Origin of the sequence: Ruminococcus flavefaciens AE3010 (assembly GCF_000526795.1) — a bacterium.
In the GTDB taxonomy this organism is placed as follows: domain Bacteria; phylum Bacillota; class Clostridia; order Oscillospirales; family Ruminococcaceae; genus Ruminococcus; species Ruminococcus flavefaciens_D.
In genome coordinates this window covers 2,193,015-2,557,500 of sequence record NZ_JAGT01000001.1, presented here as the reverse complement: position 1 = coordinate 2,557,500, position 364,486 = coordinate 2,193,015, and the positions used below count along the sequence as shown (strand labels likewise).

The window sequence follows — 364,486 nt, the reverse complement described above, 5'->3', positions numbered from 1 at the left end:
CCTTGTGAGGTGAGATTCTATCGAATACGAGAACGTGTCGATCTTTTCAAGATCTATTTTCCATTTATAAAAGAAATACTTACAGTCGATAACATTTCCCTTGCCAAACTGCACAGTTGTGCCGATACTGCGGACAACATTGTAAATACCCAGTCCTACGAGCACGCCCACGCAGAAGCCCGCAACGCCAAAGAACTGCGCACCGATATAACCTGTACAGATCCATAAAATAACAGCAATAACAGCCGCTAAAGGCGGCATATATGTCACTTTCAGCTTTTTCATAATTATCCCCCGCTTTGACTTATAAAAAGCGAACAGCGGTTACTGTCCTTTATAATGAAATAATACCATTTTTTGGGCAGTTTGTCAATAAAAAAGCGGACAGTTTATACTGTCCGCCCTTATATATATTTTCGGCTTTTTTTGTGATATTTGTCAATAAGAAGCAGCCCTCTTATTATTGTGCGCCCTTAATGCTTGACTCTATAGGCTCAAAAAGCCACATCCAGCCCGAATATGCGCCGTCGTTGCCAACCTCGATGCTGTATGCATTTCCGTCGATGTTGACCTCTGTGCGGAAATGCTGATTTGTGTTGTTTGCACCCAGCCACATCTCAAGCATATACACATCATAGCCCATATACGCCAGAAGCTCCGCTACGGCTCCGTTATATTGCAGGCACTGTCCCTTTTTCTTCACCAGACAGGCTGATACCCACGAATCGGAGGCTATCTCCTTATAAAGGTCGCCGCTTGCGTAGGTAATGTTCTTGTTTACCCAGCGCCACAGGCACTCTATCTTATCATAATTGCTCATATCGGGAGTAAAATTCTCCTCCGCAAACTTGTCCAGTATCTTCTTGTCCTCGGCGGTAACGATGTAGGTAGCTGTCTGTTTCGGAGTGCTTCCCTTTATATTGTACAGCGGATAGTTATCGTGAGGTGTGAGCTTCGCTGTATTCACGATAAGCTCTGTCTTGTTGATGAGGGCTGTCTGATGAGTCGCCACATTGACCTCGATACCGTTTATATCTGCAATGGCAGATATCTCAAAGCCGTAATCCAGCTGTGGGTCAAAGCTGATATCCTCAGGTATTTTTACCTTAGCCTGCTTATATACAGTGGTTCCCTCGCCGTATAGATTCTTCTGCTCAACGTCCTTGGCGCTGCGGACTTCATAGGACGCAAGATCTTTTCTGACGGTCTTATCTGAGCCGCTGTTATAGCTCTGGCTGTACATTTTTATTCTGTAGCCCGCTATACTGCACTTGTCGCCTATCTTTTTAAGCACCGATCCATTGTTTTCGTAGCTCCGCCAGCTGACATTCACATAGTTGTCTGCCTTCATCTTAGCCGAACAGTCCGCACTTAACGTAATATCCTTAGTCGTGGACGATATCTTGACATAATTCTCGGGAGTGACCGTTCCGCCTGTAGCTGTGTAGGAATAGTAAGAAAGAACATATGAAGCGTCTGCGGCATTTATTACTCCGTCCTTGTTCATGTCGCTGTTGTGCGGCGCTTCAGGAGCCGAATCCTCAGCGGAGCTCACGGACATCTCGGCATAATAGCAGAGTATCTCCGAAGCATCAAGTGCGTTTACCTTGCCGTCAGCATTGGCGTCTCCCAGTCCAGTACCCGCAGAAGCCGCAGGCATACAGTTGATAAGGGCAGCTGTCATTGCAGCAGAAGCTGCCAGAGCAATGAGTTTTTTCATAGTTCTCCTCCATTCCTGCGCCGTGTCGGTATGACGCCCCGAATACTGCAGCGCTGTATTATTATAAAAAAAGCCGCGGTATCTCTATCACGGCTTTTTATGTATATTATGCCATAAGCTTTACCATTACAGCCTTCTGAGCGTGGAGACGGTTCTCGGCTTCCTCGAATATCTCGTTTGCGTGAGCCTCGAATACCTTCTCTGTGATCTCCTCCTCACGGTGTGCAGGGAGACAGTGGAGCACCATAGCACCGCCGTTTGCCTGAGCCATGAGCTCGTCGTTTATCTGGTAGCCTGCGAATGCCTTACGGCGCTTCTCGGCTTCGCCCTCCTGACCCATGGAAGCCCATACGTCAGTGATGAGCACGTCTGCGCCCTTTGCAGCCTGCATAGGTACGTTTGTCATCTCGAACTTGTCGCCGTAGCCCTTTGCGAAGTCAAGTATCTCCTTTGGAGGCTGATAGTCGTCGGGGCAAGCGATAGACACGCTCATGCCTACCTTTAAGCAGCCTACGATAAGTGAGTTAGCCATGTTGTTTCCGTCGCCGATGAAGCACATCTTCAGTCCGTCGAAGCTGCCCTTGAACTCACGGATAGTCATGAGGTCGGCAAGCACCTGACAGGGGTGGCAGAAGTCTGTAAGTCCGTTGATTATGGGGATAGAGCCGTACTCTGCAAGGTCTTCGACTTCCTTCTGCTCGAAGGTACGTATCATAATGCCGTCAAGGTAGCGTGAGAGAACTCTTGCTGTATCCTGTACAGGCTCTCCGCGTCCGATCTGGAGATCGTTTGAGGAGAGGAACAGCGGATAGCCGCCAAGCTGATACATGCCTGTCTCAAAGGATACACGGGTACGTGTGGAAGCCTTCTGGAATATCATTCCGAGAGTCTTGCCCTTGAGGTGCGGGTGTGGGATACCGTGCTTGAGCTCATACTTGAGCTGGTCTGCAAGGTTGAGTATCTCGATTATCTCTTCTGTGCTCAGGTCGAGCATTTTAAGTAAATGTTTCATATTTTCTATCCTTTCATGTCAAAAAATCATCTGTTCATTTCTGTGAACGCTTTATCTATAGCCACTGCAAACAGTGGGATATAATCGTCAAATGCCGTATTATCAACGTTGATATAGAACTGCATCTCTCCGTTGACTCCCACAAGGCTCTGGATATGTCCTACGGTGTTTCCGTCGAGGATAATATTGAATTCCTTTCTGTCCTTGCTGGATATCTCAAACTTCATAGTCTTATGTCTGACCTTGATCGTCGGGTCGAGGAACATGGAAGTGCACTCCATTGTCATAAATACGTTGTCATTGAGGATTATAGTAAATGTAGGTCTCTTTGCATCACCTGTCTGAACGAGAGTATAGAGGTTATAATTGCTTGCGTCCATAAGATTGTAACGTGCGCTGAAGCCTTTTTTCTTTATGGAATAAAGCAGCTTGTCGTTCTTATCAAGTACAGTATACTTAGGACCTTTTCCTATTACTTTAAGCTCCATGATCATTCCTCCAGTATCTCTATCAGAATTTTCAATCCGTCCTTTAGCTCGTCATATGATATGGTCAGCGGTGGAAGAAGTCTTACCTTTTCTTTTGCTGTGAGGATAAGAAGTCCGCTGTCAAGAGCCTTCTGCGCTACATCGTGAGCGTCCTTGCTCTTCAGCTTTATGCCTACCATGAGACCGAGCCCGCTTACAGCTTCTACCTCGCTGCACTTTTCAAGCTCTGTCCTGATAAGCTCGCTCTTTTTGCACACATCATCGAGGAAGCCCTCGCTCTCTATCCTGTCGAGCACTGCAAGACCGCCTGCACAGGCGATAGGATTGCCGCCGAAGGTAGAGCCGTGAGTACCTGCTGTGAGGACTCCGCTGCATTTTTCGTTGACGAGACAAGCTCCCATAGGGATACCGCCTGCGATGCCCTTTGCTAAAGTAGTGATATCAGCCTTTTTGCCGAAGTGGTCTCCTGCAAGGAATTTACCTGTACGTCCTACGCCTGTCTGTATCTCGTCGGCGATAACAAGTATATCCTTTGGAGCGCAAAGCTCATACACCGCGTCTACGAATTCCTTATCGAGCTTAATGACGCCGCCCTCGCCCTGAACGTATTCGAGCATTACCGCACATACTGTCTTGTCCTCAAGCTTTGCCTTGAGGTCGTCGATATCGTTTGCGGTAACATTCACGAAACCTTCTACGAACGGAAAGAAGTAGTTGTGGAACACATCCTGACCTGTAGCGGAAAGAGTTGCGATGGTCCTGCCGTGGAAGGAATTCACAAGGGTAATGATCGTATGCCTGCCCTTGCCGTATTTATCGAAGCTGTACTTCCTTGCCACCTTGATAGCGCACTCATTAGCCTCTGCGCCGCTGTTGCAGAAGAACACCGACTTGTAGCCTGCTATATTGCAGAGCCTGTCGGCGAAATCCGCCTGTACCTTTGTGTAGTAGTAATTGGAGCTGTGCTGGAGAGTCCTTACCTGAGCGCACACAGCGTCAGCCCACTTGTCATCGCAGTATCCGAGAGAATTGGTGCCGATACCGCTTCCGAAGTCGATGTATTCCATGCCGTTTTCGTCCTTACAGCGTCTGCCGCTGCCCTGCTCCATAACGAGTGGGTAGCGTCCGTAGGACTGCATAACGTGGGAATTAAATTTATCTATAGTATTCATAAAAGTCCTCCTTGGGGCAGACTACCTTGGACTTTATCAGACACACTATTATTATAGCGCCGAAAGGTAGTCACAATCAATCAAACTATACTTATTATAAGTAAATTTTTTGTATACAAGTAAATTATTTTACGGGTATTTGTAATTATTAAACGTATAGCAAACGACAAAATGTTTTGGCGTTTGCTATTTGCCGATCCGCACGGAGCAAACGTTAGTTTGCGTATGTGCGAGGCACTATAATTATACGAATTGTGTACCGATTCCTTCATTGGAAAGAATCTCAATGAGAATGGAGTGAGGCACTCTTCCGTCGATGATAACGGTCTTGTGGACGCCGCGTCTGACTGCCTCTACACAGCAGTCTATCTTAGGTATCATGCCGCCCGAGATGATGCCCTGCATTTTCAGGAAAGGCACCTCGCTGACGTTTACCTCGGGGATAAGTGTGGACGGGTCGTCCTTATCGCGGAGAAGTCCTGCGATATCAGTCATAAGGATAAGGTTCTCTGCGCCAAGCTCAGCAGCTATTCTTGCAGCAGCCGTATCGGCGTTGATATTGTAAGTATTGCCCTCCTCGTCGGTGGCAACTGTAGCTATAACGGGGATATTGCCGTTTGCTAAAGCGTCTGTGATAGGCTTTGTGTTCACCTTTGTTATCTCGCCTACCCAGCCCAGTTCCTGACCGTCGTCTGTCTTTTTCTTCTCAGCCATGAGCATTTCGCCGTCGATACCGCAGAGGCCTACTGCGCTGCCCTTGTGCTGTGCCAGAAGCTGTACCAGCTCCTTGTTGACCTTGCCCGAAAGCACCATTTTTACCACGTCAACAGTTGCGTCATCGGTGTAGCGCAGACCGTTCACGAAGCGGCTCTCGATATTAAGCTTTTTCAGCATATCGCTTATCTCGGGACCGCCGCCGTGTACCAGAACCACCTTTACGCCTACCAGCGAAAGGAGAACGATATCCGTCATTACAGCGTCCTTGAGCTCCTTGTTTGTCATGGCGTTTCCGCCGTACTTGATAACAAGTATCTTGTTATTGTACTTCTGGATATAGGGCAGGGCGTCTATGAGCACCTGCGACTTGTCGTTGTTTGAGATCTTTTCCATCTTTCTTTACTTCCTTTTAATCATTCATATTATCTGAACTGCGTGAATTATACGGAGTTCTTATTTTCTTATCATACATTGTCAGCGGGACGTCCGGTTTATGCGGAGCGCTCGGTCTTTGCGGAACATATTCCGGCTGACAGCTAAAGGGATCATCGCTTGGATTTCTGAGTATTTCTTCCTTAGCTTTTTCTATTATCATCTTTACCCTGAACGGGTCGTTTACAGAGGGAATATATACAATACTGTAAAGGGAGGAATCTATACCTGTTCCCTTTGCTCTTACGGTGATCTTTCCCGTATTGTTATCTTTCATCCGGACGCTCACATCAGTTATCTCTCTCAGACGTATCGACTGAAAATATTGATATCCGTAGGAAATTATCCTTTTGTTTGTTACGGCATAGTTCATGCTCTTCGGAGCGCCTTTTATCCCCCATATAATAAGCAATGCTACTCCTACTGCAAGGACAACAGGAAGAAGATAGGATATAATTATCAAAGGCAGGATCATAAAGGTACCAATGAGTCCCTGTTTTCCGAAAACAGCCAACAATACTCCGATAATAAACATAGAAACAAGAACATTGCGGACGATCGCGATCTTTTTGCCGACTTTCTGAGATTTCTCATTCTCAAAAGGACTTTCGTTATCTCCTTTGCCGCTTCCGATAACACACAGCAGCTGTTCATCACGCATAAGGTGAGGTCTGAACAGTTCTTCAAGGAATTCTGTATTGGAGTTGTTTTTTATTACTTTCTCCTTTTTATCCTTTTCCGTCATTATCCTGCCGTATTCATTTTCGTCAAAATAATCCTCGGCACTGATATATTCCCAGTCTTCTTCTTTCTCGTTTTTCTTTCCGAACATCTGCCTCACCTGCCCCGAGCTTCATCAGCTTTAAACTTTTCTATGGCATTATCAATTATTTCCTTAACACCAAACGGATCCTGAACATCATATATCGTACAAGTTCTGGAGCTTTGAGGTCTATCCATATATTTCACGCTGATATTTCCCATAGTTTCGCCAGTCACTTTAGCCTCTACACTCATAATGTTACGAAAATATATGCTATTGAACATATTGTATCTGTCTGACAAGATCCTTTCGCTGGTTATAACGTAGTTTGTATTGGGGGAGTAGTTCGTTACATGCCTGATGTACAATACTAATCCCGACATTATAAGTATCGGGAGCGACACCGCAGAAAAAAACATGGACAAAGCCTCAAGTATCCACGGAGGCGATTCAGCAACGAAGTCTAATAAAAAAGACAGAATGAAACCTATAAGAAATACCGCTACCGTTATTCTGAGAGCAGTCGTTTTTTTCTTGTTGTTAACGCCGCCTATAGTAAAGAGTATCTCTTCGCCGTCCTCAAGGTACGACTTGAACTTTTGTGAAAGATATTCGGGACTTGTTCTTTGTTTGTTACGATATTCTTCATCGGCTATCTGACCGTATTTTTCCTTCTGAAAGTAGTCATCCGATCCGATAAATTCCCATTCTTCTTCTTTTTTCTTCCCGAACATTTTGATCACCTGCCCTGAGCTTCAGCAGCCTTGCACTTTTCTATGATATCATCGATCAGATTTTTTGCCACAACAGGGTCGCTGACATGGAATATACCCATACGATCCATGCGTCCGTCGGCTTTTGAAGTCACGATAATTGATCCCTGTTTTTTACGGACTCTTGTTTCCACAACATTCGTCAAGCTGATCTCCTGCCATTCATTCTGCACCATAGCAAGTATCCTTTTGTTTGTTACAGCATAATTGGCTTTGATGGAAGAACTGCTCATAGCCACATAAAGAAATATAGTAAGGAAAGCAATTGTAGGTATACCGGTAATAAGAAACATTATAAAAAACGCTAACAGATTTCTCGGCCAGCCGTCTATGAGATACACAAAAGCAAAAACAGCTATACAGGAGGGCGCTGTTATCATAAGCGCTTTAAGCGCATTTCTTTTCAATTTATCCTCGTCTAAGTATCCGTCAGCTTCTCCGTTTCCAAACACACAGAGTATCTGCTCGTCTTTATAAAGATAAGGCTTGAAAATACCTGTCAGATATTCGGTAGTCGGACGTATTTTTCCGTTGTATTCCTCATAACAGTCTTCATTCTGAAAGTAGTTTTCGGTTCCGATATATTCCCATTCTTCTTTTTTCTTCCCGAACATCTGCCTCACCTGCCTTGATCTGTAGCTTTAACTGAATCTCTGTTTGTTGACCATTGCTCCGTGAACGGCGTCCTGCAATATGCGCTTCACTCTCTGAGGATCATTGATGTTTGATATGACCGACCTGTACCCGCCGTTCTGCGCCTGCTGTCCCACACGGACGGGACGCCTGGTGTTATATGTCACATAGCCCGTATTATTAGAGCCTGTAACAGCATTTATATTGGATATCTCAACAAGAGGAGCGAACACAGGTCTGTTGTTCCTGACGTTGATGACTCTCATATCGGTTATGGCGTATATGCCCTGATTGAAGCCGCCTGCTGCGGAAACAAGAGTTATTATCAGCATGATAAAGCCAATGAAGGACAGTGCGCAAAGGGCATTTGTGATACAGCCCAGAACTATCAGCGCGATCGATATGAGTATGAGTATAGTGCGTGCCTTTCTGTCCTTTTTTCTCTGCTGTACGGGCTTGGGCGACTTCTTATCGTAGCCCCCCACCCAGAGCAGGTGCTCATTGGAAACAAGAAAGGGCTGAAAGCGGCTTTCAAGGCTGGCATAGCTGTCGTAGGAATGCTGTTCGATGTCCGCATCATTGTAGGTCTGTTCGTGGCTGTGATGACATTCCTCGACCGTATTTATGTTGCTGTAGGACTGCTCATGACTGTGGCCGCACTCCTGACGGTATTCCTTTGAGGGAGCTATATAGTCGTCGTCATACTTGGCGGCGTACTTTTCATTATATTCATCGTAGTCCTCTTCTTTTCTTCTTCCGAACATTTCCTCACCTGCCTTGAAAAACTAAGTAGCCTGTTTCAGATATTATGAACGATAGTCTCCGTTTATCTTTACGTAATCGTAGGTAAGGTCGCAGCCCCATGCAATGGCTCTGCCCTTGCCGTCGCCGAGAGATACCAGTATCTTTATCTCCTCTTCTTTAAGGATACGTGCTGCAAGCTCCTCTGAGAACTCTATAACGCAGCCCTTCTTGCCCAGCGGGATAACTCCGCTGTCGGAAGCCATTTCTATATCCACCTTTGAAACATCGAAGTCAGCGTCTGAGTAACCGAGAGCACAGAATATTCTGCCTGCGTTGGCGTCCTCGCCGAATATCATAGCCTTGATAAGGCTTGAACCGATAATGGACTTTGCCACCTTTTCTGCTATGGCGTCTGACTCAGCGCCTCTTACTGCGCACTCGATGAGCTTTGTAGCGCCCTCGCCGTCACGAGCCATCATACGTGCAAGGTTCATCATGATAGCATAGAGAGCATGTCTGAACTTCTCAAAATCGCCGTCATCGTTGGTGACAGGCTTATTGCCTGCGTCGCCCGAAGCCATTATGCAAACCATATCGTTTGTGGAGGTGTCTCCGTCAACGCTTGCTCTGTTGAGAGTTACCTTTACGATGTCGCTGAGGGCACGCTGTATCATCTCTGAGGAGATAGCGGCGTCTGTAGTAAGGAATGTAAGTGTTGTAGCCATATTGGGGTGTATCATGCCGCTGCCCTTGAGCATGCCGCCCATGGTGCAGGTCTTTCCGCCCAGCTCAAACTGTACGGCTATTTCCTTTTCGGCTGTATCAGTAGTCATTATAGCTTCAAGAGCTCTCTTGTTGCCGTCGTAGGTAAGGCCCTTTGTAAGGTCGTCCATAGCGTTTGCGATAGGCTCTATAGGGAGCACCTGTCCGATAACGCCTGTGGAGGCTACGATAACGTCGTTCTCGTCGATACCCAGTGACTTTGCAGCCAGCTGACACATCTTCACAGCCTTCTCAACGCCGTCGGGGTTGCAGGTATTGGCGTTTACCGAGTTAACGATAACAGCTCTTGCCTTGCCGTTGCGGATATGCTCCTTGGTAACGAGTATGGGAGCACCCTTTACCTTATTTGTGGTATATACTGCGGCAGCCTCGCACATCTTATCGGCAACGATAAGTGCAAGGTCGTTTTTCTTCTTAGCTGCGGGAATAGCATTGTTTGCGGCAGCATTAGCCTCTGCCATATCTCCCAGCGGCTTGTGGGCAAGTCCGCACTGAACGCCGTTTGCCTTAAAGCCCTTGGCAGCACATACGCCGCCCTCTACAAAAGATATTCCTTTGACTTCAACAAGTTTCATTTGTTTCCTCCTTGATCTTACGGGCGAATTTTGAAATTATGTCCATATATTCATTCTTTTCCTCCTCCGAGCCCCAGTGGTGGGACTTTGCCATAAGACCTGCGTTCTCCAGCATGGGTCCCATCTGGTGATAGAAGAGTTTAAGATATTTTTCCTTTCCTGCATAGAGGTTGAACATCAGCTGCCCCTCGAACATCTCTCCGATGAACGGATCGTCGTTGAGCATTTCAATGGCTCTCTTGATAGCCACACGTGAGCATATCTTCTGACGAAGCATACGGCTCACATCAGAAACTGTAAGCTGATCCTTGGTCTTTGCCATGATAGTGTTGAACCACTCATCAACGGTGTAATCTATGCCGTCGTCCTCGATAAGGTCGTACTCATAGATCTCTTTTAAAGTTTTGCTCATTTTACTTCCCCCCGATATAATTGAAATAAAGTCATAAGGCTCAGACAAGTCCTGTTGTCTCGTCTATGCCCATCATTATATTAAGGCACTGTACTGCTGCTCCGCTTGCGCCCTTGCCAAGGTTGTCAAGGCGTGAGCAGAGGAGTATCTGTTCATCGTTTCCGAATACGAAAACCTGCATTTTGTTCTGACCGCTGAGAGTGTTTGAAGCAAGGAAGAACGCTTTCTGCTCGTCTGCGGACATGAGAGGCATTACCTCTATCATATTTGCGCCTGCATAGTGCTTTGAGTACATCTCATGCACCTGCTGTGCGGTAACTTTCTTGTCAAGAGTTCTTGTCTGTATGGGCACACTTACCACCATGCCGCTGAAGTAATCGCAGACCATTGGGTTGAACATGGGAGTGTAGGTAAGTCCCGATACCGCTTTCATCTCAGGCAGGTGCTTGTGCTGCTGAGAGAGTGCGTACTGACGGGGACTGTTGAACTCAAAGGGCTTGTCCTCGCCCTCGTATACTGCAATAGCCTTTTTGCCTGCTCCGCTGTAGCCCGATGTAGCATAGGCAAATACGGGATAGTCCGCAGGGATAATGCCGTTGTTCACAAGGGGATAAACTATTGAAGCAAAGCCGCTTGCATAGCAGCCGGGAACGGCTACTCTGTTTGAGGTCTCTATCTTTTTCCTGTGCTCGGACGAGAGCTCGGGAAAACCGTAAGCCCAGTCGGGATTTGTGCGGTGAGCTGTGGAAGCGTCGATGATACGGACGTGGTCGTTGTCCTTGTCGATAAAGGAGACAGCTTCGATGGAAGCGGCGTCGGGCAGACAGAGGAACACATAGTCTGCACTGTTTATAAGACGAGCACGTTCAGCAGGGTCTTTTCTCAGCTCCTCGCTGATCTTCATTATCTCAAGGTCTTTTCTGTCCTTGAAGCGCTCCTGTATTTTAAGGCCTGTTGTGCCTTCCTGACCGTCTATGTATATTTTTACTGACATTGTAAATTCCTCCGTTTTTCGTGTCTTTCATAGGGGACGCCTTCACTTGCAAGGCGTCCCCTCTCCCGAAAACAATTCACTGGATTGTTTTCGGGATTCACCCCTTGCGAAGCGCCTGTCGTATTCGGGGCTCTGCCCCGAACCCCGCAAGGGCTGTCCCCCTAATCGGGTCCGTCCCCTCTGTCGCATTGCGACATCTCCCCACCCTGTGGGGAGTAACCCTTGACCTGACCAAAGGGGTAGTGACCCCTTTGGAATCCCATTCATATGTTCAGCCAACTCAACAAGCTAATGGCTAATAGCTAACGGCTAATGGCTATTTTCTGCGCTTGTTGACCTTGCGCTCGTATTTGGCTCGCTTGGGGTCTTCAAGATCGGAACCGTCCTCTATCAATGAGTGCCATACGCTTATGCCGAGCGTGATGACAACTATGATCGCAAACCAGAATATATGCGCACTTGGGATAACAGCAAGCCATAATCCCATTATGAGCTCGCCTATCGCCCATATAACTCCCATAAGAATGGTAAGTCCTATGGTGAATACTACGTCTTTTTTCTTCATATCAGAGTCCCAGTGCCTTTTCAGCAAGAGCTATCTGCTCCCTGACAGCGTCAGGGGACGGACCGCCCTCGGACTTTCTCTCGCGGACGCAGGTGTCAAGGCTTATAGCCTCGTAAACGTCCTCGGTAAAGAGGTCTGTCATTGCCTTATAATCGGCAATCGGCAGAGTCTCCAGTGTAAGTCCTTTCTCTATGCACTGAGCAACCAGAGTACCTGTTATCTTGTATGCGTCACGGAAAGGCATGCCCTTTTTAACGAGGTAGTCTGCGCAGTCCGTAGCGTTTATGAATCCTCTTGCTGCGGCGTTTCTCATGTTGTCCTTGAGAACGCGCATAGTTGCAAGCATGGGAGTGAATGTCTTTACGCAAAGCTTTACGTTGTCAACTGCGTCGAAGATAGCCTCCTTGTCCTCCTGCATATCCTTGTTATATGCAAGGGGCAGTCCCTTCATCATTGTGAGGAGAGTCATGAGGTCGCCGTTTACTCTGCCTGTCTTGCCGCGGATAAGCTCCGTAACGTCGGGGTTCTTCTTCTGAGGCATGATAGACGAGCCTGTAGCAAATGCGTCGTCAAGCTCCACGAACTTGAACTCCCACGAGCACCAGAGGATTATTTCCTCGGAAAATCTTGAAAGGTGAGTCATAAGCAGTGACAGTGCGCAGTTGAGCTCCACGCAGTAGTCTCTGTCGGAAACGCCGTCAAGGCTGTTTGGCATGGGAGCCGTAAAGCCCAGAAGCTCCGAGGTCTGCTTTCTGTTTGTTTTATATGTAGTACCTGCAAGAGCGCCGCTGCCGAGAGGGCAGTAGTTCATTCTCTTTGCGGTATCCTGTAATCTTTCCATATCGCGGAGAAGCATCCACACATACGCCATAAGGTGATGTGCAAGGGTTATGGGCTGTGCTCTCTGGAGATGAGTATATCCCGGCATTATAGTCTCGGTATGCTCCTTAGCCATTTTCACCAGAGTAACAGCAAGCTCCTTTACCATGGCATATATCTCGGCTATCTCGTCGCGGAGATAAAGTCTCAGGTCAACTGCCACCTGATCGTTTCTTGAACGTGAGGTGTGGAGTCTCTTTCCCACGTCGCCGAGACGCTTTGTAAGCTCAGCCTCAACGAACATGTGAATATCCTCGGCGTTGGGGTCCAGCTCCAGCTTGCCGCTGTCGATATCAGCGAGTATGCCTTTCAGTCCCTCTATTATCTCGAGGCTGTCCTCCTTGGTGATAATGCCGCAGTCTCCCAGCATAGTAGCGTGGGCGATACTGCCCTGTATATCGTGGCGGTACATACGTCCGTCAAAGGCAATTGAAGAATTGAAAGCGTTGACGCCTGCGTCAACCTGCTTTGAAAATCTTCCTGCCCACATCATATCTGCCATATTCATTCTCCTTAACGTTTGTTGAAACGATTGTGGTGGCGAACAGCGTTCGCCCGCAATTTATACGTTCACTGACGGGCGCCCAAAGGGCGCCCCTACAGATCAATAATGCTTCTTATGCCTCAAAGCCTGATACTCGGCAAACACTTCAAGACATTCCTCGCGGTGGAGCTCCTCGGAGATATCCTCGGGAGCTTCGTAAAACGCCTTGTCGCGGAAGCCTATACTGTCGGTATCGTTTATATTGCAGCCGTAATAGACCTTTTTGATATTAGCCCACATTATAGCTCCTGCACACATGGGGCAGGGCTCTGCAGTGGTATACAGCTCGCAGCCTTTGAGGTCATAGGTGCCCAGCTTTTCGCAGGCGTCCCGTATTGCCATTATCTCGCCGTGGCAGGTGGGGTCGTGGCGTTTTACGACCTCGTTGTGCCCCTGTCCGACTATCTCGCCGTCCCTGACGATAACGCAGCCGAACGGACCGCCGTGACCTGCGTTGATGCCTGTCCGAGCCTCGTCAATGGCTATCTTCATGAATTTATCCATATTATTTTACGTACTTGTTGCGGTAAACAAGGTCGGGTCTTGTAGTGAAGCCTATGTGCTCCCAGAAGCCGTTCCCCAGATCGTTGTCCTCAAAGACGACCAGAGCCGTTTTCTGTATGCCCTCTTTTTCGAGAGCCTCCATGGCGTGTTTCACCATATCCTCGCCTATGCCCTTTTTTCTGTACTCGGGAGCAACTACAACATGATGAAAGAAACCGCGCCTGCCGTCATGACCTGCCAGTATCGTACCGATTATCCTGTCGCCGTCCACAGCCACAAAGCTTGTGGCGGGATTGCGCTTCAGGTATCTTGTGAAGCCTTCCTCGCAGTCGTCAACTGGGTTTGTGCCTTCGTGGTCTTTCCAGACCTGCTCAACGCCTTTCCAATCGTTGATGGTCATGAGCCTTATCTTTACCATAGTAATTCTCCTTTCCAAAATTTTTTCAGTTGAGAGTTGAGAATTGAGAGTTGAGAGTTAATGTGTTCGCTGCGCTCACATATTCAGATATTCTGCCGAAGACAGCTCCTTAACTTTCAACTCTAAACTCTCAACTGCCAACTTTTAAGAAAATCGTAACAGGCAGGAGAAGGCTCCCCTGCCTGAAACGTTTACTTATTCCGATGTCAGCAATATTACTTGTTGCCGCGCTTCTTGTCAAGCTGTGCTCTGACCTTTATCGGGAGACCGAAGAGGTTGATGAAGCCTGCTGCGTCAGCCTGATTGTAAACCTCGTCCTCATCGAATGTAGCAACTTCCTCATCATAGAGTGTGTATGGTGAAGTTACGCCTGCGTTGATGATGTTGCCCTTGTAGAGCTTGAGCTTTACATCGCCTGTAACTCTCTCCTGAGTCTTGCTTACGAATGCGCTGAGAGCCTCGCGGAGAGGTGTGTACCACTGACCGTTGTATACGATATCAGCGAACTTGATGCCGAGGTACTGCTTGATACGTGCAGTCTCCTTGTCAAGAGTGATAGTCTCGAGAACTTCGTGAGCGTGGTAAAGGATAGCACCGCCGGGAGTCTCATAAACGCCTCTTGACTTCATACCAACGAGACGGTTCTCAACGAGGTCTGCAAGACCGATACCGTTCTCGCCGCCAAGCTTGTTGAGAGCAGATACCATCTCAACGCCGTTGAGGGTCTTGCCGTCCAGCTGTGTAGGAACGCCCTTCTCGAAGTGAAGTGTGATATATGTAGGCTTGTCAGGAGCGTCGATAGGTGATACGCCCATTTCAAGGAAGCCCTTCTTCTCGTACTGCGGCTCGTTTGCAGGATCCTCAAGATCGAGACCCTCGTGTGAAAGGTGCCAGATGTTCTTATCCTTTGAGTAGTTTGTCTCTCTGTTGATCTTCAGAGGAATGTTGTGAGCCTCTGCGTAGTCGATCTCCTCGTCACGGCTCTTGATGTCCCATTCTCTCCATGGAGCAATGATAGCCATTTCAGGAGCGAAAGCCTTTATAGCAAGCTCGAATCTTACCTGATCGTTGCCCTTTCCTGTGCAGCCATGGCAGATAGCGTCAGCGCCCTCGGCAACAGCGATCTCAGCGATACGCTTTGCGATGATAGGACGAGCAAAGGAAGTACCGAGCATGTATCTGTTCTCATAGATAGCTCCTGCCTGAACTGTAGGATAAACGTAGTCCTGAATGAACTCCTCCTTGAGATCGGCGATGATGAGCTTTGAAGCGCCTGTCTTGATAGCCTTTTCCTCAAGTCCGTCAAGCTCTGTGCCCTGTCCTACGTCGCCTGATACAGCGATAACCTCGCAGTTATTGTAGTTTTCCTTGAGCCACGGAATGATGATAGAAGTATCAAGTCCGCCAGAGTATGCAAGAACGACCTTTTTGATATCCTTTTTGTTAGCCATTGTAATTACCTCCTGAATATAAACGCTGCTTAAAAGCCGCGCGGATTGCGATATAAGTATATTATACTACTTAACAAAATATTGTCAAGGGTATTTGCATAAATATTCATTATTTTTGAAAATATTCACATTTATACGAATATTATGCATTTCACAGTGCAAATGCCTTTATTCCGCAATCAGCCCTGCCAATTAGTCCCAAAGTTAAAAAGCCTTGTTAAATGCAGCGGCGTTTTGTATGAATTTCCGATTTTTATGCAAAACCTGTAAATTTGCTTGATATTTTTTTATCCGACGTTTATAATGTAATATATATAGCTCTGCAAAGTGCTAAAGAGAGATGATACGAACATTGGCTTAATAAACTGGGAGGTTTACATTATGGCTGAAAAAAACGGAACAAAGATAACTATACTCGGCGCAGGCAATGTCGGCGCTTCTGTTGCATTCAACCTTGCTGTTGCAGGTACATGCTCAGATATAGTTCTTGTTGATATAAACAAGGCTAAGGCAAAGGGCGAGGCTATGGATATCCGTCAGGGCGTTTCCTTCGGCGAGAACGTTGAGATATTCGACGGCGGCTATGAGGACGCAAAGGACTCCGATATAGTAGTAGTTACCCTCGGTATTGCAAGAAAGCCCGGTCAGACACGTCTTGACCTTGCACAGACAAACGTAAATATCATCAAGGAAGTTATGCCTCAGGTGGCTAAGTACGCTCCCGACGCTATATATGTAGTTGTCAGCAACCCTGTTGATATCCTTACATACACTATCCTCAAGTGTACAGACCTCAAGCCCAATCAGGTCATCGGTTCGGGCACAGCTCTTGATACTTCAAGACTCCGTTCGATCATTGCCGACCACGTAGGTCTCAGCCCTAACAGCATTCACGCTTATGTATTCGGCGAGCACGGCGATTCCTCATTTATCCCGTGGTCTATTATGAACATCGCAGGCGTTCCTGTTGACGAGTACTGCGCAGATCAGGATCACGCAGACCTTGACGAGGACGAGATAATCGACGAAGTCCGCAGAGCAGGCGCTGAGGTCATCAAGAGAAAGGGCGCTACATTCTACGCTATCGCAATGAGCGTAAACAAGATCTGTGACACTGTTCTCCGTGACGCCAAGAACATTCTCACAGTATCAACAATGATAAACGACAGATACGGCATCAACGACGTTTGCCTCAGTCTCCCATGCGTTATCGGAAGCAACGGTATCGAAAGAGAAGTTTCGCCGAAGCTCACCGACAAGGAGATAGAAAAGCTTCAGGCAAGTGCAAAGGCACTGAGAAACGTTATAGATCAGATCCAGTTCTGAGAAGCCGCACCCATGCATTTTCGCGGAGAACTCACTGTTCTCCGCTTTTTTGAAATAATAACTGAAAGGAAATATATACCATGAATTATGCAGAAGAATCACTGAAAAAGCACTACGAGTGGCAGGGCAAGATCGAAGTTATCTGCCGTGCTCCCCTTGAGACAAGAGACGACCTCTCACTGGCTTATACTCCGGGCGTTGCACAGCCTTGTCTTGAAATACAGAAGGACGTTGACAAGAGCTATGAGCTCACACGCCGTTCAAACCTGGTCGCAGTAGTTACAGACGGTACAGCTGTTCTCGGTCTGGGCGACATCGGTCCCGAGGCAGGCATGCCTGTTATGGAGGGCAAGTGCGCACTCTTCAAGGCATTCGGCGACGTTGACGCAGTCCCCCTGTGTGTACGCTCAAAGGATGTTGACGATATCGTTAATACAGTTCGTCTCCTTGCAGGCTCATTCGGCGGCGTAAACTTGGAGGACATTTCCGCTCCCCGCTGCTTCGAGATTGAAAAGAAGCTGAAGGAGTGCTGCGATATCCCGATCTTCCACGACGACCAGCACGGTACAGCTGTTGTTACTCTCGCAGCTATGCTCAACGCTCTCAAGGTAGTCGGCAAGAAGCTTGACGAGATAAGAGTAGTTACCAGCGGTGCAGGCGCAGCAGGTATCGCTATCATAAAGCTCCTCATCTCCATGGGACTTAAAGACGTTGTGCTCTGCGACAGAAACGGCGCTATCTACAAGGGCCGTCCCGAGGGCATGAACCCTGTGAAGGACGAAATGGCTGAGATAACAAACCAGCAGATGAGAAAGGGCAGCCTCGAAGAAGTCATCAAGGGCGCAGACGTATTCATCGGCGTATCAGCTCCGAACTGCGTAACTCCCGAAATGATAAAGTCAATGGCAGACAAGCCTATACTCTTCCCAATGGCTAATCCTACTCCCGAGATCATGCCTGACCTCGCAAAGGAAGCAGGCGCAGCTGTTGTTGGTACAGGCAGAAGCGATTTCCCCAACCAGATCAACAACGTTCTTGCATTCCCCGGTATCTTCCGCGGAGCTCTCGATGTTCGCGCAAGTGATATAAACGACGCTATGAAGATTGCTGCTGCAAAGGCTATAGCTTCATTCGTTACAGACGACAAGCTCAGCGCTGATTACATTATCCCAAGCGCACTGGACAAGTCAGTAGCTCAGGCAGTTGCAAAGGCTGTTGCTCAGGCTGCAAAGGACACAGGCGTAGCACGCATCTGATGAGTTGAGAATTGAGAGTTGAGAGTTAAAAATGCAGGGGCTGATTTAATTCGGAATTATTATACGCTTGCAGAAGCACGAAAAATATGATATACTAAAGCCGTGGAGCGTTTTGCTCTGCGGCTTTTTTAGTTGAGAATGTAGGGACGCGCATTGCGCGTCCGGCAGTTTAACCATCAGTTGCAACACGGGCGCCCAAAGGGCGCCCCTACAAGCTAACAGCTAATGGTTAACGGCTAAAGGCTCGGGCGGATAATATCCGCCCCTACAGGCTAATGGCTCGGGACGTCGAGGACTTCCAACAGAAACCGCGACCCTCTGTCACTACGTGACATCTCCCTGTACTACAGGGAGTCACCGTCCCCTACTAAGCACTAATCACTAACCACTCGGAACGCCACCCTCGGCGTCCCATACAAAGGAATGATAAATATGAGTTTAAACGATACACCCTCCTCGGAGAGAGTCCACATAGGCTTCTTCGGACGGAGAAACGCAGGCAAATCCAGCGTGGTAAACGCTGTTACGGGTCAGGAGCTGTCCGTGGTATCCGATGTAAAGGGCACTACTACAGACCCCGTCACAAAGGCTATGGAGCTTCTCCCTTTGGGTCCTGTGGTGATAATAGACACACCGGGCTTTGACGACGAGGGTACTCTCGGAGAGCTGAGAGTCCGCAAGACAAAGCAGATACTCAACCGCACGGACCTTGCTGTGCTCATAGTTGACGGCACTGTGGGACTTACCGACACCGAGCGTCAGCTCATTGACATTTTCGGTGAAAAGGATATACCATATCTCACTGTTTACAACAAGTCCGACATCGCCGAAAAGCGTGTCTGTCAGGACAATGAGATAGAAGTGAGCGCACTCAGCGGTACCAATATATATGAGCTGAAAGAGCGCATTGCGGCTCTTGCCAAGCTCCCCTCAGAGGAAAAGCGCATAATCGGCGACATGCTCAGCCCGGGAGATATGGTGGTGCTTGTAACTCCCATAGACGCGGCAGCACCCAAGGGACGAATGATACTGCCCCAGGTGCAGACCCTCCGCGATATCCTCGACGCTGACGCAATGGCAGTATTCACCAAGGAGTTCCAGCTTGCGGAAACTCTTGAAAAGCTTGCTGCTCCCCCGAAAATGGTCATCACCGACAGTCAGGCATTCGCAATGGTCAGCAAAATAGTCCCCGAGGACGTGCCCCTTACCTCGTTCTCCATACTCATGGCGCGGTACAAGGGCTTCCTTGAGACCTCCGTAAAGGGCGCAGCTGCCATAAAAAACCTTAAAGACGGGAACACCGTCCTCATATCCGAGGGCTGCACTCACCACCGCCAGTGCGGCGACATCGGCAGCGTGAAGCTGCCTGCCCTGCTGAAAAAGACTACGGGCAAGGAGCTGGATATCGAGCTCAGCTCGGGACGTGAGTTCCCCGAGGACTTGTCCAAATACAGCCTTGTGGTACACTGCGGCGGCTGTATGCTCAACGAGCGCGAAATGGTCTACCGCCGCAAGTCCGCCGAGGATCAGAACGTACCATTTACCAACTACGGCATAGCTCTCGCTCATATGAACGGCATACTCAGACGCAGTCTCGGCATCTTCCCCCACCTTGCAGGTAAAATAGAATGAAAGCGCGGCTGCCCTATATCGCAGGCTTTCTCCTGCTTCTGGGAGTTGAGATATGCATAGGCATGTTCTATTTCAGCAAATTCATACGCGCCTACATGGGCGACGTGATAGTGGTATGGGTGATATACTGCCTGTTCCGCTCATTCGTACCGAGGAAATTCAATTCCTGTGCCGTTGCTGTCGGCATACTTGTATTCTCCTTTGCTGTGGAGTTCCTGCAAAAAATTCATATCGCAGATGTACTCGGCGTGAAGAACGAGCTGCTCCGAATAATCATCGGCACAAGCTATGCTCCCGAGGACTTATGGTGCTACGCAGCGGGAACTGCCGTGACGCTTCTGCAAATATTCCTGTACCAACAAATAAAAAAGAGGAAAACAAATGACTGAAAAAAACAACGCTCCAAAAAAGCTCCATCTTGGCGCCATTGACGGAATGAAAGGCATAGGCGCCTGTATAATCGCATTTTTCTGGCACTATCAGCACTTCAAGCCACAGGACGGCTCTCCTTTCTTTTCAGCCTTCCCCATGTCATACAAATACGGCTCCTTCATGGTGGAGCTGTTCTTCATGCTGTCGGGCTTCGGAATGATGCTTGGGTATTCCGAAAGAGTGCTTGAACACCGCATTAGCTTCCGCGATTTCATAGTAAAGCGGCTCAGGAAGATATATTCCGCCCTTTATTTTCTTTACTCTTGTCACCATAATAACGGAGCTGGCTTACTATCACAAGTGCGGCACCACCTTTGTATACGGCAATTTCGACATTCAGCACCTGATATACAATCTCCTGCTCATGCAGGACGGCTTCTTCGGCAAGGACTGGTCCTTTGACGCCCCCTCATGGTGCATAAGCATATGCATGCTGTGCTACCTGCTGTTCTACTTCATACTCTACCGCGTGAAAAATCAGCGCCACGCATGCTATGCATTTTTCGCCGCAGTTCTTGCAGGGACTACCATAACTCTCTCGGGTGTGAACTACCCTGTATGGAACGAGCTTGTGGGACGAGGCATAGCCTGCTTCTTCACAGGAGCCATACTCTTCACGGTCTACAGCAACAGGGAGCGTTTCAGGTCACAGAGGCTTGGCTATGTATGTCTCGCAGCAGTTATCCTCAGCTACTGTGTGCTCCGTTTCAGACCCGAATTCATGGGAGACTTCCGCATGGCATTCATGCTCGGCATAGCTCCCGCCCTCATACTGGCTGTGCTGTTCATACCATGGCTGCGGACTGTACTTGGTATACGTCCCCTTGCATATCTGGGAAGCCTTTCCATAGTGATATACCTTGTACATTTCCCCGTGCAGTGCGCAATAAAGACTATTGACGAATATGCAGGGCTTGGACTGAACTACTCCACCAAGGCGGTATGGCTCTGCTATGCTGCGGCAGTTCTTATTGCAGCGGCAGTCTACAGGCATCTGCTGGCAGACCCTACCGAAAAGGCATTATTCGGATTTTTCAGAAAAAAGGACAGCTCTCCCGAAAAAGCTTCATAAGCATAAGTTTCTCCAACGGCATATAATGAATAAAAGCTGTATAAACTCAGCCCTCGGGGCAATAATAAAGACAGTTCCAATATTCATATATACAGGGAGAAATATCATGTCAGTCAAACGAGGAGAAATATACTACGCAGACCTCAGCCCCGTTGTGGGCTCTGAGCAGGGCGGAGTCCGACCTGTACTTATAGTCCAGAACGACGTGGGGAACAAGCACAGTCCCACGGTCATCGCCGCGGCTATCACCAGTCAGCGCGACAAGAACCACCTGCCCACACATATCGAGGTGGAGGCGGACAAATGCGGACTTGCCAAGGACAGTATCGTGCTTCTTGAGCAGATACGCACTATCGACAAGCGCCGCCTTAAAGACAAAATGGGGGAGCTCGACCTTAACTCAATGGATAAGGTGGACACGGCTCTGTCCATTAGCTTCGGCTTGGAAATTTAGCAGGCACGCCTTCGGCGTTCCTGCCAGTTGAGAGTTGAGAGTGTAGGGGCGCCGTTTCGGCGCCCGCAAGTTTCTATGCAATTAAGACGGGCGGCGGAACGCCGCCCCTACATTACGTTCATTATGTTTGTTTCGGTATTTGCGGAACGGCGGGGGCGCCGTTCCCTACAAATCTACTCACTACTTTCTACTCACTACTCACTTGTTAACGGCTTGTCATAACCGTCCCATAACGGACATATCCTTTAAGGACAACATCTGTGAAAGGGTGAAAATATGGGACTTACAGAAAACGAAGCCGCTGAAAAGCTCAAAACCGAGGGTGAAAACGTCCTCGCCGAAAGCAGGAAAACAGGTCCGATGAGGATATTCCTCGGACAATTCAGGGACGTCATGGTGATGATACTCCTGGGTGCTACGGTCATATCCATACTTCTCGGGGAGATATCCGACGCGGTGACCATCATACTCATCGTGCTCCTCAACGCCATACTGGGCTTTATACAGGAGTACCGCACCGAGCATACTCTGGAGGCGCTCCGCTCCATGACCTCGCCAACGGCTAAGTGCTGGCGAAATGACAAGCTCCGCGAAATAGAGGCTTCCAAGCTTGTCACAGGCGACATCATCGAGCTCGAAGCAGGCGACCGCATACCTGCGGACTGCGCCGTGATAAAGGCTGCGGGGTTCTTCTCCGACGAGTCCGTACTCACGGGCGAATCCGCAGCCGTTGGCAAGACCGCAGGCTCTCCCGACGATACCGACAACTCCCTGAACAAGGCAAATATAGTCTACTGCGGAGCTTCCGCAACTAAGGGCATGTGCCGCGCAAGGGTCATAGCCACAGGCAAAAACACCCAAATGGGCAAGATATCGGAAATGCTCACGGACATCGACAGGGAGCAGACTCCCCTGCAAAAGCGCCTCGGGGAGCTTGGCAAGGTGGTCGCTATAATATGCCTTATTGTCTGCGCAGCCGTTTTCAGTGCGGGCGTTCTCCGCGGCGAGAATGTGTTCGATATGCTCATGACGGGCATAACCATAGCTATTGCCGCTATCCCAGAGGGACTGCCTGCAACTGTTACCATAGCCCTTGCACTGGCGGTCAGCCGTATGCTGAAACAGAAAGCCCTTGTGAACAAGCTCCACAGCGTTGAAACACTGGGCTGTACCTCCGTGATATGCTCCGACAAAACGGGCACTATCACCGAGAACAAAATGACCGTCACGGAGCTTTCCACAGCAGGGGCGGACTACCATTTCAGCGGCATGGGCTACCGTGTCAGCGGAGCCGTTACCAAAGGTGATGATATCGCCGTAAATCCCGCGGCAGAAAAGGCTCTCACTGAGGCTCTGCGGTGCGGAGTTCTCTGCTCTACGGCGGAGATAAGCACTCAGGAAACTCCAAAAAGCCGCAACAGGGGCGCCCTTGCAGGCAGAGGCGAATGGCAGGTCACAGGAGACCCCACCGAAGCGGCTCTGCTCATTGCTGCGGCTAAGGCAGGCATCACAAAGGAGTCACTTTCGGGGAGCTGCCGCACTTTGGGCGAGTACCCATTTGACAGCGAGACCCGTTTCATGGCGGTGCACTGCTCCTGCGGCAGTGAAAAGCGTATGTACTTCAAGGGCGCCGAGGAAGTGCTGCTCCCCCGCTGCTCTCAGTATATCAGCGGAAACGGCACTCCCGTACCCATGAGTGCTGCTGTCAGACGGGAGCTTGCGAAAAAGGCTGCGGAAATGTCCGACAGAGCGCTGAGAGTTCTTGCCCTTGCCATGTGCAGCTCCGAAACTCTCGAACCTGACCGTGGGAACCTTGTATTTCTGGGCTTTGCAGGCATGACCGACCCGCCCCGTGAGGAAGCAAAGACCGCTATCCGCAAGTGCGGGGCGGCTTCCGTGAAAACTGTCATGATAACGGGCGACCATAAAAATACCGCCGTGGCAGTTGCAAAAAAGGCAGGTCTGCTCAAAGGCGGTCTGGCTATGACGGGTGAGGAGCTGAACGCTCTCTCCGACGAGGAACTGGACAAAATAATCGGCAAATACACGGTCTTTTCCCGCGTTGAGCCCGTACATAAGCTGCGTATCGTGCGGAGCTTCAAGCGCCGCGGCGAGATAGTCACCATGACAGGGGACGGCGTGAATGATGCTCCTGCGGTCAAGGAAGCCGATGTGGGCGTAGCTATGGGCATTACAGGCACCGATGTAACAAAACAGGCTGCGGACGTGATACTTATGGACGACAATCTTGCCACACTGGTCAGCGCCGTCGAGCAGGGGCGCTGCGTTTATGCCAATATACGGAAGTTCGTGCGGTATCTGCTGTCCTGCAACATCGGCGAGGTGCTGACCATGTTCCTCGGCATACTCATGGGCATGCCCGTGGTTCTGCTGCCCGTGCAGATACTCCTCGTGAATCTGGTCACAGACGGACTCCCTGCGGTGGCTCTGGGTATGGAGCTCCCCGAAAAGGACATAATGAACCGTCCGCCGCGGCGCTCAAATGAAGGCTTCTTCTCAGGCGGTCTTATGTGGAAGATAGTCATTCGCGGCATATTCATCGGGCTGTCAACTCTGGCAAGCTTCACCGCTGTCATGCGGCTTGGGGGCACTCTTGAAGCCTGCCGCACAGCTGCGCTCATAACACTTGTGGTGTCTCAGCTCATACATGTTTTTGAATGCCGCTCGGAGCGCCGCAGCCTGTTCCGCATGAATCCGTTCGGCAATATGAAGCTGGTATTCGCGGTGGTCATATCCGCCGCAGTCCTTGCCGCAGCGGTAATGCTGCCCCAGCTGCAAATGGTGTTCAGCACCGTAACACTCACCACACCGCAGCTGCTGACGGCACTTGGATTCAGTGCGGCTGTGCCCTTGATAAGCAGCATTTTCAGCAAAAAGTGATTCGTAACTGCGGGGCTTTGCCCCACACCCCACAAGGGCTGTCCCCCTAATCGGGTCCGTCCCCTCTGTCGCATTGCGACATCTCCCCACCCTGTGGGGAGTAACCCTTGACCTGACCAAAGGGAGTATACTCCCTTTGGAATCCCGTTCGTGGGCTCGGCAAAGCTAATGGCTAACGGCTCGGGCGGATAATCTCCCAACAGGAGCCGTGACCCTCTGTCCTTCGGACATCTCCCTGTACTACAGGGAGTCACCGCCCCTACAATCACAGTTTATCCTTCTGCTTGAAGATGAGCGACGCTATGAGCCCGAACAGCAATGCAGCTGTCACGCCCCCTGCGGCGGCGGTAAGTCCTCCCGTGAATATGCCGAGGAAGCCGTCTCTGCCTATGGTCTTTCTTATACCCTCCGCAAGAAGATGTCCGAAGCCCGTCAGGGGCACTGTTGCTCCTGCGCCTGCGAACTCCGCTATGGGCTTGTAAAGCCCCACCGCCGACAGTATAACTCCCGTGACCACGTAGCCTGTGAGTATCCTCGCAGGCGTTAATTTTGTAAAGTCGATAAGGAGCTGTCCCACGGCACAGAGAGCTCCGCCCACAAGAAATGCCTTTAAAATATCTATTATCATGCTCTTTCCTTTCTCAGATGGACCAGATGTGATATTGAGGGTATGCTCTCCCCCTGCTGCAATGACATGGGCGACATAAGAGCTCCCGTGGCGGCAAAGAGTATATTCTCAGCCTCTCCGCGCTCCAGCATGGGGAGGAAATTACCGCAGAGCACGCTTGCTCCGCAGCCGCAGCCCGAACCGCCGCAGTGCATATCCTGCTTTTCGATGTCGAATATCATAGCTCCGCAGTCGCGGTGCTGCGCGGTGATATCCACTCCCTGCTTCAGGAGAAAGTCCACAAGCAGCTGACTTCCGACCACGCCAAGGTCTCCCGTAACGATATAGTCGTAGTCCTCGGGAGCAGTTCCCGTTGCCGATAAATAGCGCATTATGGTGTCCGCAGCCGCAGGCGCCATAGCGCTGCCCATATTGTTGATGTCGGTTATCTCAAGGTCGGCTATCTTGCCTATACATCCCCCTGCCACAGTGATGCTGCCGCTGTTACGGGAAACTATGACAGCTCCCGAAGCAGTACACGTCCACTGAGATGTGGGAGTGCGCTGACCGCCATAGGACAGAGGAAAGCGGAACTGCCGCTCTGCCGTGGAGAAATGTGAGGAGGTCACCGCCGCAGCATGCTCCGCGATACCGCTGTCTGTCATTACGGAAGCAATGAGCAATCCCTCAGCCATGGTGGAGCAAGCTCCGTAAAGCCCGAGAAACGGCACTGAGAGCTCCCTGACGCTGTACGCCGAGCCTATGCACTGATTGATAAGGTCGCCTGCACATATGAGGTCGATGTTCTCCTTTTGCAGACCTGCCTTGCGCAGGGCAAGTCCCACAGCTTCAAGCTGGAAACGGGTCTCAGCCTGCTCCCATGTGTCTTTTCCGAAGTGGCTGTCATTTATGATCTCGTCAAAGCAGTCCCCGAGAGGACCCTCGCCCTCTTTTTCGCCCACAACTGCGGCGTAGCTCTCTATCCTGACAGGAGCTTCAATGCGGAAAACTCCCCTTGCGATTCGTTCTGCCATATACATACCTCTCTTTCGGAAGTATTATGCGGCATTTTTGCGGGAATATACAAAAAAGGCGTGACAATTGCCACGCCCGTGCTTATTATATCAATATCCTTCGGAGAATTTATTTACCGCATAAAGAAAGAGATCGCTGAGGCTCGTCTTCTTATCGGCAGTCTCTCCGCGTCCGTCTCTGGAGTACTTTTTCATGCCTATGCTCACGCCTCCCGGGTATGTGCCGATATGATCCGTAGCGGTGTTCCAGTTCTCGGATATAGCCGCATATTCAACTATTCCGTCGCGGCAGACGATGAAATATTCGTATTCACAGACGTCGTCCATGTAGTTCTTCAGTTTATCGTAGTACTCCCCCACATCAAAGGGTATATAGCTGTTTCTTGACTTATCGGAGCTTATGATGTAGTAGCCCTTAACATCTTTTCCCTCCTCGTCCAGCTCTACCATGACGGTATTGGACGCCTTGTACAGCGTAGTCGCCTTTGAGAACATGGACGCCTGCTTTGACCTCTTTGTGTAGCCCAGCATTGCAGGGACCAATATGGCTGTCAGCAAGAGCAGCACTGCGCCGATTATGGGAATGACTATGGCAAACACCCACGCATTGCTCTTCTTTGGCGGATTCGCCAGCTGCTGCTCGAATGACGGTGCAGGCCAGCCCTGCGGATAGGGCTGATTGGGGTAGGGCTGTCCGTTATAAGAATAGGGCGGCGGCTGCATTCCGCCGTTATATGGCTGAACGTTCTGCGGTGCAGCGCTGTTATCGGGCTGTGCAGCAGGCTCGGGAGAAGCTGTACAGCCGCAAGTCTCACCGTCCTGCAATGATCTTCCGCAGTTTGTACAATATGGCATAGCTATCTCTCCTCTTTATACATTTTCATGTCTAATTTCTTCTCGAATTCTTCGCGGGCATATTCATACAGATCATTCAGCGTCTCTTTATCTTTCACAAACACCTTTTCGCCTTTTGCGGAATACTTCACAGGCGCATAATAATACGTATTTTTGTCATACTCTAAGGGATATGTGCCGATATAAGCCTTTTTGTCATGCCAGCTCTCCGAAACCGCCGCATATACGGGCTTGCCGTTCTCGACAACGATAAAATACTCGTATTTATCCAGATCAGCGAAATGGAACTCCTCTTTTTTATAGAATTTTTCCTCATCAAATCCAACATACACGTTTAATGCGTTGTTGGAGCTTATTATATAATCGCCCATTACCCATTCCTCTTCAATATCGAGCTCGTTGAGCGTATCATTCGCTGCTGATCTGATGCCGCTTGCAACAGAGTTTATGTTACGCTGCTTCGCCTTATTGGAATAGCTCCGCGCAGAGGGCATATACACGGCAAAAAAGAGCACCAGCAATGCAATAAAAAACAAGCCGAATGGTATGATTATGGCAAGCAGCCACATCTTGCTTGGCTTTGGCGGCGGCGGCAGAGGCGTCCCGTCATAGGCAACCGGCTTTATCTGCGGATACGGATACGGGTACGGATATGGGTACGGCGGATTCGGGTACGGCTGTCCGTTCTGAGGATAGCCCCATGGCTGCTGTTCGTATGGCTGCTGAGGCTGTACCTGCTGCTGAGCAGCGTCCCTGCAGCCGCATACCTCGCCGTCATTCAGCTTTCGTCCGCAGTTTGTGCAGTACGGCATTTATATCACTCCTTTTTGGCAGTAATTTGCTTGAATCAATTATAGTACATTTCTTCATGAAATGCAAGTGATTAGTGATTAGTGAGTAGTGAGTAGATAGTAGTAGGGGCGGATATTATCCGCCCACAAATTACGCAATAAATGTAATGAATCCATGTGTAGGGGCGCCCTTTGGGCGTCCGCAAATAACCGTAAAACCCTAAATGACACAATGTAGGGAACGGCGCCCCTACTAAGTTCTTAGCTCTTAGTTCTTAGCGGCTAATGGCTAACGGCTTCATATGTATTCCAGTGTTCTCAGCAGGAACAGCCAGCCAGTCAGGGTGAATGCGCTGAGCAGCGTGGTCAGCATTACCGCAAATGCTGTGATAACACCCTTGTGTCCCAAGTTCTTCGCCATAACAAAGCAGCTTCCCGTGGTGGCACTTCCAAGCATTACCAGTATGGCTATGAGCTTCTCGCCGCGGAAGCCCAGCTTTACTGCCACAGGCAGGAATATTCCGCAGAACAGCAGCAGCTTTATAAAGGCTATACCCACCGTCACGGGCAGCTTGTCCTTGGCTTCGCCGAATTTGAATGAAGCTCCAAGAGCTATCAGCGATAAAGGAGTAGCCATATTTCCAAGATATGTCACTGACTTCGACAGTATCACGGGCTGAGGTATCTTCAGCAGCGACCAGCCTATACCAACGATTATTCCAAGTATTATGGGGTTTGTGGCTATGCTTTTGAATGTGCTGAGGAAAAGAGCCTTTCTGCCCCTGCTCCTGTCCTTGTCGGGAGACGTCAGCGCAAGCACCGTCACTGCCGCTATGTTGTACAGCGGAACTGTTCCCACTATCATCAGCGCCGCCATAGTGGAGTGTCCATATATGTTATTCACAAAGGCTATGCCGAGAACAGCTGCGCTGCTTCGGTAGCTCGCCTGTATTATCTCGCCCCGCTCTGCCCTGTCCTTGAATAACAGAGAGTACAGCACCGCTACGCCTACGCTCAGAAGCGTTACACACATACAGAACAGCACGAACCTGCCGTCCCATACTGCACGGAAGTCCGCTGTGGAAAGGTCCATGAACAGCAGTGCTGGCAGAAGCGCACGGAACACGAATTTGTTTATCTGCGCCGTGGCGTTGTCATCAAGAAGCTTTATCCTGTGTACGAACCAGCCGAATACCATCATAAGAAATACGGGAACTGTGGCGTTCAGGCTGAATATAAGGTTTTTCAGAAACAATCTATCACTACCTATTATTTTATTGCCGAGCCGTGGAAATAGCAATCGTATATTACCGCGCCCTTGTACTCTATGGTCTCATATCCCTGAAACCACTCAAAATCACCGCTGACCTCGCACTTGTATGTGTAGTCGCCGTCAGTATACTCCTGCGGTCCGCGAAAGGGCTTCTCGAAAGGCACACGAAGCAGAGCTTCTTTGAGAAAATCGCCGCTGAAAGGCGTACCCGTGACCCTGCCTGCGTAATTCATGCTCCAGTAAGGAGCGCCGCTTATCCAGAGGGCTTCCTCCCCCGCAAAGCGCTCGCCGCCGAGAAAGGTGTCGAGGTACATCAGGTCTCCCTCGCAGTATTCAAGGTCGTGGGACTGTGGACGTGAGGACGCTGTTTCAGCTCCCTTGCCTGCGTATGTGGCACGTTTGGCTCTTATGAGAAAATCAATTATTTCGGTTCTGTTCATATTGTAGGCTCCTGTTTTGATTTCGATACTTAATTTTACTCCTTTTTGCCGCTCTTGTCAATATGACAAAGCTATAATTTCACCAACAAGAGTCCTGTTTGTATGTGACAAATTGTGCGTGTCAACGAATTTCTGCATTATTTTCTTTCTGTGCTTGACTTTTTGCCCGTTTTGTACTATAATAATTTAGTCGCAGGTGACGCCTGCAATATCTATGGCGGCATAGCTCAGTTGGCTAGAGTACTCGGTTCATACCCGATTGGTCGTTGGTTCGAATCCTACTGCCGCTACCATATGGCCCGTTGGTCAAGAGGTTAAGACATCGCCCTTTCACGGCGGAATCATGGGTTCAATTCCCGTACGGGTCACTTTGTCTATTTTACAAAATAGATATTTCACAAAAAATCCCCGATTTTTCGGGGATTTTTTGCATTCTCAGGGTCGAAAAATTTTTTCAATTTTCATAGATATATTTTCTGAAAAACTCCGATGTTACGGGAAGTGAACCCTTGAAATCATCATTTCAGACGAGTTTGAAGTCGTTTTGGCATAAAAACAGCTTCAAAATCCATTGTTTATTTTTAACGAAGTTTTGTTACATTTCTTATTCAATATGCCAAGTTAATATTTAATATAGAAGGCTGGACTTTTATGAGTCCAGCCTTTTTGTATTATAGATTATTACTTTTTCCTGCGCTCATTGTCAGCTTCTACAGAGCATTTCCATGCCTTATTCAGCCCCTTTTTGGCTCTTACGCTGCTTACAGCGCAGCCCACTGCTTCGTAAAGAACTCCCGTACCGCAGCAATCAGCATGATAGTCAACTGCATGTTCTGCGCTGATACCGATAGAGCCTGCTGTCTCGGCTGCATCGATATTTGCTCCGAGGAATATGAACTCCCAGCCCTTTTCCTCCTGCACTTTTTCGATGAGCTTCTTCACGTCCTTGTGGCTGTACTTTCTGCTGGCGTTCTCCATACCGTCCGTTGTAATTACGAACAGCGTTTTTTCTGGAACATCTTCTTCACGGGCATACTTATGGATATTTGCGATATGGTGAACTGCGTCACCCACTGCGTCCAGAAGTGCAGTACATCCTGAAGGAACATATTCCCTGTCGGTAAGCTTGGGAACGTCTTCCAGCTTCACTCTGTCATGTATTACTTTGGAGCTGTTGCTGAAAAATACGGTTGAAACAAGAGCCTCCCCCTCTTCTTTCTTCTGCTTTGCTATAAGAGAATTGAAGCCGCCGATAGTATCAGCTGTAAGTCCGCTCATTGAGCCGCTCTCGTCAAGGATAAATACCAGTTCAGTCAAGTTCTTTTTCATGATAATACCTCCGTTTTGATGTTTTTTTCAGAACCGCTTTCACGTTTCCTTTACTGTAATTACAGTATACATCATCACGGAGGTATTTTGGTCGCTTCTAAGGCGACAAATCATGAACCTATGAGACTCTGGTCAAAAGCAAACAGTGCTTCGTTTATTTCATAGATATTATAATTGCTGCGTTCGATAAAATAGCGGATTATCAGGTCAAACTTCAGGCTGTCTGACAGAGCAAAGCCCGCTTTTTTCAGCAGTTCCTCAGTTTCACCGAGGTCAAGTTCAAGGGCTACTGCAAAAGCAACTGCGGTCTGCTTTTTAGGCTTGTAGTTCTTGTCACTGCGTATTTTTGAAAAGAGCTTGCGGTCAATATTGGCTTTTTTATAAGTCTCCACATCGGTCATGCCTTTTTCATCTATGAGCCTGAGCAGAGCTTCCGAAAAGGATTCGTCATGGGTTTTAAGCATATCTTCGAGCGCAATACTTGGCGCACAGCAAATATCTGCCTCTTCTTCGAGCATGATATTGGCAGAACTTTCTTTTTTGCTTTCCTTCTTCCTGCCGAATAATCCACTTTGTTTGGCTGCTTCGGCAGTATGGTACATACCGAGAACTATATCGCTATCTCTGTTCCTTTTATCACGGTCAGCGCATTTTTTTGCATAAGCGTCGCTTATATACTGCCTTATTTCACCGACAATGCCAGAGCTAACCTCAAAGGAGTCCTTATCGAATATGACAAGTGTGATGTCCATATCATTTTCTTCAAGGAAGCTTCTGAATTCGGAAACTGCAACATCAAGAGCCTTATCCTTCGGATAGCCGTATATTCCCGATGATATCAAAGGAAAAGCCACGCTCTCACAGCCGTTTTCCTTTGCAAGCTCAAGGGAATTCCTGTAGCATGAACGCAGGAGCTCTTCCTCACAGCGATCACCGCCATGCCATGCAGGACCTACTGCATGTATGATATATTTACAGTCAAGTGCATATCCCTTTGTAATCTTTGCTTCTCCTGTTTTACAGCCGCCGAGGGTTCTACATTCCGCTAGCAGCTCCGGACCTGCTGCATGATGTATAGCGCCGTCAACTCCGCCTCCGCCCAGCAAAGATGAATTTGCAGCGTTAACAATAGCATCGGCTTTGACCTTGGTTATATCGTTCCTGATTATCCTGAATGGCATACGAGCAACCTCCCCTTCACTCTTATTTATAAAATTATACCATACCTTATGCAGATTATCAATACTTACATAAAACAGGCTTTTTTGATCTGAAAGGGTGATATAAGTGAAAGAGCTTTCAAGTCAGGCAATACAACGCTATAAGGATATGTATCCTCCCGGAACAGGTATCTGTGTTGATAATATGCCAGAGGATCCAAGACCTATAGCTTCCGGAACCAAGGGTAAAGTTATAGCCGTAGATGATATAGGTACAATACACTGTGTTTTTGAAAACGGAAGACAGCTTGGACTTATACCTGGTGTTGATACTTTCCATACTGTAAAAGAGGAACTATCCGAAACCCAGAATATTACAGAAGAGCCGGAATTACAAATGAATATGACATAATCCATATACGCCGTATTGTTTGATCAATACGGCTTTATATATATATAAGGAAGGAGTTGTTGCCTACTGATAAAGTATTTCAATATATAAAGGAAATAGACAAGGAGATGAAAAATGCCTAATCATGTAACAAATGTAATTTCCTTCTCTGGCGATAAAAGCCGAATTTCAGCAATGCTGAAGGAAATACAAAATGATGAACACGGCATAGGTTCAGTTGATTTTGAAAAAATACTACCTATGCCGGATACCGTTTACAACGGCTCGCTGGGAATACATGAAAGAGAGCTTTATGGCGAGAATAACTGGTATGACTGGCGAATTGGGAATTGGGGAACCAAGTGGAATTCCTATGGATATACTGAAAATACAACCTTTCAAGATGGTAAGATCAAATTCCTTACGGCATGGTCTGCTCCGCATCCAATACTGCAAAAGCTGTCAGAAATGTTTCCTGATGTTAAAATGGAGCATGAATGGGCTGATGAAGATATCGGTAGGAATTGTGGGCGTTACGTTTATTACGATGGTGAGCGCGTAGAAGAATACTTCCCCGAAAGTCAAAAAGAATGCCTTGAATTCGCCGCAAAAGTAATGGATGTAAGTCTTGAAGAGGATTACGCCTTATATCTGAACGCCAGTGAAACAGGATATGTCAATATCGAGTATGACGATGAATATGAGCGTGTTGAGATTGAGGATCTGCCTGCTTTATTCACAAATGAGCGCATCACAGATGCTGATATCCCTAAAGGAATGTACTGTTATCATCTGAGGCACGACGACAATGGCAACTTCTGCGCTATTGAAAAGAATGTTACTGTAAACCACGCAGGCTCTATCATAACTAAGGAACCTATAGAGCTAGGAGAACATGGCTATATCTCTCTGAATCAAGACAACAGCCCCAACTTTCTCGGAGAAAATATGTCGATATATATGTTTAGGGAATATGATTCCGAGCAGTCAGAAGAAATGAGTATGGGAATGACGGAGGTATAATATGGGAGAAAAAAGGATAATAACGCAGGAGGAGCTTGATAACGCCTGTTTGTTCCATAATAAATGGAATGAAGAAAATGAAGGTGAACGTGCAGTATTCGAAAACTGTATCTTTGACAGGCTAAATTTCGCAGGGAAACAGTTTAATGGCGCTATATTCAGAAACTGTGATTTCAAGTTATGTGATATCACAGACGCAGGTATGTGTTTTGCAGAACTTAAGAACATAAGTTTCACCTGCTGTGATTGTCATTTGCTTATTGCCGAAGAGGCAGCTCTCAGAAATATAGCCTTTGAAAACTGTAATCTCAAAAGCACTATATTCACCCATAGTTCACTGCGAAACGTCCAGTATCATAACTGTGATAAAAATGATATGAGTCTTGAAAGGTGCTATGAGCTCCCTGAAGCCGAAATAGTAAATATAATCCCGGAAGATCTAAGAAATATGAGTGACAAAGAAGGACTGATATTACAAGGCTGCGGCGGAGATATTCAGGACTGGGCAGATGGCATAAATACTACACTGACAGACTCGGAAATACTGCTAAACAGCAGTATGTTCAGTAAACTGTATGTTTTTGAGACAGATGGACATACATGTATAATGTTCCCGTTTGAAGATATAGATCTGAATATCGGAAAGCTCGCAATATGGCGATTACAGACGTATGACCAGTTCAACGGTACATGGCTTTCCGACTACGTTCCTAATAAATTCGGTGGTTTTATAGAAAAAGAGCAGTCGCAGGATCATAAAAAACCTGATTGTCCATTAATCGGTCAAGACGGGAATATCTTTAATCTCATGGGAATAGCATCAAAAACGCTTCGCCATAACCATATGGCTACCCAACGATGACTGTGTAGCCAAGTGGAAAGGCAATGGACTGCAACTCCATGAGCGCAGGTTCAAATCCTGTCACAGTCTCCAGCACAGTGCCTGTGCTCCCTTCCACGATGGCGCTCGTTTTACTCGCTCACTTTTTATGAGCCTGTCAGTCTGCTTTCGCTTATGGCACTGTCATGTTTTACAGATAGTTTTCACACATTCCGTTTCGTCTAATGGGCAGGACATCGGTCTTTGACTCCGATAATGGAAGTTCGAGCCTTCCAACGGGAACCACCAAAAACTATGAAAGGAAACGATAACAATGAGAAGAAAATTAGCAAGCATACAAAGAATATGGAAGATAGAACCTATCGAAGGAGCTGACAGGATAGAACTGGCTTATGTTCTTGGCTGGCAGTGCGTAGTAAATAAGGGACAGTTCAAGCCTATGGACTTAGCCGTATATTTTGAGATATAAAAACATAAAAAGCGAAATAATGATAGATACGGATAAAATAAGCATCATTATAAAATAATGACAGCGATAATGGATGGAACATATGAATTCGATGAAGAATTAAAACTTGAAATTCTAAATGCTATAGAGGAAGAATAGTTCTGGTCAGGCTTTGATCACTTATTCAGAACCGCTTTTTCAAAAAGCCTTGATTTTTGCTTTGAAATTGTGAAGAATACAATTTCGAGGCGATAATCGTGATTTTTACATCAACTCAATTTGATAAAAAACACAGCAGCTCCGTTCGGGATCTGACCGCTTATTCAGAGCTGCTTTGGTCATTTTTTTCGGTAGAGACGCGCCTTATCAACCACTTATTTACCACTTATTGGCACTGAAAATCGCTTAAAATCACTTGAAGATGCTAAAAGTGAAGCTTCAAAAATCGCCGAAATACAGCCATTTTCGCATTTTACTAAAAGCTGCTGAAAGGCTCGGGATTTTTTCAATTCCCGTACGGGTCACCATTATTGGTTTACTGCAAATGGCTGATTTAAGCCATTTGCAGTTTTTTAGTGTAACCGCCAACCAAATCCAGCCACAATCAATTCGAAAATGAGCCGAGGCAACTCCTCGGCTCATATATCACTATGGTCGGTTCAGCAGCAGACTTATCCGACTCCGCCTCAGCTTCATTGAATATCCCTTCAAACGCAAGCTGTCCGTCGTTTATGAATTTAGCCTTTTCACTTTTCTGACCAAAGAGCATCTTATTGCGTTTCAGCACAAGCTCTGTAAGGTGTTCGATACGGAGGTCTTTTTCTTCTATTTTCTTTTCAAGTTCAGTTTTTTCAGATTCTAATTCTGCATTCTGAGATTCAAGTTCTGAGCATTTCTGCATTGCTGATATCCACTGTTTCGGCAAAATCTACTGCATTTTTGAAAAGTGTACATCTGCACAGCTTGTACAGATCGTTCTGCCTGATGCTGTCAATATGCTTGGAGCGTATCTTATTAAGAACTCTCTCCGCCTTGACAGTCGCAATATCCACATCGCCCAGGCTGTATGCGTATATCGCCTGTTCACGGTAATACTCCGCAATAGAAATAGAATCGGTAAGTGTATCTATCCCCACATCTACAATATCAGGGAAATCGCCGTTTTAAAGGCGTTTAACACAGTGAATGATACCGCACAGCCTTAGTATCAAGCCGTGATACTTGCCGCCCCAGTTCTTACAGAAAGCCATATCCGTTAGCAATCTCGGTTCAATATGCCCGTTATAGTAGTCAACGAATTCTTTGTACGCTCTGTCATCAAAGCGCAGATACATCTCTTCTCCGTCATAACTGCAAAACTTGTTGGTAAGCAGATCAAATATCAGCTGTTGATATTTCTCAGCTACCAATTCAGGAACAGGCTGCGTATCATACCGCCGTGAACCAATATTGCTGACGGGGAAACAATAAACGAAACGAGCTATCAGTCCGCTTCCGCGAAAGGCAGTATTGGGTGGCAACATCTTTATGTACTAAAAGGTGTTTTCGTGCAGGAATTCTTCAAAAAATTTCTGTCTTCATTGAAAAAAGAAACAGGGGGGATTATGATTGAAAGGGTTTAGTATTAGTTTTACTCTCGGGAAAGCAAGCTCTGTGCACGGAGGAAATGTCGAGCATACCCTCGTCGGGTCGCCACGTCATGGATTGTTCTTTGTGTTTGCCGTTTACATCGTATCAGGGCATCGCATTTTTTGCGCGGAGCCCGCGCCGCCATGTTCGCGGCAAAGTAATGAAATGCGGTATTTTACTCCCGCGAGTGTTGCTTATTTAACAATTATATGCTATAATTATTATGATGTAATTGATGTGTAGATCAGTTAAAGAGCTGCTTGATGATGCAGATTACACTGAGTGTATCCGTGAACGCTGTGTTGAAGAAGAATCCAACGAATATGGATACTATTGATGAACAATAGTATCACCTTTTTACCAAACAAGGAACTTTCAATGAAATTCATAATAAGAAATCTGATAAAATTTTACATGAGGGACTTCACTGCACTGTGCAGTCTCGATGATCCCGAATTCGCAGAAGGACTTGCAAAGCTGAAGAAAAAGCTGCCTCAGACCTCCGCTCCTCCAAAAAGCGTAAGGAGGACTATGAACATTAAAAAGTGCAGAGTACAGGACGGCATATACTTCACCGCAAGGGATAAGCATAACAGAAGCAATAAAAAGGTGCTCTTTCTTCACGGAGGCGGCTTTTTTCTGGAAGCCCTCCCCATTCAGTGGAGATTCTGCCGCCGTCTTGCAAGAGATACGGGCTGCGAGATAATACTCCCCCAGTATCCCATGGTACCCGAAAGCAATGCAATAGACTCACACATTATGCTCATGGAGGTCTACAGGGAGGTCATAAAGAGCTGCCGCCCCGAAGATCTCACCGTAATAGGCGACTCCGCAGGGGGAACTCTTGCGCTGTCCCTGTCTATGCTTGCAAGGGATAACGGACTGCCACTTGCCAATGAGATAGTGCTTATCTCCCCGGGGTTCAAGATCGGCAAAATGACCGACAAGGAGTGCAGGCGTGCGGAATACATAAAAAAACAGGACTATATCTTGGGTCAGTTTCCTATCGGCAAGATAAGCGAATTATGGCTAAAGGGTCTGGATACTGACGATAAAAGAGCCAATGCCATCAATGTCAGTCTCAGCGGATTCCCGCATATAACCCTGTTTTCGGGAACTCATGATATACTGAATATACCTGCAAGACGATTTGTCACACGAATGAAAAAGGAACGCCACCCTTTCTCCTACTATGAGAAAAAAGGCGGCGCTCACGACTATGCTCTATTGAAAAAATACCGAAAAGAATATGAAGTCATTGTATCAAGGATAAATAAAGCTCCTATGGGATAATCCCATAGGGGCTTTGCATTATTTAAGCTGACCCAAAGCGTGTTTAGCGGCTATCATGCCGAAGGTATAGCAGCGTCCGAGAGAGAGTCCCGTCTGGTGGAAGGGATAGTCCGCACCGCCGTAGAAGGGTCCCCCGAGATTACCTGCGCAGTAAAGTCCCTCTATGGGCTTTCCGTCGGCATCAAGAGCCTGAGCGTTCTCGTTGGTGATGACGCCCGATACCTCCGCAGAAACGCGGATATGCTTTCGTGCTCCCCAGAACGGAGCCTTTTCTATCTTGTGCATATACTTTGCAGGCTTTCCGAAGTCCGTATCGCAGCCCTTTTCGCAGAGCTCGTTGTAGCGATCTACGGAAGCCTTCATCTTGTCATAGGGTATACCCAGCTCCGCTGCAAGCTCTTCAAGAGTATCGCACCTGTGCAGGTCTATGAGGTTCTTGAACACGCCCTGTGGCTCTTCAACAGCTCCGGGGATAAACTTCTCCATTACGAAAGGCGGAACGCAGCCGTCCACGAATTCGTCCTTGTCCCATTCGGTATAGCTGCTGTCGTATATAGCGCAGTACCAGCCCCTTGAGCCGTCCTTGTGGTCGGCGTCAAGCATTGAGCCCTTGAACTTGGGCTGATATTTCAGCAGGTTGCCCATATACACAAATCCCGTGTACTCATTGGTGAAGCGCTCGCCGTCCATGTTGAGATAGAGGAAAGGCTCCTCGAACATGAGGGCGGAGTCAAAGTCGTGCATCATCTTGGTGTGACCGAGATTCTCCATTTTAGCTCCTGCGCTTATGGCAAGGATATGTCCGTCGCCTGTCTTGCCGAACTGCTTCTTGTCGAACTCTGCAATATCGGGACACCAGCGCTTTACCATAGCGGCGTTGTTGGTGTAGTCACCCGTTGCGAGAATGACTGCCTTTGAAGCGTTGAACTGTATGTACTTTCCGTCCTTGTCCTTGGCGATAACGCCTGCAGCTCTCTTCCCGTCCATGACCAGCTTTACCGCAGGAGTAGAGAAATACGCGCGGAGATTCTTATGCTCCGCCATGATATTATTGAGGGCATTGTGGAGGGCATTACCCACGTTCAGGGGCTTGGGACCTATCCACGGAGCCCAGAAGTAGCAGTGGTCGTCGCCGTAGTCGTAGCTGTTCATGCGGTCCTTCCACACTCCCGTAAAGTCGCCGCTGGTGCTTCTGAATGCGCAGAGCTTATCCCCGTCGTTGAGGAGCTTTGCGCTCTCGGCGTTATTGTCAACCTTGCTGCCGTCGCCGTACTCGGTCTCCTTGGTGAGACCTGCGCGGTTGAGGAACCACATCATAGCCTCCTCGGAATGCTCGGCGTATGCGCGGAGCTGCTTTGTATCGGCTCTCCAGTCGCAGAGGCTGTTGGTGTGGTGTATCCACTTGGCTATGCCTGCTTCTGTGGAGCGCGACTTTATGATAGCAGAGCCGCAGTTGCCCTGTGATACCACAGCTGCTTCCTTCTGGAGCAGCACCGTATCTGCTCCCAGCTCGGCTGCCCAGCCTGCTGCGGGAACTCCCGAAGCGCCTGCTCCAACCACTACTATCTCATGATCCTCTGTGCGGTCGGGGACTATATCTCCCGTCTCACAGCAGGAATCGCTTATCTCTGCGGCTGTTATTTCCTCGGAAAGTGTGTTGCTTGTTTCGTACATGACAGGTCTGTCCTTTCGTATAATAATGTGTACTCAAAAACGCCGATATTCCCGTGGAAATATCGGCGTTTGTATTACTTTTTCTCTTCAGGCTTATTAGCTTCCTCTTCGGCAAGCTTGTCAAGATCTTCAAGCTTTTTGGTCTTGTCATTGCCTGCCTTTACAAGGACCTCGTTGATGTCTCCAACAAGTGAGATGATATCATTGATAGATGAGTTGATAGTCTCTGAGCTCTCATTTGTTGTGGTAACATTATCATCGAGAGCGCTGAATGCGTCGATAGTGGTCTCAAGGATAGATGTGAGCTGTGATACGCTGTCTGCGTCCATAGTTGAGTTATCGTTACAGAAGGTAACAACGTTCTCCAGAAGATCCTTAACTACAGCAGCTCTCTCGCTTGTAGCTGAAGTGGATTCGCCGATATTCTGCATATTATCAGTTATCTTTGAAACATTCTCTTTCAGCTTATCAGAAAGTGCGAGGACTTCCTCTGTTATCTCGGCAAGCTTCTCGTTCTGTCTGTTCAGTACAGAATGTCTTGCAAGGAGAACAGATTTAGCATGAACGATACAGTTATCGGGAGTATTGAGACCTCTGTATATAGCGATAGCCATATCGCGGCAGGTGTCGTAGCCGCAGGCATGACAATCGTATGCACGCTCTTCTTCGGTATGCATGCCCATTTTCTCGAATATAGGCTGGAGCTGATTGATATTCGGGATAGGTGTAGGCATAGAGGGCTTGTAGTTTCTCAGGAAGTCAGCCACACGGAGCTCGTCATCGAACTTCTTGAAGAGCCTGTCGTCGCCTCGTCCCATGATACCGCCTGACTTACGGCGTGTCTTAGCCTCGTTCTCTACAGCTCTCATAGTGGTCATAGCATCGAAAACTGTCTGTCTCGTACCCGAAGCAGGTCCGATATTACATCCGAACTCACATGAGAGAACATCGAATATTCTCGGGTGCTTGGACTCGGGCATTCTGCTGTACATTTCGATCTCGGAATATACCTTGTGTACGCCCTCAGAGTTTGTGATGTTGATATCGGGGTCATGGAGCCAGATATTGTCTCTGAGTCCGCCGGGACGGGAGTAGATAGCGCCCATCTGTCCCTGTGACTCGTCGAACTTGTACTCATAGTCCTCTGATGTATCTATAGGGATATTGATGTCGTTTCTGTCGAAGTACTCAAGGAGCTTCTTGATCGTAACGTTATAGTCAAAGAGCTCTGTGTCCTGTGCCTCATACTTCTCTGCGATACATGGGGAGATAAGGGCGATAGGGTTGTTTCTTCTCAGGTACTTCTTTATGTAGATAGCACTGCACGCAACAGGGCTGTGTATAGGCGAAAGGTTCTGGAGAAGCTTGGGCTGGTATTTCTCAACGTACTTTACGATAGCAGGACACTGCTGAGTAACGATATTGCCGATCTTGTCCTGATCCATAGTTCTGATATGAGCCCATGTGCATATATCCGCACCGAATGAAGCATCAAAAATGGTACAGCCCTGCTTCTTGAACCAATCAAGAACGCCCTTCCACCTTGTGGGAAGAACTGTCTTTATGGCAGGAGACGCCATTATTATCAGCTTTTCCTTTAAGATATCAGCGATACAATCGTCAGTATCGTCGATATAGTCTCTTGCTCCGTGAGTACATTTCTTTACGCACTCTCCGCAGCCGATACATTTATCATGGTTTACCATGGTTATGAAACGTCCGTCCTCCAGCTGCTTTACTATATTAGCCTCGGGAGCGGGACATTCTCTTACGCAGGCATTGCAGCCGACGCACTTTTCGGGTTTTACAATAATCAATTCACTCATATTATATAAACTCCTTATGAAAATCAAAAATCAAACATGTTTTACTTATTCTTGATAGAATTAGCCTTAGCCGCCAACGCAGCAAGATCGAGCTTTCCGCCCTTTTTCTCGCCGCTCTGCTGATTATCCCCTGCGGCTTCCTTCGGAGAATCATTGTCTTCTTTATCCTTGTGGTCGTCTTTTTTGTTTCCTATTGAATCAGCCATCTGTTTGAGCTTGTCAAGTTCTTCCTGCTTCCTGCGCTTTTCCTCGTCGTCGCGCATTTTCTCTGAAAGGGTCATGGGCTTTTCGGGTATCTCGGGCTGTATATTCCCGGGTATCTTGAATACGGGGATACCGCCCTCCTTGAGAGCCTCCTCGGTCTTGTTGAGACACTCGTCAGCCTCCACCAGCTTGGTCGCGCCCACATTGCGGAAGCCCTCCAGTGCATCTCTTACCTTGCCCATATGTAGCTTCAGCATATTTACATCTTCAAGCACCGACGCCCTCAGATTATTTGAAGCTGCGCTCATCTGCTCAGCCTTGTTCTTTGCTTCTGCAATTATCTCGGCAGCTTCTCTCTCTGCCTCGAAGATTATATTCTCAGCCTCGGTATTGGCGTCTGAGACGATATTCTCAGCCAGCTTCTTTGACTGGAACTCTATCTCGGCAGCCTTTGACTTTGCAGTACCCTCCAGCATGGAAGATGACTTCTGAGCCTCGATGAATACATTGCTCAGAGCCATTGCCTCGTCCTGAGCCATGAGAGCCGCGCACTTTGACTCGGTAGCTTTGAGCTTATCCTTCAGCTCTGCTATCTCGGCATTGAGATCCTTTATCTGCTGGTTAAGGTTATTGTTCTCGTCGTCTGTAGCCTTTAGCTTCAAGTTAAGGGTATTATTCTGTACCTGTACCTGTGTGAGTTTTGCGCGTTCCTCTGAAAGTACGGTTTCAAGAGCCTTTTCCTCATCTGTGCCTTTTTTATAAGCCTCCAGCACGAGCTTTGTCTCTCTGAGCTCATTTCTCAGGTCGTGCACCTGCTCATTCAGGTACTCCATTCGTCTTACAACAGCCTCTTTTTCATATCCGCCGAAAGTAACGGTTTTAATAAATCTCTGTTCTGCCATATCAATATCCTCCTTGAAACACCCGACCGAAACCTTAGTCCGCGCACTTATCGAGTATGATATAGTAATATTATACACCAAAAAGACGATATAGTCAATAAAAAAACTGCACAAAAAACAGAGCGGTTTTATGTAAACCGCCCAATATATGTCAACTATTTGTTCACATTTGGTTCTTAATCATCATTTCCCAGTATTTTCTGCACCTCTTCATTATAATAAAGGCCCAGATCGAACAGCTTATCCGCCTGTTTTCTCGTGATTATGCCGCGGTCGGTGAACACGAACTGTCCGTGGTGTCTCTCGGTGCCGTTCCATGAGTCTATGACCTGCAGCCAGCCCTTTTTGTCAAGAGCTGTCTCGGGGTATTTCATATCGGGATAGAACTTCTGAGCTATCATTTTCGCACATTTTGCGTGATTTGTAAATGCACAGGAGTAGGTATCGCCCTCGGGAGATATCCAGCCCAGCTTGAAATCGGGAGAATTCTTGGCGTACATATCCTCCAGCTCCAGCGGAGACTCCTTATCGGTCTCGATGACCTGCAAAAAATGGGGGTCGTTCTCACGGAAACGGAAATAGCCGCCTCTGCCGTCGAAAACCACGGGAAGCTGCTCCTCGGTGATGATATCCTCAAAGCCGGTGCCCACAAGAGATTCCAAAGTATCAGCATACTGATAGCAGTATTTTCCCGTAGCCGATCTGTATACTGCGAACTTTTTCACTCTCAACACCTGCCTTTCCTTATTTCTCCATGTGTGTATATTTTACCACCTTTCAGGATATATGTCAATCTTTTTTACCCAAAAGGTGCAAAAAAAGCGGCTGTCATTGCTGACAGCCGACCTTTTCACTATAATTGATCAGATATTCATTACAGTAGTTATCATGTTACCGCCGTTCATCTTAGCGTTTCTCATAGCTGTATCAAGCTTAACGAGAACGGAGTTGACGTTGAGGCAGTCGCCGGGGAGGTAGTGGTAAACTGCGCCTGAGCATGGGAGCTGAACTGTAAGGTTGAGCACCTCGTAAGGGCTGCTCATTACACGCTGGATATTCTGTGCAATACCTGTAGCCTGGCTCTCTGAGATATTCTTGTTGAATACGAAGCAGAACTCGTTACCTGTGATGTTGTAGATCTCGGCAACGTCCGAGAACTCCTGCTTGAGTCTCTCAGCAACTGCTGCAAGGTACTCATCACCGAAGTCATAACCGTAAGTATCGTTGATACTTCTGAAGTTATCCATATCGAATACGGCGATCTGGAATCTTCCTGATTCAAGTCTGTCGCTGATATCGTTATCAAGAGCATAACGGTTCTTCATACCTGTAAGAACGTTCATAACAGCAAGGTCGCTTGCCTTCTGACGTGTATTCTTGAGCTTTGCATCGACCTCTGCAAGTCGCATCTCTCGCTCTTCCAGTTCCAGTCTTGCCTTCTTTGCTCTTCTTGCGAACAGCCATACAGCAAGCTCACCGAGGATAGCGATGATCATCATGATGGTCATGAGGATATAGGACTTGGTGGTATTCTTAGCTGACATTCTCGCGGTATCGATATTAACGATATCAATAGTAGATGTAAGCATCTGTGACGCGGTTGTCTGAAGTGAATAGAGGTCATACTTCATTACGTCGGTCTTGGCCTCCTGATCGTCACTGACAGCTGTATCCGAACCGAGGGATTCAAGCTTTTTCTTGTAAGTATCGATCATAGCCTTAGCGTAATTGTATCTCTTTAAAGCCTCGGGAGAAATACCCTCAATGGATTCAAACTGCTTTTCAGCATCGAGGATATTCTGATAGATCGGCTCTGTAGCCATAATAAGAGCTGTAGGGTTGCCGACACCTGCGGCGATACTGAGTGAGTTATTGTTAAGGTCCGAAAGGAGACCGTTCATCTTGTTGATAGATGCCATAGCCATAGAAGTCTTTCTGGATGTTTCGGCAGAGCTTGTAAAGATATTCTCAACAAGGAACGTGTTGAAAAGGTAAATAACGGCTACCAGGATAGCGGCGAAGACGTATCCGCCCTGTCCCTTTTTAGATGCTGATTTTGCCATACTTCTCCACCTCCATTAGTATTTATCCGGATACAGCATGAGCATAATGTAATCATCGTTCATGTTGTTTGCATTAACGAATGTAACACCTGTATCAAGCTGTTTGCCTACGCTTGCGCCTGTTACTGCCTGCTTAGCGTATCTTACTCCAACATATCCCATAACATAAGGATTCTGAATGATAACACCGTCGAGGACACCTCTTCTGATGTAACCGAGCTCTTCCTCGTCAGAGTTGAAGCCTACGATAACGATCTTACCGCCGAGACCAAGCTCTTCTACAGCTTCGCAAACACCCAGTGTTGTATTTGTGTTTGTAGCGTAGAGTACCGAGAAACCGTTTCCGTCAGTACCAAGAAGCTTCTTTGTAGCTTCTCTTGCTTCATCAACCTTTGCACAGCGCTCTGTCTGTACGAAGTTCTTCTTGATATTTGCAAGCTCACGCTCCTGATCTGCCTTGACCTGTTCCTCATGCTCTGCAACCATAAGCTGAGCCTTTTCAAGGTCTGAAAGCATCTCGTAAGGAACAGTAGTTGTTGTCTCAACAGGCTCTGTTACAACGGGAGCTGTTGTCACAGGAGCACCGCCCTGAGCTGCTGCTGCGGCTGCACCGCCCTGAGCTGCTGCTGCGGCTGGACCGCCCTGAGCTGCTCCGCCCATTGCTGCGGCTGCCATAGCTGCATAAGCATTATCCTCAGGTACCTCAATGCCCTTAGCATTTGCGATTCCCTTTGTCATTCTCGAGATAAAGCCTGAGATACGCTCCTCAGCAGTACCTGCGGTATGTCCGACGATACCGATCTTGCCGATACCTGCAAGATCGCCCTTCTTTGATTTGTATGCATTGAGAGCGTTCTTTGCAGCTACCGTACCGCCGTCGGTATCTGATGAAGCGATCTTGGAAACGATCTTACTGTTTATCTGACCCTCGACGCTCGAGTTGATAATAACTACCTGTATGCCGCTGTCTATAGCCTTTTCAAGAGCTTCATTAAGATCTGTGGCACTGTTAGGTGCTATTACGATCGCCTTTGCTTTTTTATTTATTGCGTCATTGATAGCGGCGATCTGTGTAACATAATCGTTATCACCGTCGGCAACGGTGTAAGTCATGTCATAGCCGAATTCGTCGCAGGCATCCTGTGCACCCAGCTTTACGTCGTCCCAGAAGCTGAGCTCCTGCTTAGTAATTACAGCGATCGTTCCGCCGCCCTGTGTACCGGGCGGGCCCACATGCTGACTGCCACATCCGCCTGTTACAAGCATCGCAGCAGAAAGAAAACCGGCTGCGACAGCCCTGAACGTTCTTCTTCTTTTTTCCTTGTTCATACGCTGAACCTCCTTATTGATCAATTATACCTGAAACCTCCGCAGGATATCTGCTTGATATTCCATTTACATCCTCATATCATGGAACTATGAGCGTGCGGCATTACCCCTGTCAGGCTATAGATTGATATCCATAATACATTCTAACACATTTTGATTTGAATTTCAACAACATTTTGTAAAAACATCATTCGCGCGATAAACAAAATTATCAAAAAAAATATATGCATTTTAATCAATTTTATACGTAAGGTTTATTCAACAAACAAGTATACATTTATTGGCTCAACCAATATTGCGACTAATATTTTTCCCCGATATTACGCTCTGTTATGAACTTAAAAAATTTGCACAAATACGATACCCGATTTTTGTAAAAGATAATTCAATTTTGTTTTTAGCTCCCCATTTCCCTTGACATTAAAATAGAAAAGTGTTATACTAAACGTGATAACAATATAAATACGCATATTTAACTTTGCGCTGCTATATTTTTATGTCAGGAGGAAAGATCATGCAATGCGAGAAATGCAACGCACCACTTGACCCTAAGCTTTCTGCCTGCCCACAGTGCGGTGCCCCTGTACCGCAGAACATCGAGGGCTTTGAAAACACTATGGAGTTTCAGCATGAGCTTAGGTCGATCGTTGTTAACGACGGCACAAAAGCTGTTGCCAATAAAGACAGGTTCATAGGTCTTCTCAGCGATCATATCCCCGATTACGACAAGGAACGCCGCTTACTTATTAATATGTATAATATGGGTGTGCTCAAGATCCTTCTCGAGGACAAGAACCACGAGATCGCTGTCATGAAAGCCAAAAGCTTTATGCTGGGCGACCTTTTCCTTTCGGAGAATGCTTCCGAATTCGTTGTCGCCTGTTATACATACCTTCTCGGCTGGCCTTACGAATCGCATCTCAAGGTCCTTCCTGAAAGTGAGGAGGACAGCGATAAAAAGACCGAAGAAGTCAGGAAGCGTCCCGTCGATATCAATGAGATGGTATTCACTCCCCGTAACGCCTTCAGATACAGGCTCAGCGGAAATATCACCATTCCCGACGGCTATACAAAGCTTGAAGCCTTCTGCTTCGATAAGTTCGGTTCGCTCAGAACTATCAAGCTCCCCTCTACTCTCCTCGCTATCGGAGAATATGCTTTCTCCTCATGTAAGCGCCTGAGAGGTCTCGACCTCCCCGAGGGTCTGAGAATAATAAAGCAGGGCGCTTTCAGCCAGTGTGCGAACCTGGTCGTTGTTAAGATACCCGACGGCGTTCTCGAGATCGAGGACAGTACCTTCTCTTTCTGTACGAGCCTTGAGGTCATTGAGATACCGCCAAGCGTCAGCAGTATCGGCGCGGAAGCATTCTCGGGCTGCGATAAGCTCAGAAAGCTCTTCTTACCCGAGAGTATCAAATTCATCGACGCAAATGCGTTCTCATACTGCCCCAATCTTGTTATTTTCTGCATAGAAAATTCTTATGTTCATAAATACTGTTTAGCCACCGGAATAAGGTTCACTCTCGTGACCTCGGCTGAAGAATATGAGCTTGACTAATAAAAGAAAGGATGAGATCATATTATGATAGAGCTTGAAATAGGTCAAGAGGTCGAAATGGAATTCGGCGGCAAAGCTAAGGTGCTCAGCGTGATCGGCAGCGGTGGTCAGGGTATCGTTTACCTCGTCCGCTTCAACGGTCAGAAATGGGCTCTCAAATGGTATGACATCAATAAGATGAGCAAACCTGCCGCTTTCCGAAAGAACCTCCAGAACAATATAAACGACGGCCCCCCCAGCAATAAGTTCCTCTGGCCGAAATACCTCACAAAGGAAATGGAGGACGGTACATTCGGATATATCATGGAGCTCAAGCCCGAGGGCTTTGACTCATTCGTTGATATACTCAATACCTATAAGCTGGAGATCGACCCGCTTACAGGACGCGGTGTAAAGCGCCCTGTTAAATTCAATACTCTCAGCGCTATGGTGACCTGCGTCATCAATATCGTAAACGCTTTCAGACAGCTCCACCGTGCAGGTAAGAGCTATCAGGACCTTAACGACGGAGGCTTCTTTATCAATGTGAATACGGGAGCCGTTCTCGTCTGCGACTGTGATAACATCGCTCCTGACGGAAGCAACTTCGGTATCGGCGGTAAGCCCGGCTACATGGCGCCCGAGGTCGTAAGAGGCATAGCTCAGCCTAATGTCCAGACCGATAAGTACTCTCTCGCAGTAGTGCTCTTCAAGCTTCTCTTCAGAGGCGACCCCATGGAGGGCGAAAAGGTAGTACGCGATGTATGCCTTACAGAGTCCTCAGAGCTCAAGCACTACGGTCAGAACGCAGTTTTCGTGTACGACCCCGACGACGACTCTAACCGTCCCGTAAGAGGTATCCACGATAACATAATCAAATTCTGGAGAATATATCCGGATTATATAAAAGACGCCTTTATCCGTTCATTCACCACAGGCGTCAGCGATCCTACCAAGCGTATCATCGAGAACGAATGGCAGAAGCTGTTCATACGCCTCAGATCAGAGATCATTCAGTGCGGATGCGGAAGGACCAACTTCAGCTCTATGTTCATTCATCAGAATGAAAAGACCTTCAAGTGTCCGAAATGCGGAATGGAATTCGTTACCATCGGATTCAGCAACCGCGATTACCGCACCCCCCTTTATCTTGGCTGTAAATTCTATACCTGCGAGATACTCCCCGAATCCGACGACTTCACAGCCGTTGCGGGTGAGCTTGTTGAGAACAAGCTCAAGCAGGGCGTCCTCGGAATAAAGAATTGCTCCGACAGACAGTGGAAAGCCAAGATGCCCGACGGAAAGTTCTATGACATAGCTCCCGGAAAGGGATTCCCTGTTTGGCAGGGGCTTGAGATCGATTTTGGCGAAGTAAAAGCACAGATCTAACCTGCTTGGCCAAAGCAGTAATACTGAAAGGATGTATTAAATTATGAGCAATGAACGTGTTACAGAACCCGAAGTAAACAAGAACCTTGGATCTTCGGATAATTTCGATACAAAAGAAACTGTATCTACAGCTCCCGAGTCCGACAACAGCATTCTCGATTTTGACGACGATCCCCTCAGTGCTACAAGCGTTTCCAAAAAGAGCCTTGTAATATTCTTCCTCATCGATACGTCAGGAAGTATGAAGGGAAAGAAGATGGGCGAGCTCAATACCGTTATGGAAGAGCTTATCCCCGAGATACGCAGAGTCGGCGAAGCTGATACAGAAGTTAAGATCGCTGTTCTTACATTCTCTACAGAGGTAAGATGGATGTACTCCAATCCTATCCCGATAGAGGACTTTGAGTGGGCAAGACTCCGTGCAAGCGGCGTTACAAGTATGGGCGCAGCCTTCAAGGAGCTCAACCACAGAATGTCAAGAAACAGCTTCCTAAATTCACCCTCGCTTTCTTTCGCTCCCGTTATCTTCCTTATGACTGACGGTTATCCCTCAGACGACTACAAGGAAGGTCTCAGAGAGCTCCAGACCAACAGCTGGTATAAATTCGGACTTAAAGCCGCTCTCGGTATAGGTCAGGAAGCTAACGACAATATCCTCGCCGAGTTCACAGGCTCAAAGGATACGGTTGTTCACGCATATTCAGGCGGACAGCTGGCTCAGATGATCAAGATCATCGCCGTTACTTCTTCTCAGATCGGCAGTAAGAGTATGACTCTCTCTGACGATACAGGCCATGAGATCGGCGAAGAGGACGTTTTCGCTGCAAAGCAGAAGCTCCTCGGTCAGCAGATACAGGAACTCGTTACTACCCAGACAGACGGAGACGACGTGCCCTTCGATACAGGCTGGTAATATTTCAAAACTTCTGAGGAGGACTGAAAAATTATGTTCAACGGCTTCAGCCATTCGGTTATGGGCGCAAGTCACGAAAAGACCAATTTAGTTTGTCAGGACAGCTCTGCTTTTAAGGTGGGCGATCACTACGCTATAGCTGTAGTCGCAGACGGACACGGCAGCAAAAAGCATTTCAGAAGCCATATGGGCTCTAAATTCGCTGTTGAGGCTGCAATAGAGGCTATCGACAGATTCTATGAGGATCGCGAGGCTCTGGAAAAGAATCTTCCCGTCAACCATAAGCTCATCATAAAGAATATCGAAAAGCAGATCATCTCAAACTGGAATATGAAAGTCGAAAAGCATCTTGCCGACAACCCCGTTACCGATGAGGAGAAAAGTAAATTTACTCCCGAGGAATTTGAGGAAATTCTGCCCGAGTCTTACTACGGCTCTACACTCGTTGCCGCCGTTGCAGGAGATGATTATACATTCGGCGTACAGATCGGCGACGGAAGCCTCGTAGCTATCTTTGAGGACGGCAAGGCTGTTATGCCAATGGAATATAACGAATCCGCTCCTGCCAATGTTACCGCTTCTGTGTGCAACTCAAATGCTGCGGGCATGTTCAGCAGCTTCTATGCACCAAAGAAGAAGCTTATAGCTCTCTACGGTTCTACCGACGGACTCTATACGTCCTTCGGCAGCGAGTACGATTTTCTCGACTACCACACTATAATCACAAGTCAGCTTGCTAATCTTGACACTTTCAAGGAAGTTATCAAGAATAATCTGACTAAGCGTTCACGTTTCGGTACAGAGGACGATATATCCCTCTCGTGTATCTACAACGAGGAACTTCTGAATGAAAAGCTCGACCTTATCAAGAAAAAGGTCGAAGAAAACAAACAGGCAGCTGCCGACCGTAAGGCGGCTCTGCTCAATAAAAAAGTCTGACATAAGCCTTAATCTTCCTAAACGCATAGGCAGCGTTTAATAAATTAAGAAAAGTGGTGTTTTTTATGGAAATAGGTTCTTTCTACAACACAGCTAAGAATTTTGCGGAAACTCTAAAAGAAAAAAGACCTGAGCTTGTCAATTATGACGCTAACCTTTGTCTTATAATCGCCGATTCGGACGAGATCTATTCAGGAGTCTCCTCTGTATCCATAAACGAGGGCACAGTTGAAGATGTCCCCGCAGAAAAGATCGCAGTTATGTCCATTATTACTGCAAAGCATGTTATAGCTAAGCAGATGATCGTTATCTCTCTTGACGATTACAGCTATTTCAAGCCCGATGAAGAGGCTCTCGCTCTTCTGGTCAATTCAAGCGTTGACAACAGCAGCTGTAAGGTAGTGCTCTCTCCCGATGAGGAAGTAGTTGCTACTACTATAGTTCCTGCCGACTCTGCCCCTGATTTCCTCAGCGGCTACGACGAGGCAGAGCTTGGCGCTCCTGCTGACTTCGCAAGCGGTATCGATGTTGACGATACTAACCCATTCAACAGAGAATCAAGCAATCAGGACGCTGCAAACTCTCTCTATGAGAACACCGAGGCTGCTCAGCAGCAGGGTGCAAGCGGCTTCCCGAATGTTTACGCACAGCAGGGCTATCCTCAGCAGCAGGGCGGCTTCCCGCAGCAGCCGGGTTATCCCCAGCAGGGCGGTTTCCCGCAGCAGCAGCCGGGCTACCCCCAGCAGGGCGGCTATCCTCAGCAGCCGGGTTATCCCCAGCAGGGCGGCTTCCCGCAGCAGCCGGGCTATCCCCAGCAGGGCGGTTACCCACAGCAGGGCGGCTATCCCACACACGGCGGTTATCCCCAGCAGGGCGGCTATCCTCAGCCAAATGCCTATAACGGCGGTATGCCTAACTCAATGTATCAGCAGCAGGGCATGAATGCTGCTCCTTACAGACAGGGTTACTCAGGTCCTTCCGTTCACGGCGGCGGTATGAGAAGCGTTTATCAGCAGCCTCAGAGCGTTAGCGTTACTCTCACACAGAAGCCAAGCGGCGAGAGCGCTTTCAAGAAGAGACTCAGCAATTTCCTTGACGATGATGATGCAGATACAACAGGTGCAGCAGGCGGCGACGGAATGTCCAAGGAGGACATGCTCAAACAGGCTAAGGACAGAAAAAAAGTCGCAAAGGCTAACTTAAACTTTAAGAAAAAAATGTGAGATTGACCAATATCGCCATATTATTTTTATAAAGGTTTAGGTATTGCATTTTTTGTTTACATATGTTATAATATTTTTATCCGCTAAAGATAAACTTTTATCGGAAAATCAACTTTCACGGCATCTTCTGCGCAGCTGCGCAGTGTCGATATACTAATCCGCGTTAAGGAAAGGAATTGCTATGAATTATTTGCTTAATATTGATGAAGCGATAGACCGAAAGTTCCTTGTGACCAAGGCAATGAAAGGTCAAGCTGACATCGGCACCATTATCCATGTAATGGACGCTGAACAGCAGGGACAGGCTGTAATAGTCTACTACCGCGTCACAAGGTATAATGAAAAATTCCACGATTATCAGGATTATACGGCTAAGTTTGAAAATCTTGCCGCATTCTGCAAATGGGCTCAGCCCGATAACTTTATCGCTCGTAATTACGAGTGCTTCAGTATCAGAGATATTCAGCACTATATAAAGATCAAGAACAGAAACTTTGCTTCTTTCTGTCTCCCGATCATACTTGTTGCTGCAATAATCATATGGATAGTTGCTCTGTTCGTAGTTAAGGGCGTTGTCGGAATCGTTATGGGCGCAGTCCTTACACTGGTGGTTATTGTCGGAGCATTCTCACTTCTGAAAATGCAGAAGAAAAAAGAAAAAATGCGATTGTACCGTAAGGTCAGCGCAGGCTGGGGCGTAGTTTTTGAATAACTTCCCCGCCAGACGCAAAATGCTTCATCACTAAAAAAACGTTACAATGCGCGTTCCTTCTTTATCAATAATGTAATAAGAAATCCCCTTGGATATCAAGGGGATTTTTTATGTCTTTAATTAAGCTCGGTTATTATCTACCACAGCCTGAACCTGAAATGCCCCATGAACCCACAGGGAATAAATACAGATAAGAGATTTATTTTTATCCATACCCAATTCCTCTTCTGATTTTTCATTTCATTTGTTCAGACTATGGCCGATACTATATTGTACTACTGTTGAAGCCATAAGTCAAGTATTTTTTTGCGAATATATTTCATATCGAGCTTTTTTTGAAACAAAAAGCTCCGCCTAAGCGGAGTTTTTGGGGAGAAATAAGTCCGAAAAGAGGAGAATCGGACTTTTTATTTTTTGAGCCGTACTCCGTTTGTACAGGGAAGGGACGGAATACTGCCCATGAAGATTGCATTTTTATCTTGCGTTCAGTTCAAGATCCTTGTAGGCATCGAGCCAGATGTTCCTGCCCGGCTCGGACTTGCCGCATCTTTCTCTGCTCTCGGGATCAAAAACACTTGTGAACGCGGACAGCTTATTCAGGAAGCTGTCATTGTACTTTTTAAGCATTGAGTCAAGGTTGTTCTTCCACTCGCTGAAGCGCTTGCTGTCGTACCTCTCCTTTTCATAGAGGCGGAACACCTCTACCCGGGGATTGTATACGATATCCACATTGTTCTTCATCATGCGGTAGCCGAACTCCCAGTCATCTATCTCCTCGCCTTTGTAGTTCTCTTCAAAGCCGCCGAAGCGCTTTATGCACTCCATAGGTACAGAGAGGTTCGATGTTTTGGTGAATATCATCTTGTACTTTACCTTGTCGAAGTCATAGCTGTAGGGCTCAAGCATTTCAAGGCGGATATCCTTTATGTAGTAATAGTTCTTCTGCTTGTCAAGACCGTATCTCTCGGGCTCTGTGAGCCAATAGCGTATGCCGTTTCTGAAAAGCTCCCTGTTGTCGTAATAGCTTCTGTCACTGCCCTCAAAGACCTGCTTTGTGAGACCGAACTGCATAACGGGCTTGTCTGATTTCTTATAGCCGTTATAATGTCCCGAAACGAAGTACTGAGGAACCATCTCATCGCCGTTCAGGAAGATGATAAGCTCACCCGATGCTCTTTGAAGTCCCAGATTCTTAGCCTGACCTACACCGCCGTCAGGTGAACTCAGACAAACTGTGCTGACCTTTGCGCCGTGCTCGTTTATATATCTCTCGAGCCCATTATTGCCGCCGCGATTCACGAAAATGAGTTCATACTCGCTCTCGTCAAAATCCTGGTTTTCCAATGATTCAAATAATCTTACAGTTCTGTCTGACCGACTTGAATACGGGATAATAATACTGCATTTCATGTTTTCTCTGAATTCTCCTTTTGAGATTCCCATTTCCATCTATCGCGGTATCTGTGCCTAAAAAAACAGTTCCGCACTTCTGATAGTATTATACATCAACTATAGGTTATATTTCAAGAAAAAATCGCAATTCGTATTATTTTTCTTTGTATTGCATATATCCTGACTCTATATTTTGCTCTGTTTATATAAATTACACATATATCACAACAAAAAAGGACGGGCTGATGTAGGCATCAGCCCCTACTAATAACGGGATTCCAAAGGGAGTATACTCCCTTTGGTCAGGTCAAGGGTTACTCCCCACAGGGTGGGGAGATGTCGCAATGCGACAGAGGGGACGGACCCGATTAGGGGGACAGCCCTTGCAGGGTGTGGGGCAGAGCCCCACAGTTACAAAGCGCTCCTAACTGGAGCGACGACCCTCTGTCAGCTCCGCTGACATCTCCCTGTACTACAGGGAGTAACCGCAAGGGTGAATTAAAAAAACAGTCCAGTGGACTGTTTTTTTAAGAGGGACGCCCTGCAAGTAAGGGCGTCCCTAATAAGGCTCGGCATAATTAAAGTTCGTCACGCTGCGTCTTACTGTCTACAAGTATTGCAGGGATATTTAATTTGCCAAAGCTGTCACGCTGATAGAGATGCTCCTTGTGCTCGTTTACCTCCTCGACAGTTACCTCCCCCTCGTTGAGAGCCACAAGCAGTCCGTCATCGGACATGTTAAGTATGGTATTTGTGTCAAGCTCGTCAAGATATCCCGACTCATACATCTCGATATTATACCTTGCGATAAGAGCCTCGGGACGTGAAAAGCAGAGTATGGCAAACATCACTGTGAACATTATTGAGAAATGCTTGGCAAACTGCATATCATAGCGGAACTGCTTAACTATTATCATCACAAAGGTAAATGCAAGAAGCACCATGAACCAGCTTGTGTAGACTCTCAGCTCCGTAAGACCGTAGTTGTCTATGTACATTACCATTTTGCTGATAGCTGTAGCTATAAGGATAATGGTGAAAATGCTTATTGTTACGCTGTAGAATTTCAGCGCCTTTGTCTTTTCCCTGCCTGTCTTTTTGGAGAAAAGGCTCATAAAGCAGAGAACTCCGAGATTGATAAGAGCTACTGCAAAGAGCTCGAAGAAGCCCTGCCTTGCGTAGTCGGCATAGGTATAGCCTTCGGGAAGACTATTTGTGAATGCGGAGAGGAAGTAGCTCGCCTGTGAGATGAAAAACATCACGTAGAGTATGCATATGGGAGTTACTGCCGTGTAGACGATAAGATTGCTGACAAAGCGGATATTGAACAGCCTCTGCTTGCAGCGGTTCTCGTCAAGGACGGCAAGACCGTTGAGGTGAGTATTTGTGTAGAACATTCCGAAGAGATACAGCGAACAGGGTATAGCCAGACACAGCTGCAATATGATATTCCATATCTCTTCGCTGAATATGCGCTCTGCTATGCCTGAGAGCATGCGCTGCAGACCGTCGTCTGCGGACATGAGGAGAGCTGCTACAACAGCCGTCAGGGGCACTGTGAGAACAAGTCCTGTTATGATGTACTTTGCATTTGAGCCTGCCTTGGAGTTTGACAGAGAGTCAGAGGTTATGGCTGCCTGCTTACCGAAATTGGAGAAGGGGTACTCGAACAGAGCCTTGCATAAGGCATAGGGCATGAAGCGTTCAACGTTCTTGTTGTCTGCGCCTATGGAGTAGACCAGATACGCACCTGCTCCGAAAAGGAACAGTGCGTCCAGAGTCTTGATGAAGTTATTTGCGGTTATGGAGAAAACGATACTGAATATATAAAGCACTCCCGTCAGCACCTTGTTGAACTTTGAGAAGCTGCACTCCTTTTTTCTCAGGTAGACTATTGCCGCGGTAATAATAGCGATGTAAAGCCCTGTTGTGATGAAGCCCATTGCGTGGAACACAACGTATCTCATAAAGCAGAACGCTGCTATGAATACGAATACGGAAAGAACTACCTCAGCCTTAGAGTATACGGGCTTTTCCTTGACCTTGGCTGTGACAGGCCGCGGTATATATGGTGTCTGCGGTCCGTAAATATTGTTATTCATGGTGTATCCTCCTTAATAGCTCTTGCTTTTATACAAGATCACATTATATTTTCCGTTTCCTTGTTTTTTCATTGCCTTGTATATCAGCCTCAGGCACATTTGGCTTTTTATTATCAAGGTCATTCATAGTGCTGCTCCTCTTTTTCCTTTTTTCTGCCCTTGAAGTAGACTGCTGCCGCCATTATAAGCAGAAACGGTACGAAAAACATGAACGTCATAAATGCGCTGGCGGCATAGATCGTATTGCTGTCAGAAGCCTCAATATCAGCACTGCATATTGCCGTAACTATCACTGCCTGTATCACAGCCGCTATGGAATAGGGTATGTGAGGCTTTACGGTGGTGATTATTGATGCAGCCAGATAGCATATTGCTATCATTGCCACATAAATACCCAAAATAGAAGTCATGGGAATAAACAGCGTAACAAGAGCTGCTGCCAGCCATATAAGTGTTCTTTTCCAGCTTACTTTCATATCATACACCCGCTATCAGAAAATAGTCTATACCGTACATCATAAGCATGACCTGAGAAATTCTGTACACGATCATTATAACTTCCACGGACTTGGGATTTACCTCGTCCCTGTAGTACATACGCTTAACGGTCAGCGGCAGAAGAGCTGTTACAAAGGCAACTACTCCTGCAATATTCAGCCATGGAGCTCCACCCCAGCAAAGTGTGGTGCAGATGAGAAAATTCAGCACGCAAAGTGCAATATCAATACCGTATGTGCATCTGAGCTCACGCTTTACAGCAATATTCTTTTTCATAACAGCGCCTCCTTTTACATATTATAAATATCTGCATAGTATGCTTAGCATTTGCCGCAGTACCGAACTTATGCGGTATATCCGTTTGTCTCAGCTGTATCTTATCATCTGTATCACAAAGAAAACTGCACATACAACTCCGAAAATGAATAATACCGCGACTGCTCTTTTCAATATTTTCATTATCATAGTTCAGCCCTTACTCTCTTTTGTATTCAAGTATATCTCCCGGCTGGCAGTCAAGCTCGTCGCATATCCTTTCCAGAGTTGAGAAGCGGACTGCCTTTGCCTTGCCTGTTTTCAGTATAGAGAGATTGGCGGTAGTGATACCCACCTTTTCCGCAAGATCCTGAGAGGATATTTTTCTCTTTGCCATCATTACATCAAGATTTACAATAATCGGCATGAAAAACACCTCCCGTTATATAGTAAAGTCGTTTTCCGACTTTATCTCTACTGCCTTTTCAAATACGTTTTTGAGGACTCTCATAATGAGTCCGAACATTACTGCGCACATTCCGAAGAATGCGAATATGGAGCTCCACAGACCGAACAGCATGAGAACTGCTCCCACGCCCATGCAAATCCATGATATCCACCTGAGACAAGCGGTGTTCTTTGGAATGAACACCTGGTCCTTACTGATATTTTTCAGCAGGATATGCAGGTTCCACAATGCAAGAAGTGCAAGTACATCACAGATATAAAGCGTCACGCACATGGGAAGAAACATTGTATCTCTTGAGAAAACGCTCTCGGCTTCAAAAGCCATTTCGTACCTGTACCAGTCTGCAATGGTGGGGATAAAGAATGCTACGAACACAGCTGCAAAGGCTGCCACAACAGTCAGTATCCGCGATAAAAAAAGTGATTTGTCCTTGTTCCACATAATAAATGCTCCTTTATATTTATTCATCGCCATATGTCGTAATTAAGGCTATCAATATATGACGGAGTATCAATATTCTTTCCTATGGTATCCTCTGCCCTTAAAAATATGGGCTGATCCATAAAGCCCTCGGTGTTTATCTCTGCAAGATAATTAACGTCCTTATCAGCAGTAAGGACATATACCCTCGTATTTTTGTCAGCGACGCCGTCCTGAACTATATAACCGAGACACTCACCCACATCGTCGCCTTTAAGTGTCTTGTCCAATGTTCCGTAAGGGATATAAAGCCTGTCGTTATACTTTATGGCGCTGTATGTATCGTTCTTATCTACAGGAGAAACAAAGGTCTGAGTGCTGAATTTTATAGGTTCATCGGGCAGTTCGTAGTTTATACCGTTTCCGCAGCCCCATGCCATAAATACAGTCAAACCAATGACAGCTACAAGCAATAAACGCTTCATGTTACCACCTCCGCGGTATCATATTTCTTACTGTGACTATAGTATAACACATAAAATATCATTTGTCAATAGAAAATTATCGTTTTTCAATAATTTTTTCTGTTTCTCAAAGCAGGTGTTTTTTGCGCAAAAAGTAAGTTCATACCATGAAAGGGATTCCAAAGGGACTGTGTTCCTTTGGCAGAGTCCAGAGGCAGCGCCTCTGGTGGGGTTCGGGGCAAAGCTTAACCAACCCGTCCCCTCTGTCAACGAAGTTGACATCTCCCCATTTTATGGGGAGTCACCCCGATTACGTCAGGCGCTCCGCAAAGGGTGAATTGAAAAACAGTCCGGTGGACTGTTTTTCAAGAGGGAACGCCCTGCAAGAGAGGGCGTTCCTTAATGAAATTGAGTATTGGACAAAAAAAACAGCCATAAAGGATAGCTCCTTATGGCTGTTCACTCATACTGTATATCTGTGTATCAATGCGCTTCGTCCCGACATGGGGTCCTTGTTCTTCACGCCGCAGACTATTGCCTCGATAAGCTCGGGCTGAGTCTGTGTAAGAGTTCGGCGGTCGAAAAGTCCGAAACCGTGCTTGCCGTTGTAGCCGTTATCCCAGTAAACGGGAGTTATGCCGTTCTGCGCCGCTGTACCTGCCACAAAGCCGTCGTAGTAGGCGCGGTTCTCGGCTATCCTGTCGGGGAGCTCCTCGTGTGTTCTGTCTATGCAGCCGAACTCGCCCATTACAACAGGTATGCCCTTGTCTATGTACTTCCTCTTCAGCTTTGAGAACTGAGCCTTTATGTGCTCCTCGTCGCCCCATTCTGCCATATTGCAGGGATCGGCGTGGCTGAGCTCGATTATCTCCTGTCCCTTTTCGCCCCAGAGAAATATCTTCTTGTGGTCGTCGCCGCAGTAGTCCCACGGGTCGTAGCAGTGAACAGACAGTATCAGCCTGTTCTCGTCGGCAGTACTCATGCTGTCATCGGGCAGATGAAAGCCGTAGCCGCCGCAGGTATAGTTTATGTCCGTGTTCCAGCCTGCTATAAGCAGCCAGCGGTGAGTGTTGTTCCCCCCTGTACTGCGGACAGTATTCACGAATATCTGGGCGTAGTCGTTGATATTCTCATAGTATTCGGGTACGGGCTCGTGGTATACACCGTCAAAGACCTCGTTCATGTTCTCGAATATGAGGTGCTCATCGTAATCGGCGAAGCGCTCTGCTATCTGGCGCCATACCGCCGCGTATTTTTCCTTGATAAAGATCTGATCGTCTCCGTCACAGAGAAGCCAGCTGCCGTTGATAGTATGGTAGCCGTCGCCGTGGATATTGATAATAACAAAAAGTCCCCTGTTGTAGCAGTAATCCACTACCTCAGCAATGCGCTCCAGCCATTGTGTATCTATCTTGAAGCCGTTGCTGTCGTCTATTTTGTTAAGATACGAAATGGGTATGCGGACTGTTCCGAAGCCTGCATCTGCAACGGCATCAACCATTTCCTGAGAAGCCCTTGGGTTGCCCCATACAGTTTCGTTCGGCTCTCCGTCGAAATTGGCTTCGAGGGTATTTCCGTAATTCCACCCTGCTCCCATTTTCTCTGCAATATCCGCAGCTGAGACCTTATAATCCCCATGGCCGTTCTTTCTCATCTCTCGGTCTCCTTCCTTAGCTGCATAATTGTTACATATATTATATCACGGTATATCGCATCATTTCAACTGTCTTGTGCACAAAAGAGATTATATGCAATAAAGATGTTGCATTATTGACCATAGCTTGACAACAGCTCTGAGGTACTGTATAATCAATAAAAAAGGGAGTATCCGTATGAATAATATTTCTGTCGCAAACGAGACTATAAAAATAACCGCCGAGGGCTTTTACGAGGTGGGCGGAAAACGTATAGATCTGCCGAAAAATGACTTCACAGCCGTTGAGATATGGTCCCCCGAAAGAGGGTCGGAGCTTGTGAAAACAACCGCTGTACCCGAGGGAGATATGTGCAGCATCACAGTTACCACCGAGGACTCCTTTGCTGCCGCAAGCCGCTTTGACAATGTGTGCTTTGCCATATACGGCAAGGAGGACGGACGGAATTACCTGAGCTTTAAAAAGACTTTTGGAACATAAAATGTAGGGGCGCTGTTCAAGCGCCCCTAAGTGATCAGTAATTTGTAGGAGCTGGCGTCCTCGACAGCCCTTTGTAGGGGCGCCCTTTGGGCGCCCGCAGTTTTCTATGAAATTTAGACGGGCTGCCTTTGGCAGCCCCTACATTCGGTTCATTATGTTTTTATCGTGACCTGCGGGACGTCGAGTGACTCCCTGCTGTGCAGGGAGTCACCGCCCCTACTTATTCAACGGTCAGCATAACAGGGCAATGGTCGCTGCCCATGATATCCGTGAGTATCTCCGAGTTCTTCACGCGCTCCATAAGGCGCTCCGACACCACGAAATAGTCTATACGCCAGCCTGCGTTCTTTTCGCGTGCCTTGAAGCGGTACGACCACCACGAATACGTAACCGTATCGGGATAGAGCCTGCGGAAGGTATCCGCAAAGCCTGCTCCTAAAAGCTCCGTGAACTTGCCGCGCTCCTCGTCTGAGAAGCCTGCGTTGCCGCGGTTGGTCTTGGGATTTTTCAGGTCTATCTCCTCATGAGCTACATTGAGGTCGCCGCAGTAGATAACGGGCTTCTTTTTGTCGAGCTCCGAGAGATAAGCCCTCATGTCGTCCTCGAACTCCATGCGGTAGTCGATACGCTTCAGACCGTCCTGTGCGTTGGGAACATAGCAGCACACGAAGTAGAAGTCCTCGTACTCGCAGGTGATGACGCGCCCCTCGTCAAGGTGAGTGCCGTTTATGCCGTATGTAACGGACAGGGGCTCGGTCTTGCTGAATACAGCCGTTCCCGAGTAGCCTTTCTTTACGGCGCTGTGAAAGTATATGTGGTAGCCCTCGGGCGTGAAGTCCGCCTGATCGGGCTGCATTTTTGTTTCCTGCAAGCAGAATATATCAGCGTCCGCAGCCTTGAAGAAGTCCTCAAAGCCCTTTTGCAGGCAGGCGCGGAAGCCGTTGACGTTCCATGATATGAGCTTCATTGTTATACCTCCGAAAAAATTTCTCCGCAGCCATACCGACTGCGGAGACTTTCTTATATTATAACATATAATCTATAAAATAGCAACTTTCAGATGTTCTTTTATTCATTCTGTATTTTGTATATATTTGTCCAGTATCTCGCAGAGCCTCTCTTTGTCGTTTTCGTTTATGAGCTTGTATGCGCACATAGGTGTATCTCCGCTCTGCGGGTAGATGTAGCCGTTTCGGCTAATAACAGCTCCTGCAACATAGAAATCTCTGTATATATCCTTTTCATCGGTATTGCAGCTATACCATTTAAGATTTGAAAGCTCATTTCTCAGTAGATCATAATCGGTAACAACACACACTTTACTCTTATCATCTTGTCCGTCAGTGGTATGGAATGTTGCCATATCGCCCTTGTATTCTTCATTAAACGCATCAAGTATCTCTCTCCTTGAAGCGACTTTGCCATAATCATCGAGTACTATATGCGTGTCAAGGATGCTTCTGAAAAATTCAAGATCACTTTCGTTTTTAAGCTTGATAACAGCATTATATTTACTGCCGCTATCAGGATATATATAACCGTTTCGGCTTATTTTAACTCCTGCAACATAGTTGTAGTAGTCATTGAACTCCTCATTTTCATCTCTTGAGCCTATGGATACCACCCATTCAAGATCAGAGAGCTCATTTTTAAGACCGTCAACGTCATTTACGATACATTTCCTGTTTTCTGTGATCTGTCCGTTGAAGAAGCTATACAGAACAGAACCATCGGTATAATTATCATCAAACATATCAAGCACATATTGCTTTGAAAGGGTAACATTATCAAATTCAGTAATTGCGGAGAGATGCTTTTTTAGAACAGCTCTGAATGCTTCAAGATCGCTGTCGTTTTTCAGTTTGTAATTATTCTCCATATCGTCAACGTAGATCTGCATATAGCCGTCAACATTAATTGTAAAGCCCAGATAATAGAAATCAACATCACCTGACGGTATACCTGCTCTTTCCCATTCAAACTCCCAGAGCTCGTCCCTGAAGCCGCTGCGGTCGCCGACAATACAATCTATGGGCTCGTTTGAGTTTGCAGGATAGTAATAAGCTTTGCCGTCGTTATAGTTGTCAAAGCCTTTTTGGAGAGCTGTCATCATTTCTGTCTTTGAAACTGTGTTGATACGCTCAAGCATTTCATCGTCAACATACATCTCAAGAATATCATTGAGCACCTTTTCGCCGTTGCTGAAGCAGTGATAGGTAGTCCTTTTTTCTGCGGTATCTGTCATTGTATAACAGCCGTTATTATAAAGCGTGAAAGAATAGCTTTCTTCATCGTAAAGTCTTACCTTTCCGCTGTCACCTGCCTGCTCGATCTTAGCTTTAAGTTCTTCATCGCACTTTTTTTCGTAGAAATATATGGTTATACTTCTTCCTGTTTCATCAAAATCCTCTTGGTCTATCTCGTTATCCATATTGAACTGATCCATGTAGCTTATGAACGGTTCAATATCCAAGCCTGTACTGCGAAACTTTACGTCTGAATCCTGCTTAAAAACCATGTCACCATGGTACAGTTCTTTTTCTGCTTTAAGCTTGCTGAATATGGAAGTTGTTTCTTCTGTTGTTTCTTCTGTTTTTATTTCTGATATATCAGAACTTTCTTTTGTTATTCTATTGGTATTTGCAAGGTGATATGCTCCGCCGCCCACAGCTCCGCATACAAGTACGAATGCTGCTGCCATAGCCGCAAATCTGCCCCAGCTGTGTTTTGCTGTGATGACCTCTGTACCGCTTACGCTGTCCTCATACTCTGTCACCTCTATGCTTGGAGAGCTGAGCTTTTCCTGCATACGCTTGCGGAAATCATCGCTGCACTTTATCTTTTTCAGAAGCTCGTCATACTCATTAGGTCTCATAAACATAGCCCTCCTTTTCAAGCTCTGTTTTCAGTTTCTTTCTTCCGCGCTGCAAAAGCGAGCTGACCGTATTCTCGTTCTTTCCGAGAAGTGAAGCTATCTCCTTTACGGTGTACTCCTCATAGTAGTAGAGGAATATCACCGATGAATATTTTTCGGGGAGCTTCGCTATCATCTCTCTTATCTCGTTGTCTCTCGGTGTGAACTCGCAGCTGAGAGTGTTTGCAAGCTCGTCGTCAAGGGGAGAATTTCTTATAATACGGGCACTTTTTCTCAGGTTTTTGCAGCGGTTAATGGCTGACCGAAGCAGCCATGCTTTCATGTGTTCATCGGACTCAAATTCCTGCGGCTTAGCATGGAGAGTCAGAAAGACCTCCTGAGTGATGTCCTCTGCTTCGGGGTAGCTTCCCGTCATAGCAAAGGCAGTCCGCAGGACCGTATCGCCGAATTTATTGAATGCGTACAGCGCTGAATTGTCATTCATGGTAATTCCTCCTTTCCGTGGAAGCGTCGCTTCACTAATATATACAATCAAGGAAATGATTTCCGTGCAGTTTCCAAAAAAAATTGTAGGGAACGCCGCCCTCGGCGTTCCGCAAATAACCCATAAATTATAAAGTGACGTCGAGTGACTCCCTGCTGTGCAGGGAGATGTCCATAGGACAGAGGGTACGTGCAGCTGTTAGCTGCGCCGTCCCCTACATTTCGGGCGGATAATATCCGCCCCTACAATAATAAAGCCCACTGATTTTCACATCAGTGAGCTTTTTTCATCAAAGTGTAAACAGTTCTACCAAAGCTGCTTCATCACGAAGTCCCACAGCCTGCTTTACTATCTTTCCGTCCTTTAATACCACAAGCATGGGTATGCTCTCAACTCTGAATGCCGATGCAAGCTCGGGCTGCTCGTCAACGTTGACCTTGCCTACCTTTACCTTGCCTGCGTACTTATCTGCAACAAGCTCGACAATGGGTCCCATTGCCATGCAGGGTCCGCACCACATTGCCCAGAAATCAAGAAGAACAGGTGTATCCTTGTACAGCAGAACTTCTTTCTGGAAGTTTTCCTTTGTGATAACTACTTCTTTCATATTTAACCTCCTATTATAGCTCTTTTTCGTAAAGGCGGTCTGTATCTCCGCCTGCGGCGGGGATAAACCGCATATTAGTCTTCAAGCGACTTATAATAAAGCATACAGTGGCAGAAGCCCTCGAAATTCGGGTCTGCTATCTGGTCACGGAACTCCTTGCACATACACTTGTTTTCGGGAGTCTTTGCCAGTCTGCACGGACAGTAGCCGTCCTTTAATTTAAGTCCCTCTTTGATTCTGTCAACAACTTCTTTGTCGGGATTGAGCGTTACTTTCATATTCAGTCCCTCCCTGACTTTTTTATTTCATCAGCTCGTCTGCAAGAGCCTCTATCTCAGCTATATTTGCAGCCTTTACAGCTGACTTGATAGATACCGTAGTATCTGTGAATGTGATGTTCTTGGACTTCTCAAACATTGCCTTAACGGTCTTTGCAGCAAGAGGAGCCCAGCTTCCGTTCTCAATGATGCCGATAGTGCGATTCTGGTAGTTTCTCTCGGTAAGGTCGAGAATGAAGTGCTTCATGAACGGGAAAATATCAGCGTTATAGGTAGTTGTAGCGATAACAAGCTTTCCGTAGCGGAATGCATCCTCAACGGACTCAGCCATATCCTCTCTTGCAAGGTCTGCAATAGCTACCTTTGGGCAGCCCTTTGCTTCAAGCTTTTCTTTCAGAAGCTCCGCAGCCTTCTTGGTATTGCCGTAAACAGATGTGTAAGCAATGAATATGCCCTCGGACTCTACGCCGTAGCTTGACCATGTGTTGTAAAGTCCAAGATAGTAGCCCAGGTTCTCTTTGAGTATGGGTCCGTGGAGCGGACAAATAGTCTGTATATCAAGTGCTCCTGCTTTTTTGAGAACGCCCTGAACCTGTGCGCCGTACTTGCCTACGATACCGAAGTAATAACGGCGAGCCTCGCAAGCCCAGTCCTCCTCAGCGTCAAGAGCTCCGAACTTGCCGAATGCGTCTGCTGAGAAGAGCACCTTGTCTGTGCTGTCGTATGTGAACATTACCTCAGGCCAGTGTACCATAGGAGCGAACACGAATGAGAGCTCGTGCCTGCCGAGTGAGAGCTTCTCCCCTTCCTTGACTTCCAGCTTGTTAGCAATTGTGAGTCCCTCGAAGAAGTTATCAATCATAGTGAATGTCTTAGAGTTGCCTACGATAGTTGTCTCGGGGTACTTTTCAAGGAACTTCTTGATATTTGCGGAGTGGTCGGGCTCCATGTGCTGAACTATAAGATAGTCAGGCTTGCGGTCTGCAAGAACTTCTGTTATATTGTCAAGCCACTGGTCAGTGAAGTTTCCGTCAACTGTATCGAATATTGCGGTCTTTTCATCAACGATGATATATGAATTATAAGCCATGCCGTTGGGCACGTCGTACTGTCCCTCAAAGAGGTCGATATCATGGTCGTTTACGCCGATATAGTAAATGTCGTTAGTTATGTTATTCATTGGAAATTACCTCTTTTCAATTATTATGCGAATATTCCGCATCATGTGATAATTATACCATAAATTCAGGCTATTGAAAAGTGGCATTTGCAACAAATTTAAAGATTTTTCTTATATTATATCATATAAGCGAAGCGTTATGATATAATTGCCCGATATGCAGGGAGCAAATCTCTGATTTGCGTATCTGCAAGGGCTTAAAAATCAATTATAATGAATGCTTTGCATTCATTATGCCGCACAATGCCGATAATATTCCTGCCCGGAACTGATTATAATGAATCAAACTGCGCATAATAATATCGAGACCAAAATGAAAAGAGTGATAAAATGATAAGCTTTATTTTAGGTTCATTATTTGGCGGGCGGAGTGCCTCCGCTCCCGTCATACGCTATTCAAGTAAAGGAGAATATTATGCTTAATTTTCTATTAGGTAGTATGTTTGGTGGGGCAGCTGGCGTTGTAACGATGTGCCTCTGTACAGCGGCAAAGTGGGGCGACGAGCATTTGGATAGCCATTAGTTTGTAGGGAACGCCGCCCTCGGCGTTCCGCGAGCCGTTAGCTTGTAGGGGCTGCCTTTGGCAGCCCGTGTCTTACGAAATAACTTTAATTGCATAAGAAAATTGCGGGCGCCCAAAGAGCGCCCCTACACAAGCAAAAAGGGCGGCAAATGCCGCCCTTGATCTCTATTCGATAATTACTTTTTCTCAGGGACTTTGATAAGCTCCTTGCGCATATAAGGCTGGAGTGCCTTTGGTATGCGGATAGAACCGTCCTCGTTGAGGTTGTTTTCAAGGAATGCGATGAGCATTCTCGGAGGTGCAACAACTGTATTGTTCAGTGTGTGTGCGAAATACTTGCTTCCGTCAGCAGCCTTTACTCTGATGCCGAGACGTCTTGCCTGTGCATCGCCAAGGTTAGAGCAGCTTCCTACCTCGAAGTACTTCTTCTGACGTGGTGACCAAGCCTCAACGTCGATAGACTTGACTTTAAGGTCTGCAAGGTCTCCCGAGCAGCATTCAAGAGTACGAACAGGTATATCAAGTGTGCGGAAGAACTCAACTGTATAGCTGTAGAGCTTGTGGAACCAGTCCATAGACTCCTCGGGCTTACATACGACTACCATTTCCTGCTTCTCGAACTGGTGGATACGGTATACACCGCGCTCCTCGATACCGTGAGCGCCTACCTCCTTACGGAAGCATGGTGAATAGCTTGTGAGAGTCTTTGGAAGCTCCTCCTCTGGAACTATAGTGTCAATGAACTTGCCTATCATAGAGTGCTCGGAGGTACCGATAAGGTAGAGGTCCTCCCCTTCTATCTTGTACATCATGCCTTCCATTTCAGCGAAGCTCATAACGCCTGTAACAACGTTGCTTCTTATCATGAACGGCGGTATATAATATGTGAAGCCCTTGTCTATCATGAAGTCTCTTGCGTAAGAGAGTATGCAGCTCTGGAGCTGTGCAATGTCTCCGCAGAGATAGTAAAAGCCGTTACCGCTGGTCTTACGTGCGCTGTCGATGTCGATACCGTTGACCTTTTCCATAATGTCAACGTGGTAAGGAACCTCAAATGCAGGAACAGCAGGCTCGCCGAAGCGCTCAACCTCAACGTTCTCAGTATCGTCCTTTCCTATCGGTACAGTCTCGTCGATTATATTAGGGATAACCAGCATAATCTCGCGGATATCAGCTTCAAGCTTTACTTCAAGCTGCTCCTTTTCCTCAAGCTCCTTGCCGAGAGCGGAGACCTCAGCCTTTACCTTTTCAGCCTCGTCCTTCTGACCGTTCTTCATCAGACCGCCGATCTCTTTGCTCTTTACGTTACGTGTATTTCTCAGGTTATCGCAGGCAAGCTTGGTCTCTCTGTACTGCTTGTCCAGTTCAATTACCTTGTCAACCAATTCAAGCTTGTCGTCCTGAAACTTCTTCTTGATGTTCTCTTTAACCAGCTCGGGGTTGGTTCTTATAAGCTTAATGTCTATCATATTTATTCTCCTTAGTCCTCTTTTGCAAGCTTTTCAGCCAAAGCTGCGAGGTCATTTTTATCATAAAATTCAAGTATAAGTGCTCCCTTGTTCTTGCCGTAGTCCACCTTGACCTTTCTGCCCAGGCGCTCGTTAAGGGAGAGCTCCATTTCCTTGAAATAGTTGTCTATCTTCTTGTTTGAAGCAGCCGCAGCAGCTTCTTCCTTATGCTCTGCGGACTTCTGTGCAGCCTTTTCCACCTGACGGACTGTGAGACCGCCGTCAGCCGCTTTCAGAGCCGTTGCAATAAGCATTTCCTCATCCTCAAAGCCCAGCAGAGCCCTTGCATGACCTGCTGAGATATCGCCGTTTTCAAGCATTTTAAGCACTCTCTCGGGAAGTGAGAGAAGTCTCACAGCATTTGCAACAGCGGAACGGGAGCGTCCCACCATTTTTGCCACCTTTTCCTGAGTCATGCCGTACTTGTCGATGAGCTCCGCATAGCCTGCCGCTTCTTCAACGGGGTTGAGGTTCTCACGCTGAAGATTTTCGATAACAGCTATCTGCATCGTCTCCAGATCAGAGAGCTCGCGGATATTTACGGGAACCTCATCGAGTCCTGCCATTCTTGCCGCACGCCATCTTCTCTCACCTGCTACTATCTGATAGCCGCCCGTGCTTATAGGACGTACAAGGATAGGCTGGAGCATGCCGTGCTCGCGTATGGAATCCGCAAGAGCTGTTATGGTCTCATCGGTGAACGCCTTACGGGGCTGATCACGATTCGGCTCTATTTCAGATATGCGCAGGGTCTTCTTCACCTGTACCTCGTTGCTGTTATCACTGAACAGCGAATCGAAGCCTGCGCCTAAACCGCCTTTTGCCATATTTTATCCTCGTTCATTACTTAGAACGTTTTCCTTTCCTGTTTTTCTTGAAAGAGAAGATCTTCTTCTTTTTCGGAAGTTCCAGCGGTTCGCCTAATATTTCGTGGCAGACAAGCTCGTAGGACTCGGAGCCCTTTGACGCTTTATCATAGTACATTACAGGCTTGCCGTGACTGGGAGCCTCGGAAATACGGACATTACGCGGAACCTTTGTCTTGAATACCTTGTTCGGAAAGTATTTCTCAACCTCAGCCACAACGTCGTTAGCAACATTAAGTCTTCCGTCGAACATTGTAAAGAGGATTCCCTCGATTTCCAGAGCAGGATTATAATTATTTTTAACTATTTTTATAGTATTCACAAGCTGAGAAAGTCCTTCAAGGGCATAAAATTCTGCAAGCATAGGTACTATAATACTGTCGCAGGCAACAAGTCCGTTGATAGTCAGTGTACCAAGTGCAGGAGGACAATCTATAAGGATATAGTCATAATCGTCCTTGCAGGTAAGGATCTGCATTTTAAGCCTGTTTATTCTGTTCTCATACTCGACCAGCTCTATCTCACAGCCTGCGAGAGCTTCTGTAGCAGGCAGTATGGATACATTCTGGAACTCCGTCGGGATAATAGCTTCCTGTATGCGCGTTTTTCCTGTGATAACGTCATAAGTGGAGGCGCTGACAGACTTTTTCTTTATACCGAAGCCTGTAGTAGTATTACCCTGCGGATCAGAGTCCACGCAGAGAACTTTGAAGTCTCTTGAACCAAGATAAGCAGCTATGTTTATAACTGTGGTAGTTTTTCCGACGCCGCCCTTCTGGTTAGCAACAGCAATTATTTTGCCCATACTATCTTCCTTTCAGATTTACTTCTAATATTATATCACTTTTTTCTTATAATGTAAATATGAAACAGAGATTTTTATAAAAAAATGTTTCACATGAAACAATTTAAAGCTTATATGCTTCAAAATATGTTTCACGTGAAACAATAAATTACTTATTTCTTCTGGATCGGTATGCGGACTCTGTACTCGATGTAGTCCTCATTCTGAATTTTACGGGAGTCAGCAGATATACCGGCAGCCTGCATGGTCTCCACAGCCTTGTTTATGGTGTTCACGAACATCTTGACATTCTGAAATACCAGTGAACGCTTTTTATAGCTTGTCTTGTCCCGCTGGCTTCCGATGAATTCATCTATAAGCTTCTCGGAACGCTCCACATTAAGATTACTCTTTATGACCTTGCTAAGTATAAACAGCCTGTCCTCAGCGCTTCCAAGCCGAAGCAGAGCGCGTGCATGACGCTCCGTAAGGCCATACTTTATAATTAGCTCCCGCTCTTTTTCAGTAAGCCTGAGCAGCCGAAGCTTGTTTGCAATTGTGCTCTGAGCTCGTCCAAGCTTAGCTGCGGCGTCCTCCTGAGTCATTCCATAGTGAGAAATAAGCTTTTCGATTGCAGCTGCCTCATCAAAGAATGACAAGTCCTGCCGCTGGATATTCTCTACAAGGGCAAGAACAGCCGAATGACGGTCACTTACCTCATGAACAATACACGGAACCACCGTAAACTGACACATTTTTGCAGCTCTAAGCCGTCTTTCACCTGCAATGAGCTCATATTGGCTGCCCTTTTTTCGTACAGATAAAGGCTGTAAAATTCCGTTCTGCGCTATGGACTCCGCAAGGGAAGTGATGTCCTCTGTAAAATCTGTCCGCGGCTGGTAAGGATTGGGTAAGATATCGTCAATATTGATCTCGACTACCTTGTTTATGAGCTTTTCCTTTGTAAAATTTAAAAATCCTGCCATGATAAAACCTCCGAAAATATTTCTGAACTTATCATAGCACTATCGGGAAATAGTTTCTATACAAAAAAACCGCAGTTTTTCGAGTTGACTGCGGTTTAAATGACATTATTATCTTTAATTACAATTCTTTCTTCTTTATCTGAGCGCTATTTCTCGGATATTTTATCGGAGTTTGCGATATTTTTCTTATTGTCACGATTTTTCTTTGCTCGTCAAAAAGACTGTAATCAGTAATTTCTTCGATCTTTCCGCCAAGAATTTCTATAGCATTTGTTCCACGTGAAACATCTTCCGTGGGGCCTTTCATTGAAATAAACTGTCCACCGACCTTGACAAAAGGAATACAAAGCTCACTGAGAGTACTGAGGCTTGCAACTGCACGCGCACAAGAAATGTCGTACATCTCCCTATATTCAGGCATTTTTGAGAAGTCCTCAGCCCTGCCGTGTATGAATTCAGCGTCAATTTCAAGCTTATCACACAGCTGTTTCAAAAAGTCGATACGTTTATTCAGGCTGTCCAGAAGAGTTATTTTCAGGTCAGGACGAAGAATTTTCAGCGGAACAGAAGGAAAACCGGCACCTGTCCCGACATCAATAAGCGAAGAATCAGGCTTTATATCGGCATATTTTAACAAACAAGCCGAGTCAATAAAATGCTTGCAGAGAATCTGTGTCGGCTCGGTTATTGCAGTCAGATTCACCTTTTCATTGTACTCAACAAGAAACTGAGCATAAATATCGAATTTCTCATACGCTTCATATGAAAGTTCAATACCACACTGTGAAAAATAACTGCAAGATTGTTCAAAATCAGGGAGCATCTTTTTCTCCTTTCTCATGCATCAGCCATACGGCAAGCATAGAAATATCAGCAGGGGAGACTCCGGAAATTCTTGATGCCTGTCCTATTGAAAGTGGCTTTATTTTATTGAGCTTTTCTACAGCTTCAAGGCGAAGTCCGTAAATAAGGCTGTAATCCAGGTCCTGAGGAAGCTTCTTTGACTCCATTTTTCGCATCTGTTCGATCTGTGCAAGCTGCTTTTGGATATAGCCTTCATATTTTATTTGAAGCTCCACCTGCTCACAAACTTCCCAGTCAAGGTTGGGACGTTCACTGTCAAATTCCGCAAGATCGTTATAATTAATCTGTGGACGGCGAATAAGGTCAGTCATTTTACAGCCGGTACTCAGGGGAGAAGTACCTTTTTCAATAAGAAAATCATTCAGTGCATCGGTTGGAGATACATTTAGTTTTGATAAACGCTCGATCTCTGAAGCAGTAAGACGCTCCTTTTCAAGCAGCCTTTCATAGCGCTCATGTGAAATAAGTCCCAATTTATAGCCAATGGGAGTCAATCGCTGGTCGGCATTATCCTGACGAAGTATAAGTCTGTACTCACTTCTTGAGGTCATCATTCTGTACGGATCTGCACAGCCCTTTGTCACAAGGTCATCGACCAAGGTTCCAATATATGAACTTGCCCTGTCAAGGATCATGGGATCCTTTTCCTTTATTTTAAGCGCTGCATTGATGCCCGCAACAATGCCCTGTGCAGCTGCTTCTTCGTATCCCGAGCTGCCGTTGAACTGACCCGCACCGTACAAACCCTGTAAATTCTTGAATTCAAGGGTAGGGAGGAGCTGATTCGGGTTACAGCAGTCGTATTCTATTGCATATGCAGGACGCATGATCTCTACGTCCTCCAGTCCATCTATTGTTCTCAGGAACGCAAGCTGTACATCCTCCGGCAATGACGAAGACATTCCCTGCAAATAGTACTCTTCTGTGCTCATTCCCATGGGCTCTACAAAAAGCTGATGTCGTGGTTTATCTGAAAATCTGACAATCTTGTCCTCAATAGACGGACAGTATCTTGGACCCACTCCCTCTATTCTGCCCGAGTATAAAGGTGATCTGTCAAGGTTTGAAAGTATCACTTCATGAGTTTTACTGTTGGTATATGTAATGTAACAGCTTACTTTGTTTTCGAGTCCGTCAATTTCCGTTTCAAATGAGAACGGAACGATTTTTTCGTCACCGTCCTGTCTTTCCATTATATCAAAATTAATACTTCTTTTGTTTACACGGCAGGGGGTGCCTGTCTTGAATCTACGGAGTTCAACTCCATTTTCAGCAAGGCTTTTTGATAGGAATTTACTCGGCAGAGCCGAATCCGGACCACTTTCATAGGAAACTTCACCAATATGTATCTTGCCTTTTAAATAAGTTCCCGTTGCAATTATGACAGCTTTCACGGCATACTCAGCTCCAAGAGAAGTTCTTACGCCTATTATCTTATTATTCTCGGTTATAATTTCTGCAATTTCTGCCTGCTTTACATAAAGATTTTTCTGGTTTTCGCAGACATTTTTCATGTATTCGTGATACTTAATGCGGTCTTCCTGAGCTCTCAGGCTGTGAACTGCGGGACCCTTTCCACGGTTGAGCATACGGCTCTGAATGAAACACTTATCCGCAGCTTTGCCCATTTCTCCGCCTAAAGCGTCTATTTCACGCACCAAATGCCCCTTTGCAGTTCCGCCTATCGACGGGTTGCAGGGCATGTTTGCGATCTGGTCAAGCGAAATTGTAAACATGACAGTCTTGCAGCCAAGCCTTGCAGAGGCAAGGGCGGCTTCAACTCCGGCGTGACCTGCACCAACAACCGCCACGTCAAATTCACCCATTTTATATGTCAATTTTCTCCCTCCTTATTGTTTCACATGAAACATTTCACTTTCCAACACAGAAGCGTGAAAACACTTCATCAACGACAGCATCTGTAACTTTTTCACCTGTGAGCTGCAAGAGCGACTGCTCAGCTTCATCAAGAAGAATATTCACAGCGTCCAGCATTTCACCGATTTCAAGTGATAAAATAGCACTTTCAATACCTTCAAGAGCACTGTCGATACATTTTTTCTGGCGTTCGTTTGCGGCAGTTGCCGTACCAAAATCAGCTTCATTCAGCTTAAATATCTTTTCAATACAGTCATGAAGTTCATCCACACCTGTACTTTCCTTGGCTGATAAATATACAATATGTCGAATTTTACCTTTTAGCAGGGAAGTGTCAAGGACTTGTTCAACGTCATTTTTATTGATCACAGCAATGGTGTTATTAATATTAATTTTATTAATTAAATATAAATCGTCCTCGGTGAGCGGACAACTTCCGTCAAAAACCGCAATGACCAGTTCAGAGGAAGCAATCATTTTTTCAGCCATATCAACTCCGATACCTTCGATGACATCGTCCGTTTCATGGATACCTGCCGTGTCGGAAAGCCTCAGGGTAATGTCACCGATGCGGACAGACTCCTCGATTATGTCGCGGGTCGTGCCTGCAATTTCCGTAACTATGCTTCTCTCGCAGCCGCTTAGGCAGTTGAACAGTGTGGACTTACCTACATTTGGACGTCCGATTATTGCAGTTGCAACTCCCTCGCGGAGTATCCTGCCGCTGTCGTAATTCTTTACCAGTGAGCAGAGCTCATCACGTACAGCTTTCAACTCCTCAGACAGAACCTCGGGGCGGACTTCGGGAATATCCTCCTCGGGATAATCAGCCCATGCCGCAAGGTCCCCCAGTATCTTCATAAGCTTGTCAGAGCATTTCTTTGCCTTTTTATAGGCAGCTCCCTCGCGGAGATTCTCCGCCATTTTCATCTCGCGCTCGCCCTTGGCGGAAATAATATCCATGACCGCTTCGGCTTTCATCAGGTCAAGCTTTCCGTTGAGGTAAGCCCTCTTGGTGAACTCTCCCGCCTCCGCATTGACAGCTCCGTTAGCCAGTGCCGCGCGAAGAACTCTTTTCGTTACGTAGAGACCGCCGTGGCAGGAGAGCTCCGCAATATCCTCACCTGTGTAGCTGTGAGGAGCGCGGAACACGGTGAGGATACAGTCGTCAAGTCTCTCATCACCGTCGTGAGCTATACCATAAGCGCAGGTGTAGCCTGCCATGTCCGATACCTTTTTATCGCCGTAAGGGGAGAATATCTTCTCCGCCACCTTTATGGCGTCCTCGCCCGAAATGCGTATAACAGCTATTCCGCCCACAGCGTTGGGAGTTGAAACAGCAGCTATAGTTGACATTTTATCACTTCCTAAAAAAACAACGGCATAACGCCGTTGTCTCAATTTGTCAAAAATCTGGTTTAACTAATAATGGGATTTCAAAGGGACTGTGTTCCTTTGGTCAGGTCAAGGGTGACTCCCCACAGGGTGGGGAGATGTCGCAACGCGACAGAGGGGACGGACCCGATTAGGGGGACAGCCCTTGTGGGTGTGGGGCAAAGCCCCGCAGTTACAAAGCGCCTCGCAAGGGGTGAATTAAAAAACAGTCCAGTGGACTGTTTTTTAAGAGGGGACGCCTTGTAAGATAAGGCGTCCCTTAATAAAACTTAGGTTTTTTGACAGTCTCTAACAACGACATAATACCATTGTTTTGATATTCTATTAAAGCTCTATCTTACCGTAGAGACCGCCCTGTATCTCGTCCTCGGGCTTTGGTCTCTTATAGTCCTTTTCAAAGCTTGTTGAGAGGTCAACGCTTCTGCGCTCCATGTTTACCTCTCTGTCGCGGTTTCTTCTTTCTCCGCCGCGTCTGTCGTTTCTTCTGCCGCCGTCACGGCGATTGTCACGTCTTCCGCCGCTTCTTCTTGGGTTAGTGGAAGAAATGATTATCTTTCTGTAAGGCTCCTCGCCGACTGAACGTGAGGAAACTCCCTCTATATTTGAGATAGCAGAGTGGATAACTCTTCTCTCATAGGGATTCATTGGCTCAAGGGGCTGTGAACGGCCTGTTCTGATAACAGATTTTGCAACCTTTGCTGCCAGCTGCTCAAGAGTTTCCTTTCTCTTGCTTCTGTAGCCGAGGCAGTCGATAGTGATCCTGTAGTAGTCCTTATCGCCCTTGTTAGCGATGATAGAGCAGAGGTACTGGATAGCGTCGAGAGTCTCGCCGCGTCTGCCGATGATAGTACCGTTGTTGTTGCTCTCGATATTGATCACAGCGCCTGTTTCGTTCTGGTAAACCTGAAACTCAACGTCAACGTCCATAGCTCTGAGAATGCTTGTGATGTAGTCCTTAGCAAGCTTTACCTTTGGATTGATGAGAGCCTCGTCCTCGATAAGTGTGAAGTTATCAAGTGAGTAAGCCTCTTCGTCGTCCATATTCTCAGCAGGGTTCTCAGCTGCTTCTGCAGCAGCAGTCTCAGTCTTTGTTTCAGCTGCCTTTGTCTCAGTAGTTACAACAGGCTTTGGCTCGGCAACAGTCTTTGTTGCAGGCTCTTCAGCCTTTGGTGCGGGAGCAGTTGTTACAGGAGCTTTCGGAGCTTCCACAGGAGCTGCCTGAGGAGCGCTCTCAATAACTGTAGCCTTTACCTTGGCTTCCTTAGAGCCCAGTCCGAAAAGACCCTTTTTGCCCTCGTCGAGGATCTCGAATTTGATCTCACTGATACTTTTTCCGAATTTTTTTGCTGCGAGTTCCTTAGCCTCGTCAATAGATCTTGCTGTGAAAATTTCAGTCATGCTTATAACCTCCCTGAGGAATTAGTCCTCATCATCGTTTTCCTCATAAGAATCTCCGTATTTTTCAGCCATACGCTTTCTTGCTTCCTTGAGCTTGTCGCGGTTCTGCTTGTTCTGCTCTGAGCGTGAAACGCCGTTAGCCTTACCTGATGATGAACCGCCGTTCTGCTGATCGAGAGCAGCCTGCTGCTCCATCATTTTCTGCATGAAGGATTTCTTATTCGGATGTTTTTCTGCGTATATTCTTGCTTTTTCTTTTTCCTTCTCATTTATCTCCTTGATGCGCTCGGGAGTAAAGTAGCAGTTAAGCGCATAGGTTATTATGAATGAGAAAATTGATGACCATATCCAGTAGAAGCCGACACCTGCGGGCACCTGAAATGCGAACCAGATCGAAAGGAGGGGGAGACCGTACATCATAACATTCATACAGCCGCCGCCTGCCTGCTGCATAGTGGGATTAGTCTTTTTCTGGTGTATCTGGCTGTATACCGATACCAGCATCTGTGAAAGACCTGCAAGGAAAGGGATAGCTGCAAGGATCACAGCCTCCTTAGTCCATGATTCAGGATGGATAGTAGGTGTTTTTCCAAGATTGGCGCCGAAGAGTGTGAATCTCTCATTGAACTGGCTCACCTTTGAGAAGAAGCTCTCGCCGAGAGAAGCATACTTGTCGCCGTTGTCTCTCAGGTGCTCCATAGTCATGAGCTCGCATCTGAGGTTCTTGATATCAACACCTGCTATTCCGCAGGCTTCTTCGATGACACTTTTTGATATGTCAAGGATATGGGTTATAGGCTTATAAATAACGTCGATAACGCCGAAGAGAAGGAACATCTGGATAAATGCGGGCAGACATGAGCCCATGGGGTTCACGCCCTCCTGCTGGTACAGCTTCTGCTGTTCTTCCTGTAATCTCTGTGGGTTATTGGCGAAACTTTTCTTGAGTTTTTCCAGCTTCGGGTTGAGAAGCTGCATTCTTGCCGCGCCCTTCTGGGTCTTATAGTTGACAGGCAGCAGCAATATCTTTGTAACTACCGTAAAAACAATTATAGCTACGGCATAGTTATTGCAAAATGAGTAAATAAGTCTCATCAGATAGCCGAAAGGCACACCGATAATGTCATAAAGTGCGTTCAATATTCATCCCTCTTAAATCTCTAATTGTTATCATCTTCAGAATAATCAGGGTCAACGTAATCGTACTTCTTTACTCTGAAGGTGAATTTTTCGGGGACGTGATCTATGCCGCCCATTGACCATGGGTTACAGCGGAGTATCCTCCACACGGCGAGAGCCGAGCCCCTTACTGCACCAAAGCGCTCAACAGCTTTCAATGCATAAGTGCTGCAAGTAGGATAGTACTTACACTTAGGGGGAAAAAGGGGAGATATGAATTTCCGATAAAATTTTATCAGCCCCAGAACAATATATTTCATACACGCTTATTCTTGTTATCGAAGCTCCTGAACATCTTATTGATCTCATTTACTCCGTACTTGTCCATATAGCCGCAGTATTCATCTGATTTGATGCTGCATATAGCAGTTCTTGCCACTATGACTATATCCATTCCCACGGGAAGATCTACCTCTGCGTTCCTGTAGGCAAGGCGGATAAGTCTTTTTGCTCTGTTGCGGCAGACGGCATTGCCCACTTTTTTTCCTGCGGTTATACCGAGGCGGTTAAAGGGCTTTCCGTTTGGTCTTACATATATGACCGAGTATTTTGAAGCGGCATACCTGCCCTTTTTATAGAGGGCGAGGAAGTCCTTATTATCGTTCAATATTTCCGTATAAAGCATAATTGCACCTGCATATAGCCGTCCTAACAAAAAAGACCACAAAATAAAGATTTTGTGGTCAGCCTCGTCAGTGAGTTAATCTTGCTCTGCCCTTAGATCTTCTACGAGCTAAAACCTTTCTGCCGTTCTTAGTAGCCATTCTCTTCATGAAGCCGTGCTCCTTCTTTCTGTGGAGCTTCTTAGGCTGATATGTTCTTTTCATATTCAGTGTCCTCCTCTCTCGAATTGTTATACAAGAGCCGTATAAACCGCTCTGACAAACGTGATTTGCGTGCAGAGACACTTCGCCCTGCATTACACTAAATCATTATATATTAAAAAGTCTCCCGTGTCAAGCAAATCCCGAAATTTTTTTATATACTCATACATTTTCAGTTTTTTTTACCAATATATCTTAAACGACCATGGGAGAAATTTCAACACATTGTCCGATTTCAGCTTTACAGGCTAAATCTCACAAAATAAATCAGCATTTTTAAAAATTAAGGGTCAAAAAATTATTCACTTTCCACTTTCAACAATTTCACACCCGCAAAACAGAGGGTTTGAGGGCTGATTTGAATATCATTCAACACAGTTTTCAACAATCTGTCAATTTGTGTGTGGAAAGACCGGTCATTTTCTACCTGTTTAACATGAATTTTACTTGCATTTCAACAATGTTTATGATATAATGATCTTATATATTAATATAGGAGAGTATTGTTATTTTTTCTCCAACAAAAATACGGAGGTTTCTATGAATTCATTTGACGAGGTTTTTGAGAAAGTCAAGAGCTACTGTCTCGAAAACGGAAAAATACCTGAAATAGCAATAAAAACATGGATCAACCCACTTGTTCCCCTCAATTTCAACGGCACTGAGGCTGTTTTCAGCGTCCAGACCGAATTCCAGAAGAATATAGTTATGACTACATACGAGGCTACACTGAAGGAAGCATTTCTCAACGTTATCGGACTCCCTGTAAATATCGTTATCAATGTTGAATCAGACGAGCCCGAAAAGATAAAGGTGCCCACAGACGCAGAGCTTGAGCAGAAGCACGCAGAGCTTGAACAGTCATACAAATTTGCAAATTATGACTATACCTTTGATACATTCATCGAGGGACGCTCCAACGAGTTCGCACTTGCATGCAGTAAATCCGTGGCAAAGAACTGCGGCTCAAAGGCAGTTCCCGACTACAATCCGCTGTTTATCTACGGTCCTTCGGGAATGGGCAAGACCCACCTTATCACAGCTATCGCCAACGAGGTAAGAAAGAACCACCCCGACTTCAACATCGTTTACGTTACCAGCGAGACCTTCGGCAGCGACCTTGTAAGCGCTCTCAACAAGAGCTCTATATCCGATTTTCACGATAAGTACAGAAATGCGGATATCCTTCTCATAGACGATATCCAGTTCTTCTCGGGAAGAGAGCGTATGCAGGAGGAGTTCTTCCACACCTTCTACAAGCTCCACCAGGAGGGCAAGCAGATAGTTATCACCTCTGATAAGCCCCCGAAGGAGCTCCTCACTCTTGAAGAGCGTCTGCGCACACGTTTCGAGGGCGGTCTTATCGCTGATATATCCGCGCCTGACTACGAGACCAGACTTGCTATCATCAACAGAAAGTCCGAGCTCTTAGAGCTCAAAATGCCAAGCGAGGTAGCTGAATTCATGGCTAACCGCCTTAAATCAAACATCAGACAGCTTGAGGGCGCTGTTGTACGCCTGAAAGCTCTCAATCACTTCGCAGGCAGCCCAATCACTATATCAATGGCTCAGAGCGTTATGCGTGACGTTCTCGCTGACGAGCAGCCTATCCCGATAACCGTTGAGAAGATCATCTCAGAGGTATCCACAGTATACGGCGTATCTCCCGACGATCTCCGTTCAAGCAAGCGTTCGTCGCAGATATCAACAGCCCGCAAGGTAGCTATATATGTAGTCCGCGAGATCACTCAGATGCCCCTTGCTTCCATTGGTACTGAGTTCGGCGGCAGAGACCATTCAACTATCGTATATTCGGTAACAAGCGTTACAGAGTCCATGGAAAAGGATTCAAATTTAAAGAACCTTGTAAACGACATCATCAAGAACATCAAGGACAAGAGCAAGGTCTGAGTCAACGTTTAAAAATGTTGAAAATGTTATTTCAACAGACTTTTCAACATCGTGTTGAAAATGGTTTTAAAAGTATAACCTCATATATTTCCCTTGCCGAAAAGTGTTTCGGATCATGTATATAAATCCGGTCGGATATTATTTCAACACAGAGAACATTCAACACTCAACATCAGTGTGCAAAAAGACCTAAGAAAAAATTATATATTTCGTCTTTCCACCTTTTTCTCAACTATTTTTCCATTTCAACTCCACAAAGCTCAACTGTTTTAACACATGATCCGCCCTGTCAGAAATACTTTCCCCAATTTCAAAAATTTCACAACACCGCTGTGTGGACGAGCTTTTCGGCGTATATCTTCAAAAAATAAGGATCCCAACTTTTCAACCGACACAATAACAACAACAATATATATTTATTCTTATCTTATCTTAGCTTATCATTTCTTAGCTGAGAATTTTCACGGAGGCATATCATAATGAAATTCATCTGCGATAAAAACGAGATCAGCGAGGCTATAGGCAATGTCTCACGAGCTGTATCACAGAAGTCCACTATCCCTGCTCTTGAGGGAATTAAGGTGCGTATCTCAGCAGGAAGCGTTGAGCTCACTGCTTATAATCTTGAAATGGGCATACGCACTTCTATCAATGCAAATACTGAGGGAGAGGGCGAATTCGTTGTAAGTGCAAGACTTTTCAGCGAGTTCACAAGACGTATGTCAGGAGACGAGATAACCTTTGACATCGACGACAACCTGGTTATAAGCATTTCATGCAGCGCTACCGAGTGCAGCTTCCCTGCAATGTCGGCAAGCGAGTATCCGGAGCTCCCGAAGGTAGACTCTGCAAGGAGCTTTTCCGTAAAGCAGAGCACCCTTAAATCCATGATAAATATGACAAGCTACGCTGCTTCCCTCAACGAGAGCAAGCCCGTACTCACAGGTGAGCTTTTCGATATCGAGGACGGCAGCTTCAATATGGTTGCTATAGACGGCTTCAGACTTGCTATCAGACAGGAAATGACTGACTGCACCGAGAAGTACCACTTTGTAGTGCCGAAGAAAGCTCTTCTCGAAGTTTCCACCCTTATCAAGGACGATGACGACGAGAAGCTTTGTACTGTATGCACCAATGACCGCCACATCATTTTCGAGATAGGCAATGTTTTCGTAATATCAAGACTTCTCGAGGGCGTTTTCCATAACTACAAGATGAGCATACCCAGCGGCTGCAAGACAGAGGTCATTATCAGCAAGAGAGACTTCTCCACCTGTCTGGAGCGCTGCTCCCTCCTTATCGACGACAAGAACAAGTCTCCTATCCGCTGCGAGATAGGCAACGGTGTAGTAAAGGTGAGCTGCAAAACGGGCATCGGTAAGATAAACGACGCAATTTCCGCCGATATTTCGGGAGAGACCGTTACTATCGGCTTCAATAACAAGCTCATTCTCGAGGCGATCCGTGCTGCCGAGGGAGACAAGGTGAGAATACGCTTCAACGGCGCTATGAAGGTCATCGAGATACTTCCTCTTGACGGCGAGAGCTTTATATTCCTTGTAATGCCCATTCAGCTCAAAAACTAATTGATATCGAAAGGCTGGTAGTCATGGCTGAAAAGATAAAGATATCTACAGAATTCATCAAGCTTGACGCACTGCTGAAATTCGCTTCTCTCGTCGGTACAGGCGGAGAGGCAAAGCAGCTCATACAGGACGGAGCTGTCCTTGTGAACGGCGAGGTCTGCACCATGAGGGGCAAAAAGATACGTCCCGGCGACAAGGTGGAGCTTGACGGTCAAGAGGTAATCGTAGAGTGATAATCACCTACGCAGACATTGACGGCTTCAAGAATCTCAGCGGCATTTCTTTTGCTCCCGATCCAAAATACAATATCATCGTTGGTCCAAATGCTCAGGGAAAGACCAATCTCCTTGAAGCAATGTGGATACTTTCGGGCTGCAAGAGCTTCCGCGGCTCAAAGGAAAAGGACTATATATGTCTCAGCGGCAATCGTATGAGTTCAAAGATAAAGATCCTTGACAGCGTCCGCGAGCAGAAGATAACCTTTGAAATGACCAGAAGTGCGGCAAATCCCAAGGAGATAACCCTAAACGGCGTAAAACAGAAGGGCACGAGAGCGCTTTTTGATGTTTTCAAGTGCATTGCTTTTATACCCGACGACGTTGACATAATAAAGGGTTCTCCCGAAAAAAGGCGTAATTTCGTGGATATGGCTGCTTCACAGCTGAATCCCGTCTTTGTGATGCATATCAATAAAAACAACGCCGTGATGAATCAGCGAAATGCCCTGCTCAAAGGCATAATGCAGGGAAGCACCGACCGCGGCATACTTGAGATATGGGACAGGCAGGCTTCCCGTGAGGGAGCTGTTATCTCCTATATGCGCCATGAGTATATACAGAAGTTCAACGCTATCTGCGGCAGACTTTACCGCACCATTTCGGGCGGAGCCGAGGAGCTTGAACTGGAATACAAGTCCAATGTTTACCGTCCCGAGGACTTTGAAAAGCCCTGCGGCGACGAGGCTTACGAGCAGTATTACAGAAAGCTCTCTGAAACAGCAGATTACGACATCAGAACGGGAAGCACCCATGCAGGCGTCAACCGTGACGAGATACTCATAAAGATAAACGGCGTCAGTGCCAAGGATTACGGCTCTCAGGGACAGATAAAGAGCGCAGCTCTTGTCATGAAGCTGGCACAGGCTGAGATATTCATGCAGAAGTCCAAGGACGCTCCCGTTATATTCCTTGACGATGTTATGGGAGAGCTTGACGAGAGCCGTCAGCGGTTCGTCTTTGATATAATCAAGGACATGCAGGTATTTATAACGACTCCCAATGAAAGTGCGCTCCTGCCCGAAATAAAGGGCAAGGTGCTGCGGATAAGCGGCGGCAGCGCAGCGGAGGAGGAAGAAAATGTATCTTCACATAGGGAATAACTACTCCGTAGATGTAAGAGATATTGTGGGAATTTTCGACATTGAGAACACAACTGTTGAAAAGTGTACCAAGAAGCTTCTTGAACGTGCCGAAAAGGAGCATCACTGCGTGTATACCACCTATGATATGCCAAAGAGCTTCATAGTCACCGTGAAAAACGGCAAAGAGCGAGTGTATATCTCACAGCTGTCGGCAGCCACATTGAGGAAACGTCTCCAAAGCGGCGGCGGATTCTGATATGGAAAGACAGACGAGAAAATATATAAGATTGGCGAATTATGATTATTCATCAAACGGATTATATTTTATAACCGTATGTGCCAAGGACAGAATACATTATTTTTCTGAGATAACAGAGGATCCTGCGTTTGTAGGGGCGGATATTATCCGCCCGATAATAAACCTTACGAAAATAGGGAAAATATTGGATTATTCAATCAATGATATTAAAAATCATTATGAAAACATTTCTGTTGTTAAATATTGCATTATGCCAGATCATGTTCATTTGATAATTTCTGTAATGAATGATATTTTGTCCGCAGACGGCGGGCGGATGATATCCGCCCCTACAGTTTCAACGATTATCGGTTCGTTAAAAAGATTTGTTTCAAAAGAAACTGGAATATCTTTATGGCAAAAATCCTTTCACGACCACATTATCCGCAATGAAACGGAATTCCTTGAAATTTGTTCCTATATCGACAATAACCCTACAAATTGGGTAAATGACATATACAACCAAAATTATTGGAGGTAAATCATGAGTCAGCAGAACAATAACTACGATGAAAACGACATACAAGTCTTAGAGGGACTTGAAGCGGTCCGCAAAAGACCCGGTATGTACATCGGCTCTACAGGTCCCGGAGGACTTCACCATCTCGTTTACGAGATCGTGGACAACTCTATTGACGAAGCTCTTGCAGGATATTGTACCGAGATAACTGTTGAGATACTCGAAGGCGATATTATCCGCGTTTCCGATAACGGCCGAGGTATCCCCGTAGGTATCCACCCCAAGGAGGGTATCTCCGCAGCTACAGTCGTTTATACCATACTCCACGCAGGCGGTAAGTTCGGCGGCGGCGGATACAAGGTATCAGGCGGTCTCCACGGCGTTGGTGCTTCCGTTGTTAACGCTCTTTCGGAATGGCTGGAGCTCACTGTAAAGGACGGCGAGCACGTTTACTTCCAGAAGTTCAAGCGCGGTCATTACGACGAGGAGCTGAAAATAATCGGAGATACCAAGGAAACAGGTACCTCCGTAATGTTCAAGGCTGACGGCGAGATATTCGAGAGCACAGTCTACGATTATGAGGTGCTTCTGAAGCGTCTCCGCGAGCAGGCTTTCCTCAACGCAGGCATAAAGATAATCTTCTCGGATAAGCGCGACAGCGAGAATATCCAGTCGGAAACTCTCCACTATGAGGGCGGTATCCGCCAGTTCGTAGAGCATATCCACGCTACAAGAGGACTTGAATCCCTCAGCAATAATGTTATTTATTTTTCGGGAACTCAGGGCGACTCATTCGCTGAGATAGCTCTCCAGTACAACGACAGCTACAACGAGGTAATCCTCTCGTTTGCAAATAATATCCACACAAAAGACGGCGGTTCTCACGAGACAGGCTTCAAGAATGCCCTCACCAAGGTCATAAACGACTACGGCATGAAAATGGGCAAGATAAAGGACCCCAAGGATAAGCTGAAAGGCGAGGACGTCCGCGAGGGACTTACCGCTATCATCTCCGTAAAGCTCACAGAGTGCGAGTTTGAGGGACAGACAAAGGGACGTCTGGGAAATCCCGAGGTTCGTCCGTTCATCGAGAAAATGGTCCAGGAAAAGCTGATGAACTTCCTGGAAGAAAATCCCGAGACCGCAAACCTTATCTTTGAAAAGAGCTTATCGGCTCTCAAAGCCCGTGAAGCTGCAAAGCGTGCCCGTGAAAATGAGCGTAAAAAGAACGCTTTCGGCAACAGCTCAATGCCCGAAAAGCTTGCTGACTGCTCAGAGCGCGATGCAAGATATACAGAAGTGTACATCGTCGAGGGAGATTCTGCGGGCGGCAGTGCAAAGCAGGGACGTGACAGACGTTATCAGGCTATACTTCCTCTCTGGGGCAAGATGCTCAACGTTGAAAAGGCTCGTATCGACCGTATTTACGGCAATGATAAGCTGGAGCCCGTTGTTACCGCTCTGGGTACGGGCATAGGCGAGGACTTCGACATCGAGAAGCTCCGCTACGGCAAGGTCATCATCATGGCAGATGCCGATGTTGACGGTATGCACATCAGAACACTTCTGCTCACTTTCTTCTTCCGTTACATGAGACCACTCATCACCAACGGAAACGTTTATATCGCACAGCCTCCGCTTTTCAAGGTGGAGCGCAAGAAAAATGTACGCTACGCATTTTCCGATGAGGAGAAAGAAAAATTCATCGATGAGCTCTCTGAGGACGGAAAGTATAATGACGTTGCTGTACAGCGTTACAAAGGTCTTGGTGAAATGGACCCCGAACAGCTCTGGGAGACAACTATGGATCCCGAGCACCGTACTATCGTAAGGATAGGCATGGAGGACGCTCTCAAGGCTGACGAGACATTCAGCATACTCATGGGCGACAAGGTAGAGCCCCGACGCAATTTCATCGAGAAAAACGCTAAATTCGCACAGGATCTTGATATCTGACGGGAGTGCCAATGGAAGAAAATTACAAGCTTGAAAAGGAATACAAGGTGCCTGCGGATACATTCCGCGACGCATACCTTGAATTCCAGAAAAAATACGTTTATCCCAAAAGCTATATTTACATGGCGGTATTTTCAGTCATTGCCGTTGCGCTCATAGTATTCGGCATACTTGCAATGCATGACGCTTCAAAAAAGCAGAAGTACATCATGTACCTTGCATTTGTAGCAGCATGCGTGTTCGCATTCCGCGAGTGGTACAATCCCCGTAAAATGCGCCGCAATCTTACGGACTCCGTAAGAGCTCTTGGCGAGCCTGTCTACAAGATAGGCGTGGGAGAAAAGTTCGTGGATATATCCACAGTTTCCGACGACCTAAGCGATATCGCCGAAGCTGCCGAAACAAAAGAGGACGGCGAAAGTGAAGAAGAAAAAGCCGATGATATCACGGAGACAGATCCTCTTCCCGAAAAGACAAGGATAAATATAGACGACGGATTTCAGCTCATGGAGTATGACAGATTCTTTCTCATGCTTGCAGGAAAGGAAATGTTCTATATACTCCCAAAGGACGGTTTTTCGGAATCAGAGCTGAAAATAGTCAGAGATATAAAATAGCAGATAACCCCATTTCAAAATAAATTCAATTCTCTCAGGAGGAAAAAATGCTTTACACAGACAACTCAAAGGTAATAAATACCGAGATAGTTGACGAAATGGAAAATTCCATGCTCAATTATGCCATGTCGGTAATTGTTTCCAGAGCGCTCCCCGATGTAAGAGACGGTCTGAAGCCTGTACACAGAAGAATACTGTACACGCTCCATGAAAACGGACTTACTCCCGAGAAGCCCTACCGTAAATGTGCCGATACCGTCGGTGCGGTTCTGGGACGATATCACCCACACGGTGACGCGTCGGTATATGACGCACTGGTAAGACTTGCACAGGACTTCTCTATGAGATATAAGCTCGTTGACGGTCACGGAAACTTCGGTTCCATAGACGGCGATGGTCCTGCGGCTTACCGTTATACCGAGGCTAAAATGGCTAAGCTCACTTTAGAGATGCTCACCGACATCAACAAGGAAACTGTTGATTTCGTACCTAACTACGATGACCGTCTCAAAGAGCCTGCCGTACTTCCCTCACGTTTCCCAAATCTTCTGGTAAACGGCTCTGTAGGTATCGCTGTTGGTATGGCTACAAATATACCTCCCCACAATCTCGGCGAGGTAATCGACGCGCTGCAGCTCCTTATCGATGATCCCGACTGCACCCTTGAACAGCTCATGGAGCACATTCAGGGACCTGACTTCCCGACGGGCGGCATAATCATGGGCAGAGCGGGTATACGCGCAGCCTATGCAACAGGAAAGGGCAAGATAATACTCCGCAGCCGTACTCACTTTGAGGAGATAAAGGGCAGAAACTGCATCATCATTGACGAGATACCCTATATGCTCCGTAAGGAGAGACTCCTCAAGAGCATAAGTCAGCTTGCAAGAGACAAGCGTATCGAGGGACTTTATGACCTCCGCGACGAGTCCGACAAGGAGGGTATGAGAGTAGTTATCGAGCTGAAGAAGGACGCTGTACCAAATATCGTCCTCAACAAGCTCTTTGCGCTTACACAGCTTCAGGACACAGTAGGTATCATCATGCTGGCTCTGGTAAACAACGAGCCCAAGATACTCACCTTGAAGCAGATGCTCCAGCACTACCTCGACTTCCAAGTTGACGTAATACAGAGAAGAACACGCTTCGATCTCCGCAAGGCTCTTGAAAGAGCTCATATCTTGCAGGGCTTCGTGCTTGCAGCAGACTATATTGACGAGGTAATCGACATAATCCGTTCCAGCGCTACCGTTCAGGAGGCTAAGGAACGCATGATAGAGCGCTTCAAGGACGTTGATATGTCAGCTCTCCTTGACCGCGCACAGTACGACCTCACAGGACTTCACATCGAGGCTCAGACAGGTCTTTCACAGGAACAGGCTGAGGCTATCGTCCAGATGCGTCTCGGACAGCTGACAGGTCTGGAAAGACAGAAGATAACCGACGAGCTCTATGCTCTCCTCACCAAGATATCAGACTTTGAGGATATCCTTGCAGACGTGAAACGCGTATATCAGATCATTATGGAAGATCTTAACGCTATCCGCAAGAAGTTCAGCGATAAGCGCCGCACCGACATCGAGAATGTAAGCGGTGAAGTTGATATCGAGGATCTTATCCCCGAGGAGGACTGCGTTGTTACTCTCACAAACAACGGCTACATCAAGCGTATGCCGCTGACAGAGTACAAGACACAGCACCGCGGCGGACGCGGTATCACAGGTATGAAGCAGCGTGAGGAGGACTTCGTGGAGGAGATGTTCATCTGCGGCTCTCACGACAATATCCTGTTCATATCCAACAAGGGTATCATGTACAAGCTGAAATGCTATGAAGTTCCCGATGGCTCAAAGGCTTCGAGAGGCTTCAATCTCATAAATCTGCTGCCGCTCACCGAAAATGAGAAGATAGCAGCTATGATAAAGACCACAGACTTCAACGATGACAAGTTCATCACTATGGTCACAAAGAACGGCAAGATCAAGAGAACTAACCTCTCACTCTACAAGAACGTCCGCAAGAACGGTCTTATCGCTATAGGACTTGACGAGGGCGACGAGATAGAGGGAGTTCGTATGACTGACGGCAATGCTCAGCTCTTCGTTGCTACACGCAACGGTATGGCTATCCGCCTTGAAGAGAGCAAGATAAGAGCCCTTTCACGTTCAGCTCACGGCGTAAGAGCAATCAAGCTCCGCGACGGCGACTATGTTGTAAGTATGGCAAGAGTACGTGAGGGAGCTTCTCTCCTTACCGTTACCGAGAACGGCTACGGCAAGAAGACAGACCTTGACAGCTACCGTATCCAGAACCGCGGCGGCTTCGGACTTACCAACTACAAGACAGACGATATCCGCGGAAAGGTATGCGGCATCAAGATAGTTGACGAGGAGGACGATATCATTCTCGTATCAAGCGACGGTATCATCATCAGAATACTCGCCAGCGATATCCGTATCATGGGACGTATCGCAAAGGGCGTACGCGTAATGAGAGTCAATGAGGGTGCTAATGTAGTTGCATTCACCCGTGCCGAGCACGACGACAATGCCGAGACCGAAAAGGTGGAGCAGCTCACAGAGGAGCAGCTGAAGGAAGCAGAAGCCGAGGCTGCACTTGAGGAGCAGAACGAAGTGATCGACGAATCAGCTCCCGAGGACGACGATAACGAGGAATAATACTCCCGCATAAGGAAAACACATTGATATACTTTTTACTTGCAGTAACGATATTTCTGCTCTATGCCCTGTTCGAGAACTTTTTCATGCTGAATATAAGGCGTGAAAAGCTGGGAATCGGCATAAGGATAGTACATCTTTCCGACCTCCACAAGAGAACGTTCGGTAAGGAAAACTCCCGCTTATGCCGTAAGGTAAGAGCAGAAAAGCCCGATATAATCATATTCAGCGGCGACCTTGTATCAAGGTCCGTCAAGGGTCTCAGCAATGCCGAGGCGACGCTGAGGGAGCTGTGCAATATAGCTCCAGTGTATATGATATACGGAAACCATGAGCAGAGCATATATATTGAAATGCGCGACAAGCTTGAAGAAATGTTTGCGCGGAATGACCAGATAATGCTGAAAAACAGCAGTACCACCGTGAATATCCGCGGCAGGGAGCTGAAAATATTCGGGCTCCTTGAAAACTACGGCGTTTACAAGAAAGACGGCGGCTACCGTGACCTTGACATCATTGATGTGGGGGAGCTGAACAAGCTTCTGGGAAAGTGTCCCGAGGGCGAGGTGCTGCTCATTGCCCACAATCCCTTTTTCGGCGAAGCCTATGCGGAATGGGGCGCAAAGTACACATTCAGCGGTCATGTTCACGGCGGCATAGTGCGTCTTTTCGGCGTGGCAATGCTGTCTCCCGAGCGCAGCTTCTTCCCGAAAAATGCCAAGGGAGTCTATGACTTCGGCGGAAAAAAGCTGCTTGTGTCGGCAGGTCTGGGAAAGCTGAGGCTTTTCTGTCCTCCCGAGATAGTGGTGTACGAAATATAGCTTTATGCCGAAACTACGGCAAAAATAATGAGAAACAGTCCTCCCGTCCACGAGAAGTCGTGGTTCAGGGAGGATATTTTTCTGCCCGTGAGAGAGCCGAGTATCAGCGCGGCAGCTCCGCAGATGAATACGGCTGCGGCTGCACCTGCGGCGGATATATTCGTACCGCCGCAGCTCAGACCCGTTGCGGCAGCGTCAAGAGAGCCTGCAATGGCAAGGACGGCAGCTTCACCCATGGACAGCACCTTGGAGCTGTCCATATCAACTGCGGAATCGTCCAGACAGAGCTTGACGAATACGGATAGCTCGCCCATTTTTACGGAAATACCGTCCTTTTCGGAGATACGCCGTATAATGCTGCGCAGTATGCTTTTTGCGATATTCAGCGAGCCTATGGTGATAAGGAAAGCCGTACCGATGACGTGGACAGTATGGGACGTAATAAAGCCCGAAATAATATCTGAAAGGGTAACGGAAATAAATAAAACGGCAGCCGAGAACATATCTATTATGAGTGCGGAGCTCAGGGGTATCTTCACGCCGCTGTTGCAGCAGGCAGCTGCCGCAAGATATATGTCGATACTGACGATGAATGCGAGAAAAAATTCTTTCAGCAAAATAAACACCTCCGCAGTATCATATGCGCCTGATCAGTAAGTAGTGAGTAGAAAGTAGTTAATAGAAAGTAGTGAGTAGAGAGTTGGATATGTATTTTTTACTACTCGCTACTCTCTGCTGACTATTCACTAAAAATAATAATTTTGCTTAGCAAAATTATTATTTTTTATTGACTTTTTACCTGAATATGGTATAATAAAAGTGTATCGTTATATTGTTGGGAGGGATAATTTTGATAGCAGGTGTTTCTACAGCTTGCCTGTATCCCAAGCCCATTGAAGAAGCCCTTTATGAACTTGCTGTCAACGGCGTTTCCACCGTTGAGCTGTTCATAAATACTCATTCCGAGCTGAAAAAGAGCTTCGCTCACGGCGTTGCGAACCTTATGAAAAGATTCGACGTTAAATGCCCCTCAGTACATCCGTTTACCTGCGAAATAGAGCCGCAGATGTTCTTTTCGGAGTACGAGAGAAGAATTGACGATATGCTTGAATATTACAAGCTTTACTTCCGTTTTATGAATATCGTTGGAGCTGATATTTTTGTTTTTCACGGCGGCAAGCCCTCCTCAATATGTACTCCCGAGCTCTACTGCGAAAGGTATTCAAGGCTTTTCAGACTGGGTAAGGAGTTTGGTGTCACGGTGGCAGTGGAGAACGTTTCCCGCTGCAAAAGCGCCTCTGCGTCATTCATAAAGGATATAAAGAATATGCTTGGCAGCGAATTTGCCTTTGTGCTTGATACAAAACAGGCTGTCCGCTCAAACGAGAGCCCCATGAAGTTCCTTGACGTGGTGGGAGACAAGATATGTCATGTCCACATAAGCGATTCGGGAGAAATGGGCGACTGCCTCCTCATAGGCAGGGGACGATTCAACTTTAAGCAGTTCTTTGAAAAGCTTGCGGTATACAATCCTGATTGCAGCGTTGTCTTAGAGCTTTACAGAAGCGGTTTTTCGGGTATAAGCGACCTGATATCCAGCTATAACAAGCTCAGCAGGATGACTGAACCTTACGGCAGGGAGCAGAGCTTATGAAGTGTCCATACTGCGGATATGAAGATTTAAAGGTAATAGATTCACGCCCTGTCGATGACAAGACAAGGCGCAGACGAGAATGTGTCAGATGCGGAGAGAGATTCACCACCTATGAAGCTGTGGAGGTCCCCCTGCTTATGGTGGAAAAGAGGGACGGAAGCGTCCAGCTCTTTGACAAGGCAAAGCTCATAAACGGCATAGTCTCGGCAATAAAAAAGCGACCTGTCTCGGCTGAGAAGGTCACGGAAATAGCAAATTATGTGGAGAACTACTACGCGAATGCTCTCAGGACAGTTGCCAGATCCACCGAGATCGGCGAGCTGGTGCTTGACAGACTGCGGGAGATAGATCCCATATCCTATATAAGATTCGCTTCGGTATACAAGGACTTTACCGATATCGACAGCTTTGTAGCTGCTATAAGCGAATTTGACGGAAAAGAGCAAAAAACGGAAGATAATTCCGAAATATAAAATTTATGGAGGGTTTTACCATGAGTAACAACGGCACACCAAACGGACTGGACAATTTCCTTGAGAATTTCAACGACATCAACACCGAGAGAACATTTGCAGAGGCTGAGGTCAAGAAGAATTCAGCAATTGCAGCTATCGCATATCTTCTTCCAATTCTTTTCTTTCTGCCGATCTGTATCGACGGAAACTCAACATACTGCAAGTTCCATGCAAATCAGTCTCTTACATGGCTTATCGTAGCTATTGTACTTGGCATTATATTTACAATACTTGGTCTTATCCCTATCTTTGGCGTAGTATTCAGAATACTCTGGCCATTTGTTATTCTCGGAATAGATTTCGCATTCATTTACGGTGCTATCAAGGGAAAGGCTTACAGAATACCTTTCGTAGGAAGCCTTCTCAACGTATTCTGATATCAGCTTACAGGTAATCTTATACTGCCGCTGTCCTCACTGTATACCATTGAGGCAACGGCAGTATTGTCACATACGAGAAGCTCTGCAAGCATTTTTTTGTTTTCGGGGCTGTAATTTTTTATCTCATAGACGAAAAGCCTTGCGTTTCTGCCTGCGTATCTGCGCAGAGGAAGTCCCTGTTTATCCTGCATGACTGCGTATTTCTCATAGACATCGGAAAAGCTCTCGGGTATAGTCACGGTCTTCTCGGATATTTCCTCTACCTCCCAGCCGTGAGAGGCAAAGTAGCCCATACGCTGAGATGCATTTTCGGCAGGTACTGCGGATACCGTGGTTTCGCCTTTTTCGCTGCACGCCGCAAGTGCAAATGCAGCCGCTATAAATATAGTTTTTCTCATGTGATCACTCCTGTACAGGTCCATTCTACAGTAAATCTTATTCACCCATGTTTGTACATTATACCGAAAGGAGCCGCAATGGCGCAGATAAGACTTGATAAATTCATATCCGAGCGCACGGAGTACTCCAGAAGTCAGATAAAGGAGCTTGCCGCAAAAGGAAAGATAACCGTTGACGGCACAGCTGTGAAACGCTCTGACACAAAAATAGACAGCGATACAGCTGCGGTAAATGTGTGCGGACAGGAGCTGAAAAGCTCGCGGTACAGGTACATACTGCTGAACAAGCCACAGGGCTATGTGTGCTCTACCGATGACAAGGACGGGGAGACAGTATTGAAGCTCATACCGCAGGAAATGCGGACAAAGGGCATGTTCCCCGCAGGCAGACTTGACAAGGACAGTACGGGCGCTCTGCTTATCACAGACGACGGCGAGCTGGCTCACCAAATATTGTCACCACGCCGAAAAATAACCAAAATATATATTGTGAAACTTGCCAGACCATTTGAGAATAATTATATTAACAAATTTGCCGAGGGCATTAAACTCGCCGATGGGGAGACTTGTCTGCCCGCACGCGTAAAATCGGCGGAAAACAGCGATAAACTGGCAATGATAGAAATTTGTGAAGGAAAATATCACCAAGTTAAAAGAATGTTCGCTGCCGTGGGCAATCACGTAGAAAGACTGGCACGCGTTTCGCTGGGAGCTTTGATTTTGCCCGAAAAACTGGCAATCGGAGAGTGTATGGAATTATTGCACAAAGATGTTGAAAACTTGTTCAAACCACAGGATTTTGACCTTTTTTACAGTCAATTTTTCCCTGTTTTTTCGGCAAATCTAATAAACAACTATTTGTAACTTTGGCAATTTAGCAACTTGAAATTATTTGGAAAGTATGGTATCATATTATCATAGCTGATAGTGGAAAAAAATATATCGGCACAAAATTTTAACTGGAGGACAGGATTAAAAATGGCAGGCTTAACACTTAAAAACATTTATAAGAAATATCCGGGCGGCGTGGTTGCTGTTTCAGATGTTAATTTAGAGATAAGAGATAAGGAGTTTATCGTTCTCGTTGGACCTTCCGGATGCGGAAAGTCAACTACCCTCAGAATGATCGCTGGTCTCGAGGAGATCTCAGAAGGCGAGCTTTATATAGGCGACAGACTCGTTAATGATATCGCTCCAAAGGACAGAGATATCGCAATGGTTTTCCAGAACTATGCTCTTTACCCTCATATGACAGTATTTGAGAACATGGCTTTCGGTCTTAAGCTCCGTAAGGTTCCTAAGGACGAGATCGAGAGAAAGGTTAACGAGGCTGCAAAGATCCTCGACCTTACACACCTTCTCGACAGAAAGCCTAAGGCTATGTCAGGTGGTCAGAGACAGAGAGTTGCCCTCGGCCGTGCTATAGTACGTTCACCTAAGGTATTCCTTCTCGACGAGCCTCTCTCAAACCTCGACGCTAAGCTCCGTGCTCAGATGAGAACCGAGATCGCTAAGATCCACAAGAAGCTGGGTACTACATTTATCTACGTAACTCATGACCAGACAGAGGCTATGACAATGGGTGACAGAATCGTTTGTATGAAGGACGGTTTCGTTCAGCAGATCGATACACCTCAGAACCTCTACGAGAACCCTGTAAACAAGTTCGTTGCAGGCTTCCTCGGCTCACCTCAGATGAACTTCATCGACGCAGAGCTCAAGGAAGAGTACGGTCAGTATATAGTTGAATTCGGCGCAACAAACGGCAGAGGCAACAGATACCAGATCATCGTTCCCGAGTCAAAGGTCAACGAGGATCTCGCTGCTTACGTTGGCAAGGAGATCATTCTCGGTGTACGTCCTGAGTCTATCCACGACGAGGAAATGTACCTTTCAAATGCTTCCACAGGTGTTATCGACACTAACGTTGAAATTACAGAAATGATGGGTGCTGAGACTTACCTCTATCTCCTCTGTGAGGGTATCCCGCTTACAGCAAGAGTTAGCCCAAGATCTACAGCAAGACCCGGAGATGACATCAAGGTAGCTATCGATCCTAACAGAATCCATATCTTCGATAAGGAAACTGAGAAGGCAATTGTTAACTGATTAATTCTTTTCATATTTATCCTTTCTTTCTTGGTACACAGCGCCGCAAGACGTTGTGTACACGCAAATCACCGCAGTAGATATACTGCGGTTTTTTGTGTTATATCACTGTTTAGGGGCGGCGTTCCGCCGCCCGATAACTATTTGCAAATTTATAGGAGATTATCATGAGTAAGATCAGAGATTATCTTGAAGCCCACAAGCAGGAAATGATAGATTTCCTTGCTGAATTAGTGGCAATACCCAGCGTTCAGGGCGAGGCAGAGGAGGGCTGTCCATTCGGCAGAGAGCCTGCAAGAGCTCTGGAAACTATGCTGAAAAAGTGTGAGGAGTATGGTTTTACCGTGGAGAATGTGGATAACTACGCAGGCTCGGCGGATATAAACGATATGCCTGCTGAGCTGGCAGTGCTCACTCACTTGGACGTTGTCCCCGTTGGTACGGGCTGGACAACAGACCCCTATGTACTGCGATATGAGCCCGACACCGACAAGCTTGTAGGCAGAGGCGCTATCGACGATAAGGGACCTGCCGTTGCGGCTCTCTTTGCCGCAAGAGCCGTAAAGGAGCTGGGACTGCCCCTGAAAAAGGGCATACGCCTTATCTTCGGCACCAATGAGGAGAACGGCTCCGCTGACCTTGCCTACTACCGCAAAAAGCGTGATTTGCCGCCAATGGTGTTCACTCCCGACGGCGAGTACCCCCTTATAAACGCCGAAAAGGGTATGCTGAGGGTGTACTTTTCAACTTACTGGTCTATGCCTGTTGAAATCAAGGCAGGTACAGTTATAAATGCTGTCCCGTCAGAGTGCAGGATAACTTCAACATTTGATCCGAAAAGGGGCTGCGGAGTCATTTTCGATTCAAAAACGGGAAAAACCACCAAAATAACCGAGAAGCAGACTCATATTGATACCATAAACGGTATTTCCGCTCATGCTTCAACTCCCGAAAAGGGCGAAAATGCTATAACGAAGTTCCTTGAGTCGAGGATAGTTGCCTGTGAGCCTATAGACGAGCTGAGAAAGCTCTTCCCTCACGGCGAGTTTAACGGCAAGAGCTGCGGACTGGGCTTCCGCGACGATATATCAGGAGATATGACCTGTGTGCTGTCCATGCTGAATACCAAAAACGGCAGACTTTGCGGCGGTATCGACATACGCTTCCCACTTGACCGCACAAAGGCTGAGATAAGCGCGATGATATGCGGAAAACTCCGTGATGCGGGCTTTGAGATAGACTCCTGCGAGGGTGTGGAGCCTCACTGCACTGACGAGAATTCAACATTTGTGCAAACATTGTTGAAAACCTATGAGAGGGTCACGGGTAATAAGGGACGCTGTATCGCTATCGGCGGCGGCACTTATGTACACGAAATAGATGGCGGAGTAGCTTTCGGTGCGGAGTTCCCCAATGAGGACGGTCATATGCACTGTCCCGACGAGTTCATAACCGTGGAGAATCTGCTGAAAAACGCGGAAATAATGGCGGAAGCCATGCAAGCTTTATTAATTGAGAATTGAGAATTTAGAATTTAGAATTGAGAATGTAGGGACGACCACTGGTCGTCCGCACTCAACGTTCATGTAACATCATGTAGGGGCGGCGTTCATTTTACATAATAGCGCCGTAAGCGAAAGCAGATTAACGGTTTTGATGAGAGTGAACGAGCTTGCGAGTGATAACGTGGTTAGGCGGCGCGGGCTCCGCGCTGTAGGGGCGTCCGCAGGTTTCTATGAAATTAAGACGGGCCGCCAAAGGCAGCCCCTACAAGGCTAACGGCTCAGAAAAGGCGGACATTAAGTCCGCCTTTGTTTATCTGTCCGCTTTATCGGTTGTTGTGACTTTGGTGTTATCCTCTTTATCGCCGTCAAGACCGTCTATAACGTCGTCCACGGCGTCCTGAGCGCCGTCGATGATGTCCTTCCCTGCATCACCTGCACCGCCCACAATATCCTTGCCTGCGTCGCCTATACCGTCAGCAGCGTCGTCAACGCGGTCCTTAACGGTATTGGTTCTGGTTGGCTCGGTAGTGCTCTCGTATCTTTTTTCAGTTGTGCTGTCTTCGATAACTGCGCCGTTTCCGTCGTCGGTGTAATGGCCGTCGTTATTGTCTCCGCAGCCTGTAAGAGTTGCACAAACCGTAAAAAATATGGAGCATATTGCTAAAACCTTTTTCATACAAATCATATCCTTTACATGGTATCGCTGTTGATTCGTTTTCCACAGCGTGTTTTTATTGTTTACTCATTTTCCCTGATTATCCACAGGCTTTTCAACTTTTTACTGCTTCCAGAAAGTGTATTTTACGTTGTTTTCCACCCTTTCAACAGAGTTTTCAACAATAGAACATATGAATCCACACTCTATTCAACACCGTGTTGAAAACTTTTCCACCCGTCTGTGAAATATAATTAGGACTATATTGCTCTGTATCTGCGCTATATCAGTATTATGCTCACAGAGTGATATTTCTTCGCAAACATTGATTTAACGGGAAAAATATGATATAATAATTGTAAGTGAAATTACACAAAACATTTCGGCGGAAAGGTGGTGTGAGATTGAACAGACTTATAGACAAGATAGCTATCCTTGTCATGTGCATGATGAGCCTGACTCTGAGCGACAGCTTCATTGAGCCTGTTATACTGACTCTTGCGGCAGTTACGGCTTCTGCGGCTGCACAGCTCCTGACGGGCAGAACGGCAGCTTCTGTTATTATTGCCGCCTGTTCGATGCTCTGCGGAGCATTTCCGCTTTTCTTGTGCATGCTGCCCCTTATGCTTTACGATGCCCTATGGGAGAAAAAATGGTGGCTGGTAATGCCTGCCGTTTTGGTATTCGGAAAACTCGGCGAAATAAAGGTATTGCAGATAATTATGATAATTGCGGCTATTGCAGTTACTGTGATAATATATCTTCGTGTGTCGGGACTTGAACAGACCGTCACCAAGCTGACGCTGCTCCGTGACGAGATAGCGGGAAAGAACAGACAGCTTGCCGAACAGAATCTCCGCCTTGCGCAGGCGCAGGATAACGAGATACACCTTGCCACACTAAAGGAGCGAAACCGCATCGCCCGTGAGATACACGACAATGTGGGGCATATGCTGACGCGTTCGCTGCTCCAGTCGGGAGCGCTCCTCATCATCAACAAGGACGAGCAGCTCCGCGAGCCGCTGGAAAGCCTGAAAACTACCCTCGACAGCGCCATGACCAGTATCCGCGAGAGCGTTCACGATCTCCACGATGACTCCATAGACCTGAAAAAGGTCATCGAGGACAGCATAAGCACTGTTGACAGCAGGTTCAGCGTAACGCTGGACTGCGACGTAAGCGAGAGTATGGCAGGCAATGTGAAGCTCTGCATGATAGGCGTCATAAAGGAGGGGCTTTCCAACGCGGTGAAGCACTCCACGGGAGATAAGATAAGCATTATAGTCCGCGAGCACCCCGGGTTCTATCAGCTCATGCTGGAGGACAACGGCAGCTGCTCCGAGATAAAGGAAAGCGGCATAGGCTTGAAGAATATGCGTGACCGAGTTGAAGCGCTGAAAGGCAGGATAAGCTTTACCACCTCAGCGGAGGGGTTCAAGATATTTGTATCCATACCCAAGTAATATTAGTTTAGAGTTGAGAGTGGAGAGTTTAGAGTTAATGAGTTCGCTTTGCTCACATTATTTAAATAATGTCGCCGCAGGCGACTCCACAACTCTCAACTCTCAATTCTCAACTGTTAACTTTTGCGCGAATGCGCAATAAAGGAGTTATTATGAACATAGTAGTAATAGACGACGACAAGCTTGTAGCGCTGTCGCTGAAAACAATACTGGAAAGTACGGGAAAGGTCACAGTTGCCGCCATGGGTTCAAGCGGCGAGGAAGCTATAGAGCTCTACCGTCAGCACTGTCCCGATATTATGCTCATGGATATCCGTATGGACGGCATGACGGGCATTGAAGCAGGCGAGATCATACTGAAAGAAGCTCCCGAGGCGAAGATACTCTATCTCACTACCTTTTCCGATGATGAATACATAGTAAAGGCGCTGAATATGGGGGCAAAGGGCTACATATTAAAGCAGGACTTCGACGGCATAGCTCCTGCCCTTGACGCGGTAATGCGCGGACAGAGCATATTCGGCGACAAGATAATCACAAAGCTCCCCGAGCTGGTCGTACCCAAGAAGAAGTTCGACTTTGCAGCTCACGGCATAAGCGACAAGGAGCGGGAGATAATGGAGCTTGTGGCTCTTGGGCTCAGCAACAAGGAAATATCCGAGAAGATATTTCTCGGCGAGGGCACTATCCGAAATTATATAAGCAATCTCCTCGACAAGCTGGAGCTCCGCGACAGAACTCAGCTTGCAGTATATTATTACACGGAAGTAAAGTCTTGAACCTTATATAAAAAAACAGCGAAGATCAATTCTTCGCTGTTTTTTATGAGGTGGTAATTTGTAGATAGCTTATTTAGTGGGGAGCTCCTTTACGATACCGAGGAGGTAGCTCTGTATAGCCTGTGCATCGGCATTTGTAACACCGTCATTGTTGCCTGTTACGTCAGCGTTTGCATAGCCGACCTCAGTGATGTGGTGAGCATCTGAACCGCTGATACCGAACTTATTTGGGTTAGCAAGGCTCTGCATGATGATAACTGCATCTGAAAGGTCTACCTGACCGTCGTTGTTAGCGTCGCCGTACTTTGTTACCTTTGAGTTGACGGGCTTTGTTGTTGTGAATGTTACCTGAGCTGTTGTAGTAGTTGTGAGCTTTGTAGTAGTCACGGGCTTTGTAGTTGTTATTACAGGAGCACTGCCGCCCTCCTTGTATACAGCCTTGATAGATACGCCCTCGCTTACGGGAACTGTTATCTCGTCTGATGATGTATTGCTTACCTCAGCACCTGTTACCTCCCAGTGATCGAAGCTGTAGCCTTCCTTGGCTGTAGCCTTTACAGTTACGGGGTAGTCTGTGAAGTACTTACCTGTCCATGAGCTGATTGAGTCGTCAAGGTTGATAGTGTTGAACTTTACTGAGCCCTTGCTGCCGTCGTTGTTTACTGTAACGCTTGCAAGGCTTCCTGTAAGGCTCATATATGACTTCATCTGGCTTGTAACGTTGCTGTATCTTGTGTTGTAGAAGGTCTCAAGGAGCTGATAATCCTCGTCAAAGGTCTGCTCGTTGTGAGTGTGCTTAGATGAGGGGAAGCGCTTGTATGTATCAAGTATCTGCTGCTTGAAGCCCTTGTAGTAGTTGATAGCCTCTGTGGTCTTCTTTGTATCGAAGTTGTAGTTTGCCATATCCATGAAGCTGAGCTCGAACTGCTTCTTGAACTCTGCGTTCTTCATAAGGTTTGTGAATGCGCCGCTGAGTGAGCCGCCGCCCATACCGAAGCCGCCCATAAAGCCGCCCATTCCGCCGCCTGCGCCGCCGAACTGGCTGAAGCTGTTGTAGGTAGGACCTGTCTCGTTTATCTTGTCAGCAAGGCTTGAAGCATACTCCGTATCGAACAGAACCATACGCCACTTGCCGTCTGCGTAAGGATTCTCGGGATCAACTGTATTTGCGCGCCATACACCTGTATTGTTGCTTGGCCAGTCCTTGTTAGCCCAGTAGATCTGAGCTGCGAAGTAGTCGATAAAGCTCTGGATATCGAGCTTATCAGCTATCTGCTGATAAGCTGCGTCGCTTGTCATATCTGCACTTGCGATCTGGCTGAGGAGACTGTTCCACTCTGTAAGATCCTGATCGTTGCCGTCCTCGAGGGAGTTATTCTTGATGAAAGCAACGTCATTCTTCTTGATGCCGTAGTGTGACTTGAAGTAGTCTGTGTTGTACTTCTCCATGAGCTGATAGATGCCCCAGAACTCGCCGTCGATGAAGAGTATGCACTCGCTTGTAGCCTGAGTAGCCATATCTCTGTCGCTTACGAGGGACTGGTTAACAGAATCACGGAAGAAGCCTGCCATGTTGTCGTTTCCGCCGTTTCTTATTGTGAAGCCGTCGAATGAATCGATGACCTTGTTGTTCTTTTCCTTGGTTGACTTGCCCTCAAAGAGGTCATATTCAACGCTGCTCTTGCCGTAGTCCATACGAGCGAAGATGTTGAAACTCTTCTGAGCCCATGCACGTGAAGCAGCACCCTTTGTTCTGATGCCTACGTTCTGGGAAACTACGCTCTTGCCGTTCTCGAAGATCTCGATGTTTGCGGGACGCTCCCACTCTGAGCCCTTCTGGTTGTAGTTAGCCTGTGACATGAATGCGAAATCTCCCATTCCGCCGCCGCCCATGAAGCCGCCGCCTGCTGCGCCGCCGTCACCGCCAGCTGCTCCGCCGAACTGACTCCAGTCGAAGCCGCCTGCACCGCCTGCTGCGCCACCGTCGCCGCCTGCTGCACCGCCGAACTGGCTCCAGTCGAAGCCGCCTGCACCGCCTGCTGCTCCACCGTTGCCGCCTGCAGCTCCGCCGAACTGGCTCCAGTCAAAGCCGCCTGCGCCGCCCTGCTGAGCGTCACCGCCGTTTACCTGACCGAAGTTGCCGAGACCGCCTGCTACTGCACCTGCGGTATCCTCATCGGCAGTTACAACAGGACCGCCTGCGCCGCCGAGCTGTATATCGCCGTTACCGCTCCAGTTAAAGTTTCCGTTGACGTTATTGATGTCGAAGTTGGCCCACTGCTGAGCAGCATCGCCCTGCTGAGCGTTACCCTGCTGCTGTCCGCCAATGTTGACACCGCCCTGCTGCTGACCGCCGAAATTCATGCCGCCCTGCTGGCCGCCCCAGTTGCCCATGCCGGGGAAGGTCATGCCTCCGCCGCCCTGGTCGTATACCTTACCGAGAACGTAGATACCCTTGTCGTAGTCGAAGAGGTTATCGGGGTCTGTAACAAGTGAGATGACCTTCATCTTCTTGTATCTTTCAACGTTAGCGGAGCCAACGAAGTATGTCTTTGTGATGATGTCGCTTGCTCTGCCCTGAGAGTCAACAGCGATTGCACGAACTACAGCTGCCTTGAGTACGCCCTCGTCGGGAGCAAGGATATCGGTATAAGCTGTGATATCAGTTCTTGCGCTGTACTTGTTGGGCTCGCTGGTCATGTCCTTTATTGTGAGAGGAGAACCATATTTTTCTGAGGAAGTAGTAGGATCGCTTCCGTCTGTTGTATAATAAACTGTAGTGCCCTGTGGAACCTCGATAGAGAGTGAGAAGCCGTTGTCATAGAAGCCGCTCTCAGCTGAGAAAGAGGGAGTTCTTACAGCGTTTGAGCCCTCGGGAGCCTTGTTGGCTGCGTCGGGAGAAGCTGAGAGCACATAGAACTCGCCGCTGCCGTCGGGATACTGACCGTAGGAAGTGTCCTTAGCCATATCCTCAAATGTTATCTGTGAGGCGATATTGCCTGATTTATCTGTGAGAGTAAGAGTTTCGCCGCTTGTTGAAAGACCGAAAGGAGCGATCTCCTTATTGGTCTCGCCTGCTGTGCCGTCGCAGAAGATTATCTTTCTGCCGCCTGCCTGAAGAGTGGTACCATCGGGGATAGTGAAGCGATAGGGGTTATCTGCCTTATCTGTGATACCCCAGCCGCTGATATCCACAGCGCTGCCCGAGCCGTTGTAGAGCTCGATCCAGTCGTACATATTGCCGTCGGGAGCCGCATAGGTAGTATTCTTAGGGCAAACCTCGTTGATGGTAACAGTATCCGCAGCTGCTGCCTGACTTGCAGGAAGAAGACCTGCTGCGCCCATAAGCATAGCAAGGCTCATGATACCTGCACCTGTTCGTTTAGCTGATTTCTTGAACATAAAACGTCCCTCCATTGTAATTTTTCATGTTTTGAGCTTATTATCGCCCGTTTCTTCGATATATCTTAAGTAGATAATAAAAAAGTAGTCTTAAAATAATCTTAAACCAAACTGAAAATAAAAACAGTGTATATTGAACTTGAAGTTCAATATATAGGGATATTTGGCAATTTCAGTATATCATTATCACCAAAGGAAGTAAACTAACAACGCAAATTTTGCACAAATAAATAAAAGTCAGCAATAAATGATATATTACCAGCACAATAGTTATACTGCATCCAATAAAAACAGCTTGACGTGCCCGTTTATATGGAGTATCATAGTAGGGGTGGATATTATCCGCCGAAATGTAGGGAACGCCGCCTCGGACTCCGCGCTGTAGGGGGGCTGCCTTTGGCAGTCCGCACCTTACTCAAAAAATAACATGAACACACTGTATGGGCGGCGTTCCGCCGCCCGTATACGTATCGACGAATTTACAAAAGGAGAACACAATGTTTCAAGGTTTTTCGCAGGAAGCTCTTGAATTCCTGCTTGGTATAAGACACAACAACAATAAGGACTGGTTCGAGCCCCGCAAGTCCATATACACCGAGAAGATATTCGAGCCCATGAAGGCTCTGGGTGAGGAGCTCTTTGCGCCATTCGCTGATACCGACGGCATGATGTACAAGGTGGGCAGGATTTACCGCGACGAGAACTTCGCGCCCTATCTCCACTACCGCGATACCATGTGGATATACGTCCGCTATGAGGCGTGGTACTGGAACAAAACTCCCACTTTGTATTTTGAGCTCTCTCCCGAGGGTGCGGAGTTCGGCTTCCGTATCTCAAAGCCCGAAGCCGCCGTTATGGAGCGCTTCCGCAGCGGACTTCTTGAAGATGCAGAGTCCTTTATCAACATGGTGGATGAACTTGTTGAAAACTATGGGCTCACACTTGGCGGCGACGAGTACAAGCGTAAAAAGCCCTGTCCCGTACCTGAGCTGGAGCGCTTCTTTATTAAAAAGGGGCTTAGTCTTTACACCAAGGTCAGCGATCCTGCGGAGCTTTTCTCCCGTAAAATAGCGGAGCATACCGCCGAGGTGTTCAGGGCGGTGCAGCCTGTCAACGACTACTTCCACGAGATAGTCGAGGTTGAGGAGCTTGCAAAGGCTATACTCAAAGAGGAAAAGGAACAGCAGCTCGCCCAGCCCGAGCCAGAGATAAACATGGTAAAAGCCCCCGATGTTGAATTCATGTGGTAATTATTTAATGCGTAATGCGTAATTCGTAATGCGTAATTGTAGGGGCTGCCTGTGGCAGTCCGTGCTGATATCATTGAAACTTGCGGGACGCCGAGGGCGGCGTCCCCTACAGCGCAGTGCCTGCGCCCCCTAACCACGTTGCGAGCTGAGCCAGCTCGACCGCAGCCACGATGTCGCTTGTTTCACGCGCTCATTCTGTACGTTAACGATACTCTGCTTTCGCTTACGGCACAAATATTGAAATAAACATGAAACCGTATGTAGGGGCGACGTCTCGTCGCCCGTATTAATATCATCGAAGTCTGCGGGCGCCCAAAGGGCGCCCCTACAAGCTAATGGCTAAAGGCTAAGGGCTGATTTAAAACAGCCCTCTTACGTCCTCAAAGCTGAGTGTGGGCTGCAAGGCAAGGTTTATGCCGAATGCAAGGAGCTGTGAAGCTCTTTCCGTCAGGCGGTCTATATCACGGGGAGTTACCATCATGTTGGGCAGCTCCCCGTTTATGCTTTTCCCCGTGAGACTTCTCACTATGGTATGCATATCCACAACGGTGGGAACTCCTACGGCTATGACGGGAACGCCGAATATTTCCTGGGAAAGCTCCCTGCGCTCATTGGAAACGCCGCTTCCGGGAGAGATACCCGTGTCGGTTATCTGTATTGTAGTGCCCAGACGGCTTATATCCGTGCAGGCAAGGGCGTCAATGGCGATTATCGCCGCAGGGCGGAGCTCCGCCGATATTGCGCGGACTATCTCCGCAGTCTCGATGCCCGTCTGTCCCATGACTCCCCCTGCAAAGGCACTTACCCGCCGCAGAGACGTGAGGAAGTGCTCCTCGCCGCTGTCAAGCTCCTCCCTTAAATGCCGCGTAGCAAGCACCTTTGCGGCAGTCTGCGGACCTATGGCGTCGGGAGTTATATCATTGTTGCCAAGCCCCACCACCAGCACCTCTCCCTCGGGGATAAGGGCAGACAGCTCCTGTGAGAGCTCCTGTGCCATGAGCTGGTAATCGTCGGAAAATCGGCTCAGACTGCTGCCCTCAAGGGTAATGTAGCGCCCCTTGCACTTGCCTATGGAAGCAAGACAGCTGTCGTCGTCGATAATTATCTCGGTAATGCTGAAAGCTCTGCCCCGTGTGGTGATGTGAACATTCTCGGGCAGGTCGTCAGCGGAAAAGCTCTCAAGAGCCAGATCGGTGCGTATTTCCATTATTTCCTCCATATTGTGCATATTGCTTTAATTGTGGAAAATATTTCTAAGGATAATTTCACTTTTAACTATTGAAAACAATGTGGAAAAATGCTATAATTATATTTGTCTCAGTATGGCAGCTGTGCGTTGCAGCTGTCGGGAGTGAACGAACCCGTGTTTGCTCCTATTATCTGTAAGATGCGGACGAATATACAGTCTGCATGATTCAAGGAGGTGTAACAAAATGCCAAACATTAAGTCTGCTAAGAAGAGAGTAAAGGTTAATGCAACAAAGGCTGCTGCTAACAAGGCAAGAAAGTCTAATCTCAAGACTGTTCTCAAGAAGGCTGACGCTGCTGTAGCAACAGGCGCTGCTGATAAGGCAGAGGCAATCAAGGTTGCTATCAAGAGAGTTGACCAGGCTTGCGCTAAGGGTCTTATGCACAAGAATAAGGCTGCAAGAAAGAAGTCACAGCTCGCTAAGAAGCTCAACTCTGCTGAGTGATCGGTCTCTTTGATCATATAAGAAATCAAAATCCCCTTGCGGACAACTCACGGTCTGCAAGGGGACGTTTTTATTATACAGAAAATGCCCTGCCGTAAGGCAGGGTATTTATTCAGTTCATATTGGCTTTAGCCACTTCACGGAGGACGTGTTCCATTACTTCCTCGGGAGTAGGCACCTTGCCCTTGCCGATCTTGTTTATGGGCGCGTTGGGATCCTTGCAGGCTTCCGCAATGGACTTCTCTATCTCGCGCTTGACTTCTTCTTCACTTACGCCGTTTTGTCTTGCAATACTTTTGAATATATCGTTGTTTTTCATTCAGATCCTCCCTTTTTGATATACTATAATAATATATTGCTTATTATTAAAAAGCAATAGCTATTTGATAAAAAGTGTATTTCTTTCTTGTAATTTGTTAAGATTAAATAAGAAAGGAACGCTTTTTATGTCAAAGTCAATGAAAATATCCAAGGAAAATGAATTCAAGTATATCCAGCTCGGGCTGAATATAGCCTATTACAGAAAGCTTCAGGGACTTACACAGGAAGAGCTTGCAGAAATATCGGGTATAAGCCGCTCGCACATCAGTGCCATAGAGGCTCCCAATATTATCCACAATGTATCTCTCGAAGTGATATTTGAGCTTGCACGTGCGCTTAAAATAGAGCCCTATAAGCTTCTTGAATTCAGAGAATGACTCCCCTTGAAATACAGGGGAGTATTTTTATTCCTTAACGTATACTCCCACGATCTCCGAGATATATGCACGGTGGTATGCGTCGCCGTTGAAGAACTTCTCGGGGATACCGTCATCTGTGAGGAAGCCGCTCTCCTGCAGGTCATAGCTGTAGAGCTTGCGGCATACAAGAACCAGCTCTGCCTCTGCAAAGGTCACGCAGCCGTCTATCTCAGCGGGAGTGAGACCTGTCTCCTTTGCCTTGTCGCAGTCTCTGCCCGAATGTGAGCCGCAGAAGGAAAGGGCTTCTCTGAACTCCTCGCCAAGGAATGAAACGGTATAGCAATCGTTATCCTCGATATAGCCGTAGGTATGGCGGGTAGGTCTTACGTAGCAGGTGAGCACGTTCTTGTTCCAGAGCACGCCCAGCTGTCCCCATGAAGCGGTCATGGTATTGTAATTATCCTTGCTGCCGCCTGTGAGAAGCATCCACTGCTTGCCTATCTTCCGGAATGGATTGAATGAAAGTTCGTCGATATTGATTTTTTTGAAAGCCATGATCGATCTCCTCTTTATATAATATTTTATGTCTGTTCCGAACCCAAGTATACGGAACGGACTTTTTAACGTCTTTAATATGATATTCGGGATCATCACGGCTCATGCAGCGTCAGTGAGCTCTCAGCGACGATTTATAGCGCAGTCGGAGCTTATCTGTGATAAGTGCGATGAATTCCGAATTGGTGGGCTTGCCCTTTCCCGTATCAACGGTGTAGCCGAAAAAGGAATTGAGGGTATCCACGTTGCCTCTGTCCCAAGCTATCTCGATAGCGTGGCGAATGGCACGCTCTACTCTTGAGGACGTGGTGTCGTAGATGCCTGCCACTGTGGGATAGAGCAGCTTTGTAACGCTGTCCAGCAGGGTCTTGTCCTCTATTGAATAGAGTATAGCGGTCCTGAGATAGTGATAGCCCTTGATATGTGCGGGAACGCCCAGCTGATGTATCATGTCCGTGACAACTACCTCCATATCGTCGCTGAAGCTGCTTACCCTGTCTCCGAGGGCGGAGTTTATAGCGGTACACAGGTCCTCTGCGCTGCATGGGCGGAGCAGGAGCTTTGAAGCTCCGTTCTCGATGACCTGTTTTTCTATGAACTCGTTGTCATAGGCAGAGGTGACGATGAAAACAGGCGGCTTTACGCCCATTTCACGGACAGTTTTCATAAGGGATATGATGTCGCCGTTCTGTGATGAGATATCCAGCACAGCTACATCTGGCGGGTCTTTCTTTATGGATTCCAGTATCACGCCGCAGTCCTTGCGTCTTGTATAGGCGTACATACCCTTTTCGCGGAGCTTATTTGCAGCGCTCACGCCTGTTTCGGCTGAGTCGTCGCCGATAAGTACCTTGATCTTGTTATTCATGATTTTATACCTCCTTTTGCATGGCGGTTTTTTGCCGCAAGATAATGATATCACATCGCAAAAGGAGCAGCAACGGCTAATTATAGGACTTTAAGCCGTATATGTTCGGGAAATGCCGTAAAACATAAGTGTAATAAATCGCCGTCGAAAAGCGCTGTCGCATAAAACTGAAAATATATGAAGGAAGCGGTTATTTCCGCTTTTTTCTGTGAAGAACGCCCTCGGACATATCTCTGACCTTTGTACCTTCGGGGAAAAGCTTGTCAGCAAGCTTCTGCAAAGCGTTCTTTTTGACTGTTTCTGTATGGACGGGAGCCAGCTTCGGCTCGCTTACCTCTTTGCTCCACTTTTTCTTCACATTATCGGAAAGATAGGGGATTATCTTGTTTCTATCGCCGATGTAGCTGTGCTTTTCGAGGAATTCCAGCGGCAGCTGACAGCCTTCGCCGCCGTATTTCCCGAGGAAGTCACCGAAGTGGAAGTCCAGCATCTCCTCGAAATCCCGTTTTCCGTCCATTATCTTTTTATTATTCTTCATGCCCTCGATAAGAGCCTTCTGCTCGTCGCTTTGGGGCTCAAAGTCCTTGATGAAGCCAAGAGGTCCCAGTATCATGAAGCCTATCATGTAATCGTCATTGCAGAAATCGCTCTTGGGCATTTTTGTCTGTGGTATATCAAAGCCGTAGGCGGCATAAAGCGCGAATGCGCAGCGCAGCGCCATGAACTTGTCCTCGTCGATATCGTAGAGGTGTTCCTCCTCAACGTAGCCGCGGAGCCTGCCCGACTTTACCATGAGCTGGAGCACAGGCTGTAACATCAGTGAGCGCATGCCCTTTACAATGGGGGCTTCCACGTCCTTGGCGAAGTTACCGCCGATATGGAGTATATTCCCTGCGCTTGTGCCCGACTTCTTGATAACTGCGTCAAGGTATGCGGTCTCTGCGGAATCGGGGATATTCTGCTCCGCAGGGATAACGATGGAATCATAATTGCCGTAGCCGCAGTTGCAGAGCACCTTTACCACCACGTCGCGGGGATAGTAGGAATCCGAAACGACTATGACCTTGTGGCGGCAGTCCTTGGCTTTATCGAAGAGCAGCTTTCCCATTTTTCGCGGAAAGGCGAAATGCTCCACAAGGTCACATTCCCTTGTCATGAGCTTTTCCCTTGCAGTCGGGGGAAGTCCGCTTATCTTCATGAATATGTCGTATATCTTTTCAAGGGTGACATTGCCCTTGGGGGCGTATTTTTTCTCGGCAGCCTTCTGTGCCTCTATTCTCATTTCCGAGAATGTTCTGCTGCCTGTATTGAACATGGAGAAGTCCTCTTCCATGAACAGGAAGATGTCCTCATTCCTTGAAAAGGGCATAAGCACCAGCGTGTCCCACATACGGAAGCTTGTGGCGGAGTGGTCGTTGCGTGATACCTCATGGAGCATTTTCACGGTCGTCTCGTCCTGTAACGGAGAATTTCTGCGTATTGGTGAAAATTCGTCGTTCATTCCGCACCTCGTTTCGTCATTTGGCAGTAGTCGTTGTTTTTTCGGCAGAGGTCTCGGCTTCACCGTCAGCCTTTGCCTCGGCAGGCTCGATACCTCTCATTTTTCTGTATTCGTCAAGAGTCATAGCACCGTCGGAGTTATAGGCTCTGATAAGAGCGTCCTTGCTGGTGAATTCCTCGTTGTATTCGCCCTTGTCGTTCTGTACGTACTTGCCGTACCATACTCCGAAGAATGACCATACCGCGTTGTCGCGGAAAGCCGCGTCCATATCGGGAACGCTTCCGCACTCGCTGATAGCGATGAGCTTATTGCTGCCCACGAATTTCTGTACAGCGGCAAATTCCTCATAGAATCGGCTGCCGTAGTCCTTTTCGCCGCTGAGATACAGGTCAACTGAGGCTATATCGAAGGTACGCTTGTCCACCATAGCGCTGTTGCTCTGACCGTTCCATATCCAGATAAGGTTGTCCAGCTCAAAGTACTTGGTAAAGCGGTCGTATATGAGCTGCCAGAGCCACTTGTAGCTGTCCGAGCCCTTGGCGCCCCACCAGTACCAGTCGCCGCAGCCCTCGGGGAGAGGTCTCCACAGTACGGGTACACCTCTGTTTTTCAGTGAGGTGAGCTGACCTGCCATATTGTCTATATCAAGGAGAAGTCCGTAGCACTCCTTGGAAATATCACCCTTGCTGTAGAGCTCGCGGAGCTCTTCCTCAGTAAGCTCGGCTATCTCCTTGTCGGTGACAGCCTTGGAAATATCGAAGTCGGTATCCTCTGTGCGGATACCTTTCTTTTTGTCCGAGGGAGCCTTCCAGTACCAGCTCACGCAGGATATACCGCCGTTCAGGTACCATTCCGCAGCTGCGTCCACTTCCTTGAAGCTTGCGTCGTAGCTCTCGTCGGGAATTTCAAAGTTTGAGAACCTGATAACGGGGTATTTGCCTGTGGTGCGGTAAATGAGGTCAAGCTCGGAGTTGTCGCCGCCGTAGGCGTACTGACCTGTTATCATGTACTTGCCGTAATTCTCGGAGAGGAAGCTCATGAGCTCCTTTGCGGACTCGCCTGCCTTTTTGTTGACCAGCTCGCCCTTTGCGTCGTAGCTTATATCGCTGAGGGAGGTGTTGTTCTCGATCTTCAGGTAATCAAGGCACATCTCGCCGTTTTCGGGAGTAATTTCAAGCTTCTGCTTGCCCTTTGTGAGGAAAACTCCGTAGATAGTGATATAAGTGAACTTTCCGTTGTCGGTAGTCCTGAACTCGGTGAGCTGCTCGTCCCCAAGCTTTAAGCGGCAGGTAACAGCGCTGCCCGATGAGATATTTAAGGAAAGGTCGTAGTGCTGGTTGCTGGGAACGTCTATGTCGAACACAACGGAAGCCTTGCCTTCGCTGCCGAAGCCTGTGACGTAGCCGTCGCCGCTGAATTCTGGAAGATCCGTTGCAGTCTTTGCGCCGCCTTTCAGCTCTGCCTTTTCAGCCTCGTAGAGATTGCCCGATGTTTTCTTCTCTATCTCGGGATAGGTAACAGGGTAATCGGGGAAGGTCTCCACGGGGACAGTTGTAGTGGGCTCTGTGGTCTTTTTAGCGGTAGTTTCCTCCACTATAGGCACAGAAGCCGTCATTTTGTTCTTTTTGTCGCAGGCTGCAAAAGCCGAAGCGGCAGCTCCCGCAGCACAGGCGAGAGCTATGATCTTGCGAATATCCATTTATTCCTCCTGTAGGATCAGGCTTTGATATTATATGTCTTACCCTCTTCGGTATTTATAATGATTATGCCGTCCTCGGTGACTGAGTCAACAGCTTCTCCGCCGCAGGACACGCTTACAGCGGCATTTGCCCTCAGACGGAGCTCTCCGCCGAGATCAGAGGTGATATCGGCATAGCAGAGCCTGCTTTCAGCCCAGTATATGTCAACGGTGAAGCCGCCCTTTGCGCGGAGACCCTTTATATGACCGTTTGTCCATTCCTCGGGAAGTGCGGGCAGCAGGTTTATCTCGCCGCCGCAGCTCTGCATAAGAGCCTCTGCGATGGCGGCTGCTGCACCGAAGTTGCCCTCTATCTGGAAAGGCGGCTTTGAGTCGGTGAGATTGGGATTGCAGTAGTGTGATATCATGCGTTTGAGGTTTTCCGAGACCATTATGCCGTCGAAAAGCCTTGCCCACATATTTGTGACCCATGCGCAGCTGTAGCCCATATGGCTGCCGCCGTTGATAAGTCGGCGGACGAGAGCAGCTCTTGCCGCGTCGGCAAGCTTTGGCGTTTTGTACGGGTTTATAAGGTCTGCGGGATACAGAGCGAAGAGCTGGGATATATGTCTGTGACCGATATCCGTCTCGTCGTAGTCCTCCAGCCATTCCATTATCTGACCGTACTTGCCTATGCTTGGCATGGGCAGCTTTTTCAGCATGCCTGCCAGCTTTTCCGCAAAGGCATGGTCTCTGTCAAGAATGGCTGAAGCCTTTATGGTGTCGGCGAAGAGGACTGTGAGTATCTGGGAGTCCATGGCAGGACTCATGCAGATGCTTGCCTTTACGCCGTTTTCGTCGATGTATGTGTTCTCGGGAGATACCGACGGACCTGTCAGCAGTCTGCCCTTTTCGTCAGTGGTGAGGTATTCGGTGAAAAACTCCGATGCCTCTTTCAGTATATGGTATTTCTCCTCGAGGAAGTCTCTGTCGAGGGTGTACTCGTAATGCTCAAAAACGTGGATAGCCAGCCATGCACCGCCCATAGGCCATATGCTTGATGTGGCGAGCTCGTCCTGAGGAGCTGTATCTCCCCATATATCAGTGGAATTATGGCACACAAAGCCCTTGTTTATGCCGTACATTTCCTTTGCGGTGACTCTGCCGTTGCCGCAGACCCGCTCCAGCAGGTCAAACAGGGGCATATGACATTCCGAGAGGTTGCAGCTCTCGGCGAGCCAGTAGTTCATCTCGGTATTGAGATTGAGAGTATAGCGGCTGCCGTTTGGGGGAGACATCATATCGTTCCAGAGTCCCTGCAGATTGGCAGGCTGAGTGCCTGCACGGCTGCACGATATCAGAAGATATCTTCCGAAGTTGAAATACAGCTCAAAGAGCTTGTTGTCGTTGATAAGGCGGCGGCAGTCCAGATTGTCCAGCTCGTTGCCTTTAAGGCGGTCGATACGTTCATTTGTATTGAGAAAGGCTATCTCCTCGTTGTCGCTGTTGTCGTTGAGAGAGAGCTCGACACGGTCAAACAGCTCCCTGTAGTCGTTGACATGGCGGTAGTAGAGCTCGTCGAAATCGCACTGCATAGCCATTTCCGCGTCAAGCTGAGCGGATTCCTCGAACATCTGACTGTAGAAGCTTGTGCGGACAGAGAGGAATATCACCACCTCGTCGGCATTGCTTACGCAGAGCTTGCTGCCCGAAGCCTTGACCTCGCCGTTTAAAGCGTTTGCACCGAGACAGGCTGCATAGAGTATGCCGTGGCTGCTGTTGGTGCCGCCGTTAAAGAGTATCATATTGCTGCCGCAGGGGCGGTTGTCGTCGAAGTTGTCCTCGCGGCTGTCCATATAGCAGGAAAGGGACACGGACTGAGGCTGTGAAGCCGAGATGCGCACCACCATTACCTCGTCGGGAGCAGATATAAAGTACTCCTTGGTGTAGGTGATATCCGCTGCGGTAAAAGAAGCGTCCGCAACGGCGCTGCCGATATCGAGACTTCGTGAATAGCTCAGTGGCTTTCCGCCCAGCTCCAGGTCGATGTGGAGCTCTCCCAGAGGTATATACCGCCTCATATTTGGAGTTACGCCCTGCATTTTGCTGAGGGCTATCTCTTCTGCCTCGCGGGGCTTGCCCTGCATAAGGAGCTCTCTTGCTTCGCGGAAGCCCTCCTTAGCCTCAGGGTTTATCCTGTGGCGCAGACCGCCCGACCATATGGAATCCTCGTTGAGCACTATGGACTCGTTTGCGGGAGTTCCGTAGATCATAGCTCCTATACGTCCGTTACCTATAGGGAGAGCCTCGCTGAAGCTCTCAGCTGGAAAATCGTATTTCATTAAAGTTTCGGTATTCATATTTCATCTCCTATAGACATTGTTAAACGTTTGCCGAAAAACATTATAACACATAATAAAAAAAATATCAAGTTTGTGGTAAAATAGCCGTCTGTGAATTGAAAATGCAGAATTGAGAATTGAGAATGTCGGGGCGGCGTCACGCTGCCCGCGCTTGACATATTCCCGAAAACAAGGTAATATTAAAACATATCACAGTGCAATATTTTTTTGTTTTAACATGAAATTTCTTCGTCTTTTTTGACTTCTGAAATCACTTATATATAGAATAACTTCCGAGAGGGGCAGTATTATGAAAAAATTTGTAAGTATATTAGCAGCTTTAATGCTGGCATCAAGCTGTTTTTCGTGCAGCGAGGAGAAGAAGCCCAATTCCGACAGCAAGCCTGCCGATGATGATGTGATCGTATCCGAATCCGACGGCGCAGTCGATAAGCCCGTTGTTCAGCAGCAGGCGGAGTTCCGCGAGTTCAAGGCGGACGACTTCAAAACTATCAACGTGGTCATCAACAAGACCGATAAGGAGCCGCCGTTCAAGCTCCACAGCATCAATGTGACGGATATTGACTTCGGTGAGCGCCTTTCGCCCTGCAAGAGCGAGGAGTACCGCGACCGCTACAAGCCCGATTTCGGTCAGGAAATGGAGTATAAATATTTAGGCGATGAGGAAAAAAACGGGGAAATACAAGCGCTTGAAGAAGAGTGGGAGCAGCTCTGCAAGGAGCCCGTAAAGGGCGATATAGTAACAGGCTGCTACCGCGGAAACGATATATATGTTGCAGTCACCTATGATCCGCGGTGCAAGTCGGGCAGTGCTATCTGTTATCATGAGCTGTCTATATTCCATGTGGACGGTCTCACAGGAAAAACAGAGGAGCTCTACCGCCATTCCGACCCCGAATCCGCATTCGGCATAGATCAGCTCTACTGGTACCATGACAGGCTGTACATTGACGCAAGGGAATACGGGCTCATGTATCTTGACAACGGCGAGCTTGTGCCGATGAACTATCTCCCCGAATATTCAAACTGGTTTTATCCAAACAGCGCTGACAGGCTCATTGTAAAAAGCACAAAGAGCGACCTGAAAGAAGTCCCCGAGGATTATGAGCCAAAGTCGGGAGAAATAGTGCAGGGAGATACTGACGGCAAGAAGTTCCTTTATCTCGGTTCGGACGACGTTATGAGCGAATATTTCCCCGAGACAGGCGAATGGAAGGAGCTTTACCACGAATACTGTAATATAGACCAGAATACAGGAGAAAGTGTCGACGGTGTCCCTCTTATCTACGGCGACCTCTTTGCAGTGGCTGAAAAGCCCGAGGGCAAGCGCAAATATGACGTAGTTACCGACGAATACCGCATATCCACGGGACTTACCGCCTGCAATATCCTTTATGCAGGTCATGACAGGCTGGTGGTGGATTTCGGCGGAAGCACCGTCGTTCCAGGCGGAAACCACGACGGCGATGTCGTCCATATCTTTGACATAAGCAAAATGGAGCACTATGTTTTCGATTGCTCGTCATTAGGAATGAACTGCCAGTATTTCAACGGCGGACTGTTCGTATATCCTGCGGGCACAAGCGGAACGCTTTACTATGTTATGCCCGAGCTGGGACTGACATTCCCCTATTACAAGCTTGAGGGCAAAAGTGATGTAACTGACTTTACACAAAGGATATTCAGCGTATACAATGAAGAAAACAGCTTCTCCTTTGAAGAGGGCGTTGTTGTTGACAAAAAAGAGCATAATAACGGCGAAAATACCTACTATACGGATTATAAGTACAGCGTGACCCGATTCTGGATAAATGGAGATGAGATGAATGGATAAGAAGCTATTTCGCGCAATGGCGGCGGCTCTCATTCTGACTGTTACAGCATTCAGCGCAGGCTGTCAGGACAAGAAGAAGCCTCAGCCCGTTACCTCTGAGGATATGGGTGACTACAGCGAGACTATCGCGGAAGCTCCCGAGACCACGGAAGCACCTGTGTTCAGAGAGTATACCGAGTCCGATTTCAAGGACGTTGACATGTCCCTGACCATAGTTGACAAGGAGCCGCCTGTGGAGGTCAGCAGCATTGATATCAGCGGGCTTGACTACGGCGAGAAAGTCCCCGTGTGCAATAAAGAGGAATTTGCCGAGGAGTACTACACAAATATGCGTGAATTCTATAACGGATCGCCCATGTACAACTGGAAGGATTTTGCAGGCAAAGCCATAACGGGAAGTCCTCACAAATGCCACATATGGAACGGCAAGTGCTATATTTACGTTATATATGAATGTTTTGAATATGCCGACTGGTCGCTTTTCAGCTATGATATGGCAAGCGGCAAGGCAGAGGAGATATACAGCTGGTCAGCTGCGAATCTTGACGAGCGCAGCGACAGGAACGCCTGTTTCTGTGAGGGCAGCCTTTTCTTCGCATACAGCGGCAAGGACGGAAACACTCCCACAAGCACAGTTAAGCGCATTGACCTTGAAACGGGAGAGGAAAAGACTCTTTATGAAGCTGCCGACATAGATATAACTATATGGCTGCATACCAATGATTCGGGAAATGCAGAGCTTCAGGAATATCATAATGTCAGCGAAAAAGGCACTGTGATCTACAAATACGACACCGACAAGGATGAATTTGTGCAGGAGAGCGATATAGACGTCCCCGAGGGCAGGATAATGGCAAGCGACTGCTTCGGCGGCGTTTATTCCTACCTCGTGAAGCCCGACGGCAAGCGTAAATATGAGCTTATAAACGACTATTACCGTATCAGTACACCTCTTACTACAGGACGTATCGTCTATGCCGACCAGAAGCTTGCCATACTTTACAACAACGTGAAGCTCCACATCTATAACCTTGAAAAAATGGAGCACTGTATCCTTGACGTTGATGATTTTGGCAGCGAAATGGCGGTATACGACGGAAAGCTGTTCATCGGGCACAGGAGCAGCGATTTCAGAATGCCTGTATATTGCGTGATACCCGAGCTGGGCATAACCTACCCAATAGTTGAGGACGGTATCTATTCCGACATTTGCGCCACAGCCGACGGCGTAACATTTAATCAGACCAGCCGTCAGAAGAATGTGATAAAGTCAGGAACAGTGAGCGTAGATGAAAACGGCGAGGTACATGAAGAATACGAGGTCGTGGACGAAAACGGCGAAGTAAATCATTTCTATACAGGAAGCTTTTCACACCAATACGACAGGATAGACAAGGTCTACACAGTAAAGAAGAAATAAGGAAAGGGCTGCAATTGCAGCCCTTTTGCTTTATTCCTTCGGCATTTTCTTCCTGATATCGTTAAGACGCTCCAGCGCATTTTCGAGAGTTTCGTTCTTCTTTGCATAGTGGAAGCGGATATAGCGGTTCTCGGGCTCCTTGAAGAAGCTTGAACCGGGTACTGCTCCCACGCCCACATATTCAGCCAGCTTTTCGCAGAACACAAGGTCGCTCTTATAGCCGAACTCCGATATATCGAGGAGTATGTAGTAAGCTCCCTGAGGTACGGTATGCTGAATGCCTATGCGGTCAAGACCGTTGAGGAAGAGGTCACGCTTCTCGGTGTACTTGTCCTGTAACCACTTGTAGTAGTCGTCACCGAAGCGAAGTCCCGTAACGGCAGCCTCCTGTAACGGTGCGGCAGCGCCTACTGTGAGGAAGTCGTGGACTTTCTTCACTGTGTCGATGATATTCGGCGGAGCTATGACATATCCGAGACGCCAGCCTGTGATAGAGTAGGTCTTGGACAGTGAGGAGCAGGAGATAGTTCTCTCCCACATATCGGGCAGGCTTGCAAAGTAAACATGCTTGTGGGGAGCATAGACGATATGCTCATATACCTCATCGGTGATAACGAATGTGTCGTACTTCTTGGCAAGGTCTGCGATTATTTGCAGCTCTTCCAATGTGAAAACTTTACCGCATGGGTTGGAGGGATTGCAGAGTATAAGTGCCTTGGGGTGCTGCTTGAAAGCGGCTTCAAGCACGTCTGCGTCAAAGCTGAACTCAGGCGGTATAAGGGGGACATAAATAGGCTCAGCGCCCGAAAGTATGGTATCTGCGCCGTAGTTCTCATAGAATGGCGAGAACACTATGACCTTGTCTCCGGGATTGGTAACGGACATCATGGCAGCCATCATGGCTTCTGTGCTTCCGCAGGTGACAACTATCTCGCCGTTGGGGTCGATAGGACGTCCCATAAGGCGGGACTGCTTTTCCGCAAGGGCTTCACGGAAGTTCTGAGCTCCCCATGTTATGGAATACTGGTGGAAGTCCTCACGGGTGACTTCCGCAAGGCGGTCCAGTATCTCTCTCGGCGGCTCAAAGTCGGGGAAGCCCTGTGAGAGATTGACTGCGCCGTATTTATTGGAAATTCTCGTCATACGTCTGATGACGGAATCGGTAAAGGTGGCTGTGCGGTTTGAAAGCTCTGGCATATTTTTTCTCCTTAATCAGAAAAATGTAGGGGCTGGCGTCCCCGACAGCCCGCATAACGTATCATGGGACGTCGAGGACGCCGTCCCCTACGGTTTGTGTCATAATTTAATTATAGCACCATCAGATGCTGTAGTCAATGTTTCTCTCGTCGATAACACGTCTTGACTTGTGCTCGGAACGAGTATTCAGTCCGCCGTCGGGGTGAACCACAACTCTTGCAGGCTTAACGCCTGTACGAGCCTTCAGTGCTGCACTTACCTGCTCTGCAACTTCGTCGTCGCTCTTGGTATTGTCAGCCTTCTTTTCTATCTCAACTGCGTACTTGCTTGTGAAGTCCTTCTCAAAGATACGGATAAGGTACTCGCCTGTGATGCCGCTCTGCTCACGGATAACAGCCTCGATATCGCTTGGGAATACATTAACAGCGGAAACAATGAACATGTCGTCCTTTCTGCCGAGAATGCTGATCCTGCCATGTGTACGTCCGCATTTGCAGGGAGTGATGTCGATGCGTCCGATATCGCCTGTCTTGAATCTGATAAGGGGACGAGCGTGCTTGCGAAGTGTTGTGAATACAAGCTCACCTGTCTGACCGGGTTCAAGAACTTCGCCTGTGTGAATGTCAATAGTCTCAACGAGAATGTGGTTCTCAGCGATGTGAAGTCCGTCGTGGTATTCGCACTGTGCAGCGCATGCGCCGAATATATCTGACAGACCGTAGAAGTCGTAAACCTCAGCTCCCCAGAGATCCTCGATAGCCTTTCTTGTTGCGTCGATAGAGCCGCCAAGCTCACCTGCAACGATGATCTTCTTGATGTTGAAGTCCTTCTTGGGGTCGTAGCCTGCCTTTACAGCCTTTTCACCAAGCTGCCAAGCGTAAGAGGGAGAAGTCCAGATAATTGTGGGCTTATATGTCTTTAAGATGAAGAGAAGTCTCTCGCTTGGGAGAGTACCGCCCCAGATACATAATGCACCGAGATTCTGTGCACCGATTACGTCAGGTCCGCCAACGTAGAGTGAGAAGTTGAGAGCGTGTACGTAACGGTCGTTTGGTCTCATTCCTATCTGCCAGAACCAGCGGCTCTCAGTATCCTGAAACTCGTCGAAGTCCTTCTTTGTGAACGGGCTCATTGTAGGTACGCCTGTTGAACCTGATGATGTTGAGATGAACACTACGTCCTCCTCGGGAACTGCTGCCAGCTCGCCAAGGAACGAGCCTACGCCCTGAGTGTCTCGCTGTGTCTTCTTGTTGATGAAGGGGAACTTCTCGATGTCCTTGAGGGTCTTGATGTCCTCGGGCTTAACGCCTGCCTCATCGAATGAACGCTTGTAGTAGGGAGCGTGGTCGTAAGCGAACTTCACGATCTCCTTTAAGTCTTCAAGCTGTCTCTTCTCCAGTTCCTCACGGGGAAGAGTTTCAAGCTCCTCGTCCCAGAATTTGTTGTTGATATCTCTGCTCATTTTATTTATCCTCCATATTCATATATTTCATATCTGTTTGGTATGATTATATTATACAGCACATTTCTGTATTTGTCCAATACCAACTGATTATCATGAGTTATAGGCTTGGGTTATAACCTATAAATATATCATTGAGGGACGCCGCGGACGACGTCCCGTAAAATTTTTCTCAGTTTATGCCAAGATACGCCTTTATCTCGCGGATATATATTTCCGCCATTCCGCTGAGAATGACATTTTTCAGCGTGATATAGCCTATTTCCATTACCTCGTCGGACTCGTCCTCAAAGGGCACGGCAATATAATCATCGCCGTTGAGCTCCTCACAGATGATACCCGAGCACAGTGTATAGCCGTTTAGACCTATCATCAGATTCAGCATAGTTGCACGGTCGTTGGCCTTGATAGTGCGCTGATAGTCGGCTGTGCTGAGGAGCTCCTCAGCCAGATAGAACGTGCTGTTGTCGCCCTGCTCAAAGGAGAGGCAGGGATAGTCGGCAAGCTGCTCAAAGGTTATCTTCTTCTCTTTTGCAAGAGGGTGTCCTTTCCAGAGGTAAACGAAAGGACTGCACTTTGTCAGGGTGTGGAACTCCAGACCGTTGGCGTGGAGCAGCTTGGTTATGGACTTGCGGTTGAAGTCGTTTAGGTAGATGATGCCTATCTCGCTCCTCATAGTCGCAACGTCGCTGATGACCTCGGCGGTCTTGGTCTCGCGGACTGCAAACTCGTACTCCGCAGTATCGAACTCCTTGACCATTTCCACGAATGCCTTTACCGCAAAGGAATAGTGCTGAGTGGACACGCCGAACTTCTTCTTTACGCTGCCCTTGCTTATGTACTTTTCAGCGAGAACGTCGAACTGTCCGACTACCTGACGGGCGTACTGAACGAACTCAGCTCCGTCATTGGTGAGAGTGACGCCGCGTCCGCTGCGGTTGAATATCTTTATGCCTATCTCCTTTTCGAGCTCCTGCACCGATGAGGTGAGGGAGGGCTGAGAAACGTAAAGCTGCTCCGCAGCCTTGTTCATTGAGCCTGTTGAAGATATTGCAAGTATATATTTAAGCTGCTGTAAAGTCATTGTTTACCTCCGTTTTATTCTCGTTTGAGGACTTTCGGGCGGATAATATCCGGTCCTACTATGTTGATTCGTACCGTTCCGAAGATGTGGGCTCGCGGAGAAAGACTTGCCGTCCATACAGGTAAGCAAGCTTGCGAGCGTCCGCGTGAACCGCCCGCGGGGGCTCCCTGCTAATCAAAGAGTCCTGTGCTGAAATAGCGGTCGCCGCGGTCGGGGAATACCGTTACGATATTGCCCTTTGCACCGCTTTCTATGAGCTTGAGGACTGCCGCCATAGCTGCTCCCGAGGACGAGCCTGCGATGATGCCCTCGGTCTTGGCAAGCAGCCTTGCTGTGCCGAAAGCTTCTTCATCGTTCATTTTGATAACTCCGTCCACAAGGGACATATCCATGGTATCTGCGATGAAGTCATTGCCGATGCCCTCAATGTTGTAGTCGGCGTGTTCACCGCCGCCCATAGTAGAGCCCACAGGGTCTGCAAGTATGCCCTTTGCATTGGGTACGCGCTCCTTGATATAGCGGAGTATTCCCGTGTAAGTGCCGCCGCTGCCTGCCCCTGCCACAACGTAGTCGATGTGACCGTCGAGATCTTCATATATCTCACGACCTGTAGTCTCATAATGAGCAAGGGGATTGCTTTGGTTTTTAAACTGCTCCAGCGATATGGAATCAGGTATCTGCGCCTTTATCTCCTCAGCCTTTGCGACTGCACCAAGCATACCAAGCTCACGGGGAGTGTTTACTACCTCGGCGCCCAGAGCGCGGAGCAGAGACTGCTTTTCGGCGGAGAACTTTGTGGGAACTACAAATATTATTTTGTAGCCGCGGTTCAGAGCCGCAAAGGCTATGCCGAGACCCGTATTGCCTGCGGTGGCTTCAACGATAGTGCCGCCCTTTTTGAGAAGCCCCTTTTTCTCGGCGTCGTTTATCATGTACAGACCTGTGCGGTCCTTTACACTGCCCGAGGGATTGTAGAGCTCCAGCTTGGCGAAAACGTTCACGCCCTCCGCCTTTACTATATTTCCCAGTCTCACAAGGGGAGTATTGCCGATGAGGGACTGCATAGAATCATAGTATCTCATATCTATTATCTCACTTTCTCTCGGATTTTGCAATAGCCTGTTCAATATCCGCAATAATATCCTCAATATTCTCGATACCAACGGAAAGTCGGATAAGTCCGTCTGTGATGCCCACTTTCTTGCGGATATCAGCAGGAATGGAAGCGTGAGTCATTGTGGAGGGGTGGCATACAAGGGACTCCACGCCGCCAAGACTCTCAGCGAGGGATATAAGCTCAAGGCTCTCGAAGAAAGTGTTTATGTCGTAGTTCTCATTGAGCTCAAAGGAGATCATCGCACCGCCGTTCTTGGCCTGCTTTTTGTTGATCTCATAGCCCTTGTCGCTTTCAAGTCCGGGGTAGTAGACGTTCTTCACGGCCTTGTGGTTCACGAGGAGCTTTGCCACTGTCTCTGCATTCTCAACGTGTCTGTCCATGCGGACTGCAAGAGTCTTTATGCCGCGGATAAGCAGGAATGAATCGAATGGTCCGAGAACTCCGCCTGTGGAGTTCTGAATGAAAGCGATCTTCTCGGCAAGCTCGGGAGTATTTACCACTGCAAGTCCCGATACAACGTCGCTGTGACCGCCGAGATACTTTGTAGCGCTGTGTACGACTATATCTGCGCCCAGTTCAAGGGGCTTCTGGAGATATGGCGTCATGAATGTGTTGTCCACGATAACGAGAAGTCCGTGTCTGTGGGATATCTCTGCGATCGCCCTGATATCGGTAATGGTCATAAGGGGATTAGCAGGGCTCTCGATGATGACTGCCTTTACATCGTCGGTTATCTGGCTCTCGTAAACGTCGGGGTGCTCGGTATCGGCAATGGTGTAGGTGAAGTCAAAGTGGTCGAAGACCTTGCTCAGCAGACGGAATGTTCCGCCGTAAACATTGCTGGAAATAAGCACTCTGTCGCCGCTGTGGAGCAGGCTGAGAACTGCTGTGAGTGCAGCCATTCCCGAGCCGAAAGCAAAGCCTGCATAGCCGCCCTCTAAATCTCTGATGAGAGCTTCGAGAGCCTCACGGGTGGGGTTGCCTGTGCGTGAGTACTCATAGCCGCGCATTTTTCCGAGACCGTCCTGCTTGTAAGTGGAGGTCTGATATATAGGCACATTTACTGCGCCTGTGCGCTCGTCAATGGAGATACCTCCGTGGATAAGTGTGGTTTCTGTATTTTTATAGTTACTCATAATAATTCTCCTTTTTAATTGAGTTGAGAGTTTAGAGTTGAGAATTGAGAGTTTATGTGTCCGCTTTGCGGACTTATTTAAATATCATTGCCGTCTGTCTATAACAAACTCTCAACTATTTATAGTCATAGCCTGCGGTGTAGGCAGCCGATATCAGGCTCACGTTTTCAAATGCTTTCAGGTCGTCCTGACGTCCGTCGAAGTACTCCTTCTGTACCTTTTCGGGGGGCATATATGTGTCTATCTGGAAGCCCAGTGAGTACAGTGCACGGGAGACCTCACTGTAATCGTAGCCGCCCCGCATGACCTCTCCGAGAGCTTCCGTCATAAGCTCAAGTCTTTCAACTCTGCGTGGAAATTCCCCCGTTTTAATGGGATAATCGAACACCACAGCGCTTCCCAGTGCAGAGAGCTCAGCCATTTGACTGAGGGTATCCGTGAACACGTCCAGCGTCAGGTAGTAGGTTACTCCCAGTATGCTGAAAAATGTCTTTTTCGACGGGTCAAAGCCTGCTTCAAGAAGCTTGCCGCACATTCGCTCTTTCTCGAAATCAACGGGTACATAGTGTACGTTTGAGCGGATATTCCATTCAAGCTCCCGTATTTTTTCAAGCTTGTAGCGCTGAGTGTCGGGGTGGTCTATTTCAAATACCTCGATATCCTCGTTGTCGTTGCGGAATGCAAATGTGTCCGAGCCTGCGCCGCATATGACGTACTGGACCTTTCCGTTTTCCTTTGCGAAGTCCGCAAGCCTGCTCTCGTTGAAGTGTATCCTCGACAGCGGTATGGGAGCGAAGTATTCGCTGATTATCTGCTCGGTGTCCTCGCGGGAGAACATCTGCGAACCGTCAAGTCCGCTGCTGATTAGCTCGTATATGCTGTCGTATTCCTCCTTGCCAAGCATATCGTAGGCAAGGTAATCGTCGTATATCTTCTGGCGCGACCTGTTTGAGTGCCATGCTCTCACAAATGCGCATATCTTAGCGGTTACGCTTTCTCTTTCATTTACCATAGTGACCTCTCCATAACAAAAAATGCGCAGAATGACATTCGCATTCTGCGCATAACAATTTACTCGCTTAAAGTCAGGAGATGACGCAACATCGCTGAGCATAAGTATGCAGAATACGGATATCGGTTGATAAGCTCATACAACAACACTGCATACAACACATCATATTAGTTCTCATGTCCAGCACTCCTTTTCATAAATACTCTATATTCCTATCGGAACTATATGAATTATAGCATATAACCCAATGATTGTCAATAGGTTCGGGCTATATTCGGCGATAGTTATAGAATTATCCTATTATTCTTATAGTCTTTGTAGATTATGTATTGTAGGGGACGGCGTCCTCGACGTCCCGCGCCGTTAGCCATTAGTATGAGAACTAAGAGCTAAGAACTATGTGTAGGGGCTGCCTTTGGCAGTCCGCGCCTTACGCAGCAAAAAAGCCAAAGAACTAAAAGTCCTTTGGCATATTTCAGTGTTTCCAGCGAAGCAGTCGATTCTGAAGCTTGTTGAACAGGAATGTAACTGCAATTACAACAAAACCGATAACGAGAAGTCCTGTGATAGTTCTGGTGTAGTCTCCGAAGTCGGAGTAGTACTTCACATAATAGCCCATTCCGTCGCGTGCGCCTATCATCTCAGCCGATGTGAGAAGTATGAAGGACACGCTCAGACCCTGATTGCAGCCAAGGAATATCTGCTGCAGGGAAGCGGGAAGAATAACTCTGAACAGCATTTCGGGCTTGCTTACGTTGAGCACCTTTGCCGAGTCGATTATTCTCTTGTCAACTCCGAGAACACCGCTCATTGTACCTGCGAATACAGGCCAGAATGTTGCAAGGAAGATAACGAATACGGATACGGACTTGAATGTGGGGAGAAGTGCGATACCGTAGGGTATGTAAACTATAGGCGGAATTGAGCTGAAAAACTTTGTGATGTATGTGGCAGCTCCGCCTACTCTTGCGCTCCAGCCGATGAAAAGTCCCAGAGGTATTGCAACGGCAGCCGCGATAAGGAAGCCCTTGATCGTTGTGCCGAGGGAACTTACTATATTGGTGAATATAGCCGATCTGTCCTCGGTGAACTGGTGTATCACCTTGCCGGGTGCAGGGAAAAGCAGGTCGTTGAGTATATTGTACTTTGCAGTAGCCAGTGACCATACTCCCAGAAGTACGAACACAAAGCCCGTGATATCAAGGAGAAGTGACAGGCTTTCCTCTTTTTTGATGAATGAGGAGGCTGCAAGCACGATGACTTCAAGTCCCACTGCAAAGGCTATAAGTGAGCCTGTGAAAACTTCCTTTGTGGACTTGTCGGGGAGAAGCTGTATAAGCAGAAGTGCTATGAACAGCAGGTGTGTGATACGGAGATAGCGTTTTTTAAGCGTCATAGTACCACCTCATCTCCGCCGATGCGTTCGGCAATGTCATTGTAAAGAAGTGAGAGCAGTCTGTTTCTGAACTTGCCGTACTCATCGGTCTTGACCAAATCCTCACGTCTGCGTGGACGGTCGAAGGGTACCTTTACCACTTCGTTTACTGTACCGGGGTGAGCTGTGAGAACTACTATCTTATCGGAAAGAAGTATAGCCTCGTCGATATCGTGAGTAACGAATACAACAGTCTTGCGGGGCTCTGAGCCGTCGCCCTCCCAGAGTTTAAGGAGAAGCTCCTGCAATATAACGCGGTTCTTGGCGTCGATAGCGCTGAACGGTTCGTCCATGAGAAGTATCTCGGTATCCATTGCAAGAGCTCTTGCAATAGCTGCTCTCTGCTGCATACCGCCCGAGAGCTGTGAGGGGAACTTATTGCCGAAGCCTGTAAGTCCTACCTTTGTGAGGAATTCGTCTGCTATCTTGGCGCGTTCACTGCGCTTTACATCGTGTCTGGACTGCTTTATGCCGAACTCGATGTTCTTTCTTGTGGTCATCCACGGGAACAGCGAATAGTGCTGGAAAACGACTCCGCGCTCTGTACCTGTGCCGTGAAGCTCCTTGCCGTCTATCTGTACTGTGCCGCCGGCAGGGGCATAGAGCCCCTCCAGCACACTGAGCAGAGTTGATTTGCCGCAGCCGCTTGCACCGATAACGCTTACGAACTCGCCGTCGGCAACTCCGAATGAAACGTCGTGGAGTGCGTTGAAGCTGCGCTTGTTTTCTATGTAATTTACGGTAAGGTCTTTTATTTCTATCTTATTCGTAGTCATTGAAATGCTCCTCTAATGATTTGTAGATATCATCGGAGTTCTCAGCCAAGATACTGTCAAGAGCCTTTTTGTAGATGTCTGTGTTGTAGTATGGCTCGATGTCGTAATCGTTTGTATATCCAAGTTCTATGATAGTATCTTTAAGAGTGAGAGTACCCTGCTTGTCAGGATCGGGGCTTGATACGCTGTATCCGCCGTAAACCTCTGTGTCTATGAACTCCTCGTCAATGTCGATGTACTTCTTAACGTCCTTGATGGTCTTGTCATGGTCGGACTGTGTGAAGTGATAAGCTTTTATGAATGCTCTCTCAACAGCTGTGAATGTATTGGGGCTGTCATTGAGAGCTGATGTCTTGGCTACCTGACGGCAGCAAGGCTGATTTTCAAGAGCCTTTTCGTGTGCGCAGTAGTAAACTACCTTGTAGCCCTGAGACTTTGCAAGCGAAGCGTAGGGCGAATATACGGAAGCTGCGTCGATAGAGCTGTTGAGAAGTGCTGCATAAGCGTCCTTCTGGCTGTCGAAGTAAACGATGTTCACCTTGTCAGCGCCCTCGCCTATTTCGATGTGGGCATTCTTCAGAAGTATCTGGAGCTCTGCGTCCTGAACGCTGTTCTTTACGGAAGCAACGTTCCTGCCCTTTAATACTTCAACACCAAGCTCGTCCTTGTCTGCGAATTCGGATTTGATAACGTAGCCGTGACCGTTTGTCATTGCTCCGCCGAATATTGAAACGTCATGTCCCTGACTCTGGAAAGTAAGTGTTGGTACCGAACCAATGAATGCAACGTCAAGCTTGTCGGATTCAAGTCCGTTTACCAGCTCAGCCGCGCTGGAGAACTGTGTGAGTGTGACTTTAAGTCCCTCTTCCTTGAAGTAGCCCTCCTCCTGAGCAACGAATGCGAGGAGATGTGCTGTAGAGTTCAGGTAGCCGATGTTGATGTCGGTCTTTTCTGGCTTGCCGAGAACTGCCTCTGCACTGTCGCCGCAGCAGTCAGCCACGCCGTCCTTGCAGCAGTCCTTTTCTCCGTCCTTACAACAGTCCTTTTCCTCTGTGGGAGCAGAAGCTCCTGCCTGAACTGCTGTCTTAGCCTCTGTGTTTGATTCCGGATCCTGTGAGCTGTTGTTTAAAGCTCCGCAGCCTGTGAGCAGCGAAACCGCTGCCAGTATAGAAATAAATTTAGCCTTGTTATTCATATTTATCACCTTTCAAACTTAAAACTTAATATTCATTCGGACGTATCAGATGCAGCATCGCATTCGCTCCGAATTGGTGATATGTCTGTAATTTCTCATGTTCTGTTCACTCCTTGTTTTTGTTTGCATACTAATCATATCATACTGATAGGCTTTTGTCCAATACGAAAGGATTATCATTATTTATAGACGCAGCCTATAACGAAAACGCTCCATAAATCATTATAGCCCTTGACTTTTTTCACCGTTTGAGTTACAATATAATGTAACTATATAAATAATAGAAGCGAGGTTGCTTATTATGCTTAAAAACAATGAAAAAGTAATGGACAAGATAGTTGACCTTTGTAAGTCAAAGGGCTTTGTATACCCCGGCTCTGAAATTTACGGCGGTCTTGCAAATACATGGGACTACGGTCCTCTCGGCGTTGAGCTGAAGAACAACATCAAGAGAGCTTGGATGAAGAAGTTCGTTCAGGAGAACAAGTACAACGTTGGTCTTGACTCCGCTATCCTCATGAATCCACAGACATGGGTGGCTTCGGGACATATCGGCGGCTTCTCAGACCCTCTCATGGACTGTAAGGAGTGTAAGACACGTCACCGTGCAGACAATCTCATCGAGGACTTCGACGGCACTAACGTTGCAGGCTGGTCCAACGAGCAGATGATGAACTACATCAAGGAAAAGGGCATTACCTGCCCTAACTGCGGCAAGCAGAACTTCACAGATATCCGCCAGTTCAACCTTATGTTCAAGACGTTCCAGGGCGTTACTGAGGACAGCAAGTCCGAGCTCTATCTCCGCCCCGAGACTGCACAGGGTATCTTTGTAAACTTCGCTAATATCCAGAGGACTACACGTAAAAAGGTTCCTTTCGGCGTTGCACAGGTAGGTAAGTCCTTCCGTAACGAGATAACACCCGGCAACTTCATCTTCCGTGTACGTGAGTTCGAGCAGATGGAGCTTGAGTTCTTCTGCAAGCCGGGTACAGACCTTGAGTGGTTCGACTACTGGAGAAGCTACTGCAAGAACTTCCTGCTCTCACTGGGTCTCAAGGAGGAGAATATCCGTCTCCGCGACCACGATCAGGAGGAGCTCTGCTTCTATTCAAAGGCTACAACAGACTTCGAGTACCTCTTCCCATTCGGCTGGGGCGAGCTCTGGGGCGTTGCAGACAGAACTGACTACGACCTGACACAGCACATCAACACCAGCGGCAAGTCCCTCGAATACTTCGACCCCGAGACAAACGAGAAGTATATCCCATACGTTATCGAGCCGTCTCTCGGCGTTGAGAGACTCTTCCTCTCAGTAGTAACAGAGGCTTACGACGAGGAAGAAATGGTTTCCACAGACAAGGACGGCAAGGAGAAGAGAGAGACAAGAACTGTTATGCACTTCCACCCTGCACTTGCTCCTTTCAAGGCTGCTGTGCTTCCTCTCGTTAAGAAGCTCACACCAAAGGCTGAGGAAGTATACGACATGCTCTCCAAGAAGTTCATGGTAGACTTCGACGAGGCAGGTACTATCGGTAAGAGATACCGCCGTCAGGACGAGATAGGTACACCTTTCTGTATCACATACGACTTCGATACACTTGAAAAGGATAACTGCGTAACAGTCCGTGACCGTGACACAATGCAGCAGGAGCGCGTAAACATCAACGACCTCGTTGCATACCTCGAAGCAAAAATGCAGTTCTGAGTGTAGGGGTGCCGTTTCGGCGCCCGTGTAATTATGAATTAAAAAGGACACCCGAAGGTGTCCTTTTATTATTTTGTGACCTGTCCCTTGCGGTATCTGCCGAAGAATATGCCGTCATCGACGTATTTATCAGCCTGTGATACCCACATGGGGAATTTCCCCGTAGCCAGTGCCGTCTGCCCGTTCAACATTCCCGTATGGAACGAGATATGCCTGAACTGTCTCAGTACCAGCTCCATTCGCGTATGCTCACAGTTTTCGGGACATTCATAGAGCATTTCGTCCGTGAGAGTATCGATATAATCGAGAGTTTTCTTCTCGACTGCGTCCAGATATTCAAGGAGCTGCTCATCTGAAAGGACGACTTTTGCAGGCTTGTCGGGATTGTCCAGTCCCTCCTCGTGGAAAGGCGGTTCATCGTAAACACAGGGATTTATGAACCACTTGTCCGCCGAGTGTATAGCGTGATAAGCCCAGCGCCAGCAGGGAGCTCCGCAGCACAGGGCGTCACGGTCGTAAGTTCGCAGTGAAGTCCTTATGTTCATAAAGTTGGGTACTACCATATCTTTGATTATCTTGCAAAGCTCGTTCATAAAATTCCCTCCGTTCTTTTTATGTAGGGGCGGATATTATCCGCCCGTGATAATATCATCGTAAGGCACGGGCGCCGAAACGGCGCCCCTACAATTACGCATTAATTACAGTGTGTCGATGATATCGAGAGAATGTTCCTCGTTCATTGTGCGGCACATTTCGATGAACTTGTCCAGAGGAACGTTTTTCAGCTGCTTGTTGCCACGGATATTGATAGAAACCTGCTCGTTCTCAGCCTCGCTGTCACCGATGATAACAACATATGGATCCTTGAAGTCCTTGAACTTTCTGATCTTGTTCTTCATGTTGTCGTCAGTGTAGTCAACCTCGGCTCTGATGCGGTTCTTCTTGAGGAGGTCTGCTACCTTTTTAGCGTACTCATTGTGGTCTGTTCTGATAGGAACGATACCTACCTGCATAGGTGAGAGCCAGAACGGGAATGCGCCTGCGAAGTTCTCGGTGATGATACCGATGAATCTCTCGAATGAACCGAATATAGCACGGTGTATCATTACAGGCTGCTTTTCGGAGCCGTCGGAAGCGATGTACTTCATCTTGAAGTTCAGCGGGAGCTGGAAGTCCAGCTGGATAGTACCCATCTGCCACTCACGTCCGATAGCGTCCTTCATTTTGAGGTCGATCTTAGGACCGTAGAATGCGCCGTCGCCCTCATTGAGCTCGTATCCGTCGGGACCGTACTTGTCCTCCAGGATAGCCTTGAGGTCAGCCTCAGCCTTGTTCCATACGTTGATATCTCCCATGTAGTCGTCGGGACGAGTTGAGAGCTCAGCCTTGTAGGTAAGACCGAATGTATTGTACATCTCTGTAGCGATGTCCATGATATCGTTTATCTCGGAAGCTATCTGCTCCTCAGTAACAAGGATATGAGCGTCGTCCTGTCTGAACTGCTGAACGCGGAAGAGACCGTTGAGCTCGCCTGACTTCTCCTTACGGTGGATAACGTCTACCTGATTGAATTTAAGGGGAAGCTCCTTGTAAGAGCGCTGCTTGTTCATGTAAACCTTGATAGCGTTGGGGCAGTTCATAGGCTTAGCGCAGTATACCTCGTTGTCCTCCTCAGCAGGTATAACGAACATACCGTCCTGATAGTGGTCCCAGTGACCTGATGTAACCCAGAGCTCTTTCTTGGAAAGAACAGGACCTGAAATTTCGGTATAGCCGTGATCCTCGTGAACGCCTCTCCAGTATTCAAGGAGTGCGTTGAAGAGCTTCCAGCCTCTTGGGAGCCAGTAAGGCATACCCGGAGCTGTGTGGTCGAACATGAAGAGAGCCTGCTCCTTGCCCAGCTTCTTGTGGTCGCGGAGCTTAGCTTCCTCGATCATCTTTACATACTCGTCAAGCTGTGAAGCCTTGGGGAATGCGATAGCATATACACGGCTGAGCATCTTGTTGTTCTCGTTGCCGCGCCAGTAAGCACCTGTACATGAAAGGAGCTTGAATGCCTTTACGGGAGCTGTGTCCATAAGATGAGGACCTGCGCAGAGGTCGATGAACTCGCCCTGCTTGTAGAATGAGATAGGCTCGCCCTTGTCAACGTGTTCCTCGCAGAGCTCTACCTTGTAGGGCTCGTCCATTTCTTTCAGCTTAGCGATAGCGTCAGCAGGTGAGAGCTCGAACTTTTCAAGCTCAAGACCCTCCTTGACTATCTTCTTCATCTCGCCCTCGATTTTTTCAAGCTCCTCGGGAGTGAAAGGCTTTTCCAGGTCGAAGTCATAGTAGAAGCCGTTGTCGATAGCAGGACCGATAGCCAGCTTTGCAGCAGGGTAAAGTCTCTTTACAGCCTGTGCAAGGATATGCGAAGCTGTGTGCCAGAAGGTCTTCTTGCCGTCAAGGCTGTCAAAGGTGCATACCTCAAACTTGCAGTCGCTGTCGATAACGGTGCGGAGGTCACAGACCTCGCCGTTTATCTTTACGCAGCATGCAGCCTTAAAAAGTCCCATGCCTATGCCCTTGATCACGTCTGCTGCTGACTGTGCAGCTTCGAGCTCGCGAACGCTGCCGTCAGGTAATGTTAATTTGATCATGATGATCTCTCCTTATATAATAATTTTATTCTTTACTGAATAATTCATCGCTTTCCCAGTTTGCGGGATTGTTTTCGATGTATTGCCATGCGCCGCGATATTCAAGATCATTGCGCAATACGCGGTCGTAAAACGATTTTTGCCAAACCTTAAAACCTGATTATTTGGATACCGCCCCTTTGAATTTATTGATGATTCTTCCGATTGTAGGGGCCGCATTTGGCGGTCCGCCCTCTGAAAACGAATTCAATACAATAATTAAATGTATGTGGTTTGGCATAATAACGAATTTTGGAATAAACACAATATCGGGATAGATCGAAGGAATTTTCTTTAATTCATCTTTTACGATTTTTCCGTATTACGTTAGTGTTATTTTCTCATGCGGACCGCCAAAGGCGGCACCTACACGGCGAATAACGTAATTATTCCAAAATAAAAATTTCTTGTCACATGTGCATATTGTCACGAAATACGCGCCGTTACGGGAATAATCGTAATCATCGAGGCATATATCCTTACGAACGGGCGTATCCATTAATCCGCCCAGCCTGTTACCTCGAACATATCCGCGAAGAGCTCCACATACACGAAGCCCTGCATATAGCCGTCATGGGTGCCCGTATCGAAGCACACGATAATGTCTCCGTCGTCAAGGTCTATATGGACGTTGCGGAGCTCCAGCAGCTTAGCCAGTGCATCGGGATCGGCGCCCTCATAGTAGCCCTCGTCTATTATTATCTCAGCCAGCTGTCGGCGGCTGCCGTCCAGCTTTGCCAGCTTTTTGGCTATAGAGGAGAGGTTATCCATGATCTGCTTCTCGTCGTCAACGTAGAAGCGGACTGTCATGGTCTCGCCCCAGAGCTTATAGGGCAGCTCGAAGGCTTCCTCCTGCTTATTGTAGCTGATATTGCTCAAACGCTCTCACCTCCCCGAAGAAAAAATAACAAAAAAGCCCCTTACGCCTGTAAATAGGCACAAGGGACGATGATGACCGTGGTTCCACCCTGATTCACACGGAGCTTTCTCCGTATCTCAAGTGCTCTGTAACGGGAGCTCCCGACGCTTATTGGGCGCACTCAGAGGCGGTGTGCTGAATATTCCCCACCGTGCAGCCTCGCACCCTGCGGCTGCTCTCTGAAACGGCATGGAAAAAGCCTTCCTCATCAACGTTTTTCGTAATATTGTACAATTATCTTAGCACAAATTTTACTATTTGTCAAGAGGGAAAATTTGAAATGTTGGATTATCCGCAGTTTTCCGCACGCGATTAAACAGTCTGTTGAAAACAACGTTAAAAACTACAAAATTACGGGTTGAAATATGCGAAAAAATGTGATATACTGTTATTACATATTATAGAATGGTTTACAATGAGGCATAAAAACATTTACAATGCTTCATATACCGTGCATAAGGGAGATATACATGAATATTGAGATAGCAAGAATAAATCAGGGAATAGAAAAAGACCCAAAGGAATTCGTAAGGGCAGTCAATGAGGACTATATGTACAAGCTGACGCAGATAGCCAACGATATAGCGGAAAACCACAACGAAAAGCCTGTAATACTCCTGTCAGGACCCTCGGGCTCTGGCAAGACCACAACGGCTATGATGATAGAAAAGCTCCTTGACGATATGGGACACGAGACCCATACCCTTTCCATGGACAACTGGTTCTGTCCGCTGACGGAAGCCGAAAAGGCTCTGGCGGCAGAGGGCAAAATGGACTTGGAGTCTCCTCTCCGCGTTGACAACCAGCTCCTGAACCAGCAGATAGAGGCTATCAGCGCCTGCCGCGAGATAGAGCTTCCCAAATACGATTTCAAGACCTCTACCCGTACAGGCTCGGGCAGGAAATTCAAGCGCAACGAGGGCGAGATAGTCATCTTTGAGGGTATCCACGCTCTCAATCCCGCTGTCATCACCGTTCCCGACAGCATGATAAGCAAGATATACGTCAGTGTCCGCACCAGAATATCGGGAGAGGGCATACTTCTCCACCCGTCAAGGGTAAGGCTCATGCGCCGAATGATACGGGACAGGAACTTCCGCAAGCGTTCTCTCCGCGAGACCATGAATATGTTCCACAGCGTTGAAGCGGGCGAGAACAAGTATATAATGCCCTACAAGTACCGCTCGGACTACGACGTGGACACCTTTATGTCCTATGAGCTGTCGGCGTACCGCAACGACCTGCTCACACAGCTGGAGGAGCTTTCCGACGTTCCCGAGATAAAGGAGTGCATAAACGTACTGGAGCAGCTCACGCCCATTGACAAGGCGGATATCACTCCCGATTCCCTCATATGTGAATTCATAGGACACGGACAATTCAAGTATTGAGCCATTAGCCATTAGCTATTAGCTTAGAGGACACATAATTCGTGCCATGCAAAAAACAAAAAAACAGGAGAACAATATGGAATACATGGAAAACAGAGAGCTTTCTTGGCTCAAATTCAATAAAAGAGTCCTTGAAGAGGCTGTCGATCCCGACACGCCTCTCCTTGAAAGGATATCTTTCTCAGCTATATATCAGAGCAACCTTGACGAATTTTTCATGGTCAGAGTGGGCTCTTTGACAGAAAAGGCAAAGGACAAAAAGGCAAAGCCCGACAAATTCTCGGGTATGACTCCCGCACAGCAGCTTGACGCCATATTCACAGCAGTCCGCAGATTACAGCCCTCTGTAGAGGGAGCTTTTCTCACCACCATGAGCGAGCTGGCGGAATTCGGCTATGAGCACGCTTCCTTTGATAAAATGTCAAAGGAGGAGCTGGCTCAGCTGGAGCTGTACTTCAAGCGTGAGCTTATGCCCTTTATCTCGGGCATAGTCATCAATGACGCCCTGCCTTTCCCCTTTTTACAGAACAAGGAGATATACGCCGTAGTGCAGCTGGGCTCGAAAAAGGGCATATCCATAGGTCTGATACCTGCCACTATCAACCGCTCCGAGCGTATGATAAGTCTGGGCAACGACGGCAAGCGCTTTATCCTTGCTGAGGAGGTCATTCTCCACTTCGCTCACCAGATGTTCAAGAACTATAAGGTCATTGACCGTGCTCTCATAAGAGTCACCAGAAGCGCCGCTATCACCGCTTCGGGAACAGGTCCCGAGTTCCGCAGACGCATGGAGGAGCTGGTCGACAAGCGCAAGAAGCTGGAGCCTATGCGCCTTGAGATGTCAGACGTTTTCAGCCGCGATGCACTGGACTACCTCTGCAAGAAGCTGAAGCTGAAAAACGTCCGCGTGTTCACATCGAGGATACCCCTCGACCTGTCTTTCCTGTTCACATTGCAGGAAAACGACGAGGATCCCAAGCTCCACTATATACTTCGCACACCGCGGAAGCCTGCGGCTCTGTCGGATACAAGGACTGTGTTCTCGCAGGTAAAATCAAAGGATATACTGCTGAGCTTCCCCTTTGAGTCCATGAACCAGTCGTTTATCAGACTCCTGCAGGAGTCTGCCAACGACCCCAAGGTTACTTCCATAAAGATAACACTCTACCGTCTTGCACGAAACAGCAAGGTCATAGACGCACTGTGCACCGCTGCCGAAAACGGCAAGGACGTCCTTGTCATGATAGAGCTCCGCGCCCGATTTGACGAGGAAAACAATATAGAATGGTCAAAGCATCTGCAGGAGGCAGGCGTAAATGTCATTTACGGTCCCAAGGAGTTCAAGGCTCACTCAAAGCTCCTGCTCATCACACGCAAGGCGCAGGGCGGCAGCTTCGACTACGTGACGCAGATAGGCACGGGCAACTATAACGAAAAGACTGCTGCTCTTTACACTGATATGATGCTGCTCACTGCCGACAGGGACATTGCTGCCGACGCAGAGGCTGTATTCGATGCTCTGCAGAACGGCACCTTCGTGGAAAACACCAAAAAGCTCCTTGTGTCTCCTCTTGCACTGAGGCCACAGGTGCTGGACATGATGGATCAGCAGATAGCTATCGCCAAGAACGGCGGAAATGGCTATATAGCTGCAAAGATAAACTCTCTCAACGACTTCGCCATTATCACAAAGCTTATTGAAGCTTCGCAGGCAGGCGTCAAGGTGGAACTCATAGTCCGCGGACTGTGCTGCCTTATTGCAGGAGTTCAGGGCTATACCGAGAATATAACCGTCCGCAGTATAGTGGGACGCTTCCTTGAACACAGCCGTATCTTCATTTTCGGTGCGGACGGTCCCGACCAGAAGATCTATATCGGCTCAGCCGACTATATGAGCAGAAATACTATCCGCCGCGTAGAGGTGGCTGCTCCCATTGAGGACGAGCGCCTGAGAAAGCGTATCCGCGAGATGTTCAGCATATTTATGCGGGACAACACAAAGGCAAGGATAATGCTCAGCGACGGAAAATATATCCGCGAGCGCAGAAATTCCGACGTTCCTTTCAATTCGCAGGAATACTTCTACGCAGAGGCTTACAAGCGCCTTGAGGACAAGAGCTCACGCAAGGAGCAGCTCCGCAGGAACCGCGAAAAGAGCGCCGAAAAGAAGGCTCCCGCGAAGAAAGCTCCCGCCAGAAAGACCGCAGGAAGAAAGCCTGCAAAGACAGCTCCCGAAAAGCCTGAAAAGGCTCCCGCAAAGCGCGGCAGACCGAAAAAGACCAAATGACCGCATATCTGCGAAAAAATTAACAAAAAATCCATATTTTACATACGCCGCCTGAGAGGCGATACTTGCAGAAACAGCCTATTCTCCGCCAAAAGTCGGGGAATACACAAAAAAATCTTTCCATAAGAAAACACTTGAAAAACAACGTTTTTTGTGATATAATAATCAGGTAATTAAGCTGTCTGAGGTTTTGATAAATGATTGGATATTATAACTATACGGTTATTCTTACATATATGAGCCTCGTTTCTTCCGTTATCGGCATGCTTTTCGCAGTCGGCTACGGCGGCACGAGACCTCACCCCGAATATGCCATAATATGCCTTATGGTGTCGGGTCTGTGTGATATGTTTGACGGTAAGGTTGCCCGTACAAAAAAAGACCGTACCGAGAGCGAGAAAAAATTCGGCATACAGATAGACTCTCTCTGCGACGCTGTCTGCTTCGGAGTTCTTCCCGCAGTAATAGGCTATTCAGTGGGCATGAAGGACTGGTGTGATCTGCCTATCCTTGTACTTTTCCCGCTGTGCGCTGTCATAAGACTTGCCTACTTCAATGTAGCCGAGGAGGAGCGTCAGAAAAAGACTGCCGAGAACCGAAAGGTCTATGAGGGTCTGCCCGTTACCAGCGTTGCGCTGATAATACCGCTGCTGTACAGCTTCCACAAGGACATCGGCGGAGACTGGTTCCCGGAGGTCTACGGCGGAGCACTGCTGCTCATCGCTATCGCTTTCATCACCCGATTCAAGGTGAAAAAGCCGAGCATGAAGACCATGCTGTGCTTCATCGGGATCGGCGTTGTGGAGCTCATATGGATGCTCTATAAGACCAAAACCAAATAATAAGCTTCAGTTTTATCAGGGGACGCCTTGCAGATGAGGGCGTCCCCTCTGTCGCTTTCATTATTTGCTGTAAGCGCGTGAAACAAACGGCAGAGGGAACGCGAGTGATTAGTTATTAGTGATCAGTGCATAGAGATTTGTCAATTTCATTCAAAATGTGCTGTAAGCGAAAGCAGAGTATCGTTAATGTATAGAGTGAGCGAGTTTACGAGCGACAGCGTGGCAAGGGTGCAGCGTCACGCTGCCTTTTAGCAAAAAAAGACTTTACAACGGATAAAAATTAATGTATAATACAAATTATCAAGATATTACGTGAAAGGATAGGATATATGAAAAAGCAGCTTTTCTGCATATGCGCTGCGGCAGTGCTTGCTGTCTGCGGAGCTTCGTGCGGGAGCCGTCCTGCTTCAAAAAGCGGGATAAAGGCGTCTGTTGAAACTGTAAACAATGTCCCTGTCAAGGAGCGCAAGACCCAGACCACAGGAAAGTGGGAGACTTCAAGGGAGTACCTTGACGGCAAGGAGAGGGACAAGACCGATATCACCTATAACCGCTATGAGCTGGCTGACGACGGGAGCGGCGTCTACTGGGACGCTGACGATAACAAGCAGCAGGTCAGCTGGGAGGTCACTCCCGACGGCGGCGTGAAGATACTTTATGAGGAAAAGGGAGAGTTCACCGAGTACTATGACTTCCTCGGCTGCGACCTTGTAACGAAAAAAGCCACAGAAGAGGGTACTCTCGACATATACCTTGCAAAGGTAAATAAATTCACTCCAAGGGAGGGCTCCGAAGCATGAAAAAGATAATAGCTCTCACTCTGTCGGCAATAGTTCTCATGTGCTGTCTTGCAGGCTGCGGCGCAAAGCGCGACCCCAAGTATTACGGAAAATGGGAAGCAACAAGGCTGGAAGCCTCGGGAGAGTCCATAGACAACTTCATGGGTATACCCGTAGGAGCTATCTTCCGCTTTGAAATAAACGAGGACGGCAAGGTGGTCTGGAACTCAGCTGTTGATAATTCTGTTATCCAGAATGCCAATAACGACCTTGATATAAGATGGAAAGAGACCGAGGAAAACAGGATACAGTTCAAGGTCACAGACCTCTCGGGAAAAACGGATACACAGACTATGGAGTTCGTTTACCGCGACGGCGAGCTGGTGGTGGAAGAAAATGATTCAGCCATATACCTCAGCAAGGTAGACGAATTTACGGAAATAGACACAGATCTGCTCAACAGTGCTGCAAGTGCTATACAGAACTTCGGCATCACACAATAAAGGAGTAATTATGAAAAAAATAATTTGTTTTTGCTTATCAGCCGTCCTGCTTGCAGGAATTTTCTGCGGCTGTTCCGACAAGAAGAATACCAAGAGCTCGTCCGACGGAAGCTCTTCCGAGACCGAGACCACTACAAGCAATGAACCCATAGACAACGAGGGAAAACAGTTCCTCGGCAAGTGGGAGTCCTACAAGGCTCTGGTAATGGGCGAGGAATATGAGACCGAGTACGCAGGCTATCCTCTCAGCGCAGTTGCAAAGCTGGAGGTAAAAGACGACAAGACAGCTACTATGATAGTTGCCCTCAATCCCCACGGCAAGGAGAATACCTTCGATTTCGCATGGAGCATAACCAATATCGACGGAGATGATGTGCTCCACCTTGCAAGTCCTACCGATTTCTATGACTGCACCATAAAGCAGGGACAGATGCTTATGAGGTACGGCGATTATGACGACGGTACTATCATTTATCTCATGAAGACCAACAAGTTCACCGTGATAGAGCGTCCTACCGAGGAAGGTCTGGACAAGGCTGATTACAGCGGCTTCATGGGCAGATGGGAAGCTGTAGAGGTCAATATGGACGGAGAGATACATGACGAGACACTGGGCGAATACCCCATAAATGCGGCATTCAAGCTTGAAGTGTTCGAGGACAACAACGCCGCAATGTCCATAATCGGCGAGACCTCCTCCTATGAGTGGGAGCCCGACAAAAAGGATCAGCTCTATATGTGGCGTGACTATGAGGGCTTTACCATGAAGCTCAATGGGGACAAGCTCTGCCTTGACGATGAAAAGGGTATGAAGATAACACTCGAAAAGGTGGATAAATTCACAGAGTATGACTTCTCGGCAGCACCCGAGGAGATACCCGACGAGGATATTATCCTCAATCCCGAGGAAGAACCCACAACAACAGAATAATATCGCAAATTTTTATTAGGGGACGCCTTCACTTGCAAGGCGTCCCCTTTTTCAAAACAGTCCACCGGACTGTTTTGAAATTCACCCCTTGCGAAGCGCCTGACGTATTGGGGCGCTGCTCCAAACCCTGCAAGGGCTGTCCCCCTAATCGGGTCCGTCCCCTCTGTCGCATTGCGACATCTCCCCACCCTGTGGGGAGTAACCCTTGACCTGACCAAAGGAACACAGTCCCTTTGGAATCCCTTGCTTGGTGTAATCTGAATTTTTCTTAGCTCTTAGTTCTAAGAATTGACTTTGCATTTTAAGAGTGCTATAATTAGTGTGTACGCAATGACCGCCGAAAGGCGGTTATTGTACTGACATTAATCATCATAATATGGATTGATCTATTTTTAGGAGAGATACTATGCACAAGGAATTTTTAATGGGCAATGCTGCTATTGCCCGCGGTGCTGTTGCGGCAGGTCTGAACCTTGTTTCGGGCTACCCCGGTACTCCCTCAACGGAAGTGCTTGAAACCACCGCAAAGGTCAACGACGGCTCGATATACGTTGAGTGGTCGGTAAACGAAAAGGCTGCTCTGGAGCTGGGAGCAGGCGCTGCCTACAGCGGAGCCCGTTCAATGGTCACCATGAAGCAGGTGGGACTCAATGTAGCCTCAGACCCCCTTATGAGCCTTGCTTATATCGGCGTCAAGGGCGGTATGGTCATACTTGTTGCCGACGACCCGGGACCCATATCCTCTCAGACCGAGCAGGATACACGCCATTTCGCTTCATTCTCAAAGCTTCCCTGCTTCGATCCGTCGTCCGTTCAGGAAGCCTATGACATGATACAGGAAGCCTTTGAGTATTCCGAAAAATACCATACTCCCGTGCTTTTCAGACCGACTACAAGAGTCTGTCACGGCTACGCTTCTATCGAAGTCAAGGACAAGGAGGAGTACAAGGTAAACAAGCCCGAGGGCTTCGTGAAGGACTCCTCAAAGTGGGTAATATTCCCCCGTCTTTCTTATAATGCACATATACATATCGAGGAGCGCAATGTGGAGCTCTCTCAGGTATTCTCCGACTACAAGCGCAATATCATCACTGAGACTGGTGATAAGGGCTGTCGCAGGGGTATCGCTACCCACGGTATCAGTTACACCTACGTAATGGAAGCTCTCCGCGGAAAGAACGCTCCGAGAGTATTCAAGGTGTCAACGCCTTTCCCCTTCCCCGAGCAGGCTGCTGTGAAGTTCCTCGAGGGACTTGACGAGGTGCTCTGTATCGAGGAGCTTGACCCCATCATCGAGCGCGAGCTCACATACATATGCGGAAAGTATCATCTGAATACCAAGATACTGGGCAAGCTCACCCACCATGTAAAGACCGCTGGCGAGAACACCTGCGCTTCTGTGGCTGTGAATATTGCCGATTTCATGGGCTGGGAGAAGCCTGCCGCTGCTGAAACGGAAGCTCCCCCTGCACTTCCCGTAAGACCGCCCGTGCTCTGTGCAGGCTGTCCACACAGAGCTTCATTCTTTGCCGTAAAGGAAGCAATGAAGGGCAAGAAGTCCGTATTCTGCGGCGATATCGGCTGCTATACCCTCGGTAACGCAATGCCTCTTGATATGGTTGATACTTGCCTCTGTATGGGCGCAGGCGTGAACATCACTCAGGGTATCGGCAAGATAGAGCCCGATACAAACTGCTTTGCATTCGTGGGCGACTCCACGTTCTTCGCTTCTGCTATCACGGGAGCTGTAAACGCTGTGTACAATCAGGCGGATATGACACTGGTAGTCCTCGACAACTCCACAACTGCCATGACAGGTCATCAGCCGCACCCGGGCACAGGCCGCACCATGATGGGTGAGGTAGTCGAAAAGGTAAGCATACAGGAAGTCCTCAAGGGCGTGGGCGTAAAGACCGTTGAGACTGTAAATCCTCTTGAACTCAATAAGGCTATCGATACAGTCAAGCGTGTTTCCGCCGAAAAGGGCGTAAAGGCTATCGTGTTCAAGTCTCCCTGCGCTGTGCTTATCAAGGGCAACAAGCCTGCCGTTATCGACAGCGCAAAGTGTACCTCCTGCAAGAAGTGCATAAAAACTCTCGGATGTCCCGGTATCGTATTCAGGGACGGCAGTGTAACTATAGAAAATTCTCTCTGTACAGGCTGCGGGCTTTGTTCGCAGGTATGTCCTTTCGGAGCAATAGGAGGTGGCGAAGATGCAGAGTAATATCCTTATATGCGGCGTAGGCGGTCAGGGTATCGTCCTCACCTCGAAGCTCATAGCAGCTACTGCCATGGAGCATGATATCCCTGTAATGAGCGCCGAGACTATCGGTATGGCTCAGAAGGGCGGAAGCGTTTTCAGCTTCCTGAGACTGGGCGATGATCTTTACTGCCCCATGTTCCCCGAAAAGACTGCGGATATAATTATCGGCTTCGAGCCTGCGGAGGCAGTTCGTATGCTTCCCTATCTCAAAGACGGCGGACAGGTGGTAGTCAATACCCACCCAATAATGCCCGTAACAGCTACACTCAGCGGCTCCGACTACACAGGACAGGAAATGATAGACTATCTCCGGCGCAATGTGAAGAACGTTCTTCTCGTTGACGGCACTAAGGCATGTGAGGAGATAGGCTCCCCGAAGGTGCTCAATATGATAATGCTGGGAGCTTCCGTCCGCAACGACGTTCTGCCCTTCTCGGTGGACGATATCGAAGAGACCATGAAAAAGACGGTAAAGCCTCAGTTCGTGGAAATGAACTCAAAGGCGCTCCGCTGGAGCTGACGCTTAGCCGTTAGCCATTAGCCTTTAGCTATTAGCTTAATTCGGAATGCGGAATTCGGAATTAGGAATTGAATGTGTCCGCTGACGCGGACGGATCAAAAAATGTAACATGAACCAATATGCAGGGGCTGCCTTTGGCAGTCCGCATATAAAGTCCGTGACAAATATCAAAAAGAGATATTCGTTTTGCTATTTGCGGGCGCCCAAAGGGCGCCCCTACACGGCATTAAATGAAAGGAAAGAATTAAAATGCAGATCTCACAGGCACAGCTCGACCTCGTTAACGACCGTATCCGCGCTCTCGTTGAAGCAGGCAGCTTCTACGGAAAAAAACTCAAGGAGGCAGGCATCACTCACGTTGATTCGCCCGAGGACTTCACAAAGCTCCCGTTCTCCGAGAAAAAGGACCTCCGCGACGCTTATCCTCTGGGACTTATGACAGCTCCCGAGAACGAGATCGTCCGTATCCACTCATCATCGGGAACTACAGGTACTCCCGTTATCATTCCCTACACAGCCAAGGACGTTGACGACTGGGCTATCATGTTCAAGCGCTGCTACGAGACAGCAGGCATCACAAATATGGACCGTATACAGATAACCCCGGGCTACGGTCTCTGGACAGCAGGTATAGGCTTCCAGAACGGCGCCGAGAAGCTTGGCGCTATGGTTATCCCTATGGGTCCCGGAAACACCGACAAGCAGCTCCAGATGATGCAGGATATGGAGAGCACAGTTCTCTGCTCCACATCTTCATATGCACTTCTCCTTGCCGAGGAGATACAGAAGCGCGGCATCAAGGACAAGATACACCTGAAAAAGGGAGTTATCGGCTCCGAGCGCTGGAGCGACAAGATGCGTGAGCGTATCCACAACGAGCTTGGCATAGAGCTCTTCGACATCTACGGACTTACTGAGATATACGGCCCCGGTATCGGTATCAACTGCCCGGGCGAGACCGCTATGCACTACTGGGACGACTATCTCTACATCGAGATAATCGACCCCAAGACAGGCGAGCCCGTTCCCGACGGCGAGCTTGGCGAGATAGTTATAACTACTCTCGTTAAGGAGGGTGCTCCCCTTATCAGATACAGAACTCACGACCTGTCAAGAATAGTGCCCGGCAAGTGCAAGTGCGGACGCTGCTACCCGAGAATAGACGTTATCATGGGACGTACCGACGACATGATGAAGATAAAGGGCGTAAACGTATTCCCAAGCCAGATAGAGGAAGTTCTTGCAACATTTGATGAAATATCCAGCGAGTACCAGATACGTATCTCACATCTTGACGGCAAGGATACTATGCGTATCTACGTTGAATCCACAGGCGATGTGGACTTTGAGACTCTCAGCAAAAAGATAGCTGAAAAGGTAAAGAGCCGCATCGGCTTCACACCTATCGTAAAGGTAGTCGAGGTAGGCGTGCTCCCGAGAAGCATGAAGAAAACTGCCCGTGTTATCGACGAGAGATTCGACTGATAACGCAGGCAGCAGGATACAAAACTCCATACAATGAACGGAAACGAACTTCTTGCACTTCTATTTATTGCAGCTGTCACAGCCTTTTGCATATGGCTTTACAGGCGGCTGCACAAGCCCGATATAACCAAGCTCTACAACGCAAAGACCGTTCTCACCGACCGTGAGTATGAGTTCTACAAGCGGCTGAAGCCTCTTGCGGACGAGTACGGGCTCAGCATTTTCACAAAGGTGAGGCTTGCAGACCTTATCGAACCCAAGCCAAAAGCCGAGAATCCATTCTGGATGGAGTGCTTCAACAAAATAAAGGCAAAGCATATAGACTTCGCTCTTGCGGACGATGAGACGTCCATAGTGGCGCTCATTGAGCTTGACGACACGTCACATGCCCGTCCCGACCGCGTTGAGCGCGATGACTTCGTGAATGCGGTGCTGGAGAATACGGGGTATACTCTGCTCCGAACCTACGGCGAGCTGGACGTTATCGAAGAATATTTACGGTGATACAGCTGTTAGCTTGTAGGGACGCGCAATGCGCGTCCGCAAGTGATCAGTGCATAGATATGTAGGGGCGCACAGTGTGCGCCCCTACATTCATTTACTTGATATTAAAGAAAGTAACGCCCGATGCAAACAGGGCAGCTCCGATAAGTATTGCAATAAATATCGTCTTTTTTATCATGTGCTTTATTTTCAGCAGTACTATCAGCACGATTATGAAAAGGATTATTGCCCAGTACTGGGCGAGAAAGCCTGTTATTGTATTGAGTATCGAGTCCATGTCTGTTCTCCTTTGGTATTTATTTTTCTTCCTTTGCGGCGTCGCTGAGGAACTCCGCTATGATATACCGCGGACGCTGCTTTACCTCGGCATATATCTTGCCTATGTACTCGCCTATGATACCGAGACAGAAGAGCTGCAAGCCTCCGATGAGCCATATTGAGCACATGGTACTTGACCAGCCGTGCTCGGTGAAGCCCACTATCTTAGTGATGAATGCCCATATAAAGGCGATTATGCTGACTGCGGACATTATAAGTCCGAGACCTGTTATCATTTTCAGCGGCTTTGTGCTGAATGAGGTAATGCCGTTTATTGCAAAGGAGAGCATTTTTTTCAGAGGGTACTTGCTCTCGCCTGCGGCTCTCTCATGGCGCTCATAATAGACCTTACAGTTCCGGAAGCCTATAAGCGGCACCATTCCGCGGAGGAAAAGGTTGACCTCCTTGAAGCCCGAAAGCTCCTGTAAAACTCTTCTGCTCATAAGGCGGAAGTCTGCGTGGTTGTAGATAACGTCCGTGCCCATGGCTTTCATGAACTTGTAGAAGCCCTCGGCAGTGGTCTTCTTGAAAAATGTATCGGTGTCGCGGGCACTCCTTACGCCGTATACCACCTGATTGCCTTCATAGTACTTCTTTACCATTTCGTCGATGGTGTTGATATCGTCCTGCAGGTCTGCGTCCATGGTTATGCACATATCGCATATATCCTTGACGGTCATGAGTCCTGCCAGGACAGCGTTCTGGTGACCGCTGTTGTGGGCGAGGTCGATACCCGAGAAGAATTGCGGCTCGGTGCGGTGGAGCTCTTTTATAATGCTCCATGTCCGGTCTGAGGAGCCGTCGTTTACGAATACTATGCGGCTTTCACGGGAGATCAGCCCCTGTTCCATGAGAGCGGTGTACTTCGCTTTGAGCTGCTTTGAGGTCTCGGGGAGCATTTCCTGTTCATTGTAGCAGGGTACTACCATGTATAGTTTTTCGGGAGACATTGAGAGGATTTTCCTTTCGTTTTTTATATAGTTGCATTTAGTATACCACAGCCGCCGAAATATGTCAATAAAACACCAAAAATGCATTATCAGACTGCAATCAAATTTCTGCTTGACAAAAGTTTGCTTTTATGTTATCATATTAAAAGAGCATCGTCTGCTCGTATAAACGGGTGATAAATTCCGAAATATAGATGTGTGGGCCCTGTGCAACAAGACCCCGTGAACCATGTCAGGCGGGAGACCGAGCAGCATTAAGCGGTGCGTGTTGTGTGCCGCAGCAAGCCTGCACATCTATGTTCCGGAATTTTTCTTTAACAGGGGGGGTAAGAATGTTCCGTTCTATACTTGCAGCACGGACAAAGCGAGTCCTGCTGTGTTTCTGGCGCAGTATCCCGAAGGCTCTTGCGGCTTCCTTTGTGTTTTCGATCTTCATCTTCGCAGCAATGACCATTGCAGGCGAGAGGGAGACCGGCTTCCCGTTTGTCATCATGGATATGGCGGTATTCTTTGTGTTTCACTGGGTATGCTTTTCATTCGCCGAGATAATAAGATACAAAAAGAGCATATTCCACCAGTTCGACGACGACCTCATCGGCAACGCCTTTACGGGGATAAACCGCAAGTCAAGGCGCTTCGAGAAAGGCCTGAACCTGTTCCACAAGAACAACTTCCGTATGGCGCTGGAGGCTTTCACAGACCTCGGCAGAGAGGAAAACGGGCTTTCAAAGCAGGAGACTGCCGTAAACGAGTTCTACCGCGGACGCTGCTACGATATCCTTGACGCCTATCCCAATGCTATAATATGCTATAAGAACGCTCAGGAGAACGGCTTCTATATTCCCGAGCTGCCTATCTTTATAGCGCGGTGCTACTCCGTAAACGGCGACCCTAAGCGCGCCATGGCTATCTATGAGAGCCTTATGGAGGAGAAGGACTACAAATACAGCAATAAGCTCCGCTGCGAAATGGGAAACGTATACCTTAAAGAGTACGACGGAGAAGAAGCTCTCAGGTGGTTCAATGATTCCATTGAGCGGCATGAGGACTACGCAAACGCTCTCGGCGGCGCGGCGATCGCAAACGTGCTCCTCGGGAAATACGAGGAAGCGGAAAAGCTCTATAAGCTGGCGATAACCCATAATATCGACAATCCCGTGGACTTTATCAAATACTACAAGGGAACAGTCGCCCTGCAAAAGGACGAATTCATAAAAAAACTGTAAAGGAGGAAAGGCTGTGTACAAGGCGCTTTACCGCAAATGGCGTCCCATGACCTTTGACGACGTCATATCCCAGCAATACACCACAGAAGCTCTGAAAAACCAGATAATCAGCGGAAAGACCGCCCATGCATACCTTTTCACAGGCTCACGCGGAACAGGTAAGACCACCTGTGCCCGTATCCTTGCAAAAGCCGTGAACTGCCGCAACATGAAAAACGGCAATCCCTGTCTCGAATGTGACATCTGCCGTGACGCAGACAGCGGCGCTCTCACCGATATCGTCGAGATTGACGCGGCTTCAAACAACGGCGTAGACAATATCCGCGACCTCCGCGATGCGGCAGTATATACTCCCGAGCGGGGCGCATATAAGATATACATCATCGACGAGGTGCACATGCTCTCCGCAGGCGCTTTCAATGCCCTGCTGAAAATCATGGAGGAGCCGCCCCCGTATGTGAAGTTTATTCTCGCCACCACCGAGATACACAAGGTACCTGCCACGATCGTTTCACGCTGTCAGCGCTACGATTTCCGCAGGATAAAGGCGGAGGACATCGCCGCAAGAATAAGCTATATCGCTCAGCAGGAGGAGCTGAACCTCACCGAGGACGGCGCGGCTATGATAGCGAAGCTTGCCGACGGCGGTATGCGTGACGCAGTATCTCTCCTCGACCAGTGCTCGGTGTGCGCTGAGACCATAAACGCCGAGGCTGTCTCAAATGCCGCAGGCATCGCAGGCAGAGACTACCTCTATGATATGCTGGACGCTGTATCGGACTCCGATACGCCAAAGGCTCTTTCCATAACCGCAGACCTCTACGATATGTCCAAAGACCTGACAAGGCTCTGCGAGGAGCTAATAACTCAGCTCCGCAACGTCATGCTCATAAAGGCTTCGCCCGATACCGCTGACAAGCTCATCGTTTGTATGCCCGACGAGCTGGAGCGCTTAAAGGCTATTGCAGAAAAGTCCGACCTGCCCACAGTTATGGACAGGCTGTCAGCTTTACAGGAGTGCCGCGAGCGCATGCAGAGGGCTATGAATAAGCGTGTAGAGTTTGAGATGTCTCTCATAAAGCTTTGCGGAAATGTAAAGAATACTGCTGAAAGTATTGACAATTCTGAAATATATGATAAAATAAAACAGTTGGAGGATAAGATCAACACAGTCCCGAGAGCTGTACCGACAGCAGATCGGCAGGCTCCCGAGCAGCCCGAGGTGCTTGAAGCAAGTGCCGTTCCTGCGGACGAGAAGATAATCCCCACTATCGACATCAAGAAGCTGAAAGCCGAGGATATCATTCCCTGTGAACGCTGGAACGATATACTTGACGAGTTCAGAAATATCAATCCTGCCGTTGCAGGAAGCCTTGACGGCTCCTTTGCAGGCACAGCAGGAAACTATATCTTTATCACAGCTCAGAACCGCTTCTTCATGGAGCTGTTCAAGGTCAAGGAGAACGCCAATTCCCTCGGCGCGGCTATTGCCAAGGTGCTGGGACAGCGCTTCATAATCAAGGCAAGGTGCGCGACTACCGTAACGGAGCAGAAGAACCTTGCGGAGAGCCTAATCAAAAAGGCTATGGACAGCCAGATAGAAACAGCTGTGGAGAATCAGTAAGCTTGTGCAGGGAACGCCTGTCAGGCGTTCCGCGTAATCAAGTTCAAAAGCAATTAACTTTGCTTTATATAAAACTAAGAATTTTTATTTTCAAAGGAGAATTTTAAAATGAAAGCAAGAATACCAAAGAATATCAACGCAGGCGGCGCTCAGAACATGAACCAGATGATAAAGCAGGCTCAGAAGATGCAGGATCAGATCACTGAGCTCCAGGAAGATATCGAAGCAAGAGAGTTCTCCGCTACAGCAGGCGGCGGTGCAGTTGAGGTCACTATCACAGGCAAGAAGACTATCAAGTCTCTCACACTCAAGCCCGAGGTAGTTGATCCCGAGGATATCGATATGCTCCAGGATCTCATCATCAGTGCTGTAAACGAAGCTGTAAACAACGTTGAGACTACTACAGAGACAGAAATGGGCAAGATCACAGGCGGAGTATCTCTCCCCGGTCTTTTCTGATAAATAATGGCAGATCATAACGCGCTTCCGCTGGTCATACTGGCGGAGAAGTTCGCGTCACTTCCCGGTATCGGCATGAAATCGGCGCAGAGACTTGCGTATCATGTCATGTCTATGGATACGGAAGCGGTTGAGGACTTCGCAAAGGCGCTTATCGACGCAAAGAAAAACGTTCACTGCTGCAAGTGCTGCCAGAACCTCACAGAGAGGGATATATGTCCTATCTGCGACGATCCCGAGCGTGACAGGAGCGTTATATGCGTGGTCGAGAACCCCAAGGACGTCACTGCCTTTGAGCGTACAAGAGAGTACGGCGGCGTGTACCATGTGCTTCACGGACTGCTCTCACCTATGGACGGCATAACTCCCGACAAGCTCCGCGTAAAGGAGCTCCTTGCGAGGATAGCCGAGGGCGGTGTAGAGGAGGTCATCATGGCGACAAATCCCACTGTTGAGGGCGATGCTACGGCTATGTATATAGCAGGACTGCTCAAACCAATGGGTATCAAGGTCACAAGGCTTGCCTTCGGACTTCCCGTGGGCGGTATCCTTGAATATGCCGACGAGGTAACGCTTTTCAAGGCTCTCGAAAATCGAAACGATATGTAAAAATGGCGTCCATTGGACGCCATTTTTAATTCGGAATTCGGAATTAATTTGGTCTGCGGGCGCCGAAACGGCGCCCCTACACGGAACGCCGAGGGCGGCGTTCCCTACAAATCACTATTAACAAATCACTTGTGGACGCGCACTGCGCGTCCCTGCAGCTAAAGGCTAACGGCTTAAATATTGACAAAAGCCGAAATAACGGGTATAATAAAAGCGATATGCTTTTGAAAGGACAATTTTATGCTGAAAAAGAACAATGTTGTCAGACTTGTACTGATATTTACCCTCATAATGGGCATTTCATCTCTGGTGATAATGCTCAGCAATACCCTTATGGCACGCAATAACAGCTACATCACCGTTGATGCCGAGACCATGAAGCTGGTACAGCTGGACCCTCCCAAGGACGGCGACCCTATCGCTATCGTGGACACTACCCTCGGCGAGTACCGCTTTGTGCTCTATCCCCAGTATTCTCCCAATGCTGTTGCCAACTTCACTGAGCTGGCAAATCAGGGCTATTACAACAACACCTATGTGTTCCACTCGGAGAGCGGCGTATATTCTGCGGCAGGAGCTCCCAATAAAAACGGCAACGCAAACGATAACTCCCACGAGCTTGTGGAGAGAGAGCTCCACCAAGACCTGTGGCCATTCAAGGGTGCTGTTCTGGCTATGAACACCACCGTTAAGAGGAACTTCAAGGAGAAATTCCTCGGCGGCGGCACATACTATAACGGAAGCCGCTTCATGACGGTGAATACTATCGATTTTACCGACGAGATAAAGCAGGAGCTCATAGATATATCCGAGAGCAAGGACCTTGCCAACGCCTTTATCGAAAAGGGCGGCGTTCCCAATTTCTCTCAGCAGCTAACCGTGATCGGTCAGACCTATAAGGGCTTTGACGTTGTGGAGAAGCTGGCGAATCTGGAAGCCAACGAGATAGGCGTATACAAGGTGCCCGTTGAGGACGTGATGATAAACTCGGTAACTATCAGCACATATTCCGCAGAAGATGAAAAGACTGAGGAAGCTGAAAAGTAAAGAATATACGGTTATTATTGGAAGATTTTACCGTATTTGAACCGTCGGCTTTGTCCGAAAAATACAAAAAATCATGAAAACTCTTTACAAATCGGTTTTTGTGGTGTATAATATATAAGTTGAAGTATAGTTTTTTGTTCTGTTTTGAACATACTATCATATAGTTTCACGTTTTCAAGGAGTGAAATCATGTTTAGAAAGATTCTGGCAGGTGTTTTCTGTACAACGCTGGTATTCTCTGCTTTTGCATCATGCAGCGGCAAAGCAGGTGTAAGCAGCTCTGAAAGCACCACAGATACCACAAGTGCTTCGGCTACCGAGACGACAACAGAGGCGCTTACAGCAGAAAATGTTGATATAGCCAATTTTACAGCTCCACAGAAGGGCGATACCATAATCACTATGAAGATCAAGGATTACGGTGAAGTCAAGTTCAGGCTCTTTCCCGAATATGCGGACAAGGGCGTTGAGAACTTCGTTGAGCTGGCTAAAAAGGGTTACTATGACGGACTCAAGTTCCACAGAGTCATCAGGGACTTCATGATACAGGGCGGCGATCCCGAAGGCACAGGAATGGGCGGCGAAAGCGTCTGGGGCGGCAAGTTTGACGGCGGCACAGACCCACACCTTATCCACGTTCCCGGTGCTCTTGTATATGCAAACAGCGGCTCCACTTCCACTGACGGAAGCCAGTTCTACGTTGTAACGGGCTCTGCTATAACTGATGATGATCTCGATTATTTCAGCCAGGGCGGTTATGTTTTCTCGGACAAGGCTAAGGCTGTCTATAAAAAAGTCGGCGGCACACCGTGGCTCGATGGCAGTTATACCGTTTTCGGACAGGTCATCGACGGACTTGATGTTATTTTCAAGGTACAGTACGTTGCGGTAAACGCTGCTTCAAGTATGCCTCTTGAGGATGTTATCATTGAATCTGTTACTGTCGGAGAGTACAACGGCGAGGAAATACGCTGGTATATAGACGATTACAAGGACTTTGACATAGAGGAAGCAAAGAAGGCTTCCGAAAAGGAAAATGTTACCATTGCAAACTATACAGCTCCCAAGGAGGGCGAAAAGATAGTTTCCATGAAGCTCAAGGGCTACGACGGAGAGATCAAGATAAAGCTCTTCCCAGAGTACGCCGAAAAGGGCGTTCCCAGCTTTTTGGAGCATGCGGAAAAGGGCTACTATGACGGCCTTACATTCCACAGAGTTATCAAGGACTTTATGATACAGGGCGGCGATCCCAAAGGCGACGGTACAGGCGGCGAGTCCATATACGAAAAGGGCTTTGACGACGGCACCAATTCCCATCTTATCCATGCCGCAGGCGCTGTTGCCTATGCAAACAGCGGCTCTACTGCTTCAAGCGGCAGCCAGTTCTATATAGTTACTGGCGACGTCTACAACACTGAAGAGATCAGTAATCTTGAAGAGCAAGGCTATGACTTTACCGACAACGAGGCGGAGGTATATTCCACCAACGGCGGTACACCATGGCTGGACGGCAGCTATACTATCTTCGGTCAGGTGTTCGACGGACTCGATATCGTATTCGATGTCCAGAATGTTGAGACAGACACCAATGATAAGCCTGTCAAGGACGTTACCATAGAGTACGTTAAGGTATCGGAATACAAGGGCGAAGCTGTTCGCTTCAATATTTCCGATTATGATAAAATAAAGGCAAATACTCAGACTGCTACAGAAGCTTCCACAGAAACCACTGCGGAAACCACCACAAATGAATAATTCTCAGCAAATACCCTTTGTGTAAATTGTCGGCGTCTTATGCCGAGGAACAAAAGAAAGAAATTCGGGAAAAGATAAAGAGACCCGAAAAATAAGGAGAGAAAATATTTGGATAAGTTTGTTGTAAAAGGCGGAAGACGCCTTGAGGGCGAAGTCACCATCAGCGGAGCCAAGAATGCAGCTGTTGCTATTCTTCCCGCAGTTATTCTTTCAGATGAACCATGTATCGTAGAAAATGTCCCCTACATCAGCGATGTCAGAATATGTATCCATATCCTCAAGGAGATGGGTGCTGAGGTCACTAATATAGGCAAGGACGCTTACAGGATCGATCCTACCACTATCGATAAGTTCTGCGTCCCCTATGAGTATGCAAGAAAAATGCGTGCTTCATACTATTTCCTCGGAGCACTTCTCGGAAAATTCAATAAGGCAAGAGTTTCCATGCCGGGCGGATGTCCATTGGGCGACCGTCCTATCGATCAGCATCTGAAGGCTTTCACAGCTCTCGGTGCGGAGTATACTCTCAGTCAGGGCATGATAGACCTTACAGCCGATAAGCTCACAGGCAATCAGATATTCTTCGACGTTGTTACCGTTGGAGCTACTATGAACGCCATGCTGGCTGCTGTAAAGGCAGAGGGACTCACTGTTATTGAGAATGCGGCTAAGGAGCCGCATATCGTTGATCTTGCAAACTTCCTCAACTCTATGGGCGCTAATATCATGGGCGCAGGTACCGATGTTATCAAGATCAGAGGCGTGGAGCACCTCCACGGTACTACCTACGCTGTTATTCCCGACCAGATAGAGGCAGGCACATTCATGGTAGCAGTTGCCGCTACAAAGGGTGATGTGCTCATAAAGAATGTAATTCCAAAGCATCTTGAGTCGATCACAAAGAAGCTTGAAAAGATCGGCGTGAACATAGAGCAGTTCGACGACAGCATCAGAGTATGGGTGGACGGTCCTCTTGTAAAGACCAACATCAAGACAGCTCCACACCCGGGATTCCCTACAGATATGCAGTCTCAGATAGCTACGCTTCTCTGTCTTGCAGAGGGGACAAGCATCATCACCGAGAATATCTGGGAGCAGCGCTTCCGCTATGTTGACGAGCTCAGAAGAATGGGCGCTGATATCACAGTAAACGGCAAGGTAGCTCTTATCGAGGGCACAGGCAAGCTTATGGGAGCTCCCGTAAAGGCATGCGACCTGAGAGCAGGCGCTGCGCTTATAATCGCAGGTCTGGCTGCCAGCGGCGTTACCGAGATAGAGGATATCTATCATATCGAAAGAGGCTATGACTGTATGGAGGGCAAGCTTCGTGCGCTGGGCGCTGATATCGAAAAGGTAAGCGTTCCCGATAAGGCAGAGGATACAAAGCCCGAAAGCGACAAGGCTGCTGTTTAATAAGCAATATGGCTGCTGCACAGATGTGCGGCAGCTTTTTCGTCTGCATAAGAACTTGGATTAGAATATGAACGGGATTCCAAAGGGACCGTGTTCCTTTGGCGGAGTGACTCCCCATAAGATGGGGAGATGTCGCAACGCGACAGAGGGGACGGACCCGATTAGGGGGACCTGCAAGAGAGGGCGTCCCTTAATGGGACGTCGAGGACGCCGTCCCCTACAGATGATGAATAACGGGCGGATAGTATCCGTCCCTACAGGCAATGACAAATAAAAGGAGATATATGAAAGATAAAGAATTATACAAAAAATTATTCACCATAGTAGCGCCCATAGCCTTCCAGTACTTCATGGCGTCACTGGTATCGGCTTCGGACGCCTTTATGCTGGGATTTCTCGATCAGGACTCCCTGTCGGCGTCATCTCTCGCAGGTCAGGTAGCCTTTGTGTTCAGCCTGTTCTTTATGGCGTTCATATCGGGCTGCAACGTCCTTGGTGCTCAGTACTGGGGCAAAAAGGACCACAAGACCGTGGATAAGGTACTCGCGCTGACCATGAGATACTCCCTCCTTGTGGGAGCTGTCTTTACTCTGGGAGCTCTTATCTTCCCCCAATACATAATGCGTATATTTACCAATGACCCCGAACTTGTACGCCTCGGCGGAGTGTACCTGCGCACCGTGGCGCTGTCATATGTGCTGGCAGGCTTCTCGCAGGCGTATTTCGGCATTATGAAGATATGCGACTGTGCAGGGCTCAGCTCCCTTATCGGAAGCCTTTCCGTGGTATTCAATATCCTTATGAACTGGCTGCTCATCTTCGGAGTGGGACCCTTCCCCGAAATGGGCATAGCAGGTGCGGCTCTGGCTACGGTCCTCGCACGCGCTTTTGAATGTGTGTTTATCCTTGCGGTAATGCTCCGCGGCAAGTGTCCGCCACTGCGTGTTGGTATGATGTTCGTGCTTAAAGACAGTATTCTGCACAAGGACTACATAAAATATACCGCGCCTATCCTGCTCAATCAGCTTGGCTGGGGCGGCGGAGTGACCATGTACTCCGTCATCATGGGCAGACTGGGAAGCGACGCTGTTGCGGCGAACTCCATAGCAAGCATCGTCCGCTGTATTATAGCCAGTCTCTGCTGGGGAATCGCGGCGGGTGTCGGCATCGTACTTGGCGGTATGCTTGGTAGGAACGAAACAGACGAAGCCAAAAAGGCAGGCGGAAAATTCGTGCGGCTGTCCCTTATTATAGGAGCAGGCTCGGGAGTAGTCATACTTGCGCTGACGCCGATTATACTCAAAGTGATAACTCTCAATCCGCAGGCGCAGTATTACTTGAAGTATATGATGTTCATGGCGGCTTACTACATCATCGGAAACGCGCTTAACTCCACTATCATAGGCGGAATGTTCCCCGCAGGCGGAGACACGAGATTCGGCATGATATGCGACATTGTGACACTCTGGTGCGTGGTGGTGCCCATGGGTATGATAGCCGCATTCTGGCTGAAGCTCCCCGTGCTGGCGGTAGCTTTTATACTCACACTGGACGAGTTTGTGAAAATACCTGCGGTATACAAGCATTACGTCAAGTATAAATGGGTTAAGAACATAACGCGTTAACCATGTAGGGGCGGATATTATCCGCCCGCGAGTGAGTAGAAAGTAGAGAGTAGAGGGTAGTGTTGGGGCGAGTTCCGCCCGCCCGCTAAAGCCCATAAAATTTCAAATGACCTATCGTAGGGGGCGATGCCTAACAGGCACCCGTACCCTCTGTCCTACGGACATCTCCTAACAGGAGCGACGACCCTCTGTCAGCTATGCTGACATCTCCCTACACTGTAGGGAGTCACCCACATCGCCCCGTAAATTAATGGTTATATGACGGGCTGATGTAGGCATCAGCCCCTACAGCGTTTTTTATAAGCATAACAAAAGGCAGTCCATAGGACTGCCTTTTTCTTATCACTAATCACTAACTTCATGCTGGGCGATTATAAGCCTTATGGATTTGTACAGGTAGGGCTTGAGCTTCTCCAGCGAGCAGGGCTCCTTGTAGAGTATAACCGAGTAGCAGGTGGAGCTTACAAGCTCGATTATCATAAACAGCATTATCTCGGGATCCTTTATACCTTGTGGAGCTTCCGAAAGGAGCTTCTCGTATATGGTCGAAAAGTCCACGTCGTCCTCGGAAACGGGAGTGGTTATAGCTGTCTTGAACACGCCCCAGCTCAGGTTTTTGGATATGAATGTGAGCAGGGACTGGTTCGCATTGAGCTGATTTATGATATTGTCAATGACCTTGATTATCTTGTCCTCAAAGGAGAGCTTGTCCAGCTCTGCGCCGAGGTCTGCCATGGCGTTTTTGAAAAGCTGGCTTGATTTATGGGATATGAGCTTGTTTCGTATGTCGTATTTGTCCTTGAAGTATAGGTAGAATGTGCCCTTTGCAACTCCTGCCTTACTGACGATGTCGGTTATGGAAGTCTTACTGAAGCCCTTTGTGGTAAAGAACTCGAAAGCTGTTTTCAGCAGGGAATTTTCTTTAAGCTTCTTGTTTGTATCGACCTTGCCCATTTATACACACCTTTCTTTAAATCATAATTTTGCGAAGCAAAATTATGATTTAGTTTAGAGTTTAGAGTTGACAGTTTTGGTGTCGCCTACGGCGACAATATTTAAATAATGTGAGCGAAGCGAACACATTAACTCTCAATTCTCAATTCTCAACTCTCAACTTTGCGCTGAATTATGATCTGACTTTCTTTTATTATATCCCCAAAAATCGAGCCTGTCAAGGGCATAAAAGTGACCAACGGTCACGGCAAATCTGCGGCAGAATTGTGCAGGTCTACAAAAATATGACCGAAAGTCAGTTTTTTGTTAAAACTCGGTTGACTATCGGTCAGTTTTGTAATATACTATGAAATAACAAGAACACGGGCGTATATTGAATGTCCGCGGAGTCACTCCTCTTTCTGTTTCCTTTCCCAAAGCAGCAGTTAGCTTATTCTCCTAAAGGTATAAAAGGCTCGCGGACTTTCAATATACGCTCGGAATAACATATAGAAAGGAACGATATTATGCTAAAATTCGGTGAATGGATCGCAAAGCACCGCGCACTGATACTTATATTCGGCGTGGTAATGCTTCTGCCCTCGGCAATGGGCTATCTCAACACCCGTGTTAACTACGATATACTGTCCTATCTGCCAAAGGATATAAACACTATGGTAGGTCAGGACATTCTTAAAGATGAATTCGGACAGGGCGGCTTCTCCCTTGTAATGGTGGAGGGCATGAGCGACAAGGACGTGGCGGCGACTGCCGAAAAGATAGAGGGTATCGACCACGTTTCAAAGGTGCTCTGCTACCAGTCCCTTACGAACTGCACTATCCCGAAAGAAGTGCTCCCCTCAGACGTGTACGACTTCTTCAACAAGGGCGACAACACCATGATGGCGGTATTCTTCGACGATACCACCTCTGCGGACGGAACTCTGAACGCAATTGAGGAAATGAGAAGCATCACCTCAAAGCAGTGCTTCATCAGCGGTATGTCGGCAATAACCCTTGACATGAAAAAGCTGACACAGAGCGAAACTCTTATCTACGCAGTCATCGCAGTTATCCTCACAAGCATAGTCCTTACGGTGACTATGGATTCGTTCCTGATTCCGCTGTTCTTCATGCTGAGCATTGGCTTCGCTGTAGTATGGAACTTAGGCTCCAACATCTTCCTCGGACAGATATCCTTTATAACACAGGCTCTGGCAATGGTATTGCAGCTTGGCGTTACAATGGACTACTCCATATTCCTCTGGCACAGCTACAAGGAGCAGCAGAAGTACTACCCCGACAGCAGACAGGAGGCAATGGCTCACGCTATCGCGGCAACAATCACATCAGTGGTCGGAAGCTCATTCACAACAGTTGCAGGCTTCCTTGCAATGTGCTTTATGACATTCACACTTGGTCTTGACCTTGGCATAGTTATGGCAAAGGGCGTTGTATGCGGCGTTATCGCCTGCGTAACAATTCTCCCTGCAATGATACTCCTCTTCGACAAGGCTATCGCAAAAACCTCACACAGGGACTTCCTCCCCGAATTCAAGCGCACATCGGGCTTCATTGTAAAAAACTCATGGATATTCCTTACAGCGGCTATCGTGGTGCTTATCCCCGCAGTTTACGGCAACAGCCACTACGGCGTTTACTATAAGCTGGACAGCACCCTCCCCGCACACCTTGACAGCGTTATCGCCAACACAAAGCTTGCCGAGGAGTACAATATGAACAGCACACATATCCTCATGGTAAAGTCGGATATGACCGCCAAGGACGCAAACAAGATGCTCAGCGAGATGAAAGACGTTGACGGCGTACAGTTCGCAATGGGCTTCAATTCACTGGTGGGCTCGGCTATCCCCGAAGAGGTAGTTCCCGGTGAGATAAAGAGCATACTCAAAAGCGATGAATGGCAGCTCATGCTCATAGGTTCTGAGTATGAGGTAGCCTCCGACGCAGTAAATGCTCAGGTATCGGAGCTGAACAAGATAATACAGAAGTACGATCCCAACGGCATGCTCATAGGCGAAGCTCCCGCAACAAAGGACCTTATCACTATCACCGACAAGGACTTCAAGGTGGTAAACTTCCTGTCTATCGGAGCTATATTCCTTATCATAGCATTCACATTCAAGTCCGTATCACTTCCTGTGATACTCGTATCGGTCATCGAGCTGGCAATAATGATAAATCTTGGCACAGCCTGCTATACAGGCTCGAAGCTGTCATTCATAGCTCCTATCGTTATAGGAACTATACAGCTTGGCGCTACAGTTGACTACGCTATACTTATGACAACAAGATACCGCACCGAGAGACACAGCGGCAGGGACAAAAAGGAATCCGTGGGTATCGCTCTCAGCACTTCCATAAAGTCCATAATCACATCGGCTCTGGGCTTCTTTGCCGCAACAGTAGGCGTTGCACTCTACTCCGATATCGGACTTATCTCGGAGCTGTGCATGCTCCTTGCAAGAGGCGCTCTTATCTCCATGGTGGTAGTAATAACAGTACTGCCCTCAATGTTCATGGTATTCGATAAGGTCATCTGCAAGACCAGCGTGGGATTTCTTCCCAAGGAAAGCAAAAACAAGTACGAATACAGATTCAAAAATGCGTAAAACAGTGAAAGGCTTCATATAAAGGAGAGACAGATATGAAAAAGCTCAATAAGATAATGGCAGCCCTTATGGCAGCGGCAGTTTCCGCAGGTGCAACAGGTTCTATAGCATACGCAAACAACAGCAAGACAGAGGATACTCCCGCTGAGACAAAGGATAAGGCTCAGACCGCAGACAGCTCCTCAAGAGAAAATAACGGCGAGAGCGCCTACAAGGACGAGACAGTCTACGTCCTCTGCAACAGTGATTCTTCCGTTAAGAACGTAGTGGTAAGCGACTGGCTGAAAAATGCTCCTGCACTGACAAGTATATCAGATATCTCAGACCTCAGCGACATCGTAAACGTCAAGGGCGACGAGACCTTTGAGGTATCGGGCAGCAAAATAAGCTGGAAAGCAGACGGCGACGATATCTACTACAAGGGCAATTCCGATAAGGAGCTCCCTGTGGATGTGACTATGGAGTACTTCCTTGACGGCAAAAAGGTCGAGCCCAAGAATATCGTTGGCAAGAGCGGACACCTTGTTATCCGCTGGACATACAAGAACAATCAGAAAGTCAAGAAGAACATAAACGGCAGCGAAAAAGAGGTATACGTTCCTTTCATGGCTGCAAGCGCAGCTCTTCTCAGCACTGACAAGTATCTCAACGTTGAGGTGACAAACGGCAAGGTCATCTCCGACGGCGAAAAGCTCATAGTTGTGGGCATGGCATTCCCGGGACTGGGCGAGAGCCTTGACCTTGGCAGGATAGAGGGTCTGGACGTTGATATCCCCGAGAGCTTCGAGCTCTCCGCAGACGTTAGGGGCTTCGAGATGAATACCTCGGTTACTGTAGTTTCAAACGAGATATTCTCACAGCTTGATATTGACAAGTCTGTTGATATAGACGACGTAATGGGCAAGCTTAAAGAGCTCAGCGACGGCGCAGAAAAGCTCACCGACGGTACGGCTTCTCTCTATGACGGAGTCAAGAAGCTCAACGGCGGCGCAGGCGACCTCACCGCAGGCATCGACAAGCTCCTGTCAGGCTCTTCGGAGCTGAAAAACGGCGCGGCAGAGCTTGACAGCGGCGCTAAGAAGCTGACTGACGGAGCTAAGACACTCTCTGATTCCACAGGAACATTCGAGGCAGGTCTTGGCAGCGCAAAGGACGGCTCCGCAAAGCTGAAAGACGGTATCGGACAGGTAAGCGGCGGCGCAGCACAGCTCTCAGAGGGTATAGGCTCTGCTAAGAACGGCTCAGCGGCACTTGTTGAGGGCTTCGGCAAGGTCAGCGCAGGCGCAGACGCTCTCAGCAGCGGTCTCAAAGACGCAAAGTCGGGCTCCGACACTCTCACAGAGGGCTTCAAGAAAGTGGACGAGGGCGCAGCAGCTCTCAAAACAGGCGCTGATAAACTCAGCGGCGGCGTTGGCGCACTGGCAGACGGCAGCAAGCAGGTCAGGGACGGCTCCGCACAGCTCTCAACAGGTGCGGCTGCACTCAACGAGGGAGCAGCAAAGCTCAGCGAGTCCGCAGGACAGATGTCCGCAGGCATAGGCTCCGCAAAGAGCGGCGCTGACAGCCTTGCAGAGGGCATTGCAAGCGCAAAGACAGGTGCAGATGCTCTGACAGTAGGCGCAGATACCCTCAGCGCAGGAGCTTCACAGCTCAGCGACGGCATCGCACAGGCAGGAGCTTCTCTCGATACTACCATAGCCGCAAATGAGCAGGCTCTGGCAGCATTGCAGGCATTATATCAGCAGTCTCCCTCACAGGAGCTTGCTGTGGCAATAGGCACATTACAGCAGACTATCGACGGTCAGAAGCAGATATCAGCTTCCATGGCTGAGGGCGGCGCTCTCAGTACAGGAGCAGCTTCCGTAAAGAGCGGAGCTGCACAGCTTGGGGGCGGTCTGGGACAGCTCAGCACAGGCCTTGAAGCTGCACAGGGCGGCTCAGCAGCATTACAGCAGGGTCTGGCACAGCTCAATGACGGCGGTGCGGCACTGGCAGCAGGAGCTTCACAGCTCTCGGGCTCTACAGCACAGCTTTCAAAGGGCGCGGCAGACCTTAGCACAGGCGCGGCTGCACTTGACAGCGGTATCGGTACTCTTGCAGGAGGCAGCGGTCAGCTCATAGGCGGTCTGGACTCTCTCATAAAAGGTATACAGCAGCTCAGCGGCGGAAACGCTTCACTTAACGCAGGTCTGGGACAGCTCTCGCAGGGCGCTTTTGACCTCAGCGGCGGTATCGGTCAGCTCTCAAACGGCGCAGCTGCTCTTGACAGTGGTCTTGCGCAGCTCTCACAGGGCTCCCTTACACTGAACGGCGGTCTGGGACAGCTCTCAGCAGGTGCGGCAGACCTTGACGGCGGACTTGCAAAGCTCTACGGCGGCAGCTCACAGCTCAGCGGCGGCGCTAAGACTCTGTACGATTCAATAAAGCTTCTCAGCGGCGGCACAGGCAAGCTTTCAAGCGGCTCGGCAGCTCTTTACAGCGGTATAGGTACTCTCAAAGAGGGCGGCAAGACTCTTGCTGACGGTACACAGAAGCTGGAGGACGGCGCTAAGGAGCTCAACGACGGCATGATAAAGTTCAACGACGAGGGCATATCAGTTCTCACAGGAGCAGTTGACAAGGCGCTCCCCGAGATGATAGACACGTTCAAGGCACTGAGAGAGGCTTCACAGGAGTACAACAGCTATTCGGGCATCTCAGACAGCATGGACGGCAGCGTGAAGTTCATCTATCTCGTTGACGGTACAAAGTGATAAGAACTAAGAAGGGCGCACACTGTGCGCCCCTACAAGCTAACGGCTAAGGTTAACGACTAATAGCTAAAAAACCCGTGAACGATTTATCGTTCACGGGTTTTGCTTACTGCTTCTCTGAATTGATAAACATATCGTAGATACGGCGGATAGCCTCAGGGAGGTCGTTCTCGCTTACGCCGATGATTACGTTCAGCTCGCTGGAGCCCTGATCTATCATCTTTACGTTGATGCGTGCATGAGCCATAGAAGCGAATATACGCGCAACAGTACCGCGTGTGTTCTTCATTCTGCGTCCTACGACTGCAAGAAGTGCGATACCGTCCTCGATTTCCAGGTGGTCGGGATTGACTGCCTTGCGGAGATCAGCAAGCACCTTATCGCGTACAGGATCGAGCTTCTCAGTGCTGAGTGTAATGCTCATGGTATCGATACCCGAGGGCATATGCTCGAATGAAAGACCGTTGTCATAGAGGACCTTGAGCACCTTCATGCCGAAGCCTGTCTCGTTATTCATCATAGCCTTTTCGATATTGATAGTGCTGAAGCCCTTCTTGCCTGCGATACCTGTGATAGTGTGGCTGAGGCTCTCCTTGCTGAAGTTGTAGTCGTCGCTGACGATCATAGTACCTGCGTCCTCGGGAGCGTTGGTATTTCTGATATTGATCGGGATACCTGCTGAGCGAACAGGGAAGATAGCGTCCTCGTGGAGCACGGAAGCTCCCATGTAAGCCAGCTCGCGGAGCTCACGGTAAGTGATGACCTCGATTACGTCGGGCTTGTCAACTATTCTTGGGTCTGCAACGAGGAAGCCCGAAACGTCTGTCCAGTTCTCGTAGATATCAGCCTTTACAGCGTTTGCGATGATAGAGCCTGTAACGTCGGAGCCGCCGCGTGAGAAGGTCTTGATGAAGCCCTCGGTGGTCTTGCCGTAGAAGCCGGGGATAACAGCGTTGTCCAGTCCTTTGAGCTTCTCGCGTACAGCCTTTACTGTATCATCGAGGAGAAGTGTGCCGTTTGTATCAAAGATGATAACGTCGGCAGCGTCAACAAAAGTGAAGCCAAGGTAGTTTGCCAGCACCTTGCCGTTGAGGAACTCGCCGCGGCTTGCTGCGAAGTCCTTTGTGGGACGGTTCTTGAGCTCCTTGGTGATAGCGTCGAACTCGCTGTCAAGGGACATATCTATGCCGAGCTCGGAAATAATGCCGTTATAGCGGTCCTTTATCATCTGGAAGTCCTTGGAGAAGTCCACGCCGCTGCTTGCAAGCTCGCAGCACTTGTAGAGCATATCAGTTACCTTGATATCGTCGGAGAATCTCTTTCCGGGAGCAGAGGGCACAACGTACTTGCGCTGTGCATCGCTCTTGATGATAGCGGCTACCTTTCTGAACTGATTAGCGTCTGCAAGGGAGCTTCCGCCGAATTTAACGACCTTATTACTCATATATATCATTCCTTTATAATTGATAATTTTATAGCAATATCTATTATATGCTATTTCAGTTCTGAAATCAATTGACAGAAAGTCGAATTTCAGTACCGCAAAAACTGTGTTTTTGGTGAATACGCTTGTACGCCACTGACGGACAGGTGCGGTGTAAGAAAGAACTAAGAGCTAAGATCTAAGAACTAAGTAGGGGCGTCCGCGATTGAGTAGTGAGTAGAAAGTAGAGAGTAGTGTAGGGACGTGCATTGCGCGTCCCTATACATAACATTTAAGAAAGTGCGGATAATATCCGCCTCTACTACTTTCTACTCACTACTCTCTACTCACTCGTTATGGCTTAAACACCATATTGCATCTGCCCCAAAGCTCGTCCCCGTATGAGAATGCATTGGGAGTCGTTATCCTTTCGGTAAAGCCTGCGCTCTCATAGCACTTCCGCGCTTTTTCGTTGACAGTGAAAACATTGAGCTGTACAGCGTCTGCTTTCAGTATATCAATGCAGTACTTAGCGGCAAGCTGTATCATTTCCCTGCCATAGCCCTTGCCGCGCTGTGCAGGGTCTATCAGTACAAAAGCCAGCATAGCTTCGTTGCTGTCAAGGTTCACGCCGCAGCATATAAAGCCGACCACATTTCCGTCGTCTGTAGTCGCCACAAAGGGACAGTCCCCGTGCTTCGTGTACATATCTGCGAGGAACTTGTCAAAAGCGGTCCTTTCAAGAGGATAGGGAGCATGTTTAGCGCTCCACATGGCGTGAGTGCGTTCGTCTGTTACCCAGTCCTTTATAGCGTCGAAGTCGTGGCTCGGTATGTATGGTCTCAGTCTCATAATAAAACCTCTTTGTTAATGAGTAATTCGTAATGCGTAATGCGTAATTATTGTGTCCGCTGACGCGGACGGATAAAAAGTATGGACGCCCTTTGGGCGCCCATACTACTTTCTACTCACTGCTCACTTCTTATCAGCTGCTCTCTGGAAGCACTTTACTATCTCAACGATAGGAACTATGCAAGCGCCTGCAAGGAATGCCCAGAGGTAATTCATACCCGAAAGAGCTGAAAGTGAGAACATATTTCTGAGTGCAGGGATAAAGAGCACGGGGATTGTCAGTAAAGCTGAAAGTGCTATCGCACCAATGAGTACGAGGTTGCGCTTCTTCATGGTGAAGATAGAGCCTTTAAGGCTTCTCATATTCCATGCGTGGAGCATTTCGCACACGCAGAGTGTGATGAATGCCATTGTCATGCCTGCGCCGTGACCCTGTGTATTATAGCCTATAACGTAGGAAACCAGTGTGAGTATTGTGATAACTGCACCCTGCCACAGCAGATTTATGCCTAATCCGTCGGAGAAGATGTGTGACTTGCTGCTTCTTGGCTTACGGGACATTATGCCCTCCTCGGCAGGCTCCATACCCAGCGCTATTGCAGGGAAGCAGTCTGAGATAAGGTTTATCCAAAGCAGATGTACAGGATTGAATATTACGAATGAGCCCCCTGTGAGCTTGCCCAGACCAAGTGTTGCAATGAGTATGCAGAGCACCTCGCTGAGGTTGCTTGAAAGCAGGAACTGTATAGCCTTGCGTATATTGTCATAGATACGTCTGCCTTCCTCGACAGCGCCTACGATAGTTGCGAAGTTGTCGTCGGTGAGCACCATATCAGCAACGTTCTTTGTAACGTCTGTACCTGTGATACCCATACCAACGCCGATGTCAGCGCTCTTGATAGACGGAGCGTCGTTTACGCCGTCGCCTGTCATAGCAGTGGTCATGCCCTTCTTGCGCCATGCGTTTACTATACGCACCTTGTGCTCGGGCTGAACTCTTGCGTATACGCTGTAGTCCTGAACGTGTGCGTTGAACTCGTCATCGGGGATCTTTGAGAGCTCTGCGCCTGTGAGAGCCTGCTGACCCTTTCCGAGGATACCCAGCTCCTTTGCGATAGCAACGGCTGTATCTCTGTGGTCGCCTGTTATCATAACAGGACGTATGCCTGCTGTGCGGCAGAGCCCGATAGCGTCCTTTACCTCGGGACGTACAGGGTCTATCATGCCTGTCATGCCTATGTAGATAAGGTCGTGTTCAAGTCCTGCGGGTGATGTGTCTGTAGGGAGCTCGTCGTACTCGCGGTAAGCCGCAAGGAGAACTCTCAGCGCCTGATCAGCCATTTCCTTGTTGCGGCGGAGTATCTCAAGTCTGTCGGACTCGGTCATGATGCGGACGCCGCCCTCCTTGAACATATGGGTGCAGTTCTTCAGCACCTCGTCGGGAGCGCCCTTAGTGTACTGTATATAGCCCTTGTCGGTCTTGTGTACCGTGGACATCATCTTTCTCAGTGAATCAAATGGAGCCTCAGCAACTCTTGGTGTTGCAGCCTCCAGCTCATACTTCTTGAAGCCGCACTTGTGAGCGTAAGCTACGAGGGCAGCCTCTGTAGGCTCGCCTGCAACGGTGTCGTCGGAATTGAGCTGAGCGTCGCAGCACAGTGCCATAGCCTTTGCAAGGAGGTTCTTGTCGTCGGTATTTTCGTGAACGACTGTCATCTTGTTCTGTGTGAGAGTACCTGTCTTGTCGGAGCAGATGACCTCAGCGCAGCCAAGAGCCTCAACTGCAGTAAGTCTGCGTATGATAGCTCCGCGCTTGGACATATTTGTAACGCCGATAGAGAGAACTACGGTTACAACGGCTGCAAGTCCCTCGGGGATAGCGGCAACGGCAAGGCTGACTGCTATCATAAAGGATTCAAGGAAGCCGGGAAGCGTGATAGTTCCGTTCTTTACAAGCATCTGGACTATATTGAGTCCGAGGATTATTATACATATAACAAGTACAGCGATAGAGAGTATCTTGCTGAGCTGGTCAAGGCTTTTCTGGAGAGGAGTCTCATCGTCGTCGGCATTGGCGATAGCGCCTGCTATCTTGCCCATTTCGGTCTGCATACCCGTAGCAACTACTACTGCTTCCGCACGTCCGTAGGCGATACTGCTGCCCATGTAGAGCATATTCTTTCTGTCGCCAAGAGGTACTTCCTCGCCTGTGAGGATATCACTGTCCTTTTCCGAGGGCACGCTCTCACCTGTGAGGGCTGATTCCTCTGCTTTGAGTGCAGCTGCTTCAAGTATACGGCAGTCCGCAGGTACATTGTCGCCTGCTTCGAGAGCTACCACGTCACCGGGGACGAGGTCTGAGCTTGGTATCACCACAAGCTCTCCCGAGCGGTATACCTTGCTCTGTGCGGCACTCATAGCCTGTAATGCTTCGATAGCGGATTCCGCCTTGTTTTCCTGATATACGCCGAGAACTGCGTTTGCTATGACTACGAAGAGTATTATGAATACGTCCGCGTCAAGCTTGCCCTCCGAGATGATACCCGTAATGGCGGAGATCATCGCTGCTGCAAGCAGCACAAGTATCATGGGGTTCTTGAACTGTTCGATGAACCTTGCAAGCAAAGTAGGCTTCGGAGCTTCATCAAGCTTGTTTTTGCCAACCTTTTCAAGGCGCTTTGCAGCTTCTTCGGCAGTTAGTCCCGAAGCCGAGCTTTCGACTTCTTTAAGGACGGATTCTGTGGTTTCGAGATAGTGTTTCATGTTATTCCTCCAATATCCGTTTGTACAGCTAATGGCGGCGATATCCGCTTTATTGCAGTACTAAACAGATAATATTTTATCATTTACTTTCAAAAATGTCAAGATATATATGTGACTAAACTGTAAATTGCCGTGTAAAAACAAAAAAGTCCGTTCAATAAGAACGAACTTTTTTGTCGGGAGCTGAAGCGGAACTCCCTTATATGAAAAATCACTGTATGATTTACTGCGAAACAAGCAATTGAAAAGGAAATTCTGAAAAATGATTTTAGTCTTTCAAGTGTTTTATAGAGATGGTTTTTTTAAGAGAGATCTGAAAGCGTTATGTGTTCATTGTTTGTCTCGGATTAGTAACGGCATACCAATGATCATCACCGTGAAAAAAGGGGGTGACGGAAAAATGTTTGCTGCCGGGGGGCGACAGGTTGCATTTTTCCGTACAGGGATACGACTATTGGAAGTCTTTTGATGTGTTATGACAAGCGATGATATTAGTCACTTTGTTTTTGTAATGACATCATGCCTGCTTTTTAGGTTTAGCCGCCCGAAAAGTGACTACGCTGTCATTGCCTGTCGTATAGGATATATGATGCGTAGTATGCGATGTTTGTTAGAGATATGTTGGAGAGATCGTGGGGGATGTTAGTGGATAGGATTAGTGTAATCTGAAATGGGAAGATGGTTAATGTTATCAGGAAAATTTTAATGAAGTGTTTAGGATTAGATGGAAAATTTTTTAAGGGATCGATGTTTTATGTAAAGTAATGGTTAAAATTTTCTGAGTTTTCTGAGTTCCTTGGGGGGCTCTGGTTGATTAAACACCCATATGCAGGCGGAATTTGCATTCTGCTCTGCAGCCTTTACAGATTTTGAAACGATTGTCTTCATTATTTTGGATTTGACAGTATTCCGGTTTAGTTTCATAAGAAATACCTCCTGAATAATGATAGTGCAGGCACCTTTGGGGCGACGGCCTATATTTATATTATATTTCTGAAGCGATAAAAGTCAATAGCTTTGCACTAAACGCCGCCTATTTGCATTTTTATCCTTATAGTTCAAATTTAATGGTTATTTTCTGACGGTAATATTATTTTTGTTCAGCTTTAACGGTATATCAGAATCCAAACCCCGAAAAGTTCAGACTGATGCCTTTATTTCAGCTTTTTCGGACTGCTTTTTCTCAATGTCGTCGGGTATGGGAATGAGCAGCTCTGTAATGAAAAGGTCGTGTTCAACGTGGGCGTTGAAGCTTCCGTTGTATTTCTCGCAGGCGCTGCGTATATTGGAAAGACCTATTCCGTGGTGGTTCTTCTTTGTGCTCCTGAATTCGTTTTTAGCTGTGGTGGACACCTTGTCGAAGCTGTTTTCCAGATAGATGAAAACGAAGTAGTTTCGGCGTGTTATGGACAGCCACACGCGGCGCTTCTCCTCGGGGAGCTCGCTGCACGCTTCAAAGGCGTTGTCCAGAAGATTTGAGAATATAGCCGTGACGTCAAGGCTTGAGATAAAGCCTATATCTGTGAACTCTGCGTCCACGCGGAAGTCAACGTTCATTAATTCGGCAGTATCCAGCTTATTGTTGATAACTACCGTAAGGATAGGGTCATCGCACTCAAAGCGGGGCATGAGCTTGTCCAGCTCGGCGTTGAGCAGGTTCTTGTAGTGCTCGGCTTCCTCTGCCTTGTTGGCGTTTATAAGTCCGTCAAGGGAGGCGATGTGCTTCTTGACATCGTGTATTACGCGCCTTGAAGCGTTGTATTTCTCATTGAGCTCGTTATAGGCTTTCAGCTGAAGTACGGACTGCTGAGATACAAGCTCCAGCTCTCTTTCGGTTTTATAGGCTTTTGAGAGAGTTCGCAGGAGATAGGTGAGATACAGGTCAAGTGCAAGGAATATTAAAAGTGTGATGACAATGCCGTAGCCTGCCTTGGTCTTCATTATTGACTTGCACATATAGTGGAATACAACTATCTCGCCTATGATGAGCACGAAGAACATCAGTATCTCCTGTGTTCTTATGGAGCTGAATCCGCCCTCGGAAATATACAGTATAAAGCATTTTGCAACGGCTATCATGATTATCCAGCTCAGCAGCGAGCCTGCGATATACAGATTGAGTGTTTCCTGTATAGCCGTCGTTGACACATTCAGTATAAATGACAGGGTTATCATCGAGAGCATCTCGATTATTATCATTATGACAAAGAATATTGCATTATATATAAGGAAATTAAGGTATTTCGGCTTGTAGAACAGTATGGTCAGTATTAGCAGTGAAACATACGAACATGAAACGTTCAGTACGGGGATCGTCAGAGAATTTATGAAAGCGTGTCCCAGTGAGCCCAGAACCACAAATATTATCCGTAAAAACATTGGGTGTTTTCTTGGCTCATATATCTTTTCAAAGGTAATGAATGCGAATACGAACAACGCAACCGCTGAAATAAAATTAGCTGCAAAAAACATAGCTTACTCCTGTCTTATATAGTGCTTGATGAAGCGGCTGAATTCGTTCTGGAAATCCTTTAGCTTTTTCTGGGCGATCGGCACTTCCAGACCGTTTGTGGTGTATAGCGTGAAGTTGTTGAGCTTATCTATGTGTTCCATGTTTATTATGAAGCTTTTATGGGGAGAAACGAAGCTCTCTGAATTGATCAGAGCGAATATATCCGAAAGGCTTCCTCTTATGCGGTGAGTCTCTGACTTTGTGTATACCGTTATCCTGCGGTTGCCCGTATATTCAAACACGTATATGTTTTTCAGCGCCAGCAGCAGAGGGCCGTCCTCGCCCTTTAGCTGTATCACCACGTCCTTTTCGGAATTTTCCGAGAGATAGCGAATGAGCTCGTCCAGCACATTCCCTATCCTTTCGTCCTTAAAGGGCTTCACCACAAAGTCGAATGGGTGTACCGAATAGCTGCGCAGAGCGAACTCCGAGTGGTTGGTGACGTATACTATCCTTGAACGGCGGTCTATCTGCCGTATCATCTGAGCGGTCTTTAGTCCGTCGATGCCGCTCATTTCAATATCGAGAAAGATAAGGTCGTAGTTCATATCGGTCTCGAGGAGCTTTTCGCCGCAGCTGAAGCTGTGAACGTCGAACTCTACAGAGTGGGAAACGCTGTATTCCGATATGCACTTCTTGATCTGGGCGATAACGTCCTTATCGTCGTCGCATATAGCAATTGAGATCATTTCAATGTTCCTTTCCTGTTGGAGACAACGCCTGCCACAAGCATTATCCCTGTGAAGAATACCGCTATGGAAGCAGCTGCCATAAGCTTATAAAGCCTGAAAAATGCAAGTACAGCCGAAAGCAGTACCGACAAGGCGGCTGCTATGAGTGAACGCCTGCGGAATACCCTGCGCTCTGTTTCGTCAAAGGGCTTGCTGGGGGTATCCACAGGAGCAAACAATACAATAAAAAGTACGCCTGCCAATGTAAGAGCTAACGCAGTAATAAGTGAAACTCTCACATTGACCATGAAACGGGAAGCAGCAATGACCGTGCTCAGCACAGCCATGGAAAGTATAAAACAGCCCGTGCGCGTTCCGGCGTGGTATCCGCCGCAGCATGAGCGCAGGGGCGGATATGCTGCCATGAAGATGAGTGCCGCAGGGGCACTTTTGAATACGACAGCAGCTGCCAGCATGGCAGCAGATATAAGGAGCTTCATTATGTTCAGCTCCAGCCCGAAGCGGACGAGCTCTGCCTCATCTTCACTGACAAAGCCGTCCCTGAGCAGCTTTTCCATGATAGTATCTAATAATTTATCCATCCCTTAATCCATTATCCTAAACATGAGGCGTTTTGCCCCGAATTACTAATCAATTTAATTATATCATAATTTGGCAAAATGTCAAGTGAGAGTAAGCCTCTTTCCGAAAAACCGTAGATATTATTGACATAAATAGCACTATATGTTATAATATATAGTATGATTTTGCCGCCATATGGCATAAAAGATATAGGAGGTTATAATTATGAAAAAGATCATCTCAGCACTTGCAGCTCTGTCCGTTATCTGCGGCTCGTTCTGTGCAGCTATGCCTGCTGTTGCTGCTGATAATAATATCGTCTTAGGCGCCGATATTGAAGAGACTGCCGAGCCCGAGCACAACATCGTCAACGGCTATGACCTTGACGGCTCGCATACATCAGCCGAGGCTGACGGTATGACCTATACCGTGTATAACGATTTCGCTCTGCTGACAAAGGTAAGCGATACAGACATGGAGGAATTCACAGTTCCCGAAACCTATAAGGATAAGCCTGTTGTGGGGGTGACAGACGCTCCTTTCCAGAACTGCAAGAACCTGAAAAAGATCAATCTTTCCAAGAATATCGCGGTTTTTGACTGGATATTCATTGCAGAAGAGGGCATTGAGGAGATAACTGTCCCCGAGGATAACGAGTTCTTCACATCAGTTGACGGAGTTATATACACAAAGGACATGAAAGAGCTCGTTGCCTGCCCTAACGCAGGCGGCAAGACCGAGCTGATAATCCCTGACGAGACTGTCAGCATAGACCGCGGCGCACTTGCCTGCTGCCGCGACCTTAAAAAGGTAACTATGGGCGCAAATGTTGAAAAGATTTACCCGTCTGCTTTCTGGGGCTGCAGTGGTCTTACTGAGGTCAATTTCTCACAGAAGCTCAAGGCTATCGCCTACTATGCCTTTGCAGGCTGTTCATCTCTTGAAAGCGTCGATTTGCCTGACAGCTTAGAGGAAATGTACGAGGAGGTATTCAAGGATACCGCCTGCGTCAAGATCGAGAACGGAATAAAGTATGTTGACAACTGGGCTGTAGGCACAGAAAAGGATGTAGTGGACGGAACGATCAAAGAGGGCACTATCGGCACAGTCTGCGGAATGTTCAGCAACAGAAACAAGCTGAAAACTATCAGTATACCTGCTTCCATGAAGCATTTAGCTGACGGAATATTTGTCGGATTAGGACGTTATACTCAGATAGAGCGTGTTGACTTCTATAACGATACTATCCCAGAAAGAAGCTTTATCGGCACAGCTATCAGGGAATATGATATACATGATCCCAATTGCAAGATAGCAGATTCAAAGAACGCTTTGATGCCTTATTATGTTGAGCTTGACAAGGATTATACTCCCGACGAAGAAGATGAAGAAAAGCCAACAGAATACATTCTTTCCCACAAAACAGTAACTGTATCTTCATCAGGAAGTGCTTCAAGTTCGATACAAAAGGCAATAAATACGGAGCTCGTTGAGCTTGATGAAAAAATAAGCTATGAAACAAGTGCTGAAGACATCGCAAAAGCTCAGCCTGTTGAGGGCAGGGTATACTCTGCTCCTATAAAGATAGGCGCCAAGGCTAAGTATGATGTGGTTATCCGCGGCTTTGAGGGTTCTACCGCAGAGGAGTACGCACTAAAATACAGAAGAGTATTCGATACCTTCGAGCCTGCTTCCACTGTTGTGGGTCCCGAGATCATAAGAGACAAAGAAAATGGAATAGTTTACTGGAAATACAGCGAAAATGACGCCTATGCCTGTGTTAATGGCAGCAGCGCGAAGGAAGTCACAATAGCTGAAACTATCGAAGGCGCTCCCGTAAAAACGGTATCGGTATTTATGGGCAAGTCGGATACAGTTCATATCCCGAAGACTGCCGAGAGCTACAGACAGCAGGTGGACGCTGCCGAGGACGATATCGCATATTACGATGTTGACAAGGATAACCCTTATCTCACCTCCGTTGACGGCATCATCTACAGCAAGGACATGACCAAGCTCATAAAGGTGCCGTCCAGATACGCAGGCAAGAAGATAGTCGTTCCCGACGGCGTAAAGACCATAGACAACTTTGCATTCTACAGCCTTGACAACGTTGAGAGCATAGAGCTCCCCGACAGCGTTGAAACTATCGGCAGATGTGCTTTTGTCGGCTGTTACAAGCTCAGCAGCATAAAGCTCTCGGAAAAGCTCGATGTTATCGGAGACCATGCTTTCATGAGCTGCGGTAAGCTTGCAGATATAAAGATACCCGAAAGTGTAGATCATATCGGTGAGAACGCTTTCGATAGTGTTCCCACTGTGAAGTATGACGGCGGTCTGGGATATTTAGACGGCTGGTGCGTCGGCACAGACCCGAATGAGGTCTCACTGACGAGGGTAGTTCCCAAGGAGGGTACTGTGGGTATTGCGAATATATCCGCAGGCGGTGCAATATCTATCCCCAAGAGCGTTACAAAGATGGGCTGGGGACTGGTAAGTCCACGCAACAATATCAAGAGCGCTTATGTTTACTCACATGTTCTTGACTATGACGCTTTCAAGAATGCAGATCACATGAAGGATATATACATCTATGACCCAGAGTGCGAGATATGCGCAGGCGATCAGACTATCCCCGCAAAGCATATCGAGGTCAATGAGTCAAAAATAAAGGGACTTAATACAGCAGGCCGTGCAAACAGCATCACAAGAACACCTGCACAGGAGCTTAAAGCAGACTCGGGGGAGGTCTTAGCCGATACTGTCATCCACGGCTATAAGGACTCTACCGCAGAGGCTTATGCCAAGATGTACGGTATCAAGTTCGAGGAGCTGGACAGCACCGCAGTTTTCAAGGGCGGCGACCTCAACGGCGACGGAGCCCTCAATGTGGCTGACCTTGTAATGGTATCCAGATATATCCACGGTTTGGTCACACTGGACGAGAAACAGACCAAGTCCGCCGACCTCAACGGTGACGGAAACGTTGATATATTCGATATGGTAGAGTTCCGCAAGAAGATACTTGAATCAATGAGAGATAACTGAGCTGTACGGGCGCCCAACGGGCGTCTCTGCGATTCCGAATTAAAAGGGGCTGCCACAGGCAGCCCCTTTTCTTTATGCCTTGCCGAGTATCTGCTTTTGCAGGAGCAGTATATCAGCTACATTGTTTTTCTTGTCTGCGTTCATATCTGCATTGGAAAGTGCAAGTCCGATGAGAGTTATCTCCTCGGTGAGCGCCTTTCTGTAGCGCACCATGTCGAATATGTCCACAACACGGTCGCCGTTTACGTCGCCCTTGATACCGTAGAAGCCGAAGTCCTCAACGTTGAACAGGTAGCCGTCATCGCCTCTGAATACAAGGTAAACGTCGTGAGCGCCTGTGCACAGCTTGGTCTTGCAGTCGGTCTCCACATATTCAGCCCAGTCGTCGGTGCCCGATACAGGACACTCGCCTATGAGCTCGCCGTCGTAGGAATCAAGGCGTATCTCGATAGTGCCGCCCTCGGTAGCACTTGCCGTATTTGCACGGAAGCCCTCTGCGCCGCTCTCGAAGTCCAGATTGCGGAAAACTACGTATGAGCCGTCGGTGATATAGCCGATAGCTGTATTGCCGCTGTCGTCCTTGCGGATATCGCCGTACTTGAAGTTATAAGCGCTTGCACCGTAGGTCTTGAATGCCGTCTTTGGCACAGGCGGCTTGTCGTCTCTGCCCCATACCTCAAGCTCGTAGAGCCTTGCGCCTCCCTCGTTGTTCTGGGTGGAGGTGAGCATTTCAAGTCTTACGTATCTTGCGGAGATACCCTCGGTATTCCGTCCGCAGGAGCTCTTTGTGTTGCCGTATACCTTTGCGATATCCGTCCAGCTCTTGCCGTCGGCGCTTGCCTGTATAACGAAATCACGGGGATTGTACTTTATATCCTCCTGTACGCCTGCAAATTTAGCGTTCCAGCGCTGTATATCGTAGCTTTCGCCAAGATCTACCTGTATCCACTCGCCGCTGAGACCGTCGATATGACACCACTTTGTGCTGTCATCGCCGTCAACTGCCAGAGCTGCGTTCTCGCCGCTTTCTGAGCCCGATGAGATCACGTCCTTGCCTATAGCCAGATTCTGGAGCATATCTGCCGAGCCTTCGAGCTGGAGCTCGCCGCTGAGCTTATACTCCTTGCCAGCTTCTGTGTCGAAGCTTACAACAGTACCGCCGTACTTGACTGTACAGGTGCCGCCCGACTTGGAGAGTATAGTGGCTTTTTCAAGTCTGCCGTTCTTCCAGTACATCTCGGTAACTTCAAAGTTTCCGCGTGCGCAGAGACCGTTTGCGTGACCTGTTGACCATGCCTTGGGAAGTGCAGGGAGCAGGCTTATAACGTCGTTCTGGCTTTGCAGGAGCATTTCCGCAACGCCCGATGTGAAGCCGAAGTTTCCGTCTATCTGGAATGGCGGGTGAGCGTCCCACAGGTTATCGTAAAGCCGTCCGCTTCTGCCAACAGGAGAAATGAGGAGCTTTACAAGGTTATATGCGTGCTCGCCGTCTTCAAGTCTTGCCCAGCAGTTCAGCTTCCAAGCCTCAGACCAGCCCGTACCGTCGTCGCCTCTCGCATTCAGCGATACGGAAGCTGCCTTTGCAGTGGTGGGATTGTCTGAGGGAGTTATCTCAAAGCCGGGATAAAGGGCATACATATGGGAAATATGGCGGTGCTTTTCGTTCTTGTTGTCCCAGTCCTGAGCCCATTCCTGCATCTGTCCCCATTTGCCTATGGTCTCGGGACGTATATTTGTGAGCTTGCCGTTGAGCTGACTGCGCAGCTCCTCGTCCTTACCCAGTATCTCGGAAGCCTCCGCCACGTCCTTGAAGAGCTCACGGGCAATGCCGTTATCCATGGTGATGCTCTGGTCTATGCAGTCGTCGGGATAAGCGGGGAGATTTATTTCTGGAGAGGTACTTGGGCTTATCACCGCGTACTCCTGACCGTTTATCTTAGCGGTCGTCATAAGGGAGTTGAGAAACTGTGCGCTGCCCTTGATAACGGGGTATATATCGGCGAGGTATTCCTCGTCCTGATTGAAGCGGTAGGCGTCATAGAGCATATTTGATACCCACGCGCCGCCGGTCGGCCACTGTCCCCACGCGCCGTCGATAGCGCCCGTCCTGTTCCAGAGGTCGGTGTTGTGGTGGAGCACCCAGCCGTCCTGTATGCCGTAGTTTGTCCTTGCAGTCAGGTTTCCAGCCTCTGCCAGTCCCTTGGACTTCTCCACGAATGGCTCGAAGCACTCCGCAAGGTTGGTGGTGAATGCAGGCCAGTAATTCATTTCATAATTGATATTGGAGGTCATCTTGCTGCCCCATGCAGGCGAGGAATACTTGTTCCAGATGCCCTGTAAGTTCATGGGCTGAGCGTCGCGGGAGGCGCTTATCATAAGGTATCTTCCGTACTGGAAGAGAGTTTCTGCCATTTTGGGGTCGTTTGACGTGCCGAACTCAGATATGCGCTGAGGAGTGGTCTTATTTATGATAGCCGATGTATCGCCGCCCAGCTCCACGTCCACGCGCTTGAAGAGCTCCTGATAATCGGCTATATGGTGAGCGTAGAGAGTGTCGAAGTCAAGGCTCTCAGCCTTTTTTATATCAGCGGCGGCATCGCCCTTTTCGTCGCCGTTGCAGGTCTTGTAGTCCACGAAATTGGTGCGGACAGATGTGAGTATGAGCACGGAGTTTGCGCCCGATACGTTTACTCTGCCGTTGCCTGCGCTGATAGTACCGCCGTCGGGAATGACCTTGCTCCGCGAGGAGTAGTAGACTGCGCCCTTGATCCACAGATCCTCGTCGGCGTGACCGTTGGCGATAAGGGTATCGTTTCCGTCGGTAGTTACGCCGCCGTTGAGAAGTCCGTCATAGCCTGCCGTAAGAGATACGGAGCCTGCACTGTCGCAGGTTATACGTGTTACCATGACCTGATCGGGATAGCTTACAAAGGTCTCGCGTGTATATTTCTTGCCGCCGCAGGTATATGTAGTACGTGCAACAGCGTCGTTCATATCGAGGGTACGCTGGTAGTCCAACACATTCTCGTGACCGAGATTGAGCCTGAGAGCGCCCACCTTCTGGTACTTTGCCTCGCCGCCGCCAATGAGATAGCGTCCAACGAGACCGTTGGCGTCGTTGTACTTGCCGTTCTTGATGAGGTCCTGTATCTCCTTGATGTGGTTGGCGCCGCCCTCCTTGTTGTTATTGCCGGGACCTGAGCTCCACACGGTACACTCGTTGATATCGATGAGCTCGTTGGGGCAGTTTCCGTATACCATGGCGCCTATGCGTCCGTTTCCGAGAGGCAGCGCCTTGTAGAACGACTCGTTGTTGTTGAATGCGTTGTCGGTGTTGACGTTGCCTGCCTGAGTGGTATAGCGCAGTACAAGGTCATCATCGTGTGGGTACTCGGCTGCCGCCGCAGTATTCTCTGCCGTCAGTCTGGGTATGGGAGCTCCGCCTGTAACAAGAGGCAGTGCCATACACGCTGAGAGGAAAACGGAGAGAAATTTTCTGGTGGATTTAAGTTTCATTCCTTTCCAACTCCTTTTTGGGACAGTCCGAGGGGGAGCTGTTCCATAAATTTTAATATCACCCTTCTGTCTGTTATTTTAACAAAATAACAGATTATCTATATCTATGCATAATAATTGTATCATTATTTGGACAAATTGTCAATGAGAACTATATATTTTCTACATAGTCCGTAATATTTTGGAGTTAATATTGCAAAAAATGCGGTTTTTACAGCAAAATATTATTGCCCTGCCGTCAAATTGCCTATTCAGGGGAAAGAAAAAAGCCCATGCTGCGCTGCATGGGCTTTTAAAGAGAGGGTATATAAGCTTTAAAGCTTTTTTGATATGTGTCTTGTCTGGACCAATACCGTTATACATTATATACTCTATAACCTATCGTGTCAAGTAGTATACATAAAGTAAGCAAAAAAAGACAAATGTGAGCAATTTTTGCAATATACAGCCGCCCGCTGCGCGTCCGCAAGTGGTTAGTTATTAGTGATCAGTGCATAGTATTTGTAGGGGCGCCCTTTGGGCGCCCGTCGATTCCTGTAAAATTTTAAATGACTGACTGTAGGGGCTGATGCCTAACAGGCACCCGTACCCTCTGTCCTACGGACATCTCCCTACACTGTAGGGAGTCACCCACATCAGCCCGCAAAAATAATTACGTGTCTCACGGGGCGATGTAGGCATCGCCCCCCTACATACGGTTTCATGTTTATTTCAATATTTGTGCCATAAGCGAAAGCAGAGTATCGTTTTTGATGAGAGTGAGCGCGTGAAACAAGCGACAACGTGGCTGGGGTCAAGCTGGCACAGCTTACAAAAAAGCTCCCAAATGGGAGCTTATGATACTTATTCGATCGTAACAGAGACCTTCTGGTCCTTCTTAGCTGCGCCTGCGCGCATGATAGTACGGAGGGCCTTTGCGATCCTGCCCTGCTTACCGATAACTCTGCCCATATCGTCGGGAGCAACGTTAAGGTGGAAAACGATAACGCCCTCTTCGTCGGGTGCGTCCTCGGTAATATTGATAGCGGACTTGTCTTCTACGAGGCCTGCTGCGATAGCATAAAGTAAATCTTTCATTGTAATAACCTCCGTAAAGCTTGGGGACAGAGGCAGAGACGCTTGAGCCTCTCCTCCTCCATTAAGCTTTTGAATCAAAGAACTCCTTCTTTCTTAAGGAGAGCCTTTACTGTATCAGTAGGCTGTGCACCCTTAGCGATCCAGTCCTTAGCCTTATCAGCGTCGATCTTAACAACTGATGGCTCCTTAGTAGGATCATAGAAACCGATCTCCTCAACGAAACGACCGTCTCTTGGGTATCTTGAATCAGCAACTACTACACGATAGAAAGGAGCCTTCTTAGCACCCATTCTTCTGAGTCTGATCTTTACTGCCATTGTATTCACCTCCATAAAAAGAATTGTATATTCAAGCGGCGGGAGACCGCATTGAAAGCGTTTGTCAGAACGGCAGATTGCCGCCGCCCTTGCCTGTGAGCTTGTCGAAGTTCATGCCTGCAAGGTTCTTTCTTGCCTTGCGCAGTGACATCTTGCCCGACTTGCCTGTGAACTGCTTCATCATCTTCTGCATCTGGTCGAACTGCTTCAGCAGTCTGTTGACTTCCTCTACCTTAGTACCCGAGCCCGCTGCGATACGCTTTTTGCGTGAGGGATTGATGATAGAGGGCTTAGCGCGTTCAGCCTTGGTCATAGAGGTTATCATAGCCTCTATCCTGTTAAGCTGGCTGTCGTCGATGTCGGCGTCCTTGAGCTTGTCTCCTACACCCGGGAGCATACCCAGTATTGATTTCATTGAGCCCATGCGCTTTATCTGCTTCATCTGGTCAAGGAGGTCGTCCATATCGAACTTGTTCTCCTTGAACTTCTTAGTGAGCTTTTCGGCGTCCTTCTGGGACATGACGTTCTCAGCTTTCTCGATGAGAGTGAGCACATCGCCCATGCCGAGTATTCTGGAAGCCATTCGCTCTGGGTGGAACTGCTCGAAATCGTCAAGCTTTTCGCCCATACCAACGAACTTGATAGGCTTACCTGTAACTGAGAGTACGGACAGAGCCGCACCGCCTCTTGTATCTGAATCCAGCTTTGACATAAGCACGCCTGTGATGCCCACAGCGTCGTCAAATGCCTTGGCTACATTTACAGCGTCCTGACCTGTCATAGCGTCTACGACAAGCATTATCTCGTCAGGCTGAGTTTCAGCCTTGATGTTTACAAGCTCTTCCATGAGAGCTTCATCTATGTGGAGACGTCCTGCGGTATCTATGATGAGGATATCGTGGCCGTAGTCCTTGGCGTAGGCAAGAGCCTTTTTCGCAATTTCCACGGGGTTGATCTGACCCATTTCAAATACCTTTACGTCAGCCTTAGCGCCCACTACCTGTAACTGATTTATAGCCGCAGGTCTGTAGATATCGCAGGCTGCCAGCAGAGGACGGTGACCCTCTTTTTTGAGGAGCTTCGCAAGCTTTGCGGCGTGGGTGGTCTTACCTGAACCCTGAAGTCCGCACATCATGATTACCGTGGGAGGCTTCGACGCCATATTTATTCTTGAATTGCTGTTGCCCATGAGGGATACCAGCTCTTCGTTAACTATCTTTATTACCTGCTGAGCAGGAGTAAGGCTTGCCAGAACTTCTTCGCCCACAGCTCTTTCGGTAACGCTCTTTACGAAGTCCTTTACGACCTTGTAGCTTACGTCGGCTTCGAGGAGTGCGAGACGGACCTCGCGCATAGCCTCTTTAACATCGGACTCTGTGAGCTTGCCTCTTGATTTGAGCTTTTTGAAGACGTTATTCAGTTTTTCGGAAAGTCCTTCAAATGCCATGACGAGCCTCCTTCGTATATTTTATAGGAGCTCTCCGCCCTTAGCGGTCTCGGAGAGTATGATATTTCTTGTTTCTTCGTCGGTGATATGCTCTGCGGCAGCTTCGATACTGTGAAAGCACTCCCGCATTTTTCCGAGCCTTTCGGCGAAGCCCAGCTTTTCCTCATAGTTGAGGAGTATATCCTCGGTACGCTTTATGATACTGCGCACAGCCTGTCTGGTGATGTCCAGCGGCTGACCTATTTCCGCAAGGGAAAGATCCTCGCAGTAATACAGCTCCATGATACTGCGCTGGTGCTCGGTGAGCAGGTCTCCGTAGCAGTCGAGGAGCATGACGAATTTTAATTCCTTAGCCATTTTTCGCGTACCTCTTTTAGGTGTAATGCAAAATCACTTTACACATTATACTACATCTTTTCTCTTTTGTCAAGGGCTTGCCTGAAATTTTTCTCAAATAATTGTAGGGGACGGTGACTCCCTGTAGTACAGGGAGTCACCGTCCCTACTGCTCTCTGCTTTCTACTCAATGAAAAAAGGGCGGTATCCGCCCTTTTTACTGTACTTTTGAGTAATAAACGCTCACGAAGTCCACAACACCGTCCTCGTCAAAGGAAACGTTGAGCATATTCGCGCGGAGCACACCGTTTTCGTCCTCGCCCTGAGAGATTCCGTAGGTGAAAGTATGCATGAACGGGCGCTCGGTGTTTTCCTCCTCATCGGGCTCGCCGATGTGGTTCTTTACGTCCTCAATGGTGGAAACGTGGGGAGTTATACCGTAGATATTGCTGTCTGCTTCACGAGTGGCTATGCTGTAGGCAACACTCTCGTCCTCTTTGCCGTCATAGCAGTTCTCCAGCATGACAGTGCCCATTTCCTCGCCGCAGTAGAACATCTTAGCCATGCCGCTGCCCTCTTCGAGGCTGTAGTCCTTGCGGTCGTAAAATTCATATGTCCAGCCTATGGGGAAGTCCGCCAGCTTTTTCGGCAGCTGTACCAGCTGACCCTTGATATAGATATTCTGGCGTACTACCTCCACGTCGAAGGTTCCCTCGGGAGCAGTGGGCGGCGGAGTTGTAGGCTCTGTAGGCACAGGCGTGCTGTTTTTAGGATCTATGGGGTTGCCGTTATCGTCGTAGTATATTACCTTTGACTTTGATTCCGGCTTTTTCTTCTCCATGCAGCTCACTGTGCCCAGCATTGCTGCACAAAGCAAAAATATTATGGCTTTTTTCATGTTTATCTCCTGTAAGGCTTTGTTCTTATGCTTTTTTTCCTATTTTTTCTCCGTATTTCACCACAGTCTCGATGCCCTCTGCGGAGTTGCGGAGAATATCCTCGTCAATGCTTATGGTGTCTTTGCCGAAGAGCATTACTATAGTAGAGCCGCCGAACTCGAATTTTCCCTTTTCGTCGCCTCTGCGGAAAGAGGTCTCCCCGTGGTGGTTGACTATCCGTCCCACCAGCATAGCTCCCACCTCTACCTGTACTACGTCACCGAAGTTCTCGGTGTGGAGCACGGTGTACTCGCGGCAGTTGCGCTTATAGATGTTGTATCTTTCGAGAGCTATGGGATTCACGGTGTGGAGCTCTCCCTCTATAAAAGTATTGTCGGATTTTGTGCCGTCGTCGATATAGCAGTAGCGGTGGTAGTCGTCCACTTCAAGGCGGAAGATAAGACAATAGCCGCCGCCGAAGCGGTTCGCAAGGAACTCGTTCTGCAAGAGGTCGCTGACTCTGTACCGTGAGCCCTTTATGCGGAATATGCTGTTTTTGCCTATCTTATGCACTGTCAGCTTTGAGTCGCAGGGGCTTATCAGATGTGTGGGAGTGCGGTCTATGGGGCGCTTGCCGGGCTTCACCACACGGGTGAAGAAGTCGTTATACGAACGGAAGCCGTTCATCATGTACTGTGAGGTGTCGATGCCGCTGCGCTTTATAAAAGGCTTGATAAGCAGCTTTGAGGGACGTGAGTCCATAAAGCTGCCCGCAGCTCTTGATATTGCGGGAGCTGTCAGTATTTTCAGCAGCACTCTGCCGAAAACGTTCCCGTAGAGCTTTTTCAGAAGCTTATTCTGTTTTGCGTTTGATTCTATGACTTGTCCTGTTCTTGTTTTTATCATGTTGAAGCTCCTTGTGGGAGGGCTCAGAGCCTTGCGTTGGCAAGCATGAGCTTTATGCGGTTTTCCTGATTTACTCTTGTAGCGCCTGGGTCATAGTCTATGGGGACGATATTTGCGTTGGGGTTGTCCTGCTTGATAGCTCGCGCCATGCCCTTTGCCACGATATGGTTGGGCAGGCAGCCGAATGGCTGGGTGCAGATGATATTCTCAACGCCCGACTTTGCCAGAGCAGCCATTTCCGCAGGTATGAGCCAGCCCTCGCCCATTACCACGCCCTGATTGATGTACTTGTCAGCAAGCTTTCTCAGGTGCTCGAAGTCGTGGAGAGGCTCAAAGCTTCCCTGCTCTTTCATGACTTTTATGAGCTCCTTCTGTTTGGCGTAAATGAGTTCGTAGCCTATCTTGTTGAATATGGACTGCTTTGTGGTGTGGTCGTATATCTTGGCGTCGTTGAATGTGCCTGCTGCGCAGTACATAACGAATTCAAGGAGGGACGGCACAACGGGCTCACAGCCCTCGGAAATGAGGAAGTCCTCCAGATGGTTGTTTGCAAGGGGGGAGTACTTGACGTATATCTCGCCTACTATGCCGACTCTTATTTTCTTCTCACTGCTGAGAGGTATGGAGGCGAAGTCGTCAAGTATATCCCTGTATATCTTCTTGGTCTTCAGGTACATTCTGCTGCCCTTGAGGAAGATATTGCACAGTCTCCTGTGCCACTTGTCCAGCATTTTCTTTGACTCGCCCTTGTTTATCTCATAGGCTCTGCACTTGTTGTAGCAGGTCATGAGCAGGTCGCCGTAGAGCACGGCGTAGAGCATTTTCAGGAACATGGGCGCAGTTATCTTGAATGCGCTGTCCTTTTCAAGTCCGCTGAAATTAAGGGATACCACAGGTATCTGAGGATAATTCTTGGCTACAGCCTTTCTCAGCAGGTGTATGTAGTTTGAAGCGCGGCAGCCGCCGCCTGTCTGTGTGATGAGGAGAGCGGTCCTGTCGGGATCGTATTTGCCGCTTTTCAGGGCGTCCATGAACTGTCCTATTACCAGCAGAGCAGGATAGCAGGCGTCATTGTGGACGTTTTTCAGTCCCTCATCGACTACAGCGCGTGAGTCGTTGCGCAGCAGCTCCAGCTTATAGCCCTTTGCTTCAAATATGGATATGAGCATCTTGAAGTGTATGGGCAGCATATCGGGAACGAGGATAGTGTGAGTTTTTATCATATCCTCGGTAAACTTTGCGTATTCGGGCATAAGAACCTCCGTAAAATCACTTTATAGTCCGCATGGTCACACGGGCTGAACCACAGGCTTTTTTGCAGGCTTCTGCTCAGCCTGTTCCATAGCGGCAACAAGGCTTCTCAGTCTTATCCTTGCGGCGCCAAGATTATTTATCTCATCTATTTTCAGCTGAGTGTAGAGCTTTCCGCGGCTTTCGAGGATATGTCTCACCTCGTCGCCTGTAACGGCGTCGATTCCGCAGCCGAAGGATACCAGCTGTATGAGCTGCATATCGGGCTGAGTTGTTACGTACTTAGCCGCACGGTAAAGCCTCGAATGGTAGGTCCACTGATTGAGGACGCCCAGCTTTGGAGTGCTTGCAAGACCTGCGATGCTGTCCTCAGTGATGACAGCCATACCCAGACTTGACACCAGCTTGTGTATGCCGTGGTTTATCTCCTTGTCGATGTGGTAGGGTCTGCCTGCGATAACGATTATCTTGCGCTTTTCGGCTCTTGCCTGCTCGATTATCTCGAAAGCCTTGCGTGTAACGGTGTTGCGGTAGGTCTCCAGAGCCTCGTAAGCCCTGTCCACGGCCTCGGGTATCCTGCCCTTTATGTTGTACTTCCTGAGAGCGTGTCCCAGCACCTTTATGACGTTCTTTTTGATATTGAGGTCCATGTAGGGGTGTATGAAGTTATTGCTGTTGAGGCGGGGATTGTTTGCAAGGAGCAGCTCGGGATAATAGGCTACAACAGGACAGTTGAAGTGGTTGTCGCTGTTGCCCTCGTCGATATTGTAGCTCATGCAGGGATAGAATATGAAGTCCGCGCCCTTGTCGAGAAGATTCTCGATGTGTCCGTGGGTGAGCTTTGCAGGGTAGCATACCGTATCCGAGGGGATAGTGTGCTGACCGAGATAGTACATATCACGGGAGCTCTCGTCGGAAATAATTGTCCTGAAACCGAGGGTTGTGAACAGCATATGCCAGAACGGGAGCTGCTCATAGAAGCCCAGTGCAAGGGGAAGTCCCACAGTAGCGCGGTAGCGCTTGGGCTGGTGGGTCTTGACAGTGTTGAGTATGCTGTCGTACTTGAATTCGTAGAGATTGGGAACGGTGTTCCTGTTGGCAATTCCGCCGCCCTTTTCGCAGCGATTGCCCGATATGAAGCGCCTGCCCTTGCCGAAGTTGATGATGTTCAGCTGACAGTGTGCGGTACAGCCGCCGCAGTTAGCAGAGCGTGATTCATAGGTGAAGTGCTCGAGCTCCTCAGCGGAAATGAGCTTTGATGGCTCGCTGCCTGCTCTCTCCTTTGCGTAGAGTGCGCAGCCGAAAGCTCCCATAAGTCCCGAAATAGCGGGACGGATAACGTTTCTGCCAAGCTCCTTCTCGAATGAGCGGAGAACAGCGTCATTGAGGAATGTGCCGCCCTGTACGACGATGTTCTTGCCAAGGTCGTCGGGAGAATTTGCACGTATAACTTTATATATAGCGTTCTTGATGATGGACGAGGACAGACCTGCGGAAATATCCTCCACGGTAGCGCCGTCCTTCTGAGCCTGCTTTACGGAGCTGTTCATGAATACGGTACATCTTGAACCGAGGTCAACGGGGTGCTCGGCGAAAAGTCCCAGCTGAGAGAACTCCGCGATATCATAGCCAAGAGCCATTGCGAATGTCTGTATGAATGAGCCGCAGCCCGATGAACATGCCTCGTTGAGCATGATGCTGTCTATGGTCTGATTCTTTATCTTGAAGCACTTAATGTCCTGACCGCCGATGTCGATGATGAAGTCAACGTCGGGGCAGAAGTAAGCCGCAGCCTTGAAGTGGGCAACGGTCTCAACTATGCCGTGGTCTATGGAAAGACCTGCCTTGATAAGGTCCTCACCGTAGCCTGTTACCGCCGAGCCCTTTATGGTTATCTCGGGGTTCATGGCGGAGTAGATGCGCTTTACCTGATCGGCTATCTTGTCAAGGGGCTGTCCCTGATTTGAGGAGTAGTGATTGTAGAGCATGCGTCCGTCCTCGGTTATGAGCACAAGCTTCGTGGTGGTAGAGCCTGCGTCGATGCCGAGGTATGCGTCGCCCTTGTATGTACGGATATCGGCGTATCCGAGGTCGAACTTCTTGTGACGCTCGATGAACTTGTCGTACTCCGAGTGTGAGCGGAACAGGGGCTCGCCTGTAACGATGTCGTCGGAAGCCTTGGCGTTCTGTATCTTTTCGATAATGTCGTCTATTCTGAATGAGCCCTTGGCGGTTGCCGCGTATATTGCGCAGCCGTAAGCCACGAAAACAGGAGCCTCGGGCGGGAATACCGCATGCTTTTCGTCAAGTCCGAGAGTCTTTGCGAAAGCCTTTTTCAGTCCTTTCAGGAAGAAGAGAGGTCCGCCGAGAAAAAGCACCTTTCCCTCGATAGTACGTCCCTGAGCAAGTCCCGAAACGGTCTGGTCAACAACTGCCTGGAAAATACTTGCGGCAACGTCCTCACGTCTTGCGCCCTGATTGAGCAGGGGCTGTATATCGGATTTAGCGAAAACTCCGCAGCGTGAAGCTATGGGGTAGACCTTCTGTGCGTGGAGAGACAGCTCGTCCAGCTCGTCGGCGGTGATGCCGAGGAGAGTTGCCATCTGGTCGATGAAAGCTCCCGTACCGCCTGCGCAGGTGCCGTTCATACGCTGCTCAACGCCGCCTGTGAGGAAGATTATCTTAGCGTCCTCGCCGCCCAGCTCGATAACTGCGTCAGCGTCGGGCTGCTTCTGCTTTACAGCGAGAAAAGCCGCGTGGACTTCCTGTACAAAGGGGATATTGGCGGAATTTGCAAGTCCGAGACCTGCAGAGCCCGTGATGCAAACGGTGAATTCCTCACCGGGATAGTCAGCCTGTATTATTTTAAGCTGGTCTGTAACGGTCTCCTTGACCTTTGAAAGGTGGCGCTGGTATTTGGAGTAGATTATCTCGCCGTCAGCGTCTGTAATTACTGTTTTTACCGTGGTAGAGCCCACATCTATGCCGAGAGAATATTTATTTGACATTTTACACCTCAGTAGAAGTAATCATGCCGCGGACGCCTGCGCTCCGCCGCTATCTTCACATTATAACATATAATATGAAAAAAAGCAAGATGTACATTTTTGGAAGAAGCCATTAGCCGTTAGCCTTTAGTCATTAGCTTGTAGGGGCGCCCTTTGGGCGCCCGTGTGTGCCTGACATAATTAATAAAATGAACACGTTGTAGGGGCGGTGTTCCGCCGCCCGCAGGGGACAATGCAATTATGCCGAAATCATATGTAGGGGCGCACATTGTGCGCCCGCAAACATACAACATCAGCCACAACACGGGCGAACGCTGTTCGCCCCTACATGGCTGCATTGATACATCGTAATTATGTAAAGCGGCAAACACGGGCGGCGGAACGCCGCCCCTACAAAATAATTGTTGACATAAAATAGCGCAAGTGATATAATAAATTATATATGTATATTTGCGGCTGTATGCCGTATATGATATAAAGTTGAGAGTTGAGAGTTGAGAGTTGAAAGTTGTTCTGCTATTATGTGAGTAAAGCGAATACATTCATTCTCAATTCTACATTCTCCATTCTCAATTAATAACAGGTTGGAGATAATAGAATTGATAAAAACAGTAAACGGTTTGAAGATAAACTACGAGGAAAAGGGCGAGGGCGACCTCATCGTACTGCTTCACGGCTGGGGCAGCAATATAACCCTTTTCGCCAATATGATGGAGCTCCTCTCCAAGAAGTACAAGGTCGTGGCTATGGATATGCCGGGCTTTGGCAAGAGCGACGAGCCAAAGGAAGTATGGGACGTGAGCTCCTATGTGCAGTTCGTCATCGACTTCCTCAAGGACTATGACGCAAAAGAGGTAATGCTTCTCGGTCACAGCTTCGGCGGACGTGTCATCATAAAAATGCACAGCCGCAATGACCTGCCATTCAAGGTGACAAAGGTCATTCTTGTGGACAGCGCAGGCATCATGCCGCCAAAGTCGAACAAAAAGACATGGCGCACACGCTACTACAAAATGGGCAAGACTGTCCTTTCGTGGGGCATAGTTAAGAAGCTCTTCCCCGACGCGCTGGAGAACTTCCGCAAGAAAATGGGCAGTGCAGACTACGCCGCAGCTTCGCCCATGATGAGACAGGTCATGGTCAAGGTGGTAAACGAGGACTTGGAGCCCTACCTGCCCAATATCAAGGCGCCAACGCTGCTTGTATGGGGCGTGAACGATACTGCTACTCCGCTGTCTGACGGCGAGAAAATGGAGAAGCTCATACCCGACGCAGGTCTTGTAAAGCTTGAAAACGCAGGACATTATTCCTTCCTCGAACAGCAGTTCACGTTTAACCGCGTGATGTGCTCGTTCCTCAAAATAGAAGAATAATCAAGCTGTTAGCCGTCAGCCATTAGCCGTTAGCTTATGGTGTCCGCTTGTGCGGACGGATTTTAGATCATATCGCCGTAAGGCGATACAACAAGCTAAAGGCTAAAGGCTTGATCATACATTTTTAAGGAGATGTTTATGAATATAGTTCTATTTGTGATATATGCGGTCATTGCGCTGACGGCAACGGTATTCCTCGGACTGAGGGAGTTCCATATGCTCCAGCTCAACGGCTACAAGACTCCCGAGCACTCACGCTGGATGAAAAAGAACAAAAAGCGGTATATCCCCAACTGCCTGATGCTTATCCTTTCGGCAATACTGCTGTTCCTTTCGCCCGTGATAAACACACTTGACCCCGTAAAGGCTCAGAAGCTCGGCGACCCCGTATATGTATCGGCTGCGGGAACGATAACGCTTATACTTCTGATAGTGCTGATGCTCTTTTATCTTGGCATCATACTTGCCAACAAGCCGGGCAAGAAGTTCAAGAAGCCCCTTGTGTACACAGCACGTATGAAGCGCATGATGATAACCTTCGGCATACTCATTGCAGCTGTTTTCGTGGGAGCTTTCTTCTCGGCAGCAAGACTCCACACTATTGATACAGACGGCGAGGCGGAAAAGCTTCTGCGCTTCCGTACAAATATGCCGTTTTTCCTTGTTAATCTCGGAGTATGCCTCACACCCATACTTGTTCCCCTTTCCAACCTGATAAACAAGCCCGTGGAAAAGGCGGTGCAGAACTGGTACATCAACGACGCAAAGCGCATACTTTCCGAGTGTCCCACTCTCCATAAGGTGGGTATCACGGGAAGCTACGGCAAGACCAGCATGAAGTTCTACCTTGACGAGCTTCTCAATTCCCAGTACAACACACTGAAAACCCCCGAGAGCTTCAATACTCCCATGGGAGTTACAATAACCATTCGCCGCGACTTAAAGCCCACTCACGAATACTTCATCTGCGAAATGGGCGCGAGACGAGTTCACGAAATCAAGGAGCTCTGCGGCATTGCAGACCCACACGACGGTATCATCACCTCCGTAGGTCCTCAGCACTTGGAGACCTTCGGTTCTATCGAGAACGTGGTGAATACCAAGTTCGAGCTTGCTGACCACGTAAAGGCAAAGGGCGGCAAGATATACCTCAACGGCGACAACGAGCTTATCCGCAAGAAAGCTCCCGAGTACCCCAATGCGGTGCTCTACGGACTTCAGGAGGGCAACCACTACCGCGGTACTGATATATCCGTTTCCGACAGAGGTACGGAGTTCACGGTAACTGCTCCCGACGGCGAGACACAGCGTTTCTCAATGAAGCTCCTCGGTGAGCACAATGTTCAGAACGTCCTCGGAGCTATCGCCTATGCTCACGGTACGGGCATATCTCTTGATAAGCTGACTCTCCCCGTGAAGCGTATCGCCGCAGTTCCCCACAGATTGCAGCTCCTCGACAAGGGCGGCAATATGACCTTTATCGACGACGCATACAACTCAAATCCCAGCGGCTGCCGAGCAGCTCTTGATGTACTGGGACTTTTCGACGCCTGCCGCATACTGGTAACTCCGGGTATGGTAGAGCTTGGCGCAAAGCAGGAGGAGCTGAACTTCGAGTTCGGTCAGGAGGCTGCTAAGGCTTGCGATCACATAGTTCTGGTGGGCAAGGCACAGACGGTTCCTATTTATAACGGTATCAAGGACGCAGGCTATGATATGGACAACGTTTTCGTTGCGGACAGTCTTAACGAGGCTCTCGCCCACGTAAACGCATATCAGACCGACAAGAAGAAGATAGTCCTTCTTGAAAACGACCTGCCCGATAATTATTAAGCCATTAGCTATTAGCTTTTAGCCTTTAGCCTGTGGTATCGCCTTACGGCGATAATATTTAAAATCTGTCCGCGTAAGCGGACACCATCAGCTAACGGCTAATGGCTAAAGGCTAACGGCTCAGATAAAGATAAAAGGAGAAATAGTAATGAAGATCAATCTTGCAGTTCTTTTCGGCGGAAGAAGCGTTGAGCACGAGGTATCCGTTATCTCGGCAGTTCAGGCTATGGCAAGCATCAATAAGGAAAAATACAACATTATCCCTGTCTATATGACTAAAAAGAGCGAATTCTGGACAGGCGAAAAGCTCATGGATATCAACAGCTTCAAGGATATCCCTGCACTTCTCAAAGAGTGTACCGAGTGCGTATTTGTACGCAGCGAGGGCAAAGTCCAGCTTATCCGTCAGAAGATGAAAAAGTTCGGCTCCAATGTCATTTCCGATATCGACGTGGCATTTCCTATCGTTCACGGCACCAATGTTGAGGACGGCGCATTGCAGGGCTATCTCCAGACCCTCGACCTGCCCTATGTAGGCTGTGACGTACTGGCTTCCGCGATCGGTATGGATAAATTCGTGATGAAGATACTCCTTAAAGACGCAGGCTTCCCCGTACTGGACTGCTGCCGTTTCTCCTCATATGAGATAAACGACATGGACAGAATGGTGGCAGAGGTGGAGAAGAAGTTCGGCTACCCTGTTATCGTTAAGCCTATCAACCTCGGTTCCAGCGTTGGTATCTCCAAGGGTAAGGACAGAGACAGCCTTATCAAGTCTATCGAGGAGGCTTTTGAGTTCGCTGACCGTATCCTCATCGAGCCCTGCGTTGTACAGCTCAAGGAGATAAACTGCGCCGTTGCAGGCGACAGTGAGTCCGCAGAGGCTTCCGTATGCGAGGAGCCTGTTCAGGCAAGCGGCGACGATATCCTCAGCTACGACCAGAAGTACGTCGGCGGCGGCAAGGGCGGCAGCAAGGGTATGGCTACATTAAAGAGAAAGATACCTGCTGATATCACTCCCGAGCAGGACGAATTCATCAGAAAGACTGCTGTTGACGCATTCCGCTATCTGGGACTCAACGGCGTTACACGTATAGACTTTATGATAGATATGGCGACCGACAAGGTCTACATCAACGAGATAAATACTATCCCGGGCTCACTGGCATTCTATCTCTGGGAGCCCAAGGGCGTTAAGTACACAGAGCTTCTGGAAAGACTTATCCAGCTTGCTCTCAAACGCTACAGACAGGGTGAGAAGATAAGCTACACCTTTGATACCAATATCCTTTCTATGGGAGGAAGCTTCGGCTCAAAGGGCAGCAAGCGCTGATGCACAGGCGGCTGTGCCGCAGGAGATAAAAAATGAGACTACCGTTCATATTACCCAAGGCAAAAAGAATATCCCTTGAAGAAAAAAACGACCCCAATACAAACGACCGTGTCCTGAGTCTTAAATTTCCGTTCATTGCGTTTCTGATATTATTCGGAGCTATGGTCGTTCTGGGTCTTGGAATGAGTATATTTGAAGAAGTTATAGAAGAACATACCGCTTTGCAGTACACTCTGGCGTTTATTCTTTTCTTTATGTTCGGCTCATGTTTTATAATCGCCTTTATCAGCAGTGTAAGGGTGGTAGTATCAGACGGAAAAATAGTCGAGATCGCTTCAAACAAAGGCGGCAAGGTACAGGATTGGCTGCTGCTGACAGGATTGGGTGTTATACTGGTTGCATACGCCTGTACAGAGGGCAGCAAGGGCAACCCCAAAGGCGCCTACCCCTTGTATGTGCTTGTTGGGTTTATTATGCTGAGAGCCGTTTTCAGGTTCACTCTGAAGCCACTGATAAGAGGCATAGCAATAATGATAAGGCGAAAACACTGCACGATACCCGTAAGAGCAGAAATATCCCGTAAGATCGAGACCCACAAGGAGCTAAGCGAAGAGACTAAGAAGCTGTATGAAGAGCGCCAAAGGGAATTACCGCAGTATTTCGACAAGATATTCGTCTATGATTACTGCTGTGAGGATCAGTATTACCGCATGATGATCAATGAGCTGTACTGCATCGACTCCGAAAACTATGAGTATTACGATATATACATCGATCCCGATGCTCCCGAAAGGTATATGATACACGGGCATTATTTATTCAAGGTGGATAAGGACGAAATTAAAAACTCGGCTATATTGCTGTTTTTCCTTTTGTTCTTTACATCACCTTTATGGATAATGAAGTTTTTTCAGTTCATTGCAGATCATGTATAAAAGCATATATAATTCAATTTAAGGAGGGTTTAAAATGACCGAAAAAGAAAAACAGCAGGCAGGAGAGCTTTATTTTGCCAATGACAGAGAGCTTTTCATGGAGAGGATCAAGGCTAAGAAGCTCTGTGCCGAGTACAACGCCGTTGAATGCAACGACTTCCAGAAAAGGGAAAGGATACTGGACAGACTTGTGGCTCTGAGAGGCGATAATACTGTTATCGAGCCTAATTTCTTCTGCGATTACGGCTATAACATCGTTATGGGAGACAATTTCTACGCAAATCACAATCTTGTTATACTTGACTGCGCCGACGTAGTCTTCGGCGATAATGTCTTTATCGGTCCAAACTGCGGCTTCTACACCGCAGAGCACCCTATAGACGCAAACCTGAGAAATCAGGGACTTGAATCCGCAAAGCCCATAAAGGTTGGCAGCAATGTCTGGATAGGCGGCGGAGTTACCGTTATCGGCGGAGTTACTATCGGTGACAATGCGGTCATCGGAGCAGGCAGCGTGGTCACAAAGGATATCCCCGCAAACTGCGTGGCAGCAGGCAATCCATGCGCTCTCGTAAGAACGCTGGAGGCTTCCGAGATGGCTGACGTGGCTGAAAAGCCTGCGGGAGAGATTTCCGCGACTGTCCCGAAGAAGCCGGCTCCCGAGGAAAAACCCAAGTCAAGGAGACTGGAGATACATCTTGTTGACGAGAAATAACTGCGAAAGGTGACTGGACCATGAATACACTGCACTTCAAATACGCTGTTGAGATCGAAAAAACACGTTCTATCACTCAGGCTGCGGAAAATCTCTACATGGCTCAGCCAAATCTGAGCAAGGCTATCAAGGAACTGGAAAGCACCCTCGGCATCACTATATTCAGACGTACCTCAAAGGGCGTTATCCCCACGGATCAGGGTATAAAATTCCTTGAATATGCCAAGCAGATACTTATACAGATAGACAATATGGAGGCTATACACTCCCCCGACAAGCCGAAAAACAGCCGTCTGCGCATATCCGTGCCCAGAACGGGCTATATCTCCAAGGCTTTTTCGGAGTACATAGCTTCGCTGAATGCTCCCGAGGATATGGAGATATTCTTCTGCGAGACCAACTCACTGAGAACTATCGAGAATGTCCGCGAAAACGGCTATGATTTCGGAGTTATCCGCTTCAATACCGCCCACGAGAAGTACTTCACGGACTTCCTTGCCGAGAAGAATCTGGACAGCAAGCTCCTCTGGGAGTTCGAGATGCTGGCGGTAATGTCTGCGGAGCACCCTGCGGCGGGAGCTGACAGCATAACCTATTCCGACCTTTCCTGCAATTACACCGAGCTTGGACAGGGAGACGACGCTGTGCCCTATGTTTCGGGAGCTGTGGAGAAGCTCTACGCTTCAAACCGTCCTGCGGACGTTCCTGTGAGAAAGGTGTGCATGTACGACCGCGGAAGCGCTCTGGACTTCCTGCTGACAGTGCCTCAGGCGTTCATGCTTGATTCGCCTATGCCTGCCAGTCTCTGCGGTAAGTACGGACTGGTGCAGAGAAAGTGTGCCTTCCCCGACAACAGCTTCAAGGACCTGCTCATATATACCTCGGGACACAAGCTCTCGGAAAATGAGCTGAAGCTGGTGAACCGTCTGTACGAGGTAAGAAATGAGAGTGCCTTTGCAGAGTACAAGTGATATATAAAATCAAGAATATGGTTATTCTGTGAGGGAATAGCTTTTGGAAGTTAATTTCACAAATAAAAGGACGGCATTAGCCGTCCTTTTCTGTTATTTTCCAATGTTTTACCACGGAGACAAGCCAAAGTCTGACAGCAGTCAGCATATAAATCGCTATAAAAATATCGATATCGGAATACCGATATTCCGCTGTTATATTTGTGCAACATTCTTTTGTGTGATACAATATTTAATATATCATGCAATGCCTGTATCGGCGGAAGTCAACGGCGACCACCGCGAAAGCTCCCGCATTGCAAATCTACCGGTAAGGAAGGTATGGACTAATGTTTGAAATTCTTGAAAAGAAAAGTCTCAACCCAACTGTTACCCTTATGCGCATAAACGCTCCCAAGGTAGCAAGAAAGGCTGAGCCGGGACAGTTCATTATTTTAAGAACAGACGCTGACGGCGAGCGTATCCCGCTCACTATAGCTGATTTCGACCGCAGCAGCGGTTCTGTAACTATCATTTTCCAGATAGTAGGCGCTACTACCGAAAAGCTCAATCACCTTAACGAGGGCGACTGCTTGCAGGACTTCGTTGGTCCTCTGGGCAGAGCTACAGAGACAGAGGGCCTCAAAAAGGTAGCCGTAGTCGGCGGCGGTGTTGGCTGTGCTATCGCTTACCCTGTTGCAAAGAAGCTCCACGAGCTGGGTGTTGAGGTACACTCAATAGTTGGTTTCAGAAATAAGGATCTCGTTATCCTCGAGGACGAATTCAAGGCTTCAAGCTCCAAGTTCGTGCTCATGAGCGACGACGGCAGCGCAGGTGAAAAGGGACTGGTAACAGACGCTCTCAAAAAGCTCATCGACAGCGGCGAGAAGTACGACAGAGTTATCACTATCGGTCCTCTTATCATGATGAAGTTCGTCTGTAAGCTCACTAAGGAGTACGGTGTGCCCACTGTTGCTTCCATGAACCCCATAATGATCGACGGCACAGGTATGTGCGGCGGCTGTCGTCTGACAGTAGGCGGCGAGACAAAGTTCGCCTGCGTTGACGGCCCCGAGTTCGACGGTCATCTCATAGACTTCGACGAGGCTATGGCAAGAGGTGCTATGTATAAGCCCTTTGAGCGCCATGCTTATGAGGAAGCCTGCAATCTGTTCAAGGAGGTAAAGTGATATGGCTAATATGTCCGCAACAAGAAACGAGATGCCTGTACAGGCTCCCGACGTAAGAAACAAGAATTTCAGCGAGGTAGCTCTCGGATATACCGAGGAGCAGGCTATCGACGAGGCTAAGAGATGCCTTAACTGCAAGAACAAGCCCTGCTCAACAGGCTGTCCCGTACAGATAGATATCCCTGCATTTATCGCTCAGGTGGCTGAGGGTAATTTCGCAGAGGCTTACAAGATAATCACAAAGTCAAGCTCTCTCCCTGCTGTATGCGGCAGAGTATGTCCGCAGGAGACACAGTGCGAGAGCAAGTGCGTAAGAGGAATCAAGGGCGAGCCCGTTGCTATCGGACGCCTTGAGCGCTTCGTTGCCGACTGGCACAATGCACAGCCCGAGACAGTTCCCGAGATACCTGCAAAGAACGGTCACAAGGCAGCTGTTATCGGTTCGGGTCCTTCAGGTCTTGCCTGCGCAGGCGACCTTGCAAAGAAAGGCTATGACGTTACTATATTTGAGGCTCTCCACGTTGCAGGCGGAGTTCTCTCTTACGGTATCCCTGAGTTCAGACTTCCAAAGTCTATCGTTCAGAAGGAGATCGGCGGCCTCAAGGCTCTGGGCGTAAAGGTGGAGACAAATACAGTAGTCGGCAAGACTATCTCAGTTGACGAGCTCATGAATGAAGAGGGCTTCGAGTCTGTATTCATCGGCTCGGGCGCAGGTCTCCCGAGATTTATGAATATCCCCGGCGAGAATCTCAACGGCGTATACTCAGCTAACGAGTTCCTCACACGTATCAACCTCATGAAAGCCTACAAGGAGGGCAGCGCTACTCCTATCAAGGCAGGCACAAAGGCTGTTATCGTAGGCGGCGGAAACGTTGCTATGGACGCAGCTCGCTGCGCTAAGAGACTGGGCGCTGAGGTATACATCGTATACAGACGTACAGAGGCTGAGCTTCCCGCAAGAGCAGAGGAAGTAGAGCACGCTAAGGAAGAGGGCATCATCTTCAAGTTTCTCACCAATCCTATTGAGATACAGGCTACAGAGGACGGCTGGGTAAAGAGCGTTCACTGCCAGCAGATGGAGCTCTCGGAGCCTGACGCTTCGGGCAGAGCTAAGCCTGTTCCGATCGAGGGCGCATTCGTTGACATCGAGGCTGACTGCGTTATCATGTCTATCGGTACTTCGCCAAATCCACTTATCAAGTCCACTACAGCAGGTCTTGACACTCAGAAGTGGGGCGGCATCATCGCTGATGAGGACGGTCTTACCTCCAAGGAGGGCGTTTACGCAGGCGGCGACGCTGTAACAGGCGCTGCTACAGTTATCCTCGCTATGGGCGCAGGCAAAAAGGCTGCCGCAGCTATGGACGAGTATATGCAGAAAAAATGAGTCCTCTTACGGAGGTATAACATGAACAAGAATATTACCTCACAGACACTTTCACGTCTGCCTGTTTACTTCAATTATCTCAGGTCGCTGCCTGAGGAGAGGAAAAAAGGCAATATCTCCGCCACGGCTATTGCCGAGGCACTGGGGCTCAACGACGTGCAGGTGCGAAAGGACCTTGCTTCCGTAAGCAGCGGAGGCCGTCCCAAGGTGGGATATATGACCTCTGAGCTTATGAGCGATATAGGTAAATTTCTCGGCTTTGAGAACCACGACAGAGTTGTGGTGGCAGGCATGGGAAACTTCGGCAGGGCTATGCTGGAGTACAACGGCTTTGAGGCTTACGGCTTCGATATAGTCTGCGGTTTCGACCACAACAAGGAGCGTGTGGGCAGTACCATAAACGGCAAGCCTGTCCGCCATATCGACGAGCTGGAGAGCTTCTGCAAGGAGAACGATATACGTATCGGTATCATAACCGTGCCCGAAAAAGCGGCGCAGGAGATATGCGACCGTATGGCGGCGGCAGGTATAAAGTTTATCCTGAACTTTGCCGCAGTGTATCTCAATGCTCCCAAGGGCGTTGCGGTGCATAACGAGAATATCTCCCTCACTCTTGCAATGCTTGCAAGATGTCATGGGTAAGAAAAAGGGACTGCAATGCAGTCCCTTCTAATTTTATATCAATTATAATCCGGTATAATTTATTACACCTTATACATTCTGTTTCTGTTGCTGCTCCAGATATAATCATAGTTGCCAGCAAACTGACCTGATAAAAATGTACGCTTTATTCTCAGTTCTCCGTTATTTAGTAATTCAAAAGAAAATTTCACTCTTGGATTGGAAGTATTGAACATCCATGTGTTAGAGTGGAAAACTGGTCTTGAATAATCCTTGCTATAGTAGTTTTTGTTGTAAGTAACAAGGTTTGCATCCCCTTGGAAATAAAGTGTCTTATTAGCGCTGTTTGCAGCTAATATTACATTGTAGATTTTCCCTTTTTCCTTAATTACAAGGCTACCGTTATTTAAGAAAAATAATTCGTATTTTCCGTTTTGGCTTCTCAAAATTGCTCTTGAATCACTTCTTCCATATTCTTTGTCTTCAACTTCGCTGGGAGTGCCAGATGCTGCCTCTGCAACGATAGCGTTATCGTTGAATGATAATACGTTTCCTGTGAATCCTGTTACGGGTGCTGCTGCGATAACAGCTGCAAGTAATGTGCCAATGAGTTTAACTTTCTTCATAAAAATTCTCCTTTTTCATTTTTACTTTACATCTAACTCTGATTAATACAGATTGTTAATTAGCGTGAATAGTAAACAATCTGTATCAAACAAGTATATTATATATTATTTGACCAAAGATGTCAAGTGATTTTATGCAAAACAGCAATACATGAATAAAATCCAATAGATTATTTATCTAAATCTGATGATTGGCAGAACCAATTTGCGCCGATATAAGGTCTTACAAGCAATGCGTTGTCTACAACTCACAAAAAGCGCAAAAAAATACTTGCAATTTAGTGCAAAGAGGAGCAAAAAGCACTCGTTAAATGCATAACAGAAAAAGCAGGCTGCCAAACCATAAACTTAAGGTACATATTTGGCAATCTGCATATTTCCCAAAGAGAGCCTGCTTTTTGCAGTTTCCCTAAAATTATTCCGCACATCAAGGGGATTTTCTGTATTGCATTTTTTCTTGTATTATGTTATTATATAAGGTAAGAAGTTGCGCCATGACGTTTCATGGCAAATATATCAACGTACATTTTTCCGTGTACGGGTCAGGAGAATAATATGCCAAAAAGACAGGATATTAACAAGATCATGATAATCGGTTCAGGTCCTATCATCATCGGACAGGCTTGCGAATTCGACTACTCAGGCACACAGGCCTGTAAGGCTCTGCGCAAGCTGGGTTATGAGATAGTTCTCGTAAACTCCAACCCCGCAACTATCATGACAGATCCCGATGTTGCTGATATTACTTACATCGAGCCCCTCAACCTCGAAAGACTTACACAGATAATCGAAAAAGAACGTCCTGACGCTCTCCTCCCAAACCTTGGCGGTCAGTCGGGTCTTAACCTCTGCTCCGAGCTGGACAAGGAAGGCGTGCTCAAAAAGTACGGCGTACAGGTCATCGGCGTTCAGGTAGACGCTATCGAGCGCGGCGAGGACCGTATCGAGTTCAAGAACGCTATGAGCGCTCTCGGTATCGGTATGCCAAAGAGCGAGGTAGCTTATTCTGTTGACGAGGCTGTTAAGATAGCTGAAAAGCTGAAATATCCTGTAGTTCTCCGTCCTGCCTACACCATGGGCGGCGCAGGCGGCGGCATGGTATACAACGTAGATGAATTAAAGGTAGTCTGTGCAAGAGGCTTACAGGCTTCTCTCGTAGGACAGGTACTGGTCGAGGAGTGTATCTTCGGCTGGGAAGAGCTTGAGCTTGAAGTTGTCCGCGACGCTGAGAACAACAAGATCACTGTATGCTTCATCGAGAACATCGATCCTATCGGCGTTCACACAGGCGATTCATTCTGCTCTGCACCTATGCTCACTATCCCAGAGGACGTTCAGAAGACTCTTCAGGAGATGTCATACAAGATAATCGAGTCCATCGAGGTAATCGGCGGCTGTAACTGTCAGTTCGCACGCGATCCCGAGACAGGCCGTATCGTTGTTATCGAGATCAACCCAAGAACCTCACGTTCTTCCGCTCTTGCTTCAAAGGCAACAGGCTTCCCTATCGCTCTGGTATCAGCTATGCTCGCATGCGGTCTTACACTGAAGGACATCGAGTGCGGCAAGTACGGCACTCTTGACAAGTACGTTCCCGACGGCGATTATATCGTTATCAAGTTCGCTCGCTGGGCTTTCGAGAAGTTCAAGGGCGCTGAGGACAAGCTGGGCACACAGATGAAGGCTGTCGGTGAGGTAATGAGCATCGGCAAGACCTACAAGGAGGCTTTCCAGAAGGCTATCCGTTCACTGGAGACAGGCCGCTACGGTCTGGGATTTGCAAAGAACTTCAACAGCATGACCAAGGAGGAGCTCCTTGCACAGCTCCGCTACCCAACAAGCGAGAGACAGTTCGTAATGTATGAGGCTCTCCGCAAGGGTGCTACAATAGATGAACTCCACGACCTTACAAAGATAAAGAAGTACTTCATCGAGCAGATGAAGGAGCTTGTTGACGAGGAAGAGGCTCTTCTCAAGAATAAGGGCGCTGTTCCCGCAAACGACGTACTCAGGCAGGCTAAGCTGGACGGCTTCTCAGACCGTTACCTTAGCTCTCTCCTTGAAGTTACAGAGGAAGAGATACGCAACGCTCGTATGGCTATCGGCGTAAAGGAAGCATGGGAGGGCGTTCACGTAAGCGGTACAAAGGACGCTGCTTACTACTACTCCACATATCACCTTGACGAGGACAAGAGCCCTGTAAGCACAGAAAAGCCAAAGATAATGATACTGGGCGGCGGTCCTAACAGAATCGGTCAGGGTATCGAGTTCGACTACTGCTGCGTTCACGCTGCACTTGCACTGAAAAAGCTGGGCTTTGAGTCCATTATCGTAAACTGCAACCCCGAGACAGTTTCCACTGACTATGATACATCTGACAAGCTCTATTTCGAGCCCCTTACACTTGAAGATGTTCTTGCTATACACGAAAAGGAGAAGCCTGTTGGCGTTATCGCTCAGTTCGGCGGACAGACTCCTCTTAACCTTGCAAACGACCTTAAAAAGTACGGCGTAAATATTCTCGGTACAACTCCGGAGACTATCGACCTTGCTGAGGACCGTGACCACTTCCGCGCTATGATGGACAAGCTCGGCATACCAATGCCAGAGGCAGGCATGGCTGTAAACGCTGACGAGGCTATCGCCATCGCCAACAAGATAGGCTATCCTGTAATGGTTCGTCCTTCCTACGTTCTCGGCGGACGCGGCATGGAGATAGTTCACGATGACGAGATGATGAGAGTATATATGAACGCTGCTGTTGGCGTAACTCCCGACAGACCTATCCTCATCGACCGCTTCCTCAACCACGCTACAGAGTGCGAGGCTGACGCTATTTCCGACGGTACACACTGCTTTGTTCCATGCGTTATGGAGCATATCGAGCTTGCAGGTGTTCACTCGGGCGACTCCGCTTGTATCCTGCCCTCAAAGAATCTCACAGAGAAGCAGGTAGCTACTATCAAGGAGTATACAAAGAAGATAGCCGTAGAGATGAACGTATGCGGTCTTATGAATATGCAGTACGCTATCGAGGGCGATACAGTATACGTTCTCGAGGCTAATCCCCGTGCATCAAGAACAGTTCCGCTGGTATCAAAGGTATGCGATATCAACATGGTTCGTATCGCTACAGATATCATCACATCTTCACTCACAGGCAGACCCTCACCCGTTCCCGAGTTAAAGGACAAGGTTATCGGTCACTACGGCGTAAAGGAAGCTGTATTCCCCTTCAATATGTTCCAGGAGGTAGACCCGCTCCTCGGACCTGAGATGCGTTCAACAGGCGAAGTTCTGGGTATCTCACCTTCATTCGGCGAGGCTTACTATAAGGCTCAGGAGGCTACAAAGAACAAGCTTCCTCTGGAGGGAACAGTTCTCCTCAGCGTATGCGACAGAGACAAGCCTGAGCTTATTGATATTGCCAAGTCATTCAACGAGCTTGGCTTCCACATCATCGCAACAGGCAGAAGCTATGAGATGATAAAGGAAGCAGGAATCCCATGCGACAAGATCTTCAAGATCTACGAGGGACGTCCGAATATCGCTGACGAGATCGCAAACGGCGAGATACAGATGATAATCAATACTCCCGCAGGCAAGACCAGTGCTCACGACGACAGCTACATCAGAAAGGCTGCTATCAAGCACAGAGTACCTTACATGACCACTATGGCTGCTGCAAAGGCAAGCGCAGAGGGCATCAAGGCTATCAAGAACAATACTCACCTCGGAGTAAAGTCCTTACAGGCTCACCACGCTGATATCAAGTAAAAATAAACATAAGCTCCTGCTGAAATAGCAGGAGCTTTTTTGCGCCCGACAATAAAAACAGTGACAAATATCACTCCGAAAGTGACAAATGACATCTTTCGTTTCTGTGAAAAACATGGTAGAATAAGACCATACCGCAGAGATAAAAATAAACAGGGAGTGATTTTATGGTATTATTAGTATTGGTTATAGTAGGTATTATGTTAGCCTCGATCGACGACATAATCACAAGTTTTGTTACTGTTTTAATGTTTATAGGTCTGGTGACGGCTATAGTATTCGTAAGAAAAAAGCTTTCAAATATGGAGAATGACAACATATACCGCATCGATAAGGATAAAAATATTCTCAGATAATAAAAAGTCCCCGTATAAACGGGGACTTTGGTGTTATAATTGAAGAATGTGTTCTTATTTCTTGTTCTGCTCTTTCAGAAGGTCTCTGATCTCTGTGAGAAGAACCTCTTCCTTCGGAGGCTCGGCAGGCTTTTCTTCCTCTTTCTTCTTGCCGAGAGCCATAGCCTTGTTTATAGCCTTGAGCATGCAGAAGAGAATAATTGCGATGATGAGGAAATTAAGTACTGCGGAAAGGAATGAACCGTAGTTGAAATCCACACCTCTGATAGTGAACTTACCGCCTACGAGCTGCATTACGCCGTTTTCATCTTTCTGCACGCCGCCTGTGATAACAGCGATAAGAGGTGTGATGAAATTATCGGTAAGCGCGCTTACGATACTTCCGAATGCGGCACCGATGATAACACCTATAGCCATGTCCATTACGTTGCCTTTGAGTGCGAATTCTTTGAATTCCTTCAAAAACTTCTTCATTTTTTACAACATCTCCTTAATAGAATATAAAGATTTATTTAATTTCCGGCAAGCCGGGAATTTCCGCTGTTTTTTTAGTCTTTTTTGCTTTCATTTCTTCGGGAAGCTCTATAGCGTCTATTACGTCGTTATAGGTCTTTGGCTTTTTGGGCATAGCCTCGACTGCGCGGTCTGCATGAGCCATGAGTGATTCCGACCGTGAGACTGTATTGGCTTCAAGGTCATCTGCGTTAGCCTGCTTTGTACCGCCCATGATATTCCATGCTTTCCGATCCTCTTTTGCGCGGAGGTCGTTTGCGTCAACGTTCTTGGTAGAGCCCATGTAATTGAGATGGAGCTGATCCTGCTTGGATTTCAGGTCGCCTGCGTTTACATTGCCTGCCGAGCGCATGTAGTACTTGTTGTACTTGTCGGACTCGTTTTTCTTCAGATCTCTTGCGTCAACAAGGGGAGTATCGTTCATGTACGCCTGATTCTTCTTCTCGAAGCGCTTCATGCCCTCTATCTCGTCGCCGCGTTTGCCGAAGAAATCGTCTGCCGAATCCATTTCGGCATGCTCCGTAGCCTTGCCGCCGTCGAAAAACTCCCAGAAATCATCGGGGACCTCTACCTTTTCCTTGTCCTCAACGGGAGGAGCAACGGGCTCAGGCTCGGGCTGTTCCATTGGCTGAGGCGGAGCGAACATCATAGGCTGACCGTAAACGGGCATACCGTTCTGGTCATAGCCGATTATCTGAGGCTGACCGTACATCATAGGCTGACCGTAAACGGGCATGCCGTTCTGGTCATAGCCGATTATCTGGGGCTGAGCATACATCATGGGCTGACCGTAGATAGGCATACCGCTCTGGTCGTAGCCGATTATCTGGGGCTGACCCAGCATCATGGGCTGACCGTAAACGGGCATACCGTTCATCTGAGCGCCGCCCTGCGGCGGGATACCCTGCATTGCCCCCTGCTGAGGCGGAACGCCTGCCATAGCTCCCTGTGGTGGGAGACCCTGCATAGCGCCCTGCTGAGGAGGAATGCCTGCCATAGCGCCCTGCGGCGGGATGCCCTGCATAGCGCCCTGCTGAGGCGGAACGCCAGCCATAGCTCCCTGCGGTGGGAGCCCCTGCATCATGCCCTGCTGAGGAGGGATACCTGCCATAGCTCCCTGTGGGGGGAGTCCCTGCATCATGCCCTGAGGAGGGATACCTGCCATGCCGCCCTGAGGACGGAAGCCTGCATTCTGCATCTGGGCTTGTCTTACAGCCTTTGTCTGTTCGGGGAGTGTGACTCTTCCTGTGTCAAGGTGGGGGATAAATGGCTCGTCAATGCTGCTGAAATCGAATTCCTCGTCGGTATCGTTCAGCTCGGCTGCAGTATATAAGTCAGAGGACGAATCCCTCGAAGGTTTATCACTGATAGTAAATGTTCCGCTGCCTAAGGTAAAACCACCGCCAGCAGAATCATCTTCAGAATGATAGCCGCCCATATCGACCTGTTCAATATTAATATCCTGCGGATTTTCAAGGTTGACGCCGCATTTCACGCAGAACCTGAAACCCGCTTCGTTTGCTGTTCCGCACTGTGGACATTTCATAAACATCACTCCTTATAGCGAAAATACAGAAAAAACACAGAGCCATCATAGTCGGGAGCGATGCTTGCTGAAGCCGCTCATTACGGCTCTGTCTATACTTTCACAAATATATTATAGCATTAATTTAATTCATTTTCAAGGGCTAAACAAAAGATTGTGCAATACGGTGATGAATGAGGTCATTTTTTGTATACAATAACGCTATATAACGTTTTTATGGGAGAGACGGATCTCGGCAGCTTTTGACGGGCTACTACAGATTGTTGAAAGGATACAGTTTTTTACAGCATATATTTGCGCATATACCGCAATTTTACAAATATAACACTGAAAGACTATATTTTTGTCGTCAGATATGGTATAATGTTCGTTGAGCGAAAAAACAGAGCTTCGCTCATATGATATGATAAAAATACAAACGTCCCGATATTCGTAAAAGAGAGATAGAAAGAACAAAAGTTATGGGAGCATCAGGCTCCCGAAAAAGAGCTGCAAACGGCAGCAGAATGGAGAAGACGTATGTCAAAAAATAAAAAGATAAGCAAGGAAAAAAGTATAAGACGCGCCAAGACAATGACAGAAATAGTTATAAGTCTTGCTCTTCTGGGCGCAGGCGGTTTCTTCGTGAGAAATGCAATGAAAGATGCGGCAACTGTACAGACTTCGCCGTATTTTGACGATAAGGACATAGCTGTTACCGATGCGGACAGCACTACTGTCCCCGATCCCAATCAGATGATATTTGAATCAAAGACCGTTGATACCAAGGACAAGTTCCGCGGAGACCTTATCCTTGTAAATGAGGATCACGAGTATTTCAGCGGCGACGAGGATCTGGTCAGCATTATCGAGATGAACGAGGAGAATGAACGTACCTGCTTCTCGGCAGTTGATTCCACATATACCATACTCCGTCAGGTATATGAGCCTATGGCGCGCATGATACAGGATTTCTCGGATCAGTATGACAATGACAGGCTCATTATATACGGTTCATACCGCACCAAGGACTTCCAGCAGCAGCTCTACGATGATGATGTTGCCAATTCAGAGGACGGAAAGTCCACAAAGGTGGCAAAGCCGGGATTCAGCGAGCACGAATCGGGACTTGCGTTTGACTTTACAGAGGCTGACAATTACGATTACGACGGCACAGGTGATTATGCATGGCTCAACGCAAACTGCTATAAATATGGCTTTATAGTCCGCTATACCAAGGCTAAGGAAAAGATAACCAAGATAGAGGACGAGCCGTGGCATTTCCGCTATGTAGGCGTTCCCCATGCGTACTATATGGACGCAAACGACCTCTGCCTTGAGGAGTACATCGACCTTGTCCGCCAGCACCCCTACGACGGTGAGCATCTTGAGTTCAAGGACGACAAGGACGTTGAGTACGAGGTATACTTTGTCAAGTCCGACGACGGCTCCGACAAGACTACGGTTCCCGTTCCCAACGGCGTGAGATATGAGATATCGGGAAATAACGTTGACGGCTTTATCGTTACGGTCTATAAGAACCAGAAGCCGCTGGTGGAGGTAGCTCCCACAAAGTCCTTTGAGGACGTTTCCGAGCTGACCACCGATGAAGACGAGGAAAGCGAAGAGAACGTCTCAGACGTGGATACTGACGAGACAGAAGAATAATGAAACAGGCGTGATATATTATCACGCCTTTTTTGTTTGCTCTCTTATACCTATAACGTTACTCATTCATCGCTCACAGCGTAATAATTATGCCGAGCCCATGAACGGGATTCCAAAGGGAATGTGTTCCTTTGGCGGAGTCCAGAGGTGTCCCCTGATAAAGCTATTTCATGGCTGTTTGCATTAGTTCTTTTTGCTGTTTTTGGTCTTTTCCTTGTCCTTGTCGTCCTTATCCCTGTCATCGTCGAAGCTGTTGACAGTGTTGAGGTAAAGCGCAGGGTCAAGGCATATGCCCTCGTGTCTGACCTCAAAGTGGCAGTGCGAACCGTCGGAGTTTCCTGTGTTTCCCACCTCGCCGATGAGCTGACCGCGGGCGACTAACTGTCCCTCTGTTACAAGTACGGTGCTCATATGACCGTAGACTGTCTGGTAGCCGTCGGTATGGCCTATCTGTACGAAATAGCCGTAGCCGCCTGAATTCCAGCCTGCGGATACTACCTCTCCGTCGGCAGCGGCGTATATCTGTGTACCTGTGCTTGCGGCTATATCCATACCCTTGTGGTTTCTCTCGCCGCCGAATATATCGCTTACCCAGCCGCCGTCAACAGGCCAGCCGAATTCACCCGAGCCTGTGAGAACAGTGCTTGCACTGTCAGGTCTTGCGGCGTATATGCCTATGCCTATCTTTTCGACTACGGGCTCACGGGTTATCTTGGTGCTTATGGTCTTGCGGGAGTACTCCTTGCCGTCGATGTAGGTAACTTCGATGTGGCTGGTCTTTTCGCCGCGTCTGCCCTTTACAAGTATATCCCTTACGCCCTTGTTGAGTGAGCTTGTTTCCACCTCGACAGTCTCATAATCGAGGAACGATATAGGGTCTATCTCGCGGACGTACTGTATGGGGAGATAGCTCTCGGTCTCAATGACATTTACGAATGTGCCCTGACGGCAGCTGTTCTTGAGTTCGGGATTGAGCTCGATGAGCTTGTCGTATTCCATGTTGTATTTCTGTGCTATGGTAGCTGCCGTATCGCCGCGCTTGGCGATATACACTGCTTTCTTCTCCTTGGAGGAGGTCAGCAGGTCGATAGCCTCCTTGTTGTTCATAACGCTGTCAACAAGGTATATTCCGTGTGAGTACTCGATATTGTTCTTGTAGGAGATGTCCTTGACTATACCGTCCACGCGGAAGTTGAGTATCCTCTCATTAAGGGCGTCCTGTATGGGCTCCTTTTCCCTGACAGCGCCTATGAACTTGCCGTCGATATAGATGCCGTAGGCTTCTGTAAGGGCGTGGTCTGAGGCTTCAAGCATTTCATTCGCCAGCTGAGCCGATGAAACAATGGTATCATTTTCGTTTATTATTTTCAGGGAGTACTTAGCGGAAAGGTCTATGGGCTCGTCGCTGTCGTGGTAGGCGATACGCTGCTGGACCTCGCGCTCGGCTTCCTCAAAGTCAGCCTCGGCGGTTATCATGCCTATCTCTCTGCCGTTGTACTCGACTGCAAGGCCGTATTCAAGTCCCGAGCCGTAGCGGATAATGCCTATTAGGAATATTATAGACAGTGTTGGCAGGATATAGTTGAACGCGGTGTAGAAAACGCCGTCCTCTCCGAAAAGATATGAGCACCAGAACTCAAAGAGAGCCTTTTTGTACTCGGCTTCGCCCTCTTTTTTTGCTTTGTTGACCTTTCGGGTCATATCCTTGTTTATATTGAAGCGTTCGCGGAAGGGCGCTGTGAGCTCCTTGATCATCCAGAGGAAGAATTTCAGTATGGAAGCTCCAAGGCTGAGAAGCTCGGAGAGAATGAACTTAACGCCTGCAAGCAGCCCCATTAACATTGATGTGACCGTCTTTGCGGCAAAGCGTCCGAATTTTTCAAAAAATCCCGAGCTGCTGCGGGAATGTGACTTCTGCGGCTCGCCGTAGCGTCTGTAGAATTCTTCGCGGCTTTTTCTGTCCATTGCACCGTCTCCTTTCTTCCTTTTTATTGGTCTTTAAAGACCGTAAATTATATTATATCACGTTTTGAGAAAAATATCAAGCGGTTGGAGTTTTTAGTGAATAGTGATTAGCGTAGGGGCGGATATTATCCGCCCGAGCTGTTATCAATTAGCTTGTAGGGGACGGTTACTCCCTACAGTGTAGGGGGATGTCCGAAGGACAGAGTGTCGCGGCTTCTGTTGGAAGTCCTCGACGTCCCGCGCCTTACAATGCAATTATGCTGAAACAATGTGTAGTGACGACCATTGGTCGTCCGTGTCGTGGTTGATGTTGTATGTTTACGGGCGCCCAAAGGGCGCCCCTACAATCTGTCATTTGTAATTTTACGAAAAATTTGCGGGCGCACACTGTGCGCCCTTACAAATGATTTAATGTTAGTGCTGTAAGCGATGTACAATCAACGATTTTGATGAGTGTAAGCGCGTGAAACAAGCGTCAACGTGGCAAGGCGGCGCGGGCTCCGCGCTCAGTTTTTGTCAAAATGCCATTTATAATCAAGCATTTCCACGGTGTAGCCCTGAAGCTTGTCGATAAGTGCCACAACGTCCTTCTTTGCAGCTGCAAGGTCGTGCTCGCGGTAGTTTCCGCACTCAACCTCTGTGCAGCCCGGTATCTCACCCTCGTAGTCCCTGATGAAAGTATATGCTTCACGAACCAGCTTTATGGCATTCTCATGGGAAAGTCCCCTTGTGAGCAGGTAAAATCCCGTGCGGCAGCCCATAGGTCCTACGTATACGATGTTTTTGCCGAACTCGGAATTACGTGCGAATGTGGCAAAAAGGTGCTCGATGGTGTGCATTGAGGGAGTTTCAAGGTAAACGCCGCCGTTTGGCTTTACCATGCGCACGTCATATGTAACTATATCGTCGTCGATACGTGATATGTACATGCCTACGCTGAATTTTGTGTGGTCTACCTGAAAGCTTGCTATCTTTTCCATTTTAGTCCTCCTTGAAAAGTGCCTTTATATCCTCGGGAAGCTCCGAGGAAACTGTTATAGGCTCTCCTGTCAGTGGCTCGCGGAAGCTGAGCTGACCGCAGTGGAGCGCCTGTCTTGATATATCATCACGGAGCCCGCCGTAGAGGTCGTCCCCTGCGAGAGGAGCTCCGATATGAGCGAAATGAACTCTTATCTGGTGAGTTCGTCCTGTTTCGAGGTGTATCTCCGCAAGGGAGTACCTCCCGTTCGTCATGAGCCGCTTGTAGTGGGTAACGGCACGCTGTCCGTCCTCGCGGACACAGCGGAGTATTATGGACTCACGCTCTCTTGCGATAGGAGCGTCTATAGTGCCGCTTTCGGGGATAGTCCCGTGTACAGCGGCGTAGTATACCTTTTGGCAGCAGCCCTGCAAAAGCTTTGCTGCGTGGGCGTCCTTTGCGATTATGCACAGTCCCGAGGTGTCGCGGTCAAGCCTGTTAACCGAGCGGAACGTGAGCTGGGGATAGAGATGAGCGAAATAATTCCCGAGGGTATCTCCCTGATGCCGTATGGACGGGTGTACGGGCATACCGTTTGGCTTATTGAACACCACAAGGCTGTCGTTCTCAAAGGCTATAGGCACATTCAGACTGCCGTTGGGATCTAAAAAGCTGTCGTCCTCAAGGCTGAGGACTATGACGTCGCCCCTTTGCACCGTGTCTATGCTGCGTATGAGCTTTCCGTCACGGGTCATGCCGCCCTCCTGCCGTTTAAGCTTCGTCAGCAGCCGTCTTGATACGCCTTTTTTTCCTAAAAGGAATTTTTCCAGAGTTATGGGAACTTCTGCGTCTACCGTAAGCTCTATCTGCTTCAAGGTATTCGTCCTCCTTGATAAAAATGTCGATACTCAGCGAAAAAGCGGTCATGAGCTTGGTCAGTCCGTAGGGAAGTCCGACTATGGTTAGCATCTGCGGCAGATATACCGCCAACAGCCGCAGGGGCACGCTTTTTCTGCCTTTCATGAAGCCTACCGAGAATATCATCGCCCGAAAGGCTGTCAGTTTGGGAAATCGCACCAGAAGATAAGGCACGGCAGTAAAGCTGAGCTTCAGCGACAGCCACAGCAGCACCGATACTCCCGTGAGGAATATGGCGTTTGCCGCGAGAAAAGCTTCCCGCGGAGCCAGTCTTTCGCCCATGAGACCGTATGCCGCAGTTCCGAAGAATACCGCAGGTGTCAGTGCAAGGAGACTTGCCGCCTTTGTCCACAGGGCTGCGGATATGCTGCGCTTGAAGGTACACTTCCTCAGCAGTATCCGCGAAAAGGACTCGCGGCGCTTCTGAGGCGCCTCCGAGGTCATTCCGCAGAGCTTGTACGCCGCTGCATACATCAGGGGCGCTGCCGTAACCAGCCTCAGCAGAGTGCTTGCAGCCGTTACGAACAGCTGTATGGGATTATTGCCGCCAAATAGCTTTATGGGCTGCATTTCACCGAAATACAGCAGCATACAGAACACTGCCGCCTCTGCGAAGCGGAAGAAGAGCTCCGCGCCGAGAGGGAGGATGCATATCATCATAGTCCGCGCCCGACTGCCTCTGAGCAGTCCCCGTGAAAAGCGGATAAGCTCCCGAATCTTCATATCTGCGCCTCCGAAAACCAGTTTTGCAGATATTATGGGCGGAATATGGCTGATTATTCATCTGAATGTTGGCGGACGACCAATGGTCGTCCCTACAAGCTAACGGTTGAAATCAATACTCGTCGTCGGCTTCGTCAAGCTTCTCGTAGGGGCAGTAGCCCAGTATCTCAAATGCCTGAGAATTCAGCCACATCTGTGCGGTAACGATTATCTCGAAGCCCATGCCGAAATCGCAGCTGAGAGTCTTCGGGTCGTATTTTGGCAGTCCGAAGCAGCTGAGCATATTTGAGATGATGCCGCCGTGAGTTATCATTGCACAGTGGGTGAGCCCCGACTCCATCATGTCCATGATTATGGCGTGGAGCGCCTTGTAGCAGCGGGCTGTCATCTCCTCAAGGCTCTCGCCGTTTGGGGGACGGTTGTCCTTGCCGCCGCGGAGCCATTTGGTGTAGTCCTCACGCTTTGCCAGCTCATCGATGCTCTTGTTCTCAAAATCGCCGAAATTCAGCTCTCTCAGGTCGTCCACGGGGACTACCTCTGTGTAGGGGAAGAGTATATCGGCGGTCTCGGTACATCGTTTAAGCGGGGAGGTGTACACCCTGTGGACGGTGGGGTAGTCGAATTCGTCCATTTTAGCGGCAAGGTCTGCCGCACCCTTGTTGGACAGGGGCAGATCTGTCCTGCCGATGTAAATGCCCTTTTCGTTTGCCTCCGTCATTCCGTGGCGGAGGATACTTATCCTGTAACCTTTCATGGCTTCTCCTTTATGTTGAATATATCAGTTACCATACTGATAGGATAAATTTGCACAAAAATACTGCTCGTTTTTTTAACTGTTAGTAAAATTCACGAAAAATACTACAAGATTCCACAAATTCTTTCACGTTTTTGTGTATTTACAAATTATACATTTTGTATTATAATAATAGTAACAGATTTTTAAATAATCTATTAGGAGGAATTTCAATGAACTCGGATTTCGCAAGAATTATAACACTACAGCGTAAGGAAAGACATATCAGTCAGAAGCAGGCAGCTACCGATTTAGGTATATCACAGGCGCTGCTCTCCCATTATGAAAAGGGGATTCGTGAATGCGGACTGAATTTCCTCGTAAAGATCGCTGATTACTACAATGTATCCTGTGACTATCTTCTCGGAAGAACTCCCGAGCCTGAGGGCAAGACCATCACTATCGAGGATATCCCCGATGACGACGGAAACAACAGCATGAAGATGCCCTCTCCCGAGATCATCAACTTCAACAGAAGGATCATCAACAACTCTATCAGTCTGCTCTTCAGCCTTGCGCAGAAGGCAAACAGCATAACCCTCATCAAGGAGGTATCCTCATACCTCATGCTGTCTGTGTACAAGCTCTTCCGTATCGTTTACAACGCTAACCCTCACAACGACCAGAAGCTTTTCCGCATACCCAAGGTAATTGCAAACGACAGCGCAAATGCTATCGTATCCATGAGCGAAGCCAACATAAAAGCCGCTTCCAGCGGTATCGCCCTTGACGGCAACGACTGCGTAGACAATTTCGATACCCTCTATGTTACAACTGCGACTCTGCAAAAGGATTATGCGCAGTATTCATCATCGCTCCTTAACCTTATCAAGCGCAGTGAGGAGAGTATCTCACGCACCCGTGCGAAGTACAGAAGCGACATCAAGTGATCATTTGCTGACTATCTATATAATTATACCACGTTTCTGCGCCCTTGAAAAGTACTTTTTTGATATTTGATATACTGTTTTTCTATTGAGCTTTATATGCAGGGACTATAGTTTCACCACAGTTTTTTTCTGCTCATTGCTCAATAATTAGGCGCTTTTGGAGAAAATACGTCTGACCTCTTGACATCATCGCCCCGCTATGTTACAATTTTAAAGTAGTAAACCGTTGAAGAAGTGTGAGTAGCTTTTGTCTGAGCATTTCAGAGAGCCTGGGTTGGTGCGAACAGGTATGCAGGGCAGATGTGAATGGGCTTCCGAGGGCGAGCCGAAGGGGTAAGGCGTCAGGAAACGGACATGCTCCCTGTGTAGGTGAGACGCAGAGGTCTGCGTTAACAAAACTTTTGTATCTCAGGTACAGAACGAGTGGACGAAAAATCGTCAAGCAGGGTGGCACCGCAGAAGTTATACGGCTTCTGTCCCCGCATTATTTGCAGGGACAGAAGTTTTTTTGTGTCCCTATGGTACAGTCAATAATTATGAAAAGGAGATATTACTATGTCAATGTCAGATGAGAGAATCCCTTACAAAATCTATCTTGAGGAGAATGAGCTCCCTAAGCAGTGGTACAATGTACGCGCTGATATGAAGAAGAAGCCCGCTCCCCTCCTTAACCCGGCTACAGGTCAGCCCTGTACATTAGAGGACCTCAGCCACGTTTTCTGCGAGGAGCTTGCTAAGCAGGAGCTGGACGAGACTACACCCTATGTTGATATCCCGCAGGAGATACAGGACTTCTACAAGATGTTCCGTCCCTCTCCTCTTGTAAGAGCTTACTTCCTTGAGAAGAAGCTTGGTACCCCCGCTAAGATCTACTACAAGTTCGAGGGCAACAACACCAGCGGAAGCCACAAGCTCAACTCCGCTATCGCTCAGGCTTACTACGCTAAGAAGCAGGGTCTCAAGGGCGTTACTACAGAGACAGGTGCAGGTCAGTGGGGGACAGCTCTTTCAATGGCTTGCTCATACTTCGACCTGGACTGCAACGTTTACATGGTTAAGGTAAGCTACGAGCAGAAGCCATTCCGCCGTGAGGTAATGCGTACATACGGCGCAAACGTAACTCCTTCTCCTTCAAACACAACTGAGGTAGGAAGAAAAATCCTTGAGGAATTCCCAGGCACAGGCGGAAGCCTTGGCTGCGCTATCTCTGAGGCTGTTGAGGCTGCTACAACAAAGGAAGGCTACCGCTACGTTCTCGGAAGCGTTCTTGCACAGGTACTCCTCCACCAGTCTATCATCGGTCTTGAAGCAAAGGCTGCTATGGACAAGTACAACATCAAGCCCGACATCATCATCGGCTGCGCAGGCGGCGGTTCAAACCTCGGCGGACTTATCTCACCATTCATGGGCGAAAAGCTCCGCGGCGAAGCTGATTATCGCTTCATCGCTGTTGAGCCTGCTTCATGCCCGAGCCTTACAAGAGGTACATACGCTTACGACTTCTGCGACACAGGTAAGGTTTGCCCTCTCCAGAAGATGTACACACTGGGCAGCGGCTTCATGCCTTCACCTAACCACGCAGGCGGTCTCCGTTACCACGGCATGAGCGCTACACTCTCAGAGCTCTACGATCAGGGTCTCATGGAGGCTACTTCCGTTGAGCAGACAGCTGTATTCGAGGCTGCTGAGATGTTCGCAAGAGTTGAGGGTATACTTCCTGCTCCCGAGAGCAGCCACGCTATCCGCATTGCTATCGACGAGGCACTCAAGTGCAAGGAGACAGGCGAGGAGAAGACTATCCTCTTCGGTCTTACAGGTACAGGTTACTTTGATATGTACGCTTACGGCGCATACAACGACGGTACAATGAGCGATTATGTCCCAACAGATGAGGAGATCGCAAAGTCTATCGCAAATCTTCCTAAAATAAACGGCTGATAATAAAAAGGGACTGCAATGCAGTCCCTTTAGCTTTTAACCGTAAGCTTGTAGGGGCGGATATTATCCGCCCGTGCCTTGCATAAAACGAAAAATCAAAGCTCCGCAACCGCGGAGCTTTTTTATACGCTGCCATTATCCGCTGCGGTGCAAAAAATCCTTTATTGACAAAAATCCAAAAAAAATTTATAATCAAGGTGAGAAAAATCAGGAAAAAATGGTACTAATATTATAGAAGGATAATTTTACACCTATACGAAAGGAGCTGTCTATGGATAACGGTGCAAGTAGCTACCGCCGTTTCCTTGATGGTGACAGAAATTCTTTTACCGAACTGGTCACGGAGTACTGGGACGGTCTTACACTATATCTTTCAGGCTTTGCTTGCAGCATCACCGAAGCCGAGGAATTCGCCGAGGAGGTCTTTCTCAAGCTCTATGCGGACAAACCGAAGTTCGCGGGAAAGAGCTCCTTCAAGACGTGGCTCTATGCTATCGGGCGCAATACCGTGCTGAATATGCTGAGGAAGCGCCGTAAGGTACGGGAACTGCCCCTTGATGATTTCTATGAGGCGTCCGACAAAGAGGATATAGAAAAGAATCATATACACGACGAGAACAAAAGACTGCTGTACGGCGCTATGGCGGAGCTCCACGGCGATTACAGGCAGGTATTGTATCTGGTATATTTTGAGAATTTCGGAGTTGCCGAAACGGCTGAGATAATGCATAAGAACGAAAAGCAGGTAAGCAATCTTCTGTACCGCGCAAAGGCGGCGCTGAAGAAAAATCTTGAAAAGGAGGGCTTTGAGTATGAGGAGCTATGAAGATATATCAAAAAGAATAATGGAGCGCGGCGATAAGCTCATAGAGTCCAGAAGAGTCAGAGCCGCTAAGATAAGGCATACCTCATATGCGGTTTCGGGAATGTGCGCTGCTGCAATAGCAGGTATAGGTGTATGGCGTCTGGCGTCAGATGTAAAGAAGCCCGACGGTGGCTTCAGCGGTTCGGTGATAGTGTCCGAAACGGAAACTCATTCCGAAGCAGTGACAACTGCTGCCATGACCGCAAATGCCGTCAAGACTACATCGGAAAAGACGACTGCTGTGAAAACTACAGCTGTTACTACAGATAAGAAAACCACCGAGACTGCCTCGGCTAAGGCTGTTTCAACGGAAGCCGCAAGTACTGCTGCGCCTGTTAGGACAACTGCTGTAACTGCCGAAAACAGACCTGCAAGCAGGACTACAACGGCTGAGGCTGTTGTCAGTCCGACTACTGCCGTAACGACTACGGCAATGAATGAGATCGGCGAAGTGATAACACCTGCCACCACCAAAGCAACAACAGGTGAGGAGATAGCGGTCAGAACTACTACTGTTTCTGTTGAGGAGGGCGTGGTCACTACAAAGCCTGACAGTGCAGTTACTACATTGCCTAACGGTCTGTCAGGCGGCGGAAACGGAAATTTAAACGGCGGTACCCAAACTGCTCCTGTAACTACTGTCACTTCTGTGACCACCACCACAAGCATACAGGACGCTTTTCGTACTTATCCTGCATATATAACCCTGAAAGGCGTCCGCTATGACAAGGAGGGAGTTATCTCCGCGGAGCAGGTGGGCTCCAGAATAAGCAGAGTTGATGTTAATATTCAGTATCTCAGAAAGAATATAACAGCTGTGATGTCTGCATACGTGATAACGGGTACAGACGAGGAAGAAGCCGTGGCTGTAAGGCTGAAAGATACGGACGAGTATTATATTTTCAGGAACGCTTCCTACAAAAAAGAAGACTGACGGCGGTGCGGAGCCCATAGGGCTCCGCACTAATTTATACTAAAAATCCCTTCCTCTTAAATAAAGTTTGTGGATTATTGGGCTTGAATATTTTCAAAAAAACGTGTATCATATATTTTGTATCCGTATAAACAAGCTTTTTACCTGAAGAAAGAGGGAACAATATGAAAAAAAGAATAATAATGTGTATCATCGCTTCTGTAATGGTATGCGGAAGCTTTGCTTCCTGCGGCAAGAGCGTAGGTACTGACAGCACACCAAAGACCGAGACAACAACAGCGTCGGCTACAGAAGAGGTCACAGAAGAAGCTCCCGAAAGCACAGAGGCTGAAACTACAGCAGCTGCTTCTGAGAGCAAAGCAGCAGACAGTGCAGTTTCCGAGGAGCTTATCGCAGAGGCAGCAAAGGTTCTGAATAATCTGAACTCCATAGACTATATCTGCGGCGGTTCAAGTGTTGAGGTAGACGAAAATACAGTGTACAACGTTGATAATAAGTATCCGTATACAAAGGTAACAGATACGCGCTTCAGCAGTGTTGAAGAGGTTAAGAAGTATGTTACCGACGCGGTATGCGGCAGTCTTCTTGAGGAAAGATACAAGGTCATCTATGAGGGAGAGCCTGCAATGTTCGCAGACAACGAGGGCTCACTGTGGTTCCTCCAGGGCGCAAGAGGCTGCGGCTTCACATTCAACAGCGACCCTGTTATCTCGGACGTTACAGATGATTCGTTCACTATAAAAGTTACCTTTGATGATCTCGGAGCTGATTCCACAATGATAGTAAAGGCTGTCAAGGAAGACGGACTCTGGAAAGCAAGCTCGTTCAAGGTAAACGACAATCCCGAAAACAGAAGATAAGCAGCGTGACGCGGAGCCCGCGCTGCCTTGCCACGTTGACGCTCGTAAACTCGCTCGCTTTAATTAAGGCTGTTACTTGTACTTCGCTTACGGCGCTGAAAGTATGCCAAAACTATGAACGGGATTTCAAAGGGACTGTGTTCCTTTGGCAGAGTCAAGAGGCAGAGCCTCTTGTGGGGTGACTCCCCACAGTGTGGGGAGATGTCGCAACGCGACAGAGGGGCTGGGACGGTTAGTCTGGGGCGAAGCCCCGCAGTTACAAAGCGCTTCGCAAGGGGTAAATTGAAAAAACAGTCCGGTGGACTGTTTTTCAAAAGGGGACGCCTTGCAAGTGAAGGCGTCCCCTGATATATTCAAATAAAAAAAGCAGCCATTTATGGCTGCTTTTTGCTTATATCATTATATCTTTCAATGCGTCTGTGAACTGCTGATACATATACAGTGAGCCCAGCGCTATAAGCGGCAAATCATGCTGCTTTACATAGTCATATGCAGCCCTTACTCCCGAAGTATAGTCGTCATAGGGAGCGGTCTTCATTCCCCTTGCGTTGAGCGCCTGCGCAAGTGCTTTGCTGTCCAGTGCACGGGGATTATCGGGCTTGACCGCAAAGGCAGTCTCTGTAAGCTCTCCCAGCATATCCGCGTAGAGCCCGTACTCCTTGTCAGCCATGACGCCGATGAGGAGCACAACTTTTTTGACGCCGAAGCACCTGCGGATACTGTCCGCGGCACAGCGTATGCCGTCGGGATTGTGAGCGCCGTCGTATATGATAAGTGGTTCCCTGCTTATGACCTCAAAGCGCCCGTGCCATTTTACATTTGCAAGTCCATCGCGGACTGCAGTTTCGGGGATATCAATGCCCTCTCTGCGGAGTATCTCCACACAGCTCAGCACGTTTACAGCGTTCTCAAACTGGTATGTGCCAAGGAGAGGTATATGGAGCTCCTGACCCTTGTAGGTCAGCTCTGCGCCCTCGATAGTGCAGTTGTCCTCAGACCATGAGAACTGAGAATAATCGGGGATAAACAGCTCACAGCCCAGCTTCTTTGCGGTATCGGCGGCTATCTCATAGGCTTCCTCGCTGTTGCCGCCGAAGTAAACGGGTCTGCCGGCCTTGATTATGCCGCACTTATGTGAAGCTATTTCGGCGATAGTGTCTCCGAGGAAAGCGCTGTGGTCCTTCTGGACATTGGTTATTACCGACAGTACGGGAGCTTTTATAACATTGGTGGAATCAAGGTCGCCGCCCATTCCGCACTCAACAAGTGCCATATCGCAGCCCCTGTCCGCGAAAAGCTGAAAAGCCGCCACGGTAAGGACTTCAAACTCGGTGGGCTTTTCGTCCATGCTCTCGCATATGGGAGCTATACCGCCTATAAGGTCGGCAAAGTCCTGCTCGGATATCTCCTCGCCGTTTATGCGGAAGCTGTCCGTGACCTTGGTTATGGCTGGCGAGGAGAAGCCTCCAACTGTATAGCCTGCGCTTTTCAGTACCGATGTGAGCATGGCTCCGAAAGAGCCCTTGCCGTTTGTGCCTGCGATATGGACAGTCTTTACTTTGTCCTGGGGGTCGCCCATGCGGCGGAGAAGCTCTGTTATACGGGATAATCCCAGTACGCTGCCGCGCTCGGCAGCCTTTTTCATATAGCCAAGTGCTTCGGTGTAGTTCATTTTCTTCTTACCTTGTCAAGCTCCGACGAGAACGCCTTGTTTTTGAGCATGAGGTAGATGACAGCTGTCTCGACAGCTGCTGTTATAAGGTAGATCGGCACGCGGAGTATCAGCGTCTCAAAGGGTGTGTGATAGTAAGCGTAAAGACCGATAGAGGTTATGAGCATTGAGCCCACAGCGTGAGCGGCAACTGTAGATATAGCTATCTTGGGCAGAAGCACCTTCTTCATTGGTTTGAGAGCGTAGTGGAACATAAGTCCCGACACAAGACCGATACATGTAGAGCCCAGTGTGATTATGGGATTTATGGAGTATCCCTTGAGGATACAGCCCGCTACATCGGCAACAAGTCCCACGACTGCGCCGATAACAGGTCCGAAGAATATACCTGCCATTTGTATTGGCATACCGCCGAAGCCTATACGGATACTGTTTCCGATATTGATAGCACCGAATTTACCAAGCACGATGCTCATTGCCACAAGAAGTGCGGCAACGATCAGGATCCTTGTGCTGCCGAAAAGTCTGATATCTGACTTTATTGCAGCGCCTTTGTTGTTTACAGCCATAAAAAAATCCTCCTTTTCCTCACTCATACGACAAGAAAAGAAGGCATAGTCTCTTTTATATTGTCCTATGAAGCGGGATGCAAAATACGAACCGTAAGCCTAAGCTTTTCGTTTGACTGACAACTCCCCGTTCAGTCAACACTGGAACACCGCAGGGTGTAACGCACGTATTCTTACTCTTCAAAATATTGCAGTTCCTTACTGCACTTACATTATACAGCAGTTATGAGCGTTTGTCAATAGAATAACACACGAAAAAAGGCGGGTTTATACTCTTTGTCAATTTGCTCTAAATGCACATAAGCAGGTGGTAAAAATAGGTCAAAAAGCTGAAAATGTATAAAGCCCTTGACAAATCGCCATAATAGTGATAAATTATAGTTAGCACTCAAAGAGTTAGAGTGCTAACGAGATTGAAGGGAGTGAGTATCGTGGACGACAGAAAGCTCAGAATACTTGCTGCTGTGGTTGACGAATATGTCAGAACGGGCGAACCCGTCGGCTCGAAATCGATCTCGAAGCTTGAAAATATCAATGTTTCCTCTGCTACTATCAGAAATGATATGGCAGCTCTCGAACAGATGGGCTATCTGGAGCAGCCCCATACCTCGGCAGGACGAGTTCCCACCTTCAAGGGCTACAGGCTGTACATCGACGAGCTCATGACACCGCACGATCTTCCCGATGAGGAAAAGCGCATGCTGGACGAAATGCTGGGCGATAAGGATACTCCCGAGGAGCTCCTTGTACAGAACGCAGCTACTGCTCTCACCGAGATAACTCACTGTGCCGCAGTAGTCACTAACGCTGTTCCGAGATTTTCGGTAATATCAAAGGTAGAGGTGATACCTACGGGCAAGCGCCTGTATGTCATACTCCTCATAACCTCAAACGGAAGCATTAAAAACAAGGCTTGCAGACTGGAATTCGACCTCAGCCACGAACAGCTTGATTTCTTTACACATTATATAGAAGAGAACCTCAGCGGCGTCTCCGTAGACGATCTCTCTGAGGAAATGTTCGACAAAATGGTGGCGGCAGTAAGCGCCTACATGGTGTCCCTTTCGCCCCTTGTCAAGGGAATATGCGAGCTCTCCGAGGACCTGCGCCAGCAGGAGCTCACCGTCAGCGGAAGCGAAAAGCTTCTGTCCTGCGAGGAGCTTGACAAAATGGAAGTCGTAAGATTCATCGAACACAAGGACGGTCTTTCGGAGCTCCTTGAAAATGCATTCAGCGGCATACAGGTAAAGTTCAGCTCTGAAAACGACAGCTTCGCAATAGGCAATTCAAGCCTGATAGTCTCCAAGTACCGCAAAGGCGGCAAGGAGGCAGGCTCTCTGGGCGTCATAGGTCCCATGAGAGTGGACTACAAAAAGATAATCCCTTACGTCGAGTACCTGACGCAGAAGATATCTGCTCTCATGGACGGCGACGATGACATTATAAATGCTCCGTCAGACACACAGGAGCCATAGAAAGGAGCAATGACCGATGGAAGAAAACGAGAAGGACACGGAGCTCCTTGAGGAGGATATCCCCGAGGAGACAGATGAAAACGCCGATGCCCTCGACGAGGCTGACGCAGCCAGCGAGTACAACGACTCCGCCGCACAGTTCGCGGATATGGAGGACGCTCTTGCAGAGGCAAACGACAAGTACCTGAGGTTATTCGCGGAGTACGACAACTACCGCAAGAGAACAGCCAAGGAAAAGACGGAGACGTATCAGAACGCTTCCGTACAGTGCGTTGAGAAGCTTCTCCCCGTGCTGGACAGCTTTGAGAGATCACTTGAAGCTGAATGTGCAGACGAGAACTTCAAGAATGGCATGAGCATGATATACAATCAGTTCAAGAATTTCCTTACACAGATGAACGTTACCGAGATAGAAGCTCTCGGGGCGGAATTCGACCCCAACGTTCACAACGCCATACAGCAGCTTGACGGGACCGATTACGCAAGCAATTATGTTTGTCAGGTGTTCCAGAAGGGCTATATGCTCGGCGACAAGCTTGTAAGACCTGCTATGGTGGCAGTGGCTGTTTAGCCATTAGCTTGTAGGGAACGCCGCAGCTAACAGCTGCACGTACCCTCTGTCCTGCGGACATCTCCCTGCACAGCAGGGCGTCACTCGGCGTTCCGAGAAAAACATCAATAAGAACATTCAAATATGTCCGCAATGCGGACACCATTGGCTAAAGGCTAAAGGCTGACGGCTGATGGCTTATATAATAGGAGGAATATATTATGGGAAAAATTATTGGTATCGATCTTGGTACAACTAACTCTTGCGTAGCTGTTATGGAGGGTGGTAACGCTGTAGTTATCCCCAACAGCGAGGGTGCAAGAACAACTCCTTCCGTTGTTGCTTTCACAAACAACGGCGAGCGTCTCGTAGGTCAGGTGGCTAAGAGACAGGCTATCACAAACCACGACAGAACAGTTTCTTCTATCAAGAGACACATGGGTTCTGATTATAAAGTTTCTATCGACGGCAAGAATTACACTCCTCAGGAGATCTCAGCTATGATACTCCAGAAGCTCAAGGCTGACGCAGAGGCTTACCTCGGCGAGCCTGTAACAGAGGCAGTTATCACAGTTCCTGCTTACTTCACAGATTCACAGAGACAGGCTACTAAGGACGCAGGTCAGATCGCAGGTCTTACCGTTAAGCGTATCATCAACGAGCCTACAGCAGCTGCTCTTTCCTACGGTATCGACAAGGAAGAGGAGCAGACCGTAATGGTTTACGACCTGGGCGGCGGTACCTTCGATGTATCTATCATCGAAATGGGCGAGGACGTTCAGCAGGTACTTGCTACAGCAGGCAACAACCGTCTCGGCGGTGACGACTTCGACCAGCGTATCATCAACTGGATCGTTGATGAGTTCAAGAAGACTGAGGGCATCGACCTTTCAGCTGACAAGATGGCTGCTCAGAGACTCAAGGACGCTGCTGAAAAGTCCAAGATAGAGCTTTCATCTACAACAACATCAAATATCAATATCCCGTTCATCACAGTTGACGCTTCGGGCACACCTAAGCACCTCGACCTTACACTTACACAGGCTAAGTTCAACGAGCTCACAGCCGATCTGGTTGAGGCAACAATGGGACCTGTAAGACAGGCTCTCAGCGACAGCGGTCTCAACATCTCAGAGATCAACAAGGTGCTCATGGTGGGTGGTTCTTCAAGAATCCCTGCTGTACAGGAAGCTGTTAAGAAGCTCATCGGCAAGGAGCCGTTCAAGGGCATCAACCCTGACGAGTGCGTAGCTCTCGGTGCTGCATATCAGGGCGGCGTTCTCGGCGGCGACGTTAAGAACGGTCTCCTCCTCCTCGATGTAACTCCGCTTTCACTTGGTATCGAGACAGCAGGCGGCGTTTGCACAAGAATGATCGAAAGAAATACAACTATCCCTACAAAGAAGTCGCAGGTGTTCTCAACATACGCTGACAATCAGCCTGCTGTTGATATCAATGTACTTCAGGGTGAGCGTGAGTTCGCACGCGACAACAAGCAGCTGGGTACTTTCCGTCTCGACGGTATCGCTCCTGCTCCAAGAGGAATCCCTCAGATCGAAGTAACATTCGATATCGACCAGAACGGTATCGTTCACGTATCCGCTAAGGATATGGGCACAGGCAAGGAGCAGAACATCACTATCACTTCTTCCACAAACATGTCCAAGGACGACATCGACAAGGCTGTCAAGGAAGCTGAGCAGTACGCTGCTGAGGATAAGAAGCGCCGTGAGGCTGTTGACAACAAGAACGAGGCTGAGAACCTTGTATTCCAGTGCGAAAAGGCTCTTGCAGACTTCGGCGACAAGGTATCCGCTGACGAGAAGTCCAATATCGAGGCTAAGTGCACAGCACTCAAGTCTGCTATCGAGGCTAACAACGATTCCGAGATCAAGTCCCTCAAGGAAGAACTCCAGAAGGCATTCTATGACCTCTCTGCTAAGATCTACCAGCAGGCAGCTCCTAACGGTGCAGCAGGCGCACAGGGTATTGATCCTTCACAGTTCGCTAACATGGGCGGTGCTGCTGACGCAGGCGCTCAGGGCGGTAACGACGACGGAGTAGTTGACGCAGACTTCACAGAGGTTTGATGAACTGAAATATAACACCATAAAAAGGGCGGAGAACTACTTCGCCCTAAAGGTGTATTTACTGCTAACTTTTGTAGGGGCGGCTATCAGCCGCCCGCAACCTGCCTCAAAGGGCATGGGCGGATAATATCCGCCCCTACAACATTGTCATTGCTCCTACAATGGCAGAATGGAGTTATCTATGGCTGAAAAAAGAGATTATTATGAAGTACTCGGGTTGCAGAAAGGTGCTTCCGAGGACGAGATAAAAAAAGCCTTCCGTAAAAAGGCAAGAGAAAACCACCCTGATCTTCACCCCGACGACCCGTCATACGTGGAGAAGTTTCAGGAGATAAACGAGGCTAACGAGGTCCTCTCAGACCCCGAAAAGCGTGCCCGCTACGACCAGTTCGGTCATGCAGGCGTTGACCCCAGCTACGGCGGCGGTGCAGGCGGCATGGACGGCTTCGGCGGCTTTGCGGATATGGACGATATCCTCGGCAGTATCTTCGGCGGCTTCGGCTTCGGCGGCGGCTCAAAGCGCTCCAACGCCAATGCTCCCAGAAGAGGTGCGGATATACAGGATACTGTGTCTATCACCTTTATGGAAGCATGCACAGGCAAAAAGCAGGACATCAAGGTAAACCGTATGTGTGTATGCGAGAACTGTAAGGGCTCGGGCGCAGAACCCGGTACACAGCCCGATATCTGTCCCGACTGTCAGGGCAGAGGTACCATAAAGGCTACACAGCGTACTCCGTTCGGCGCTATATCCTCGACTAAGCCATGTCCGCACTGCGGCGGAAAGGGCAAGATAATCAAGAGCCCCTGCAGCAAGTGCCGCGGCGTAGGCCGTATCAGAGTTCAGAAGAATGTTTCCATTGATATCCCCGCAGGTATCGACGACGGACAGACACTCCGCGTAGGCGGTCAGGGCGACTGCGGCGTAAACGGCGGTCCCAACGGTGATCTTCTCGTTGGCATCAATGTAAAGTCACACCCCATTTTCAGACGTGAGGGCTACGACATATACTGCGATATCCCTGTTACTTATATGGAAGCCGTTCTCGGCGCGGAGATAACCGTGCCCACTATCGACGGCGATGTTAAATATACCATTGGCGAGGGTACTCAGACAGGTACTATCTTCCGTCTCAAGGGCAAGGGCGTTACACGTCTCCACCGCACAGACCGCGGCAACCAGTACGTGAAGATATATGTTGAAGTTCCCAAGAACCTGTCCAAGAAGCAGAAAGACCTGCTGAAGCAGTTCGAGGAGTCCCTTACCGACAAGAACTACGCTAAGCGCCAGAGCTTCTTCGAGAAGCTCCGCTCAAAACTGGATTTTTGACAAAGGATACAGACCTGTCGTGCCATAAGCGGCAGGTCTGATTTTTTTTACCGAAAGGAGGCTCTTTATGTTTGAACAGGATTTCATCATGCGGCAGATAAAGGAGATAACTGCTGTTATCGCAAAGGTATTATTCGGCGCCGATAATGTGGAGCAGGCGTTCTATATGCTCCAAGAGGTGGAAAGGCAGAAGGCGTTCGCCCTTGTGGAAACCATGCGCAGCGGCGAGCCCGAGAAAGCCGTCGGAGAGCTGGACAGGCTTTCCGACAGCAATACCAAGGAAAACCTTATGATAGGTCTGGAGTTCTACGCGCAGCTCAGCGATATGGACGAGGAATATTTTATCAAAAACGGCTACAGCTTCGGAAAGGCAAGAGAGGACTTTCAGCACTTTGCCGAGAAGTTCGGCGTTGAGCAGATGACGGAGCTTTATTTCGGGAAAGATGATGATAAATAAGTATAAAACCTCCCCGAGCGGACATAATATCCGCAAAGGGAGGTGTTTTTATGGTCGAACAGGACACTATAAAGCTGCTGAGGGAGTGCGACGCAGGCGTTAAAATGGGCATATCCTCTATCGGGGACGTGCTTGATTACGTCAGCAGCCACGACCTGAAAAGGGTATTGCAGGACAGCTCTGAGGAGCACGACGGGCTGAAAGCAGACCTGCAGGGGCTTCTCGGGGAGTACCGCGACGAGGGCAAGGAGCCTGCGGCTATGGCTAAGGGCATGTCGTGGGTAAAGACCAATGTGAAGCTGAAAATGAACGAGTCCGACAGCACTGTTGCCGATCTTATCACTGACGGCTGCAATATGGGGGTGAAGTCCCTGAGCCGCTATCTCAATAAGTATCAGGCTGCCGATGAGCGCTCCAAGGACATCGCCAAGCGTATCATCAAGGCTGAGGACAGGCTCTGCACCGACGTCAGGGCGTATCTGTAAAGCGCGGAGCCCGCGCCCTCTTGCCGCTCGCAAACTCGCTTACTATAAATAAGGGCGATGATCGTATATCGCTTACGGCACAGAAAATGGGACGCCTTGCAAATCAAGGCGTCCCATAATAATTGAGGTTATTTTACATATACATCTTTGGCTTTGCAGGTAAGCCCCACTTGTTGGGACCGTCACTGGGCAGGCACATAAATACAATGATAAGAATACAGTATGCCAGCAGGAACAGCATTGCGAAGCACATAAATCCAAAAAATGCTTCCAGACTGCCCATTGCTCCCGAGAATATCATTAATACAAGTGCACCCAGTGCTATGAACACTGTACCCAATGCCCACCAGCCTGATCTGCCTATATCGTGAAGTCTTCTGACCTGTGCTGAGAAATTTGGTATCAGGAATACAAGGGACTCGATTCCGCTGAGGATCGTTCCGATGACCTCGCCGTCTTCTCCCAAGGCTGCTCTGAGCATAGAAGTTATAAAGGTTACACCGCAGCCTATAATGAATACGAAAAGATAAGAGAACCAGTATTCGCTTCTTGTGGAGCGTCCTCTGAAGTTCACATAGTTGATGAAGTAGAGCTTTATTGCCTCGCCGAAACCTACAAACTTAGGGCTTTCGTCGCTCTCGTTGTACTGACCGTAGGTGCTGTCGAAGCCGTAGATAGGTCCCTGATACACACCCTGCTGACCATAGCCATTTGGCTGACCGTAGCCATTTGGCTGACCATAGCCGCTTGGCTGACCATAGCCGCTTGGCTGACCATAGTTGTTTGACTGTCCGTAGTTGTTTGACTGACCGTAGTTATTGGACTGTCCGTAGTTGTTGGACTGCCCGTAGTTGTTGGACTGCCCGTAGTTGCTTGACTGTCCGTAGCCGCTTGGCTGTCCATAGTTATTGGGCTGTCCATAGTTATTGGGCTGTCCGTAGCTGTTTGACTGGTCATAGCTGCCTGACTGAATGTCAGAGCTCTGACTGTCGGCCGATGAAGAAGTTGGTGCGGGAATTGCGGAAATATCGTCCATTGCCCCCGACAATGCTTCCAGTGACGCACCACAGTTTTCACAGTATCTGTCACCCTCTTTGTTTTCATAGTTGCAGTATCTGCATCTCATGCTTTTTTCCTCCTTATATCATGATGTTATTATTTTAGCAAAAAAATATTTCCTTGTCAATATGTCAATTATTATGTAATTGTAAATTCGCAGCATTATCCCCTCTGCCGAAATCGTGGCATAAAAATACCGAGCCTGTTCTTTTCAGGCTCGGTGACTCACTATTTTAGCTGCGGAAAGCTGACTGACCGAAACTTTTGATCATTTTATTTTCTTGATATGTCTGAACTTGAAGCGTCTTACCATATAATATATCATGGAGAAGAAATCCTTGCCAAAGAAGATGAAGATGTTTATTATGGAAAGGATTATGAATATTCGGATCGTGTTGCTGCCCTTTATGAAGTCATACAGCAGTATGATGCCGTCGATGAGTGCAAGCCATTTTGCTTTTATGGGAATAACGAAGAATGCAAGAAGCTGTTCGTTGGGGAAGAGTATGGCAAATGCAAGGAACAGGCTGAGGTCGAGATAATAGTTGGTGGCAAAGCCGAAAATAAAGCCTGCGGCAATACAGCCGATGATTCCCGTGAAGTAGAATACGTTGAACTTGAAGGAGCCCCATTTGTATTCCAGCGACGAACCCATGAACCAGTAGAAATAAAGTATGATAGGTATCAGTAAAAATAGCGTGGAGGGCGGCATGAATACGAAGGAAATGACTCGCCATACCTCGCCGTGGAGTATTTTGTCGCGGTTAAAGCTGATCAGTTCATACAGGCTCACGTTGTTGTTGGGATTGGTGGAAAGTATCAGGTCCGCTATCCACACGACCGCCATTCCGAGAACTATGTACAGCATGAGATTGGGTATAGCGATCTTTCTGCATTTTCGCTCGATTTTATTCAGATATTGATTTAGCATGACAGTTCCTCAATTTCAATGATTTTTCTTAGTATATCACGGAATCGGTGGATTTGTCAAGACGAAAAATGCGTTTTTGCGCGGCTCTTCTCAAGGGCAGGTTTTGGGGACAAAGGAATATCAAGAGCAATGCATGATTGCTGAAATTTAATTTAACATCAGAAAATTAGTAGTGAGATTAGACGATTTCAGCGCTATACATGCACGTTTTTAACAAATGATAATATTTTGTCTTGACATATTGAAAGTTTAATAGTACAATATAATATAAGAAGATATGGTTAAAAATGTTTCTTTGGGGTATTAATTCAAGGAGGAAAATCTATGAAAAAAGTATTGGCAGCTGCGGCTGCAACAGCAATGTGCTGCTCAATGTTTTCGTGCGGTGCCAAAGACGAAAGCTCTCAGGGGAGCAGTAACCAAAAAACTATCGGTCTCGCTATGCCTGCTCAGGAGCTTGAACGCTGGAACAACGACGGTGAGTCGCTGAAGTCACAGTTTGAAAAGGCAGGCTACAAGGTAGATCTCAGATTCTCTGAAAATGATGCCGACAAGCAGAACGAGGATATAAGCAGTATGCTCAATGACGGAGTGGATCTGCTCCTTATCGCAGCAGTGGACGGAAGCACCCTCTCCGATACCCTTGCAGTTGCAAAGGAGAAAAATATCCCTGTGGTAGCGTATGACCGTCTTATCATGAATACAGACGCTCTTACATACTATGTATCATTTGACAACTATACCGTTGGAAAACTTCAGGGCGAATACGTGAGAGATCAGCTCCACCTTTTGAGTACGACCTCGGAGTACAATATCGAGTTCGTTGCAGGCGATGCAGGCGATAACAACGCCCGTTACTTCTTCAACGGCGCTTACGATGCATTGAAGAATTATATCGACAACGGAACTCTTCGTATCCTCTCAGGCAAGAACTCCTTCGAGCAGGCAGCAACTGCCAGCTGGTCTACAGAAAATGCAGAGAATAATATGAAAGAGACACTCGCTTCATTCTATAAGGGCGATAATCAGCTCGATGTAGCACTCTGCGCTAACGATTCGACTGCTCTTGGCGTTGCAAATGCTCTGGCTTCTGATTATAAGGGCGGAAATACTCCCATAATCACAGGTCAGGACGGTGATGTAGCCAACCTGAAAAATATCGTTGACGGAAAGCAGTCAATGACCGTATATAAAAATGTCAACGATGAAGCCGAAGTTGCCTTTGAGGTCTGCAAGATGCTCCTTGACGGCGGTATTCCCACATCTAAGCTTGCAGGAAGCTTTGATAATATCAAGGTCGTTTATGACAGTGAGTCCTACAACAACGGCGTAAGATATATCCAGTCCTATCTGCTCGTCCCCTATGTTATAACCAAGGATAATCTGCAGCTCCTTGTGGATACGGGTTCGTACAAGTGGGACAGCGATAATAAGTACCTTGAAGCTGCAAGCAAGTAATAATAATGCAAAAGGACTTCCGTGAGGAAGTCCTTTTTTACTTACCAGTTGGTACTTGACTTTTCCAGCGCTTTAGTGTATAATATTAATGTTGTGATCTAAAGATCATATGAGTTTGATATGCTTGTGTAGCACAGCTGGTAGTGCAGCGCATTCGTAATGGGCAAGTCTTATCCCTAAAATTTAATATTTGCTTGTGTAGCACAGCTGGTAGTGCAGCGCATTCGTAATGTTCAGGTCTCCTTCTAAAATTTAATAGTTGCTTGTGTAGCACAGTTGGTAGTGCAGCTCATTCGTAATGGACAAGTCTTATCCCTAAAATTTAATATTTGCTTGTGTAGCACAGCTGGTAGTGCAGCGCATTCGTAATGCGCAGGTCGCAGGTTCGAATCCCGTCACAAGCTCTTAAAAATCGCATAACTACGCAGTTTAATGGCTGCGTAGTTATTTTTTTCGTCCTTTTTCTGTTGACCGCAATAGATTTGGTCAACAGAAATCACAGTAATTTCTGAAGAAACATTAGTTCGCGTTTGCCTTTTTAGAATGAGCGTGGTCAACTTTTGGTCAACTAATTGTTAGCTGCGATATTTTTAAAAAGAAGTGCTGTACATTTAATCGCAACTACTTATTACATAAAAAACAGCCTGTAATCTATATGATTACAAGCTGTTCTATGATTTTGATTGTACATTATGCCCTTTTCAGTTTTGACAGGATAGCATTGTCAAGTGCTTCTGCCGCCTTTTGATCTGCCTCTTCAATAACATGACAATAGATATTGCTTGTTGTGCTTGCACAGTTATGTCCGAGTCGCTTTGATATTTCATTCAGCGGTATACCGTTCATGATCATCATTGTGGCTGATGTATGTCTGAGTGTGTGAAGGTGTATCGGTTTCAGTCCATATTTCAGATTGAAGGAACGAAACCATTTGCTTGGAGTAGACGGATGCAGAGGCTTTCCTGTTACACCGGTGAACACCTTTCCTGATTCTATCCATTTACTGCCTACGTTCTCGCGCTGATAGTCCTGCCATTCACGGTATTTCATTAACATCTGCATTACATAATCAGAGACCTTTATCTTTCTGTTGGAATACTTGTTCTTAGGGGTATCTTCATATATTCCTGTCTCTTTCATATAAATGACGTTTCTTCTGATATGGACTATGTTATTATCAAAATCGATATCTCTCCACTCAAGACCACTCATCTCTCCTCGTCTGAGTCCCGTAAACAGAAGGAAAGGTATTAGTGTCTTGTAATGCTCCGGAGCATATTTATCAAGAGCATCCATCAGGTTTACCATTTCCTCTTCCTCAAGATACTCAGCCTCCTTCTTCTCAACTTTTGGTGGACGTACACGGGAACAGGGATTGCTCTCTATAACGCCCTGATATACGGCAAAGGACATTATTGAAGATATGAAGTCGTTGAGCTGATTGACACTACAAACGGTATGTTCATGTCAAAGGGAGAAGCAAAAGTTCTTGGACTGAGCGGCTCGTCGTTGCTTGTGGGCAGAAAATGAAAACAGAAATATTATCTGGACTTCTGATTCCTTTTCTCGGCACCGCACTTGGCGCAGGCTGTGTGCTTTTCATGAAGCACAACCTAAGCAGATGTGTTCAGCGGGCGTTGACAGGATTTGCAGCAGGCGTGATGACAGCCGCTTCGATATGGAGTCTTATAATTCCGGCAATGAATATGTCAGAGAATATGGGAAAACTCGCTTTTCTTCCTGCGGTTGTCGGATTTTGGTGCGGTATTCTTTTCCTTTTGCTGCTTGATAGTCTGATACCACATCTGCACATGAATGAAGAAAAAGCGGAGGGATTGCCGTCAAAGCTGGCACGTACAACAATGATGGTGCTTGCAGTTACGCTACATAATATCCCCGAAGGTATGGCTGTTGGTATCGTATATGCAGGCTTTATATCAGGCTCTGCTGATATGACCGCAGGCGGAGCGCTCGCTCTGGCTCTCGGAATTGCAATACAGAATTTTCCTGAAGGAGCTATCATTTCAATGCCGCTTCATGTGGAGGGAAAAAGCAAATGGAAGGCGTTTGCGGGCGGTGTATTATCAGGAGCAGTTGAACCGGTCGGCGCACTCCTCACGATACTATTTGCAAGTCAATTACTGCCTATAATGCCGTATCTGCTGAGCTTTGCCGCAGGAGCAATGATATATGTGGTGGTAGAGGAACTGATTCCCGAAATGTCTGAAGGAGAGCATTCAAACATCGGTGTTATCATGTTTTCTGTCGGCTTTACTCTGATGATGATATTGGATGTTGCACTTGGATAGGAGAGAAAAATGAAGAATAAAGAGCATTTACCGATTTTTGGTATCGGACCGTTTCTTGTAGTCGGAATGGCAGTTGTTGCTGCCATTGCGATTGCTGTATTTAGTTATGTTTTACATCTTGGAACCGTCAGTGGATTTTCTGCGACGATGTTGATAGCCATTGGAATTGCACTTATTATCGCAGGTCTGATCGTCTGGTTTATTGGTGCTGTACGGTCTGGAATGGACGATAATATAAAAGAAAATCATCTGAAAACAGACGGAATATATGCGTGGGTAAGAAATCCCATGTACAGCGGCTGGTGGATGTTGATTACAGGTATCAGCCTGATGTGGCATAATATATTTCTGATTCCCGTGATCGTCATAAATTGGGGGATTATGACAGTTGTACTGAAAGCAACGGAAGAAAAATGGCTGCATGAGCTTTACGGGCAGGAGTACGAAGAATACTGCAAATGCGTAAACAGATGTATACCATTTAAAAGAATGTAAAAGGAGCGTACTATGTATTTAGTTTTTTCAATATTAGGTCTGATTGGCGGTCTGCTTTGTTGCACGGGAGATATTCTCTTTGATTTGAAAGGGAAAGGAAATGAAAAGCTTGGAACTTCAAAGAATATTGACAGCAACTGGATCAAAATGGCAGATTGGAGATTTGGACTTTCAATCGCTCTTGCTATGATATGAAAATACGATGTAGGGAAGAATAATTACACAGAAATAAACAAGGCAGGGAAGAAAAATCCCTGCCTTGTTTTGTATATACGGAAGTATCAAGATGATGTTATCTTTTTTACGATTGGCATCAACATGCCTCCTATTGCATTACCTGCCGCAACTGTCAGTATATACGGCATATCATTTGGAAAAGCTCCTGCCATAAACATATAGAATGCGTCTGCTATCGAATGATTGAAGCCGCAGATTATGAATATCATCACAGGCATGGAAATGCCGAAAACAAATGACATATCCGCATTCTTTTTTCTGCTTTCCTTAGCGTTATCAACTGCAAGGTACATGAGCATTCCGCAGAATGCTCCGAGGATAAGCTGACTTATGATAGTATCGCTTGTCTTTGCGGTCATGCATAGGTCTGCTTTTTCGTGAAGCGCCTGAGAGAACCTCGTCTGCCTTAGCATGACCGCTGCAAATGCAGTACCTGCGGCATTTCCGATAAGCGTGACGAGGACTTCGATTATATAAATGGGAGCGTTTTCGGGGATATATCCGACTTTTCCTGTATACAGAGCAAATCCTCTCTGAACTATGGTAAAAAGACCGAAGCTGAAAAGGAAACTGCCGATTATCTTATGCGCTGGCAGTTGGCGTGACTGCGCCATATTATCTGTCGAAGCTTTTTGCACCTAACTTCAACAAAGGCGGCAGTATCATCAATATTTCGTCCTCCCGAGACCGCATGAGTCAGCCTCAGACCGAGAGCTACACGGCGGCAAAGGGCGGTATAGCTGCGCTCACTCATGCTCTTGCGGTAAGCCTTGCAGGAAAGGTGCGTGTTAACTCTATCTCTCCAGGCTGGATTGATACATCCTATAAGGTCTATGACGGTCCTGACGCATATCAACAGCCATGCGGTCGTGTGGGAAATCCAATGGATATCGCCGATATGGTGATGTTCCTCTGCTCCGACAAGGCAGGCTTCATAACAGGCGAGAATATCTGTATCGACGGCGGTATGACCAAGCTGATGATATATCACGGAGATAATGGGTGGGAACTAAAATGATAAAAAGACCGCAGTTGATTCTGCGGCCTTTCATTTATCTTATATCAAAAGCACATTCGTCCTCTGTTCCAGTCAGTTCAGCCCAGCGGGCGGATAACAGCTTTGCATACAGCAACGGATCAAGTCCATAACTGCCAAGTGAGTATCCGTCGTTCACTTCAACGATTATAGTATCTCCTTCTGATGTAAGTCCCAAATCGAGTGAATATGCTGCGGGTGCATCAGAGTACGACGAAATCATTTCCTTGACTTTTTGAAACGAATAAATCCTGCCAAGTTCGCCTTTGTAACGCCGAATATCCAATATTTCACCGTATCTTACAAAGCAGCGCCACTCAGTAATGATATTCCTGATTTCGCTGCAATAAACAGGAATACTTTCTTCAGGTGAAAAGCGTCCTGCAATATCGGTTTCACTATTGCAAATAAAACCTGTAAACAGTTTCCCTTGTTTAGGCTTTACGAATAACGGAAAGTTATTATTCTCGGCAAGGAATTTATCGGATGTACTTTCCCATATCTTTCGACCGTAAAATTCAGAAAGACTTTCCGGATAGTCAATATCGTTCACTGTTATTCCTTTATTTTCAAGGAACTGTTTTACTCTGCCTACTCCGCCGACTACAATATCGGTAATTTCTGCATTTATTAAATCTTCTTTATCAGTGTAAAGAGTGGTCTCAATTCCCATTTGCTGAAAGCCGAGCATAGCTGAAAAAGTGTTCAGATTGTACGGCAGACCGTTATTTCCACATTGAATATATACTTTCACATTATCACTTCCCGTTATTATTTCTCATTATAGCACACGAAAGCGGATTTTGCAATATGAAAAGTCAAGCCGCAGCTTTTCCCTGCGGCTATTATACTTATTAAACGATTATTTCAGCAATTCCTTTGCTCGCTTGTGAATCTGCTCCTCTATTAGCTTTAGGCGCTTGCTGTCGAGATTATACCTTGAATGGCGCTTAAAGCGAAAATCAAGCAGTCTGCGAAGTCCTTCTCTGTGCCTGTTGCTGAGTACCTTTTTAGCAGTACCGATGAAGTCATCATACACGCACGGTACGAGTGTATCCGCATAATCGCTGAGTGCCTTATCGGAGACAAGATCGTCCCTGCCTGCAAGATTGAACAGGGAGTTGCCGTGGTCGAACAGCGGCGCAGGAGCAACTACCTTGTTTGTGCGGTTATCCACCAGAAATCCGAAGTTTCCGAAATGTCTGTCAACGTTGCATATTATCGCATCAAGTACCAGCATATCGTTAAGGGCGGCAATAAATTCATCGCCCAGTGCTGCATAGTATTCGCGAACCGCTTTCATTCCGCCTTTGCTGACAAGTCTGCCTATCGGCATAAAGGAGTAGTCTTTGCTTGTAAACAGTTCACAGGTGGAGCAGAGCTCTCCCTGCCATTTTGACAATCCGTAGGAGATAGCGTTGATACCAAGAGCATCTGCTATCTGAGCGGCATAGAATTCTGAATACGGCTCGTTTCCCGTATTGGAAGCTCCGCTCGTTCCGCCCTTGTAAAGTTGTATAATACCATTTTCTCTGCGCCAGCACTTAGGCAGCATACCATTTGTTGTGAACTCGGGGCATGATGCAAGAGATGTTCTCACAGAGCTGCCATAGCCAGTGAATGCAATAAGTCCCAGCACTCGGCTGAATCTGTTCTCGTACAGGTTGTACTGTGAGAAGCTGCCTTCAAAGCCTTCCTCAACTACCCAGTAGCAGTCGTTTAGTGACAGTCCCTTTGATACACTGAGTATGCTCATAGGGCGGTTGAGATTTAATCCGCATTTGCTTAGAAAACTGTGAACGTATGCACGATTCTTCGGTATAGTCCTGTGTCTCAGCCAACGTGAAACGCTGTCGCCGTCAATAGTCATATCAAGAGGCAGTAAAGTCTTTTGGTCTTCATTTACCCAGAGAATGTCTATCTCGGGTGAGCTTGTATCTTCTGTGGCTGTGAAGCGCATCAGCGAAGTATCAAAGTGTCTCAGTTCGTAAGTCATGGCTCTGCCTCCTTTCGTTTAGTGTAGTTATTATACCACAACAGAGCGATTTAATCAAGAGGTTTGTTAAAACAATTTTGCGTTATATCCTCAATAGCTTCGACTATTCTTGCTTTGGATAACTCTCTGCATTTTAAGAAGATTAGAACGAAGTTCCATCTATGTGCGCTTGCAAACGAAGTTGGAATCACATTTCCAACTATTGACTTTCTTGAGCGAACATGGTATAATAATTCCAGAAAAACATATACTATATGGCAGAAGGAGTTGAATACTATGATAGATCGCCCTGAATATCTCAGATTTTTGAACGAGTGGAAGGATAAACAAATAATAAAAGTTATTACCGGCATCAGAAGATGCGGAAAATCAACGCTATTTGAGCTTTTCTGGGAACAGCTCAGAAAACAAGGCGTCAGTGATGACCAGATAATATCTATCAATTTTGAAGAAGCTGAGAATGAAGAACTCCACGACTGGCATAAAATGTACAGCTATATAACGACTCGTATGCTCCCTGATAAAACAAATTATATCTTTCTGGACGAGATACAGTGCGTGACAGATTATCAGAAAGCTGTTGACAGCCTGTTCGTAAAAAAGAACACCGATGTTTATATAACAGGTTCAAACGCATATTTCATGTCAGGTGAGCTTGCAACGCTGTTATCAGGCAGATATGTTGAACTGAAAATGCTCCCTCTGTCGTTCAAGGAGTACGCAAGTGCTTTTGAAGGAATAAGCAAAGAAGAACTTTATAAGAATTACGTGTATAACAGTTCCTTCCCTTATACAACTGAACTCCATGACAGGCGAAACATAAGAACATATCTTGACGGTTTATATAATACTATCGTTTTAAACGATATTGTCACCAGAAAGAAAATACAGGATCCACTTATGCTGAAAAGCGTTATAAAATATCTGTTCGATAATATCGGAAGTCCCTGTTCTTCAAAGAAGATAGCTGATTCAATGACAAGTGCAGGAAGAAAAATATCCAATCATACTGTAGAAAACTATCTTGAAGGTCTTACCGATAGCCTTCTTATGTACCGTGTCGGAAGATATGACATAAAAGGGAAAGAATATCTGAAACTACTTGATAAATACTACGCTGCTGATGTCGGTCTCAGATATTATCTACTTGGTACTAATAATGCGGATAACGGTCATATCCTTGAAAATGTGGTATATCTGGAGCTTATCCGCAGAGGATATGAAGTATATGTAGGAAAAAACGGTAATACAGAAGTTGATTTCGTAGCTGTTGACTATGATGGAAATATCGAGTATTATCAGGTATCATGGACTGTTCGTGATGAAAAGACTCTTGAACGAGAACTCTCACCGCTGCAAAACATCAACGACCATAATACAAAGATACTTCTGACTATGGATAACGATCCGCCTGTATCATATAATGGAATCAAACAGAAGTACGTTCTGGATTGGTTACTTGATAAATAATCTGTAAAGGAGTTGGCACATCGAACTCCTTTTTAGCTTCTGGCAATTCTTTAATTATCATTTTTTAAATAGGCGCGTGGTTCTTATTTGGTTCTTATTTTCACTAAAATTCACTCAAAAATGCAAAAATCGGCAAAAAGCCAAAAGCTCCCAAACAACGTAATATAGCTAATTATTCGATTTTACAAAAAATCACAAAAAGGGCGACCTTTTATTCGTAATGAGCAGGTCGCAGGTTCGAATCCCGTCACAAGCTCTCATAAAATAATGAAGAATAGGCGCTTTCTCAATGAGAGAGAGTGCTTATTCTTTTAACCGAATACGTTTAGGGCACTATTGCATAAAAAGCAGGGACTATCCAAAAATGGATAGTCCATTTTCTGTTATCCTGTTTTCTGTATAGGAGCGATAAAATGGAACAGATAAGATATATTTGGACAGACGGCAGCAACAAAGACTTTCAGCGGTTTTACCTGTCTGCTGAGGAATACTACAGCAGTCTCGTCGACGGAGTTCAGAACCGCTTGGGATTTATCCCGTACAATATCTCGGACAGCATAGGCACAGTGCTTGTGGCGTATATTGGCGATATCGCGGTCGGGTGTGCGGGACTGAAAGCCTACTCCGAGACCGACGCGGAAATCAAGCGCGTATGGGTCGAGCCTGATCAACGCAGGAAGCATATTGCCGAGGATATGATGAAGATGATAGAAGAAAGGGCGAGGCAGTCGGGCTTCCGCAGGACTGTGCTCCAAACACGGGAAGCAATGCGGGAGGCGGTCTTGCTGTATGAAAAGCTCGGCTATCTGAGGATAGAGAACTATCCGCCCTATGACAAGCTCGACGGTGCAGTCTGCTTCGCAAAGGAGCTGTGAACGATCAAAAGCAATGGCGCTTATCCGTATGGATAGGCGTTTTTTGGGGTGCTGATATCGGTAGAAGTCGCGCCCCGTGTGGGAGTGTGAATTGAACTTACAGACTGATCATGCTTCACGCTTCAATAAGAAAAAAGCTTATGAAAAATAAAAATGAACTTGACAAATGAGAAAAAGTATGATATCATATGAATAGATGTTCACGTGTTCAGTTGTTGAGTTTGGATATATGAGCAATGAAGTCAATTTAGTGAAATAAGAAATGGACAGAGGGATAAACATGATGAAGAAAAGCTTTTGGGATATGGTAGCGGGCGTGTATGATTTCTTTGAAAGAGCATACAATCGTAAATGCTATGATAGTACGGGAGAAAGAGTTGCACAGGAGATAGACAGCGGAGATATCGTACTTGAATGTGCCTGCGGAACAGGTTCTATAAGCAAACCTGTTGCCAAAAAATGCAGGAAACTTTTTGCTGCGGGTATGTCCGTAAATATGATGAAACGGGCAAGAAAAAACTGCTCCGAATGCAGGAATATCGTTTTTAAGAAGTCGGATATAATGTCCATCAATGTAAGGGACGATTCTTTCGATAAAGTTGTTGCAGGCAACGTGATACATCTTCTTGATGAGCCGTACAAAGCTGTGGACGAATTGCTCAGAGTGTGCAAAAAAGGCGGAAAAGTCATTATTCCAACTTATATCAATATGGGGAAGCAGTCAAGCGAGTTTTTGATAAAGCTGTTTGATTTTGCAGGCGCACATTTTACAAAACAGTTTGACCGCAGGAGCTATGAGGAGTTCTTTATTAAAGGCGGATATGATGTGACCTTTGATATTGTAGAGGGAAAAATGCCGTGTGCAGTAGCAATAATAAAAAAATAACGGAACACAAGGTATTTTTAGTATCTTGTCATAGGTGCGAGCTCGATTATCCTGTCGGCACTGCTTGTCTGAGATGATCGTATGAGCCCGAAACAGGACGTTTCAGACCCGTACTTGACGGCGTGAATCTACGACGTGAGCCGCTGCAAGTGCGAGCTTTACAACGACATCAAGAACGAACATCTTCTTATAACGATCTGAACAAAGGCGCTTACCCGCAATGGATAAGCGCTTTTTTATGAACTATCGCCTCATAAACGGCGGCTGTTCCGAGCTTTAATGCATACCTGAGATTAAAAATCAAGGTATTATGCCACGGAAAATGGCTGCAAATTATACGATTTTGTAAAACGCGCATTGCTTTTTGCGTTTAAAGCGGCGAAAATTTATAAAAAATTCCGAAGTTGCAAAAAAGTAGTTGACAAAGGGAAAATAAAAGACTATAATGGCATTGTAAACAGCAAGGGCGCTGCAGGCGATAAGTCTGCGGCGCTGTTTTGGTTTTATAGCGCTAAATCCATACACAAAGGGGTGTATGATGTACCGAAAGGATTCGGTGCGTCGTATGCCCCTTTAAATTTTATGCTGTATCTTTTAAGGAGGAATTTCTATGGAATCTCAGACAATCTTACAACAAGCCATGGATGAGACCAACGGTCTGGTCTTCGGCGTATGGTTTTTAATAGGCGCTGCTCTTGTATTCTTTATGCAGGCAGGCTTCGCAATGGTGGAGACAGGCTTCACCCGTGCAAAGAACGCAGGCAATATCATCATGAAGAACCTTATGGACTTCTGTATCGGTACAGTTGTCTTCATACTCATAGGCTTCGGTCTTCTCTTCGGTGAAGACCTCGTCGGTATAATCGGTGCTCCGGGATTTGATATCTTCACTTCCTACGGCAGCTTCGACTGGTCAAACTTCGTATTCAACCTTGTATTCTGTGCGACAACAGCTACTATCGTTTCGGGTGCAATGGCTGAAAGAACCAAGTTCCTTTCATACTGCGTATACTCAGCAATCATCAGTGCGATCGTTTATCCTATCGAAGCACATTGGGGCTGGGGCGGCGGCTGGCTCAGCCAGTGGGGCTTCCACGATTTCGCAGGCTCAGCACATATCCACATGGTGGGCGGTATCGCAGCTCTCGTAGGTGCAGCTATCCTCGGTCCAAGAATAGGTAAGTTCTACAAGACAAAGGACGGCGAGATCAAGGTAAACGCTATCCCGGGTCACAACCTTACAATCGGTGCTCTCGGCTGCTTTATCCTCTGGTTCGGCTGGTACGGATTCAACGGTGCAGCTTGTACATCTATCGATCAGCTCGGTTCAGTATTCCTTACAACAACAGTTGCTCCTGCTATCGCAACAGTAACTTGTATGATATTCACATGGCTCAAATACGGCAAGCCCGATGTTTCAATGTGTCTTAACGCTTCACTTGCAGGTCTTGTAGGTATCACAGCTCCCTGTGACGTAACAGACTGTGTAGGCGCTTCAATAGTTGGTATCGTTTCAGGCTTACTCGTTTGCTTCGGTGTATGGTTCCTCGACTATGTACTCCACATCGACGATCCTGTTGGTGCAGTAGCAGTTCACATGATGAACGGTATCTGGGGTACAATCGCAGTTGGTCTCTTTGCAAACCCTGAGGTTCCGGGTTACTCACTTGTTGACCAGAACGGCGACCAGCTTGCAGGTCTCTTCTACGGCGGCGGTTTCGGACTTCTCGGCAGACAGCTCACAGGCTTTGTATGCATTGCAGCATTCACAGTAGTTTCAATGATAATCGTTTTCCAGCTTATCAAGCACACTATCGGTCTCCGCGCTTCCGAGCAGGAGGAGATCATCGGTCTCGACGTTACAGAACACGGTCTTATTTCCTCTTATGCAGACTTCGCTCCCGCACTTACAGACGCAGGAATGTATGGCTATACTAAGGACGACGCTAAGAGCGTAGAAAAGGTAGAAAAGAAGAAGGATACAAAGGAGACAGAAAAGAAGCCTGCTGCTACAGTTGATGAAGCAGTAGAGGTAAAGAACTACTCCACACCTTCACCTGACGGTGCAACAAAGCTCACAAACATTGTTGTTATATTCAAACAGCAGAAACTCCAGCAGTTCATCGAGGCTATGGAGCACATCGATGTCAAGGGCATCACAGTTACAAACGTTCTGGGCTGCGGTATGCAGAACGGACAGACAAACTACTACCGTGGTGCAGCTGTTGAAATGAACCTGCTGCCTAAGGTAAAGGCTGAGATCGCTGTATGTGCAGTTCCTGTTGACAAGGTAGTAGCTGCTGCTAAGGCTGCTCTCTACACAGGCAACTACGGCGACGGTAAGATGTTCATTTACGATATCGAGAACGTGATCAAGATCAGAACAGGCGAAGAAGGCTACAACGCTCTCCATGATTCGGCAGAGTGGGAAAAGGCTTAAATAACAAGATGTGACTGCGGGCATCAGCTTGCTCGCAGTCCACTTTAAAATTTGATTTGGAGGTATTTAAAATGGAAAAGATAACTGATTATTTTGGCTCAATGGTATTCGATGACAGGATCATGAAAGCGACCCTTTCAGATAAAGTATACAGATCACTTAAAAGGACTATCGACAAGGGAACTCCCCTTGATATATCCGTTGCAAATGCAGTTGCGGCTGCTATGAAGGAATGGGCAGTTGAAAAGGGTGCAACTCACTACACTCACTGGTTCCAGCCAATGACAGGTGTTACAGCCGAGAAGCACGACAGCTTCATTTCTCCAGCTCCCGACGGCAGAGTTATTATTGAGTTCTCAGGCAAGGAGCTTGTAAAGGGCGAGCCTGACGCTTCATCATTCCCATCGGGCGGACTTCGTGCAACATTTGAAGCAAGAGGCTATACAGCATGGGATCCTACTTCTTATGCATTCATCAAGGACGGCACACTTTACATTCCAACTGCATTCTGCTCATACACAGGTGAAGCACTGGATAAGAAAGTACCGCTTCTCCGTTCAATGGAAGCTCTCAACAAGCAGGCTATCCGTATACTGAAGCTCTTCGGCAATGACAAGGTAAAGAGCGTAAAGACCTCTGTTGGTCCCGAGCAGGAATACTTTCTCGTTGACCGTGAGATGTGGAAGAAGAGAAAAGACCTTATCATGACAGGCAGGACCCTCTTCGGTGCTATGCCTCCTAAGGGTCAGGAAATGGACGACCACTACTTTGGCTCTATCAAGCCAAGAGTTGCCGAGTACATGGCTGACCTTGACAAGGAGCTGTGGAAGCTTGGTATCCTTGCTAAGACAAAGCACAATGAAGTTGCTCCTGCACAGCATGAGCTCGCTCCTATTTATGATACAACAAATATCGCCGCAGACCACAACCAGCTGACAATGGAGGTTATGCAGAAGGTGGCTCTCCGTCACGGTCTTGTGTGTCTGCTCCATGAGAAGCCCTTTGCAGGCGTAAACGGTTCAGGTAAGCACAATAACTGGTCTATATCCACAGACCAGGGCGAGAACCTCCTTTCACCCGGTGAGACTCCCGCTGAAAACGCCCAGTTCCTGCTTTTCCTTGCAGCAGTTATAAAGGCTGTTGACGATTATCAGGATCTGCTGAGACTTTCAGTTGCAACTGCAGGCAACGACCACCGTCTCGGCGCAAATGAAGCTCCGCCTGCTGTAATATCCATATTCCTTGGCGACGAGCTCACAGCAGTTCTCGACGCTATCGAAAAGGATAAGCCATACGGCGGAACAAAGAAGGAGAAAATGCAGCTTGGTGTTGATGTTCTTCCTAAGTTCAGCAAGGACTCCACTGACAGAAACAGAACCTCACCGTTTGCATTTACAGGAAACAAGTTTGAGTTCCGTATGCTCGGTTCTTCCAACAGTATCTCCTGCGCAAATATCCACCTCAACGCAGCAGTTGCTGAGGAGCTGAAGCAGTTTGCCGATAAGCTTGAGGGCGCTAAGGACTTCAACAAGGCTCTCCATGATCTTATCAAGAAGACTATCAAGGATCACAAGCGTATCATCTTCAACGGCAACGGCTACGATGATTCATGGATAAAGGAAGCAGAGAAGCGCGGTCTCATGAATCTGAAGACCACTGCTGACGCTATGCCCCATATCTGCGACAAGAAGAACGTGGATATGCTTACCTCTCACGGTGTATTCACAGAGGCAGAAATTTTCTCACGCTGTGATATCATGCTTGAAAACTATATCAAGACAGTAAACATCGAAGCTATCACCATGATAGACATGGCACGCAAGGAAATTATCCCTGCTGTTGCTAAATTCGCAGCTGATACAGCTTCTGCTGTTGCAGTTAAAAAGAGCGTATCAAAGGCAGCCTGCAAGTATGAGAGCAGTCTTGTTACTGAGCTTTCAGAGCTCATCGATGAAATGGATACAGCAACAACAAAGCTTGAAAAAGCAGCTGCTGATTTCAAGAAGCAGGACGTTATCATAAAGGCTTCCGAGTTCGTCCGCGACACTATGCTCCCTGCAATGGATAAGCTACGTGCAGCAGCTGACAAGGCTGAGACAATAACGGCTGAGTCCTACTGGCCATTCCCTGCATACGACAAGCTCCTCTTCGGAGTATGATATTCAAGAGTATCAGAAAAGTCTTGCATAGACAACCCCTTGAAATACAGCGTAAACCACAGAGCCAACAGCATTTTAGCCGTTGGCTCTGTGGTCTTTTATGTATGCTCGTTCATATTATCAGGGAGAGAAATGACTATATATTATATGGTGAAATACATATTTTCTAAACAGGAATTATGCGAAAACATTGCCGGTAAGCTTGACGGGGTGATATAGTATTTTTCTATAGTCCGCAATGACTTTTTCGGATTGGACAAACCGTATTTTCAGTGCTATAATAAAGTCATACCAAACGAAAGGAGCGGTAAAAATGGACAACAGAATATCCTATGTGCTTGGTATGCTCCGCTCTGTCGTGAGAGGTACAGACCGAATGTGCAGCACGGGACGATGTTGCATTGACAAACAAAAAACAGCTGAAAACCATTAAGTGTATAGCCTCCTAAAAATACATTTATATGAATGACGGGCAGCTTCTTCGGCAACGGAGAAGCTGCTTTTTGTATATGCAGCCCCACATGATTTATTGATTGACAATTTACCCTGCATGATATATAATTAAAATAAATTATACAGCTTTAAGCTGAAATACAAAAGTGAGGTGGTTATTATGTCAGACAATTACATTCCGCCCGAGAGGCAGGATATCAACAATGCAGTAATACCCGAAAGCGCAGAGTTTTATGAGGAAATGAAGCTTCTTGTTCATCTGGCAAAGAATTATCCCGACGATGTTGAGCTTCAGCTGTTTGCTCCTCTTTCAGATGAAGAAATAGATGGATTTGAAAAGCGCACAAATATAAAGCTTACCGATGAGTTAAGGGACTTATATAAGTTCACAAACGGTTTCTCTCTTAGTGTTGCGAACCTTGATATATGCACACTCGATCAGGTCGAAGAGATGCTTGATACAGAATGGGAATGGGGAGACACAAAGAATTATCTGTATCTTGGCGACATGATAGGCGACGGCGAGATCGTTCTGCTTGATCTTGACACCAACAAGATAATAACAAACGATCACGGCGATGAAGATGAATACGATGACATCACAACTCTGCTCGGATACAATATCACAGTTTTCTTAGACGGTGAAATTGAAGACGAGGAATTGGAAGAATATCTCGGTGAATGGGACGACGCTGAGTAAGCGGAGCAGAAAAGCAAATTGCCGCCGAAGATGATAAACAGCTGATTTTCAGGCTGATAATACAGGTGAATAAAATGTCAGAAATAAAAGAATATAAATGCCCGTCATGCGGAGCTCCCATGTACTATGACATAAAACAGAGAAGTATGTCATGCAGGTTCTGTAAAAATACATTTGATCTTGATTATATCCGTTCTCACTTTAATGAAGAGACAGACGATAAGCTTTCGGATTTTGACTGGATCGAAAGGACCAAAATAGTATGGGAGCCCTACGAGACCGAAAAGCTGGAAGAGTTTGACTGCTCCTCCTGCGGCGGAAAGATCATAACATGGTCCTCGACCGCCACTGCAAGGTGTCCTTACTGTCAGCACGATGTAATAGTTTCCTCGGATTTTGAAGGAGATATACGTCCTGATAAAGTTATCCCTTTCAAGTTTACTGCGGAGAAATTCAGGCAGAGCTTTACGGATTATATCAATGATCTGAAATATGTGCCAAAGGAATTCAAGGATAAGGCAGTTCTTGAAAATATAAGAGGATTTTATGTTCCTGTATGGAGCTACAGCTGCACATGCAGTTCCTCGATCAGTGTAGACGGCAATAACTACAGCGGAAATGTAAAAGTCAATAATTTCCCGATACTTGCCAATGAGACCAACATAAGAAAGGACATCTTTTATTCTGTCTGGCCTTTTAAATTCGGTCAGGCTGAAGATTTTACCGCATCGTGTCTTACAGGCTTTTACGCAAGCAGATATAATATAGGTGCCGAAAATGCACTGAACAGTACAGAGCCTGAAGTAAAACGGATATGCTCGCTCAGAATAGCGTCAAAGGCTGAAAGTATCTATGAGTCTGCAGACTATGATTCGAGATATGTGCGTGAGGCGCATAAAAATACAAGCATCTCGGACAGGGAACTGAACTATTATCTTGTGCCTGTATGGCTTTTGAACATTCCCTATAAGGACAAAAAATACACCTTTGCAATGAACGGTCAGACGGGAGCTATGCGCGTTGATAAGCTGCCGACAAGTTCGTTTTATAATCTGGCTATGCCTGCAATTTGCCTTTTACTGTATTTGATAGGGCTTATCATCGGGTATTTTGTCCTCAGGAACGATTGTAAAGACATAACTGACCTGATAGTATCAATGATAGGCTGCTGTGTGATACCTTTGGGTATTATCAGTTTTATTCTTGCATATCTGATACATTATAAGATCTTCAAAAAGACCATAAGCAAATTAGAGACCTTTGATGATCAAAAGTATTTTGAACTATACGACTTTGTTAAGTAGTGCGAAATACTTACATGGATATCCGTGGGAATTGTAACAGACTAAGAAGTAAAAATAGAAAACCGCTTAGAATTAATTTCTAAGCGGTTCTTTGTTATTTGAAATTGCTGAGACCGGTGTCGAACCAGCTCATATCCTTTTCGGGAACAGACTCTGCCTGATCGTTGAGCTTCACATCGTAGTAGAAATTTGCTTCAACCAGATCACCGTTTTCATCAAGCATTTCCACAAGCATTGGGATACCTGTTTCCTTGTCGATGTAGGCGGTAAGCTTGTCATGGTAATCGCTGCTGTAAGAAGATAAATAATCGGGAATGTCCATTTCAATGATACAGCAGTCTCTGCTCTCAAAGGTCGTTTCGCCTGTAATATCCCAATTATTAAACTCATACAAGTAATTTGTTGCAATCAGCTGTCCGTTTGGACAGATAAAAGGCTTATATGTATCACGTGTCCAGATCGGCAGTTTTTCCGAATTCAATCTGAATGAATCATAGCCGCCGTATTGATCGGCGTCTTCATCGTGATATATACGATTGTTCCAGTCATACCAGCTGTAGTCGGGGTCAAGCTCTGTGGGATTATGCCAGTAATAGTATTTCTCACCGTCACAGTAGTCTTCATCCTCTTTTTCATGGTCGGCAGAGAATGTATTTTTTGCATAGTTTACCATACTTGCAATATCCTCGCTGCCGTTGTATCGGTCAGCGTAATAGCCATAGCTGTATTTTCTTGCCGTTCTGTTATCGGCATAGGTAACATCGATTTTTACGGAATAATCTCTGATCTCCGCAGGAGATCCCTCGGGGGCTTTGTAGAAATGTCCGTATTTTACACTTATCTTATCATAATAGTCACCGCTGTTCATCATCTTGTCTACAATATCAAGCTTCTGAGCATCAAGCTCAGGACCAGTAGGCTCTAAATCGTCAATAATCCATTTGCCGTCCCTGTTTACCACCTTCATGGACATATCGTACTTGTTTGGGATATTTGTGAACTCATACTTTACAACAGCAGTAAATGAATCATCGGTGATGTCGGTTATCACGGCAGGTTCGTTCAGGCAGTTATAGAATCTGTAGGTAGACGGTATATATTTATTTCCATTTGCGTCATAATCTAATGAAGCGCAGTACAGCTTGCCGTCGCGCATAGCGTAAACACCGAAATCGGGATAAGTGTCGGTATCCTGATTATAGTAGGTATTGCTCTCACAGCCTGAAATATCACCGCCGATAAGATCAGGGAACTGTTTATCGATCAGGCTCTGTGACATAAAGGAAAGAGCCTTTTCCATTACCTCATCGGTATTGCTGTATTTCATACCTGTTGTATAGTGATCGTAATTCCATAAACCGATCGATTTATAATTCGGGTAGTCAAGCGGATCGCCCGAGCCGATCTCAAAGCATACTTGATCGTGGATCTCAGAGGCTTTTCTGTCAAATTCGGCTACAGCCGCTTCCCATTCTTCATCTGTCATGCCGTCAGCGCGTTCAATATAGCTGTTTTCATCGCTTTTAGGCAGTTCGTCCTCATTGTACGGCGCAAGGAAATCGTTATACTTATTCAGCAGATCATCAGTGATGCTGCGGTACTCCTCAGTGCGGGGATCCTCGGTGTTTACCTGTGACATATCCTCAGAGACTGTGGTAGGCACGTTGGGATCGTTCTCTGTGCCGCTGTGGAGCTGCTTTGCGATATTGTAGCCGCCGAAGCTTCCCGCACCTATAAGGAGCGCAAGTGAAGCTGCAACAGAAGCTGTTTTCCACTTCGGACGACTGTAACGCTCAACACCGCTTACCTCGGTTTCACTGCTGTATTCCTCGTTTGTATTTTCTGATATATTGTACTTTCTCTCGCTCATGGCATACATTCTCTCCTTCTCTTCATCAGTGAGTACGGAGAATTCCTGAGCAAGCATGTCAATAGTCTCGTCGTCGAGATCAAAGAAAAGATCATTGTCTTTCATATCAAGCCCTCCTTGTTTATACCTGCTTCCATAAGCAATGTTCGGAGCTTTTGCCTTGCACGGCTGCTTCGTTTCTGAACAGCTGCCGCCGACATAGATATGCTTTTTGCTATTTCCTTTGCAGTGCGGTTGTAGTAATACTGTTGTATGATGATAGTGGAATCGGGATTGCCAAGCTCTTTTATCTTGCCGAGAATGATATCAGACTGCTCCCTGCGTTCAGTGTTTTCGGTTATATCGTTGTCGTCGCGGAGCTCATTGATAGTGTTTTCGTCAACATAAGCCGTCCTGCTGATGCGTAAGCTTATTTTGCGGAAAGAGTCGATAGCCGTATTCCGAGCGACGGTGCCGATAAAGGCTTTGAAATTATCCGTAAAGTCCGTATCCTCGTCGAGAAGCTTATATATCTTCATAAATACGTCGCTGACGCATTCTTCAACGTCCTCGCGGCTTCCGCAGCTTCTGAGGATACTGAATGCGATAGTGTAGACGTAGTTGCAGTATTTATCAAAGACCGCCCTGTGGCATTTCTGAACTGAGTCTGCCATTAGTAAGCGCAGCTCGTTGTTTGTCATCAGGAAATCCTCCTTTATTGAATGCATTCACTAATATAATCGAAAGTAAAAAAGAAAATCAGACATATAATTCTAACATTTTTTTCGTAAAAAAACAAGCGCTTTGAGAAGCAGGAAAAACTGAGCTGTGCTCGGGAAATGCAAATTGGTAAAATCACATACAATTTTAACAGTTTATAGTTACAATCCTTTTTTTGTCCACCTAAACTGTGAAAAATGGGTTTAACAAATAAAAAATATGTTATATGATAGATGTGGAATATTTTTTTCGTTTTTGTCTTGTACGGACAATTTTTTTATTGAAGGAGGAAATGATCATGGGCAAGATCAAAAAACTCAGAACTGCACTCTCAGCAGTTCTGGCAGGAACCATGCTGATAGGCACAGCATCAGCGTTCCCGACACGCGCACCTCTCAGTGCAGAGGCAGCAGGTGCGTGTACCATCAACACAAACAAGGAATACCAGACTATCCGCGGCTTCGGCGGCATGAACCACCCTGAGTGGCAGAGCTATAATGCTCAGAACGGCGCTCCGGGAGACATGACCGAGGCTCAGGTTCAGAAAGCTTTTGGAAACGGCGCCGACGAGCTGGGACTTACAATTCTGCGTATCTTCGTCAGCGATGACAAGAATGCATGGAAGAACGCTATCCCGACAGCTCAGAGAGCTCAGAAGCTCGGCGCTACAGTATTTGCTACACCTTGGAATCCGCCAGCTTCAATGAGAACAAACGGCACAGGCGGTCCTACAGGCGGTCAGTACGTCCTCAAACAGGGTGCAGAAGCTCAGTACGCTCAGCACCTCAATGACTTCATCAAGTACTGCAACAATCAAGGCGTTCAGCTCAATTCTATCTCTGTTCAGAACGAGCCTGACTGGTCAGGCGAGTGGACTGCATGGAGTGCAGACCGTGCTGCAAACTTCATTGCAAATTACGGTAAGTCTGTAACAGCCGGCACCACAACAAAGCTGATGTCACCTGAGAGTTTCAGCTATAACAAGAGCTTCTACAACGCAATCCTCAACAATTCCAAGGCTATGGCAAACTGCGATATGTTCGGCACTCATTTCTACGGAACACAGCGCAACGCTATGGACTTCCCTGCCCTTGAAAACTGCGGCAAGGAAATATGGATGACCGAGGTCTACGTTCCAAATAGTGATAACAACTCCGCTGACCGCTGGCCAGAGGGTGTTCAGGTCGCAGAAAACATCCACAACGCACTCGTTGTAGGCAACATGAACGCTTATGTTTGGTGGTACATACGCCGACAGTACAGTCCAATGTGGGATACCGGTAAGATTTCCAAGCGCGGATATGCAATGGCTCAGTTCTCCAAGTGGGTTCGCCCGGGCGACGTTCGTATCGACGCTACAGAGCAGCCAAATACAAACATTCTTGTATCAGCATATAAGCACAGCGACACACAGGCTACAGTAGTCGCAATCAATAAGGGCAGCGGTGCAGTAAGTCAGCAGTTCACCCTCAGCGGCAGAAATGTCACTGGCGTTGAGACCTACAGAACCTCCGGAAGCGAAAATATCGCAAGCATAAGCGGAGTTTCAGCAAGCGGTTCATCGTTCACAGCACAGCTCCCCGCAAACAGCGTTTCCACATTCGTTGTGGCTCTTGAAAGCGACGGCAAGGGCTTCGTGGGCGGCAAGGATCCCACACCTCCCGAACCTATCGAGCCTGATGCAAACGGTTATTACTACCACGACACATTCGAGGACGACAGCAACGGCTGGGAAGGCAGAGGCGGTGCTACAGTTTCCACAGGCGGTTCAGCATACGCAGGCAGCAAGGCTCTCACAGTATCTGGCAGAACCAGTGCATGGCACGGCGCAATGAAGACTCTGGACTACCTTACATTCAAGGCAGGGGAGTCCTACAGCTTCAGCGTTGCAGCAAAGGGCTCTGGCAACATGATGCTGTCACTGGAATACACAGCTGACGGCGAAACTAAATACGATCATATCGCAGACGGAGTTTCCAACGGCGAGTATGTACAGCTTGCAAATCCAAACTACACTATCCCAACGGGCGCCTCCAACATCAAGCTCTATGTTGAGACAGAAGAGGGCACAGATGACTTTGCTATCGACGAGGCAATCGTTGCTAAGGCTGGCACAGTTATCGACGGTCCAAAGGCTGTTACAACAACAACAACTACTACAACCACCACAACGACCACGACCACTACTACAGCTGCACCGATCGTTACAACAACTGCCGATCCAAAGGCTGCACTTGACGCAAAGGTCTCCAAATGGGGTGACGCCAACAACGACGGCGGCGTGGACATGGCTGACGTTGTACTCATAATGCAGTCTCTCGCAAATCCGAACAAGTATGTTCTTTCTGAGACAGGCGCATTTAACGCAGACGTAAGTGAAGCAGGCGGCGGTATCACAGCCAACGACGCCCTCGTTATCCAGAAGTTCCTCTTAGGCACTATCACAAAGCTCCCTGAGAGCTACTCCGACGACATCAAGACAGTTACCACAGCTGCAACAACTACAAAGGCAACGACCACATCGACTGCCACAACCACAACTACGACCACCAATGCAGACCCAAGCGCTTACATGGCAAGCATACGCGACCAGATAACAGTAAACGTTCCCTCAACAGTACTGAAAAATGCAGAGGGCACAGTTGAGCATATCACATATTTCTCGAAAAAGGCAAACCGCAACAAGGGCGCAAACGTATGGCTCCCGCCGGGATATGACAGCAGCAAGAAGTATCCCGTGTTCTATGTCAACCACGGCTACGGCGGCGATGAGTCCTCGATGATGAACGGTATGGGTATCCGCGAGATAGCTACAAACCTCATCAAGAGCGGCGAAGCTGAGCCAATGATAATCGTTTTCACCAATCAGTACACAGACCCGAACCATGAGAAGCAGACAGGCAACGGTCAGGCAGACGTCCCCGGATATGATAACTTTGTAGAGGATATGCCCGACAGCCTTATGCCTTACATCGAGTCCCACTATCCTGTAAAGACAGGACGTGAGAACACCGCAGTTGCAGGCTTCTCAATGGGCGGAAGAGAATCCCTCTACATCGGCATGAAGTGCAGTGACAAGGTAGGCTACATCGGCGGCGGCGCACCTGCCCCGGGTATCTTCCCCACACAGGATCAGTTCATGACACATCCCGGCGTTATGAGCAAGGACGATATGAGGATAGACCCTCCCTATTCACCATATCTGCTTATGATCGCAGGCGGTACAAACGACACTATGGTAAATGACTTCCCCAAGCAGTACAGCGACCTGTTCACACAGCACGGCACAGAGAATATCTATATCTCCGTTCCCGGCGGCGGACATGATGCAAACACTGTTATACCGCTTATGTACAACTTCATAAAGTTCATATTCAAGGCATAAAAACAAGGGACTTTCCAATGGGAAAGTCCCTTTTCCTTACGGTATTTTATAAAACTGTGCGCATAATATGTATTTTCCCGAAAAGGCAGTACCCTCATTCTTGTCAAAAAGCATTCTGCAAATATTGAGGGTGGTGCTGTACTTTTTTGTGTTCCGCGTGTTTATGCATTTGCCGAACTCTGCGGTAATGTCGTGGGGCACACGGACTTCGTCAAGGAATGACAGCGTTTCTTTCAGCAGGTGTGAGCTTCGGGGATCAGCGGTCATCTTGTTGAGCAGCTTTGCTGCCGCTTTTATTATGCGGTTTTCCGCACGGTCGGGAGTGAAGATATCATGGCGCACATATACCCTTTCACGGTGTACCAGATTGCGTCGGATATTCTCCGAGAACAGGATAGCTCCCTGCACCGAAGTCATGTTTTCCTCGCAGCTTGTGTAGCGCGAGAGAACTCCGCTTTTGATTATCTTCATGGTCTCGTCCGCAAACACGGATATGAAGTACTCCATGAAGTTCATCTCGGGGTCGAGTGCCGACGGGACGAAGGTATATCCGCACCGCCTGCAAAACTCGGCGCAGAGCGTTTTTCTTGCATCTGCCGTACCGTTTTTTGTACGGGGCAGCACCTCGATAAGAGTTCTGTCGGTGAGATATGCGAATCCGCAGTATGAGCCTGCCGTGAAGTATTTCTTCCCGTTTTTTCCACTGACAGCTATCACTTTTCTGCCGTCAGCTCCGCAGACCTCCGCAAACTCGCCCAGCATTTCCGAAAGCTTGCCGTTTTCTGCGGAAATTTCGGCGATATTTTCATTTGCCGATACGCAAAGGTGTTTTGTGTACATTGTATTCTCCGTTCATCATAAAACATCGCGGTAGATATTTATGAAGTTATCCATGTTCCAGTTCATGGGATTGCCGAGACGGTAAAGCTTCTGTCCCGAATCGAACTGCTTGATGTACTTTGGAGTAATGCATTCGATGAAAGCATTCTTGTCGTTCAGCACAAGCTTTATCCTTTCGTAGTCATCGAAGAAATACTCCTGAAGCAGAGGGATTATCTTTGTGGAGAAGACCTCTCTCAGCTCGTCGAGACTTTTTATGCAGCCGTCGTTGTTCATGAAGTATGCATGACCGATAGCGTGCTCGCGGTCGTAGTAATACTCTATACGCTCATTGAGTGCGGTAAGCAGCTCGCAGAGGTCTACGCCGCCGCATTCGCCCAGCAGTGAGGGCTGAGGCATCATTTCGATAAAGTCGAATCTTCTTCTCAGAGCAGTGTCCAGCATGGCGATGGAACGGTCAGCTGTATTCATTGTACCGAGGATATACAGATTGGGCGGCACGGAAAAATCGGTCTGTGAATAGGGGAGAATGACCGATGAGCCTCGCTTCGACTCTTCGATGAGGGTTATGAGCTCACCGAATATCCTTGAGATATTGCCTCGGTTTATCTCGTCTATGATAGCCACGAATTTCATATGGGGACTCTTTGAAGCCTTTTCGCACAGCGACTTGAAAATGCCGTTGTAGGGACGGTAAATGACAGTAGTATCCTCATGGGCTGTACTGGTGTCGTTGCCGTATCTGTCAACTACGACGGGACGGATACCCTCAACGAATTCCTCATAGCTGAGGGACTGGTGGAAGGTGGTGAACTTTATCTGACCCGAAGCTGTATATTTTGAGTATATAGCCTTTATTACGGAATACTTTTCATCGGGAGCTATCTTTCTGCCCTCGATAAGCTCCACCGCATACTTTACTACGTTATAGGTCTTACCTGTTCCGGGAGGTCCGTAAAGGATCTGGTTAAGGGGAGCGACCTTTTTTCTGAACTGATAATCCGCAAGAGTCTTGTCCGCCTGCTCCTCCTCTTCCTTTTCATCAGGAGCTTTCAGCTCGCCGAGGAGCTGCCATGACATAATGTCGAATACTCTCATATTCTTGAACTTGAAATGAGAATTGCGGAATTCAAGTATCTTTCGGCAGTTGTGGATATACTGCGACAGATCTTCTATTTTTCTTAGTGGGATGCCAAGCTCTCTGAAACAGAGGGAATCGGTGATGCTTTCGCCAAGTATAGGAAAGGTATTGGGTTTAAGACAGTGAAGTATCCTTGATAAAGCAAACACAGGCATTCCCGAATCCTTGATCTGTGCGTTGAGCATTTTCTGCGCAGTATCAAGGAGCTTGGTGTCGTTGTCCAGTCCCGACAGGTTTATGCACATTTTGAAGAAGAACTGTATAGACTCAGGCTTTTCGGCAATGAGAGCGCTCTTGAAGGAGAGAGGATTCACAAGGAAATTCTTCTCATACTTATTTGCCACATGAGTAAACAGCATTCTTGCGCCCTTGCTCCATATCTTATCGATAGTGGTGTAAAGCATATGCTTGTCGATGTGGAGCAGGTGGCTGTTCTGAATGCGGAGCTTCAGCTCATCCTTGTCCCCCGACCAGATGCCGAGCGTCAGGTAATAAAGCAGATCAAGATCCTTGTAGTCGATGAGGGTGGTCTTTTTCAGCTTTGCATAGCATTCCACAGCTTCGCGGACAGAGCTGTATGTTCCGTCAAATTCATTAGGTTGTATGTCATTTTTATGTTTGAGTTCTTCAATAATTTTAGTTTTCTCCATATTTATGACAACCTTTCCAATAATATCCTATGGTAATTGTATCACGTCGCCAAATGAATGTCAACAGAATTTAAAAATTTTACGCATCATTCACAAATAAGAACAGGTTTTATTGTTCAATCTTTTTATGCCGAAATCTGCAAACAGTACTTGACAGCAGCCGAAAACTGTGCTATGATAAAAGTACCATAAAGAGTACGCGAGGGACAAGCCCGCTGACCGTACAGCAACCTGCATTATGTAAGGTGCTAAAGCTTGAACGATGGGATGTGAATAATGCTTATGCAGCGATCCTGTCGTTACGATGGGGTCGCTTTTGTACTCTTTTGGAATATTTTTACAGGGAGTGCATGATTTATGCGTACTATCAGAGAAATGCTCGGCAGCGACGAAAAGGTATGGGTATACATCGACAGCAGGGAGACATGGGAGCGCTTTGCGTCTATGGCTGCCGCCGAGGGCTTCGGCTTCGGGGAGCTCCCCGCGGAGAAGTGGGTCTTCGGCTGTGCTGTGGCAGTCCACAGCAGCGGCGATATGGGACATCTTCCCATGTTTGTGTGGCACAGGTCTTTTTCGGCTGACATTGAGGAGCTGCCCAAAAGAGTGGAGTTCCTTAAATATATCAGCGGCGATGAGGACTATATATGCAGGGAGTCACATTTTAAGGCTGCGATTCTTTCAGCGCGGTAACTCTCAGGCCTACCGCAGACCTGCCTTTCTCTACGGAGCGTAGATTGACTTTTCCGCGGCTGTGAGCTACAATTAAGACATGGAACAGACCCGAAGTCGGAGAGGTGAATATTATGGATCAGGTAAAAACAGGAGCGCTCATAAAGCAGCTCAGGCTAAACTGCGGACTTACCCAGAAGCAGCTGGCGGAAAGTTTAAATGTCAGTGACAAGGCAGTATCAAAATGGGAGTGCGGCAACGGCTGTCCCGATGTATCGCTGCTGTCTGAGCTTTCCGAAATATTCGGCACAGATGTGCAGACACTGCTTTCGGGCAGGATAGATAAAAATGAAAGTGAGAAAGGCAATATGAAAAAGCTGAAATTTTACGTATGCAGGGAGTGCGGCAACATCATCACAGCTACCTCCGAGACGGCTGTGACCTGCTGCGGGAACAAGCTTGCCCCACTGGAGCCTGTAAAGGCTGAGGGCACAGATATGCTCAGCACCGAGGACTTGGGCGGGGAGTGGTTCATATCCTCAGACCACGAAATGAAAAAGGAGCACTATATCTCCTTTGTGGCTTATGTGACCGACAGCTCAGCAATGGTGTTCAAGCAGTATCCCGAGTGGAATCTACAGGTGACGCTTCCATTTTATAAGTCGGGACGGCTGGTGTGGTACTGCACTCAGCACGGGCTCTTTTATCAGGATATCAGGCGTACTTCAGGCATACAGAAAGAATGACAAAAGGCGGCGATGTATCATTCATCGCCGCCTGCTTTTTTATTCTGTTATAAGCTGTCTGATGCCCACCTTTTTTATTTTCCGTGAAGCAAAAAGTGCAAACAGGAAGAAGCAGAGGCATATTGCTGCTGCGGGTACGATCACCGACATTGGTGTGAAGCTTGCGTAGAAGCTTGTTATGCCGATGCCTTTCAGCATCACTGACAGCAGCTTGTTGATTAATAGCATACCCATAGCTGTTCCGAGGAGAGCTCCCAGTACGGATACGATAAGGAACCTTACCGCGAATTGCAGCCTCAGCTTTCCTGTGGTGAAGCCCTGCGCCTTGAATATGCCGATATCGGTCTTTTCCTGTGTGAAAGCCTTGGTGCTTACCATGGTAACTGCCACCAGAGCAAAGAACAGCGAGAACGAGTAGATGATGAACCTCATGGCTTGGATAGCCGTTTCGTAAATTTCCATTTCATCGTTTTCGTCGGCTATGGTGACCTTTATATCGTCGCCGTACTCCTTTTCGAGAGCTGCCTTTATCTTGGCTGGGTCTGCTCCCTCTGCAAGCTCAACAGCTCCGCCCACCATTCTGGGCTTTACGTCAAGCTTTTTGGCTCCGTCAGCGTTCATGGATATGGACATACCAGTATCAGACATGGAAGGATATAATCCGCTTACAATGAACTCCGAGTGCTTGTCGTATTTGGCGATATCTACCTTGTCGCCTATCTTCAGATCAAACTCGTCGGCAGCTATTTCGGTTATGACTATCTCGTTGTCGTATTTGGGAGCTCTGCCCTTTGTGACGTATATATCCTCGGGATAAAGGTCGATACTGCAATAGATCTCTTCGCCGTCCAGTGACAGGTAAACACCGTGAGAGAAGTATCTTGTCTGCAAGCCGCCGTTTTCCTTTACAGTGTCCATGACCCTGTCTATTTCCTCTCTGGACTTTGTCTCATTGAAGTCAATGAACAGGTCGACATAGCCCACGCCCATCATTTTCAGAGCCTTTCTGGAGCTGGCTGCGGTGCTGAGAGCGTTCACCATGAGCATGAAAAATACCAGTATCGCTGCAATGATAACAGAAGCGATGTATCTCCTCTTTGCGGAGGTGAACTGACGGAGCGCCAGTGTCGATGAGAGAAATTTTGCGCTTATGGGAGCTTTAAGGCGGCTGTCGAAGTATATCTCCCTGCGTCCGCCCGAAATAGCGCGGATAGGCGAGATACGGCAGACCTTGTGAGTGATGATGAGTATGAATACTACGCTGACTGCGAAAATAGCAAGGAGGTACAGCAGAGTTTTGCTCAGGTCGGCGGAGGTCTCGGTTATATAGCCTGACATGGGGTCAAAAAAACCTGTGAGCACGCCTATGAGGGGCAGTGCGGCAAGTACGCCGATAATGCTGCCCACAAGCTCTGCTATGAGATACTGGAGCATTATGGACAGGCGTATCCTTGAACTGCTGAAGCCCTGTGATTTTAATATGCCCAGATTTGTATAGTCGAGCTCTATGCCTGTTGATATGCTGTGTCCGGCAACGATAAGTACTACGACAGCGAGGATAAGTATGAACACCAGCAGTATAGCCAGTATATTGTCGGAGTAGATGTTGGTGTAATGCTTAGACATATCCAGCGTTACAGAGCCCCATGAATTGGAGATGATATCGCTGTCAAGATTTACCTGACGGCGGAACTTTCCGTCGGAGAGCCCGCAGTCATCGCTCTTGTAGAGCTGTACAATATAGCCCGTGCCCCACTTGCCGTCAACGTCGTTCTGGGCGGCGTTTGCGGCTGTTATCATGTCGAAGTCTTCCTGTGATATGAACTGCCACTTCCAGCCTATCTGCATAGCTCCGAATACAGGCTCTGCAACAAAGCCCTTGATAGTAAAGTCGAAGTCGCCGCCGTTTGCGTGTGCGGTCACCTTGTCTCCGATATTGCATTTCAGCCTGTTCTTTGAGCCGTAGCTCAGGTATATCTCGCCTTTTGAGAGTGGGGGGATACTGTCCTCATAGCCGCTGCAGCTTTTGTTTACAAGCCTTATGCCCTCGGTGAGCACCGAAAAGAAGCAGGAGTTCTCATTGCTGACATCTCCGCAGTCCATACCGTTTGACATTACAGCTACGGGAGTGACTTTGTAGTGGTCGAGTATGGCTTCATTGTCAAGCTTCTGTCTCATATCGTCAGTAAAAACGGCGTCCTTTATCATTACAGTAACATTTCCGCTGTGGGCTGAGCTGTGCAGCTCATTGAGAGAAGCATCGCAGCTTTTGCTGACACTGAGTATAAGGGTCAGCGCCATGGAGATGATGAACATGAGAACGACTATGCTGATGAATGTGCCCTTTCTGCGGCGGATATTGGCTTTGAGCAGTGTGAGTATATCCATAGCTCTCACCTCACCATTCAAGGGAGCTCAGCCATGCGTTCACCTGAGCTTCGCGGCTCTTTTCCTCGGCAGCGTCATACGGTGCAAGGTCAAGGCTTCCGATGATATTTCCGTCGGAGAGATAGAGCAGGCGTGTGGCTCTTACGGCTGCACGGACGTCGTGAGTGACCATGAGTATGCTCTGACCGTTCTTGTTAAGGTCAGTGAGCAGGTCAAGTACCTCCGTGGTGTTTTTGCGGTTGAGAGCTCCTGTGGGCTCGTCGGCAAAGAGGAGCTTTGGCTGATTTATGACAGCTCTTGCAATTGCGCAGCGCTGCTGCTCACCGCCCGATACCTGTGAGGGAAGATTGTTCTTTACACGGTCGATGCCCATTCTTTTAAGGAGCTCCTCGGCGTTTTTCCTTACCTCTGCGGCAGAGCTCTTTTTGCCGAGATAGCCCGATACGGTAACATTTTCAAGCATGGAGAGATTGCTTACAAGGTGCATCTGCTGGAAAATGAAGCCGAAGTCCGAATGTCTCAGCCCTGCAAGCTCCTTTTCCTTCATTTTTACGATGTCCTTTCCGCCGTACATCACAGAGCCTGCGGTGGCTCTGTCCATGCCGCTGAGAGCATAGAGCATGGTGGATTTTCCCGAGCCCGAAGCGCCCATTATGACGGTGAAGTCTTCCTCGTATATGTCAAGGTCGACTCCCGACAGGATATGCACCTGTCCGCCGTTGTGGGCGAAGCTTTTTGAAAGACCTTTTGCGGTCAAAATGGATTTTTTCATAGCTGTGTGTTCCTTTCGCTTGATTCTGTGTTTATTATACAGCGAAAGTTATTAAGAAGTACTTAAGATCTTTTCGGTGCTGCACAATGGCAGAGTGACAGAGGCTTCAAGACCGCCTGTGGGGAGATTTCTGAGACTCACCCCGCCGCCCTGAGCTTCTGTAAGGTGCTTGACGATGTAAAGGCCAAGTCCCGAGCCCTGTTCAGAGCCTGCATTCTTGCCGCGGTAGAACTTCTCAAAAATAAAGGGCATGTCCGTATCGGGGATACCGCTGCCCCTGTCGCAGAAGCGCATCACCACGCTGTTTTCCTGTTTTTCCATTGATACGGTGATATCAGTCTTAGCGTATTTCCTCGCATTGTTTATGAGGTTCTCGGTTATCTGCATGAGCCTGTTTTTGTCGGCGCTGACTTCGGCTGTGAAATCGGGACGCAGGAAGCTTACGTCGTCATGCTCGGCGGCTATCTCCTTAACAGTGCTCTCCATGAACGCGGTGAGTTCAAACTTCTCGGGCTGTATTTTCAGCTTGTCAAGGTCTGAGAGGGAGTGGAGGAACAGGTCGTTGGTGAGCTTTGATACCTCGTCGCACTTGCGCATAATTACTGACAGATATTTTCTGCGTTTCTCGGGGGAGCTGTCCAGATTTGCGTCCAGTCCCTCGGCGTAGGCTCTTATGGACGAAACGGGAGTCTTTATGTCATGGGAAAGGGTAGCGATGACGGTCTTGTTGTTTTCAATGGCTTCACGCTCGCAGGCACGCGCCTTGGTTATCTCGCGGCGCATGCTGTCGAAAGCCCATGTGAAGCTTCCGAAGTAGTTGGAACGCTCATAGTCCAGAGGGATATCGAAATTGCCCTGAGCTATCTTCTCGGCGAAGTTCTTCATCTTATCAAAGGGGCGCAGTATGGAGAAGTAAATGTAGCCGAAGATAACAGCCGCAAATATACAGCCGATTATACATACGGCAACAGCCTTTGAGCTGTCGGGAGCAGGCTGTGTGAAGCCGCGGAGCTCCTCTTTCAGTGCGGCAGCCTTTTCAGCAGCCTGAGCGGTGTCGCCCATGTTTATGAGCTGTTCAACCTCGTTTACCGCGATGATGAGCTCACCGTTTGCGTCGGGAGTATAATTTGTCCTGTCATTATATATAAAGAGTGCCGAGGCAGCGATGATAAGCGCCATAAAGAAAAGAGTGATGCCGATTATCCTGCTTTTCATTCGCTCACCTCCAGAATGTAGCCCACCTTATAGACGGTCTTTATATACTTGGGAGAGGCTGGCTCGTCCTCAAGCTTTTCCCTCAGCCAGCGGATATGTACAGCCAGCGTTGAGGGCTCTACGTCGGAGAATGTCCCCCATACCTCCGAGAGCAGGGATTCCTTTGAGACCGCCGTGCCCATGTGCCCGCAAAGGCAGGCGAGCAGGTCAAACTCTTTCAGGGACAGTCCTACGGGGACGCCGTTTTTGGTGACGGAGCGTGCGGAGATATCCACTTTGACATTGCCGAACACTATTGGCGCCTTTTCGTCGCTGTCGCCGTAGGCTCGGCGCAGAAGCGCCTTTATGCGCGAAAAGAGCTCCGCCATGGAGTAGGGCTTGGGGAGGTAGTCGTCGCCGCCGATATCGAAGCCTGTTATCCTGTCGGACTCGCTGGTGCGTGCGCTGGCAAATATTACAGGCACGTCGGAAACGCGGCGGAGCTCTTTACATATTTCAAAGCCTGTGGAGTCGGGAAGATTTATGTCCAGCAGGATAAGGTCGAAGTGCCTGCTGCTGAGAAGTCCGAAAGCCTCATCTGCGCTTTCGGCAGAGGTCACATTGTAGCCGTAGCCCTCCAGCATATCGGTGATAACGAATGAGAGGTCGGCGTCGTCATCTATTATAAGAATGTTGTTCTTCATGGTCTGCTCCTTTAATGTATACGCAATGACCGCCGTCAGGCAGTCATTGCTCTGAACTGCATTTATATTATATGTAGGGTAATTTGAGGATCACTTTTTTATGCAGGGCTTATTTTGCCCTAAGGTGTGAAACAAGCTATTAAAATCATACAACATTGCCCGTTCAATGTCAAGCTGAGAGAAGTTGTATTGTTGTCCGCAGGAATTTGTATGCAAATTGTTGTCGTGTTGCACAAAGAGGGTAAGGCAGTTTTGTCTGTGCATACAAATTTACAGACATAATTCAAAAGTTGTATTTACAAATTTGTGCAAAAGTGGTATTATAAAGAAAAACCGATACTATCGGTATCCCTTCGGAGGAAATTATGGAAGACTACAAATATATGACTATCGTTGAGTGGTCCAAGAACTTCATAAGCTCCCACAAGCTGAAGCCCAAAGACCGATTCCTCACGGAAAAGGAGCTCTGCGAGATACACGGCGTCAGCCGACAGACCGTAAGACAGGCACTGATGTGCCTTGAAAACGAGAATGTCATCAGCCGTATCAGGGGAAGCGGAGCCTTTGTATCGTCGGGCTATTCACAGGGCGATACAGTGGGTCAGATAAGGAATATCGGCGTAATATCCACGTATTTTACTGATTATATCTTCCCTCATATAGTTACGGGCATCGAAAGCGTGCTCAATGATTCGGGCTTTTCCATGCAGCTCGCTATCACCCATAATAAGGTGGCTGAGGAGCAGCAGGCGCTCCAGAGCATGATCTCGGGCGGAGTTCACGGACTCATCGTGGAGCCCTCCAAGAGCGCTCTGCCAAACCCCAATACACTGCTGTATGAGGAGCTCCGCAGCAAGAATATCCCCGTGGTGTTCTTCAATGCCAAGTACCCATGGTCGGACTGTCCCTGCGTTGCCATGGACGACGAAGCCGCAGGCAGGATAGCTACGGACTATGTCTTTTCACAGGGACACAGAAGAGTTGCGGGAATATTCGCGCTTGACGATATACAGGGACATAAGCGCTACAGCGGCTTCACAAAGAGCTGTATCGCACACGGACAGAGAAACGCAGAGGACAACGTGCTCTGGTTCGCAACATCGGACAAGAACTCGGTGTTCACCTCGGGAAGCAACAGACTTCTGGAGCTGATAAGCGAATCTACGGCGTTTGTCTGCTATAATGACAATATTGCCATAAAGCTGCTCCAGTTCTGCAAGGAGCGCGACATAAGCGTGCCTGACGACCTCTCGGTCATCGGCATAGACGATTCAAAATACGCTTCGATCTGCGATGTACCGCTGACCTCTGTGGCTCACCCACAGCGCAGACTCGGCGAAGCGGCGGCTGAAAAGCTCATAGATATGATAAATTCCTATCCCTCGGACGACGATGATATCATATTCACTCCCGAGCTCAAGATCCGCGACTCTGTAAAAAGCATCTGAAACATAGTGTGTTTGACAATCATAGCGGGGTATTAAAATGAATAAAGAGTCGAAGATAATGCAGGACGTGAAACGTCTTGACATCAAGAAAACAGAAGAACTGCTGCAGAGCGGAAGCCTTGAAAACTGCGACGCTATGCTGGATTCTGTCCTCGACGAGGTGGGGTTCGCCAAGATACAGTCTCTTATGCTGAGGCTGTACGTCTGTATGGACATATATGTGGCAGCCCACGCCTTTGCCCGGAAAATAGGCATAAGCAGCGAGAAGTTCTTTGAGAGCTTCGGAACTGCCGACGAGATAGGTGCGGAGCTGATGACCACCGAGGATACCCGGAAATTCCTTCACGATCTGGTGCGCGGCTGCATAAAATGGCGCATAGAATCGGCAAAGGAAAGCGGCAGGAGCATAATCGCAAAGGCTAAGGACTATATAGACAAAAACTACATGAACGACGAGCTGTCACTGCTTGTGGTGGCTGATGCTGTAGGGCTGAGCCCCTCTTATCTGAGTACCCAGTTCAAAAAGGAGTACGGACAGAATCTTTTCGAGTATCTTGCAGTGGCAAGGATAACTCACGCTCGGGAGCTTCTCTGCTGTACATCGAAAATGGTGTACGAGGTAGCCTACGACGTGGGATTCAGGGATTACCGCTATTTCAGCCAGATATTCAAGAAGTATACGGGACAGACTCCCAGACAATTTCAGAACAATGCAAATATTTGTCCGTAATTTTGTATACTGGAAATATAATTCAAAATATAATAAACATTTTGTGAAAAATTTTTGGTTGCAATGTATGTACAAAGTGATTATAATGTAAGTACAAGTTAACGGAATGTACGTTAATGGGCATATTAAATTGGATGGAGGAATTCTAATTATGAAAATCAACAAGATCTTTGCAATGGCAGCAAGCACAGTACTCTGCGGCGCAATGTTCGTTGGCTGCGGAGCAGCAAGCGATTCATCATCAAGCAGCAGTTCATCATCAAAGGCTGAAACGACCACAAAGGCTGACAACGCTGATACCGCAGACACACAGGAAAACAACAACGGCGGCGGAAGCTCTGACGGTGCACTTATCAAAGTCGGCATAATCAATAACGATCCTAACGAGTCAGGTTATCGTACAGCTAATGTTAACGACCTGAAGGCTACATTCACAAAGGAGAACGGCTTCGACGCTTCTTTTGCATACAGCCTCAAGAACGAAGAGCAGATCAACTATGCTCAGAAGTTCATTCAGGATGAAGTAGATTACCTGCTTCTCTCAGCAGCTGATACAGCAGGCTGGGATTCGGTTCTCAAGGACGCTAAGGACGCAGGCGTAAGAGTTATCCTCTTCGACCGTACCATCGACGCTGACGAGAGTCTCTATGATGCTTCTATCGTTTCCGATATGGCTAAGGAAGGCGAGCAGGCAGTAGAGTGGCTCAAATCTCAGGATCTTCAGGCTTACGACATTATCCACCTTCAGGGCGTAATGGGCACAGCTGCTCAGAAGGGACGTTCGGGAGCTCTCGACGATACAGCCAAGGAGCTTGGCTGGAACATCGTTACACAGCAGACAGCTGAATGGAATGCTGAAAAGGCACAGCAGATCGTTCAGTCCGCTATCGATGCAGGCAAGAAGTTCAATGTAATCTACGCAGAGAACGATGATATGGCAAAGGGCGCAGTTGCTGCACTTGACAGAGCCAATATCTCACACGGTGTTGACAAGGATGTAGTCGTTATAGGCTTCGACTGCAACAAGTGGGCACTTGAGGAGCTCAAGAAGGGCAACTGGAACTACGACGGACAGTGCAATCCTTTCCAGTCAACTTACATCAAGGACATCATCGAAAAGCTCGAAAATGGTGAGACCCTCTCTCAGAAGACTATCATCATGGACGAAAAGGGCTTCGATGCAAAGACAATCACCGACGCTGACGTTGAGCAGTACGGTATCTGATAGTTTGTTTACAGGACGCAAAACTATATAGATGAATAAGTGCGGTGACGCATTCGTGAATGCTTTATGTCACCGCACATATTTTAAGCAAATACGTGGATATTCCTGCGGAAAACAGGGAATATCCGTACATACAACTCGCTTAGGAGGAAAAGCAATGCAGGAAAGATCATTGCTGGAAATGCGTGGGATTTATAAATCCTTTCCCGGAGTCAAGGCACTCAGGAATGTGGATTTTACGCTTTGTAAAGGAGAGATACATGCGCTCATGGGCGAAAACGGCGCAGGCAAGTCTACCCTTATCAAGGTCCTCACAGGTGTGCACATCAAGGACAGCGGAGATATCTACATAAAGGGACATTCGGGTCCCGTACAGATACATTCCCCGCAGGAAGCACAGAATTTGGGAATCAGTACCGTATATCAGGAAATTTCCCTCTGCCCCAACCTCTCGGTGGCAGAGAATATATTCCTCGGAAGAGGCAAGAGCAAGCTGGTAAACTGGCGTACCATGAACAAAAAGGCAGGAGAGCTCCTCGACTCTCTGGGCATAGCTGTAAAGCCTACACAGCAGCTTGCAAGCTGCTCTATAGCAGTACAGCAGATGGTAGCCATTGCAAGAGCCGTTGATATGGAGTGCAGCGTGCTCATTCTTGACGAGCCGACCTCTTCACTTGATGAATCGGAGGTAGCCAAGCTCTTCCACCTTATGCGTCAGCTAAAGTCCCGCGGCGTTGGCATAATATTCGTTACACATTTCCTCGATCAGGTATATGAGGTATGCGACAAGATAACAGTGCTCCGCGACGGGCAGCTCGTGGGAGAATATGAGATCGAAAATCTCCCCAGAGTCCAGCTGGTATCGAAGATGCTGGGCAAGGAGCTTGACGATATGGCTGATATCAAAAACGATATCCCTGTTTTCGACGACAAGAACAAGGAGTTCGTTTACGAAGCCACAGGACTTTGCAGCTCTGAGGGCATCAAGCCCTTCAACTTCAATATACGCAAGGGAGAAGTCAACGGCTTCACGGGACTTCTCGGCTCGGGACGAAGCGAGTGCGTAAGAGCTATCTTCGGTGCCGATAAGGTAACAGGCGGCACGGTGAAGGTAGACGGCAAGCAGGTCGATATCAGCAAGCCCATTGACGCTATGAAGAACGGCATAGCTTATCTTCCCGAGGACCGTAAGCGTGACGGAATAGTAGGCGATCTTTCTGTCCGCGATAACATTATCCTCGCATTACAGGTAAAGAAAGGCTTCTTCAAGCCATTTTCAAAGGCAGAGGCAACTAAGTTCGCAGAAGAGTACATCAAGCTCCTCGATATCAAGACAGCCTCTGTGAATACACCCATAAAATCTCTTTCGGGAGGAAATCAGCAGAAGGTCATACTCGGACGCTGGCTCCTTACTCACCCGAAATATCTCATTCTCGACGAGCCCACCAGAGGTATCGACGTAGGTACAAAGGTGGATATCCAGAAGCTGGTCCTCAAGCTTGCTTCCGAGGGTATGAGCATAACCTTCATATCATCGGAAACAGACGAGATGCTCCGCACATGTTCAAGACTTCTTGTTATGCGTGACAGAAAGCTTGTAGGCGAGCTTAAAGGCGATGAGCTCACACAGAATACAATTATGAATACTATAGCAGGAGGTGAGCGTGAATGACAGCCGCACCAAAGACTGCACAGAAAGGCTCGTTTCTTGCAAATATAGTGAGAAAGCAGATATTCATACCTATAGCTGCACTGCTTATTCTTGCAATATTCAACTTTATCATGGATCCGTCGTTCTTCAAGATAACGCTCGGACACAACAGTGACGGAGCCCCGATCCTTTCGGGAAACCTCATATCGATCATCGACTACGGCTCGGAGCTTGCTATCCTCGCCATCGGAATGACGCTGGTAACAGCAGCTTCCCGCGGACAGGATATCAGTGTGGGAGCTGCCATAGCCATCAGCGGAAGCGTGGTACTCAGAGTGCTCTGCGGAACCAACTCCCGTCCCGAGACCTTACAGGCTCCCATAATAGTTGCATTTCTTGTAAGCTGCCTTGTGGCAATGATATTCGGCGCATTCAACGGCGCTCTCGTATCCGTATTCAAGATACAGCCTATGGTAGCAACTCTCATACTTTTCACTGCGGGACGTTCTATCGCCGCATGGATCAACAACAATGAGCTTCCTGTTGTTAGTGACAGGACATTCACATATTTCGGGGGATATATACCAGGTATACCGATACCGACGCCGTTTTTCATTGCAGTAGCCTGCTTCATACTGATATGGCTCGCACTGAAGTTCACCAACCTCGGGTTGTATGTTCAGTCCGTCGGTATCAACGAAAAGACTTCGCGTCTGAATGGTCTTAATCCTGCGCTCATCAAGTTCGTTACATATGTGATACTTGGTCTGTGCGTAGCTATCGCAGGATTCATCAAGGTCAGCCGACTGTCCACCATCAACTACTCGGTAGTTGCAAAGGACATCGAAATGGACGCTATTTTGGCAGTCGCTCTCGGAGGAAACTCTCTCAGCGGCGGTAAATTCAACATATCTGCTTCCATACTCGGAGCATATGTTATCCAGTTCCTTACCACAACGCTTTACAAATTCCAGGTACAATCGGACGCTCTGCCTGCATACAAGGCTGTAGTAGTTATCGCACTGGTAGTTCTCAGTGCACCGATCGTAAGAGAAAAGATCGCAGCATTTTTCAAGAGCCTGCGTTCACCTGCAAAAGCAGAGAGTAAAAGCTGAATACCAAAGCGTGGAATGGAGGAATAAATATGCCGAAAACAGATATGACTGCCGGCACACCGCGCCGACATCTGTTAAAGGGTATCTCAGATACCAATCTGCTTATGTCCATAACCATAATAGTATTCATACTCATGTATGTTTTCGCTATTTTCGGACTGGGAGCAGGATTTCTGAAGGCACAGACTTTTTTTAATATGCTAAATGCCAATGCTGCGCTTATAATACTTGCCTGCGGTATGACGCTGGTCATGATAACAGGCGGTATCGACATATCTCTCGGCGGAATGGCAGCTCTCGTAAGTATGAGCTCGGCTGTTTACCTTGATATGCACAGCGGCAGCGTGTTCGGTGCGATAATGATATCTCTCGGTATCGGACTTGCATTCGGACTTATACAAGGCTTCCTTGTAGCCTACCTTGACATACAGCCCTTCATAGTAACGCTGGCGGGTATGTTCTTTGCAAGAGGTATGACTACCATTGTAAATACAAACCCCTTCAACGTACAGAACGAGGCTTTCGTAAAGCTCAAGGAAACAAGAATAATAATCCCGGGAATGGGATCGATCAACAAAAGAGGCGATTATATCGACGCCTATATAGAGATCGGCGTTATCATCGCTCTTCTCATCGTTGCCGCACTTTTCCTTTTCCTCAAATGGACCAAGACAGGACGTAATTTCTACGCAGTAGGCGGCAATAAGCAGAGCGCACTCATGCTTGGAATAAACGTAAAGAGAACTACATTCCTTGCATACCTCATGTGCGGAATATTAGGCGGAATTGGTGGATTTGTTTATTTTATGCACGTTGGTTCGGGTTCTGCATCACACGCAACGGGTGCGGAGATGAACGCGATAGCTTCGTCTATCATCGGAGGAACCATGCTGACGGGCGGCGTCGGAAACATTATAGGCACGTTTTTCGGCGTACTTTCACTTGCTCTTATTCAGAATATCGTATCATCAGTCGGACTTGACCAGGCATGGTGGACAGGAATCACAAACGCTTCGATGCTTTGCATATTCCTTATAGTTCAGAGTATCATTATTGCCCGCCGCAAAAAGGCAAACCTCTCAGCGTCAAAGCCCGCAGCAGCAAAAGGAGTAAAAACATGAGCAGTGCAGAAGAAATAAAGAACGGCAAAGCGGTAATAGGTATCGAATTTGGTTCCACACGTATCAAAGCGGTCCTTATAGGCGGGGACCACTCGCCGCTGGCATCGGGCGTTCACGACTGGCAGAACGAGATGCTTGACGGAGTATGGACCTATTCACTTGACAGCGTCAGAAAAGGATTGCAGGAATGCTTTGCCGAACTTATGAAAAATGTTGAGGAAGCATACGGCGTAAAGCTGGAGACAGCCGCTGCCATTGGCATATCGGCTATGATGCACGGCTATCTGGCATTTGATGAAAATGATGAGCAGCTGGTACCCTTCAGGACATGGCGCAATACCATGACCGAGGAGGCTGCCGACAAGCTCACTGAGGAGTTCAGCTTCAATATCCCGCAGCGCTGGAGCATAGCTCACCTGTATCAGGCAATGCTGAACAAGGAGCCCCACATTGGCAGGCTCTCATTTATGACCACCCTTGCAGGATATGTACACTATATCCTCACAGGCGAAAAGGTCATAGGCGCAGGCGACGCTTCGGGAATCTTCCCCATAGACTCAAAGACCTGCGATTATAACAGCGCTATGATGGCAAAGTTCGACAAGCTTGCAGAGGGCACAGCTCTCACTAAAAAGCTTGCAGACATACTTCCCCGTATAGTTCCCGCAGGCGAGTGTGCAGGCAGACTTATGGCGGAGGGCGCAAAGCTCCTTGATCCTACGGGATCATTCCGCGGCGATATACCGTTCTGTCCCCCTGAGGGCGACGCACAGACAGGTATGGCAGCCACAAACAGCATAACTCCCAGAACAGGAAACGTTTCCGCAGGCACATCTATCTTCTCCATGATAGTTCTTGAAAAAGACCTGTCGGCGGTTCACCGCGAGATAGATATCGTCACTACTCCCTGCGGAGATCCCGTGGCTATGGTACACTGCAACAGCTGTACCTCCGACCTTGATGCATGGTTCGGTATCTTCGGCGGATTCCTGAAAGAGATCGGCGTGGATATGCCAAAGGGACAGCTCTACGACAAGCTCTACAGCCTTGCAGCAGAGGGCGCTCCCGACTGTAACGGCGTTATCTCTTACAATTACTATGCAGGCGAGCCCGTAACAGGCATCAAGAACGGACTTCCGCTTCTCATGCGCAGTCCCGATACTGCATTCAATATCAGGGATTTTATGCGCAGTCTGGTATATTCCTGCGTAGCCGCATTAAAGGCAGGCATGGATATACTCACCGAGCAGGAGCACGTAAGCCTTGAAAGGATATATGCTCACGGCGGATTTTTCAAGACGCCTGTACCTACGCAGAATTTCCTTGCAGCCGCATTGGGTGCTGACGTTACCCTAATGCAGACAGCAGGCGAGGGCGGAGCGTGGGGAATAGCGCTTCTTGCTTCATATATGGCTGACAGGAACAGCGGCGAAACGCTGTCGGATTATCTCAGCACAAGAGTGTTTGCGGATATGAAAGGCAGCACGGTATCTCCTGCAAAGGAAGACGTTGACGGTCTCAATGCGTATATGAAGAAATACCTCTCGGGACTTTCGGCTGTAAGAGCAGCAGCCTCCGAGGAATAGAAAGGATTGATAAAGGATGAAATTTTGGTTTATAACAGGCTCCCAGTTTTTATACGGCGAGGAAACGCTCAGACAGGTAGATGAAGACTCAAAAAAGATCGTAGCAGGATTGAAGCTTCCTTTCCCTGTTGAGTACAAAAGCACAGTAAAGACGGAGTCCGAGATACAGCGTATCATCAAGGAGGCTAACTTTGACGACGAGTGCGCAGGAGTTATCACATTCTGCCACACATTCTCACCCTCAAAGATGTGGATAAACGGACTTGCGCTTCTCCAGAAGCCATGGCTCCACTTCCACACACAGTTCAATGAGACTATCCCAAATGAAGCTATAGATATGGACTACATGAACCTTCACCAGTCCGCTCACGGCGACAGAGAGCACGGCTTTATCGGAGCAAGGCTCCGTATGCCGAGAGCCGTTGTTGCAGGTCACTGGCAGGATCCCGAGGTCCAGGCTAAGATAGCCGAGTGGCAGCGCGCCGCTGTAGGCGTTATGTTCAGCAAGAGCCTGAAGATTGTCCGTTTCGGCGATAATATGCGCGAGGTAGCAGTTACCGAGGGCGACAAGATCGAAGCACAGCTCAAGCTTGGCTGGCAGGTAAATACCTTTGCAGTAGGCGATCTCGTTGAGATAATGAATGCCGTTACAGACGCAGAGATAGACGCTCTTATGAAAGAGTACGCAGAGCTCTACGACTACAAGAAGGAAGACGAGGAGACTATCAGATATCAGGCTCGTGAAGAGATAGCTATTGAGAAGATTCTCGTCCGCGAGGGCGCAAAGGCATATTCCAATACCTTTGAGGATCTTCACGGCATGAAGCAGCTTCCCGGACTGGCTACACAGCACCTTATGCACAAGGGCTACGGCTTCGGCGCTGAGGGTGACTGGAAGACCGCAGGCATGACAGCTATCGTCAAGGCTATGTATCCCGAGGGAAATACCTCTTTCATGGAGGACTACACATACGATTACAAGCAGGAGCTCATTCTTGGCTCACATATGCTGGAGGTTTGCCCCTCTATCGCAGCTGACAGACCCCGTATCGAGGTCCACAAGCTGGGTATCGGCGGCAAGGAGCCCCCTGCAAGAATAGTTTTCGAGGGCAAGGCAGGCTCTGCAAAGGTGCTCTCCCTTATCGACATCGGCGGCAGACTCAGACTTATCCAGCAGGATATCGAGTGCGTAAAGCCGTTCCAGTCAATGCCCAATCTCCCTGTTGCAAGAACTATGTGGAGACCTGCACCGTCCTTCCTTGATGGACTTGAATGCTGGATAATCGCAGGCGGAGCACATCATACCGTTCTTTCCTACGATATATCCGATGAAGCTGTTAGAAGCTTCGCACGTATCATGGGTATCGAGCTCGTTGTTATCAACAAAGATACTACCGTGAACGGACTTGAACGCGACATCATGATCGGAGATGTTATATATGGACGTTAAGGAGCTGAAAGAGCGTGTGCTGAGGGCAAACCTGCTTCTCCCGAAGTACGGACTTGTTACCTTCACATGGGGCAATGTCAGCGAATACGACCGCGAATCGGGACTTATCGCCATAAAGCCCAGCGGTGTCGAGTACGACACCATGACGGCTGAGGATATAGTAGTCCTGACACTTGACGGAAAAAAAGTGGAGGGCAGGCTCTCCCCGTCAAGCGACACTCCCACACATCTTGAGATATACAGGAATTTCGAGGGAGTATGCGGAGTAGTCCACACTCACAGCCGCTACGCAACGTCCTTTGCGCAGGCTTGCATGGGTATACCGCCCTTAGGTACTACCCACGGGGACTATTTCTACGGCGAGATACCCTGTACACGCGAGATGACAGACGCAGAGGTAAACGGTGAATACGAGCTTGAAACAGGCAAGGTCATCGTTGAGTGCTGCAAAAACTATGAAAATATCCCTGCTGCCCTTGTTGCAAACCACGGTCCATTCGTGTGGGGCAAGGACTGCATGGAAGCCGTGCATAATTCAGTGGTGCTGGAGGAGCTTTCCGCAATGGCGTGGATAACAAAGACTCTCCGCTCCGACACGCCGAATATGCCGCAGCGATTGCTTGATAAGCATTTTTTCCGTAAGCATGGCGCCAACGCCTACTACGGACAAAAATAAATTTAAAGACCTCACTTTTAAAAAGGATTTTTCTCTCCAATTACCGGAAAAAGCTCTGTTTTGTAATGAAACAGAGCTTTTTTCGTGGTATTTATAAAGTCATTTTTTAAGGGACGCCCTCTCTTGCAGGGCGTCCCTCTTCCGAAAACAATTCACTGGATTGTTTTCGGAATTCACCCTTGCGGAGCGCTTTGTAACTGCAGGGCTTTGCCCCACGCCCCACAAGGGCTGTCAGCCCTTGACCTGACCAAAGGGAGTATACTCCCTTTGGAATCCCATTCGTGGGCTCGGCGTACTTATAGTGCTGTAAGCGATGTACGATTGTCGTTTGCTATAAGAGTGAGCGAGTTTACGAGCGACAACGTGGCAAGGCAGCGCGGGCTCCGCGCCGAGCGACAACATGGCAAAGCAGCGCGGGCTCCACGCCGAGCGACAACATGGCAAAGCAGCGCGGGCTCCACGCCGAGCGACAACGTGGCAAGGGTGCAGCGTCACGCTGCTTACTTCTTGTTTTTCTTGTAGATTATCGCCAGTCCCTTGATGAGCAGATTATTATCAAGGATAATATCCCTCCTGCACAGCGGCACTACCAGCTCGGAGAGACCTCCCGTAGCTACAGCTGTACACTTCTCGCCCAGTTCCTCCTCGATACGGTCGATGATACCGTCCAGAGCGCTTGCATTCGAGTAGAGGATACCGCTCTTTAAGCAGTCGATAGTATTTGTGCCGATAACGTGAGCAGGCACCTCAAAGTTTACCTTGGGGAGCTGTGCAGTTCTTGCTGTGAGAGCGTCTGCTGCTACTTTCATACCCGTGAGGATAAGTCCGCCGCGGTAGTTCTTTTTGCTGTCCACCACTGAAAGAGTCGTAGCAGTACCCATATCAATGATAATAAGGGGCACGGGGTACTGATTTATAGCCGCAACAGCGTCCACAGCCTGATCGCTTCCCAGCTGTGCAGGGTTATCGATGAGGATATTGAGACCTGTCTTTACTCCCGGACCTGCCATCATCACGTCAACGCCGAAGAGCTTGCGGACCGCTTCCTTTACGGTGTTCGTCACCGAGGGAACTACTGAGGACATGATAGCGTCGTCGATATCCGAGATATTGAAGCTGTTCATTTCCAGAATAGTCTTGATAAGTACTGCGTACTCAGCGGCTGTAGCGTTGTGGTCGGTGCTGATGCGCTCGAAGAGAACTACCTCCTCTTTGTCGTCAACACAGCCGAAAACGATGTTTGTATTTCCGATGTCTACTGCTAAAAGCATAAATAATCTCCTTTGAAATTAGTCATTGTATTTGTCGGTGCGGAATGGCGGCAGGGGCATGTCGTTGATACCGAAAAGTCCCACGTCCGCGTAGTTCGTCCACTTGAAGCGTGCCGCGGCAGGCACCTTTACCTTGCTGCTGCGGAGCTCGATATAGGGCAGCCTTACCGTTGCCTCGGCAGGGTAATATACGCCGTCCGAGCCTGCTATCTCAAAGCCGTCGAGACAGTGCTCGTCCTTGCCGCCCAGACCCATTTCGCAGTTGGTCAGGTGTATGAGCATGGCATTGCCGATGACTTCATAGTTATCGTACATAGGCGGCAGTGAATCGCGGCGTGTGATGACCTTGTACACCTCGCTCATAGCCTGTAGATAGAGTCTGTGAGCTACCTGAGACTTGTCCGTGGGGTGGATATTGTTCAGCTCTCCGCAGTCAAGGCATACTGCCAGACCTGTATTCTTCACGGTTTTGAAAACGTTCTCCTGAGCCTCGCGTATAAGCGCCCAGCTCTTTGTGTCAGCGTCGTCGATATATTTGAACATTGGCAGCTGTACTATCATAAAGGGCAGCTCCTTGTCTTTCCAGAGGTCGCGCCAGTTCTCGATAAGGAGCTTCAGCAGTATTTCGTATGTATTGGGACGGTGGTCGTCGGACTCGCCCTGATACCACAGAACTCCTGCCAGCGTATACGGAGCTATCCTGCTCACCATAGTCTCATACAGACCGCAGGGACGCAGTGGGTTTTTGATACTGTGAGGTCCGGGGTAGCGGTTCTCGCCGCAGTTTTCGATTATCTCTGTCCAGTTGGCGTCGGGCTTCTGAGCGTAGAACGCAGCCACGCGCTTCTCCCATGCACTCTGATAGGTGCTGTACTCGTCGTACTCGGCTATCATCTCCTCGTCGGACTTGCCCTCTATGGCACTGTCGTACTCGTCCAGGTATGGGCTCAGGCGCTTGTCGCAGCTGAGATAGTCACGGCTTATCCATGCGGAAGCGGAGGAGCCGCCCCAGTTGCAGCCGATAATTCCCACGGTAACGCCCAGTCTGCGGCTGAGCTCCTTTGCGAAGTAGTATCCCACAGCCGACCATGCCCTTGCCTTGTCGGGAGAGGGCGTGCACCAGCAGGTCTCCGCCTCGGCAGCTGTCAGCTCGTCGTCAAGCATTGGGCATTTAGGCGTATAGTAGAATCTGACATTCTCGTTGTAGCAGCCTGCCAGAGCCGCAGCGCCCTTGCGCTCGTTCTGCAGCTCGAACTCCATATTTGACTGACCTCCTGCCAGCCAGACCTCACCTATGGCAACGTTACGGAATATTTTCTTGACAGCGCCGCAGGATATTTCCAGAGTACATGAGTTGTACTCCTTTCGCGGCGGGAGCACCGCCTCCCACCTGCCGTTTTTTACCATGGCCCTTGCGGAGCTTTCAAGCTCGGGGATACAGACGTTTATGATCTTTTCATTTTTGCTGCAAGTACCGAAAACGCGGATATTCTTGTTTCGCTGCAGCACCATATTGTCGCTGAAAACAGCAGCAGCCTTCATGGAAATTCACCTCAGTTCATTGATTTTCTTGGTTTTTATTTGAATGACAGCGCACCCGAATTCTCCATAGCCTTCAGGAGCATGAAACGCGCTTCGTCGCGGCATTCGGGCTTTGCCATGTAATACATATATGTTTCGAGGACGTTTATGGGGCTTGCGGTCCGTCCCTCTATCTTGAACTGCTCAAAGCCCATAGGCACGTACTTTTCCCAGATATCGTCGGGAGAGATATGTGTGCGGAGACTTCTTATCTCGAAAAGACCTCTCTGCGAGTAGGGACAGTCGCGGAAGTGCTCGGGGTCGTACTTTGAAGCGTCAAATGGCAGATTCGGGTACTTTTTGATATGCTCGTTGTAGGCTATCTGCTGAACGCCGATAGAGTGGTAATGTGCTGAACGGCGCGGGCAGTTGGGCTCGCAGCAGGCATTTGACAGGAACTCGATACGGGGTCTGTCCGCCATGGGTATCTGCTCCAGCAGGTCGAACCTGTTGTTGAGGTCGTAGTCCATAACAACGATGTGGTAGTCCTTTTTCAGCTCATCAAGAAGTCCCTCAATGGTGTTAAGGCGCTTGCAGGTGGAGCTTGTCAGCTTGTATTTTGGGAAGTTCCTGCGGATATAGTCCTCAAGTATGGGCGACATAACGATAGCCTCGTTGAGACCGTTGTTGGCAAGATTCAGCACCATGTTGCAGAACTGGTCGCTGAGGTGCTTCTTTTCGAGAGCAGGATTAGTGAACGTGAAGCGGAGAGGTATGCTTTTTTCGTTGAAGGTCTTGATGACGCTTTTCACGAAGTTCTTGTCGCATACGCCGCCCTGAGTCCTGCCGCCGTTCCACATGGAGGGCGGAAAAACGCCGTAGAACGAAGCGATCTCAACGCCCTCGCGGAAGAAGTCGGGACGGTGCTCTAAGAGCTCCGCAAAGAGCAGATTAAGCTTGAAGTTTCCCGAAAAATCGGGCAGATGAAAACGTACTCGCATAGTATTCTCCTTAATTTAATGTATAGGCTGATTTTAGTGCTTTTCTTGAAAGTTGAGAGTTTTACTAAGTTGAGAGTTGAGAATTGAGAGTTGAAAGTTATGGAGTCGCCTGCGGCGACATTATTTAAATAATGTGAGCGAAGCGAACACCTAAACTCTCAACTCTTCACTCTCAACTCTAAACTAAGATCAATTTTTGCAAAGCAAAAATTAATCTATGCAGTCGCCGCGCTCCTGCGCTATTTCGTAGCCTGCGGACTCGATACGTCTTTGCAGACAGCCCCTGCACTCTGCGGCTTCCTCGCCTGTGCATATCTTGTTGTCGTAGAGGTCGTACTTCTTGCGCACCATAACGGGTGAAAGGTTGGGCATCACCACGTTGCAGCCCGTTTGCAGACCAAGCTCCCTGCCGTTGGGAGCCACAGTGCCGAGAGCCGTTGTGGCAGGCAGCAGCACCTTTGGAAACATAAGTCTCAGTATACCGAGAAGTCTCAGGGTAAGTCCGAGAGTGCCGCCCTTTTCGTCGGAAAACGGCGTGTTGTGGTGGGGAATGAAAGGTCCTATGCCTATCATCTGGGGCTGTAATTCCTGCAAGAAGCGCAGGTCGGCTATGATATGCTCCGTGGTCTGATAGGGAGCTCCTACCATAAAGCCTGCGCCCACCTGATAGCCAAGCTCTTTCAGTGCGAACAGGCAGTCCTTGCGGTTTTGCAGGCTCATTTCCTCGGGGTGGAGCTTCGAGTACAGCTCATTTGACGCCGCTTCGTGGCGGAGCAGATAGCGGTCAGCCCCTGCTTCTTTCAGCCGCCTGTAGCTCTCGTAGGAGCGCTCACCGAGGGACAGAGTCACCGCGCAGTCGGGGTACTTCTCCTTTATCTCGGATATGAGTGGGCAGAGGAAATCGTCGGTGAAAAATGCGTCCTCGCCGCCCTGCATGACAAATGTGCGGAAGCCCAGCTCATAGCCGTTCTCGCAGCATTTCAGTATGTCCTCACGGGACAGGCGGTAGCGGTCTGCGTCAGCATTGCCGCGGCGTATGCCGCAGTAAAGGCAGTTGTTTTTACAGTAGCTTGAAACCTCGATAAGTCCGCGGAGAAACACCTTTTTTCCGTAGCTTTTCTGACGAACCTCGTCGGCATATCTGCGGAGAAGCTCCGCGGCGTCCTTGTCATCAGTTTCGATAAGTGCGGCGAGCTCCTCATGGCTGAGGTCGCCTGTGCGGTACAGCTTTTCGACTAATTCGGTCATATCAGCCGCCCAGCCTTATCATTTCGTCTATGCACTTTCTTGCCTGTGCAATGAGCTCGTCGTCCATGAGTATCTCAAAGGCTTCGCCGCCCATGCCGCCGATAGCAAGGAGAGTGTTGTATATATCGGGCAGAGTCGTGAGCTTCATATTGTGACAGACAAGGTCACGGCTCACAGGGTAGAACTTCTTCTCGGGGCAGTCATACTGCAAATGCTCCACGATAGAGTTCTCAGTGCCGATGATGAATTCCTTTTTGTCGGACTTCTTTGCGAAGTCCATGATACCCGTAGTCGAGCCAACGTAGTCAGCAAGCTCCACTACCTTTGGAGTACACTCGGGGTGTACAAGGAAGAGGGCGTCGGGGTGCTCTTCCTTAGCCTTTTTGACTTCATTCACGGTTATCCTTGCATGTGTGGGACAGCCGCCGCTGAGGAGCTTTATGTCCTTTTCAGGGCACTGCTTCTGTATGTAGTCGCCAAGATTGCAGTCGGGGATAAAGAGTATCTTGTCGTTGTCGAGAGCCCTGACGATACGCAGAGCGCTGGACGATGTAACGCACACGTCGCAGACAGTCTTGAGAGCGGCTGTGGTATTCACGTAGGCAACTACAGTGCGGTCGGGCTCTTTAGCGCGGATAGCGCTTATGAGGTCCTTGTCCATCTGCTCAGCCATTGGACAGCCTGCATGCTTGTTGGACAGGTAGACGCGCTTCTGAGGGGACAGCATTTTTGCAGTCTCAGCCATGAAATGAACTCCGCAGAAGAGGATATTTTCCTCTGCAACGTCCTTTGCGTCAACGCTGAGCTTGTAGCTGTCGCCAACGAAATCGGCTATCTCGCATATCTCACGCGCCTGATAGCAGTGGGCGAGGATAGCGGTGTTTGTTTCCTTTTTGAGCTTTATTATCTTATCCTGTAATTCACGAAGGGTCATATTTATACTTCCTTTCATGTATATATTGTACGCGGAACGCCGTCCCGCCAGTGAGTTGTTGTACTAAGTTGAGAGTTGAGAGTGTAGAGTTGAGAGTTTAGGTGTTCGCTTCGCTCACGTTATTTAAATTTTATCGCCGTAGGCGATACCATAACTTTCAACTCTCAATTCTCAACTATAAGTCAAATTTCTTCCATTGAGAGTGTTGCTATGGCATTAAGGCTTTCGTCAGCGGTTATGCCTGCGAGGAGATTATAGCTGCCCTGACAGGCTATCATTGCTCCGTTGTCGCCGCAGAGCTTCTTCTCTGGCATATAGAACTCGAAGCCGCGCTGCTTGCAGGCTTCCGACAGTGTCTCGCGGACTCCCGTATTTGCGGAAACTCCCCCTGCAAGGGCAACCTTTTTATAGCCGAGAGCTTCTGCGGCACGGATAGTCTTGTCCGTGAGTATCTCTGCAATAGTTGCTTGCAGACTTGCCGCAAGGTCGCTGCGGTTTATCTCTGTGCCTTTCTGCTCGGCGTTGTGGAGCAGATTTATCACATTGGTTTTCAGTCCCGAGAAGCTGAAATCGAACTCGCTTCCCGCAACAGCAGGGTGGGGCAGCTTAAAAGCGCTCTTGTCGCCTGTTTTGGCGGCATTGTCGATGTGAACTCCGCCCGGGTACGGGAAGCCCATAGCACGGGCGCACTTGTCAAAGCACTCGCCTGCGGCGTCGTCGTGAGTTCTTCCCACCACGCGGAACTTGGTATAGCTGAGCACCTCGATTATATGGCTGTGACCGCCGCTTGCCACAAGACAGAGGTAAGGCGGTTCAAGGTCGGGGAAGGTGAGGTAGTTCGTTGCGATATGACCTGCGATGTGATGAACAGGTATCAGAGGCTTTCCCGAGGACATGGCAAGAGCCTTTGCGAAGCTGACGCCCACAAGGAGAGCTCCTATAAGTCCAGGGGCGTATGTAACGGCGATACCATCAAGGTCTGAGAGCTTCACCTGAGCATCGTCAAGAGCCTGTCTCACCACGCCGAGGATATTCTCGCAGTGTCGGCGTGAGGCTATCTCGGGGACAACTCCGCCGTATTTCTTGTGCTCCTCTATCTGAGTGGAGATCACCGACGAGAGTATCTCTCGCCGATCCTTTACCACGCTTGCGGCGGTCTCGTCGCAGGAGCTTTCTATTCCGAGTATAAGCATACTATATCTTCTTTCGTTTTTATTTGCCTTTGTAGGGACGAATGATCTAATTCGGAATTCGGAATGCGGAATTCGGAATTAATTGTGTCCGCTTTGCGGACGAATTGATTGTAGGGGCTGCCTTTGGCAGTCCGTTCTAATTTTATAGAAACCTGCGGACGCCCAAAGGGCGCCCCTACAAGCTAAAGGCTAATGGCTAACGGCTCGGGCGAGAACCATAACGTCTGCGTCCTCAATGGGGTCACGGTAGAACCTTTTCCGCACTCCTGCCTTGTCAAATCCGAAGCTTTTATACAGCTCTATGGCTGCGGTGTTGGACTGCCTGACTTCAAGGGCTATAGTTTCCACGTCATCGGGTATGGCTGCTAAAAAAGCTTCCATGAGCATTCTTGCCACGCCCTGTCTGCGGTACTGTGGAGCAGTCCCAACGGTGAGTATCTCTCCCGTATCGGCGGCGGTGAAGCCTGCTATCAGACCTGCAAGGCAGTCCCCGTCGTAAGCGGCAAGGACTATGCCGCCGTCTTTTTCAGCCTCCGAGCGGAAGTTCTCCGCAGACCAGCCGTCCGCGCCAACGCAGAGCTTGTCAAGAGCGGAAAGCTCGTCGTAATTTAATTGAGAATTGAGAATTGAGAATTGAGAATTATTCATTTTTTTGCTCTTTTATGTGTGATTTGCGGAACGCCGAGGGCGGCGTTACCTACACATGGTAATTTGGATTTTTACGTGGATTAACGGGCGGATAATATCCGCCCCTACAATGCGTTCATGTCAGTTGCATTGTCAGGCGCGGGAGCCCGAGGGCGGGTTCCCCTACACTACTCTCTACTTTCTACTCACTACTCACTCATGACTTGGCGTCGTACCACGAATGTCCTGTGTGAACGTCTACCGCAAGGGGGACGCGCATATCGTACACGCCCTGCATTTCCTCTTTGAGAAGCTCCGCGCACTTGTCCGCACAGGCTGTATCGCACTCGATGATAAGCTCGTCGTGTACCTGCAATATGAGCTTCGCACCCAGCTTTTCAGCCTTGAGGCGATTGTACACGTTTATCATGGCTATCTTTATGAGGTCGGCAGCCGTGCCCTGCACGGGAGTATTCATGGCGATGCGCTTGCCTGCCGCCTGTAACATCTTGTTGGAGGAGGAAAGCTCGGGGATACGGCGCTTTCTGCCGAACATTGTGGTGACATAGCCGTCCTTGAAGGCGTTGTCCACAGTGGTCTCCATAAACTCGTTTACCTTGGGGTACTTGGCAAGGTAGTCCGCGATGTACTTCTTTGCCTTTGCCACGGAAGTGCCGATATCCTTGGCAAGGGAGAAAGCTCCGATACCGTAGATTATACCGAAGTTTACCGCCTTAGCGGCGCTTCTCATTTCGGGAGTTACCATAAATATGGGCATATCGAAGACCTGAGCCGCAGTCGATGTGTGTATATCCTCACCCGAGGTGAAAGCCTCGGTCATATTCTCGTCGCCGCAGAGGTGCGCCATAACTCTCAGCTCGATCTGGCTGTAGTCGGCGTCGATAAGGGTCTTGCCCTCGTCTGCGGTGAAGAACTTTCGCATCTGAGCGCCCAGCTCGGTGCGGACGGGGATATTCTGCATATTGGGCTCTGTGGAGCTTATTCTACCCGTTCTTGTCTCAGTCTGTCTGAACCATGTGTGGATACGTCCGTCGGGAGCTATTTTATCCAGAAGTCCCACAACGTAGGTGGAGTTCAGCTTTGTATACTGGCGGTATTTCAGTACGTTGTCCACGATAGGAGCGTAGCTTCTCAGCTCTTCAAGGACTTCCGCGTTGGTGGAATAGCCGCTTTTGGTCTTCTTCTTTGCAGGCAGTCCCATTTCCTCAAAGAGGACAGTGCCCAGCTGTTTTGGGGAGGAGATATTGAACTCGTGACCTACTTCGTCGTATATCATCTGCTGAGTTTCCTCTATCATTTCCGAGAGGTACACGCCGAAGTCCTCGACGCCCTTTTTGTCGATGAGAACGCCTGTGTCCTCCATGGAAGCAAGGACTTCAGTCAGGGGCAGCTCCACTGTTTCAAGAAGCTCTGTCATGCCCTCGGACTCTATCTCGGTGCGGAGTTTTGATATAAGCCCGCGGAGGGAAAGGAGCTCAGCAAGGTCGCCGTTCTCGCTGTAGTAGTGAACGCCGTACTCGGCGCAGAGCTTATCCACGGCGTAGTCCGAAGCGGAAGTGTTCAGCAGGTAGCCGCATATAGCCGCGTCGTTTTTCAGTTTTTTCAGTTCACTGTCGTGAGCCATAGCCCAGCGGTAGTGTGCCTTTGCATCGTCGGTGGACTTGCCGCAGTCAGATGCGAAGAACGCCTTTATAAGCTCCTCGTTCTCGGTGGTATATACGTTATCGCCGTCGCGCAGGGAGAGCTTTCCGTCGCGGAAAAGGTACTCGCACTCAGTAAGCTTGCCGATGATATCAGCTGTGAGCTCGCCCACCTCTGCGTTTATCACGGGAGCTTCCTCAGCCTTCACCTCGGGAGCTGAGTTGGTACTATCGGCTGCGCTTATGCCAAGCTTGTCAAGGAGCTTGAACATTTCCAGTTCACTGAGCATGCGCCCGATAGCCCCGTTGTCGGGAGCTGTGGGCTTGTAGCTTTCAAGGTCTGTATCTATGGGAGCGCTGCGGACTATAGTCGCCAGCCATTTGCTTTCCTTTGCGGCTTCAACGCCTGCGGCAAGCTTGGCTTTCACGCCCTTGGTGAGGGTGGAGTCCTCATAATTTTCGTACAGGTTCTCGATACTTCCGTACTCCTTGATAAGTGCGGAGGCAGTCTTTTCACCGATACCTGCAACTCCGCTGATATTGTCGGAGCTGTCGCCCATAAGGGCTTTCAGGTCGATGAGCTTTATGGGCTCGAAGCCGTAATCCTCGGTAAATCGTTGAGGAGTGTAGTATATATTCTCCTTGTTGGTGGCAAGGATAACAGTTACCTTGTCGTCGATAAGCTGCAGGCTGTCGCGGTCTCCCGTAAGCACATAGCATTCGTTGCCGCTGTCGGAGCAGAGCTTGGAGAGGGTACCCAGTACGTCGTCAGCCTCATAGCCCTCGCACTCCACGACTTTTACTCCCATAAGGGTCAGGAGTTCCTTAACGCGGGGGAGCTGCTCTGCAAGCTCGGGGGGCATGCCCTTGCGGTTAGCCTTATATGTCGCCACAGCCTTGTGTCGGAAGGTAGGAGAGCGCAGGTCAAAAGCAACAGCCACAGCGTCGGGCTTCACGTCGCCCACATTGCGCAGGTAGATGTTCATAAAGCCGAAAATTGCGTTGGTGAACTGTCCTTTTTTATTGGAAAGCAGTTTTATGCCGTAGAAAGCGCGGTTGAGTATGCTGTTTCCGTCGATAGCGAGAAGTTTCATAGCGGTCTCCTTGTTGCGAATTTGATACATGAGCCTATAATACACCCATTCTAATCAATTATACCACATTGCTTCTTAAAATTCAAGAGTTAAAGAGCTAAGAGCTTAGAATTAAGAACTATGTGCAGGGGCTGCCTTTGGCAGTCCGCAGGGTACAATGCAATTATGCCGCAACAATGTGTAGGGACGCCCGTTGATTTCGGCGGCGCTTATGTCGGGCGAGCGGAACTCGCCCCTACAAGCTAAAGGCTAATGGCTAACGGCTAAGGGCTAAAAAAGGACAGCCGAAGCTGTCCTTTTTTATGTATCAAAGTGTGCTTTCCGCAATGACCTCCACTTCGGCGAGAACGCCCTTTGGCAGAGTTTTTACCGCAACGCAGCTGCGTGCAGGCAGAGAAGTGAAGTACTTGCCGTATATCTCATTGAAAGCGGCGAAGTCGTTCATATCCGCAAGGAAGCAGGTAGTCTTTACAGCCTTATCGAAGCCCGAGCCTGCCGTGTCAAGAACAGCTCCGAGATTGCGCATTATCTGTTCTGTCTGCTCCTCGATAGTAGTGCCCGCAACGGTGTTTGTAACGGGGTCAATGGCTATCTGACCGCTTGTGTAGACCATTCCCTTTGAAACTATCGCCTGTGAGTAAGGTCCTACTGCTGCGGGAGCCTTTTCTGTGTGGATCTTTATCATTTTAATTCCTCCTAAATATTTTTCAGTATTATATCTGTCATTTCCGTACAGGTAAGGGGAGTACCCTTATCCGTGCCCATAAGATCGGCAGTTCTGCAGCCTGCATCAAGCACCTTGTCCACAGCTGCTTCGATTGCGTCTGCTTCTGCGGCAAGTCCGAAGGAGTACCTTAGCATCATAGCTGCCGAGAGTATGGTGGCTATGGGATTTGCCTTGTTTGTGCCTGCAATGTCGGGAGCAGAGCCGTGTATAGGCTCGTAAAGCCCCCGCTTTGAAGCTCCCAGCGAAGCCGAAGCCAGCATGCCGATAGAGCCTGTTATCTGCGAGGCTTCATCTGATAGTATATCTCCGAACATATTGGACGTAACGATAACGTCGAACTGTTTCGGGTCACGGACCAGCTGCATTGCAGCATTGTCCACGAACATATCCCTGTACTCCACATCGGGGTATTCCTCAGCAAGCTCATGCATGGTCTTTCTCCAGAGCCGCGAGGACTCCAGAACGTTTGCCTTATCCACGCTGCAAAGCCGCTTGCTGCGCTTTATGGCAGCTTCAAAGGCAGCTCTGCCTATGCGCTCTATTTCAGTGACGCTGTAGGCTTCCGTGTCGTAGGCTTCCTCACCGTACCTGCCCTCGCGGTAGCCGCGGTCGCCGAAGTATATACCCCCTGTTAACTCCCTTACTATGAGTATATCGAAGCCGCCGCCCACTATCTCGTCTTTCAGGGGTGAAGCCCCTCTCAGTGCGGGGTAGAGCTTTGCGGGACGGAGATTGGTGTACAGTCCCATAGCTGAGCGTATTCCGAGTAGTGCCCTTTCGGGGCGTATATCTCCTGCAAGGCCGTCCCATTTGGGACCGCCCACAGCTCCAAGGAGAACGCTGTCGGAGGCAAGACAGCCGTCCACAGTTTCCTGAGGCAGAGGCATGCCTGTTTCGTCAATGGCACAGCCGCCTATGAGGTATGGTGTAAAGTTGAATTTGTGTCCGAACTTAGCTGCGATTTTTTCAAGTACGGCAGCGGCGCTGTCCACTATCTCGGGACCTATGCCGTCGCCCTTTAAAAGAGCTATGTTGAGCTCCATAAAAGCCCCTCCTTTTTTGTAGGGGCGGACATTATCCGCCCGAGCTGTTAGCCATTAGCCATTAGCCGTTAGCTTGTAGGGAAGCGCATTGCGCGTCCGCAAACATACAACATGATCCGCGACAGGGGCGAACGCTGTTCGCCCGTTAATAACCATAAAAACACAAATGACAAATCGTAGGGGACGGCGTCCTCGACGTCCCGTCGATTCCCGAAAAAACATAAATGAACGACTGTAGGGGCTGCCTTTGGCGGCCCGTCTTAATTTCATAAAACCTTGCGGACGCCCAAAGGGCGCCCCTACGTTGTGCTAATCATGTTTTTATCGTGATTAGCGGGCTGTCGAGGACGCCAGCCCCTACAATACTACTTTCTACTCACTGATTACTTAACAGTTTTCAGGCAGTTCTCGCCGCGCTCGATAGCCACGATACCCGTGCGGCACATCTCCATGATACCAAAGGGCTTCAGCAGCTCTATGAACGCATCTATCTTTGAGGTCTCGCCTGTGAGCTCACAGGTGAGTGATGTGGGGGAGTAGTCCACTATTTTTGAGCGGAATATCTCAACGGCAGTCATTATGTCCTGACGTATCTCAGCCTTGTTCCTTACTTTTATGAGCAGAAGCTCGCGGATAACGCTGTCCTTGGTGTCAAGGACTTCTACTTCTCTGACATCATGGAGCTTCTGTAGCTGCTGGAGTATGCGCTCCTTCATGTCCTCGTCGCCGTGAAAGGCAATGGTTATTCGTGAAAAGCCGCTGGATTCCGTCTCGCCCACGGTAAGGCTGTCGATGTTGAAGCCGCGGCGTGTGAACATTCCCGAAACACGCGAAAGAACGCCCGAAACGTTGGCAACTATAACTCCTATTACATACTGCTGTTCCATAAATGTCACCTCACTTTATCTCTGTGATTATATCGTCTACCGTACCGTTTGGCGGAAGCATAGGCAGAACCAGTTCGTCGCAGTCAACTGCGCAGTCGATAACGAAAGGAACGCTGCTCGAAAAGGCTTCATCTGCGGCTTTTTTCAGCTCCTCAGCCGTGGCCGCGTGACAGCCCTTAGCGCCGAAGGCTACCGCCACCTTGACGAAATCCGTCTTGCGGTCGAATGTGGTGTTTGAGTAGTGCTTGTCGTAGAAAAGAGTCTGCCACTGGCGAACCATACCGAGCACGCCGTTGTTCATGACTACGATAACTACGGGGATAGCCTGCGTTACGGCAGTTGCCAGCTCGCTGAGGTTCATGCCGAAGCTGCCGTCGCCTGTGAAGAGCACCACGCGCCTGCCTGTAGCAGTAGAAGCTCCCACAGCTGCTCCCAGACCGTAGCCCATAGCTCCCAGACCGCCGCTGGTCAGGAATGTACGGGGCTTTCTGAGGGGATAACGCTGAGCTGTCCATATCTGGTGCTGCCCCACGTCTGTAGCGATTATAACGTTGTCGCCTGCGCGTTCGCTTATTATGTCGATTATCTCATAGGGGCTCAGCTTTGGAGCGCTGCCCTTTGCCGCAAGCTTCTCCTTGGCGGCAGTCAGTGCGGACTCAGTGCGTGAGAGCTCCTCTGCTTTCAGCTCCGCAATGCGATTTTCCCAGTTCGGGTGCTTTTTCTCGTCCACCATAGCGATAAGGCGCTCCACCGAGTCGCGGAGGTCGCCCCGTATGGACAGGTCGGCAGGGATATTCTTGTTGAGCTCCGCGCCGTCGATATCTATGTGTATAATGGTGAAATGCTTGGAGAAACGGCTGTTTTCACCTGTAGCCCTGTCGCTGAAGCGAACTCCCAGAGCAATGACCAGATCAGCCTCGTCCTCAGCCACTGTGGAGGCAAAATGACCGTGCATGCCCTGCATGCCGAGAAACTTCGGGTGGTCACAGGGAACAGCTGAAAGCCCCATAAGAGAGCAGCCCATAGGGGCGTCTATCTTTTCCGCAAGGGCAGTTACCTGCTGTGAAGCCTTGCCGCTGATGACGCCGCCGCCAAAGTAAATATAGGGCCTTTCGCAGCTGTTTATGAGCTCCGCAGCCTTTTGCAGCTTTACCTCGGAAGCAAAGGTGAGGGGATAGGGTATAACCGGCTGAGCGTTTGACTCGTACTCGCAGAGAGCCGTCTGTACGTCCTTGGGGATATCCACAAGAACAGGTCCCTGTCTGCCCGATTTGGCTATTTTAAAGGCTGTGCGGAGAGTGTCCGCAAGCTCCTTTATGTCCTTTACGATGAAATTATGCTTGGTGATAGGCATGGTAACGCCTACGATGTCGACCTCTTGGAAGCTGTCCCTGCCTATCTGGTCGCAGGAAACGTTTCCCGTGATAGCAACCATGGGTACTGAGTCAAGATATGCCGCAGCTATGCCTGTTACGAGGTTTGTAGCCCCTGGTCCCGAGGTAGCTATGACAACGCCTACCTTTCCCGTTGAACGTGCGTAGCCGTCAGCGGCGTGGGCAGCTCCCTGCTCGTGGGCGGTAAGTATATGCTTTATGCGGTCACGGGCGTTGTAGAGCTCGTCGAATAGGTCTATGACCTGACCGCCTGGGTAGCCGAATATAGTGTCGCAGCCCTGTTCGATTAGAGTTTCTACGACTATCTTTGCACCTGATATTTTCATAGTAATAACGTCCTTTTTTAGCTTTTAGCCTTTAGCCATTAGCCATTAGCTTGTAGGGGCTGCCTGCGGCGGCCCGTCATAATTTTACAGAAACCTGCGGACGTCCAAAGGGCGCCTCTACATGGTTATATTGATATATCATAATTTTACAAAACGGCATACACGGACGACCAATGGCCGTCCCTACAATTATGCATTAAATAACTCCGTTTTCTATGGCCTGCATAAGTCCGCCGTTTTCGATAATGCTCTGTACGAACTCGGGGAAAGGAGCGGTTTTGTACTCCCTGCCCGCAGTGATATTGCGTATGATACCGTTATCAAGGTCTGCCTCGACCATATCCCCCTCGGAGATATCCTCCGCAGCCTCGGGACATTCCACGATAGCAAGTCCGATATTGATAGCGTTCCTGTAGAAGATACGGGCGAAGCTCTTGGCGATAACAAGCGATACGCCGCTTGCCTTGATAGCTATGGGAGCATGCTCACGGGAGGAGCCGCAGCCGAAATTCTCGCCTGCTGTGATGATATCTCCCTGTTTTACGCGGCTCACAAAGGTCTTGTCCAAGTCCTCCATGCAGTGGCTGGCAAGCTCCTTATGGTCGCTGGTGTTGAGGTAACGTGCGGGGATAATTACGTCGGTATCCACGTTGTCGCCGTATTTTATAACATTTCCTGTGTATTTCATTCGTTCATTACCTCCCACGGACTTGTTATCCTGCCTGTTACGGCGCTTGCTGCCGCAGTTGCGGGGCTTGCAAGGTATACCTCGGATTCGGGGTGTCCCATACGTCCCACGAAGTTGCGGTTGGTGGTGGCGACAGCTCTTTCTCCTGCGGCGAGAATGCCCATATATCCGCCTAAGCAGGGTCCGCAGGTAGGTGTGGAGACTACTGCGCCGAACTCAATAAAGATGCGGATAAGCCCCATTTCCATAGCGTCAAGGTATATCTGCTGAGTTGCGGGGATAACGATAACGCGGACGTTTTTTGCGGCTTTTCTGCCTTTCATTATCTCAGCCGCAGCAATGAGGTCTTCAAGCCTGCCGTTGGTGCAGGAGCCTATTACCACCTGATCTATTCTGACGTCGCCAATTTCAGCGAAGGTCTTGGCATTTTCGGGAAGATGAGGAAAAGCCACGGTAGGCTCTATCTCCGACAGGTCAACGGTGAGGACCTCGTCGTACTCAGCGTTCTCGTCAGCCCTGTATACAACGGGCTCCGCGCCGCCGTGTGTGCGGATATAGTCGAGGGTTATATCGTCCACCTCGAAGATGCCGTTCTTTGCACCTGCTTCTATGGCCATATTTGCCATGCACAGGCGGTCAGCCATAGTAAGTGAGGAAAGCCCCTCACCTGTGAATTCCATTGATTTGTACAGCGCTCCGTCAACGCCTATCTCACCGATGATGTGGAGTATAACGTCCTTGCCCGACACGTACTTCCTGAGGCTTCCCGTGAGGACAATCTTCATAGCCGAGGGCACCTTGAACCACGCCTTGCCCGTAGCCATTCCGCAAGCCATATCCGTTGAGCCCACGCCTGTTGAGAAAGCTCCCAGAGCTCCGTAGGTGCAGGTGTGAGAGTCTGCTCCGATGACCACGTTTCCTGCGGTGACCAGACCATTTTCGGGGAGCAGGGCGTGTTCAATGCCCATTTCTCCAACGTCGTAGAAGTGAGATATTTCCTTTTCCATGCAGAAATCGCGGCACATCTTGCACTGCTCTGCCGCCTTGATATCCTTGTTTGGTGCGAAGTGATCCATGACCATGGTGACCTTGTCTCTGTCAAACACGCTGTCTCTGCCGAGCTTTGCGAACTCCTTGATAGCTACGGGAGAAGTGATATCGTTTCCGAGTACTAAGTCGAGGTCTGCGAGGATAAGCTCTCCTGCGCTGACGGACTCCTTTCCCGAATGAGCCGCAAGTATTTTCTGCGTCATTGTCATTGCCATATTTTCACACTTCCTTTATCATGCAGTCTTGAGCATATTGTTTACTGCGCTGACAAGAGCCTTTACAGAGGAAGTGATGATATCGTTGTCGATACCCGTTCCCCAGAAGCTCTTTCCGTCCTTTGTGACTATCTCAACGTAGGACACAGCCTTTGAAGCCGAGCCCACTTCAAGGGCGTGCTCGGTGTAGCTGTTGAGACTGTAGTCTGCGCCTGTATATGAGCGTATAGCGTTGCTGACAGCGTCAAGACGACCATTACCCATGTCCGTAGCCGTTACCTTTCTGCCATTGTAATCAAAGCTTATGGTAGCTTCGATGCCGTTGCGCTGTACGAAGTGAGTTTCGTTAATATTAATAGGAGCGGTTATATCCACGTAGTTGGTCTTGAATATAGCGTATACCTCGTCGGGGAGAAGCTCCTTGTGCTTCTTGTCGGAAATGCCCTTGACCAGATAGCCCACGCTCTCGCGCATCTTCTTTGGCAGGTCATAGCCGAAGCGTGTTTCGAGGATATAGCCGATACCGCCCTTGCCTGACTGGCTGTTGATGCGGATAACATCGGATTCGTACTCTCTGCCGATGTCCTGCGGGTCGATAGGGAGATAGGGCACGTTCCAGACAGTTTCGCCGTGCTCCTCCCGCCATTTCATGCCCTTTGCGATAGCGTCCTGATGAGAGCCGCTGAATGCTGCGAATACAAGCTTTCCCGAATAGGGCTGGCGCTCGTAGATACCCATGCGTGTCAGACGTGAGAAGTCCTCGGAGAGGGCAGGTATATTGCTGAAATCCAGCTGCGGGTCAACGCCCTGAGAGTACATGTTCATGGCGAGGACTATGATATCCACATTTCCTGTGCGTTCGCCGTTGCCGAAGAGAGTTCCCTCCACTCGGTCTGCACCTGCAAGGAGACCGAATTCCGTATCAGCCACGGCGCAGCCGCGGTCGTTGTGTGGGTGGAGCGACACTATGACGTTCTCGCGGTATTTCAGATTCTCGCACATGTACTCCACCTGATTTGCGTAAACATGTGGCATTGAGAGCTGAACTGTTACTGGCAGGTTGATTATGACCTTGTCCTCGGGAGTAGGCTGCCACACGTCCAGAACGGCGTTACAGACCTCCAGTGCGAACTCGGGCTCAGTGCCCGTGAAGCTCTCGGGAGAGTACTCAAAGCGGAAATTGCCCTCGTACTTCTCGCGGTATTCTTTGAGGAGCTTGGCTCCGCTGACCGCTATATCGATTATCTCCTCCTTGCTCTTGCGGAACACCTGCTCACGCTGAGCCACGGAGGTGGAATTGTAAAGGTGGACTATTGCGTTTTTGCAGCCCTTGAGAGCTTCAAAGGTCTTTTCGATGATATGCTCTCGGGACTGTGTGAGTACCTGTATTGCCACATCGTCGGGAATGAGATCCTGCTCGATAAGAGTGCGGCAGAAGTCGTACTCGGTCTCGGAAGCGGCAGGGAAGCCGATCTCTATCTCCTTGAAGCCGATATCTGTCAGCTTTTTGAAAAACTCCAGCTTTTCGCCTAAGCTCATGGGTATTATAAGAGCCTGATTTCCGTCGCGGAGATCTACGCTGCACCACTGGGGAGCCTTGTCGATATAGGACTTTTCCGTCCATTTCATAGCTGTTTTCGGTGCTTCAAAGAATTGTCTTGTGTACTTGGTTACGTTTTTCATTTTAAAACCTCCATTCCGATCCGTTTGACCTCGCAGGAGGGTAATAAAAAATCTCCTCCATGCATGGCATGGAAGAGACGAAGCTGCAATAATACTCCGTGGTACCACTCTTCTTGATGTAAGAATACACCCACTCATCTGCGTCGGATCAACGCATATCTCTGTAACGGGAGAGCCCGTCCGAGCCTACTGGAAGCGGTTTGCTTTGTTTGGTCGGCTGCTCGGGGAGGAGTTATGACTTGTATCTGTCTGCCGACTTACACCAGCCGTCGGCTCTCTGTGAAAACTTATACAAGCTTTGTTTCCCTTCATAGCATTTTTAATTTATTAAGTGTATTATACACGGAAAAAATGCGTTTGTCAATACCTTGCCAGAATTTTGCTGCGCAAAATCAGCCATTAGCCGTTAGCCCTTAGCTATTAGCTTTTGTAGGGGACGGCGTCCTCGACGTCCCTTGTAGGGGCGGATATTATCCGCCCGAGTAAAAACGTATGGATATGACGGGCGCCGAAACGGCGCCCCTACAGATCGTCATTTATAATTCGTGCGCGTCAGCGGACACATCAATTCCGAATTAAACAGGGACTTTCGCGCCGCAGTCCGGACAAAAATTGGTTGTGCAGTCCCTGCCGCAGCTGCATTTCCACGGCTTCACGGGAGCTTTCATGCCGCATTCGGGACAGAAATTGGTACTGTTTTCCTGTCCGCATATACAGCGCCATTTATCGCCGTTCCACACAGGAGCAGCCTTATTCTCGGCAGCCATGCGGAATATCTCCATGCCGTTGGTCATGTACTGCAAGCCCACAACGGGGAATCCGAATATAAACATAAGCTTCACCTCATTATCTGTAGACAAAAAAGTGCTGTAAGCGATGTACGATGAACGTTTTTGCTGAGAGTTAGCGAGTTTACGAGCGTCAACGTGGCAAGGGTGCAGCGTCACGCTGCTCATTGCTGTGACTTGATGTAATCAGCTATCCTGTATATTCCGTAGAATACCCAGATTATCCATGATATCGCCCAAAGTCCTGTGAATACGCTGAATAACAGGTATGCCGCCGCAACTGCGGCGGCTATGAACCATTGCTTCATATTATCTCTTTACGCCCATTGCAAGTATCTTGCCTGCAAAGTCGTTGAAGTTCTGAGTCTGGAGTATTACCTTGCCGGGGCCTACCAGCTTTGTGAGGAAAAGTCCCTCGCCGCCAAGGAAGATATTTCCAAGCCCCTTTACGGTCTCGACCTCGTATTTTACAGTGGGCTCAAAGGCTACCACATTACCTGTGTCAACTTTGAGGACCTCGCCTGCTGCAAGGTTCCTCTCCACCATATCGCCGTCTACTTCAAGGAAAGCCATGCCGTTTCCGAAGAGATGCTGGAGGATAAAGCCCTCGCCGCCGAAAAGTCCCGAAGCGAATCTTTTGGTGAATATTGCTTTCAGGTCTACCGACTGCTCAGCGCAGAGAAAAGCGCCCTTCTGGCAGATAAGTCCGTTCTGTGAGATATTTACGGGAACTACCGAGCCGGGAACTGTTGAGCCGAAGGCTATCTTTGCGCCCTGCACCTCAGCTGTGTAATTTGCCATGAATATTGACTCGCCTGTGAACATTCTTCCCAGACTTCTTCCCAGTCCGCCTCTGGCATTGGTGTTCATTTTGATACCCTGCGACTGCCAGATCATTCCTCCTGATTGTGTGTACATTGACTCACCCTGATTGAGCTCGCATTCTACGGCAGGTACAAGGTGACCGATAATTGTATATCTCATACAGACATACCCTCCTTACATCATTTTTATATTATATTTCAGCGGAATATCCGCCGTTACACGTTTTTTATCCTGCACAGGTTCGCCTCGCCCGAGTTGAGGTGGATAGTCTCACCCGACTGAAGCTGCACTATGAGGTTGGCATTGTCGTCGATGCCCATAGCTTCGCCGATTATCTGTTTGTTGCCCACATTTGCGGTTATGATATTTCCTGTGAGTATCTCCCGCTCTCTGTATGCTGCGAGGAAGCTGCGGTTCTCGATCTTTTTCATATATATTTCCAGACGGTTGAGCACCTCTGCGCACAGTTTGTTCCTGTTTACCGCGACACCTGTTTCGTCCTCTATGGAGGTGGCTCTTTTGCGGAGCTCCTCATCGAAGCTGTCGCCCACACTGCGGACGTTTATGCCGATACCGATAACAGCGCAGTCAAGGGTGCGCATTTCCAGACCGAATGAAGCCTCAGTGAGTATGCCGCATATTTTCTTGCCGTTCATATACAGGTCGTTGACCCATTTTATCATAACGGGCTGACCGCAGCAGTACTCCACAGCTTCCGCAACTGCACAGGCAGCCGCCCCTGTTATCATAGGAGCATATTCAAGGCTGAATCGGGGACGTACAAGAGTGCTCATATAGAGACCCTTGCCTGCGGGAGAAACGAAGTTCCTGCCTATCCTGCCCCTGCCTGCGGTCTGACGCTCCGCAACGGAGGTGGTTCCGTGGGGGACGTTGTTTGAGTCCTGTTCCTTGGTGATATTATTGGTGGATTCCACTGTATCATACACGCGGAGGTTACGTCCCAGCTCCTTTGTTTTCAGTAGAGGTGTGATAAGGTCTGCCGAAAGTCTGTTATTGTCGTCGTTGAGTTTATAGCCCTTTGAAGTCACCGAGCTGATAGAAAAGCCTTCGGTCTCAAGGGCTTTTACGGCTTTCCACACAGCATTGCGGCTCACGCCCAGCTTATCCGCAAGTGCAGCACCCGAGATGTAATCACCGTCTGCGCTTGCGAGAGAGGCGAGCAATTCGGATTTTACGTTCATGTCAGAGAGTTCCTTTCGGTAATATTGATAACATTGTACCATAAAAAAACAAATAATGCAAGATAAAACACGTAAAATTGGTAAAAATGACGTTTTTGCAGAGCTTAAAAGATGCCTTAACGCAAAAAAGGACGGTTTTCGCGTCCTTGTCTGATGTATAATATTTATTTGCCGAGCATATGAGCAGTTTAGAGTTGAGAGTGTAGAGTTGAGAGTTAATGTGTTCGCTTCGCTCACGTTATTTAAATAATGTCGCCGCAGGCGACACCATAACTTTCAACTCTCAATTCTCAACTCTCAACTAAACGATAGACGGTGCTTTTTCTTCGCTTTGAGGTGTTCGGCGCTGTGAGAAGAGCTGTATTGCCGCTATTATCGCCGTAAGTGCCGCAGGGACTATGCTTGGCAGTATCCTGCGCGTGTACATATCGCTGACGGGCAGCATCGTGTATTTATCCGTCCAGCCGCTCATGTCGGCGTGGTCTGTGAGCTTATGCAGCATGACCAGACACAGGACAAGTCCGCCTGCTGTGAACAGGATAGCCAGTATATTCGGTAGCTTCTTCCGAAAAAGACAAAGAACAGCTCCCGAAAGCATAAGTACTGCGGATATTATCAGGAATATGCCTGTGTTTTTCAGCTCCGCGCCGTAGCTGTCGCTGTTGTATATGAGACCTGCCCCCGAAAGAGCGGTCATAGCTCCCGAAAACCACAGACTCAGCATCAGCGTTATGACCTTGCATGCGGTCATCAGGGGCGATCGCCTTGCAGGAAGCTTTTTTGTATTTTTTTTGCTCATTTTTAACTCCCTATGTATTTTTCGGCTGTGGGTATTTCACATTTATAATATCACTCAGCCGAAGCATAATATTTATTGCTCCCGTTTTGACGGAGCAATTCAAGAAAGGAAAAAATATGTTTTTTAAAAGAAAAATGGTTAAAACCGCTGCGGCATTATTATTTGCAGCTTTTGTGGGATTATTCGGAACAGCAGGATATTATTCCGCACAGCTGCCCGCAGTTATCAGTGCTTCATCGGAAGATGACCTGAAAATAGCGGGATTTCCGCAGCTAAGCTGTACCGCTTCTCCCGAGCTTGCGGTACCTGCCGCAGGTACCTGTTCGGACGGGTCACAGGTTACTTTTTCCCTGTTCGGAGCGATACCCGTCAAAAATATTGAAGTTCGCAGGACGGAAACTCCCGTATTTGCTGTGGGAGGGCGTCCATTCGGCATAAAGCTGCTCATGGAGGGCGTCATGGTCACGGGACTTGGGGACGTTGAGGGGCAGGACGGCTCCCTGTCATGTCCTGCCGAGGAAGCAGGCTTGTGCAAGGGCGATATAATCCGTCTTGCAGACGGGGAGGTGCTCACCTCCAATGATCGGCTACAGCAGATGATCGCGGATTCGGGCGGAAAAGCCCTTGAACTCTCGGTGCGCCGCGGCGATGAGGATATAGCTATGGAGCTGCAGCCCGTTCTCTCGCGGAGAAGCGGCGGCTGGAAAGGCGGTATGTGGGTCCGTGACAGTATCGCAGGCATAGGAACTATGTCATTTTTTGACACAAAAACAGGCTGCTTTGCAGGTCTGGGACACCCTATCTGTGATTCCGATACGGGCGGGATAGTCCCTGTTCACAGCGGAGAGGCTGTGCCTGTGGAGATAACCGAGGTCAAGCGCGGCGCCCGTGGTCTGGCAGGGGAGCTCCGCGGTAATTTTGCCATGGCGGACAGCTTCGGCGTCCTTGAGCGCAACAGGCAGAGCGGTATCTACGGACGGCTCAGTGATGAGGCTCTTGCCGAATTATCGGCGGACTGTCAGGTATTCCCCATGGCTTTCCGTCAGGAGATAACCGAGGGCGATGCTGAGATATACACCACTGTTTCGGGAAATACTCCCGAAAGCTACTCTGCGGAGATAGTCAGCGTTGACTACGCCAGCAGCGGAAGCTCCAAGAATATGGTCATACGCATAACCGACCCGCGGCTTCTTGATACTGCGGGAGGCATAGTGCAGGGAATGAGCGGCAGTCCTATAGTACAAAACGGCAAGCTCATCGGCGCGGTAACACATGTTTTTGTTGCCGACCCCACCAAAGGATACGGTATATTTGCCGAAAACATGGCTTCCGAGCTTTACTGATAAAAAAATAAATGGGCGTTACGACTGTAACGCCCCAAGTTTTTTGTCTGATTATCTGTTTTCCTCGCTGAAACCGCTGTCAACAAGCTCGATAAGAGCGTCAACTGCAGCCTTTTCATCAGCGCCGTCAGCGATAACCTTTACATTTGTACCGCCTACAATACCGAGCGAAAGAATGCCAAGCAGACTCTTTGCATTTACTCTGCGCTCTTCCTTTTCGATCCAGATCGATGACTTGAACTCGTTAGCCTTCTGAATAAAGAAGGTTGCGGGTCTTGCGTGAAGTCCAACCTGATTCTTTACCATTACTTCTCTGACAAACATAAACAACTCTCCTATTCTCGTAAGTTACAGTCTCTCTGATTCTATTTAAAGACTGTGTTGCCGTTTGCAAATTTGTTTCACTTGCTGATTTTATTATACAGTCTATTTTTTGCTTAGTCAACGGATTTTTGTGATTAAAGGGCATGTTTTCGCTAAATTCTACATTTAGATTAAATGTGAATGAAATTTTATCAACTTGCTTGTTTATTATCACTACAAAAAATTGTTGATAGTGATTGTGGAAAGTGCATATTTATCAACATAATAATATGGCATTTTTTTCTAAAGGGAGAATAGATTTTTGACTATACAGCCAGTTATGTGTGGAACACTTTGTGGAACAATGTCCTTTTTTGTGGAACAAAATGTTTAAAAATTGGTCAGCCAATTTCTTCCTTATATTTTGCAAAAAGGTCTGGGCGGCGCTCCTCTGTGAGCTTTAAACTCTGCTCGTGACGCCATGTCTCGATGTTTTTGTGATGTCCCGTAAGGAGCACGGGCGGCACAGCCTCGCCCTCCCATACTTCGGGGCGTGTGTACTGGGGATACTCAAGGAGTCCGCTGTAGATGCTCTCGTCGGTGAAGCATACCTCGTCGGAGAGTACTCCCTCGCACATACGGGCTACGGTATCGGCAACTACCATTGCAGGGAGCTCGCCGCCTGTGAGCACATAATCGCCTATGGATATCTCCTCGTCAACTATCTTGTCGATGACGCGCTGGTCAACTCCCTCGTAGTGACCGCAGATAATGAGGATATTGTCCATTTTGGACAGCTCGATGGCTTTTTTCTGGTCAAATATCCTGCCCTTTGGAGACATATATATGGTATGGGGCTTTGCACCCAAGTCCTCGCAGACCGCCTTGTAGCAGTTGTATATGGGCTCGCACTGCATGACCATGCCCATTCCGCCGCCGTAGGGTGTATCGTCAACGCGGCGGTGCTTATCCTGAGTGTACTCGCGTATCTGGCGGCAGTGGAGGCTTATCTTCTCTGCTTTGCGGGCTCTTCCTACTATGCTCTCGCCGAGGACTGCCTCGCACATCTCGGGAAACAGTGTTGCTATTTCTATATGCATATTTATGCTCCTTTATGATTTGAGACCGCATGAAGCGGTCTCGGATATTCTTATGTAAGCTTGATGCTGTCGGCTATTGTGAATATATCGCCGAAGTTTTCAGTGCTGATCTTTATGATGTATCTTGTGCGCTTTTCTCTTTCGGGATACAGGAAGACATGTGCCGTATATCCGTCGGGCGTCTCAATGGTGTTGAGGTAGCCGCGGAAGCCTACTCCGTCAACGGAATAGTATCTGGCAGGATCGCTCTCGTCGATATATGATTCATTCTTGCACTTCATAAGCTGATAAAAGGTCTTTGAGTTTTTGAAGTTATGGATATCGAAATCCTCCATATTCAGCGACATGACCAGTTTTGTGAACTCATATTCGCTTTCCGGAGTGGTCTTTTCCACGGCTCTGCAATATTTGTCGAGGGCTTCGTGGGAAATACCCGTTCTGTCGAGAAAATCCTCGCTTTCGCTGAGATGCTCCTCGGAAATACCTATGCGGTGTATCTCGTCGCCGTTCTGCCACATTGCCGAATCCTTGCTGTCAGTGCGGACGGGCTTCATATCGTCCCATGCAGTGAGCTTCAGACCAAAGTTGGAGTAGTCGGCGGTTTCGCCTGAAATGGGCTGAAGATCCCCGGGAGTATCATTCCAGAGACTGTCGGTAGTCTGCAATTCGTTGGTGCACTTGTATTTGTAGGGTATTCCGGGGAATAAGTAGGCGCAGACGCCTGCTGCGACGATTATGAGTAAAAATAGTATGCCTAAGAATTTTTTCATGGTAAGTGCCTCCTTTTGGCGTGGTAACGCCGTTTTTCTTTTGTTCTTTTTATTTTTCTCTATCTCTTTTTTGAGCTCAAAGCTCTTTTTTATGCATAAGATGTATGCCGATGTGTCCAATCCCGAGTATTATCGACGCTGCAATAAGAAAGGCATTGCAGGCGTAAACTCCAAGAAGAAATACTGCAAACACGGGCAGGGAAGCTCCTGCCAGCGGAAATCCGCAGTAGTCCGAGTACATATCCGCAAGAGTGCGGCTGCTTCGGAAATAATTTATCCAGTAAAGCTCATAAAGTATCATGAGCACCAGCGCGAGTATCAGGCAGCCCAGCCGCGGCGAAAGAGCGAAGCGGTCAAGGCGTCTGTCGGTGAGCACCAATACGCTCACAAGAGCCTCTCCTGAGCGTTCAAGGGCAAGGAGCACCTTGTTTTCGCGCTTTGCGGACTCCTCATAGCCTGCGGGCTGTTTTTTGCTCCATATGATATTGGGGATAAACAGCATGAGCAGGAAAACTACACCGATCATGGAAATGCCCCATTTCGGCAGCTGTTTATAGCTTTGCAGTATATCACTGTCAGCCGAGAGTGACCACAGGGCAAGTCCTATAAATGCCGCCGTCAGCGCTCCGAGAGCGATGATGTTGCTTTTTTTCATATCAGCCGAAAAGACCGTCAAGGGGACGTATGGTCATTACTCCGCCGTCCACATCTGTGGAAACAACCACATCTGCGATAGCAGGGACAAGGTACTCCTTGTCATTGCCCTTTATGACGTAAACGTCGTTTGCGCCTGTCTGCATAACGTCTATTATCTTGCCGTAGACCTGCTCAGTATCGGCGTCGCGTACTTCAAGTCCTATAAGGTCCTGTATGAAGTAGGTGTCCTCGTCAAGCTCGAGGTCGTCGCGGTGCATATACAGCACCTTGTTGCGGAGCTTCTCCGCAGCCTCGGGAGTATCCACGCCCTCTATCTTGGCTATGACTGTATTTTTGAACACCCGGGAGCGCTCAATGAACACTTCCTCGTGGTTCTTTCCTATGAACAGCCTGTCGAACTCCGCAAGAAGCTCGGGACTGTCGGTATAGGGCATTATTTTCACCTCGCCGCGGATACCGTGGGTGGTGACTATCTTGCCTGATTCGAGATATTCCTTTTTCATAGTTTATCCTTTATTATTCAAGCTCTGCGGAGCTTATTATCTGCTTTGCCATTGTTTCGTCGGGACATTTCAGAGTTACGGTATAGACTTCATTTTTATTATTGTTCGGGAAAATATTTACATCCCATGTATTGCCGTTGTAATCACTGTACAGTACTTGCACGGCATAAGCGGTATACTCGTTGTTTTTGAGCTTCCACATTTTTTCCATGTCAACAGCTTCTTCCTTGTCCTCTGCAAGGTCAAGGAACACATCTTTATCCTTTCCGCGGAGTTTAAGACATTCTTTAGCTGTGACATAGTCTCTTGTATAAAAAACCATAGTATATGCAAGTCCGTACTGCGGCAGGTCAACGCCGATATTCTTGTAGAAATGCCTGTAATCTGCTTCTGTGTACTTATAATATTCCCACGGATCATAGAGGCTGTTTTCGTCACCGGTCAGCTCTTGGTAGTCGGTTTTGAATACATGGATCTTGTACTGTTCACCCGATTGGTATGAGCTTGCTTCCGCACCTTTGATAGGACTGCTGCCTTCCCAGTCGGAAGGGATACTGAATTTTACGCCTTTCAGTGTATGACTTACATAATCCGAGGGGACATCAGTCTTTTCAAATTCGGGAACGTGCTCGTCTATGTGGTCGTATTTGTGCTTGACTTTAAGATAAGTTGGAAGTCCCGGAAAGAATATGAATATTACCATTGCGGCAGCGAGCAGAAAACCGAGGATAGTCCCGCCGATGATGAGTGGTTTTTTCATTGTATCTCCTGTGATCTTTAGTGGTTAGTGCATAGTGATTAGTGTAGGGGCGGATATTATCCGTCCGATAATTAAGTGCCGTAAGTGATGTACGAGTAACGGTTTCAATAGTAGTGAGCGAGTTTACGAGCGCCAACGTGGCAAGGCAGCACGGGCTCCGCGCTCAATTCTTCATTTCAAAGCTTTCGCCGAGTATGTCCTTGTTGGCGTCGAGAATAGGCTTGATGTACTCAGCAAGGAACTCGTCCACCTGCTGTGAGCTTCTTCCTGTGTAGTTCTCGGGCTTGAGAACAGCGTCAAGCTCCTCCTTTGTTACCATGAACATAGGATCGGCTTCGATGAGCTCGCAGAGGTTGTTGTCAAGACCCTTGACCTTGACGTTTGCGCCTGCCTCCATGGAGTAGTCCATGATACGGTCGTGGAGCTCCTGACGGTTTCCGCCCTTCTTAACAGCGTCCATCATGATGTTCTCGCTTGCCATGAAAGGAAGCTCTGCCATAACGCGGCGGCGTATCATCTCAGGGTAAACCACGATGCCGTTGGTAACGTTCATCATGATGTTGAGGATAGCGTCAACGCCGAGGAATGCCTCAGCCACGCTGATACGCTTGTTTGCGGAGTCGTCGAGAGTTCTCTCGAACCACTGTGTGCCTGCTGTGAATGCAGGGTTAAGGCTGTCTATCATTACGTAACGTGCAAGAGAGGTTATTCTCTCGCAGCGCATAGGATTGCGCTTGTATGCCATAGCAGATGAACCGATCTGCTTCTTCTCTCTTGGCTCTTCCATTTCCTTGAAGGACTGGAGGATACGCATATCGTTGGAGAATTTGCTTGCGGACTGTGCGATATCGCTGAGGAGCTCCAGCACCTTTGAGTCCACCTTACGTGAGTAGGTCTGACCTGATACGGGAACTACAGCGTCAAAGCCCATTTCCTCTGCTATCATCTGCTCCAGCTTCTTTATCTTGTCTGTGTCGCCCTCAAAGAGCTCCATGAATGAAGCCTGTGTGCCTGTTGTGCCCTTTGAGCCCAGGAGCTTCAGTGTGGACATACGGTATTCAAGGTCCTGAAAGTCCATGAGGAGCTCGTTGAGCCAGAGAGTAGCTCTCTTGCCCACAGTGGTGAGCTGTGCGGGCTGTAAATGTGTATAAGCAAGGCAGGGGAGATTCTTGTACTCATCTGCGAACTTTGCAAGGTTGTTCATGACGTTTATGAGCTTTCTGCGGACTATTTTAAGAGCGTCGCGCATGATGATAACGTCTGTATTATCGCCTACATAGCATGATGTAGCGCCAAGGTGGATAATACCTGCTGCGTCGGGGCAAGCCTGTCCGTATGTGAAAACGTGAGCCATAACATCGTGGCGTGTTATTTTTTCGCGCTCTGCTGCCATTTCATAGTCAACGTCGTTGATATGCTCCTCGAGCTGCTTCACCTGTGCCTCTGTAACGGGGAGACCCAGCTTCATTTCGGCTCTTGCAAGTGCCACCCAGAGCTTTCTCCAAGTGGTGAACTTCTTATCCGCGGAGAAAATATACTGCATTTCCTCGCTTGCATAACGTGTGCAGAATGGGCTTTCGTAGCTGTTGATATTACTGCTCATGTTGATCTACTCCTTTTATATCAATTGTCGTACTTCGACAGTACCTCATTTCAATTATATCATCATATCCCTGCTGTGTCAATGAAAAAAGGCGGCACTCAGCCGCCTTAGTTTCTGTATAAATTACACATTGAGATTACAGCTCGTCCATGCTGCCGCTGCTGTCATGCCCGCCTGCAGCGGGTATGCTGCCTACATCTGACATAGTGTCGGAAGCAGTCTTTCTGCGGTCGTCTATCATCTGCTGATAGGGATCCTTTATTTTGCCCTGTCTGATATCCATTTCCTGCTCGAAAAAGCGCTCGTTGAACTGCGGAAAACCGTCGGCAGCCTCAAGCTTGTGGTAGGAAACGTTTATTTTCAGGTTTATGACCGCTGCTGTGCCGACTATTGCCAGCATGACCAGATGCATTACGGAGAACTTGCTGAAGATATTGAAATCGTAGAACAGCTTGTTCTCGTATGGACTAAGGAAGGTCAGAAGCAGCTGATTGCCGATAAGTATCATCAGCAGAGCTATGAGCGAGAAGTCATGGTACTTGTAGCAGCCCTTCCACGCTAAATAAGCTGCAATAGGTACTATTATGAGTGCGTCGAGCGCCGCAGTCAATACGTATGAGAGTACCCCCATAAACACAGCTGCGGGCAGATAAACTGCAAGAGGCGCGATATAGAAATATATCAGACGTGAGCGGACTTTCTGCACTTTGTTGTAGAGTGTTCTGTTATGTGCGAATTCCTGTGATCTTATGCTGCGATTGTAGCCGAGTTCTGTTGCATTTGTCATAAATACGCCTCCTTATGTATGAGTTTTCCTTATTAATATGCTCCGTCGTCCATTTTCTTTGCGAGGAAGCAGTAAACTATGGAGAGAAGCAGTGAGAATACTGCGCTGCCCTTGTTATCGGTAGCGATGAATGATATTATATTGAGTACCATCAGAACTGCGGAAAGCTTGAAGCACATATTGTAGTTGCATTTCAGACCGCATACAGCCATGTAGATACTGAGAGCAACGGGTACCAGAGACAGGATTATTGAGAGTATTGCTACTCCGCCAAGAGCCGCTGCTGCGCCTGTCTGTCCTTCTGTGAGCTTACCTGCTGCTGTAATTCCTAAAATGCCGACAATAGCGGCAATGCAGTTGACTACCAGTAAAAAGATAGTCAGAATTTTGAATGCTAATTTCATTTTTGATTTTCCTCCTATATCATATGAAATAATATATTATTAAACCGCTGCCTGCGTGGCGGCGCGTGTTTAATCGCTTATTACGTCCTCTGTGTGGACGATCACAGTGTTTTCCAGCAGTTCAAACTGTGCTGCGGCAGGTCTGCTGCTGAGCTGTACCGCTGTCATTTTATCCTGTGGAGCCGCCTTTTCCTTGGCTTTTTTCTCTTTTTTGGCGATAATGCTCCACATTATGATGTTTATTATTATGAATATCGCAGCCGCAGCTGCGATAACAAGTATCTCTCCTGTAGTCATAGGTATCTCCTTTGCTTACAGCTCGGGTCTGAACAGTGCGGCGGTGATATTGTCGCTCTCGTCTCTGTCCTTGACTGTCTCTATGAGCTGACGGAGCTTCTCCTGCATATCCGCCTTTGTAACGAGCTTTTGCGGCGAGAGCTCCTCAAAGAGCTCCTTTTTTGTGAGCACATGGCGGAAGCCGTCGGAGCATATCATATAGTTAACGCCGCTTTCAAGGTCGCCCAGCTTTACCTCGGGGAACACATCGTCCGTAACGCCGATACACTGCACAAGAGCGTTTCTGCGCGGGTCGGTGAGGGCTTCCTCGGGAGTCATATTGCCAAGCTTTACCTCGCGGTTCACGAAGGTATGGTCGTCAGTGAGCTGGCTCAGCTTATCCGACACCTTGTATATGCGGGTGTCGCCCACATGGAAGGTCATGAACTGAGAATCCACGGCGATAATGCCTGTAGCGGTAGTACCCAGCTGCATACACTCATGTCTGCCGTAGTCCACCAGCTTCGCATTGAGGCGGCGCAGTCTGCTTATAACGTTGTGTGCGGCGGTGTGCCAGTCCCATTCGGGAAGCTCAAAGGGCAGCTCGCTGTCGAACCAGTCCGCAAAGCTGCGCACTACCTCGGCGCTGGCAAGCTCTCCCCGTGAGAGTCCGCCCATGCCGTCACAGACCAGTATAAGTGCAGCTCTGCCCGTATTTGTCTTTGCGGTCTTGATGCAGACGCTGTCCTGATTGATAGTTTTTGTGATACCTACATCGGTATCGCAGGCTGCAATATATTCCATAATTTCCCCTGTTATGCGTCAACGAAGTCAAAGTCCTCGTTGGAAAGTGTGAGCACGTCGCCGTTTTTCAGCTTTATCTCCCTGTCGGGGAGTACGGCAGTGCCGTTGATATATGTTTTGTTGGTGGAGTTGTTATCCTCGATGAAGCATGAGCCGTCGCGGGTATATATAGTTGCATGTACGCGGCTCACGGTTCTGTTTTCGGTGATGCAGAAGTCAACGCGGTCCCGCTCCTTGCCTATCCTGAAAAACAGGTCTGTCTATATTCACGGCAATTCCCGTTGCGCGTCTTGTAAGGGTGGGATATTTCTTCTCCACATGGGGACGCTCCTGCTTTATGAGCTCAGGCAGGGGCTGACGTTTTTCCTCGCTGAGAGAGGGCAGCACCTTTGGCTCGGGCTTCTGCACTGCGGGAGCCTTTACAGGCTTGGGTATATTGAACTGATGAGTATCACTGCCACTCTGCTGTACAGGCGGTGTAACTCTCGGTGTGCGTACGGGCTGCTCCTGAGAAGCGGGTCTGCTGAACTGTCTGTGGTCGTAGGACTGACCGAATATCTCGGGACAGGTCTCGCGGATATGCTCCTTTGTCTGGTGGATACTGAAAATGCGCATGTCTATGACATAGTTCATAAAGCTGTCTATATGAGCGTAGGTGCTCTGGTCTGCGTATTTTGCATAGGTGGATATCTTGCGCAGGCAGTTCACGATGCCGTCATTGAAGCTCTCGTTGTACCACAGTGGCAGATAGAACAGGTGTATCTCGCAGCTGTCGGGAGCTATAGTCACAAAATCAGGGTCAAGGACGATGTTCTGCATATTGAAGCCTGCGGACTCGGCTACTTCAAGTATATCCAGCAGATTTGAAACTATGCGGAAATACTTCTTTGTATCAACGCCGCCTTTCAGTACATTTATGAGGGGGACGCCCTTTGCGCCTGTGAATTCAAGCTTGTCAGCTGCTGTGGAGTGCGGTACGAGCCAGCCCTTTATGCGGTTGTCGATGAAGTATCTGTATTCGGCTTCGTTGAGCATTTCGCTGCCCACGAATCTGCAATGTATGCAAACCTCGCCGTTTTTTTCTGTGAATTTTAGCTTTGCCACGTTACCGCTCCTTTCGTATATTCTGCATTATATTATACATTATTACGGGGATAAAGTCAAGATTTTGTCAATATCTTATACATTCGCCCTGTCAGTCCTTACGGCTTATAGGTGCAAAAAAAGACCGCCCTTTCGGACGGTCCTTGATATTACTTTGATTTCTTGCCCTTTGCCTCTCTCTTGTTCATCCACCATGACCATGTTACAGGTGCAACGAAGAGTGAGGAGAATGTACCTGAGATGAGACCCATCATAAGCGGTACAGAGAAGCTGAGGAGCGAATCATAGCCTGTTACCATAACAACGATCGTTACTACCAACATTGTACCGATAGTTGTGATAGATGTTCTGATAGAACGTGTAAGCGACTGTGTGCAGCTTACGTTGATAAGCTCGTTAAGAGAAGCCTTTGGCATGAGCTTGCGGTTTTCTCTGATTCTGTCGTAGATAACGATAGTGTTGTTGATAGAGTAACCGAGGATAGTAAGGAATACAGCAACGATATTTGAATCGATGTTGAATTTGCATACTACTGTAGCTGTAAACGCAACGAGGAGGTCGAGGCAGAGTGCGAAGATAGAGCACACACCTGCGGACCAGCCGCCGATATTCTTGAATCTGATAGCGATATAGATGATAACGACGAAAGCTGCGAATATAACAGCGATGAGACACTTGAGCAGGAACTCACGTCCCGATGCAGGATTAACGTCGTTTGAATCGTATATCTCAAGGTCGTTTTCAGCAAACTTTTCTCTGAGAGCTGTAGTGAGCTCTGTCTGTCTGTCAACAGTAAGTCCCTGATCAGAGGTAAACGAGATAGTGATCTGCTTTCCGCCCGAATCCAGGCTTTCACCTGTTCTTACTGTAACAGTTGAGCCTACGATATCCTTTACGGCAGAAGCAACATCGTTTGTGTTGATCTCTCCCTGATATGTGTAGGTGATAAGAGTACCGCCCTTGAATTCGATAGCGAGGTGAATGCCTCTTATTACAGCTCCTGCGATGAATACGACCAGAACAGCGATAACAACGCCGAGTATGAGCTTTTTCTTTGAACAGAAGTTATATACCTTCTTGGGAGTTAATACGACTTCCTCCTGAGTTTTCTTTTTGCTCATTTCGTATCACCTCCGTAAAGCTTTCTGTTTTTGAAGCACTTGAACTTGGAGAGTGATGTTACCATAAGTCTTGAAGCAAATACTCCGAAGATAAAGTTGCAGATAACGCCTGCGAGCAGGGTAAATCCGAAGGAGTAAACAACGCCCTCAGCAGTAGCGCCGAATGCGAAGAAAATAGTCTTGTTGAGTATCTTTGAGAAGAAGCTGTCGGGAACACCGAAAGCGCCCATGAGGATAACTGCGATGATAACGTTTGTGATGTTACCGTCGAGGATAGCTGAGAATGCTCTCTTGTAAGCTATCTTGATAGCAGCGTCCAGAGACTTTCCTGTTCTGAGCTCTTCCTTGATACGCTCACCTGTGATGATGTTGGCGTCAACGCCCATACCTACAGCAAGTATGATACCTGCGATACCGGGGATAGTAAGAGTTGAGCCGTTCATGAATCCGAACCAGCCTGTGATAGCTGCGATAGAGCCTGCTACCTGTCCGCAGAGGGCGATAACAGCCACAAAGCCGGGGAGTCTGTAAAGGAATACCATATATACAGCTATTCCGATGAATGCGATGAGAGCTGCAAGGAGAATAGCGTCCAGTGAGCCTTCACCCATTGTAGGAGAAATTGTTCTGAAGCTCTTTGTCTCCATTTTGAAGGGGAGAGCACCTGAGTTGATCTGGTCTGCAAGCTTCTTGGAAGAATCAGCGTCGAAGCTTCCTGTGATCTGAGCCTTACCGTCTGTGATAGTGCTGTTTACAGTAGGAGCAGAGATCAGAGTGTTGTCCATCCAGATGGAGATCGGTGTGCTTGAGCCCATGAGCTCGCCTGTAGCCTCGGCGAACTTATCCTTACCTGAGGAGTTGAGTTCAAGGCTTACTACATATTCATAATCTTTTCCGTCGTCCGTAGGGATATAAGCACTTCTTGCAGAAGCGATATCGTCGCCTACGAGAACGATCTCGCCGCTTGGTACTTCATTGCCGTCTGCATCAGTAGTAGTATCTGTGCCCTTACGGAATGTGAGCTCAGCCATTTCGCCGAGTTCCTTAACAGCAGATTCGGGGTCGAAGTTTGTCTCGCCGACTTTCCAAGGGAAGCGGACGATAATTCTGTCGCTCTTTGTATCGCTGTAGACCTCGTTATCGGTGATACCCAGTGACGAAAGTCTTGTCTTGATTACCTCCGTAGCGGAATCCAGCTGGTCTTCGTTTGCATCGAATTCACCTGCGGGACCGAATGTAACGTCAACGCCGCCCTTGATATCGATACCAAGGCGGATATCGTCAACGCCCTTGACGTAGGTAGTCCTGTTATCGCCGTAGAGCTTGTCGATACCAAGTACCGAAATAACGGCGAACAGCGCGATAAAAGCAACGACGATGAAGAAAGTTTTTTTGCCTGTCTTTTTCACAGTCATGCCTCCTATTTTTGAGCTTTATTTACGGGTCTGCCAGTGCGCAGATAAGCCCTGAGCTCATATTTCCTGTCTCTTTGACAATTACAATTATTGTACTATATTTTTATAAAAAAGTCAAGCATATGAGCTGAAAATATTCCCAATTCAAAAATATGCACAATTACACCCGCCAAAATTTGGAACTATGAACAAAATAGCCTTTAGCCATTAGCCGTTAGCCGTTAGCTTGTAGGGGCGCACAGTGTTCGCCCGCAAATTCCTATAATATTTCAAATGACGGCGTGTAGGGGCTGCCTTTGGCAGTCCGTGAATTGAGAATTGAGAATGTAGAATTGAGAATACTGCGCTGTAGGGGCGGCGTTCCCTACATGGATTCATGGTATTTATTGCGTAATTTGCGGGACGTCGAGGACGCCGTCCCCTACACTACTTTCTACTCTCTACTCACTAAAAAAGCACTCCTTTCGGAGTGCTTTTTATTACTTAAAGTGTTTCTGTGATATTTTCAGACGGTTCATAGCGCGGTTCAGGGCAGCCTGAGTCTCATAATACTCTTTGATGCTCTGCTTCTGTCTGAGGCGCTCCTCGGCACGCTCACGGGCTTCCTGAGCGCGCTTGATGTCTATTTCCTCGGGAAGCTCACAGGTTTCCGCAAGGATAATGGACGAATCGGGCATTACCTGTATGAAGCCCTCGGATATAGCGGCGTATTTCCATTCGCCGTCCACAAGGTATTTCAGCTCGCCTGTGGGGAGCGATGTGACCAGAGGCTCATGTCCTGCCATTATACCCAGAAGTCCGTCTATAGCGGTTATAACAAGATGCTCTGCCTCGCCGCTGAAAAACACACGGTCTGTGGCGATTATCTCAAGGTGAAAGGTCTTAGCCATAGTTCAGCCGCCCCCTTTTTACTCGTCCATCTGACGGGCTTTCATGATAACGTCGTCGATAGTTCCTGCCATGAGGAATGCAGCCTCGGGGTACTTGTCCATGTCGCCCTCGATGATAGCCTTGAAGCCCTCGATAGTGTCCTTCAAAGGCACGTACTTGCCCTTTAAGCCTGTGAAGTTCTCAGCAACATTGAATGGCTGTGAGAGGAACTTCTGTATCTTTCTTGCGCGGTATACCGTCAGCTTGTCGTCCTCGCCAAGCTCCTCCATACCGAGGATAGCGATGATGTCCTGCAATTCCTTGTACTTCTGGAGAAGCTCCTGTGTGCGTCTTGCAATGGTGTAGTGCTCCTCGCCGACTATCTCGGGCTCGAGGATACGTGAGTTGGACTCCAGAGGGTCAACGGCAGGGTAGATGCCCTGCTCGACTATCTTACGTGAAAGTACCGTAGTAGCGTCAAGGTGTGCGAATGTTACCGCAGGAGCAGGGTCCGTAAGGTCGTCCGCAGGGACGTAAACAGCCTGTACTGAGGTGATAGAGCCGTTCTTCGTAGAGGTGATACGCTCCTGAAGCTCGCCGACCTCGTTAGCCAGTGTAGGCTGATAGCCAACGGCAGAGGGCATACGTCCCAGAAGTGCCGAGACCTCCGAGCCTGCCTGTACGTAACGGAAGATATTGTCGATAAAGAGAAGAACGTCCTTGTGCTCGCGGTCACGGAAGTACTCAGCCATAGTAAGACCTGTCTGAGCAACACGCATACGTGATCCCGGGGGCTCGTTCATCTGACCGAAAACAAGAGCAGTCTTGGAGATAACTCCCGACTCCTGCATTTCGTTCCAGAGGTCGTTGCCCTCACGGGAACGCTCTCCGACGCCTGTGAATATTGAGTAGCCGCCGTGCTCGGTGGCGATATTGCGGATAAGCTCCTGTATAAGAACGGTCTTGCCGACGCCTGCGCCTCCGAAAAGACCTATCTTACCGCCCTTAGCGTATGGAGCGATAAGGTCGATGACCTTTATGCCTGTTTCCAGTACCTCGACAACAGGGCTCTGATCCTGAAAAGTAGGAGCCTTTCTGTGTATCTCCCATTTTTCCTCGGTCTCAACGTCGCCCTTCTTGTCGATAGGCTCGCCGAGAACATTGAACATGCGTCCGAGAGTCTGCTCGCCGACGGGTACCTTGATACAAGCGCCTGTGGAGGTGACTTCCATATTCTTGCTGAGTCCCTCACTGGACGCCAGCATTATACAGCGGACTACGTGGTTGCCCATATGCTGAGCGACCTCCATAACGCGCTTTTTTCCGTCCACCTCGACGGTGAGAGCGTCCCTTATCATAGGGAGCTTTCCTGCGCCGAATTCAACGTCTATAACAGGTCCGATGACCTGAGTGATTCTGCCTTTTTCCATTGCTTTCTCCTCTTTAGAGAATATTGTAGGGAACGCCGCCCTCGGCGTTCCGCGTTTTTCGAATAAAAAAATGTGAATTATTGTAGGGGCGGCGTTTCGCCGCCCGTGTATATTACTGTAAACGGACGATGCGGGCGGATGATATCCGCCCCTACAGCTATGCAAACGAGCGTTTAGCCGTTAGTTTGTAGGGACGCTTGACCAGCGCCCGTCAGTGCATGAACAATTTTAGGGCGAGCGGAACTCGCCCCTACAGTCATTCAACGAGAGACTGTGCTCCGCCGCAGACCTCTGTTATCTCCTGAGTGATAGCAGCCTGTCTTGCGCGGTTGTAGAGCAGGGACAGGTCCTTTATCATGTCCTTTGCGCTGGTGGTAGCCGCGTCCATGGCGGTCATACGGGATTGCTGCTCACAGCAGAACGCCTCCACCATAGCGCCGTAGATGATACCCTTTGCGTACTGAGGTATAAGGTAGTTCATAACCTCCTCGGGAGAGGGCATGAATGAAGCCTTCGGAAGCTTCTTCATGGTGCCGTCAGCCGCCTTACCGAAGTGCTTACGCTCAAAGGGCAGCAGGCGGAGAGTTCTCGGCTCCTGTAAATTGGAGTTTATCATGTCCGTGTAGATGAGGTATACCTCGTCAAGCTCGCGGTTCTCGAACTTTTCAAGAACTATCTCGGCGACCTCCTTGGCTCTGTAGAGCGTGGGGTTCTGGGTAGTATAGAGAAATTCGCCGTCAACGGAAGCTTTTTTGCCGCTGTTGATACGTCTCTGGTAGTACATTCTGCCCACCTGTCCCATAACGAAGAGGTAGCAGTTGTCCAGATCGGCAGCTTCATCAAGCTTCCGGTCGGTATATTTCATTATGTTGTGATTGTAGCTTCCGCACAGTCCTTTGTCGCCTGTAATGACGATATAGCCCTTTTTACGCTTATCCTCGGGGATATCCTTACGTCTGTCGAAGTAGAGCTGACGGGTGTGTGGAGTGTGCTCCAGCACGCTTTCGATAGTGGACTGGAGCTTGTAGAAGTAGGGCTCTGTACATTCAAGTGACTTCCTTGCCTTTTTCAGCTTGGACGAGGACATGAGGTACATAGCATTGGTAATTTTCAGTATCTGCTGGATACTTGCGATCCTTTCGCGGATCTCTCTCATGTTAGGCATAGCATTTCACCGCCTTATTCTTCAAAAGCTGTGAGTATTCTTTCGATACGCTCTGCGAGATCGTCGGTGAGGACCTTCTTCTCCTCGATCTCGGAGATTATATCCTGTCCGTAGCTTCTGATATATGTCATGAGGTCTGTGCGGTACTCTCTCAGCTCTTTAAGAGGGATACCCTTGAAGAAGTCATGCTGAGCCGCATAGAGGAGTATTACCTGCTCATAGTGGGGCAGGGGATTGTAAAGGGGCTGCTTCAGCAGCTCTGTGAGCATACGTCCGTGATTGAGCAGCTCTGTGGTGGACTGGTCGAGCTCTGAGGAGAACTGGGTGAATATCTCCATTTCCTTGAACTGAGCAAGGTCGATACGGAGATTTCCGGAAGCCTTTTTCATAGCCTTTGTCTGAGCCGCGCCGCCTACACGGGATACGGAGAGTCCGTAGTTTACCGCAGGGCGCAGTCCCGAGTTGAAAAGCTCGCTCTCGAGGAATATCTGACCGTCGGTAATAGATATTACGTTGGTCGGGATATAAGCTGAGATATCGCCTGCCAGAGTCTCGATGATCGGGAGAGCTGTAAGCGAGCCGCCGCCGTGCTCGTCGTCAAGACGGCTGGAGCGCTCGAGAAGTCTCGAATGGAGATAGAATACGTCGCCGGGGTATGCTTCACGTCCTGGAGGACGGTGGAGCAGAAGTGACATGGCTCTGTATGCAACGGCGTGCTTTGAAAGGTCGTCGTATACTATGAGTACGTCCTTGCCCTTGGACATGAAGTACTCAGCGATAGCCGTGCCCGAATAAGGTGATATATACTGGAAAGGCGCAGGGTCGCTGGCAGAAGCCGAAACGACTACGGAGTAATCCATAGCGCCGTACTTTTTCAGTGTATTAACTATCTGTGCAACGGTAGAGGACTTCTGACCTATGGCAACATAGATACAGATAACGTCCTGTCCCTTCTGGTTGATAATGGTATCAACGGCGATAGAGGTCTTGCCTGTCTGTCTGTCGCCGATAATGAGCTCACGCTGACCTCGTCCGATAGGGAACATGGAGTCGATAGCGAGGATACCTGTCTGCAAAGGCGTGCTTACGGGCTTACGCTCGATAACGCCCGGGGCTTCGCGCTCTATGGGGAAGTAGTCCTCAGCCTTTATCTGTCCCAGACCGTCGATAGGCGAGCCGAGGGCGTCAACTACTCGTCCGAGAAGCTCGTCGCTCACGCCGATACCTGCTCGCTTGCCAGTTCTGATAACTGATGAGCCCTCGGTGAGACCGTGGTCGTCGCCGAGAAGAACTACACCTATGGACTTTTCTTCAAGGTTCTGAACGATACCTCTGATACCTGTCTCAAATTCAACAAGCTCGCCGTACATTACGGAATTCATGCCGTAAACTCGTGCGATACCGTCGCCGAGACGTGTAACGAAGCCTGTTTCCGTAGCACCTGACTTCACGTCGAAGTCGCGCACCTCGGTTTTGAGTACGGATATGATATCGCTGTTCTTGCTCTTTACAGCGGAGGGAGCGTCCACATACTCTGCTGCCTTGGTCTGGAGAGTGTCCTTCATAAGGCGGAGACTTGTGCGGTAGCTCTTATCGTATTCAAGGTCGCCTGCATTGAGTATGAAGCCGCCGATGATATCGGGGTCGTGCTTGTACTCTATGTCAACGTCCTCCTTGACGAATTTCTCCATGATGAATTTGCGGAGGTCAGCCTGCTGAGACTCCGTAAGGGGAGTGACATAGCGGACTACAGCCTTTATGCTGCCCTGCTTGTCGAGGAGAAGCTCCTCGTATTCATCGAGTATCTCGCCGATATGCTCAACAGCACCGCTGCGGATAGCGCTGAGCATGAACTTGTTCATGGATTCGGGGAAAAGCTTGCTGATGATGCCGCGCTTTTCGTCGTAGGTAACAAGGGGATTTGCCAGAGTATCCCCAACGTCCTCGCAGGTCTCCAGCACCTTTCTTGTTTCGGAGCAGTCAGTCTGGGAAACGTCCAGACGCACCAGCTCTTTCAGGAGGTCTCTGTCTGTGTCTCTCATTTCTTGCCCTCCTCATCGGAAAGGAACTGATCTACGAGACGGCGGTTCTTTTCGTCATCCACATTTTCGCCGATGATCTTGGAGGCTGCTTCGATAGCAAGGTCTGCGATCTCGGACTGTGCCTGACGGAGAACGCGCTTTCTCTCGTTTTCTATGGTCTTGTCGGCGTCGGCAACTATCTTTTCTGCCTCCTCCTGAGACTTCTTGATAATGGCGGAGCGCTCTGATTCAGCGTCCTCATGCGCCTTCATAATGATCTGATTTGCCTTTTCCTTGGCTTCGCTGATAGAGTCCTCATACTGCTGACGGAGCTCCTCAGCCTCTGTTTTTGCTTTCTCGGCAGAGTCTAAATTATCCTGTATAGTGCGTGTGCGCTCTGCCTTCATCTTATTGATGGGTTTGAAAAGGAAGATCCTCAGCAGCACAAACAGTATCAGTACGTTTGCAACTGCCTCGAAAATACTCCAGAATTCAAATTTAAGCATTATGTGCCCTCCTTAGGTCAGATTGCTCTCAGGCTTTGCCTATGATCATGATAGCAATAACAAAGCCGTAGATAGCGGTAGCTTCTGCGAGAGCACAGCCCAGCAGGAGAGCCGTTCTGATGTCGCCCTTAGCCTCGGGCTGACGAGCGATTGATTCTGTAGCCTTAGCTGTTGCGATTCCTATACCAACACCTGCACCTGCGCCTGTAAGAACGGCGATAGCAGCGCCTATTGCGATAAGTCCCATTTCAATATACCTCCATATATATACTTATGCTTTACCGATTATCATGATAGCGATAACGAATCCGTAGATAGCGGTAGCCTCTGCAAGAGCACAGCCCAGCAGGAGCGCTGTTCTGATATCGCCCTTAGCCTCGGGCTGACGAGCGATTGATTCTGTAGCCTTGGCTGTTGCGATTCCTATACCAACACCTGCGCCTGCACCTGTTAAAACGGCGATAGCAGCGCCTATTGCGATAAGTCCCATAAATTATACCTCCGTGAAGTTATTTTTAATCCTCAATGGCTTCAGCCATGTAAAGAGAAGTAAGGAATACGAAAACGTAAGCCTGGAGCAGTCCGTCGAAAATGTCGAAGTAAGCACTTGCGATAACGGGCACGCCTATGGCACATATGCCCTTCTTTACCAGCTCCATAACAACGTATGCACCCAGTACGTTACCGAAAAGTCGCATACACAGCGACAGGGGACGTGTGACGAGGTCCAGCAGATTTATAGGGTTCAGCAGGCTCTTGAGCCATTTCAGCGGACCCTTTTCTATGACGAATGAGAGCTGGACAGCGATTATTGCGATACCTGCCAGAGCTGCCGTGACGTTTACGTCCTTTGTGGGCGGAACGAAGCCGAACAGACCTATCAGGTTGGCAAAGGCTATGTAGATTATGAGCGTTTCAAGGAAGGGCAGGTACTTTTTGCCCTTATGCCCGAGAATACCCGTAAAGAAATCGTCCAGCCAGTCTATAACGCCCTCAAGCACGCACTGTGAGCCTGTGGGTACCTTTTTCAGCTTGTGGGTCAGGATTATGGACAGCAGGACTATCGCTCCCATTATTATCCATGTGACAACACATGAATCCGCAACAGGTATACCGCCGAGTATGGGTATGGTAAACGCGGTCTTGGATTCCAGATCCTCCATAATATTGTCCATGAAAACACCTTCTTTCACCATGGCAAATGTGCCGTAAATAATAAAACGGAGACTGCAATTACACAAATCTCCGTTGATTGAGTCTTGATAGGGTACAGATATACGGTCCGACGGACTTTTTTCAAGCAGCGGTGGTATATCCTTTCCACACTCTTATATAATATAACAAAATGACCCCATTGTCAAGAGTTTGACGAAAAAAACTGCATAACCGATTGGGAATGATGACATATAGAAAATGTCATTTTCCGTCGCCCTCGGCAAGCTTTACAGCGCGGTCAAGACGCTCTATAGCGCCTGAGTTCAGCTTTTCCGCAAGGCGTATGCGGTCAAGCTCCTTTTTGAAGGCGCTAAGCTCGTTTGCTATTTTGCGCATTATATCTTCATTTTGCAGCTGTTTATCCTCCAGAGCGCATACCCTTTTGATAAGGTCGTTGACATTTGCAGCAAGCATCTCGTTGGCGTTATTCTGTCTTTCACCGAACTCCGTAAGCTTTTCGGCAGCCTTGAGCTTTCCCACCTTTTCATGACCCGTAAAGGTACGCATTTTCTCATTTGTAAGCTTTAAATCGGACAATTTGTTCACTTCCTATCCTTTGTTCTCTTTCTTTACTGTTCTTTTCCGAGGGACGTGCCGCAGGACATGAGCTTTTTTCTCCAGTAATTGAGGGTATCCTCCACGGTCTGTTCCATGGTTATCTCCGCAGACCAGCCCGTATCCGCAAGTATACGCGATACATCGGGCTCTATCAGCGGTATATCCGAAGCTCTCATGCGGGCGGGGTCCTGTCTGACCTCTATATCGCACTTTGCAAAGGACAGGGCAGTATCGAGTATGAACTGTATGGTAACGGCTCTTCCTCTGCCCACGTTGTAGACAGTGCCGCTCTTTCCCTTTTCACCCAGAAGCCTGTAGGCTCTTACAACGTCGCGGACGTCGGTGAAATCGCGCTTTGCGGAGAGATTCCCCACGCTGATGACGGGCTCCTTTATTCCCTTTTCGATCTCCGCTATCTGACGGCAGAAATCCGAGATAACGAAGATATTGCTCTGTTTGGGTCCCGAGTGGTTGAACGCTCTGACCATGATGATATCCATTTTGTAGGCGCGTGCGTATATCTCGCCAAGCATACCCTGACAAGCCTTTGTGGCGGCGTAGATATTGCCGGGATTCAGCGGCTCCGACTCGCAGAGTGGACAGGCTCCCTGACGTATATAGCCGTATTCCTCACCCGAGCCGATAAGCACTGTGCGTATGTCCTGCTTTTTGGCTTCACGGAGGGCTTCCAGCACGTTTATAGTCCCCACCACGTTTATCTCCGCAGTGAGCTGAGGCTTTTTCCATGATACGGATACCGAGCTCTGTGCGGCAAGGTGATAGACGATATCTGGTGTCACTTCATCAAGAAGCGCTGATATATCCGCCTTTTGCATGATGTCAAGAGTATGTGCGGGACAGTCCTCGCTTATTTTCTCGTTAGGCAGACAAGTAGCGTGTACCTCCCAGCCTGCGGCGCTGAGCTCGCGGATAAGATATCCTCCCACGAAGCCTGCCGCACCGATTATCAATGCTTTCAAATGTCTGCCTCCCTTAGCAGTTATTTCAGTATATCGTAAAGGTCGCCCAGTATCTTCTTCTCGTTGAAGTCTCTCTGCACTCGCTCTGCGGCGGCTCTGCCGTATTTTTCGCGGAGCTCCTTATCCTCTGCAAGAAGAGTTATCGCCTTGGCGAGAGCCTTTGGCGACGAGGGCGGCACAGTAAGTCCTGTCTTTTCGTGGAGACTTACATAGGGCACTCCCGAGGGGAGAGCTGTATTTATTACGGGCTTTCCGTAGACCATAGCTTCAAGCTGTACTATGCCGAAGGCTTCACTTGGAGCGACTGACGGTAGCACGAATATATCACAGTCGGCGTAAGCCTGTCTCAGCTCCTCGTCGGGTAGAAATCCAAGAAAATGGACTTTATCCTTCATGCCGTGAATATCGGTGTAGCTTTTGAGCTTGTCCGCAAGATCGCCTGTACCAGCAATGAAAAGCTCGCAGTTCTTCACCTTGGTAAAGGCTTTCAGCAGCACGTCAACGCCCTTGTAATAGACAAGTCTGCCTGTAAAGAACACCTTCACGCTGTTCTTGTCGTGAGCTCTTTCCGTCAGCACGGGGCGGCGCTCCACAGCGAGGTACTCCTCGGGGATAATGCCGTAGGGCAGCACTCTGCACTTCTCCGCAAATTCAGGGAGATAAAGGGAATTCTTTACATGTCCCTCAGTGGCTGTCAGTATAACGTCAGCCCTTTTCAGCAGATAGCGCATGAAAGGCTTGTAAAAGAGCATGAGCTTCTTCTGTTTTACGATGTCGCTGTGCCATGACACCACTACCTTACCCTTGAAGCCCGACAGCATAAGAGCTGCGTCCGCAAGGGGAAAGGGTACATGGATATGGACGATGTCGGCTTTTTTAGCCATTTTGCGCATATATCGGAAGAATGAGACAGATATGGGGCATTTGAAATAGGTTCCGAAGCTTCCTGCACGGGTTATATCAACGCCGCACATCTTCTCGTGTATAGTTCTGCCCTTTCCGTCGCGGCAGACCAGTACCTTGACGTCAACGCCGTCAAGCCTGCCCAGCTCCTCGGAGTACTGTCTGATAACGGTCTCAATGCCGCCTATATGTGGGAAGTAAGCCTTGTTTACTTCCAGTATCTTCAGTTTTTTATTCATGTTTCAGCTCCCTGTATACGTCCATGAGCATTTTTGCGGAGCGCTCCCAAGTGAAGCCCTGCGCTCTTTCAAGTCCTCTGCGGCTCAGCTCTTTGCGGAGCTTCTCGTCGCTGTAGAGCCTGTAAAGCCCCTGTGCTATACTTTTTACGTCGTAGGCGTCGCATATTACGGCGCAGTCGCCCGTTACCTCGGGGAGGGAAGCCTCTCCCGATGTGAGCACGGGTACTCCGCATGCCATAGCTTCAAGGGGCGGCATGCCAAAGCCCTCGTATATTGACGGGAACACGAATGCCAGAGCACCGCACATAAGCGGATTCATATCCTCAGAGGGGACGTATTTTGTGAAGATGATATTCTTTTCCATGCCCAGCTTCTCAACGCGGCTGTATATGCCCTTGTCAAGCCAGCCCTTGCCCCCGGCAAGCACAAGCTTGGGAGCGTTTTCGCCTGCTTTTTTTGCAAAAGCCGCATAAGCCGTCATAAGGCGCTCCAGATTTTTGCGGGGCTCGATAGTTCCCACGTAGAGGAAGTATTCCCCCTCTATTTCAAGGGACTTTTTCACCTCGGGTATACGCTGTGGCTCGGTGCACGGGCGGAAGCGTTCAAGGTCAACTCCGCAGGGGACTACCCTTATCTTGCTCTCCCACTTGGGAAAGTATTTGATTATCTCGGACTTGGAAAATTCCGAGTCCGTAACGATAAGGTCTGCGCGCTTCATGGAGCGTTTCAGACCTGTATCCAGCATATATCTCGTTCTTCCGCGGACAGTCTCGGGAAAGGTCTTATATACCATGTCGTGGACTGTGACCACCTTTCTGCCGTGGACAAAGGGCGGGACGATGTAGTTGAAAAAGTGGGTGATATCGGACTTCCTGCCGAAAAAGAAGGAGTAGGGTATTGGCAGGAAATTGCTGACGGCTCTGTATACAAAGCCCGAAAAGCCCGATGTGTTCAGCTTTATATCCTTGCCTGCGAACTGCTTCACCCGCTTTACGCGCTCATTGTCGCCGCTTGTAAAGAAGCTGTATTCGTATTGGTTATGGGGGAAGAGCTTTGCGAGAGCCTGAGTCTGTCCAAGCTCACACCAGCCTATACCCGACATTTTGTCGCTGCAAATAGGTACAGCGTCGAAGGTTATCTTCATGATCGCTCCCGGTTATCTTAATATAATAAGCAAATATATCGTAAATATCAGTATTCCCGCCGACAGAGCGAGGAATATGCAGAAATAAGAGATACAGCCTATAAGAGAATATTTTTGTACATATACAGTGCTTGTGTCCTCTCTGTCATAGAGAAGAGTAAGGGACTGTTTTTTCATTTTTCGTGAAGCCGCCGCAAAATCGCAGACAGCTTCCTCATGGTATGCTCCGTCCTCAGTCGTATAGCCGAATATAGCCTGAGCGCTCCTGCCGTATAACTGCCACCGCAGGAACCTGCCCTCGGTGCGCAGACCTGTTTTTTCAAGCCTTATTATCTTTCTGAGACTGAAAAACGACGAAAGCGTTATAAGCAGCATAATGCCGTTGACAGCCGCAGCAAGAGCTATAACAGGGCTGAAAATAAAGCCTATGGCAGCGAGCAGGCATATGCAGATAGGAACTATGAGCACTATCCTGAGCATTCTTTTCGGCTGCTTTACCGCAAAATATATGACAGGGACGCTGATAATGGCGAGCATGATCATATTCCCCCATAATTTGGGATCAATGATAAATGCAGGCACCACCAGAGCGGCAATGACTCCAAGCACAAGAAACAGAGCTCCCAGTGAGCCTTTCGGGTCGTTTACGAGAAGCTTTATGAATGTGCCCAGAAGTATTCCGAGGAGCACCAGGCTCGGCACAGCAGCAAGGGCTATCAAGCCGTAATCCTCTATTATTTCCCTGAACCGTTCTCCGAAGCTCAGTGTACAGACACTATACAGTACAGCCATGCCTTAAAGCATTACTTTATCTGCTATTTCTCTTTCGAGGTCATCGATAAAGCTGTTCGTCTGACTGACTGAAAAGCCCGACGCAGGCAGGAAAAGGACCTTTGCCTTTCTCAGCGGCATGTGCCTTATTTTCAGCAGCTCTGCGTTGATAGACGCGTCGGAGATCATCATTCCGTCGATCTTGTTTATAAGCTTGTTATAGGCGTCGATCTTTGCAATGACGTCCTTTTTGACATAGCCCCCCAATACGCTGTCAAAATAGATCTCATTTCCCATAATAACGCTCCTTTCAGAAAGAGTGTCGTTTTACTTGAAAGCCTGTGCGATACCTTTTTCAAGATCTGCGATGTAGGCGTCGGTATCCTCTACCGAGAAGCCCACCTTGCCGAAAAATCCGCCTTTTTCTCTGAAAAGGGGCTGCTGGTGGATAAGCTCCAGCTCAGCCTTTGCCTTATCCTCGGGCAGACCGTTCTGCATTGCGGTGATAAGTGTATTGTATGCGTCCAGTTTTGCTATGAAGGACTCCTTGTTGTAGCCGCCCTTCTGATTTCTTAAAATATCAAGCTCCATGCTCATTGTTATACTCCCTCTTATCATAGTCAGGCTGACCGAACCCCCTCAAAAGCCGTTTATTATGCGGCTTTTACGGTCAGCAGCAGTTTTATTTCAGCCAAGTATCTCCTTGACCTTCAATTCGTTCTGTACCAGTTCAAGATCGTTCTTTACCATGCGCTCTACAAGCTGTGAGAAGTTTATCTCGCGCTTCCAGCCGAGAGCTTTCTCAGCCTTTGACGGATCGCCGAGGAGTATATCTACCTCTGCGGGACGGAAGAACTTCTTGTTGACCTTTACGATGGTCTTGCCGTTTGCCTTGTTGATGCCTATCTCGTCAACGCCTGAGCCCTGCCACTCTACATCGATGTCAAGGTGCCTGAAAGCAGTCTCTACGAACTCACGGACAGTTCTTGTCTCATTCGTAGCGATAACGTAGTCGTCGGGCTTGTCCTGCTGGAGCATGAGCCACATAGCGCGGACATAGTCCTTTGAGTGGCCCCAGTCACGCTTTGAGTCCATGTTTCCAAGCTCCATGTACTCCTGAACGCCAAGCTTGATGCGTACAGCGGCGTCGGTTATCTTACGTGTAACGAACTCGATACCGCGGCGCTCGGACTCGTGGTTGAAAAGGATACCGGAGCAGGCAAAGAGATCGTAGCTCTCGCGGTAGTTCTTTGTGATCCAGTGACCGTAGAGCTTAGCTACGCCGTATGGGCTTCTTGGATAGAAAGGAGTAGTCTCCTTCTGGGGTATCTCCTGTACCAGACCGAACATCTCCGATGTGGAAGCCTGATAGAAGCGGGCCTCGGGCTTTACTATGCGGATAGCCTCCAGCATATTTGTAACGCCGAGAGCGTCTATATCTGCTGTGCCGAGAGGAGTGTCCCAGCTTGTAGCAACGAAGGACTGAGCAGCAAGGTTGTAAACCTCGTCAGCCTGTGATATTTTCATAGCGGAGATAAGGGATACGGGGTCGGTCATATCTGCGTAGATAAGGTGAACCTTGTCCTTTAAGTGAGCGATATTGCCGTAGTCAACGGTGGCCTTTCTTCTCCAGATACCGTATACGTTATAACCCTTTTCCAGCAGGAGCTCTGCGAGGTAAGAGCCGTCCTGACCTGTGATTCCTGTAATAAGTGCGTTCTTCATTTATTTTACTCCTTTAACTTGAATTATTGTCAAATTGAGAATGTAGAATTGAGAATGGAGAATGAATGTGTCTGCCTGACGGCAGACAGATTTAAATCATATCGCCGCAAGACGATAACAATAATTCTCAATTTTCAATTCTAAATTTTATATAAATTCCGTTCTTTTCTGCTCTTTGAGCTGAGCGATGACCTTTTTGACGTCCTGTGTGCTGTTTTTCGAGCACACAAGGAGCACGTCGTCAGTGTCCACGATAATGATATCTCTTGTGCCAACGGCAGCTATAAGGCGCTTGCCTCCGCATATGGTGGTGCGCTTTGAGTCTATGGTGATAACGTCGCCGTCGATGTAGTTCTTGTCGTCGTCGGTCTCGTTGATACGCTCAACAGCCAGCCAGCTTCCCACGTCGTCCCAGCCGAAGCTGCCCGGGATAGTGTAGATGTGCTTTGCCTTTTCCATGATGCCGAAGTCAACGGACTCACTTCTGAAAGCGGTGAACTCCTTGACGAGAACGTCCGTGAACTCAGGTGTGCCGAAGGCTTCTTCTATGCGGACTGCACCCTCATATATATCAGGCATGAGTGCCTTTAAGTTTAGCATTATTGAGGATATCTTCCATACGAACATACCGCTGTTCCAGAGGTACTTGCCTGATGCAAGATACTCCTTTGCTTTTGGAAGGTCGGGCTTTTCAACGAAGCGTTCAACAGCGTAGACATCGCCCTTTTCCTCACCGAAGTTGATATAGCCGTAGCCTGTTTCGGGATATTCGGGAGTAATGCCTATGGTCACAAGGCGCTTGCCCTTTTCGGCAGCCTTTATAGCCTTTCTGAGAGTGTTGATGTAGATGTTCTCATAGCCTATGAGGTGGTCAGAGGGGAGCACCAGCATAACTGCGTCCTCGTACTTGCGGTTGATAACTGCTGCCGCAAATGCAATACAGGGAGCAGTATTCCTTGCGCAGGGCTCTGCCAGTATATTATCCTTTGGGATATTGGGGAGCTGGTCGTGTACAAGGTCGGTATAAGCGGCGTTTGTAACGATGTAGATGTCCTCAGCCTCAACAATGGGCAAAAGTCGCTTTACGGTTTTCTGTATCATGGTCTCTCCGTCTTTGGTGAGTGAGAGGAACTGCTTGGGAGTAGCGTTGCGGCTCTTTGGCCAGAAACGCTCGCCCCGTCCGCCTGCCATGATGACTGCGGTGGTCTTCATTGCTTGTTGTTCTCCTTTTTTTCACTGTTCTTCGGCGCAAGGAGCAACTCCTCTGTCTCGGCGTTGTTCTTGGGCGGGAAGAGCATTGTCTTTAATGTCATCAGTATTATTTGAAGGTCAAGACGTATTGAATAATTCTCTATATACATCAGGTCCATTTTCAGCTTGTCATAGGGAGTGGTGTCATAGGCTCCCGTTACCTGTGCATAGCCCGTGAGACCTGCCTTTACTTTAAGGCGGAAGCCGAATTCGGGCATTTCCTTTTCGTATTCCTTAGTAAGCTCCGGACGCTCGGGACGGGGACCTACCACGGACATATCGCCCTTGAGGATATTGAGGAGCTGGGGGAACTCGTCCACGCGGAATTTTCTCAGTATCTTTCCCACTGGAGTGATACGGTCGTCCTCCTCGGAGGCGAGACGGGGCTTGCCGTCCTTTTCCGCGTCAACTATCATGCTGCGGAACTTGTACACGTCGAACTCCTTGCCGCCCAGAGTAAGGCGCTTCTGCTTGTAGAACACGGGACCGCCGTCGTAGAGCTTTACCGCCAGTGCGGATATGAGCATGAAGGGGGCGGCGGGGATAAGCGCGATAAGTGAGAATACAACATCGAATGCGCGCTTTATGAGCTGCTGCTCGAAATCAAGTCCGTAATTTCGGCAGAGCATGAGAGGGGTATCGAAGAGGCGTATGTCATCTGCGCCTCTTATTATAATATCTGAGATTTTCGGGGCGATATACGCGCGTTTGGAGTGCTCGAAGCAGAATTTCAGGTAGTCGTTTCTCTGTTCCGCAGGGATATCGCAGACTATAACGCCCTCGTACTTCATAATGAGCTCTTTTACTTTTTCCTCGGGCTCGCTTATGCTTATGGACTCGCATATCATGTACTTGTCCACGCGCTGGCTCATTTTCAGCACCAGAGCCGCCGCCTGATGGCTTCCGTAGATGATGACCAGCTTTCGCGGCGGATATATCATAAAGTACAGCTTGCCTGCAAGGAGAGTCCATAGAGCTATGACTCCCATATCCACGCAGGTCATTATTACGACAGGCATGACAGCCATGAAATGTCGTCCGATAAGGCTGATGAGAAAGTATGAAACTGTATTTACGCATATCATTGATATCATCTGCGCGTACAGCATATCGGTCTTTTTAAGGTAGCCCAGCTTGAAGCCGCCGTATGCTCTGAAAAAGAGCCATACCAGCAGGCAGTAGATAGCGATGAGCACCCAGTTTCCTCGTCTGTAATAGGGGAGCACTATCTCTCCGCTGTAGTTTTTGTACCACACAAAGGCGAAGATGCCCGTGAGCATGGCGAGAAGAAGTATTCCCGAAACAAACGTGACAAATCTTTTATATAAATCTCTGTTTTTGTTCATAATCCTTATCCGTTTTTTGCGGACGCAGTCTCCTTGTGATCTGTATTTCTTGTCTCTATGTGCCGCAAAAAGCGGTACAGAGTTATTATAACAAATCTGAAAAGACCTGTCAATATTATTTGACGGATTTGGCAATAAATGAAAGACTTTTATTGCGTTTTGCACAAAAACAGCTCAGCTTCTGCGGGGTATCAGCTTTTGGATATAGTGCAGTTCGGGTAGTAATGGTCAAGGATATCGCGCCAGCTCTTACCCTCAGCCGCCATGGCGTCCGCGCCGTACTGGCTCATGCCCACGCCGTGGCCGTAGCCCTTGGTAGTGATGACGATTTCGTCGGGCTCACAGCGTACCTCAAAGGCGGCGGATCGGAGGTCAAGTGCGGAACGCACCTGACCTCCTGTGACGGTGTGCCCCCCGACGGAGGCTTCCAGCACTGTTCCCGAATCGGAAACAGTAAGGACTTTCAGCCACTGTGTCATGTCATCACCGAGGGACACGCCGTCGAAAGCCGCTTCAAGAGCGGCTTTCAGCTCCGCCGCCTTGAAGCGCTTGTCCTCGCGGAATTTGGGAGCTGTCAGGTCGGAGCGGCTGTCCACCTCCACAAGGTAGTCCACGGGAGCTCCCCATGCGTTTTCGGCACTTTCGGTAAAGCCTGCTGACATGGAGTGAAAAGCGGCGATTATAGGCGCGTCCTCATAGGTGATGATGTAAGAGAGTACTTCGTCTGCGGCGGCGGCTATTTTTTTGTAGTTTTTCTCGTAATTGTCCCCGAATATCTCCTTTATCTGTTCCTTGGTGTAGTAGCCCTGATACTTCTCGGTATCATTGGAGAAATCCGCCCCTTTCAGCTCTGCTGACGGGGACTCTTTTTCGCGGAGCCGCTGGCGCTCCGCATAGGTGTGGGCAGCCACAGCCTGAGCTTTCAGGGCTTCCTCACCGAATGATGCAGGCATCTCCGCACAGACAGCTCCTATGACGTAGTCGCGGACAGGCACCTTCAGCACCTTTCCGCTCTCAACATCGAGCACCTTGTAGGGCTCCCGTGAGAATTGCTTATTGTCGGTCTTTTCTCTTTCAGCGGTGAGCTCTTTCAGTACTGCTGCCTGCTGCGCGTCATTGGGAGAGCTCCTGCTGCGGACGATTACAGGCAGGGCAGGGAGTACGGTTATGGCTAAAATGAGCAGTAGAGCGGATAAGAGGATTTTCTTCATAAGGGTGGCTCCTTTCAACATAATACACAAGAACATACGTTTTATGACGGCTCTTTATATTATAAATAACATTTGACATTATAATTAATATGGTGTATAATTAATAATGAATATGTTTTAGGAGTGTGATCGTGATGCCGTCATACATTTCAGGCGCTAACATTACAGATTTATGCGGGAGACTTGCGGATAATTCCGCTATCGACCCCAAGCTTTATGAAAAATACCATGTCAAGAGAGGACTTCGCAACAGCGACGGCACAGGTGTAATGGCTGGAATCACCAATATATGCAACGTTCACGGCTATGTGGTGAACGAGGGCGAAAAAGAGCCTATACCGGGTCAGCTCATATACAGAGGCTACAACATCAACGACCTTGTGGAGAACGTTGAAAAGGATGACCGCTATGGCTATGAGGAGACTGCTTTCCTGCTGCTCTTCGGTCATCTGCCCAACGAGAAGGAGCTCAAGACCTTCAGCTCATATATATCAGTCAAGAGAGACCTGCCCAACGGCTTCGTTGAGGATATGATACTCAAGGCTCCGTCAAAGAATATCATGAACAAGCTGGCACGTTCGGTGCTGGCTCTGTATTCCTACGACGACGAGTGCGAGAACAAGGGACTTGAAAATGAAATGCGCACCGCTGTCAGCCTTATTGCCAAGATGCCTGTCATCATGGCTAACGCTTATCAGGTCAAGCGCAGAGTTTTCGACAACCAGAGCATGATAATGCACCCAATAAATTACGAGGAGAACACCGCTCAGTGTATCCTTTCGCTGCTCCGTCCCGACAGAAAGTACACCAAGGACGAGGCACAGATGCTTGACCGTCTGCTCATGTTACAGGCTGAGCACGGCGGCGGAAATAACTCCACCTTTACATGCCGCGTGCTGACTTCATCGGGCACAGACCCCTATTCGGCTTATTCGTCGGCTATATGCTCCCTTAAAGGTCCCCGTCACGGCGGTGCTAACCTTGCGGTTATCAATATGCTTGACAACTTCAAGGCTAACATCAAGAACTGGGAAGACGAGGGCGAGGTGGCAGACTACATGCGCAAGACCATACGCAAGGAGACCAACGACCATTCGGGTCTTATCTACGGTATGGGACACGCGGTATACACTGTCTCGGACCCCCGTGCCGTTATCCTGAAGAAAAAGGCTTTCGAGCTTGCAAAGGGCAAGGATATCGAGGCTGAGTTCAGACTCCTTGAAACTATCGAGAGACTTACTCCCGAGGTGTTCCTTGAAATGAAGGGAAGCTCCAAGACCATGTGCGCTAACGTGGATATGTATTCGGGTCTTGTTTACCGTATGCTGGGTATCCCCGACGAGCTCTTCACACCGCTGTTCGCCATTGCGCGTATGGCAGGCTGGGCTGCTCACCGCATGGAGGAGATACTCACGGGCGGAAGGATAATCCGTCCTGCGTACAAGGCTATCGCAAAGGAAAAGGAATACATAAAGCTCTCCGAGCGCGAATAAAGCATATCCTATGAATAAAATATCAGCTATCATCACAGCCCTCGCAACGGGGGCTGCACTTACGGGCTGTACCTTCGGCGCAAGCATAGACACCCTTATGACTCCGCCGAAGCTGGGTCCCGAGCAGGAGCAGATATATTCGGAGCTGACAAGGTCCCTCGGAACATCTAACATAAGCCTTAAATACCCCAAGTCGGGAAAATATCTCTCCGCGTTCATAATCGAGGATATAGACGGCGACGGCGGCAATGAGGCACTGGTGTTCTATGAGAGGAACAATCATGCTTCCGACGAAAATCCCCTGCGCATAAATATCCTTGATAAAAAGGACGACGGTCAGTGGAGCTCGGTATATGACAAAGCTGCCGAGGGAAGCGAGATAGAAAAGGTCATCATCTCAAAGCTTGGCTCCAATGACAGGATAAACATCATAATCGGAACGAGTATGATAAACCGCTCCGAGAAAAATGTTACCATATACAACTACGTTGACGGCGTATTGCAGGACCCGCCAACCTTCTCCAGACCCTGTTCGTATATAGACGTCAGGGATCTGGATATGGACGGAGAGCTGGAGTTCCTGACCATTACGGGCTCTTCGGGCAGTGAGGCGCCTGCAAAGGTGGTCATCTATACCCTTGGCAGCGACGGACAGTACTTCCCCATGATAAATGAGCTCAGCGGAGGATTTACAGACTTTGAAGTTAACTATGGTGACCTCGGCAGCGGACGCACGGGCATCTTTGTTGACTCATATTCTGCTCCCAATGCCATACAGTCAGATGTCTTTTATCTGGACGACAATAAAGAGAACAATTCCAAGATGCTGGTAAAGGTGTCTGAAACATCAGTAAAAAATGATGACAATGCCCGACCGGCAGGCTGTACTTCATTTGATATCGACGGCGACGGACAGCCGGAGATACCTGTCCAGTTCCTTGCTCCCGGATATACGGACTCTCCCCTGGGCGAACAGCTCAGACTTACGGAGTGGAAGCAGATAAACTCCGACAATAAGCTTGAGACGCGCTATATCTCATACTACAGCATAAGCGACGGATATATCTTCCTGTTCCCCGAAAGGTGGAAGGGCAAGGTCACTGTCAAGCGCGATATCGTCAACGATGAGATAGTATTCTACTCCTATACCACCGACAAGGAGAAGAATGTTATCCCGGGCAGGGAGCTTCTGCATATCTGCTGTGTCGAGGACGAAGCATCACGTGAGGACAGGTTATCTTGGGATTATATGCTGATGCATACCAAGGGCGATTCGGCATGCCTTGCGCAGATATCCGAAACCGAAGATACTGACGGAGACGGTCTTTCCCTGACCATGGGAGAAGCCGCTGTTGGATTCAGATACAGAGACTGATACACAAAAGGAGTGAACACTGATGAAACGTATACTTATATGCGAGGACGAGGATACTATCCGCGAATTTGTCGTAATAAACCTCAAGCGTGCAGGCTATGATGTAGTTGATGTAAACTGCGGCGAGGCAGCTCTCAAGACCTTTGAGGCTGAGAACGGCAACTTCGACATCGTCCTGCTGGATATTATGATGCCGGGTATAGACGGCTTTACGGTCTGCAAGAAGATACGTGAAAAGAGCTCGACTATCGGCATTATCATGCTTACCGCAAGAACTCAGGAAATGGACAAGGTCAGCGGTCTTATGATAGGCGCGGACGACTATATCACCAAGCCCTTCTCACCGTCTGAGCTCACAGCCCGCGTTGACGCAATATACCGCCGTGTGTGCATGAGCTTTATCAAGACCGAGAAGCAGTCCGTGCTGGAGAGCGGTCCCTTCGTGCTCAACCTCAAGAGCCGTACAGTTACCAAGGACGGCGCTCCCATAGAGCTCACTCAGGTGGAGTACCAGATACTGGAATACTTCATGAACAACAAGAACACCGCTCTCGACCGTGCCAGCATACTCAACCATATATGGGGAGAGAGCTATTACGGGGACGATAAGATAGTCGATGTAAATATCAGACGTATCCGCATGAAGATAGAGGAGGAGCCCTCCAATCCCAAGTATATCATCACTATCTGGGGCTACGGATACAAATGGAATGACGGGCAGTAATGGCTAAAAAGAGTATCACAAAGCGCTGGATATTCAACAACTTAGGCGTTGTCGTTCTCGCGCTGCTTGTAATCGATATGGCGATAATCTACGGAATACAGAACTATTTCTACAGTTCCGCAAGACAGTATCTTGTGTCAAAGATAAACGCCGTAACAAGCGTTCTGAGCATGCATTCTCAGGAAAGCTCCGCGAATTTCTCTGCGGAAATGAGAAAAACGCTGGAGACCTTCGATGAGAAAGACAAAATAGAGCTTATGGCGATAAACTCAAAGGGCAGGGTAGTCCTGACCTCATCGGGATTCTCTCCCGACGCAGACGATGTTATGCCCGACTATGAGGAAGCTCTTGAAAAGAACGAGGGCTATGACGTGTACAAGCTCAGCGGAGGCGAAAAGGTACTGGCGGTGTCCGTGCCCATAAATTCCATGAGCAACGAATACAGCGCAGTCCGCATGGTAACGTCACTGACGGAGATAGACAACACCATAAAGAGCTATTCAGCCGCTATTACAATAGTATGTGTGGCAATAATCCTTGTTATCGTGATAACAGGTCTGTACTTTGCAGGCTCTATCGTAAGACCTATCAGACAGATAAGCAATATCGCCCGAAAATTCGCAATGGGCGATTTCACCACACGTATAGACAACGACAGCGATGATGAGATAGGCGACCTCTGTACTGCCATCAACAATATGGCTGACGAGCTCTCCGCCACCGAGGCTATGAAGAATGAATTCATATCCTCAGTCTCACATGAGCTGAGAACTCCTCTCACCGCTATCAAGGGCTGGGCGGAGACACTGATGATAGACGGAGGCGGAAGTCCCGACACCATGAAAAAGGGCGTCGGCGTCATCGTCAACGAGACCGAGCGCCTTTCGCAGATGGTAGAGGAGCTCCTTGACTTCTCCCGTATGCAGAACGGACACTTCACTCTGCAAAATGCCAATATGGATATCCTTGCGGAGCTGGGAGACGCTGTACTCATATACAGCGACAAGGCAAGGCGCGAGAATAAGGAGATAATCTACGACGAGCCTGATATGCTCCCCTTTGTGTACGGCGATAAGAACCGTATAAGACAGGTATTCATCAATGTCATAGACAATGCGGTGAAGTATTCCTCGGCAGGGGATACCGTCACCATAAAAGCTTATGAGAACAACGGGAACATCATAGTTTCCGTAAAGGATACGGGCTGCGGCATAAAGCAGTCGGATCTATCAAAGGTAAAGACAAAATTCTATAAGGCAAACCACACACGCCGCGGTTCGGGCATCGGACTTGCCGTTGCAGACGAGATAATCAGTATGCACGGCGGCTCGGTCGATATCGACAGCGAGGGCGAGGGACTGGGTACCACTGTTACCATTACTCTGCCTGCGGTCAAGCCGTGACGGCGTATAATTACACTATAAGGTGAAAGCATGGGAAAGAACAACACAACACAGGAAAAATTCAAATCAAAAATAGGCGGACAGGCTCTTATCGAGGGCATAATGATGCTGGGACCCAATACGGGCGCAATGGCTTGCAGACTTCCCGACGGCACCATAGACCTTGAGACATGGGAGGAGAACAACGGCAAGAATGCACCGTGGTACAAGAAAACTCCCCTTGTGAGAGGCTGTACGGGCTTTGTTACGTCCCTTGTCAAGGGCTACAAGTATATGATGAAGTCTGCCGAGAAGCAGATGCCCGAGGACGATGAGGACGAAAAGGACAAGAAGAAAAAGGACAAGGCTGCAGAAGCTGCCGAGTCAAAGGCGGAGAGTACTTCTGAAGCTGTTCCTGCCGCTGAGAGCACAGCTGTAAAGAATAGCTCCGAGAAAAAAGAGGACTCGGTATACGACATCGTTATGTATATCGGTATCCTCATCGGTATCGTCATGGCTTTCGGACTGTTCGTGTTCCTGCCCAAGTGGATAATCGGACTTATCCCAAGCATCAAGGAACACCGCTTTATCCGCTCTCTCCTTGAGGGCATACTTAAAATAGTCATCTTCGTGCTGTATATGTATATTATCAGCCTTATGAAGGACATAAAGCGCCAGTTCATGTATCACGGCGCAGAGCACAAGACCATTGCCTGCCATGAGGCGGAGCTCCCCCTCACAGTGGAGAACGTCCGCAAGCAGACACGCTTCCACAAGCGCTGCGGCACAAGCTTTATATTCATAGTGCTCATCGTCAGCATTTTCGTAATGTGCTTCGTACCGTTCACAGTTACATGGCAGCGTATAGTTGCTTCACTGGTGCTGCTGCCGCTGGTGGTGGGAGTATCCTACGAGTTCATACGCCTTGCAGGCAATAACGACAACGCATTCACACGCATGCTTTCAGCTCCCGGACTGGCTATGCAGCGCATAACCACCCGCGAGCCCGATGACAGCATGATAGAGATAGCAATAGCTGCCCTTACTCCATGTATCCCCAAGGATAAGGAGGAGGACAAGTGGTAAGCCGCAGAGAGCTGTATGCACTTTGCAGGGAAAAGCTGAAAAAGGCAGGGATAGATACTGCCGATTTCGATGTCATGTGCATATTTCAGGATATGCTGGGCGAGAAAAATCCCCTCTTTCTCCCTCTGGAGGATGTTCCCGAGGATAAAGCCGAAAGGATAATGGAGCTTACCCGCAGACGCTCGGAGAGATACCCGTTGCAGTACCTTCTGGGACAGTGGGAATTCTTCGGGTATCAGTTCTTCGTGGGCGAGGGAGTGCTTATACCCCGTCCGGATACGGAGCTTCTTGTGGAAAACGTCATTGAGATATGCAGGCGTGAAAAGCTGACGGCTCCGAGGATAGCCGACCTTTGTTCGGGCTCGGGCTGTATAGCCACAGCTCTCAAAAAGGAGCTGCCCGCAGCAGAGGTCTACGCCTATGAGCTTTCGGAGCAGGCTATGGTATATCTGAAGAAAAACGCTGAATACAACGGCGCTGATATACATATCATCAGCCGCGACGTCATGCTGGACAGCGATGAAGATATACCCGAGGGCGGCTTCGATATAATAGTCAGCAATCCGCCTTATCTTACAGGGCAGGAAATGTCCGAGCTCCAGCAGGAAGTAAGGCATGAGCCCACACTGGCTCTTTTCGGCGGAAATGACGGACTTGACGCTTACAAAGCTATTACTCATATCTGGAAGCGTCACATAAGAAAAAACGGCTGGCTGTGCTATGAATACGGCGACGGTCAGCATGAATATGTCAAAAATATATTACAGCAGAATAAATTTACCAATATAACACTCAGCCGTGACCTTGGCGGTATCTACCGCGCAGTCTCGGCACAGAGAACGGAGGAAGTCTAATGGCAAAGAAGGAACTTGCTAAAAAGCCTACAGTTGTGAGAGTTACCACCAAGGAGGACAAGAAGACCGCACTTGACGGCGCTCTCAAGCAGATAGAGAAGAAATACGGCGCAGGCGCTGTAATGCGTCTCGGACAGACCAAGACACTGAACGTTGCGGCTATCCCCACAGGCTCCATGACACTGGATATGGCGCTGGGTATAGGCGGCGTTCCAAGAGGACGTATCGTTGAGATATACGGTCCCGAGAGCTCGGGTAAGACTACAGTTGCCCTGTCCATCGTTGCACAGGCTCAGAAGGCAGGCGGTGAGGCTGCTTTCATCGACGTTGAGCACGCTCTTGACCCTGTTTATGCAGAGGCTCTGGGCGTAAACATCAACGACCTTCTGGTATCACAGCCCGACAGCGGCGAGCAGGCTCTGGAAATTGCAGAGGCTCTTATCCGCTCAGGCGCTATCGATGTTATCGTTCTGGACTCTATCGCAGCTATGACCACAAGAGCCGAGATCGACGGCGAAATGGGCGATCTTCACGTTGGTCAGCTGGCAAGACTTATGTCTCAGGCTATGAGAAAGCTGACCGCTGCTATATCAAAATCCAACTGCGTGGCTATCTTCATCAACCAGATACGTGAGAAGATAGGCGTTATGTACGGCAATCCCGAGACTACCCCCGGCGGACGTGCTCTGAAGTTCTACTCCTCAGTGCGTATCGAGGTAAGAAAGGGCGAGGTGCTGAAATCGGGCACTGACGTTATCGGCGCCTGCACACGCTGCAAGATAGTCAAGAACAAGGTAGCTCCCCCGTTCAAGGAGTGCGAATTTGACCTTATGTACGGCAGCGGTATCTCCCGTACAGGTGAGGTCCTCGACCTTGCAGTAGACCTTGACATCATCAAGAAGGGCGGCTCATGGTTCAGCTACAAGGATCAGAAGCTTGGACAGGGACGCGACAACGTCAAGGAGCTTCTCCAGAACGACGAAAAGCTCATGAAGGAGATAGAGGAGCAGATACTTGCCCGCAAGGACGAGCTGAACGCTGCTCCCGCAAAGAAGAGCAAGCCTGCCGCAGCTGCTGCGGCAGATGAGAAGCCTGCCGCTGATGGCGGAGAGGGGGCTTCCGATGAAGATGTTCTGGCAAGCTTCGACGAGAACTTTGAGGAGTTCACTCCTGCTGAGGAATAATGAGATTCACCTCAGTCAATAAATATAAGGGCTCGACCTATGAGGCGGAGCTGGACGACGGGCGGAAGCTCTATCTCCACGCGGATATAATCACCGATTTCGGTATCCGCGCGGGCATGGAAACTGACCGCGATACCCTGAGAAAGATAGTCTACGCTTCAAACTTCCGAAGAGCCTATCAGCGGGCGCTTTACCTGCTGGACTACAGAGATTACACCTATTCGGAAATGTTCAAAAAGCTGTTGGAGAACTATAAAAGCGAAGCTCTCTGTACAGCTGTGATGAAAAGGCTCACCGAGCACGGCTTCATCGACGACAGGCGCTATGCCGAGCGTATGGCGCGGAAGCTTGTGGAGATAAAGCATTTCGGCTATCGGCGCTGCAAGCGTGAGATAATGCTGAAAGGTGTCGATCAGTTCATCGCCGAGGACGCTCTCGCTCCCTATGAGGAAGCCTTCGGCGAGAACCTCATGGAGCTCCTGAATACTAAACATTCCCGATATTTAACTGATATTGAGGACAGAAAATCAATAGAAAAGGTCAAGAACGCTCTTGTGCGGTACGGCTACGATTTTTCGGAGATAAACCGCGCAGTCAAAGAGTACTTCGAGAGCGCAGGCGGCCTTGAGGAGGAAAACTGAAATGGCTATCAAGGTGGGCATGGTTTCACTTGGCTGCTCAAAAAACCTTGTGGACTCTGAGCGCATGCTCTATAAGCTGAAAAAGCACGGCTACAAGCTGGTCACAGAGCCCGGACTTGCCGATGTGGCAGTAGTCAACACCTGCGGCTTCATAAAGGCTGCAAAGGAGGAGGCTATCGACACTATCCTCGAGCTTGGAAAGCTCAAGGAGGAGGGCACTTTAAAGAAAATAATCATCACAGGCTGTCTCGTTGAGAGATACAAGGAGGAGGCTGCGGAGCAGTTTCCAGAGGCTGACGCTGTTATCGGCATAGGCGATACCAAGGATATAGTGGATATCCTCGACCATGTTCTCGCAGACGAGCGTATAGTGCGCTTTGCTCCCAAGCTTGACGCGGAGCTGTGCGGCGAGAGGATATTATCCACTCTGCCCTTTTTCACATACCTTAAAGTTGCAGAGGGCTGCTCAAACTGCTGTACCTACTGCGCTATACCCCTTATAAGAGGAAAATTCCGCAGCGTTCCCATGGAAAAGCTGATAGAGGAAGCCAAGTTCCTTGCAGACAACGGCGTTACGGAGCTTGTTGTAATCGCACAGGATACAGCTCTCTACGGAAAAGACCTCTACGGCGAGCCGAAGCTTGCGGAGCTCCTCACAGAGCTGTGCAAAATAGACGGTCTCCGCTGGATACGCACTCTCTACTGCTACCCCGAGCGTATAACCGACGAGCTTCTTGACGTTATCGCCCGTGAGGACAAGATAGTGAAGTATCTGGAGATACCTATACAGCACTGCAATGGCGATATCCTCAGCCGCATGAACCGCTGGGGCGACACTGAAAAGCTTGAAGCGCTCTTTGAGCATATCCGCGAAAAGGTGCCGAATATCATACTTCGTACCACCCTCATTACAGGCTTCCCCGGAGAGACCGAGGAGCAGTTCGAGGAGCTGGCTGAATTCGTCAAGAGAGTCCGCTTTGACAGACTGGGCTGCTTTGCCTATTCCCGTGAGGAGGGCACAAAGGCTTACAGCTTCCCCGACCAGATAGACGAGGAAACTGCCGCTCACCGTGCGGATATAATCATGGAGCAGCAAATGCTCATAAGCTGCGAAAACAATGAAAAACTCATGGGTGCGGAGCTCACCGCAGTAGTTGAGGGCTTCGACAAGTTCGGAGAGTGCTGGTTCGGCAGAACGCCTCTTGACGCTCCCGACATCGACGGAAAGGTATTCTTTACGTCGGATAAGCCCCTTGAGATCGGCGATTACGTCACAATAAGGATTACCGATACACTTGATTACGACCTGATAGGAGAGGTGATAAGCCAATGAACCTGCCAAATAAGCTGACTCTGCTGAGAGTTATTCTTATTCCGTTTTTTCTGCTGTTTATGTATATAGACGTGCCGTTCCACTACGGTATAGCGCTGGTGATATTTGCAGCAGCCTCTATCACCGACGCCCTTGACGGAAAGATAGCACGTGCAAAGAATCTTGTAACGAACTTCGGTAAATTTCTCGATCCTCTGGCAGATAAGGTGCTTGTAATAGCAGCTCTCACCGTTTTCGTGGAGCTTCCGTATGTCAAAATGAGTGCGATCCCGCTCATTATAATAACCGCAAGAGAATTCATGGTATCGGGACTGAGGCTTCTTGCCGCAAACAGCGGCGTTGTCGTAGCCGCGGGCATATGGGGCAAGCTTAAAACAGCTTTTACTATGGTAGCTATCATAGCAATACTGTTCTGGCTTTGTCTTTGCTTTGATCTCGGTCTTGGCTTTCCCACGGAGTTCAGAAACGCCGTGGACAATATCCTCGTGCCGGTGCTTGTATGGATATCGACTATACTCACCGTGATCTCGGGCGGAGTATACCTCAAAGGCTACTGGCATCTCATAGATTCCGATAAGTGATACGCGAAAGGAGCGTAAAATGCAACACTGTGCAGGGCAGATACGTTATCTGGCAGCAATAAAAGAGCTATCCGAAAAAGGCGGGCAGGTGCGCTGCGTGAATATATCCCGTCATCTGGGAGTTTCACGTCCAAGCGTAAGCAAAATGCTGCGCTGTCTGGCAAATTCGGGACTTGTGTATGAGGATTTCTGCAACAGCGTAGTGCTTACTCCCGAGGGAGAAGAGGCTGTGGAGGAGCTGTTCTCCTCATTCGATGAGATATACACATTTTTCCACAGGTTCCTGAAGCTTCCCAAGGAGCAGGCTCACGAACAGGCGCTGATGTTCATAACGGATTTCCCGCAGGATACCTGCGCGAGACTGAAAAAAATAGTAAAGCGCACTGTAAAAAAGCAGGATAAATAAAAAAACGGTACACGAGAGTGTACCGTTTTTTTGCAGGCAGAACTATGAAAATGTACAGCCGAATGGCTGATATTTGTGCAAAACTGCCTTTGCATTCTGCTTGAAAAGGTGCTATAATAAAATAAAGAACGTGTAGCAATTTCTGCGTAAGTCCAGTTACTTGCTCCACGTTTTATTTTTTGTGAGGTGATATTTATGTATAACATAGGCGATGCTGTGATGTACGGAGCATATGGCATATGTAAGATAAGCTCAATAGAAAAGCGTGATTTTACAGGTGAAACTAAGGAATATTACGTCCTTAAACATATCATTTCGGACAAAAATACATTCTATGTGCCTACCGACAACGAAGATATACTTAAAAGTGTATGCTCAAAAGCCGAGGTGGACGCCCTTATCGCCCACATGAACGCCGAGGGACTGATATGGATAGAGAATGATAACAGCCGCAAGGAGGAATACAGCCGCATTATCAGGTACGGCGACAAGAAAGAGATGATCAGGCTGATAAAAACGCTGTATCTCAAGCGCAAGGAGCTTTCAGCCGATAAGAAAAAGCTTCGCTCTTCCGATGAGCAGTATCTGAGCATTGCGGAGAATATGCTCTTTGAGGAATTTGCCTATGCTCTTGACATAGACAGGAGCGCAGTCGTCGATTATATAGAGGAGCATATAGCATAAACTTTGTGCAAAAACACAATTTGAAAAAATCCAAAAAACATGATAAAATTAATACATAACGAGTAGCAATATCTGCGTAAGTCCGGTTATTGCTGCTCGTTTATTTTTTTAACGGAGGTATTTCAAAATGAAAAGGATCAAAGAAGCATGTATCTGTCAGACGCTGCATTTTCTGCTGAAAGAGGAGACTACACGGGATTATGCCGTGAGACTTGTCAGAGAGGAGATTGAAAAGTACAAGGCATCACTTGAAAGGACAAAAACAAAATACAAGATCGTTGAGGAAAACGAACAGGCAGACGGCTCGGTCATCATAAAGATAATCAAGCAGTATAATACTGCGCCTGTAGGCTCATATCTCGACTAAAAAAACAGAGGGCGGAAAATTCCACCCTCTGTTTTGTGTCTGAACCATATTCAGATAACAGCTTTTAAATAGTAATACCACCGTAAGCGATGTACAGGTAACAGTTTTGATGATAGTGAGCGAGTTTATGAGCGACAACGTGGCAAGGCAGCGCGGGCTCCGCGCTTACATAAGCTCGCAGATAAGATTTGAGAATGCAACAGGGTCTTCTATGCTCATGCCCTCGATAAGGAGCGCCTGATCGTAGAGCAGCTTTGCGTACTTGCCAAGCTTGTCCTTGTCGCCGCTCTCGCTGAGAGCTTTCAGCTTGCCGAATATCTCATGGTCGGGATTGAGCTCCAGAACCCGCTGTGCGTGTATCTTCTGGTCGGTAGGCATGGAGTTGAGCACCTTCTCCATTTCAAGGGATATCTCGCCCTCGCTGGTAAGGCATACAGGGTGGGATTTCAGTCTCTGTGAGAGAGCCACCTTTGTTACCTTGCCGCCAAGAGCTTCCTGCATATCCTTGAGCAGGTCAGCACTCTCCTCCTCCTTGGCTTTGAGCTCCTCTTTCTTCTCGGGAGTTTCAAGCCCCAGGTCGTCAGCAGATACGGACTTGAATTCCTTGTCCTTGTACTGCATGAGAGCCTTTAATGCAAATTCGTCGATATTGTCTGTGAGGTAGAGAATCTCGAAGCCGTTGTCCTTGACAAGCTCTGTCTGGGGCAGCTGCTCGATACGGGCTGCGCTCTCGCCTGTTGCATAGTAGATGTACTTCTGATCCTCGCGCATGCCTGTAACGTACTCGTCAAGAGTTACCAGCTTCTGCTCGTTTGAAGACGTGAACATGAGCAGATCCTGAAGCTTGTCCTTGTTCATGCCGAAGTCGCTGTATACGCCGTATTTCAGCTGTAAGCCGAATGCCTTCCAGAACTCCTCGTACTTCTCACGCTCGTTTTTGAGCATTTTCTTCAGCTCGTTGCTGATAGTCTTTTCGATGCTCTTTGCGATGACTTTCAGCTGTCTGTCGTGCTGGAGCATCTCACGGGAGATATTCAGGGACAGGTCTTCACTGTCAACAAGTCCCTTTACGAAGCTGAAATAGTCAGGGAGCAGATCTGCGCACTTGTCCATGATGAGAACGCCGTTTGAGTAGAGCTGCAAGCCCTTTTCGTACTCCTTTGAGTAGTAGTCAAAGGGAGCCTTTGACGGGATATAGAGCAGGGCATTGTATGCGGGCATCTCGTTGCTGATGTGTGAGTATTTAAGGGGCTCGTTGTAGTCGAAGAACTTCTCGGTGTAGAAGTGCTTGTAGTCCTCCTCCTTGAGCTCGTTCTTGTTCTTCTTCCAGAGTGGAGTCATGCTGTTGAGGGTCTCAACTTCAATGAAATCCTCATATTCAAGGGGCTTCTTTGCTTCCTTTTCCTCCTCTGTCTGCTCCTTGGGACGGCTGTGGGATACTTCCATTTTGATAGGGAAGCGGATATAGTCGGAGTATTTGCTTACCAGAGACTTTATCCTGTACTGGTCGAGGAACTCGCCGTAGTTCTCGTCGTCGGTATCGTCAAGCATTTCCAGGATTATCTCGGTGCCTGTGCTCTTCTTGTCGGCTTCTGTGATAGTGTAGCCGTCAACGCCCTCGGACTCCCACTGATAAGCCTTATCGCTGCCGTAAGCCTTTGAGATAACGGTTACTTTCTTAGCTACCATGAATGCGGAGTAGAAGCCTACGCCGAACTGTCCGATTATCTGGTTGTCCTCTTCAAGCTTGTTCTCGTTCTTGAACTTGAATGAGCCGCTGTTTGCGATAGTACCAAGGTTGTTTTCAAGCTCCTCCTCTGTCATGCCGATACCGTTATCGGTGATCTTGAGGGTGCGGCTGTCCTTGTCAGCGGATATCCATATTGCGAAGTCGTCTTTATTGAGACCGACCTTGTCGTCGGTGAGTGATTTGAAATACAGCTTATCGATAGCGTCGCTTGCGTTGGAGATAAGCTCGCGGAGGAAGATCTCCTTATGAGTATAGATCGAGTGGATCATCATATCAAGAAGTCTTTTGGACTCTGCTTTGAACTGTTTGGTTTCCATTTATAACATCTCCGTCATAGAATTAGCACTCTGTATCTTAGAGTGCTAAATAAAGTATAATCTTTTGCAGGTGCAAAGTCAAGGGCAGGGAGAAATGTTTACAATTTGTTCATATTTGCTTTAGATTCATCTTGACAAATACTATTCTTTTAGTATATAATAGTTTTTAGAGCTTGGATTATACTAATCACTAAGCACTAATAACTAATCACTAAAAAGGCGTAGCAGTCAGAGTAGCTTTTTTGCGGACTTGCAGAGAGTGTGCAGTCGGTGTGAGCACATAGTCGGGAGAAGTGAAGTGCGGCTGTCAGCTTCGGCAGGGAAGCGCGGAAGCGTGTGTATCTGACGGCGTATCGTCCGCGTTAAGGATAAGACGAGTTCAAGACGGAGTGGAAACGAGCATTTGCGCCTCCGAGGTATACCCTCGGGGGCTTTTGTTATTGTAAGGAGGCTCAGATGAATATAATTAGGTATCCCTCGGACGCGGCGGTCAATGAGGCGGTAACAGCCGACAGCAGTTTTCTTGCGGCGGTAAGCCTTGACGGAAGCACAGCTTATGTAGGCGCTGCAGATACTGTAGGCGATCATATAGCCCTGCTTGAAGCCTTTGACGAGTACAGTCCCGCCGGCTTTTTCAGGCTCAGCTTCAACAGCCTGACTGCCGAGTGGACATTCTCATGTCCGCGAAACTATAAAGGCATAGCTGATGACAGCAAGCGCATAGACGCTTATTACCGTGACGGACTGCGTGTGCTGCCCGAGTTTCTGGTAATGTTCGGGTATTTCTCAAAGCTGAAGATAAAGAACCCACCGCCTGAAATATGGGCGTTTTAGTCGTTAGCTTGTAAGGGCGCACAGTGTGCGCCCGATAAATATAAATAAACTGGCGGACGCACACTGTGCGTCCCTGCAAAAATATATTTTGGAGGAAATACAATGCAGTTATACAATTCATTATCCCATAAAAAGGAAGAATTCGTGCCTCACGCTGAGGGTAAGGTAAATATGTACACCTGCGGACCTACCGTGTATCACTTTGCTCACATAGGCAACCTGAGAAGCTACATCATGGAGGATATCCTCGAAAAGTACCTGCGTTTCACAGGCTATGACGTTAACCGCGTTATGAACATCACCGACGTGGGACACCTTACCAGCGACGGCGACACAGGTGACGACAAGATGCTCAAGGGCGCAAAGCGCGAGCACAAGACTGTCATGGAGATCGCAAAGTTCTACACAGACGCTTTCTTTGAGGACTGCAAGAAGCTCAACATCAAAAAGCCCGATACAGTAGTTCCCGCAACTACTTATATCGACGAGTTTATACGCGTTATCAGCGTTCTCATGGACAATGGCTACGCTTATGAAGCAGGCGGCAACATCTATTTCGACACATCAAAGCTTGATAAATACTATGTTTTCAACGATTTCAACGAGGAAGACCTTGCAGTAGGCGTTCGTGAGGGCGTTGAGGCTGACGAGAACAAGCGCAACAAGGCTGATTTCGTGCTCTGGTTCACCAAGTCCAAATTCGACGATCAGGAGCTTAAATGGGACAGTCCGTGGGGTATCGGCTACCCGGGCTGGCACATCGAGTGCTCATGCATAAGCATGAAGAACAACGGCGAGTACCTTGATATCCACTGCGGCGGTATCGACAACGCTTTCCCTCACCACACCAACGAGATAGCCCAGTCTGAGGCTTACCTCGGACACAAGTGGTGCAACTACTGGTTCCATGTGCTCCACCTCAATACAAACAGCGGCAAGATGAGCAAGAGCAAGGGCGAGTTCCTGACGGTATCCCTCCTTGAAGAAAAGGGCTACAAGCCTGTGATATACCGCTTCTTCTGCTTGCAGTCGCACTACAGGAAGTCACTGGTGTTCTCATGGGATAACCTTGACAACGCTAAGACAGCTTACAACAAGCTCATTGAGAAGATAGCTCCTCTTACTAAGGATAGCGGCGGCGACATTGACAAGGCTGAGTACGACCGTCTCATGAAGGATTTCAGGGACGCTCTTGACAATGATATCAATACCGCTATGGGTATCACAGTTATATACGACGTGCTGAAATCAAAGGCAAATGCGGCTACAAAGCTGGCTCTTATCACAGAGTTCGACAAGGTACTGGGACTTGACCTTATTGCAAACGCCAAGGAGCTTGCAGACAATGCGGGTTCGGCTTCTGCTGATATACCTGCCGAGGTGCTTGAGCTTGTTGAACAGCGCAAGGCTGCACGTAAGGACAAGAACTTTGCCCTTGCAGATGAGCTCCGCGACAAGATAGCAGCTCTGGGCTACGAGGTCAAGGAAACAAGACAGGGCACGGAGATCAATAAAATAAGTTGAGAGTTGAAAGTGGAGAGTTGAGAGTCAACGTGTTCGTTCCGCTCACGTTATATAATAATGTCGCCGAAGGCAACACCACAACTTTCAACTCTTGATTCTAAACTCTCAACTATCAGTTTAGCGCTTATGCGCATAATAATGTTCAAAAAAGAACGGAGAATATCCAATGGCAAGACTTTATCCCCTTTTCAGCTCCAGCAAGGGCAATTCCACCTTTATCGGAACAGAAAAGGGCGGCATACTCATAGACTGCGGAGTAAGCTTCAAGCGGCTCAGCGAAGCTCTTGAAGTCAACCACATTCCCTTGAGTGCAGTACAGGGAGTATTCATTACCCATGAGCACTCCGACCACGTTGCAGGACTTGCAATGCTGACCAAGAAAACGGGAATGCCCGTTTACGGTCAGAAGCGCACCCTGCAGCGGCTTTGCGATACCAACAGGATAGCAGTTAATTCACCTGTTATCGACATGACGGGCAAGTCTATAAGCTGCGGCGGCAGTGAGGTGAGCTGCTTCAATACGCCCCACGACGCTATACAGAGCTGCGGCTACCGCATACATACCTCGGACGATAAGTACTGCGCCATATGCACGGACCTTGGACACGTTACTCCCGAGGTGGACGAAGCCTTAAACGGCTGCCGCATGGTGCTTATCGAAGCAAACTACGACGACTATATGCTGCGCACGGGACCCTACCCGCTGTACTTAAAGGAGCGCATACTCTCACAGAACGGTCATCTCTCCAACGACGACTGCGCCGTGCAGGTGGGAAAGCTCATTGAGCGGGGGACTACCCATTTCCTGCTGGGACATCTCAGTCAGGACAACAACCGTCCCAATATCGCGGACAGCACCGTGCAGCGGAGCCTTGAACGCTTTGCAAGGGGCAGGGACTACCTTCTGGGCGTAGCTCCTGTGGAAACAAGGGGAGGAGCTGTTATTTTCTGATGAATATAAACCTTATAGTCATAGGCAAGCTGAAAGAGGAATATCTCCGCAGCGCCTGTGCCGAGTATATAAAGAGACTGGGGAGGTACTGCAATTTTGAGCTCCATGAGCTTGACGAGTGCCGACTCAGCGATAACCCCTCGGATAAGGAGATATCTGCCGCTCTCAAAAAGGAAGCTGAGCAGATAAAGCGCTATGCAAAGGGCATGATAGTGCCTATGTGTATCGAGGGAAAGCAGCTTACAAGTCCCGAGCTGTCGGAGAAGATAGTCTCCGCAGGCGTAGGCGGACAGAGTACGGTCACATTCATGATCGGCAGCTCATTCGGACTTGACGACGAGATAAAGGCAATGGGCGCATTGAAGCTCTCAATGTCCAAGATGACCTTTCCACACCAGCTGGCGAGAGTAATGCTGCTGGAGCAGATATACCGCGCATTCCAGATAGCAGAGGGCGGAAAATACCATAAATAGTCAAAAGGGCAGCAAGGCTGCCCTTTTTCAATTGAGAATTCAGAATTGAGAATGGAGAATTGTTACGTGCCCTGTCTGACACAGATCGAAAAGTCGATTCTATTATGTTGCCGAGTACAGTATTTCAATATATCCGCGCAGCGGATACATTCATTCTCAATTTTTAATTCTCAATTCTCCATTTTGTTTGGATTTTCGCTTTATATGGGAGAACGGGCAGCATTGTACTTGACAGTACAGAGCCCTTGTGATATAATTAAAAGATACTATGGAATTTTATGCTCATTCGGCGGAAAACGCCTGTCTGAGCGCTTCAAGGAGCAATAAATGAGTACGATAAAAGAGCTGTATGCATACAGACAAATGATATTCAGCCTTGTGAAAAAAGACCTGCGTGGACGCTACAAGGGCTCGGTGCTGGGCTTCCTGTGGACGTTCATCAATCCTCTTTTCCAGCTGATAGTGTACACGATAGTTTTCTCGAAGATACTTCGCAACGATATTGACAGGTACTACCTTTATCTCTTCGTTGCACTGATACCGTGGATATTCTTCTCCTCGTCCATAACCGTGGGAGCAGCCTCCATAATATCACAGAAGGACCTCGTCAAGAAAATATACTTTCCCCGTATGGTAATACCCATATCCTATGTGACCAGCTGCTTTGTGAATATGCTGCTGTGCTTCATAGTAATATTTGCGGTGATAATAGTTACGGGAGCAGGCATAAACTTCGCAGCTGTGCTGACACTTCCCATTATAATGATAGTGGAGTACATCTTCGCACTGGGCATGGCGATGATAGCCTCGGCAGTAACAGTCTATTTCAGGGATCTGGAGCATATCCTCGGCATCGTCGCTATGGCGTGGATGTATCTTACTCCCGTGGTTTACTCCAAGTCTATAGTTCCCGAAAAATACCTGCCCCTGTTCAATCTCAACCCCATGACTCATATAATCGACTGCTACAGAACAGTGCTTTACGAGAAGCAGGTACCCGACCTTACCGCACTTCTCTGGGCGGCAGGTCTGGGAGTATTCTTCCTTGTATTCGGCGCATTCGTATTCAACAAGCTTCAAAGGCATTTTGCGGAGGAACTGTAATGGCGGAAAACGATATCGCAATAGAGGTCAGAAACGTGACCAAGAGCTTCAAGGTGTACCTTGACAAGGGCGCTCAGCTGAAAGAGCGTCTGCTTTTCCGCAAGCGCAGCCGCTATGAGGAGCGCAAGGTGCTCCGCGGCATAAGCTTTGACGTGAAGCGGGGCGAAGCCATAGGACTTATCGGTCACAACGGCTGCGGCAAGAGCACCACATTGAAGCTCCTCACAAGGATAATGTACCCCGATTCGGGTACTATAAAGCTTCAGGGCAGGGTATCCAGCCTTATCGAGCTGGGAGCAGGCTTCCACCCCGATATGAGCGGCAGGGAGAACATCTACACCAATGCGGCTATATTCGGACTTACCAAAAAGGAGATAGACGCACGTATCAAGGATATAGTTGAGTTCTCGGAGCTTGCCGAGTTCATCGACAATCCCGTAAGGACTTACTCCTCGGGAATGTACATGCGACTGGCATTTTCCGTGGCTATAAACGTGGACGCAGACGTGCTCCTCATAGATGAGATACTCGCCGTGGGCGACGCAAACTTCCAGACCAAGTGCTTCAACAAGCTCAAGGAGATAAAGGCGCAGGGCACGACTATAGTCATAGTCTCCCACGCTCTCGGACAGATAGAGCAGATATGCGACCGCGCCATATGGATACACGAGGGACTTATCAAGGCTGAGGGTCCTCCCAAGGAGATAGACCTTGAATACCTGGACTATATGAGCAGGAAAATGCAGGAAAAGAGCAAGTCCGAAAACGGTACTGATGATGTCTCCGAGGACGAGGAGGGAAAGCGCTGGGGCAGCGGCGAGGTGCGCATAAAAAAGGTGCGCTCATTTGCTTCTGACGGCAGCGAGCAGAACACCTTCCGCACAGGCGAGGACATAAGGCTCAGCATAGACTATACCGTGAAAAAGCCCGTAACGGACGCGGTATTCGGCTTCGGAGTATTTGACATGAACGGTGTTCAGTGCTACGGCACTAACACCAGGATAGACAAGCAGCCCGACATAACTATCAGCGAAAGCGGTACGGCGGAGATACTGCTGAAAAACGTTGAACTGCTGGCAGGCGAGTACAATATCGACATCGCCGTTGAGCAGGGCGAAGGCATACCAATTGACTATTTCCGTCAGGCATACAGGATACAGATGATATCGGCAATGGGCGATGTGGGAGTTTCCCGCATCGAACACACATGGAAGCTCAAGAGGTAAAAAAATGAGTAATTTATCGCAGTTTTTAGACAGTATAAAAAATCAGAAGGGCATTAAGGGAGCGCTGAAAAGAAAGCTTTTCGGTTTTATCCTTGCGGGTCTCGAAGCCGCAGACAAGGACATTGAGGGCGGCGGTCTCAGGAAAGACTTTGAGGCTGCCTGCGTGAATCTCAGGAACAACAACACCCTTATCGAAAGGCTCACAAGCGAGGAGGAATTCCTCAAGAGCAAGCTCAGCTCCGTGGAAAAGAAGCTGAAAGCAGCTCCTGTGGCGACGTCCGCGGGGACAGCTGTGCAGACCCCTGCGCCTGCTGCCGAGAGCAGCGGCTCTGACTATGACGATATCGACTATTTCGACTTTGAGAACCACTTCCGCGGCTCTATCGAGAGCATAAAGAAGTCTCAGGAGTTCTACCTTAAATTCTACCGCGATAAGAAAAAGGTAGTGGATATCGGCTGCGGCAGAGGAGAGTTCCTGTCTCTCATGCAGGATAACGGCATACCTGCCGAGGGTGTGGATATCTATGAGCCTTATACTGAATACTGCAATATGAAAGGCCTCAGAGCCACCTGCGGCGACGGCTGCGACTTCCTTGAAAAGACCGAGGGCGTTGACGGCATCTTCGTGGGACAGGTGGTGGAGCACCTTAAACCTCATCAGATAATCCGCCTGTGCAATACTGCATACGAGCGCCTTGAGGACGGCGGCTGTATTATTATGGAGACACCAAATCCCACATCGCTGTCCATTTACACGAATGCATTCTACATCGACCCGTCCCATATAAAGCCCGTACACCCATTAACGCTGCAATATTACCTTGAAAAGGCAGGCTTTAAGGACATCGAGATAATATATACAGAAAGCAGCAGACCGCCCTTTGAGATACCTCCTCTGAAATGTGCAGAGGCAGAGAATACGGCTGAGTTCAATGAGGCGATGAAGCGCGTATCCGACATCATATTCGGAAGTCAGGATTACGCGGTAGTAGCCGTGAAGAAAGGATAAACCATGGAAAACGGAAGCATAAACATTGAAGAGATAATGACGGAAATAAAGCAGAAAATAAAGGAGCAGGGACTTACTGCGGATATGCTCAGCTTTGAGGACGTTCCCTACAAGAAGAACGCCCAGAGCGGCTCGCTCTCCGAGGCTCTTGACTATATCAGCACACATTACTATATACAGCCCTATAAGGAGCTTCAGGGCAGCGGCATAAAGGTGTTCTTCAAGAAGATACTCCGCAAGATGATGAAGTTCTACGTGGAGCCTGCGGTATTTGAGCAGAACGACTTCAACGCCAATGCGGTGACAGTTATGAAGGCTCTGTCCGAGAGCAAGTCCGCTGATATGAGCAGCAAGGTGGAGGCAATGGAGCTTGCCCACAAGGAGCTTATGATACGCCTTGACAAGCTGGAGCGTGAGAATGCGGAGCTCCGCAGCAGACTGAACGGGGAGCGTCAGTAAATGAGAGTAGTTCAGATACTTCCTACCCTTTCATTCGGTGACGGCGTAGGCAACGACGCACTGTGGCTGAAGGAGATAATCGGCAAAATGGGTTATACTACCGAGATATACGCCGAAAATATAGACAAGAGACTTCCCGAGGGCGCAGCCGTAAAGGCTGACAAGCTCCGCGACCTGAAAAAGGACGATGTGCTCATATACCACAAGTCCACAGGCACGGATCTGTCCTTTAAGATAGACAATTACAAGTGCCGCAGGGTGATGATATACCACAACATCACTCCCCCCGAATTCTTCCGCCCATACAGCGCACCTGCCACACAGCTGACGGAGTACGGCTACAAGGGCGTTGAGTACCTCCGCGACAAGGTGGACTACGTTCTTGCGGTGTCGGAGTACAATAAGTCTGAGCTCATCAGAATGGGCTATACCTGTAAAATAGACATAAGCCCGTCACTGACCAAGTTCGATGACTACAGGCAGGCTCCCGATGAAGCCACTATGAAGAAGTACCGCGACGGCAAGAAGAACATCATATTCGTGGGCAGGATAGCTCCCAATAAGAGACAGGAGAACGTTATCCGCGCATATGCCTGCTACAGGAAGCTGAACCCCGATTCGAGACTTATACTTGTAGGCTCGGCAAACGGCATGGAGAACTACAACGAGCGCCTTGTGAAGTACGTAAAGGCTCTGGGACTTTCCGACGACGTTGTGTTCACGGGACATATAAAGTTCAGTGAGATACTGGCGTATTACCATATTGCCGACGCCTTTCTCTGCATGAGCGAGCATGAGGGACTGTGCGTACCGCTGGTTGAGTCCATGTTCTTCGGCGTGCCCATAATCGCATACGATACCAGCGCTATCGGGGAAACTCTGGGCGGCAGCGGCATACTCCTTGACGACAACGACCCTATATTCGCAGCAGCAGTCATGGACAGGCTCCTCACCGATGATAAGCTCCGCGAGAGCGTCATCGAGGGACAGCGCAAACGTCTGGAGTACTTCTCCTACGAAAGACTCAGCAATATATTCGAGACAAAGCTGAAAGCCTTTATCGAGGGCACAGCTTCCAAATAAGGATACTGAAATGAAAAAAATAGGATTTGTTATCCCGTGGTACGGAGAGAATATCCCCGGCGGAGCGGAAATGGAGCTCCGCGAGGTAACTGACCACCTCCATGAAGCGGGAGTTGACCTTGAGATACTGTCCACCTGCATAAAGGACGCAGGCTCGGACTGGAGCGAAAATTTCAACAAAGAGGGCATTGATAAGACCTCAAAGGGCATAACAGTAAGGCGTTTCAAGGTGGAAAAGCGGGACAGAGCCGCTTTTGACGCGGTGAACGCCAAGCTTATGAAGGGGCATCGCATAACTCAGGCGGAGGAGGACATCTTCCTGTCGGAAATGGTGAACTGCCCTCAGCTCTACGACTATATGAAAGAGCACAATGAGGAATACTCACTCTTCGTGTTCATACCCTATCTGCTGTGTACAGCATATAACGGCGCGAAGCTCTTCCCCGAGAAGGCTGTGTTCATACCCTGCTTCCACGACGAGGCTTATGCCTATATAAGCCGCTACAAGGAGCTTTTCCCTCAGACCGCAGGCATGATATTCAATGCCCGTCCCGAGGCGGAGCTGGCTGAGAGGCTTTTCGGCTTCTCACAGAGCGGCACCAAGACCATAGTCATGGGTATAGGCATGGATACGGGTATAATTCCCGACGCAGAGGCTTTCCGAAAGAAATTCGGCATCGACAGCCCGTTCATCATATATGCGGGACGCAAGGACGAGGGCAAGAACGTCCACACCCTTGTTAAATACTATTCGGAGTACATCAGGCGCCGCGATACAGACCTTAAACTGGTCCTCATCGGCGGCGGCAGCATAGAGCTCCCTGCTGAGCTCATAAAGCAGAAGCGCATCATCGACTTGGGCTTCGTGGACAAGCAGGACAAGTACAACGGACAGGCGGCGGCGGAGTTCCTGTGTCAGCCGTCCAAAAACGAGAGCTTCTCCCTTGTTATCATGGAGAGCTGGCTCTGCGGACGCCCCGTGCTGGTACACAGCGGCTGTCCCGTTACGCGGAACTTCGTATCGGAATCAAACGGCGGTCTTTACTTCGGGGACTACTTCGAGTTCGAGGGCTGCACCGACTGGTTCCTCGGAAACAGGGACAGGGCTCGGCAAATGGGCATTAACGGCGGAGATTACGTCCGCAGCAATTTTGCGTGGGACGTTATAGTTGAAAAGTACAGGAAGTTTTTCAGAGAGGTCATCGGAGAAGAATGAAAAGGATAGCGCTTGTAAATCAGAGATACGGACTTGAAGTCAACGGCGGCTCGGAATACTACACCCGTCTTATCGCAGAGCGCCTTACTGCCGAATTTGAAGTTGACGTTATAACCACAAAGGCTCAGGAGTACACCACATGGGAAAACTTCTACAAAGCCGACGAGGAGGACATAAACGGAGTACATGTTCGCCGTTTCCCTGTTGAGAAGCTCCGCGCAAAGGACTTCAACGACTTCAACGGAAAGTACCTCAGCGGCGGTACTGCCAATTACAACACCGAGACCGAGGAAAAGTGGTTCGAGAAGCAGGGACCCTATTCTCCTGCGGCTATAAACTATATCCGCGAAAATAAGGATAATTACGATATATTCATCTTCGTGACCTATCTCTACTACCTTACGGTAAAGGGACTTCCCGAGGTGGCTGAAAAGTCCATACTCATACCCACTGCTCATGAGGAGCCCTTTATACATTTCAAGACATACGAGACATTTTTCAAGCTCCCTAAGGCGTTCATCTTCCTCACCGACGAGGAAAAGGCGCTGGTGCAGGGACTTTTTGACTGTAAGGACAAGCCCTGCCGCGTTATGGGTACGGGAGTTGAAGTGCCCTGCGAGCCCGATGAAGCAGGCTTCCGCAGTAAATACGGCATCGAGGGCGACTACATCATCTATGTGGGACGTATCGACGAGGGCAAGTGCTGCCCCGAGCTTTTCAGATACTTTCAGGAGTACAAAAAGCGCCGTCCTGACAGCGGTCTGAAGCTTGTTCTCATGGGCAAGCCCGTCTGCGAGATACCCAGGGATAAGGATATTATCAGTCTCGGCTTCGTCAGCGAGGAGGACAAGTTCAGCGGCATATCGGGAGCGAAGTGCCTTGTGCTGCCCTCTGCTTTTGAAAGTCTTTCCATATCCGTACTTGAAGCCATGACTCTTTCCGTGCCCGTTATAGTAAACGGCGTGTGCGAGGTGCTCAAGGGGCACTGCGTAAAGAGCAACGGCGGACTTTACTACACAAACTATTTTGAATTTGAAGGCGTGCTTGACTATGTGTTCTCTCACCCCGAGGAATACGGCATAATGCGCCGCAATGCAAAAGCGTATATCGACAGCAACTACCGCTGGGAAGTTATAATGCGCAATTTCAGTGAGATGATAAATCATATCTGTGAGGAGTGAACGTAATAAATGATGTTTTCGGCGGTCTGCTTGGGGGGGCTTATCCTTTCCGTACTGAGCACTGTTATATGGTTCAAAAAGAAAAACCTGATAGAAGCTGCGGTAATGGGCGTGATAATGTGGTTCTTTGCACATATCATGGTCAGCATGGGGCTCTTTGTCGCTGATATATACACTGTATTCCGTGCAGGAGCAGGAACAGCGGCATTATGCGGAGCAGTACTTGCTCTGGTGCTGTTCCTTGACAAGGGAAAGTTCTTCCGCCGCAGACATACTCTCGGACATGAGTTTTCTGTAAAGGATATGCTTATCCCCATAGTGATAAGTCTTATGGCGATCCCATTCGTGTCACAGAAGAACTACCTCTTCGGCATGGGACAGGATCAGGGAGTTTACCAGACTCAGGCGATACTCTTTATGAACGGCGATACCAAGCGCCAGAAGGACATCACGGAGTATAACGATCTTGATACCGAGGAAGACCGCGAGTTCATGGCATACGGCGTGAAGAATTACCTCCGCGGACTTGATATCCCCGGTGAGAGCTATCCCGATACGGTTTACGACAGGAGCCGCGGTCCCGCATCGGGAATAATCCACGGAATACCGACATATTCCGCACTCCTTGCCATGTGGGGAACCAACTTCGGCATGGAGAATATGCAGGACTTTGAGACTATCATTTATATATGCCTCATATTCCTTGTTTACTTCATATGCGGCAATCTGAAGCTGAAAAAGACCACCGCTGCCTGTGCCTGCACAGCCGCTTCGGCAGCGCCTATAATACTGTGGGTGGCAAAGGCTTCTCTCACGGAGATGACCCTTGCACTGATACCGCTTACGTTCATGTACTTCATGACAGACGACGAGAACCCCGACTTCAAGTGGCTGTCAATAATACCCGTAGCGGTGTTCGGCTGCTATCATGTTTCCATATATACCATGATACCAATGTTCGTGATGATATACGGCGGAATGTATGTATTCACCCGTGAGAAGCAGTACACATGGCTCATGCCTGCCACTGTGGCGATATACATTGCAAGCTACTTTGCCATGAGACACGTTCAGCCATTCTATACCATGAACAACTACAGCCCCGTATTTGTGGGCGGTATCAATGTGAGCAATATCACCAAGGTAGTGACTGTGGCTTCCATAGCTGCATTTGCAGCAGTCATTCTGTTTGCGTTCATCGTAAACAAGCGGACTCCAAAAGGCTTCAATCAGCGTAAGTTTATCCGCACCGCAGCCGAGTCGAAGTGGTTCGTGCTTATGCTGAGACTTATGCTTGTACTGCCCTGTGCCTACATCATAGGCAGGGCGTTCTTCAAGTACAGCAGCTGGGACGAGGCAAGTCATCTTGCACTGCTGGGCTTCTGCGCAAACGCAGGCATCGTGCTGGTGCCGCTGGGCATCATCTTCGGTATCTTGTCTGTAAAGCGCTTTGCAGAAAGCAGCTCGAAGCTTGTGTTGTTCCTCATGTTCTTCTACTGTATACTGTTTTATTCAGCCTTCCTGCGCTATGATATACAGTATTATTACTACTACGGAAGATATCTTGCTCCTTTCGTGCCTGTTGCGGTGCTTTTTGCCGCAGCGGCTCTCGACCACATTGGCGGAAAGCTCATTATCCCCGCATCACTGGTGGGACTTCTCTATGTTGCTCGTTTCGACGGCTATCTCATGTACAATACCGACGATTCCCGCATGGAGTGGAGCGTCCTTACAGACCTTACCGACTATATCACAAGCGACGACTGCGTTGTGATATCTCCCACCTATACCATGAGGCTGTGGCTGCCCATAAGGAGCATGACAGGTGCGGCAGTATTTCCCGAGGATCAGGAGGATCCTCAGCAGCTGGACAGACTTGCGCAGAAATACGGCAGAGTCATAGTCATATCCGAAAAGAACCTTGACGGTGACGACTATTCCGTAATGTACTCCAACAAGCTCCACAGGATAGAGGACGACCTCAACCATACAGGCAGGATAGTGCCTATGTCAAAGTACTTCTGGTCAACAGTGGAGGAGATAGGCATATACTCCTATGACAAGTACAAGTATATGTACACTGCGGCAGGAGATTACGACAAAATGAGCGGCGTATCCGACCTTGAAAGCTATTTCTGCTGGACAGACAGCGAGAAGGCTCAGATAGAGTGCGGATTGCGTCCCGACGATTACGATATCACCATGGAGCTTGGACTGGAGCTGCCCCTTGAAGCTATCGGTGCTGATGAGGTAAAGGTCACCATGCTCCTTAACGGCAGGGAGATAGGCAGCGATACCATAACTGCTGCCAACAACGGCGAGCCCCTCCATTTCAGCGCTGACGAGGAGCTGATAAAGGACGGCGATAATATACTCACCATATGCTGTCCTCTCTGGAGCGCTTCCAAAGCAAATCCCGCGGATACACGTCAGCTTGGAGTGCCTGTAAAGTCAGTGCGCTTTTCGCCTGCTACATAAGAGAAAGGAAATGAAAAAATGAAGCTTATCATTCAGATACCGTGCTATAACGAGGAGGAGACACTGGAGCTGGCTTACAACGACCTGCCCAGACATATCGACGGTATAGATACCATAGAGTACCTCATAATCAACGACGGAAGCAAGGACAATACAGCAGCCCGTGCACGGGAGCTGGGATTTCATCATATAGTTTCCTTTAAGCGCAACAAGGGACTTGCCAAGGGCTTTATGGCAGGAATAGACGCCTGCCTGCACTTGGGCGCTGATATAATCGTGAATACCGACGCGGACAATCAGTACTGCGGTGCGGATATCGAGAAGATAGTCCGCCCCATACTTGAACAGAAAGCTGATATAGTCATAGGCGAAAGACCTATCGACCAGACCGAGCATTTCTCATGGAAGAAGAAAAAGTTCCAGCATCTGGGAAGCTGGGTAGTCCGTGTGGCTTCGGGCACAGATATTCCCGACGCTCCCAGCGGATTCAGAGCCTATTCCCGTGACGCAGCCCTGAGACTCAACGTTGTCAACGAGTACACCTATACTCTTGAAACTATAATACAGGCAGGAAACAACAAGACTGCCATGACCTCTGTCCCCATAAGGACAAATCCCGAAACCCGTCCGTCACGCCTGTTTTCAAGCATGTGGCGTTATATGAAGCGCTCATCAACGGTCATCACACGTTCCTTTGTAATGTACAAGCCGCTGAAATTCTTCATGACTATCGGCTTTATACTGCTGCTTATCGGAAGCGTGCTGGGCATAAGGTTCCTCATACTTATGGCAATGGGTGACGGCAGCGGACATATCCAGTCCCTTATCCTCACTGCCATACTCATTATGATGGGCTTCCAGACCATAACCATAGGACTTCTTGGCGATACTATCTCCGCAAACAGGAAGCTCCTTGAGGACGTTCAGTACAGAGTGAGAAAAATGGAGTGCGGCAAGAGCGACGAGGAAATGAAGAATGAAAAGTCTGAGTGATATCAAGGGTAAGCGCATACTCTTTGTCGCTACAAAAAACAGCGATTACCTCAGACTTGTTCAGGAGACAGAGCTGCTTCGCAGGGGCGGCAATACGGTCACTGTAATAAGCTCGGACAAAAAGAGCTATTTAAAGCGCCTGCTGTACGTTTACCGCAGGCTTCTGAGGGCTGACATGAAGAACTACGATATGAGCTTTATAGGCTTTGCACCTCAGCTGGTGATACCCCTTTTCGGGAGAAAGCTGCGGAAAAAGCCCATCGTTGAGGACTTTTTCATATCCATGTACGATACCCTCTGCTTTGACAGGAAGATATTCCGCAGGAACGGTCTTATTGGACATATCCTCAAACTCATCGACAGGCGCACTCTTGCAGCTGCCGACCTTGCAGTATGCGATACAAAGGCTCACGGCAGATACTTCTGCAAGGAGTTCGGTTTCCCTGTGGAGAAGATGATCGTTCTGTATCTGGAAGCCGACAGCAGCATATACTATCCCCGTGAAGCCCCGAAAAACAAGGACTTCACCGTACTTTACTTCGGCAGCGTACTTCCCTTGCAGGGCGTATCGGTCATACTGAAAGCCATAGACCTGCTGAAAGATGAGAGCGGTCTCCGCTTTGTATTCGTGGGACCTCTCGGCAAGAAGAATAAACGCACAGGTGAGAATATCACCGAGTATATCGACTGGCTGCCGCAGGAGGAGCTTGCTGAGAAGATAGCAGGCGCAGACCTCTGTCTGGCAGGACATTTCGACGGCAGCATTATGAAAGCAAAACGCACTATCGCAGGCAAGACCTACATCTACCGCGCTATGGGTAAGCCTGTGATACTGGGCGATAATCCTGCCAACCATGAGCTCTACTCCGAGGGCGATGAGGGCGTATACTTCTGCGAAATGGGAAATGCCCAGAAGCTGGCGGAGCTTATCAAGGAAATAAAGGACAAGAGTGAACTATGAAAAAAGCGCTGAAAATAATCGGCAATATCGTAATGATAGCCGCCCTTGCCTTTGTGGTGAAGAAGCTTCTGGATATGGATATAAGCTTCTCGCAGCTCAGCGAGGGCAGAGTTGTCTGTGCGCTGCTGCTTTGCTTTGCAGTACAGACTGCAATAATAATCTGCTCATGCTATCCGTGGCTGGTGTTCACACGGTCGCTTTCGGGACGGAAGATACCCTATTCGGCGGCAATGCCCGTGTATACACAGTCCAACCTGTACAAGTATCTCCCCGGAAATGTTTTCCAGTACGTGGGACGCAATCAGCTTGCAGCCGATATGGACATAAGCCATGTGGACGTAGCCTGTGCCACGGTGCTGGACGTGCTGTTCTGCGTGTTCTGGACGGCTGTCATATCCGTGATAATGCTGGGCGGACGCATAGCGGAGCTTATGTCGAAGTACGGAAAGAACCTGCTCATAGTGGGCGCGGTGGGAATAGTCCTGCTCATATTGCTCATACTGGCAGTAAGGCTCAAATTCCGCGACAAGTTCAAGGCGTACCTCTCGCGGTACTCCAAAGCTTTCGCTAAAGAGAACCGTTCCATGCTGCTGCGGGGAGCATTCTATTATCTGCTCCAGAACGCAGTATCCGCGGCTATGTACATGGGTTGTCTGGCGCTGATAGTGCCGCAGGCAGACACGGGAGAGCTCGTGGCGCTGACGGGAGCTTTTCTCTTTGCTTGGATAATCGGCTTTGTTACGCCCGGAGCTCCGGGAGGCATCGGTATCCGTGAGGGAGTAATGCTCTTTGTATGCGGAGACAGCTTTGCGGACAGGATAGTGCTGTTCGTGCTGGTAATGCGTATAGGCTCGGTGTTTGCGGACGTAGCTGCATTCATCATCGGCAGGATTTATGCCGGAACTGTTAGAGCTAAGAACTAAGACCTAAGACCTAAGTAGGGGCGGTGACTCCCTGTAGTACAGGGAGATGTCCGAAGGACAGAGGGTCGCGGCTCCTGTTGGGAGTTCTGCCGCCCGCCAATAACGCAATAAATAACGTGAAACTATGTAGGGGCGGATATTATCCGCCCGTGAATCATACTTGAAATCAAGAAAAGCAGCCCATTGGGCTGCTTTTTGTGCTATTGTTCGTTTATTTCGTTCAGCAGGTCAAGTGTCCTGATGACCTTGCCGCATTGACTGCACTGCCAGTCGCAGTCGCTCTTCTTGGCTTTTTTATGGAGCAGTTCCAGCTCGCTGCCGCATATTGGACAGGGAGCACCCTCGCCGCGCCAGAGCTTTTTCAGAAAAGCAAGTACATCATTGCGTGAGTCCATTTTCAGTTCTTTCAGTGTTATCTTTTCCATGATATTTACCTGTTATCGGGCTACATTGGGTTAATGTTAATTGCATTGTATGGCTCTTAGTTCTAAGTTCACACACCGTAGACCTGTGAGGCAATATCCACGGTCTGCTTTGCGTCCTTGGCGTAGTAGGTGGCGTTTATCTGCTCGGCATAGGAAGCCGTGAGCACAGCTCCGCCCACCACGGTCTTGCATTCAGGGTACTTCTCGTTGAGCTGGCGTATAGTCTCAGCCATAGCGCCGAGGGTAGTGGTCATCAGCGCGGACAGTCCCACAAGGCTGACCTTGTTTTCAATAGCCGCTTCCACGATAGTCTCGGGGGGCACGTCCTTGCCTAAATCAATGACCGTGAAGCCGTAGCTGTCAAGAAGGACTTTTACGATGTTCTTGCCGATATCGTGTATGTCGCCGTGTACCGTGGCAAGCACCACCTTGCCCTTTGATACGCTTTCGCTGTTTGCCGCGGAGAGCTTGGTCTTTATGACCTCAAAGCATGCCTGCGCCGCTTCGGCTGTGAGTATGAGCTGAGGCAGGAATATCTTGCCCTTTTCAAATTTAGCGCCTGCGTTGTCAAGAGCAGGGATAAGATAGCCGTTGATTATCTCCATTGGGTCAACGGTCTGCATGAGCTCCTCGGCAGCTTTCACTGCCTGATTTTTCAGTCCGTTCTCAACCGCGTACATTATATCGGGAGCTCCCTTATCCTGAGCAGGTGCGGGAGCCTTGGGAGCGCTGTCGTCCTGAGCGTATATGCTGATGAAGTCCGCGGAGTTGCGGTCGATACCCGCAAGGAGCCTGTATGCGCGGACAGCTCCGATGATACCCTCGATATTTGGGTTGATGATAGGCAGGGTAAGACCGCTGTGGAGCGCCATAGTCAGGAATGTACGGGTTATGAGCTCACGGTTTGGCAGTCCGAAGGATATATTTGATACACCGAGGACGGTATTAAGTCCCAGCTCGGTCTTTACCCTGTGGAGAGCGTTGAGTGTTTCCATAACGCCGTCCTGCTCGGCAGAAGCCGTCAGTGTAAGGCAGTCGATGAACACGTCCTCTTTGGGTATGCCGTACTCCATAGCGCGGCGGAGTATCTTCTCCGCAATAGCAAAACGTCCGTCGGCAGTCTTGGGTATGCCGCCCTTGTCAAGAGCAAGTCCCACTACGGAAGCACCGTACTTCTTTACCAGAGGGAGTATAGCTTCGAGGGAGTCGTCCTCACCGTTTACGGAGTTAACGATAGGCTTGCCGTTGTACACGCGGAGACCCGCTTCAAGCACCTCGGGGATAGTGGAGTCAAGCTGCAAAGGCGTGTCGCATACGCTCTGTATAGCCTTTACTGCGGTCACCATCATTTCCTTTTCGTCGATACCGGGGAGTCCTACGTTAACGTCCAGTATCTCAGCGCCTGCGTGTATCTGCTCAACAGCCTGTCCCAGGATATAGTCCACATCGTGAGCAAGGAGAGCCTCCTTGAAGCGCTTTTTGCCCGTAGGATTGATACGCTCGCCGATAACACGGGGCTGATTTATGGTAACGCAGTTGACTGCGGAGCATGCTATACTTGCGCGGACTATCTTCCGTGTCTGTCTTTCTGCGCCCGAAAGAGCTTCTATCATGGCGGATATATGCTGTGGAGTAGTACCGCAGCAGCCTCCGAACACGGTAACTCCTGCATTTGCAAGCTTAACGGCGCTTGCGGCGAAATCGTCGGGGTCAACGTTGTATTCGTTTGTAACAGGGTCGGGAAGACCTGCATTTGGCTTTGCAATAACGGGGAGCGTAGTCAATGCGCATATCCTGTCCAGAACGGGGAAGAGCTCCTCGGGGCCGAGAGAGCAGTTTACACCGATAGCGTCAGCGCCCAGACCCTCCAGTACAGCCACCATACACTCGGGAGATACGCCCGTAAAGGTACGCATATTCTCCTCAAAGGTCATAGTCACGAGAACAGGTTTGTCCGAGTTCTCCTTGGCTGCGAGAACAGCGGCTTTGACCTCATAGAGGTCTGTCATGGTCTCGATAACGATGACGTCGGCGTCCTTTCCTGCAAGAACAAGCTCCTGATACACATCATAGGCTTCCTCGAATTTCAGCGTTCCCGCAGGTTCGAGAAGCTGACCGATAGGACCCAGATCAAGGGCAACGAGAGCCCTGCCAGCCGCAGCTTCACGGGCGTTGGCAACGCCTGCTGAAACTACTTCCTCAACGGTATGGCCGCTGTTTGCCAGCTTGTAGCGGTTAGCGCCGAAGGTATTGGCATAGATGATATCAGCGCCGCTTTCAACGTAAAGGCGGTGTATCTTCATTATAGCCTCGGGGTCGGTGATGTTGAGGAGCTCGGGAACGTGCTCGGTCTTGATGCCGTGAGCCTGTAGCATAGTGCCCATGCCGCCGTCAAGGAACACGAAGCTGCTGCTTTCAAGCAGGGAATAGAATTTTTGGGACATATTTATCTCCTTATTCAGACTTGAATGTGCCTATACAGCGGAAATTGCTCAGGTTCTCCTCAAGGTCGCGGAGAACGGCTTTTACGCTGGGATCGGAGAGCTTACCGCTGAAATCCAGGAAGAACATGACGTCGAAGCTGCCGTCGCGGATAGGACGGTTCTCGATCCTGAGCAGGTTCATGCCGTTTACGTAGAACTTGGTCAGCAGACGGTAAAGACTACCCTCTTTATGGGGGATAGTCAGCATTACGGAAACTGCGTCCGAGTCGTCTGCTACCTGTAAGTCCTTGGAAATGATTATGAACTGAGTGCGGTTGATCGTACAGTCTGCGATATTTCTTGCCAGTATCTCCAGTCCCAGCTTTTCTGCGCATGATGTGGAGCAGATAGCCGCAATGGGCTCGCTGCTTTTCAGCACCTTTTCCGCAGCTGTGGCGGTGTTGCTGTACTCATGCTTTTTCAGCTTTGTCTTGCCGAGGAATACCTCGCACTGTGAAAGAGCCTGTCTGTGGGAGTAAACGCAGGAAATATCCTCTATTTTCGTGCCTTTCTTTGCAGCGAGACAGTGATCTATCTCTAAGGTCACTATTTTCACTATGTAGAAAGGATAATTTGCCATAAGGTCGTAGGTGCTGTCCACGGAGCCTGCGGTGGAGTTCTGAACGGGAAGAACGCCGTAGTCCACCTCTCCTGCCTGTACAGCCTTGAAAACGTCCTCGAATGAGGGATAGAAGATGAAATCTCTTTTGCCGAAGACCTTTTCGGCAGCAGCCTCGGAATTGGCACCCGATGTGCCCTGACAGCCTATCTTCTTTGCGCCTGCAAAGTCGGGAGCAGTATAGCTGTAATCACGGGAATCCGTAAGAATGGTGCGGTTCTGGAGTATCTTGCTGATATCCATGATATTGGTGAAGAGAGCGGAAGTGCCGTTTTCAAGGTCGGGATTGTTGGTGAGAGCCTTGATCTGGTCGATTATCTCCTGCTCACGTCCGCCCTGAAATACGGGCATATTATGCTCCTTCTTATAGTCGGCAACGCCCTTGCAGAGCTCCATGCGCTTCATAAAAAGCTCAAGTATCTCTTTGTCGATGTCGTCTATGCCGTCACGAAGCTGTTTAAGATCCATATTAAAAAAACCTCCAAAAAAGTGAGTAGTGAGTAGAAATCAGAGAGTAGAGAGCAGAGATCCGAAAATATAGTGAGTTAAGGTGTTTATTTATGATATTTCAAAAACTACTAACTACGTTCTACTTACTACTTTCCGGATTTAACGGCGAAGCTGTTAAATCCTTATATGATATACCTCACATATTATAGCATTTATTTTTGTAGAAATCAATAAAAAACGGATAAATATATTGCAATGGCTACTTGTTTTATGTTATAATAATACAGTATATAGTGAGTAACTATGACCACATGAAACTTTTAACGAATTAAAAGGTAAAAAACATTGAAAAAAGTCAGAATATTGGGGATAGATCCCGGTTATGCCATAGTCGGATTCGGAGTTCTGGATTACGACGGCATAAGGTTTAACCCCGTTGAATACGGAGCAGTGCTCACAGAGGCAGGAACGCCCTTTCCCGAGCGGCTCAGAGCCATTCACGAGGACGTGGAGTTCATCTTCAACAAATTCGCTCCCGACTGCATGGCGATAGAGCGGCTCTACTTCACCACCAACCAGAAAACGGCTATAGACGTGGCTCAGGCACGCGGCATAACCGTACTTTCTGCGGCAATGAGGAATATTCCCGTATCGGAGTACACCCCTCTGCAGGTGAAGCAGTCCGTAGTGGGCTACGGAAAGGCTGAAAAGAAGCAGGTAATGGAGATGACCAAGCAGCTTCTTGGACTGGCGCAGATACCCAAGCCCGACGACGCGGCTGACGCTCTCGCCATAGCAATATGCCACGGGCACAGCACCAGATTTGACAGATAACAGAGGAAAAAGCGATGATATACAGTGTAAAAGGCAAGCTCATAGTCAAGGAACTGGGCTTTGCGGTAATAGAATGCGGCGGAGTGGGCTACGGCTGCAAGACCTCCTACAATACAGTCTCACAGCTGGGAGAGCTTGGCAGCGAGGCTATGCTGTACACCTACCTCTACGTGAGAGAGGACGTGGTGGAGCTCTTCGGCTTTGCCACATTGCAGGAGCTTAATTGCTTCAAGCTGCTCATATCCGTATCGGGCGTAGGTCCCAAAGCGGCTACGGCTATACTCTCCGACGTTACTCCCGAGAGATTTGCCCTCCTTGTGGCTTCGGGAGACAGCAAGGCATTCACCAAGACCAAGGGCATAGGAGCTAAAACGGCTCAGCGCCTTGTGCTGGAACTCAAAGACAAGATATCCTCGGAATCCATAAGCGGCAGCATAAGCGCTGACGCTGCGGAGCTGTCTCACATAGCGGCAGGAGCAGCCTCCTCATCGGTGGCTGAAGCTCTGGAAGCCCTTATGGTACTGGGATATTCTCAGGGAGAGGCAGCACCCATACTCAGCAAGCTTGACCAGTCACTGAGCACACAGGAGCTCATAAAGGAAACACTAAGACTAATGGCGGCAAAAAATATGCGCTAAATCTATAAGCAAGGAAGGTTATTGTTATGATGAATCTTGACGAATTGCTGAAAGCGGCAATAAAAGACCCCTCACAGCGCTCACTGTTCTTACAGACGCTGATAAAAAGCGATGTCTATGTCATCTGCAAGAATCCCGTAAAGCAGGAGCGCGACAGAGCTGAGGGCGGTATACAGCTGGAGCTTATAACCACTCAGAACCCCGACGGCGATATATTTATCCCGTTTTTCACAAGCTATCGCGCACTCCAGCAGTTTGCAAAGCGCTACGTTGACTGCTACAAGATAAACTGCCTGAGACTTTTCGACCTTATACAGTCGGTATCGGCAGTCCTCAACCCCAACTCCTACGGTAAGGAGTTCTCCTCGCAGGAGATAAAGAGCATACTCATGATAGCCCGTAATCTGAAGATAAAGGCTATCTCCTATAACGAGGCGGATATAATCAGCTACCGTCCAGTGGAGCACTCGGTCAGCCATATCACAAGAGCTGCAAGCAAGTTCCTGTCGAAGCAGCCCAACGTTGACCGTGCGTTCATCATGGAGATGATAAAGGGCTGCGAAAAGCCCCAGATACTCATGGTGCTTGATATGATGGGCAGCACAAGAAAGCTCTTCGTGCCGCTGTCAAAGTACCTTTCCAAGACTGTAAAAGCCAACGAGCACCTGTGCTTCATCAGCTATGAGCAGGATATGGGCAAGAAGGCTGCGGAGACCGTAGAGCCCTTCTATGTCCGCAAGAAGAGATTTTTCGAGAAATAATTCAGAGGTGTTTTTTTGATACAGACAGAGGATATGGAGTTCGCTCCGAGGATAATAACTCCCGAGAATACCACAGAGGACAGCGATGTGGAGCTCAGTCTCCGACCGCAGACCCTCCATGAGTATATCGGACAGGACAAGGTGAAGGAGAACCTCGCCATATATATCGAGGCTGCAAAGCGCAGGAGCGAGCCCCTTGACCATGTGCTCCTGTACGGACCTCCCGGACTTGGAAAGACCACTCTTTCCTCTATTATCGCACATGAGCTGGGAGTGAACCTCCGCGTTACCACAGGTCCCGCCATTGAAAAGCCGGGCGACCTTGTATCGCTGCTCACCAGTCTTTCGGACAACGATGTGCTTTTCATAGACGAGATACACCGACTGTCCCGTGCGGTAGAGGAGATACTCTACCCTGCACTGGAGGACAGAGTAATAGATATAATCATCGGCAAGGGTCCTTCCGCACGTTCAATACGTATGGATTTGAAGCCCTTTACCCTTATCGGAGCCACCACCAGAGCAGGACAGCTCTCGGCGCCTCTCCGTGACCGTTTCGGCGTTATACAGCGTCTGGAGCTGTACACCAAGGAACAGCTCACGGATATCGTCCGCAGAAGTGCGATGATACTGGGCATACCCTGTACTGCCGACGGCGCTGCGGAAATAGCGGGCAGAGCAAGAGGTACGCCGCGTATAGCCAACAGGCTTTTAAAGCGCGTCCGCGACTTTGCAGATGTAATGGGCAACGGACAGATAACACAGGAGATAGCTTCCATAGCTCTCAGCCGACTGGATATAGACCAGCTGGGACTTGACGGCCTTGACAGGCGTATGCTTGAAATGATAATCAAGGGCTACGGCGGCGGTCCTGTGGGACTTGAAACTCTTGCTTCCGCAATAAACGAGGAAAGCGTCACACTTGAAGATATATGTGAGCCTTTCCTTATGCAGCTGGGATTTCTGGGGAGAACTCCCCGCGGCAGAGTTGCCACACGACTTGCGTATGAGCATCTCGGCATAGCTGCTCCCGAACAGGCGGCAGCTCCCGATGATGGACAGATGAGCTTCTGATAACTATTCTGCTCAAAGGGGATGAGTATTTATGTTCAGTCTGGCTTCATGGAGATATAATTTAAAATACAATACAGAAAAGGTACAGCAGCCCGAATTCGGAAAAATGATAAACGGACAGGGTATGGGGCTTGTTTCAAAGCTTCGCTACGGGATATGCACCATGAGCTTCAACGGCTGTGAGGTCATAGCTGTGCATAATGCTCTTGTCTACCTTGGTCAGCCTAAGGAGCTGAAGGATATCGCCTTCTATATGGAGCGCTTCCGCCTGCTTATGGGCTTTTTCGGCTGCAATGTCTTTACCCTTGGACTGGCTCTGAAGCATTTCGGCGCCATATGTCCGCGCATAAGCAGTACAGACGGCACGGAGGCTTTCATAGTCACATTCTGGACAAAGAAGCCCTTTCTGTCATCTATCCATACGGTTTTCTGCGTAAATACTCCGGGCGGCATAAAGGTCTATAACCGCTACAACAACGTTGATACGACATATCTGTGCAAGGACGTTGAGGAGGTAGCGGGCAAACGCCGTCCCATAGCTATGTACAAGATAAAGTGAATTGAGAATTGAGAATGGAGAGTTTGTAGGGGTCGTCGCTCCTGTTAGGAGCGCCTTCGGAATGTTTCGCTGTTCTCTATAAGCTTGGAACAGCGACCAGAGGTGACTCCCCATAAAATGGGGAGATGTCAGCGAAGCTGACAGAGGGGACGGGCTGGTTAAGCCTGCCTCTGGACTCCGCCAAAGGAACACAGTCCCTTTGGAATCCCATTCATATTCTCAGCAAGTTATTGCGTTAAATTCTGATCTATCTCAGCAGCATAACTTCAACTTTCAACTACATTAAGGAGATTTTCAATGGCAAAATTGTTCGGGACCGACGGTCCGAGAGGTATTGCGGTGACCGACCTCACCTGCGAGCTTGCCATGCAGACGGGAAGAGCCGCTGCAATGGTGCTTGCGAAAAAGGGCGGCGGAAAAACTAAAATACTCATCGGCAAGGATACGAGACTATCCTCGGACGCGCTGGAAGCAGCTGTGTGCGCAGGGATATGCTCCGTCGGTGCAGACGCCGAACTTCTGGGAATAGTACCGACCCCTGCGGTGGCGCACCTCATAGGCACTCTCGGCGCAGACGGCGGCATAATGATATCGGGCAGCCATAACGGCGCTGAATTCAACGGTATCAAGATATTCTCATCAAAAGGACATAAGCTCATGGAGGACGCCGAGGACGAGATTGAACATCTTGTGCTTTACGCCCCTGAGGAGATAAAGTTCTGCTCCCATGAAGATGTGGGCAGAGTTATACATTGTCAAAACGCAGCTGATGAGTATATCAGCCATATCATGGAGATAATCCCCCATGACCTCAGCGGACTGAAAGTTGCTTTGGACTGCGCAAACGGCTGCGCGGCATATACCGCCGAGAAGCTGTTTACCGCTCTTGGAGCGGAGGTGCTTGTCATAGCCGACAAGCCCGACGGACACAATATCAACAAGGACTGCGGCAGCACCCACGTACATCACCTTATGGAGTACGTTGTGGAGAACGGCTGCGACTGCGGACTTGCCTTTGACGGTGATGCAGACCGATGTATAGCCGTTGACGAGCAGGGACTTATGATAGACGGCGACAGACTTATCGCCATATTTGCCAAAAGCATGAAAGAACGGGGCACTCTCGACAGCGATGCGGCAGTAGTTACGCCCATGAGCTGTCTCGGACTGCGGAAATATGCCGCAGCCAACGATATAAACCTGATAAGCTCGGGAGCAGGTATCCGCTACGTCCTTGAACGTATGCTGGAGGGCGGCTACAAGCTGGGCGGCGAGCCCAACGGTCATATCATTTTCCTTGACGACGCAGGTACGGGGGACGGACAGCTTGCAGGAGCCCGTCTGCTGAGCATAATGAAGCACAGCGGCAAAAAGCTCAGCGAGCTTGCGGGCGATATGCCTGCATATCCTCAGGTCAAGCTCAACGTCAAGATACCGGCTCACTACAAGGAGATCTGGAAAAACGAAAAGACCGTTACCGACCTCATCGAGGAGTACGAAAATGAGCTTGGCAGCGAGGGCAGGATACTTGTCCGCGAAAGCGGAAAAGAGCCTATCGTACGCATAATGACCGAGGGAAACGACTTCGGCCGCATAAACGATATGGCAGTTGAGATAGCTCAGCGCATTAAAGAAAGCTGCGCGTTCAGAGCATGAGCGCGATGAAATATAAGGAGCATTTATTTTGAGAACAGCAAATAACTGGAAGGACTACAAGATATTAGATACATCGGACGGCGAAAAGCTGGAAACATGGGGCGGCATCAGCCTTGTGCGTCCCGATCCCCAGATAATCTGGAAGACCGAGCGCACCGATCCACTGTGGAAAACAGCTGACGGTCACTACCACCGTTCCAATCAGGGCGGCGGCAAGTGGGAGTTCCGTAGAAAGCTGTCCGAGTCATGGAATATAAGCTACGGCGACCTTACCTTTAATATCCGTCCCACAGGCTTCAAGCACACGGGACTTTTCCCCGAGCAGGCTGTGAACTGGGATTTTATGGCGGATAAGATAAGAAACGCAGGCCGCGAGATAAACGTGCTGAACCTGTTCGCCTACACAGGGGGAGCTACCCTTGCCTGTGCAGCTGCGGGTGCTTCCGTATGCCATGTTGACGCATCAAAGGGCATGGTGCAGTGGGCAAGAGACAACGCGGCGGCTTCGGGACTTACCGAAAAGCCCATACGCTGGATAGTGGACGACTGTGAGAAGTTCATTGCCCGTGAGATACGCCGCGGACGGAAGTATGACGCGGTAGTTATGGATCCGCCCAGCTACGGCAGAGGTCCGGGAGGCGAGGTATGGAAGCTTGAAAACTGCGTATATGACCTTGTGAAGCTGTGCTCGGGAGTTCTCTCCGACCAGCCCCTGTTCTTCCTGATAAACAGCTATACTACGGGACTTTCGCCCTCGGTAATGGGGTACATACTGGGGACGGTCCTTACAGATAAATTCGGCGGCAGCGTAAGCTTCGACGAGATAGGGCTCCCAGTAAGATCAACGGGAATGACACTGCCATGCGGCTCTACCGCCATCTGGCAGCAGCGTGACTGATTAGCTTGTAGGGGCGGCGTTCCGCCGCCCGTGAAATGAAAAACTGTAGGGGCTGGCGCAGCGAACTGCTGCACGTACCCTCTGTCCTTCGGACATCTCCCTACACTGTAGGGAGTCACTCGACAGCCCGTGAATAACAATGAGATAAGGATAGAATATGAAAAAAACACTGACAGCACTTATTGCTGCGGCAATGACGTTTACCGCAGTATCATGCGGAAAGAAAGCCGACAGCTCGGCTCCGGAGACTGCTGCGGAGACTACAAACAGCATCGCGGACATACTTCAAAGCACTACAACCGCCGAGGAGCTTGAGCAGGAGATAGCCAAAATGAAAGAACAGGCGATGGAGCGCGTAGACCTTACCGCCAAGCCGCTCCCCGAATATACTGTTCCCGATGACTGGCATGAGATCTCGGACGGGCGGGTAAAGATGCTTGTTCCTGCCGATGTTGAGGATAAGTCATCATCTACGGGCACGCTCATATTAGGAAAGTTCATGAATGAGGATAAATCGGTATCTGTCATTACAATGGAGGGCAACGACTGGAGCGAGCATGAAGAGGACGGGGACGAAGTAGACAACTACTTCCCCGAAATAAGTGAGGAAAACTATACCAAGGCATTTAAGGAGCTGGGACTTGATTACGACGGCACACGCACTTCATTCTATAAAGCGGTGCTCTCGTTCACAAGTGCCGACCGCACTGATGAGAATGCAGAGGCATTTAATGTCGCTGCACTGGCAAAGGGAATGTGCTTTTACGCATTTCCCGAGGTCTATTATAAGGGATCCGACGGACATGATATTTATGCACATGCCTATTTCGCAGAGAATATGCTGGGAAAGACCACCAATGCGGACAACTCGAGGTACTGGGTGGGCGCTTTTGCCGACAGCAATACTGAGTATACGCTCATTGTCAACGCCAGATCACAGGAAGAAGCACTGATGATATGCTCCACCTTAACTTTTGTTGAAGAACAGGGATAAATATGGATAATATAATCGAAATAAAAGGTCTGCACTTCTCTTATGAGTCCGACGACGAGGAAAAGAAGTCCGTCGAGGTACTCAAGGGCATAGACCTTGACATAAAGCAGGGGGAGTTCGTAGCGGTGCTTGGACACAACGGCTGCGGAAAGTCCACCCTTGCTAAACATTTGAACGCTATACTGCTCCCCACCGAGGGAACGGTCAGAGTGGACGGCATTAACACAAAGGACGAGGACAAGCTGTTCGAGCTCCGTCAGAGGGCGGGAATGGTTTTCCAGAATCCCGACAACCAGATAGTTTCCTCCATAGTTGAGGAGGACGTGGCATTCGCCCTTGAAAACTTAGGCGTCCCCTATGAGGAGATGCGCAGGCGAGTGGACGACAGCCTTAAAGCCGTGGGAATGTACGAGTACAGGCTCCACTCCCCAAGTCAGCTCTCAGGCGGTCAGAAGCAGCGTGTGGCTATTGCAGGCATAATCGCCATGCAGCCAAAGTGCATAATCCTTGA

At 48.5% G+C, this 364,486-nt stretch carries 333 protein-coding genes, 5 tRNA genes, 1 other RNA gene, 3 pseudogenes, 2 riboswitches and 1 other annotated feature (2 of these 345 only partly in view); of the genes and pseudogenes, 156 read left to right on the top strand and 186 right to left on the bottom strand.

Translation table 11 applies throughout. The annotated features are described in order from the left end of the window. From N774_RS0111265 to N774_RS0111180, 18 genes are all read right to left on the bottom strand, one after another. Positions 1-285: the 5' portion of a hypothetical protein gene (locus N774_RS0111265; RefSeq protein ID WP_024861345.1), read on the bottom strand. Its footprint begins 213 nt before the window's first position; only the first 285 of its 498 coding nucleotides appear in the window; the start codon lies at positions 283-285; its stop codon lies off the left edge, out of view. Between the two features lie 175 nt (positions 286-460). Then, the gene (locus N774_RS18335; RefSeq protein WP_024861344.1) at positions 461-1,720 is read right to left on the bottom strand and encodes a dockerin type I domain-containing protein; all 1,260 of its coding nucleotides are present in this window, start codon (positions 1,718-1,720) and stop codon (positions 461-463) included. A gap of 106 nt (positions 1,721-1,826) precedes the next feature. Then, on the bottom strand, positions 1,827-2,732 hold the full coding sequence (argF, locus tag N774_RS0111255; RefSeq protein WP_024861343.1) for an ornithine carbamoyltransferase: 906 nt from the start codon (positions 2,730-2,732) through the stop codon (positions 1,827-1,829). Positions 2,733-2,758: 26 nt separating this feature from the next. Then, on the bottom strand, positions 2,759-3,220 hold the full coding sequence (locus N774_RS0111250; RefSeq protein ID WP_024861342.1) for a hypothetical protein: 462 nt from the start codon (positions 3,218-3,220) through the stop codon (positions 2,759-2,761). A 2-nt stretch (positions 3,221-3,222) separates the two neighbouring features. Next, positions 3,223-4,392 (bottom strand): aspartate aminotransferase family protein, encoded by a 1,170-nt coding sequence (locus tag N774_RS0111245; protein ID WP_024861341.1) that lies wholly within the window; start codon positions 4,390-4,392, stop codon positions 3,223-3,225. Between the two features lie 243 nt (positions 4,393-4,635). Then, positions 4,636-5,502 (bottom strand): acetylglutamate kinase, encoded by an 867-nt coding sequence (gene argB, locus N774_RS0111240; protein ID WP_024861340.1) that lies wholly within the window; start codon positions 5,500-5,502, stop codon positions 4,636-4,638. A gap of 16 nt (positions 5,503-5,518) precedes the next feature. Then, positions 5,519-6,373: a hypothetical protein gene (locus tag N774_RS0111235; protein WP_024861339.1), complete on the bottom strand. Its 855-nt coding sequence runs from the start codon at positions 6,371-6,373 to the stop codon at positions 5,519-5,521. 5 nt (positions 6,374-6,378) lie between these two features. Beyond that, a complete protein-coding gene (locus N774_RS0111230; protein WP_024861338.1) occupies positions 6,379-7,038 on the bottom strand; it encodes a hypothetical protein in 660 nt (219 codons plus the stop codon). Positions 7,039-7,043: 5 nt separating this feature from the next. Next, the gene (locus tag N774_RS0111225) at positions 7,044-7,691 is read right to left on the bottom strand and encodes a hypothetical protein (protein WP_024861337.1); all 648 of its coding nucleotides are present in this window, start codon (positions 7,689-7,691) and stop codon (positions 7,044-7,046) included. 27 nt (positions 7,692-7,718) lie between these two features. Further along, a complete protein-coding gene (locus N774_RS0111220; RefSeq protein WP_024861336.1) occupies positions 7,719-8,474 on the bottom strand; it encodes a hypothetical protein in 756 nt (251 codons plus the stop codon). A 42-nt stretch (positions 8,475-8,516) separates the two neighbouring features. Then, positions 8,517-9,812 (bottom strand): bifunctional glutamate N-acetyltransferase/amino-acid acetyltransferase ArgJ, encoded by a 1,296-nt coding sequence (gene argJ, locus N774_RS0111215; protein ID WP_024861335.1) that lies wholly within the window; start codon positions 9,810-9,812, stop codon positions 8,517-8,519. Beyond that, positions 9,799-10,224, bottom strand: coding sequence for a contact-dependent growth inhibition system immunity protein (locus tag N774_RS0111210; protein ID WP_024861334.1), 426 nt, complete (start codon positions 10,222-10,224; stop codon positions 9,799-9,801). Before N774_RS0111210 ends, argJ begins: the two co-directional genes overlap by 14 nt. Positions 10,225-10,264: 40 nt before the next feature. Next, positions 10,265-11,218, bottom strand: a complete 954-nt coding sequence (gene argC / locus N774_RS0111205; RefSeq protein WP_024861333.1) for an N-acetyl-gamma-glutamyl-phosphate reductase — start codon at positions 11,216-11,218, stop codon at positions 10,265-10,267. A 316-nt stretch (positions 11,219-11,534) separates the two neighbouring features. Then, positions 11,535-11,783, bottom strand: a complete 249-nt coding sequence (locus N774_RS0111200) for a hypothetical protein (protein WP_037280250.1) — start codon at positions 11,781-11,783, stop codon at positions 11,535-11,537. 1 nt (position 11,784) lies between these two features. Further along, positions 11,785-13,164 carry an argininosuccinate lyase gene (gene argH / locus N774_RS0111195; RefSeq protein ID WP_024861331.1) on the bottom strand — a complete coding sequence of 460 codons (1,380 nt, stop codon included), beginning with the start codon at positions 13,162-13,164 and terminating at the stop codon, positions 11,785-11,787. A gap of 102 nt (positions 13,165-13,266) precedes the next feature. Next, entirely contained in the window at positions 13,267-13,710 is a 444-nt protein-coding gene (locus tag N774_RS0111190; protein WP_024861330.1) for a nucleoside deaminase, read from the bottom strand. A gap of 1 nt (position 13,711) precedes the next feature. Continuing rightward, a complete protein-coding gene (locus N774_RS0111185; RefSeq protein ID WP_024861329.1) occupies positions 13,712-14,128 on the bottom strand; it encodes a GNAT family N-acetyltransferase in 417 nt (138 codons plus the stop codon). A 215-nt stretch (positions 14,129-14,343) separates the two neighbouring features. Further along, complete coding sequence (locus N774_RS0111180; protein ID WP_024861328.1) at positions 14,344-15,579, bottom strand: argininosuccinate synthase; 1,236 nt, start codon at positions 15,577-15,579, stop codon at positions 14,344-14,346. Positions 15,580-15,960: 381 nt separating this feature from the next. Here N774_RS0111180 and N774_RS0111175 point away from each other — a divergent pair, with 381 nt between their 5' ends. From N774_RS0111175 to N774_RS0111140, 7 genes and pseudogenes are all read left to right on the top strand, one after another. After that, positions 15,961-16,905 carry an L-lactate dehydrogenase gene (locus N774_RS0111175; protein WP_024861327.1) on the top strand — a complete coding sequence of 315 codons (945 nt, stop codon included), beginning with the start codon at positions 15,961-15,963 and terminating at the stop codon, positions 16,903-16,905. A gap of 80 nt (positions 16,906-16,985) precedes the next feature. Then, a complete protein-coding gene (locus N774_RS0111170; RefSeq protein WP_024861326.1) occupies positions 16,986-18,161 on the top strand; it encodes an NAD(P)-dependent malic enzyme in 1,176 nt (391 codons plus the stop codon). 432 nt (positions 18,162-18,593) lie between these two features. After that, positions 18,594-19,793, top strand: a complete 1,200-nt coding sequence (gene hydF / locus N774_RS0111165) for a [FeFe] hydrogenase H-cluster maturation GTPase HydF (RefSeq protein WP_024861325.1) — start codon at positions 18,594-18,596, stop codon at positions 19,791-19,793. Beyond that, positions 19,790-20,182, top strand: a complete 393-nt coding sequence (locus tag N774_RS0111160; protein WP_024861324.1) for a DUF2809 domain-containing protein — start codon at positions 19,790-19,792, stop codon at positions 20,180-20,182. Before hydF ends, N774_RS0111160 begins: the two co-directional genes overlap by 4 nt. Beyond that, positions 20,175-21,297 (top strand): annotated as a pseudogene (locus N774_RS0111150) (acyltransferase family protein). Before N774_RS0111160 ends, N774_RS0111150 begins: the two are co-directional and overlap by 8 nt. A 106-nt stretch (positions 21,298-21,403) precedes the next feature. Further along, positions 21,404-21,751: a type II toxin-antitoxin system PemK/MazF family toxin gene (locus N774_RS0111145; RefSeq protein ID WP_024861321.1), complete on the top strand. Its 348-nt coding sequence runs from the start codon at positions 21,404-21,406 to the stop codon at positions 21,749-21,751. A gap of 276 nt (positions 21,752-22,027) precedes the next feature. Further along, entirely contained in the window at positions 22,028-24,652 is a 2,625-nt protein-coding gene (locus N774_RS0111140; protein WP_024861320.1) for a cation-translocating P-type ATPase, read from the top strand. Between the two features lie 265 nt (positions 24,653-24,917). Here N774_RS0111140 and spoVAE read toward each other — a convergent pair whose 3' ends face one another. From spoVAE to N774_RS0111110, 6 genes are all read right to left on the bottom strand, one after another. Further along, positions 24,918-25,280: a stage V sporulation protein AE gene (gene spoVAE, locus N774_RS0111135; RefSeq protein ID WP_037280247.1), complete on the bottom strand. Its 363-nt coding sequence runs from the start codon at positions 25,278-25,280 to the stop codon at positions 24,918-24,920. Further along, on the bottom strand, positions 25,277-26,293 hold the full coding sequence (locus N774_RS0111130; RefSeq protein WP_024861318.1) for a stage V sporulation protein AD: 1,017 nt from the start codon (positions 26,291-26,293) through the stop codon (positions 25,277-25,279). Before N774_RS0111130 ends, spoVAE begins: the two co-directional genes overlap by 4 nt. 90 nt (positions 26,294-26,383) lie before the next feature. After that, the gene (locus tag N774_RS0111125; protein ID WP_024861317.1) at positions 26,384-27,148 is read right to left on the bottom strand and encodes a hypothetical protein; all 765 of its coding nucleotides are present in this window, start codon (positions 27,146-27,148) and stop codon (positions 26,384-26,386) included. A 2-nt stretch (positions 27,149-27,150) separates the two neighbouring features. Then, a complete protein-coding gene (locus N774_RS18330) occupies positions 27,151-27,960 on the bottom strand; it encodes a hypothetical protein (protein WP_024861316.1) in 810 nt (269 codons plus the stop codon). Positions 27,961-28,237: 277 nt separating this feature from the next. Continuing rightward, the gene (locus N774_RS0111115) at positions 28,238-29,194 is read right to left on the bottom strand and encodes an AEC family transporter (protein WP_347496222.1); all 957 of its coding nucleotides are present in this window, start codon (positions 29,192-29,194) and stop codon (positions 28,238-28,240) included. 14 nt (positions 29,195-29,208) lie between these two features. After that, positions 29,209-29,652, bottom strand: coding sequence for a DUF5680 domain-containing protein (locus N774_RS0111110; RefSeq protein WP_024861314.1), 444 nt, complete (start codon positions 29,650-29,652; stop codon positions 29,209-29,211). A gap of 216 nt (positions 29,653-29,868) precedes the next feature. Here N774_RS0111110 and N774_RS0111105 point away from each other — a divergent pair. Together N774_RS0111105 and N774_RS0111100 are read left to right on the top strand one after the other, a co-directional pair. After that, positions 29,869-29,945, top strand: a tRNA-Met gene (locus N774_RS0111105). A gap of 3 nt (positions 29,946-29,948) precedes the next feature. Further along, positions 29,949-30,020: transfer RNA gene (locus N774_RS0111100), tRNA-Glu, on the top strand. A 313-nt stretch (positions 30,021-30,333) separates the two neighbouring features. Here N774_RS0111100 and N774_RS0111095 read toward each other — a convergent pair. Both N774_RS0111095 and N774_RS0111090 read right to left on the bottom strand, forming a co-directional pair. Further along, positions 30,334-30,981 (bottom strand): vWA domain-containing protein, encoded by a 648-nt coding sequence (locus tag N774_RS0111095; protein WP_024861313.1) that lies wholly within the window; start codon positions 30,979-30,981, stop codon positions 30,334-30,336. 110 nt (positions 30,982-31,091) lie between these two features. Continuing rightward, complete coding sequence (locus tag N774_RS0111090; protein ID WP_024861312.1) at positions 31,092-32,162, bottom strand: O-acetyl-ADP-ribose deacetylase; 1,071 nt, start codon at positions 32,160-32,162, stop codon at positions 31,092-31,094. Between the two features lie 106 nt (positions 32,163-32,268). On the opposite strand from N774_RS0111090, the gene N774_RS0111085 reads away from it, so the two are divergent. The 6 genes from N774_RS0111085 (at position 32,269) to N774_RS19210 (ending at position 34,865) form a co-directional block, all read left to right on the top strand. Further along, the gene (locus tag N774_RS0111085; protein WP_024861311.1) at positions 32,269-32,553 is read left to right on the top strand and encodes a DUF4314 domain-containing protein; all 285 of its coding nucleotides are present in this window, start codon (positions 32,269-32,271) and stop codon (positions 32,551-32,553) included. 114 nt (positions 32,554-32,667) lie between these two features. Further along, complete coding sequence (locus N774_RS17390) at positions 32,668-33,555, top strand: LPD28 domain-containing protein (RefSeq protein WP_024861310.1); 888 nt, start codon at positions 32,668-32,670, stop codon at positions 33,553-33,555. Between the two features lies 1 nt (position 33,556). Then, entirely contained in the window at positions 33,557-34,417 is an 861-nt protein-coding gene (locus N774_RS18325) for a pentapeptide repeat-containing protein (protein WP_051463396.1), read from the top strand. Beyond that, positions 34,416-34,489 (top strand) — tRNA-Cys (locus N774_RS0111065). The genes N774_RS18325 and N774_RS0111065 overlap by 2 nt, the downstream gene beginning before the upstream one ends. Before the next feature lie 117 nt (positions 34,490-34,606). Then, positions 34,607-34,681: transfer RNA gene (locus N774_RS0111060), tRNA-Gln, on the top strand. Between the two features lie 28 nt (positions 34,682-34,709). Next, positions 34,710-34,865, top strand: a complete 156-nt coding sequence (locus N774_RS19210) for a hypothetical protein (protein ID WP_196231550.1) — start codon at positions 34,710-34,712, stop codon at positions 34,863-34,865. 583 nt (positions 34,866-35,448) lie between these two features. Here the strand turns inward: N774_RS19210 and N774_RS18875 are convergent. The 3 genes from N774_RS18875 to N774_RS19825 are packed head-to-tail and all read right to left on the bottom strand — an operon-like array spanning position 35,449 to position 36,367. After that, on the bottom strand, positions 35,449-35,745 hold the full coding sequence (locus tag N774_RS18875) for a hypothetical protein (protein ID WP_024861309.1): 297 nt from the start codon (positions 35,743-35,745) through the stop codon (positions 35,449-35,451). After that, positions 35,723-35,980 carry a hypothetical protein gene (locus N774_RS19830; protein WP_024861308.1) on the bottom strand — a complete coding sequence of 86 codons (258 nt, stop codon included), beginning with the start codon at positions 35,978-35,980 and terminating at the stop codon, positions 35,723-35,725. The genes N774_RS18875 and N774_RS19830 overlap by 23 nt, the downstream gene beginning before the upstream one ends. 27 nt (positions 35,981-36,007) lie before the next feature. Beyond that, entirely contained in the window at positions 36,008-36,367 is a 360-nt protein-coding gene (locus tag N774_RS19825) for a DUF3987 domain-containing protein (RefSeq protein ID WP_242836613.1), read from the bottom strand. Between the two features lie 484 nt (positions 36,368-36,851). On the opposite strand from N774_RS19825, the gene N774_RS0111035 reads away from it, so the two are divergent. Next, positions 36,852-37,766: an alpha/beta hydrolase fold domain-containing protein gene (locus N774_RS0111035; protein ID WP_024861307.1), complete on the top strand. Its 915-nt coding sequence runs from the start codon at positions 36,852-36,854 to the stop codon at positions 37,764-37,766. 18 nt (positions 37,767-37,784) lie between these two features. Here the strand turns inward: N774_RS0111035 and N774_RS0111030 are convergent, their stop codons facing one another. The 6 genes from N774_RS0111030 to N774_RS18320 all read right to left on the bottom strand — a co-directional run bounded on the left by N774_RS0111030 (position 37,785) and on the right by N774_RS18320 (position 45,764). After that, on the bottom strand, positions 37,785-39,440 hold the full coding sequence (locus tag N774_RS0111030; RefSeq protein ID WP_024861306.1) for an FAD-dependent oxidoreductase: 1,656 nt from the start codon (positions 39,438-39,440) through the stop codon (positions 37,785-37,787). A 74-nt stretch (positions 39,441-39,514) separates the two neighbouring features. Further along, positions 39,515-41,266 (bottom strand): [Fe-Fe] hydrogenase large subunit C-terminal domain-containing protein, encoded by a 1,752-nt coding sequence (locus tag N774_RS0111025; RefSeq protein ID WP_024861305.1) that lies wholly within the window; start codon positions 41,264-41,266, stop codon positions 39,515-39,517. A gap of 41 nt (positions 41,267-41,307) precedes the next feature. After that, complete coding sequence (locus N774_RS0111020; protein ID WP_024861304.1) at positions 41,308-42,372, bottom strand: hypothetical protein; 1,065 nt, start codon at positions 42,370-42,372, stop codon at positions 41,308-41,310. 176 nt (positions 42,373-42,548) lie between these two features. Next, on the bottom strand, positions 42,549-43,097 hold the full coding sequence (locus N774_RS17370) for a hypothetical protein (RefSeq protein WP_037280935.1): 549 nt from the start codon (positions 43,095-43,097) through the stop codon (positions 42,549-42,551). A gap of 138 nt (positions 43,098-43,235) precedes the next feature. Then, positions 43,236-44,435 (bottom strand): GGDEF domain-containing protein, encoded by a 1,200-nt coding sequence (locus N774_RS0111010; RefSeq protein WP_024861303.1) that lies wholly within the window; start codon positions 44,433-44,435, stop codon positions 43,236-43,238. 15 nt (positions 44,436-44,450) lie between these two features. Next, on the bottom strand, positions 44,451-45,764 hold the full coding sequence (locus N774_RS18320; RefSeq protein ID WP_024861302.1) for a sugar ABC transporter substrate-binding protein: 1,314 nt from the start codon (positions 45,762-45,764) through the stop codon (positions 44,451-44,453). Between the two features lie 514 nt (positions 45,765-46,278). Between N774_RS18320 and N774_RS0111000 the strand changes: the two genes are divergently transcribed. From N774_RS0111000 to N774_RS0110975, 6 genes are all read left to right on the top strand, one after another. Beyond that, a complete protein-coding gene (locus tag N774_RS0111000; protein ID WP_024861301.1) occupies positions 46,279-47,322 on the top strand; it encodes a leucine-rich repeat protein in 1,044 nt (347 codons plus the stop codon). Positions 47,323-47,346: 24 nt separating this feature from the next. Then, positions 47,347-48,690, top strand: a complete 1,344-nt coding sequence (locus tag N774_RS0110995) for a protein kinase domain-containing protein (protein ID WP_024861300.1) — start codon at positions 47,347-47,349, stop codon at positions 48,688-48,690. Positions 48,691-48,733: 43 nt separating this feature from the next. Further along, positions 48,734-49,603: a vWA domain-containing protein gene (locus N774_RS0110990; protein WP_024861299.1), complete on the top strand. Its 870-nt coding sequence runs from the start codon at positions 48,734-48,736 to the stop codon at positions 49,601-49,603. A 33-nt stretch (positions 49,604-49,636) separates the two neighbouring features. Beyond that, positions 49,637-50,542 carry a PP2C family serine/threonine-protein phosphatase gene (locus N774_RS0110985; protein ID WP_196231549.1) on the top strand — a complete coding sequence of 302 codons (906 nt, stop codon included), beginning with the start codon at positions 49,637-49,639 and terminating at the stop codon, positions 50,540-50,542. Positions 50,543-50,607: 65 nt separating this feature from the next. Then, a complete protein-coding gene (locus tag N774_RS19485) occupies positions 50,608-51,765 on the top strand; it encodes a hypothetical protein (RefSeq protein WP_024861297.1) in 1,158 nt (385 codons plus the stop codon). Between the two features lie 181 nt (positions 51,766-51,946). After that, positions 51,947-52,477: a hypothetical protein gene (locus N774_RS0110975; RefSeq protein WP_024861296.1), complete on the top strand. Its 531-nt coding sequence runs from the start codon at positions 51,947-51,949 to the stop codon at positions 52,475-52,477. Between the two features lie 474 nt (positions 52,478-52,951). Here N774_RS0110975 and N774_RS0110970 read toward each other — a convergent pair whose 3' ends face one another. From N774_RS0110970 to N774_RS0110930, 8 genes are all read right to left on the bottom strand, one after another. Then, a complete protein-coding gene (locus N774_RS0110970; protein ID WP_024861295.1) occupies positions 52,952-53,887 on the bottom strand; it encodes a glycosyltransferase family 2 protein in 936 nt (311 codons plus the stop codon). A 560-nt stretch (positions 53,888-54,447) separates the two neighbouring features. Continuing rightward, positions 54,448-55,971 (bottom strand): DUF4153 domain-containing protein, encoded by a 1,524-nt coding sequence (locus tag N774_RS0110965; protein ID WP_024861294.1) that lies wholly within the window; start codon positions 55,969-55,971, stop codon positions 54,448-54,450. 119 nt (positions 55,972-56,090) lie between these two features. Continuing rightward, positions 56,091-56,447 carry a hypothetical protein gene (locus N774_RS0110955; protein WP_024861293.1) on the bottom strand — a complete coding sequence of 119 codons (357 nt, stop codon included), beginning with the start codon at positions 56,445-56,447 and terminating at the stop codon, positions 56,091-56,093. Between the two features lies 1 nt (position 56,448). After that, positions 56,449-56,745, bottom strand: a complete 297-nt coding sequence (locus tag N774_RS0110950) for a hypothetical protein (protein WP_024861292.1) — start codon at positions 56,743-56,745, stop codon at positions 56,449-56,451. Between the two features lie 199 nt (positions 56,746-56,944). Further along, positions 56,945-57,151 carry a helix-turn-helix domain-containing protein gene (locus tag N774_RS0110945; protein WP_024861291.1) on the bottom strand — a complete coding sequence of 69 codons (207 nt, stop codon included), beginning with the start codon at positions 57,149-57,151 and terminating at the stop codon, positions 56,945-56,947. A 15-nt stretch (positions 57,152-57,166) separates the two neighbouring features. Next, positions 57,167-57,634, bottom strand: coding sequence for a DUF2975 domain-containing protein (locus N774_RS0110940; RefSeq protein ID WP_024861290.1), 468 nt, complete (start codon positions 57,632-57,634; stop codon positions 57,167-57,169). A 23-nt stretch (positions 57,635-57,657) separates the two neighbouring features. Next, positions 57,658-58,098, bottom strand: coding sequence for a hypothetical protein (locus N774_RS0110935; protein WP_024861289.1), 441 nt, complete (start codon positions 58,096-58,098; stop codon positions 57,658-57,660). A 442-nt stretch (positions 58,099-58,540) separates the two neighbouring features. Next, complete coding sequence (locus N774_RS0110930) at positions 58,541-59,731, bottom strand: glycoside hydrolase family 5 protein (protein WP_024861288.1); 1,191 nt, start codon at positions 59,729-59,731, stop codon at positions 58,541-58,543. Positions 59,732-59,909: 178 nt separating this feature from the next. On the opposite strand from N774_RS0110930, the gene N774_RS0110925 reads away from it, so the two are divergent. Further along, positions 59,910-60,212 (top strand): hypothetical protein, encoded by a 303-nt coding sequence (locus N774_RS0110925; RefSeq protein WP_024861287.1) that lies wholly within the window; start codon positions 59,910-59,912, stop codon positions 60,210-60,212. Between the two features lie 220 nt (positions 60,213-60,432). Here the strand turns inward: N774_RS0110925 and N774_RS0110920 are convergent, their stop codons facing one another. From N774_RS0110920 to N774_RS0110895, 6 genes are all read right to left on the bottom strand, one after another. Then, entirely contained in the window at positions 60,433-61,179 is a 747-nt protein-coding gene (locus N774_RS0110920; RefSeq protein WP_024861286.1) for an exodeoxyribonuclease III, read from the bottom strand. 105 nt (positions 61,180-61,284) lie between these two features. Then, positions 61,285-63,087 carry a hypothetical protein gene (locus N774_RS0110915; RefSeq protein WP_024861285.1) on the bottom strand — a complete coding sequence of 601 codons (1,803 nt, stop codon included), beginning with the start codon at positions 63,085-63,087 and terminating at the stop codon, positions 61,285-61,287. Next, the gene (locus N774_RS0110910; protein ID WP_024861284.1) at positions 63,077-63,571 is read right to left on the bottom strand and encodes an RNA polymerase sigma factor; all 495 of its coding nucleotides are present in this window, start codon (positions 63,569-63,571) and stop codon (positions 63,077-63,079) included. The genes N774_RS0110915 and N774_RS0110910 overlap by 11 nt, the downstream gene beginning before the upstream one ends. Positions 63,572-63,860: 289 nt before the next feature. Next, positions 63,861-64,223 (bottom strand): thioredoxin, encoded by a 363-nt coding sequence (trxA, locus tag N774_RS0110905; protein ID WP_278245170.1) that lies wholly within the window; start codon positions 64,221-64,223, stop codon positions 63,861-63,863. A gap of 29 nt (positions 64,224-64,252) precedes the next feature. Next, positions 64,253-64,456 carry a ferredoxin-thioredoxin reductase catalytic domain-containing protein gene (locus N774_RS0110900; protein WP_019679741.1) on the bottom strand — a complete coding sequence of 68 codons (204 nt, stop codon included), beginning with the start codon at positions 64,454-64,456 and terminating at the stop codon, positions 64,253-64,255. 22 nt (positions 64,457-64,478) lie between these two features. Beyond that, positions 64,479-65,636, bottom strand: a complete 1,158-nt coding sequence (locus N774_RS0110895) for an FprA family A-type flavoprotein (protein ID WP_024861282.1) — start codon at positions 65,634-65,636, stop codon at positions 64,479-64,481. Positions 65,637-66,051: 415 nt separating this feature from the next. Here N774_RS0110895 and N774_RS19980 point away from each other — a divergent pair, with 415 nt between their 5' ends. After that, positions 66,052-66,159: a DUF3789 domain-containing protein gene (locus N774_RS19980; protein ID WP_080770480.1), complete on the top strand. Its 108-nt coding sequence runs from the start codon at positions 66,052-66,054 to the stop codon at positions 66,157-66,159. A 176-nt stretch (positions 66,160-66,335) separates the two neighbouring features. Here N774_RS19980 and serS read toward each other — a convergent pair whose 3' ends face one another. The 12 genes from serS to rpmH all read right to left on the bottom strand — a co-directional run bounded on the left by serS (position 66,336) and on the right by rpmH (position 77,844). Then, the gene (serS, locus tag N774_RS0110885) at positions 66,336-67,628 is read right to left on the bottom strand and encodes a serine--tRNA ligase (protein WP_024861281.1); all 1,293 of its coding nucleotides are present in this window, start codon (positions 67,626-67,628) and stop codon (positions 66,336-66,338) included. A gap of 11 nt (positions 67,629-67,639) precedes the next feature. Then, entirely contained in the window at positions 67,640-68,494 is an 855-nt protein-coding gene (locus N774_RS0110880) for a ParB/RepB/Spo0J family partition protein (RefSeq protein WP_024861280.1), read from the bottom strand. A 16-nt stretch (positions 68,495-68,510) separates the two neighbouring features. Further along, positions 68,511-69,338 carry a ParA family protein gene (locus N774_RS0110875; protein ID WP_024861279.1) on the bottom strand — a complete coding sequence of 276 codons (828 nt, stop codon included), beginning with the start codon at positions 69,336-69,338 and terminating at the stop codon, positions 68,511-68,513. A gap of 152 nt (positions 69,339-69,490) precedes the next feature. Continuing rightward, a complete protein-coding gene (locus tag N774_RS0110870; RefSeq protein WP_024861278.1) occupies positions 69,491-70,303 on the bottom strand; it encodes a ParB/RepB/Spo0J family partition protein in 813 nt (270 codons plus the stop codon). Positions 70,304-70,421: 118 nt separating this feature from the next. Continuing rightward, positions 70,422-71,144: a 16S rRNA (guanine(527)-N(7))-methyltransferase RsmG gene (rsmG, locus tag N774_RS0110865; RefSeq protein WP_080770479.1), complete on the bottom strand. Its 723-nt coding sequence runs from the start codon at positions 71,142-71,144 to the stop codon at positions 70,422-70,424. After that, a complete protein-coding gene (gene mnmG, locus N774_RS0110860; RefSeq protein WP_024861276.1) occupies positions 71,116-73,005 on the bottom strand; it encodes a tRNA uridine-5-carboxymethylaminomethyl(34) synthesis enzyme MnmG in 1,890 nt (629 codons plus the stop codon). The genes rsmG and mnmG overlap by 29 nt, the downstream gene beginning before the upstream one ends. Positions 73,006-73,039: 34 nt before the next feature. Continuing rightward, positions 73,040-74,401, bottom strand: a complete 1,362-nt coding sequence (gene mnmE, locus N774_RS0110855) for a tRNA uridine-5-carboxymethylaminomethyl(34) synthesis GTPase MnmE (RefSeq protein WP_024861275.1) — start codon at positions 74,399-74,401, stop codon at positions 73,040-73,042. 363 nt (positions 74,402-74,764) lie between these two features. Further along, a complete protein-coding gene (gene jag, locus N774_RS0110850; RefSeq protein WP_024861274.1) occupies positions 74,765-75,838 on the bottom strand; it encodes an RNA-binding cell elongation regulator Jag/EloR in 1,074 nt (357 codons plus the stop codon). A 21-nt stretch (positions 75,839-75,859) separates the two neighbouring features. Further along, positions 75,860-76,978, bottom strand: a complete 1,119-nt coding sequence (locus N774_RS0110845) for a YidC/Oxa1 family membrane protein insertase (RefSeq protein ID WP_024861273.1) — start codon at positions 76,976-76,978, stop codon at positions 75,860-75,862. Positions 76,979-76,998: 20 nt separating this feature from the next. Beyond that, positions 76,999-77,277: a membrane protein insertion efficiency factor YidD gene (gene yidD, locus N774_RS0110840; RefSeq protein ID WP_024861272.1), complete on the bottom strand. Its 279-nt coding sequence runs from the start codon at positions 77,275-77,277 to the stop codon at positions 76,999-77,001. Continuing rightward, the gene (rnpA, locus tag N774_RS0110835; RefSeq protein WP_024861271.1) at positions 77,274-77,642 is read right to left on the bottom strand and encodes a ribonuclease P protein component; all 369 of its coding nucleotides are present in this window, start codon (positions 77,640-77,642) and stop codon (positions 77,274-77,276) included. Before rnpA ends, yidD begins: the two co-directional genes overlap by 4 nt. A 67-nt stretch (positions 77,643-77,709) precedes the next feature. Next, a complete protein-coding gene (gene rpmH / locus N774_RS0110830; RefSeq protein WP_009986162.1) occupies positions 77,710-77,844 on the bottom strand; it encodes a 50S ribosomal protein L34 in 135 nt (44 codons plus the stop codon). A 537-nt stretch (positions 77,845-78,381) separates the two neighbouring features. Between rpmH and dnaA the strand changes: the two genes are divergently transcribed. The 10 genes from dnaA (at position 78,382) to N774_RS0110780 (ending at position 89,528) form a co-directional block, all read left to right on the top strand. Further along, positions 78,382-79,752, top strand: a complete 1,371-nt coding sequence (gene dnaA / locus N774_RS0110825) for a chromosomal replication initiator protein DnaA (protein WP_024861270.1) — start codon at positions 78,382-78,384, stop codon at positions 79,750-79,752. Positions 79,753-80,231: 479 nt separating this feature from the next. Next, a complete protein-coding gene (gene dnaN / locus N774_RS0110820) occupies positions 80,232-81,338 on the top strand; it encodes a DNA polymerase III subunit beta (protein ID WP_024861269.1) in 1,107 nt (368 codons plus the stop codon). 23 nt (positions 81,339-81,361) lie between these two features. Beyond that, entirely contained in the window at positions 81,362-81,571 is a 210-nt protein-coding gene (gene yaaA, locus N774_RS0110815; protein ID WP_024861268.1) for a S4 domain-containing protein YaaA, read from the top strand. Further along, on the top strand, positions 81,568-82,716 hold the full coding sequence (gene recF / locus N774_RS0110810) for a DNA replication/repair protein RecF (protein ID WP_024861267.1): 1,149 nt from the start codon (positions 81,568-81,570) through the stop codon (positions 82,714-82,716). Before yaaA ends, recF begins: the two co-directional genes overlap by 4 nt. Further along, complete coding sequence (gene remB, locus N774_RS0110805) at positions 82,694-82,954, top strand: extracellular matrix regulator RemB (protein ID WP_024861266.1); 261 nt, start codon at positions 82,694-82,696, stop codon at positions 82,952-82,954. Before recF ends, remB begins: the two co-directional genes overlap by 23 nt. A gap of 1 nt (position 82,955) precedes the next feature. After that, a complete protein-coding gene (locus N774_RS0110800; RefSeq protein WP_024861265.1) occupies positions 82,956-83,477 on the top strand; it encodes a transposase in 522 nt (173 codons plus the stop codon). Positions 83,478-83,480: 3 nt separating this feature from the next. Next, on the top strand, positions 83,481-85,412 hold the full coding sequence (gene gyrB, locus N774_RS0110795) for a DNA topoisomerase (ATP-hydrolyzing) subunit B (protein WP_024861264.1): 1,932 nt from the start codon (positions 83,481-83,483) through the stop codon (positions 85,410-85,412). An 11-nt stretch (positions 85,413-85,423) separates the two neighbouring features. Beyond that, complete coding sequence (locus N774_RS0110790; RefSeq protein WP_024861263.1) at positions 85,424-86,029, top strand: hypothetical protein; 606 nt, start codon at positions 85,424-85,426, stop codon at positions 86,027-86,029. A gap of 47 nt (positions 86,030-86,076) precedes the next feature. After that, complete coding sequence (gyrA, locus tag N774_RS0110785; protein ID WP_024861262.1) at positions 86,077-88,707, top strand: DNA gyrase subunit A; 2,631 nt, start codon at positions 86,077-86,079, stop codon at positions 88,705-88,707. 23 nt (positions 88,708-88,730) lie between these two features. Further along, positions 88,731-89,528: a metallophosphoesterase gene (locus N774_RS0110780; protein WP_024861261.1), complete on the top strand. Its 798-nt coding sequence runs from the start codon at positions 88,731-88,733 to the stop codon at positions 89,526-89,528. A 2-nt stretch (positions 89,529-89,530) separates the two neighbouring features. Here the strand turns inward: N774_RS0110780 and N774_RS0110775 are convergent, their stop codons facing one another. Further along, the gene (locus N774_RS0110775; RefSeq protein ID WP_024861260.1) at positions 89,531-90,145 is read right to left on the bottom strand and encodes a manganese efflux pump; all 615 of its coding nucleotides are present in this window, start codon (positions 90,143-90,145) and stop codon (positions 89,531-89,533) included. A gap of 233 nt (positions 90,146-90,378) precedes the next feature. Here N774_RS0110775 and N774_RS0110770 point away from each other — a divergent pair, with 233 nt between their 5' ends. The 3 genes from N774_RS0110770 to N774_RS18310 are packed head-to-tail and all read left to right on the top strand — an operon-like array spanning position 90,379 to position 92,074. Further along, the gene (locus tag N774_RS0110770) at positions 90,379-91,182 is read left to right on the top strand and encodes a sugar phosphate isomerase/epimerase family protein (RefSeq protein ID WP_024861259.1); all 804 of its coding nucleotides are present in this window, start codon (positions 90,379-90,381) and stop codon (positions 91,180-91,182) included. Further along, a complete protein-coding gene (gene nrdR / locus N774_RS0110765) occupies positions 91,179-91,655 on the top strand; it encodes a transcriptional regulator NrdR (protein WP_024861258.1) in 477 nt (158 codons plus the stop codon). The genes N774_RS0110770 and nrdR overlap by 4 nt, the downstream gene beginning before the upstream one ends. A gap of 20 nt (positions 91,656-91,675) precedes the next feature. Further along, positions 91,676-92,074: a hypothetical protein gene (locus tag N774_RS18310; protein ID WP_024861257.1), complete on the top strand. Its 399-nt coding sequence runs from the start codon at positions 91,676-91,678 to the stop codon at positions 92,072-92,074. Between the two features lie 2 nt (positions 92,075-92,076). Here the strand turns inward: N774_RS18310 and N774_RS0110755 are convergent, their stop codons facing one another. Further along, positions 92,077-92,475, bottom strand: coding sequence for a DUF4830 domain-containing protein (locus N774_RS0110755; protein WP_024861256.1), 399 nt, complete (start codon positions 92,473-92,475; stop codon positions 92,077-92,079). Between the two features lie 78 nt (positions 92,476-92,553). On the opposite strand from N774_RS0110755, the gene N774_RS0110750 reads away from it, so the two are divergent. The 3 genes from N774_RS0110750 to N774_RS0110740 all read left to right on the top strand — a co-directional run bounded on the left by N774_RS0110750 (position 92,554) and on the right by N774_RS0110740 (position 96,107). Next, complete coding sequence (locus N774_RS0110750; protein WP_024861255.1) at positions 92,554-93,339, top strand: pseudouridine synthase; 786 nt, start codon at positions 92,554-92,556, stop codon at positions 93,337-93,339. A gap of 114 nt (positions 93,340-93,453) precedes the next feature. Beyond that, the gene (locus N774_RS0110745; RefSeq protein ID WP_024861254.1) at positions 93,454-94,584 is read left to right on the top strand and encodes an ABC transporter ATP-binding protein; all 1,131 of its coding nucleotides are present in this window, start codon (positions 93,454-93,456) and stop codon (positions 94,582-94,584) included. Between the two features lie 167 nt (positions 94,585-94,751). Further along, positions 94,752-96,107, top strand: a complete 1,356-nt coding sequence (locus N774_RS0110740; protein ID WP_024861253.1) for a Sapep family Mn(2+)-dependent dipeptidase — start codon at positions 94,752-94,754, stop codon at positions 96,105-96,107. 292 nt (positions 96,108-96,399) lie between these two features. Here the strand turns inward: N774_RS0110740 and N774_RS0110735 are convergent, their stop codons facing one another. Further along, complete coding sequence (locus N774_RS0110735) at positions 96,400-96,765, bottom strand: hypothetical protein (protein WP_024861252.1); 366 nt, start codon at positions 96,763-96,765, stop codon at positions 96,400-96,402. 377 nt (positions 96,766-97,142) lie between these two features. Here N774_RS0110735 and N774_RS0110730 point away from each other — a divergent pair, with 377 nt between their 5' ends. Both N774_RS0110730 and N774_RS0110725 read left to right on the top strand, forming a co-directional pair. Then, a complete protein-coding gene (locus tag N774_RS0110730) occupies positions 97,143-98,207 on the top strand; it encodes a sensor histidine kinase (RefSeq protein ID WP_242836611.1) in 1,065 nt (354 codons plus the stop codon). A 152-nt stretch (positions 98,208-98,359) separates the two neighbouring features. Further along, entirely contained in the window at positions 98,360-98,986 is a 627-nt protein-coding gene (locus N774_RS0110725) for a response regulator transcription factor (protein ID WP_024861250.1), read from the top strand. A 69-nt stretch (positions 98,987-99,055) separates the two neighbouring features. On the opposite strand, the gene N774_RS19200 is transcribed toward N774_RS0110725, so the two are convergent. Continuing rightward, a complete protein-coding gene (locus tag N774_RS19200; protein ID WP_024861249.1) occupies positions 99,056-102,388 on the bottom strand; it encodes a CotH kinase family protein in 3,333 nt (1,110 codons plus the stop codon). Positions 102,389-102,885: 497 nt separating this feature from the next. Here N774_RS19200 and N774_RS0110715 point away from each other — a divergent pair, with 497 nt between their 5' ends. Next, on the top strand, positions 102,886-103,638 hold the full coding sequence (locus tag N774_RS0110715) for a DUF2461 family protein (protein WP_024861248.1): 753 nt from the start codon (positions 102,886-102,888) through the stop codon (positions 103,636-103,638). A gap of 358 nt (positions 103,639-103,996) precedes the next feature. Here N774_RS0110715 and gpr read toward each other — a convergent pair whose 3' ends face one another. Next, positions 103,997-104,845 (bottom strand): GPR endopeptidase, encoded by an 849-nt coding sequence (gene gpr, locus N774_RS0110710; RefSeq protein WP_024861247.1) that lies wholly within the window; start codon positions 104,843-104,845, stop codon positions 103,997-103,999. A gap of 226 nt (positions 104,846-105,071) precedes the next feature. On the opposite strand from gpr, the gene rpsT reads away from it, so the two are divergent. Then, positions 105,072-105,332 (top strand): 30S ribosomal protein S20, encoded by a 261-nt coding sequence (rpsT, locus tag N774_RS0110705; protein ID WP_024861246.1) that lies wholly within the window; start codon positions 105,072-105,074, stop codon positions 105,330-105,332. Between the two features lie 112 nt (positions 105,333-105,444). On the opposite strand, the gene N774_RS0110700 is transcribed toward rpsT, so the two are convergent. Next, complete coding sequence (locus N774_RS0110700) at positions 105,445-105,651, bottom strand: hypothetical protein (RefSeq protein WP_024861245.1); 207 nt, start codon at positions 105,649-105,651, stop codon at positions 105,445-105,447. Between the two features lie 127 nt (positions 105,652-105,778). Between N774_RS0110700 and N774_RS0110695 the strand changes: the two genes are divergently transcribed. Then, a complete protein-coding gene (locus tag N774_RS0110695) occupies positions 105,779-106,030 on the top strand; it encodes a helix-turn-helix domain-containing protein (protein ID WP_051463395.1) in 252 nt (83 codons plus the stop codon). Positions 106,031-106,057: 27 nt separating this feature from the next. Here the strand turns inward: N774_RS0110695 and N774_RS0110690 are convergent, their stop codons facing one another. From N774_RS0110690 to N774_RS0110670, 5 genes are all read right to left on the bottom strand, one after another. Continuing rightward, positions 106,058-106,567, bottom strand: coding sequence for a flavin reductase family protein (locus tag N774_RS0110690; protein WP_024861243.1), 510 nt, complete (start codon positions 106,565-106,567; stop codon positions 106,058-106,060). Positions 106,568-106,679: 112 nt separating this feature from the next. Then, positions 106,680-107,435: a sporulation transcription factor Spo0A gene (spo0A, locus tag N774_RS0110685; RefSeq protein ID WP_024861242.1), complete on the bottom strand. Its 756-nt coding sequence runs from the start codon at positions 107,433-107,435 to the stop codon at positions 106,680-106,682. 190 nt (positions 107,436-107,625) lie between these two features. Next, on the bottom strand, positions 107,626-108,936 hold the full coding sequence (locus N774_RS0110680; protein WP_024861241.1) for a hypothetical protein: 1,311 nt from the start codon (positions 108,934-108,936) through the stop codon (positions 107,626-107,628). 16 nt (positions 108,937-108,952) lie between these two features. Next, complete coding sequence (locus N774_RS0110675; protein WP_024861240.1) at positions 108,953-110,635, bottom strand: glycosyl hydrolase; 1,683 nt, start codon at positions 110,633-110,635, stop codon at positions 108,953-108,955. A 17-nt stretch (positions 110,636-110,652) separates the two neighbouring features. Beyond that, the gene (locus N774_RS0110670; protein WP_024861239.1) at positions 110,653-112,974 is read right to left on the bottom strand and encodes a glycoside hydrolase family 95 protein; all 2,322 of its coding nucleotides are present in this window, start codon (positions 112,972-112,974) and stop codon (positions 110,653-110,655) included. Between the two features lie 292 nt (positions 112,975-113,266). On the opposite strand from N774_RS0110670, the gene N774_RS0110665 reads away from it, so the two are divergent. Together N774_RS0110665 and N774_RS0110660 are read left to right on the top strand one after the other, a co-directional pair. After that, a complete protein-coding gene (locus N774_RS0110665) occupies positions 113,267-114,811 on the top strand; it encodes a hypothetical protein (protein WP_024861238.1) in 1,545 nt (514 codons plus the stop codon). Further along, positions 114,804-116,231 (top strand): hypothetical protein, encoded by a 1,428-nt coding sequence (locus N774_RS0110660; RefSeq protein ID WP_024861237.1) that lies wholly within the window; start codon positions 114,804-114,806, stop codon positions 116,229-116,231. Before N774_RS0110665 ends, N774_RS0110660 begins: the two co-directional genes overlap by 8 nt. A gap of 30 nt (positions 116,232-116,261) precedes the next feature. On the opposite strand, the gene N774_RS0110655 is transcribed toward N774_RS0110660, so the two are convergent. The 9 genes from N774_RS0110655 to N774_RS0110615 all read right to left on the bottom strand — a co-directional run bounded on the left by N774_RS0110655 (position 116,262) and on the right by N774_RS0110615 (position 126,645). Beyond that, positions 116,262-117,428 (bottom strand): pyridoxal phosphate-dependent aminotransferase, encoded by a 1,167-nt coding sequence (locus N774_RS0110655; RefSeq protein ID WP_024861236.1) that lies wholly within the window; start codon positions 117,426-117,428, stop codon positions 116,262-116,264. A gap of 121 nt (positions 117,429-117,549) precedes the next feature. Beyond that, positions 117,550-118,890, bottom strand: a complete 1,341-nt coding sequence (locus N774_RS0110650; protein ID WP_024861235.1) for a phenylacetate--CoA ligase family protein — start codon at positions 118,888-118,890, stop codon at positions 117,550-117,552. Between the two features lie 172 nt (positions 118,891-119,062). Further along, positions 119,063-119,974, bottom strand: coding sequence for a LysR family transcriptional regulator (locus N774_RS0110645; protein ID WP_024861234.1), 912 nt, complete (start codon positions 119,972-119,974; stop codon positions 119,063-119,065). A gap of 170 nt (positions 119,975-120,144) precedes the next feature. Further along, positions 120,145-121,056, bottom strand: coding sequence for a PLP-dependent cysteine synthase family protein (locus N774_RS0110640; protein WP_024861233.1), 912 nt, complete (start codon positions 121,054-121,056; stop codon positions 120,145-120,147). Positions 121,057-121,066: 10 nt separating this feature from the next. Further along, positions 121,067-122,227, bottom strand: a complete 1,161-nt coding sequence (locus tag N774_RS0110635; RefSeq protein WP_024861232.1) for a trans-sulfuration enzyme family protein — start codon at positions 122,225-122,227, stop codon at positions 121,067-121,069. 115 nt (positions 122,228-122,342) lie between these two features. Beyond that, a complete protein-coding gene (locus N774_RS0110630) occupies positions 122,343-123,239 on the bottom strand; it encodes a class I SAM-dependent methyltransferase (RefSeq protein WP_024861231.1) in 897 nt (298 codons plus the stop codon). A gap of 475 nt (positions 123,240-123,714) precedes the next feature. Then, positions 123,715-124,635: an ABC transporter permease gene (locus tag N774_RS0110625; protein WP_024861230.1), complete on the bottom strand. Its 921-nt coding sequence runs from the start codon at positions 124,633-124,635 to the stop codon at positions 123,715-123,717. Beyond that, entirely contained in the window at positions 124,632-125,450 is an 819-nt protein-coding gene (locus N774_RS0110620; protein ID WP_024861229.1) for an ABC transporter ATP-binding protein, read from the bottom strand. Before N774_RS0110620 ends, N774_RS0110625 begins: the two co-directional genes overlap by 4 nt. Beyond that, entirely contained in the window at positions 125,437-126,645 is a 1,209-nt protein-coding gene (locus N774_RS0110615; protein WP_024861228.1) for an ABC transporter substrate-binding protein, read from the bottom strand. Before N774_RS0110615 ends, N774_RS0110620 begins: the two co-directional genes overlap by 14 nt. Positions 126,646-126,946: 301 nt before the next feature. Between N774_RS0110615 and N774_RS0110610 the strand changes: the two genes are divergently transcribed. Next, positions 126,947-128,353 (top strand): glycine--tRNA ligase, encoded by a 1,407-nt coding sequence (locus N774_RS0110610; protein WP_024861227.1) that lies wholly within the window; start codon positions 126,947-126,949, stop codon positions 128,351-128,353. A gap of 68 nt (positions 128,354-128,421) precedes the next feature. Here N774_RS0110610 and N774_RS0110605 read toward each other — a convergent pair whose 3' ends face one another. From N774_RS0110605 to N774_RS0110595, 3 genes are all read right to left on the bottom strand, one after another. Beyond that, positions 128,422-128,946: a hypothetical protein gene (locus tag N774_RS0110605; RefSeq protein ID WP_024861226.1), complete on the bottom strand. Its 525-nt coding sequence runs from the start codon at positions 128,944-128,946 to the stop codon at positions 128,422-128,424. Between the two features lie 105 nt (positions 128,947-129,051). Next, on the bottom strand, positions 129,052-130,992 hold the full coding sequence (gene thrS, locus N774_RS0110600; protein ID WP_024861225.1) for a threonine--tRNA ligase: 1,941 nt from the start codon (positions 130,990-130,992) through the stop codon (positions 129,052-129,054). Between the two features lie 537 nt (positions 130,993-131,529). Beyond that, complete coding sequence (locus N774_RS0110595; protein ID WP_024861224.1) at positions 131,530-131,910, bottom strand: hypothetical protein; 381 nt, start codon at positions 131,908-131,910, stop codon at positions 131,530-131,532. A gap of 510 nt (positions 131,911-132,420) precedes the next feature. Here N774_RS0110595 and N774_RS0110590 point away from each other — a divergent pair. From N774_RS0110590 to N774_RS18300, 10 genes are all read left to right on the top strand, one after another. After that, a complete protein-coding gene (locus N774_RS0110590) occupies positions 132,421-133,341 on the top strand; it encodes a uridine kinase family protein (RefSeq protein ID WP_024861223.1) in 921 nt (306 codons plus the stop codon). A gap of 46 nt (positions 133,342-133,387) precedes the next feature. After that, entirely contained in the window at positions 133,388-135,628 is a 2,241-nt protein-coding gene (gene ppk1 / locus N774_RS0110585) for a polyphosphate kinase 1 (protein ID WP_024861222.1), read from the top strand. Positions 135,629-135,825: 197 nt separating this feature from the next. Beyond that, the gene (locus tag N774_RS0110580) at positions 135,826-136,470 is read left to right on the top strand and encodes a CDP-alcohol phosphatidyltransferase family protein (RefSeq protein WP_024861221.1); all 645 of its coding nucleotides are present in this window, start codon (positions 135,826-135,828) and stop codon (positions 136,468-136,470) included. Between the two features lie 329 nt (positions 136,471-136,799). Next, positions 136,800-137,270, top strand: coding sequence for a hypothetical protein (locus tag N774_RS0110575; protein WP_024861220.1), 471 nt, complete (start codon positions 136,800-136,802; stop codon positions 137,268-137,270). After that, entirely contained in the window at positions 137,267-137,752 is a 486-nt protein-coding gene (locus N774_RS0110570) for a hypothetical protein (protein WP_024861219.1), read from the top strand. Before N774_RS0110575 ends, N774_RS0110570 begins: the two co-directional genes overlap by 4 nt. A gap of 10 nt (positions 137,753-137,762) precedes the next feature. Then, positions 137,763-138,683: a hypothetical protein gene (locus N774_RS0110565; RefSeq protein ID WP_024861218.1), complete on the top strand. Its 921-nt coding sequence runs from the start codon at positions 137,763-137,765 to the stop codon at positions 138,681-138,683. 406 nt (positions 138,684-139,089) lie between these two features. Then, positions 139,090-140,907, top strand: a complete 1,818-nt coding sequence (iorA, locus tag N774_RS0110560) for an indolepyruvate ferredoxin oxidoreductase subunit alpha (protein ID WP_024861217.1) — start codon at positions 139,090-139,092, stop codon at positions 140,905-140,907. Next, positions 140,897-141,466: an indolepyruvate oxidoreductase subunit beta gene (locus tag N774_RS0110555; RefSeq protein ID WP_024861216.1), complete on the top strand. Its 570-nt coding sequence runs from the start codon at positions 140,897-140,899 to the stop codon at positions 141,464-141,466. The genes iorA and N774_RS0110555 overlap by 11 nt, the downstream gene beginning before the upstream one ends. Before the next feature lie 249 nt (positions 141,467-141,715). Next, entirely contained in the window at positions 141,716-142,951 is a 1,236-nt protein-coding gene (locus N774_RS0110550; protein WP_024861215.1) for a phenylacetate--CoA ligase family protein, read from the top strand. Positions 142,952-142,984: 33 nt separating this feature from the next. Then, on the top strand, positions 142,985-143,455 hold the full coding sequence (locus N774_RS18300) for a DUF2726 domain-containing protein (protein WP_024861214.1): 471 nt from the start codon (positions 142,985-142,987) through the stop codon (positions 143,453-143,455). Between the two features lie 94 nt (positions 143,456-143,549). Here N774_RS18300 and N774_RS0110540 read toward each other — a convergent pair whose 3' ends face one another. Both N774_RS0110540 and N774_RS0110535 read right to left on the bottom strand, forming a co-directional pair. After that, on the bottom strand, positions 143,550-143,732 hold the full coding sequence (locus tag N774_RS0110540) for a hypothetical protein (protein WP_024861213.1): 183 nt from the start codon (positions 143,730-143,732) through the stop codon (positions 143,550-143,552). Between the two features lie 19 nt (positions 143,733-143,751). After that, positions 143,752-144,702, bottom strand: coding sequence for a glycosyltransferase family 2 protein (locus N774_RS0110535; protein ID WP_242836608.1), 951 nt, complete (start codon positions 144,700-144,702; stop codon positions 143,752-143,754). A gap of 217 nt (positions 144,703-144,919) precedes the next feature. On the opposite strand from N774_RS0110535, the gene ffs reads away from it, so the two are divergent. The 9 genes from ffs (at position 144,920) to N774_RS0110490 (ending at position 154,481) form a co-directional block, all read left to right on the top strand. Continuing rightward, positions 144,920-145,018: signal recognition particle sRNA small type (gene ffs / locus N774_RS18845), an RNA gene on the top strand. Positions 145,019-145,055: 37 nt separating this feature from the next. Continuing rightward, on the top strand, positions 145,056-145,949 hold the full coding sequence (locus tag N774_RS0110530) for a tetratricopeptide repeat protein (protein WP_024861211.1): 894 nt from the start codon (positions 145,056-145,058) through the stop codon (positions 145,947-145,949). A 13-nt stretch (positions 145,950-145,962) separates the two neighbouring features. Continuing rightward, a complete protein-coding gene (dnaX, locus tag N774_RS0110525) occupies positions 145,963-147,573 on the top strand; it encodes a DNA polymerase III subunit gamma/tau (RefSeq protein WP_024861210.1) in 1,611 nt (536 codons plus the stop codon). 108 nt (positions 147,574-147,681) lie between these two features. Beyond that, positions 147,682-148,032, top strand: a complete 351-nt coding sequence (locus N774_RS0110520; protein WP_024861209.1) for a YbaB/EbfC family nucleoid-associated protein — start codon at positions 147,682-147,684, stop codon at positions 148,030-148,032. Between the two features lie 6 nt (positions 148,033-148,038). Next, positions 148,039-148,641, top strand: a complete 603-nt coding sequence (gene recR, locus N774_RS0110515) for a recombination mediator RecR (protein ID WP_024861208.1) — start codon at positions 148,039-148,041, stop codon at positions 148,639-148,641. A 240-nt stretch (positions 148,642-148,881) separates the two neighbouring features. Further along, a complete protein-coding gene (locus N774_RS0110510; protein ID WP_024861207.1) occupies positions 148,882-149,688 on the top strand; it encodes a peptidylprolyl isomerase in 807 nt (268 codons plus the stop codon). 189 nt (positions 149,689-149,877) lie between these two features. Beyond that, positions 149,878-151,443, top strand: a complete 1,566-nt coding sequence (locus N774_RS19630; RefSeq protein WP_207640553.1) for a peptidylprolyl isomerase — start codon at positions 149,878-149,880, stop codon at positions 151,441-151,443. Between the two features lie 108 nt (positions 151,444-151,551). Beyond that, positions 151,552-152,856: a UDP-N-acetylglucosamine 1-carboxyvinyltransferase gene (locus N774_RS0110495; protein WP_024861206.1), complete on the top strand. Its 1,305-nt coding sequence runs from the start codon at positions 151,552-151,554 to the stop codon at positions 152,854-152,856. Positions 152,857-153,140: 284 nt separating this feature from the next. Then, entirely contained in the window at positions 153,141-154,481 is a 1,341-nt protein-coding gene (locus tag N774_RS0110490; protein ID WP_024861205.1) for an MATE family efflux transporter, read from the top strand. A gap of 345 nt (positions 154,482-154,826) precedes the next feature. Here the strand turns inward: N774_RS0110490 and N774_RS0110485 are convergent, their stop codons facing one another. Next, on the bottom strand, positions 154,827-155,435 hold the full coding sequence (locus N774_RS0110485) for a TetR/AcrR family transcriptional regulator (RefSeq protein ID WP_024861204.1): 609 nt from the start codon (positions 155,433-155,435) through the stop codon (positions 154,827-154,829). A gap of 506 nt (positions 155,436-155,941) precedes the next feature. Here N774_RS0110485 and N774_RS0110480 point away from each other — a divergent pair. Together N774_RS0110480 and N774_RS0110475 are read left to right on the top strand one after the other, a co-directional pair. Continuing rightward, positions 155,942-158,047, top strand: a complete 2,106-nt coding sequence (locus N774_RS0110480) for an efflux RND transporter permease subunit (protein WP_024861203.1) — start codon at positions 155,942-155,944, stop codon at positions 158,045-158,047. Between the two features lie 35 nt (positions 158,048-158,082). Continuing rightward, the gene (locus tag N774_RS0110475) at positions 158,083-160,800 is read left to right on the top strand and encodes a hypothetical protein (protein ID WP_024861202.1); all 2,718 of its coding nucleotides are present in this window, start codon (positions 158,083-158,085) and stop codon (positions 160,798-160,800) included. A 106-nt stretch (positions 160,801-160,906) separates the two neighbouring features. On the opposite strand, the gene N774_RS0110470 is transcribed toward N774_RS0110475, so the two are convergent. The 7 genes from N774_RS0110470 to N774_RS0110435 form a co-directional block, all read right to left on the bottom strand. Then, positions 160,907-162,244: an aspartate kinase gene (locus tag N774_RS0110470; RefSeq protein WP_024861201.1), complete on the bottom strand. Its 1,338-nt coding sequence runs from the start codon at positions 162,242-162,244 to the stop codon at positions 160,907-160,909. 333 nt (positions 162,245-162,577) lie between these two features. Next, positions 162,578-163,075 carry a GNAT family N-acetyltransferase gene (locus N774_RS0110465; protein WP_024861200.1) on the bottom strand — a complete coding sequence of 166 codons (498 nt, stop codon included), beginning with the start codon at positions 163,073-163,075 and terminating at the stop codon, positions 162,578-162,580. Between the two features lie 123 nt (positions 163,076-163,198). Next, positions 163,199-165,838, bottom strand: coding sequence for a cation-translocating P-type ATPase (locus N774_RS0110460; RefSeq protein WP_024861199.1), 2,640 nt, complete (start codon positions 165,836-165,838; stop codon positions 163,199-163,201). A gap of 768 nt (positions 165,839-166,606) precedes the next feature. Beyond that, positions 166,607-166,762: a cyclic lactone autoinducer peptide gene (locus tag N774_RS18835; protein ID WP_080770476.1), complete on the bottom strand. Its 156-nt coding sequence runs from the start codon at positions 166,760-166,762 to the stop codon at positions 166,607-166,609. Between the two features lie 216 nt (positions 166,763-166,978). Next, positions 166,979-168,310 carry a sensor histidine kinase gene (locus N774_RS0110445; protein ID WP_024861197.1) on the bottom strand — a complete coding sequence of 444 codons (1,332 nt, stop codon included), beginning with the start codon at positions 168,308-168,310 and terminating at the stop codon, positions 166,979-166,981. A 3-nt stretch (positions 168,311-168,313) separates the two neighbouring features. Further along, a complete protein-coding gene (locus tag N774_RS0110440; protein ID WP_024861196.1) occupies positions 168,314-169,039 on the bottom strand; it encodes a LytR/AlgR family response regulator transcription factor in 726 nt (241 codons plus the stop codon). After that, on the bottom strand, positions 169,036-169,623 hold the full coding sequence (locus N774_RS0110435) for an accessory gene regulator B family protein (RefSeq protein ID WP_024861195.1): 588 nt from the start codon (positions 169,621-169,623) through the stop codon (positions 169,036-169,038). Before N774_RS0110435 ends, N774_RS0110440 begins: the two co-directional genes overlap by 4 nt. Positions 169,624-169,828: 205 nt before the next feature. On the opposite strand from N774_RS0110435, the gene N774_RS0110430 reads away from it, so the two are divergent. Further along, positions 169,829-172,651 carry a leucine-rich repeat protein gene (locus tag N774_RS0110430; RefSeq protein WP_024861194.1) on the top strand — a complete coding sequence of 941 codons (2,823 nt, stop codon included), beginning with the start codon at positions 169,829-169,831 and terminating at the stop codon, positions 172,649-172,651. A 72-nt stretch (positions 172,652-172,723) separates the two neighbouring features. Here N774_RS0110430 and N774_RS0110425 read toward each other — a convergent pair whose 3' ends face one another. From N774_RS0110425 to N774_RS0110385, 9 genes are all read right to left on the bottom strand, one after another. After that, positions 172,724-176,167: a glycosyl hydrolase family 95 catalytic domain-containing protein gene (locus tag N774_RS0110425; protein WP_024861193.1), complete on the bottom strand. Its 3,444-nt coding sequence runs from the start codon at positions 176,165-176,167 to the stop codon at positions 172,724-172,726. A gap of 843 nt (positions 176,168-177,010) precedes the next feature. After that, positions 177,011-177,244, bottom strand: coding sequence for a KH domain-containing protein (locus tag N774_RS0110420; protein WP_024861192.1), 234 nt, complete (start codon positions 177,242-177,244; stop codon positions 177,011-177,013). Positions 177,245-177,318: 74 nt separating this feature from the next. After that, positions 177,319-177,561: a 30S ribosomal protein S16 gene (gene rpsP / locus N774_RS0110415; protein WP_024861191.1), complete on the bottom strand. Its 243-nt coding sequence runs from the start codon at positions 177,559-177,561 to the stop codon at positions 177,319-177,321. 64 nt (positions 177,562-177,625) lie between these two features. After that, on the bottom strand, positions 177,626-179,008 hold the full coding sequence (ffh, locus tag N774_RS0110410; protein ID WP_024861190.1) for a signal recognition particle protein: 1,383 nt from the start codon (positions 179,006-179,008) through the stop codon (positions 177,626-177,628). A gap of 21 nt (positions 179,009-179,029) precedes the next feature. Next, positions 179,030-179,365 carry a YlxM family DNA-binding protein gene (gene ylxM / locus N774_RS0110405; protein ID WP_024861189.1) on the bottom strand — a complete coding sequence of 112 codons (336 nt, stop codon included), beginning with the start codon at positions 179,363-179,365 and terminating at the stop codon, positions 179,030-179,032. Positions 179,366-179,561: 196 nt separating this feature from the next. Then, positions 179,562-180,242 carry a hypothetical protein gene (locus N774_RS0110400; protein WP_024861188.1) on the bottom strand — a complete coding sequence of 227 codons (681 nt, stop codon included), beginning with the start codon at positions 180,240-180,242 and terminating at the stop codon, positions 179,562-179,564. Positions 180,243-180,267: 25 nt separating this feature from the next. Further along, positions 180,268-181,128, bottom strand: coding sequence for a phosphatidylserine decarboxylase (locus tag N774_RS0110395; RefSeq protein WP_024861187.1), 861 nt, complete (start codon positions 181,126-181,128; stop codon positions 180,268-180,270). A 23-nt stretch (positions 181,129-181,151) separates the two neighbouring features. Then, positions 181,152-182,381, bottom strand: a complete 1,230-nt coding sequence (locus N774_RS0110390; protein WP_024861186.1) for a 2-hydroxyacyl-CoA dehydratase — start codon at positions 182,379-182,381, stop codon at positions 181,152-181,154. A gap of 36 nt (positions 182,382-182,417) precedes the next feature. After that, a complete protein-coding gene (locus tag N774_RS0110385) occupies positions 182,418-185,387 on the bottom strand; it encodes an acyl-CoA dehydratase activase (protein ID WP_024861185.1) in 2,970 nt (989 codons plus the stop codon). A gap of 599 nt (positions 185,388-185,986) precedes the next feature. Between N774_RS0110385 and N774_RS0110380 the strand changes: the two genes are divergently transcribed. The 9 genes from N774_RS0110380 (at position 185,987) to N774_RS0110340 (ending at position 195,745) form a co-directional block, all read left to right on the top strand. After that, a complete protein-coding gene (locus N774_RS0110380) occupies positions 185,987-186,760 on the top strand; it encodes an alpha/beta fold hydrolase (protein WP_024861184.1) in 774 nt (257 codons plus the stop codon). 138 nt (positions 186,761-186,898) lie between these two features. Then, the gene (locus N774_RS0110375) at positions 186,899-188,593 is read left to right on the top strand and encodes a UDP-N-acetylmuramoyl-tripeptide--D-alanyl-D-alanine ligase (RefSeq protein ID WP_024861183.1); all 1,695 of its coding nucleotides are present in this window, start codon (positions 186,899-186,901) and stop codon (positions 188,591-188,593) included. A gap of 148 nt (positions 188,594-188,741) precedes the next feature. Beyond that, positions 188,742-189,926: a D-alanine--D-alanine ligase family protein gene (locus N774_RS0110370; RefSeq protein ID WP_024861182.1), complete on the top strand. Its 1,185-nt coding sequence runs from the start codon at positions 188,742-188,744 to the stop codon at positions 189,924-189,926. 32 nt (positions 189,927-189,958) lie between these two features. After that, positions 189,959-190,861, top strand: coding sequence for a hypothetical protein (locus N774_RS0110365; RefSeq protein WP_024861181.1), 903 nt, complete (start codon positions 189,959-189,961; stop codon positions 190,859-190,861). Positions 190,862-190,895: 34 nt separating this feature from the next. Then, positions 190,896-191,576: a maltose acetyltransferase domain-containing protein gene (locus tag N774_RS0110360; protein WP_024861180.1), complete on the top strand. Its 681-nt coding sequence runs from the start codon at positions 190,896-190,898 to the stop codon at positions 191,574-191,576. A 20-nt stretch (positions 191,577-191,596) separates the two neighbouring features. Then, positions 191,597-192,547: a LysR family transcriptional regulator gene (locus N774_RS0110355; protein ID WP_024861179.1), complete on the top strand. Its 951-nt coding sequence runs from the start codon at positions 191,597-191,599 to the stop codon at positions 192,545-192,547. A gap of 329 nt (positions 192,548-192,876) precedes the next feature. Then, a complete protein-coding gene (locus tag N774_RS0110350; RefSeq protein ID WP_024861178.1) occupies positions 192,877-193,716 on the top strand; it encodes a sulfide/dihydroorotate dehydrogenase-like FAD/NAD-binding protein in 840 nt (279 codons plus the stop codon). A 1-nt stretch (position 193,717) separates the two neighbouring features. Continuing rightward, positions 193,718-195,103 (top strand): NADPH-dependent glutamate synthase, encoded by a 1,386-nt coding sequence (gene gltA, locus N774_RS0110345; protein ID WP_024861177.1) that lies wholly within the window; start codon positions 193,718-193,720, stop codon positions 195,101-195,103. A 21-nt stretch (positions 195,104-195,124) separates the two neighbouring features. Beyond that, complete coding sequence (locus tag N774_RS0110340) at positions 195,125-195,745, top strand: redox-sensing transcriptional repressor Rex (RefSeq protein WP_024861176.1); 621 nt, start codon at positions 195,125-195,127, stop codon at positions 195,743-195,745. A 62-nt stretch (positions 195,746-195,807) separates the two neighbouring features. On the opposite strand, the gene N774_RS0110335 is transcribed toward N774_RS0110340, so the two are convergent. Next, entirely contained in the window at positions 195,808-196,350 is a 543-nt protein-coding gene (locus tag N774_RS0110335; protein WP_024861175.1) for a hypothetical protein, read from the bottom strand. Between the two features lie 555 nt (positions 196,351-196,905). Here N774_RS0110335 and carB point away from each other — a divergent pair. Further along, a complete protein-coding gene (carB, locus tag N774_RS0110330) occupies positions 196,906-200,127 on the top strand; it encodes a carbamoyl-phosphate synthase large subunit (protein ID WP_024861174.1) in 3,222 nt (1,073 codons plus the stop codon). Positions 200,128-200,294: 167 nt separating this feature from the next. Further along, positions 200,295-200,483, top strand: coding sequence for a hypothetical protein (locus tag N774_RS0110325; protein ID WP_024861173.1), 189 nt, complete (start codon positions 200,295-200,297; stop codon positions 200,481-200,483). A gap of 54 nt (positions 200,484-200,537) precedes the next feature. Here N774_RS0110325 and mscL read toward each other — a convergent pair whose 3' ends face one another. Together mscL and N774_RS18295 are read right to left on the bottom strand one after the other, a co-directional pair. Beyond that, complete coding sequence (gene mscL / locus N774_RS0110320; protein WP_024861172.1) at positions 200,538-200,957, bottom strand: large-conductance mechanosensitive channel protein MscL; 420 nt, start codon at positions 200,955-200,957, stop codon at positions 200,538-200,540. A gap of 34 nt (positions 200,958-200,991) precedes the next feature. Next, positions 200,992-202,542 (bottom strand): DUF7577 domain-containing protein, encoded by a 1,551-nt coding sequence (locus N774_RS18295; protein ID WP_024861171.1) that lies wholly within the window; start codon positions 202,540-202,542, stop codon positions 200,992-200,994. A 519-nt stretch (positions 202,543-203,061) separates the two neighbouring features. On the opposite strand from N774_RS18295, the gene N774_RS0110310 reads away from it, so the two are divergent. Then, a complete protein-coding gene (locus N774_RS0110310; protein WP_024861170.1) occupies positions 203,062-204,189 on the top strand; it encodes a M15 family metallopeptidase in 1,128 nt (375 codons plus the stop codon). Positions 204,190-204,372: 183 nt separating this feature from the next. Here the strand turns inward: N774_RS0110310 and N774_RS0110305 are convergent, their stop codons facing one another. The 5 genes from N774_RS0110305 to N774_RS0110285 form a co-directional block, all read right to left on the bottom strand. Beyond that, on the bottom strand, positions 204,373-206,154 hold the full coding sequence (locus N774_RS0110305; RefSeq protein ID WP_024861169.1) for a peptidoglycan DD-metalloendopeptidase family protein: 1,782 nt from the start codon (positions 206,152-206,154) through the stop codon (positions 204,373-204,375). Positions 206,155-206,660: 506 nt separating this feature from the next. Next, on the bottom strand, positions 206,661-207,134 hold the full coding sequence (locus N774_RS0110300) for an S-ribosylhomocysteine lyase (RefSeq protein ID WP_024861168.1): 474 nt from the start codon (positions 207,132-207,134) through the stop codon (positions 206,661-206,663). A gap of 1 nt (position 207,135) precedes the next feature. Continuing rightward, entirely contained in the window at positions 207,136-207,987 is an 852-nt protein-coding gene (locus N774_RS0110295) for an RluA family pseudouridine synthase (RefSeq protein ID WP_024861167.1), read from the bottom strand. Then, positions 207,884-208,753, bottom strand: coding sequence for a hypothetical protein (locus N774_RS0110290; RefSeq protein ID WP_024861166.1), 870 nt, complete (start codon positions 208,751-208,753; stop codon positions 207,884-207,886). Before N774_RS0110290 ends, N774_RS0110295 begins: the two co-directional genes overlap by 104 nt. Positions 208,754-208,865: 112 nt before the next feature. Continuing rightward, entirely contained in the window at positions 208,866-209,507 is a 642-nt protein-coding gene (locus N774_RS0110285) for a histidine phosphatase family protein (RefSeq protein ID WP_024861165.1), read from the bottom strand. A gap of 212 nt (positions 209,508-209,719) precedes the next feature. Here N774_RS0110285 and N774_RS0110280 point away from each other — a divergent pair, with 212 nt between their 5' ends. The 5 genes from N774_RS0110280 to N774_RS0110260 all read left to right on the top strand — a co-directional run bounded on the left by N774_RS0110280 (position 209,720) and on the right by N774_RS0110260 (position 215,033). After that, positions 209,720-210,436: a helix-turn-helix domain-containing protein gene (locus tag N774_RS0110280; RefSeq protein WP_024861164.1), complete on the top strand. Its 717-nt coding sequence runs from the start codon at positions 209,720-209,722 to the stop codon at positions 210,434-210,436. A gap of 561 nt (positions 210,437-210,997) precedes the next feature. Then, the gene (locus N774_RS0110275; protein ID WP_024861163.1) at positions 210,998-212,374 is read left to right on the top strand and encodes a TrpB-like pyridoxal phosphate-dependent enzyme; all 1,377 of its coding nucleotides are present in this window, start codon (positions 210,998-211,000) and stop codon (positions 212,372-212,374) included. Between the two features lie 271 nt (positions 212,375-212,645). Next, positions 212,646-213,200, top strand: coding sequence for an RNA polymerase sigma factor (locus N774_RS0110270; protein ID WP_024861162.1), 555 nt, complete (start codon positions 212,646-212,648; stop codon positions 213,198-213,200). Next, positions 213,187-214,173 (top strand): hypothetical protein, encoded by a 987-nt coding sequence (locus N774_RS0110265; RefSeq protein WP_024861161.1) that lies wholly within the window; start codon positions 213,187-213,189, stop codon positions 214,171-214,173. Before N774_RS0110270 ends, N774_RS0110265 begins: the two co-directional genes overlap by 14 nt. Positions 214,174-214,337: 164 nt before the next feature. Next, a complete protein-coding gene (locus tag N774_RS0110260) occupies positions 214,338-215,033 on the top strand; it encodes a hypothetical protein (RefSeq protein ID WP_024861160.1) in 696 nt (231 codons plus the stop codon). A 391-nt stretch (positions 215,034-215,424) separates the two neighbouring features. On the opposite strand, the gene N774_RS0110255 is transcribed toward N774_RS0110260, so the two are convergent. Both N774_RS0110255 and N774_RS0110250 read right to left on the bottom strand, forming a co-directional pair. Continuing rightward, complete coding sequence (locus N774_RS0110255) at positions 215,425-216,705, bottom strand: bifunctional folylpolyglutamate synthase/dihydrofolate synthase (protein WP_024861159.1); 1,281 nt, start codon at positions 216,703-216,705, stop codon at positions 215,425-215,427. Further along, positions 216,702-217,274, bottom strand: coding sequence for a folate family ECF transporter S component (locus N774_RS0110250; protein ID WP_024861158.1), 573 nt, complete (start codon positions 217,272-217,274; stop codon positions 216,702-216,704). The genes N774_RS0110255 and N774_RS0110250 overlap by 4 nt, the downstream gene beginning before the upstream one ends. A gap of 68 nt (positions 217,275-217,342) precedes the next feature. Then, a riboswitch (THF riboswitch) is annotated at positions 217,343-217,457 on the bottom strand. A 248-nt stretch (positions 217,458-217,705) separates the two neighbouring features. Between N774_RS0110250 and hrcA the strand changes: the two genes are divergently transcribed. The 6 genes from hrcA (at position 217,706) to N774_RS0110220 (ending at position 223,661) form a co-directional block, all read left to right on the top strand. Then, positions 217,706-218,749, top strand: a complete 1,044-nt coding sequence (gene hrcA, locus N774_RS0110245) for a heat-inducible transcriptional repressor HrcA (protein WP_024861157.1) — start codon at positions 217,706-217,708, stop codon at positions 218,747-218,749. A 16-nt stretch (positions 218,750-218,765) separates the two neighbouring features. Further along, positions 218,766-219,320, top strand: coding sequence for a nucleotide exchange factor GrpE (gene grpE / locus N774_RS0110240; protein ID WP_024861156.1), 555 nt, complete (start codon positions 218,766-218,768; stop codon positions 219,318-219,320). Positions 219,321-219,520: 200 nt separating this feature from the next. Continuing rightward, complete coding sequence (dnaK, locus tag N774_RS0110235) at positions 219,521-221,389, top strand: molecular chaperone DnaK (RefSeq protein ID WP_024861155.1); 1,869 nt, start codon at positions 219,521-219,523, stop codon at positions 221,387-221,389. Positions 221,390-221,570: 181 nt separating this feature from the next. Beyond that, positions 221,571-222,719: a molecular chaperone DnaJ gene (dnaJ, locus tag N774_RS0110230; protein WP_024861154.1), complete on the top strand. Its 1,149-nt coding sequence runs from the start codon at positions 221,571-221,573 to the stop codon at positions 222,717-222,719. A gap of 67 nt (positions 222,720-222,786) precedes the next feature. Next, a complete protein-coding gene (locus N774_RS0110225; protein WP_024861153.1) occupies positions 222,787-223,176 on the top strand; it encodes a DUF6483 family protein in 390 nt (129 codons plus the stop codon). Between the two features lie 50 nt (positions 223,177-223,226). Continuing rightward, positions 223,227-223,661 carry a hypothetical protein gene (locus tag N774_RS0110220; protein WP_024861152.1) on the top strand — a complete coding sequence of 145 codons (435 nt, stop codon included), beginning with the start codon at positions 223,227-223,229 and terminating at the stop codon, positions 223,659-223,661. Positions 223,662-223,794: 133 nt separating this feature from the next. Here N774_RS0110220 and N774_RS19975 read toward each other — a convergent pair whose 3' ends face one another. Together N774_RS19975 and N774_RS0110210 are read right to left on the bottom strand one after the other, a co-directional pair. Further along, complete coding sequence (locus N774_RS19975) at positions 223,795-224,787, bottom strand: DUF805 domain-containing protein (protein WP_024861151.1); 993 nt, start codon at positions 224,785-224,787, stop codon at positions 223,795-223,797. Between the two features lie 201 nt (positions 224,788-224,988). Next, positions 224,989-225,651 (bottom strand): hypothetical protein, encoded by a 663-nt coding sequence (locus tag N774_RS0110210; RefSeq protein WP_024861150.1) that lies wholly within the window; start codon positions 225,649-225,651, stop codon positions 224,989-224,991. A gap of 324 nt (positions 225,652-225,975) precedes the next feature. Here N774_RS0110210 and N774_RS0110205 point away from each other — a divergent pair, with 324 nt between their 5' ends. After that, entirely contained in the window at positions 225,976-227,109 is a 1,134-nt protein-coding gene (locus N774_RS0110205; protein ID WP_024861149.1) for a substrate-binding domain-containing protein, read from the top strand. Between the two features lie 331 nt (positions 227,110-227,440). Next, a tRNA-Thr gene (locus tag N774_RS0110200) sits at positions 227,441-227,513 on the top strand. A 286-nt stretch (positions 227,514-227,799) separates the two neighbouring features. On the opposite strand, the gene N774_RS0110195 is transcribed toward N774_RS0110200, so the two are convergent. Continuing rightward, positions 227,800-228,522 (bottom strand): site-specific integrase, encoded by a 723-nt coding sequence (locus N774_RS0110195; RefSeq protein ID WP_024861148.1) that lies wholly within the window; start codon positions 228,520-228,522, stop codon positions 227,800-227,802. A gap of 113 nt (positions 228,523-228,635) precedes the next feature. Here N774_RS0110195 and N774_RS0110190 point away from each other — a divergent pair, with 113 nt between their 5' ends. Genes N774_RS0110190 through N774_RS0110180 form a run of 3 tightly spaced genes read left to right on the top strand, consistent with a single transcriptional unit; the run spans position 228,636 to position 230,108 of the window. Further along, the gene (locus N774_RS0110190) at positions 228,636-229,418 is read left to right on the top strand and encodes a ZIP family metal transporter (RefSeq protein WP_024861147.1); all 783 of its coding nucleotides are present in this window, start codon (positions 228,636-228,638) and stop codon (positions 229,416-229,418) included. A 9-nt stretch (positions 229,419-229,427) separates the two neighbouring features. Then, positions 229,428-229,913 (top strand): methyltransferase family protein, encoded by a 486-nt coding sequence (locus N774_RS0110185; protein ID WP_024861146.1) that lies wholly within the window; start codon positions 229,428-229,430, stop codon positions 229,911-229,913. 12 nt (positions 229,914-229,925) lie between these two features. Further along, positions 229,926-230,108 carry a DUF6796 family protein gene (locus N774_RS0110180; RefSeq protein WP_024861145.1) on the top strand — a complete coding sequence of 61 codons (183 nt, stop codon included), beginning with the start codon at positions 229,926-229,928 and terminating at the stop codon, positions 230,106-230,108. A gap of 86 nt (positions 230,109-230,194) precedes the next feature. On the opposite strand, the gene N774_RS18830 is transcribed toward N774_RS0110180, so the two are convergent. Further along, entirely contained in the window at positions 230,195-230,764 is a 570-nt protein-coding gene (locus N774_RS18830) for a formate/nitrite transporter family protein (RefSeq protein WP_024861144.1), read from the bottom strand. On the opposite strand from N774_RS18830, the pseudogene N774_RS0110165 reads away from it, so the two are divergent. Next, positions 230,731-231,168 (top strand): annotated as a pseudogene (locus tag N774_RS0110165) (SDR family oxidoreductase); the annotation flags it as partial. The gene N774_RS18830 and the pseudogene N774_RS0110165 sit on opposite strands and share 34 nt — an antisense overlap. Before the next feature lie 34 nt (positions 231,169-231,202). Here N774_RS0110165 and N774_RS0110160 read toward each other — a convergent pair. Together N774_RS0110160 and N774_RS0110155 are read right to left on the bottom strand one after the other, a co-directional pair. After that, complete coding sequence (locus N774_RS0110160) at positions 231,203-231,940, bottom strand: ATP-grasp domain-containing protein (RefSeq protein ID WP_024861142.1); 738 nt, start codon at positions 231,938-231,940, stop codon at positions 231,203-231,205. A gap of 108 nt (positions 231,941-232,048) precedes the next feature. Further along, a complete protein-coding gene (locus N774_RS0110155; protein WP_024861141.1) occupies positions 232,049-233,182 on the bottom strand; it encodes a protein kinase in 1,134 nt (377 codons plus the stop codon). 276 nt (positions 233,183-233,458) lie between these two features. Here N774_RS0110155 and N774_RS0110150 point away from each other — a divergent pair, with 276 nt between their 5' ends. From N774_RS0110150 to N774_RS0110120, 7 genes are all read left to right on the top strand, one after another. Further along, positions 233,459-234,652, top strand: coding sequence for an ATP-binding protein (locus N774_RS0110150; RefSeq protein ID WP_024861140.1), 1,194 nt, complete (start codon positions 233,459-233,461; stop codon positions 234,650-234,652). A gap of 413 nt (positions 234,653-235,065) precedes the next feature. Beyond that, a complete protein-coding gene (locus N774_RS17315; RefSeq protein WP_024861139.1) occupies positions 235,066-235,527 on the top strand; it encodes a GNAT family N-acetyltransferase in 462 nt (153 codons plus the stop codon). Positions 235,528-235,807: 280 nt separating this feature from the next. Continuing rightward, positions 235,808-236,413: a class I SAM-dependent methyltransferase gene (locus tag N774_RS0110140; RefSeq protein ID WP_024861138.1), complete on the top strand. Its 606-nt coding sequence runs from the start codon at positions 235,808-235,810 to the stop codon at positions 236,411-236,413. Positions 236,414-237,023: 610 nt separating this feature from the next. Next, the gene (locus N774_RS0110135; RefSeq protein WP_024861137.1) at positions 237,024-238,853 is read left to right on the top strand and encodes an ammonium transporter; all 1,830 of its coding nucleotides are present in this window, start codon (positions 237,024-237,026) and stop codon (positions 238,851-238,853) included. A 71-nt stretch (positions 238,854-238,924) separates the two neighbouring features. Further along, complete coding sequence (locus N774_RS0110130) at positions 238,925-241,012, top strand: glutamine synthetase III (protein WP_024861136.1); 2,088 nt, start codon at positions 238,925-238,927, stop codon at positions 241,010-241,012. 613 nt (positions 241,013-241,625) lie between these two features. Then, complete coding sequence (locus N774_RS0110125; protein WP_024861135.1) at positions 241,626-242,165, top strand: SMI1/KNR4 family protein; 540 nt, start codon at positions 241,626-241,628, stop codon at positions 242,163-242,165. A gap of 74 nt (positions 242,166-242,239) precedes the next feature. Next, entirely contained in the window at positions 242,240-243,469 is a 1,230-nt protein-coding gene (locus N774_RS0110120; RefSeq protein WP_024861134.1) for a hypothetical protein, read from the top strand. 94 nt (positions 243,470-243,563) lie between these two features. On the opposite strand, the gene N774_RS0110115 is transcribed toward N774_RS0110120, so the two are convergent. Both N774_RS0110115 and N774_RS0110110 read right to left on the bottom strand, forming a co-directional pair. After that, positions 243,564-245,444 carry a hypothetical protein gene (locus N774_RS0110115; protein WP_024861133.1) on the bottom strand — a complete coding sequence of 627 codons (1,881 nt, stop codon included), beginning with the start codon at positions 245,442-245,444 and terminating at the stop codon, positions 243,564-243,566. Beyond that, entirely contained in the window at positions 245,441-246,019 is a 579-nt protein-coding gene (locus tag N774_RS0110110) for an RNA polymerase sigma factor (protein ID WP_024861132.1), read from the bottom strand. The genes N774_RS0110115 and N774_RS0110110 overlap by 4 nt, the downstream gene beginning before the upstream one ends. A 317-nt stretch (positions 246,020-246,336) precedes the next feature. On the opposite strand from N774_RS0110110, the gene N774_RS18825 reads away from it, so the two are divergent. Further along, a complete protein-coding gene (locus tag N774_RS18825) occupies positions 246,337-249,423 on the top strand; it encodes a carbohydrate binding domain-containing protein (RefSeq protein WP_242836607.1) in 3,087 nt (1,028 codons plus the stop codon). Between the two features lie 36 nt (positions 249,424-249,459). Here N774_RS18825 and N774_RS0110100 read toward each other — a convergent pair whose 3' ends face one another. Together N774_RS0110100 and N774_RS19625 are read right to left on the bottom strand one after the other, a co-directional pair. Beyond that, a complete protein-coding gene (locus tag N774_RS0110100; protein ID WP_024861130.1) occupies positions 249,460-250,263 on the bottom strand; it encodes a 5-methylcytosine restriction system specificity protein McrC in 804 nt (267 codons plus the stop codon). Between the two features lie 15 nt (positions 250,264-250,278). Next, positions 250,279-252,054, bottom strand: coding sequence for an McrB family protein (locus tag N774_RS19625; RefSeq protein WP_024861129.1), 1,776 nt, complete (start codon positions 252,052-252,054; stop codon positions 250,279-250,281). Positions 252,055-252,237: 183 nt separating this feature from the next. Next, positions 252,238-252,323, top strand: a riboswitch (SAM riboswitch). Between the two features lie 88 nt (positions 252,324-252,411). On the opposite strand from N774_RS19625, the gene N774_RS0110090 reads away from it, so the two are divergent. Together N774_RS0110090 and N774_RS0110085 are read left to right on the top strand one after the other, a co-directional pair. Continuing rightward, the gene (locus N774_RS0110090; RefSeq protein ID WP_024861128.1) at positions 252,412-252,744 is read left to right on the top strand and encodes a hypothetical protein; all 333 of its coding nucleotides are present in this window, start codon (positions 252,412-252,414) and stop codon (positions 252,742-252,744) included. A gap of 113 nt (positions 252,745-252,857) precedes the next feature. Next, positions 252,858-253,469 carry a helix-turn-helix domain-containing protein gene (locus N774_RS0110085; RefSeq protein WP_024861127.1) on the top strand — a complete coding sequence of 204 codons (612 nt, stop codon included), beginning with the start codon at positions 252,858-252,860 and terminating at the stop codon, positions 253,467-253,469. 39 nt (positions 253,470-253,508) lie between these two features. On the opposite strand, the gene N774_RS0110080 is transcribed toward N774_RS0110085, so the two are convergent. From N774_RS0110080 to N774_RS0110065, 4 genes are read right to left on the bottom strand one after another with little or no spacing between them, the layout of a single operon-like run. Beyond that, the gene (locus tag N774_RS0110080) at positions 253,509-255,857 is read right to left on the bottom strand and encodes an ABC transporter permease (RefSeq protein WP_024861126.1); all 2,349 of its coding nucleotides are present in this window, start codon (positions 255,855-255,857) and stop codon (positions 253,509-253,511) included. Positions 255,858-255,867: 10 nt separating this feature from the next. Next, positions 255,868-256,629 carry an ABC transporter ATP-binding protein gene (locus N774_RS0110075; RefSeq protein WP_024861125.1) on the bottom strand — a complete coding sequence of 254 codons (762 nt, stop codon included), beginning with the start codon at positions 256,627-256,629 and terminating at the stop codon, positions 255,868-255,870. Positions 256,630-256,680: 51 nt separating this feature from the next. Continuing rightward, on the bottom strand, positions 256,681-257,844 hold the full coding sequence (locus tag N774_RS0110070) for a HAMP domain-containing sensor histidine kinase (protein ID WP_024861124.1): 1,164 nt from the start codon (positions 257,842-257,844) through the stop codon (positions 256,681-256,683). Beyond that, the gene (locus tag N774_RS0110065; protein ID WP_024861123.1) at positions 257,841-258,527 is read right to left on the bottom strand and encodes a response regulator transcription factor; all 687 of its coding nucleotides are present in this window, start codon (positions 258,525-258,527) and stop codon (positions 257,841-257,843) included. Before N774_RS0110065 ends, N774_RS0110070 begins: the two co-directional genes overlap by 4 nt. Before the next feature lie 365 nt (positions 258,528-258,892). On the opposite strand from N774_RS0110065, the gene N774_RS0110060 reads away from it, so the two are divergent. The 9 genes from N774_RS0110060 to N774_RS0110020 all read left to right on the top strand — a co-directional run bounded on the left by N774_RS0110060 (position 258,893) and on the right by N774_RS0110020 (position 269,529). Next, positions 258,893-259,975: a GntR family transcriptional regulator gene (locus N774_RS0110060; protein WP_024861122.1), complete on the top strand. Its 1,083-nt coding sequence runs from the start codon at positions 258,893-258,895 to the stop codon at positions 259,973-259,975. A 37-nt stretch (positions 259,976-260,012) separates the two neighbouring features. After that, entirely contained in the window at positions 260,013-260,705 is a 693-nt protein-coding gene (locus tag N774_RS0110055) for a helix-turn-helix transcriptional regulator (protein WP_024861121.1), read from the top strand. A gap of 151 nt (positions 260,706-260,856) precedes the next feature. Then, complete coding sequence (locus tag N774_RS0110050; protein WP_024861120.1) at positions 260,857-261,930, top strand: ABC transporter substrate-binding protein; 1,074 nt, start codon at positions 260,857-260,859, stop codon at positions 261,928-261,930. Positions 261,931-262,087: 157 nt separating this feature from the next. Further along, positions 262,088-263,602, top strand: coding sequence for a sugar ABC transporter ATP-binding protein (locus N774_RS0110045; protein ID WP_024861119.1), 1,515 nt, complete (start codon positions 262,088-262,090; stop codon positions 263,600-263,602). Continuing rightward, entirely contained in the window at positions 263,599-264,696 is a 1,098-nt protein-coding gene (locus N774_RS0110040) for an ABC transporter permease (RefSeq protein ID WP_024861118.1), read from the top strand. The genes N774_RS0110045 and N774_RS0110040 overlap by 4 nt, the downstream gene beginning before the upstream one ends. Before the next feature lie 29 nt (positions 264,697-264,725). Next, a complete protein-coding gene (locus N774_RS0110035; RefSeq protein ID WP_024861117.1) occupies positions 264,726-265,817 on the top strand; it encodes an ABC transporter permease in 1,092 nt (363 codons plus the stop codon). Beyond that, positions 265,814-267,403: a xylulokinase gene (locus tag N774_RS0110030; RefSeq protein ID WP_024861116.1), complete on the top strand. Its 1,590-nt coding sequence runs from the start codon at positions 265,814-265,816 to the stop codon at positions 267,401-267,403. Before N774_RS0110035 ends, N774_RS0110030 begins: the two co-directional genes overlap by 4 nt. Positions 267,404-267,419: 16 nt before the next feature. Then, positions 267,420-268,853: an L-arabinose isomerase gene (gene araA, locus N774_RS0110025; protein ID WP_024861115.1), complete on the top strand. Its 1,434-nt coding sequence runs from the start codon at positions 267,420-267,422 to the stop codon at positions 268,851-268,853. Continuing rightward, positions 268,843-269,529 (top strand): L-ribulose-5-phosphate 4-epimerase, encoded by a 687-nt coding sequence (locus tag N774_RS0110020; RefSeq protein WP_024861114.1) that lies wholly within the window; start codon positions 268,843-268,845, stop codon positions 269,527-269,529. Before araA ends, N774_RS0110020 begins: the two co-directional genes overlap by 11 nt. Before the next feature lie 500 nt (positions 269,530-270,029). On the opposite strand, the gene N774_RS0110015 is transcribed toward N774_RS0110020, so the two are convergent. From N774_RS0110015 to N774_RS0109920, 20 genes are all read right to left on the bottom strand, one after another. Then, positions 270,030-270,800 carry a type III pantothenate kinase gene (locus tag N774_RS0110015; RefSeq protein WP_024861113.1) on the bottom strand — a complete coding sequence of 257 codons (771 nt, stop codon included), beginning with the start codon at positions 270,798-270,800 and terminating at the stop codon, positions 270,030-270,032. Positions 270,801-270,818: 18 nt separating this feature from the next. Next, complete coding sequence (locus N774_RS0110010; RefSeq protein WP_024861112.1) at positions 270,819-272,342, bottom strand: sialate O-acetylesterase; 1,524 nt, start codon at positions 272,340-272,342, stop codon at positions 270,819-270,821. A 35-nt stretch (positions 272,343-272,377) separates the two neighbouring features. Beyond that, entirely contained in the window at positions 272,378-273,322 is a 945-nt protein-coding gene (locus tag N774_RS0110005) for a hypothetical protein (protein ID WP_024861111.1), read from the bottom strand. Between the two features lie 210 nt (positions 273,323-273,532). Continuing rightward, complete coding sequence (hydE, locus tag N774_RS0110000; protein WP_024861110.1) at positions 273,533-274,570, bottom strand: [FeFe] hydrogenase H-cluster radical SAM maturase HydE; 1,038 nt, start codon at positions 274,568-274,570, stop codon at positions 273,533-273,535. Position 274,571: 1 nt separating this feature from the next. After that, entirely contained in the window at positions 274,572-275,504 is a 933-nt protein-coding gene (gene nadA, locus N774_RS0109995; RefSeq protein WP_024861109.1) for a quinolinate synthase NadA, read from the bottom strand. Positions 275,505-275,686: 182 nt separating this feature from the next. After that, positions 275,687-276,697: a tRNA (adenosine(37)-N6)-threonylcarbamoyltransferase complex transferase subunit TsaD gene (gene tsaD, locus N774_RS0109990; RefSeq protein WP_024861108.1), complete on the bottom strand. Its 1,011-nt coding sequence runs from the start codon at positions 276,695-276,697 to the stop codon at positions 275,687-275,689. A 189-nt stretch (positions 276,698-276,886) separates the two neighbouring features. Next, on the bottom strand, positions 276,887-277,345 hold the full coding sequence (rimI, locus tag N774_RS0109985; RefSeq protein ID WP_024861107.1) for a ribosomal protein S18-alanine N-acetyltransferase: 459 nt from the start codon (positions 277,343-277,345) through the stop codon (positions 276,887-276,889). A 196-nt stretch (positions 277,346-277,541) separates the two neighbouring features. Continuing rightward, entirely contained in the window at positions 277,542-280,079 is a 2,538-nt protein-coding gene (gene polA / locus N774_RS0109980; RefSeq protein WP_024861106.1) for a DNA polymerase I, read from the bottom strand. Positions 280,080-280,386: 307 nt separating this feature from the next. Next, complete coding sequence (locus N774_RS0109975) at positions 280,387-280,764, bottom strand: RidA family protein (protein ID WP_024861105.1); 378 nt, start codon at positions 280,762-280,764, stop codon at positions 280,387-280,389. A gap of 11 nt (positions 280,765-280,775) precedes the next feature. Next, positions 280,776-281,849, bottom strand: a complete 1,074-nt coding sequence (leuB, locus tag N774_RS0109970) for a 3-isopropylmalate dehydrogenase (RefSeq protein WP_024861104.1) — start codon at positions 281,847-281,849, stop codon at positions 280,776-280,778. Between the two features lie 383 nt (positions 281,850-282,232). Beyond that, a complete protein-coding gene (gene ilvN, locus N774_RS0109965; protein WP_024861103.1) occupies positions 282,233-282,736 on the bottom strand; it encodes an acetolactate synthase small subunit in 504 nt (167 codons plus the stop codon). 10 nt (positions 282,737-282,746) lie between these two features. Next, entirely contained in the window at positions 282,747-284,456 is a 1,710-nt protein-coding gene (ilvB, locus tag N774_RS0109960; protein WP_024861102.1) for a biosynthetic-type acetolactate synthase large subunit, read from the bottom strand. A 196-nt stretch (positions 284,457-284,652) separates the two neighbouring features. Beyond that, positions 284,653-285,144 carry a 3-isopropylmalate dehydratase small subunit gene (gene leuD / locus N774_RS0109955; RefSeq protein ID WP_024861101.1) on the bottom strand — a complete coding sequence of 164 codons (492 nt, stop codon included), beginning with the start codon at positions 285,142-285,144 and terminating at the stop codon, positions 284,653-284,655. Then, positions 285,141-286,409, bottom strand: a complete 1,269-nt coding sequence (gene leuC / locus N774_RS0109950) for a 3-isopropylmalate dehydratase large subunit (protein ID WP_024861100.1) — start codon at positions 286,407-286,409, stop codon at positions 285,141-285,143. The genes leuD and leuC overlap by 4 nt, the downstream gene beginning before the upstream one ends. Before the next feature lie 18 nt (positions 286,410-286,427). Next, positions 286,428-288,092: a 2-isopropylmalate synthase gene (locus tag N774_RS0109945; RefSeq protein ID WP_024861099.1), complete on the bottom strand. Its 1,665-nt coding sequence runs from the start codon at positions 288,090-288,092 to the stop codon at positions 286,428-286,430. Positions 288,093-288,162: 70 nt separating this feature from the next. Further along, positions 288,163-288,413: a binding site (T-box leader), on the bottom strand. Positions 288,414-288,667: 254 nt separating this feature from the next. Continuing rightward, on the bottom strand, positions 288,668-288,925 hold the full coding sequence (locus N774_RS0109940; RefSeq protein WP_024861098.1) for a hypothetical protein: 258 nt from the start codon (positions 288,923-288,925) through the stop codon (positions 288,668-288,670). 119 nt (positions 288,926-289,044) lie between these two features. Further along, complete coding sequence (locus N774_RS19480) at positions 289,045-289,188, bottom strand: WxxxWxxW domain-containing protein (RefSeq protein WP_196231547.1); 144 nt, start codon at positions 289,186-289,188, stop codon at positions 289,045-289,047. Between the two features lies 1 nt (position 289,189). Beyond that, the gene (locus N774_RS0109930; protein ID WP_024861097.1) at positions 289,190-289,864 is read right to left on the bottom strand and encodes a TIGR00266 family protein; all 675 of its coding nucleotides are present in this window, start codon (positions 289,862-289,864) and stop codon (positions 289,190-289,192) included. A gap of 56 nt (positions 289,865-289,920) precedes the next feature. Beyond that, positions 289,921-290,907, bottom strand: coding sequence for a biotin--[acetyl-CoA-carboxylase] ligase (locus N774_RS0109925; RefSeq protein ID WP_024861096.1), 987 nt, complete (start codon positions 290,905-290,907; stop codon positions 289,921-289,923). A gap of 301 nt (positions 290,908-291,208) precedes the next feature. Then, positions 291,209-291,706 (bottom strand): hypothetical protein, encoded by a 498-nt coding sequence (locus N774_RS0109920; RefSeq protein ID WP_024861095.1) that lies wholly within the window; start codon positions 291,704-291,706, stop codon positions 291,209-291,211. A gap of 134 nt (positions 291,707-291,840) precedes the next feature. Between N774_RS0109920 and spoIVB the strand changes: the two genes are divergently transcribed. Beyond that, complete coding sequence (gene spoIVB, locus N774_RS0109915) at positions 291,841-293,049, top strand: SpoIVB peptidase (RefSeq protein ID WP_242836605.1); 1,209 nt, start codon at positions 291,841-291,843, stop codon at positions 293,047-293,049. A gap of 51 nt (positions 293,050-293,100) precedes the next feature. Here spoIVB and N774_RS0109910 read toward each other — a convergent pair whose 3' ends face one another. From N774_RS0109910 to spoIID, 35 genes and pseudogenes are all read right to left on the bottom strand, one after another. Beyond that, complete coding sequence (locus N774_RS0109910; RefSeq protein WP_019679940.1) at positions 293,101-293,373, bottom strand: HPr family phosphocarrier protein; 273 nt, start codon at positions 293,371-293,373, stop codon at positions 293,101-293,103. 380 nt (positions 293,374-293,753) lie between these two features. Beyond that, positions 293,754-294,452, bottom strand: a complete 699-nt coding sequence (trmD, locus tag N774_RS0109905; RefSeq protein ID WP_024861093.1) for a tRNA (guanosine(37)-N1)-methyltransferase TrmD — start codon at positions 294,450-294,452, stop codon at positions 293,754-293,756. 50 nt (positions 294,453-294,502) lie between these two features. After that, a complete protein-coding gene (locus tag N774_RS0109900) occupies positions 294,503-295,222 on the bottom strand; it encodes a hypothetical protein (protein ID WP_024861092.1) in 720 nt (239 codons plus the stop codon). Positions 295,223-295,298: 76 nt separating this feature from the next. Beyond that, positions 295,299-295,877: a hypothetical protein gene (locus tag N774_RS17300; protein WP_347496221.1), complete on the bottom strand. Its 579-nt coding sequence runs from the start codon at positions 295,875-295,877 to the stop codon at positions 295,299-295,301. 1 nt (position 295,878) lies between these two features. Next, the gene (gene rimM / locus N774_RS0109890; protein ID WP_024861090.1) at positions 295,879-296,382 is read right to left on the bottom strand and encodes a ribosome maturation factor RimM; all 504 of its coding nucleotides are present in this window, start codon (positions 296,380-296,382) and stop codon (positions 295,879-295,881) included. A gap of 13 nt (positions 296,383-296,395) precedes the next feature. Further along, complete coding sequence (locus N774_RS0109885) at positions 296,396-297,142, bottom strand: hypothetical protein (protein WP_024861089.1); 747 nt, start codon at positions 297,140-297,142, stop codon at positions 296,396-296,398. Positions 297,143-297,305: 163 nt separating this feature from the next. Continuing rightward, positions 297,306-298,745, bottom strand: a complete 1,440-nt coding sequence (purB, locus tag N774_RS0109880) for an adenylosuccinate lyase (RefSeq protein ID WP_024861088.1) — start codon at positions 298,743-298,745, stop codon at positions 297,306-297,308. 136 nt (positions 298,746-298,881) lie between these two features. Further along, the gene (locus N774_RS0109875) at positions 298,882-299,532 is read right to left on the bottom strand and encodes a hypothetical protein (protein ID WP_024861087.1); all 651 of its coding nucleotides are present in this window, start codon (positions 299,530-299,532) and stop codon (positions 298,882-298,884) included. A gap of 32 nt (positions 299,533-299,564) precedes the next feature. Next, positions 299,565-299,936 (bottom strand): hypothetical protein, encoded by a 372-nt coding sequence (locus N774_RS0109870; RefSeq protein WP_024861086.1) that lies wholly within the window; start codon positions 299,934-299,936, stop codon positions 299,565-299,567. Between the two features lie 69 nt (positions 299,937-300,005). Next, positions 300,006-300,233 (bottom strand): hypothetical protein, encoded by a 228-nt coding sequence (locus N774_RS0109865; protein WP_024861085.1) that lies wholly within the window; start codon positions 300,231-300,233, stop codon positions 300,006-300,008. A gap of 15 nt (positions 300,234-300,248) precedes the next feature. Beyond that, a complete protein-coding gene (locus N774_RS0109860; protein ID WP_024861084.1) occupies positions 300,249-301,016 on the bottom strand; it encodes a PP2C family protein-serine/threonine phosphatase in 768 nt (255 codons plus the stop codon). 11 nt (positions 301,017-301,027) lie between these two features. Next, positions 301,028-301,207, bottom strand: coding sequence for an FHA domain-containing protein (locus N774_RS0109855; protein WP_024861083.1), 180 nt, complete (start codon positions 301,205-301,207; stop codon positions 301,028-301,030). Positions 301,208-301,232: 25 nt separating this feature from the next. After that, entirely contained in the window at positions 301,233-302,120 is an 888-nt protein-coding gene (locus N774_RS0109850; RefSeq protein ID WP_024861082.1) for a hypothetical protein, read from the bottom strand. 149 nt (positions 302,121-302,269) lie between these two features. Beyond that, positions 302,270-303,241: a protein translocase subunit SecF gene (secF, locus tag N774_RS0109845; protein WP_024861081.1), complete on the bottom strand. Its 972-nt coding sequence runs from the start codon at positions 303,239-303,241 to the stop codon at positions 302,270-302,272. Then, positions 303,238-304,656: a protein translocase subunit SecD gene (gene secD, locus N774_RS0109840; RefSeq protein ID WP_431767933.1), complete on the bottom strand. Its 1,419-nt coding sequence runs from the start codon at positions 304,654-304,656 to the stop codon at positions 303,238-303,240. The genes secF and secD overlap by 4 nt, the downstream gene beginning before the upstream one ends. A gap of 479 nt (positions 304,657-305,135) precedes the next feature. Beyond that, the gene (locus N774_RS0109835; RefSeq protein ID WP_024861079.1) at positions 305,136-305,546 is read right to left on the bottom strand and encodes a F0F1 ATP synthase subunit epsilon; all 411 of its coding nucleotides are present in this window, start codon (positions 305,544-305,546) and stop codon (positions 305,136-305,138) included. A gap of 18 nt (positions 305,547-305,564) precedes the next feature. Then, complete coding sequence (gene atpD, locus N774_RS0109830; RefSeq protein WP_024861078.1) at positions 305,565-306,956, bottom strand: F0F1 ATP synthase subunit beta; 1,392 nt, start codon at positions 306,954-306,956, stop codon at positions 305,565-305,567. Between the two features lie 256 nt (positions 306,957-307,212). Next, positions 307,213-308,121 carry an ATP synthase F1 subunit gamma gene (atpG, locus tag N774_RS0109825; protein ID WP_024861077.1) on the bottom strand — a complete coding sequence of 303 codons (909 nt, stop codon included), beginning with the start codon at positions 308,119-308,121 and terminating at the stop codon, positions 307,213-307,215. Between the two features lie 14 nt (positions 308,122-308,135). Then, a complete protein-coding gene (gene atpA / locus N774_RS0109820; RefSeq protein WP_431767938.1) occupies positions 308,136-309,686 on the bottom strand; it encodes a F0F1 ATP synthase subunit alpha in 1,551 nt (516 codons plus the stop codon). Then, positions 309,684-310,163 (bottom strand): annotated as a pseudogene (gene atpH / locus N774_RS20135) (ATP synthase F1 subunit delta); the annotation flags it as partial. The pseudogene atpH and the gene atpA, both read right to left, overlap by 3 nt. Further along, positions 310,160-310,648: a F0F1 ATP synthase subunit B gene (gene atpF, locus N774_RS0109815; RefSeq protein ID WP_024861075.1), complete on the bottom strand. Its 489-nt coding sequence runs from the start codon at positions 310,646-310,648 to the stop codon at positions 310,160-310,162. The gene atpF and the pseudogene atpH, both read right to left, overlap by 4 nt. Positions 310,649-310,676: 28 nt before the next feature. After that, positions 310,677-310,895 carry an ATP synthase F0 subunit C gene (atpE, locus tag N774_RS0109810; RefSeq protein WP_024861074.1) on the bottom strand — a complete coding sequence of 73 codons (219 nt, stop codon included), beginning with the start codon at positions 310,893-310,895 and terminating at the stop codon, positions 310,677-310,679. Between the two features lie 24 nt (positions 310,896-310,919). Further along, the gene (atpE, locus tag N774_RS0109805; protein WP_024861074.1) at positions 310,920-311,138 is read right to left on the bottom strand and encodes an ATP synthase F0 subunit C; all 219 of its coding nucleotides are present in this window, start codon (positions 311,136-311,138) and stop codon (positions 310,920-310,922) included. Between the two features lie 25 nt (positions 311,139-311,163). Next, positions 311,164-311,823, bottom strand: a complete 660-nt coding sequence (locus N774_RS0109800; RefSeq protein ID WP_037280227.1) for a F0F1 ATP synthase subunit A — start codon at positions 311,821-311,823, stop codon at positions 311,164-311,166. 241 nt (positions 311,824-312,064) lie between these two features. Beyond that, positions 312,065-312,409: a hypothetical protein gene (locus tag N774_RS0109795; RefSeq protein ID WP_242836602.1), complete on the bottom strand. Its 345-nt coding sequence runs from the start codon at positions 312,407-312,409 to the stop codon at positions 312,065-312,067. Positions 312,410-312,432: 23 nt separating this feature from the next. Continuing rightward, complete coding sequence (locus N774_RS0109790) at positions 312,433-313,401, bottom strand: GDP-mannose 4,6-dehydratase (protein WP_024861071.1); 969 nt, start codon at positions 313,399-313,401, stop codon at positions 312,433-312,435. A gap of 20 nt (positions 313,402-313,421) precedes the next feature. Continuing rightward, the gene (locus N774_RS17295; RefSeq protein WP_037280224.1) at positions 313,422-314,543 is read right to left on the bottom strand and encodes a glycosyltransferase; all 1,122 of its coding nucleotides are present in this window, start codon (positions 314,541-314,543) and stop codon (positions 313,422-313,424) included. After that, complete coding sequence (locus N774_RS0109780; RefSeq protein WP_024861070.1) at positions 314,536-315,687, bottom strand: glycosyltransferase family 4 protein; 1,152 nt, start codon at positions 315,685-315,687, stop codon at positions 314,536-314,538. Before N774_RS0109780 ends, N774_RS17295 begins: the two co-directional genes overlap by 8 nt. Positions 315,688-315,699: 12 nt before the next feature. Further along, positions 315,700-316,479, bottom strand: a complete 780-nt coding sequence (locus N774_RS0109775; RefSeq protein ID WP_024861069.1) for a hypothetical protein — start codon at positions 316,477-316,479, stop codon at positions 315,700-315,702. 3 nt (positions 316,480-316,482) lie between these two features. After that, entirely contained in the window at positions 316,483-316,755 is a 273-nt protein-coding gene (locus tag N774_RS0109770; protein ID WP_024861068.1) for a hypothetical protein, read from the bottom strand. Positions 316,756-316,785: 30 nt separating this feature from the next. Then, positions 316,786-317,055, bottom strand: a complete 270-nt coding sequence (locus N774_RS0109765; RefSeq protein WP_024861067.1) for a hypothetical protein — start codon at positions 317,053-317,055, stop codon at positions 316,786-316,788. Positions 317,056-317,145: 90 nt separating this feature from the next. Continuing rightward, positions 317,146-318,183, bottom strand: coding sequence for a GDP-mannose 4,6-dehydratase (gene gmd, locus N774_RS0109760; protein WP_024861066.1), 1,038 nt, complete (start codon positions 318,181-318,183; stop codon positions 317,146-317,148). A 147-nt stretch (positions 318,184-318,330) separates the two neighbouring features. Beyond that, the gene (locus tag N774_RS0109755; protein ID WP_024861065.1) at positions 318,331-319,395 is read right to left on the bottom strand and encodes a mannose-1-phosphate guanylyltransferase; all 1,065 of its coding nucleotides are present in this window, start codon (positions 319,393-319,395) and stop codon (positions 318,331-318,333) included. After that, entirely contained in the window at positions 319,392-320,780 is a 1,389-nt protein-coding gene (locus N774_RS0109750) for a sugar transferase (RefSeq protein WP_024861064.1), read from the bottom strand. Before N774_RS0109750 ends, N774_RS0109755 begins: the two co-directional genes overlap by 4 nt. A gap of 191 nt (positions 320,781-320,971) precedes the next feature. Beyond that, positions 320,972-321,991: a stage II sporulation protein D gene (gene spoIID, locus N774_RS17290; RefSeq protein WP_051463392.1), complete on the bottom strand. Its 1,020-nt coding sequence runs from the start codon at positions 321,989-321,991 to the stop codon at positions 320,972-320,974. A 134-nt stretch (positions 321,992-322,125) separates the two neighbouring features. Here spoIID and N774_RS0109740 point away from each other — a divergent pair, with 134 nt between their 5' ends. The 13 genes from N774_RS0109740 (at position 322,126) to N774_RS0109680 (ending at position 334,101) form a co-directional block, all read left to right on the top strand. Continuing rightward, a complete protein-coding gene (locus N774_RS0109740; protein ID WP_051463391.1) occupies positions 322,126-323,484 on the top strand; it encodes a citrate synthase in 1,359 nt (452 codons plus the stop codon). Between the two features lie 10 nt (positions 323,485-323,494). Then, positions 323,495-324,859, top strand: coding sequence for a hypothetical protein (locus tag N774_RS0109735; protein ID WP_024861062.1), 1,365 nt, complete (start codon positions 323,495-323,497; stop codon positions 324,857-324,859). Positions 324,860-324,881: 22 nt separating this feature from the next. Then, positions 324,882-325,583 (top strand): response regulator transcription factor, encoded by a 702-nt coding sequence (locus N774_RS0109730; protein ID WP_024861061.1) that lies wholly within the window; start codon positions 324,882-324,884, stop codon positions 325,581-325,583. Continuing rightward, positions 325,583-326,986, top strand: coding sequence for a sensor histidine kinase (locus N774_RS0109725; RefSeq protein WP_024861060.1), 1,404 nt, complete (start codon positions 325,583-325,585; stop codon positions 326,984-326,986). Before N774_RS0109730 ends, N774_RS0109725 begins: the two co-directional genes overlap by 1 nt. Before the next feature lie 30 nt (positions 326,987-327,016). Further along, the gene (locus tag N774_RS0109720) at positions 327,017-328,051 is read left to right on the top strand and encodes a DUF1385 domain-containing protein (protein ID WP_024861059.1); all 1,035 of its coding nucleotides are present in this window, start codon (positions 327,017-327,019) and stop codon (positions 328,049-328,051) included. Further along, complete coding sequence (prmC, locus tag N774_RS0109715) at positions 328,045-328,905, top strand: peptide chain release factor N(5)-glutamine methyltransferase (protein ID WP_024861058.1); 861 nt, start codon at positions 328,045-328,047, stop codon at positions 328,903-328,905. Before N774_RS0109720 ends, prmC begins: the two co-directional genes overlap by 7 nt. Continuing rightward, positions 328,905-330,089, top strand: coding sequence for a recombinase RecA (gene recA, locus N774_RS0109710; RefSeq protein WP_024861057.1), 1,185 nt, complete (start codon positions 328,905-328,907; stop codon positions 330,087-330,089). Before prmC ends, recA begins: the two co-directional genes overlap by 1 nt. Next, positions 330,089-330,730: a regulatory protein RecX gene (locus N774_RS0109705; RefSeq protein WP_024861056.1), complete on the top strand. Its 642-nt coding sequence runs from the start codon at positions 330,089-330,091 to the stop codon at positions 330,728-330,730. The genes recA and N774_RS0109705 overlap by 1 nt, the downstream gene beginning before the upstream one ends. 1 nt (position 330,731) lies before the next feature. Continuing rightward, positions 330,732-332,063: a 30S ribosomal protein S12 methylthiotransferase RimO gene (gene rimO / locus N774_RS0109700; RefSeq protein WP_024861055.1), complete on the top strand. Its 1,332-nt coding sequence runs from the start codon at positions 330,732-330,734 to the stop codon at positions 332,061-332,063. Continuing rightward, positions 332,060-332,644 carry a CDP-diacylglycerol--glycerol-3-phosphate 3-phosphatidyltransferase gene (gene pgsA / locus N774_RS0109695; RefSeq protein WP_024861054.1) on the top strand — a complete coding sequence of 195 codons (585 nt, stop codon included), beginning with the start codon at positions 332,060-332,062 and terminating at the stop codon, positions 332,642-332,644. The genes rimO and pgsA overlap by 4 nt, the downstream gene beginning before the upstream one ends. 19 nt (positions 332,645-332,663) lie before the next feature. Beyond that, on the top strand, positions 332,664-333,050 hold the full coding sequence (locus N774_RS0109690; RefSeq protein ID WP_024861053.1) for a metal-dependent transcriptional regulator: 387 nt from the start codon (positions 332,664-332,666) through the stop codon (positions 333,048-333,050). A 195-nt stretch (positions 333,051-333,245) separates the two neighbouring features. Beyond that, on the top strand, positions 333,246-333,734 hold the full coding sequence (locus N774_RS0109685) for a CarD family transcriptional regulator (protein WP_024861052.1): 489 nt from the start codon (positions 333,246-333,248) through the stop codon (positions 333,732-333,734). A gap of 127 nt (positions 333,735-333,861) precedes the next feature. After that, on the top strand, positions 333,862-334,101 hold the full coding sequence (locus N774_RS0109680; RefSeq protein WP_024861051.1) for a hypothetical protein: 240 nt from the start codon (positions 333,862-333,864) through the stop codon (positions 334,099-334,101). Between the two features lie 165 nt (positions 334,102-334,266). Here the strand turns inward: N774_RS0109680 and htpG are convergent, their stop codons facing one another. Continuing rightward, positions 334,267-336,168: a molecular chaperone HtpG gene (gene htpG / locus N774_RS0109675; RefSeq protein WP_024861050.1), complete on the bottom strand. Its 1,902-nt coding sequence runs from the start codon at positions 336,166-336,168 to the stop codon at positions 334,267-334,269. A 456-nt stretch (positions 336,169-336,624) separates the two neighbouring features. Between htpG and N774_RS0109670 the strand changes: the two genes are divergently transcribed. The 15 genes from N774_RS0109670 (at position 336,625) to N774_RS0109600 (ending at position 352,584) form a co-directional block, all read left to right on the top strand. Next, a complete protein-coding gene (locus N774_RS0109670) occupies positions 336,625-337,002 on the top strand; it encodes a hypothetical protein (RefSeq protein ID WP_024861049.1) in 378 nt (125 codons plus the stop codon). Positions 337,003-337,104: 102 nt separating this feature from the next. Continuing rightward, on the top strand, positions 337,105-338,526 hold the full coding sequence (cysS, locus tag N774_RS0109665; protein ID WP_024861048.1) for a cysteine--tRNA ligase: 1,422 nt from the start codon (positions 337,105-337,107) through the stop codon (positions 338,524-338,526). 166 nt (positions 338,527-338,692) lie between these two features. Then, a complete protein-coding gene (locus tag N774_RS0109660; protein WP_024861047.1) occupies positions 338,693-339,478 on the top strand; it encodes an MBL fold metallo-hydrolase in 786 nt (261 codons plus the stop codon). Then, positions 339,475-339,951, top strand: a complete 477-nt coding sequence (gene rlmH / locus N774_RS0109655) for a 23S rRNA (pseudouridine(1915)-N(3))-methyltransferase RlmH (protein WP_024861046.1) — start codon at positions 339,475-339,477, stop codon at positions 339,949-339,951. The genes N774_RS0109660 and rlmH overlap by 4 nt, the downstream gene beginning before the upstream one ends. A 327-nt stretch (positions 339,952-340,278) precedes the next feature. Continuing rightward, entirely contained in the window at positions 340,279-341,055 is a 777-nt protein-coding gene (locus N774_RS0109650) for an ABC transporter permease (RefSeq protein WP_024861045.1), read from the top strand. After that, the gene (locus N774_RS0109645; RefSeq protein WP_024861044.1) at positions 341,055-342,281 is read left to right on the top strand and encodes an ABC transporter ATP-binding protein; all 1,227 of its coding nucleotides are present in this window, start codon (positions 341,055-341,057) and stop codon (positions 342,279-342,281) included. The genes N774_RS0109650 and N774_RS0109645 overlap by 1 nt, the downstream gene beginning before the upstream one ends. A gap of 4 nt (positions 342,282-342,285) precedes the next feature. Beyond that, positions 342,286-343,290 (top strand): class I SAM-dependent methyltransferase, encoded by a 1,005-nt coding sequence (locus N774_RS0109640; protein ID WP_024861043.1) that lies wholly within the window; start codon positions 342,286-342,288, stop codon positions 343,288-343,290. 3 nt (positions 343,291-343,293) lie between these two features. Beyond that, complete coding sequence (locus N774_RS0109635; RefSeq protein ID WP_024861042.1) at positions 343,294-343,749, top strand: hypothetical protein; 456 nt, start codon at positions 343,294-343,296, stop codon at positions 343,747-343,749. Continuing rightward, positions 343,750-344,832: a glycosyltransferase family 4 protein gene (locus tag N774_RS0109630; RefSeq protein WP_024861041.1), complete on the top strand. Its 1,083-nt coding sequence runs from the start codon at positions 343,750-343,752 to the stop codon at positions 344,830-344,832. It begins immediately after the preceding gene. Positions 344,833-344,842: 10 nt separating this feature from the next. Next, on the top strand, positions 344,843-346,048 hold the full coding sequence (locus N774_RS0109625; RefSeq protein ID WP_024861040.1) for a glycosyltransferase family 4 protein: 1,206 nt from the start codon (positions 344,843-344,845) through the stop codon (positions 346,046-346,048). Beyond that, a complete protein-coding gene (locus N774_RS0109620) occupies positions 346,045-347,229 on the top strand; it encodes a glycosyltransferase family 4 protein (protein WP_024861039.1) in 1,185 nt (394 codons plus the stop codon). Before N774_RS0109625 ends, N774_RS0109620 begins: the two co-directional genes overlap by 4 nt. Positions 347,230-347,238: 9 nt before the next feature. Beyond that, positions 347,239-349,707 (top strand): hypothetical protein, encoded by a 2,469-nt coding sequence (locus N774_RS0109615; protein WP_024861038.1) that lies wholly within the window; start codon positions 347,239-347,241, stop codon positions 349,705-349,707. 18 nt (positions 349,708-349,725) lie between these two features. Beyond that, positions 349,726-350,700 carry a glycosyltransferase family 2 protein gene (locus tag N774_RS0109610; RefSeq protein ID WP_024861037.1) on the top strand — a complete coding sequence of 325 codons (975 nt, stop codon included), beginning with the start codon at positions 349,726-349,728 and terminating at the stop codon, positions 350,698-350,700. Further along, positions 350,684-351,661 (top strand): glycosyltransferase, encoded by a 978-nt coding sequence (locus N774_RS0109605; protein WP_024861036.1) that lies wholly within the window; start codon positions 350,684-350,686, stop codon positions 351,659-351,661. The genes N774_RS0109610 and N774_RS0109605 overlap by 17 nt, the downstream gene beginning before the upstream one ends. Continuing rightward, complete coding sequence (locus tag N774_RS0109600; RefSeq protein ID WP_024861035.1) at positions 351,658-352,584, top strand: lysylphosphatidylglycerol synthase domain-containing protein; 927 nt, start codon at positions 351,658-351,660, stop codon at positions 352,582-352,584. The genes N774_RS0109605 and N774_RS0109600 overlap by 4 nt, the downstream gene beginning before the upstream one ends. A 200-nt stretch (positions 352,585-352,784) precedes the next feature. On the opposite strand, the gene N774_RS0109595 is transcribed toward N774_RS0109600, so the two are convergent. The 3 genes from N774_RS0109595 to N774_RS0109585 form a co-directional block, all read right to left on the bottom strand. Beyond that, complete coding sequence (locus tag N774_RS0109595) at positions 352,785-353,009, bottom strand: hypothetical protein (protein WP_024861034.1); 225 nt, start codon at positions 353,007-353,009, stop codon at positions 352,785-352,787. Positions 353,010-353,077: 68 nt separating this feature from the next. Continuing rightward, the gene (locus tag N774_RS0109590) at positions 353,078-355,453 is read right to left on the bottom strand and encodes a homocysteine S-methyltransferase family protein (protein WP_024861033.1); all 2,376 of its coding nucleotides are present in this window, start codon (positions 355,451-355,453) and stop codon (positions 353,078-353,080) included. Between the two features lie 10 nt (positions 355,454-355,463). Further along, positions 355,464-356,579, bottom strand: a complete 1,116-nt coding sequence (locus N774_RS0109585; RefSeq protein ID WP_024861032.1) for a chorismate mutase — start codon at positions 356,577-356,579, stop codon at positions 355,464-355,466. A 327-nt stretch (positions 356,580-356,906) separates the two neighbouring features. Between N774_RS0109585 and ruvC the strand changes: the two genes are divergently transcribed. The 9 genes from ruvC to N774_RS0109540 all read left to right on the top strand — a co-directional run. Continuing rightward, entirely contained in the window at positions 356,907-357,395 is a 489-nt protein-coding gene (gene ruvC, locus N774_RS0109580) for a crossover junction endodeoxyribonuclease RuvC (protein WP_024861031.1), read from the top strand. Positions 357,396-357,409: 14 nt separating this feature from the next. Continuing rightward, a complete protein-coding gene (gene ruvA / locus N774_RS0109575) occupies positions 357,410-358,033 on the top strand; it encodes a Holliday junction branch migration protein RuvA (RefSeq protein WP_024861030.1) in 624 nt (207 codons plus the stop codon). A gap of 26 nt (positions 358,034-358,059) precedes the next feature. After that, on the top strand, positions 358,060-358,794 hold the full coding sequence (locus N774_RS0109570; RefSeq protein ID WP_242836600.1) for an enhanced serine sensitivity protein SseB C-terminal domain-containing protein: 735 nt from the start codon (positions 358,060-358,062) through the stop codon (positions 358,792-358,794). 33 nt (positions 358,795-358,827) lie between these two features. Then, positions 358,828-359,868 (top strand): Holliday junction branch migration DNA helicase RuvB, encoded by a 1,041-nt coding sequence (ruvB, locus tag N774_RS0109565; RefSeq protein ID WP_037280858.1) that lies wholly within the window; start codon positions 358,828-358,830, stop codon positions 359,866-359,868. 31 nt (positions 359,869-359,899) lie between these two features. Then, positions 359,900-360,427: a hypothetical protein gene (locus N774_RS0109560; protein WP_024861027.1), complete on the top strand. Its 528-nt coding sequence runs from the start codon at positions 359,900-359,902 to the stop codon at positions 360,425-360,427. A gap of 297 nt (positions 360,428-360,724) precedes the next feature. Further along, the gene (glmM, locus tag N774_RS0109555; RefSeq protein WP_024861026.1) at positions 360,725-362,083 is read left to right on the top strand and encodes a phosphoglucosamine mutase; all 1,359 of its coding nucleotides are present in this window, start codon (positions 360,725-360,727) and stop codon (positions 362,081-362,083) included. Positions 362,084-362,111: 28 nt separating this feature from the next. Next, positions 362,112-362,981, top strand: a complete 870-nt coding sequence (locus tag N774_RS0109550; RefSeq protein WP_024861025.1) for a class I SAM-dependent methyltransferase — start codon at positions 362,112-362,114, stop codon at positions 362,979-362,981. 157 nt (positions 362,982-363,138) lie between these two features. Next, positions 363,139-363,975: an LptM family lipoprotein gene (locus N774_RS0109545; RefSeq protein WP_024861024.1), complete on the top strand. Its 837-nt coding sequence runs from the start codon at positions 363,139-363,141 to the stop codon at positions 363,973-363,975. Between the two features lie 2 nt (positions 363,976-363,977). After that, on the top strand, positions 363,978-364,486 hold the 5' portion of the coding sequence (locus N774_RS0109540; RefSeq protein WP_024861023.1) for an energy-coupling factor transporter ATPase. The gene runs 343 nt beyond the window's last position; 509 of the gene's 852 nt are visible here — the first part of the coding sequence; the start codon lies at positions 363,978-363,980; its stop codon lies off the right edge, out of view.

Excerpts from the sequence above, each read along its gene's own strand:
- N774_RS0109670 (WP_024861049.1), top strand. The coding sequence starts at position 336,625 with ATGAATATAATTAGGTATCCCTCGGACGCGGCGGTCAATGAGGCGGTA.
- N774_RS0110395 (WP_024861187.1), bottom strand. The coding sequence starts at position 181,128 with ATGATAAAAACAAGAACAGGACAAGTCATAGAATCAAACGCAAAACAG.
- N774_RS0110275 (WP_024861163.1), top strand. The coding sequence starts at position 210,998 with ATGTCAGATGAGAGAATCCCTTACAAAATCTATCTTGAGGAGAATGAG.
- N774_RS0111145 (WP_024861321.1), top strand. The coding sequence starts at position 21,404 with ATGTCAGTCAAACGAGGAGAAATATACTACGCAGACCTCAGCCCCGTT.
- N774_RS0111200 (WP_037280250.1), bottom strand. The coding sequence starts at position 11,783 with ATGAAGAAAAAAGACGTAGTATTCACCATAGGACTTACCATTCTTATG.
- N774_RS0110985 (WP_196231549.1), top strand. The coding sequence starts at position 49,637 with ATGTTCAACGGCTTCAGCCATTCGGTTATGGGCGCAAGTCACGAAAAG.
- hydE (WP_024861110.1), bottom strand. The coding sequence starts at position 274,570 with ATGACCGAATTAGTCGAAAAGCTGTACCGCACAGGCGACCTCAGCCAT.
- N774_RS0110340 (WP_024861176.1), top strand. The coding sequence starts at position 195,125 with ATGAACAAGAATATTACCTCACAGACACTTTCACGTCTGCCTGTTTAC.
- N774_RS0110430 (WP_024861194.1), top strand. The coding sequence starts at position 169,829 with ATGAAAAAGATCATCTCAGCACTTGCAGCTCTGTCCGTTATCTGCGGC.
- glmM (WP_024861026.1), top strand. The coding sequence starts at position 360,725 with ATGGCAAAATTGTTCGGGACCGACGGTCCGAGAGGTATTGCGGTGACC.
- N774_RS0110995 (WP_024861300.1), top strand. The coding sequence starts at position 47,347 with ATGATAGAGCTTGAAATAGGTCAAGAGGTCGAAATGGAATTCGGCGGC.
- spoIID (WP_051463392.1), bottom strand. The coding sequence starts at position 321,991 with ATGAAGAAAATCCTCTTATCCGCTCTACTGCTCATTTTAGCCATAACC.
- N774_RS0110035 (WP_024861117.1), top strand. The coding sequence starts at position 264,726 with ATGCCGAAAACAGATATGACTGCCGGCACACCGCGCCGACATCTGTTA.
- argC (WP_024861333.1), bottom strand. The coding sequence starts at position 11,218 with ATGTCAGTAAAAATATACATAGACGGTCAGGAAGGCACAACAGGCCTT.
- N774_RS0110800 (WP_024861265.1), top strand. The coding sequence starts at position 82,956 with ATGGAAAGACAGACGAGAAAATATATAAGATTGGCGAATTATGATTAT.
- N774_RS0109765 (WP_024861067.1), bottom strand. The coding sequence starts at position 317,055 with ATGAGCATGGAGCTTGATATTTTAAGAAATCAGAAGGGCGGCTACAAC.
- N774_RS0110205 (WP_024861149.1), top strand. The coding sequence starts at position 225,976 with ATGAAAAAAGTATTGGCAGCTGCGGCTGCAACAGCAATGTGCTGCTCA.
- N774_RS0109560 (WP_024861027.1), top strand. The coding sequence starts at position 359,900 with ATGTTCAGTCTGGCTTCATGGAGATATAATTTAAAATACAATACAGAA.
- N774_RS0110580 (WP_024861221.1), top strand. The coding sequence starts at position 135,826 with ATGATTGGATATTATAACTATACGGTTATTCTTACATATATGAGCCTC.
- secF (WP_024861081.1), bottom strand. The coding sequence starts at position 303,241 with ATGAGCAAAAAGAAAACTCAGGAGGAAGTCGTATTAACTCCCAAGAAG.
- N774_RS0110070 (WP_024861124.1), bottom strand. The coding sequence starts at position 257,844 with ATGAAAAGCAGGATAATCGGCATCACTCTTTTCTTTATGGCGCTTATC.
- N774_RS0110465 (WP_024861200.1), bottom strand. The coding sequence starts at position 163,075 with ATGAGACTGAGACCATACATACCGAGCCACGACTTCGACGCTATAAAG.
- N774_RS0110510 (WP_024861207.1), top strand. The coding sequence starts at position 148,882 with ATGCTGAAAAAGAACAATGTTGTCAGACTTGTACTGATATTTACCCTC.
- N774_RS0110920 (WP_024861286.1), bottom strand. The coding sequence starts at position 61,179 with ATGAAGCTCATATCATGGAACGTCAACGGCTTCCGCGCCTGCCTGCAA.
- N774_RS0110540 (WP_024861213.1), bottom strand. The coding sequence starts at position 143,732 with ATGGACTCGATACTCAATACAATAACAGGCTTTCTCGCCCAGTACTGG.
- N774_RS19480 (WP_196231547.1), bottom strand. The coding sequence starts at position 289,188 with ATGAAGCAATGGTTCATAGCCGCCGCAGTTGCGGCGGCATACCTGTTA.
- carB (WP_024861174.1), top strand. The coding sequence starts at position 196,906 with ATGCCAAAAAGACAGGATATTAACAAGATCATGATAATCGGTTCAGGT.
- N774_RS18300 (WP_024861214.1), top strand. The coding sequence starts at position 142,985 with ATGAACGGAAACGAACTTCTTGCACTTCTATTTATTGCAGCTGTCACA.
- N774_RS0110015 (WP_024861113.1), bottom strand. The coding sequence starts at position 270,800 with ATGCTTTTAGCAGTAGACATCGGAAATACAAACATCGTTTTCGGCTGT.
- ppk1 (WP_024861222.1), top strand. The coding sequence starts at position 133,388 with ATGCAAAAAACAAAAAAACAGGAGAACAATATGGAATACATGGAAAAC.
- N774_RS0110900 (WP_019679741.1), bottom strand. The coding sequence starts at position 64,456 with ATGAAAGTAACGCTCAATCCCGACAAAGAAGTTGTTGACAGAATCAAA.
- N774_RS0110680 (WP_024861241.1), bottom strand. The coding sequence starts at position 108,936 with ATGAACGACGAATTTTCACCAATACGCAGAAATTCTCCGTTACAGGAC.
- N774_RS0110030 (WP_024861116.1), top strand. The coding sequence starts at position 265,814 with ATGAGCAGTGCAGAAGAAATAAAGAACGGCAAAGCGGTAATAGGTATC.
- N774_RS0109620 (WP_024861039.1), top strand. The coding sequence starts at position 346,045 with ATGAAAAGGATAGCGCTTGTAAATCAGAGATACGGACTTGAAGTCAAC.
- leuC (WP_024861100.1), bottom strand. The coding sequence starts at position 286,409 with ATGGCAATGACAATGACGCAGAAAATACTTGCGGCTCATTCGGGAAAG.
- N774_RS0109685 (WP_024861052.1), top strand. The coding sequence starts at position 333,246 with ATGTATAACATAGGCGATGCTGTGATGTACGGAGCATATGGCATATGT.
- spoIVB (WP_242836605.1), top strand. The coding sequence starts at position 291,841 with ATGGTTAAAACCGCTGCGGCATTATTATTTGCAGCTTTTGTGGGATTA.
- N774_RS0110420 (WP_024861192.1), bottom strand. The coding sequence starts at position 177,244 with ATGAAAGATTTACTTTATGCTATCGCAGCAGGCCTCGTAGAAGACAAG.
- N774_RS0110875 (WP_024861279.1), bottom strand. The coding sequence starts at position 69,338 with ATGGGCAAAATAATTGCTGTTGCTAACCAGAAGGGCGGCGTCGGAAAA.
- N774_RS0110735 (WP_024861252.1), bottom strand. The coding sequence starts at position 96,765 with ATGAAAAAGGTTTTAGCAATATGCTCCATATTTTTTACGGTTTGTGCA.
- N774_RS0109635 (WP_024861042.1), top strand. The coding sequence starts at position 343,294 with ATGGAAAACGGAAGCATAAACATTGAAGAGATAATGACGGAAATAAAG.
- N774_RS18330 (WP_024861316.1), bottom strand. The coding sequence starts at position 27,960 with ATGCCGTACTGCACAAACTGCGGACGAAAGCTGAATGACGGCGAGGTA.
- N774_RS0110335 (WP_024861175.1), bottom strand. The coding sequence starts at position 196,350 with ATGAAGAAAGTTAAACTCATTGGCACATTACTTGCAGCTGTTATCGCA.
- rnpA (WP_024861271.1), bottom strand. The coding sequence starts at position 77,642 with ATGCTTTATACGGAAATATTGAACGATAATAAGGACTTCCTCGCCCTC.
- N774_RS0109910 (WP_019679940.1), bottom strand. The coding sequence starts at position 293,373 with ATGTTTGTCAGAGAAGTAATGGTAAAGAATCAGGTTGGACTTCACGCA.
- N774_RS0110370 (WP_024861182.1), top strand. The coding sequence starts at position 188,742 with ATGAAGATCAATCTTGCAGTTCTTTTCGGCGGAAGAAGCGTTGAGCAC.
- dnaN (WP_024861269.1), top strand. The coding sequence starts at position 80,232 with ATGAAATTCATCTGCGATAAAAACGAGATCAGCGAGGCTATAGGCAAT.
- atpG (WP_024861077.1), bottom strand. The coding sequence starts at position 308,121 with ATGCCTAACATGAGAGAGATCCGCGAAAGGATCGCAAGTATCCAGCAG.
- N774_RS0111030 (WP_024861306.1), bottom strand. The coding sequence starts at position 39,440 with ATGTACGAAACAAGCAACACACTTTCCGAGGAAATAACAGCCGCAGAG.
- N774_RS0110555 (WP_024861216.1), top strand. The coding sequence starts at position 140,897 with ATGCAGAGTAATATCCTTATATGCGGCGTAGGCGGTCAGGGTATCGTC.
- N774_RS0110435 (WP_024861195.1), bottom strand. The coding sequence starts at position 169,623 with ATGGATAAATTATTAGATACTATCATGGAAAAGCTGCTCAGGGACGGC.
- N774_RS0110945 (WP_024861291.1), bottom strand. The coding sequence starts at position 57,151 with ATGCCGATTATTGTAAATCTTGATGTAATGATGGCAAAGAGAAAAATA.
- recA (WP_024861057.1), top strand. The coding sequence starts at position 328,905 with ATGGCAAAGAAGGAACTTGCTAAAAAGCCTACAGTTGTGAGAGTTACC.
- N774_RS0109875 (WP_024861087.1), bottom strand. The coding sequence starts at position 299,532 with ATGACAAATGCAACAGAACTCGGCTACAATCGCAGCATAAGATCACAG.
- N774_RS0111025 (WP_024861305.1), bottom strand. The coding sequence starts at position 41,266 with ATGAGTGAATTGATTATTGTAAAACCCGAAAAGTGCGTCGGCTGCAAT.
- N774_RS0111190 (WP_024861330.1), bottom strand. The coding sequence starts at position 13,710 with ATGGATAAATTCATGAAGATAGCCATTGACGAGGCTCGGACAGGCATC.
- N774_RS0110605 (WP_024861226.1), bottom strand. The coding sequence starts at position 128,946 with ATGAACGAGCTTTGCAAGATAATCAAAGATATGGTAGTACCCAACTTT.
- N774_RS0109725 (WP_024861060.1), top strand. The coding sequence starts at position 325,583 with ATGGCTAAAAAGAGTATCACAAAGCGCTGGATATTCAACAACTTAGGC.
- N774_RS0110185 (WP_024861146.1), top strand. The coding sequence starts at position 229,428 with ATGAAGAATAAAGAGCATTTACCGATTTTTGGTATCGGACCGTTTCTT.
- purB (WP_024861088.1), bottom strand. The coding sequence starts at position 298,745 with ATGAGCAGTAATATCAACAGCTACGAAAGCCCATTCTGCACACGTTAT.
- N774_RS0110190 (WP_024861147.1), top strand. The coding sequence starts at position 228,636 with ATGAAAACAGAAATATTATCTGGACTTCTGATTCCTTTTCTCGGCACC.
- N774_RS0109610 (WP_024861037.1), top strand. The coding sequence starts at position 349,726 with ATGAAGCTTATCATTCAGATACCGTGCTATAACGAGGAGGAGACACTG.
- rpmH (WP_009986162.1), bottom strand. The coding sequence starts at position 77,844 with ATGAAAAGAACATATCAGCCTAAGAAGCTCCACAGAAAGAAGGAGCAC.
- N774_RS19825 (WP_242836613.1), bottom strand. The coding sequence starts at position 36,367 with ATGTTGCCACCCAATACTGCCTTTCGCGGAAGCGGACTGATAGCTCGT.
- pgsA (WP_024861054.1), top strand. The coding sequence starts at position 332,060 with ATGAACCTGCCAAATAAGCTGACTCTGCTGAGAGTTATTCTTATTCCG.
- N774_RS0109640 (WP_024861043.1), top strand. The coding sequence starts at position 342,286 with ATGAGTAATTTATCGCAGTTTTTAGACAGTATAAAAAATCAGAAGGGC.
- N774_RS17390 (WP_024861310.1), top strand. The coding sequence starts at position 32,668 with ATGCCTAATCATGTAACAAATGTAATTTCCTTCTCTGGCGATAAAAGC.
- N774_RS0110115 (WP_024861133.1), bottom strand. The coding sequence starts at position 245,444 with ATGAAAGACAATGATCTTTTCTTTGATCTCGACGACGAGACTATTGAC.
- N774_RS18310 (WP_024861257.1), top strand. The coding sequence starts at position 91,676 with ATGAGTAACAACGGCACACCAAACGGACTGGACAATTTCCTTGAGAAT.
- dnaK (WP_024861155.1), top strand. The coding sequence starts at position 219,521 with ATGGGAAAAATTATTGGTATCGATCTTGGTACAACTAACTCTTGCGTA.
- araA (WP_024861115.1), top strand. The coding sequence starts at position 267,420 with ATGAAATTTTGGTTTATAACAGGCTCCCAGTTTTTATACGGCGAGGAA.
- secD (WP_431767933.1), bottom strand. The coding sequence starts at position 304,656 with ATGACTGTGAAAAAGACAGGCAAAAAAACTTTCTTCATCGTCGTTGCT.
- argF (WP_024861343.1), bottom strand. The coding sequence starts at position 2,732 with ATGAAACATTTACTTAAAATGCTCGACCTGAGCACAGAAGAGATAATC.
- N774_RS0110065 (WP_024861123.1), bottom strand. The coding sequence starts at position 258,527 with ATGAAGAACAACATTCTTATAATAGATGACGACGCCGACCTCTCATTC.
- cysS (WP_024861048.1), top strand. The coding sequence starts at position 337,105 with ATGCAGTTATACAATTCATTATCCCATAAAAAGGAAGAATTCGTGCCT.
- N774_RS0109865 (WP_024861085.1), bottom strand. The coding sequence starts at position 300,233 with ATGACTACAGGAGAGATACTTGTTATCGCAGCTGCGGCTGCGATATTC.
- N774_RS0110155 (WP_024861141.1), bottom strand. The coding sequence starts at position 233,182 with ATGACTTACGAACTGAGACACTTTGATACTTCGCTGATGCGCTTCACA.
- N774_RS0110040 (WP_024861118.1), top strand. The coding sequence starts at position 263,599 with ATGACAGCCGCACCAAAGACTGCACAGAAAGGCTCGTTTCTTGCAAAT.
- N774_RS0110695 (WP_051463395.1), top strand. The coding sequence starts at position 105,779 with ATGTCAAAGTCAATGAAAATATCCAAGGAAAATGAATTCAAGTATATC.
- yidD (WP_024861272.1), bottom strand. The coding sequence starts at position 77,277 with ATGAAATATATTGTTCTGGGGCTGATAAAATTTTATCGGAAATTCATA.
- N774_RS0110080 (WP_024861126.1), bottom strand. The coding sequence starts at position 255,857 with ATGGATATACTCACACTGCTCAAAGCCAATATCCGCCGCAGAAAGGGC.
- N774_RS18875 (WP_024861309.1), bottom strand. The coding sequence starts at position 35,745 with ATGCAGAAATGCTCAGAACTTGAATCTCAGAATGCAGAATTAGAATCT.
- N774_RS0110010 (WP_024861112.1), bottom strand. The coding sequence starts at position 272,342 with ATGAAGGCTGCTGCTGTTTTCAGCGACAATATGGTGCTGCAGCGAAAC.
- ruvA (WP_024861030.1), top strand. The coding sequence starts at position 357,410 with ATGATATACAGTGTAAAAGGCAAGCTCATAGTCAAGGAACTGGGCTTT.
- N774_RS0110665 (WP_024861238.1), top strand. The coding sequence starts at position 113,267 with ATGAAAAAATTTGTAAGTATATTAGCAGCTTTAATGCTGGCATCAAGC.
- N774_RS0111090 (WP_024861312.1), bottom strand. The coding sequence starts at position 32,162 with ATGCCATTCAGGATAATCAGGAACGATATAACCAAGGTCAAAGCCGAT.
- N774_RS0110280 (WP_024861164.1), top strand. The coding sequence starts at position 209,720 with ATGAACTCGGATTTCGCAAGAATTATAACACTACAGCGTAAGGAAAGA.
- nrdR (WP_024861258.1), top strand. The coding sequence starts at position 91,179 with ATGAAGTGTCCATACTGCGGATATGAAGATTTAAAGGTAATAGATTCA.
- N774_RS0109720 (WP_024861059.1), top strand. The coding sequence starts at position 327,017 with ATGGGAAAGAACAACACAACACAGGAAAAATTCAAATCAAAAATAGGC.
- N774_RS0111225 (WP_024861337.1), bottom strand. The coding sequence starts at position 7,691 with ATGTTCGGGAAGAAAAAAGAAGAATGGGAATATATCGGAACCGAAAAC.
- N774_RS0110325 (WP_024861173.1), top strand. The coding sequence starts at position 200,295 with ATGGTATTATTAGTATTGGTTATAGTAGGTATTATGTTAGCCTCGATC.
- N774_RS18335 (WP_024861344.1), bottom strand. The coding sequence starts at position 1,720 with ATGAAAAAACTCATTGCTCTGGCAGCTTCTGCTGCAATGACAGCTGCC.
- N774_RS0111180 (WP_024861328.1), bottom strand. The coding sequence starts at position 15,579 with ATGGCTAACAAAAAGGATATCAAAAAGGTCGTTCTTGCATACTCTGGC.
- N774_RS0109800 (WP_037280227.1), bottom strand. The coding sequence starts at position 311,823 with ATGGACAATATTATGGAGGATCTGGAATCCAAGACCGCGTTTACCATA.
- N774_RS17295 (WP_037280224.1), bottom strand. The coding sequence starts at position 314,543 with ATGAATAAAAAACTGAAGATACTGGAAGTAAACAAGGCTTACTTCCCA.
- N774_RS0110425 (WP_024861193.1), bottom strand. The coding sequence starts at position 176,167 with ATGAAACTTAAATCCACCAGAAAATTTCTCTCCGTTTTCCTCTCAGCG.
- serS (WP_024861281.1), bottom strand. The coding sequence starts at position 67,628 with ATGATAGACATTAAGCTTATAAGAACCAACCCCGAGCTGGTTAAAGAG.
- N774_RS0110590 (WP_024861223.1), top strand. The coding sequence starts at position 132,421 with ATGAATATTGAGATAGCAAGAATAAATCAGGGAATAGAAAAAGACCCA.
- N774_RS0110045 (WP_024861119.1), top strand. The coding sequence starts at position 262,088 with ATGCAGGAAAGATCATTGCTGGAAATGCGTGGGATTTATAAATCCTTT.
- N774_RS0109590 (WP_024861033.1), bottom strand. The coding sequence starts at position 355,453 with ATGTCCCAAAAATTCTATTCCCTGCTTGAAAGCAGCAGCTTCGTGTTC.
- N774_RS0110915 (WP_024861285.1), bottom strand. The coding sequence starts at position 63,087 with ATGAGACCTAATGAGTATGACGAGCTTCTGAAAAAGATAAAGTGCAGC.
- N774_RS0110640 (WP_024861233.1), bottom strand. The coding sequence starts at position 121,056 with ATGAGATACTATGATTCTATGCAGTCCCTCATCGGCAATACTCCCCTT.
- N774_RS0111210 (WP_024861334.1), bottom strand. The coding sequence starts at position 10,224 with ATGAGCAAAACTTTAAAAGAGATCTATGAGTACGACCTTATCGAGGAC.
- N774_RS0109930 (WP_024861097.1), bottom strand. The coding sequence starts at position 289,864 with ATGAGATATACAATTATCGGTCACCTTGTACCTGCCGTAGAATGCGAG.
- gltA (WP_024861177.1), top strand. The coding sequence starts at position 193,718 with ATGGCTAATATGTCCGCAACAAGAAACGAGATGCCTGTACAGGCTCCC.
- N774_RS0110650 (WP_024861235.1), bottom strand. The coding sequence starts at position 118,890 with ATGAGCAGAGATATCAACAACAAATTCTGGGACGAGGAGCTTGAAACT.
- N774_RS0110135 (WP_024861137.1), top strand. The coding sequence starts at position 237,024 with ATGGAATCTCAGACAATCTTACAACAAGCCATGGATGAGACCAACGGT.
- N774_RS0110635 (WP_024861232.1), bottom strand. The coding sequence starts at position 122,227 with ATGAGTAACTATAAAAATACAGAAACCACACTTATCCACGGAGGTATC.
- N774_RS0110925 (WP_024861287.1), top strand. The coding sequence starts at position 59,910 with ATGAATAATATTTCTGTCGCAAACGAGACTATAAAAATAACCGCCGAG.
- N774_RS0109570 (WP_242836600.1), top strand. The coding sequence starts at position 358,060 with ATGATGAATCTTGACGAATTGCTGAAAGCGGCAATAAAAGACCCCTCA.
- N774_RS0109750 (WP_024861064.1), bottom strand. The coding sequence starts at position 320,780 with ATGAACAAAAACAGAGATTTATATAAAAGATTTGTCACGTTTGTTTCG.
- N774_RS0110085 (WP_024861127.1), top strand. The coding sequence starts at position 252,858 with ATGGATCAGGTAAAAACAGGAGCGCTCATAAAGCAGCTCAGGCTAAAC.
- N774_RS0109730 (WP_024861061.1), top strand. The coding sequence starts at position 324,882 with ATGAAACGTATACTTATATGCGAGGACGAGGATACTATCCGCGAATTT.
- N774_RS0110670 (WP_024861239.1), bottom strand. The coding sequence starts at position 112,974 with ATGAATACCGAAACTTTAATGAAATACGATTTTCCAGCTGAGAGCTTC.
- N774_RS0110700 (WP_024861245.1), bottom strand. The coding sequence starts at position 105,651 with ATGAAAAACAACGATATATTCAAAAGTATTGCAAGACAAAACGGCGTA.
- N774_RS0111020 (WP_024861304.1), bottom strand. The coding sequence starts at position 42,372 with ATGGCAGAACAGAGATTTATTAAAACCGTTACTTTCGGCGGATATGAA.
- N774_RS0109870 (WP_024861086.1), bottom strand. The coding sequence starts at position 299,936 with ATGAAATTAGCATTCAAAATTCTGACTATCTTTTTACTGGTAGTCAAC.
- N774_RS0109735 (WP_024861062.1), top strand. The coding sequence starts at position 323,495 with ATGAATAAAATATCAGCTATCATCACAGCCCTCGCAACGGGGGCTGCA.
- N774_RS19200 (WP_024861249.1), bottom strand. The coding sequence starts at position 102,388 with ATGTTCAAGAAATCAGCTAAACGAACAGGTGCAGGTATCATGAGCCTT.
- rimI (WP_024861107.1), bottom strand. The coding sequence starts at position 277,345 with ATGAATAATTCTCAATTCTCAATTCTCAATTCTCAATTAAATTACGAC.
- N774_RS0110610 (WP_024861227.1), top strand. The coding sequence starts at position 126,947 with ATGCTTAAAAACAATGAAAAAGTAATGGACAAGATAGTTGACCTTTGT.
- N774_RS19210 (WP_196231550.1), top strand. The coding sequence starts at position 34,710 with ATGAGAAGAAAATTAGCAAGCATACAAAGAATATGGAAGATAGAACCT.
- N774_RS0111235 (WP_024861339.1), bottom strand. The coding sequence starts at position 6,373 with ATGTTCGGAAAGAAAAACGAGAAAGAAGAAGACTGGGAATATATCAGT.
- N774_RS0111230 (WP_024861338.1), bottom strand. The coding sequence starts at position 7,038 with ATGTTCGGGAAGAAAAAAGAAGAAGAATGGGAATTTATCGGATCGGAT.
- N774_RS0110225 (WP_024861153.1), top strand. The coding sequence starts at position 222,787 with ATGTTTGAACAGGATTTCATCATGCGGCAGATAAAGGAGATAACTGCT.
- N774_RS0109680 (WP_024861051.1), top strand. The coding sequence starts at position 333,862 with ATGAAAAGGATCAAAGAAGCATGTATCTGTCAGACGCTGCATTTTCTG.
- N774_RS0110750 (WP_024861255.1), top strand. The coding sequence starts at position 92,554 with ATGGCGCAGATAAGACTTGATAAATTCATATCCGAGCGCACGGAGTAC.
- N774_RS0110060 (WP_024861122.1), top strand. The coding sequence starts at position 258,893 with ATGGAAGACTACAAATATATGACTATCGTTGAGTGGTCCAAGAACTTC.
- ilvN (WP_024861103.1), bottom strand. The coding sequence starts at position 282,736 with ATGGAACAGCAGTATGTAATAGGAGTTATAGTTGCCAACGTTTCGGGC.
- N774_RS0110935 (WP_024861289.1), bottom strand. The coding sequence starts at position 58,098 with ATGAAGCGTTTATTGCTTGTAGCTGTCATTGGTTTGACTGTATTTATG.
- rsmG (WP_080770479.1), bottom strand. The coding sequence starts at position 71,144 with ATGAGAAAGGAGAAAAAGATGCTCCCTGATTTTGAACAATCTTGCAGT.
- N774_RS0111130 (WP_024861318.1), bottom strand. The coding sequence starts at position 26,293 with ATGGCAGAACGAATCGCAAGGGGAGTTTTCCGCATTGAAGCTCCTGTC.
- N774_RS0109705 (WP_024861056.1), top strand. The coding sequence starts at position 330,089 with ATGAGATTCACCTCAGTCAATAAATATAAGGGCTCGACCTATGAGGCG.
- N774_RS0110490 (WP_024861205.1), top strand. The coding sequence starts at position 153,141 with ATGAAAGATAAAGAATTATACAAAAAATTATTCACCATAGTAGCGCCC.
- N774_RS0110620 (WP_024861229.1), bottom strand. The coding sequence starts at position 125,450 with ATGACTACGAATAAGATAGAAATAAAAGACCTTACCGTAAATTACATA.
- N774_RS0110290 (WP_024861166.1), bottom strand. The coding sequence starts at position 208,753 with ATGAAGATTCGGGAGCTTATCCGCTTTTCACGGGGACTGCTCAGAGGC.
- N774_RS0110075 (WP_024861125.1), bottom strand. The coding sequence starts at position 256,629 with ATGAAAAAATCCATTTTGACCGCAAAAGGTCTTTCAAAAAGCTTCGCC.
- N774_RS0109585 (WP_024861032.1), bottom strand. The coding sequence starts at position 356,579 with ATGGATCTTAAACAGCTTCGTGACGGCATAGACGACATCGACAAAGAG.
- N774_RS0111095 (WP_024861313.1), bottom strand. The coding sequence starts at position 30,981 with ATGAAAAAGAACTTGACTGAACTGGTATTTATCCTTGACGAGAGCGGC.
- N774_RS18325 (WP_051463396.1), top strand. The coding sequence starts at position 33,557 with ATGGGAGAAAAAAGGATAATAACGCAGGAGGAGCTTGATAACGCCTGT.
- N774_RS0110460 (WP_024861199.1), bottom strand. The coding sequence starts at position 165,838 with ATGAAACACTATCTCGAAACCACAGAATCCGTCCTTAAAGAAGTCGAA.
- N774_RS0110180 (WP_024861145.1), top strand. The coding sequence starts at position 229,926 with ATGTATTTAGTTTTTTCAATATTAGGTCTGATTGGCGGTCTGCTTTGT.
- gyrA (WP_024861262.1), top strand. The coding sequence starts at position 86,077 with ATGCTTTACACAGACAACTCAAAGGTAATAAATACCGAGATAGTTGAC.
- N774_RS0109615 (WP_024861038.1), top strand. The coding sequence starts at position 347,239 with ATGATGTTTTCGGCGGTCTGCTTGGGGGGGCTTATCCTTTCCGTACTG.
- N774_RS0109940 (WP_024861098.1), bottom strand. The coding sequence starts at position 288,925 with ATGTTTATATTCGGATTCCCCGTTGTGGGCTTGCAGTACATGACCAAC.
- N774_RS0110740 (WP_024861253.1), top strand. The coding sequence starts at position 94,752 with ATGAGTAAGATCAGAGATTATCTTGAAGCCCACAAGCAGGAAATGATA.
- rimM (WP_024861090.1), bottom strand. The coding sequence starts at position 296,382 with ATGAAAAAGGAATATCTCGAATCAGGCAAGATAGTCACCACCCACGGT.
- ylxM (WP_024861189.1), bottom strand. The coding sequence starts at position 179,365 with ATGGCTAAGGAATTAAAATTCGTCATGCTCCTCGACTGCTACGGAGAC.
- N774_RS0111245 (WP_024861341.1), bottom strand. The coding sequence starts at position 4,392 with ATGAATACTATAGATAAATTTAATTCCCACGTTATGCAGTCCTACGGA.
- spoVAE (WP_037280247.1), bottom strand. The coding sequence starts at position 25,280 with ATGATAATAGATATTTTAAAGGCATTTCTTGTGGGCGGAGCTCTCTGT.
- N774_RS0111140 (WP_024861320.1), top strand. The coding sequence starts at position 22,028 with ATGGGACTTACAGAAAACGAAGCCGCTGAAAAGCTCAAAACCGAGGGT.
- N774_RS0110090 (WP_024861128.1), top strand. The coding sequence starts at position 252,412 with ATGCGTACTATCAGAGAAATGCTCGGCAGCGACGAAAAGGTATGGGTA.
- gpr (WP_024861247.1), bottom strand. The coding sequence starts at position 104,845 with ATGGAAATACGCACCGATCTGGCTCTTGAGAGCTTTTCCGCTGACGAC.
- N774_RS0109545 (WP_024861024.1), top strand. The coding sequence starts at position 363,139 with ATGAAAAAAACACTGACAGCACTTATTGCTGCGGCAATGACGTTTACC.
- atpF (WP_024861075.1), bottom strand. The coding sequence starts at position 310,648 with ATGCTTAAATTTGAATTCTGGAGTATTTTCGAGGCAGTTGCAAACGTA.
- N774_RS0111110 (WP_024861314.1), bottom strand. The coding sequence starts at position 29,652 with ATGAACAGAACCGAAATAATTGATTTTCTCATAAGAGCCAAACGTGCC.
- N774_RS0109630 (WP_024861041.1), top strand. The coding sequence starts at position 343,750 with ATGAGAGTAGTTCAGATACTTCCTACCCTTTCATTCGGTGACGGCGTA.
- N774_RS0109625 (WP_024861040.1), top strand. The coding sequence starts at position 344,843 with ATGAAAAAAATAGGATTTGTTATCCCGTGGTACGGAGAGAATATCCCC.
- N774_RS0110565 (WP_024861218.1), top strand. The coding sequence starts at position 137,763 with ATGAAAAAAATAATTTGTTTTTGCTTATCAGCCGTCCTGCTTGCAGGA.
- N774_RS0111250 (WP_024861342.1), bottom strand. The coding sequence starts at position 3,220 with ATGGAGCTTAAAGTAATAGGAAAAGGTCCTAAGTATACTGTACTTGAT.
- N774_RS0110520 (WP_024861209.1), top strand. The coding sequence starts at position 147,682 with ATGAAAGCAAGAATACCAAAGAATATCAACGCAGGCGGCGCTCAGAAC.
- N774_RS0110910 (WP_024861284.1), bottom strand. The coding sequence starts at position 63,571 with ATGAATGACAATTCAGCGCTGTACGCATTCAATAAATTCGGCGATACG.
- N774_RS19975 (WP_024861151.1), bottom strand. The coding sequence starts at position 224,787 with ATGAGATGCAGATACTGCAACTATGAAAACAAAGAGGGTGACAGATAC.
- N774_RS0110375 (WP_024861183.1), top strand. The coding sequence starts at position 186,899 with ATGAATATAGTTCTATTTGTGATATATGCGGTCATTGCGCTGACGGCA.
- jag (WP_024861274.1), bottom strand. The coding sequence starts at position 75,838 with ATGACTGAAATTTTCACAGCAAGATCTATTGACGAGGCTAAGGAACTC.
- N774_RS0110715 (WP_024861248.1), top strand. The coding sequence starts at position 102,886 with ATGTTTCAAGGTTTTTCGCAGGAAGCTCTTGAATTCCTGCTTGGTATA.
- gmd (WP_024861066.1), bottom strand. The coding sequence starts at position 318,183 with ATGAAGAACGCACTTATTACAGGAATCACAGGTCAGGACGGCTCTTAC.
- N774_RS0109600 (WP_024861035.1), top strand. The coding sequence starts at position 351,658 with ATGAAAAAAGCGCTGAAAATAATCGGCAATATCGTAATGATAGCCGCC.
- N774_RS0110260 (WP_024861160.1), top strand. The coding sequence starts at position 214,338 with ATGAAAAAAAGAATAATAATGTGTATCATCGCTTCTGTAATGGTATGC.
- N774_RS0109900 (WP_024861092.1), bottom strand. The coding sequence starts at position 295,222 with ATGAAAAAATTCTTAGGCATACTATTTTTACTCATAATCGTCGCAGCA.
- remB (WP_024861266.1), top strand. The coding sequence starts at position 82,694 with ATGTATCTTCACATAGGGAATAACTACTCCGTAGATGTAAGAGATATT.
- N774_RS0111160 (WP_024861324.1), top strand. The coding sequence starts at position 19,790 with ATGAAAGCGCGGCTGCCCTATATCGCAGGCTTTCTCCTGCTTCTGGGA.
- N774_RS0110645 (WP_024861234.1), bottom strand. The coding sequence starts at position 119,974 with ATGACTTTACAGCAGCTTAAATATATACTTGCAATATCTTCAACAGGC.
- N774_RS0110955 (WP_024861293.1), bottom strand. The coding sequence starts at position 56,447 with ATGAAAGTAAGCTGGAAAAGAACACTTATATGGCTGGCAGCAGCTCTT.
- N774_RS0110630 (WP_024861231.1), bottom strand. The coding sequence starts at position 123,239 with ATGGTAAATGAAAGAGAAAGCGTAACCGCTAAGATATGCGCATTTGTG.
- N774_RS0109975 (WP_024861105.1), bottom strand. The coding sequence starts at position 280,764 with ATGATAAAGATCCACACAGAAAAGGCTCCCGCAGCAGTAGGACCTTAC.
- argB (WP_024861340.1), bottom strand. The coding sequence starts at position 5,502 with ATGGAAAAGATCTCAAACAACGACAAGTCGCAGGTGCTCATAGACGCC.
- N774_RS0110125 (WP_024861135.1), top strand. The coding sequence starts at position 241,626 with ATGTCAGACAATTACATTCCGCCCGAGAGGCAGGATATCAACAATGCA.
- ruvB (WP_037280858.1), top strand. The coding sequence starts at position 358,828 with ATGGAGTTCGCTCCGAGGATAATAACTCCCGAGAATACCACAGAGGAC.
- N774_RS0111000 (WP_024861301.1), top strand. The coding sequence starts at position 46,279 with ATGCAATGCGAGAAATGCAACGCACCACTTGACCCTAAGCTTTCTGCC.
- N774_RS0110690 (WP_024861243.1), bottom strand. The coding sequence starts at position 106,567 with ATGGCTTTCAAAAAAATCAATATCGACGAACTTTCATTCAATCCATTC.
- N774_RS0109835 (WP_024861079.1), bottom strand. The coding sequence starts at position 305,546 with ATGGCTAAGACCTTTCACCTTGAGATAATCGCCACAGACCGTGTGTTT.
- N774_RS0109740 (WP_051463391.1), top strand. The coding sequence starts at position 322,126 with ATGCCGTCATACATTTCAGGCGCTAACATTACAGATTTATGCGGGAGA.
- N774_RS0111220 (WP_024861336.1), bottom strand. The coding sequence starts at position 8,474 with ATGTTCGGAAGAAGAAAAGAAGAGGACTACGATGAATATAATGAAAAG.
- argH (WP_024861331.1), bottom strand. The coding sequence starts at position 13,164 with ATGGCAGATATGATGTGGGCAGGAAGATTTTCAAAGCAGGTTGACGCA.
- trmD (WP_024861093.1), bottom strand. The coding sequence starts at position 294,452 with ATGCATATAGAAATAGCAACACTGTTTCCCGAGATGTGCGAGGCAGTC.
- N774_RS0111175 (WP_024861327.1), top strand. The coding sequence starts at position 15,961 with ATGGCTGAAAAAAACGGAACAAAGATAACTATACTCGGCGCAGGCAAT.
- N774_RS0111010 (WP_024861303.1), bottom strand. The coding sequence starts at position 44,435 with ATGGCAAAATCAGCATCTAAAAAGGGACAGGGCGGATACGTCTTCGCC.
- N774_RS0110400 (WP_024861188.1), bottom strand. The coding sequence starts at position 180,242 with ATGAAAAAAGCCATAATATTTTTGCTTTGTGCAGCAATGCTGGGCACA.
- N774_RS0110615 (WP_024861228.1), bottom strand. The coding sequence starts at position 126,645 with ATGAATAACAAGGCTAAATTTATTTCTATACTGGCAGCGGTTTCGCTG.
- N774_RS0110350 (WP_024861178.1), top strand. The coding sequence starts at position 192,877 with ATGTTTGAAATTCTTGAAAAGAAAAGTCTCAACCCAACTGTTACCCTT.
- N774_RS0110360 (WP_024861180.1), top strand. The coding sequence starts at position 190,896 with ATGACCGAAAAAGAAAAACAGCAGGCAGGAGAGCTTTATTTTGCCAAT.
- N774_RS0111125 (WP_024861317.1), bottom strand. The coding sequence starts at position 27,148 with ATGCCATATTGTACAAACTGCGGAAGATCATTGCAGGACGGTGAGACT.
- N774_RS0110250 (WP_024861158.1), bottom strand. The coding sequence starts at position 217,274 with ATGGCTGTAAACAACAAAGGCGCTGCAATAAAGTCAGATATCAGACTT.
- mscL (WP_024861172.1), bottom strand. The coding sequence starts at position 200,957 with ATGAAGAAGTTTTTGAAGGAATTCAAAGAATTCGCACTCAAAGGCAAC.
- N774_RS0110445 (WP_024861197.1), bottom strand. The coding sequence starts at position 168,310 with ATGTTTTTTGCAGCTAATTTTATTTCAGCGGTTGCGTTGTTCGTATTC.
- N774_RS18825 (WP_242836607.1), top strand. The coding sequence starts at position 246,337 with ATGGGCAAGATCAAAAAACTCAGAACTGCACTCTCAGCAGTTCTGGCA.
- N774_RS0110220 (WP_024861152.1), top strand. The coding sequence starts at position 223,227 with ATGGTCGAACAGGACACTATAAAGCTGCTGAGGGAGTGCGACGCAGGC.
- N774_RS0110210 (WP_024861150.1), bottom strand. The coding sequence starts at position 225,651 with ATGCTAAATCAATATCTGAATAAAATCGAGCGAAAATGCAGAAAGATC.
- ilvB (WP_024861102.1), bottom strand. The coding sequence starts at position 284,456 with ATGAAAATATCAGGTGCAAAGATAGTCGTAGAAACTCTAATCGAACAG.
- N774_RS0110880 (WP_024861280.1), bottom strand. The coding sequence starts at position 68,494 with ATGGCAAAAGGCGGTTTAGGCGCAGGCTTCGATTCGCTGTTCAGTGAT.
- N774_RS0110020 (WP_024861114.1), top strand. The coding sequence starts at position 268,843 with ATGGACGTTAAGGAGCTGAAAGAGCGTGTGCTGAGGGCAAACCTGCTT.
- spo0A (WP_024861242.1), bottom strand. The coding sequence starts at position 107,435 with ATGAATAACAAGATCAAGGTACTTATCGGCGACGACTCAGCCGAAACA.
- N774_RS0110575 (WP_024861220.1), top strand. The coding sequence starts at position 136,800 with ATGAAAAAGCAGCTTTTCTGCATATGCGCTGCGGCAGTGCTTGCTGTC.
- leuB (WP_024861104.1), bottom strand. The coding sequence starts at position 281,849 with ATGGAGCTCAACATAGCTCTTTTAAAGGGCGACGGCATAGGTCCCGAG.
- recR (WP_024861208.1), top strand. The coding sequence starts at position 148,039 with ATGGCAGATCATAACGCGCTTCCGCTGGTCATACTGGCGGAGAAGTTC.
- N774_RS0110485 (WP_024861204.1), bottom strand. The coding sequence starts at position 155,435 with ATGGGCAAGGTCGATACAAACAAGAAGCTTAAAGAAAATTCCCTGCTG.
- mnmE (WP_024861275.1), bottom strand. The coding sequence starts at position 74,401 with ATGTCAACTATAGCTGCTGTTTCAACTCCCAACGCTGTGGGCGGAATA.
- ffh (WP_024861190.1), bottom strand. The coding sequence starts at position 179,008 with ATGGCATTTGAAGGACTTTCCGAAAAACTGAATAACGTCTTCAAAAAG.
- atpA (WP_431767938.1), bottom strand. The coding sequence starts at position 309,686 with ATGAAGGACACTCTCCAGACCAAGGCAGCAGAGTATGTGGACGCTCCC.
- rpsT (WP_024861246.1), top strand. The coding sequence starts at position 105,072 with ATGCCAAACATTAAGTCTGCTAAGAAGAGAGTAAAGGTTAATGCAACA.
- N774_RS0110355 (WP_024861179.1), top strand. The coding sequence starts at position 191,597 with ATGAATACACTGCACTTCAAATACGCTGTTGAGATCGAAAAAACACGT.
- N774_RS0110055 (WP_024861121.1), top strand. The coding sequence starts at position 260,013 with ATGAATAAAGAGTCGAAGATAATGCAGGACGTGAAACGTCTTGACATC.
- N774_RS0110365 (WP_024861181.1), top strand. The coding sequence starts at position 189,959 with ATGAGACTACCGTTCATATTACCCAAGGCAAAAAGAATATCCCTTGAA.
- N774_RS0110535 (WP_242836608.1), bottom strand. The coding sequence starts at position 144,702 with ATGGTAGTACCCTGCTACAATGAACAGGAAATGCTCCCCGAGACCTCA.
- N774_RS0109595 (WP_024861034.1), bottom strand. The coding sequence starts at position 353,009 with ATGGAAAAGATAACACTGAAAGAACTGAAAATGGACTCACGCAATGAT.
- N774_RS0110310 (WP_024861170.1), top strand. The coding sequence starts at position 203,062 with ATGTCAAAAAATAAAAAGATAAGCAAGGAAAAAAGTATAAGACGCGCC.
- N774_RS0109650 (WP_024861045.1), top strand. The coding sequence starts at position 340,279 with ATGAGTACGATAAAAGAGCTGTATGCATACAGACAAATGATATTCAGC.
- N774_RS0110940 (WP_024861290.1), bottom strand. The coding sequence starts at position 57,634 with ATGTGGAACAAGGACAAATCACTTTTTTTATCGCGGATACTGACTGTT.
- N774_RS0110255 (WP_024861159.1), bottom strand. The coding sequence starts at position 216,705 with ATGAACTACACCGAAGCACTTGGCTATATGAAAAAGGCTGCCGAGCGC.
- rpsP (WP_024861191.1), bottom strand. The coding sequence starts at position 177,561 with ATGGCAGTAAAGATCAGACTCAGAAGAATGGGTGCTAAGAAGGCTCCT.
- argJ (WP_024861335.1), bottom strand. The coding sequence starts at position 9,812 with ATGAAACTTGTTGAAGTCAAAGGAATATCTTTTGTAGAGGGCGGCGTA.
- N774_RS0110930 (WP_024861288.1), bottom strand. The coding sequence starts at position 59,731 with ATGAGAAAGAACGGCCATGGGGATTATAAGGTCTCAGCTGCGGATATT.
- N774_RS18320 (WP_024861302.1), bottom strand. The coding sequence starts at position 45,764 with ATGAACAAGGAAAAAAGAAGAAGAACGTTCAGGGCTGTCGCAGCCGGT.
- N774_RS0110285 (WP_024861165.1), bottom strand. The coding sequence starts at position 209,507 with ATGAAAGGTTACAGGATAAGTATCCTCCGCCACGGAATGACGGAGGCA.
- N774_RS0111170 (WP_024861326.1), top strand. The coding sequence starts at position 16,986 with ATGAATTATGCAGAAGAATCACTGAAAAAGCACTACGAGTGGCAGGGC.
- N774_RS17300 (WP_347496221.1), bottom strand. The coding sequence starts at position 295,877 with ATGAAAAAAAGCAACATCATCGCTCTCGGAGCGCTGACGGCGGCATTT.
- N774_RS19630 (WP_207640553.1), top strand. The coding sequence starts at position 149,878 with ATGTTTAGAAAGATTCTGGCAGGTGTTTTCTGTACAACGCTGGTATTC.
- rimO (WP_024861055.1), top strand. The coding sequence starts at position 330,732 with ATGGCTATCAAGGTGGGCATGGTTTCACTTGGCTGCTCAAAAAACCTT.
- N774_RS0110130 (WP_024861136.1), top strand. The coding sequence starts at position 238,925 with ATGGAAAAGATAACTGATTATTTTGGCTCAATGGTATTCGATGACAGG.
- polA (WP_024861106.1), bottom strand. The coding sequence starts at position 280,079 with ATGAAACTTCTCGCTATCGACGGAAACAGCATACTCAACCGCGCTTTC.
- yaaA (WP_024861268.1), top strand. The coding sequence starts at position 81,362 with ATGGCTGAAAAGATAAAGATATCTACAGAATTCATCAAGCTTGACGCA.
- N774_RS0111035 (WP_024861307.1), top strand. The coding sequence starts at position 36,852 with ATGAAATTCATAATAAGAAATCTGATAAAATTTTACATGAGGGACTTC.
- atpD (WP_024861078.1), bottom strand. The coding sequence starts at position 306,956 with ATGGAAAAAGGCAGAATCACTCAGGTCATCGGACCTGTTATAGACGTT.
- N774_RS0110120 (WP_024861134.1), top strand. The coding sequence starts at position 242,240 with ATGTCAGAAATAAAAGAATATAAATGCCCGTCATGCGGAGCTCCCATG.
- N774_RS0110265 (WP_024861161.1), top strand. The coding sequence starts at position 213,187 with ATGAGGAGCTATGAAGATATATCAAAAAGAATAATGGAGCGCGGCGAT.
- N774_RS18830 (WP_024861144.1), bottom strand. The coding sequence starts at position 230,764 with ATGGCGCAGTCACGCCAACTGCCAGCGCATAAGATAATCGGCAGTTTC.
- N774_RS19485 (WP_024861297.1), top strand. The coding sequence starts at position 50,608 with ATGGAAATAGGTTCTTTCTACAACACAGCTAAGAATTTTGCGGAAACT.
- N774_RS0110110 (WP_024861132.1), bottom strand. The coding sequence starts at position 246,019 with ATGACAAACAACGAGCTGCGCTTACTAATGGCAGACTCAGTTCAGAAA.
- N774_RS0109860 (WP_024861084.1), bottom strand. The coding sequence starts at position 301,016 with ATGGAATATATTGCAGCCTGCGATACCGATGTAGGTATCACAAAAACT.
- leuD (WP_024861101.1), bottom strand. The coding sequence starts at position 285,144 with ATGAAATACACAGGAAATGTTATAAAATACGGCGACAACGTGGATACC.
- N774_RS0110530 (WP_024861211.1), top strand. The coding sequence starts at position 145,056 with ATGTTCCGTTCTATACTTGCAGCACGGACAAAGCGAGTCCTGCTGTGT.
- N774_RS0110475 (WP_024861202.1), top strand. The coding sequence starts at position 158,083 with ATGAAAAAGCTCAATAAGATAATGGCAGCCCTTATGGCAGCGGCAGTT.
- N774_RS0110745 (WP_024861254.1), top strand. The coding sequence starts at position 93,454 with ATGGCAGGCTTAACACTTAAAAACATTTATAAGAAATATCCGGGCGGC.
- N774_RS0109925 (WP_024861096.1), bottom strand. The coding sequence starts at position 290,907 with ATGAACGTAAAATCCGAATTGCTCGCCTCTCTCGCAAGCGCAGACGGT.
- N774_RS0110655 (WP_024861236.1), bottom strand. The coding sequence starts at position 117,428 with ATGCCAGAGCTTTCAAACCGCACAGCCACCTTTACCGATTCCGTCATC.
- N774_RS0110390 (WP_024861186.1), bottom strand. The coding sequence starts at position 182,381 with ATGCCCGAATACGCAAAGTTTACCGAGGATATGATAAAAACTCACACT.
- iorA (WP_024861217.1), top strand. The coding sequence starts at position 139,090 with ATGCACAAGGAATTTTTAATGGGCAATGCTGCTATTGCCCGCGGTGCT.
- N774_RS18295 (WP_024861171.1), bottom strand. The coding sequence starts at position 202,542 with ATGAAATGTCCACAGTGCGGAACAGCAAACGAAGCGGGTTTCAGGTTC.
- N774_RS0110150 (WP_024861140.1), top strand. The coding sequence starts at position 233,459 with ATGATAGATCGCCCTGAATATCTCAGATTTTTGAACGAGTGGAAGGAT.
- N774_RS0109920 (WP_024861095.1), bottom strand. The coding sequence starts at position 291,706 with ATGAGCAAAAAAAATACAAAAAAGCTTCCTGCAAGGCGATCGCCCCTG.
- N774_RS0110050 (WP_024861120.1), top strand. The coding sequence starts at position 260,857 with ATGAAAATCAACAAGATCTTTGCAATGGCAGCAAGCACAGTACTCTGC.
- thrS (WP_024861225.1), bottom strand. The coding sequence starts at position 130,992 with ATGATCAAATTAACATTACCTGACGGCAGCGTTCGCGAGCTCGAAGCT.
- N774_RS19980 (WP_080770480.1), top strand. The coding sequence starts at position 66,052 with ATGCTTAATTTTCTATTAGGTAGTATGTTTGGTGGGGCAGCTGGCGTT.
- N774_RS0109660 (WP_024861047.1), top strand. The coding sequence starts at position 338,693 with ATGGCAAGACTTTATCCCCTTTTCAGCTCCAGCAAGGGCAATTCCACC.
- N774_RS0109945 (WP_024861099.1), bottom strand. The coding sequence starts at position 288,092 with ATGAAAAACGTAACCAAGTACACAAGACAATTCTTTGAAGCACCGAAA.
- N774_RS0110550 (WP_024861215.1), top strand. The coding sequence starts at position 141,716 with ATGCAGATCTCACAGGCACAGCTCGACCTCGTTAACGACCGTATCCGC.
- gyrB (WP_024861264.1), top strand. The coding sequence starts at position 83,481 with ATGAGTCAGCAGAACAATAACTACGATGAAAACGACATACAAGTCTTA.
- atpE (WP_024861074.1), bottom strand. The coding sequence starts at position 311,138 with ATGGGACTTATCGCAATAGGCGCTGCTATCGCCGTTTTAACAGGTGCA.
- N774_RS0109780 (WP_024861070.1), bottom strand. The coding sequence starts at position 315,687 with ATGAAGATAACCTTCGACGCTGTACCTATTTGCAGCGACAAAATGTCG.
- N774_RS0109770 (WP_024861068.1), bottom strand. The coding sequence starts at position 316,755 with ATGGGAAATGAGATCTATTTTGACAGCGTATTGGGGGGCTATGTCAAA.
- N774_RS0110440 (WP_024861196.1), bottom strand. The coding sequence starts at position 169,039 with ATGATCTCAATTGCTATATGCGACGACGATAAGGACGTTATCGCCCAG.
- N774_RS0110300 (WP_024861168.1), bottom strand. The coding sequence starts at position 207,134 with ATGGAAAAGATAGCAAGCTTTCAGGTAGACCACACAAAATTCAGCGTA.
- N774_RS0110625 (WP_024861230.1), bottom strand. The coding sequence starts at position 124,635 with ATGACGCTTAAAAAACGCTATCTCCGTATCACACACCTGCTGTTCATA.
- N774_RS0110975 (WP_024861296.1), top strand. The coding sequence starts at position 51,947 with ATGAATTATTTGCTTAATATTGATGAAGCGATAGACCGAAAGTTCCTT.
- N774_RS0110990 (WP_024861299.1), top strand. The coding sequence starts at position 48,734 with ATGAGCAATGAACGTGTTACAGAACCCGAAGTAAACAAGAACCTTGGA.
- N774_RS0110870 (WP_024861278.1), bottom strand. The coding sequence starts at position 70,303 with ATGGCAGGATTTTTAAATTTTACAAAGGAAAAGCTCATAAACAAGGTA.
- N774_RS0110195 (WP_024861148.1), bottom strand. The coding sequence starts at position 228,522 with ATGTCCTTTGCCGTATATCAGGGCGTTATAGAGAGCAATCCCTGTTCC.
- N774_RS0110140 (WP_024861138.1), top strand. The coding sequence starts at position 235,808 with ATGATGAAGAAAAGCTTTTGGGATATGGTAGCGGGCGTGTATGATTTC.
- dnaA (WP_024861270.1), top strand. The coding sequence starts at position 78,382 with ATGAATTCATTTGACGAGGTTTTTGAGAAAGTCAAGAGCTACTGTCTC.
- N774_RS0110950 (WP_024861292.1), bottom strand. The coding sequence starts at position 56,745 with ATGAAAAAGAATATTGCTGTAAAGCGTGAGCTCAGATGCACATACGGT.
- N774_RS0110790 (WP_024861263.1), top strand. The coding sequence starts at position 85,424 with ATGGAAGAAAATTACAAGCTTGAAAAGGAATACAAGGTGCCTGCGGAT.
- htpG (WP_024861050.1), bottom strand. The coding sequence starts at position 336,168 with ATGGAAACCAAACAGTTCAAAGCAGAGTCCAAAAGACTTCTTGATATG.
- N774_RS0110385 (WP_024861185.1), bottom strand. The coding sequence starts at position 185,387 with ATGTCAAATAAATATTCTCTCGGCATAGATGTGGGCTCTACCACGGTA.
- N774_RS17315 (WP_024861139.1), top strand. The coding sequence starts at position 235,066 with ATGGAACAGATAAGATATATTTGGACAGACGGCAGCAACAAAGACTTT.
- nadA (WP_024861109.1), bottom strand. The coding sequence starts at position 275,504 with ATGACCCTTCGTGAATTACAGGATAAGATAATAAAGCTCAAAAAGGAA.
- atpE (WP_024861074.1), bottom strand. The coding sequence starts at position 310,895 with ATGGGACTTATCGCAATAGGCGCTGCTATCGCCGTTCTTACAGGCGCA.
- N774_RS0110755 (WP_024861256.1), bottom strand. The coding sequence starts at position 92,475 with ATGAGAAAAACTATATTTATAGCGGCTGCATTTGCACTTGCGGCGTGC.
- N774_RS0110005 (WP_024861111.1), bottom strand. The coding sequence starts at position 273,322 with ATGCGAGTACGTTTTCATCTGCCCGATTTTTCGGGAAACTTCAAGCTT.
- N774_RS0109605 (WP_024861036.1), top strand. The coding sequence starts at position 350,684 with ATGAAAAGTCTGAGTGATATCAAGGGTAAGCGCATACTCTTTGTCGCT.
- N774_RS0110480 (WP_024861203.1), top strand. The coding sequence starts at position 155,942 with ATGCTAAAATTCGGTGAATGGATCGCAAAGCACCGCGCACTGATACTT.
- N774_RS0109775 (WP_024861069.1), bottom strand. The coding sequence starts at position 316,479 with ATGGCTGTACTGTATAGTGTCTGTACACTGAGCTTCGGAGAACGGTTC.
- hydF (WP_024861325.1), top strand. The coding sequence starts at position 18,594 with ATGAGTTTAAACGATACACCCTCCTCGGAGAGAGTCCACATAGGCTTC.
- N774_RS0109885 (WP_024861089.1), bottom strand. The coding sequence starts at position 297,142 with ATGAAAAAACCACTCATCATCGGCGGGACTATCCTCGGTTTTCTGCTC.
- N774_RS0111185 (WP_024861329.1), bottom strand. The coding sequence starts at position 14,128 with ATGGTAAAGATAAGGCTCATGACCATCAACGATTGGAAAGGCGTTGAG.
- N774_RS0110570 (WP_024861219.1), top strand. The coding sequence starts at position 137,267 with ATGAAAAAGATAATAGCTCTCACTCTGTCGGCAATAGTTCTCATGTGC.
- N774_RS0110470 (WP_024861201.1), bottom strand. The coding sequence starts at position 162,244 with ATGAGTAATAAGGTCGTTAAATTCGGCGGAAGCTCCCTTGCAGACGCT.
- N774_RS0110305 (WP_024861169.1), bottom strand. The coding sequence starts at position 206,154 with ATGGACAGAAAAAGCCGCGAAGAATTCTACAGACGCTACGGCGAGCCG.
- N774_RS0110725 (WP_024861250.1), top strand. The coding sequence starts at position 98,360 with ATGAACATAGTAGTAATAGACGACGACAAGCTTGTAGCGCTGTCGCTG.
- N774_RS0109690 (WP_024861053.1), top strand. The coding sequence starts at position 332,664 with ATGCAACACTGTGCAGGGCAGATACGTTATCTGGCAGCAATAAAAGAG.
- dnaJ (WP_024861154.1), top strand. The coding sequence starts at position 221,571 with ATGGCTGAAAAAAGAGATTATTATGAAGTACTCGGGTTGCAGAAAGGT.
- tsaD (WP_024861108.1), bottom strand. The coding sequence starts at position 276,697 with ATGCTTATACTCGGAATAGAAAGCTCCTGCGACGAGACCGCCGCAAGC.
- N774_RS0110965 (WP_024861294.1), bottom strand. The coding sequence starts at position 55,971 with ATGAATAACAATATTTACGGACCGCAGACACCATATATACCGCGGCCT.
- grpE (WP_024861156.1), top strand. The coding sequence starts at position 218,766 with ATGGAAGAAAACGAGAAGGACACGGAGCTCCTTGAGGAGGATATCCCC.
- N774_RS0110660 (WP_024861237.1), top strand. The coding sequence starts at position 114,804 with ATGGATAAGAAGCTATTTCGCGCAATGGCGGCGGCTCTCATTCTGACT.
- N774_RS18835 (WP_080770476.1), bottom strand. The coding sequence starts at position 166,762 with ATGAAACTAAACCGGAATACTGTCAAATCCAAAATAATGAAGACAATC.
- N774_RS0110270 (WP_024861162.1), top strand. The coding sequence starts at position 212,646 with ATGGATAACGGTGCAAGTAGCTACCGCCGTTTCCTTGATGGTGACAGA.
- N774_RS19625 (WP_024861129.1), bottom strand. The coding sequence starts at position 252,054 with ATGGAGAAAACTAAAATTATTGAAGAACTCAAACATAAAAATGACATA.
- N774_RS0110100 (WP_024861130.1), bottom strand. The coding sequence starts at position 250,263 with ATGTACACAAAACACCTTTGCGTATCGGCAAATGAAAATATCGCCGAA.
- N774_RS0109755 (WP_024861065.1), bottom strand. The coding sequence starts at position 319,395 with ATGAAGACCACCGCAGTCATCATGGCAGGCGGACGGGGCGAGCGTTTC.
- N774_RS0110675 (WP_024861240.1), bottom strand. The coding sequence starts at position 110,635 with ATGGATATTCGCAAGATCATAGCTCTCGCCTGTGCTGCGGGAGCTGCC.
- N774_RS0109645 (WP_024861044.1), top strand. The coding sequence starts at position 341,055 with ATGGCGGAAAACGATATCGCAATAGAGGTCAGAAACGTGACCAAGAGC.
- N774_RS0110895 (WP_024861282.1), bottom strand. The coding sequence starts at position 65,636 with ATGAATAACATAACTAACGACATTTACTATATCGGCGTAAACGACCAT.
- N774_RS0110970 (WP_024861295.1), bottom strand. The coding sequence starts at position 53,887 with ATGAAATGCAGTATTATTATCCCGTATTCAAGTCGGTCAGACAGAACT.